At 60.5% G+C, this 461,373-nt stretch carries 372 protein-coding genes, 9 tRNA genes, 1 other RNA gene and 7 pseudogenes (1 of these 389 running past the window's edge); 189 read left to right on the top strand and 200 right to left on the bottom strand.

Annotation, left to right across the window (positions count from 1 at the left end; all coding sequences use genetic code 11):
* Positions 1-24 precede the first annotated feature (24 nt).
* The 3 genes from KW062_RS18595 (at position 25) to KW062_RS18605 (ending at position 3,354) form a co-directional block, all read left to right on the top strand.
* Positions 25-879, top strand: coding sequence for a GNAT family N-acetyltransferase (locus KW062_RS18595; protein ID WP_105754923.1), 855 nt, complete (start codon positions 25-27; stop codon positions 877-879).
* A gap of 60 nt (positions 880-939) precedes the next feature.
* The gene (locus KW062_RS18600; protein ID WP_105754924.1) at positions 940-1,647 is read left to right on the top strand and encodes a cupin domain-containing protein; all 708 of its coding nucleotides are present in this window, start codon (positions 940-942) and stop codon (positions 1,645-1,647) included.
* Between the two features lie 243 nt (positions 1,648-1,890).
* On the top strand, positions 1,891-3,354 hold the full coding sequence (locus tag KW062_RS18605; protein ID WP_105754925.1) for an aldehyde dehydrogenase family protein: 1,464 nt from the start codon (positions 1,891-1,893) through the stop codon (positions 3,352-3,354).
* A gap of 98 nt (positions 3,355-3,452) precedes the next feature.
* Here KW062_RS18605 and KW062_RS18610 read toward each other — a convergent pair whose 3' ends face one another.
* Positions 3,453-4,079, bottom strand: a complete 627-nt coding sequence (locus tag KW062_RS18610; protein WP_027616162.1) for a response regulator transcription factor — start codon at positions 4,077-4,079, stop codon at positions 3,453-3,455.
* 4 nt (positions 4,080-4,083) lie between these two features.
* Positions 4,084-5,901, bottom strand: coding sequence for a PAS domain-containing sensor histidine kinase (locus KW062_RS18615; protein WP_105754926.1), 1,818 nt, complete (start codon positions 5,899-5,901; stop codon positions 4,084-4,086).
* A 216-nt stretch (positions 5,902-6,117) separates the two neighbouring features.
* Here KW062_RS18615 and KW062_RS18620 point away from each other — a divergent pair, with 216 nt between their 5' ends.
* Together KW062_RS18620 and KW062_RS18625 are read left to right on the top strand one after the other, a co-directional pair.
* Complete coding sequence (locus tag KW062_RS18620; protein WP_105754927.1) at positions 6,118-7,740, top strand: acyl-CoA synthetase; 1,623 nt, start codon at positions 6,118-6,120, stop codon at positions 7,738-7,740.
* A gap of 83 nt (positions 7,741-7,823) precedes the next feature.
* Positions 7,824-9,596, top strand: coding sequence for an acyl-CoA dehydrogenase C-terminal domain-containing protein (locus tag KW062_RS18625; RefSeq protein WP_105754928.1), 1,773 nt, complete (start codon positions 7,824-7,826; stop codon positions 9,594-9,596).
* 125 nt (positions 9,597-9,721) lie between these two features.
* Here KW062_RS18625 and KW062_RS18630 read toward each other — a convergent pair whose 3' ends face one another.
* The 20 genes from KW062_RS18630 to KW062_RS18725 all read right to left on the bottom strand — a co-directional run bounded on the left by KW062_RS18630 (position 9,722) and on the right by KW062_RS18725 (position 32,037).
* Positions 9,722-10,579: a CsgG/HfaB family protein gene (locus KW062_RS18630; protein ID WP_027616158.1), complete on the bottom strand. Its 858-nt coding sequence runs from the start codon at positions 10,577-10,579 to the stop codon at positions 9,722-9,724.
* A gap of 30 nt (positions 10,580-10,609) precedes the next feature.
* Positions 10,610-11,029 carry a curli assembly protein CsgF gene (locus KW062_RS18635; protein ID WP_027616157.1) on the bottom strand — a complete coding sequence of 140 codons (420 nt, stop codon included), beginning with the start codon at positions 11,027-11,029 and terminating at the stop codon, positions 10,610-10,612.
* Positions 11,026-11,424, bottom strand: a complete 399-nt coding sequence (csgE, locus tag KW062_RS18640) for a curli production assembly/transport protein CsgE (RefSeq protein ID WP_027616156.1) — start codon at positions 11,422-11,424, stop codon at positions 11,026-11,028. The genes KW062_RS18635 and csgE overlap by 4 nt, the downstream gene beginning before the upstream one ends.
* Before the next feature lie 12 nt (positions 11,425-11,436).
* The gene (locus KW062_RS18645; RefSeq protein WP_027616155.1) at positions 11,437-11,970 is read right to left on the bottom strand and encodes a type II secretion system protein; all 534 of its coding nucleotides are present in this window, start codon (positions 11,968-11,970) and stop codon (positions 11,437-11,439) included.
* A complete protein-coding gene (locus KW062_RS18650; RefSeq protein WP_027616154.1) occupies positions 11,945-12,319 on the bottom strand; it encodes a type II secretion system protein in 375 nt (124 codons plus the stop codon). Before KW062_RS18650 ends, KW062_RS18645 begins: the two co-directional genes overlap by 26 nt.
* A 4-nt stretch (positions 12,320-12,323) precedes the next feature.
* Positions 12,324-12,797: a type II secretion system protein gene (locus KW062_RS18655; RefSeq protein ID WP_027616153.1), complete on the bottom strand. Its 474-nt coding sequence runs from the start codon at positions 12,795-12,797 to the stop codon at positions 12,324-12,326.
* Between the two features lie 3 nt (positions 12,798-12,800).
* On the bottom strand, positions 12,801-14,624 hold the full coding sequence (locus KW062_RS18660; RefSeq protein ID WP_105754929.1) for a secretin N-terminal domain-containing protein: 1,824 nt from the start codon (positions 14,622-14,624) through the stop codon (positions 12,801-12,803).
* Positions 14,621-15,139, bottom strand: a complete 519-nt coding sequence (locus KW062_RS18665; protein ID WP_105754930.1) for a hypothetical protein — start codon at positions 15,137-15,139, stop codon at positions 14,621-14,623. Before KW062_RS18665 ends, KW062_RS18660 begins: the two co-directional genes overlap by 4 nt.
* Positions 15,139-15,687: a GspMb/PilO family protein gene (locus KW062_RS18670; RefSeq protein ID WP_027616150.1), complete on the bottom strand. Its 549-nt coding sequence runs from the start codon at positions 15,685-15,687 to the stop codon at positions 15,139-15,141. The genes KW062_RS18665 and KW062_RS18670 overlap by 1 nt, the downstream gene beginning before the upstream one ends.
* Complete coding sequence (locus KW062_RS18675) at positions 15,674-16,219, bottom strand: pilus assembly protein (RefSeq protein WP_027616149.1); 546 nt, start codon at positions 16,217-16,219, stop codon at positions 15,674-15,676. Before KW062_RS18675 ends, KW062_RS18670 begins: the two co-directional genes overlap by 14 nt.
* Before the next feature lies 1 nt (position 16,220).
* Entirely contained in the window at positions 16,221-17,024 is an 804-nt protein-coding gene (locus KW062_RS18680) for a hypothetical protein (RefSeq protein ID WP_027616148.1), read from the bottom strand.
* The gene (locus KW062_RS18685; RefSeq protein WP_105754931.1) at positions 17,005-18,711 is read right to left on the bottom strand and encodes a GspE/PulE family protein; all 1,707 of its coding nucleotides are present in this window, start codon (positions 18,709-18,711) and stop codon (positions 17,005-17,007) included. Before KW062_RS18685 ends, KW062_RS18680 begins: the two co-directional genes overlap by 20 nt.
* 71 nt (positions 18,712-18,782) lie before the next feature.
* Complete coding sequence (locus KW062_RS18690) at positions 18,783-19,319, bottom strand: response regulator (RefSeq protein ID WP_027616146.1); 537 nt, start codon at positions 19,317-19,319, stop codon at positions 18,783-18,785.
* Between the two features lie 220 nt (positions 19,320-19,539).
* The gene (locus KW062_RS18695) at positions 19,540-20,508 is read right to left on the bottom strand and encodes a peptidylprolyl isomerase (RefSeq protein WP_027616145.1); all 969 of its coding nucleotides are present in this window, start codon (positions 20,506-20,508) and stop codon (positions 19,540-19,542) included.
* Between the two features lie 14 nt (positions 20,509-20,522).
* Entirely contained in the window at positions 20,523-22,085 is a 1,563-nt protein-coding gene (locus KW062_RS18700) for a cytochrome c/ABC transporter substrate-binding protein (protein ID WP_105754932.1), read from the bottom strand.
* A gap of 9 nt (positions 22,086-22,094) precedes the next feature.
* A complete protein-coding gene (locus tag KW062_RS18705; protein ID WP_027616143.1) occupies positions 22,095-22,733 on the bottom strand; it encodes an SCO family protein in 639 nt (212 codons plus the stop codon).
* A complete protein-coding gene (locus KW062_RS18710) occupies positions 22,730-23,377 on the bottom strand; it encodes an SCO family protein (protein ID WP_027616142.1) in 648 nt (215 codons plus the stop codon). The genes KW062_RS18705 and KW062_RS18710 overlap by 4 nt, the downstream gene beginning before the upstream one ends.
* A gap of 14 nt (positions 23,378-23,391) precedes the next feature.
* A complete protein-coding gene (locus KW062_RS18715; protein ID WP_105754933.1) occupies positions 23,392-25,341 on the bottom strand; it encodes a cytochrome D1 domain-containing protein in 1,950 nt (649 codons plus the stop codon).
* A 32-nt stretch (positions 25,342-25,373) separates the two neighbouring features.
* A complete protein-coding gene (gene mnxG, locus KW062_RS18720) occupies positions 25,374-31,223 on the bottom strand; it encodes a manganese-oxidizing multicopper oxidase MnxG (RefSeq protein WP_105754934.1) in 5,850 nt (1,949 codons plus the stop codon).
* A gap of 208 nt (positions 31,224-31,431) precedes the next feature.
* Positions 31,432-32,037, bottom strand: coding sequence for a lytic transglycosylase domain-containing protein (locus KW062_RS18725; RefSeq protein WP_027616139.1), 606 nt, complete (start codon positions 32,035-32,037; stop codon positions 31,432-31,434).
* A gap of 196 nt (positions 32,038-32,233) precedes the next feature.
* Here KW062_RS18725 and gspG point away from each other — a divergent pair, with 196 nt between their 5' ends.
* From gspG to KW062_RS18740, 4 genes and pseudogenes are all read left to right on the top strand, one after another.
* Entirely contained in the window at positions 32,234-32,668 is a 435-nt protein-coding gene (gene gspG / locus KW062_RS18730; protein ID WP_027616138.1) for a type II secretion system major pseudopilin GspG, read from the top strand.
* Between the two features lie 15 nt (positions 32,669-32,683).
* Positions 32,684-33,871 (top strand): type II secretion system F family protein, encoded by a 1,188-nt coding sequence (locus KW062_RS18735; RefSeq protein WP_105754935.1) that lies wholly within the window; start codon positions 32,684-32,686, stop codon positions 33,869-33,871.
* A 122-nt stretch (positions 33,872-33,993) separates the two neighbouring features.
* Positions 33,994-34,287: pseudogene (locus KW062_RS29025) on the top strand (hypothetical protein); the annotation flags it as partial.
* A 99-nt stretch (positions 34,288-34,386) separates the two neighbouring features.
* Positions 34,387-34,605, top strand: a complete 219-nt coding sequence (locus KW062_RS18740) for a DUF2970 domain-containing protein (RefSeq protein ID WP_027616136.1) — start codon at positions 34,387-34,389, stop codon at positions 34,603-34,605.
* Positions 34,606-34,614: 9 nt separating this feature from the next.
* On the opposite strand, the gene KW062_RS18745 is transcribed toward KW062_RS18740, so the two are convergent.
* The gene (locus KW062_RS18745; protein WP_371321421.1) at positions 34,615-35,676 is read right to left on the bottom strand and encodes an ABC transporter substrate-binding protein; all 1,062 of its coding nucleotides are present in this window, start codon (positions 35,674-35,676) and stop codon (positions 34,615-34,617) included.
* Positions 35,677-36,223: 547 nt separating this feature from the next.
* Here KW062_RS18745 and KW062_RS18750 point away from each other — a divergent pair.
* Positions 36,224-37,882 (top strand): nitrite/sulfite reductase, encoded by a 1,659-nt coding sequence (locus tag KW062_RS18750; protein ID WP_027616134.1) that lies wholly within the window; start codon positions 36,224-36,226, stop codon positions 37,880-37,882.
* Positions 37,866-38,360 (top strand): DUF934 domain-containing protein, encoded by a 495-nt coding sequence (locus tag KW062_RS18755; protein ID WP_027616133.1) that lies wholly within the window; start codon positions 37,866-37,868, stop codon positions 38,358-38,360. The genes KW062_RS18750 and KW062_RS18755 overlap by 17 nt, the downstream gene beginning before the upstream one ends.
* Before the next feature lie 47 nt (positions 38,361-38,407).
* Here the strand turns inward: KW062_RS18755 and KW062_RS18760 are convergent, their stop codons facing one another.
* Positions 38,408-42,238, bottom strand: coding sequence for a dermonecrotic toxin domain-containing protein (locus KW062_RS18760; RefSeq protein ID WP_105754937.1), 3,831 nt, complete (start codon positions 42,236-42,238; stop codon positions 38,408-38,410).
* Between the two features lie 185 nt (positions 42,239-42,423).
* On the bottom strand, positions 42,424-43,446 hold the full coding sequence (gene sohB, locus KW062_RS18765; RefSeq protein ID WP_105754938.1) for a protease SohB: 1,023 nt from the start codon (positions 43,444-43,446) through the stop codon (positions 42,424-42,426).
* A gap of 207 nt (positions 43,447-43,653) precedes the next feature.
* On the opposite strand from sohB, the gene KW062_RS18770 reads away from it, so the two are divergent.
* From KW062_RS18770 to KW062_RS18790, 5 genes are all read left to right on the top strand, one after another.
* Positions 43,654-44,364, top strand: a complete 711-nt coding sequence (locus KW062_RS18770) for a histidine phosphatase family protein (RefSeq protein WP_105754939.1) — start codon at positions 43,654-43,656, stop codon at positions 44,362-44,364.
* A 51-nt stretch (positions 44,365-44,415) separates the two neighbouring features.
* Positions 44,416-44,730, top strand: a complete 315-nt coding sequence (locus tag KW062_RS18775; protein WP_027616129.1) for an SCP2 sterol-binding domain-containing protein — start codon at positions 44,416-44,418, stop codon at positions 44,728-44,730.
* A 124-nt stretch (positions 44,731-44,854) separates the two neighbouring features.
* On the top strand, positions 44,855-45,715 hold the full coding sequence (locus KW062_RS18780; protein ID WP_027616128.1) for a LysR family transcriptional regulator: 861 nt from the start codon (positions 44,855-44,857) through the stop codon (positions 45,713-45,715).
* A gap of 102 nt (positions 45,716-45,817) precedes the next feature.
* Entirely contained in the window at positions 45,818-46,969 is a 1,152-nt protein-coding gene (locus KW062_RS18785) for an SRPBCC family protein (protein WP_027616127.1), read from the top strand.
* A gap of 44 nt (positions 46,970-47,013) precedes the next feature.
* Positions 47,014-48,066, top strand: a complete 1,053-nt coding sequence (locus KW062_RS18790) for an SMP-30/gluconolactonase/LRE family protein (RefSeq protein WP_371321457.1) — start codon at positions 47,014-47,016, stop codon at positions 48,064-48,066.
* Positions 48,067-48,151: 85 nt separating this feature from the next.
* On the opposite strand, the gene KW062_RS18795 is transcribed toward KW062_RS18790, so the two are convergent.
* The 3 genes from KW062_RS18795 to KW062_RS18805 all read right to left on the bottom strand — a co-directional run bounded on the left by KW062_RS18795 (position 48,152) and on the right by KW062_RS18805 (position 51,460).
* The gene (locus KW062_RS18795) at positions 48,152-48,391 is read right to left on the bottom strand and encodes a DUF465 domain-containing protein (protein ID WP_027616125.1); all 240 of its coding nucleotides are present in this window, start codon (positions 48,389-48,391) and stop codon (positions 48,152-48,154) included.
* 121 nt (positions 48,392-48,512) lie between these two features.
* A complete protein-coding gene (locus KW062_RS18800; RefSeq protein WP_033865876.1) occupies positions 48,513-50,627 on the bottom strand; it encodes a hybrid sensor histidine kinase/response regulator in 2,115 nt (704 codons plus the stop codon).
* A gap of 143 nt (positions 50,628-50,770) precedes the next feature.
* On the bottom strand, positions 50,771-51,460 hold the full coding sequence (locus KW062_RS18805) for a GntR family transcriptional regulator (RefSeq protein WP_027616123.1): 690 nt from the start codon (positions 51,458-51,460) through the stop codon (positions 50,771-50,773).
* 140 nt (positions 51,461-51,600) lie between these two features.
* Here KW062_RS18805 and KW062_RS18810 point away from each other — a divergent pair, with 140 nt between their 5' ends.
* The 7 genes from KW062_RS18810 to KW062_RS18840 all read left to right on the top strand — a co-directional run bounded on the left by KW062_RS18810 (position 51,601) and on the right by KW062_RS18840 (position 58,998).
* The gene (locus KW062_RS18810; RefSeq protein WP_027616122.1) at positions 51,601-52,689 is read left to right on the top strand and encodes an ABC transporter ATP-binding protein; all 1,089 of its coding nucleotides are present in this window, start codon (positions 51,601-51,603) and stop codon (positions 52,687-52,689) included.
* Positions 52,690-52,692: 3 nt separating this feature from the next.
* Positions 52,693-53,610, top strand: a complete 918-nt coding sequence (locus KW062_RS18815; protein ID WP_027616121.1) for an ABC transporter permease — start codon at positions 52,693-52,695, stop codon at positions 53,608-53,610.
* Positions 53,607-54,395: an ABC transporter permease gene (locus KW062_RS18820; RefSeq protein ID WP_033865875.1), complete on the top strand. Its 789-nt coding sequence runs from the start codon at positions 53,607-53,609 to the stop codon at positions 54,393-54,395. The genes KW062_RS18815 and KW062_RS18820 overlap by 4 nt, the downstream gene beginning before the upstream one ends.
* A gap of 38 nt (positions 54,396-54,433) precedes the next feature.
* Positions 54,434-55,486: an extracellular solute-binding protein gene (locus KW062_RS18825; RefSeq protein ID WP_105754941.1), complete on the top strand. Its 1,053-nt coding sequence runs from the start codon at positions 54,434-54,436 to the stop codon at positions 55,484-55,486.
* A 125-nt stretch (positions 55,487-55,611) separates the two neighbouring features.
* Entirely contained in the window at positions 55,612-56,808 is a 1,197-nt protein-coding gene (locus KW062_RS18830) for an amidohydrolase family protein (protein WP_105754942.1), read from the top strand.
* Positions 56,805-58,295 (top strand): amidohydrolase family protein, encoded by a 1,491-nt coding sequence (locus KW062_RS18835; protein ID WP_105754943.1) that lies wholly within the window; start codon positions 56,805-56,807, stop codon positions 58,293-58,295. The genes KW062_RS18830 and KW062_RS18835 overlap by 4 nt, the downstream gene beginning before the upstream one ends.
* A 19-nt stretch (positions 58,296-58,314) precedes the next feature.
* On the top strand, positions 58,315-58,998 hold the full coding sequence (locus tag KW062_RS18840) for a flavin reductase family protein (protein ID WP_105754944.1): 684 nt from the start codon (positions 58,315-58,317) through the stop codon (positions 58,996-58,998).
* Positions 58,999-59,051: 53 nt separating this feature from the next.
* Here KW062_RS18840 and KW062_RS18845 read toward each other — a convergent pair whose 3' ends face one another.
* The 5 genes from KW062_RS18845 to KW062_RS18865 form a co-directional block, all read right to left on the bottom strand.
* On the bottom strand, positions 59,052-62,150 hold the full coding sequence (locus tag KW062_RS18845; RefSeq protein WP_218277054.1) for an error-prone DNA polymerase: 3,099 nt from the start codon (positions 62,148-62,150) through the stop codon (positions 59,052-59,054).
* Positions 62,126-63,541, bottom strand: a complete 1,416-nt coding sequence (locus tag KW062_RS18850) for a Y-family DNA polymerase (RefSeq protein ID WP_105754946.1) — start codon at positions 63,539-63,541, stop codon at positions 62,126-62,128. Before KW062_RS18850 ends, KW062_RS18845 begins: the two co-directional genes overlap by 25 nt.
* Before the next feature lie 7 nt (positions 63,542-63,548).
* Positions 63,549-64,166: a translesion DNA synthesis-associated protein ImuA gene (gene imuA / locus KW062_RS18855; protein WP_105754947.1), complete on the bottom strand. Its 618-nt coding sequence runs from the start codon at positions 64,164-64,166 to the stop codon at positions 63,549-63,551.
* Entirely contained in the window at positions 64,166-64,783 is a 618-nt protein-coding gene (gene lexA, locus KW062_RS18860) for a transcriptional repressor LexA (protein WP_027616112.1), read from the bottom strand. The genes imuA and lexA (KW062_RS18860) overlap by 1 nt, the downstream gene beginning before the upstream one ends.
* A 327-nt stretch (positions 64,784-65,110) precedes the next feature.
* A complete protein-coding gene (locus KW062_RS18865) occupies positions 65,111-75,853 on the bottom strand; it encodes a peroxidase family protein (RefSeq protein WP_105754948.1) in 10,743 nt (3,580 codons plus the stop codon).
* Between the two features lie 668 nt (positions 75,854-76,521).
* Between KW062_RS18865 and KW062_RS18870 the strand changes: the two genes are divergently transcribed.
* The 4 genes from KW062_RS18870 to KW062_RS18885 all read left to right on the top strand — a co-directional run bounded on the left by KW062_RS18870 (position 76,522) and on the right by KW062_RS18885 (position 84,468).
* Positions 76,522-78,258 (top strand): type I secretion system permease/ATPase, encoded by a 1,737-nt coding sequence (locus tag KW062_RS18870; protein WP_027616110.1) that lies wholly within the window; start codon positions 76,522-76,524, stop codon positions 78,256-78,258.
* A 6-nt stretch (positions 78,259-78,264) separates the two neighbouring features.
* The gene (locus tag KW062_RS18875; RefSeq protein WP_105754949.1) at positions 78,265-79,605 is read left to right on the top strand and encodes an HlyD family type I secretion periplasmic adaptor subunit; all 1,341 of its coding nucleotides are present in this window, start codon (positions 78,265-78,267) and stop codon (positions 79,603-79,605) included.
* Position 79,606: 1 nt separating this feature from the next.
* Positions 79,607-80,935 (top strand): TolC family outer membrane protein, encoded by a 1,329-nt coding sequence (locus tag KW062_RS18880; protein ID WP_027616108.1) that lies wholly within the window; start codon positions 79,607-79,609, stop codon positions 80,933-80,935.
* A 440-nt stretch (positions 80,936-81,375) separates the two neighbouring features.
* Positions 81,376-84,468, top strand: a complete 3,093-nt coding sequence (locus KW062_RS18885; protein ID WP_256350818.1) for an Ig-like domain-containing protein — start codon at positions 81,376-81,378, stop codon at positions 84,466-84,468.
* 66 nt (positions 84,469-84,534) lie between these two features.
* Here the strand turns inward: KW062_RS18885 and KW062_RS18890 are convergent, their stop codons facing one another.
* The 3 genes and pseudogenes from KW062_RS18890 to KW062_RS18905 form a co-directional block, all read right to left on the bottom strand.
* Positions 84,535-85,182, bottom strand: a complete 648-nt coding sequence (locus KW062_RS18890) for a hypothetical protein (RefSeq protein WP_027616107.1) — start codon at positions 85,180-85,182, stop codon at positions 84,535-84,537.
* A 590-nt stretch (positions 85,183-85,772) separates the two neighbouring features.
* On the bottom strand, positions 85,773-86,546 hold the full coding sequence (locus KW062_RS18895; RefSeq protein ID WP_158261862.1) for a hypothetical protein: 774 nt from the start codon (positions 86,544-86,546) through the stop codon (positions 85,773-85,775).
* Between the two features lie 543 nt (positions 86,547-87,089).
* Positions 87,090-87,257, bottom strand: a pseudogene (locus KW062_RS18905) (OprD family outer membrane porin); the annotation flags it as partial.
* A gap of 249 nt (positions 87,258-87,506) precedes the next feature.
* Between KW062_RS18905 and KW062_RS18910 the strand changes: the two are divergent.
* Complete coding sequence (locus tag KW062_RS18910; RefSeq protein WP_371321422.1) at positions 87,507-87,623, top strand: hypothetical protein; 117 nt, start codon at positions 87,507-87,509, stop codon at positions 87,621-87,623.
* 106 nt (positions 87,624-87,729) lie between these two features.
* Here the strand turns inward: KW062_RS18910 and KW062_RS18915 are convergent, their stop codons facing one another.
* Both KW062_RS18915 and KW062_RS18920 read right to left on the bottom strand, forming a co-directional pair.
* On the bottom strand, positions 87,730-88,617 hold the full coding sequence (locus KW062_RS18915; RefSeq protein ID WP_105756074.1) for a Dyp-type peroxidase: 888 nt from the start codon (positions 88,615-88,617) through the stop codon (positions 87,730-87,732).
* A 53-nt stretch (positions 88,618-88,670) separates the two neighbouring features.
* Positions 88,671-89,714, bottom strand: a complete 1,044-nt coding sequence (locus KW062_RS18920; RefSeq protein ID WP_105756075.1) for an AraC family transcriptional regulator — start codon at positions 89,712-89,714, stop codon at positions 88,671-88,673.
* 251 nt (positions 89,715-89,965) lie between these two features.
* On the opposite strand from KW062_RS18920, the gene KW062_RS18925 reads away from it, so the two are divergent.
* Positions 89,966-90,916, top strand: a complete 951-nt coding sequence (locus KW062_RS18925) for a SphA family protein (RefSeq protein WP_027616103.1) — start codon at positions 89,966-89,968, stop codon at positions 90,914-90,916.
* A gap of 9 nt (positions 90,917-90,925) precedes the next feature.
* On the opposite strand, the gene KW062_RS18930 is transcribed toward KW062_RS18925, so the two are convergent.
* Complete coding sequence (locus tag KW062_RS18930) at positions 90,926-91,072, bottom strand: hypothetical protein (protein ID WP_177433293.1); 147 nt, start codon at positions 91,070-91,072, stop codon at positions 90,926-90,928.
* A 130-nt stretch (positions 91,073-91,202) separates the two neighbouring features.
* Between KW062_RS18930 and KW062_RS18935 the strand changes: the two genes are divergently transcribed.
* Positions 91,203-91,559: a hypothetical protein gene (locus KW062_RS18935; RefSeq protein WP_105756076.1), complete on the top strand. Its 357-nt coding sequence runs from the start codon at positions 91,203-91,205 to the stop codon at positions 91,557-91,559.
* Positions 91,560-91,563: 4 nt separating this feature from the next.
* Here KW062_RS18935 and KW062_RS18940 read toward each other — a convergent pair whose 3' ends face one another.
* The 5 genes from KW062_RS18940 to KW062_RS18960 form a co-directional block, all read right to left on the bottom strand.
* Complete coding sequence (locus KW062_RS18940; protein WP_027616102.1) at positions 91,564-92,994, bottom strand: sigma-54-dependent transcriptional regulator; 1,431 nt, start codon at positions 92,992-92,994, stop codon at positions 91,564-91,566.
* Positions 92,969-94,456 (bottom strand): sensor histidine kinase, encoded by a 1,488-nt coding sequence (locus KW062_RS18945; protein WP_027616101.1) that lies wholly within the window; start codon positions 94,454-94,456, stop codon positions 92,969-92,971. The genes KW062_RS18940 and KW062_RS18945 overlap by 26 nt, the downstream gene beginning before the upstream one ends.
* Positions 94,457-94,563: 107 nt before the next feature.
* The gene (locus tag KW062_RS18950) at positions 94,564-95,619 is read right to left on the bottom strand and encodes an SCO family protein (RefSeq protein WP_105756077.1); all 1,056 of its coding nucleotides are present in this window, start codon (positions 95,617-95,619) and stop codon (positions 94,564-94,566) included.
* 18 nt (positions 95,620-95,637) lie between these two features.
* Entirely contained in the window at positions 95,638-98,445 is a 2,808-nt protein-coding gene (locus tag KW062_RS18955) for a multicopper oxidase domain-containing protein (RefSeq protein WP_105756078.1), read from the bottom strand.
* 173 nt (positions 98,446-98,618) lie between these two features.
* A complete protein-coding gene (locus KW062_RS18960) occupies positions 98,619-100,073 on the bottom strand; it encodes a sensor histidine kinase (protein ID WP_371321458.1) in 1,455 nt (484 codons plus the stop codon).
* Between the two features lie 333 nt (positions 100,074-100,406).
* Between KW062_RS18960 and KW062_RS18965 the strand changes: the two genes are divergently transcribed.
* The 3 genes from KW062_RS18965 to KW062_RS18975 all read left to right on the top strand — a co-directional run bounded on the left by KW062_RS18965 (position 100,407) and on the right by KW062_RS18975 (position 102,745).
* Positions 100,407-100,874 carry a curlin gene (locus KW062_RS18965; protein ID WP_027616098.1) on the top strand — a complete coding sequence of 156 codons (468 nt, stop codon included), beginning with the start codon at positions 100,407-100,409 and terminating at the stop codon, positions 100,872-100,874.
* A gap of 31 nt (positions 100,875-100,905) precedes the next feature.
* Positions 100,906-102,357 (top strand): curlin, encoded by a 1,452-nt coding sequence (locus KW062_RS18970; RefSeq protein WP_027616097.1) that lies wholly within the window; start codon positions 100,906-100,908, stop codon positions 102,355-102,357.
* A gap of 205 nt (positions 102,358-102,562) precedes the next feature.
* Entirely contained in the window at positions 102,563-102,745 is a 183-nt protein-coding gene (locus KW062_RS18975; protein ID WP_105756002.1) for a hypothetical protein, read from the top strand.
* Between the two features lie 154 nt (positions 102,746-102,899).
* Here the strand turns inward: KW062_RS18975 and feaR are convergent, their stop codons facing one another.
* Genes feaR through paaY form a run of 3 tightly spaced genes read right to left on the bottom strand, consistent with a single transcriptional unit; the run spans position 102,900 to position 105,445 of the window.
* Positions 102,900-103,817, bottom strand: coding sequence for a transcriptional regulator FeaR (feaR, locus tag KW062_RS18980; RefSeq protein ID WP_027616095.1), 918 nt, complete (start codon positions 103,815-103,817; stop codon positions 102,900-102,902).
* A 53-nt stretch (positions 103,818-103,870) separates the two neighbouring features.
* On the bottom strand, positions 103,871-104,794 hold the full coding sequence (paaX, locus tag KW062_RS18985) for a phenylacetic acid degradation operon negative regulatory protein PaaX (protein WP_027616094.1): 924 nt from the start codon (positions 104,792-104,794) through the stop codon (positions 103,871-103,873).
* Between the two features lie 54 nt (positions 104,795-104,848).
* Positions 104,849-105,445, bottom strand: coding sequence for a phenylacetic acid degradation protein PaaY (gene paaY / locus KW062_RS18990; RefSeq protein WP_027616093.1), 597 nt, complete (start codon positions 105,443-105,445; stop codon positions 104,849-104,851).
* A 349-nt stretch (positions 105,446-105,794) separates the two neighbouring features.
* Here paaY and paaF point away from each other — a divergent pair, with 349 nt between their 5' ends.
* The 14 genes from paaF to paaZ all read left to right on the top strand — a co-directional run bounded on the left by paaF (position 105,795) and on the right by paaZ (position 120,234).
* A complete protein-coding gene (paaF, locus tag KW062_RS18995) occupies positions 105,795-106,568 on the top strand; it encodes a 2,3-dehydroadipyl-CoA hydratase PaaF (RefSeq protein ID WP_105756001.1) in 774 nt (257 codons plus the stop codon).
* 49 nt (positions 106,569-106,617) lie between these two features.
* A complete protein-coding gene (gene paaG, locus KW062_RS19000; RefSeq protein ID WP_027616091.1) occupies positions 106,618-107,409 on the top strand; it encodes a 2-(1,2-epoxy-1,2-dihydrophenyl)acetyl-CoA isomerase PaaG in 792 nt (263 codons plus the stop codon).
* A gap of 3 nt (positions 107,410-107,412) precedes the next feature.
* Positions 107,413-108,930: a 3-hydroxyacyl-CoA dehydrogenase PaaH gene (gene paaH / locus KW062_RS19005; protein ID WP_105756000.1), complete on the top strand. Its 1,518-nt coding sequence runs from the start codon at positions 107,413-107,415 to the stop codon at positions 108,928-108,930.
* Complete coding sequence (gene paaI, locus KW062_RS19010) at positions 108,923-109,372, top strand: hydroxyphenylacetyl-CoA thioesterase PaaI (RefSeq protein ID WP_027616089.1); 450 nt, start codon at positions 108,923-108,925, stop codon at positions 109,370-109,372. The genes paaH and paaI overlap by 8 nt, the downstream gene beginning before the upstream one ends.
* The gene (gene pcaF / locus KW062_RS19015) at positions 109,365-110,576 is read left to right on the top strand and encodes a 3-oxoadipyl-CoA thiolase (protein ID WP_105755999.1); all 1,212 of its coding nucleotides are present in this window, start codon (positions 109,365-109,367) and stop codon (positions 110,574-110,576) included. Before paaI ends, pcaF begins: the two co-directional genes overlap by 8 nt.
* A 101-nt stretch (positions 110,577-110,677) precedes the next feature.
* A complete protein-coding gene (gene paaK / locus KW062_RS19020; protein WP_105755998.1) occupies positions 110,678-112,003 on the top strand; it encodes a phenylacetate--CoA ligase PaaK in 1,326 nt (441 codons plus the stop codon).
* Positions 112,004-112,323: 320 nt separating this feature from the next.
* Positions 112,324-113,313 carry a 1,2-phenylacetyl-CoA epoxidase subunit PaaA gene (paaA, locus tag KW062_RS19025; protein WP_027616086.1) on the top strand — a complete coding sequence of 330 codons (990 nt, stop codon included), beginning with the start codon at positions 112,324-112,326 and terminating at the stop codon, positions 113,311-113,313.
* Positions 113,314-113,341: 28 nt separating this feature from the next.
* Positions 113,342-113,623, top strand: a complete 282-nt coding sequence (gene paaB, locus KW062_RS19030; RefSeq protein WP_007943393.1) for a 1,2-phenylacetyl-CoA epoxidase subunit PaaB — start codon at positions 113,342-113,344, stop codon at positions 113,621-113,623.
* A gap of 8 nt (positions 113,624-113,631) precedes the next feature.
* Positions 113,632-114,393, top strand: a complete 762-nt coding sequence (gene paaC / locus KW062_RS19035) for a 1,2-phenylacetyl-CoA epoxidase subunit PaaC (RefSeq protein WP_105755997.1) — start codon at positions 113,632-113,634, stop codon at positions 114,391-114,393.
* Positions 114,380-114,913, top strand: a complete 534-nt coding sequence (gene paaD, locus KW062_RS19040; RefSeq protein WP_027616084.1) for a 1,2-phenylacetyl-CoA epoxidase subunit PaaD — start codon at positions 114,380-114,382, stop codon at positions 114,911-114,913. Before paaC ends, paaD begins: the two co-directional genes overlap by 14 nt.
* Positions 114,914-114,946: 33 nt before the next feature.
* Positions 114,947-116,023: a 1,2-phenylacetyl-CoA epoxidase subunit PaaE gene (paaE, locus tag KW062_RS19045; protein ID WP_027616083.1), complete on the top strand. Its 1,077-nt coding sequence runs from the start codon at positions 114,947-114,949 to the stop codon at positions 116,021-116,023.
* 179 nt (positions 116,024-116,202) lie between these two features.
* Entirely contained in the window at positions 116,203-116,511 is a 309-nt protein-coding gene (locus KW062_RS19050) for a DUF485 domain-containing protein (protein WP_027616082.1), read from the top strand.
* Entirely contained in the window at positions 116,508-118,148 is a 1,641-nt protein-coding gene (locus KW062_RS19055) for a cation acetate symporter (protein ID WP_027616081.1), read from the top strand. Before KW062_RS19050 ends, KW062_RS19055 begins: the two co-directional genes overlap by 4 nt.
* A 31-nt stretch (positions 118,149-118,179) precedes the next feature.
* The gene (paaZ, locus tag KW062_RS19060; RefSeq protein WP_105755996.1) at positions 118,180-120,234 is read left to right on the top strand and encodes a phenylacetic acid degradation bifunctional protein PaaZ; all 2,055 of its coding nucleotides are present in this window, start codon (positions 118,180-118,182) and stop codon (positions 120,232-120,234) included.
* Between the two features lie 132 nt (positions 120,235-120,366).
* Here the strand turns inward: paaZ and KW062_RS19065 are convergent.
* From KW062_RS19065 to leuC, 20 genes are all read right to left on the bottom strand, one after another.
* A tRNA-Asp gene (locus KW062_RS19065) sits at positions 120,367-120,443 on the bottom strand.
* A gap of 92 nt (positions 120,444-120,535) precedes the next feature.
* Positions 120,536-120,612 (bottom strand) — tRNA-Asp (locus KW062_RS19070).
* A gap of 93 nt (positions 120,613-120,705) precedes the next feature.
* Positions 120,706-120,782, bottom strand: a tRNA-Asp gene (locus KW062_RS19075).
* Positions 120,783-120,835: 53 nt separating this feature from the next.
* Positions 120,836-120,911, bottom strand: a tRNA-Val gene (locus KW062_RS19080).
* A gap of 194 nt (positions 120,912-121,105) precedes the next feature.
* Positions 121,106-121,882, bottom strand: a complete 777-nt coding sequence (locus KW062_RS19085; RefSeq protein ID WP_105755276.1) for an SDR family oxidoreductase — start codon at positions 121,880-121,882, stop codon at positions 121,106-121,108.
* Positions 121,879-123,090: an O-succinylhomoserine sulfhydrylase gene (locus KW062_RS19090; RefSeq protein ID WP_027616078.1), complete on the bottom strand. Its 1,212-nt coding sequence runs from the start codon at positions 123,088-123,090 to the stop codon at positions 121,879-121,881. Before KW062_RS19090 ends, KW062_RS19085 begins: the two co-directional genes overlap by 4 nt.
* A 76-nt stretch (positions 123,091-123,166) precedes the next feature.
* On the bottom strand, positions 123,167-124,672 hold the full coding sequence (gene purF / locus KW062_RS19095; RefSeq protein WP_027616077.1) for an amidophosphoribosyltransferase: 1,506 nt from the start codon (positions 124,670-124,672) through the stop codon (positions 123,167-123,169).
* A 41-nt stretch (positions 124,673-124,713) separates the two neighbouring features.
* Complete coding sequence (locus KW062_RS19100) at positions 124,714-125,274, bottom strand: CvpA family protein (protein WP_105755275.1); 561 nt, start codon at positions 125,272-125,274, stop codon at positions 124,714-124,716.
* A gap of 98 nt (positions 125,275-125,372) precedes the next feature.
* Positions 125,373-126,032, bottom strand: coding sequence for an SPOR domain-containing protein (locus KW062_RS19105; protein WP_105755274.1), 660 nt, complete (start codon positions 126,030-126,032; stop codon positions 125,373-125,375).
* Complete coding sequence (gene folC / locus KW062_RS19110) at positions 126,016-127,323, bottom strand: bifunctional tetrahydrofolate synthase/dihydrofolate synthase (protein WP_105755273.1); 1,308 nt, start codon at positions 127,321-127,323, stop codon at positions 126,016-126,018. Before folC ends, KW062_RS19105 begins: the two co-directional genes overlap by 17 nt.
* A complete protein-coding gene (gene accD, locus KW062_RS19115; protein ID WP_027616073.1) occupies positions 127,320-128,240 on the bottom strand; it encodes an acetyl-CoA carboxylase, carboxyltransferase subunit beta in 921 nt (306 codons plus the stop codon). Before accD ends, folC begins: the two co-directional genes overlap by 4 nt.
* 274 nt (positions 128,241-128,514) lie before the next feature.
* Positions 128,515-129,138: a phosphoribosylanthranilate isomerase gene (locus tag KW062_RS19120; RefSeq protein WP_105755272.1), complete on the bottom strand. Its 624-nt coding sequence runs from the start codon at positions 129,136-129,138 to the stop codon at positions 128,515-128,517.
* A gap of 63 nt (positions 129,139-129,201) precedes the next feature.
* Positions 129,202-130,026 (bottom strand): tRNA pseudouridine(38-40) synthase TruA, encoded by an 825-nt coding sequence (gene truA, locus KW062_RS19125; protein WP_027616071.1) that lies wholly within the window; start codon positions 130,024-130,026, stop codon positions 129,202-129,204.
* Between the two features lie 159 nt (positions 130,027-130,185).
* Positions 130,186-133,101 (bottom strand): FimV/HubP family polar landmark protein, encoded by a 2,916-nt coding sequence (locus KW062_RS19130; protein WP_105755270.1) that lies wholly within the window; start codon positions 133,099-133,101, stop codon positions 130,186-130,188.
* A gap of 196 nt (positions 133,102-133,297) precedes the next feature.
* The gene (locus KW062_RS19135; protein ID WP_027616069.1) at positions 133,298-134,308 is read right to left on the bottom strand and encodes an aspartate-semialdehyde dehydrogenase; all 1,011 of its coding nucleotides are present in this window, start codon (positions 134,306-134,308) and stop codon (positions 133,298-133,300) included.
* A gap of 226 nt (positions 134,309-134,534) precedes the next feature.
* Complete coding sequence (gene asd, locus KW062_RS19140) at positions 134,535-135,647, bottom strand: aspartate-semialdehyde dehydrogenase (protein ID WP_027616068.1); 1,113 nt, start codon at positions 135,645-135,647, stop codon at positions 134,535-134,537.
* A gap of 67 nt (positions 135,648-135,714) precedes the next feature.
* Complete coding sequence (gene leuB / locus KW062_RS19145) at positions 135,715-136,797, bottom strand: 3-isopropylmalate dehydrogenase (protein ID WP_008016234.1); 1,083 nt, start codon at positions 136,795-136,797, stop codon at positions 135,715-135,717.
* A gap of 52 nt (positions 136,798-136,849) precedes the next feature.
* A complete protein-coding gene (locus KW062_RS19150) occupies positions 136,850-137,617 on the bottom strand; it encodes a class I SAM-dependent methyltransferase (RefSeq protein WP_105755269.1) in 768 nt (255 codons plus the stop codon).
* 66 nt (positions 137,618-137,683) lie between these two features.
* Positions 137,684-138,328, bottom strand: a complete 645-nt coding sequence (gene leuD, locus KW062_RS19155) for a 3-isopropylmalate dehydratase small subunit (RefSeq protein WP_027616066.1) — start codon at positions 138,326-138,328, stop codon at positions 137,684-137,686.
* A gap of 11 nt (positions 138,329-138,339) precedes the next feature.
* A complete protein-coding gene (leuC, locus tag KW062_RS19160) occupies positions 138,340-139,758 on the bottom strand; it encodes a 3-isopropylmalate dehydratase large subunit (protein ID WP_027616065.1) in 1,419 nt (472 codons plus the stop codon).
* 157 nt (positions 139,759-139,915) lie between these two features.
* On the opposite strand from leuC, the gene KW062_RS19165 reads away from it, so the two are divergent.
* The 8 genes from KW062_RS19165 to KW062_RS19200 all read left to right on the top strand — a co-directional run bounded on the left by KW062_RS19165 (position 139,916) and on the right by KW062_RS19200 (position 150,096).
* Complete coding sequence (locus KW062_RS19165) at positions 139,916-140,803, top strand: LysR family transcriptional regulator (RefSeq protein ID WP_105755268.1); 888 nt, start codon at positions 139,916-139,918, stop codon at positions 140,801-140,803.
* Positions 140,804-140,871: 68 nt separating this feature from the next.
* A complete protein-coding gene (locus KW062_RS19170) occupies positions 140,872-144,162 on the top strand; it encodes a PAS domain S-box protein (protein ID WP_027616063.1) in 3,291 nt (1,096 codons plus the stop codon).
* Between the two features lie 201 nt (positions 144,163-144,363).
* Positions 144,364-144,987, top strand: coding sequence for a CDP-alcohol phosphatidyltransferase family protein (locus tag KW062_RS19175; RefSeq protein ID WP_105755267.1), 624 nt, complete (start codon positions 144,364-144,366; stop codon positions 144,985-144,987).
* Between the two features lie 10 nt (positions 144,988-144,997).
* Positions 144,998-146,755, top strand: coding sequence for a bifunctional alpha/beta hydrolase/class I SAM-dependent methyltransferase (locus KW062_RS19180; protein ID WP_105755266.1), 1,758 nt, complete (start codon positions 144,998-145,000; stop codon positions 146,753-146,755).
* Positions 146,752-148,095 carry a phosphatase PAP2/dual specificity phosphatase family protein gene (locus tag KW062_RS19185; protein ID WP_027616060.1) on the top strand — a complete coding sequence of 448 codons (1,344 nt, stop codon included), beginning with the start codon at positions 146,752-146,754 and terminating at the stop codon, positions 148,093-148,095. The genes KW062_RS19180 and KW062_RS19185 overlap by 4 nt, the downstream gene beginning before the upstream one ends.
* Positions 148,085-148,525, top strand: a complete 441-nt coding sequence (locus KW062_RS19190; protein ID WP_027616059.1) for a hypothetical protein — start codon at positions 148,085-148,087, stop codon at positions 148,523-148,525. Before KW062_RS19185 ends, KW062_RS19190 begins: the two co-directional genes overlap by 11 nt.
* Before the next feature lie 13 nt (positions 148,526-148,538).
* The gene (locus tag KW062_RS19195; protein WP_105755265.1) at positions 148,539-149,162 is read left to right on the top strand and encodes a lysophospholipid acyltransferase family protein; all 624 of its coding nucleotides are present in this window, start codon (positions 148,539-148,541) and stop codon (positions 149,160-149,162) included.
* A 1-nt stretch (position 149,163) separates the two neighbouring features.
* Positions 149,164-150,096 carry a phosphatidate cytidylyltransferase gene (locus tag KW062_RS19200; protein ID WP_105755264.1) on the top strand — a complete coding sequence of 311 codons (933 nt, stop codon included), beginning with the start codon at positions 149,164-149,166 and terminating at the stop codon, positions 150,094-150,096.
* A 52-nt stretch (positions 150,097-150,148) separates the two neighbouring features.
* On the opposite strand, the gene KW062_RS19205 is transcribed toward KW062_RS19200, so the two are convergent.
* The 8 genes from KW062_RS19205 to KW062_RS19240 form a co-directional block, all read right to left on the bottom strand.
* Complete coding sequence (locus tag KW062_RS19205) at positions 150,149-150,595, bottom strand: Hsp20 family protein (RefSeq protein WP_027616056.1); 447 nt, start codon at positions 150,593-150,595, stop codon at positions 150,149-150,151.
* A gap of 120 nt (positions 150,596-150,715) precedes the next feature.
* A complete protein-coding gene (locus KW062_RS19210; protein ID WP_027616055.1) occupies positions 150,716-151,675 on the bottom strand; it encodes a tRNA dihydrouridine synthase in 960 nt (319 codons plus the stop codon).
* 220 nt (positions 151,676-151,895) lie between these two features.
* Positions 151,896-153,638, bottom strand: coding sequence for an ABC transporter substrate-binding protein (locus KW062_RS19215; protein ID WP_105755263.1), 1,743 nt, complete (start codon positions 153,636-153,638; stop codon positions 151,896-151,898).
* A gap of 45 nt (positions 153,639-153,683) precedes the next feature.
* Positions 153,684-153,956, bottom strand: a complete 273-nt coding sequence (locus KW062_RS19220) for a DUF2160 domain-containing protein (protein ID WP_027616053.1) — start codon at positions 153,954-153,956, stop codon at positions 153,684-153,686.
* Positions 153,957-153,966: 10 nt separating this feature from the next.
* Positions 153,967-154,767, bottom strand: coding sequence for a carbohydrate ABC transporter permease (locus tag KW062_RS19225; RefSeq protein ID WP_105755262.1), 801 nt, complete (start codon positions 154,765-154,767; stop codon positions 153,967-153,969).
* 9 nt (positions 154,768-154,776) lie between these two features.
* Entirely contained in the window at positions 154,777-155,643 is an 867-nt protein-coding gene (locus KW062_RS19230; RefSeq protein WP_105755261.1) for a carbohydrate ABC transporter permease, read from the bottom strand.
* The gene (locus tag KW062_RS19235; protein WP_105755260.1) at positions 155,640-156,737 is read right to left on the bottom strand and encodes an ABC transporter ATP-binding protein; all 1,098 of its coding nucleotides are present in this window, start codon (positions 156,735-156,737) and stop codon (positions 155,640-155,642) included. The genes KW062_RS19230 and KW062_RS19235 overlap by 4 nt, the downstream gene beginning before the upstream one ends.
* The gene (locus tag KW062_RS19240) at positions 156,737-157,831 is read right to left on the bottom strand and encodes an ABC transporter ATP-binding protein (RefSeq protein ID WP_027616049.1); all 1,095 of its coding nucleotides are present in this window, start codon (positions 157,829-157,831) and stop codon (positions 156,737-156,739) included. Before KW062_RS19240 ends, KW062_RS19235 begins: the two co-directional genes overlap by 1 nt.
* A gap of 401 nt (positions 157,832-158,232) precedes the next feature.
* Here KW062_RS19240 and KW062_RS19245 point away from each other — a divergent pair, with 401 nt between their 5' ends.
* Positions 158,233-160,074, top strand: a complete 1,842-nt coding sequence (locus KW062_RS19245; RefSeq protein WP_105755259.1) for a sigma-54-dependent Fis family transcriptional regulator — start codon at positions 158,233-158,235, stop codon at positions 160,072-160,074.
* A 172-nt stretch (positions 160,075-160,246) separates the two neighbouring features.
* Here the strand turns inward: KW062_RS19245 and cysS are convergent, their stop codons facing one another.
* Both cysS and KW062_RS19255 read right to left on the bottom strand, forming a co-directional pair.
* Complete coding sequence (gene cysS, locus KW062_RS19250; RefSeq protein WP_105755258.1) at positions 160,247-161,629, bottom strand: cysteine--tRNA ligase; 1,383 nt, start codon at positions 161,627-161,629, stop codon at positions 160,247-160,249.
* An 18-nt stretch (positions 161,630-161,647) separates the two neighbouring features.
* A complete protein-coding gene (locus KW062_RS19255) occupies positions 161,648-163,345 on the bottom strand; it encodes a glutamine--tRNA ligase/YqeY domain fusion protein (RefSeq protein ID WP_105755257.1) in 1,698 nt (565 codons plus the stop codon).
* A gap of 250 nt (positions 163,346-163,595) precedes the next feature.
* Here KW062_RS19255 and KW062_RS19260 point away from each other — a divergent pair, with 250 nt between their 5' ends.
* Together KW062_RS19260 and lpxH are read left to right on the top strand one after the other, a co-directional pair.
* Entirely contained in the window at positions 163,596-164,099 is a 504-nt protein-coding gene (locus KW062_RS19260) for a peptidylprolyl isomerase (RefSeq protein ID WP_105755256.1), read from the top strand.
* Complete coding sequence (lpxH, locus tag KW062_RS19265) at positions 164,096-164,848, top strand: UDP-2,3-diacylglucosamine diphosphatase (RefSeq protein ID WP_105755255.1); 753 nt, start codon at positions 164,096-164,098, stop codon at positions 164,846-164,848. The genes KW062_RS19260 and lpxH overlap by 4 nt, the downstream gene beginning before the upstream one ends.
* A 3-nt stretch (positions 164,849-164,851) precedes the next feature.
* Here lpxH and KW062_RS19270 read toward each other — a convergent pair whose 3' ends face one another.
* The gene (locus KW062_RS19270; protein WP_105755254.1) at positions 164,852-165,190 is read right to left on the bottom strand and encodes a hypothetical protein; all 339 of its coding nucleotides are present in this window, start codon (positions 165,188-165,190) and stop codon (positions 164,852-164,854) included.
* A 154-nt stretch (positions 165,191-165,344) separates the two neighbouring features.
* On the opposite strand from KW062_RS19270, the gene KW062_RS19275 reads away from it, so the two are divergent.
* The 8 genes from KW062_RS19275 (at position 165,345) to KW062_RS19310 (ending at position 169,932) form a co-directional block, all read left to right on the top strand.
* Positions 165,345-165,674: a DUF6388 family protein gene (locus tag KW062_RS19275; RefSeq protein WP_027616042.1), complete on the top strand. Its 330-nt coding sequence runs from the start codon at positions 165,345-165,347 to the stop codon at positions 165,672-165,674.
* Between the two features lie 3 nt (positions 165,675-165,677).
* Positions 165,678-166,382 (top strand): YoaK family protein, encoded by a 705-nt coding sequence (locus KW062_RS19280; protein ID WP_027616041.1) that lies wholly within the window; start codon positions 165,678-165,680, stop codon positions 166,380-166,382.
* A gap of 65 nt (positions 166,383-166,447) precedes the next feature.
* Positions 166,448-166,840 carry a sulfurtransferase complex subunit TusD gene (tusD, locus tag KW062_RS19285; protein ID WP_027616040.1) on the top strand — a complete coding sequence of 131 codons (393 nt, stop codon included), beginning with the start codon at positions 166,448-166,450 and terminating at the stop codon, positions 166,838-166,840.
* Between the two features lie 3 nt (positions 166,841-166,843).
* Positions 166,844-167,206, top strand: a complete 363-nt coding sequence (gene tusC / locus KW062_RS19290) for a sulfurtransferase complex subunit TusC (RefSeq protein ID WP_105755253.1) — start codon at positions 166,844-166,846, stop codon at positions 167,204-167,206.
* Positions 167,206-167,505, top strand: a complete 300-nt coding sequence (gene tusB, locus KW062_RS19295) for a sulfurtransferase complex subunit TusB (RefSeq protein WP_027616038.1) — start codon at positions 167,206-167,208, stop codon at positions 167,503-167,505. Before tusC ends, tusB begins: the two co-directional genes overlap by 1 nt.
* Positions 167,502-167,837: a TusE/DsrC/DsvC family sulfur relay protein gene (locus KW062_RS19300; RefSeq protein ID WP_105755252.1), complete on the top strand. Its 336-nt coding sequence runs from the start codon at positions 167,502-167,504 to the stop codon at positions 167,835-167,837. The genes tusB and KW062_RS19300 overlap by 4 nt, the downstream gene beginning before the upstream one ends.
* Complete coding sequence (locus KW062_RS19305) at positions 167,834-168,835, top strand: glycosyl transferase family protein (protein WP_105755251.1); 1,002 nt, start codon at positions 167,834-167,836, stop codon at positions 168,833-168,835. Before KW062_RS19300 ends, KW062_RS19305 begins: the two co-directional genes overlap by 4 nt.
* 89 nt (positions 168,836-168,924) lie before the next feature.
* Positions 168,925-169,932 (top strand): glutathione S-transferase family protein, encoded by a 1,008-nt coding sequence (locus KW062_RS19310; protein ID WP_105755250.1) that lies wholly within the window; start codon positions 168,925-168,927, stop codon positions 169,930-169,932.
* A gap of 124 nt (positions 169,933-170,056) precedes the next feature.
* Here KW062_RS19310 and cysG read toward each other — a convergent pair whose 3' ends face one another.
* Genes cysG through KW062_RS19340 form a run of 6 tightly spaced genes read right to left on the bottom strand, consistent with a single transcriptional unit; the run spans position 170,057 to position 177,593 of the window.
* Positions 170,057-171,451, bottom strand: a complete 1,395-nt coding sequence (cysG, locus tag KW062_RS19315; protein WP_027616034.1) for a siroheme synthase CysG — start codon at positions 171,449-171,451, stop codon at positions 170,057-170,059.
* Positions 171,452-172,732, bottom strand: coding sequence for a serine--tRNA ligase (gene serS, locus KW062_RS19320; protein ID WP_105755249.1), 1,281 nt, complete (start codon positions 172,730-172,732; stop codon positions 171,452-171,454).
* 16 nt (positions 172,733-172,748) lie between these two features.
* Entirely contained in the window at positions 172,749-173,123 is a 375-nt protein-coding gene (gene crcB / locus KW062_RS19325) for a fluoride efflux transporter CrcB (RefSeq protein ID WP_027616032.1), read from the bottom strand.
* Complete coding sequence (locus KW062_RS19330) at positions 173,120-174,445, bottom strand: replication-associated recombination protein A (protein WP_105755248.1); 1,326 nt, start codon at positions 174,443-174,445, stop codon at positions 173,120-173,122. The genes crcB and KW062_RS19330 overlap by 4 nt, the downstream gene beginning before the upstream one ends.
* 60 nt (positions 174,446-174,505) lie before the next feature.
* A complete protein-coding gene (lolA, locus tag KW062_RS19335; RefSeq protein WP_027616030.1) occupies positions 174,506-175,129 on the bottom strand; it encodes an outer membrane lipoprotein chaperone LolA in 624 nt (207 codons plus the stop codon).
* 58 nt (positions 175,130-175,187) lie between these two features.
* Positions 175,188-177,593, bottom strand: a complete 2,406-nt coding sequence (locus KW062_RS19340; protein ID WP_033865872.1) for a DNA translocase FtsK — start codon at positions 177,591-177,593, stop codon at positions 175,188-175,190.
* A 307-nt stretch (positions 177,594-177,900) separates the two neighbouring features.
* Here KW062_RS19340 and trxB point away from each other — a divergent pair, with 307 nt between their 5' ends.
* The 4 genes from trxB (at position 177,901) to infA (ending at position 180,689) form a co-directional block, all read left to right on the top strand.
* Positions 177,901-178,851 carry a thioredoxin-disulfide reductase gene (gene trxB / locus KW062_RS19345; protein ID WP_027616028.1) on the top strand — a complete coding sequence of 317 codons (951 nt, stop codon included), beginning with the start codon at positions 177,901-177,903 and terminating at the stop codon, positions 178,849-178,851.
* A gap of 60 nt (positions 178,852-178,911) precedes the next feature.
* Positions 178,912-179,592, top strand: coding sequence for a leucyl/phenylalanyl-tRNA--protein transferase (gene aat / locus KW062_RS19350; RefSeq protein ID WP_105755247.1), 681 nt, complete (start codon positions 178,912-178,914; stop codon positions 179,590-179,592).
* 58 nt (positions 179,593-179,650) lie between these two features.
* Positions 179,651-180,358 (top strand): arginyltransferase, encoded by a 708-nt coding sequence (locus KW062_RS19355; protein ID WP_027616026.1) that lies wholly within the window; start codon positions 179,651-179,653, stop codon positions 180,356-180,358.
* 112 nt (positions 180,359-180,470) lie between these two features.
* The gene (infA, locus tag KW062_RS19360) at positions 180,471-180,689 is read left to right on the top strand and encodes a translation initiation factor IF-1 (protein WP_002553999.1); all 219 of its coding nucleotides are present in this window, start codon (positions 180,471-180,473) and stop codon (positions 180,687-180,689) included.
* A 127-nt stretch (positions 180,690-180,816) separates the two neighbouring features.
* Here the strand turns inward: infA and clpA are convergent, their stop codons facing one another.
* Together clpA and clpS are read right to left on the bottom strand one after the other, a co-directional pair.
* Positions 180,817-183,087: an ATP-dependent Clp protease ATP-binding subunit ClpA gene (gene clpA / locus KW062_RS19365; protein ID WP_027616025.1), complete on the bottom strand. Its 2,271-nt coding sequence runs from the start codon at positions 183,085-183,087 to the stop codon at positions 180,817-180,819.
* A gap of 29 nt (positions 183,088-183,116) precedes the next feature.
* Positions 183,117-183,479, bottom strand: a complete 363-nt coding sequence (gene clpS, locus KW062_RS19370) for an ATP-dependent Clp protease adapter ClpS (protein WP_027616024.1) — start codon at positions 183,477-183,479, stop codon at positions 183,117-183,119.
* A 226-nt stretch (positions 183,480-183,705) separates the two neighbouring features.
* On the opposite strand from clpS, the gene cspD reads away from it, so the two are divergent.
* Positions 183,706-183,972, top strand: coding sequence for a cold shock domain-containing protein CspD (gene cspD, locus KW062_RS19375; protein ID WP_027616023.1), 267 nt, complete (start codon positions 183,706-183,708; stop codon positions 183,970-183,972).
* A gap of 84 nt (positions 183,973-184,056) precedes the next feature.
* Here the strand turns inward: cspD and icd are convergent, their stop codons facing one another.
* Positions 184,057-185,313, bottom strand: a complete 1,257-nt coding sequence (icd, locus tag KW062_RS19380) for an NADP-dependent isocitrate dehydrogenase (RefSeq protein WP_027616022.1) — start codon at positions 185,311-185,313, stop codon at positions 184,057-184,059.
* 491 nt (positions 185,314-185,804) lie between these two features.
* Here icd and KW062_RS19385 point away from each other — a divergent pair, with 491 nt between their 5' ends.
* From KW062_RS19385 to nuoN, 22 genes are all read left to right on the top strand, one after another.
* Complete coding sequence (locus KW062_RS19385) at positions 185,805-188,030, top strand: NADP-dependent isocitrate dehydrogenase (RefSeq protein WP_027616021.1); 2,226 nt, start codon at positions 185,805-185,807, stop codon at positions 188,028-188,030.
* 138 nt (positions 188,031-188,168) lie between these two features.
* Entirely contained in the window at positions 188,169-188,615 is a 447-nt protein-coding gene (locus tag KW062_RS19390; RefSeq protein ID WP_027616020.1) for an NUDIX hydrolase, read from the top strand.
* A gap of 59 nt (positions 188,616-188,674) precedes the next feature.
* Positions 188,675-189,808, top strand: a complete 1,134-nt coding sequence (mnmA, locus tag KW062_RS19395; protein WP_027616019.1) for a tRNA 2-thiouridine(34) synthase MnmA — start codon at positions 188,675-188,677, stop codon at positions 189,806-189,808.
* Positions 189,805-190,428, top strand: coding sequence for a high frequency lysogenization protein HflD (gene hflD / locus KW062_RS19400; RefSeq protein ID WP_027616018.1), 624 nt, complete (start codon positions 189,805-189,807; stop codon positions 190,426-190,428). The genes mnmA and hflD overlap by 4 nt, the downstream gene beginning before the upstream one ends.
* A 124-nt stretch (positions 190,429-190,552) precedes the next feature.
* Positions 190,553-191,923 carry an adenylosuccinate lyase gene (purB, locus tag KW062_RS19405; protein ID WP_027616017.1) on the top strand — a complete coding sequence of 457 codons (1,371 nt, stop codon included), beginning with the start codon at positions 190,553-190,555 and terminating at the stop codon, positions 191,921-191,923.
* Between the two features lie 86 nt (positions 191,924-192,009).
* Positions 192,010-193,179 (top strand): ribosomal protein uL16 3-hydroxylase, encoded by a 1,170-nt coding sequence (locus KW062_RS19410; protein ID WP_105755246.1) that lies wholly within the window; start codon positions 192,010-192,012, stop codon positions 193,177-193,179.
* A complete protein-coding gene (locus KW062_RS19415; protein ID WP_027616015.1) occupies positions 193,172-193,597 on the top strand; it encodes a GNAT family N-acetyltransferase in 426 nt (141 codons plus the stop codon). The genes KW062_RS19410 and KW062_RS19415 overlap by 8 nt, the downstream gene beginning before the upstream one ends.
* A gap of 144 nt (positions 193,598-193,741) precedes the next feature.
* Positions 193,742-194,479, top strand: a complete 738-nt coding sequence (locus KW062_RS19420) for a secretin N-terminal domain-containing protein (RefSeq protein WP_027616014.1) — start codon at positions 193,742-193,744, stop codon at positions 194,477-194,479.
* 495 nt (positions 194,480-194,974) lie between these two features.
* Positions 194,975-196,300 (top strand): isocitrate lyase, encoded by a 1,326-nt coding sequence (gene aceA / locus KW062_RS19425; RefSeq protein WP_007970439.1) that lies wholly within the window; start codon positions 194,975-194,977, stop codon positions 196,298-196,300.
* A gap of 619 nt (positions 196,301-196,919) precedes the next feature.
* The gene (locus KW062_RS19430) at positions 196,920-197,333 is read left to right on the top strand and encodes an NADH-quinone oxidoreductase subunit A (protein ID WP_027616013.1); all 414 of its coding nucleotides are present in this window, start codon (positions 196,920-196,922) and stop codon (positions 197,331-197,333) included.
* A 10-nt stretch (positions 197,334-197,343) separates the two neighbouring features.
* Positions 197,344-198,018: a NuoB/complex I 20 kDa subunit family protein gene (locus KW062_RS19435; RefSeq protein WP_027616012.1), complete on the top strand. Its 675-nt coding sequence runs from the start codon at positions 197,344-197,346 to the stop codon at positions 198,016-198,018.
* A 72-nt stretch (positions 198,019-198,090) separates the two neighbouring features.
* Complete coding sequence (nuoC, locus tag KW062_RS19440; RefSeq protein WP_027616011.1) at positions 198,091-199,875, top strand: NADH-quinone oxidoreductase subunit C/D; 1,785 nt, start codon at positions 198,091-198,093, stop codon at positions 199,873-199,875.
* A gap of 2 nt (positions 199,876-199,877) precedes the next feature.
* Positions 199,878-200,375, top strand: a complete 498-nt coding sequence (nuoE, locus tag KW062_RS19445) for an NADH-quinone oxidoreductase subunit NuoE (protein WP_027616010.1) — start codon at positions 199,878-199,880, stop codon at positions 200,373-200,375.
* Positions 200,372-201,727, top strand: a complete 1,356-nt coding sequence (nuoF, locus tag KW062_RS19450) for an NADH-quinone oxidoreductase subunit NuoF (protein ID WP_105755245.1) — start codon at positions 200,372-200,374, stop codon at positions 201,725-201,727. The genes nuoE and nuoF overlap by 4 nt, the downstream gene beginning before the upstream one ends.
* Before the next feature lie 136 nt (positions 201,728-201,863).
* Positions 201,864-204,578 (top strand): NADH-quinone oxidoreductase subunit NuoG, encoded by a 2,715-nt coding sequence (gene nuoG, locus KW062_RS19455; protein WP_105755244.1) that lies wholly within the window; start codon positions 201,864-201,866, stop codon positions 204,576-204,578.
* Positions 204,575-205,582: an NADH-quinone oxidoreductase subunit NuoH gene (nuoH, locus tag KW062_RS19460; RefSeq protein WP_027616007.1), complete on the top strand. Its 1,008-nt coding sequence runs from the start codon at positions 204,575-204,577 to the stop codon at positions 205,580-205,582. The genes nuoG and nuoH overlap by 4 nt, the downstream gene beginning before the upstream one ends.
* 11 nt (positions 205,583-205,593) lie before the next feature.
* Positions 205,594-206,142: an NADH-quinone oxidoreductase subunit NuoI gene (gene nuoI / locus KW062_RS19465; protein ID WP_027616006.1), complete on the top strand. Its 549-nt coding sequence runs from the start codon at positions 205,594-205,596 to the stop codon at positions 206,140-206,142.
* Positions 206,143-206,151: 9 nt separating this feature from the next.
* Positions 206,152-206,652: an NADH-quinone oxidoreductase subunit J gene (gene nuoJ, locus KW062_RS19470; protein ID WP_027616005.1), complete on the top strand. Its 501-nt coding sequence runs from the start codon at positions 206,152-206,154 to the stop codon at positions 206,650-206,652.
* A 3-nt stretch (positions 206,653-206,655) separates the two neighbouring features.
* Entirely contained in the window at positions 206,656-206,964 is a 309-nt protein-coding gene (nuoK, locus tag KW062_RS19475; protein ID WP_003223790.1) for an NADH-quinone oxidoreductase subunit NuoK, read from the top strand.
* A complete protein-coding gene (nuoL, locus tag KW062_RS19480; RefSeq protein ID WP_105755243.1) occupies positions 206,961-208,814 on the top strand; it encodes an NADH-quinone oxidoreductase subunit L in 1,854 nt (617 codons plus the stop codon). Before nuoK ends, nuoL begins: the two co-directional genes overlap by 4 nt.
* A 39-nt stretch (positions 208,815-208,853) precedes the next feature.
* The gene (gene nuoM / locus KW062_RS19485; protein WP_027616003.1) at positions 208,854-210,386 is read left to right on the top strand and encodes an NADH-quinone oxidoreductase subunit M; all 1,533 of its coding nucleotides are present in this window, start codon (positions 208,854-208,856) and stop codon (positions 210,384-210,386) included.
* 7 nt (positions 210,387-210,393) lie between these two features.
* Positions 210,394-211,857 carry an NADH-quinone oxidoreductase subunit NuoN gene (gene nuoN, locus KW062_RS19490; protein ID WP_027616002.1) on the top strand — a complete coding sequence of 488 codons (1,464 nt, stop codon included), beginning with the start codon at positions 210,394-210,396 and terminating at the stop codon, positions 211,855-211,857.
* Positions 211,858-212,431: 574 nt separating this feature from the next.
* Here the strand turns inward: nuoN and KW062_RS29315 are convergent.
* The 9 genes from KW062_RS29315 to gltX all read right to left on the bottom strand — a co-directional run bounded on the left by KW062_RS29315 (position 212,432) and on the right by gltX (position 217,101).
* Positions 212,432-212,623, bottom strand: coding sequence for a PAAR domain-containing protein (locus KW062_RS29315; protein WP_327192005.1), 192 nt, complete (start codon positions 212,621-212,623; stop codon positions 212,432-212,434).
* Positions 212,624-212,815: 192 nt separating this feature from the next.
* Positions 212,816-213,250, bottom strand: a complete 435-nt coding sequence (locus KW062_RS19495; RefSeq protein ID WP_105755242.1) for an acyl-CoA thioesterase — start codon at positions 213,248-213,250, stop codon at positions 212,816-212,818.
* Between the two features lie 48 nt (positions 213,251-213,298).
* A complete protein-coding gene (locus KW062_RS19500) occupies positions 213,299-214,132 on the bottom strand; it encodes an alpha/beta fold hydrolase (RefSeq protein ID WP_105755241.1) in 834 nt (277 codons plus the stop codon).
* A 29-nt stretch (positions 214,133-214,161) separates the two neighbouring features.
* A complete protein-coding gene (locus tag KW062_RS19505) occupies positions 214,162-214,701 on the bottom strand; it encodes a TetR/AcrR family transcriptional regulator (RefSeq protein ID WP_105755240.1) in 540 nt (179 codons plus the stop codon).
* 183 nt (positions 214,702-214,884) lie between these two features.
* Positions 214,885-214,960, bottom strand: a tRNA-Glu gene (locus KW062_RS19510).
* Positions 214,961-215,036: 76 nt separating this feature from the next.
* Positions 215,037-215,112 (bottom strand) — tRNA-Ala (locus KW062_RS19515).
* A 53-nt stretch (positions 215,113-215,165) separates the two neighbouring features.
* Positions 215,166-215,241 (bottom strand) — tRNA-Glu (locus KW062_RS19520).
* A gap of 79 nt (positions 215,242-215,320) precedes the next feature.
* Positions 215,321-215,396, bottom strand: a tRNA-Ala gene (locus KW062_RS19525).
* A 223-nt stretch (positions 215,397-215,619) separates the two neighbouring features.
* The gene (gltX, locus tag KW062_RS19530) at positions 215,620-217,101 is read right to left on the bottom strand and encodes a glutamate--tRNA ligase (RefSeq protein ID WP_027615998.1); all 1,482 of its coding nucleotides are present in this window, start codon (positions 217,099-217,101) and stop codon (positions 215,620-215,622) included.
* Positions 217,102-217,332: 231 nt separating this feature from the next.
* On the opposite strand from gltX, the gene KW062_RS19535 reads away from it, so the two are divergent.
* Complete coding sequence (locus tag KW062_RS19535) at positions 217,333-218,379, top strand: HlyD family secretion protein (protein ID WP_105755551.1); 1,047 nt, start codon at positions 217,333-217,335, stop codon at positions 218,377-218,379.
* Positions 218,369-219,919 (top strand): MDR family MFS transporter, encoded by a 1,551-nt coding sequence (locus KW062_RS19540; RefSeq protein ID WP_027615996.1) that lies wholly within the window; start codon positions 218,369-218,371, stop codon positions 219,917-219,919. The genes KW062_RS19535 and KW062_RS19540 overlap by 11 nt, the downstream gene beginning before the upstream one ends.
* Positions 219,920-219,966: 47 nt before the next feature.
* On the opposite strand, the gene uvrB is transcribed toward KW062_RS19540, so the two are convergent.
* Entirely contained in the window at positions 219,967-221,982 is a 2,016-nt protein-coding gene (gene uvrB / locus KW062_RS19545) for an excinuclease ABC subunit UvrB (RefSeq protein WP_105755550.1), read from the bottom strand.
* Between the two features lie 326 nt (positions 221,983-222,308).
* On the opposite strand from uvrB, the gene KW062_RS19550 reads away from it, so the two are divergent.
* From KW062_RS19550 to KW062_RS19560, 3 genes are all read left to right on the top strand, one after another.
* Positions 222,309-223,505 (top strand): amino acid aminotransferase, encoded by a 1,197-nt coding sequence (locus KW062_RS19550; RefSeq protein WP_027615994.1) that lies wholly within the window; start codon positions 222,309-222,311, stop codon positions 223,503-223,505.
* Positions 223,506-223,711: 206 nt separating this feature from the next.
* Entirely contained in the window at positions 223,712-223,912 is a 201-nt protein-coding gene (locus tag KW062_RS19555; RefSeq protein ID WP_027615993.1) for a hypothetical protein, read from the top strand.
* Between the two features lie 75 nt (positions 223,913-223,987).
* A tRNA-Asn gene (locus tag KW062_RS19560) sits at positions 223,988-224,063 on the top strand.
* 262 nt (positions 224,064-224,325) lie between these two features.
* Here the strand turns inward: KW062_RS19560 and KW062_RS19565 are convergent.
* Complete coding sequence (locus tag KW062_RS19565; protein ID WP_027615992.1) at positions 224,326-225,216, bottom strand: LysR family transcriptional regulator; 891 nt, start codon at positions 225,214-225,216, stop codon at positions 224,326-224,328.
* Between the two features lie 162 nt (positions 225,217-225,378).
* On the opposite strand from KW062_RS19565, the gene KW062_RS19570 reads away from it, so the two are divergent.
* Together KW062_RS19570 and KW062_RS19575 are read left to right on the top strand one after the other, a co-directional pair.
* Complete coding sequence (locus KW062_RS19570) at positions 225,379-226,395, top strand: alpha/beta hydrolase (RefSeq protein WP_027615991.1); 1,017 nt, start codon at positions 225,379-225,381, stop codon at positions 226,393-226,395.
* Positions 226,396-226,458: 63 nt separating this feature from the next.
* Positions 226,459-227,886: a mechanosensitive ion channel family protein gene (locus KW062_RS19575; protein WP_105755549.1), complete on the top strand. Its 1,428-nt coding sequence runs from the start codon at positions 226,459-226,461 to the stop codon at positions 227,884-227,886.
* Positions 227,887-227,942: 56 nt separating this feature from the next.
* Here KW062_RS19575 and ycaC read toward each other — a convergent pair whose 3' ends face one another.
* From ycaC to KW062_RS19600, 5 genes are all read right to left on the bottom strand, one after another.
* Positions 227,943-228,569: an isochorismate family cysteine hydrolase YcaC gene (gene ycaC, locus KW062_RS19580; RefSeq protein WP_027615989.1), complete on the bottom strand. Its 627-nt coding sequence runs from the start codon at positions 228,567-228,569 to the stop codon at positions 227,943-227,945.
* A gap of 70 nt (positions 228,570-228,639) precedes the next feature.
* Positions 228,640-230,478 (bottom strand): amidohydrolase, encoded by a 1,839-nt coding sequence (locus KW062_RS19585; RefSeq protein WP_027615988.1) that lies wholly within the window; start codon positions 230,476-230,478, stop codon positions 228,640-228,642.
* On the bottom strand, positions 230,475-231,068 hold the full coding sequence (locus tag KW062_RS19590) for an antibiotic biosynthesis monooxygenase (protein WP_027615987.1): 594 nt from the start codon (positions 231,066-231,068) through the stop codon (positions 230,475-230,477). The genes KW062_RS19585 and KW062_RS19590 overlap by 4 nt, the downstream gene beginning before the upstream one ends.
* Positions 231,061-231,477 carry a DoxX family protein gene (locus tag KW062_RS19595; RefSeq protein WP_027615986.1) on the bottom strand — a complete coding sequence of 139 codons (417 nt, stop codon included), beginning with the start codon at positions 231,475-231,477 and terminating at the stop codon, positions 231,061-231,063. The genes KW062_RS19590 and KW062_RS19595 overlap by 8 nt, the downstream gene beginning before the upstream one ends.
* 197 nt (positions 231,478-231,674) lie before the next feature.
* Positions 231,675-232,610 (bottom strand): LysR family transcriptional regulator, encoded by a 936-nt coding sequence (locus KW062_RS19600; protein WP_027615985.1) that lies wholly within the window; start codon positions 232,608-232,610, stop codon positions 231,675-231,677.
* Between the two features lie 249 nt (positions 232,611-232,859).
* Here KW062_RS19600 and KW062_RS19605 point away from each other — a divergent pair, with 249 nt between their 5' ends.
* On the top strand, positions 232,860-233,300 hold the full coding sequence (locus KW062_RS19605; protein ID WP_105755548.1) for a helix-turn-helix domain-containing protein: 441 nt from the start codon (positions 232,860-232,862) through the stop codon (positions 233,298-233,300).
* A gap of 62 nt (positions 233,301-233,362) precedes the next feature.
* On the opposite strand, the gene KW062_RS19610 is transcribed toward KW062_RS19605, so the two are convergent.
* Entirely contained in the window at positions 233,363-233,938 is a 576-nt protein-coding gene (locus KW062_RS19610; RefSeq protein ID WP_027615982.1) for a flavodoxin family protein, read from the bottom strand.
* Positions 233,939-234,317: 379 nt separating this feature from the next.
* Between KW062_RS19610 and KW062_RS19615 the strand changes: the two genes are divergently transcribed.
* Complete coding sequence (locus KW062_RS19615) at positions 234,318-237,122, top strand: ATP-binding protein (protein ID WP_027615981.1); 2,805 nt, start codon at positions 234,318-234,320, stop codon at positions 237,120-237,122.
* On the opposite strand, the gene KW062_RS19620 is transcribed toward KW062_RS19615, so the two are convergent.
* Together KW062_RS19620 and KW062_RS19625 are read right to left on the bottom strand one after the other, a co-directional pair.
* A complete protein-coding gene (locus KW062_RS19620) occupies positions 237,087-238,568 on the bottom strand; it encodes an ATP-binding protein (RefSeq protein ID WP_027615980.1) in 1,482 nt (493 codons plus the stop codon). The genes KW062_RS19615 and KW062_RS19620 overlap by 36 nt on opposite strands.
* A 161-nt stretch (positions 238,569-238,729) precedes the next feature.
* Positions 238,730-239,680: a GlxA family transcriptional regulator gene (locus KW062_RS19625; RefSeq protein ID WP_027615979.1), complete on the bottom strand. Its 951-nt coding sequence runs from the start codon at positions 239,678-239,680 to the stop codon at positions 238,730-238,732.
* 233 nt (positions 239,681-239,913) lie between these two features.
* On the opposite strand from KW062_RS19625, the gene KW062_RS19630 reads away from it, so the two are divergent.
* Both KW062_RS19630 and KW062_RS19635 read left to right on the top strand, forming a co-directional pair.
* Positions 239,914-240,636: a pirin family protein gene (locus tag KW062_RS19630; protein WP_027615978.1), complete on the top strand. Its 723-nt coding sequence runs from the start codon at positions 239,914-239,916 to the stop codon at positions 240,634-240,636.
* 190 nt (positions 240,637-240,826) lie between these two features.
* Entirely contained in the window at positions 240,827-242,128 is a 1,302-nt protein-coding gene (locus KW062_RS19635; RefSeq protein ID WP_371321423.1) for an OprD family porin, read from the top strand.
* Positions 242,129-242,173: 45 nt separating this feature from the next.
* Here KW062_RS19635 and KW062_RS19640 read toward each other — a convergent pair.
* The 5 genes and pseudogenes from KW062_RS19640 to KW062_RS19660 form a co-directional block, all read right to left on the bottom strand.
* A pseudogene (locus KW062_RS19640) lies at positions 242,174-242,828 on the bottom strand (IS66 family transposase); the annotation flags it as partial.
* 350 nt (positions 242,829-243,178) lie between these two features.
* Complete coding sequence (locus KW062_RS19645) at positions 243,179-244,198, bottom strand: alpha-xenorhabdolysin family binary toxin subunit B (protein ID WP_027615974.1); 1,020 nt, start codon at positions 244,196-244,198, stop codon at positions 243,179-243,181.
* 14 nt (positions 244,199-244,212) lie between these two features.
* Positions 244,213-245,412, bottom strand: a complete 1,200-nt coding sequence (locus KW062_RS19650) for an alpha-xenorhabdolysin family binary toxin subunit A (RefSeq protein WP_146118241.1) — start codon at positions 245,410-245,412, stop codon at positions 244,213-244,215.
* 240 nt (positions 245,413-245,652) lie between these two features.
* A complete protein-coding gene (locus KW062_RS19655; protein WP_105755547.1) occupies positions 245,653-247,179 on the bottom strand; it encodes a nucleobase:cation symporter-2 family protein in 1,527 nt (508 codons plus the stop codon).
* A gap of 323 nt (positions 247,180-247,502) precedes the next feature.
* Complete coding sequence (locus KW062_RS19660) at positions 247,503-248,333, bottom strand: arylamine N-acetyltransferase family protein (protein ID WP_027615971.1); 831 nt, start codon at positions 248,331-248,333, stop codon at positions 247,503-247,505.
* Positions 248,334-248,497: 164 nt separating this feature from the next.
* Here KW062_RS19660 and KW062_RS19665 point away from each other — a divergent pair.
* Positions 248,498-248,737, top strand: a pseudogene (locus tag KW062_RS19665) (GNAT family N-acetyltransferase); the annotation flags it as partial.
* Here the strand turns inward: KW062_RS19665 and KW062_RS19670 are convergent.
* On the bottom strand, positions 248,738-250,144 hold the full coding sequence (locus KW062_RS19670) for a DUF1254 domain-containing protein (RefSeq protein WP_105755546.1): 1,407 nt from the start codon (positions 250,142-250,144) through the stop codon (positions 248,738-248,740).
* Positions 250,145-250,261: 117 nt separating this feature from the next.
* The gene (locus tag KW062_RS19675) at positions 250,262-251,839 is read right to left on the bottom strand and encodes a GGDEF domain-containing protein (RefSeq protein ID WP_105755554.1); all 1,578 of its coding nucleotides are present in this window, start codon (positions 251,837-251,839) and stop codon (positions 250,262-250,264) included.
* 146 nt (positions 251,840-251,985) lie between these two features.
* Between KW062_RS19675 and KW062_RS19680 the strand changes: the two genes are divergently transcribed.
* Positions 251,986-252,618 carry an HAD family hydrolase gene (locus KW062_RS19680; RefSeq protein ID WP_105755545.1) on the top strand — a complete coding sequence of 211 codons (633 nt, stop codon included), beginning with the start codon at positions 251,986-251,988 and terminating at the stop codon, positions 252,616-252,618.
* A 4-nt stretch (positions 252,619-252,622) separates the two neighbouring features.
* Here KW062_RS19680 and KW062_RS19685 read toward each other — a convergent pair whose 3' ends face one another.
* On the bottom strand, positions 252,623-253,285 hold the full coding sequence (locus KW062_RS19685) for a ribonuclease T2 family protein (protein WP_105755544.1): 663 nt from the start codon (positions 253,283-253,285) through the stop codon (positions 252,623-252,625).
* A gap of 400 nt (positions 253,286-253,685) precedes the next feature.
* Here KW062_RS19685 and KW062_RS19690 point away from each other — a divergent pair, with 400 nt between their 5' ends.
* From KW062_RS19690 to KW062_RS19705, 4 genes are read left to right on the top strand one after another with little or no spacing between them, the layout of a single operon-like run.
* The gene (locus KW062_RS19690) at positions 253,686-254,528 is read left to right on the top strand and encodes an ABC transporter permease (protein WP_105755543.1); all 843 of its coding nucleotides are present in this window, start codon (positions 253,686-253,688) and stop codon (positions 254,526-254,528) included.
* Between the two features lie 12 nt (positions 254,529-254,540).
* The gene (locus tag KW062_RS19695; protein ID WP_105755542.1) at positions 254,541-255,194 is read left to right on the top strand and encodes an ABC transporter ATP-binding protein; all 654 of its coding nucleotides are present in this window, start codon (positions 254,541-254,543) and stop codon (positions 255,192-255,194) included.
* A 52-nt stretch (positions 255,195-255,246) separates the two neighbouring features.
* Complete coding sequence (locus KW062_RS19700) at positions 255,247-256,353, top strand: ABC transporter permease (protein WP_105755541.1); 1,107 nt, start codon at positions 255,247-255,249, stop codon at positions 256,351-256,353.
* Entirely contained in the window at positions 256,346-257,434 is a 1,089-nt protein-coding gene (locus KW062_RS19705) for a polysaccharide biosynthesis/export family protein (RefSeq protein WP_105755540.1), read from the top strand. Before KW062_RS19700 ends, KW062_RS19705 begins: the two co-directional genes overlap by 8 nt.
* A gap of 68 nt (positions 257,435-257,502) precedes the next feature.
* Here the strand turns inward: KW062_RS19705 and KW062_RS19710 are convergent, their stop codons facing one another.
* The 3 genes from KW062_RS19710 to KW062_RS19720 all read right to left on the bottom strand — a co-directional run bounded on the left by KW062_RS19710 (position 257,503) and on the right by KW062_RS19720 (position 262,268).
* On the bottom strand, positions 257,503-258,636 hold the full coding sequence (locus KW062_RS19710; protein WP_105755539.1) for an alpha/beta fold hydrolase: 1,134 nt from the start codon (positions 258,634-258,636) through the stop codon (positions 257,503-257,505).
* A 247-nt stretch (positions 258,637-258,883) separates the two neighbouring features.
* The gene (locus KW062_RS19715; RefSeq protein WP_105755538.1) at positions 258,884-259,981 is read right to left on the bottom strand and encodes a NosD domain-containing protein; all 1,098 of its coding nucleotides are present in this window, start codon (positions 259,979-259,981) and stop codon (positions 258,884-258,886) included.
* A gap of 622 nt (positions 259,982-260,603) precedes the next feature.
* Positions 260,604-262,268 (bottom strand): glycosyltransferase, encoded by a 1,665-nt coding sequence (locus KW062_RS19720; RefSeq protein WP_105755537.1) that lies wholly within the window; start codon positions 262,266-262,268, stop codon positions 260,604-260,606.
* Between the two features lie 637 nt (positions 262,269-262,905).
* On the opposite strand from KW062_RS19720, the gene KW062_RS29320 reads away from it, so the two are divergent.
* The 6 genes from KW062_RS29320 (at position 262,906) to kdsB (ending at position 270,110) form a co-directional block, all read left to right on the top strand.
* Positions 262,906-263,862 (top strand): CatB-related O-acetyltransferase, encoded by a 957-nt coding sequence (locus KW062_RS29320; protein ID WP_177433271.1) that lies wholly within the window; start codon positions 262,906-262,908, stop codon positions 263,860-263,862.
* Positions 263,863-264,052: 190 nt separating this feature from the next.
* A complete protein-coding gene (locus tag KW062_RS19730) occupies positions 264,053-264,448 on the top strand; it encodes a pantoate--beta-alanine ligase (protein ID WP_105755536.1) in 396 nt (131 codons plus the stop codon).
* On the top strand, positions 264,441-265,574 hold the full coding sequence (locus tag KW062_RS19735; protein WP_105755535.1) for a CDP-glycerol glycerophosphotransferase family protein: 1,134 nt from the start codon (positions 264,441-264,443) through the stop codon (positions 265,572-265,574). The genes KW062_RS19730 and KW062_RS19735 overlap by 8 nt, the downstream gene beginning before the upstream one ends.
* A complete protein-coding gene (locus KW062_RS19740) occupies positions 265,574-267,823 on the top strand; it encodes a capsular polysaccharide export protein, LipB/KpsS family (RefSeq protein WP_105755534.1) in 2,250 nt (749 codons plus the stop codon). The genes KW062_RS19735 and KW062_RS19740 overlap by 1 nt, the downstream gene beginning before the upstream one ends.
* 126 nt (positions 267,824-267,949) lie before the next feature.
* Entirely contained in the window at positions 267,950-268,792 is an 843-nt protein-coding gene (gene kdsA / locus KW062_RS19745; RefSeq protein ID WP_027619424.1) for a 3-deoxy-8-phosphooctulonate synthase, read from the top strand.
* A gap of 31 nt (positions 268,793-268,823) precedes the next feature.
* The gene (gene kdsB, locus KW062_RS19750; protein WP_105755533.1) at positions 268,824-270,110 is read left to right on the top strand and encodes a 3-deoxy-manno-octulosonate cytidylyltransferase; all 1,287 of its coding nucleotides are present in this window, start codon (positions 268,824-268,826) and stop codon (positions 270,108-270,110) included.
* Positions 270,111-270,216: 106 nt separating this feature from the next.
* Here the strand turns inward: kdsB and KW062_RS19755 are convergent, their stop codons facing one another.
* On the bottom strand, positions 270,217-271,149 hold the full coding sequence (locus tag KW062_RS19755) for a KpsF/GutQ family sugar-phosphate isomerase (protein WP_105755532.1): 933 nt from the start codon (positions 271,147-271,149) through the stop codon (positions 270,217-270,219).
* A 238-nt stretch (positions 271,150-271,387) separates the two neighbouring features.
* Here KW062_RS19755 and KW062_RS19760 point away from each other — a divergent pair, with 238 nt between their 5' ends.
* The 8 genes from KW062_RS19760 (at position 271,388) to KW062_RS19795 (ending at position 281,937) form a co-directional block, all read left to right on the top strand.
* A complete protein-coding gene (locus KW062_RS19760) occupies positions 271,388-272,428 on the top strand; it encodes a phosphotransferase (RefSeq protein ID WP_256350826.1) in 1,041 nt (346 codons plus the stop codon).
* Between the two features lie 186 nt (positions 272,429-272,614).
* Complete coding sequence (locus tag KW062_RS19765; RefSeq protein ID WP_105755531.1) at positions 272,615-274,636, top strand: capsular polysaccharide biosynthesis protein; 2,022 nt, start codon at positions 272,615-272,617, stop codon at positions 274,634-274,636.
* Entirely contained in the window at positions 274,576-275,892 is a 1,317-nt protein-coding gene (locus KW062_RS19770; protein ID WP_105755530.1) for a capsule biosynthesis protein, read from the top strand. Before KW062_RS19765 ends, KW062_RS19770 begins: the two co-directional genes overlap by 61 nt.
* Complete coding sequence (locus tag KW062_RS19775) at positions 275,889-276,665, top strand: SDR family NAD(P)-dependent oxidoreductase (RefSeq protein ID WP_027619428.1); 777 nt, start codon at positions 275,889-275,891, stop codon at positions 276,663-276,665. Before KW062_RS19770 ends, KW062_RS19775 begins: the two co-directional genes overlap by 4 nt.
* Before the next feature lie 7 nt (positions 276,666-276,672).
* Positions 276,673-278,184 carry an LTA synthase family protein gene (locus tag KW062_RS19780; RefSeq protein WP_177433272.1) on the top strand — a complete coding sequence of 504 codons (1,512 nt, stop codon included), beginning with the start codon at positions 276,673-276,675 and terminating at the stop codon, positions 278,182-278,184.
* 4 nt (positions 278,185-278,188) lie between these two features.
* Positions 278,189-278,767 (top strand): GNAT family N-acetyltransferase, encoded by a 579-nt coding sequence (locus KW062_RS19785; protein ID WP_105755528.1) that lies wholly within the window; start codon positions 278,189-278,191, stop codon positions 278,765-278,767.
* Positions 278,764-280,890, top strand: a complete 2,127-nt coding sequence (locus KW062_RS19790; RefSeq protein ID WP_105755527.1) for a capsular polysaccharide biosynthesis protein — start codon at positions 278,764-278,766, stop codon at positions 280,888-280,890. The genes KW062_RS19785 and KW062_RS19790 overlap by 4 nt, the downstream gene beginning before the upstream one ends.
* 3 nt (positions 280,891-280,893) lie before the next feature.
* The gene (locus KW062_RS19795) at positions 280,894-281,937 is read left to right on the top strand and encodes a phytanoyl-CoA dioxygenase family protein (protein WP_105755526.1); all 1,044 of its coding nucleotides are present in this window, start codon (positions 280,894-280,896) and stop codon (positions 281,935-281,937) included.
* A gap of 253 nt (positions 281,938-282,190) precedes the next feature.
* On the opposite strand, the gene KW062_RS19800 is transcribed toward KW062_RS19795, so the two are convergent.
* Together KW062_RS19800 and KW062_RS19805 are read right to left on the bottom strand one after the other, a co-directional pair.
* The gene (locus KW062_RS19800) at positions 282,191-283,543 is read right to left on the bottom strand and encodes an aminotransferase class I/II-fold pyridoxal phosphate-dependent enzyme (protein ID WP_105755525.1); all 1,353 of its coding nucleotides are present in this window, start codon (positions 283,541-283,543) and stop codon (positions 282,191-282,193) included.
* A gap of 7 nt (positions 283,544-283,550) precedes the next feature.
* The gene (locus KW062_RS19805) at positions 283,551-291,074 is read right to left on the bottom strand and encodes a type I polyketide synthase (protein ID WP_105755524.1); all 7,524 of its coding nucleotides are present in this window, start codon (positions 291,072-291,074) and stop codon (positions 283,551-283,553) included.
* Between the two features lie 421 nt (positions 291,075-291,495).
* Here KW062_RS19805 and KW062_RS19810 point away from each other — a divergent pair, with 421 nt between their 5' ends.
* Positions 291,496-291,984: a hypothetical protein gene (locus tag KW062_RS19810; protein WP_027619434.1), complete on the top strand. Its 489-nt coding sequence runs from the start codon at positions 291,496-291,498 to the stop codon at positions 291,982-291,984.
* A 123-nt stretch (positions 291,985-292,107) separates the two neighbouring features.
* Entirely contained in the window at positions 292,108-293,367 is a 1,260-nt protein-coding gene (locus tag KW062_RS19815) for an IS256 family transposase (protein WP_105756142.1), read from the top strand.
* A gap of 144 nt (positions 293,368-293,511) precedes the next feature.
* Here the strand turns inward: KW062_RS19815 and KW062_RS19820 are convergent, their stop codons facing one another.
* Together KW062_RS19820 and KW062_RS19825 are read right to left on the bottom strand one after the other, a co-directional pair.
* Positions 293,512-295,209: a glycosyltransferase gene (locus tag KW062_RS19820; RefSeq protein WP_146118264.1), complete on the bottom strand. Its 1,698-nt coding sequence runs from the start codon at positions 295,207-295,209 to the stop codon at positions 293,512-293,514.
* Between the two features lie 32 nt (positions 295,210-295,241).
* Positions 295,242-295,772 carry a winged helix-turn-helix transcriptional regulator gene (locus KW062_RS19825; protein ID WP_105756127.1) on the bottom strand — a complete coding sequence of 177 codons (531 nt, stop codon included), beginning with the start codon at positions 295,770-295,772 and terminating at the stop codon, positions 295,242-295,244.
* 110 nt (positions 295,773-295,882) lie between these two features.
* Between KW062_RS19825 and fabF the strand changes: the two genes are divergently transcribed.
* The 5 genes from fabF (at position 295,883) to arsH (ending at position 300,765) form a co-directional block, all read left to right on the top strand.
* The gene (gene fabF, locus KW062_RS19830) at positions 295,883-297,160 is read left to right on the top strand and encodes a beta-ketoacyl-ACP synthase II (protein WP_105756126.1); all 1,278 of its coding nucleotides are present in this window, start codon (positions 295,883-295,885) and stop codon (positions 297,158-297,160) included.
* 743 nt (positions 297,161-297,903) lie between these two features.
* On the top strand, positions 297,904-298,251 hold the full coding sequence (locus tag KW062_RS19835) for a metalloregulator ArsR/SmtB family transcription factor (RefSeq protein WP_027617912.1): 348 nt from the start codon (positions 297,904-297,906) through the stop codon (positions 298,249-298,251).
* Between the two features lie 22 nt (positions 298,252-298,273).
* Complete coding sequence (locus KW062_RS19840) at positions 298,274-299,557, top strand: arsenic transporter (protein ID WP_027617913.1); 1,284 nt, start codon at positions 298,274-298,276, stop codon at positions 299,555-299,557.
* A 29-nt stretch (positions 299,558-299,586) separates the two neighbouring features.
* Positions 299,587-300,057: an arsenate reductase ArsC gene (locus KW062_RS19845; protein ID WP_027617914.1), complete on the top strand. Its 471-nt coding sequence runs from the start codon at positions 299,587-299,589 to the stop codon at positions 300,055-300,057.
* Positions 300,058-300,066: 9 nt separating this feature from the next.
* Positions 300,067-300,765, top strand: a complete 699-nt coding sequence (arsH, locus tag KW062_RS19850) for an arsenical resistance protein ArsH (protein WP_105754551.1) — start codon at positions 300,067-300,069, stop codon at positions 300,763-300,765.
* Positions 300,766-300,795: 30 nt separating this feature from the next.
* Here arsH and KW062_RS29030 read toward each other — a convergent pair.
* Positions 300,796-300,936, bottom strand: a pseudogene (locus KW062_RS29030) (site-specific integrase); the annotation flags it as partial.
* A 103-nt stretch (positions 300,937-301,039) separates the two neighbouring features.
* Here KW062_RS29030 and dusA point away from each other — a divergent pair.
* Entirely contained in the window at positions 301,040-302,050 is a 1,011-nt protein-coding gene (dusA, locus tag KW062_RS19855) for a tRNA dihydrouridine(20/20a) synthase DusA (RefSeq protein ID WP_105754550.1), read from the top strand.
* A 48-nt stretch (positions 302,051-302,098) separates the two neighbouring features.
* Here the strand turns inward: dusA and KW062_RS19860 are convergent, their stop codons facing one another.
* A complete protein-coding gene (locus KW062_RS19860; RefSeq protein ID WP_105754558.1) occupies positions 302,099-302,932 on the bottom strand; it encodes an undecaprenyl-diphosphate phosphatase in 834 nt (277 codons plus the stop codon).
* A 564-nt stretch (positions 302,933-303,496) separates the two neighbouring features.
* On the opposite strand from KW062_RS19860, the gene KW062_RS19865 reads away from it, so the two are divergent.
* The 4 genes from KW062_RS19865 (at position 303,497) to KW062_RS19880 (ending at position 307,458) form a co-directional block, all read left to right on the top strand.
* On the top strand, positions 303,497-304,237 hold the full coding sequence (locus KW062_RS19865; protein ID WP_105754549.1) for a winged helix-turn-helix domain-containing protein: 741 nt from the start codon (positions 303,497-303,499) through the stop codon (positions 304,235-304,237).
* 26 nt (positions 304,238-304,263) lie between these two features.
* Positions 304,264-305,004, top strand: coding sequence for an EAL domain-containing protein (locus tag KW062_RS19870; RefSeq protein WP_105754548.1), 741 nt, complete (start codon positions 304,264-304,266; stop codon positions 305,002-305,004).
* Positions 305,005-305,036: 32 nt separating this feature from the next.
* Entirely contained in the window at positions 305,037-305,717 is a 681-nt protein-coding gene (locus KW062_RS19875; protein ID WP_105754547.1) for a winged helix-turn-helix domain-containing protein, read from the top strand.
* Positions 305,718-306,063: 346 nt separating this feature from the next.
* Positions 306,064-307,458: an undecaprenyl-phosphate glucose phosphotransferase gene (locus KW062_RS19880; protein ID WP_027617926.1), complete on the top strand. Its 1,395-nt coding sequence runs from the start codon at positions 306,064-306,066 to the stop codon at positions 307,456-307,458.
* Positions 307,459-307,999: 541 nt separating this feature from the next.
* Here KW062_RS19880 and KW062_RS19885 read toward each other — a convergent pair.
* From KW062_RS19885 to KW062_RS19970, 18 genes are all read right to left on the bottom strand, one after another.
* Positions 308,000-310,078 (bottom strand): YjbH domain-containing protein, encoded by a 2,079-nt coding sequence (locus KW062_RS19885; RefSeq protein WP_105754546.1) that lies wholly within the window; start codon positions 310,076-310,078, stop codon positions 308,000-308,002.
* Positions 310,075-310,842, bottom strand: coding sequence for a capsule biosynthesis GfcC family protein (locus KW062_RS19890; RefSeq protein WP_105754545.1), 768 nt, complete (start codon positions 310,840-310,842; stop codon positions 310,075-310,077). The genes KW062_RS19885 and KW062_RS19890 overlap by 4 nt, the downstream gene beginning before the upstream one ends.
* Complete coding sequence (locus KW062_RS19895) at positions 310,839-311,498, bottom strand: YjbF family lipoprotein (RefSeq protein ID WP_305729850.1); 660 nt, start codon at positions 311,496-311,498, stop codon at positions 310,839-310,841. The genes KW062_RS19890 and KW062_RS19895 overlap by 4 nt, the downstream gene beginning before the upstream one ends.
* 14 nt (positions 311,499-311,512) lie before the next feature.
* Positions 311,513-312,628 carry a polysaccharide biosynthesis/export family protein gene (locus KW062_RS19900; protein WP_081786318.1) on the bottom strand — a complete coding sequence of 372 codons (1,116 nt, stop codon included), beginning with the start codon at positions 312,626-312,628 and terminating at the stop codon, positions 311,513-311,515.
* A gap of 87 nt (positions 312,629-312,715) precedes the next feature.
* Positions 312,716-312,961: a hypothetical protein gene (locus KW062_RS19905; protein WP_027617931.1), complete on the bottom strand. Its 246-nt coding sequence runs from the start codon at positions 312,959-312,961 to the stop codon at positions 312,716-312,718.
* Positions 312,962-313,275: 314 nt separating this feature from the next.
* Positions 313,276-314,178 (bottom strand): dTDP-4-dehydrorhamnose reductase, encoded by a 903-nt coding sequence (rfbD, locus tag KW062_RS19910; protein WP_105754544.1) that lies wholly within the window; start codon positions 314,176-314,178, stop codon positions 313,276-313,278.
* Positions 314,175-314,720 (bottom strand): dTDP-4-dehydrorhamnose 3,5-epimerase, encoded by a 546-nt coding sequence (rfbC, locus tag KW062_RS19915; protein WP_027617933.1) that lies wholly within the window; start codon positions 314,718-314,720, stop codon positions 314,175-314,177. The genes rfbD and rfbC overlap by 4 nt, the downstream gene beginning before the upstream one ends.
* Positions 314,717-315,595: a glucose-1-phosphate thymidylyltransferase RfbA gene (rfbA, locus tag KW062_RS19920; RefSeq protein WP_105754543.1), complete on the bottom strand. Its 879-nt coding sequence runs from the start codon at positions 315,593-315,595 to the stop codon at positions 314,717-314,719. The genes rfbC and rfbA overlap by 4 nt, the downstream gene beginning before the upstream one ends.
* Positions 315,596-315,617: 22 nt before the next feature.
* Positions 315,618-316,715 carry a dTDP-glucose 4,6-dehydratase gene (gene rfbB, locus KW062_RS19925; RefSeq protein WP_105754542.1) on the bottom strand — a complete coding sequence of 366 codons (1,098 nt, stop codon included), beginning with the start codon at positions 316,713-316,715 and terminating at the stop codon, positions 315,618-315,620.
* Between the two features lie 65 nt (positions 316,716-316,780).
* The gene (locus KW062_RS19930) at positions 316,781-318,124 is read right to left on the bottom strand and encodes a UDP-glucose dehydrogenase family protein (protein ID WP_027617936.1); all 1,344 of its coding nucleotides are present in this window, start codon (positions 318,122-318,124) and stop codon (positions 316,781-316,783) included.
* Positions 318,121-318,939 carry a glycosyltransferase gene (locus tag KW062_RS19935; RefSeq protein ID WP_105754541.1) on the bottom strand — a complete coding sequence of 273 codons (819 nt, stop codon included), beginning with the start codon at positions 318,937-318,939 and terminating at the stop codon, positions 318,121-318,123. The genes KW062_RS19930 and KW062_RS19935 overlap by 4 nt, the downstream gene beginning before the upstream one ends.
* A complete protein-coding gene (locus KW062_RS19940) occupies positions 318,936-320,063 on the bottom strand; it encodes a glycosyltransferase (RefSeq protein WP_105754540.1) in 1,128 nt (375 codons plus the stop codon). The genes KW062_RS19935 and KW062_RS19940 overlap by 4 nt, the downstream gene beginning before the upstream one ends.
* On the bottom strand, positions 320,060-321,313 hold the full coding sequence (locus KW062_RS19945; protein WP_105754539.1) for an O-antigen polymerase: 1,254 nt from the start codon (positions 321,311-321,313) through the stop codon (positions 320,060-320,062). The genes KW062_RS19940 and KW062_RS19945 overlap by 4 nt, the downstream gene beginning before the upstream one ends.
* Positions 321,310-322,266 (bottom strand): hypothetical protein, encoded by a 957-nt coding sequence (locus tag KW062_RS19950; protein WP_146118214.1) that lies wholly within the window; start codon positions 322,264-322,266, stop codon positions 321,310-321,312. Before KW062_RS19950 ends, KW062_RS19945 begins: the two co-directional genes overlap by 4 nt.
* 115 nt (positions 322,267-322,381) lie before the next feature.
* Positions 322,382-322,837 carry a serine O-acetyltransferase gene (locus tag KW062_RS19955; RefSeq protein WP_081786319.1) on the bottom strand — a complete coding sequence of 152 codons (456 nt, stop codon included), beginning with the start codon at positions 322,835-322,837 and terminating at the stop codon, positions 322,382-322,384.
* Complete coding sequence (locus KW062_RS19960) at positions 322,838-323,839, bottom strand: NAD-dependent epimerase (protein WP_105754556.1); 1,002 nt, start codon at positions 323,837-323,839, stop codon at positions 322,838-322,840.
* A gap of 209 nt (positions 323,840-324,048) precedes the next feature.
* Positions 324,049-326,277, bottom strand: a complete 2,229-nt coding sequence (locus KW062_RS19965) for a polysaccharide biosynthesis tyrosine autokinase (protein ID WP_105754537.1) — start codon at positions 326,275-326,277, stop codon at positions 324,049-324,051.
* Between the two features lie 39 nt (positions 326,278-326,316).
* On the bottom strand, positions 326,317-326,760 hold the full coding sequence (locus KW062_RS19970; protein ID WP_027617943.1) for a low molecular weight protein-tyrosine-phosphatase: 444 nt from the start codon (positions 326,758-326,760) through the stop codon (positions 326,317-326,319).
* 388 nt (positions 326,761-327,148) lie between these two features.
* Between KW062_RS19970 and galU the strand changes: the two genes are divergently transcribed.
* Complete coding sequence (galU, locus tag KW062_RS19975; protein ID WP_027617944.1) at positions 327,149-327,982, top strand: UTP--glucose-1-phosphate uridylyltransferase GalU; 834 nt, start codon at positions 327,149-327,151, stop codon at positions 327,980-327,982.
* A 58-nt stretch (positions 327,983-328,040) separates the two neighbouring features.
* Complete coding sequence (locus KW062_RS19980; RefSeq protein ID WP_146118213.1) at positions 328,041-328,475, top strand: mannose-1-phosphate guanylyltransferase; 435 nt, start codon at positions 328,041-328,043, stop codon at positions 328,473-328,475.
* Here the strand turns inward: KW062_RS19980 and KW062_RS19985 are convergent.
* The 3 genes from KW062_RS19985 to KW062_RS19995 form a co-directional block, all read right to left on the bottom strand.
* Positions 328,468-330,078 (bottom strand): right-handed parallel beta-helix repeat-containing protein, encoded by a 1,611-nt coding sequence (locus KW062_RS19985; RefSeq protein WP_027617946.1) that lies wholly within the window; start codon positions 330,076-330,078, stop codon positions 328,468-328,470. The genes KW062_RS19980 and KW062_RS19985 overlap by 8 nt on opposite strands.
* 5 nt (positions 330,079-330,083) lie before the next feature.
* On the bottom strand, positions 330,084-331,847 hold the full coding sequence (locus KW062_RS19990) for a hypothetical protein (protein WP_027617947.1): 1,764 nt from the start codon (positions 331,845-331,847) through the stop codon (positions 330,084-330,086).
* A gap of 162 nt (positions 331,848-332,009) precedes the next feature.
* Positions 332,010-332,390 (bottom strand): hypothetical protein, encoded by a 381-nt coding sequence (locus KW062_RS19995; protein ID WP_256350830.1) that lies wholly within the window; start codon positions 332,388-332,390, stop codon positions 332,010-332,012.
* A gap of 472 nt (positions 332,391-332,862) precedes the next feature.
* On the opposite strand from KW062_RS19995, the gene tal reads away from it, so the two are divergent.
* The gene (gene tal / locus KW062_RS20000; protein WP_105754535.1) at positions 332,863-333,789 is read left to right on the top strand and encodes a transaldolase; all 927 of its coding nucleotides are present in this window, start codon (positions 332,863-332,865) and stop codon (positions 333,787-333,789) included.
* A gap of 83 nt (positions 333,790-333,872) precedes the next feature.
* Here tal and rssC read toward each other — a convergent pair whose 3' ends face one another.
* The 3 genes from rssC to KW062_RS20015 all read right to left on the bottom strand — a co-directional run bounded on the left by rssC (position 333,873) and on the right by KW062_RS20015 (position 336,539).
* Positions 333,873-334,355, bottom strand: a complete 483-nt coding sequence (rssC, locus tag KW062_RS20005) for an anti-sigma factor antagonist RssC (RefSeq protein WP_027617950.1) — start codon at positions 334,353-334,355, stop codon at positions 333,873-333,875.
* Positions 334,352-335,536 carry a two-component system response regulator RssB gene (gene rssB / locus KW062_RS20010; RefSeq protein ID WP_105754534.1) on the bottom strand — a complete coding sequence of 395 codons (1,185 nt, stop codon included), beginning with the start codon at positions 335,534-335,536 and terminating at the stop codon, positions 334,352-334,354. The genes rssC and rssB overlap by 4 nt, the downstream gene beginning before the upstream one ends.
* 313 nt (positions 335,537-335,849) lie before the next feature.
* On the bottom strand, positions 335,850-336,539 hold the full coding sequence (locus KW062_RS20015; RefSeq protein WP_027617952.1) for an MlaA family lipoprotein: 690 nt from the start codon (positions 336,537-336,539) through the stop codon (positions 335,850-335,852).
* A gap of 191 nt (positions 336,540-336,730) precedes the next feature.
* Between KW062_RS20015 and KW062_RS20020 the strand changes: the two genes are divergently transcribed.
* Both KW062_RS20020 and KW062_RS20025 read left to right on the top strand, forming a co-directional pair.
* The gene (locus tag KW062_RS20020; protein ID WP_105754554.1) at positions 336,731-337,351 is read left to right on the top strand and encodes a phosphatase; all 621 of its coding nucleotides are present in this window, start codon (positions 336,731-336,733) and stop codon (positions 337,349-337,351) included.
* A 121-nt stretch (positions 337,352-337,472) separates the two neighbouring features.
* On the top strand, positions 337,473-337,736 hold the full coding sequence (locus KW062_RS20025; protein ID WP_027617954.1) for a DUF4404 family protein: 264 nt from the start codon (positions 337,473-337,475) through the stop codon (positions 337,734-337,736).
* A gap of 143 nt (positions 337,737-337,879) precedes the next feature.
* Here KW062_RS20025 and queF read toward each other — a convergent pair whose 3' ends face one another.
* Together queF and copI are read right to left on the bottom strand one after the other, a co-directional pair.
* Positions 337,880-338,710: an NADPH-dependent 7-cyano-7-deazaguanine reductase QueF gene (gene queF / locus KW062_RS20030; RefSeq protein ID WP_027617955.1), complete on the bottom strand. Its 831-nt coding sequence runs from the start codon at positions 338,708-338,710 to the stop codon at positions 337,880-337,882.
* 61 nt (positions 338,711-338,771) lie between these two features.
* Positions 338,772-339,317 (bottom strand): copper-resistant cuproprotein CopI, encoded by a 546-nt coding sequence (gene copI / locus KW062_RS20035; protein WP_105754533.1) that lies wholly within the window; start codon positions 339,315-339,317, stop codon positions 338,772-338,774.
* A gap of 155 nt (positions 339,318-339,472) precedes the next feature.
* On the opposite strand from copI, the gene KW062_RS20040 reads away from it, so the two are divergent.
* On the top strand, positions 339,473-340,153 hold the full coding sequence (locus KW062_RS20040; RefSeq protein ID WP_027617957.1) for a heavy metal response regulator transcription factor: 681 nt from the start codon (positions 339,473-339,475) through the stop codon (positions 340,151-340,153).
* Positions 340,153-341,526, top strand: coding sequence for a heavy metal sensor histidine kinase (locus KW062_RS20045; protein WP_105754532.1), 1,374 nt, complete (start codon positions 340,153-340,155; stop codon positions 341,524-341,526). The genes KW062_RS20040 and KW062_RS20045 overlap by 1 nt, the downstream gene beginning before the upstream one ends.
* 89 nt (positions 341,527-341,615) lie before the next feature.
* Here the strand turns inward: KW062_RS20045 and KW062_RS20050 are convergent, their stop codons facing one another.
* From KW062_RS20050 to KW062_RS20060, 3 genes are all read right to left on the bottom strand, one after another.
* The gene (locus tag KW062_RS20050) at positions 341,616-342,860 is read right to left on the bottom strand and encodes a lipoprotein-releasing ABC transporter permease subunit (RefSeq protein ID WP_027617959.1); all 1,245 of its coding nucleotides are present in this window, start codon (positions 342,858-342,860) and stop codon (positions 341,616-341,618) included.
* 65 nt (positions 342,861-342,925) lie between these two features.
* Positions 342,926-343,609, bottom strand: coding sequence for a lipoprotein-releasing ABC transporter ATP-binding protein LolD (gene lolD / locus KW062_RS20055; protein WP_177433256.1), 684 nt, complete (start codon positions 343,607-343,609; stop codon positions 342,926-342,928).
* 7 nt (positions 343,610-343,616) lie between these two features.
* A complete protein-coding gene (locus KW062_RS20060) occupies positions 343,617-344,867 on the bottom strand; it encodes a lipoprotein-releasing ABC transporter permease subunit (RefSeq protein ID WP_027617961.1) in 1,251 nt (416 codons plus the stop codon).
* A gap of 94 nt (positions 344,868-344,961) precedes the next feature.
* Here KW062_RS20060 and KW062_RS20065 point away from each other — a divergent pair, with 94 nt between their 5' ends.
* Both KW062_RS20065 and KW062_RS20070 read left to right on the top strand, forming a co-directional pair.
* The gene (locus tag KW062_RS20065) at positions 344,962-345,543 is read left to right on the top strand and encodes a PilZ domain-containing protein (protein WP_105754530.1); all 582 of its coding nucleotides are present in this window, start codon (positions 344,962-344,964) and stop codon (positions 345,541-345,543) included.
* A 13-nt stretch (positions 345,544-345,556) separates the two neighbouring features.
* Positions 345,557-346,279, top strand: coding sequence for a glycerophosphodiester phosphodiesterase (locus KW062_RS20070; protein ID WP_027617963.1), 723 nt, complete (start codon positions 345,557-345,559; stop codon positions 346,277-346,279).
* Positions 346,280-346,321: 42 nt separating this feature from the next.
* Here KW062_RS20070 and sthA read toward each other — a convergent pair whose 3' ends face one another.
* From sthA to KW062_RS20090, 4 genes are all read right to left on the bottom strand, one after another.
* A complete protein-coding gene (gene sthA, locus KW062_RS20075) occupies positions 346,322-347,716 on the bottom strand; it encodes a Si-specific NAD(P)(+) transhydrogenase (protein WP_027617964.1) in 1,395 nt (464 codons plus the stop codon).
* 198 nt (positions 347,717-347,914) lie between these two features.
* Positions 347,915-348,898 (bottom strand): FAD:protein FMN transferase, encoded by a 984-nt coding sequence (locus KW062_RS20080; protein ID WP_105754553.1) that lies wholly within the window; start codon positions 348,896-348,898, stop codon positions 347,915-347,917.
* A gap of 41 nt (positions 348,899-348,939) precedes the next feature.
* Positions 348,940-350,088: a class C beta-lactamase gene (gene ampC / locus KW062_RS20085; RefSeq protein ID WP_105754529.1), complete on the bottom strand. Its 1,149-nt coding sequence runs from the start codon at positions 350,086-350,088 to the stop codon at positions 348,940-348,942.
* 119 nt (positions 350,089-350,207) lie between these two features.
* Complete coding sequence (locus KW062_RS20090) at positions 350,208-351,671, bottom strand: glyceraldehyde-3-phosphate dehydrogenase (protein ID WP_105754528.1); 1,464 nt, start codon at positions 351,669-351,671, stop codon at positions 350,208-350,210.
* A 352-nt stretch (positions 351,672-352,023) separates the two neighbouring features.
* Between KW062_RS20090 and mfd the strand changes: the two genes are divergently transcribed.
* From mfd to KW062_RS20105, 3 genes are read left to right on the top strand one after another with little or no spacing between them, the layout of a single operon-like run.
* Positions 352,024-355,473 (top strand): transcription-repair coupling factor, encoded by a 3,450-nt coding sequence (gene mfd, locus KW062_RS20095; protein WP_027617968.1) that lies wholly within the window; start codon positions 352,024-352,026, stop codon positions 355,471-355,473.
* A 10-nt stretch (positions 355,474-355,483) separates the two neighbouring features.
* Positions 355,484-356,050: a CsiV family protein gene (locus KW062_RS20100; RefSeq protein ID WP_027617969.1), complete on the top strand. Its 567-nt coding sequence runs from the start codon at positions 355,484-355,486 to the stop codon at positions 356,048-356,050.
* Positions 356,051-356,061: 11 nt separating this feature from the next.
* Complete coding sequence (locus tag KW062_RS20105) at positions 356,062-358,752, top strand: DEAD/DEAH box helicase (protein ID WP_027617970.1); 2,691 nt, start codon at positions 356,062-356,064, stop codon at positions 358,750-358,752.
* 33 nt (positions 358,753-358,785) lie between these two features.
* On the opposite strand, the gene nagZ is transcribed toward KW062_RS20105, so the two are convergent.
* Both nagZ and psrA read right to left on the bottom strand, forming a co-directional pair.
* A complete protein-coding gene (gene nagZ, locus KW062_RS20110; protein ID WP_027617971.1) occupies positions 358,786-359,796 on the bottom strand; it encodes a beta-N-acetylhexosaminidase in 1,011 nt (336 codons plus the stop codon).
* 161 nt (positions 359,797-359,957) lie between these two features.
* Positions 359,958-360,665 carry a transcriptional regulator PsrA gene (gene psrA / locus KW062_RS20115; protein WP_027617972.1) on the bottom strand — a complete coding sequence of 236 codons (708 nt, stop codon included), beginning with the start codon at positions 360,663-360,665 and terminating at the stop codon, positions 359,958-359,960.
* A 251-nt stretch (positions 360,666-360,916) separates the two neighbouring features.
* On the opposite strand from psrA, the gene lexA (KW062_RS20120) reads away from it, so the two are divergent.
* On the top strand, positions 360,917-361,525 hold the full coding sequence (gene lexA, locus KW062_RS20120) for a transcriptional repressor LexA (RefSeq protein ID WP_027617973.1): 609 nt from the start codon (positions 360,917-360,919) through the stop codon (positions 361,523-361,525).
* Between the two features lie 10 nt (positions 361,526-361,535).
* The gene (gene sulA, locus KW062_RS20125; protein ID WP_027617974.1) at positions 361,536-362,009 is read left to right on the top strand and encodes an SOS-induced cell division inhibitor SulA; all 474 of its coding nucleotides are present in this window, start codon (positions 361,536-361,538) and stop codon (positions 362,007-362,009) included.
* A gap of 93 nt (positions 362,010-362,102) precedes the next feature.
* Here the strand turns inward: sulA and KW062_RS20130 are convergent, their stop codons facing one another.
* The 7 genes from KW062_RS20130 to KW062_RS20160 form a co-directional block, all read right to left on the bottom strand.
* Complete coding sequence (locus KW062_RS20130; RefSeq protein WP_027617975.1) at positions 362,103-362,336, bottom strand: hypothetical protein; 234 nt, start codon at positions 362,334-362,336, stop codon at positions 362,103-362,105.
* 133 nt (positions 362,337-362,469) lie between these two features.
* Entirely contained in the window at positions 362,470-362,991 is a 522-nt protein-coding gene (locus KW062_RS20135) for a DUF6586 family protein (protein WP_027617976.1), read from the bottom strand.
* 142 nt (positions 362,992-363,133) lie between these two features.
* Positions 363,134-365,755 (bottom strand): type I DNA topoisomerase, encoded by a 2,622-nt coding sequence (gene topA, locus KW062_RS20140; RefSeq protein ID WP_027617977.1) that lies wholly within the window; start codon positions 365,753-365,755, stop codon positions 363,134-363,136.
* A gap of 108 nt (positions 365,756-365,863) precedes the next feature.
* A complete protein-coding gene (locus KW062_RS20145; protein ID WP_105754527.1) occupies positions 365,864-366,106 on the bottom strand; it encodes a DUF1653 domain-containing protein in 243 nt (80 codons plus the stop codon).
* A 100-nt stretch (positions 366,107-366,206) separates the two neighbouring features.
* Positions 366,207-367,382, bottom strand: a complete 1,176-nt coding sequence (gene fadA / locus KW062_RS20150) for an acetyl-CoA C-acyltransferase FadA (RefSeq protein WP_105754526.1) — start codon at positions 367,380-367,382, stop codon at positions 366,207-366,209.
* Between the two features lie 27 nt (positions 367,383-367,409).
* Entirely contained in the window at positions 367,410-369,557 is a 2,148-nt protein-coding gene (gene fadB, locus KW062_RS20155) for a fatty acid oxidation complex subunit alpha FadB (RefSeq protein WP_027617980.1), read from the bottom strand.
* Positions 369,558-370,068: 511 nt separating this feature from the next.
* The gene (locus KW062_RS20160; protein WP_027617981.1) at positions 370,069-370,506 is read right to left on the bottom strand and encodes a hypothetical protein; all 438 of its coding nucleotides are present in this window, start codon (positions 370,504-370,506) and stop codon (positions 370,069-370,071) included.
* Between the two features lie 104 nt (positions 370,507-370,610).
* Between KW062_RS20160 and KW062_RS20165 the strand changes: the two genes are divergently transcribed.
* A complete protein-coding gene (locus tag KW062_RS20165; RefSeq protein ID WP_027617982.1) occupies positions 370,611-371,054 on the top strand; it encodes a universal stress protein in 444 nt (147 codons plus the stop codon).
* A gap of 141 nt (positions 371,055-371,195) precedes the next feature.
* Here KW062_RS20165 and KW062_RS20170 read toward each other — a convergent pair whose 3' ends face one another.
* Entirely contained in the window at positions 371,196-373,112 is a 1,917-nt protein-coding gene (locus tag KW062_RS20170; protein WP_105754525.1) for an ATP-binding cassette domain-containing protein, read from the bottom strand.
* 213 nt (positions 373,113-373,325) lie between these two features.
* Between KW062_RS20170 and KW062_RS20175 the strand changes: the two genes are divergently transcribed.
* Positions 373,326-375,254, top strand: coding sequence for a transglycosylase SLT domain-containing protein (locus KW062_RS20175; protein ID WP_027617984.1), 1,929 nt, complete (start codon positions 373,326-373,328; stop codon positions 375,252-375,254).
* A 186-nt stretch (positions 375,255-375,440) separates the two neighbouring features.
* On the opposite strand, the gene KW062_RS20180 is transcribed toward KW062_RS20175, so the two are convergent.
* On the bottom strand, positions 375,441-377,216 hold the full coding sequence (locus tag KW062_RS20180; RefSeq protein WP_177433255.1) for an ABC transporter transmembrane domain-containing protein: 1,776 nt from the start codon (positions 377,214-377,216) through the stop codon (positions 375,441-375,443).
* A 246-nt stretch (positions 377,217-377,462) separates the two neighbouring features.
* Between KW062_RS20180 and KW062_RS20185 the strand changes: the two genes are divergently transcribed.
* Positions 377,463-377,642, top strand: a complete 180-nt coding sequence (locus KW062_RS20185) for a PA1571 family protein (RefSeq protein WP_027617986.1) — start codon at positions 377,463-377,465, stop codon at positions 377,640-377,642.
* 60 nt (positions 377,643-377,702) lie between these two features.
* On the opposite strand, the gene pdxB is transcribed toward KW062_RS20185, so the two are convergent.
* Positions 377,703-378,842, bottom strand: a complete 1,140-nt coding sequence (gene pdxB, locus KW062_RS20190; RefSeq protein WP_105754524.1) for a 4-phosphoerythronate dehydrogenase PdxB — start codon at positions 378,840-378,842, stop codon at positions 377,703-377,705.
* A gap of 145 nt (positions 378,843-378,987) precedes the next feature.
* Here pdxB and KW062_RS20195 point away from each other — a divergent pair, with 145 nt between their 5' ends.
* On the top strand, positions 378,988-380,382 hold the full coding sequence (locus tag KW062_RS20195) for an MATE family efflux transporter (protein ID WP_027617988.1): 1,395 nt from the start codon (positions 378,988-378,990) through the stop codon (positions 380,380-380,382).
* Between the two features lie 167 nt (positions 380,383-380,549).
* Here the strand turns inward: KW062_RS20195 and tusA are convergent, their stop codons facing one another.
* Positions 380,550-380,798: a sulfurtransferase TusA gene (gene tusA / locus KW062_RS20200; RefSeq protein WP_027617989.1), complete on the bottom strand. Its 249-nt coding sequence runs from the start codon at positions 380,796-380,798 to the stop codon at positions 380,550-380,552.
* 67 nt (positions 380,799-380,865) lie between these two features.
* A complete protein-coding gene (gene rlmM, locus KW062_RS20205) occupies positions 380,866-381,939 on the bottom strand; it encodes a 23S rRNA (cytidine(2498)-2'-O)-methyltransferase RlmM (RefSeq protein WP_027617990.1) in 1,074 nt (357 codons plus the stop codon).
* A gap of 198 nt (positions 381,940-382,137) precedes the next feature.
* Between rlmM and acnA the strand changes: the two genes are divergently transcribed.
* Both acnA and KW062_RS20215 read left to right on the top strand, forming a co-directional pair.
* Positions 382,138-384,879 (top strand): aconitate hydratase AcnA, encoded by a 2,742-nt coding sequence (acnA, locus tag KW062_RS20210; protein ID WP_105754523.1) that lies wholly within the window; start codon positions 382,138-382,140, stop codon positions 384,877-384,879.
* Positions 384,880-385,089: 210 nt separating this feature from the next.
* On the top strand, positions 385,090-386,655 hold the full coding sequence (locus KW062_RS20215) for a methyl-accepting chemotaxis protein (RefSeq protein WP_105754522.1): 1,566 nt from the start codon (positions 385,090-385,092) through the stop codon (positions 386,653-386,655).
* Positions 386,656-386,757: 102 nt separating this feature from the next.
* Here KW062_RS20215 and KW062_RS20220 read toward each other — a convergent pair whose 3' ends face one another.
* Positions 386,758-387,444, bottom strand: coding sequence for an alpha/beta family hydrolase (locus KW062_RS20220; protein WP_027617993.1), 687 nt, complete (start codon positions 387,442-387,444; stop codon positions 386,758-386,760).
* Between the two features lie 94 nt (positions 387,445-387,538).
* Between KW062_RS20220 and ccoN (KW062_RS20225) the strand changes: the two genes are divergently transcribed.
* The 8 genes from ccoN (KW062_RS20225) to ccoP (KW062_RS20260) all read left to right on the top strand — a co-directional run bounded on the left by ccoN (KW062_RS20225) (position 387,539) and on the right by ccoP (KW062_RS20260) (position 394,430).
* Positions 387,539-388,963 carry a cytochrome-c oxidase, cbb3-type subunit I gene (gene ccoN, locus KW062_RS20225; protein ID WP_027617994.1) on the top strand — a complete coding sequence of 475 codons (1,425 nt, stop codon included), beginning with the start codon at positions 387,539-387,541 and terminating at the stop codon, positions 388,961-388,963.
* A 10-nt stretch (positions 388,964-388,973) separates the two neighbouring features.
* Positions 388,974-389,582: a cytochrome-c oxidase, cbb3-type subunit II gene (gene ccoO, locus KW062_RS20230; protein WP_027617995.1), complete on the top strand. Its 609-nt coding sequence runs from the start codon at positions 388,974-388,976 to the stop codon at positions 389,580-389,582.
* 3 nt (positions 389,583-389,585) lie between these two features.
* The gene (locus tag KW062_RS20235; RefSeq protein ID WP_027617996.1) at positions 389,586-389,783 is read left to right on the top strand and encodes a cbb3-type cytochrome oxidase subunit 3; all 198 of its coding nucleotides are present in this window, start codon (positions 389,586-389,588) and stop codon (positions 389,781-389,783) included.
* Positions 389,780-390,733 (top strand): cytochrome-c oxidase, cbb3-type subunit III, encoded by a 954-nt coding sequence (ccoP, locus tag KW062_RS20240; RefSeq protein ID WP_105754521.1) that lies wholly within the window; start codon positions 389,780-389,782, stop codon positions 390,731-390,733. Before KW062_RS20235 ends, ccoP (KW062_RS20240) begins: the two co-directional genes overlap by 4 nt.
* A 481-nt stretch (positions 390,734-391,214) precedes the next feature.
* Positions 391,215-392,657 carry a cytochrome-c oxidase, cbb3-type subunit I gene (gene ccoN / locus KW062_RS20245; RefSeq protein WP_027617998.1) on the top strand — a complete coding sequence of 481 codons (1,443 nt, stop codon included), beginning with the start codon at positions 391,215-391,217 and terminating at the stop codon, positions 392,655-392,657.
* Entirely contained in the window at positions 392,657-393,265 is a 609-nt protein-coding gene (gene ccoO / locus KW062_RS20250) for a cytochrome-c oxidase, cbb3-type subunit II (RefSeq protein ID WP_007905434.1), read from the top strand. The genes ccoN (KW062_RS20245) and ccoO (KW062_RS20250) overlap by 1 nt, the downstream gene beginning before the upstream one ends.
* A gap of 5 nt (positions 393,266-393,270) precedes the next feature.
* Entirely contained in the window at positions 393,271-393,456 is a 186-nt protein-coding gene (locus KW062_RS20255; protein ID WP_003175465.1) for a CcoQ/FixQ family Cbb3-type cytochrome c oxidase assembly chaperone, read from the top strand.
* Entirely contained in the window at positions 393,453-394,430 is a 978-nt protein-coding gene (gene ccoP / locus KW062_RS20260; protein ID WP_027617999.1) for a cytochrome-c oxidase, cbb3-type subunit III, read from the top strand. Before KW062_RS20255 ends, ccoP (KW062_RS20260) begins: the two co-directional genes overlap by 4 nt.
* Positions 394,431-394,511: 81 nt before the next feature.
* Here ccoP (KW062_RS20260) and KW062_RS20265 read toward each other — a convergent pair whose 3' ends face one another.
* Entirely contained in the window at positions 394,512-395,516 is a 1,005-nt protein-coding gene (locus KW062_RS20265; RefSeq protein ID WP_033866084.1) for a metallophosphoesterase family protein, read from the bottom strand.
* Between the two features lie 387 nt (positions 395,517-395,903).
* Between KW062_RS20265 and ccoG the strand changes: the two genes are divergently transcribed.
* The 8 genes from ccoG (at position 395,904) to KW062_RS20305 (ending at position 404,319) form a co-directional block, all read left to right on the top strand.
* Positions 395,904-397,319, top strand: a complete 1,416-nt coding sequence (ccoG, locus tag KW062_RS20270; protein ID WP_105754520.1) for a cytochrome c oxidase accessory protein CcoG — start codon at positions 395,904-395,906, stop codon at positions 397,317-397,319.
* 11 nt (positions 397,320-397,330) lie between these two features.
* On the top strand, positions 397,331-397,870 hold the full coding sequence (locus tag KW062_RS20275) for a FixH family protein (RefSeq protein ID WP_027618002.1): 540 nt from the start codon (positions 397,331-397,333) through the stop codon (positions 397,868-397,870).
* A gap of 120 nt (positions 397,871-397,990) precedes the next feature.
* Entirely contained in the window at positions 397,991-400,438 is a 2,448-nt protein-coding gene (locus tag KW062_RS20280) for a heavy metal translocating P-type ATPase (protein WP_105754519.1), read from the top strand.
* A gap of 21 nt (positions 400,439-400,459) precedes the next feature.
* Positions 400,460-400,687 (top strand): cbb3-type cytochrome oxidase assembly protein CcoS, encoded by a 228-nt coding sequence (gene ccoS, locus KW062_RS20285; RefSeq protein ID WP_027618004.1) that lies wholly within the window; start codon positions 400,460-400,462, stop codon positions 400,685-400,687.
* Positions 400,680-401,363, top strand: a complete 684-nt coding sequence (locus KW062_RS20290; protein ID WP_027618005.1) for a sulfite exporter TauE/SafE family protein — start codon at positions 400,680-400,682, stop codon at positions 401,361-401,363. The genes ccoS and KW062_RS20290 overlap by 8 nt, the downstream gene beginning before the upstream one ends.
* Before the next feature lie 99 nt (positions 401,364-401,462).
* Complete coding sequence (gene hemN, locus KW062_RS20295) at positions 401,463-402,845, top strand: oxygen-independent coproporphyrinogen III oxidase (RefSeq protein ID WP_105754518.1); 1,383 nt, start codon at positions 401,463-401,465, stop codon at positions 402,843-402,845.
* 112 nt (positions 402,846-402,957) lie between these two features.
* Positions 402,958-403,692, top strand: a complete 735-nt coding sequence (gene fnr / locus KW062_RS20300) for a fumarate/nitrate reduction transcriptional regulator Fnr (RefSeq protein ID WP_027618007.1) — start codon at positions 402,958-402,960, stop codon at positions 403,690-403,692.
* Between the two features lie 78 nt (positions 403,693-403,770).
* A complete protein-coding gene (locus tag KW062_RS20305) occupies positions 403,771-404,319 on the top strand; it encodes an adenine phosphoribosyltransferase (RefSeq protein WP_027618008.1) in 549 nt (182 codons plus the stop codon).
* 167 nt (positions 404,320-404,486) lie between these two features.
* Here KW062_RS20305 and KW062_RS20310 read toward each other — a convergent pair whose 3' ends face one another.
* The 5 genes from KW062_RS20310 to dnaX all read right to left on the bottom strand — a co-directional run bounded on the left by KW062_RS20310 (position 404,487) and on the right by dnaX (position 410,025).
* Entirely contained in the window at positions 404,487-405,635 is a 1,149-nt protein-coding gene (locus KW062_RS20310; RefSeq protein ID WP_105754517.1) for an acyl-CoA dehydrogenase family protein, read from the bottom strand.
* Positions 405,636-405,713: 78 nt separating this feature from the next.
* On the bottom strand, positions 405,714-406,316 hold the full coding sequence (recR, locus tag KW062_RS20315; protein WP_105754516.1) for a recombination mediator RecR: 603 nt from the start codon (positions 406,314-406,316) through the stop codon (positions 405,714-405,716).
* Between the two features lie 76 nt (positions 406,317-406,392).
* Complete coding sequence (locus KW062_RS20320; protein ID WP_105754515.1) at positions 406,393-407,427, bottom strand: NADP-dependent oxidoreductase; 1,035 nt, start codon at positions 407,425-407,427, stop codon at positions 406,393-406,395.
* Positions 407,428-407,593: 166 nt separating this feature from the next.
* Positions 407,594-407,932 carry a YbaB/EbfC family nucleoid-associated protein gene (locus KW062_RS20325; RefSeq protein WP_008028561.1) on the bottom strand — a complete coding sequence of 113 codons (339 nt, stop codon included), beginning with the start codon at positions 407,930-407,932 and terminating at the stop codon, positions 407,594-407,596.
* A 65-nt stretch (positions 407,933-407,997) separates the two neighbouring features.
* Positions 407,998-410,025 (bottom strand): DNA polymerase III subunit gamma/tau, encoded by a 2,028-nt coding sequence (gene dnaX, locus KW062_RS20330; RefSeq protein WP_027618012.1) that lies wholly within the window; start codon positions 410,023-410,025, stop codon positions 407,998-408,000.
* Between the two features lie 145 nt (positions 410,026-410,170).
* Here dnaX and KW062_RS20335 point away from each other — a divergent pair, with 145 nt between their 5' ends.
* Positions 410,171-410,920: a substrate-binding periplasmic protein gene (locus tag KW062_RS20335; protein WP_027618013.1), complete on the top strand. Its 750-nt coding sequence runs from the start codon at positions 410,171-410,173 to the stop codon at positions 410,918-410,920.
* Between the two features lie 11 nt (positions 410,921-410,931).
* Here KW062_RS20335 and KW062_RS20340 read toward each other — a convergent pair.
* A pseudogene (locus tag KW062_RS20340) lies at positions 410,932-411,837 on the bottom strand (diguanylate cyclase domain-containing protein); the annotation flags it as partial.
* Between the two features lie 393 nt (positions 411,838-412,230).
* Here KW062_RS20340 and KW062_RS20345 point away from each other — a divergent pair.
* Positions 412,231-412,545, top strand: a complete 315-nt coding sequence (locus tag KW062_RS20345; RefSeq protein WP_027618014.1) for a helix-turn-helix domain-containing protein — start codon at positions 412,231-412,233, stop codon at positions 412,543-412,545.
* An 85-nt stretch (positions 412,546-412,630) separates the two neighbouring features.
* Here KW062_RS20345 and KW062_RS20350 read toward each other — a convergent pair whose 3' ends face one another.
* The 7 genes from KW062_RS20350 to KW062_RS20380 form a co-directional block, all read right to left on the bottom strand.
* Positions 412,631-413,809: a GGDEF domain-containing protein gene (locus KW062_RS20350; RefSeq protein WP_105754514.1), complete on the bottom strand. Its 1,179-nt coding sequence runs from the start codon at positions 413,807-413,809 to the stop codon at positions 412,631-412,633.
* 181 nt (positions 413,810-413,990) lie between these two features.
* Positions 413,991-414,087, bottom strand: an RNA gene (ffs, locus tag KW062_RS20355) — signal recognition particle sRNA small type.
* A gap of 125 nt (positions 414,088-414,212) precedes the next feature.
* Positions 414,213-415,376 carry a zinc-binding metallopeptidase family protein gene (locus tag KW062_RS20360; RefSeq protein WP_105754513.1) on the bottom strand — a complete coding sequence of 388 codons (1,164 nt, stop codon included), beginning with the start codon at positions 415,374-415,376 and terminating at the stop codon, positions 414,213-414,215.
* 70 nt (positions 415,377-415,446) lie between these two features.
* A complete protein-coding gene (gene ligA / locus KW062_RS20365; RefSeq protein ID WP_105754512.1) occupies positions 415,447-417,804 on the bottom strand; it encodes an NAD-dependent DNA ligase LigA in 2,358 nt (785 codons plus the stop codon).
* 143 nt (positions 417,805-417,947) lie between these two features.
* Positions 417,948-418,802 carry a cell division protein ZipA gene (gene zipA, locus KW062_RS20370; RefSeq protein WP_027618018.1) on the bottom strand — a complete coding sequence of 285 codons (855 nt, stop codon included), beginning with the start codon at positions 418,800-418,802 and terminating at the stop codon, positions 417,948-417,950.
* Positions 418,803-419,039: 237 nt separating this feature from the next.
* Positions 419,040-422,528, bottom strand: a complete 3,489-nt coding sequence (gene smc, locus KW062_RS20375) for a chromosome segregation protein SMC (RefSeq protein ID WP_105754511.1) — start codon at positions 422,526-422,528, stop codon at positions 419,040-419,042.
* A gap of 2 nt (positions 422,529-422,530) precedes the next feature.
* The gene (locus KW062_RS20380) at positions 422,531-423,190 is read right to left on the bottom strand and encodes a GntR family transcriptional regulator (protein ID WP_027618020.1); all 660 of its coding nucleotides are present in this window, start codon (positions 423,188-423,190) and stop codon (positions 422,531-422,533) included.
* 266 nt (positions 423,191-423,456) lie between these two features.
* On the opposite strand from KW062_RS20380, the gene xdhA reads away from it, so the two are divergent.
* The 4 genes from xdhA to guaD all read left to right on the top strand — a co-directional run bounded on the left by xdhA (position 423,457) and on the right by guaD (position 429,610).
* Positions 423,457-424,911, top strand: coding sequence for a xanthine dehydrogenase small subunit (gene xdhA, locus KW062_RS20385; protein WP_027618021.1), 1,455 nt, complete (start codon positions 423,457-423,459; stop codon positions 424,909-424,911).
* Positions 424,904-427,303 (top strand): xanthine dehydrogenase molybdopterin binding subunit, encoded by a 2,400-nt coding sequence (gene xdhB / locus KW062_RS20390; RefSeq protein ID WP_105754510.1) that lies wholly within the window; start codon positions 424,904-424,906, stop codon positions 427,301-427,303. Before xdhA ends, xdhB begins: the two co-directional genes overlap by 8 nt.
* A gap of 137 nt (positions 427,304-427,440) precedes the next feature.
* Entirely contained in the window at positions 427,441-428,298 is an 858-nt protein-coding gene (gene xdhC / locus KW062_RS20395; RefSeq protein WP_105754509.1) for a xanthine dehydrogenase accessory protein XdhC, read from the top strand.
* A 7-nt stretch (positions 428,299-428,305) separates the two neighbouring features.
* Positions 428,306-429,610 (top strand): guanine deaminase, encoded by a 1,305-nt coding sequence (guaD, locus tag KW062_RS20400; protein ID WP_027618024.1) that lies wholly within the window; start codon positions 428,306-428,308, stop codon positions 429,608-429,610.
* A gap of 84 nt (positions 429,611-429,694) precedes the next feature.
* On the opposite strand, the gene KW062_RS20405 is transcribed toward guaD, so the two are convergent.
* Positions 429,695-430,459 (bottom strand): GntR family transcriptional regulator, encoded by a 765-nt coding sequence (locus KW062_RS20405; protein ID WP_027618025.1) that lies wholly within the window; start codon positions 430,457-430,459, stop codon positions 429,695-429,697.
* 234 nt (positions 430,460-430,693) lie between these two features.
* Here KW062_RS20405 and KW062_RS20410 point away from each other — a divergent pair, with 234 nt between their 5' ends.
* Positions 430,694-431,884, top strand: coding sequence for a benzoate/H(+) symporter BenE family transporter (locus tag KW062_RS20410; protein ID WP_027618026.1), 1,191 nt, complete (start codon positions 430,694-430,696; stop codon positions 431,882-431,884).
* A gap of 43 nt (positions 431,885-431,927) precedes the next feature.
* On the opposite strand, the gene KW062_RS20415 is transcribed toward KW062_RS20410, so the two are convergent.
* Positions 431,928-432,272, bottom strand: coding sequence for a YggL family protein (locus KW062_RS20415; protein WP_027618027.1), 345 nt, complete (start codon positions 432,270-432,272; stop codon positions 431,928-431,930).
* A gap of 234 nt (positions 432,273-432,506) precedes the next feature.
* Here KW062_RS20415 and dacB point away from each other — a divergent pair, with 234 nt between their 5' ends.
* On the top strand, positions 432,507-433,967 hold the full coding sequence (dacB, locus tag KW062_RS20420) for a D-alanyl-D-alanine carboxypeptidase/D-alanyl-D-alanine endopeptidase (RefSeq protein ID WP_027618028.1): 1,461 nt from the start codon (positions 432,507-432,509) through the stop codon (positions 433,965-433,967).
* A 47-nt stretch (positions 433,968-434,014) separates the two neighbouring features.
* Here the strand turns inward: dacB and KW062_RS20425 are convergent, their stop codons facing one another.
* Together KW062_RS20425 and rlmKL are read right to left on the bottom strand one after the other, a co-directional pair.
* The gene (locus KW062_RS20425) at positions 434,015-436,414 is read right to left on the bottom strand and encodes a sensor domain-containing diguanylate cyclase (protein ID WP_105754508.1); all 2,400 of its coding nucleotides are present in this window, start codon (positions 436,412-436,414) and stop codon (positions 434,015-434,017) included.
* 136 nt (positions 436,415-436,550) lie between these two features.
* Positions 436,551-438,821: a bifunctional 23S rRNA (guanine(2069)-N(7))-methyltransferase RlmK/23S rRNA (guanine(2445)-N(2))-methyltransferase RlmL gene (gene rlmKL / locus KW062_RS20430; RefSeq protein WP_027618030.1), complete on the bottom strand. Its 2,271-nt coding sequence runs from the start codon at positions 438,819-438,821 to the stop codon at positions 436,551-436,553.
* A 543-nt stretch (positions 438,822-439,364) separates the two neighbouring features.
* On the opposite strand from rlmKL, the gene rmf reads away from it, so the two are divergent.
* On the top strand, positions 439,365-439,580 hold the full coding sequence (gene rmf / locus KW062_RS20435; RefSeq protein ID WP_003223300.1) for a ribosome modulation factor: 216 nt from the start codon (positions 439,365-439,367) through the stop codon (positions 439,578-439,580).
* A 126-nt stretch (positions 439,581-439,706) separates the two neighbouring features.
* Here rmf and KW062_RS20440 read toward each other — a convergent pair whose 3' ends face one another.
* Complete coding sequence (locus tag KW062_RS20440; RefSeq protein ID WP_027618031.1) at positions 439,707-440,726, bottom strand: quinone-dependent dihydroorotate dehydrogenase; 1,020 nt, start codon at positions 440,724-440,726, stop codon at positions 439,707-439,709.
* Positions 440,727-440,935: 209 nt separating this feature from the next.
* Between KW062_RS20440 and KW062_RS20445 the strand changes: the two genes are divergently transcribed.
* The 7 genes and pseudogenes from KW062_RS20445 to cobA all read left to right on the top strand — a co-directional run bounded on the left by KW062_RS20445 (position 440,936) and on the right by cobA (position 450,856).
* Positions 440,936-442,147 carry a CmpA/NrtA family ABC transporter substrate-binding protein gene (locus tag KW062_RS20445; protein WP_105754507.1) on the top strand — a complete coding sequence of 404 codons (1,212 nt, stop codon included), beginning with the start codon at positions 440,936-440,938 and terminating at the stop codon, positions 442,145-442,147.
* Positions 442,148-442,162: 15 nt separating this feature from the next.
* Positions 442,163-442,741: an ANTAR domain-containing response regulator gene (locus tag KW062_RS20450; protein WP_105754506.1), complete on the top strand. Its 579-nt coding sequence runs from the start codon at positions 442,163-442,165 to the stop codon at positions 442,739-442,741.
* Positions 442,742-442,967: 226 nt separating this feature from the next.
* Positions 442,968-444,179, top strand: a complete 1,212-nt coding sequence (locus KW062_RS20455) for a nitrate/nitrite transporter (protein ID WP_105754505.1) — start codon at positions 442,968-442,970, stop codon at positions 444,177-444,179.
* Between the two features lie 7 nt (positions 444,180-444,186).
* Positions 444,187-445,851, top strand: a complete 1,665-nt coding sequence (locus KW062_RS20460) for a bifunctional protein-serine/threonine kinase/phosphatase (protein ID WP_105754504.1) — start codon at positions 444,187-444,189, stop codon at positions 445,849-445,851.
* Between the two features lie 289 nt (positions 445,852-446,140).
* Positions 446,141-447,340, top strand: a pseudogene (locus tag KW062_RS20465) (NAD(P)/FAD-dependent oxidoreductase); the annotation flags it as partial.
* 26 nt (positions 447,341-447,366) lie between these two features.
* The gene (locus KW062_RS20470; RefSeq protein ID WP_105754502.1) at positions 447,367-450,084 is read left to right on the top strand and encodes a nitrate reductase; all 2,718 of its coding nucleotides are present in this window, start codon (positions 447,367-447,369) and stop codon (positions 450,082-450,084) included.
* A 10-nt stretch (positions 450,085-450,094) separates the two neighbouring features.
* Positions 450,095-450,856 carry a uroporphyrinogen-III C-methyltransferase gene (gene cobA / locus KW062_RS20475; protein WP_051550494.1) on the top strand — a complete coding sequence of 254 codons (762 nt, stop codon included), beginning with the start codon at positions 450,095-450,097 and terminating at the stop codon, positions 450,854-450,856.
* Between the two features lie 63 nt (positions 450,857-450,919).
* Here the strand turns inward: cobA and KW062_RS20480 are convergent, their stop codons facing one another.
* From KW062_RS20480 to ppsA, 8 genes are all read right to left on the bottom strand, one after another.
* The gene (locus KW062_RS20480; RefSeq protein WP_105754501.1) at positions 450,920-451,894 is read right to left on the bottom strand and encodes an OmpA family protein; all 975 of its coding nucleotides are present in this window, start codon (positions 451,892-451,894) and stop codon (positions 450,920-450,922) included.
* A gap of 107 nt (positions 451,895-452,001) precedes the next feature.
* Complete coding sequence (gene sigX / locus KW062_RS20485; protein ID WP_017337463.1) at positions 452,002-452,592, bottom strand: RNA polymerase sigma factor SigX; 591 nt, start codon at positions 452,590-452,592, stop codon at positions 452,002-452,004.
* 91 nt (positions 452,593-452,683) lie between these two features.
* Positions 452,684-453,508, bottom strand: coding sequence for a mechanosensitive ion channel family protein (locus tag KW062_RS20490; RefSeq protein ID WP_007916401.1), 825 nt, complete (start codon positions 453,506-453,508; stop codon positions 452,684-452,686).
* A 2-nt stretch (positions 453,509-453,510) separates the two neighbouring features.
* Complete coding sequence (locus KW062_RS20495) at positions 453,511-453,756, bottom strand: hypothetical protein (RefSeq protein WP_027618038.1); 246 nt, start codon at positions 453,754-453,756, stop codon at positions 453,511-453,513.
* A gap of 63 nt (positions 453,757-453,819) precedes the next feature.
* Positions 453,820-454,815, bottom strand: a complete 996-nt coding sequence (locus tag KW062_RS20500; protein WP_027618039.1) for a zinc transporter ZntB — start codon at positions 454,813-454,815, stop codon at positions 453,820-453,822.
* Between the two features lie 23 nt (positions 454,816-454,838).
* Complete coding sequence (rraA, locus tag KW062_RS20505; protein ID WP_027618040.1) at positions 454,839-455,330, bottom strand: ribonuclease E activity regulator RraA; 492 nt, start codon at positions 455,328-455,330, stop codon at positions 454,839-454,841.
* Positions 455,331-455,525: 195 nt separating this feature from the next.
* Positions 455,526-456,515 (bottom strand): alpha/beta fold hydrolase, encoded by a 990-nt coding sequence (locus KW062_RS20510; protein WP_105754500.1) that lies wholly within the window; start codon positions 456,513-456,515, stop codon positions 455,526-455,528.
* A 104-nt stretch (positions 456,516-456,619) separates the two neighbouring features.
* Positions 456,620-458,995: a phosphoenolpyruvate synthase gene (gene ppsA / locus KW062_RS20515; RefSeq protein ID WP_105754499.1), complete on the bottom strand. Its 2,376-nt coding sequence runs from the start codon at positions 458,993-458,995 to the stop codon at positions 456,620-456,622.
* A gap of 176 nt (positions 458,996-459,171) precedes the next feature.
* Between ppsA and ppsR the strand changes: the two genes are divergently transcribed.
* Positions 459,172-459,990: a posphoenolpyruvate synthetase regulatory kinase/phosphorylase PpsR gene (gene ppsR / locus KW062_RS20520; protein WP_027618043.1), complete on the top strand. Its 819-nt coding sequence runs from the start codon at positions 459,172-459,174 to the stop codon at positions 459,988-459,990.
* 28 nt (positions 459,991-460,018) lie between these two features.
* Here the strand turns inward: ppsR and KW062_RS20525 are convergent, their stop codons facing one another.
* On the bottom strand, positions 460,019-461,373 hold the 3' portion of the coding sequence (locus KW062_RS20525) for an aminotransferase-like domain-containing protein (protein ID WP_105754498.1). It continues 76 nt past the right edge of the window; only the last 1,355 of its 1,431 coding nucleotides appear in the window; its start codon lies off the right edge, out of view; its stop codon occupies positions 460,019-460,021.

Consider the following 461,373-nt stretch of genomic DNA (forward strand, 5'->3'; position numbering starts at 1 on the left):
CACACTCTTCATCGGAGATTCGTCATGTCCGCCCCGCTTCCTTCATACAGCTATCGCCCAATGACCACCGCCGACCTGCCTGCCGCCCATGCACTGTCCGTGCAATTGAAGTGGCCCCATCGCCTGGATGACTGGGCCATGCTGCACCGAGTCAGCAAAGGCTTTGTCGTGCTGGATGGCGAGCGCCTGATTGGGTCGGCCTTCGCTTGCCCACAAGGGGATTTCACCACCATTGGCCTGGTGATCGTCAGTGACGACTATCAAGGCAAGGGCATCGGTCGCAAGCTGATGGAACTGGCGCTGGACGCCTGCCAGTCGAGCACGCCGATGCTCAACGCGACGCTGGCCGGCGCACCGCTGTACAGCAGCCAGGGCTTTGTCGAGTTCGGCCGGATCCAGCAGCATCAAGGCCAGGTCCAGGCCCCCACGCCAGCGCCCCTGGCTGATGGCGAAGAGTGCCGCCCACTGAGTACAGCGGATCAGCCTCGGCTGCTGGAATTGGCCAATGCCGGTAGCGGACTGGATCGGCAGGCAGTACTCGCCGATCTATTCCCCGTCGTCGAGCAGTCGGTGGGCATTGTGCGCGACGGGCAACTGCAGGCTTTCGCGTTGATGCGCCCCTTCGGCCGTGGCCGCTGCATCGGCCCGGTGATCGCGCAGAACCTCGCCCAGGCCCAGCACCTGATCGCCACGTTGCTGAGCCAGGTGCCGGATGCCTTCGTGCGCATCGACATTCCGGCCGACTGTGGCTTGAGTGACTGGCTGGAAGCCACCGGACTGAAAAAGGTCGATACCGTCGCGCAGATGGCGCGCGGCACGCCACCGCAAACCACCAGCGGCGTGCAGCAGTTTGCCCTGGTCACTCAAGCCATCGGCTGAGCCTCTGTTCGCCTCGTATCACGCCTCTCAATTCTCGTGTTTACCCGGAGCGCTACCCCTATGTCCCAACCTTCCATTCTGCTGCTGGCTCGCGCCGATGGCCGTCGCGTCGACACACCTTTCAGCCAACAGGCATTGAGTGCGGCGGACCCATTCGCGGCAAGCCGCCAGGTCGCCTGGTCAGGCTCTGACGGCGTGTCGGCGGGCATCATCGACGGGCGTCACGCGGTTGCCAGCGATGACTATCCGCACAGCGAAACCATCGTCGTGCACAGCGGCCAGGTGACACTGAAAACCCCGGACCAGACACTGCAACTGACGGTCGGAGGCAGCGCAGTCATCGGTCGCGGCACCGTCGTGCACATCGAGGCACAGGAGGGAACGCAGTGGGCGTTCTGCAGCGTCACCACAGCGTTGCCCACCCCAGGCCTGACACTCCTCGACCCGCTGGCGCTGCTGTCACCTTCGGCCGCCCCGGAGCCACAGATGCTGATTGGCCCGACACCCCAATGCCGCTCTCGCAACGCCTTCGAAGACAACGCCACCGACCTGCGCGTCGGCGTCTGGGACTCGACGCCCTACACCCGTCACGGCCGTGGGCACAAGCTCAACGAGCTGATGCACTTGATCGAAGGCAGCGTGACCTTGACGGCTGACGACGGGGCAAGCGTGACCGTCGATACCGGTGACAGCGTGTTCGTTGCCCAGGGTGCACCCTGCGCCTGGCAAAGCACCCGGTACGTGCGCAAGGTGTATGCCGTCAAGTGAATGAGCGGGTGCAGACGCGCGGCCTGATCCCGCGCTGGATCGAGTGCCGCGTTTTCGTCCTGCATACAGCAGATTCTCCTTTGCCGAGCTGAACAACGGCATCGTTGACCGAGATCGTTTTGTTAATTTATGGCCAGGACAGGGCCCTTAAGAATACCTCGCAAGCCAGCGCGTTGCCCTGCTTCGCAGTCTCTTGTGCCCTGCTGTTCACAGCGCCCATTACCGCTCCAAGGAGCTCGTTTGATGACTACACACGCTTCGAATAGCTACCGCGTTGATCCGCACATGTCGCAGCGGTTTTACATCAACGGACAGTGGTCGGAACCGGTCAGCCCGGCGAGCTTGCCGGTGGTCAATCCTGCGACTGAAACCGTGGTTGCCGAAGTTGCACGCGGAATGGCCGAGGATGTCGATCTGGCGGTGGCTGCCGCACGGGCGGCCTTTCCAGGCTGGTCCGCTTCCAGTGCTGCGTCACGGGCGGCGTTTCTTGGAAAGATCCATGAGCTCATCCTGGAGCGCAAAGAGGAGCTGGCACAGGCGCTCTCGCTGGAGATGGGCGCAGCGATCGGTTTCGCCCGGGCGATGCAAGTGCCCCTGGCAGCCGAACACGTGCGGGTCGCACGGGATCTGCTGACCCGCTATCGCTTCCAGACACTCGAAGGCAGCACCGCGATTGAACGCGAACCCATCGGCGTCTGCGGTCTGATTACGCCGTGGAACTGGCCGCTGTATCAGATCACCGCGAAGGTCGCCCCGGCGATCGCGGCTGGGTGCACGGTGGTGCTCAAACCCAGCGAACTGTCACCGCTGAGCGCCCTGCTCTTCGCTCAACTGGTACACGACGCAGGGCTGCCGCCGGGGGTCTTCAACCTGGTCAATGGCAGTGGTCCGGAGGTCGGTGAAGCGATTGCTGCGCACGCCGACATCGACATGATTTCGATTACCGGCTCAAACCGCGCCGGCGCGCTCGTCGCGCAAGCAGCCGCACCGACCGTCAAGCGCGTCACTCAGGAGCTGGGCGGCAAGTCGCCGAACCTGTTGCTCCCCGATGCCGACTTCGCCAAGGCCGTTCCGCTGGGCGTAATGTCGGCGTTTCGCAACGTCGGCCAATCGTGCAGCGCCCCGACCCGAATGATCGTGCCCAGGGACAGGCTGGCGGAGGTCGAGGCACTGGCCGCCGCCACGGCCAATGCAATCATCGTCGGTGACCCCCAATCCGAAGACACGGTCCTGGGCCCGATTGCCAACGAGGCTCAGTTCAAGCGCGTGCAAGTCATGATCGAAGCGGGTCTGAATGAAGGCGCCAAACTGGTGTGCGGCGGCCTGGGTCGGGTAGCGGGTCACGCCAAGGGGTTTTACGCCCGGCCGACGATTTTCTCCGAGGTCGACTCGTCCCTGCGCATCGCCCAGGAAGAAATCTTTGGACCGGTGCTGTGCATCATTGCCTATGACACCCTCGATGAGGCCATCGCGATTGCCAACGACACGGTGTATGGCCTCAGTGCCCACGTCCAGTCCCAGGACCTCGCTCAGGCACGAGCAGTCGCCTCGCGTATTCGCGCAGGACAAGTGCTGCTCAACTACCCCGCCTGGAACCCCATGGCGCCTTTCGGTGGCTACAAGCGCTCCGGCAATGGCCGTGAATTTGGTGTGTACGGTTTTGAGGAGTATCTGGAAACCAAAGCCATTGTCGGGTTTGGTGAGTAACTGCAGGGTTGAGGCGGTGCGGCCAAAGGCCTCATCGCCAGCAGGCTCCTACAGGTTTTGGGGTCGATCACCGGATCTTCGAACAACCCAGTCCAGTCTCAACGCAACCGCAACGCATCCACCAACCCCGCCGCAATCGCCATCCCCACCAGATCCGGCAAGGTCTGCGCCTGCATTCGCTTCATCACCCGCGCGCGGTACAGGTCGACCGTCTTCGCACTGACCCCCAACTGCTCGGCAATTTCCCGAGTGGTGTAGCCCTGTACCAGCGGCAACAGCACATCGCGCTCACGCGGGGTCAGGGAAGCGAGCCGGGCCTGCAGGTGCTGCTGGCCCTGACTGTGGGTCTGGCTCAGGGAACACTTGCTCAGCGCCTGCTGCACACTGTCGAGCAGTAACTGCTCGTTGTAGGGCTTCTCGATAAAGTCATGGGCGCCAGCCTTGAAGGCGCGGACCACGATTGGTACATCGGCGTGCGCGCTGACAAAAATGATCGGCAGATTCAGCTCGCGCAGGCGCATTTCTTCCTGCACGTTCAACCCGCCCATGCCAGGCATGCGCACGTCCAACAGGACACAGGCATCGCGACCGGCCTCGCAGGCGTTGAGAAATTCACTGCCGCTGGTGAACGGCAAGGCCGTCAGCCCTACCGACTCGAGCAGCCAGACTGTCGATTCGAGCATTCCCTGGTCGTCATCGACCACGTACACCACCTGCTCCGTCATTGCCTTATTCCTGTGCTTTTCGGGTTGCGCCGGCCAATGGCAAACGGCAGCTCATCAACAGTCCGACCGCCTGGCGCCGCGCCTGCAACTCGCCGCCGAAGCCTTCGATCAGGCTGCGACTCATGGACAGGCCCAGTCCAAGGCCATCGGCCTTGCTGGTGTAGAACGGGGTAAACAGCTGCGCCAGTTGCTCCTCGCTGACGCCCGGGCCCTGGTCCTGTACCTGAATCTCGACACTGGCGGCCCCCACCTGCCCAGCCGTCATGACGACTAACGAAGGCTCGGCGGGATGCTGTTCGCGGTTGGCATCGATGGCGTTGCGTAGCAGGTTCAACAGCACCTGCTCCAGCAACACCCGGTCGGCATACACCGGCGGCAGATTATCCGGGAGTCGATCCTCGATTGTCACTTGGCAATTGCCCGCCTGCCAGGCACACAAACGCACGGCCTCGCGGGCCACCTCGCTGAAGTCCAGCGCCTGCATGCGTCGCTGCCCCTTGCGCAGGAACCCACGCAGGCGACTGATCACCTGCGCGGCATGGGTGGCCTGGTGGCTGATGCGTTGCAGGCCCTGAGCGACCTTTTCCGCCGCCTGGGGATTGCTGCCCAGGGTCTGCAAATAACGCTGGCTGGCATTCGCGTAATTGACCACCGCCGCCAGCGGCTGATTGATTTCATGGGCGATGCCCGAAGCCAGTTCGCCCAGGGTCACCAGGCGCGCGGTGTGCGCCAGTTCGTCCTGATGCCGGCGCTGCTGGGCTTCACGCAGTTCGCGCTCGGTCATGTCCCGCGCCACCAGCGAGTAATAGCGCTCGCCGGCAGCCGCCCGATGCGCCAGCAACACCAGCGACACCGGCACCGAACGACCACCGCCGGACGGTTGCAGGCGCGCGTCGGTGCTCCACACGCCATCGCGCTCGGCACTGGGCCAGCCATCGCGTTGCAGGCGCGCCAGGTCGTCACTGGCGAACAATTCAGCGAGATCGGGCATCGGCTGTTCGGCGCCGATTCCGAGGATGCGCCGCGCGGCGGGGTTGAGGTAGGTGACCTGTCCCAGCGGGTCGATGAACAACACTGGATCGGTATTGGCCTCGACCACTTCGGCCAGGCGTCGCTTATTTTCCTCGGCCTGCACCCGTGCCGTGATATCCCGCGACACGCTGACCACCTCCACCACGGCACCGGTGTAGGTTTCGCGGATTGCCCGGCAGGCGGTTTCGAACCACAGGTAATGCCCGTCGCGGTGACGGATGCGGTAGGTCATGGTGTGGTAACCGTCCTGCGCCAGCGCTTCCTGCGCACGCTGCATCAGACTGGCCAGACCCTGGACATGGAACAGGCCCTGGGCCGGTTGCCGGCGCAGCTCTTCGGGCCAGTAGCCGAGCAGGGTCCAGGACGCCGGCGAGGCATCGAGAAACAGCCCGTCCGGGGTGTGCCGGGAGATCAGGTCGGTGGTGTTTTCGATGATCAGCCGGTACAGCCGGCGTGCCGTGGCCGCTTCACGCCGGGCGACAATCTGCGCGGTGGCGTCGTGGCAGCGGGCGAGTACACGCTTGGCCTGCGGATCGGGGATGAAGGTCCAGGTGAGGATCCGCGCCTGCAACTGCACCTCGACCTCTTCGATGGCCCGCTGCTGATCAAGACAGGCGCGTACCAGCATCAGGTAATTCACTGGCAGCAGCTCCGCCACCTGCGCCGGCGAACGCTCGCCAAGTAACGCCAGCAACGCCGGGTTGAACGCCAGCGGCTGGCCTTGCGGGTCAAGCAACAGGCTGGGCTGCGGGTCGTGGGGTAGCAGCGGCGATTCAGGCGTCTGGCTCATGGGCGGTCCAGGGATTCAAAGGCGCCCAGCATATACCGGGACGTGACTGATTAGCGCTTCGAGAGAAACAAATATAGTAGATATACTATACGTCTTAGGTTGTACTTCCATATCTATCGCCAAATGTATATAAAGCACACCGGACATTTAAAGATGACCTCGGCGCACACGCCGGGTCACCGATCAGAGCTAACAATCAGCCACCGGGTACCGTACATGTCGATCTATGAACAAGGGCTCAGCCCTGCGCCTGTCAATCACATCGCCTTGTCTCCGCTCAGCTTCATCGAGCGCACGGCCAGTGTTTATCCCCACTACCCCGCCGTGATCCACGGCTCGATCCGCCGCACCTGGGCGCAGACTTACGCCCGCTGCCGGCGCCTGGCCTCGGCCCTGGCCGGACGCGGGATCGGCAAGGACGACACGGTGGCGGTGATGCTGCCGAATATTCCCGAGATGCTCGAAGTGCATTTCGGCGTGCCGATGATCGGCGCCGTGCTCAACCCGCTCAACGTGCGCCTGGATGCCGAAGCCATCGCTTTCATGCTGCAGCATGGCGAAGCCAAGGTGCTGATCACCGACCGCGAGTTCCACGCCGTGATCCACGCCGCCCTGGGCATGCTTGATCACCCGCCGCTGGTGATCGATGTCAACGACCCGGAGTATGGCGAAGGACAGGCCGTAAGCGAACTGGACTACGAGGCGCTGCTGGCCGAGGGCGATCCGGACTTCGCCTGGCAGTGGCCGGCGGACGAGTGGCAGGCGATCTCGCTGAATTACACCTCGGGCACCACCGGCAATCCCAAGGGTGTGGTTTATCACCATCGCGGCGCCTATTTGAACGCGCTGGGCAACCAGATGACCTGGGCCATGGGCAATCATCCGGTGTACCTCTGGACCCTGCCGATGTTCCACTGCAATGGCTGGTGCTACCCCTGGACCATCACCGCGCTGGCCGGGGTCCACGTGTTCCTGCGCCGCGTTGATCCGCAGAAGATCCTGACCCTGATTCGCGAACACCAGATCACTCATTTGTGTGGTGCGCCGATCGTGCTCAATGCGCTGGTGAACATGCCGGAATCGGCCAAGGCGGCGATCGATCATCCGGTCAACGCCATGGTTGCCGGTGCCGCGCCACCGGCCAAGGTGATCGGTGCGGTGGAGCAGATGGGCATCAAGGTCACCCACGTCTACGGCCTGACCGAAACCTACGGCCCGGTGACTATTTGTGCCTGGCATGCCGAGTGGGACGCCTTGCCCCTCGACGAGCGAGCCCAGGTCAAGGCGCGCCAGGGCGTGCGCTACGCCACCCTGGAAGGAGTGATGGTCGCCGACTCCAGCACCCTCGAACCGACCCCGCGTGACGGCCAAACCATCGGCGAGGTCTTCATGCGCGGCAACACGGTGATGAAGGGCTACCTGAAGAATCCCAGCGCCACCGCCGAAGCCTTCGAAGGCGGCTGGTTCCACACCGGCGACCTGGCGGTTTGTCATCCGGACGGTTACGTCGAGATCAAGGACCGCCTCAAGGACATCATCATTTCCGGCGGCGAGAACATTTCCACCATCGAACTCGAAGGCGTGCTGTACCGCCACCCGGGCGTGATGGAGGCGGCGGTGGTCGCCCGTCCCGACGAAAAATGGGGCGAAACTCCCTGCGCCTTCGTCACCCTGAAGGCCGATCACCAGGACGTGCGCGAGGCCGACATCATCAGCTTCTGCCGCGAACACCTGGCCGGCTTCAAGGTACCGCGCACGGTGGTCTTCACCCTGCTGCCGAAGACCTCCACCGGCAAGATCCAGAAGTACGTCCTGCGCGAACGGGCCGAAGCGCTCTAGGCCAACCACGACCACTCGCCAGCCGGCGACGGGACCGCTGCCCGTCGCCGCACCAGAACAACCGTCCTTGTGAGGTTTACCCGATGCCCGAATTCAACGCCCCGTTGCGCGACATGCGCTTTGTCCTGCACGAAGTGTTCGACGCCCCTGCCCTGTGGGCGCGCCTGCCAGCGTTGGCGGAAACGGTCGATGCTGACACCGCCGATGCGATTCTCGAAGAAGCGGCGAAAGTCACGTCGCAATTGATTGCCCCGCTCAATCGCAGCGGCGACGAAGAAGGCGCGCAATGGCGCGACGGCCAGGTCAGCACCCCGAGCGGTTTCCAGCAGGCCTATGCGACCTACATCGAAGGCGGCTGGGTCGGTCTGGCAGGCAATGCCGAATACGGTGGCATGGGCATGCCGAAGATGCTCGCGGTGCAGGTCGAGGAAATGCTCTACGGCGCCAACTCCAGCTTCGCCCTGTATTCGGCCCTGAGTTCCGGCGCCTGCCTGGCCCTGGATGCGCACGCCAGCGAGGCGCTGAAAAATATCTACCTGCCACCGATGTATGAGGGGCGCTGGGCCGGTTCCATGTGCCTCACCGAAGCCCACGCCGGCACCGACCTGGGGCTGATCCGCAGTCGCGCCGAACCTCAGGCCGATGGCAGCTACCGGATCAGCGGCAGCAAGATTTTCATCACCGGTGGCGAGCAGGACCTGACGGAGAACATCATCCATTTGGTGCTGGCCAAGTTGCCGGACGCACCTGCGGGTCCCAAGGGCATCTCGCTTTTCGTGGTGCCCAAGGTGCTGGTCAACCCGGACGGTTCCCTCGGCGCAGCGAACGCCGTGAGCTGTGGTTCGCTGGAACATAAAATGGGCATCAAGGCCTCGGCCACCTGCGTGATGAACTTCGACGGCGCCAGCGGCTGGCTGGTGGGCGAAGCCAACAAGGGCCTGGCGGCGATGTTCACCATGATGAACTACGAACGTCTGTCGATCGGCATCCAGGGCATAGGCTGCGCTGCCGCGTCCTATCAAAGCGCGGTGGCCTACGCTCGCGAACGGGTGCAAAGCCGTGCGCCGAGCGGTGCCGTGGCTCCGGAGAAGGCCGCCGATCCAATCATCGTGCATCCGGATGTGCGCCGCATGTTGCTGACCATGAAGGCCATGACCGAAGGCGGTCGGGCGTTTGCCTGCTACGTCGGGCAGCAACTGGACCTGGCGAAATACGCCGATGAGCCGGTCGAGCGCAACAACGCTCAGGCGCTGGTGGCCCTGCTGACGCCGGTGGCCAAGGCGTTCTTCACCGACAGCGGGCTGGAAAGCTGCATCCACGGCCAGCAGGTGTTCGGCGGCCATGGTTATATTCGCGAGTGGGGTCAGGAGCAGTTGGTGCGTGACGTGCGCATCGCGCAGATCTACGAAGGCACCAATGGCATCCAGGCGCTGGACCTGCTGGGACGCAAGGTGCTTGCCGACAACGGCCAGGCGCTGCGCCAGTTCACCGCAGAGATCCGCCGCTTCGCCGATCAGCCGGGCGCGCCGTTTGCCGGAGAACTGTTCGAGGCGGTGCAACGCCTTGAGGATGTCAGCGATTGGCTGCAAACGCGGGCCGCGGACAACCGCAATGAAATTGGCGCGGCGTCGGTGGAGTACCTGCACCTGTTTGGCTACCTGGCCTATGCCTGGCTGTGGGCACGCATGGCCCAGGTGGCGGAGCAGAAGCTGCCTGAAGATCCGGCTTTCTACGGCGGCAAACTGGCCACCGCGAACTTCTACATGCAGCGCCTGCTGCCGCGCATGGCCAGCCTGGAACAGTCGATCCGCGCCGGCAGCGAGTCGTTGTTCGGGTTGAGTGCGGAGCAGTTCTGAAGCAGCCCCCCAAACTGTAGGAGCGAGCCTGCTTGCGATGGGGCCATCAGCCGCACCGCATCAACTTCATCGCGAGCAGGCTCGCTCCTACAAGGTTTTGTGGTGTTCGAAGGTCCCGTGCCCCCTCACTCCTCATCCTTCTGCACATTGTTATGCTGCGCCAGGTAGCGATCCAGGGTCGGGTTTGCCTGGGCGGGGTCGCCAGCCACTTGCCACAGGCGGCGTTCGATGCCCTGGGCCAGCAAGTGGCCGACTGCCGATTCGATGGCCGACAGCACGCAGAGTTGCGCCGGTTCGTTGGTGGTGTAGCCGACTTCAGCTTCCAGCAACTTCTTGAACTCGATGAACTTGAACACCCCGGCGCTGCGGGCAACCGAGTAGATGGTTTTGCTGGTCATCACGTTGGCCAGCACCTGGCCGCTGCGCACATCCACCGCCCGCAGGTTGATCGAGACCTGGTCGACCCGGTACTCGCGAGAGATATCAATGCCCAGGTAGCGCGCCCCTTCCCCGCCACTCTTGACGTTGGTGTCATAGGCGATGATGCCGCCTTCGAGCATCAGGTTCGCCGCTTGCAACGGTGGCAACTCCGACTGGATATTCACCGGCGTGTTGGGTTTTTTCTGCGAAGCGCGGATGATTTTGCGCTCGGTCAGCAGATTCTGCAGACCTTCACGCTCCAGTACCACGAACCAGCCACTGGCCTGCAGCGCGTCCATCAGCATGCTCGCCGCGCCCTGGGTGACGCTGGTGGAAAACGAACTGGCCGGGGTCGGTTTGTACTGCCCGGTCTGGTCACGGAAGCCATACACCACCGCCATCAGGCGCCCCTTGGGACGCGGCATGTTCAGCAGGTCGTAATAAGTCGAGGCACGCGGTGTCAGCGTCGGCGTCTCGCCTTCCTGCTCAGCGCCCACCGGTTCGCGCAGTGCGCAGCCCTGCAAGGTGAACAACAGCGTCATCATCAGGATTATTGTTTTCATGTCCGTCCCTCCCCATCGTCCCGAATCCCCTTAAGGGGCCAGGCCATTCACTTGGATTTCCGAAATTTCGCCGGTCGCGCGGTCGGTCACCTGAATACTCAGAGCCCCCGAGTCGTCGATGACGTCGACGATGAACGAGTCGGTGGACAGGCTCCCGGTATTGCCCGTGGAGATGTTGTCCAGCAACTGCGACAGCAGCCGCGACTGCAACTGGCTGGTGAAGCGATCCAGGGCCGAGGTACCAGTGGTGGTGGCCCGCGACTTGATGTCCGGGTCGTCGTAGTCGTTTTGTGCCTGGGCGTTGTTGAGCAGCCAGGTACCGTTCAGCGGATTGCCGCCGAACGATGGGTTGATCGGGGTGTAGACCAGTTCCGTGGCCTGGACCAGGCCGCAGCTGCCCAGACCCAGCAACAACAGGCCGGCACGCCGTGAGAGGCTTGTGCTGTTCATAGTTCGTCCTTCTCCAGGTCGGTGGTGTCTTGTAGCAGCGTTTCGAGCCTGCGCTGGGAGATCTGCGCCTTGACCAGGTCGGCGGCCTCGACGGCGGTGTCTTTCAGTTCGGTGGTGTTGGGGGCCAGGAAGCGCCGGTAAACCAGGCGCCGCTCATACTCCACCGTCACCAGGCTGCCCCAGCGTGCGTCCGGGCGTTCGCGCACCACCAGGTTGAAGTCCATGCGGCTGATGGCGCGCATGCGGTCGGCGAAGTAGTAGTAAAAATCGTGGCCGACGTGGGAGATGGTGTTGTCGATGATGAAGCCCGCCATTTCGTCTTCGTCGTCACCGCGCGCGGCGCTGGTGGCAAGCGTCAGCATCAGGGCCAGGGATGTCAGGAACAGACCATTCATGAGTACGCCTCCTTAGCGATCTGCCGTGGCGGACGGGGTTTTCACCTGTCCCGCCGGGCCGTCGAGAAATGCCTTTTCGGCGACAAACTGCCAATCCGAATACTGCGTCATGCCGTTGAAGTCGACCCACTGGGCGGGGAAGTCCGCCTGCTTGAGCGGCAGCTCGTGGGACTGGCTGTAGACCCCGGTAATGCGTCCGTCGATGCCACGGGTAAAGCCCCATTCCTCGGTATTGCCAATCGGGTCCGGGTACAAGCGGCGAATGTGCGACCGAGGTGTCGGGAAACGCTGATCCACCAGCAGGTCCGCCAGCTCCTGCGGGTACAGCGCCACGCCGGGCGAACTGCGGTAGTAGCTGCGCAAGGCCTGGGCATACTGGGTGCCGACCCACAGCAGCTGGCGTTCGCGATCACGCCGGGCGCTGGTCGACCACAGCTCGCCGGCACTGGCCAGGGCCATGCCCATGACCACGATCAGGAACAGCACGCCCAGGTAGGTGAAGCCGCCTTCGGCGTGGGGGCTACCACTCGGAATACAGGCTGCCATCACGCGCCCTCCCGGTAGCACCACTCTTCACATCGGCGACTCCGCCGGCCACTCCATCCGGTGGCGCGACCAGTACCCACAAATCGCTGCGCTCGCTGATCGGGTCCATGGGCGCGTTGCGCAGGTAGCGTTGCTCGACCAGTTGATCGAGGGAATCAGGGTAGTGACCGGTGTCGCCGTAGTAGTGATCCAGGGCTTCGCGCATGGCCGACAGACTCTGGCGCAGCGTGGTTTCCTTGGAGGTTTCCAGGCTGTTGAAGTAGCGCGGCAGAGCGATCGTCATCAGGGTCGCGATGATCGCCATCACCACCATCAGTTCCAGCAGGGTAAAACCCTTTTCCCGGCGCATAAGCTCACCACTCACTGTAAGCGATACCGTTGAGGCCCTTGCCGCGGGCGTGGGAGTACACGTCGTAGACGTCCTCGCCTTCACGCGGGCTCTGGGCCGTGCTGTCGTAGGAGCGCAGGCCCCAGCCACCCTGATCGTCACGCTTGGCCGTGGCGAACGGGTCACGCGGGATGCGCCGCAGGAAGTAAAACTTGGCGCCCTTGGCACTGCGCACATCCCGTACTCCGTCCACCAACACTTGCAGGCTTGGCGGGTAGCCGCTGCTGTTCAACGACTTCTCGATGTAGCCGGCGTCGAAGGCGCGCTTGTAGGCATCGAGGGCATCGCGAATCTGGTACAGCGCGGTGCGCAGATCCTGCTCCTTGCCCCGGCGCACAATGGTCTCAGTGAGCGGCGCGGCCATGCCGGCGAGCAAGCCGATCAGGGCCAGGGTCACCACCACTTCAATCAGGGTGAAACCGCGCACCGAGCGTTTCATGACTCAAGGCCTCTCGATTGGGTGATTGGAGGCAACAGGCTGGGACGGCAGCTCGATCGAGACGTTGGCGTCACGGCGCGGCGCCGGTACGTGCATGCTGGTCTCGGTGCCGGTCTGGAACTCCATGTCCGACGGGCTCTGGTACGGCAGGTTGCGCACGATCCGCGGGGTGATCGACAGCACCAGTTCGGATTTGCCAACAGTGTCCTTGTTGCTGCCGAACAGCCGGCCCAACCCTGGGATATCGCCGAGGCCGGGGATCTTGTTGCCGGTGGCCAGGTGGTCGTTGCGCACCAGACCGGCAAGGATCTGGGTTTCGCCATCATGCAGGCGCAGGGTGGTTTGTGCGTTGCGGGTATCGACCTGAACCGGGATGGTGCCCTGGCGAGTCGGCTCCAGCGGTGTGGCGTTACTCACTTCAAGGGCAATCTTGATCGCCACTTCGTTGTTCAGGTGAACGATTGGTTGCACTTCCAACTTCAGACCGACGTCGAGGTAGGTCACGCTTTCGGTGATCACCGGGCCCTGGGTCGACGGCACCGAAGTGGCGCTGATGATCGGCACCCGCTGGCCGATGTGGATCCGTGCCTGCTCACGATTGGTCACGCGGATCACCGGGCTGGCCAGGGTGTTGATGTCGTTGTCCTGGGCGTTGATCTTGGCCTGCGGCGACGGGTTGATGCTGATGCGGCTGGAGTTAAGACCTTTGAGCTGGTCAAGAATGGTCACCGGGTTGCCGTCCTCGGTGAGCACGCCGAAAGTGTTGGGCCATTGCAGGCCGAGGTCGAGAATGCGCTGGCGGGCGACCTCCATCACTTCCACTTCAAGCACCACTTCCGGGTTCGACTGATCCTGGGATTGCAGGAGCTTCTCGGCCATCCGCACCGCGTCTTCGGTGTCGCGCATGGTCAGGGTGTTGAGGCGTTCATCGACAAACACGTCGCGGGTCTTGAGCATGGTCTTGATCATGTTCAACGCAGTGTTGGAATCGATGCTGGTCAGGTAGAAGGTGCGCATCACCAGCTCCTGGTAATCCTTGAGCTTCTGCGGCGAGTCCGGGTAGATCAGGATGGTGTTGTCGTTCACCACTTTCTGGTGCAACTGGTTCTGCTGCAGCAGCAATTCGACGGCGTCTTCGATGCGCACTTCACGGACGAAGATGGTCGCCTTCATGTCGGGGCGCAGGTCCTTGTCGAAGATGAAGTTGAGTCCGGCGACCTGAGACAGCACTTCGAAGATGGTCTTCAGGTTGGCGTCACGAAACTCCAGGGTGACCGGCCGGTCCAGGCGAGTGCGCAGTTGCGGATTGCTCACTACGTTGCGGCTTTTCACCAGTTGGATGTTGCTGTTCAACTCCAGCGCGCCTTCGTTCTTCGGATCGAGGTCGAGGATCTGTTTGACCTGGCGATCGGCGCCATAGATGTCACCACGGCGCAGGTCGCCACGGGCCAGTTCGAGCTTGGCGTCGAGGCTGCGCATGTACTCCAGCTGACGCAGGGCTTCCTGGGCGCGGCGGTTGTTCGGCTCGATGACCAGCACCCGGGAGTAGTTGATCCGCGCCGAGGCGAAATCCCGTTGCGAACGGTCCGAATCGCCCTGTACCAGCAAGGCTTCCACCGCCCGCGCACGGCCGCTGGTCAGCGCCAGGTGCAGTTCGGTGTCGCGAGGGTTTTCCCGCAAGCCTTCCTCGATCCGCGCCAATCCTGCTTCGTACTGACCTTGCTCGATCAGTTCCTGGCCTTCCTTATTGGCGAGTTGCGCCGAGCTGCACGCGGCGAGGCCAACGCACAGGCAAATCAGGGACATCAGCTTACGGGGGTGGTTCATGGCGCGCTCCCCACAGACAGGGTCTGGGATAAATGCATAGGCAGGTAGACCAGGTTCAGTTCCTTGTCGGAAATGCCCACGATCCGCCAGTTGTCGTCGATCACATCCCCTTTACGGACGACGTAGATTTTCTCGCCGCTCTGCAGGAACACCTGCAGGTCACGCTGATCAGCCAGCCTGCCGACAAACTGGAACGGCAGCGGCGGCGCCGTCGGGGCTTGCACCACCGGGGCTTGCACAATCGGGGTTTCGGTGACGGTGGCGAGCTTGACGGCCGGCTTCCAGCTGCGTGAGCTGAACAGATCGCCCGCCGGTGCCAGGTCCTTGATCGCCACCCCCTTCGCCCCTTCACTGGCGGAGGGAGTGGCGCCGGACCTGGCTTTTCCGGACGACAGGACCACGCCGCCGGCCGAATTGCCGCCGTTGTCCTTGTCACTGAACAGTTCCGGCAGCCAGGCCAGCGCCACCGCAACCCCGAAGAACGCCACCCAACCGATGAGTTTTTTGTTGTTCATCATGACCTCGACAGGTAAAGGGTCATGCGGATCCGACCGGTAATGTCGGTGTCGGCGATGCGTTTGCGTTGCAGTTCGAGGTCTTCGAGTACCACCGCCGGCAACTGCGCCAGCAAGGCGTGCATGAAGCGCCGCAGTTGCGGGTAGCTGCCGCGTACCGGCAAGAGAATCTGATAGCGCGCCAGGTGGGTCTTGGGATCGATGCCCAGGGCGTATTCACCGCGCGACAGGGTGATGTGTTCCAGGGCCGCGAGGGCATAGATCTTGTCGATGGCCACGGTCGCCTGGGGCTGCGACGGCAGCTTGCTGCGGAAATCATCGAGCTGGCGCTGCGGCACCACCGGCGCGGCGACACTGCCGTCCTCGACCCTGGCCAGGTACTCTCTGGCTTCGCGGGTTTGCTGATTGAGGTCTTCCAGCGCGCGCCAGTCCGGCAGCAGCGCGAGGGTGGCGTAGCCGAGCGCGAGGATCAGCCCCGCCAACCCCACCAGGCCGGGTACGCCGAGGGTTTGCAGGTACTCGTGGACGATCAGTCTAGGGATTCGCATCGCCCATCTCCCAGGTTGCCGACAGGTTGAATTGCACCGGGTGTTCCGCCGACTGCGCGACGATTTCGTGATTGAGCAGCGACACGTCGCTGAGTTCGTCACTGGTTTCGAGCAGGCGGTGGAACTCCAGCATCGCCTCCAGATTCCGCGCTTCGGCACTGATCCGTAGCAGGCCCTTGCGTGCATCGGGGGTCAGGGTCAGCAGCGCGACGTCATCCTTGGGCATGGCTTCGAGCATGGCGAACAGACGTTCCCAGGGCCGGCGCAGTTGCTGCGAGACCTTGCGCATCTCCGCCAGGTTCTGCGCCTGCTCGCGGGTTTCGGCAGGGGTCAGGCCGGGCTTGCCGGCACTGTCGCCGGTCAGCACGCGCTGGGTGTTTTGCAGGTGACCCTGTTGTTGTTCGGCTTGCTGGCTGAGGTGTTGTTGCAGGGCCACGCAGCCCAGCACCAGGACACTGCCGGCAAGCAACAGGCTCCAGCCCAGGGGACTGGAGCGCCGAGGGGGCTGGAAGTCGAGCATCAGCGGGCGCATGTCAGGCCACCGCCAGGGACATGACATACAGCCCGTCGTGCACGCTCGCGGCCCCCTCTTCGAGGGTGCGCAACTGCACATCGTCCAACTCGGGCAGCGCGTCCAGGCGCGCCGGGGCATGCAGGTAGACACTCAAAGGCCGTTCGCTGGTGGAGGCCTGAAGCTGCCGTTCACGACCGATCAGGGCACTCAGCGCTGCGTCACTGTCATTGCTGCCCACCGAGCGCACCGCCACCCAGCGCCCTTCGCGAGCCAGCAGCAGCACGCTGCGTACCGGCTCGGCGACGACGAACAGGAAGTCGCCGTTGCCCAGGCTCTTGTCGAAGCGGTTGTAGGCCGCCATCAGGTAGGGCTGCACCGAGCTCAGGCGCAGGTTGCGTGCACTGACCAGGCTGCGCAGGCGTTCCAGCAACTCCTGGGGCAAGGCACTGGCGATGCGGTCATGGCCGGCGGCTTCTGCCGAGAGCACGATGTTCCAGGGTTGGTTGGCTGCCCCATACAAGTCCTCGAAGCACAGCTGGGCAAACCCGAGCAGTTCATTCGGGCTGCTGATTTCCTCGCTCCAGGGCACCAGGCAGTAGCGACTGAAATGCCCCGACACCAGCACCGTGACTTCCGAGCGCGGGCGAGCATGTTCACCCAGCAGCCGATCGAGGGTTTCCAGGGCGACGGACCAGGCGGTGTAGCCTTCGTCGATAAAACCGACGCTGCCCAGCCAGTGGATCTGCCCGGCCCGGCGCTGACCCAGCCCGACGCCGCTGGCGCCGAGTACGGCGACAAATTGATCACGCGATAAAAGTGACACGATTGATCTCCTCCAGCGTGGTCCGACCATCACGCACCAGCTCCAGCGCCGATTCGCGCAGCAGGCGCAGGCCACGGCTGCACGCCAGGGCCTTGATTTTCGCAATGGGTTGGCGTTCGACGATCATCTGCCGCAGCTCGTCGTCCAGGTGCAGCAATTCGGCAATGGCACTGCGACCGCGGTAACCGGTGCCCCGGCAATGGCCGCAGCCACGGCCGTGAACAAAGTGGTAATGGCCGACCTGCAACGGGTCGAGGCCGGAGTCGTGCAGTTCTTCATCGGTGGGTGTCACGGGGCTGGAGCAGCTGCTGCACACCAGGCGAATCAGGCGCTGGGCCAGCACCGCGTTGAGCGCCGAGACCAGGCTGTAGGGGTCGATTTCCATCTGGGTAAAGCGGCCGATCACGTCGAACACGTTGTTGGCGTGGATGGTGGTGAACACCAGGTGACCGGTGAGGGCCGATTGCACGGCGATCTGCGCGGTATCGGGGTCACGGATTTCGCCGACCATGATCTTGTCCGGGTCGTGACGCAGGATCGAGCGCAGGCCGCGGGCGAAGGTCAGGCCTTTTTTCTCGTTGACCGGGATCTGCAGCACGCCCGGCAGTTGGTACTCGACCGGGTCTTCGATGGTGATGATCTTGTCCACGCCGTGGTTGATCTCGGTGATCATCGCGTAGAGCGTGGTGGTTTTGCCGCTACCGGTCGGCCCGGTCACCAGCACCATGCCGTAGGGTTCGGCCGCCAGCCGGCGCAGGCTGCGCAGGGTTTCGTCCTCAAAGCCCAGGGCCTGCAGCTGCACGCCACTGACCTTGTCCGCCAGGTCCTGCTTGTCGAGGACCCGCAGCACCGCGTCTTCACCGAAGATGCTCGGCATGATCGAGACCCGGAAGTCGATCTGCCGGCCACTGATGCCGATCTTGAAACGCCCGTCCTGGGGCACGCGTTTCTCGCCGATGTCCAGCTCGGCCATGACCTTGACCCGCGAGATCACCTGTTCAGCGAACTCGGCACCCTGGATCTTGCTGATGTTGTTGAGCACCCCGTCGATCCGGTACTTGATCACCAGGCCACTGCCGGTGGTGCCCAGGTGGATGTCGCTGGCGTGCATTTTCAGCGCGTCGTAGAGGGTCGAGTTGACCAGCTTGACCACTACGCTGGCGTCTTCACTGATGCTGGTCAGGGACAGGCTTTGCAGGTTGTCGATCTCGACGCTGGCATCGGCCTGGGCGTTCAGCGACTCGACGGCGTGGAAGCTCTCTTCGTGACGCGCCAGGTAGGCCTTGAGGTCTTCGAAGTGCACCAGGTACAGGGGCGCGCCGTGCAGGCAGTCGTCAATCCAGGCCAGGCGACTGGTGTCGAAGGGGTCGGCGAACACGCCAATCACCGTCTCGGCGTGGCGCAGCAGGATGAATTCGCGTTTCAGGCATTGGGCCAGGGTGACCCGGTCGAACACCGGGGTGGCCTCGAACAGTTGGGCGGTATCGAGCACCGGATAATGCAGGGTAGTGCCCAGGCACTGGATGAAGGCCATGGGCTCGAGGCCGCTCTGGCTCTGCAGGGTTTCGAGCAGCCGCTCGCCGGTGCTGGAGGCCTGATGCCGGGCATGCGCCAGTTGCTCACTGGTGAAACGGGTAGGTAGCGATGCCGCTTGGGCCGGTTCGACGGCCAGTGACAAACGTTCCATGGCTTGCTCTCCAACGCCTGGGGTTCAGAACCCGGGCGGTGCGGCAGGCCATTTCAGTCTGTTCGCACCGCCTACTCCCCGGTGAGCAATTGTTCGTCGTCCGGTGCCGGTGGCCGCGATCCCTTTTGTCGGCGATCCGCCAGCACCCAACTGCCATCGTACAATTGCAGCGGGAATTTCTCGGTCCTGCTCTGGCGTCGTTCGACGAATCCTTCGGCTTGAGCGGCCCCGGCCTTTGGCTCCCGTTTGACCCCCAACAGATCGCAGACTGCACGAGCCAATTCCGCCAGTGGAAAAGGTTTGAACAGGATATGACTGATTCCCAGCTGAGCCGCGCGCTCACGGACCTCACTGGTCGGATGCGCGGTGATCAGCACGAAATGACAGTCCCCGCTCTGGCGGACAGCATCGAGCACCTGAAAACCTTCCATATCGGGCAAACGGTAATCAAGTACCACTACATCGGGTAAAAAGGTCTTCGCTTCTGCGATGGCCTTGGCACCGTCATGGGCAACCCGGACTTCCAGGCCCTGGGCCCCGAGGTAAACCTCGAGATTTTTCGCCAGGATCTCTTCGTCTTCGACAACCAGTACTTTGTTGTTTAACAAGGTCGACTCCTTGAACCGTGCAGATCCGTTGTTCGGACCTGGGAGTGCGTGCCTTGAATAGGCTTACGCACACTTCATGCCAGGCTTATCGGCGGTTTTTGACCGCGCTATCTATTTGATTTTCCGGGGTTTGTATTTTACTCACGGCCACCCGTCCCCCAAAGACGGGGAAGCCTCTTGTATTACCCCTGACACTTGCCCCACTTGTGGGGACAGCGGGTCATTCATCGTCGATACGTTCAATCCGGTTGCGCTCCCTTAATTGCGCCAGAGCCTGCTGTCCTGCCTGAATCTGCTGCTGGCGGGCGAGATAGCCCCTGACCAATGCGAGCCCCTGGGCTTCTTCGACCTCGCTGGCGGCCAAGTGGTTCTGTACTTGAATCAAATGCCAGCCAAATACTGTGCGAACCGGCTGGCTCACTTCACCAGTCTGCATCGCAAAGGCAACTGTTTCAAATTCGGACACCATCTTTCCATGTGAAAAATAGCCCAAATCACCGCCCTCGCCCGCGGTGCTGTCCTGAGATTGACTCTTGGCCAGGGTGGCGAAGTCCGCGCCCTGGACGATCTGCGCCCGCAGGCCGAGTAATTGCTGACGACTGGCCTCTACCGTCGCGGCGTCGGCATCGGGGGCGAGCTTCAGGAGAATATGCCGGGCCTGGATCTGCTCGGGGCGAGCCATGGCCGCGCGCTGGGCCTCGAAGAACTCGCGCACTTGCTTTTCATCCGGGTCCTTGACCGTCACCAGCTCGGTGTACATCTGCTGCGCAGCGAGCTCCTTGCGGGTGTAGTCGGCGAAGCAGTCTTCGTCGAACCCGGCATCTTCCAAGCGCCGAGCGAAGACTTCGTTGCCGCCGATGGCCGTGCGCAACTCGTCGATGTGCGCCCTGACCAACTCATCACTGATCTTCAGGCCACGACGGGTCGCCTCCTGCCAGAGCAGTTCCTTGTCGATCAGGTCGCTCAGCGCAGCTTGGCGCAATTGTTTATAGGCCTTGGGGTTGCGGATGCTGCCCACGGCACGGCCCTGTGCCTGCAGGTACTCGGTGAAGTAGCGTTCAAGGCGAAATTCGGAAATGGCCTGGCCATTGACCCGCGCAGCAGCGGGGCCATTGTCGTCGTTGTCAGTGTTGGCCTGGACCTCGGCCACCACGATGAGCAAAGTGATGAGCAGACAACTGAACTTCATGATCGCTCCTCGCATCAGGGTGCCGTCGCTATCGGCTGATAGCGTGCGACGGGGAAGAAACGTTGATCGGGCAACTCCACCGTGACGATATGTGCCCCGCGCAGGCCCATGCGCTGGCCGGGGCCGAAGCTCATGGGTGGGGTCAGGCCGGTGGCGAAGTCGTGCAGGCCTTCAAGGGCCGCCAGCAGTTTTTCCCGGCTGGCGTCACGCCCGGCCTGCTTGATGCCTTCGCTGAGCAGCAGCATCGAGCTGAAGGCGCCGACCTGCTGCACCGCGTGGCCCCCTTTCAAACCGCTGCGCTGGCGCACTTGCTGAAGCGCCGCGCGCCCCTCGGCGGTCCAGTCACCGGGGACAAACGGATAGGCGAGGTACACCCGCCGAGAGAATTCACTCGGTAACTCGCGGACATCGCCGGCCACCTGACTCGACGCGGCAAATAGCTGAGGCACTGCGCCGTGTGTCTGCAACTGCACGCCAAGCTGGCCGAAGCCGGCGCCGTTGCCGAGATAGAACACCGTACCCACAGCCGCCAGTTGTTGTGGCTCGAGCAACGCCGGTTGCACCGGATCGAATGCCTGCAAACGCACCTGGGACCAGCCATGGGCCTGCAAGTAGCTGCTCAATTGTCGGGCGACCGCGCCCTGCCCGTCCTGCTCCTGATAGACGATCAAGCTGGGCTGCTGACTGGCCTGCAGATCACGCGCGGCGAAATCCGCCAGGGCGATCATCTGTTCCGCCAGGCCCGGCAAGGGCTCGAAGATCTGCCGGCTGCGCGGGCTCGCGCCGAGCCAGGATACACCGCCCACCAGTGGCACCCCGGTCTCTTCCAGCAAGGCTGGCAAGGCATCCCCCAATGCTGGGGCCAACGGGGAAACCAGGGCAAACACCGGTGTATCGATCAACTGGCGCAGGGCCGCCAGGGCACTGGCCTGATCCGGCCCCGGGTCGAGGATGCTCAGCTGCAGGCGCCGGCCATGGATTCCGCCCTCCTCGTTGATTCGCGCAATGCTCGCCTGGAGCACCGCCGCCACCGTGCGCCCCTCACCGGCCAGCGGCCCGTCGCTCGGCAGCAGGGTGCCCAGGTGCAGAGTGTCGGGCTTCAGGCCGGGGTCGCGGTCATCGGCCAGGCGCTTGAGGTAGGCGGTCAAGTTGCGTTGATCAGCCATGGTCAGGACAAAACGTGGCATTGCCGGGTCGAGCCGCTGGTTGGCTGGATCGCGCCCTTCCTGCACCGCCCGCGCCACTGCGGCTTCGCTGTAGGCCGGGTAATCGCGGCCGTTGACCTGCTGTTGCCCGTAGGGCGCGCTGAGCCGTGACCACGTGATATCCGGCGGGCGTATCCCGCCTTCCGGACGGCCCAGGCCATCGTTGCCGTGGCAGTTCGCACAGGGCATGGATTTCGCCGGCAACAGAATATCCGCCGCGCCGACCCGCACCATCACCGGCTCGCCACTGCTTGACAGGCCCTCGCGATACAGGCGTTTGCCGGCGCTCTCTTGCGGTGTCAGGGTCAGGGCGTTGGCCGCCAGGCTCAAGCATCCGAGCAGGAGCAGGCTGGCAATCGGCAGGCTCTTCATGATCGAGACTCAACGACCGGCGATTGGCATGGTCAGCAGCTTCAAGCGCTCGGCGATGGCGCTGGGCGGCGCATCGGGGCGAATCTTGCTCCAGCGTTTGTTGGCCACATCGCCGACGATCAGTTGCGTCGAGTGTTGCTCCGGCGACGGGATGATCTGACCGATGCGTCCCAGCACCAGGTCCATCTGCGCCTTGTCGCCGGTGAGGAACAGCCAGTTCGGGTCGTCGGCGCCCTGTTTGAGGGTGTAGGCCTTGAGCACCGCCGGGGTATCGCGCAGCGGGTCGCTGGTCAGGGAGACGAAGGTGACCTGGTCAGCCATGTCGCCCAGGGCTTCGCGCACTTCCCGCAGTTTGCGGGTGATCAGCGGGCAGGCGTCGTTGCAACTGGTGAAGATCACGTTGATCAGCACCACCTTGTTTTCCAGGGCGTCGCTGTAGAAGCGCAGGGTCTCGCCGTTCTGGTTCTGCAACTCGGTATCGGTGAACCAGGTCCGTGCGTCGCGAGTACCTGCAGGCGCTGCGGTGGCTGCTGGCTGAGGCGCGGCATCCGGCGCCGGCTCGCTCATCTGATGGCCTTCGTGGGCAAAGGCCAGGGTGCTGAAGATGAAGTAGCAGATTGTCAGGGCAATCCAGTCAATGGCTCTCATGGCTGACTCTCCAGGGCAATCGCGGTGTGTTTGGCGTGCACCCGCAGGCCGCTGAGTTTGTTGATTTCAGTGATCAGCACTTGCGGGTCGGTAAAGCCGTAATAGCGGGTCCAGTGGCTGCTGTTGCCGTCGCCAACCATGATCAGCGGCGCATGGTTCTTCAGGTCCGGACTCTGCGCGCCGAGGCCCTTGAGGGTGTCGCTGATCGACGGCGCCGAGCCGGTCAGCCAGCTCCAGCCTGGCCCGTTCTGGAATTGCCGGGCGTAGTCGGCGAGGCGCTTGGGATCGTCGCGCAGTGGATCGACGCTGATCGACACCAGTTGCACGTCGCTGCCGACCCGCCCGCCCAGCTGTTTCTGGACCTTGCCCATGATCGAGGACACCACCGGGCAGACCGTGGTGCAACTGGTGTAGATGAAGCCCATGACCACGATCTTGTCGTTCAGCAGGTCTTTTTCCAGACGCACCGACTTGCCGTCCTGGTCCACCAGCGGCACGTCGACGATTTCCACCCGGGTGCTCTCCAGGCGTGCTGCCGGAGCCTGGTGTTGTGAATGATCCTCGGCACTGTGGGCGTACGCCTGGTTGACCGAGGCGGCCAGCACACAGACAGTCAACAGCCGTTGCAGATTGAGTCGGTTCATGTCCAGCTCCTTGATCATTGGGCAGCGCCGGGAACGACCCGCACGCTGGCAAAGGATTTGGTGTCGAAATTCGCGCCCAGCGAAGCGGCCCGTACATGCACATACCAGGCGCCGCTCTTGTCCAGGGTCAGCGGTGCTTCGTACACGCCATCGCTGACCTCTTTGGCGGCAACCACCTGCACCCGTGACGTGGGGGCGAGGAAGTAGCGCACCTCGACGTCCTTGACGCCGATACGCGGCAACTTGCCGGCGTCCTGGGCGATGCGGAACCGGGCGACAAAGGGGCTGCCCAGTGGCACCGAGCTTTTCTCCAGGAGAAAGTCGACACTGGGCGCGCCGAGGTGCCGGGCCACCTGGCTGTCGGCCTGCACCTGCACGCTGAAGCAGTGGACGATGCTCGGCTGGTTGAGCAGGAAGGCGACGTCGAAAGCCCCCGCTGGCGGCAGCTTGATCCGCGAGCTGTAGACCCCCGGTTCGACCTCGCGCAGGCTGCGGTCGATGACCATTGCCGCCCGCGCCACCTGGCCACGATTGGGGTAGCCGGACATCGGTGCGTTCATGCCCTCGGCATAGAAGTAGGTGGTGTTGTCCGCCGGGTTGACCACGAACACCGAGTTCTCGTCCCGGGAAATCGCCAGCCCCGAAGCCAGCGGCAAGTCACCGGCCAGACGCGGCGCCGAGGAGCCGGCCTCGAAGCCCTGGACGATCGGCGTGCGGCCCTGCCCCAGGGACGACAGGTTGATCATGGTCACCTTGGACGACGCCAGTCCACGGATGTAGGCGTAGGCCTTGCTGAACACCACCTGGTAAGGCTCGGCAGAGACCTCGACTTCGTGAATCAGGCTGTCGGTGGCGGCGTCGATGATCGCGACCCGATTTTCCAGGGTGTTGAGCACAATACCGAAGCGCCCGTCCGTGGAAAAACCCATGGGCCCAAGACCCTGGCGGCTCTTGATGACCTTGCGCAGCGCCGGGTTCTGGCCGTCGATCACCGTGATGGTGCCGTCCTTGCCATCGGCCACGTACACCGCCTGAGACAGCGCCGAATAGGCGACTGACAGGGGGTGGGAACCGGTCTTGAGCTGTTGTTTGATGCTCAGGCTGGCGACGTCGATGACGCTCAAAGTGCCGTCGTCGCGGTTGCTGACAAAGGCAAAGCGCGAGTCCTGACTGAAGCTGATTTCGTGGTGACCACGGCCGGTGACCAGGTGTTTGAGGGGTTCAAGCGTCTGCACGTCGATCACCGTGACCCCGGCCTCGGCTGCATCGCTGGCATTGTTGCCGACCCACAGCAGGCGCTCGTCAGGCTGCAAGGCGACCCGCACCGGCTGCTTGCCGGCCGGGATCGAGTCGATCAGCTGGAATTTTTCCGCATCGATCACCGCCACTTCGCCGGCGGTCGGCATCGACACGAAAATGCGCTTGTTGTCCTTGCGGCTGACCCAGTCCATCGGCGGCTGCTTGAGATCAATGCGCCCCAGGGTGCTGGTGATGCCGCCCACCGACACCGAGGGGTCGACAATCGAGACGCTGGCGTCCTGGTTCATGATGAACACGTAGTAACTGTTGAGGTCGAGCATCGGCCGCGCACCGACGCTGCTTTTCAGAAACGCGCCGACCCGCGACTTGCAACTGCGGTCGCGGCCCTGGGCCTGATCGGCGGCGGTCTGCTGCGGATCGACCCAGGCCCCTGGTGCGACGCCGGCCAGGGGTTGGCCGGACGCACTGTCGGTGAGGCTGAAGCGCACGTCGGCGAAGCTGCCTTCGACTAATTGCCCGCCGGGCTGCGCCGGGCGCAACTGGAACTCCACGGCCACGCCGTCACGCTCCAGACGCTGCCCACCCGCTGCGTCCTTGGGCGGTGCCTGGGTCTCGGCGTGACAGGCGCTGACCCAGGCCCCGCCACCGCTCAACAGCAGCCCGGCCAGCAACGCATACCCGGCGACTCTGGTTTGCATGTTCATGACGCGTCCCCCTCCATGTTGTCGCTCGTCGCTCAAGGTGCCGGTGCCGGCGCCGGTTCCGCTTCGTTGGTGACCCGCAGCAAGCCCCACAAACCGGAGGTGTTGCCGTAGGCCGCGTAATCACGGAACAGGTAGTCGCCCGGGATCGCGTTGCTGCCGCCGGCACTCGGGTGCATGAAGCTGAAGTGCGCCGCCGGCAGGATGCTTTCGTGAGCGCCGATGTACATCGACATCGGGTTGTAGCCAAAGCGCACCGATCCCACTCCTGGTGAACTCATCGGATAGCTGCCGGTGTCGCTCTTCTCGGCCTGGAACGGGTTGACCGACCAGACGTGTCCATCGAGCTGGAAGGTGGTGCCGCGGCTGCCGCCGGTGGGCATCATGATGTGGGTGCGGAACGGTTGCCCCGGTTTCACATAGAGCACCGGCGTCTGCGGATCGCCGCCCACCAGCGCGTTGCTGTAGGCCATGTGCGCGTTCGGCAGGTCACCGAAGCCGTGACCGTCGGCATGCCCGAATGGCGCATCCGGGGCCAGGCCGAAGCGGTACCACAGCGGCTCGCTCTTGTAGTTGATGGCCATGCCCGAGTTGTCCTGCGGATCGGTCGGCACGCCGGTGCCTTCGGCGGCAATCGCTTCCACCGGCCGCCCACCCGCCCAGCGCATGTTCAGGGCTTTCTGCCAGACCATCGCAAAGTCGCGATAGATCGCCTGGCCCGGCGCGGTGACGGTGGCCGTGACCCGACGCACATCGTCAACCCAGGTGGCGCCGATCGGCAGGATGCTCATCGCGCCGCCCAGGCCTTTCTGTGGCTGCTTGATCACGTCCGCCGGGGTGAAGTTCAGGCCGCCGAACTCCACGGCGGTGGCGTTGATGTTGTCGATAGTGCGCCCGAGTTGGGTGATCGGCTTGCCTTCACGCTCCAGGTGCCCGGCGTAGTACTGGTAGGTCCGGGTTGGGTAGGCACCACTGTTGCCGACCCGTGGCGGAACGGTCTGCACCGGGTTGGCACCGACGTTGACGCCATCGGACTTGGTGATGTCATAGGCCAGCAGTTGCGCGTGCAGGCCGACATGACTGGAGGGACGCATCAGGTTGTTGCTGAAGGTGGTCACCCCCAGGCCGCTGTTGCGATCGCGCTTGACGATGCCCTGCATCACGGCGGTCTGGGTCAGGTCCGGCATGACCATCGGCAGGCGGTTTTCCAGGGTGACGTTGATGCAGTCGCCGGCGGCGGCGCGCAGTACCAGCGGTTCCACCGGGATACCGGGTTTCAGCTTGCCGGTGACCGGGTCGAGGTCAGCCTTGCGCACATAGAGGATCGCGGTCGGGTCGTGCAGCGGCCCGCTTTGCCCGCCGATGGTGAAGGTCTCGCCATCTTCGGGATCGGTCACGGTGACTTGTGGAATGCTCACCGTCCGCGAGTTGTAGACCAGGGTGCCGCCCGCCGGATTCAACGGCCCGCCGACGTGCTGGCCAATCCCCGCCGAGTCGTCCATGGCCAGGCCCAGGGAGTTGCCGAGGATGTCGTTGGCCAGCGCCGCGACCACTTCATAGTTGCGCTGTACGGTCGGCCGGGTGCCGATGCCGTTGGGGTTGGCGCCGGTCCGTGGGCAAGTGCCATCGAACGCCACGGTGTTGCGCATGCCCACCGGCTTGGCGTTGTTCGGCAGGGCGAACAGGTCGTTGCGTTGCGCGGTGTAGTTGCGCATCACGCCCCAGATGCCGCTCCAGTAGCCTTCGATCGACGCGTCCATCGAGTACAGGTAGTCACCGGTGGTGGCCGCGGAACTGGAAAGCATCGACACCGGCGCGATGAAGCCCATCTGCTCGGAAATGCCGATCATCTGCGAGGCGCGCCAGCCGGAGTTGGAACTGTTGCCGAAACCGGAACCGCTCTGCAGCCACTTGACGCCGTGCAGGGTCACGTTGTGCTCTTCCTCGTGACCACCGGCATGCACCCGCAGCCGCACGTTGTCACCGGTGTAGGTGCGCAGCATCGGGGTGAACGGGTCACCCGCCTCGGCACCGCCACGGTTGATGTGCGGCGGGAACAGGGTGGTGCCGCCGGTGGGGCCGGTGGCCGAGGTGATCAGGTTGGGCGCCAGGTTCATCGCCGGGATCGCCCGGTCGGTGCGGCTGTGCAGGGCGAACGCGAGGTCACCGCCCATGCCGTCGGCCTGCATCCCGCGCTTGCCGTCAGGGCCGACCTTGTTCGGGTCATAGACCCGCAGGGCCAGCGGCTCGTTGCGGTAATTGACCACGAACATCCCTGGGTCATCGACCGAGATCGCCTGTGGGCATGGCCGGCTAGGGCAACCCGGCAGTTGTCCGCCCTGCACTTCCATCACACCTTCGAGCAGGTTGCTGGCGTTGTCGCGCACCGGCGGGTTGATCGCGTAGCGGAAGCTGTCGGCGGTGGCCGGGAAGGCCTGCGCATTGGGCACGCCATTGGGCCCGGCACCGACATACACACCGGCTTCATAGGCGTGCTGGAAGTCGCTGTACTCGAGGAAGAACTCGCGGAAGCTGTCGTTCTTGCCGTCGCCATCGAGGTCGCCGGTGTTGATCACCGCCTGCCACGACGTCGGCCCGCCGTCCTGGCGCGCACCGCTGTACAGCGGCTCGCCGGTCTCGGCATGGAACCAGGTGGAACCGGCTGGCTCGGCCAGCACGGTGGCGTACAGGCCGATCTGCTGGTGAGTCGATGGGCCGAGGTGGTCGTGGGTGAAGATGGTCCCCAGGCCACGGTCGACGCCCTTGGTGTTGACCACCGGGTCGACGAACCAGCGTTGCATGGCCGTCCGTGCCCCCAGCCAATCAGCCCGGCCGTATTGGCCGAAGTACGGGTGGTTTTTCGCTTGCGGGCAGGCCGGCGTGCCGTCACGTGGATCGGCGGCGGCGCACTGGTTGAACTCGCGGATCGCGTGGATGCGTTCTTGCACCGCGCCTGGAGAAAGCACGCCGTCCTCGTAGTTCCAGCCGTTGGACGAGCCGTCGGCAGAAGTCAGGTCCCATTTCGGCAGGTGGATGTGCTGGCCGATCACGTCGGTCGGCGTGCGCACCTGATAGTCGTCCATCTCGTAGGTGGCCGGCACCAGGTTGGTCTGCTGGTACTGCACGCAGTCGAAGGTGTTCATGCGCATCACCAGCGGCTCTGGTGGACGCTGCTTGGTGATCACCGGCCAGGCGTCTTCCCACAGCGCGAGGATGCGCGCTTGCGGGAAGTGGTAGCCGACCTTGTTGTAGACCGCGTCGAACTGGATGTTGGCGGCCTTGTAGATGCGCGGCCGGTCGGCGGTGTAGGTCGAGGCGCCGATGAACGTCATGCCGTCGACGCGTTCGCCGCTGTTGAACTCACCGGTGCCGGCGCTGCTGGTCAGGCGTTTCTGCCGGTCGTCCATGCACGGTTCGTAAAAAGGCGCACCCGCCACCGGCAAGGCGCCGTTGGTGCGGAAGTTGCGCGGCACGATCTGGTTGCCGGGCAGCAGCGCGTAGCTGGGGTGGTCTTTCTTGGCGTGGAAAGCCATCGCCGCCTGTTCGACCTCGGTGCCCTCTTCCGGCAGGTAGATCGGTTTGGCGCGCGTGACTTCCTTGGAGAAGTCCAGCGAGGTGGTCACGGTGTGCGCCTCGCCACCGGCCGAGACGCCATCCAGGGTATGGCGGCCAAGACCGCCGTCCCAACCGCCGGAGGAATTCGGGTCGAGGTTGGCCCACAGCGCATTGCCGCTGCTTTTCAGAGACTGCGCCTTGGCGGCGTCGAGCATGTCCAGCGGCGGGGTCGGCGGACGTTGGCCGACCGAACTTTCCATGCCGCCGATCCAGAACGGATAGCCGGGGTTTTTCAGACTGCCGTCGGCGTTGCGGTTGGCCTCGCTGCGGTCCACCAGCGCCAGGGAGCCGATGGCCTGGGTGCCACTGCCGCCGCCATGGTGCTCGCCGTCGTCATCATCGTCGTCATCGTCATCGTTGGCGGCCACCAGGGTCTCGCCGATTTTCGGCACGATGGCGACCTTGCCTGGCATCGGCGCCATGGCTTTGCCGGGCAACGGCACCACCGCAGGAATCGGCGTACCGGCAATGATCTCGCCATCGGGCAGAGCCCGCGCGCCGCTGGCAGGTTTGCCGCTGCGCAAGGCGAAGGGTTGGTTGTGATAGCCGTCGTCACCCTGCTGCGAAACTTCCAGCCTGGTGCCTTCCTCGAACACATCGTGGACCCGCCACATGGCCCACATGCCCTGGGCGAAGTGCGGGTAGAAGTGGCAGTGATAAATCGCGTCGCCGGCCACCCGGTTGCGGTTGCCCGAACCGCCGTTGGCGATTTCATAGGTGTAGCCGGCGCCCGGGCCAATGCCCTGGGCGTCGACGTAGTCGGAGTTGTCGTCGTTGGGGTTGAACAGCCACTGGTGACCGTGCAGGTGGAAGATATGCTGCTCGTGACCGTTGTGGGTGTTGCGGAACTTGACGAAGTCACCGATGTAGCTGTGGTTGACGTTCGACGGCTCGGACGGGTACAGCGCCATGGTTGCCTTGACGCCAATCTGGTCGGCGCGTGGCACTTCACCGGGACGGATGTTTTCCAGGCCGGCGTTGGCCGGCACGTCCACCAGCATCGCCACGTCGCCGACGGTGTGCGAGCTGAGGAAAAATTCTTCATAAGCGCAGGACAGGCAATCGTGCATCGGCCCTACGCCCAGGCGGTTGGCGACCACTTCGGCGCCCATGCCGCCGGAACCGTAGTTGATCATGAACGAGTCGCGGGTCGGCTCCAGCACGTGGGCCATCACCGGGTCGGCCCAGTAGGCGGGGAACGCCTGGGTGACCGCGGTTTCATCCTGGAACTGCGAAGCGAAATCGCGGAACGGTTCGAGCCGGTTGGGAATCGCCGGGTTGCGTTTGCCGATGGACTCCAGCGGATAGGTGGCGGCCGGGAAGCTGCCATCGGCGTTGCTGCCCATGACAATCGCGTCGCTTTCGCTGGAGATGATTTCGTTGCCATCGACCATGTTGATGATCGGGGTACCGGCCTTGCCTTCACGGATCCACGGCTCGCGCTGCGGGTAGCGCGCCTGGTAGTCGACGATGGGCTGGCCGGTGGGCGCGCGGCCGCTGCTGGCCAGGCGCATTTCCTCTTCGGTAATGGTGTTGCGGTAGCTGCGACCACCCTTGGGCACCACCACCACTTCGCCGAACAGGCCGTTGGCGACGTTACCGGCGTTGCCTTCACCGCCGAAGCTGGCGCCACGGCTGCTGACTGCAAAACCGCCTTCACGCTCGGCATACAGGGTGTAGGAACGGGACGCGCCCGGTGGAATCAGGCTGTTGCCATTGCGCCCGGTGAACGAGGCAATGTCATCGATGCTGTTGACCGCTTGCAGGCCGTTGACCTGAAAGCCGACGTGGCGGTCAGTGACCTGCTCGTCGACCTTGAACTGGTCCGGCATGTCGGCTTCGACGCCTTCGTTCTCTTCGCCTTCCTCGCCCTCCACTTCCGGCTCTTCAAAATGCTTGTTCGGGTTGGCCTGATACGCCAGCAGGTTCTGCAGGTTGATGGTCAGGCAGTCGCCGGCGGCCACGCGCAACACCAGCGGCCGTGGACGCTTGTCCGGACGCAGCGAGACTTTGCCCGGCACCGCGGCACCGCCCTGGGCCAGTGACATTTCGCGGTCATCGACCACGTCGCGGCGCAAGGCGAACATCATGCCGTTGGCGTTCTGCGCACCGAGGCGGTTGAACATCAACGGCTGGTCGAGGGCCACAACGTTGGCCACCAGGTTGCGCTCGCAGCGCACCGCCGCCTCGACCTGGGATTCGAGGCCGAACATCGAGCAGGCCAGCAGTAGAAAGTTGAGTGCAGAGCGGGTCGGGAGTCTGGCTGACATGGTGGGCGGCCTCGAAGTGGTGCTCATGGGAGCGATTCTCGATAGAGCGGCGAGTGCAATTCCTGAGCCAAAAAAAATAGTGTTTATTTTCAATGCGTTATAAAAATTATCTGAAGCCACAGGGGACTATCCCCCACTTTTTCCCCACTTTGCGGGCCTGCCCCGCTTGCCCCACTTTTGGGGCAACCCGCCCCAACGGCTGGTTTGCCTAGAGCGGCGCATCCACTGCCAGACCCTGCAAATGCCGGTAGTGGCGCAGGACGTTGGGCACATAACGCTGGGTTTCGGCGAACGGTGGAATCACTCGTCCGCGACTCATCACCGCGTCTGGACCGGCGTTGTAGGCGGCGACGGCGAGGGAAATATCGTTGTCGAACAGGTTCATCAGGCGCTTGAGGTAACGCGCGCCGCCCTGGATGTTGTCCTTGGGGTCGTAGACGTCGGTCACTCCCAGCTCGCGGGCGGTATCGGGCATCAGCTGCATCAGACCGCCCGCGCCTTTGGGTGAACGCGCCTTGGAGTTGTAGTGGGATTCGGTCTGGATCACCGCGTGCAGCAGGGCTTCCGGCAACTGGTTGGCGCTGGCCGCCTCGGCGACCAGTTCGGCGAACGGCCGGTCGGCAATCATCTGCGGCATTTCGGCGGGAACGCTGGTCCCGGCTACCTCCGGCACGACCCGTTCATAGTGCCGGCCAGGGCGGTGGACGTTGGACAGCACGTAGCCACCGTTGGCATCGATCGAGACGTAAACGTCTGCTTGAGCAACACCCACCAGCGCCAGGGCGCCCCACAGTCCTGCGATAATTCTTTGCATGATCGCTCTCCCCTTGCCGGCCCCGGAAAGTGGGGCTTATGCCCCACAAATCGGAGGCTGCAGGGGTATACGCAAGCAGTGTGCCGACTCGGTGAAGCCCATGGCCTGCGGGGCTTGCAACGAAATTGGCGGGCTGTGCATGGCAATTGCATAGCGCTGTGTACCGTCCCTTGTTGCTCACTCCAGTGAGGTCATCATGAAAGGCTTTCTGTTTAATGCACCGCGACGCCAAGGTGGGTTCACCCTCCTCGAACTGTTGGTGGTGCTGGTGGTGCTCGGCTTGCTGGCCGGGATCGTCGCACCCAAGTATTTCGCCCAGTTGGGCCGTTCCGAAGCCAAGGTCGCCAAGGCGCAGATCGAAGGCCTGGGCAAGGCTCTGGACCTGTATCGCCTGGAGGTCGGCCACTACCCCTCGACCGAACAGGGTTTGCAGGCACTGGTCACCGCGCCCAGCGACGAGACCCACTGGACCGGCCCCTACCTGCAGAAAAAGCTGCCGCAGGATCCCTGGGGCCGTAACTACACCTACCGCTACCCCGGGGAAAACGGCGAGTACGACCTGCTGTCCCTGGGCAAGGACGGTCAGCCCGGCGGCGAAGGTGAAAACGCCGAAGTCACCAGTTGGCAGTGAGACAGGGGGTGATCCATGCGCTTTCTTCTTAAAGCAGTGGGCAAAGGTGCGGTGGTGTCGATGACCGTCGACGCGCCGGGTCAGAGCGAGGCCCGGCGGATTGTCGAGGAACAGGGCCTGCGCGTCGTCAGCCTGCGAGCCGAACGGCATTGGCGGTCGCTGCGCCTGCAGGGCAAGGAACACTTCAACCTGGTGCTGTTCAGCCAAGAGCTGACCACCCTGCTCAACGCCGGCCTGCCGCTGATCGATGCGCTGGAAAGCCTGGCAGAAAAAGAAACCGCACCCCAGGCCCGCAAGACGCTGAGCGAACTGGTGCGCCTGTTGTACGAAGGCAAATCCTTCTCCCAGGCACTGGGTCAGATGTCGGCAGTGTTCCCGCCGCTGTACGTGGCGCTGGTGCAATCGAGTGAAAAGACCGGCGCGGTCGGCGAGGCCTTGGCGCGCTACGTTTCCTATCGCCAGCGCATGGATGAGGTGAAGCAGAAGATCATCAGCGCCTCGATCTACCCCCTGCTGTTGCTGGTGGTGGGCGGCGGCGTGGTGCTGTTTTTGATGGGCTACGTGGTGCCGCGCTTCAGCCTGGTATTTGAAGGCCTGGGCTCCAATTTGCCGTGGCTGTCCCAGGTGTTGATGAGTACCGGGATGTTCCTGCATGCCCATCAGATGGAGTTTTTCGGCGGCATCGGCGCGACGGTGGTCGGCATCAGCATCCTGCAGCGCCAACCGGCGTTCCGGCGGGCCGTGGATCGTCTGCTGGAAAAACTGCCGGCGGTGCATCAACGCATTTTCATGTACGAACTGGCGCGCTTCTACCGCTCCCTGGGCATCCTGCTGCAAGGCGGGATCCCGATTCTGACCGCCATGGGCATGGTCCGCGGCCTGCTCACCGTCGGCTCGCGGACACGCCTGGACCAGGCCGCCGAACGGGTCCGCGAAGGCCTGGCGTTGTCCAATGCGCTGGAAGCCAATCAGCTGGTGACCCCGGTGTCCCTGCGCCTGCTGCGGGCCGGCGAACAGTCCGGCAACCTGGGGCAAATGATGGAACGCAGCGCCGATTTCTACGACGAAGAAATCAGCCGCTGGATCGAGTGGTTCGTGCGCCTGTTCGAACCGCTGCTGATGACATTTATCGGCCTGTTGATCGGGGTCATCGTGATCCTGATGTACATGCCGATTTTCGAACTGGCGTCGAGCATTCACTGAATCATTGAGTCGTGGATGCGGCGCGGTGTACCAGGTGCGTAAGCACCCCACTGGTTGTATGTCTCCAGTCGGCACGATGGAGCATTTGCGGGAGGTCCCATGCAATTCACAAAACCTTTGCTGGCGGTGGCAGCGGCAATGGCGGTGGGCACAGCGGCGGCTCGGGGTCGAGCGGCAGTGGGCACGGCGATAGCGGCGGCCATTCCAGCGCATCCAGTTCAGGCCGCAGCGGCAGCCACTCCGAGGCTGGCGACGATCATGGGGTGCATGCGGGTGGCGAGCCTGGGGATGACCATGGTGTGCACGCGGCGGGTGAGCCGGGAGATGATCGCGGGCTGCATGCAGCGGGTGAGCCCGGGGATGATCGCGGGGTGCATGTGGGTGGTGAGCCGGGGGATGACAAGCGGGTTAATTGAGGGGTGAACACACAGCCTCTGTGGGAGCGCCGACCCGGCAGGCCCGCAGGGGCATTTTTGACTATGCTTGACCCACACCCCCCAGGTGACGAGGGATTTATGGACGATCCAATCGACAACAAGCCACCCAGCTTCTGGCAGATGCTGCACAGCGTCATGGCCGCAGCCTTTGGCGTGCAGAGCGGCAAGAATCGTGCGCGGGATTTCACTCACGGCAAGCCGAGTCATTTCGTGGTGTTGGGCATTTTGTTTACGGCAGTGTTTGCCTTGGGCCTGTTTGCCATCGTCAAGCTGGTGGTGTATCTGGCTGGGGTTTGAACGCCGGCTTCAGTGCATCAGGGTTTGCAGGTTGAACGGGTAGCGGTAGGTCAGCGGGCGGCCCTTGGCCGACAGGCTGCGAAAGTTCACCCCATAGTCCTGGCTGTCACGCAGTGCCAGCATGCGCCGGGCCTGTTCGCGATCGATCAGTTGCAGCAAGGGGATCTGCCGGTCCCGACCGCCATATTGGGCAACGGGCACGCCCTGGTCGTAGTCGTACAACTCCACCAGCGCCCAACCGCCAAGGCTGAAATGGCCACCCAGCAATACGCTGAGGCGTCCGTCGAGCAATGCCTGCAGGGCTGCCGGCGACGTGTTGACGGCGCTGAACAGCACGCCCCTGCCCGGTTTGCCACCGGCCTCTGTATAGGCCTGCATGGCGCCAAACGCCATTTCGTCGTTGGCCGACCACACCAGCGACACCCGTGGGTAGCGTTTGAAGAGTTGCACGGCCTGCTCATGGGCGCGGGCGCGGGTCCATTCGCCATAGACCAACTGCCGCAACTGCACCTCGGGATGCTCACGCAAGGCACGCTGCATGCCCTTCTCGCGAAATTGCGCGGAGGGGGTGATTTTCAGACCGGAAAAAGCCAGCAGTTCGATTTTCTCTCCGGGGGCGACAGGCGGATGTTGGCGAATCAACTCCTTCAGCATCCGGTAGCCGCCCTCCTCGTCGTTGGGCACCAGGCTACCGAGCAAATCGGGGTATTTTTCTCCAGGATCGCCCAGCAGACTCACCTGGTCGGCGGTCAGCGCATTGTTGACCATGAACAGCTTGACCCCGCTGCCCCGGGACAGACGCAGGATCTCTGGCGCCACATACTGTTCATTGACGAACACCAGGTAGTCCGGGCGGTTGTCGCCCAACAACACTTCACGCGCCTGTTCGATGGTGGTGTGCACTTGCCGCTCGGCATAGCGCACTTTGAGGTCGATACCCAGGTCTCGCGCCGCCGCCTGCATGAACTGGCTGTAGCTGACCCAGAACACTTCGTTGCTCGTGCCAGGATTGAGGAACACCACCGACGTCGCCTGCACCACCGATCCATAGATCGCGCATAGCGTCAGCATGCCTCTTTGGAGAAACCTGAACATTGAACAACCGAGCCCCGAAAATTTAGCCGCGCATTATAGCCAGCCAATCCAGGTGCACCCGCGGTTAATTCGCGTTTTTTGTCCGACAATCGTCGGAAAATGGCTCGGTTACGCGTGTTTACTGATGGCTGACCCAATACACCGCCGTGCCTACCACCAGAATGATCAAGAACAGAATCGCCCACGCGTCGACGCTGCTGTCGCTTTTCGTTGCCTTGGTCGGATTGCTCATTGCATCGCCTCTTGTCGGTTTTATCGGTGATTGCAGGAAGACTCGATCACAGTTAAGACGACGATTGCCCGCACGACAAATGTGGGTAAGACAATAATCAGTCTCAATAGTCGATTTGGTTCTTTCCATATACTCAAACATCACTTTTACGCATAAACGCAAACTGCTATCTTGCCCCGGCTCCGTGGGGAGTGCGCGGCCGTGCGCGCAGAATTACCAAGGCATTTCGGAACATCAGCGAGCGAGAAACGCAGCGGATTCCGATCAGCCCAGCCTGAGAACAGGACTTATATGTACGTATACGACGAGTACGATCAGCGGATCATCGAGGACCGCGTCAAGCAGTTCCGAGATCAGACCCGACGCTATCTGGCAGGCGAGCTGAGCGAAGAAGAATTCCGCCCCCTGCGCCTGCAAAATGGCCTTTACATCCAGCGCTTCGCCCCGATGCTGCGGGTTGCCGTGCCTTATGGCCAACTGACTTCGCGGCAGACGCGAATGATGGCCAAAATCGCTCGCGACTATGACAAGGGCTATGCCCACATCAGTACCCGCCAGAACGTCCAGTTCAACTGGCCGGCCCTGGAAGACATCCCGGACATCCTGGCCGAACTGGCCACGGTGCAGATGCATGCGATCCAGACCAGCGGCAACTGCCTGCGCAACGTCACCACCGACCAGTTCGCCGGTGTCGCAGCAGACGAGTTGATCGACCCGCGCCCATGGTGCGAAATCGTCCGTCAATGGACCACCTTCCACCCGGAATTTGCCTACCTGCCGCGTAAATTCAAGATTGCGATCAACGGTTCGACGTCCGACCGTGCCGCCATCGAAGTCCACGACATTGGCCTGGAGCCGGTGCACAACGCTGCTGGCGAACTGGGCTTCCGTGTGTTGGTCGGCGGTGGCCTGGGCCGGACCCCGGTGGTCGGCGCCTTCATCAACGAGTTCCTGCCGTGGCAAGACCTGTTGAGCTACCTCGACGCCATCCTGCGGGTGTACAACCGCTATGGCCGTCGCGACAACAAGTACAAGGCGCGGATCAAGATCCTGGTCAAGGCCCTGACGCCTGAAGTCTTCGCGCAGAAAGTCGACGCGGAAATGGAGCACCTGCGCGGTGGCCAAACCACCTTGACCGAAGCCGAAGTGCATCGCGTTGCCAAGCATTTCGTCGATCCGGACTACAAGGCGCTGGACAACCAGCACGCCGCCCTGGCCGAGCTCGACGCCCAGCACCCGGGCTTTGCCCGCTGGCGCACGCGCAACACCGTGGCCCACAAGAAGCCGGGCTATGTAGCCGTGACCCTGTCGCTCAAGCCCACCGGCGTTGCCCCGGGCGACCTGACCGACAAGCAGCTCGACGCCGTCGCCGACTTGGCCGAGCGTTACAGCTATGGCCAGTTGCGCACCTCCCACGAGCAGAACATCATCCTCGCCGATGTCGAGCAGGCGCAGTTGTTCACCCTCTGGGGCGAATTGCGCGAGCATGGCTTTGCCACGCCGAACATCGGTCTGCTGACCGACATCATCTGCTGCCCGGGTGGCGACTTCTGCTCCCTGGCCAACGCCAAGTCGATCCCGATCGCCGAGTCGATCCAGCGCCGTTTCGACGATCTGGACTACCTGTTCGACATCGGTGAGCTGGACCTGAACATCTCCGGCTGCATGAACGCCTGCGGTCACCACCACGTTGGCCACATCGGCATCCTCGGGGTGGACAAAAAAGGTGAAGAGTTCTACCAGGTGTCCCTCGGTGGCAGCGCCAGCCGCGACGCCAGCCTGGGCAAGATCCTCGGCCCATCGTTTGCCCAGGACGCCATGCCGGATGTGATCTCGAAGCTGATCGACGTGTATGTGGAACAACGTACCGAAGACGAGCGCTTCATCGACACCTACCAACGTATCGGCATCGACCTCTTCAAGGAACGCGTCTATGCAGCGAATCATTAAGAACAACGAAGTCATCGACGAAACCTGGCACCTGCTGCCCAAGGATTTCAACATCGATGAAATCAGCAACTGCGACGACTACATCGTGCCGTTGCAGCTGTGGCGTGAACACGGGCGCATGCTCCAGGCCCGCGATGGCGGCCTGGGCGTGTGGCTGGACGCTGACGAAGAAGCCGAGGAAATTGGCGATGACGTGCAGCACTTCCAGGTGATTGCCCTGAACTTCCCGGCGTTCACCGATGGCCGCAACTACTCCAACGCCCGCCTGCTGCGTGACCGTTACGGCTTCAAGGGCGAGCTGCGAGCGATTGGCGACATCCTGCGCGACCAACTGTTCTACCTGCGCCGCTGCGGCTTTGACGCCTTTGCGCTGCGGGCCGACAAGGACCCGTATGAAGCCCTTGAAAGCCTCAAGGACTTCTCGGTGACCTACCAGGCCGCCACCGACGAGCCGCTACCGCTGTTCCGTCGCCGCTGATCGACCGGCCTTGAGCCCCGCCCGGGGTTCAAGGCCAGCCAGTGCTCTCACTGCAATTGCAGCTCGCCTATCGGGAATGGCCTGCCCATCCTCACCCAATCCATGTACAAGCGCATCCGGTGTTCCAGCCGTGTCAGGCTGACGAACGGGTTTTGTACATCCAGCGCCGACAGCAGCACCTCAGTGCTCAACAGCTCCCACAGCTCCTGTGACGCGTCCACCTCCTCCAACAGGTGCCAGACCCGCGCCTGAAGCCCTGAGTAATTCACCCGGAAATCGGCGGTACGGCTGAGGGGTTCGATCTGGCGCAGGAAACGTCCACCCTGAGGCTTGGCCAGCAGCCGCTGCCAGATCTGCTGCCTGAGTTCGACGTCCGCATCGGCCAAGCGCTCAAGCCAGACCTGCGGCTGGCTGACGCTGGCGTCGGCGGTGCCGAGCCACAGGTTCAAGCCGGTCTGCTGCCGATGGCTGACAATGCGCCGCAACGTGTCCTCATCCGTCAACGGGTTACCCCACAGTTGCACGCGGTCCCTGGCCACTGCCTGCGCCAACACGGCAGGCGGAACGCGTTTGATCTGGTTGTTGCTGAGGTCGAGCAGTTCCAGGGTGGGCTGCTCGGCAATGCCGATCGGGCAATAGCGGATGCCCGTGGCATGCAGGTTGAGGCGCCGCAGCGCCTGCATCCCCGACACCAGCGGCGGCACCGCCAACGGGTTCTCACTCAGGTCCAGCGTATGCAAATGTACCAGCCCCGCCAGCCGACCTGCGGCCTGTTCGTTCAGCGCCAGGCGGGTCGACTTGAGGTTCAGCTCCCGTAGCTGGCTCATGTTCCAGATTCCACGGGGAATGCCCGCCTCTAGCACGCCCTCGGGGTTTATCCGGCGCAGGTCGACACCCTCAAGGTTCAACCGACGCAGATTGGGAAAACATTCCAGAAAGCTGTCCAGGTCCCCTGCACGCTTGACGGCAAACCCCTTCATCGACAACTCGACAACATTGGGAAACTTTGTGTTCAGTGCCGGCAGCGACAGGTAGCGCTCGAGGTCCATGTCCAGCTTGTAACCGACCATCTGACCGTCGACCAGCACGTGATGGCGGGCATCACCCATGTACTGCCAGAAGTTGATCAACTCAGCCCCCAGTTCCTCTCTCACCTTGCGCTCGAAAAACAACGTCTGCTCGAGACGCTCAAGGTTCTCCTCCTCGATCTGTGCGGCATCCATGCCCAGGGCATCCTCTTGCCCTTCACGCAAAAACAGCTCGTCCAGGGCCTGCACGTCATACACAGCGCCATAGACCCACTGACTGAGATCAGCATCCAGTTGATACAGCTGGGTTTCCAGACGTGCCAGCTCCGCCATCGCCCTGGCGCCCAGGCCGTCAAGCAGCTCGATACCCTGCTGGCTGTTCAGCCCGGGATAGACCAATCGCAACTGAAATAGCTGCACATTGCGCGATAACGTCGCCCCCTGTGCGGTGTTCGGGTAGCCGCCGCCCCGCAGCCCGAGCGCCTCGAACGTCAGCCCGCCGTCCATGCGCTGCAGGCCATGGATGAGTTGCGCACGAGGCAATGCATGGTGGCGAATTTTCTCCTGCAAGTCCTCGACCGCTGCCAGCGGATCGAGTCCAAGGGCCTCGCGTTGCGCCGGGCTCAGCAGGTCGTGAAGCGCCTGGTACAGATTGCTCGCGCCTTGCGCGCCGAAGCCAGTGCCGACCTTGATCAAGCGCCGCACATCCGTGGATTCGAGCGCGCCCACGCGATCGACGATTCGTCCGCTGAGGGGACCGTCGAGCACTTCGATGCTCAGGGTCTGCGGCCAGCCGGGCAAGCGCGTCAGTGAATGCAGGGCCAGCACCTGGGTCTGCGGGTTGTCCAGCGATTGCAGGTAGAGCCCCTCATAGGCACGGCCCAGACGCACGTGTTGCTGGTATTCGCTGAACTTGCCATCCAACTGACCCAGCAAACGCAGACTCTCCTGGGTTGAAGGGCTGGCGGCGAGGTCGACTCCCGTACGATCCAGCACATGTTCGATGGCGTTTTTCGGCAAGCCCGGGTACTGCTTCTGGAACAGCTTCACCCATCTGGAGTCGCTGTGTTGCTGCGCGGCGTAGCGTGCGTTGAATGCATCGGTGCGGGCCGGGCCGACGGGCATGGTGGCCAGCTCCTGGTCGATCCGAAAACGCTCCAGGGTGTCGGCCAATTGCGGGGTCGGAGCGCGTTGCCCAGCCTGCATCAGGCGCAGCATGTCGTCGTCGACCGGGCTGATGCGGGCGATTTGCGCCAGCACCTCATCGCTCAAGGTCGCGACCGGCGCGCCAATCCCGCGCAACAATTGCACACGGGTGAGGGGCGCAACGGCAGCAGGGGTTTCGGCGGGGAGTTCGGGACCTGGCACCACGGCATCGGTCGGGGCAGCGTGCTCCGCCACCGCCTCAAGCGCACCCTCGCCATGCAGTGCCGCCGTCGCCCGCAACAGCGGCAGCGCGTTGAGCAGGCCGAACACCGTGCGGGTCAGCCCCGCCGCCTGATCACCCGGCTCGCGACCATTGACGGCCTGGTCCAGGCCGTACCCGGCATCGATCAGGCCAGCCAACACCAACAGCCCTTCTCCGCCCGGGACAAACAGGGCCAACGGCGCGTAGCGATTGATCCATTGCACAACGGGCTCGACCAGGGCACTGAGGTTATCGCGGTTGACCTGGGCGTCGTCGCGAATCGTCTGAATGCTGAAAACTGCGGCCTGCTTCATGCTCAGGACCAGTTGCGCGAACGGATCGCAGCTCGCAGGAACTGTCTGCAGATGAATGTAGTCCGCCGGATCCCAATATCCATCGTTGTTGAAAAAACCATGGCCCTTTTTCAGTTGATGTTGGCGCGGGTATTGGCGCATGCCGTCCAGGGCGGTGAGCACCCCGGCGTGGAAGGTGCCGTCATCGCGGTCGTCCTCGGCAAAATGCGCGGCCAGGGCTTGCTTGCAATCGTCGTCGGCGGCCTGCTGGACGATCCAGCGGCGCATGGCCGCGATATCGGCAAACTGATGCAGCGGTGAGGCGTTGCCCGGCACATAAAGCAGGATTGTCGAGGCAGAGACACGGCGAAAGACCCACAGATCGCGACTGGTGTAGCGGTAGATCGCAAGACGTGCGGCTTCGACCTGGCTTCGAGTCGGTGCCGCCAGTTGTTCGAGTGTTAGCTGCGCCCATTGCTGGTCCGCAGGCAAACCGGCGGCTTGCAGCGCCAGTTCAAGCCCGTCTTGCGTGAGGCTGTTCTCCTGACGCTGCAGATAAGCGGCCATGACCAGGGCCAGCTTGACCGAGGTGCGCAGCGGATAGGTTTGCGGGGCCATGATCGTGTCGTCTGCGGGCCAGGCCTTATCGACGTAGGCACTGAACCGATCCTTCAGATCGAGGCGCCAGACCCACGCCTTGAAGTCGGCGGGAGTGATGGGCAGTTGGGTCTGCGGGTCGTAGGTTTGCGGGGTGGTCTTGCGGTAGATCCCCTCATAACTGGCGTGATTGCCAGCCCCGACATAGGCAAACTCATCGACCTTGTCGATGATCTGCACGGCGGGGCCGATAGCCGGCGGCGTATAGAGGCCGAAGGCGGTTTCGCCAAAGCGTCCGTCGCCGATCGTCTGGTGATTGTCCAATACCACCTGAGTCAGGCTCAGGGAACTTGCCACTTGCCCTTGTTCAACGCCATCAATCGCGGGGTGGCCGTGATAGCCGTAGTGGAGGTTGACCAGCAAGGCACTTTGCGGATCGATGTCCTGGCCCCATCGCTGCTCAATGAGTTGGTTGGCAAATTGCGCGGGGGTCTGGGGAAGCGCGGTACCGACCAGCGCCTGGAAGTCTTCGCGTGGCTGCGGGGTGTTCATGGTGCAATTCCTTTGCAGTGGGTCTTGAGGCACTGAGCCTATGCCAATTGCCCCACTGAGCTACGCCGGAAAGCACTGCCACGCTGTATTGAAATTACCTCGCCTTGCGTCAGAAAGCAGCGCTTACAAAAAAGCCCTGGCACCTTAGCGAACGCAGGTGTCAGGGCTTGAAATCAATCGCGGACTTACCAGAAGCGTTGTTGCGTCAGTCGGCTCCACCAGGTCAGCAGCAGGCGATCCACCGAGCCGCTGGCCGCCAGCCCGATCCGCTCCTGCAGGCTCTTGCGCTCGGCATAGTGCAGGTGGAACAACTCGGCGCCCTTGGCCCGCTCGGCGAGGTATTCGTCGCTGGTTTTCAGCTCATCGACCAGCTGTTTTTCCAGCGCCGCGATACCCAGCCAGACTTCGCCGGTGGCCACTTCATCAATGGCCAGTTGCGGGCGATAGCGCGCCACGAAGTTCTTGAACAGTTCATGGGTGACGTCCAGGTCTTCCTGGAACTTTTCCCGGCCCTTCTCGGTGTTTTCACCGAACACGGTCAGGGTGCGTTTGTATTCGCCGGCCGTCAGCACTTCGAAGTCGATGTCGTGTTTTTTCAGCAGGCGATTGACGTTGGGCAACTGCGCCACCACCCCAATCGAACCGAGCACGGCAAAGGGCGCGCTGATGATCTTCTCGCCGATGCAAGCCATCATGTAGCCACCGCTGGCCGCGACCTTGTCGATGCACACCGTCAGCGGCACCCCGGCCTGGCGGATGCGCGCCAGCTGCGAGGACGCCAGGCCGTAGCTGTGGACCATGCCACCGCCGCTTTCCAGGCGCAGCACCACTTCATCCTTGGGCGTGGCCAGGGTCAGCAGCGCGGTGATTTCGTGACGCAGGCTTTCGGTGGCCGAGGCCTTGATGTCGCCATCGAAGTCCAGCACGAACACCCGGGGCTTGGCCTCGGGCTTTTTCTTCTGTTTCTTGTCGGACTTGGCTTCGGATTTGCGCAGGGCCTTGAGCTGATCCTTGTCGAGCAAGGTCTGCTCCAGACGCTCGCGCAGCCCCTTGTAGAAATCATTGAGCTTGCTGACCTGCAACTGACCGGCGGCCTTGCGCCGACCTTTGCTGCGCAACGAGGCAAAACTCACCAGCACCACCAGGATGGCGATCACCAGGGTAACGGTCTTGGCGAGAAAACTGGCGTACTCGGACAAAAACTCCACATGGACTCCTTAACGACGGTGCGCCGCTGATAAACACGGGCGCGGGATGTCCCCAGCATACCCATGCGCTTGACTTGCGGCCAGCCGGGAAACAGTCTGTCAGCGGCCTCCAACCTACATTTCAAACAAGCGTATGTTTTTTCATTGACAGCTCTTCGCCATCCTCATAACCTCGCCAAACCTTCAACGTACCGGGACGACGCGGACGTGGGCAGCATCTATCTGATACGACATGGCCAAGCCTCCTTTGGTGCAGACGACTACGACGTGTTGTCGCCGACCGGTGTTCGCCAGGCAGAAGTCCTCGGCAGCCACCTGGCTGAACTGGGCCTGAGCTTCGATCGCTGCCTGGCCGGCGACCTGCGCCGCCAGCAACACACCGCCACCAGCGCCCTCGCCCAATTCGGCGCCGTGGGCCTGCCGGTGCCGGTCCTGGAAACCGATCCGGCGTTCAACGAATTCGATGCCGACGCGGTGATCCGGGCGCTGCTCCCCGAACTGCTGCCGCAAGAGCCAGAAGCCCTGAACATCCTGCGCAACGCGGCGCAGAACCGTGGCGAGTTCCAGCGCATCTTCGCCCTGATCATCGAGCGCTGGCTGGCCGGCACCTATGATCCGCCGGGCCTGGAAAGCTGGCTGGGCTTTGTCGAACGGGTACAGGCCGGTTTGCAACGGATTCTCGAGCAGGCCGACAACACCCAGAAGATCGCCGTGTTCACCTCCGGCGGGACCATCACCGCCCTGCTCCACCTGATCACCCAAATGCCCGCCAAACAGGCTTTCGAGCTGAACTGGCAAATCGTCAACACCTCGCTCAACCACCTGAAATTTCGGGGTCGCGAGGTGGCCCTGGCTTCCTTCAACAGTCATGCCCACCTGCAACTGTTGAAGGCCCCGGAACTCATCACTTTCCGCTGAGTCCGGATAACTGTGACCCTTGCTGTAACACCCCAAGAAAAGGATCGAACCATGACCAACGTAGCTGACGCCGTACAAGCAATGAAAGCCAAGTTCAACCCAGCCGCTGCTGCCGGCCTGGACCTGGTCTTCGGTTTCCGTATCGACGACGACAAGCACTTTTCGCTGATCGTTAAAGACAGCACCTGCGAGCTGAAAGAAGGCGAGAACCCGGACGCCCAGGTGACTCTGGTCATGGACGCTGAAACCCTGCAAGGCATCGTCAGCGGCGAAACCGACGGCATGCAAGCCTTCATGGGCGGCAAACTGCGCGCTGAAGGCGACATGATGCTGGCGATGAAACTGTCCGAGCTGTTCCCGGCCTAAGACCACGGCTTCCCCCTGGAGGCCCTGTTGGCTGCACACGAATCCCGCCGTCCTGGCGGGATTCGTCGTTCAAGGGCCCGCCCCTTGCCTTACACTGCATGCCCCTTACGTTAGCGATTGGCCCATGGACATCGATCTCGCCCGCACTTTCCTGGAAATCGTCCGTTGTGGCAGCCTCGCCGCCGCCGCGGAAAAACTGCATGTCACCCAGACCGCCATCACCGCGCGGGTGCAAAAGCTCGAAAGCCAGCTGGCCAGTACCCTGTTCGTGCGCAACCGTGCCGGTGCTCGCCTGACCGCCGATGGCGAGGCCTTCGTGGTTTACGCCAATCACATGGTCCAGGCCTGGGAAGCGGCGCGCCGCGATTTGCCGCTGCCGGACGGTTACCGCAATGTGCTGCACATCGGCGGCGAAACCAGTTTGTGCAATCCCCTGATGCTCAGTTGGACCCGGGAGATCCGCGCTCGAATTCCCACCTATGCCCTGCGCACCGAAATCGACACTGGCGAAAGCCTGCTCAAGCAGTTGGAAGTGGGCGTACTGGATGCGGCGCTGGTGTATCAACCCGAATACTGGCCGCGCCTGCAAGTCGAGCAACTGTTGGAAGAAAAGCTGATCCAGGTGCGCCTGCGCACGCAACCCGAGCCTTACGTGTACATCGACTGGGGCAGCGACTTTCGCCGTCAGCACGATGCCGCCTTGCCCGACAAGGCCCGCGCCGCGCTGACCTTCAACCTCGGCCCGCTGGCCTTGCAATACATTCTGCAAAACGGTGGTACCGGCTATTTTCGGACCCGGGTGGTGCAGTCCTATCTCGACAGCGGCGTGCTGGAACGGGTGCCCAAGGCCCCAGAATTCAGCTACCCGACCTTCCTCGTGTACTCGCGCGATCGCGACTCCCAGGTGCTGCAGCAGGCGTTCGATTTGCTGCGTGCACTGGTCCGGGCTGACTGTGACTGGTCGCAGCGCTGGGATCCGTTTTAGCGCATTCAGCGCTTCAATAGCTGCCGATCACTCAGATCCATTGGCCGGATAAATTGGCCGCGACTAATCTGCTGTCAATAACAACGACAACAGGTGATCGCGGTGAGGCAAACCACGCAGGCATTTCGCAGCCGTTACCGGGCGGACATCCATCGTTTCTACAATCCCTGGCTGCATGCGGGGTTTGTGCTGATCTTCGGCATCGGCGCCATCGGCCTGTTCTGCTCTTCCCTGGATCAGGTCAGCGCGGCGCAATGGCTGACGGTTCCACTGACATTGCTGCTGTTCAACTTCGCGGTCTACGGGGTGCACCGCCATCTCGGGCATCACAAGCATGCCTTCGCCCGCCTGTTCTACGCACGGCACACCGGCGATCACCACAGTTTCTTCGCTCCCGGACACATGGCTTACGACAGCGCACGGGACTGGCGTGTGATCCTCTTTCCAGCCTGGCTGATCGTGCTGCACACTCTGCTGTTCGCCCTGCCCGCCTGGTGGCTGCTGAAACAGCTCGATAGCAACGTCGCCGCGCTGTTTGCCAGCTGCCTGGTGCTCGGCTACCTGATCTACGAGGTGTTTCACGCCTGTGAACACCTGCCCGCCGACCATCCCCTGAGCCAGATGCCGTGGATCCGCCAGATGCGCCGCCTGCATGAACTGCATCATCGGCGCGAATTGATGCAGGCGCGCAATTTTAATATCGTTCTGCCACTGGCCGACTACCTGTTCGGCACCCTGTATTGGGAAGACGAACCGGACCACGCCCATCCCTCATCGAGAATGCCCATGACCCGTCTGCAGCATCAGATCGACATTGCCCGCGAGCCCATTGCCGTCCTGGCCTATGCCAGTACCGTCAGCCGCTGGCCGGAGTGGCACCCGTCCTCGCTGCGCGTCGCCGGCCCTCCGGGGCCTTTGCATGCAGGGGCGCGATTCGAGGAAGACATTCATGCCGGAGGCCGTGCCGGACACTTGAGCTGGGAGGTCAGTGAGTACCTGCCGGGACGCCGCTGGAGCGCCCGGGCCCAGGGCGATCACGGACTGGAACTGCAATTGACCTATGAATGCACCGGCGACAGCGCTGACACCCGCTTCGTGCGCACCCTGGAATATCGCTTCAGCAGCCTGTGGATGCGCCTGGTCAATCAGTTACTGCTCAAGCGGCGGATCGAGCGTGAGTCGGCAGTTTCGATGCTGGCCCTGCGCGACATGGCACTGCTACCCCAGTCAATCAATGCCGGAGTCCTCGCCTGATGCGCCGTGAACCCCGTCGCATCAGCGTCAGTCGCTTTTTGCTGATGGTGATCGTGTTGATCGGCCTGTTCCTGCTACTGGCGCCGACCAAGGTGCAACCGGTGGCCTGGAAACCCGAGCCGGCGCCATCGCTGCAAACCGGAACCTACGCCGAGAACCAGAAGCTGCGTGATCTGGAGCATGTCGGCTCAACCAATATCGACGGGCCGGAAGCGCTGTTGCTGGAGGAAGGTTTCCTGATCAGCGGCCTCAATGACGGCAAGATTATCCGCAGCAGTCTCGATGGCCAGTCGCGCAAGGTGTTGATCGACACCGGAGGACGCCCCTTGGGCCTGGCTCGCCACCCGGACGGCCGGCTGATCATTGCCGACGCGAAAAAGGGGTTGCTGGCCCTCGATGCGCAAGGTCAGTTGATCGTCCTGACCAAAGAAGCCAACAGCCTGCCGTTCGGTTTTACCGACGATGTGGTGATCGACAAGACCGGTCACTACGCCTATTTCAGCGACGCTTCCAGCCGCTGGGGCTACGGCCATGACGGCGAAGCGATCATCGAACATGGTGGCGACGGCCGGTTGCTGCGCTATGACTTTCAAACCGGCAAGACCGAAGTGCTGCTGGATCACCTGCAGTTCGCCAATGGCGTCGCCCTTGGACCGCAGGACAGCTACGTGCTGGTCAATGAAACCGGGGCGTATCGCATCAGTCGTTATTGGTTGAGCGGGCCTATGGCTGGCACCCATGACGTGTTCATCGACAACTTGCCAGGCATGCCCGACAACCTCAGTTTCAATGGCCATGAGCGTTTCTGGGTGGCGCTGTACACGCCGCGCAACGCCTTGCTCGACGCCACTGCCGGGCAACCCTTCGTGCGCAAGATGATTGTCCGGGCCTTGATGGTCCTGCCCAAGCCCGCGGAGCGCCGGGCCTTTGTGGTGGGGGTGGATCTGCAGGGCAAGGTGATCGCCAATCTGCAGGATGCCGGCAGTGGCAATTACTCGCCGATCACCACCGTGCGTGAGTACGGCGACTGGCTGTATTTCGGTTCGTTGAAGGCCAGCCACATGACGCGATTGCCGCTGGGCAAAGCGCTGCAATAGGCACGTAGGATGGGGGGCGCCTGAGAACCCTGTGGGAGCGAGCAGGCTCGCTCCCACAAAAGCTATAGCACTAGCGGCGCGAGGCTCAGGCCTTGCCTGCTCCGTTGAGCCTATCCCTGATTTTATCCTTGATCGAAAGGCGTTCCGTCTTGAGCCTGGTCAGTTGGTCATCCGCCTTGGCGGCGGCTTCCGCGTCGAGCACCTGGGTGTCGATATTGGAATACTTGTCCAGCAGCGCATGCAAATGCGGATCGCTGGCACGCAGTTTCTGAACCTCGTCTCTGGTATGGCTCAAGTCTGCATACAGGTCATGTTTCACCGGCATGGAACACCTCCGTTTGTTGATCGGCGGCGAACACCTTTGGCGTGCTCGCCAGTTGGCAGAATGGCCTTGTCCAGCGGTGGCTGTCGACCGTCAATCAGACCAGCGGCATGGCAAACGGCCGTCAGTCGCCACCGAGGACATGGTGAATCATCGACATCAAGGCATCCGGACTGTAAGGCTTGCTGAGCAAATGGGTGTCCGGACTCAATTGATGGTTGCGGGAAATGATGTCCCGGGTGTGGCCGGAGGTGAACAGCACCGCCACCGGCGGCACCTGGACTTTGGCCCAGGCCGCCAGGTCCGAGCTCTTGATCAGTCCGGGCATCACCACGTCGGTAAATATCAGATCCACTTTGGTTCCGTCCTGCAACACCTGCATGGCACTGTCACCGTTGGCGGCGACCAGCACCTGGTAACCCGCCGACTGCAGGAACTCGACCGCTGTATCGCGTACTTCCTCATGATCCTCCACCACCAGAATAGTCTCGTGGCCGCCATCGTGCTGCGCCCGGCGCACCGGTTGCTCATGGGTCTGGATACGCAGGCTGCGGGGGAAATACATCCGCACCACTGTGCCCTCGCCCGGGGTGCTGGTCATATCGATGTGGCCGCCGCTCTGCTTGACGAAACCGAACACCATGCTCAGGCCCAGGCCCGTGCCGTGACCATCGGCCTTGGTGGTGAAGAAGGGTTCGAACGCCTGCTTGAGGGTCTCGCTGTCCATGCCATCGCCGGTATCGTGCACCGACAGCTGCACGTAGTCCCCGGCACTGATGCCCTTGCCCAGGCAAAACTGCCGATCAAGGGTCAGGTTTTTCCCACTGATGGTAATGGTGCCCTCGCCATGCATCGCGTCGCGGGCATTGATCGCCAGGTTGAGCAAGGCGTTTTCCAGTTGATTGCGGTCGACATGGACGGACCAGGGATCGGCGGGCATCTGCACATCGATGTCGATGTTTTCACCCAGTGCCCGCTGCAGCATTTCACCCAACCCCTGGTAAATCTGCCGGGTGTCGAACACCGCGGGTGACAAGGGTTGGCGCCGGGCGAAGGCGAGCAGTTGCGCCGACAGCATGGCGCCGCGTTCCACTGCCGCGAGCGCCGCGCCGACTCGGCGCTGGACATTCGGGTTCTCACTTTCATGACGGGCCAGCAAGTGCAAATTGCCGGCGATCACCTGCAGTAGGTTGTTGAAGTCATGGGCCACGCCACCGGTCAGCCCGCCAATGGCTTCGAGCTTCTGCGATTGGCGCAACTGTTCTTCAGCCGCCAGTCGTGCATCCACTTCCGCGACGACCCGTTGTTCGAGGTCGCGGGTGAACTTGAGCAACGACTCCTCGGCGCTCTTACGCTCGTGAATATCAATCAGCACCCCGGGGAACCGGAACGCCTCGCCCTGCTCGTTCAGTTCGCAACAACCACTGGCCAGCACCCATGAGTAGCTGCCATCGGGACGGAGAATCCGGTACTCGGCATTGAACGCCCCGCCATTTTTCAGCGCCTGTTGCACTTGCTGCTCGACTTGAGGCAGGTCGTAGGGGTGAATCCGCGCACTGGCGGCGTCTGGCGACATGTGTTGCAGCGACTGCTCGGCGGGAAAACAAAACGTGCGGGCAAAACGCTCATCGCCCGACAACAGGTTGGCCTTGATGTCCCAGACGAACGAACCGAGCAAGGCCCCGGCGTTCAGCGCCAGGCGCACGCGTTCGTTTTCTGCACGGTAGGCCGCTTGCGCTTGCTCGCGCAGGCGTTCGGAGAGCATGTGCGCCGTGGTTTCCACGACAATCGCCAGGACCCCGCCTGGGCGGCCGTCGTCATCGGCCACCGGACTGTAGGACAGGTCCATGAACACCGCTTCGGGCTGGCCGTTACGCGACAGTTCCAGTTCCTTGTTGCGATAGGACAGGGTTCCGCCAGCCAGGCAGGTGTCGACCACATTGCGATTGAATTCGGCGATTTCCGGCCAGCCCAGCTCCACCGGCGTACCCAGCAAGTACGGATGCCGGCCACCGGCAAATACCGAGTAGGCGTCGTTGTAGATCATGTAGCCGGGCTTGCCCCAGAGCATGACCAGCGGCACGGGGGACGCCAGCAACATTTGCACGTTGCAGCGCAGGCTTTTGCTCCAGGTATCGAAGGGCCCCAGTTCGGTACGGCTCCAGTCGAACGCACGAATGCGTCCGGCCATTTCACCTTTCCAACCCCGACATCCATGGCTTTGCGTTAGAAACTGCATCGATAGACTCTGTGCGCATTTCGCAAAAGTTAAACAACAGTTCGACGCAGGCAGGCCCACGCTCAAGGCTTTGAGCACGGCCGACGCTGATCGTTTCATTGTTATACAACTTCAGCCGATTGTCACAGTGGCTGGCGAGCGGACTACACCTCGATCAGATGTTTGAGCGGGTGGTAGCCGTTCTTCAAACTGGCGGCGCCATCAAGAATCGCCTTCTCGATGCCGTTCAGGTGCATGCAGATCAATTCGATAGCCGCGCTCTGGTTGCCCGCCTCGATGTATTCAATCAGCCGCAGGTGTTCATCGTCGCGGCAGGTCTGGTGACTGTCGTCGTCCAGCGCCACGGCATACAGCGAAGCCCGAGAGATCAGTTTGCAGAACCAGTCGAGCAGCACCGGATTGTTCAGGCTGCGCGCCAGCTTGATGTGGAACTCACCCAACAAATGAATCAGCCGCTCGTGGTCGCCGGCATGCGCCGCCTCGTGCTCCAGCAGCAAGTGATCGCGCAGGTCACGGGTCACCGCAGTGTCGCGGCGTCGGCACAGTTCGCTGACGATGCCGATCTCGATCAGGCGCCGGGTTTCGAATAGTGAACGGATTTCTTCATCACTGGGCAGGGACACCGATGCACCTTTATTGGGCTCGGTCGTGACCAGGCCATCGGCCTCCAACTGCTTGAGTGCCGCCCGCACCGAGGTGCGACTGACATTGAAAAGCTCGGCCAACGATGCCTCTCCCAGCTTCATTCCGGGACGCAAGGTGTGCTTGCTGATCGCCAGGTAAACCCCTTGGTAGACACGGTCTACCGTGGTTTCCAGCTTTTTGTCGGCCATGGGAAAACTCCTTCATCGAAAAACAACCGCCCCGGGCATTCAGCGCCCTCGTGAAAAAGGCGCTTGCATGGGCAGATTAAACGGGGTATTTCTAAATTGCATCCAGATTTTGCATACAATAATTAGAGGAATGCACCATTATGGGTCATCCAGCAGCCATCGAAGTGCGTAACGTCTCAAAACGCTATTCCGAAGACCCGGACCAGGCGCCCGCCCTGGACAACGTGTCGGTGGACATCGCCGATAACGAGTTCTTCACCCTGCTGGGCCCCTCCGGATGCGGTAAAACCACCTTGTTGCGCACCATCGCCGGCTTCGAGCATGTCAGCGATGGCGAGATCCGCCTGGATGGCGAAACGGTCAATCACTTGCCGCCGTTCCAGCGCCGGGTCAACACGGTGTTCCAGAGCTACGCGCTGTTTCCCCATATGAGCGTCGCGCAGAATATCGCCTTCGGCCTCGAGATGCAGGGTCTTGATCGCACGGCGGCGGCGCGACGGGTCGACGAGATGCTGGCGCTGGTGCAAATGCAGCACCTGGCACGGCGCAAGCCCTCCGAGCTGTCCGGTGGTCAACAACAACGGGTGGCCCTGGCCCGCGCCCTGGCCCCCAAGCCCAAGGTGCTGTTGCTGGATGAACCGCTGTCGGCGCTGGACCTCAAGCTGCGTAAGGAAATGCAGGTCGAACTCAAGCGTGTGCAGAAGGAAGCCGGGATCACCTTTATCTTTGTCACCCATGACCAGGAAGAGGCCCTGACCCTTTCCGACCGGATCGCCGTGATGTCCGCCGGCAAAATCCTGCAGATCGGCAGCCCCACCGATATCTACGAACGCCCGCAACATCAGTTTGTCGCCCAGTTCATCGGCGACATCAACTTCCTCCCCGGTCGCCTCAAGCGCGGCCAGGACAACAATAGCCTGTTCCTGCCCAGCGGCATGCCGGTGGAAATCCCCTGTACCCACCCGCTCGGCTTCGACTCACCGGCGGTGCAACTGGCCTTTCGTCCGGAACGCTCGCAACTGGTCGACCCGACACAGCCCCATCACCTGCGCGGGATCATCGAGGCGGTGTTGTATGTCGGCACGGCCACCCTTTATCAGTGCCGGCTGAACAACGACATCAAGGTCATGCTGCGGGAAAACAACGAGGGCCTGAATCGTCCCCGCGCCGTCGGTGAAGGAGTCGCGGTGCACCTGCCGCCCCATGCCTGCCTGCTGATGGAGGCCTGAGCCATGAGCGTCAGTCGCACCTCCCCCGCCCTCAGCCGGGCCCTGCTGCTCAGCCCGGTGGTCCTGACCCTGCTGGGCCTGATTGCGATCCCGCTGGGGATCATGGGTTATATCAGCCTGTTGCCACGCAACGTCTACGGTGGCGTCGACTGGCAGGCCGACTGGCAATTGCAAAGCTACGTGCAGCTGTTTTTCCAGGAAGGTTTCGACGGCGACCTGGAGCTGAACTGGGTCTATGCCCAGGCGTTGCTGCGCTCCATCGGCCAGGCCGGTGGCACCACCCTGCTGTGCTTTTTGTTCGGCTTCCCGGTGGCCCTGTGGATGAGCAGCCTGACCCCACGGCGGCGCAACCTGATGGTGCTGCTGATCACTATTCCGTTCTGGACCAACCTGCTGATCCGCAACTACGCCTGGCTGATCATCCTGCGCGAGCAGGGCTGGGTCGCCCAGAGCCTCAACGCGCTGCTGCCCCAGGCCGGCGGCATTACCCTGCTGTACAACGATTTCGCGGTCAGTGTCGGACTGGTCTACAGCTTCCTGCCATTCATGATCCTGCCGATCTATTCGACCCTGGAAAAACTCGACTGGCGCCTGGTGGAAGCGGCCTATGACCTGGGCGCCAACCGCTGGCTGGCCTTGCGCCGAGTGATCCTGCCGCTGTCGATGCCAGGTGTGATTGCCGGTGCCCTGCTGGTATTTGTGCCGAGCCTCGGCGCGTTCATCACCCCGGCGATCCTCGGCGGCGGCAAGACCCTGATGATCGGCAATCTTATCCAGCAACAGTTCGGCACCGCGCGCAATTGGCCGCTGGGCAGTTCGCTGTCGTTCCTGCTGCTGGGCATCCTGCTGGTGTCCCTGGTGTTCTACGCGCTGTACAGCCGCAAGTCCGCCAACAAACTGAATCGGGGAGCGCAAGCATGATCGCCCTGCACCTGAAGAAATTACCGCTGACCCGCGAAGTCAGCCTGCTGATCCTGGCCTACCTGTACCTGCCGATCTTCGTGCTGATCGCCTACAGCTTCAACGCCAACCGCAGTGCCACGGTGTGGACCGAGTTTTCCTTCGCCTGGTACGGACGCATCATCGCCAACCCGTCGATCCAGACGGCGGCGCTGAACTCGATCATCGTCGCCAGCATCGCCACGGTCTGCGCCACCACCATCGCCCTGCTAGCGGCCCTAGCGACCTATCGGCCGTTCTACGGACAGAAGATGGTCGAGGGCGGGATCAACCTGCCGCTGATCCTGCCGGAGATCGTCACCGCCGTCGCCACCCTGCTGCTGTTCATGGCGCTGGGGATCAAGCTCGGGTTGTTCACGGTGATCATCGCCCACATCGGTTTCTGCATCCCCTTCGCCTACCTGCCGATCCGCGCCCGCCTGAATGACCTGGACAAAAGCCTGCTGGAAGCGGCCAACGACCTGTACGCCAACCCCTGGCAGGTGTTTCGCCGGGTGACCCTGCCGTTGCTGTGGCCGGCGGTGCTGTCCGGTTCGGTGCTGGCATTCGTGGTCAGCCTCGATGATTTCATCATGACCTTCTTCGTCGCCGGCCCCGGCTCCACCACCCTGCCGGTGTACATCTTCTCGGCGATCAAGGCCGGGGTTACCCCGGAGATCAACGCAATTTCGACCCTGATGCTGCTGATTTCCATAGTGCTGGTGGTGCTGGCCTTCTGGCTGGGACAACGTGGCAAGACTGAGTGAGCCCTTTTCCTTCGCGGTACTTCTGGAGCGTGAAAACCATGATATCGAAAAGCCTGCGTTACGCTGTTGCCGGTCTTGCCCTCGGTTGTTCGGCGGCCATGACCGCCCAGGCCGCCGAACCCAAGGAGCTGTTTTTCTACAACTGGACCGACTACTACCCGGTGCCGCTGCTGGCCAAGTTCGAGAAGGAAACCGGGATCAAGGTCACCATGGACGGCTACGACAGCAACGAGACCCTGCTCGCCAAGTTACAGGCCGGCGGCGCGGCGTATGACGTTATCGTGCCGTCGCAATCGATCATGAAAACCCTGATCAACCAGGACCTGCTGCTGGCCATCGACGCCCCCAGCCTGCCGAACTTCCAGTACGTCAAACCGGCGTTCCGCGACCCGTCGTTCGACCCTGGCCGCAAATTTTCCGCGCCCTACCTGTGGGGTTCCACCGGGTTCTCCTACGACAGCGCGCGGGTGCCCGGCGGCAAACTCGACGACTCGTGGAAAGAGTTCTTTGAGCCGCGCAAGGAACTGCAGGGCCAACTGGCCGCCCTCGACACCTCCAGCAGCCTGATCAACGCCGCCAGCCACTACCTGGGCGTCGACGAGTGCAGCGAAAATCCGCAGGACGCGAAGAAGGTGCTGGAACTGCTGCAGAAGCAGAAACCCTTCCTGAAGATGTACAGCTCGGACAACACCGTCGACCGCATGGCCTCCGGCGAAGTGATCATGATGCAGAACTGGAACGGCTCGACCGCCCGCGCCACCCTGCAAAAGAGCAGCATCAAGTACGTCTACCCGCGTGAAGGCCTGGCGATGTTTCAGGACAACTTCGCCGTGCCGAAAAGCGCGCCGCATCCGGAGAACGCGAAGATCTTCATCGACTGGATGATGAAGCCGGAAAACGCCGCCGCCGTGTCCAACGCCATCGCCTACGCCAACGGCATCGAGAGCGACCAGTTGCTCGACGCCAAGTGGAAAGTCATGGACGCGATCAACATGCCCGAAGAATTCGCCTCGCGCCTGCGCCCGGAAAAAGAGTGCAGCAACAAGGCGCGGGAGCTGCAGGACCGGATCTGGTCGAAGCTCAAGGGTTGATCCAAGACCGCGTCGCGGCCTTCGCGAGCAGGCTCGCGCCCACAGACATTCAATGTGGGAGCGAGCCTGCTCGCGAAGAGGCCCAACTGGGCAATACAAAACTCAAAGACCTGAACGAGGTTTCCATGACCCCCTCCCACTGGCTCCGCAACGTCCGCCCCTACGGCGCTCCCGCCGAAGACCTGCTGATTGCCAACGGCCTGTTCACCGAACGCCGCCCGGCCTCCACGGCACCGCTTGCACCCCGCGACATCGACGGCCAGTACCAACTGCTGACCCCGGCACTGGTGGAAAGCCATGTGCACCTGGACAAGACCCTCTGGGGTCAGGACTGGCGTCCCAACAGCGCCGGCCCGACCCTCAAGGACTACATCAGCAACGAACGCCAGGTGTTGCGCGACATAACCACGCCGATCGCCGAGCGCGCCGGCGCATTGTTGGAAAATTGCATCGCCCGGGGCTCCCTGACGATGCGCTGCCACGTCGATATCGACCCGGAATTCGGCCTGCGCCACGTCGAAGCCATGCAGCAACTGCGCGAACGCTACCGCGACCTGATCGACCTCGAACTGGTGGTGTTCCCACAGACCGGCCTGATCAGTCGTCCCGGCACCGCCGAGCTGATGCGCGAGGCCATGGCCCTGGGCGTGGAAAACGTTGGCGGGCTTGACCCCTGCGGCATCGACAACGACCCGATTGCCCAGCTCGACTTCGTGTTCAAGCTGGCCAGCGAATTCGACCGGGGCATCGATATCCATCTGCATGACAAGGGCGAGCTGGGCCTGTGGCAGATTGCGCGGATCGCCGATTACACCGAGCGCTTCGCCCGTCAGGGCCGGGTGATGATCAGCCACGCCTACTGCCTGGGCATGTTGCCCTGGACCCAGGTCAAGCCAGTGGCCGAGCGCCTGGCGGCGTTGGGTATCTCGCTGATGAGTTCGGCACCGGCCGACTGTGCAGTACCGCCCTTCCTCGCCCTGCGCGAAGTGGGGGTCAATGTTTGCCTGGGCTCGGACGGGATCCGCGACGCCTGGTCGCCCATGGGCAATGGCGACATGCTGGAGCGAGCGATGTTGCTGGCGTTGCGCTTCGACCTCAACAAGGACGAAGAACTGGCGGCAGCTTTCGCCGCAGCCACGATCAACGGCGCGCAGGCGTTGGGACGCAAAGGTTACGGCGTGGCGCTGGGGCAACCCGCGGACTTCCTCCTGATGAACGTGCAAACCCTCGGTGAAGCCGTGGTTGCCCGACCACCGCGCCAGGTCTATCGCGGCGGCCGGTTGATCGCCGCCAATGGCCAACTGCTGGACAGTCGCCTGTGACCATCATCGGCCTGAAGGCCAGTTGTGTGGTCGGTTTCGACGGTCGCCAGCACGTGCTGTGGCGCGACGGCCAGGTGGTGTTCGAGGGCTCGCGCATCCTGTTTGTCGGCCGCGATTACTCGGGGCCGGTGGACCAATGGATCGACCATGGCAACGCCCTGATCGGCCCCGGCTTTATCGACCTCGATGCCCTCGGCGATCTTGACTCCACGGTGCTGACCCTGGACAACGGCGATGAATCGCAGATGGGTCGCATGTGGTCCGAGCAATACCTGGCCGCCGGTCCGCGGGAGAGCTACAGCGCCGAAGAAGAAGTCTTCAAGTACCGCTATGCCTTCATCCAGTTGATCCGCAACGGCATCACCACCGCCATGCCGATCACCTCGATGTACTACCGCGAGTGGGCCGAAACCTACGAGGAGTTTGCCGCCGTGGCCGAAGTCGCCGTCGACCTCGGGCTGCGCACCTACCTCGGGCCGTGCTACATGAGCGGCATGGCCTATTGGCGGGCCGACGGCCAACTGGGCCATCACTGGGACGAGGCCCGGGGCCTGGCGGGGCTGGCGGCGGCCGAACGGTTTTTTGCCGACTTCAATGGCCGCCACGGCGATCTGATTCGCGGCGCGCTGCTGCCCGATCGGATCCAGACCTGTACCCCGGCGCTGCTGCAACGCACCGCGCAGTTGAGCCGCGAACTGAATGCGCCGATGCGCCTGCATTGCTGCCAATCCCCCAGCGAATACGCGATGGTCCAACAACGGCGGGGTGCCTCGCCGCTGGCCTGGCTGCAGCAACTCGACCTGCTCACCCCGCGCAGCCTGCTGCCCCACGGCATTTACACCAGTGGCGACGACGACCTGCAGCGGGTGCTCGACGGCGGTGCCAGCCTGGTGCATTGCCCGGTGGTGTTCGCCCGCGATGGCGAGGCGCTGAATTCGTTTGGCCGCTACCGGGCCAAGGGCATCAACCTGGCCCTGGGCACCGACACCTGGCCGGCGGACCTGCTGGACAACATGCGCCAGGGCCTGAACATCGCCCGCCTCATGGAACGCGGCGGCCATCTGACCAGCGCGCTGGACCTGTATAACGCCGCCACCCTTGGGGGCGCCAAAGCCCTGGGACGCGATGACCTGGGACGCCTGGCGCCCGGGGCCAAGGCCGACATTACAGTGTTCAACCTCGAGGGCCTGCACCTGGGGCCGCTGTTCGATCCGCTGAAAAACCTGGTCCTCGCCGGACGCGGCGACGACTGCATCGCCAGTTACATCGACGGCCGCTGCGTGATGCGCGACGGCCAGGTACAGGGCGTCGACTACCCCGCCCTGCAACGCCAGGCGCAAAAACAGTACGCCAAGCTGATGCGCAGCCACAGCCAGCGCGCCGCCGACCAGCCCGCTTGGCAAACCTTGTTCAAGCCGGCCATCCCGTTTGCCGACGACTACAGCGCGCAGGCGCCGCTGTGCACAATTGACCCCCTTCGCGATTGATCCCCGGAGTTCAAAGCCCATGCACAGTTTCGACTTCAGCTCTCTCAGTCCACGGGACAAATACAAGATCCTGATCGGCAGTGTGGTCCCGCGCCCGATTGCCCTGGTCACCACCATCGACGGCGAAGGCCGGGTCAATGCCGCACCGTTTAGCTTCTTCAACGCGCTGTCGGCCGATCCGCCGATCCTCGCCCTCGGCGTGGAAAACTACGGCGACCTGAGCCCGAAAGACACCACGCGCAATATCCAGCTCAACCAGGAATTCACCGTCAACATCGTCAGCGATGCACTGGTGGAAGCGATGAATATCTGCGCCGTGCCCTTCGCCCCCGGCTTTGACGAACTGACCGCCGCTGGCCTGACGGCAATCCCCGGCACCCGGGTCAGTTGCCCACGCATCGGCGAAGCCCCGGTAGCGCTGGAGTGCCGGCGGATGATGGCGCTGAACATCGGCCAGTCGCGGGAAATCATTTTCGGCGAGGTGTTGATGGCCCATGTCCGCGACGAACTGATCGACCCCAAGACCCTGTACATCGACCAACTCGCTCTCGACGCCATTGGCCGCATGGGCGGTCACGGCTACGCCCGCACCCGCGACTACTTCGACCTGCCCACTCGCACGCTGCAAGCCTGGAACGAGGCGCCGGGGGGTGGGGAGCGGAGTTGGCCGGGTGGAGTGGCTGGCGATGGGCGACAGCGATGACGCGGGGCGTGTCAGGCGCTGCAATTGTGCCTGGCACCCCACCCACCAACGGTTCAACGAAAATCCCGGCTGAACACGCTGATGCCATTGAGCAGCGGGCTCAGGTCGCTCAGCCGGCCGGCGATCAGGTGGCGGACTTCGCCGACCTGTTCCCAGCGGCCATCGACCCTGAGCAATTGCGAGCCGACCAGGGCCTTGCGCTGGCGCTCGGCCAGGTCGCGCCAGACCACCACATTGATGTTGCCGAATTCATCCTCGAGGGTGACGAAGGTCACGCCACTGGCGGTGCCAGGGCGCTGGCGGCCGGTGACCAGGCCGGCCACGCTGACATTGCGCCCATGTTCGACGTCCAGCAGTTCCTGTGAGCTGCGGCAGCGCAGGCCGCGCAATTGCGTGCGCAGCAATGCCAGCGGATGCGGGCCCAGGGTGGTGCCGACGCTGTGATAATCGGCGTGCAGGTCTTCGCTGACGCTGGGCGTGGGCAGGCATACCGCGGGTTCATCCTGGCTGGGCAAACCGGCGAACAATCCCAGTTGCTGCTGCACCCCCGCCACTTCCCAGCGCGCCCGGTGCCGATCCCCGGCCAGTTGGCGCAGGGCGCCAGCGTCGGCCAGTAACGCCTGGGCCCGGGCATCGAGCTGGGCGCGCCGGCCGAGGTCCGCGACGTCGACAAAGTCGCCCTGCAAGCGGACGACTTCGATACGCCGGGCATCCTCCTCGCGAAATCCCTTGATCATCCGCAGCCCCAGGCGAATCGCCGGTTGCTGGCCGTCGGTCGGCTCCAGGCTGCAATCCCAGTCGCTGGCACAGACGTCCACTGCGCGCACGTGCAGATGATGCCGGCGCACATCCTGGAGAATCTGATCCGGGCTGTAAAAACCCATCGGCCAGCTATTGATCAGGGCACAGGCGAAGGCCGCCGGTTCATGGCATTTGAGCCAGCAACTGGCGTAGGTCAACAGGGCGAAGCTGGCAGCGTGGGACTCGGGAAAACCGTAGCTGCCAAAGCCTTTGATCTGTTCGAAGATCTGCGCGGCAAAGGCCTCTGAGTAGCCATTTCTGAGCATGCCTTCGCGCAGGCGGACCTGGTGCGAGTCCAGCCCGCCGTGACGTTTCCAGGCGGCCATGGCCCGGCGCAACTGATCGGCCTCGCCGGGGCTGTAGTCGGCGGCGACAATGGCAATCTGCATCACCTGCTCCTGGAACAACGGCACCCCCAGGGTGCGCTTGAGCACGGCTTCCAACGCCGTGGACGGATAGGTCTCCGGCTCCTCCTTGTTGCGCCGTCGCAGGTACGGATGGACCATGCCGCCCTGGATCGGCCCGGGGCGGACAATGGCCACTTCGATCACCAGGTCATAGAATTTGCGCGGCTGCAGGCGCGGCAGCATCGACATCTGCGCCCGCGATTCGATCTGGAACACGCCGATGGTGTCGGCGCGGCAAATCATGTCGTAGGTGGCCGGGTCCTCGGCCGGGATCTTCGACAGGCTCAACTCCAATCCACGGTAGTAGCGCACCAGGTCGAAACAGCGGCGAATCGCGCTGAGCATGCCCAGGGCGAGAATATCGACCTTGAGCAGGCCAACCATGTCCAGGTCATCCTTGTCCCACTGGATGATCGTGCGTTCGGCCATGGCGGCGTTTTCCACCGGCACCAGGCTGTCCAGTGGCTGCTCGGAAATCACGAAGCCACCGGGGTGCTGGGACAGGTGGCGGGGAAAACCGATCAGTTGCCGGGTCAACCCCAGCACCCGGCGCAGCACCGGGCTGTCGGGATCGAACCCGCCCTCGCGCAGGCGATCCAGTGGTGGCGCTTCGTCGCTCCAGCGTGCGCAGCAATCGGCCAGGGCATTGATCTGGTCCGCTGGCAAACCCAGGGCCTTGGCCACATCGCGGATCGCACCGGCCCCGTGGTAAGTGCTGACCACCGCGGTCAGCGCGGCGCGGCGACGTCCGTAACGCTGGAACACGTACTGCAGGACTTCTTCACGACGCTCATGCTCGAAATCGACGTCGATGTCCGGCGGCTCGTTACGCTCGCGGGACAGAAACCGTTCGAACAACATGTTCATCCGGCTCGGGTCGATCTCGGTGATGCCCAGGGCGTAGCACACCGCCGAGTTGGCGGCCGAGCCTCGACCCTGGCAGAGGATGCGCTGGCGCCGAGCAAAGCTGACGATGTCCTCCACCGTCAGGAAATAACTTTCGTAGCCGAGTTCGGCAATCAGTTGCAGCTCTTTATCGATCAGCGCCAGTACCTGGCTGCTCGGTCCCTCGGGCCAGCGCCGGCACAGACCCTGTTCGGTCAGGCGGCGCAGCCAGGACGTCGGCGTCTGTCCCTCGGGCACCAGTTCGCGCGGGTACTGGTAGCGCAACTGGCCAAGGTCGAAGCTGCAGCGCCGGGCGATCACCAGGCTCTGCTCGAGCAAGGCCGCCGGGTACAGCGCGCGCAGGGTTTCAAGACTGCGCAGGTGGCGCTCGCCATTGGGGTGCAGGCGTTGGCCGGCAGCCGCCACCGGCACATGCAGGCGAATCGCGGTCATGGTGTCCTGCAGGGCTCGCCGGCCCCGGGCATGCATGTGCACATCGCCGCTGGCCACCGCCGGGATCTGCAAGCCCACCGCCAGCGCCTGCAGTTCGGCCAGGCGCCGGGCGTCGTCCTGCCCGCAATGCAATTCGACCGCCAGCCACAGGCGCCCGGCGAAGCGCTGCTGCAACCAGGCGCCATGGGCCTCAACCTCAGTACTGTCCGGCAGCCACAGGACCAATAGCCCCGGCATGGGCTCGTCGAAGTCTTCGCGCAGGACCCGGTACTGGCCTTTCTCGCTGCGCCTCCGGGCATGGGTGATCAAGCGGCACAACGCCTGGTAACCGTCGAGGTTTTCCACCAGCAGCACCAGTTTCGGGCCGTCCTCGATGCGCAACTCACTGCCGATGATCAGTGGCAGGCCCAACACCCTGGACGCCTGCAAGGCGCGGACGATACCGGCCAGGGTGCATTCGTCGGTGATTGCCAGGGCCTGGTAACCCTGGGCCTTGGCCCGTTCAAATAGCTCATGGGCACTGGAGGCCCCGCGCTGGAAACTGAAGTTCGACAGGCAGTGCAGTTCGGCATAACCGGCGCTCATGCGAACCAGCCTTGCAGCCACAGCGGCCCGCCCTCGCCCACCTCGCGATACGCCCAGCCCTGCTGCCCGGAGCGGGTTTCGATCAGGTAGTAGTCACGGCGTACGTCGGCGCCATCCCACCAGCCGGACTCAATGCGCTCCGGCCCCATGAGGATCTGCGCCACACCCTCCTGCACCGGCAACGGTTCACTGAGCAACCAACCCGGGCGCCGCACGTCCGATAGCAACTCGGTCAACTGGCTCTGGCTGCGGGGCTGCCAGGCACACTCCGGCCGATGATCGGCCTGGAAACCCAGGCCTTGCACCGTATCGTCACCCAGCCGGGCACGCAGGCGCTCGCGCAGTTGCTCCCAGGGCAAGGATTGCTGGGGGCGTTCGTCGAACAGTTCGCGGCGCTGCGGCACGAAGCTTGGCAAATCCCGAGCCGACAGGCGCAAACCGCGCACCGGCGCCTCGACCTGGACTTGCTCCAGGCGCCCACGGGCCAGCTCGAACAGCATGCCCGGGTCGCGCTCGGCGCTGAGCAGTCCAACCTTGACCAGGGTATCGGGCAGGCCGGCATGTTCCAGGTGCAGGTCGAAGCGCTGGACGCCACTGTCGCGACCGCAGAGAAATGCGGCCAGGTCAGCGGTCAGGCGACGCAATGGAAACAGCAGGGCCTGGTGTGATTGCACATCGAAATTCAGTTCGATGCGCACATCGAAGCAGTCCGGCGGCAAGTAAAACCCCAGGGCCAGTGGGCGCTCGCCGAGCAAGACATCGAGGTGCTTGAGCAGCGCGGCTTCAAAGCGCCGGGCCAGGGTCTGGCGCGGCAGTGCGCGGACCTGAGCGAGGGTGCGCAAGCCCATCCGCGACAGGGCCGTGGCGTCTGAGGGTGGCAGGCCGATGCGCTCGACCGACATTTGCCCGAGCAAACATTCCAGGCTGGACTGATCAGACACCGCCAGGCCGTCGTGGGCATTGGCGAGAATCCGCGCGGCCAGTGGATTGGGCGCGGCCACCAGGCGATGGCGAAAACCCAATGCCGTCAGCTCGGCGCGCAACCGCGCCTCGAACTGCGGCCAGGGCCCGAACAGCCCCAGGCTCGACTCGATTTCAAAGAGTACGGTGCGCGGGAAATGCACGCTGACCTGGGAACTGAAACCATAGGCCCAGGCGGCGAGAAACTGCTGCCAATGCTCGACACCGGCGACGTCATAGTCGGCACTGACAAAGGCCTTGCTCAGGGCCTGGGCGGCCGTCATCGACTGGCCCGCACGCAACCCCAGGGCCCGCGCCGGCTCATTGACCGCCTGCAACACCCGCCGCTGGGCCGGACCGCTAAGCAATACCAGCGGTTCATCGGGATCGCTGCGCTGGCGCATGACCGCGTCCAGCGCCAACTGCGGGAAAACAATACAGACCCAGCGCATCGCAACCTCAATGCCGGGTGGCGAAGGCGATCGGTGCCGGACGGACCAACCCACCCCGGCACTTGAGCACCCGCAACTGCGCCGGCCGTGCATCGATGGCAATGCGCAGGGCGGCCGGCGAAGGGTTGAGCGCCTCCTGGCTGGCACGGTAGGCGAACGCCAGGGTCTGACCGGTTTCGGCCGCCACCTGCAAACGCCGCAAGGCCCGGTCGTCGGCCTGCTTCGGCCAGCACAGCACGGCGCCGCAGCTGCCCGAGCGCAGGCATTGCTCGGCGGCCCATAGTGCTTCGCGGTCAGAGGTCTGGATGATCGATAACTGGCGCAGGTCGATCCCGGCGTTCTGCCACGCCTGGGGATAGGGAATGGCAGGCGGCGCGACCAGCACCACCCGCTCGCCAGCAGCGGTCAATCGGGCCAGGGTCGGCCAGACCAGTTGCAGCTCGCCGACGCCCTGGCCGGCAATCAGAATTTCCGTCAGCGCCGCCTCCGGCCAGCCGCCAGCGGGCAATGCCGCGTCCAGCCCTGCGTGACCGGTGGGTTGGGTGCTGACATTGGCTGGCGCAGGCCGGCCTTTCCAGACCTGGCCGCCATTGAACAGGGTATCCAGCGCAACGACGGCGCCCATCAGCCTTGCCTCACCAGGCCACAGAACACCCCTTCGATCGCCAGGTCCTGATCGGCGCCGACCACAATCGGGCTGTAGGCCGGGTTGCGCGGCAGCAGGTGCACACTGTCGGCGTGACGCTCGAAACGCTTGATGGTGACCTCGCCTTCCAGCCGCGCGACCACGATCTGGCCATTTTCCACCTGGGCACTGCGACGTACGCCTACCAGGTCACCGTCGAGGATGCCGTCGCCAATCATCGAATCACCCTGGACCCGCAGCAGGTAGTCAGGGATACGGGAAAACAGCGCCGGGTCGAGCCACAAACGGCTGTGCACCTCGGCATCGACACCGATCGGCGCACCGGCGGCGACCCGCCCGAGCACCGGGATGTCGAGCAGTTCCGGGCGGCGCGGCTGATTGAGCAGGCGAATGCCTCGGGCCTGATGGGGATTGACCTCGATGAAGCCGGCTTCGGTCAGCGCAATCACATGCTTGCGCGCCACGCTGCGCGAGGCAAAACCGAAGGCCTCGCTGATTTCAGCGAGGCTCGGGGGCTGGCCTTGTTGAGCGATACGGTCGCTGATGAAGGTCAGGATGGCGGCACGACGGGGAGTTAATGTAGTCATGGAGTACATTTGTACTCCTGTCGGGTTTTTCTGACAAGAACCGCCAGTCGCGATGATTGGGAAGACGACACAATGTGCTCCCTCCAGCGGGAGCGGGCTTGCCCACGATTGGGCCTATCAATTCAAGGAAGAGGTTCCATGGGACATCGTCATCGCCGGCAAGCCGGTTCCCACAGAGGGCATGTCATCCTTCAATTCAACATGCACCACAGAACCCATGGGAACTGGCCTGTCAGGTCGACGCAGCGCAGCGACGGCGGTGGCACAGTCGGCATTAAAGCTGGCTGGTACACCGCCATCGCAAGCAGGCTCGCGCCTACAGGGGCGTCACTGCCCTCATGTTGCCAGGATGAAATCGCCAGCCGTCACAGTCCCTGCGTTGGCCACCCCGACCAGGCGAATCGAGTCCGTTGCTCCGATGCTGACCAGGGTGTCGGCACCGACATCGGTGATGACCACGCTGGCGACAAAGTTCGCCGCGGTGATGTTGAGGGCGGTGATGTCGATACGGTCCTGTCCGCCTGCCGCGTTGGCGTCGAAGTTGAGAACCCGGTCAACCCCGAAGCCGGCGCCGAACAGGAAGGTATCGTTGCCGATGCCGGCATCCATCGTATCGTTGCCGGCACCCCCGGTGACGATGTCGTTGCCGGCACCACCATCGATCGTGTCATTGCCGATACCGCCGAGCAAGGTATCGTTGCCGACCCCACCCTGCATGATGTCGTTGCCATCGCCACCCTGGAGCAGATCGTTGCCGATACCGCCATCGAGGTTGTCGTTTCCCAGCCCGCCGAGCAAGGTGTCGTTGCCTGCGCCGCCGTTCAATATGTCGACCCCGTCACCGCCGTCCAGGCTGTCATCACCCGCGCCACCATTAAGGGTATCGTTGCCGATGCCGCCCAGCAGCGTGTCGTTGCCGACATCACCGTTGAGGGTGTCGTTGCCGCCGTTACCGGTCAGGGTGTCGTTGCCGCCGCCGCCATTGAGGGTGTCATTACCGGCTCCAGAGGTGATGACGTTGTTCAAGGCGTTGCCGGTGCCGTTGAAGGCGCCGACGCCGGTGTAGCTGAGGTTCTCGAGATTGCCGCCCAGGGTGTAGTTGGCCAGCGAGGTCTGCACCGTATCGGTACCGCCGTTCGCCGCCTCGACCACCACATCGCCGATGTTATCGACCACGTAGGTGTCGTTGCCGCCCAGCCCGATCAAACGGTCAGCCCCTGCCCCGCCATTGAGCAGATCATTGCCGGCACCACCGGTGATGGTGTTGGCCAGGGCATTACCATTACCGGTGAAATTGCCCGCCCCGATGTAGGTCAGGTTCTCGACGTTCGACCCAAGCAGGTAGGCGGTCAAACTGGTTTGCACCAGGTCGGTCCCGCCACCCGCCGCCTCGATCACGCTGTCACCGACGTTGTCGACCACGTAGGTGTCATTGCCGGCACCACCCGTCATGACATCCACGCCGAGCCCGCCATTGAGGGTGTCGTTGCCGGCATCCCCTATGAGCGTGTCGTTGTCGTCACCGCCATTGAGCACGTCGTTGCCGATGCCGCCGTTGAGCACGTCGTTACCCGCCAGGCCGTTGAGCACGTCGTTGCCACCCAGACCCGACAGGACGTCGTTGCCCAGGCCACCGGTGAGGGTGTTGGCCAGCCCGTTACCGGTCAGCACCAGGCCAGCCGGTACGGTGACGGCCGCGGTGGCCGCCGAGGTCACGGTTTCCAGGGTGCCGAAGGCATCGGTGTAGCGCACGATTACCCGCAGCTGCAGGTTGCCCTGATTGATGCCGGGGACGAAGGTCTGCGCGGTCGCACCATTGATGTTGGTGAAGGACGTGCCAGTGCCCTGCTGCCATTGATAGCTGAAGGTGCCCAGGCCATCGACGTCGGCGATCGCCCCGGTCAGCGCAGTCAGTACCTGGCCCTGATCCGGCGTGGTGTCGCTGATCAGCAACGCACCGGTCGGTGCATCGTTGACGTTCTCGACCGGATCGGACGGGTCGGACGCGATGCTTTCGGTAACGCCGAAGGCATCGACGTAACTGACCACCACCCGCACCTGATTGCCGACCTGGGCCTGGCCCAGGGTGAAGGTGCTGTTGGTGGCGCCCGGGATGTTGACGAACTGCACCCCGTTGGTGGCCTGCCACTGGTAGGTGAACTGCGGATTACTGATGCCATCGGGATCGACGATGCTCGATGGGTCAGCGGTCAGCACCTGGTTCTGCACCAGCAGACCATTGACGGTCGGTCCTGCGGTCGGCGTGCTGTTGGCCGACGAGTCGACGATTTCCAGGGTGCCCTTGGCATCCTGATACACCGCCCGCACGCGGATGTTCGAGCCCGCCACATCGTCCGTCACCCGGTAGGTAGTGCCGGTTGCCCGCGAGGCCTCGCCCGCTGCGACAACCGTGATGTCCTCATAGACCCCTGACCCGGCGATGGTTTCCACCTGCCAGTAGTAAGCCACCGGACCGTTCACCGCACCGTTGGCATTGGTCGCCGAGACGTTGTCCGCGTCCAGTACCGCCTGGGCGCTGACCCGCAGCAGTTGCCCCGCCACCGGCGTATCGTCACGCAGGCCGCTGGCATCATCGAGAATCGCCAGGTGCCCGGTCGGGCCGCCGTTCAAGGCAGTGCCGACGCCGCTCTCCTGAGCCTGGTCAGCGAACTGCAGGCGCTCGATACCGGTCAACCGATCGACCCCATCGCGGCCTGCCACCAGGTCGGTGACGATGACCGTGTTGCCCTGGACTTCGACGGTGTATTCCCCGGCATTGCCGGAGAACAGCGCGGTGTCATAGGCATCGGTACCACTGAGAATCTCCCGCACGATCACCAACTGGCCGGGGTTGTAGGTGCCGTTCAACATGAACGGTACCATCGGTTCCATGCTGGTGAACGAGGCGATTTCCGGGCCGGTGCCGTCGTTGTTGGTGCGCACGCTGATGCGCACGTTCAGCCACTTGTCTCCGTCGATGATGTCGTCGCCGCCACGCCCTTCGATCAGGTCGCTGCCGCTGCCACCAAGGATGATGTTGCCGCCGTCGAACGAGGTCGCCCCGGCGGACAGCAGGCTCGACAGGCCGTTGATCAGCGTGATGTTGGTCAACACGCTGCCGGTGGCCCCGGCGGTAGGCAGCGAGGTCGCATCCTCGTTGTCGCCACGCAGGAAGTCACCGTGGGCCGAACCCGACAGGCCTTCCATGATGTCGAAGCGCACCAGCGCCGAGGCGCCTGAACCGGGGACCGGCGGTACGTCGAAGAAGCGGTCGGTGTAATCGATGCTCACGCCCTGGGCCAGGTCCTTGAAGGTGGCCCAGTCATAACCGGAACCACCGATGTAGCGGTCACCAAAGCCGAGACTGCCGACCATGATGTCGTCACCGCCTTCACCGTTGAACTTGTCGTTCTCGTTGCCGCCGATGAACACGTCGTTGCCGATGATCGGGTCGTTACCCAAAGGATCGAAGTTGTCGCCAGGCGCACCGTCCGAGGTGCCCTTCTCGATCCAGTCGTCGCCTTCGTTGCCCATGTCCTGTTCGTTGGCCTTGCTGCCGAGGATGAAGTCGTTGCCCTGGCCGCCGATGGCCTCGGAGGCGTCTTCACCGGTGACGATGAAGTCGTTGCCGAAACCGCCAATGATCAGGTTGACCCCATTGCCGCCGTGCAGCACGTCGTTGCCGTCGCCGCCCTGGATGTTATCGTCGCCACCGGTGTCGGTGATGATGTCGTCGCCGGTGCCGCCACGCAGTTGGTCGTTGCCGTCGCCCCCCTCGATGCGATCGTTGCCGGCATCGCCCCAGACGGTGTCGTCGCCCTCACTGGCGATCAGGATATCGTTGCCGTTGCTGCCGCCGAGCACGATGTGCTCATCACCCGAGTAACGGATGTAGTTGGCGTCCGGGCCAACGGTCAGTGGGTTGTCACGCGATACGCCATCCGGATCGGCGCTGCCCAGGCCATCGTTGTACTGCTTGGACTGGTCGACTTCGAGGTAGAACCCAGGGTCGGAGAACACCAGGCCCGGCAAGTGAGTGGCCGAGGTGTTGGCCATGATCAGCTTGGCGAACGAGTTGCTTTCAAGTTCCGCGTTCATCGACAGCCCGGAGGTGCGCTCCAGGTAGTAGAAGCGGTCGGCGTCCTGGAGTTTCTCCATCTGGTTCTCGAACACGAAGTTGAAGGTCGAGCCGAGCATGCCGCCAAACGGCGTGATCGCTTCGGCCAGGCCGCCGATCCACAGGTCGATGGCATCGACCCCGGTGATCGTCACGCCCGCCCTGCCATTCACGGTGATATTGGCGTATTCACCAGTGCTGTTGAGGAAGTCCAGGCGGTCTGCCGGTGCTCCCGCTCCACCGAGCACCAGTGCCAGGGCCGCAGCACGCTTGCCGTCCAGGGTGGTCGCCGCGGTGATGGTGTCGTGGACGCCATAGGCCGCGATGAAGTTGATCAACGACTCTGGGTGCTTGAGGTGCTGCACCAGGTCGACCCAGCTGCTGTACGGCTTGAGTTGGGTATCGCCGGTCTGGCTGAAGATGTCGCGGCGGATCGCGTTGAGGGAAGGAATGCCCACGTCGCGGCCACGGGCGATGTTGATCGCCGGCAGGTCGAGTGGCAGGCCCAGCAGGTTGTTGCGCAGCGCCTCGGTGACGAACTCGTCGATTTCGTTACCGGCCTGGCGCGTTACCCCGCGCACAATGGCACTGGTTGCATCTTCCGGCGTCAGGCCGCTGGCGGCGTACGCCAGCGGGTTGAGGAACGCCGCGATCAGGCCCAGTTGCTGATTTGGATTGCTACCGTCGCTGATGACGTTGTAGTTGGCGTCGAAGCGATCGACGGTTTCGGTCAGCATCGAGTGGCCAAACCGGTACACGGTATGGGCGAACTCGGCGACGATCGACGGGTCGAGGTCGACGTCGTAGACCTGGGTCGGGGCGAAGAACAGGTCCACCCTTGGCTGGATGGTCCGCGCAAATTCCTCGAACACCAGGTGCTGGTACTGCATTTCCGTACCAAACTTGGCGGCCTGGAACAGCCGCTCGCCATCCCACACCAGGGCGGCAATGCCGGCGGCATCCGTTGGTACCGCGGCCACATCGACCAGTAGCCACTCATTGAGGAAGGCCACGTCGGTCGAATCGAGCAAGGTGTCCTTGGTCTGCGCCACCAGCCGGTTGTGCTCGGCGTGGAAGATCGCATGCACGGCGGTCAGGCCGATGTTCTCGTTGACCCGGCCGTCGCCGGCGATGTAGTGGGCGTCGAGCAGTTCGTTGTCGTAGGTCAGGTTGTTGCCTTGGGCGTCGGTGAGTTGCGCATCGCCAACGGCTGTCCCGACATCCGCTTGCAACACCCCGCCGATAGATACCGGCACGGCGTTATGAGCGATGTCATTGAGGAACGCATGGCCGGTGCGCACCGCGTTCGCCAGGTTGACCGGTGCGTTCGGATCACCTTCGACCAGCAAGGTGACGTCGTCATTGGTGCCCGCAATGCCATCCGTGCCGTTGTTGACGTGCATCACCACTTGCGGGAAGCCGTTCGGTCCCTTGATGAAGTTGCCATAGGCGTCGGTCGCCAGCAGCGGGCCGCTGTCGATATCGGCGTCGGTGAGGTTGATGCCAAGAATGTCCCGGGCCTGGGCCTTGACCACTTTCCAGGTGGCCATGCCGCCGATTTGCGTATCGTCGCCGGTGCCGAACTTGCCGTCATCCCCTAGGTCGCGGTTGGTGATCAACTCGCCAGTGGCGATCGGGCCGCCCGCCGTCATCACATAGGCGCGCAGGAACACCTGGTGCGCCGGATGGGAGCTATAGGTCTGGTTCTGATCGACAAAGGGCGTCGTGGTGTTGGTGTGTTCGTGAATGTCATCGGCCGTGCCGAGCACACCATCTGCGCCAGGCAGGTTGGTGGCGCGGGTCAAGACCATGAAGTTGGTCGGGCTGCCCGGTACGTACAGCGGGTCGTCCGGTTGCAGCGGAATGAACACCGTGCCCGAACCGCCCTTGGTCACCAGGTCCAGGCCATGATCGAAGAACTGCCCGAAGAAGGTCATCCAACTGTTAAAGGGTGCCGAAAGCCCGGCATCCGGTGCGGTGTTCTCGAACAGATACACATCACGGTCGTCGGCCGTGCCGAACTGCCCGTCCAGGCCTGGGCTGGCGACAATGCGCACGCCGTCCTTGAGCACGTCGTCGTTGCCTGTTTGACCAGCCGGAATGCCGAAGTTGAGTACACCGTCCGCACCCGGGTCGTACGCCGTGGCATAGGCTGCCGGGTTGTTCGAGGTCTGGTCGACGATCAGGTTGCTGATGGTGCGCGGTTGCGAGTCGATCACCAGGCCGCCGTTCTGGGTATACGAAGTTCCCTGCTCAGCCTGATTGAACACCGGATCGCTGATGCGCGGGAACACCTGGTCGGCCGAACCATATTGGGTGTTGTCGATGCCGTTGAGGTTCAACAGGTTGTTGTTCGAGCCGTCGACCGCCCGCAGCCCCAGCGGCGCGCGGATGTTCGGGATCAGCGAGAGGATGTTCTGGCCGTCAGCCTCGGCCTCGGCAATCTTGATTTGCGCGAGGATGAAGTTGAGGTCGGAACGCACCATGTGCAAGCCTTCGCCACCGGCGGTGGCGTCGGCGACGAGGGGCGGCGTCGGTGGCGCCACGGGTGCGCCGGGTGCGACCACGGTCGTCGGGTTGGAGAAGAGGATTTCCGTGGTGCCATGGGCATCCTGGTAGATCGCCTTGACCCGCAACGACAATCCTTCAAGGTCGGGAGAAACCTTGAACGAGGTGCCGTCGGCGCTTTGGAACGCCAGGTCACCGGCTGGCAACAGGATGATGTCCTCGAATACGCCGCTGCCAGGATCGGCTTCGAACTGCCAGTAGTAGGACACCGACGAGTTGTTCAGGTTACCCTGCGGGTTGCTGACGCTGACGTTGTTGCCATCGGTCACTCCAGCGACGCTGACCGTCAGCATATCGCCGACGGTGATCGCCCCGCCGTTGTTATCGGTGATGGCCGGGCTGCCAGTCGGCTGCAGATTGCCTGCTGCCAGAATGCGTTGGCTATCGGCAAACTGCAGGCGCTCGATGTGCAACAGGGTATCGGTGCCATCGCGTCCGGCGACGGTATCCGTGACGGTCCACACGTCATCCGAGGTATCAGCGGTGCCGCGGGTGTTCTGGACAAAGGTGTATTCGTCCTGGGCGCCGGAGTAAATCGCCGTGTCGTAGGCCGCCCCACCCGTCGAAGTCCCGGGCAGGATTTCCCGCACGGCCTTGAGTTGCCCTGGGTTGTAGGTGCCGTTGAGCATGAACGGGATCATGTCGACCATGCTGTTGAAGCTGGCGATTTCCGGACCGGTGTGGTTGACGTCGCCCGGGTTGTAGACGGCAATCCTGACGTTGAGCCATTTGTCGCCATCGATCAGGTCATCGCCGCCACGGCCCTCGATCAGGTCACTGCCATTGCCGCCGAGGATGATGTTGCCGGTGGCAAAACCGGTGGTCGGCAAACCGGCCTCGGTGAGGAACGCACGCAGGCCCTTGATCAAATCGACGTTGGTCAGCGCACTGCCGGTGGCGCCACCGTGGTTGATAATGGTATCGGCATCGACGTCATCGCCCCTGAGCACGTCGGCAAAAGCCGAACCGGATATACCCTCGACCTCGGCAAAACGGTCGAGGATCGAGGCCGGCGAAGCGCCGACCGGGTTGAACACCCCGGCGTTCTGGTTTGGCGCGTTGCCGTGTGGCTGCGCCAGCGCGGCCAGGCTCAGGTCGGCCGTTACGCCGAAATTGTCATTCTTGTAGGTGATCCAGTCGAAACCGGACATGCCTTCCATCTTGTCCTGGGCATCGCTGCCGACAAAGATGTCATCACCACCCTCGCCGATCATTTCATCGAAGCCACCGCCACCGACGAAGATGTCGTTACCCAGCACATCGTCAGTCAGCAATGGCGCGGCGTTGTCGCCAGGCGCACCGTCCTGGGTGCCCTTCTCGATCCAGTCGTCGCCTTCGTTGCCGGTCGGCGGCAGGTTGGTCTTGGCGCCGAGGATGAAGTCGTCGCCCTGGCCGCCGAAGGTGGTGGTGATGTCTTCGGTGGTGACGATGAAGTCCTGGCCGTCGCCGCCAAGGATCAGGTTGCCAGCGGCCAGCATGCTGCCGGCGATGATCACGTCATTGCCGGCGTTGCCTTCCAGGCGGTTGTCGCCGAACGAGTCGGTGATGATGTCGTCGCCTGCGCCGCCCAGTACCGCGTCGTTGCCGGCGCCGCCTTCGAGACGGTCGTTACCGCCGTCGCCGTAGACCGTGTCGTCGCCGTCACCGGAAATGATGATGTCATTGCCGGCGGTGCCGCCGAGCACCACGTGGTCTTCACCGGTGTAGTGCAGGTAGTTGGCGTCCGCGCCCACGGTGTCGGGATTGTCGCGAATCACCAGCGGCACGATTTCCACGCCGTTGATCATGATGCCGCCGGTTGGGTCGGCATTGCCGTTCGGCCCCAGGTTGGTGAACTGGTTGGCCTGGTTGACTTCGAGGGTGAAGGTCGGGGTCAGGAACACCGTGTTCGACAAGTGGGTCACGTCGCTGTTGAGCATGATCAGCTTGGCGAAGGAGTTGTTCTCCAGCTCCGTGCCGAAGTTCAGGCCCGCAACACGTGACAGATAGTAGAAGCGGTCGCCGTTCTGCAGCGCTTCCATCTGGGTTTCGAAGACGAAGTTGAAGGTCGAGCCGAGCATGCCGCCGAACGGCATTTTTTGCTCGGCGAGGCCGCCGATCCAGAAGTCGATATCGTCGACGCCGGTGGTGGTCACGCCATTGACCATGGCGTAGTCGCCAGCGCTATTGAGGAAGTCCAGGCGATCGAGATCATCGGCGACGAACGTACGCTGTTCAGGGGTGTCGGCATTGATCACTGCGCTGCCGCCAAACACCAGGGCAGCGGCGATGGCACGCATTTCCACCATGGTATCGACATCGGCTGCCAGCAAGGCGCTGTGGCTACCGAAGGCGGCGATGAAGTTGACCAGCGACTCGGGGTGCTTGAGGTGGTCGGCCAGGTCAGCCCAACTGATGTAGGGCCTGAGCTGGCTGTCGCCAGTGGCGGCGTACATCTCGCGACGCGCTTCGTTCAAGGTCGGGATGCCAGTGTCGCGACCCCGTGCCAGGTTCAGCGCCGGCAGGTCGAGGGGCAGGCCCAGCAGGTTGTTGCGCAGGGCCTCGGTGACGAACTCGTCGATCTCGTTGCCGACCTGGCGGGTCACCCCGCGAATGATCGCCCCAGCGGCTGCATCCGCGTCCGCCCCGCTGCTGGCAAACGCCAACGGGTTGAGGAAGGCGGCGATCAGGCCCATTTGCGAGCCGGAGGTGAGCAGCGGATTGAACTCGGGGTCAAAGCGGTCGACGGTCTCGGTCAGCATCGAGTGGCCGAAGCGATACACCACATGGGCGAACTCGGCGAGGATCGCCGGGTTGATCGAGGTGTCGTAGCCGTTGGGCGCGAGGAACTCGTCGATCTGCGGCTGAATGGTCCGCGCGAACTCTTCGAACACCAGATGCTGGTACTGCATCTCGGTACCGAATTTGGCAGCCTGGAACAAGCGTTCGCCGTCCCATACCAGCGCGGCGATGTCGGCCGGCGAAGTCGGGAAGGTCGCGACGTCAACCGCCAGCCATTCATTGAGAAAGACCAGGTCGCCGGCGGCCAGCAAGGTCTCCTTGGTTTGCTGGACCAGGCGGTTGTGCTCGGAGTGGAACACATGGTGCACCGCCGTCAGGCCGATGTTCTCGTTGACCCGGCCGTCGCCGGCAATGTAGTGGGCGTCGAGCAATTCGTTGTCGTAGGTCAGGTTGTTGCCTTGTCCATCGGTTGCCTGAGCGTCGCCAATGGCAGTGCCGACATCCGCCTGCAGCACGCCGCCGACTACCACCGGCGCCGCGTTGTGCGCGATGTCGTCGAGGAAGCCATGCCCGGCGCTGACCGCATTGGCCAGGCTGATGGGCGCCGCAAGGTTGCCTTCGACCAGTTGGGTGAGGTCATCGGAGGTGCCGGAAATCCCGTCGTCACCGTTGCCGATGCGCATCACCACCTGCGGCATGCCACTGGGGCCGCGAATGAAATTGCCATAGGCATCGGTGGCCAGCAGCGGCACGTTGTGCACGTCGGCGTCGGTCAGGTCGATGCCGAGAATGTCCCGGGCCTGGGCCTTGACCACCTTCCAGGTGGCCATGCCGCCGCTCTCGCTGCCGCTGTCATCGGCAGTGCCGAACAGGCCGTCATCACCCAGGTTGCGGTTGGTAATCAAGCGTCCGGTGGCTACCGGGTCACCGTCGGCGTTGAGTGCATATTCACGCAGGAACACTTGGTGCGAAGGGTGCGAGCTGTAGGTCTGGCTTTGATCGACGAAGGGCGAAGTGGTGTTGAGCTGGGAATCGTCGGCGGTACCGGCGATGCCGTCCGCGCCAGCGCTTTGCACGGCCCGTGACAAAATCATGAAGTTGGTCGGGCTGTTCGGGTTGAACAATGGGTCGTCGGGTTGCAGCGGGATAAACACCACGTCCGTGCTGCTCTTGGTCACCAGGTCGAGGCCATGGTCAAAGAACTGCCCGAAGAAGGTCATCCAGGCGTTGAAGCTGGCAGTCAGGCCGGCGTCCGGCGAGGTGTTGGGGATGAAGAACACCGGCTTGTCGTCACCGGTGCCGAACACGCCATCGAGGCCGGGGCTGAGCGCCGGGGCGGCCCCACCGTTCGCCGCGACGGCGGCCGGGTTGCTGCCCGTCTGGTCGGAAATCAGGTTACTGATCACCCGTGGCTGCCCGTCGACCACGTTGCCCGAAGCGGCATAGGCCGCTCGATACTGGGCATCGAGCAGACGCAGGAACGAGTTGTCCGCAGCGCCGTACTCGCTCTGTCCGGCCACCAGGTTGTTGAAGCTGCCATCGACCGTGCGCAGGCCGAACGGCACCTGGCTGTTGGGCAGCAAGTCAGCGAGGCTGGCGCCATTGGCGTGGGCTTCGGCGATGAAGATTTGCTTGAGGATGAATTCCAGGTCCGACTTGTTGAAATTGGCCATTTTGGGTTCCTCGATCAATCTGGGACGGGCACGGGACGACCGAAGCCATCGCGCACTCAGGTGCTGGCTGACGCGATTTTTTGGGCGATATCAGACGGGGGGAACGGCAAGGCCATTCCCCAGGCTACGCACCTGGAATTCGCGGAAAACGGGTGGCTCGCCGAGTGATCAGGCAGAGCGCATTCGGACCCTCGGTGGGCCGTGGAAGCGGGAAGTGAAGGTGAACCGGCTACACCGGCCCTTCACGGGATAGTGGATCGAAAAGATCGTCATGTCTGCTCCTCGGGAACATCAACACCACGCCGTGCGTTGCCAAAGAAATGGCAGGCTCGCGACGTACACCTCTCCCCCGTATAAGCAAGACTAAAGTCCTATACCAAACGAATGTCAATTTCGCGTCGCTCGAACTGACGACCGGCATCTGTCTTCACAACTAATTGTTTTTTATAGATATATGAAAATAGCGACTCAGCTATAGAGCGAAATGTTATTTCAGAGTAATTCGCCGCGACCTACGCTCCAGCAAGGGAGATCAACGCCGTTTTTTTCCAAGAATCGCCAGCTCCACCGAGCGATCCGACAGCGTGTTTTTCCACCTGCCCAGTGCACGAAACCGACTAGCTGACGCGCCGAAAGGGATACCGGCTTTTTGACGAGGGGAGCTGCTCATGCCCAATCAGTCGAACACCCGATCCGAACTCGCCAGCGTGTTGGTTCGCTTGCGCCACAGTTTCTATTTGCTGGGCGGTTTCAGCGGGGTGATCAACGTCATGATGTTGACGCCCGCCGTGTACATGCTGCAGGTCTACGATCGGGCCCTGGTCAGTCGCAATGTCACCACCCTGGCGATGCTGACGGTGCTGGTGATCGGTCTGTTCCTGCTGATGTCGGCACTGGAGATGATCCGCACGCGGATGCTGATTCGGGTCGGCAACTGCATGGACATGGAGCTCAACCGCCGCATCTTCACCGCCGCTTTCGAGCGCAACCTGAGTCGCGCCGGCGGCAACCCGGCCCAGGCCCTGCAGGATCTCGCGCAGGTCCGCCAGTTCCTCACCGGCAACGCGTTGTTTGCGTTCTTCGATGCGCCCTGGACACCGATCTACCTGTTGGTGTCGTACCTGATTCACCCGCTGCTCGGCCTGATGACGCTGATCGGTTCGCTGATCCTGGTGGCGCTGGCCTGGCTCACCGAAAAGGCCACGCAAAAACCCCTGGCCGAAGCCAACCAGGCGGCGCTGTCGTCCGCCACCTATGCCAACAACAACCTGCGCAACGCCGAGGTCATCGAGGCGATGGGCATGCTGCCGTCGATCAGCAAGCGCTGGTACCACAGCCATTTGCGCATTCTCGAAATGCAGACCCTGGCCTCCGACCGTGCGGCGCTGATCAGCAGCACCGGGCGCTTTGTGCGCATCACCTTGCAGTCGCTAATCCTCGGCGCCGGCGCGCTGCTGGCGATCGAAGGCAAAATCACCCCGGGGATGATGATCGCCTGCTCGATCCTCACCGGTCGTGCATTGGGGCCGGTGGAACAGGTGATCGGCTCGTGGAAGCAACTGCTCGGCTGCCGCTCGGCCTGGGGCCGGTTGAACCAGATGCTCAGCGACTATCCACTGCGCCCACCGAGCATGTCGCTGCAGCGGCCGATGGGCATGATTGCGGTGGAGAATGTCTATGCCGGCGCGCCCGGCACCAACAACACCATCGTGCGCGGGGTCAGCTTCAGCCTGGTGCCGGGCGAAAGCCTGGGGATTATCGGCCCATCGGCCTCGGGCAAATCTACCCTCGCCCGCCTGTTGGTAGGCGTGTGGCCGGCACAGGCGGGCAAGGTGCGTCTCGACGGCGCCGACATGTTCACCTGGAACAAAGCCGAACTTGGACCCTGGCTCGGTTACTTGCCGCAGGATGTGGAGCTGTTCGAGGGGACCATCGCCGACAACATCGCACGCTTCGGCGAAGTCGACAGCGACGCGGTGATTCGTGCCGCCAAGGCCACCGGCGTGCATGACATGATCCTGCGTTTCCCGCAGGGCTACGACACCCGCCTGGACACCGACGGCAGCCCGCTGTCCGGTGGCCAGAAACAGCGGATCGCCCTCGCCCGTGCACTCTACGGCGAACCCAATCTGATCGTTCTCGACGAGCCCAACGCCAACCTCGATGACGTTGGCGAAAAAGCCCTGGTCGATGCCCTGGCCGAACTCAAGGCCCGCGGTGCCACGGTAGTGATGATCTCCCACCGGCCCAACGTGCTCTGCGCGGTGGACAAGGTACTGATGCTGCGCGACGGCGCGGTGCAAATGCTTGGCACCCGCGAAGAAGTCTTTACCGCGCTGCGCAAAGCCGCAGTGATGCCCGCCGGGGCGCCGACACCATTGGCCTCGGTCAAGGCCAGGGAGTGAGCGATCATGTCCACCAGTCAACACACCGAGATGATCCTCAACCAGCCGAAAAGCCTGGTCGACCTCGACGTCGGCAAGCCCGCTCGATGGGGCAAGTGGCTGGTGCTCGCCGGCTTCGGCGGCTTCCTGCTGTGGTCATGGCTGGCGCCGCTGGATGCCGGCGTGGTCGCCACCGGTACGGTCAAGGTCACCAGTAATCGCAAGGCGGTGCAGCACCTGAGCGGCGGCACCGTCGAGGCGATCCTGGTGCGCGAAGGTGACGTGGTCAGCAAGGGCCAGGAGGTGGTGCGCCTCGACTCCCTGCGGGCGGTCGCCGAACGCGGAGCAGTCAGTGCCCAGTACATCGTCAGCAAGACCGTGGAGAATCGCCTCGAAGCCGAACGCGACGATCAGGCGGTGATCAACTTCGATCCCGATCTGCTGGAGCGCTTTGCCGGCGACCGCCGCCTGTTGTCCGCCATGGAGTTGCAACAGCGCCTGCTCGATACCCGGCGCGCCGGCCTGGCGGGCGAGATCAGCATCCTCGAGGAAAACCTCGCGGCCTCGGCGGTGCAACTCAAAGGCCTGCAGCAGGTGTACGGCGCCCGCGCCTCGCAGATCAATTTCCTCAACCAGGAACTGCAAGGCACGCGGATTCTTGCCGCCGAAGGTTACGTGCCACGTAACCGCCTGCTGGAACTGGAACGCAACAACGCCGAGTTGTCCGCAGGCCAGGCGGAGAACCTCAACAACATCGCCCGCACCCGCAGCCAGGCCACCGAAATCAAATTGCGCATCCTCCAGCGCCAGCACGACTACCTGAAGGAAGTCGAGTCGATGCTCACCGATACGGCCAAGGAAAACACCACCCTGACCGACCGCTTGCGTGCACTTGATTACGAAGTGACCCACACGGTGATTCGCTCGCCCATCGACGGCATGGTCCAGTCCCTGAGCATTGCCACGGTCGGCGGGATCATTCAGCCGGGCTTCAAGATCATGGAGATCGTGCCGGTCAACGAACCGCTGCAGGTCGACGCGATGATTCCGGTGCAGGCCATCGACAAGATGGTCCCGGGGCTGCCGGTGGATATTTCCTTCCCGGCCTTCAACCACGCACAGACGCCGAACATCCCCGGGCGGGTCAAGACCGTGTCCGCCGACCGCCTGCTCGATGAAGAGAGCAAGCAACCGTTCTACCTCGCCCAGGTGGAGGTGACTCCCGACGGCATGGGCCTGCTGGGCAGCAACCACATTCGCCCCGGCATGCCCGCCAGCGTCACCATCAAGACCGGTGAACGCAACCTGCTCAGCTACCTGCTCAAGCCGATGCTCGAACGCGTCGACAGTTCATTCAAGGAGCAATGACATGGCCCCTCGATGCCTGATTGCCTGCCTGCTGGGGCTGTCGCTGCCGGCCAGCGCCATGGACCTGAAGCAGGCCTGGGACCTGCTGCAGTACCAGGGCCCGGTGTACCGCGCCGCCGTGCATGAGAAAGAGGCCGGCGCGGAAAACCGCGCGATTGGTCTGGCCGGCCTGCTACCGCAGATCAGCGCTTCGGCCTACGACAACAAGGTCAACGGCACTCAGCGCCAGAACGGCATCGACCGCGACCTTGACTACGACTCCAAGGGCGCCAACGTGCGCCTGCGCCAACCGCTGTTCAACAAACAGAAAATGTCCGAGTACCGCCAGGGCAAGCAACGCGCCGACTACAGCGTCGCGGTGTTCGATGCCAAAAGCCAGGACGCCGCCGTGCGCCTGGCCGAGAGCTATTTCGACGTGCTGCTGGCCAGCGAAACCATTGCTCTGGCCAGGGCCAAGCTGAGTGCCTTCGATGAACAATTGGCCTCAGCCAAACGCCGCACCGAGCTGGGTGCCGGCACCATCACCGACATCGATGAGTCGGCGGCGCGACGTGACCTCGCCGAGGCCGAACTGATCGAAGCTCAGGACAACCTGATCAATGCGCGGCGCAAGCTGGAGGAGTACATCGGTGAAACCCCGGAATCGCTGACCACCCTGCAACCAGGCTTCATCACCCCGCCGCTGCTGCCAGCCAACCTGCAGGAGTGGCTGATCAAGGCCCAGGCCGACAGCCCGTTGATTCATGCGCGACGCTACAGCAGTGACCTGGCCGATGAGGAGGTCAAGCGTGCCAAGTCCGGGCACTGGCCGACCCTGGATTTCGTCGCCGGCTACACCGCGGGTGACAGTCAGTCGATCTCCGAACTCAATCAACGCAACCGCTACGGCTCGATTGGCCTGGAAGTGAACATCCCGCTGTACAGCGGCGGTGGGGTCAGCGCCCTGACGCGCCAGGCCAGCGCCAACAGCGCCAAGGCCAACGACGAGCTGGATGCCACGCGCCAGGAGGTCATCTCCGGCACCACCCGCGAGTTCAACGGGGTGCAGAGCGGGGCCAAGCGGGTGCGGGCGCTGGAGAAGGCCGTGGAGTCCAACGAACGGTCGTTGCTGTCGACCCGCAAGGGCTTCAAGGAAGGCGGCACCACCACCAACTCCGACGTGCTGAATGCCGAAGAATTGCTCTTCGTCGCCCGCCACGATCTGTTCGAGGCCAAGTTGCGCTACCTGATGTCACGCCTGCGCCTAGCGTCTTCGGTGGGCAGCCTGGGCGACGATGATATCGACCAGATCAACGATTACCTGGGGCCGGAATTGTTGGTGACCAATTGAGGTTTGGCTCGATGGTTGGTCATACGATCTGGCTGATGGACCCTTCGCGAGCAGGCTTGCTCCTGCAAAAGCCCCAGTTTCTGGCTGAGCGGGATTTTTCGCGCACCTGAAAACCTGTCAATTCAAACTATTTTTCAATCAAGAGTTCGCATCGGTTCACTTTTTGCCATGTGATCGATAACTGCGGATTTAGAGTGCTATACGGGAAGATTATGGGGATCAGAACCCAGTTATTGGGGAAGTTATCCCCATTAATGAGTGAAATTCCCCACTTCTTGTTATCAGCCGTGAAACACTCGGCTTATCCACGTTATAACTCATTGATCAATTTGCACTTTTTACCCCTCAAATAGTGGCTCATTAGTTGCTCGGTTTTCAGTACCCGCAACAGCTGGCGTCCCGAATCAGGAGACGGCGGGACCTCACGTGAGGGGTGACCCATGAAACGCTCGACGCAACGATTGCATTGCATCCACTTGCTGCGCAGGTCCGGCCTCTCCTGCGCCCTGCTGTTGACCCTCAACAGCGCCGAGGCCGCGCCGATCGACGACGTCAACCCGCCGCCTCCCACCGATCCCTCGGCCTATACCAATCTTCCCGCCGACCCCAAGGCCGCGCTGGACGCTTTGAAAACTCTGCCACCGACCAACCAGGGCGCGATTGCTCTGCCCAACGGTGTGTTCGGAACGCGCAACACGCCGCGCGCCGAAAACGTCCTGCCACCGAGCCAACAGACTTCGTTCAAAGTCCCCACCAACGGCAAGCCGAGCCCGTTGTTCGGCGCCCAGCCCTTCACCCAGCAACTGCTGTTGTTCGAAGAATTCGGCACGGAAAAACTCGACCCGACATTGCCGCCACCGCCCATCACCTTCCCCGTGCCATTGGCCGGCGTGGCGCCGCAACAGGACCCGGACAACATCGCCCGCAGCGGCCCGTCGAAGACTGCCCTGGAGAAATTCCTGCTGCAGCCTGGGCTGTACCCCTTCCCCTCGCAGTTCTCCAACGTGCTCGACCGCAACCCGTGGAAAGCGCAGATCGAAGCCTTCCTCAATCGCCATCCGGTGGGCTCGCCAGCCGAGGGTCGGCCGCCTGGAAAAGGCTGGTCCCATCAGCGCTGGAACGAGTTCTATCCGCAGACTGCGTTCAAGACCGCGCAAGCGGGTGCGCGGATCAACGGCGGTATCCGTGACCGGCGCCAGTTGCATAACTACGCGGTCGGCGAGTTCGGCCCCGGCGGGCTGTACTATCAAACCTCGGACATCCCGACCACCACCGGCACCACCAAGGGCATCGACACCCGTTTTCACCCCAACATGCCGATCCAGAACCACAAGGCGTTGTGGACCTTCGACGGCACCTTTCCGGTGAAACTGCTGATGGTGCGTTACGGCCAGCCGGTGCTGATGCGTCATTACAACGCACTGCCGATCGACCCGTCGGCCAACATGGGCTTCGGCCTGCACACCCTCAGCACCCACGAACACAACGGCCATAACCCGGCTGAAAGCGATGGCTACACCAATGCCTTTTTCTTTCCCGGGCAGTACTACGACTATCGCTGGCCAATGCAACTGGCCGGCTATGACACCATCAACACCAAGGCCGAAGACCCGCGTGCCGCGTTCCCCTGCGCCCCGGGCGAAACCCTGTGGGTCAACGACACCAGCCCGGGCCTGAAACCCTGCGTCAACGGCAGCATCAAGATCCGTGGCGACTGGCGCGAGACCATGAGCACCCACTGGTTCCACGACCACATGCTCGATTTCACCGCGCAGAACGTCTACAAGGGCAACGCGGTGATGATGAACTACTACAGCGCCCTCGACCGGGGCAACGAAGCGCTGGAGGACGGCGTCAACCTGCGCCTGCCCAGCGGCTCGGCCCTGCCCTGGGGCAACCGCGACTACGACGTCAACCTGATGATCGCCGACAAGGCCTGGGACAAGAACGGCCAGCTGTGGTTTAACCCGTTCAACACCGACGGCTTCCTCGGCGACCAGATCCTGGTCAACTGGCAGTACCAGCCACGCCTGAAAGTACGCGCACGCAGCTATCGTTTCCGCATTCTCAATGGCTCGGTGTCGCGCTACTTCAGGATCGCCCTGGTGCGGGAAATCGCCGGTAGCGGTGGCGAGTTTCCGGGGCCGGCGGGGTCCAACCTGTCCTATGCCCGCGTGCCGTTCCACCTGATTGCCAATGACGGCAACATCATGGAGCACGCCGTGCCATTCGACGGCAGCATGGACCTCGACGGTGACGGCGACCTGCAGGACCACAACGCCATCCTGCCAACCCAGGGCATCGCCGAGCGGATGGACATCATCGTCAACTTCGCGAAAAACGGCATCAGCGTCGGCGACAAGCTGTACTTCGTTAACCTGATGGAGCACCAGAACGGCAAGGGCCCGGAAGCCATACCGCTGAGCCTCGCCGATGTGCTGTCCGGCAAGTACAAAGCGGTGCTCAAGCTGGGCAGCAAAGGCCTGGAATGGGATCAGGGCGACCCGGTGGTGGGTAAATTCCTGCAACTGGTCGTGCAGCCTTACTCCGGTCAGGACGTCAGCATGAACCCGGCTGACTACGAGCCGGCGAAACCGGGCAAGCCGATGGGCAAGGTGATGATCCCGCTTACGCTCAACCGTGACGATCCGACGGTCCAGGCCAAGCTGCAACAGGCACGCCATCGCGAATTCATTTTCGGCCGCTCCGACGGCACCGATGAAGCGCCCTGGACCATCAAGACTGACGGCAGCATCGGTTACGCTGCTGACGCGCGGCGAATCGATGCCGCGGCGCAACTGGCCAACGGCCCGACCGATGCCGGTTACAGTGGCGACGGCACCCTGGAAGTGTGGAAAATCAGGAACGGCGGCAACGGCTGGAGCCATCCAGTGCACGTGCACTTTGAGGAAGGCATCATCCTCAACCGCGACGGCAAGGCGCCGCCGGAATGGGAAAAATGGGCGCGCAAGGACGTCTATCGCATCGGCGAAGGCATCGACAGTTCGGTGGACGTGGAAATAGCGATCCATTTCCGCGAGTTCGCCGGGACCTACATGGAGCACTGTCACAACACCCAGCACGAGGACACTTCGATGCTGCTGCGCTGGGATATCGAGCACCCAGGGCAGTTCCAGCTGATGCCCACTCCCCTGCCCGGATGGGACGGCGTCACCTATGTGAACTCGGCCGCGCTGCCGACCTTCCGCACCGGTGCCAGGGAGAGCAATCAGGGCAACAACCTGAAACCGGTGGCCAATGCCGACACCGCAGTCAGCAACAATGGCAAGGCGCTGACCATCAACGTCCTGGCCAATGACAGCGACCCTGACGGCAATGTACCGCTGAAAGTGGTGGGCCTGGCGCAACCGGATTCCGGCAAAGGCAAAGTCAGTACCGACGGTTTGCGGGTGGTCTACACGCCACCGGCGACGATCGCCGCGCCGTTTACCGCGAGCTTTACCTACCAGGCCAGCGATACCAAGGGAGCGGTGTCGGCGCAGGCCACGGTGAATGTGGCGGTATCACGCTGAGGAGGGGAGAGAAAACGGCAATGCTTCGCGGTGCCGGTCACGACCTGCACCGCGAAGCTCATCGACTTAACAGGCGCCTGCCAGTGTCTGCCCAGGCATGGCGGTGGAGCTTTGCTGATTGGCCCGTTGGGTCAATGCCAGCATCACCAGGAAGCCGAGGACAATCAGTACCGGGTAAGCCATCAACAATTCACTCAGGCTGTATTTCCAGGCCAGTGGACGTCCGACCCCGAGCATCGCGGCATACATCCAGGACACCGCCGACAGCGAGCCGCAAAACAACGCCAGCATCCGCGCACTGAACTCCAGCTTGAGCAGCGACCCGGCCTTCTGCAGCGCCGGCAGTACCTTGCTGTGCAACAACATGCCGTTGTAAGTCAGTAATAGAACAATAATCACCTTGGCTTGAAGTTTCGGATTCATGAAGTACTGAGTGCCTTTCTCCAGATAATCAATACCAATAATCGCCGCCCCGGTAACCCATAAGCCTATCAATGCAAAAACGACAGACTTCTGCAGACTTTCCATGTGCGCATTATCATGCTCGGTAAAAGTCTTTCGTTTTAACAAGTCCCTGACCATGGCGATATCGCTGGTCAGTACTAAGCCGAGGGCTACGCAACAAGCGAGCAAGTGCATATAAACAACACCCAGCCGGGCAAACTCAATGAACTCTTTATTTTCGAGCAGGCTCATAATTGTATTTATCGCCACGGTAAAATCTCCACCTAATTCGACAGTAAACAGGGCGTTTTAATGGGGGACCCTGTGAGAACTTACTGGTACAAGACACACCAAATCATCGACTTGGCACTGTTAAGTTCATTGATTCGGTTGGCAAATCAATGGTCGGGATGTTGCTCGGCTCCTGATTATCGGGTAAAAAAATCCTCATCTGCATGGGATGCATATGAGGTTGAATGTCCACTTCTGGTATTGCGTGTGCGAGAGCAGGTCGTGAATGACGTGCTGGATTATATGACGCACAAAACGTTCAGGTGTTCATTTTTTGAGCGGGTTACTGACCAGCGGTAGTTAGGTGTATATACACTTAAAGTTAAACGTTCCTGCAATCGCCCGAGATAGACATTCATGTCGCTGAAATAGCGATTAATGGATCCACTAGTTGGATCCATTATAGCGTTGACACCTGTAGCTGTGCCTGCACCTGCACATGAACCTGTGGGAGCGAGCCTGCTCGCAAAGAACCAGAGAACACCGCGTGTTTTCAGAATGCACGCGTTATCGTTGACGTTATTCGCGAGCAGGCTCGCTCCCACAGAAGATCGAGGTCTGCCTTCTAATCATTGCTGAACCGGCGCCGCACGACTGGCCTGAGCCTTCGCCGCATCCCGCGTCGTATTGGCTTGCGCCTTGGCCGCATCGCGCGTCGCATCTGCCTGGTTGCGGCTGGCGTCGCGAGCGGCATCAGCGGCGTTGCGCGCCGCGTCGCGAGCAGCGTCGGCATCGGCGCGGGAAACGCCGGCCGCCCTGGCGGCATTGCGATCCGCATCCGCCTGGGCACGGGCGGCATCGCGGGTGGCATCCGCATTGGCCCGGGTGGCATCGCGAGCGGCATCGGCATCATTGCGGGCTGCATCGCGAGCCGAATCAGCGGCGTTGTCGTTATCGGCCGCATCGTGATCACGGGCATTGCCTCGGCCACTGTTGCCGGCCAGACCGCCATGATCATCACCCGCTCCGTCATCACCACGGCTGCTGTGACCAACTCCGTCGCCGCTGTGACCACTGCCGCTACCACCGGAGCCGCCACTATTACCGGAGCCACCGCCGCCTGAGCCGCTTCCACCACCGGAACCGGAACCACCGTGACCACCGCCACCGGAACCGCCATTGCCGGAACCACCGCCACTGTGGCCGCCACCGTCACCGCCGTGGCCACTGCCGCCGGAACCACCATTACCGGAGCCACCGCCGCCGCCATGACCGCCACCACCGCTGCCGCCATCTCTGGCATACGCGCTGGAGAATCCACTGATCTGATCCGGCACCAGCACCGTCGATGCCGAAATCACCGCACCGATGGCCAACGCCAACACACATTTTCTGAGCAGCATGATGCACCTCCGTTGGGCCTTGCGACGTCATGACGCGCAAGGTCCCTTGAGTGTCCAGCCCCCCGTCGCAGCGGCCCAGCAAAGGCAACAGTAGCGGGTGACTGAGATTTACACGCGATCCTGCAAAACGGGTCTTTTTATTCGTGGGATATTTTCCCACGCACATCTCAGAGGGACAGAATACGCCCAAGTTCAATCAGCGGGGGAGTTTTTTTGCGATCGTGCCTGCAGGGCACAGCCCAGAGCGATGGCACGCGAACGGCGGTCAGTGGTGGGACAGGGATCCAGCGGGAGCGCTTCGATGGACCAGGCCGATCGAGTGATCGGCCTGGTGTTTTATTGCACAGCTAGCGGTTACTTGAAGCAGTACTCATAGAGGCAGGTCTGGAACCCATACTTGAGGTCGAACGTGCCGTCCAGCACGTTGTTCTGCTTCACGTATTGCTCCCAGGCCACCAGCATTTCCTGCATTTTCACCGGCTCCTTCGCGGCCAGGTCGCGGCTTTCGGTGGGGTCGCGCTTGAGGTCGTAGAGCTGCCACTAGTCGTAGCGCGCCTGCCAGGAGCTTTCGTTGGGCTTGATGAAGGCCACCGCCGACCAGTTCACCAGGTACGGCTGCGGCGCAAAGCCGTTGAGGGTCGGGAAGGTGCTGTCGCCGAGCATCCGCTGATAGCCGACGCCGGAACCGTGCCCGCCCTTGCGCAAGGTGGTCTAGGACAACCTCGCACAGCCCATCTCTGCGCGACCTCCATAACAATAAGGTTGGCCTCTCATGCACTACCCCCTCCCCCGCTGCACCTCCCTTTCACTCGGCGCCGCGCTGTTGCTCGCCGGCAGTACGACCCAGGTCCTGGCCACCGAAGGTGGCGTCTCGTCGTGGCCGCTGGGCATTGAAATCTATGGCATGGGTATCCTGCCGCCGATGGCAACCGTGGCCGTTCGTTTTCCATCGGTCCGGCGGTGCAATACGCCAGCCAGGGCGGCTGGTTATTCAGCGCCAAATGGCAGGATGAATCCGGCGTGCGCAACCGCGCGGATGGGCAGGCGTATTGGCTGAAGTTCACCTTGCCGCTTTGAGGTTTGCGGTTTACCTGGCTACTGCGTCGGCCCCCAAAATTGTGCATGCCTCAGCTCTCACAGGCGTGGTGTTCAGTCAACAGTATCTGGGGGCGGCCGGTGCTTTTCAGCCGCCGTTCAACGCCCGTAAATCAAGCCGACCGTCCTGCAGTGGCGGGCACCAGTAGTAGCCACCGGTGATCGGCCGGCTCATGCGGTACAGGCCGTCGACGATGCCGTCTTCCAGGCCGCTCATGCGTCGCAACTGGGCTTCGAAGGCGTTGAAGGAATGACCGAAGGCGGTGAACATCAGGCCGGCGCGGTCGCCTTCGATCCACGGCATCGAGCGGCGCACGATGAAGGCCTCGGGGCTGAAGCTTTCCTGGGCGGTGCGCTTGACGTGGGCCGAGAGCGGCGCGTCGTCGAGTTCTTCGTTGTCGCTTTTGCGCCGGCCCATGATGTGGTCCTGTTCCTCGGACGGCATCGCATTGAAACCTTTGAGGTCGTGCTGCCACTGCTGGATCGCGACGAAGCTGGCGCCGACTTCACCGTCCGCGCCTTCTGCCACCAAAGCAGCCGCCACCGCTGCATCATCATGAGGATTTTCGGTGCCGTCTTCATAGCCGGTCAGGTCGTGCCCGGTCATGTGGCGGAAGGTTTCATTCATTTGCACCAGGCGCAATGCCGGGGCCAGCGCGGCCTCAATCGCCTGGCTGCGATTGAGCAGCTCGCCGCGGTCCTCACCGTGCAGCCACAGCCACAGCGCGTGCTGGGTCGAAGGGTTTTCCACACCCACGCCGATCATCGCCGGGAACGGACGCAGGCCGGCGATTTTCGCCCCCAGCGCATTGACCAGCGACTTGCCAAAGCCCACCACCGCCGACTTGCCGTCGACCCATTGCACCAGTTGATCGAGTGCCGCCGGCAGGGCTTCTACCGATTCAAGGGCAAAAAACAGGTGCCGCGCCTGGGACGGAACGGGGGTCGCGAGGATGCCGGGCTGGTAGTTACTCATGGGAACTCCTTGGGAAAGGCGGGAATTCTACTACGCCAAGTAAGGAATTGTGACTAGTGCGCGGGTATTTGCGCCTCGCCTCGGTAGGCACTCGGGCTTTGGCCAGTCCAGCGCTTGAATGCTCGCCGGAAACTGCGCACGTCGCTGTAGCCGACTTCCTCGGTGATGCGCTCGATGGACATCTCCGGGTTGGCCAGCAGGCTCATGGTCCGCGCCTGGCGCACCTGCTCCAGCAGCGCCTCGAAGGTCAGGGCGTGCTCGGTCAGGCGACGGCGCAAGGTGCGACCACTCATGTTCAGGTCGCCGGCAATTTTTTCCAGGTGACTGCCACGGGTCAGGTCGCGGGAAATGGCGCGTTCGACGGCCTGGATCAAGTCCAGTTTCTGATGCACCTGGGCACCTTCCAGCTCCAGCAGCTTGACCGCCTGGCGCAGCGCCAGTGAATGATGATTGGGCAGGCACACATCCAGCCAGTGCGCCTCCAGCACCAGCCGATTGTGCAGGCAGCCGAAGCGCACATCGGCGCCGAGCAGGCGATGATACTGCGCCACGTAGTCCGGCGCGGCGTGCATGAATTCGACCCGCAGGCAGTGAAAATCGGCACCCACCAGCGCGCGACCATAAACCAGCAGACTGGTGAAAAACTCCTCCACGGCAAACTGCTGCACGTCGGCAAACGGCAAGCGACATTCAGCGTCGACATACACCTGACCGGGCACTTCCTGCACGCTGGAAACCACTATCCCGCCCGTGGTGTGCTGATGGCGAATACCCAGTTCAAAGGCATCGCGCAGGGTCTTGCACAGCGACAACACGTGCCCCAGCAAACCGAGGGTGCCCAACACATTCTGATTACCGACCCACAGCCCGAGCCCCTGGTTGGGGATGACCTTGAGCGCACGCTGGATCATCGCCACCGCCTGACGGTAAGAAATCCGCTGCGCGGGATCGTCGAGGTCGTCAAGGGTAAATCCCAGGCCACGGCACAGGCTGTGGGGGTCGATGCCTTTGTCAGCAACCACTTCAGCCAGGGTTTGCAGCAAAAAGGGAGACACCAGCGCCAGTTCGTAATGGGGATCGATGACTTTGATAGGCATGACGACGGTTCCGCACCTGTTCTTATTTTTGTAACCGGTTATGTCAGCAAACGTTAGCACGCCTGGCCGCCTGACTGCCAACCTGCTGCCAATGCCGCCGGCCAGGTGCCACGGCGGGCCACAGGCTGTCCGCAGAAGTCCGCTCTGTGTCCGCCAATACCCTGCCCCGGCAAGCGCCGAGCGCTTATTTCTATAGCAAGGCCTGCGTGAAGGTCGACGGTGCCTCCAACCACAAGAACAAGAGCCCAGACATGAACCTGAACCCTGTGTTTTCTCCCCTGCGCCTGGCCGCCAGCGTGGCCCTATTGGCGAGTGTCTGTGCCACGGCCCAGGCTACCGAATCCGGGGTCGACAATATCGGTCCCGGCACCGATGGCTTCTTCATGCTGCCACTGGACGTCAACAGCCTTCCGGACAACATGGTTGCGTTCAACCTCTACTACAACTACTACAAGGCCCGGGAGCTGAATATCAGCTCATTGGGCGGCAAGGTGCCGGGGGTGGAGATCAAGTCCGAGGCGGTGATTCCGCGCCTGGACTATCTCAGCCCGTTGCGTATCGCCGGTGGTCGCCTGGGGTTCTATATCGCGCAGCCGTGGATCAAACAGGAAGTGCAGGCTTTCGGACTTTCCGATGACCGCGAAAGCATGGGCGACACCACGGTGGCGCCGATCATCCTGTGGGATATGGGAAAAAACCTGACGCTGGGCGCAGCGGTGGAAATCACCATTCCCACCGGCGAGTACGACGCGACCCGCCTGGCCAATACCAGTAACAACTTCTACACCTACAAACCGCTGTTTTCCTTCACCTGGCTGCCCAGCGCAAGAACCGAGCTGTCGGTCAAGACCACCTACAGTTTCAATCAGGAAAACCACGACACCGACTATCGTTCGGGGCAGATTTTCCACTTCGATTATTCCGCCAGCTACAAGGTCACCGACAACCTGAACCTCGGCCTCAACGGTTACTACCTGAAGCAGACCACCGACGATAAACAGTTCGGCAGGACCGTGCAGTTCAACGGCCAGGATGTCAACGACGGGGTGCGCGGCGAAGTGTTCGCCATCGGGCCGGCGCTGTATTTCACCTTTCTCAAGTACGCCAGCGCCGAGCTGCGCTGGGCCAAGGAGTTTGACGTAGAGAACCGTCCGGAAGGCCAGATGCTCTGGGCCAAGGTCAGTATTCCCTACGCCTTTTGATGCGCAGGTTCAGGGCTTGAGCGGCCATTCCTGATCCAGATCAGACAGTTCCCGGCTGTCGTCATGCTTCCAGGTTTGCGGCGGCGGATTTTCTTCCGGTCGGGCCTCGTCCGGCGTCTGCTCGTCGCCCTGCTCGCGTGGTTGTTCTTTTGCCATTGCGCCTTCTCCTGAAGTGAATGTGTACCTTGAAGAATAGAGCACGCCGGGGATGGCGGCCGGCGAAGTTGCGCACGACTGCTATAGTTAACCGTTGGGGATTCGCGCAGGTCAGGCAGAAGGTGGTGCGATGAAAAACACTGGAACGCTGTTGCTATTGTTGCTCTGTCTGCCCGCCGCCGCCGATGATCTCAACGGCCCCCAAGGGCCGCTGTTCATCAACTCCGAAACCCAAACGCTGTACTCCACGCCGGCCAAGTCGTTTAACGATACAGCGCCGCAGGATTTTGAGCTGATCTCCGACTCCCACAGCTTCAACAACTCGCAATTGCCCAGGGTAGGCGACACCCGGCCGCAATTGCTGCGCCGCACCTACAACCCGGAACTGGGGGTCTACGTCGACAACAGTGTGCCAATCGGACGCTGCCCCAACAACTGCGAGCCTGTCGACAGCGATGCCGAGAGCCAGGCACCCGCAACCGAATGACGCTTTACCACTGGCGTTTGTCGGGTCTTTCCAGGCCCAGCTTTTCGATGCGATAGCGCAACATGTCGCGACTCAACCCCAGCAGGCGTGCCGATTTGGTAACGTTCCAGTCGGTCTTGTCGAGCATCTTGCGCACCATGTCCCGCTCCACTTCCGGCAGGTTCATGCTGTCGCTGCCATTGAATGCCGGCCGCGGCTCGTTGAATGATGAGGACTCGAACTGGGGCAGGGATTCTTCCACCAGGCTGTGGCAGACGTTCAACTGTGCCGCACCGACACTGTCGTGAGGCGCCAGCAGCACGGTCTGTTCCAGCATATTGCGCAACTCACGCACATTGCCCGGCCAACTGTAGCTGAGCAGCAGTTCTTCGGCCTGGGGGCTGAAATACAGGTTCGGCTTGCCGTAGCGCTTGCCGTGCAGGCTGAGGAAATGCCGGGCCAGCAACAGCACGTCGTCGACCCGCGCATACAGACGCGGCACCTTGATCGAAATGATCCGCAGACGGAAGAACAGGTCCCGACGAAACTTGCCCTGTTGCACCATCTGTTCAAGGTTGCAATTGGTTGCGCTGATGATCCGCAGGTCGACCTTGCGCTCTTTCACCGAGCCGACGCGGCGGATGGTTCGGTCCTCGAGCAACTTGAGCAGCTTGGCCTGGAGCAGCAGGTCCATTTCCCCGACTTCATCGAGAAACAGGGTGCCGCCATCAGCCGCTTCCACCAGGCCCAGGCGGCGGTCCTTGGCATCAGTGAACGCGCCCTTTTCGTGACCGAACAATTCCGATTCCAGCAGATTGGACGGAATCGACGCACAGTTGAACTCGACGAACGGCCCTTTGCTGCGCGGACCGTCGAAATGCAGGGCTCGCGCCACCAGTTCTTTGCCGGTACCGGTCTCGCCTTCCACCAATACGGGTGGCAGGTCGGAGTTGGACATCCGGCGCTCGGCATCGAGCAACTGACAGATGGTATTTTTCAGCTCCAGCATCGGTCCGGACTCGCCGATCAGTGCCTGCACCCCGGATTTCTGCGCCTCGCGCTCCTGATAGAACGACAGCGTGCGTTCCATCCGCTCTGTCGCCAGCGCCTTGTCCAGCAACAACTTGAGCTCCGGCAACGCGACAGGCTTGGTCACGTAGTGAAACGCACCCTCCTTCATCGCCGTGACCGCGTCCTCGACGTTGCCATAACCGGTCATCATGATCACTTTCAGATCCGGCGCGCTGACGCGCAGCTTCTGGATCAGGTCGTGACCACTCATGCCCGGCAACGAGTTGTCCGTCAACACCGCATCGGGAGCGAAGGTACTCAATTGTTCCAGCGCCTCTTCGGCGCTGTGACAGACGGTCACCTCGAATCCCTTGCGCTCCAGATAGGTCTGGATGTTTTCGGCGAGCAACTCGTCGTCCTCAACCAGCAGTATGCTGTGCTCCATATTCCCCTCCCGCAGCCACTTTAAAGGTCAGACATACACGGGTTCCTTCCTGCTCCTGGCTGGTCAGTTCGACCGAACCCTCAAAGCGCTCCATTATTCGCTTGACCAACGCCAGGCCAACCCCGAGGCCGCCCTGTTTGGTGGTAAAAAAAGGTTTGAAAACCATCTGTTCCTGCTGCTTGCTCATGCCTTTGCCGGTGTCGGTGAGGGTCATCTGCAAGCGCCCGTCTTCTATCTGCGCGATATCGAGGCTGAGCACGCCGCCCTTGGGCATGGCCTCCAGGGCATTGGCGAACAGGCTGTTGAGAATCTGCGTCAGCAGCACCCGCTGGCTGACCACTGACGGATAACTGCCCGGGGTAAAACGCACCTCGACATTCGAACGCTTGATCAGCGCATCGAAGGCACTCAGGGTGTCATCCAGGGCCAGCACCAGGTCGACGGCTTCGTGATCGTCATGCATTGGCCGCAGGGACACCAGCAGCTCGCGGACCCAACGCGACATACGGTCGACCTGGCTGATGATGTCGCCAATGTTCTTCTGTGCCGGCGCACTGGCGACATCCTGGGCCAGTTCGGCGCTGGAGCGAATGGTCGCCAGCGGGTTGCGCAGGCTGTGAGCCACCGCCGAGGACATCTCCCCCAGCGCGACAAAGGTTTCGTTGGTCACCAATTGCTGTTGCTGGGTCTGCAGCAACAGCGCGGCGCGGCGCACAATCCAGTACAGACCCAGATAAATCAGCAAGCCACCGAAAATCGTCGCCACCCAGATCGCGGTAAAGCCACGCCGGATGCGCTCCACCAGGTCGGCCGGTTCCTTGTAAATCTCGACCATGGCGATGACCTTGGTCTGGTCGGCGTTGAACATCGGGATGTAGTTTTCGATGAACAGGTACTTGGGCTCGCGCAGCAGGCGTTGTTCCGGCTTTTCATCATCGATTTCGTGGTAACTGGAGGACACCGGCACCTTCATGGCGAAGGATTCGTCGAGTTCATCATCGTCCTCAATGCGCACCCCGATCAGGTCCGGATTGGTTGACCAGACCACGGTGCGGTCCAGTGCATAGACGGTGGCCAGCAAAATATCCGGCAGGTGCTCGACATGATCGAGAAATTCGTTACGCGCCGCGGCCCGCGACAACGGGTCGACATCGGGATAGGCGTAGTCCTGGCGCGGGTCAAGCAACTCGCCCATGGCCCGGGCTTCGCTGATCGAGGCGTGACGCCGTTCGGCGGCGCCGATGGCCTGAATGAACTGGGCAGTGAGCAAGGCATCGCGCTCGATGCTTTCGGTGACCACGAAGCGCGTCGAGACATACCCCAGGCCCAGCGCCACCGCGGCGATGATGAAAAAACTGGCGAGGGAAAACCAGCGCAGCAGATTGAACTGCCCGCCCCAGCCCTTGCGCTCGCCCGATGGAAAGGCTTGCTCAGGTATTTTTGTGGTTTCCAGCGTCTGCATAAGAGACGTTCCTGATTGCAATCCGGTTGTATAACTATGCGGTTAATACATCACACCAGTGTAGAAGCCATTGGCCAAAACAGCAGACCAATGATGTTATTAAGCCGCTACTGCGTAAGACTGATCTCCGGTGGCATCGGCCCCGGTCGATGGCCGTGTTCCTCGCTGTTGACCACCGGTGTGCCGAGCGCTTGCTGGCGTTCGGTTTCGTCCTGGAGAAAACGCAGGATGGCCACGGTCGCGTTGTCGTCCAGGCGCAGGTTGGGCATCGAGATGCGGTCATATTGCTCATACAATTTCAGTGCCAGCGGATCTTTCTCGGCGAGCATGCGGTCCGGTTCCTTGATCCAGCGCCGCAGCCAGACCGGATCGCGCTGCTGAGTCACACCGATCAGATCCGGGCCGATGTTGCGCATGCCGATCCCCTGGCCATCCTGCGGGCCGAGGCTGTGGCAGGAGGCGCAGCGCGTGCGGAACAGTTCCTCGCCATTGCTCGGCGGTCGCAGCACCGGCGCGTCGGCATAGCTTTCCTCGTTGCTAGCCTGCTTCCAGTTCTGCAAGGTATTGGCCAATTGATCGGCGAGAATCCATGGATTTTCGAAAGGCGAGGCCTTCATCCAGCGCCCGCTGGCCTGGTTGCCGACGATCAGGCTGAGGTTGTGGTCCTTGGTGCGGCCGTTGTCGACACCCTCGATGAACAGCCCCAGCTTGCGCCGCAGATCGGCGATTTCCTGGATGTCCCCGGTGAGAAATTGCCAGCCCGGGCCGACCTTGAATTTTTCCGCGTACTGCTTGAGCACGGCGGGCGTATCACTCAATGGGTCGATGCTGATGGAGTAGAAGAACACGTCCTTGCCGACCCGATCGCCTAACAGGTTCTGCACCTGGCGCAAGCGCGCGGTTTCCAGCGGGCAGGAATCCCCACAACCGGTGAAGATGAAGTTGATCACCACCACCTTGCCCTTGATCAGGTCATCGAAGAAACGCAAGTTCTGACCGTCCTGATTGGTCAGCACCGTATTGGGAAAATAGTCGGCGCCCCACGGCGTTGCAGTGGCTTCGGCCGGGGTCGCCTGCTCGCCGGCCCAAAGCCCCCCGCCACTCAACAGGCAGGCCACGGCGGTCAGGATCAACAGACTCGTGCGGGGGCTTGGGCGTATCATGGTCGGCTCCTCGACAGGTTATTTTTTCACAGCCACTTGTGGGCCCTTGCCGTCACCGCTGCGGAAGGTCGGCAGCGCGGCAGAGTTCACATAGCGCACGCCATCCCAGCTTGGCAGCGGCGTTGGCATCAACTGGAATTGCCCGGGGTGTTCGATGTCCCAACGCAGCAGCATCGAGTTGTCCTCGTGCTGGGTGTTGTGACAGTGCTCCATGTAGGTCCCGGCAAATTCGCGGAAGTTGATCGCCATTTCGACGCTGTCCAGCCCATCGGCTTCCGAACCGATGCGATAGACGTCCTTGCGTGCCCACTTCTCCCACTCTGGCGGCGCCTTGCCACCGCGGCTGAGAATGATGCCCTCCTCGAAGTGCACGTGAACCGGATGGCTCCAGCCCTTGCCGCCAGCCTTGATATTCCACACCTCAAGGGTACCGAAACCGTTGACCCCGGCATCGGTGGGGCCACTGGCCAACTGCGTCGAAGCGTTGAGCCGGCGCGGATCCATGTGGTAGCCGAAGCCGCCATCGGTTTTCACCGTCCAGGGTGCTTCATCGGTGCCGTCGGAGCGGCCGAAGATGAACGTGCGGTGCCGGGCGTTGGCCAGCAGGGCCTGGTCAGCCGGGTTGTCGCGGTGGATCTTCAGCGGGATCATCACCTTGCCCTCGGCCTTGCCGGGCTTGGCCGGTTCGTAGGCCGCCGGATCCATGGCCAAGTCTTGCCCAGTGTAGGCCTTGACGTTGAGCTGCAGGACTTTACCCACCGCCGGATCGCCCTTGTCCCACTGCGGACCCTTGCTGGTCTGTTTGATCACTGCCAGGTATTTTTCAGACAGCACGTCGCCCAGGGGGATGACCTCTTTCGGCCCCTTGCCGTCGTCCTGGGCCTGCAGGTTGACCACAAACAGTTTGTCGCCTGGCTTGACGCCGTTTTTCGCGAAGTTGACGATGATGTCGAAGCGTTCAGCGATGCCCTGGGTCGGCAGGATCGCGTTGTGATTCTGCTTATCGCCATCGGCGTCGAGGTCCATGCTGCCGTCGAACGGCACGCTGTGCTCCATGATGTTGCCGTCGTTGGCAATCATGTGGAACGGTACGCGGCTGTAGGACAGGCCGGAATTTTTCGGCCCCTGGAACTCGCCACTGCTGCCCTTGATTTCGCGCACGATCGCCAGCTTGAAGTAGCGCGACACCGAGCCATTGAGGATACGGAAGCGGTAACTGCGCGCCCGCACGTCCAGGGTCGGTTTGTATTGCCAGTTGACCAGCACCTGGTCGCCGATAAAGCCATCGGTATTGAACGGGTTGAACCACAGTTGGCCGTTCTGATCCCACGCCTTGTCAGCAAACAACAGGTTAATGTCGTAGTCGCGGTTCCCCCATGCCAGGGCGTTGCCGCTGGGGAATCGCAGGTTGACGCCGTCGTCCACCGACTCGTTGCCACGGTCCAGGGCGCTGTAGTAATTCATCATCGCCGCGTTGCCCTTGTAGACGTTCTGCGCGGTGAAATCGAGCATGTGGTCGTGGAACCAGTGGGTGCTCATGGTCTCGCGATAGTCGCCACGAATCTTGATGGTGCCGTGGTCGCAGGTCTTGCGCCCGGGGTTGGCGTCGTTGACCCACAGGGTCTCGCCCGGCGAGCAGGGAAACGCCGCGCGCGGGTCCTGGGCGCTGGTGTTGATGCTGTCATAGCCGGCCAACTGCACCGGCCAGCGGTAGTCGTAGTACTGCCCGGGGAAAAAGAACGAGTTGGCATAGCCGTCACTTTCGGCCGGGTTGTGGCCGTTGTGCTCATGGGTGGAAATGGTGTGCAGGCCGAATCCGGCGTTGGCCGAGGGATCGATCGGCAAGCCGTTGTAGTGGCGCATCATCACCGGCTGGCCATAGCGCACCATCAGCAGCTTGGGCGGCAGGGTGCCATCGAACGTCCACACCGAGTTGTGGTTCTGCGCCGGCATATTGGGGTGAATCCGCGGGTCGACGCCTTTGGAAGTGCCATTGGTCGCGGGAACGCCGGCAACGTTGTGGTACAGCCCGCCAGGGCCGAACTCGCCCAACGCGTAGCCGTGCATTTGCCGCGCATCACGCAAGCCGCGATTGACCCGGATCCCGGTTTGCACGGTCTTGTAGGCCGCCTGCGGGTAAAACTCGTTCCAGCGCTGGTGTGACCAGCCTTTTCCCGGCGGCCGGCCCTCGGCGGAGGAGCCAATGTGGCGGTTGAGGAAATACTCGATCTGCGCCTGCCAGGGGTTGCGGTCGACCGTGTTCGACACCTGGCTGGGGAACGGCGTCAGGCCGGGCTGACGCAGAAAGGCGTCCAGTTCGGCACTGGGCGGCCCACTGCGAGCTGCGCTGACGGGGTCCTGCTCCGGTGCCGGGCCGATGGCCGCCACCGGAAAGCCCAAGGGTGCGGCCGGCGTGGTGGGATCGAGTTTTTCCGGGCCGAATTCTTCGAACAGCAGCAACTGCTGGGTAAACGGCAACGCACCGAACAACGGGCTGGGCTTGCCATTGGTGGGGTAGTTGAAACTGGTCTGCGCCGCCGGCGGCAGCACGTTTTCCACCCGCAGATCGGTCTTGGTGCCTTTGACGTAGTTGGGCAAATCGAAGGAATCTTCGTTGGCCTCTGGCATGGTCAGGATACTGCTGAGGGCCGCCGGTTCGTCGGACGGCTCGTCCTGATAGGCCGAGGGGTCAGACGCTTCGGGCTGGTTTTCGTCATCGATGGGGCTGGCCTGAAGCTCGAAGGAACCCACAGCCAACGCCACGCAGACGCTCAACGGCGTCAGCAGGCCAATCCACTTGAACGGGTGCCGCGTATTTCTAGTCATTGCCAACCACCTCGAGTTTTTTGGAGAGGTAATGGCTATGAGCAATTACCTCGCCACACTGGAGATGGCATCTCGCGAAAGTATTAACCCTTAAAAAAACAAGATGTTACAAAATATGTCAAAACATCACAGGTGGGAAAAACCGGGGAATGACACCCGCTTGCGGGGAAAGTTCACACCCGATCACCGGGGACAGCCTTGAAGTTCAAGCGCACCGAGGTGCCCTCGCCTTCGTGACTGTCGAGGCTCACGCTGCCAGAAAAACGCTCCATGATGCGTTTGACCAGCACCAGTCCCACCCCCAGCCCGCCTTGTTTGGTGGTGAAAAATGGACGAAAGGCCATGCTGCGCTGTTCCTCGTTCATGCCCTTGCCGGTATCGCTGATCACCACACTCACCCGCTGCCCTTCCTCCGCCTGCACACTGATGCCAAGCGTGCCATCACGGCCCATGGCTTCCAGCGCATTGGCGATCAGGCTGTTGAGTATTTGCGTGAGTTGCACCTGCTGACTGAGGACCATGGGGGTGATCTGCGGAGTGAACAGCACCTGGGTTCGGGACCGGGTGATCTGCTGTTCGAACGCCGCCAGGCTGTCCTGGATAGTCGCCACCAGATTCACCGCCTCGGCATCGTCGGTCAGCGGGCGCAGGGACTGCAGCAGCTCGCGCACCCACTTCGACATGCGATCGACCTGGGCAATGATGTCGTTGATATTTTTATGTGCCGCCCCGTCGTCGAACTCCAGCGCCAGTTCGGCACTGGAGCGAATGGTCGCCAACGGGTTGCGCAGGCTGTGGGCCACCGCCGAGGACATTTCCCCCAGCGCCACAAAGGTTTCGTTGGTCACCAACTGGCGCTGCTGTTGCGCCAGCAGCATGGCCGCGCGCCGCACGATCCAGTACAGGCCGAGGTAGATCAGCCCGCCCCCCAGCGCGGTGGCCAGCCAGATCATCACCAACCCGCGCTCGATCCGATTGATCAGGTCCTTGGGTTCCTTATAGATCTCGACCATCGCCGAGACGCTCTTGCCATCGACATCGAACAGCGGGATGTAATTTTCGATGAACAGAAAATCCGGCGGATTGAGGAATTTCTGCTCCAGGCGCGTGCGATCCACGTCGTGATAACTGGCCGAGACCGGCACCTTGTTATCGAAGGCGTAGTCGAGGTCTTCATCGGTATGAATCCGCGTGCCGATCAGCTCCGGATTGGTCGACCAGATCACCGTGCGATCGGGGGCGTAAATGTTCGCCAGCAGCACATCGGGCAAGTGCGCGACATGATCGAGGAATTCGCCCCTGGCCGCGGCACGGGCCAATGGATCAACGTCGGGAAATTGATGGTCCTGACGCGGGTCGAGCAATTCACCCATGGTCCGCACGTTGGCAATCGACACATGCCGCACTTCGGCCGAAGCAATCGCCTGAATGAATTGCGCGGTCAGCAGTGCATCGCGCTGGACGCTTTCGGTGATCACAAAACGCGTGGAAACCGCACCGAGGCCAACCGCCACGGTTCCGATGATTCCCAGGCTGACGAAGGAGAACCACCGCAACAGATTGAAGGTCACCTGTGGCGACCCCGAGGCGGCGTCCTGGTTTTTTTGCCGGCCGAGTTTTATGGGCATATTCATCCAGTTGGCTTCCGGCTCCGGGCTCCGGCACCCGTATATGGGTTATAGCGCACTGCCATGTTTTTGCTCGGTGGCGGGCGATGTTTAGCCGCTAAACCACCCACCCCCCGCATCCCCGCCCCCCCAAACCTGGGGGTAAACGCCCTCCCCGCTTGACCACCGGACACCCCAATCTTTCGCTTAAACCGCTCTGGCACGGTCATCACAGGGCTTTTTCAGGCTGTTGGCATGGGAGTTGCCGAAGACCCTGTAACTCGAACTGAGCCACTGAGTCCATCCCCACCGGTTTGCCGCCGGTGGATCTGGCCAGGTCTCCAGGAGCTTGCCATGAAACCGTTGACCCTCACCGCGCTCTGCCTGTCGTTGCTCCTGAACCTGCCGGGTTCAGGAGCATGGGCCGACGACCTGATGGACAACGACGACCTGGCAGCCGCCACCGATCTGGGTGAACTGCCACCACCGGTTGGCCAGCAAGCGCTGATCAACCAGAACGGCATGAGCAACCAGGCCGGCATTCAACAGAGCGGCCAGTCACTGCTGGGCAACATCGTCCAGTCGGGAAGTAATCAGGAGGCCTGGATTCTGCAGCAGGGCAACGACCTGATGGCCTTGATTACGCAACAGGGCTACGGCAACGCGGCCTCGATCACCCAGACCGGCAGCAGCAACCGGGCACAGATTTCACAAAACGGTAGCAACAACAACGCAAGCATCGATCAGGCCGGTACGGGGCTGCAAAGCGCCGTGACGCAGTCGGGCAACGGTATGAGCGTTTCGGTTCAGCAGTATCGCTAGACCAGGCACCAATCCCTTAGGAGGTAATACCATGTTCTCTTTGAAACCCCTCAGCGCCGCGATTCTGATCGTCCTCAGCGCCCAGGCAATGGCCGCCAACAGCATTTCCAACCAGACTCAGGACGGTACGGAAAACATCGCCGATGTCCTGCAGATCCAGGCTTCGGCCAGCACCACCACCCAGAACCAGACCGGCACGGGCAACGATGTGGCCGCCAAGCAGCAACTGGCCAGCAGTACCATCGAGCAAACCCAGAACGGCGACTACAACGCCAGCTATGCCGAACAGATCGACGACAACAACAGCACCATCAGCGTGACCCAGGAAGGCAGCTTCAACTCCGCCCATGCCAGCCAGTCAATCGGCGGCGGGGGCAACGAAGCCGTGCAGGAACAGAACGGCAGCGGCAACCTCTCGTTCGTCTATCAGGAACGTCAATCGGACAGCAAGGGCACGACCCAGCAGCTCGGCGACTATAACGAAGCGAATATCGAACAGCTGGAGGACGGCGGCGCCCGGAACAGTGCCCTGGTGATCCAGACCGGTAACGGCAACTATGGCACCAGCGAGCACATCAATCACCAGGACGGCCAGATCGAGATCCGTCAGACCGGCGATAACAACTATGCCTACAGCGACCAGCGCTATGGCAGCGGCAGCAAATCGAACGTCAACCAGAACGGTGAGGGTCACGGCGTTGAAGTCTGGCAAGAGGGGCAGACCAACAGCCAGTCCACGATCAATCAATACGGCGTCGCCAACGAAACCGGGATCGACCAGAGCTTTGGTGAAAACAACACCGCCCTGGTGGGCCAATCCGGTGACACCAACGCCGTGTATGCCGACCAGTACGAGGCCAACCAGGCGAAACTGTCGATCTACCAGGATGGCACCTCCAACCTGCATTACACCTACCAGACCGGTGACAACCAGACCCTCAACGTGTCGTCCGTGGGCCAGGACAACAAGGTCTACGCCAGCAACTGGAAAGGCCCGCAGTTGGGTGGCCAGTTCGGCAGCAACCAAACGGCCAATATCAATCAATCGGGTAACGGCAACACCGCCAACTTCACCCAGAAAGACAGCGGCCATGTGCTGAACCTGAACCAGCATCTGGACGGCAACACCGCCACCGTGGTCCAGGCCGATACCAACAACGAACTGTGGTTCGACCAGAACGGCACCGACAACATCCTCATCGCCGACCAGCGCGGCACCGGCAACCTGGCGCAAGGCACCACCGAAGGTACCCGCAACAAAGTCGAGCTCGACCAGTCGGGCGGCGACAACCAGGCCTACACCACCCAGCTGTACGGTGAAGACAACACCATCACCATCACCCAGACCGACAACCTCAACCTGGCCTACGTGACCCAGGGCGGCAACAACAACAGCGCCACCATCAACCAGAGCGGCAATTCGCAATACAGCAACGTGCAACAGACCGGCGACGGCAACAAAGCCAATGTGGTGCAACAGTAAGGAGGAGGATGCTTGCGTTGCATCGAAGGGTTGAAACGGAAAAACCTGCGAGGGGGGAGCTTCGCAGGTTTTTTTGTTTTTGTTTTAGCCGGACTTGCGTTTCTTCATCGGCGGTTTGGTCTTCGCCACCTCCTGCAAAAACACCTCAGTCGGCAATTCAAACCCGCGTAGCTTGAGCAACTCCAGCGGCCCGGTACCCAGTTCGGTGCGTAAATTCCACCTGGGCCACCAACTTCGGATCGGTCTCGAGGCGCCACTCCGGATGGGCTGGCAGTTGCTCGGCGTAGAACTTCCAGAGCTCGGGCGTCAGCGCTTGCCAGAGGCCGGTCGAGATGCCGTCGCGCTCGGTTTCGGCGGCAATGAGGGTCTTGGCGAGAAAGGCGCTTAAGCCTTGAGCTGATCGTAGGCCTGGGCCGAGAGTCTGGTGCGTTACGGGCTGTCAGCCGGCAGCTTGATCAGGCGATTCAGCGCGGCTTGCAGGTTGGCCGCCGCCGGGTCGCCCTGCTCCGCCGTTTATTGGCGGCACACCTCGGACGCCACTCTCACCCCGCATGCTGCTTGCGATACTCCCCCGGCGCGATGCCGAACCTGGACTTGAACGCCGTGGAAAAATGGCTGGAGTCGGAGAAGCCCCATGAATAGCCCAGCACCGAGAGCTTTTGCTCGCTGGATGATTTGCGCAGGGACTCGGCACACAGGTCGAGGCGGCGATTCTTGATGTAGCGCGCAACCACCAGACCTTTTCTGGAGAAGATCCGGTACAGCCCGCGCACTGACATGCCGACTTCCCTGGCCAGCCATTCGGGGCACAACTCCTCGGACTGGATGTGCCGGTCGATGCACTCCAGGGTCTTGCGAAACACCCGCTCGTGGACGTCGTTGCTGTCATCGGCCGCGCAGAGCGCCGGGCGTAGCAGGCTGATGATCGCCTCCAGGGTCGCTTCGCTTTCCTGCAGGGTCAGGTTGTCCTGGCGCGTCGCCTCCAGGATCAGTTGCCGCGACAGCCGGGCCAGCGGCGTGGTGCCGGCGATGCGCCGGGCGCAGGCCACCGGGTTGAACTGCAGGGCCTGACGCAGCGCTTCCGATGGCAGGATCAGCGACAACTGTCGGGAGTTACCGGTGTAGGTGAAGTCGCTGGGCCGGGAAGCGTCGATCAGGGTGATGTCGCCGGTTCGCAGCAGCGCTTTGCTGTCGCCCTGGGCCATGTCGGCTTCGCCGTCGAGCTGGAACACGGCGAAGAATTTGCTGCCCTCGCCTGCGGCGATTTGCGCCGGGGTGCGGAACAACCTTGCCTGACAGGCATCGACCACGCTGAGTTTCAGCGCACCACTCTGGTAGGGGCGAATCTGTCCACTGAAGCCGCCGCCCAATGTTTGTGCATCGAAGGCGCCGCAGACTTGATTGATCTGATGGATCCACTGCTCGAATCCATCAGCACGCTGTGCACTTGAAGGCATCATTTCCAGACCTCACGCAGGCTTGTTTTTATTGTCTACGCCAGTACCCGTCACTCTTACTTCAGGCCTCCGAAGCGGCGGTAGAAGCTGTCACCCACATCAGGCAAGGGGCCGTCGGCGGTTTCCAGTGCACTGTTGAGCCACTCTTCGGCCTTGGCGTAGATCAGCCGATAGATATTGCGGCACAACTGGCGCGCGGCGCGGCCTTCCCAGTCGCCGGGCAAGAGTTCGTCCGGCAACTGCGGGTCACGCAGAAGCAGTTTGCGGTATTCATGGATAAGCAGGACACGTGCCAGGAAACAGTCCTCCGGTTGCAGGGTCTCCTGCTCGCGCAGTGCTTGCCAGAGCGGTCGGAACAACTGGATGAACTCACTGTAATGCGCCGCCAGTTCCTCGATACTCCAGCTCTCGCGCACTTGCATGCGTAACGCCTTCGACGCCAGCACGTCCTGCGCGGTGGTTTCGAAGACGATGGTCTCCTCCAGCACGCCCAGATCCAGCAGGGTCGCGTTGACGTCACCACGGTCACTGCGCGGGCTGGCCAGCACCACCGGCGAGATCGCGCCGAAGCCTTGCCACTCCAGCTCTTCGCGCACTTGCTTGCGTTTGTCCTGGCTCAGTTGCGAGAGCATCACCAGGCACCAGGAGCCATCCCAGGCCGGCATGCTGGTGCTGTAGACCCGCTTGAAGGCCTTGTCGAAACGCCGGCGACCGGTGCCGGTGAGGCTGTAGTAGCTGCGCCGACCGACTTTCTCGGCGGTCAGCCAGCCTTCTTTGGTCAAACGGAAAATCGAGGTGCGGATCAGCCGTTCGTTGATCCCGATCGGTTCCAGCAATTGAATCAGGCTGCCCAGCCAGACGGTGCCGCCATGGGGCTCGATGGCATCACCGTACAGGGTGATGATCAGGGAGCTGGCGCGGATGGGCGTCTGTTCCTGGAAGCGGGTAATCAGGTGATTCAAGGGTGTCAGGGACGACATGGGCGTACCGAGCGAAAAAAGAAAGGGAATATACCGAAAGCCAGTCAGTGCTGCTTATGAAGCAGCACCCTTGGGCCGTAACCCGCTATCGCTGATCCGTGGGCGATCCGCTTCCGGCTCGGTCAACGGCTCGCAGACCTGCATCTGTTCCAGGCAACGCTTGGCCAATTGCTGATACTCGCGGGTGCCGGCCTGTTTCCAGGCCACTTCCTGATCGCTGAGGCTGCGTTTGATGCTGGCCGGAGCGCCCATCACCAGTGACTGCTCGGGGCACTCGAAGCCGGCCTTGACGAAGGCGGCCGCCGAGACGAATGAGCGCGCGCCGATCCGCGCGTTGTCCATCACCACCGCATTCATGCCCACCAGCGCGTCGGCGCCGATCCGGCAACCGTGCAACACCGCGCCGTGGCCGATATGGCCATTGCGCTCGACCACCGTGTCGCTGTCGGGAAAGCCGTGCATCACGCAGGTGTCCTGCAGATTGGCGCCCTCCTCCAGGACGATCCGCCCGAAGTCGCCGCGCAGGCTGGCCAGCGGCCCGACATAGCAATGGGGGCCGATGATCACGTCACCGATCAATACGGCGGACGGATGCACATAGGCGCTGGGATCAACCACCGGGGTCAGGCCGTCGAGGCTGTAGCAGGTCATGGCAGCTTCCTTCACAAAGCGATGCAGATATTGACTTATTTTGTATCACATCGCTTTTAACATCACAAAGGCTAAAAAGCGTATCACTTGAAACGGCACTTTCCGACGACCTGTCCCGCTCTCCAAATACCGCGATAAAAGCCAATAAAAACGGCGGAAAACCCTATACACAGGAGCCCAACTACACATCAACTGGACTCATAAATCGAGCAAATAGGACACGCTAATTAACTTTTAGTATTGCATTTGCGTATCACGTTGTAGGTATACTCGGCGAAAACCGACCCCCAGCGGTCGATCCAATAACAAGCCGGCGCACCGCCGAGCGTGCACCGTGAGGGCACCCACCATGCCGCTAACCCTTGCCGTCGAGCTGATCGAGCCCGGCGTCCGCCTGATTACCCTGCAGCGCCCGCAAGCCTTGAATGCCTTGAACACCCAGTTGCTGGGCGAGTTGGCAGACGCGTTGAGCGTTGCCCAGGCCGATCTCGATACCCGTGCCGTAGTCATTACCGGCAGCCGCAAGGCGTTTGCCGCCGGTGCCGATATCAAGGAAATGGCCGAGCGTGACCTGGTCGGCATCCTCGACGATCCGCGCCAGGCGTCCTGGCAAGCCATCACTCGTTTCAACAAACCACTGATCGCGGCGGTCAACGGCTTCGCCCTGGGCGGCGGCTGCGAGCTGGCGATGCATGCCGACATCATCATTGCCGGCGAAGACGCACGCTTCGGTCAGCCGGAAATCAACCTCGGGATCATGCCTGGCGCAGGTGGCACCCAACGCCTGCTGCGTGCCGTCGGTAAATCCATGGCGATGCAGATGGTCCTCACCGGCGAGCCGATCGACGCACGCCTGGCGCAACGTGCCGGACTGGTCAGCGAAGTGACCCAGCCGGAGTTCACCGTCGAGCGCGCCCTGCACATTGCCCGCTGCATCGCCAGCAAGGCGCCGTTGGCGGTGCGTCTGGCCAAGGAAGCCCTGCTCAAGTCCATGGACACCGACCTGGCCAGCGGCCTGCGCTTCGAGCGCCATGCCTTCACCGTGCTGGCCGGCACCCGCGATCGCGAGGAAGGCATTGCTGCCTTCCAGGAAAAACGCGCGCCGTCCTTCACCGGCCAGTAACGCCCCGAATACCTGAACAGCGAACGACCTCCCAGAGAGCGCCTAGACCATGAATTTCGAACACATCCTGTTTTCCATCGACGCCGGCGTCGCCCTGCTCAGCCTCAATCGCCCGGAGCAACTGAACAGCTTCAACACGCAGATGCATGGCGAAGTGAAGGAAGCGCTGAAACAGGTGCGCAACAACCCGGACGTCCGTGTACTGCTGCTGACCGGCGAAGGTCGCGGCTTCTGTGCAGGCCAGGACTTGAGCGACCGCAACGTCGCACCGGGCAGTGCCGCACCGGACCTGGGCGAGTCGATCGAGAAGTTCTACAACCCGCTGATCCGCCAATTGCGCGACCTGCCGTTGCCGGTGATCTGCGCGGTCAACGGCGTGGCCGCCGGTGCCGGCGCGAATATTCCGCTGGCCTGCGACCTGGTGCTGGCGGCACGTTCGGCGAGCTTCATCCAGGCGTTCTGCAAGATCGGCCTGATCCCCGATTCCGGCGGCACCTGGACCTTGCCACGACTGGTCGGCATGGCCCGCGCCAAGGCCCTGGCCCTGCTCGGCAACCGCCTGACGGCAGAACAGGCTGAACAATGGGGCCTGATCTACCGTTGTGTGGACGACGCCGAGCTGCGCGCCGAAGCGCTGAAGCTGGCGCAACACCTGGCCACCCAGCCGACCTATGGCCTGGCACTGATCAAACGCAGCCTGAACGCCAGCCTGAGCAACAGCTTTGACGAACAACTCGACCTGGAACGCGACCTGCAGCGCCTGGCCGGGCGCAGCGAGGATTACCGCGAAGGCGTCGGTGCCTTCATGGAAAAACGCACCCCGACCTTCAAGGGACGCTGAGTCATGACCGCACTGAACACCACTGCACGCATCGCCGTGATCGGCGCCGGGGCCATGGGCGCCGGGATTGCCCAGGTCGCGGCGCAGGCCGGTCATCCGGTACTGCTGCTGGACAACCGCCCGGGCGCTGCCGCCCAGGCCATCGAAGGCATTGATCGGCAACTGGGCAAGCGCGTCGACAACGGCAAACTGTCTGCCGAGTCGCGCAGCGCCACCGTTGCCCGCCTGCAAGCGGTAGAAGCCATCGACGCCCTGGCGGATTGCGAGCTGATCATCGAGGCCATCGTCGAGAACCTAGAGGTCAAGCGCGCGCTGTTCCGTCAGCTTGAGGAGATTTGCGGCGAGCACTGCATCCTCGCCAGCAATACCTCGTCGCTGTCGATCACCAGCATTGCCGCGCAACTGCGCCATCCACAGCGCCTGCTCGGCCTGCACTTCTTCAACCCGGCGCCAGTCATGGCGCTGGTGGAAATCGTTTCGGGGCTGGCCAGCGCTCCGGCCTTGGCCGATTGCCTGTACGACACCGCCAGGGCCTGGGGCAAAAAACCGGTGCACACCCGCTCCACTCCGGGTTTTATTGTCAACCGCGTGGCCCGGCCGTTCTACGCCGAAAGCCTGCGCCTGTTTCAGGAAGGCGCTGCCGATTGCCCGACCCTGGACGCCCTGATGCGCGAGGCCGGTGGCTTTGCCATGGGCGCCTTCGAGTTGACCGACCTGATCGGTCACGACGTCAACTACGCCGTCACCTGCTCGGTATTCGATGCCTACTACCAGGACAGCCGTTTCCTGCCGTCGCTGATCCAGAAGGAACTGGTGGATGGCGGACGCTTGGGCCGCAAGAGCGGTCAGGGCTTCTATAGCTATGCCGAAGGTGCGGTGCGTCCGCTACCGCAGCACATCTCCAGCGCTGCCAGCGCGGCGGTCTGCGTGGTCGAAGGCGAGCTGGGCATTGCCCGCGAGCTCCTGCCACGCCTGCGCGAACACGGCGTCGAAGTCATTCAGCGTGACGGCTCGGGCCTGCTGCGGGTCGGCGATGCGGTGCTGGCCCTGAGCGACGGGCGCATGGCCTGCCAACGCGCCCGCGAAGACGGCTTGCGCAACCTGATCCTGCTGGATCTGGCACACGACTACCGCAGCGCCAAGCGCATCGCCATTAGCCACACGGCCGGGATCGATCCGCTGGCCCTGGAACAAGGCGTGGCGCTGCTGCAACGCGCCGGCCTCACGATCAGCCTGCTCAGCGACAGCCCGGCGCTGGCGGTATTGCGCACCGTGGCCATGCTCGCCAATGAAGCCGCCGACGCCCTGCTGCAAGGCGTGGCCTCGGCTGCCGACATCGATCTGGCGATGCGCGCCGGGGTCAACTACCCGCAAGGCCCGCTGGCTTGGGCCGATGCCATTGGCCTGGGGCACGTAGTCAGGACCCTGGACAACCTGCAAGCCAGCTATGGCGAAGAACGCTACCGGCCGTCGCTGTTGCTGCGTCGTCGGCTGGCCGAAGGGAGAACATTGCATGATTGATCATGACGCCATGAAACTCGCCAGCGATTGCGCGCAGACACTGCTCAGTCGCGACAACGCCAGCCTCGGCATGGGCATGCGCTTGCTGTCCGCCGGCCCCGGCAGTGCACGCGTCGGCATGACGGTCCGCGCCGACATGTTGCAGGGCCACGGCACCTGCCATGGCGGCTACCTGTTCGCGCTCGCCGATTCGGCGTTCGCCTTCGCCTGCAACAGTTACAACGAAGCCACCGTGGCCATCGGTTGCAGCATCGACTACATCGCCCCGGCCCGCCTGGGCGACACCCTGAATGCCGACTGCAGCGAGCAAAGCCGCTCCGGTCGCACCGGCAACTACGACGTCCGTATTGAAAACCAGCAGGGTCAGTTGATCGCCCTGTTCCATGGCAAATCCTACAAAGTGCGCGGCCCGGTGCTGACGCCGGAGAACTCAAATGAATGACGCCCTGATCATTGATGCGGTGCGCACCCCGATCGGCCGCTACGCCGGCGTCCTGAGCAGCGTGCGTGCCGACGACCTCGGCGCGGTGCCGCTACGCGAACTGCTGCGCCGTTATCCGCAGGTGGACTGGAGCCACGTCGACGACGTGATATACGGCTGCGCCAACCAGGCCGGCGAAGACAACCGCAACGTCGCCCGCATGTCGGCGCTGCTGGCCGGGTTGCCGGTCAGCGTGCCCGGCACCACCCTCAACCGCCTGTGCGGTTCGGGGCTGGATGCGGTCGGCACGGCAGCGCGGGCGATTCGCAGCGGCGAAGCCGGGTTGATGCTGGTGGGTGGCGTCGAGTCGATGTCCCGTGCACCACTGGTGATGGGCAAGGCCGAGCAGGCGTTTTCCCGTCAGGCCGAGATCTTCGACACCACCATCGGCTGGCGTTTCGTCAATCCGCTGATGAAAAAAGCCTTCGGCATCGATTCGATGCCGGAAACCGCCGAGAACGTCGCCGCTCAGTTCAACATTTCCCGCGCCGACCAGGACGCCTTTGCCCTGCGTAGCCAGCAACGTGCAGCAGCGGCCCAGGCCAATGGACGCCTGGCCAAGGAAATCGTCGCGGTGACAATCCCGCAGCGCAAAGGCCCGGCCAAAGTGGTCGAGCACGATGAGCACCCGCGCGGCGACACCACCCTTGAGCAATTGGCCAAACTGGGTACGCCATTTCGCGAAGGCGGCAGCGTCACCGCCGGAAACGCTTCCGGGGTCAATGACGGTGCCTGCGCCCTGCTGCTGGCCAGCCCTGAAGTCGCCAAGCGCCACGGCCTGACGGCTCGCGGACGCGTGGTAGCAATGGCCACCGCCGGCGTCGAACCACGGATCATGGGCATCGGCCCGGTGCCGGCGACGCGCAAGGTGCTGGAGCTGGCCAACCTGAGCCTGGCGGACATGGACGTCATCGAACTCAACGAGGCGTTCGCCGCCCAGGGCCTGGCCGTGCTGCGCGAACTGGGCCTGGACGATACCGATCCAAGGATCAACCCCAACGGTGGCGCGATTGCCCTGGGTCACCCCTTGGGCATGAGCGGCGCGCGCCTTGTGACCACCGCCCTGCAGGAGCTGGAAGAACGCAATGGCCGGTATGCCCTGTGCACCATGTGCATCGGCGTCGGCCAAGGGATCGCGCTGGTCATCGAGCGGCTGTCCCACTAAAGAAACGCCATTCCCGGGGAGCCGACAGCGGTATCCTTGGGGCATACACTCAAGCCCCCTGTGTGCGGGGGCTGAAACACAAAAACAATTCGAGTGAAACCATGAACATGCCAATAGCCAAAGCCGTGCTCGACCCACAGCTGGACCCGCTGGAAACCGCCAGTGTCGACGAGTTGCGCCAGCACCAGCTGGAGCGTATGCGCTGGAGCCTGTCCCACGCCTACCAAAACGTGCCGCTGTACCGTCAGCGCTTCGATGCCCTGGGCGTGCACCCGGATGACATCAAGTCCCTTGAGGACCTGGCGAAATTCCCCTTCACCACCAAGTCCGACCTGCGCGACAACTACCCCTACGGCATGTTTGCCGTGCCGATGAACGACGTCGTGCGCCTGCACGCCTCCAGCGGCACCACCGGCAAACCGACCGTGGTCGGCTACACCCAGAACGATATCGACACCTGGGCCAACGTGGTTGCCCGTTCGATCCGCGCGGCAGGTGGGCGACGTGGCGACAAGGTGCATATTTCCTATGGCTACGGCCTGTTCACCGGCGGCCTTGGTGCGCACTACGGTGCCGAACGCCTGGGTTGCACGGTGATCCCGATGTCCGGCGGCCAGACCGAAAAGCAGGTGCAACTGATCAAGGATTTCCAGCCGGACATCATCATGGTCACCCCGTCCTACATGCTGAACCTGGCTGATGAGATCGAGCGCCAGGGCATCGACCCGCACAAACTGGCCCTGCGCCTGGGCATCTTCGGCGCCGAGCCGTGGACCGCCGAACTGCGCCGCGCCATCGAGGAGCGCCTGGGCATCACCGCCCTGGACATCTACGGCCTCTCGGAAATCATGGGCCCGGGCGTCGCCATGGAATGTGCCGAGACCAAGGACGGCCCGACCATCTGGGAAGACCACTTTTACCCGGAAATCATCGACCCGATCACCGGCGAAGTGCTGCCGGACGGACAGATGGGCGAACTGGTGTTCACCTCCCTGAGCAAAGAAGCCCTGCCGATGATCCGCTACCGCACCCGCGACCTGACGCGCCTGCTGCCGGGCACCGCGCGGCCGATGCGCCGTATCGACAAAATCACCGGCCGCAGCGATGACATGCTGATCATCCGCGGGGTCAACGTGTTCCCGACGCAAATCGAGGAGCAGGTGCTGAAAGTCAAACAGCTCGCCGAGTGCTACGAGATCCATCTGTATCGCAACGGCAACCTCGACAGCGTCGATGTGCATGTCGAACTCAAGGCCGACCACCAGCACCTGGGCGATGACCAGCAAAAGGCCGTGTGCAACGAACTGAGCAAGCACATCAAGACCTACATCGGCATCAGCTCGCGGATCGTCCTGCAGCCGTTCCACTCGATCAAGCGTTCCGAAGGCAAGGCCTGCCACGTGGTGGACAAACGCGCTAAAGCATGACTGCTGCACCTTTTATAGCCCCGCGATTGCGGGTTTTTTTTTGGCCGGTTTTTTGGTCACCAACCACCGCCCCCCCTGTAGGAGCGAGCCTGCTCGCGATGGTCGTCAACGATGACGCGTGTGGCCTGACACAACCAGGCGATCTCTGGTTCATCGCGAGCAGGCTCGCTCCTACAAGGGAACTAGGTCCCATAAACCCACCACTCATCCCAAAGCGATACAAAAAACAATGCGACACGTCATTTTGCGTTTGATATTAATTTCTGTATCGCTTATAAAGTTCCCATGCCTAAGAACAGTGCCCAGGCGGGAGAATAAGAATGTACGCACAGCTTGTAGAAACCGGCGTCAAGCGGATCAAGGAACTCTCGGAGATGTCCGCAGAGGAACGCGCCTTTCAGGAAAAAATCGATGCTGAAATCAAGATCGAAGCCAAGAATTGGATGCCAGATGCCTACCGCCAGACTTTGATCCGGCAGATTTCGCAACACGCCCACTCGGAAATCGTCGGCATGCTGCCCGAGGGCAACTGGGTCACCCGCGCGCCATCGCTCAAACGCAAACTGCAATTGATGGCCAAGATTCAGGACGAAGCCGGTCACGGTCTGTATCTGTACAGCGCCATGGAAACCCTGGGCGCCGATCGCGATACAGAAATCGACAAGCTGCACAGCGGCAAGGCGAAGTATTCGAGCATCTTCAATTACCCGACGCTGAACTGGGCCGACATGGGCGCGGTGGGCTGGCTGGTGGATGGTGCGGCGATCGTCAACCAGGTGGTGCTGCAACGCACCTCCTACGGCCCGTACTCGCGGGCGATGATCCGCATCTGCAAGGAAGAAAGCTTCCACCAGCGCCAGGGCTACGAAATCCTCCTGACCATGATGCGCCACGGTACTCAGGCGCAAAAAGACATGGTCCAGGACGCGATCAACCGTCTGTGGTGGCCGTCGTTGATGATGTTCGGCCCAAGCGACGAACACTCGCCCAACAGCGCCCAGTCCATGGCCTGGAAAATCAAACGCCAGAGCAACGACGAACTGCGCCAGCGCTTCATCGACCAGACCATCCCGCAGCTGGAATTGCTGGGCTGCACCTGCCCCGACCCGGACCTGAAATGGAACGCCGAGCGCGGCCATTACGATTTCGGCGAGATCCAGTGGAACGAATTCTACGAAGTGCTCAAGGGCAACGGCCCGTGCAACCAGGAACGCGTCGCCACCCGCCGCAAGGCGATTGAAGACGGTGCCTGGGTACGCGAAGCCGCCGTCGCCCACGCCCGCAAAAAACAAAACAAGAACGCCGCCTGATTCGGCCACCTGATGTGGAGTAATTGAAATGTCCGAGTGGACCCTCTTCGAAGTCTTCGTGCGCAGCAAGCACGGCCTCAACCACAAGCACGTCGGCAGCGTGCATGCCGCCGACACCACCATGGCCATCGAGAACGCCCGCGAGCTGTACACCCGTCGCAGCGAAGGCGTGAGCCTGTGGGTGGTGCCGTCAGCGCTGATCACCGCCTCCTCGCCGGATGAAAAAGACCCGCTGTTCGACCCGTCGGACGACAAGGTTTACCGCCACGCCAGCTTCTACGAGCTGCCAGCCGAAGTCGGGCACATGTGAGGTCGACCATGGACAACAAGACTGATCTGATCGAATACCTGCTGCGCCTCGGCGACAGCGCCCTGATCCAGGGCCAGCGCCTGTGCCAATGGTGCGGCAAGGCGCCGGCGCTGGAAGAAGAGTTGGCACTGATGAACGTCGGCCTCGACCTCGTCGGCCAGGCGCGCAACTGGCTGGAATACGCTGCAGAACTGCTGAATGACGGCCGCGACGCCGATCACCTGGCGTTCCGCCGCGATGAGCGCGCCTACCGCAACCTGCTGCTGGTGGAACAACCCAACGGCGACTACGCGGTGACCATCCTCAAGCAATTCCTCTACGACGCCTGGCACCTGCAAGTGCTCAAGGGCCTGAGCCAATCCAGCGATGAACGAATCGCCGCGATTGCCGCCAAGGCCGTGAAGGAAGTGACCTATCACCTGCGTCGCTCCAGCGAATGGGTCGAGCGCCTGGGCGACGGCACCGAGGAAAGCCACCAGCGCATGCTCGCGGCGATCCCTGAAGTCTGGCGCTTCACCATCGAGTTGCTCGCCGCCGATGACAGCGAACAGCGCCTGTGCGATGCCGGTATCACCCCGGCCACCGCGCAAGTCGCCACCGCCTGGCAAGCCAAGGTCGAAGCGATTTTCGCCAGCGCCACCCTGCCGGTCCCGGCGGCAGCGAGCTTCTTCTACCTGAATGCACGCAAGGGCCTGCACACCGAGCACCTGGGCATCCTGCTGGCCGAAATGCAGTTCCTGCCACGAGCGTACCCCGATGCAACCTGGTGAGTTGATCGCCAGCGACCTCGGCGCCCGGGCAGCCCAACCGACCGACCTGGCGGCGGCCTGGGCGATCCTCGCCGAGGTCATGGACCCGGAAGTCCCAGTGGTCAGCGTAGTCGACCTGGGGATTGTCCGCGACCTCGACTGGCAGGCTGGGCACCTGCACGTGGTGGTCACCCCGACCTACTCCGGTTGCCCGGCCACCGAAGTGATCGAAAGCGATATCCGCCAGGCCCTGGAGCTTGGCGGTTTCCAGGCGCCACTGCTGGAACGCAAGTTGACCCCGGCCTGGACCACCGACTGGATCAGCGCCAGCGGCCGCGAACGCCTGCGGGCCTACGGCATTGCGCCGCCCGAGGGCAGTACCAGCAAGCGCAGCCTGCTGGGTGAAAGCCCGCAGGTTGTGTGCCCGCAATGCGGCAGCGCCCACACCGAGGTGCTCAGCGAGTTCGGCTCCACCGCGTGCAAGGCCCTGTACCGCTGCGTCGATTGCCGGGAACCGTTCGACTATTTCAAGTGCATCTGAGCGGCGTTTGACCGTCTCAGCTGGAGAATAACAATGAGCAAATTTCACAGCCTGACCATCAAGGACGTGCGCACCGAGACCCGTGACGCGGTGTCCATCGCCTTCGAGATTCCCCAGGATCTGCAGGACAGCTTCCACTTCACCCAGGGCCAGCACCTGGTGATGCGCACCCTGATGGACGGCGAAGAAGTGCGCCGCTCCTACTCGATCTGCACCGGCATCCACGACGGCGAACTGCGCGTGGCCATCAAGCGGGTGGCGGGCGGGCGTTTTTCCGCCTTTGCCAACGAACAGCTGAAAGCCGGTCACAGCCTCGAAGTGATGCCACCCGCCGGACATTTCAGCGTCGAGCTGGACCCGGCACGCCACGGCAACTATCTGGCCGTCGCGGCCGGCAGCGGCATCACGCCGATCCTGTCGATCATCAAGACCACCCTGGAAACCGAGCCCCACAGCCGCGTCACCCTGCTGTATGGCAACCGCTCCAGCTCCGGCGCGCTGTTTCGTGAACAGCTCGAAGACCTGAAGAATCGCTACCTGCAACGCCTGAACCTGATCTTCGTGTTCAGCCGCGAGCAACAGGATGTCGACCTCTACAACGGACGGATCAACGCCGAGAAATGCGAGCAGCTGTTCAGCCGCTGGCTCGACGTCAAGGCCCTCGACGCCGCCTTCATCTGCGGCCCACAGGAAATGACCGAAACCGTGCGCGACAGCCTCAAGGCCAAGGGTATGGCGCCCGAGCGCATTCACTTCGAACTGTTCGCCGCCGCCGGCAGCGAGCAGAAACGCGAAGCCCGCGAGGCGGCCCGCCAGGTGGATTCGGCGGTCAGCCAGATCACCGTGATCAGCGACGGCCGCGCCCTCGCCTTCGACCTGCCGCGCAACAGCCAGAGCATCCTCGACGCCGGCAACGCCCAGGGCGCTGAACTGCCCTACTCGTGCAAGGCCGGCGTGTGCTCGACCTGCAAGTGCAAGGTCATCGAGGGCGAAGTGGAAATGGACAGCAACCACGCCCTGGAAGACTACGAAGTGGCTGCCGGTTACGTGCTGTCGTGCCAGGCCTTCCCGATCAGCGACAAGGTGGTGCTGGATTTCGATCAGCTCTGAAACAACACAACCCCCTGTAGGAGCGAGCCTGCTCGCGATGGTCGTCAACGATAACGCCGGATGCCTGATACCCCGCGGCGATCTCGGGTCCATCGCGAGCAGGCTCGCTCCTACAGGGGTCCGGTTCCAACCCGAATACACCGTTTCACCCACAACAAAAACAACAAAGGAGAGTCACCATGAGCCCGCAAGACATAGAACTCATCCGCCAGCACCCCGACTTCATCACCCTCGTGCGGCGCAAACAGAAGCTCTACTGGTCGTTGTCGCTGATCATGCTGGTGATTTACTTCGGTTTCGTGTTGCTGGTGGCGTTTTCCCCGGCCACCCTCGGCCAATCCCTGAGCGGCGGCGTGACCACCGTGGGCATGTTGGTGGGTGTGGTGATCGTCCTGCTGGCCTTCGCCCTGACCGGTTTCTACGTCTATCGCGCCAACCACCTGATCGATCCACTGAACGACAAACTCAAGCAGGAGTGCGCCCGATGAGCCGTCTGTTTGCTGTGTTGTCGCTGGCAGCGGTCAGCGATCTGGCGTTGGCCGCTGAAAGCGCGACCCGCCCCCTGAACTGGAACGCCATCGGCATGTTCCTGGTGTTCGTCCTGTTCACCCTCGGCGTGACCCGCTGGGCGGCCATGCGCACCCGTTCGGCCAGCGATTTCTATACCGCCGGCGGCGGCATGACCGGCTTTCAGAACGGCCTGGCGATTGCCGGCGACATGATCTCGGCAGCCTCGTTCCTCGGCATCTCGGCGATGATGTTCCTCAACGGCTACGACGGCCTGCTCTACGCCCTCGGCGTGTTGGCCGGCTGGCCGATCATCCTGTTCCTGATCGCCGAACGCCTGCGCAACCTGGGCAAATACACCTTTGCCGACGTGGTCTCCTATCGCCTCGAACAGACCCCGGTGCGCCTGACCTCGGCCTTCGGCACGCTCACCGTGGCGCTGATGTACCTGGTGGCGCAAATGGTCGGCGCCGGCAAACTGATCGAACTGCTGTTCGGCATCGACTACCTCTACGCAGTGATGCTGGTGGGTGTGCTGATGGTGTTCTACGTCACCTTCGGCGGCATGCTCGCTACCACCTGGGTGCAGATCATCAAGGCGGTGATGCTGCTGTTCGGCACCAGCTTCATGGCGTTCATGGTGCTCAAGCATTTCGGTTTCAGCACCGAAGCGATGTTTGCCGGCGCCACCGCCGTGCACGCCAAAGGCAGCGCGATCATGGCCCCAGGTGCCTTGCTGTCCAACCCGATTGACGCGATTTCCCTGGGCCTGGGCATGATTTTCGGTACCGCCGGCCTGCCGCACATCCTAATGCGCTTCTTCACCGTCAGCGATGCCAAGGAAGCGCGCAAAAGCGTGTTCTACGCCACCGGTTTCATTGGCTATTTCTACCTGCTGCTGATCGTGGTCGGCTTCGGCGCGATCGTCATGGTCGGCACCGATCCGAGCTTCCGCGACGCCAGCGGCGCGATCATCGGCGGCGGCAATATGGTCGCGGTGCACCTGGCGCAAGCGGTGGGCGGCAATCTGTTCCTCGGCTTCATCTCGGCGGTGGCCTTCGCGACGATTCTGGCGGTGGTCGCCGGGCTGGCGCTGTCCGGCGCCTCGGCAGTGTCCCACGACCTGTATGCCTGTGTGATACGCAAGGGTCAGGCCAGCGAGAAACAAGAGATGCGCGTGTCCCGTATCGCCACCCTGTGCATCGGCGTGCTGGCGATCATCCTCGGCCTGCTGTTCGAATCGCAGAACATCGCCTTCCTCTCCGGCCTGGTACTGGCCATCGCTGCCTCGGTGAATTTCCCGGTGCTCTTCCTTTCCATGTACTGGAAAGGCCTGACCACCCGCGGCGCGGTGCTGGGCAGCCTGGCGGGCCTGGTCTCGGCGATCGTCCTGTTGGTGCTGAGCCCGGCGGTGTGGGTCAACGTCATGCATCACGACAAGGCGCTGTTCCCGTACTCCAACCCGGCGCTGTTTTCCATGAGCCTGGCGTTCTTCAGTGCCTGGCTGTTCTCCGTCACCGACCGCTCGCCACGGGCTGTCCTCGAGCGCGGCCGCTACCTGGCGCAGTTCATTCGTTCCATGACTGGCATCGGCGCTTCGGGCGCCAGCCAGCACTAATCCACTGTTTATCTGACACCGAGGACTCGTGATGTCTCACGCCCCTACCCTGCAAAGTTTCATCGCCGGTCGCTGGATCGGCCAACAAGGTGCGCAGATCCTGCGCAGCGCCATCGACGGCCATGAAATCGCCCGCACCCACGAAGAGCGCCCGGATTTCGCCGAAGCCATCGAGCACGGCCGTCGCCAGGGCGTCAGCGGCCTGATGGCCCTGGACTTCCAGCAACGCGCCCAGCGCCTCAAGGCCCTGGCCCTGTACCTCGCCGAGCGCAAGGAACAGCTGTACGCCATCTCCCACCACAGCGGCGCCACCCGGGCCGACAGCTGGATCGATATCGAGGGCGGCAACAGCACCCTGTTCACCTACGCCGGCCTCGGCTCCCGCGAGCTACCATCGGGCAACGTGGTCCACGAAGGCCCGGCGCTGCAACTGAGCAAACTCGGCAGCTTCGCCGGCACCCACATCCTCGTACCGCGCGGTGGCGTGGCGGTGCACATCAATGCGTTCAACTTCCCGATCTGGGGCATGCTGGAAAAATTCGCCCCGAGCTTCCTCGCCGGCATGCCGTGCATTGTCAAGCCGGCCAGTGCCACCAGCTACCTGACCGAAGCCGTGGTGCGCCTGATGGACGAATCGGGCCTGTTGCCAGCGGGCAGCCTGCAACTGATCATCGGCGGCACCGGCGACCTGCTCGACCGCCTGCAGGGCCAGGACGTGGTGACCTTCACCGGGTCCGCCGACACCGCGGCCAAGCTGCGGGTCAATCCGAACCTGATCCGCAACTCGGTTCCGTTCACCGCCGAAGCCGACTCGCTGAACTGCGCCATTCTGGCGCCGGACGTCAGCCCGGATGACGAAGAATTCGAGCTGTTCATCAAGGAAGTGGCGCGGGAAATGACCACCAAGGCCGGGCAGAAATGCACCGCCATCCGCCGCGCCATCGTCCCGGCCAAGCACATCGATGCCGTGGCCAGCCGTCTGCGCGATCGTCTGGCGAAAGTCGTCGTCGGTGATCCGTCGGTGGAGGGCGTGCGCATGGGCGCCCTGGCCTCCCACGATCAGCAGAAAGACGTGGCCGAGCGCCTGGAAGCCCTGCTGCAGAGCAGTGACCTGCTGTTCGGTGCCCGCGACGGTTTTGAGCCTCGTGGCGAAAATGTCGACAAAGGTGCGTTCTTCGCCCCGTCCCTGCTGCAGGCCCGTGACCCGCATGCCGAAGGTGGCGCCCATGACATCGAGGCGTTCGGCCCGGTCAGCACCCTGATGGCCTACGATGACCTGGACGAAGCCCTGGCCCTGGCCGCACGCGGCAAAGGCAGCCTGGTAGCCAGCCTGGTGACCAAGGACCCACAGATCGCCGCCAAGGCCATCCCGGTCGCCGCCGCCCTGCACGGCCGCCTGCTGGTGCTGGATCGCAACTGCGCCGGCGAATCCACCGGTCATGGCTCACCATTGCCGCAACTCAAGCATGGCGGTCCGGGTCGTGCCGGTGGCGGCGAAGAGCTCGGCGGCCTGCGCGCGGTGAAACACTACCTGCAACGTGCAGCGGTTCAAGGTTCGCCCACCATGCTCGCCGCCGTGACTGGCGAATATGTGCGTGGCGCCAAGGTCATCGAGACCGAAGTGCATCCGTTCCGCCGCTACTTCCAGGACCTGCAGATCGGCGAGTCGCTGCTGACTCACCGCCGCACCGTGACCGAGGCCGACCTGGTGAACTTCGGCTGCCTGTCGGGCGACCACTTCTACATGCACTTCGACGACATCGCGGCCAAGGAATCGCAATTCGGCAAGCGCATCGCCCACGGCTACTTCGTGCTATCGGCCGCGGCCGGTCTGTTCGTATCCCCCGGCGTCGGCCCGGTACTCGCCAACTACGGCCTGGACACCCTGCGCTTCATCAACCCGGTGGGCATCGGCGACACCATCCAGGCGCGCCTGACCTGCAAGCGCAAGATCGATCAGGGCAAGAAGAGCCCGCAAGGCGTCCCACAAGGCGTGGTGGCGTGGGACGTGGAAGTGACCAACCAACTGGGTGAGTTGGTGGCCAGTTATGACATCCTGACCCTGGTGGTCAAACGCGAAGACTGAAGCTGAAAGACTGGCCGGTCATCAACCTGATGACCGGCCCTTTGCGTTGAGGGGCTGGATTCCAGCGAAAGGCAGAAACGCAAAAAGCGGCCAATGGCCGCTTTTTGCGTGGCTTCCAGAGGGAAGCAGATATGGCGCAGCGGACGGGACTCGAACCCGCGACCCCCGGCGTGACAGGCCGGTATTCTAACCGACTGAACTACCGCTGCGTATCGCTGTGGACTTGCGTCCGATGAACTCGTCTGACTGTTAAGCCTTAAGGCTCTGCAATCACAAACCGGTGTCAGCCGATCTGGAAAAATGGCGCAGCGGACGGGACTCGAACCCGCGACCCCCGGCGTGACAGGCCGGTATTCTAACCGACTGAACTACCGCTGCGTATCGCTGTGGACTTGCGTCCGGTGAACTCGTCTGACTGTAAAGCCTTGAGGCTCTGCAATCGCAAACCGGCGTTAGCCGATCTGGAAAATATGGCGCAGCGGACGGGACTCGAACCCGCGACCCCCGGCGTGACAGGCCGGTATTCTAACCGACTGAACTACCGCTGCGCGTCGGTGGAAGCATTTCAGCATCCGCCCTGCTTACGCAGGACTCTCGGGAGTGGTGGGTGATGACGGGATCGAACCGCCGACATTCTGCTTGTAAGGCAGACGCTCTCCCAGCTGAGCTAATCACCCGTTTGCTTCTCCGAGGCCGCGAAATTTACGCAGATACCGAAGCTAAGTCAATAGCAGGATTGAAGTTTTTCTGAAAAAGGCGGATTTGTGCATGGCGCAAAGGGGGCCATGACCGTTGGGCCGCTTTCGCGAGCGGGCTCACTCCTACCGTTGAATGTATTTCGAATGCGGGAGCGAGCCTGTTTGCGATTGAATTAGTCGCTGTAAATCATTTTCTTGGTCATGCCGCCGTCGACCACAAACTCTTGCCCAGTGACGAAACTGGCATTTCTCGACAGCAGCCAGGCCACCATCGCCGCCACGTCTTCAACTGTGCCTACCCTGCCCGCTGGATGCTGGGCGTGGTCGGCGTCGCTGAGGGGTTCGGCGCGGCGTGCAGAGGGATCACGGGCGTCGATCCACCCCGGGCTGACCGCGTTGACCCGAATCTCCGGGCCAAGGCTGATCGCCAGCGCGTGGGTCAGGGCCAGCAGACCGCCCTTGCTCGCCGCGTAGGCCTCGGTGTCCGGCTCCGACTGCCCGGCACGGGTCGATGCCAGGTTGACGATGGCCCCGTTATGCGCCCGCAGGTACGGCGCGCAGTGCTTGGCCAACAACATCGGCCCACTGAGATTGACCGCCAGAACGCGGTTCCAGTACGCCAGGTCGAGACTTTCCAGGGTGATGTTGCGCGGCTCGGCAACCGCCGCATTGCACACCAATGCATCGAGGCGGCCGAACTGCCCCAGCACCTCGGCCACGCCACGGGTCACCTGCTCCTCGTCGGCCACGTCCATGGTGATGAACCAGGCATGTTCGCCCAAGGCCTTGGCGACTTTGGAGCCACGCTCACGATCGAGATCGGTCAGCACCACCTGCCAACCTTCGCTGATCAACCAGGCAGCGATACCCAGACCGATGCCGCGAGCAGCACCGGTGACCAGGGCGACCCGGCCGTTGGCGCCGCTGATCGGCGCGAACAACTCGATCACAAGGCAGCCAGCCCGCGCGCCAGGTCGGCTTGCAGGTCGGCCACATCTTCCAGGCCCACGGCAATCCGGATCAGGCTGTCACGGATCCCCGCCGCTTCCCGCTCCTGTGGCGCCAGACGGCCGTGGGAGGTGGTGCTCGGGTGGGTGATGGTGGTCTTGCTGTCGCCCAGGTTAGCGGTGATCGAGATCAGCCGGGTCGCATCGATAAAGCGCCAGGCGCCCTCTTTACCGCCCTTGACCTCGAAACTCACCACGGCGCCGAAGCCTTTCTGCTGGCGCTGGGCCAGTTCGTGCTGCGGATGGCTCTTGAGGCCGGCGTAGTGGACTTTCTCGATACCGTCCTGCTGCTCCAGCCATTCGGCCAGTTGCTGGGCGTTGGCGCAGTGCGCCTTCATCCGCAGGTTCAGCGTCTCCAGACCTTTGAGGAAAATCCAGGCGTTGAACGGGCTAAGGGTCGGCCCGGCGGTACGCAGGAAGCCAACCACTTCTTTCATCTGCTCGCTGCGACCAGCGACTACGCCGCCCATGCAACGACCCTGGCCGTCGATGAACTTGGTCGCCGAATGCACCACCACGTCGGCGCCCAGCTTCAGCGGCTGCTGCAAGGCCGGGGTGCAGAAGCAATTGTCGACCACCAGCATCGCGCCCTTGGCATGGGCCACTTCCGACAGCGCGGCAATATCCACCAGCTCGGCCAGGGGATTGGATGGCGATTCGACGAACAGCAGTTTGGTATTGGCCTTGATGGCCGCATCCCAGCCGGACAGGTCGGCCAGGGGCACGTAGTCGACTTCGATACCGAAGCGCTTGAAGTACTTTTCGAACAGGCTGATGGTCGAGCCAAACACGCTGCGCGAAACCAGCACGTGATCGCCGGCGCTGCACAGGCTCATGACCACCGCCATGATCGCGGCCATGCCGGTCGCGGTGGCCACAGCCTGCTCGGCGCCTTCCAGCGCAGCTATGCGCTCTTCGAAAGCGCGCACGGTGGGGTTGGTGTAGCGCGAGTAAACGTTGCCCGGCACTTCGCCAGCAAACCGCGCGGCGGCGTCGGCGGCCGTGCGGAATACGTAGCTGGAGGTGAAGAACATCGGATCACCGTGCTCACCTTCCGGCGTACGGTGCTGACCGGCACGTACGGCCAGGGTATCGAACGCTACGCCTTCGAGGTCGCTGTCCAGCCGACCGGCATCCCAATCCTGACTCATGCTGTCACTCCTTGCCCTGCTCTTGAAAAAGGTCTTTGGTAGATACAAAAACCGGCCCCTCGGGGCCGGCATTTACTCAGTTGTTGTACAGATCGATGATCGCACTGACCGCCTGGGTCTTGACCTTGGAGGCATCGTTACGCGCCTGCTCGATCTTGTTCAGGTACGCCTCGTCGACGTCGCCGGTGACGTACTTGCCGTCAAACACTGCGCAATCGAACTGCTCGATCTTGATCTTGCCGCCACCGACCGCTTCGATCAAGTCAGGCAGGTCCTGATAAATCAGCCAGTCGGCACCAATCAGGTCGGCCACGTCCTGAGTCGAACGGTTGTGGGCAATCAGCTCGTGGGCGCTTGGCATGTCGATGCCGTACACGTTCGGGTAGCGAACGGCCGGTGCCGCGGAGCAGAAGTAGACGTTCTTGGCACCCGCTTCGCGAGCCATCTGGATGATCTGCTTGCAGGTGGTGCCGCGCACGATCGAGTCGTCCACCAGCATCACGTTCTTGCCGCGGAATTCCAGCTCGATGGCGTTGAGCTTCTGGCGTACGGATTTTTTCCGTGCCGCCTGGCCCGGCATGATGAAGGTCCGGCCGATATAGCGGTTCTTGACGAAACCTTCGCGGAATTTCACGCCCAGGTGGTTCGCCAGCTCCAGGGCTGCGGTGCGGCTGGTGTCCGGGATCGGGATGACCACGTCGATGTCGTGTTCAGGACGCTCGCGCAGGATCTTCTCGGCCAGCTTCTCACCCATGCGCAGACGGGCCTTGTAGACCGATACGCCATCGATGATCGAATCCGGACGCGCCAGGTAGACGTGTTCGAAGATGCACGGGGTCAGGGACGGGTTGGTCGCGCACTGACGGGTGTGCAACTTGCCGTCTTCAGTGATGTAGACCGCTTCGCCTGGCGCCAGGTCGCGAATCAGGGTGAAGCCCAGCACGTCCAGGGAAACGCTTTCCGAGGCGATCATGTACTCGACGCCTTCGTCGGTGTGACGCTGGCCGAACACGATCGGGCGGATGCCGTGCGGGTCACGGAAACCGACGATGCCGTAGCCGGTGATCATGGCCACGACCGCGTAACCACCGACGCAACGGTTGTGCACGTCGGTCACGGCGGCGAACACGTCTTCTTCGGTTGGCTGCAACTTGCCGCGCTGGGCCAGTTCGTGAGCGAACACGTTGAGCAGGACTTCCGAGTCGGAGCTGGTGTTGACGTGGCGCAGGTCAGATTCGTAAATCTCCTTGGCCAGCTGTTCAACGTTGGTCAGGTTGCCGTTGTGCGCCAGAGTGATGCCATACGGCGAGTTGACGTAAAACGGTTGAGCTTCGGCCGAAGTCGAGCTACCAGCGGTCGGATAACGCACATGACCAATGCCCATCTGACCGACCAGGCGCTGCATGTGACGCTGCTGAAACACGTCACGTACCAGGCCATTGTCCTTGCGCAGGAATAACCGGCCATCGTGGCTGGTCACAATACCGGCAGCGTCCTGGCCGCGGTGCTGGAGGACGGTTAGCGCGTCATACAGCGCCTGATTGACGTTCGACTTACCGACGATACCGACGATGCCACACATGCGACGCAACCCCTACTTAATGAAACTGAACTGAACACGACTCACTGCGGCGTTTTCGCCGTCGGCAAGAGGTGCTCCTTGAACGGTAATTCAGCGGGTACGCTGATACCGCTGGCCAGCCACTGACTGCTCCACCCCAATATGAGGTTTTTGGACCAGTCTGCAACCAATAGAAATTGTGGCACGAGCCTCGACTCCTGCCACCAGGCATCCTGCTGTACCGGGCCCAGGCTCAATAGCCCGACAGCGGTGACCACCAGCAACGCGCCACGCGCCGCGCCGAAGGCCATGCCGAGGAAACGATCGGTCCCGGAGAGGCCGGTGACGCGAATCAGTTCGCCGATAAGATAATTGATCATGGCGCCAACCACGAGGGTCGCGACAAACAGGATGGCACAGCCCGCAATGACGCGGGCCGACGGAGTTTCGATGTATCCGGCGAGGTACTCGGACAGTGAGCCACCAAACATCCAGGCAACGACTCCTGCGATGATCCAGGTCACCAGCGATAGTGCTTCCTTTACGAAGCCGCGGCTCAGACTGATCAAAGCGGAGATGGCGATGATTGCAACGATCGCCCAGTCAACCCAGGTAAATGGCACAGTACAGCCTACAGACGGATAAGGCGGCGCATTTTAGCAGAGCCCATGGCTATCGGTAAGCTGCGATTTTCACTGCATTTCACATTGGAACGATAGTTTCAGCCACGCTCGGGCTGGAAGCGCACCACAAAGCCCTTGAGGTTCTGCTTGCGATTCAGCACGTCGCGCAAGCGGTCGGCTTCAGCGCGCTCGATCAGCGGCCCGACAAACACCCGATTCTTGCCGTCTGCGGTGCGGATGTAGGCGTTATAGCCTTGGCTGCGCAGGGTTTTCTGCAGGCTTTCGGCGCTTTCCCGGTTCGACAGGCTTGCCAGCTGCACTGACCAGCTGACAGACAGGCCGTTGGCATCGACCCGGCTCTGGGTGGTGTCAGGCTTGGCCGTGGCGACCGGTGCGGGAGCCGGTGCCGGCTTCGGCGCTGGCGGTGTGACGGTTTTGGCCACCACGGGTGCCGGCGCGATCGGAGCGCTCGGGGCAGCCGCTGGCGTACTTGGAGTTGGCGGCACCGTATCACCGATGGCGATCTCGTCATCGCTCGGTACAGGCTCCTGCGGCAAGGCTTGCGGTTCAGGCACCACCACCGGCTCGACCTGCACTTGCGGCATCACGGGTGCCTGCGGGGCTGCCGGGGCCTGGACCACCACCTGGCGCTGCTCGTCTTCCCGGGAAAACAGCATCGGCAGGAAAATCACCGCCAGCGCCACCAATACCAGGGCGCCGACCATCCGCTGCTTGTACGCGTTATCCAGCAATGCCATCTGCCGCTTCCTCCGTGGAGCGCCGAGCCAGCCATTCAAGGGCCTCGGCGACACAATAAAATGATCCGAACAGCAGAATCTCGTCATCTGCAGTCGCCTGCGCGCTCTGCCCTTCCAGGGCCTCGGCCACGCTGGCATAGGAACTCACTGAAGCGCCAAGGTTCTGCAACGCTGCGTGCAAATCCGCTACCGGACGCGCGCGCGCAGAATCGAGGGGGGCAACCGCCCAATGCGCGACGCTGGCATTCAGCTCGCTGACTACGCCATCCAGGTCCTTGTCGGCCAGCAAGCCGAACACCGCCAGGCGCCGACCCGCTACCGGCCGACTGGCCAGACGTTGCGCCAGATATTGCGCAGCATGCGGGTTGTGACCAACGTCGAGCATCAGGCTCAGGCGCTTGCCGTGCCAGGTGAACTGGCGCCGATCCAGGCGACCGATGACCTTGGTCGCCGTCAGTGCGGCCGCCAATTGCTCAGGAACCCACGGCAGGCCCAACAGTGCATAGGCCTGCAGCGCCAGGGCGGCGTTTTCCATCGGCAGGTCGAGCAACGGCAGATCATGCAACTCAATCGGCTGGCCCTTTGCATCGACACCGCGCCATTGCCAGTGTTGCTCGGTCATGCCCAGATCGAAGTCGCGGCCACGCAGGAAGAACGGGCACGCCAGTTCGCGCGCCTTGTCCAGCAGCGGTTGCGGGGGATTGAGGTCGCCGCACAGCGCCGGAGCGCCCTGACGGAAAATCCCGGCCTTTTCGAAGGCCACGGATTCTCGGGTATTGCCCAGGTAGTCGGCGTGATCGACGCCAATGCTGGTGACCAGTGCGATATCGGCGTCCACCAGATTGACCGTGTCCAGACGCCCGCCCAAGCCGACTTCGAGAACCACCGCATCGAGCCCGGCACGCTGGAACAGCCAGAACGCCGCCAGGGTGCCCATTTCGAAGTAAGTCAGGGTGGTCTCGCCGCGACCGGCCTCTACCGCAGCAAAGGCCTCGCACAGCTGGGCGTCACTGGCTTGTACGCCATTGACCTGCACCCGCTCGTTGTAATGCAGCAGGTGCGGAGAATTGTAGACACCGACGTTCAGGCCCTGCGCACGCAGCAACGAAGCCACGAACGCACAGGTGGAACCCTTGCCGTTGGTGCCGGTGACCGTGATCACCCGAGGCGCCGGCTTGCCCAATCCCATGCGGGAGGCTACCTCTTGCGAGCGCGCAAGCCCCATGTCGATGGCGGACGGATGCAGTTGCTCAAGGTAGGCGAGCCATTCGCCAAGGGTACGATCGGTCATAGGTTGGCAGGTGCCGGTGGAACCACGATTGGCTCGATGGGTGCAGCCACGAATACCGGGGTCGGCAGGCCCATCATTTGCGCCAGCAGGTTGCCCAGGCGCGGACGCAGTTCGGCGCGCGGGACGATCATGTCGATGGCGCCGTGCTCCAGCAGGAACTCGCTGCGCTGGAAGCCTTCCGGCAGTTTTTCACGCACGGTCTGCTCGATCACGCGCGGGCCGGCAAAGCCGATCAGCGCTTTTGGCTCGCCGACGATCACGTCACCCAGCATTGCCAGGCTGGCGGAAACGCCGCCGTAGACTGGGTCGGTCAGTACCGAGATAAACGGAATGCCCTCTTCGCGCAGACGCGCCAGCACCGCGGAGGTCTTGGCCATTTGCATCAGCGAGATCAGCGCTTCCTGCATCCGCGCACCGCCGGAAGCGGCGAAGCAGATCATTGGGCAACGGTGCTCCAGGGCGTAGTTGGCCGCGCGCACGAAACGCTCGCCGACGATGGCGCCCATCGAACCGCCCATGAAGGAGAACTCGAACGCCGAAACCACGACCGGCATGCCCAGCAGGGTGCCGCTCATGGAGACCAGCGCGTCTTTCTCGCCAGTCTGCTTCTGTGCCGCGGTCAGGCGGTCCTTGTACTTCTTGCCGTCACGGAACTTCAGGCGGTCCACTGGCTCCAGGTCGGCGCCCAGTTCGGCACGGCCTTCGGCGTCGAGGAAGATATCGATCCGCGCACGGGCGCCGATACGCATGTGGTGGTTGCACTTAGGGCAAACATCCAGGGTTTTTTCCAGCTCCGGACGGTACAGCACCGCCTCGCAGGATGGGCATTTGTGCCACAGACCTTCAGGCACCGAGCTTTTCTTCACCTCGGAACGCATGATCGAAGGGATCAGTTTGTCTACTAACCAGTTGCTCATGCTTTCTTTCTCCAGTACCGGCGGCCCGAACGCTCTGGTTCGCAGCCCCGCGTATGCCCTTGAGCTAAATTCATGTGTGCGGCGATGATCGGTTCGTTGCGGGGTCGGTACGCGACCTGCCTGCAACGCACTCGACCCTCAGCCATCCAGACAACCGGCGCTGCGCGGTTGCCACTTCGGTTTCGGCCCACCCGAGGGCGGCGCCCGCCTGCTGTATGCAGCGCGGATTTTGTACCATGCAGTGGACGGCGGCAGACTGCCAGCCGTCACATCATCACGCGCTACCGCGCACAGCCTGCATAAATGCGCGAATTCTCGCGTGATCCTTGATGCCCTTGCCCTGCTCCACCCCACCGCTGACATCCACCGCATAAGGCCGGACCCGCGCAATGGCCTCGGCAACGTTGGCCGGCGTAAGGCCGCCAGCGAGAATGATCGGCTTGCTCAAGCCCGGCGGTATCAATGACCAGTCAAAGGCCTCGCCGGTTCCACCGGGCACACCTTCGACATAGGCATCAAGCAAGACGCCGCTGGCACTTGGGTAAGCATTGCAGGCGGCGGCGATGTCATCGCCGGCCTTGACCCGCAGGGCCTTGATATAGGGACGGTGCCAGCTTTCGCAGAAATCGGCCGCTTCATCGCCATGGAACTGCAGCAGGTCCAGGGACACCGCATCGAGAATCTCGCCCAGCTCACAACGACTGGCGTTGACGAACAGACCTACGGTGGTCACGAACGGTGGCAACGCGGCAATGATCGCCCGCGCCTGCTGTACCGTGACCGCCCGCGGACTCTTGGCATAAAACACCAGGCCGATCGCATCGGCTCCCGCCTCGACCGCTGCCAGCGCGTCTTCTATGCGGGTAATCCCGCAAATTTTGCTGCGAACGGCTGGCATGTCGTTGGAACCTCAGTGCAAATCGGGGAAAGTCCCGGATGGTAGCAAATGCATTCGCAGGCGTCAGCCGTCAAGTTCCGAGAATCCGGTTAGGAAATGCGGGCCGATATAACGCTCCGGCAGCGCAAACTCATCGCGATACTCCACCTGCACCAGATACAGCCCGTAAGGATGGGCCGTGACCCCGCCGGTGCGCCGCACGCGGCTTTCCAACACCTCTTTGGCCCACTCCACCGGACGCTCGCCGGTACCGATGGTCATCAGCACGCCGGCAATGTTGCGCACCATATGGTGCAGGAAAGCGCTGGCACGGATGTCCAGCACGATCATCTTGCCGTGGCGGGTGACGCGCAGGTGGTGGATTTCCTTGATCGGCGACTTGGCCTGGCACTGCCCCGCGCGAAACGCGCTGAAGTCATGTACGCCCAGCAGATACTGCGCGGCCTCGGCCATGCGCTCGACATCCAGCGGACGATGGTTCCAGGTAATTTCTTCGTTGAGGTGCGCCGGGCGAATCTGATCGTTATAGATCACATAGCGATAACGCCGGGCGATCGCCTTGAAGCGGGCGTGAAAATGCGCCGGCATGACCTTGGCCCAACTGACGCTGATGTCGTGGGGCAGGTTGATGTTGGCGCCCATGACCCAGGCTTTCATCGAGCGCTCGACCTGGGTGTCGAAATGCACCACCTGGCCACAGGCGTGCACGCCAGCGTCAGTCCGTCCCGCACAGTGCAAGGACACGGGCGAGTCCGCCACTTTCGACAGGGCATTCTCCAGGGCCAGCTGCACCGTAGGCACACCGGACGCCTGACGCTGCCAGCCGCGATAGCGCGAACCCTTGTATTCAACGCCCAGGGCGATGCGGAAAAAGCCTTCGGCGGCCATTTCGGCAGCCGGGTTATCAATATTTGCCAAGGGGTAACAGCCTGCTGATAGACGCAAAGGCGGGCATTATAAGGCGCTCATGCCGGGATGCCAGCCGCCCCAACAAAAACGGCAGCCTTCAGGGGCTGCCGTTTTTTCATTCACCGTAAGAAACGATCATCACGCCAGGCGTGCGAGCATCTCCCTGGCTTCGTTTTTCTGACCTTCACTGCCTTCGCTGATCACTTCACCAAGAATATCCCGCGCGCCGTCCTGGTCACCCATGTCCAGGTAGGCCTGGGCCAGGTCAAGCTTGGTCGCGACCTCGTCGGTGCCGGCGAGGAAATCGAACGATTCCTCATCACCGTCCATCGCCAGCGCCAAATCATCAGCGGTGAAGCTCGGCTCGCTGATCGGCGGGTCTTGCAGATCCGCGGAAAAACGATCCAGCTCGTCGTGCATGTCATCCAGATCAGCGATGAAATCATCCGATTTGCCAGGTGCGAGCATTTCATCGGCCAGGGACAGGTCGAAGTCGGCCGGCAGGTCCAGGTCGTCCGGCGTCGGCTCGTCGCTGACAGGCGCCTCGGCTACCGGTTGATCATCCAGACTCAGTACCGCCTCGTCTGCAGCCAGGGTCGCCTCGGGCACATCGCCCGCCAGGTCGAGATCGAAATCAGCCAGTTCGCCTACCGTGTCGGTGACCTCTGTCTGCTGCAAGGCCGAGTCGACGCTCAGGTCGTCTTCCAGCGGAAAGTCTTCAAGGTCAGCGACAGGCGCAGAGGCAACCACTGTCGGCGACACCGCCTCCAGTTGATCCAGATCGAGGTCGAAGGCGGCATCGAAGTCCTCATCCGCCACCACGGCCTCGGCAACAGCTGGCTCCTGGGCGACTTCAGGTTGATCGAGGTCGAGATCGAAGGCAGCGTCGAAGTCTGAGTCCAGCGCAGCCACGTCGAGAGGTGGCGTGGACTCCGTGGCCACCTGCGGCAGCTCTTCAGTCACCACAGGCTGATCCAGATCGAGGTCAAACGCCGCGTCGAAATCCTCGTCCAATGCAGCGGTATCGGCGACAGGCGCTGCTTGCGGCAGCTCTTCAGGCACCTCGGGTTGATCCAGATCGAGGTCAAACGCGGCGTCGAAATCTTCTTCACTGACGCTGGCCACTTCAGGCTCCGCTGCGGGGGCTTCAGGCTGATCCAGCATCAGTTCCTTCACATACTGGGCATCCAGTTCGGCGGTAGCCGCAGCAGCGGCAATCCCGCCCACTATGGCTGCGGCGGCCATGGCCGGGAAACGACCTTTCAGTTCCTCGACCTTGGCGAAGTTATCGCCATTGGCGATCAGCTGGCGCTCCTGGACCACGAACGCATCGCGATCGCCCTGCAAGCCATGGACTTCCATGAGCTTGAGGCGCAGATCGCTGCGCTGCGGCTCTTGCTGGATGCCTTCCTCGAGCAAGCTGACGGCCTGATTCAAACGACCTTCGTCGATATGCGTCTGCACGTGGTCGAGCAGGTCGCCGGAACGCTCGCCGGCCGGCGAAACCAGCGGTGCGGCGATGGGCGCGGTCATGACCACCGAGGCCACTGCCGGGGTGACCACCGCTGCCGGAGCTGGCGCGACAGGTGCAACCGTCTCCTCAGTGACCACCGACGGGGTCACCAGCTTGGGTGCCGGCTCTGCCACTTCAAGACCTTCGAAGCTGTTTTCCGGCAGTTCCAGGTCCTCGGCGAAGGCGGGCTCTTCCGCCAGCGCCTTGGCCATGCGCAGGTGTTTCTCGGCTTCCTGCTGGGCCTTGCGTCGGCGCGCCAACAGCAACAACAGCAGCGCCAGCAGCACTGCGCCGCCACCGACCAGGCCCATCAGCAGTGGATTGGTCAGCAGTTCGTTGTAGGTTTGTTCCGGCGTCTGTTTGGCAGGCACCTCGGCCGGTGTCGCTGGCGGCACTTCAGCGGCCGGCGTCGGGGCAGGCTCGGTTGACGTAGTTGCTGGCTGGGCCGCCAATTCCGCCGGCATGGCTGCCGCCGGTTCGGTGCTGGCGTCCGCCGGCGCGCCGCTCTCGGCTTGCAACTTGGCCAACTGGTTGTTCTTCAGCTCGATCAAACGCTGCAGCTTGTCCATCTGGCTCTGCAGGTCGGCCATGCGGCTTTTCAGTTCGGCGTTGTCACGACGGGTGGTGTCGAGGCTTTCCTGGGTAACCGCCAGTTGGTTGCCGATACCCTTGCTGTCGCCCACCGCGCCTTTGCCGGCTTTCTTGCCGGACTCGGCCGATACCAGGCTCAAATTGTCCCGAGCCGCGCCGGATGCCGGCGCTGGCTGGCGAGCGCGGCCCGTCGCATCGAGTTGCTGCGCCTGAGGCGGCACGTAGCGACGCCCCTCGCGCCAGGCCTTATTCTGAGCGGCGACCTGGGCAATGGCCTGGGATTGCGCAAGGCTGGTGCTCTGCGTTGCATCCGGCAGGCGCAGGACCGCGCCAGCCTTCAAGCGGTTGATGTTGCCGTCGATAAAGGCGTCGGGGTTCAGTGCCTGTATCGCCAACATGGTCTGTTGGATCGAGCCACCGTTGCGTGCCTTGGCGGCGATTTCCCACAGGGTGTCACGCGGCGCGGTGACGTGCTGGGCAGTCGAGCCAGTCACCGGCGCATTGATGGCCGGGGCGGTTTGCGCGGCGGCATCGGCCGTCTCCGGCGAGAACTTCGACGGGTCGAGCAAAACGCTGTAGTCACGCAGCAGGCGGCCATTGGGCCACATGACCTGCACCAGGAATTTCACCATGGGTTCGGACAATGGCTGGCTGGACGTTACCCGCAGTACGCTCTTGCCGCTGGCATTGAGCACCGGGGTGAAGGTCAGATCGTTGAGGAAGGCCTGGCGATCCACGCCCGCCTTGGCGAAATCGTCAGCCGAGGCCAGGCTTGGCACTACTTCCGCCGCCGTGAGGTCCTTGACATCGAGCAACTCGATCTCGGCCACCAACGGCTGGTTCAGGGTCGACTTCAGGGTCAGTTCCCCGAGCCCAAGGGCATGCGCCATACCGGAGGACAGCGCCGAGGCGGCCGCTATTGCTAACACCAGTTTGCGAACTTGAACCATAGCCTCTTCCTTTGTTTGAACATTCCTCGGCCAGCGAGAAGGTGTTATTTGTCGCTGCCAAAAGGCATAGCGCACGAGCCTCGGATGAGTCCGTGCGCGATTAAGTCACGAGTGTCTGTACAGGCCGCGCATGGCGGCCCGTGTGCAAGCATAGCGTCGAGTTGAAATCATTCGACAAATTGTTGCCAAGTATCTTTTACACAAGGCGTTTTATCAACAATTCGGCCACCTGAACCGCGTTCAGCGCGGCCCCTTTGCGCACGTTATCTGACGTCAGCCACAGATTAAGTTCCGACGGCTCGTCGACTCCGTGACGAACCCGGCCTACGTAGACCACATCCTGGCCCACCGCGTCACCGACCGGGGTCGGGTAATCGCCAGCGTCCACCAGTTCGATACCCTCGCCCGCTTCCAAGGCTGCGTTGACTGCCGCCAGGTCGACCGACCGCGAGGATTCCAGGGTCACGCTCAGGCTATCGCCAAAAAACACCGGGGCTTGAATGCAGTTCGCGGAAATTTTCAGCGCTGGCTGCGCCAAGACCTCACGCAGTTCGCGCACCAGGCGTTTTTCCAGCAGGGTATGGCCCTGCGCGTCCGGGGTACCGACCTGTGCCAGCAGGTTGAACGCCATCTGCCGGTCAAAGAACCGTGGCTCCAATGGCCGCGCGTTGAGCAACTCGGCGGTCTGCCGCGCCAACTCGGTCACCCCTTCCCGGCCCAGAGCCGAAACCGCCAGACTGGCAGTGACGCTGACCCGCCGCAGATCGAGCAACTGACGCAGTGGCGCCAGCACCACCGCCAGGAGTGTCGCGGCGCTACTCGGGCTGCTGATCTGAAACGGTTGTTTCAAGCCGGCCAGCACCTCGGCGTTGGCCTCGGGCACCACCTGCGGCGCCTGTTCTGCCGGCAAGGCGCCAGACAGATCGATCAGCGCGCACCCCGCCGCCGTCGCCCGTGGCGCAAAGCTCAGGGTAGCCGCGGGACCAGCGGCGAAAAACACCAACTGGACCTTGGCGAAATCAAACTCATCGACCTCCCGCACCCGCACGTTCTTGCCCCGGTACAACACCGAACTGCCGGCCGACTCGCTGCTGGCCAACAGGTGCAAGGTGCCCACCGGAAAATCACGCTCCTCGAGGATCTGCACGAGGGTTTCGCCGACCGTACCGGTGGCGCCGACAACGGCGATATCAAGGGTCTGGCTCATGGTTCTACCTCAGGCGAAACGGGGGGAGCGGCACTTTACCGGGTGGGTGGCATGCAGGCAATTTATGTGGCGTCTCTGGGGGCCACCGCGCTCATCCAGAATTAACGCGGTGCCTGAGCATTCTTCGCGAGCAGGCTCGCTCCTACAGGTTGGGGGCCGGCAGACAATGGGAATAAAAAAACCCGCGCCTTTCACAAGACGCGGGTTCTTTCATTGCATGACTAAATCAGCGCTCGAGCAGGATCCGCAGCATGCGACGCAGCGGCTCGGCCGCGCCCCACAGCAGTTGGTCGCCGACGGTGAAGGCGCCCAGGTATTGGGTACCCATGTTCAGCTTGCGCAGACGGCCAACCGGGATGTTCAGGGTGCCGGTGACCTTGGTTGGGCTCAGCTCCTGCATGCTGATATCACGGTTGTTCGGCACCAGCTTGACCCACGGGTTGTGCTGGCTGATCAGCCCTTCGATATCGGCGATCGGCACGTCTTTGTTCAGCTTGATGGTCAGCGCCTGGCTGTGGCAACGCATGGCGCCGACACGTACGCAGATGCCATCCACCGGAATCGGGCTCTTGAAGCGACCGAGTATTTTGTTGGTCTCGGCCTGGGCTTTCCACTCTTCACGGCTTTGACCGTTCGGCAGTTCCTTGTCGATCCACGGGATCAGGCTGCCGGCCAGCGGTACGCCGAAGTTTTCGGTCGGGTACGCGTCGCTGCGCATGGCTTCGGCCACACGGCGGTCGATGTCGAGGATCGCGCTGGCCGGATCGGCCAGTTGATCGGCGACAGCACCGTGGGTCACGCCCATTTGCTTGATCAGTTCACGCATGTGCTGCGCGCCGCCGCCGGAGGCCGCCTGATAGGTCATGGCACTCATCCACTCCACCAGACCGGCTTCGAACAGACCGCCCAGGCCCATCAGCATCAGGCTGACGGTGCAGTTGCCGCCGATGTAGTTCTTGGTGCCCGCGTCCAGCTGCTGGTCGATGACCTTGCGGTTCACCGGGTCCAGCACGATCACTGCGTCATCCTGCATGCGCAGGCTGGAAGCGGCGTCGATCCAGTAACCCTGCCAGCCGGCTTCGCGCAGCTTGGGGAAGACTTCACTGGTGTAGTCGCCGCCCTGGCAGGTCAGAATCACGTCAAGGGTCTTGAGCTCTTCAATGCTGTACGCGTCCTTGAGCGGAGCAATGTCCTTGCCCACGGACGGGCCTTGGCCACCGACATTGGAAGTGGTGAAAAACACCGGCTCAATAAGATCGAAATCCTGCTCTTCCAGCATCCGCTGCATGAGCACGGAACCGACCATACCGCGCCAACCGATCAGACCTACACGTTTCATCGCAACTACACCTTTTACAAAAAGTGGGCTCGCTTGCCGACATCAACGACAAGCGGGGCCCGAGAGATTACAGATTCCGCAGCGCCGCGACTACTGCGTCGCCCATTTCCTGCGTTCCGACTTTGGTGCAACCGGCCGACCAGATGTCACCGGTGCGCAAGCCCTGATCCAGCACCAGGCTGACCGCTTTCTCGATGGCATCGGCCGCCGCCTGCTGATTGAAGCTGTAACGCAGCATCATCGACACCGACAAAATGGTCGCCAGCGGGTTGGCAATGCCCTTGCCGGCGATGTCCGGCGCGGAACCGTGGCAAGGCTCGTACATGCCTTTGTTGTTGGTATCCAGGGACGCCGAAGGCAGCATGCCGATAGAACCGGTGAGCATCGAGGCCTGATCGGACAGGATGTCGCCGAACATGTTGTCGGTGACGATCACGTCGAACTGCTTCGGCGCGCGCACCAACTGCATGGCGGCGTTGTCGACGTACATATGGCTCAGCTCGACCTCAGGGTAATCCTTGGCCACCTGCTCGACCACTTCGCGCCACAACTGGCTGGACGCCAGGACGTTGGCCTTGTCCACCGAGCAGAGCTTTTTGCCACGAACCATGGCCATGTCGAAACCGACACGGGCGATCCGGCGGATTTCGCTTTCGCTGTACGGCAAGGTGTCGTAGGACTGGCGTTCGCCGTTTTCCAAAGTGCGGGTGCCGCGAGGCGCGCCGAAGTAGATACCGCCGGTCAGCTCGCGAACGATGAGGATGTCCAGGCCGGCGACGATTTCCGGCTTCAGGCTGGAAGCCTCGGCCAGTTGCGGGTAAAGGATGGCTGGACGCAAGTTGCCGAACAGGCCCAGTTGCGCACGGATTTTCAACAGGCCGCGCTCAGGGCGGATGTCACGCTCGATGGTGTCCCATTTCGGACCGCCCACCGCGCCCAGCAGCACGGCGTCGGCAGCGCGGGCGCGCTCGAGGGTTTCATCGGCCAATGGCACGCCGTGTTTGTCGATGGCGGCACCGCCGATCACGTCGTGGCTCAGTTCGAAACCGAGGGCGAACTTGTCGCTGGCCAGCTCCAGTACCTTGACCGCTTCGGCCATGATTTCCGGGCCAATACCGTCACCTGGAAGAATCAGAATCTGCTTGCTCATGCGTTCCTCAATGTCATCAGTCGGTGCGCCCACGGACGCACCCGGAAAAATTCTAGCGCTCTGCCATCAGTACCAGCACATCGGTACTGAACGAGCCATCGGCTTCAATCTGGAAATACTCGCGCACTTCATTGCCCATCGCCTGCTGCAACTCGCGGATCGCCCCGCGCATCACTTCCGGTGTGCGCATGCGCTCAACCCAGGAGGTGTATTCAAGGCGCAGGCGCTGGCGCGTAGTGCTGCGGGTGTGCAAACCGGCCTCGCTGACCTGGCGCAACCACTCGCCGGCAGAATAGTCACGCACGTGACTGGTGTCGCGCAGTACTTCGACGCTCTGCAGGTAAGTGTCGAGCAATGGACTACCCGGTGACAAGACGTCGACGAACGCCGCCACGCCACCGGGCTTCAACACTCGGCGCACTTCACGCAAGGCCAGGCCGAGATCGCTCCAGTGGTGCGCCGAATAGCGGCTGAAGACGAAATCGAATTCACCGTCGGCGAACGGCAGGCGCTCGGCGGCACCGTTGACCGTGGCGATATTGCCCAGACCCCGTTCAGCGGCGGCAACCGCCACCACGTCGAGCATTTGCTGCGACAGGTCGTAGGCCACCACTTCCTTGACCAGCGCGGCGACGTGAAAGCTCACGTGGCCGGCGCCGCACCCCAGGTCCAGGACCCGGGCATTGCCCTGCCCTGCCAGCTCGGCCTGTAGCAGGGCGAACTCGCTGCCTTGAGCGTGCACGGCGCTGCTCAGGTAGGCCGAGGCCTGCTCACCGAATTGTTTCTGGACTACCTGGCTGTGCTGGGCGGTGCTGGTCATGGGGAGAATCCTTTATAGGGTGTCTGTTCTGGCCTGCTCGCGATGGCGGCATTCGCCATCCGCAAATCACGCGTCGCGAAACAACCACGGCTGGCTCGCACGATGCTTGGCTTCAAACGCAGCAATCGCCTCGTCGTCCTGCAAGGTCAGGCCGATGTCGTCCAGGCCGTGGAGCAGGCAGTGCTTGCGGAACGCATCGATCTCGAAGCTCAGCACCTTGCCGTCGGGACGGGTCACGGTCTGGGCCTGCAGGTCGATCTGCAACGGGTAGCCCGGATTAGCCTCCACTTGCTGGAACAGCTCATCGACTTCCGCGTCGCTGAGGATGATCGGCAGCAAGCCGTTCTTGAAGCTGTTGTTGAAGAAGATGTCGGCGTAGCTCGGCGCGATGATGCTGCGGAAACCGTACTCTTCCAGCGCCCATGGCGCGTGTTCACGGCTGGAGCCGCAACCGAAGTTTTCGCGAGCCAACAACACGCTGGCGCCTTGATAACGCTCGGCGTTGAGCACGAAATCCTTGTTCAACGGACGCTTGGAGTTGTCCTGATACGGCTGGCCGACATCCAGGTAACGCCACTCGTCGAACAGGTTCGGACCGAAACCAGTGCGCTTGATCGACTTCAGGAATTGCTTGGGAATGATTTGGTCAGTGTCGACGTTGGCACGATCCAAAGGCGCGACAAGACCAGTGTGCTGGGTAAAAGCTTTCATGCTGCGCTCCTTCAGATCAATTCGCGGACGTCGATGAAACGACCGTTTACAGCAGCCGCGGCGGCCATGGCCGGGCTGACCAGGTGAGTACGACCACCAGCACCCTGACGGCCTTCGAAGTTACGGTTGGAGGTCGAGGCGCAATGTTCGCCGGATTCCAAACGGTCCGGGTTCATCGCCAGGCACATCGAACAACCCGGCTCACGCCATTCAAAACCGGCTTCGAGGAAAATCTTGTCCAAGCCTTCGGACTCGGCCTGCGCCTTCACCAGGCCTGAACCCGGAACCACGATCGCCTGCTTGATGGTCGAGGCGACTTTGCGGCCCTTGGCGATCACCGCTGCGGCGCGCAAGTCTTCAATGCGCGAGTTGGTGCAGGAACCGATAAACACACGATCAAGCTGGATATCGGTGATCGCCTGGTTGGCGGTCAAACCCATGTATTTCAAGGCACGGACGATGGAATCGCGCTTGACCAGGTCCATTTCCTTCTCTGGATCCGGCACGTTCTGATCTACCGCCAGCACCATCTCCGGCGAAGTGCCCCAGCTGACTTGCGGCTTGATCTGCGCGGCGTCCAACTCAACCACGGTGTCGAACACCGCGTCGGCGTCGGACACCAGGTCCTTCCAGGCTTCGACAGCCAGGTCCCACTCGGCGCCTTTCGGGGCAAACGGGCGACCCTTGACGTAGGCCACGGTCTTTTCATCCGCCGCCACCAGGCCAACACGGGCACCGGCTTCGATGGACATGTTGCAGATGGTCATGCGGCCTTCGACCGACAATTCGCGAATCGCGCTACCGGCGAACTCGATGGCGTGGCCATTGCCGCCAGCGGTGCCGATCTTGCCGATCACGGCCAGCACGATGTCCTTGGCGGTCACGCCGAACGGCAAGGTGCCTTCGACGGACACCAGCATGTTCTTCATTTTCTTGGCGACCAGGCACTGGGTGGCGAGCACGTGCTCGACCTCGGAAGTGCCAATACCGTGGGCCAAAGCACCAAAGGCGCCGTGGGTCGAGGTGTGGGAATCGCCGCAAACCACGGTCATGCCCGGCAAGGTCGCGCCCTGCTCAGGGCCGATCACGTGGACGATGCCCTGGCGCACGTCATTCATCTTGAACTCGACGATGCCGTACTCATCACAGTTGTCATCAAGGGTCTGAACCTGCAAACGCGAGACCTGGTCGACAATCGCCTCGATACCGCCCTTGCGCTCCGGGGTGGTCGGGACGTTGTGGTCCGGGGTCGCGATATTGGCATCGATCCGCCAAGGCTTGCGCCCGGCCAGGCGCAGGCCTTCGAAGGCTTGCGGCGAGGTCACTTCGTGAATGATGTGACGGTCGATATAGATCAGCGCCGAACCATCGTCGCGCTGCTTGACCAAATGCGAATCCCAGAGCTTGTCGTAGAGCGTTTTGCCGGCCATCAGACGTTTCCTCATCAGCTTTTTTCTAACTGTTTCTATGCCCTGGGTCTTGAGCGATTCAATAACCCCTTGGCTTGTGAGGTCGATGCTATGGGGTTACATTAAATAACTCAAATTCATAATTTTTATGCTTTGGATAACCAACTGGAATACGAGCATGGACCTGGCCAACCTCAACGCCTTTATTGCCATTGCCGAGATCGGCAGCTTCTCTGGCGCCGGTGAGCGCCTGCACCTGACCCAGCCAGCGATCAGCAAGCGCATTGCCGGCCTGGAGCAACAACTCGACGTCCGCCTGTTCGACCGCCTGGGTCGTGAAGTCAGCCTGACCGAGGCCGGGCGCGCCCTGCTGCCACGGGCCTACCAGATCCTTAATGTGCTCGATGATACGCGCCGAGCCCTGACCAACCTGACCGGTCAGGTGACCGGTCGTCTGACCCTGGCCACCAGTCATCACATTGGCCTGCACCGCTTGCCTCCTTTATTAAGGGCGTTCACCCGCCAATACCCCGCTGTGGCGCTGGATATTCAGTTTCTCGATTCGGAGGTGGCCTATGAGGAAATTCTCCACGGTCGCGCCGAGCTGGCAGTCATCACCCTGGCGCCCGAGCCGCATGCGCTGGTGCAGGCCACGCCGGTTTGGGACGATCCACTGGATTTCGTCGTGGCCCCGGAACACTCGCTGCTGAGCAATGACGCGACACTGGCCGATATCGCCCGCCATCCAGCAGTGTTCCCCGGCGGCAACACCTTCACCCACCACATTGTCCAGCGCCTGTTCGAAGCCCAGGGGCTGACGCCGAACATCGCCATGAGCACCAACTATCTGGAAACCATCAAGATGATGGTGTCCATTGGCCTTGCCTGGAGTGTCCTGCCACGTACCATGCTCGATGAACAGGTGGCGCGCATCCCGCTGCCGGGCATACAACTCACGCGCCAGCTAGGCTATATCGTGCACACTGAAAGGACGCTGTCGAATGCTGCGCGGGCCTTCATGGCTTTGCTGGATGCACAGATCGATTGGCCAGGGAATGATGGCTGACTTGTGCTACTCCTATAGAGCCGCAAAACCCGTGCCTAACGCCCAATTCAGCCCAAGGCCTGTTACCAATGCCCAAATCCGTTGACCGAACCCGCCCCCATACGCCGCGCATGCCGCGTATCCAGGCGCTCGACCCACACACTTCGGAGCAGAGCTGGGAAAGCGCGACGCAGTTGCTCGCGGCTCTCAACGGCGCACGCCTGGGCGCCTGGTACTGGGACATCGAGCGGGGGCTGATCAGTTGGTCGCGGGGCACTCAGGCATTGTTCGGTTTCGACCCTCACCAGCCAATGCCGGCGGACATCGAGTACCTCGACCTGCTGCACCCCGAGGACCGGGCGAAAACCCTTCGGGCATTCAACGCGGTCATGGCCGGCGCCCCCCTTGAGCAAGCGATGCACCACCGCATCCGTTGGCCGGACGGCAGTCTGCACTGGCTGGAAATCAACGGCAGCCTGATTCCCGACAAGCTCGGCCGGCCGCGGATGATCGGAGTGATCCGCGAGATCACCCACCAGCGCCAGCGCGAGCAGGCACTGACCAGCTCGGAAAAGCGCTTCGCCACGCTGTTTCACCTGTGCCCCAATATGGTTCTGCTGACGCGCCAGGAAGACGGCCTGATCACCGAGGCCAATCAGTACTTCGAAAGCCTGTTCGGCTGGCCGGTGCAGGATGCCATCGGTCGCACCACCCTCGAGCTGGGCCTGTGGGTGCACCCCGAGCAACGGGCGAAACTGGTCAGGGCGACCAAGGCCAAAGGTGACCTGATCAGCATGGAGGTGCAGTTTCGCGCCAGCAACGGCCAAGTGCATGACGGCATTCTCAGCGCGCAAAAGGTCGAGCTCGAAGGTCAGCCGTACCTGCTCAGCACCTTCCTCGACACCACCGAACGCAAGCTCGCCGAACACGCGCTAAAGGACAGCCAGGAGCGCCTCGACCTGGCCCTCGACTCGGCCCAGCTCGGCACTTGGGACTGGCATATCCCCAGCGGCATGCTCTACGGCTCGGCCCGAGCGGCACAACTGCATGGCCTGGAACCCATCCCCTTTCATGAATCCTTCGAGGAGTTCTTCGAGGGCGTGCCGGGGGAAGAACGCGACAGCATGCGCGACGCCTACCGCAGCCTGCGCGAAGGCCCGGCCGGTAACTACCAACTGACCTACCGGGTGCAACTGGCCGACGGCAGCTCACGTTACCTGGAAAGCCGCGCCCGACTGTACCGCGACGCTGATGGCACGCCGCTGCGCATGGCCGGGACCTTGCTGGACATCACCGAACAGGTCGAGCGCGAACAGCGCCTGGTGGCCTCCGAAGAGAAGTTCGCCACCCTGTTCCAGGTCAGCCCCGACCCGATCTGCGTGACCCGCCAGGACAGCGGCCAGTTCATCGAAATCAACTCCAGCTTCACCCAGACCTTCGGCTGGAGCGCCGCCGATGTGCTGGGCCGCAGCGCCGACGACATCGGCCTGTGGGACGCCTCGGCGCAAAGCCTGCAGCGGATCGAACAGGTGATTCGCGAGCAGGGCCTGAACAATGTCGCGCTGCTGGTCCGGCACAAGGACGGGCAATCCCTGACCTGCGTGATCTCCAGCCGGCAGATCAACGTCGGCAACCAGCCCTGCATTGTCACCACCCTGCGCGATATTACCCAGCAGCAACGCTCGGAGGCGGCGCTCAAGGCCAGCGAAGAAAAGTTTGCCAAGGCGTTTCACTCCAGCCCCGACGCGATCACCATCACCGAGCGCGACACCGGGCGCTATCTGGAGGTCAACGACGGTTTCTGTCGCCTTACCGGCTATAGCGCCGAAGAAGTGGTTGGCAAGACCGTGTATCAGGTCGGTATCTGGGCCGAGGAAAAGCAGCGCTCGATGCTGCTCGCCGAACTGCAACTCAAGGGCCGGGTGCACCACCTGGAAATGCTTGGGCGCAACAAAAGCGGGCAGTTGCTCACCGTGGAGGTCTCGGTAGAGCCGATTACCCTCAACGAAACCGCGTGCCTGCTGTTGACCGCGCGCGATGTCAGCCTGCTGAAGAACGCCGAAGCGCAGATCCGTCACCTGGCCTACCACGACTCACTGACCAACCTGCCCAACCGCGCGCTGCTGATGGACCGCCTGAGCCAGCAGATCGCCCTGCTCAAGCGCCACAACCTGCGCGGAGCCCTGCTGTTCCTCGACCTCGACCACTTCAAGCACATCAACGACTCCCTCGGCCATCCGGTCGGCGATACGGTGCTGAAAATCATCACCGCCCGCCTCGAGGCCAGCGTGCGCATGGAAGACACCGTGGCACGCCTGGGTGGCGACGAGTTCGTGGTCCTGCTCAGCGGCCTGGAAGGTTCGCGCAATGAAGTCAGCGAACAGGTCCGGGAATTGGCCGATACCCTGCGCGAACTGCTCTCGGAACCGATGTTCCTTGACGGCCATCGGCTGCAGGTTACGCCGAGCATTGGGGTGGCGCTGATTCCAGATCACGGTTCGACCCCCACCGACCTGCTCAAGCGTGCGGATATCGCCCTGTACCGGGCCAAGGACTCCGGGCGCAATACCACGCAGATGTACCACAACACCATGCAGAAAGCCGCCAGCGAGCGCCTGCGCATGGAAACAGACTTGCGCCTGGCGCTGTCACGGGGCGAATTCCGCGTGCATTACCAGCCGCAGATCGACGCCCGCGGCGAACGCATCGTCGGCGCCGAAGCCCTGGTGCGCTGGACCCATCCGCAACTGGGCGCGCAATCGCCCAGCGAATTCATCAAGGTGCTGGAAGACAGCGGGCTGATCCTCGAGGTCGGCACCTGGATTCTCGACGAAGCCTGCCTGGCCTTCAAACACCTGATCGCCCGAGGCAAGGTCGACCCGTTGAATTTCAGCCTGTGCGTCAACATCAGTCCGCGCCAGTTCCGCCAGACCGACTTCGTCGAGCGCATCGAGCACAGCCTCACCAGCCACGGCCTGCCCTGCTCGCTGCTGAAACTGGAGATCACCGAAGGCATCGTGATCCAGAACCTGGAAGACACCATCAACAAAATGCGCCGCCTGAAAAAACTCGGCGTCAGCTTTGCCATGGACGATTTCGGCACCGGTTACTCGTCGCTCACCTACCTCAAGCGCCTGCCGGTCGACACCCTGAAAATCGACCAGTCATTCATCCGCGACGCCACCAGCGACCCCAACGACGCCGAAATCATTCGCGCCATCGTCGCCATGGCCCTGAGCCTGGAACTGGAGGTGATTGCCGAGGGCGTGGAAACCACTGAACAACTGGCGTTCCTGCAGGGACTGGGCTGTCATTTGTACCAGGGGTACCTGCACAGTCGGCCAGTGCCGGTGGAAGAGTTTGAGTGGTTGTTGAACTGAGGGGCGACGAGATCGCTGCGCTCTTGGGAAATCGACTACAGCCTTTCAGGAAAGGTCCTATTCCCGACGGCCTAGCTGCTCGCTAGGCTTCTGCGTCCTGCGGCCCCTTCCCGGTAATCCGCCGAGAAGCCATCTACACTGGGAAAATCGTATTTCCCGGCAGTTGAACGGCGCCTATCCATTGGCAGAGACCTCCTCCCCGTGCCCAGCATCTACCAGCTCAAACCCGCGTTTCAAAACCTCCTGCGCCCGCTGGTCCGACGGTTGTTCGACAACGGCACGACGGCCAACCAGATCACCGTGCTGGCCGGCGTCGGTTCGCTGCTGGTGGGTGTGGTCGTCGCCTGTTTCGCCGAACATCCCTGGGTGTTTGCCCTGGTGCCGATGTGGATGATCCTGCGAATGGCGCTAAATGCCATAGACGGCATGCTCGCCCGTGAGTTCAAGCAGCAATCGCAGCTGGGTGCCTACCTCAATGAACTCTGCGATATCGCTGCCGATTGCGCACTGATCCTGCCGTTCGCCCTACTTCCCGGCGTCAGTCTGTGGCTGGTCCTGCTACTGACCTTACTTGCGCTGTTCAGTGAATACGCTGGCGTAATGGGCCCGATGATCGGGGCTTCACGGCGCTACGACGGGCCCATGGGCAAAAGCGACCGGGCGTTTGTCATGGGGGTGGTGGCGTGCGCTATCGCCCTGGGTTGGATCAGCGCTCTGTGGATCAACGCAGTGTTGGCGGGTGTTTCCCTGTTGCTGCTGGTCACGCTGTTTAACCGGGTCCGCCAGGGTCTGCGGCAAGTACAGGAAAACACTCCACAAGCATAAGGAAGTTGCAATGCGCGAAGCTCAACACCAGACCTTCACCACCCACGACGGTGTCCAACTGTTTTACCGCCATTGGCCGGGCAGCACGCCAGCGGGCGAACCTCGCCAGGCCGTACTGCTGTTTCACCGTGGGCACGAACATTCGGAGCGGATCGCCCATTTGGTGGACGAACTGGATTTACCTCATCTCGATTTTTTTGCCTGGGACGCCCGTGGTCACGGCCTGTCACCGGGCGAACGGGGTGACAGCCCGAGCTTTGCCACCAGCGTGCGCGACGTGCAAACGTTCTGCGATCATTTACAGAGCCACTACCAGATCGATGAATCGGACATTGCGGTGATTGCCCAGAGCGTTGGCGCAGTAATCGTCGCCACCTGGGTGCACGATTACGCGCCACGCATTCGCTCACTGGTGCTCGCCTCCCCGGCATTCAAGGTCAAGCTCTACGTGCCGTTTGCGCGCAAGGGCCTGGGGCTGATGCGTCGGTTTCGCGGCAACTTCTTCGTTAACAGCTACGTCAAGGCGCGCTTTCTCAGCCATGACCCAGAGCGAGTCGCCTCCTATGACAGTGACCCACTGATCACCAAGGCCATTTCCGTCAACGTGCTGCTTGGTCTATATGAGGCCGCCGAACGAGTGGTGGCCGATGCCCAGGCGATTCAGGTACCGACCCAACTGCTGATTTCCGCCGCCGACTTCGTGGTGCATCGAAAACCACAGGAACAATTCTTCGAGCGCCTGGGCAGCCTGCACAAGGAAAAACACCTGCTGCCCGGCTTCTTCCACGACACCCTTGGCGAAAAAAATCGTGCTCACGCTGTGGCCAGTGCCCGACGGTTTATCCTGCAGAACTTCGCCCACGCACCGGCGCGCCCTTCGCTGCTGGAGGCCGACCGCCTGGGCCTGACCTGCGCCGAGTCCGAATCACTCGCCGCGCCACTGCCACATAACTCTCTGCGTGACCTGTACTGGCGCATGACTCGCGCCAGCATGCGTATGGGCAGTCGCCTATCGACCGGGGTCAAGCTGGGGTTCGACACCGGTTTCGACTCCGGCAGCACCCTGGATTATGTCTATCGCAATACCCCAAGCGGCACCTCTGCAATCGGGCGCATGATCGATCGTAACTACCTCGATTCCATCGGCTGGCGCGGCATCCGCCAGCGCAAACTGCACGTCGAAGAACTGCTGCGCCTGGCCATGACGCACCTGCGCGAACAAGGACGTGAAGTGCGCATCGTCGATATCGCTGCCGGTCACGGGCGCTACATTCTCGAAGCCCTGCAAGGTGTCAACCCGCTGCCCGAAACCATTCTTCTGCGTGACTACAGCGACATCAACGTGCGCGACGGCAGTGCGTTGATCCGCGAGAAGGGCCTGGAACACATTGCCCGTTTTATCAAAGGCAATGCCTTTGACCGCGACGATCTTGCCGCGCTTGAACCCAAACCCACTCTGGCCGTGGTCTCAGGCCTGTACGAATTGTTCGCCGACAATCAGATGGTCAGCGACTCGCTGGCCGGGTTGGCCGCCGCCGTGGAACCCGGAGCCTACCTGATCTACACCGGCCAACCCTGGCACCCGCAACTGGAGTTGATTGCCCGCGCACTCACCAGCCACCGCGAAGGCCAGGCCTGGGTCATGCGCCGGCGCAGTCAGGCAGAAATGGACCAACTGGTGGAAGCGGCCGGCTTCCGCAGGATCAGCCTGCGCGTCGATGAATGGGGGATTTTCAGCGTCAGCCTCGCGCAACGGGTGACTGAATGAATCAAGCCGTAAATATGTCCCGCGAGCCCGGCCTGTTGAAACCGGCGCTGTTGTGGTTATTGCTGTTGGCACCGACATTCTTCGCCACCTACGGCTTCGCTACCTGGGTCACCACTCAGCGCAGTGACGTCGGAACCCTGGTGTTCGATTGGGAAAATCAGTTGCCATTCTGGGCCTGGACAATCGTGCCTTATTGGTCGATCGACCTGCTGTACGGCCTGTCCCTGTTGCTGCCCAACAGTCGTGCCGAACTCAAGCGCCACGCTCTACGCCTACTGACCGCGCAACTGATCGCGGTCAGTTGCTTCCTGCTCTGGCCGTTACGCTTCACCTTTGCCCGCCCCGAACTGGACGGGGTGTTCGGCTGGTTGTTCGACGTACTGGCCGGCTTCGACAAGCCCTTCAATCAGGCGCCGTCGCTGCACATCGCCCTGCTGGTGGTGCTCTGGACCTGTTATCAGCGACACCTGCAAGGGATCTGGCGTGGTCTGATGCACCTGTGGTTCGGTCTGATCGGCATCTCTGTCCTGACCACTTATCAACACCACTTCATCGACTTGCCTACCGGCGTGCTGCTTGGCTGCCTGTGCGTCTGGCTGTGGCCGCTGGATCGGTCCACCCCCTTGACCAATGCGCGTCTAACCTGCGACCGCAAGCGCTGGAAGTTGGCGCTGTGCTACGCCGTGGGCGCACTTATCGCCAGTCTTCTGGCGTTCGGCTTCAAGGGTGGCTGGCTGTGGTGGTTGTGGCCGGCAACCGCCTTGCTGCTGGTCGCACTGAATTACGCATTGCTGGACACCGGCGGCTTTCAGAAAGGCGCCGACGGCCACCTTTCCGGCGCTGCACGCTGGTTATTGGCGCCCTACCTGGCCGCAGCCTGGCTCAACTCTCGGCTGTGGACGCGCAACCACCCACAACCCGACCGGGTACTGGACGACATTTGGCTCGGGCGCATTCCGAGCCGGCGCGAACTTAAAGCTGGCCCGTTCAAGGCCGTACTCGACTTGTGCGCCGAACTGTCTCTGGACCCTGGCCCGGTGGCCTATCGCTCACTGCCGGTACTCGACCTGATCGCCCCCACCCCAGCGCAATGCCGGGAAGCGGCCCAAGCCATCGACACTCTGCGTCAGCACGGTCCGCTGCTGGTCTGCTGCGCCCTCGGCTACTCGCGAAGCGCCACGGCCATTGCCGCCTGGTTGCTGCACAGCGGCAGGGCTGCCAACGTGGAGCAGGCGATCAGCCAATTGCGGCAGGCACGTCCAGGTATCGTCCTGCACTCGGCACACCGCGCTGCCTTACAGGGACTGGTGGCGAACAGGGAGCCGGCTTATGACCAGTGACATGAAGCTGCAAGCCACCGCCAGCCTGTTACGGCGTGGCGCGTCCCTCGACCATCTGTCTACCGGTCTGACCTTATTGGGCGCCGCACTTGGCTTGAGCCAATACCTGTTGGCCAGTCTCGGCGGCTGGGCAGTCACCGGCAGCATTGCCCTGCTGTTGCTTGGTCTGCTGCAGAAGTACTGGGCGCTGCGCGTCGCCTTCGATGCTGAATTGTTCCACTGTGTCGCCAACCTTGAGCAACCCCTGGACCAACGCGGCGAATCACTGGATCAAGCCTTGATTGCACTCGGCCTGCAATCCGCCGCTCGAGGCGGCCGGCCATGGAGTGAACGTATCCGTGGAGCCCTGAATCTGCTGCGTCGACAAGCACTGCTGATGGCGCTTCAGGTGCTGGTCGTAGTGGGTTTGATCCTGACTGGCTTTTATTGAATAAGGAGAATTCATGCTCGAACCTCTGTTCGCCACCCTCATCACTTCCGCCGCTCGCACCCTGACCGGCGCCCGCAGTCTGTGGCTTGGCTGCGCGCCCGAGGCGGTTCAGCGCATCTACTTCGCCAACCACAGCAGCCACGGTGACTTCGTCTTGCTCTGGGCCTCGCTGCCGCCGGCCCTGCGCAAAATGACCCGGCCAGTGGCGGGCGCTGACTACTGGCAAACCAGCGCGCTGCGTCGCTACATCATCAACCGCGTATTCAATGGCGTACTGATCGAACGCGAGCGCAAGGAGCCAACCGACAATCCATTGCAGCCAATGCTCGACGCCCTGAACAATGGCGATTCGCTGATCATCTTTCCAGAAGGCACGCGCAACCTCGAAGAGAGTGGTTTGCTGCCCTTCAAAAGCGGGATCTATCACCTGGCAACACACCATCCCGGCGTGGAGTTGGTACCGGTATGGATCGCCAACCTCAATCGCGTCATGCCCAAGGGGCGTGTCCTGCCATTACCGCTGCTGTGTACAACACGCTTCGGTGCGGCCTTGACCCTTGAACCCGGCGAAAGCAAGGAGCAGTTTCTCCAGCGCAGCCGTGAAGCCTTGCTGGAGCTGGCCGAGGAGCAAAACTGACATGGACAGACAGACCCTGATGCTGTTCGGCGGGATTGGCACCTTCCTGCTGCTGGCTTCACTGATCGGATGGCTGCTCAAACTGCGCAGTCGTGGCACGGCCAACCCGGTGATCGACAACCTCAATGCGCGGATCAACGCCTGGTGGGTCATGGTCGCGGTGATCGGCATTGCGTTCTGGTTAGGTACCAGTGCGGTGATCCTGTTGTTCTACGCAGTCTCGTTTTACGCCCTGCGTGAATTCATGACGCTGACACCCACCCGGCGTAGCGACTACCCGGCATTGGTGGCCGCTTTTTACCTGGCACTGCCACTGCAATATCTGCTGATCTATTACGATTGGTACGGGCTGTTCTCGATCTTCATCCCGGTCTACGTGTTCCTGCTGCTGCCGATCCTCGCTTCGTTGGGAGGGGACAGCACGCACTTTCTCGAGCGCGCTTCCAAAGTCCAGTGGGGGTTGATGATTGCGGTGTTCTGCGTGTCCCACGTCCCCGCCCTGCTGACCCTGGACATCAGCGGCTATGAAGGACGCAACCTCTTGTTGATCGCGTTCCTGGTGATCGTGGTGCAGATGTCGGATGTGCTGCAATACGTCTGCGGCAAGCTGTTCGGCAAGCATAAAATCGCACCCAACCTGTCGCCGTCCAAAACTGTCGAAGGTTTTATCGGCGGCGTGCTGCTGGCTTCGCTGATTGGTGCAGCACTGTTCTGGATCACCCCGTTCACTGCCGGACAGGCATTCCTGATTGCGCTGTTGATTAACTTGCTGGGATTCGCCGGCGGGATCGTCATGTCGGCGATCAAACGCGATCGCGGCGTCAAGGATTGGGGGCACATGATCGAAGGCCACGGTGGCATGCTCGATCGACTGGATTCGGTGTGTTTTGCCGCTCCCATTTTCTTTCATCTGGTGCGCTACGGCTGGACGTGAATCAAGCGAATAGAAAAAGGGCGCCAGCGGCGCCCTTCTTCATTGCACTGACTCAGTGTTGCAGTGCGGCTTTTTGCTCACCGTTGATCGGGATGCGTTTGGCCTTGGCTTCCTCTGGCACGATGCGCAGCAGATCGATGCTGAGCAGGCCATTGCGCAGGTCCGCAGCCTTGATCTCAATGTGATCGGCGAGACGGAACGACAGTTTGAACGCACGCTGGGCAATGCCCTGGTGCAGGAAGGTGACGCTGTCGTTGTTCTCACGTTTGCCGCCACTGATGGTCAGCACACCTTTTTCGACTTGCAGTTCCAGGTCTTCTTCCTGGAAACCGGCCGCCGCGACGACGATGCGATACTGGTCATCACCGTGTTTTTCAACGTTGTAGGGTGGGTAGCTGCTGCCGGGCTCATTGCGCAGCGCAGTCTCGAACAGATCGTTGAATCGATCGAAACCTACCGAAGAACGGAACAGTGGAGCCAGGGAAAATGCGGTACTCATGGTTCAAATCTCCTGAAAACAATCAGCAAGGTTTTTTATCTCCGCGACCCGAATTCGGCATCGCGTAACCCTTAGATAGGGACCGCCCATTGCATTTCAAGAGATTCTTTGAAGATTTTTTCAGGCCGCTTCAGCGACTGACAGGCCGAGCAAACGTGAGACCTGATCCAGCTCGGTCTCGCGGCGCATCAAGGTAAACAGCTCCACCGCCTCGGGATAATTGCGGGTCAGCATGGCCAGCCACTGCTTCAAGCGACCGGGTGATTGGCGGGCGGTCATTTGCGCCTTGGCCTGCAGCCAGAATTCCTGGATCAGCGGCAGCAGTTCGGCCCAGCTCATCTCCACCACCTCTTCGCCGGCCCGCGCCGCGGCGATCTGCCGTGCCAAGTCCGGGCGCGACACCAGGCCGCGGCCGAGCATGATGTCCTCGACGCCGCTGATTTCCCTGCAACGCCGCCAATCCTCGACGCTCCAGATATCGCCATTGGCAAACACCGGGACCTTCACCACCTCTTGCACCCGCGGGATCCACTCCCAGTGCGCTGGCGGCTTGTAGCCGTCCATCTTGGTCCGCGCATGCACCACGATATGCTCCGCGCCACCCTCGGCCAGCGCCGTGGCACACACCAGCGAACCGTCGGGACTGTCGAATCCCAGGCGCATCTTCGCGGTCACCGGAATGTGCGCCGGCACCGCGCGACGCACGTGCTCGACGATCTGGTTGAGCAGCTCCGGCTCCTTGAGCAACACCGCACCGCCCCGGGACTTGTTGACGGTCTTGGCTGGGCAGCCGAAATTCAGGTCGATCACCTGCGACCCCAGCTCACAGGCCAACGCGGCGTTTTCCGCCAGGCACACCGGATCGGAACCGAGCAATTGCACGCGCAACGGCACGCCAGCAGCGGTTTTCGCACCGTTGAGCAATTCGGGACCGAACTTGTGGAAATACGCAGGCGTGAGCAGTTGATCGTTGATCCGGATGAACTCGGTCACGCACCAATCGATACCGCCAACACGGGTCAGCACGTCCCGCAGGATGTTGTCGACCAACCCCTCCATGGGCGCCAAAGCAATTTGCATGGGAAACACTCAACGAAAATCGTGCGGCAGTTTACCGGTTTTCGTGGGTAGGGGCATGGTGAGGGGGTGGACGGTTGTCAGGAAGGGGGGGCATGTTGATCGGGCGACATGTTGGAACTGGCCGGTAAGGCTGCCATCGCTGGCAAGTTTACCCGCGAAGAACACGCCACGCCGTCAACGTCTGGCGCGTTATGATTTTTCGCGGGCAACGCCCAACCTGTTACTTACGCGCCGCCTCCCACGACTTCAGCAGTTCGTTGTAGCTGACGGTCTCGCCCTTGGGCTTCTCGTTGGCCAGTTTCGGTTTGGGCGCTCCAGGTTGGTCGAACCAGTATTGGGCGTCGCGTTCCGGGTTGAGTTTCGGGCCGCAGGTGGTCTGGACCTTGGAGCGCTCGAGGCGGGCCATGATCGCGTCCTGGTCCTTGGCCAGGCCGTCGAGTGCCTGTTGCGGGGTTTTCTCGCCGCTGGCGGCTTCGGCGATGTGGCTCCACCAGAGTTGTGCCAGGCGTGGGTAGTCAGGCACGTTGGTGCCGGTCGGGGTCCACTGAACCCGGGCCGGGCTGCGGTAGAACTCCACCAGGCCGCCAAGTTTCGGCGCCAGGTCGCTCATGGCTTGCGAGTTGATGTCCGACTCGCGGATCGGCGTCAGGCCGACGATGGTTTTCTTCAGCGACACGGTTTTCGAGGTGACGAACTGCGCGTAGAGCCAGGCTGCCAGCTTCTGTTTCTCCGGGGTCGACTTCATGAAGGTCCAGGAACCCACGTCCTGATAGCCCAGTTTCATCCCCTCCTCCCAATACGGCCCGCGTGGCGATGGCGCCATCCGCCACTTCGGCGTGCCGTCGGCGTTCATCACCGCCAGGCCCGGCTTGGTCATGTCGGCGGTGAAGGCGGTGTACCAGAAGATCTGCTGGGCGATGTTGCCCTGGGCCGGCACCGGACCGGATTCGGAGAAAGTCATGCCAGCCGCTTCCGGCGGCGCGTAGGCCTTCATCCAGTCGACGTATTTCTGCGTGGCAAAGACCGCCGCCGGGCCGTTGGTGTCGCCACCACGGGTCACACTGGAACCGACCGGGTGGCAGTCCTCGACACGAATCCCCCACTCGTCCACCGGCAAGCCATTGGGCAGGCCCTTGTCGCCGCCACCGGCCATGGAGAACCAGGCATCGGTGAAGCGCCAGCCGAGGGAGGGGTCTTTCTTGCCGTAGTCCATGTGCCCATAAACACGCTTGCCGTCGATTTCCTTGACGTCTTCGCTGAAGAACTTGGCGATGTCTTCATAGGCCGACCAGTTCACCGGTACACCCAGCTCGTAGCCGTACTTCTCCTTGAACTTGGCCTTCAGTTCCGGACGCTCGAACCAGTCGGCACGGAACCAGTAGAGGTTGGCGAATTGCTGGTCGGGCAGTTGATAGATCTTGCCGTCCGGCGCGGTGGTGAAGGAAAGGCCGATGAAGTCCTTGAGATCGAGGGTTGGCGAGGTGTAGTCCTTGCCCTCATTGGCCATCAGGTCGGTGATGGATTCCGTCTTGCCATAGCGAAAATGCGTACCGATCAGGTCCGAGTCGTTGACCCAGCCGTCATAGATGTTCTTGTCGGATTGCATCTGGGTCTGCAGCTTTTCCACCACGTCGCCTTCCTGCAGCAAGTCGTGGGTCAGCTTGATCCCGGTAATTTCGCTGAAGGCCTTGGCCAGCACCTTGGACTCGTATTCGTGGGTGGCAATAGTCTCCGAGACCACGTTGATCTTCATCCCACGAAACGGCTCGGAGGCCTTGATAAACCACTTCAGCTCTTCCAACTGCTGCTCGGGCGTCAGGGTCGAGGGTTTGAATTCGCTGCCGATCCATTTCTTCGCAGCATCTTCATAAGCATCGGCCCAGGCCGCAGCGCTCAAGCCACTGAGTGCCAGCATGGCTGCCAATGAAACGCTATGTCGCAGCTTGTTGTTTTTGTCGAACATAGAGACCTCCTGTTTGAGTTTCGGAGCACGATTGCCGATTTTCGACTAGCCCCAGCGCATCACAGCCAACAGCCACACCAGGGACAGCGCGGACGCCACCCAGATGCTCCAGCCGGTAGCGCCAATCACCAGCAAATGCAGGTAGGCGCTGCCGAGAAGACCAATAAACAGCCGATCACCACGGGTGGTGCTGATCGGTAAAAAGCCGCGCCGGGGAATGCTCGGTGAACGCAGCTCCCAAGTGGTCATGCCCAGCAGCAGCAAACCGATGACGCCGAAGAAAATCGCAGTGGGCAGGGTCCAGTTCATCCATTCCATGATCAGTTCCTCACACTCGGCCCAGGGCAAAGCCCTTGGCCACATGGTTGCGGACAAACCAGATCACCAGCATGCCCGGCAGGATGGTCAGCACGCCCGCCGCCGCCAGCACGCCCCAGTCGATGCCCGAGGCCGACACGGTGCGGGTCATCACCGCCGCGATCGGCTTGGCGTTGACCGAGGTCAGGGTGCGCGCCAGCAGCAGTTCGACCCAGGAAAACATGAAGCAGAAAAACGCCGTCACGCCGATTCCCGAGCCGATCAGTGGGATGAAAATCTTCACGAAGAACTTGGGGAAACTGTAGCCGTCGATGTAGGCGGTTTCGTCGATCTCCTTCGGCACCCCGGACATGAAGCCTTCGAGGATCCACACCGCCAGCGGCACGTTGAACAGGCAATGAGCCAGGGCCACCGCGATGTGGGTATCGAACAGGCCGATGGACGAATAGAGCTGGAAAAACGGCAAGAGGAACACCGCTGGCGGCGCCATGCGGTTGGTCAGCAGCCAGAAGAACAAGTGTTTGTCGCCAAGAAAGCGATAGCGCGAGAACGCATAGGCCGCTGGCAACGCCACGCTGAGGGAGATCACCGTGTTCAGGCTGACGTAATACAGCGAGTTGATATAGCCGGTGTACCAGCTCGGATCGGTAAAGATCACCTTGTAGTTGGCCAGGGTGAATTGCTCGGGAAACAGGGTCAGCCCACCGAGGATTTCCGTGTTGCTCTTGAACGACATGTTCAGCAGCCAGTAGATCGGCACCAGCAGGAACAGGATGTAGAGCAGCAGCGGCACCAGCTTTCTCAGGGTCATGTCAGGGCCTCAGCGGTTGGCGTCGGAGTGGGTCATGGCGGTATAGAACAGCCAGGACACCAGCAGAATGATCAGGAAATACACCAGGGAGAAAGCCGCAGCCGGGCCGAGGTCGAATTGCCCTATCGCCATTTGAGTCAGGGTCTGACTGAGGAAGGTGGTGGCATTCCCCGGTCCGCCGCCGGTGAGCACGAAGGGCTCGGTGTAGATCATGAAGCTGTCCATGAACCGCAACATCACCGCGATCAGCAGCACACTCTTGAGCTTGGGCAACTGGATATGCCGGAACACGGCCCAGCTGGATGCGCGGTCGATGCGCGCGGCCTGGTAGTACACATCCGGAATCGCCCGCAGACCGGAGTAGCAGAGCAACGCCACCAGCGAGGTCCAGTGCCAGACATCCATCACCAGCACCGTGACCCAGGCGTCCATGGTGTTGGCGGCGTAGTTGTAGCTGATACCCATGGCGTTCAGCGTCGAACCCAGCAGGCCGATGTCGGCGCGGCCGAAAATCTGCCAGATGGTGCCGACCACGTTCCACGGAATCAGGAGCGGAATCGCCAGGATGATCAACACCAGCGACGACCAGCGACCCTTGGTCGGCATGGTCAGGGCGATGCCGATGCCCAGGGGGATTTCGATCAGCAGCACGCAGGCCGAATAGATGAACTGGCGCAGCAGCGAGTCATGCAAGCGCGGATCGAGCAGCACTTGTTTGTACCAATCGGCCCCGACGAAGTAGCGGCTCGACTGGTCGAAGATGTCCTGCACCGAATAGTTGACCACGGTCATCATCGGGATCACCGCGCTGAACGCCACCAGCAGGAACACCGGCAACACCAGCCACCAGGCCTTGTTGTTCTGCACCTTGTTCATGACTGGACCTCTAGCAGGTAATCGTCGGCATAGACCATCAGCCACTGCGCCGGAAAACTGATCCAGGCGCTGCCCTCGGGCACCGGTTTGTCTTCGGCCAGGCGCACCTTGAGGGGTGCGCCGTCGAGTTTCAGGGTGAGGATCTTGTAGGTGCCGAGGTCCTCGACATGCACCACATCCGCACGCATCGCCTCTTCGTAAGGCTCGTCCCAGACATGGATGAACTCCGGGCGAATGCCCACTTTCAGCGTCTTGAATTCAGCCTCGGCAATTCGCCGTTGCATGGCCTCGGACAACCCCAGGTCGGTACTGGCAAAACCCACTCCGCCGGCGCGCGGGCTGACCTCGATCAGGTTCATCCCCGGACTGCCGATGAAATAGCCGACGAAAGTGTGGCTGGGCCGCTCGAACAACTCCCGCGGGGTGCCGAACTGGACAATTTGCCCGCCGTACATCACCGCGATCTTGTCGGCGAAGGTCGAGGCTTCGAGCTGGTCGTGGGTCACGTAGACCATGGTGATGTTGAACTGCTCGTGGATCTGCTTGAGCTTGCGCCGCAGCTTCCATTTCAGGTGCGGGTCGATCACCGTCAGCGGCTCGTCGAAGAGGATCGCCGAGACGTCATCACGCACCAGTCCACGGCCCATGGAGACCTTCTGCTTTTCGTCGGCGGTGAGGTTGCGCGCCTTCTTCGCCAGCAGATTCTGCAGGTCGAGCACCTCGGCAATTTCCTCGACCTTGCTGCGTACCCGGGCTTCTGCCAGGCCCTGATTGCGCAGCGGGAAGGCCAGGTTGTCGAACACTGTCATGGTGTCGTAGACCACCGGAAACTGGAACACCTGGGCGATGTTGCGCTTCTCCGGGGTCAGCTGGTTGACCACTTTATTGTCGAACAGCACCTGGCCCTCGGAGGGACTGAGCAAACCGGAAATGATGTTGAGCAAGGTCGACTTGCCGCACCCGGAAGGACCGAGCAAAGCATAGGCGCCGCCCTGCTCCCAGATGTGGTTCATTTCGCGGATCGCATAATCCTCGGGGCCGCTTGGGGTGCGGGTGTAGCTATGGGCGAGGTTTTGCAAATGAATTTCGGCCATCAGGCAACCCTCGCGACACGTCGACCGGGCGCCTGTAACAAGCGTCCCTGGGCGTCGAAGACAAACAGTTTGTGGGTAGGGATATAGATACGAATCGGCGCATCGACGTCGTATTCGTGGACCCCGGGCAAGTGCAGCACCAGCAGGAAATGCTCGTTGCGCACATGCAGGAAAGTTTCCGAGCCGCTGATTTCCGCGACTTCGACGGTGACCGCCAGCTCCAGGTCGTCATCGTTGCTCGGCACTAACGAGATGTGGCTGGGGCGCACGCCGAAACGGAACTCGCCCTCGCCCACCGCCCGCAGGTCAACGTTAAGCGGGAAGTGCACGAAATTGGCGAAGCTCACTTCGTTGCCACTGATCCGCCCCGGCATCAGGTTGATCGGCGGCTCGGAAAACAACTCGGCCGCCAGTACCGTCCGGGGCTGGTGATAGACCTCGGCGGTCTTGCCGCTCTGGATCACCCGGCCTTCATGAACAATGGTGGTGGTGCCGCCCAGGGCCAGGGCTTCGTTGGGTTCGGTGGTGGCATAGATGGCAATGGTGTGGCGGGCCTGGAACAGTTCGCGCATTTCTTGGCGCAGTTCCTCGCGCAGCTTGTAGTCGAGGTTGACCAGCGGCTCGTCGAACAGGATCAGCTCGGCATCCTTGACCAGCGCCCGGGCCATGGCAGTGCGCTGCTGCTGGCCGCCGGAAAGCTCCAGCGGATAACGCTGGAGGAACTTGTCGATACGCAACATCTGCGCGGTTTCGCGCACTTTGCTCTGGATCAGCTCGGCTGAAACCCCGGCCTGGCGCAGCGGCGAGGCAATGTTCTCAAACACGGTCATGGTCGGGTAATTGATGAACTGCTGATAGACCATCGACACATTGCGCAAGCGTACCGGGCGCTGGGTGACATCGACGCCATTCATCAGCACCCTACCGCTGTCCGGTTTGTCGAGGCCGGCCATCAAGCGCATCAGGCTGGTCTTGCCGGACAGCGTACGTCCTAGCAGGACATTGAAGGATCCGGGTTCGAATTTCAGGCAGGCGTCATCGATCCAGATCTGACCCTCGACGGTGCGGCTGACGTGCTCCAGGGTTAACGACATGGCGCGGCCTTTTTTATTATTGGGAGACAAGCGACCGGAGCAACAGAGCGACATTCGTGCCAGAAATGGCAAGTGATTGATTTGCTGGGAAAACCCTTATTGATGCGGCGAATGGGCGTTCATTGCTGAACACATTTGAACAGTTCATCTGGTTGACAATGAACAATAGTGAACAACACTCAATGGACGGTTTTTGCTCCAATTCAGTGAACACAGAGGAATCAGTGTAGGAGCGAGCCTGCTCGGGAAAGCGGAGTGTCATTCAACGAATTTAGTGACTGTCCCGGCGCCTTCGCGAGCAGCGGAACGCCGCCCGGGCTGCTCCCACAGGGGATCTCTTTCGTTCTGAGGAATTGGACTCCATAACAACAATAAAAACATCGCATCAGAGGCTGACTGCCATGGCCGTTCCTGCCCCGCCCCTGTCCCATGACGCCATGGTCCAGGACTCCTGGTCCCGTTGCCGCGGCTTTGGCTTGCAACACCAAAGCGCTCCGGCTTTCGATCAACTGCCCGCCGCTGACATTTCCCGCCTGCTCGACAGCCAGCACGCGCTGGTACAGACCACCCATCAGGAAGTCCTGCCGTATTACGAAAACATCCTCAGCAACTCCAACTGCCTGATCATGCTCGCCGACAATCAAGGCCAGGTGCTGACCTCCTGGGGCACTCAACGGCTGATCGACCCCGCGCTCAGCCGTGGTTTCAATGCCGGCGCCAACTGGCGCGAGCAATGCAGCGGCACCAACGCCATCGGCACCGCGCTGGCTTGCGAACAGGCGGTGCATATCGCCCACGATGAACACTTCCTCAAGGCCAACCGCTTCATGACCGGATCGGCGGCACCCATCTTCGATGCCGAACGCCGGGTCATTGCGGTGCTCGATGTGTCCAGCGACAGCTATCTGCCGCCGGACCACACCCTGGGCATGGTCAAGATGATGAGCCAGACCGTGGAAAACCGGCTGATCCTCAACCTGTTCAAGGGTGAACACTTTCAACTGGTGTTCAACACCGGCCTGAACAACCTCGACAGCCAATGGGCCGGGCTGTTGATTTTCGATGAAAGTGGCCAGGTGCTGTCGGCCAACCGCCGTGCCGATAACCTGCTCGGCGTGCGTCTGTCGCGGCTCAGCGTCGAAAGCCTGTTCCAGGTGTCGCTGCGTGAACTGCTCAATCAACCCGACGGCCAGCCCTTCGCCCTGCAAGCCGCTGGGCGCAATCGCTTTCATTGCCTGCTGCGGCGCCCGCAACAGCAACCGATCCAGCCTCGTGTGTTCAGCGAACCGGCCGCACTTGCTGCTGCCCCCCAAGCCATCGGCCTGAGCACCCTGCACTTCGGTGACAGCCGCGTAGAAAAGGCCGTGCGCCAAGCCGAACGCCTGCTGGAGAAAGATATTCCGCTACTGATTCATGGCGAAACCGGGGTCGGCAAGGAGGTCTTCGTCAAGGCCTTGCACCAGGCCAGCTCGCGCAGCAAGCAGGCATTTATTGCGGTCAATTGCGCGGCGATCCCCGCCGAATTGGTGGAGTCCGAATTGTTCGGCTACGAAAAAGGCGCGTTCACCGGCGCCAACCAGAAAGGCAGCATCGGCCTGATCCGCAAGGCCGACAAAGGCACGCTGTTTCTCGACGAGATTGGCGACATGCCACTGCCGACCCAGGCCCGATTGCTGCGGGTATTGCAGGAGCGCTGCGTGCAACCGGTGGGCAGCAGCGAGTCGTTCGCCGTGGATATCCGGATCATTTCCGCGACCAACCTTGTGTTGCGCGAGCAGGTGCAACTGGGGCGCTTTCGCGAGGATCTGTACTACCGCATCGGCGGCCTGACCCTCGAATTGCCGCCGTTGCGTGAGCGCAGCGACAAGCAGGCGTTGTTCAAGCGGCTGTGGGAACAGCATCGCGACCCTGCGCAGTGGAGCGGTTTGAGCGCGGAGGTCCTGGCGCTGTTCAGCCGCCATCCATGGCCGGGCAATCTGCGCCAGGTCAGCAGCGTGATGCAGGTGGCGCTGGCCATGGCCGAAGACCAGCCGATCCGCCCCGAGCATTTGCCGGATGATTTTTTTGTCGATTTGCAGATGGAGCCGGTTGAAACGCCGCAGCCGTTGGCAGTGAATCTGGAGGATGCCGAGGATTTGAGTCGGCAGTTGAAGGCGGTCGGGGGGAATATTTCGCACTTGGCGCGGCGGCTGGGGGTGAGTCGTAACACCCTGTACAAGCGGTTGCGCCAAACCGAAAGCTGACTGCTGCGCAGTCAATCGCGAGCAGGCTCGCTCTTACAGGGGATCTGTGCCTGGCCCACTGTAGGAGCGAGCCTGCTCGCGATGAGGCCAGCCCAAACACTGCAACAATCACATCCTTCACATAAACAAAAACCCGCACAAGGCGGGTTTTTGTCTTTAGCAGCTATGGCAATCAGTCAGCCAATCGCCAGGTCGTCCCACCCTTGCCGTCTTCCAGCACCACGCCCATGGCGGTGAGCTGGTCGCGGATGCGGTCGGATTCGGCCCAGTCCTTGCCGGCCCGTGCAGCGAGGCGCGCAGCGATCAGCGCGTCGACTTCGGCGGCATCCACGCGCCCTTCGGCGCCGGCTTGCAGGAAGTCATCGGCTTCGAGCTGCAACACACCCAGCACGCTGGCCAGCTCTTTCAAGCGCGCGGCCAGGCCGGCCGCCGCATCCAGGTCGCTGTCGCGCAGGCGGTTGATCTCGCGGACCATCTCGAACAGCACAGCGCAGGCTTCCGGGGTGCCGAAGTCGTCGTTCATCACCTGGGTGAAACGCTCGACGAAGGCTTCGCCGCCCGCCGGCGCCACGTTCGGCAGGCCTTTCAACGCATGGTAGAAACGCTCCAGGGCGCCCTTGGCGTCCTTGAGGTTATCTTCCGAATAGTTGATGGCGCTGCGGTAGTGGCTCGACACCAGCAGATAGCGCACGACTTCCGGGTGGTACTTGTCGAGCACGTCGCGAATGGTGAAGAAGTTGTTCAACGACTTGGACATCTTCTCGCCATTAATGCGAATCATCCCGCAATGCATCCACGCGTTGGCGTAGGTCTTGCCGGTGGCCGCTTCGCTCTGGGCGATTTCGTTCTCGTGGTGCGGGAACTCCAGGTCGCTGCCGCCACCGTGGATGTCGAAGGTCTCACCCAGGCAGCAGGTGGACATCACCGAGCACTCGATGTGCCAGCCCGGACGCCCGGCGCCCCATGGCGACTCCCAGCTCGGCTCGCCCGGCTTGACGCCCTTCCACAGGACGAAATCCAGCGGATCTTCCTTGGCTTCGTCGACCTCGATCCGCGCACCGATGCGCAGGTCTTCGATCTTCTTGCGCGACAGCTTGCCGTAACCCATGAACTTGCCGACGCGGTAGTACACGTCGCCATTACCCGGGGCGTAGGCGAAGCCCTTGTCAATCAGGGTCTGGATCATCGCGTGCATGCCAGGGATGTGGTCCGTGGCGCGCGGCTCCATGTCCGGCTTCTGGATGTTCAGCCGTGCTTCGTCTTCATGCATCGCCGCGATCATGCGCTCGGTCAAGGCTTCGAACGACTCGCCGTTCTCGTTGGCCCGATTGATGATCTTGTCGTCGATGTCGGTGATGTTGCGCACGTAGGTCAGGTCGTACCCGCTGAACCGCAACCAGCGGGTCACCAGGTCGAAGGCGACCATGCTGCGTCCGTGGCCGAGGTGGCAGTAGTCGTACACGGTCATCCCGCACACGTACATGCGCACCTTGTTGCCATCCAGCGGCTTGAAAACTTCTTTGCTCTTGGTGAGCGTGTTGTAGATCGTTAGCACTTTAGTTCCTTGACTGAATCACTGGCCCCAGGAGTCGCGCAGGGTCACGGTACGGTTGAATACCGGAGCGCCCGGTTTCGAGTCCTTGATATCCGCGCAGAAGTAACCTTCGCGCTCGAACTGGAAACGGTCTTCCGGCTGTGCATTGCCCAACGAAGGCTCGGCACGACAACCGGTGAGGACTTGCAGTGAGTCAGGGTTGATGTTGTCCAGGAAACTGGCGCTGTCTTCGGCCTTCTCAGGGTTGGCCGAACGGAACAGGCGATCGTACAGGCGCACTTCGCACTCGACGCTGGCCGCAGCCGGTACCCAGTGAATCACGCCCTTGACCTTACGGCCTTCCGGGTTCTTGCCCAGGGTTTCAGGATCGTACGAGCAACGCAGTTCGACGATGTTGCCATCGGCGTCCTTGATCGCTTCGTCGGCGCGGATCACGTAGCTGCCGCGCAGGCGCACTTCACCGGCCGGTTCCAGGCGCTTATAGCCTTTTGGCGGCTCTTCCATGAAGTCTTCACGGTCGATGTAGATTTCCCGGGCGAACGGCAGGACGCGCACGCCCATGTCTTCTTTCGGGTGGCACGGCAGTTCGAGGTTCTCGACCTGGTCTTCCGGGTAGTTGGTGATCACCACTTTCAGCGGACGCAGCACGCACATGGCACGCGGGGCGCTGTGGTCGAGGTCGTCGCGGATGCTGAATTCCAGCATGCCGAAGTCGACCACGCCGTCGGAACGGTTGGTGCCAACCATTTCGCAGAAGTTACGGATCGATTTCGGCGTGTAGCCGCGACGGCGGAAGCCCGACAGCGTCGACATGCGCGGGTCGTCCCAGCCGTTGACGTGCTTCTCGTCCACCAACTGCTTGAGCTTGCGCTTGCTGGTGATGGTGTAGTTCAGGTTCAGGCGGCTGAACTCGTACTGGCGCGGGTTGGCCGGCACCGGCAGGTTGTCGAGGAACCACTCGTACAGCGGACGATGGCTTTCGAACTCCAGGGTGCAGATCGAGTGGGTGATGCCTTCGATGGCGTCCGACTGGCCGTGGGTGAAGTCGTAGTTCGGGTAGATGCACCACTTGTCGCCGGTCTGGTGGTGATGGGCGTGGCGAATGCGGTACATGATCGGGTCGCGCAGGTTCATGTTCGGCGAGGCCATGTCGATCTTCGCGCGCAGCACACGGGCGCCGTCCGGGAATTCACCGGCACGCATGCGGGCGAACCAGTCGAGGTTCTCTTCAACCGAACGGTCGCGGAACGGGCTGTTCTTGCCCGGCTCGGTCAGGCTGCCACGGTATTCCTTGGCCTGCTCGGGGCTCAGGTCGTCAACGTAGGCCTTGCCGGCCTTGATCAGTTCGACCGCCCAGTCGTGCAGTTGATCGAAATACTGCGAGGCGTAGCGCACTTCGCCCGACCACTCGAAACCCAGCCACTTGACGTCGCTTTCGATGGCGTCGATGTACTCCTGGTCTTCCTTGGCCGGGTTGGTGTCGTCGAAACGCAGGTGGGTGACGCCGCCGAATTCCTGGGCCAGGCCGAAGTTCACACAGATCGACTTGGCGTGACCGATGTGCAGGTAGCCGTTGGGCTCAGGCGGGAAACGGGTGACGATCTGCGTGTGCTTACCCGAGTCCAGGTCTGCCTGGATAATCGGCCGCAGGAAGTTGACCGGCACGGCTGGGCCGGTCTTGGCATTCGAGGTAGGGTCGACAGTGGGCTTGCTCATAGGATCCTTGGGCATACTCGTGCGTGGCCTTGATACGGGCCGGACAAAACAAAACCGCTATGATAGCCGATGCGCTCGAGCCCCTGACAGAGCAGGCGGCAAAACTGCTGATTTTATTGGCCGGGCGATGAAAAACAACCTCGAAATTCGCGCCTGTCGCGCTAAACTGCGCACCTTGGCCGTCAACGGCTGAACCGGTGCCGGGAGCTGTTGTCCCAAAACCCACGAATTCCTTGAAAGAGTAGTAATCATGACCCAAGTCAAACTGACCACCAACCATGGCGACATCGTCCTGGAACTGAACGCCGAGAAAGCCCCGATCACCGTGGCCAACTTCATCGAGTACGTTAACGCCGGTCACTACACCAACACCGTATTCCACCGCGTCATCGGCAACTTCATGATCCAGGGCGGCGGTTTCGAGCCAGGCATGAAGGAAAAGAAAGACAAGCGCCCAAGCATCCAGAACGAGGCTGACAACGGCCTGTCGAACGACAAATACACCGTCGCCATGGCCCGCACCATGGAGCCGCATTCGGCGTCCGCACAGTTCTTCATCAACGTGGCGGACAATAGCTTCCTCAACCACAGCGGCAAGAACGTGCAGGGCTGGGGTTACGCGGTATTCGGCAAAGTGACCGCCGGCACCGACGTGGTCGACAAGATCAAGGGTGTTTCCACCACCATGAAGTCCGGCCACCAGGACGTACCAGCAGACGACGTGATCATCGAGAAAGCCGAGATCATTGAGTGATATTGCTGATTTCAGACTTACATCTGGAAGAGGAGCGCCCGGACATCACCCGGGCGTTTCTGAATCTGCTCGCCACCCGCGCCCGCTCCGCCAGTGCGCTGTACATCCTCGGCGACTTTTTCGAGGCCTGGATTGGCGACGACGCCATGAGCCCCTTTCAACGCTCCATCTGCCAGGCCCTGCGCGAACTCAGTGACAGCGGCACGGCCATATTCCTGATGCACGGCAATCGAGACTTCCTGCTCGGCAAGGGGTTCTGCAAGGCGGCGGGCTGCACCCTGCTGCCAGACCCGAGTGTGGTGAAGTTCTATGACGAGCCGGTGCTATTGATGCACGGCGACAGCCTGTGCACCCGCGACGTCAGCTACATGAAGCTGCGGCGCACCCTGCGCAACCCGCTGACCCTGTTTATCCTGCGCCATTTGCCGCTGCGCACGCGCCACGCTCTGGCGCGCAAATTGCGCAGTGAAAGCCGCGCGCAAACCCGGGTCAAGGCCAACGACATCGTCGACGTGACCCCCGAGGAAATCCCGCGGATCATGCAGCAATACGGGGTGAAAACCCTGGTCCACGGCCACACCCACCGTCCGGCGATCCACAAGCTGCAGATCGGTGATCAGGCGGCCAAGCGCATCGTGCTGGGTGACTGGGATCGACAGGGCTGGGCCTTGCAGGTCGACGAGCAGGGCTTCCAGCTGGCGGCCTTCGATTTCGTGCCGCCGGTGGTGCCCGCCCTGCCCCAGCTTTAAGCCTTACAAGCAGGTCGCCAGTGCTGCCAACCGGCGTTTGGCGACAAAGTTGTCTTCAACGGCGTAGTACTTCAGCGAACCACCCTGCACATCAATGAAGGCCTCGGCGGAACGGGTGTAAACCGTGTAACCGCCGCCCTCGCTCGGCTCCAGGTAACCGCTGGCGTCGACGCCGAACACGTCCTCGTCCTGCCAGGCGAACTGCACGCACTGGGCGACGATCAGATCGGCCTTGTCCGAGCTCAGGGTCTGGTTCGGCGCCTGGGTACGCGCCTGCTTCATCGTCGACCCGGCACAACCCGCCAGCAGGACACCGGCCAGTGCCACCATCAAAATACGCATTGTGCTTCCTTAAAATGAGCAAAACGCCGACTCTATCACCCTGCGTCGCTGTCTCGAAATGCACCGGCTCTGCTTAACTGGGGAAAAACGCCTGACCCGAATCAACACCGGCCGCCCCAGGCTGCGCATACTGCCTATTTACCGAGGAAGATCCATGGCCCCAATCCAATCGCCACACGAACTGGCGCTGCAACGCTTCCTCAATGCGCACCCTGCGCTGCGCGAGGAACTCGACCACCTCAACCCCCTCGCCGCCCAGGCCAAGCACCAGACCCTCGAAGTCTTTCGCAATGAACACCTGCACGAAGCCTTCGAAGCCGAGGCTGAGCGCCTGGGTTTGTTCGCCTGGGAGCTGACCCTGCAACTGACCAGCGCCACCCCCGAGGACTTTCAGGCGCAACGCCTGGAGGTGCACAAGGAAGTGGCGCAGATGGCCGGCATGGACTGGCCGGCTTATTGCGAACTGAACGGCATCAAGGAGTAAGCGATGCTGCCCACCGCGCCCCATAGAACTCCAACCGCCGCCCTGCAACACACCCAGAAGTGGCGCGGGCGCATTGGCCTGTGCCTGGTGGCGAGTCTGTCGGTGCTGGCAGGCATGACCGACGCCATCGGCTTTATGGCCACCGGCGACTTCGTCTCCTTCATGAGCGGCAACACCACCCGCCTGGCCGTGGCGATCAGCGACGGTGACTGGCGCCTGATCCTGCGCTTGCTGGGATTGGTCTTGATGTTCGTGCTCGGCAATGCGCTCGGCGTGATCGTCAGCCGCATGAGCAGACGGCGTGCCCTGCCGCTGATGCTGAGCATCGCCGCGCTGCTGTGTTTGGCCGCCGCTTGGCCGTTCGAGGCGCGCTACCCGGCGCTGGTCGGCGCGGTGATCGCCATGGGCATGCTCAACGCCGCAGTAGAGCAGGTCAATGGTTTGCCGATCGGCCTGACCTACGTCACCGGCGCCCTGTCGCGCTTTGGTCGCGGGCTGGGGCGCTGGATGCTCGGTGAACGGCGCAATGGCTGGCGCGTGCAGTTGATCCCGTGGACCGGCATGTTCGCCGGCGCCGTACTCGGCGCGCTGCTCGAGCAGCGTTTCGGCCTGCAGGCCCTGTACGCCAGCGGCCTGCTCGCTGCTGTGCTGGGTATCGCGTCGCTGAAGATTCCACGGCGCTGGCAACTGGGCTATATGCCGCGCTGAATCGCCCTTCGCCGCTGCATCGATAAAGCATTATCATGGCCGCAGATTTATCCTCAGAGTTCGCCATGAAGTTCGCCATCGCGCTGTTTTCCGCTGCACACGCGCCCTCCTCGCGCCGCGCCCTGCTGTTCGCCCAGGCGGCGCTGGCCGGTGGGCACGAAATTGTGCGGCTGTTTTTCTATCAGGACGGCGTTTACAACGCCTCCAATTCCCTGGTCACGCCCCAGGACGAGCCGGACCTGGCGCGGCAATGGCGCGACTTTGTCAGCGAGCACCAGCTCGACGCCGTGGTGTGCATTGCCGCCGCCCTGCGCCGTGGCGTGCTGGACACCGCCGAAGCCCAGCGCTACCAGCGCAGTGCGATCAACGTCGATGCGCCGTGGGAATTGTCCGGCCTCGGGCAACTGCACGATGCGGTGCAGGACGCCGATCGCCTGATCTGCTTTGGAGGGCCATGAGTCATGCCTAAATCCCTGTTGATTGTCAGCCGCCAGGCACCCTGGTCCGGCCCAACCGCCCGTGAAGCCCTGGACATCGTGCTCGCCGGCGGCGCATTCGATTTGCCGATCGGCCTGCTGTTTCTCGACGATGGCGTGTTCCAGCTGGCCAGCGGACAGAACGCCAAGGCGCTGCAACAGAAAGACCTCAGCGCCAACCTGCAGGCACTGGGCCTGTTCGGGATTGAAGAGCTGTTCGCCTGCGCCGACAGCGCCAGCGCCCGTGGCCTGAAGCCCGACACCCTGAGCCTCGAGGAGCTGCAGCTACTGGATGCCGGGCAGATCTCGGCCGTTATCGACCGCTTTGACCAGGTGATTACCCTCTGATGTCGACTTTGCATGTGTTGTCTCACTCACCGTTCAACGACGACCGGCTGACCAGTTGCCTGCGCCTGATCGGTGCCCACGACGGACTGCTGCTCACCGGTGATGCGGTCTACGCCCTGCAACCCGGCACCGCGCCGCTGCAGGCATTGCAGGCTAGGGGCGCTGGTTTGCGCGTGCTGGCGCTGGACGAAGACGTTCAGGCCAGGGGTTTGCAAGTGCCTGAAGGGGTGACCGCCATCGACTACCCGGCCTTCGTCGAGCTGTCGATTGCCTACGACAAGGTCAACAGCTGGCTATGAATGCGCTGACCGTAGGTACACGGCACATCGAACTGGACAAGGACGGTTATCTGCTGGACTTGGCCGATTGGTCCGCGGAGGTCGCCAAGGCGCTAGCGGCAGCCGAGGCGCTTGAGCTGACCCCGGAGCACTGGGAAGTCCTTGAGTTGTTGCGCGGTTTCTATCAGGAGTTCCAGCTGTCGCCGGCGACGCGGCCGCTGATCAAGTACACCGCACTCAAGCTGGGACCGGACAAAGGCAACAGCCTGCACCTGAACCGACTATTCAAAGGCACCCCCGCCAAACTCGCCGCCAAGCTGGCGGGCCTGCCCAAACCGACGAATTGCCTATGACCGACTTCGCCCCACTGCTCATCGAAACGCCCGCCGAACACCCTTTCGCGCCCTTCGTGCGGATTCTCGGCAAAGGCAAACGCGGCGCCCGCAGCCTGACCCGCGAAGAAGCCCGCGAGGCAATGGGCATGCTGCTCGACGACAAGGTCGAAGACACCCAGCTCGGCGCGTTCCTGATGCTGTTGCGGCACAAGGAAGAAAGCCCGGAAGAGCTGGCCGGCTTCACCGAGGCCCTGCGCGAGCGCCTGGACGCCCCGCCGCTGGCGGTCGACCTCGACTGGCCGACCTACGCCGGCAAGAAGCGCCACCTGCCCTGGTACCTGATGGCGGCCAAGTGCCTGGCACAAAATGGTGTCCGCATCTTCATGCACGGCGGCGGCGCGCACACCGCCGGGCGCCTCTACACCGAGCAGTTGCTGGACTTCCTGCAGATTCCGCTGTGTCGCACTTGGCAGCAGGTCGACAGCGCCCTTGCCGAGGGCAACCTGGCGTTCATGCCCCTGGGCGACTGGGCGCCGCAACTGCAGCGGATGATCGACCTGCGCAACACCCTCGGCCTGCGCTCGCCGATCCACTCACTGGCGCGGATTCTCAACCCGCTCGGCGCGCGCTGCGGCTTGCAGAGCATCTTCCATCCGGGCTACCAGGGCGTTCATCGGGACGCCAGCGGTCTGCTGGGGGACAACGTGATCGTGATCAAGGGCGATGGCGGCGAGATCGAGATCAACCCGGACGCCGACAGTCACCTGTATGGCAGCAGCGGCGGCGTCAGCTGGGACGAGGAATGGCCGCAATTGTCGGCGCAGCGTCACGTCAAGCCGGCAAGCCTCGACCCCGAGCATCTGAAAGCCGTGTGGCGCGGTGATGTGGTCGACAGCTACCCGCAAATGGCCCTGATCTCGACCATGGCCCTGGCCTTGCGTGGCCTCGGCACCTCGCGCGAGCAGGCCTTTATCACCGCCCAGCACTACTGGGACGCCCGGGACAGATCGATTTAACCGATCATTCCCGCCCACTCTTTGCTCTTTTAGTTCGAACCCATGGCCCTACACTGGACTCCAACGATTATCGGTAGAGGAATCTGGACATGGGCTTGTTAGTCGAAGGCCAATGGCGCGACCAGTGGTACGAAAGCAGCAAGGATGGCGCCTTTCAGCGAGAGCAAGCGCAGCGTCGTAACTGGCTGACCGCGGATGGCCAGCCCGGCCCGAGCGGGGTCGGTGGTTTTGCTGCGGAGCCCGGGCGCTATCATCTCTACGTCTCCCTGGCCTGCCCCTGGGCCCATCGCACCCTGATCCTGCGCAAGCTCAAGGGCCTGGAAGCATTGATTGATGTATCGGTGGTCAGTTGGCTGATGGCCGAGAACGGCTGGTCCTTCGATCAGCAACTGGGCTCCAGCGGGGATCCACTCGACCACTTCCAGTTCCTGCACCAGCGCTACACCGCCGACACCGCCGACTACACCGGACGCGTGACCGTGCCGCTGCTGTGGGACAAGCAACAGCAGCGCATCGTCAACAATGAGTCGGCGGAAATCATCCGCATGTTCAACAGCGCCTTTGACGAGTTGACCGGCAATGACCTGGACTTCTGCCCCGCGCCGTTGCGCGAAGCGATCGATGCGCTGAATGAACGCATCTATCCGGCAGTCAACAACGGCGTGTACCGCGCTGGCTTTGCTACGTCGCAACAGGCTTATGAAAGTGCGTTTGATGAGCTGTTTGCCGAACTCGATTATCTGGAAGTTTTACTCGATCAGAACCGCTACCTCAGCGGCGAGTATCTGACCGAAGCCGACATTCGCCTGTTCACCACGCTGATTCGCTTCGACGCGGTGTACCACGGGCACTTCAAGTGCAACCTGCGGCGGATTGCCGACTATCCGAACCTGTCGAATTGGCTGCGTGAGCTGTACCAGTGGCCGGGTATTGCCGAGACCGTGGATTTTACCCACATCAAGAACCATTACTACGGCAGCCATAAGACCATCAATCCGACAGGGATTGTGCCGAAGGGGCCGATGCAGGATTTCAGTGCCGGGCATGATCGACAGCGGTTGAGTGGGAAAGGGGTTTGGCACAAACCGCGGAATTGATGTCGGTTTTTAGGGCCTCATCGCGGGCAAGCCCGCTCCCACAAGGGATTTGTGAACGACACAAAGCCAATGTGGGAGCGAGCCGGCTCCGGGCGGCGTTCCGACGATGAATACGACGCGGTCCTCAGACTTTCGCCTGCGCCCCTTCGAACCAGGCCAGCTTCTCACGCAGCTGGACCACTTCGCCGACGATCACCAGGGTCGGTGCATGCACTTCATGCTCCGCCACCAGCTCTGGCAGATTGCCCAGAGTGCCGGTGAACACCCGCTGGTTGGCGGTGGTGCCCTGCTGAATCAGCGCCGCCGGGGTGTCCGCCGAGCGGCCATGGCCGATCAACTGCTCGCAGATGATCGGCAAACCCACCAGGCCCATGTAGAACACCAGGGTTTGCGCGGGGGCGACCAGGTCGCTCCATGGCAGGTCCGAGGTCCCGTCCTTCAGGTGTCCGGTGACAAAGCGTACCGACTGCGCGTAGTCGCGATGGGTCAGGGGAATCCCGGCATAGGCCGCGCAGCCGCTGGCGGCGGTAATGCCCGGCACCACCTGAAACGGAATGCCGTTGGCCGCCAGCTCTTCGATCTCTTCACCGCCACGGCCAAAGATGAACGGATCGCCCCCCTTGAGCCGCACCACCCGCTTGCCCTGCTTGGCCAGGTCAACCAGGTGCTGGTTGATCTGGTCCTGCGGGACCGCGTGATCGGCGCGTCGCTTGCCGACATACACACGCTCGGCATCGCGCCGGCACAATTCGAGAATCGCCGGGGCGACCAAGCGGTCGTAGAGCACCACGTCCGCTTGCTGCATCAGGCGCAAGGCACGGAAGGTCAGCAAGTCCGGATCGCCCGGCCCGGCACCGACCAGATACACCTCACCGGTCGCCGGCGTGGCTTCGCCGGCGATCTTGGCCTGCAGCAAACGCTCGGCCTCAGCGCCCTGCCCGGCCAGTTGCCGATCGGCAATCGGTCCCTGGAACACGTCTTCCCAGAACGCCCGGCGTTGCTGGACGTCCGGAAACAAGCCCTTGACCTGATGGCGAAAGCGCGCCGCCAGGCCGGCCAATTGGCCATAAGTCGAGGGAATCCAGGTTTCCAGCTTGGCCCGGATCAGCCGTGCCAGCACCGGCGCATCGCCGCCACTGGAGACCGCGATCACCAGCGGTGAACGGTCGACAATCGCCGGGAAGATCACGCTGCAAAGGGCCGGCGCGTCCACCACATTGACCGGCACGCAACGCCGATGAGCATCCTCGGAAACCCGGGCGTTCAGCGACTCGTCGTCGGTGGCGGCAATGATCAGCCCGCAACCGTCGAGGTCCGACTCCTGGTATCCACGCACCACCAGTTCGCCGCCACTGCCTTGCACCAGTTCACGCAACTGGCTTTCGATCTCGGGTGCAACCACCCGCAACAGCGCGCCGGCATCGGCCAGCAGGCGAGATTTGCGCAAGGCAATCTCGCCACCACCGACCACCAGCACCTGGCGCCCGCGCAGGTTGTGAAACAGCGGCAGAAATTCCATTTAGCCGATGACCTCAAGGCCGCCCATGTACGGCTTAAGTACTTCAGGCACACGGATCGAACCGTCGACCTGCTGGTAGTTTTCCAGCACCGCCACCAGGGTACGACCGACCGCCAGGCCAGAACCGTTCAGGGTGTGCACCAGCTCAGGCTTGCCGGTTTCCGGGTTACGGAAGCGAGCCTGCATGCGGCGGGCCTGGAAGTCACCGCAGTTGGAGCACGAGGAAATCTCGCGGTACTTGTCCTGGCTCGGGATCCACACTTCCAGGTCATAGGTCTTGACCGCGCTGAAGCCCATGTCGCCGGTGCACAGCGCCAGGGTGCGGTAAGGCAGCTCGAGCAGTTGCAGGACTTTCTCGGCATTGGCGGTCAGGCCTTCCAGCGCTTCCATGGACGTCGACGGCTCGACGATCTGCACCATCTCGACCTTGTCGAACTGGTGCTGGCGAATCATCCCGCGAGTGTCACGACCCGAAGCACCCGCTTCGCTGCGGAAGCATGGAGTGTGGGCGACGAACTTGATCGGCAGCAATTTCGCATCGACGATTTCGCCGGCGACGATGTTGGTCAGCGACACTTCGGCAGTCGGGATCAGGTACAGGTCGGCTTCACCTTCGCGGGCGATCTTGAACAGGTCTTCCTCGAACTTCGGTAGCTGCCCGGTGCCCTGTAGGGCCGGCGCTTGTACCAGGTACGGGGTGTAGGCCTCTTCGTAGCCGTGTTCGCTGGTGTGCAGGTTGATCATGAACTGCGCCAAGGCGCGGTGCAGGCGGGCGATCGGGCCGCGCAGCAGGGCGAAACGTGCGCCGGACAGCTTGGCTGCAGTTTCGAAGTCCAGCCAGCCGAACTTCTCGCCGAGGGCGACGTGGTCCTTGACCTCGAAATCGAAGGTGGTCGGCGTGCCCCAGCGGCGCACTTCGACGTTGCCCTCTTCGTCAGCGCCCAGCGGCACCGATTCGTGGGGCAGGTTGGGCAGGCCCAGCAGGATCGAATCCAGTTCGGTCTGAATCGCGTCCAGCTCGACTTTGCCGGCGCTCAGCTCATTGGCCATGCGCTCGACGTCTGCCATCAACGGCGCGATGTCTTCGCCACGCGCCTTGGCCTGACCGATGGATTTGGAGCGCGAGTTGCGTTCAGCCTGCAGTGCTTCGGTGCGGGTCTGGACGGTCTTGCGCTGTTCTTCCAGCGCTTCGATGCGCGCAACATCCAGCACAAAGCCACGGGATGCCAGGCGGTCCGCTACGTCCTGGAGGTTGCTACGTAACAGTTTGGAATCGAGCATGTCGGTCTCTCGTTTATCAAAGTTTGGTCAGGGACAGGCCAGCCCACGTCGCGAGCAGCCCGCCGAATACGGAAATCGCCGCATAGCCCAGGGCCAGCGGCACTTGCCCGCTTTCCAGCAGGCGCACCGTATCCAGTGAAAAGGATGAAAAAGTCGTCAGGCCGCCTAAAAAGCCAACCATCAACCCGGCACGTACCTCGATGGGTACCTCCGGGCGCAATAAAAACAGGCCGTACAATATGCCGATCAGCAGACAGCCCACGATATTAACGGCCAGCGTCGCGGTATAGAAGTGCCGCGGCCAATTGGCGTTGATCCAGTTGCCGGTGGCGAAACGCAACAGGGTGCCGGCGATGCCTCCAGCGGAGACAGCAAGGATCAAGGGAATCACGGTTTCCTCCGTTGCCTGGGGCTTAACCGGTCGAGCTGTGCCAGATGATTGAGCTTCTCGCCGATCTTCAATTCCAGGCCGCGCGGCACCGGACGGTAGAAGGGCTGCGGCTCCAGCGCCTCGGGGAAATAGTCTTCGCCGGCGGCATAGGCATCCGGCTCGTCATGGGCGTAGCGGTATTCATCGCCGTAGCCCAGTTGCTTCATCAGTTTGGTCGGGGCATTGCGCAGGTGCAGCGGCACTTCCAGCGAACCGTGCTCGGCGGCGCTGCGCATGGCGGCCTTGAAGCCCATGTACACCGCGTTGCTTTTTGGCGCACAGGCCAAGTAGGTAATCGCCTGGGCCACCGCCAACTCACCTTCCGGACTGCCCAGGCGTTCCTGCACATCCCAGGCCGCCAGGCACAGGCTCAGGGCACGCGGGTCGGCGTTGCCGATGTCTTCACTGGCCATGCGCACCACGCGCCGGGCCAGGTACAGCGGGTCGCAGCCGCCGTCGAGCATGCGCGCAAACCAGTACAGCGCGCCATCCGGGTTGGAGCCGCGCACCGACTTGTGCAGTGCGGAAATCTGGTCGTAGAACGCCTCGCCACCCTTGTCGAAACGCCGCCGCGTATCACCCAACAGGCTCTGCAGTAGCTCGATGCCAATTTCGTTGTTGTCCTCGGCCAGGTCCGAAGCGTTCTCCAGCAGGTTCAGCAGGCGCCGGCCATCGCCGTCGGCCGCTGACAACAACATCTGGAAGCCTTCATCGCTGAGGCTCAACTGGCGCTTGCCGAGGCCGCGCTCCTCAGTGAGGGCGCGTTGCACCAGCTTGTTCAGCGCCGCTTCATCGAGGCTTTTGAGGACGTAGACCCGTGCTCGGGAGAGCAAGGCGTTGTTCAATTCGAAGGAAGGGTTTTCCGTGGTCGCGCCGATGAAAATCAGCGTGCCGTCTTCCACGTAGGGCAGGAACGCATCCTGCTGCGACTTGTTGAAGCGGTGCACTTCGTCGACGAACAGGATGGTCCGGCGGCCGTATTGACCGGCCTGCTGCTTCGCCACTTCCACCGCCTGGCGGATTTCCTTGACCCCGGCCAGGACCGCCGAAACCGTCTCGAAGTGCGCATCCGAGACTTCCGCGAGCAACCGCGCCAGGGTGGTTTTGCCTACCCCGGGCGGGCCCCAGAAGATCATCGAATGCAAGGCGCCCTGCTCCAGCGCCTCGCGCAAGGGTTTGCCACGCGCCAGCAGGTGCTCCTGACCGACGTACTCGTCCAGATTAGTCGCGCGCAAACGGGCGGCCAGGGGCTGGGCGATCGGGGCACTGCGAAACAGGTCCATCACTAGGTTTGCAACCTCATTGGGGCGCGATACAGCGGGTCAAAAAACAACCCCTGTGCTTTATTCCTGAATGACATCGGCACCCTTGGGGATGTCGAACTTGAACTTCGAAGCCGGGATCGACTCGTTGGCCTTGACCCCAGTGAACAGGATATTGGTGCGCTGACCCACGCTGTCGATCAACTGCATGTCATTGACCAGCCCATTGCGGAACGACAGGCGCAGGTTATCGAACAGAGTGTCCTTGGTTTTCGGCTTGAGGGTGAAGTCGATTACCCCGCCAGCTTCCTTGGCACTGATGTCGAAGCTCTGGCTGATTTTCGACACGTCACCGGACAACAGCAGCGCCGGAGTCTGAGTCAGGCGCTGGTCGAGGGTCTTGATCGTCACCTGTTCCAGGTCCGGGTCCCACAGGGTGACCTTCTTGCCGTCGGAGACCATCAGCTGTTCCTGTGGCGCATCGGTGTGCCAGTAGAACAGGCCCGGGCGCTGCAGCGACATCTGGCCCTGGGTTTCCTGCAACTGGGTGCCGCTGCCATCAAGGGTCAGCTGGGAAAAACGTGCGCTCAGGGTCTGGGATTTTTCCAGCAACTGAGTCAGACGCGCCACATCCTTGTCATCGGCGTGGGCCGAAAGCGTGGTCAACGCCAATACCGGCAACAGCAACATGCGGATTAGACGCATGGGAGTCCTCATAGAGATTCATTTGAATGACGCACCGCGTGTCTTCACGCGGTGCGGATCAGTCGCGTGCCGGGCTTGGGGCCAGGACTTCACGCGAGCCGTTGGTGTTCATGGAGGTCACGACTCCGGCCATTTCCATGGCCTCGATCATGCGCGCCGCGCGGTTGTAACCAATCTTCAGCTTGCGCTGGACCGCCGAAATGGAAGCCCGGCGACTTTCCAGCACAAATTGTACGGCTTCATCGTAGAGCGCGTCGGTTTCCGCGTCTTCCTCACCGCCACCGCCGCCGTTTTCGAAGCCGCTGCCAGCCTCTTCGACGCCGTTGAGGATGTCGTCGTTATATTCCGGTGCGCCACGCAGCTTCCAGGCTTCCACCACCCGGTGCACTTCATCGTCGGAAACGAATGCGCCGTGCACGCGGATTGGCAGGCTGGTGCCAGGCGGCATGTAGAGCATGTCACCGTGGCCCAACAGCTGTTCGGCGCCGCCCTGGTCGATGATGGTTCGCGAGTCGATTTTGCTCGATACCTGGAACGCCATCCGAGTCGGGATGTTGGCCTTGATCAGGCCGGTAATCACATCCACCGACGGCCGCTGAGTTGCAAGGATCAAGTGGATACCAGCAGCACGGGCCTTCTGCGCGATCCGTGCGATCAGCTCTTCAACCTTCTTGCCGACGATCATCATCATGTCGGCAAATTCGTCGACCACCACCACGATAGTTGGCAACTTGGTCAACAGCGGCGCTTCGTCGTGGATGCTTTCTCGGTTGTACAGCGGGTCAGACAGCGGCGTACCGGCTTCCTGGGCCTCGCGCACTTTCTGGTTGAAGCCCGACAGGTTACGCACGCCCATCTTCGCCATCAATTTATAGCGCCGCTCCATCTCGGCCACGCTCCAGCGCAGGGCGTTGGCGGCGTCCTTCATGTCGGTCACCACCGGACACAGCAAGTGTGGAATGCCTTCGTAGATCGACAGTTCGAGCATCTTCGGGTCGATCATGATCAATTTGGCGTCTTCCGGGCCAGACTTGAACAGGATCGACAGGATCATCGCGTTGACCCCCACCGACTTACCGGAACCCGTAGTACCGGCCACCAGCAAGTGCGGCATCTTCGCCAAGTCGGTGATGATTGGCTTGCCGCCGATGTCATGGCCCAGGGCCAGGGTGACCGGCGACTTGAAGTTGTCGAACTCCGGCGTCGACAGCACTTCGGAGAAGCGCACGATCTGCCGGTCTTCGTTGGGAATCTCGATACCCACGGTGGTCTTGCCCGGGATCACTTCCACCACCCGCACACTGGTCACCGCCAGCGAACGCGCGAGGTCTTTGGCCAAGTTGGCAATACGACTGACCTTGACCCCGGCAGCCGGTTGAATCTCGTAACGGGTGATCACCGGGCCAGGGTGGATCGAATCCACTGCGACCTCAACCCCGAATTCCTTGAGCTTGATTTCCAGCAAGTGGCCGACCGCCGCCAGCGACTCAGGCGAATAGTTGAGCTGTTTCTTTTCCGCCGGGTCGAGAATCGAGATCGGTGGCAAGGTACCTTCCACGGCGCTGTCGACGAACAACGGTGCCTGCTTCTCTTTTTCCACACGTTTGCTCGGCGCCGCCGGCTTGGGCGGGGCCGGCGCGATCACCGGCGGCACCTGTTTTTCGCGCTCCGACATGTGCTTGCTCAGGGCCTGCTCACGCTCGATCAGGCGCTCCTTGACCTTGGCCTGCTCACGCTTATCGGTGACGGTGGGGGCCACAACTTCATTGACCCGCTCATCCACTTCGCGCAATTGCGCAACCAGTTGCTTGCGTTCGGTGCGCGCAGCCCACCAGCGATTGGCTACGCCCTGGAACAGCTCCAGCAGGTCGAGGGTGATCTTGCCGGTCAGGTCCATGACCTTGAACCACGACAGGTCGGTAAAGACGGTCAGGCCGAACAGGAACAAGGCAATGAACATCAGGGTGCTGCCCTGAATATTCAGAGCATTCTTCGCCAGATCGCCCAGGCTTTCGCCCAGCGCACCGCCGGCACCGGCCGGCAAGCCGGTGGGTGCATGAAAATGGATATGGGCCAGGGCCGCGCCCGACAGCACCAGGAACACCAGGCCGATCAGACGCCAGGAGAACAGCCAGCCGCTCCACTCCCACGGCTCGTGGCGCTGACGGAAGATCTGCCAGGTCTTGATCGCCAGCAGCAGCGGGAAGATGTAGGCGAAATAGCCCAGCACCATGAACAGAATATCGGCGCTGTAGGAGCCCGCCGGGCCGCCGAAATTCTGCACGTCATCAATCTTGCTGTTATGACTCCAGCCCGGATCGTCCTTGCCATACGTGAGCAAGGCCATCATCAGGAACAGGCACAAGGCACCGATGGCGATCAATGCACCTTCCTTGAGTCGGTAGTGCAGATGTTGACGCCAGAGCGGAACGACTGTTTTAGGTGCTGCGGTGGATTTCTTCAAAACGCTTCTTTTCCTGCGCCAGAGGCGCGTCCATCTGTTGAATGACGATGAAAAACTGCCCAATCCAGGCAGGTAAAAAAGTGCACAGGCGCAACAGGGACTACTTTTAACACTGCGTCGCGGTTTCTATAAACACGTCACGCACGGGTTTTTGATGAAAAGCATTGTTACAACCTTGCATTGTACGGGTTTGTGCATTCAACGCCATGCTTCAAACCCTGGTCTACAGCATAGCCAAACGTAACGGGCATGCCGTTCAATTTGAGCATGCATTGTCTTTCGTGACAAAGGCTTATGAGGTGTTTTTATGAGCGAAGTGAAGCATTCCCGCCTGATTATTCTCGGCTCCGGCCCGGCCGGCTACAGCGCTGCCGTGTATGCCGCCCGCGCCAACCTGAAACCGGTGGTCATCACCGGTTTGCAGGCCGGCGGTCAGCTGACCACCACGGTTGAAGTGGACAACTGGCCGGGGGACGTTGAAGGCCTTACCGGCCCCGTCCTCATGGAGCGCATGCAAAAACACGCCGAACGCTTTGACACGCAGATCGTTTACGACCACATCCACACCGCCAAGTTGCAGCAGCGCCCGTTCGAACTCATCGGCGACAGCGGCACCTACACCTGCGACGCGCTGATCATTGCCACCGGCGCCTCCGCGCAGTACCTGGGCCTGCCCTCGGAAGAAGCCTTTGCCGGCAAGGGGGTCTCGGCCTGCGCAACCTGCGACGGCTTTTTCTATCGCAACCAGGTGGTCGCGGTGATTGGCGGCGGCAATACCGCTGTCGAAGAAGCACTGTACCTGTCCAACATCGCCAAGGAAGTTCACCTGATTCACCGCCGAGACAAACTGCGCGCGGAGAAAATCCTTCAGGACAAACTCTTCGACAAAGCCGCCAACGGCAATATCCGCCTGCACTGGAACCAGCACCTGGACGAGGTGCTGGGTGACGCCAGCGGCGTGACCGGTGCTCGCCTGCGCGACAGCCACAGCGGTGCGACCCAGGACCTGCCCTTGGCCGGGGTGTTCATCGCCATCGGACACAAACCCAATACCGATCTGTTCGCTGGACAACTGCCGATGCATGATGGCTACTTGCGCGTTCAGGGTGGCAGCGAGGGCAATGCGACAGCCACCGCCATCGCAGGAGTATTTGCCGCCGGCGATGTCGCCGACCATGTGTATCGCCAGGCGGTCACTTCTGCCGGTGCGGGTTGCATGGCGGCGCTGGACGCTGAAAAATACCTCGACGACAACTGAGCCAGGCTTTCGCGGCAGCTCGACGCTGCCGCCGCCCTCCCCCACTGTAAGCGAAAGACCATGCTGACTTGGCTACAACGCAACTCCCTGGAATTCCCGCCGCTGGAAAAAGCCATGCGCGAGCCCAACGGCCTGCTCGCCGCCGGTGGCGACCTGTCTGCCGAGCGCCTGGTGCAGGCTTATCGCCATGGCTGCTTCCCGTGGTTCAATGAAGGCCAGCCGATCCTCTGGTGGTCACCCGACCCGCGCACCGTGCTGTTTCCCGAAGAACTGCATGTATCGCGCAGCCTCGGCAAACTGCTGCGCCAGCAACGCTATCAGGTGACGTTCGACCGCGACTTTGCCGCAGTCATCAGCGCCTGCGCTGCGCCGCGCGATTACGCCGACGGCACCTGGATCACCGGCGCCATGCAAGATGCCTACCTGCAGTTACATCGCCAAGGCCACGCACACTCAGTGGAAGTCTGGGAGCACGGAGCCCTGGTCGGCGGCCTATACGGGCTGGCCATGGGGCAGCTGTTTTTTGGCGAGTCGATGTTCAGCCGCGCCGACAATGCCTCCAAGGTCGGCTTTGCCACGCTGGTCCAGCATCTCAAGGAGGCCGGTTTTGTGCTGATCGACTGCCAGATGCCTACCGAGCATTTGCACAGCCTGGGCGCTCGCTCGATCCCGCGCCGCGACTTTGCCGGGTATCTGGCCCGCCATCTCGATCAACCCAACGGCGCGACATGGGTTTGCTAGGCGACTTTTGCGCCCGTGGCTTACACTTAATTGAACGGCTTCTCCCGAGGGTTGACTCATGACCGAGTTGGCGCGTCTCAAGTTTTATGCCACTCAGCCCCACTCTTGCAGCTATCTGCCGGATGAACAGGCGACCACCCTGTTCCTCGACCCTAGCCAGCCGATGGATGTGCATGTCTATGCAGACCTGTCCGAGATGGGTTTTCGGCGAAGCGGCGATCATCTCTACCGCCCCCACTGCCAGAACTGCAATGCCTGCGTTCCGGCACGTATTCCCGCGCTGCAGTTCAGCCCCAATCGCCAACAGAAGCGGATCTTCAAGCGTAATGCCGACTTGCAGGTGCGCCCGGCAAAACCGGGGTTCAGCGAAGAATACTTCGACCTTTACCAGCGCTACATCGAACAACGCCATGCCGATGGCGACATGTATCCGCCCAGCCGTGACCAGTTTTCCACCTTCCTGGTCCGCGACTTGCCTTTTTCCCGCTTCTACGAGTTCCGCCTCGAAGGTCGCCTGCTGGCGATCGCCGTGACCGATCTGCTGCCCAATGGCTTGTCGGCGGTCTACACCTTCTATGAACCCGACGAAGAACGCCGCAGCCTGGGGCGCTACGCCATCCTCTGGCAGATCGGCGAAGCCCGGCGCCTGGGCCTGGATGCGGTGTACCTGGGTTACTGGATCAAGAACTGCAAAAAAATGAACTACAAGACCCAATATCGCCCTATCGAACTGCTGATTAATCAGCGCTGGGTGGTTCTGAATTAAGGTCTTCCCCTAAAGCTCTTGGCTTGACCCCCCTTTTTCGGGCACAATGCACGCCGCTTTTGCCTGGCGCAGTTGCACCGGGCCATTCATTGGACACCGAGGGCTTTACTGCATGTCGAAAGAAGACAGCTTCGAAATGGAAGGCACTGTCGTCGACACCCTGCCCAACACCATGTTTCGCGTGGAGTTGGAAAATGGGCACGTCGTAACCGCACATATTTCCGGCAAGATGCGCAAGAACTACATTCGTATTCTTACCGGTGACAAAGTGCGCGTCGAACTGACGCCCTATGACTTGAGCAAAGGGCGCATCACCTACCGCGCTCGCTAATCAAGTCAATACAAGACGCCCGGCTCTGCCGGGCGTTTTTGTATGCGCGGGATTTGGGATTCGCTCCAGAGTTCAATGGGCAGCAAAAAGGCGTCCGAAGACGCCTTTTTGTTGTGTTGCGACCAACTCAGGCCATTTCCGCCGTGGTCTCGAAGTCGAAGGTCAGCTCGCCGTCCTTGATGTCGATGTGCACTACACCGCCATGGTCGGCCAGTTCGCCAAACAGAATCTCCTCCGCCAGTGGACGCTTGATCTTGTCCTGGATCAGGCGTGCCATGGGTCGAGCCCCCATCGCCGAGTCGTAACCACCCGCTGCCAGCCAACTGCGGGCCGCATCGGTAACTTCCAGCTGTACCCGCTTGTCTTCCAGTTGCGCCTGCAGTTCGGTAAGGAACTTGTCCACCACGGACTTAATGACCTCATGACTGAGGCGACCAAACTGAATAATGGTGTCCAGACGGTTACGGAATTCCGGCGTGAAGCTCTTCTTGATCACTTCCATCGCATCGGATGAGTGATCCTGATGACTGAAACCAATCGACGCACGGGCTGCCGTTTCGGCACCGGCGTTGGTGGTCATGATCACAATCACATTGCGGAAATCCGCCTTGCGCCCGTTGTTATCGGTGAGCGTACCGTGGTCCATGACCTGCAGCAGCAGGTTGAAGACTTCCGGATGCGCCTTCTCGATTTCATCGAGCAACAGCACGCAATGGGGTTGCTTGGTGATCGCTTCGGTCAGCAGACCGCCCTGATCGAACCCGACGTAGCCCGGAGGGGCACCGATCAGACGCGAAACAGTGTGGCGCTCCATGTACTCGGACATGTCGAAGCGAACCAGTTCGATCCCCATGGCCTTGGCCAGCTGGCGAGCCGCTTCGGTTTTACCGACACCCGTAGGCCCGGCAAACAGGAACGAACCGACAGGTTTATCAGGCGACTTGAGGCCGGCACGAGACAATTTGATGGCGGTCGACAGCGAATCGATCGCCGCGTCCTGACCAAACACAGTCAACTTCAGGTCACGCTCCAGGTTACGCAGCAGCTCTTTGTCGGAACTGGTGACGTGTTTCGGAGGAATTCGCGCGATTTTCGCGACGATGTCTTCCACCTGAGGCACTTCGATGCGCTTGACCCGACTCTCGACCGGTTGCAGGCGCTGGTACGCACCCGCCTCGTCGATGACATCGATGGCCTTGTCTGGCATATGCCGGTCATTGATGTATCGCGACGCCAGTTCCGCAGCGGCGCGCAAGGCTTCATCACTGTATTCGATATTGTGATGAAGCTCGAAACGCCCCTTCAGGCCGCGCAGGATACCAATGGTGTCTTCCACCGAAGGCTCCGATACATCGACTTTCTGGAAGCGTCGCGCCAGGGCACGGTCTTTCTCGAAAATCCCGCGGAATTCCTGGAAGGTGGTGGAACCGATGCAACGAATATCACCGGATGACAGCAGTGGCTTGAGCAGGTTCGAGGCATCCATGACGCCACCGGACGCAGCACCCGCACCAATAATGGTGTGGATTTCGTCGATGAACAGAATGGCCTGAGGACGTTTTTTCAGCTCGCCGAGCAACGCCTTGAAGCGCTTCTCGAAATCGCCACGGTATTTGGTACCGGCCAGCAAGGCACCCAGGTCGAGGGAATAGACCACGCTGTTGGCCAACAGATCAGGCACCTGATTGTCGACGATGCGTTTGGCCAGGCCTTCGGCAATCGCGGTTTTACCCACGCCCGCCTCACCCACCAGCAACGGGTTGTTTTTGCGCCGGCGCGCGAGGATCTGCGCGACACGCTCAACTTCCATTTCACGCCCGACCAGCGGATCGATACGCCCCTGGCGTGCCAATTCGTTAAGGTTACTGGCGTAGGCGTCCAGCGGATTGCTTGAAGAAGAGGACTCGCCGCCCTCTTCGTCCTGCATGTCCTGTTCGCCTTCGGAGTGATCACCATGACCCGGCACTTTGGAAATGCCGTGGGCGATGTAGTTGACCACGTCGATGCGGGCAACACTCTGCTGTTTAAGCAGGAACACCGCCTGACTCTCTTGCTCACTGAAGATCGCGACCAGCACGTTGGCGCCAGTCACTTCGCGTTTGCCCGAGCTCTGTACATGGAAGACAGCACGTTGCAGTACACGCTGGAAGCCCAGGGTTGGCTGGGTTTCACGATCCTCGTCATGCACAGGAATCAGTGGCGTGGTGGAGTCGATGAACTCCTGCAGGTCGTGCTTGAGTTTGTCGAGGTTTGCGCCACAGGCACGCAAAACGGTAGCGGCTGCCTCATTATCCAATAGGGCCAACAGGAGGTGTTCGACGGTCATGAACTCATGACGTTTCGAACGCGCCTCCTTGAAGGCGAGATTGAGGGTGACTTCGAGCTCGCGGTTTAACATAGCTTCACCTCATACCCAAGTGGTCGGCGTTAACCGTCCTTCTCGATTTCACAGAGTAGCGGATGCTGGCTTTCCCTGGCGTACTGGTTGACCTGCATGGCCTTGGTCTCGGCGATGTCCCGGGTAAACAATCCGCACACTGCCCGTCCCTCTGTATGAACGGCCAGCATTACCTTGGTCGCCAGCTCACGATTCAGGTTAAAAAACACCTCGAGCACTTCGACGACGAAATCCATCGGTGTGTAGTCATCATTGAACAAAACCACCTTGTACATGGGCGGCGCCTGTAAGGCAGGCTTCGCTTCCTGTACCGCAATGCCCGCGGAATCGTCCTCGTGCGAATCCGGGCGATCCTGATTGAATGTTAGTCGAATCTGGCTGATTGCATGCATGGAAAGAAAGGTTCGTCAGTTGAGCTGAATACAGTGGTGGGGGCGGCCGTAGAGCTTTTCAACTCTGGCTATCCGGTCGCCTTGACTATCGGCAAAACAGTGTTACAACCAATAGAGCCCACAGTGGGTAAAAAAGATCCACGCCGTCAAACCTTATTTACAGGATTTGACGAGGATTAACTGGATGATACTCCAGTGATGGAGTCTGTTGCAGAGGGAGTTGGGTATGTCAGGCGACAAGGTCAATGGCAAGGTCAAGTGGTTCAACAATGCCAAGGGTTACGGATTCGTCAATGAGGATGGCAAAACGGATGACCTGTTTGCCCATTACTCGGCGATCAAGATGGACGGCTACAAGACCCTGAAGGCCGGGCAATCCGTGAGCTTCAGTATTATTCAGGGCCCCAAGGGCTTGCACGCAGTCGACATCAACGCCGCCATTGACATCACTACCCGCGAAACCAGCGAGCAGGCGCAGACCGTTACCGCCTGAATCAAATTGCATAGCGAACAGCCATAAAAAAGCCGGCTGACTCAATCACTTGAGTCAGCCGGCTTTTTGTCATTGCCGCTCAGCTCACATGTGCGAGATCAGGGCATCGCCAAACGCCGAGGAAGACAGCAGCTTGGCGCCGTCCATCAAACGTTCGAAGTCATAGGTCACGGTCTTGGCCGAGATTGCGCCGTTGGTGCCCTTGATGATCAGGTCGGCAGCTTCGGTCCAGCCCATGTGACGCAGCATCATTTCAGCAGAGAGAATCAGCGAGCCCGGGTTGACCTGGTCCTTGCCGGCATACTTCGGCGCGGTACCGTGGGTTGCTTCGAACATGGCCACGGTGTCGGACAGGTTCGCACCTGGCGCAATACCGATACCACCCACTTCCGCCGCCAGGGCGTCGGACAGGTAGTCGCCGTTCAAGTTGAGGGTGGCGATGACATCGTATTCCGCCGGGCGCAACAGGATCTGCTGGAGCATGGCATCGGCGATGGCATCCTTGACGATGACGTTCTTGCCGGTTTTCGGGTTCTTGAACTGCATCCACGGACCGCCGTCGAGCAGGGTCGCGCCGAATTCCTCGGCCGCCACTTCATAGGCCCATTCCTTGAAGGCACCTTCGGTGAACTTCATGATGTTGCCCTTGTGGACGATGGTCAGCGAGTCGCGGTCATTGTCGACCACATACTGCAGGGCCTTGCGCGCCAGACGCTTGGTGCCTTCCAGGGATACCGGCTTGACGCCGATGCCGCAGTTTTCGTCGAAACGGATCTTGGTCACACCCATTTCTTCTTTAAGGAACTTGATGACCTTGGTGGCTTCCGGCGAACCGGCTTTCCACTCGATGCCGGCGTAGATGTCCTCGGAGTTCTCACGGAAGATAGTCATGTCGACATCACCGGGCTTCTTGACCGGGCTCGGCACGCCTTCGAACCAGCGAACAGGACGCAGGCACACATACAGATCGAGTTGTTGGCGCAGTGCCACGTTGAGGGAACGGATACCGCCACCGACCGGCGTGGTCAGCGGGCCCTTGATGGAAACCACGTAATCCTTGACTGCGTCCAGGGTCTCCTGAGGCAGCCAGGTGTCCTGATCGTAAACCTGAGTCGCTTTTTCCCCGGCGTAAACTTCCATCCAGGAAATCTTGCGGTCGCCGCCGTAAGCCTTTTTCACAGCAGCATCGACAACCTTGATCATGACCGGGCTGATATCAACGCCAATACCATCGCCTTCAATGAAAGGGATGATCGGGTTGTTAGGAACATTGAGAGAATGGTCTGCATTGACGGTGATTTTGTCGCCGACTGCTGGAACCTGAATCTTCTTGTATCCCATGCTGAACTCCGTTGTGTGGATTGAACATCTGGCTGCGTTCGAGCGTACCCCAGTTGAATCTGCACGGGAACCTCATGTTCTACCCAGATGATGGCAAAGCTGCACGGTTAGCGGCCTACAAGCCTGAAAGCAAAGGGAAAACCGCCAAAATCAAGCACATCAAGCGACCCTGCGCAGCACCCCGGGTGCGACCTTTAGACCAATGGACGAGACAGGTGGCGTATGAACCACCGGCGTTTTGCTAGCTACCTATGTATAATGCCGCCGCTGACCACAGAGTCACGACGGCCAAACGCCCCAAGATAACGCGTTTGGCCCGAAAAGCCGGGTTGTTACCGCAGCCCACCCGCTTGACGCTCGACTGATGCACCCAACATCACCGCGAAGAAATCTCGACATTCGGCTCAAGGACGACTTTTTAACGAACGCGCTTACCCGGCGCCCCTCGAGTTTCTGCGTACGCTCTAGCAAAGAAGAGAGTTAATCCGAATATGCCCACCCGCTCGAAGATCATCTACACCTTCACCGACGAAGCCCCAGCCCTCGCCACCTATTCCCTGCTGCCAATCGTCGAAGCCTTTACCGCTTCGGCCGATATCGCCGTGGAAACCCGCGATATCTCACTCGCAGGGCGTATCCTGGCCAGCTTCCCCGAGCAACTGGGTGACAAAGCCGTAGCCGACCACCTCGCCGAACTGGGCGCCCTGGCTGTTACGCCTGAAGCCAACATCATCAAGTTGCCGAACATCAGCGCTTCGGTTCCGCAACTGCAGGCCGCGATCAAAGAACTGCAAGCCCAGGGCTATGCACTGCCGGACTACCCGGAAAATCCGACCAGCGACGCCGACAAGGACGCCAAGGCCCGTTACGACAAGGTCAAGGGCAGCGCCGTAAACCCGGTACTGCGTGAAGGCAACTCCGACCGCCGCGCTCCGCTGTCGGTGAAAAACTACGCGCGCAAGCACCCGCACAAAATGGGCGCCTGGGCCAAGGACTCCAAGTCTCACGTGGCTCACATGAGCACCGGCGATTTCTACGGCAGCGAAAAGGCTGCCCTGATCGACGCCGCTGACGCCGTGAAAATCGAACTGATCGCTCAAGACGGCACCGCCACCGTCCTGAAGGCAAAAACCACCGTACAAGCCGGTGAGATCCTCGATTGCGCCGTGATGAGCAAGAACGCTCTGCGCAGCTTCATTGCCGCCGAGATCGAAGACGCCAAGGCCAAGGGCGTTCTGCTGTCGGTTCACCTGAAAGCCACCATGATGAAGGTCTCCGACCCGATCATGTTCGGCCAGATCGTTGCCGAGTTCTATCAAGAAGCCCTGGCCAAGCACGCTGACGTGCTGGCGCAGATCGGCTTCAACCTGAACAACGGTATCGGCGACCTGTACGCGCGCATCAAGGCCCTGCCGGCTGAGCAACAAGCTGCCATCGAAGCTGACATCCAGGCGGTGTACGCTGTACGCCCTGCCCTGGCGATGGTCAACTCCGACAAAGGCATCACCAACCTGCACGTGCCAAGCGACGTGATTGTCGACGCATCGATGCCAGCCATGATCCGTGACTCCGGCAAAATGTGGGGCACCGACGGCCAACTGCACGACACCAAGGCCGTGATCCCGGATCGCTGCTACGCCACCATCTACCAGGCGGTGATCGAAGACTGCAAGCAACACGGCGCCTTCGACCCAACCACCATGGGCAGCGTGCCAAACGTTGGCCTGATGGCGAAGAAAGCCGAAGAGTACGGCTCCCACGACAAGACCTTCCAGATCAAGACTGATGGCGTGGTCCGCGTGACCGACAGCAACGGCCGCACCTTGCTGGAGCAAGCGGTCGAAGCCGGCGACATCTTCCGCATGTGCCAGACCAAAGACGCGCCGATCCAGGATTGGGTCAAGCTGGCCGTCAACCGCGCTCGCGCCAGCAGCACTCCGGCGATCTTCTGGCTGGACCCAATGCGCGCCCACGACGGCGTAGTGATCGAGAAAGTTCAGGCTTACCTGAAGGATCACGACACCGCTGGCCTGGACATCCAGATCATGTCGCCAGTCGACGCCATGAACTTCACCCTGGCACGCACCCGCGAAGGCAAGGACACCATCTCGGTGACCGGCAACGTGCTGCGTGACTACCTGACTGACCTGTTCCCGATCATGGAACTGGGCACCAGCGCCAAGATGCTGTCGATCGTGCCGCTGATGAATGGCGGCGGTCTGTTCGAAACCGGCGCTGGCGGTTCGGCGCCGAAGCACGTTCAGCAATTGCTGGAAGAAAACTTCCTGCGTTGGGACTCCCTGGGCGAATTCCTGGCGCTGGCCGCCTCGCTTGAGCACCTGGGCGTCAACTACAACAACCCGAAGGCGCTGGTACTGGCCAAGACCCTGGACCAGGCCACCGGCCAGTTCCTCGACAACAACAAGTCGCCATCGCGTAAAGTCGGCAACATCGACAACCGCGGCAGCCACTTCTATCTGGCGCTGTACTGGGCTCAAGCCCTGGCCGCCCAGACCGAAGACGCAGCTCTGCAGGCGCAGTTCAGCCAACTGGCCAAGACCCTGACCGAGAACGAGGCGACCATCGTTGCCGAACTCAACGCCGTCCAGGGCAAGCCAGTAGACATCGGCGGTTACTACCACGCCAATGCCGAGCTGATCAGCAAAGCCATGCGCCCAAGCACCACCCTCAACGCGGCGATTGCTGCGCTGGTGTAAGGTTGTAAGGGAACATCACGAACCCCGGCCATGTGCCGGGGTTCGTGTTTTTGGATTTCACATAACGATCTGCCGCCCCCCCCCCTGGAGCTGGCTTGCCAGCTCCAGGGGTTCACAGCAAAAATCCGAGGAACGTTTATGGATTGGCAACCCCACATCACCGTCGCCACCATCGTCGAAGACAGCGGCCGCTTCCTGATGGTCGAAGAACTCAAGCACGGGCGCGTGGTGCTTAACCAGCCGGCCGGGCACCTGGACCCGCATGAGACCCTGATCGAAGCCGCCATCCGCGAAACCCTCGAAGAAACCGGTTGGGACGTCGAGGCCACCGGCGTCACCGGCCTCTACTTATACACGGCGCCAAGCAACGGCGTGACCTACCAGCGGGTCTGCTTCACCGCCAAGGCATTGCGCCATCACCCCGATTATCAACTCGATGACGGCATCGTCGGCGCGGTCTGGCTGACTCGTGACGAGTTGCTGGCCCGGCGTGATGACTGGCGCAGCGAGCTGATCATCCGCTGCATCGATGATTATCTGGCCGGCAATTGCTTCAGTCTCGAACTGATCCGTCCTTCTCTTTAGCCTTGCGGGCGCCAGCCTGTTAGAATCGCGTCCTTTTTCAAGACACTCATTTAATTCCCATGCGTGATTCAGCTCCTTCTGACACCCAATCGAAGCGCGTCATTGTCGGCATGTCCGGCGGCGTGGACTCTTCCGTTTCCGCCCTTCTGCTGATCGAGCAGGGTTATCAGGTGGAAGGCCTGTTCATGAAGAACTGGGAAGAGGACGACGGCACCGAGTATTGCACCGCCATGGATGACCTGGCCGACGCCCAGGCCGTGTGCGACAAGATCGGCATCAAGCTGCACACCGCCAACTTCGCCGCCGAGTACTGGGACAACGTGTTCGAGCACTTCCTGGCCGAGTACAAGGCCGGTCGCACGCCGAACCCGGACATCCTGTGCAACCGCGAGATCAAGTTCAAGGCGTTCCTCGACTACGCCATGATGCTTGGCGCCGACCTGATTGCCACCGGTCACTACGTGCGCCGCCGCGACATCGATGGCCGCACCGAACTGCTCAAGGGCCTGGACCCGAACAAGGACCAGAGCTACTTCCTCCACGCCGTCGGCGGTGAGCAGATCGCCAAGACCCTGTTCCCGGTCGGCGAGCTGGAAAAACCGCAAGTTCGTGCAATTGCCGAAAAATACGAGCTGGCGACGGCCAAGAAGAAAGACTCCACCGGTATCTGCTTCATCGGCGAACGTCGTTTCAGCGACTTCCTCAAGCAATACCTGCCGGCTCAGCCAGGCGAGATCAAGACCACCGAAGGTGAAGTGATCGGCCGCCACCATGGCCTGATGTACCACACCATCGGCCAGCGCCAGGGCCTGGGCATCGGCGGCCTGAAAGACGCCAGTGATGAGCCGTGGTACGTATTGATCAAGGACCTTGAGCACAACGAGCTGATCGTTGGCCAAGGCAATGATCACCCGTACCTGTTCTCCCGCGCCCTGCTCGCCTCCGATATCTATTGGGTCAACCCGATCGACTTGAGCCAGCCACGCCGCCTGACCGCTAAAGTCCGCTATCGCCAGGGCGACCAAGCCTGCACCCTGGAAAAAACTGCGAGCGGCTATCGCGCCACCTTCGACGATCCGCAGCGCGCAGTCACCCCGGGCCAGTCGGTGGTGTTCTACGACGGCGAAATCTGCCTCGGCGGCGGCGTCATCGAAGTGGCCGAACCCTGGCACAGCAAGGACTCACGTCCATGAGCCCGACCCAGGAGCAACTGACGGCGCTCGGCGGCGTGTTTCTTGCTGCGGTGCTGGTGGACAAGATCGCCAAGACCGGCCAGGTCAGCGAAGCGGGCCTGACCTGTATGCTCGGTAGCTTGCTGATCCGCGACCCCAAAGACACCCTGGAGGTCTACGGTGGCGACGACATCAACCTGCGCGAAGGCTATCGCGCACTGATCGGCGCCCTCGAGCGCGATCCCAGCACCCTGCAGCGCGAACCGCTGCGCTACGCCCTGTCGATGCTCGGCCTGGAACGTCAACTGGCCAAGCGCGAGGACCTGCTGGAGATCATCGGTAAGCGCCTGCCGCAGATTCAATCCCAGGTCGAACACTTCGGCCCGGCCCACGAAAACGTGGTCGCCGCCTGTGGCGCGCTGTACCAGGACACCTTGAGCACCTTGCGCCAACGGATTCAGGTCCACGGCGACATGCGCAATCTGCAACAGCCGAGCAATGCGTCGAAAATTCGCGCCCTGCTCCTGGCCGGCATCCGCTCCGCACGCCTGTGGCGACAACTGGGCGGCCATCGCTGGCAGTTGGTAATCAGCCGACGCAAATTGCTCAAAGAGCTTTACCCATTGATGCGTAACGAGTAACTCGCATCAAGCACACCGAACTTTGCACTACGCGTAATACGCCGGTCAGTTGGCGACGGACCGGCGAATTTTTTCATGTATGATACGCGCCCCATTTCGTTGCCCGACTGTCCGAGAACACCCCATGCAGCTCTCTTCGCTCACTGCGGTTTCCCCTGTTGACGGCCGCTACGCCGGCAAAACCCAGGCCCTGCGCCCAATTTTCAGCGAATACGGCCTGATCCGTGCTCGCGTCCTCGTTGAAGTGCGCTGGCTCCAGCGCCTGGCCGCCCACGCCGCCATCGCGGAAGTGCCAGCCTTCTCCGCCGAAGCCAACGCCGTTCTCAACGAACTGGCCGAGAACTTCTCGCTGGAGCACGCCGAGCGCGTCAAAGAGATCGAGCGCACCACCAACCACGACGTCAAGGCCATCGAGTATCTGCTCAAAGAGCAAGCGGCCAAGCTGCCTGAACTGGCCAACGTTAGTGAATTCATCCACTTTGCCTGCACCAGCGAGGACATCAACAACCTGTCCCACGCCCTGATGCTGCGCGAAGGCCGCGATGAGGTGATGCTGCCGCTGATGCGCCAGACCGCCAACGCCATCCGTGAGCTGGCCATCCGCTTCGCCGACGTGCCAATGCTGTCGCGCACCCACGGCCAACCGGCCTCGCCGACCACCCTGGGCAAAGAGCTGGCGAACGTGGTGTACCGCCTGGAGCGCCAGATCGCTCAGGTCGCCGCCGTGCCACTGCTGGGCAAAATCAACGGCGCCGTAGGCAACTACAACGCCCACCTGTCGGCCTACCCGCAGATCGACTGGGAAGCCAACGCCCGCGCCTTCATCGAAGACGAACTGGGCCTGGGCTTCAACCCGTACACCACGCAGATCGAACCGCACGACTACATCGCCGAGCTGTTCGACGCCATTGCGCGCTTCAACACCATCCTCATCGACTTCGACCGCGACATCTGGGGCTACATCTCCCTGGGCTATTTCAAGCAGCGCACCATCGCTGGCGAAATCGGTTCCTCGACCATGCCGCACAAGGTCAACCCGATCGACTTCGAGAACTCCGAAGGCAACCTGGGTATCGCCAACGCGCTATTCCAGCACCTGGCGAGCAAGCTGCCGATCTCCCGCTGGCAGCGTGACCTGACCGACTCCACCGTGCTGCGCAACCTCGGTGTCGGCTTCGCCCATAGCGTGATCGCCTACGAAGCCAGCCTCAAAGGCATCAGCAAGCTGGAACTCAACGAGCAGAAAATCGCCGCTGACCTCGACGCCTGCTGGGAAGTCCTGGCCGAGCCGATCCAGACCGTGATGCGCCGCTACAACATCGAAAACCCGTACGAAAAGCTCAAAGAACTGACCCGTGGCAAGGGCATCAGCCCTGAAGCGCTGCAGACTTTCATCGATGCCCTGGACATGCCTGCACAGGCCAAGGCCGAGCTGAAACAGCTGACCCCGGCCAACTACATCGGCAACGCTGTAGAGCAAGCCAAGCGCATCTGATTGACCGCTGGACACGTTTGAGACGCCCGGCCGCGCCGGGCGTTTTTATTCCCGTCTGAAAAATGCTTTTTTTCAATAGGTTACACATGAATCCTGACATTCCTCTTCAACTCCTGGGCGGTATCACGGCGCGCGAGTTCATGCGCGACTATTGGCAGAAGAAACCGCTGCTGATCCGCCAGGCGTTTCCTGACTTCGAAAGCCCGATCGACGCCGACGAACTGGCCGGCCTGGCACTGGAAGAAGAAGTTGAATCGCGTCTGGTGATCGAGAACGGCGAGCGTCCATGGGAATTGCGTCGCGGACCGTTCGCCGAAGACGAGTTCAGCAAACTGCCTGAGCGTGAGTGGACCTTGCTGGTACAAGCGGTTGACCAGTTCGTCCCGGAAGTCAGCGAACTGCTGGAAAACTTCCGCTTCCTGCCGAGCTGGCGCGTCGATGACGTGATGATCAGCTTCGCCGCGCCTGGCGGCAGCGTCGGCCCGCACTTCGACAACTACGACGTATTCCTGCTGCAGGGTCACGGCAAGCGCAACTGGAAAATCGGCCAGATGTGCGACTCCGAGAGTCCGCTACTGCAACACGCCGACCTGCGCATCCTCGCCGAATTCGAAGCCACCGATGAGTGGGTGCTGGAACCGGGCGACATGCTCTACCTGCCACCGCGCCTGGCCCACTGCGGCGTGGCCGTCGACGACTGCCTGACCTACTCGGTCGGTTTCCGTGCGCCGAGCGCTGCCGAAGTGCTGAGCCACTTCACCGACTTCCTTAGCCAGTTCCTGACTGACGAAGAGCGCTACACCGACGCCGACGCGCAGCCGGTCGCCGATCCACACCAGATCCAGCACGACGCCCTTGGCCGCCTGAAAAGCCTGCTGGCCGAGCACATGAGCGACGAACGCCTGCTGCTGACTTGGTTCGGCCAGTTCATGACCGAGCCGCGCTACCCGGAACTGGTCGCAGGCCCGGAAGACATCGAGGAAGACGACTTCCTGAGTGCCCTGGAACAAGGCGCGGTGCTAATTCGCAACCCGAGCGCACGCCTGGCCTGGTCCGAAGTCGATGACGACCTGCTGCTGTTCGCCAGCGGCCAGAGCCGTTACCTGCCGGGCAAGCTGCGCGAGCTGCTGAAAATGATCTGCGCCGCCGACGCCCTGCATGTCGACAACCTCGGCCCATGGCTGAGCGACGAAGACGGCCGCGGCCTGCTGTGCGAACTGGTCAAGCAAGGAAGCCTGGGGTTTGCCGATGAATAAGATTCACGTAAGTGTCGCAGACTGGCAGAAGGACATCGCTGAGATCCGGCGCATTCGTGAAGCGGTGTTCATCGCCGAGCAATCGGTTCCACCGGAACTGGAATGGGATGCCGACGACGCGAGCGCCGTGCATTTCCTCGCTTTCGAAGGCGACTTTCCGATCGGTACTGCGCGCCTGCTGCCTGACGGGCACATAGGCCGGGTATCGGTGCTCAAAGACTGGCGCGGCTTGAAGGTCGGTGATGCCTTGATGCAAGCGGTGATCGGCGAGGCCGAGAAACGCGGTCTCAAGCAGCAGATGCTCAGCGCCCAGGTTCAGGCCACGGCGTTCTACGAGCGCCTGGGCTTTCAGGTAGTCAGCGCGGAATTCCTCGAAGCCGGGATTCCCCATGTTGATATGGTGCGTCACTCGGTCTGAGACCGTGGCGTGACCATCGCGAGCCCCACAAAACGCCCCGTCATTTCCCAATGCCGGGGCGTTTTGCTGTCTAGGATTCAACTTGCCTCCTCGCGAGCCGACAAACTGGCACTATCGTGATTTTCCAAGGCGGAGAATATGGACATGCCCCTACGCACCCTGCTCACCACACTCCTGCTCGGCTGGAGCCTTTCAGCCGTCGCGGCAACTGCCGTGGTGCCTCTCAACCACCGCACCAGCGCCGACCTGCTGCCCGTGGCGCAGAAATTTATCGGCAAGGACGGCGACGTCAGCGCCTACGGCAATAAGCTGATCGTCAACGCCCCGCAGGAAAAGATCGATGAACTCAACACCTTAATCAGCCAACTCGACACCGCGCCCAAGCGCTTGCTGATCACCGTCGACACCAGCCAACAGAATCAGCAGGACAGTGGCGACCCACAATCCCGCGTCATCACCTACTCCACCGAAAGTCGCGAAGGCGGAACCCAGCAGATCCAGGCCAGCGAAGGCGTGCCCGCATTGATCCAGACTGGCCAGAGCGTGCCCCTCACCAGCACCCAGACTGACGGCTACGGCCGCCTGCTCAGCCAGACCGAATACCGCAATGTCACCCAGGGTTTCTACGTCACGGCCAGCCTCACCGGCGACACCGTGCACCTGGCCATCAGCACCAACCGCGACCGCCTCAGCCAGGAACGCCCCGATGTAGTGAACGTGCAAAGCACCGACACAACCGTCAGCGGCCGGGTCGGCGAATGGATCACCCTGGCCGGCATCAACCATCAGACCCAGGCCGACAAACAGCGCTTGACCCGCAGCTACGCGACTCAGGGCCGGGAAGACATGACCTTGAGGGTCAAAGTCGAGACTTTGGACTAACTCACCGAAAACTGACTGATAAGTCGTATTAGACCAAAGATGTAGTGCCAGAAAAAAAGCACTACAAAACGTTTGACGATACAAAAAAGCAAAGGCATGATGGCCTCGCTCCCGCTAATCAGAGGCCCTGGCAAGGGCCTTCGAAGCGATGTTCGCACCTACCCCGCGAGCCGCTTCGTGTCTGTACCGCCCACAAGGTGTGTTTGACGAGGTTGCCGACTGGAACGAAGTTGTCCCGAGGGACGGAAGCGTAATTAGGTAACCCGGCACACCACTGATGTTCGCACCAGGCCCACGACGCCGAATGCGCCCGACAGCTCGCCTTTACCTGCTCAGCCTCCCCCCCCGAGCCCATCGTTCATCCCGTCGCCACCCCGCCGAACCCGACTTGACCACCTGTGCTTCTGGTCAGCGAGCAGCCTCTTACGCCCTTTGACATGCGTACCTGGCAAACGGAATTTTCCACCCAAGACCTATGCGACGAGGTTTATCTCCATGGCACTGACACGCGAACAGCAAATTGCAGCCCTCGAAAAAGACTGGGCTGAAAACCCGCGCTGGAAAGGCGTGACACGCACTTACTCCGCTGCTGACGTCGTCCGTCTGCGTGGCTCGGTTCAACCTGAGCACACCTTTGCAAAAATGGGCGCTGAAAAGCTGTGGAACCTGGTCACCCAGGGTGCCAAGCCAGCCTTCCGTCCTGAGAAAGATTTCGTCAACTGCATGGGCGCCCTGACCGGCGGCCAGGCTGTACAACAGGTCAAGGCCGGCATTCAGGCGATCTACCTGTCGGGCTGGCAAGTGGCTGCGGACAACAACTCCGCCGAATCGATGTACCCAGACCAATCGCTGTACCCGGTTGACTCGGTTCCGACCGTGGTCAAGCGCATCAACAACTCGTTCCGTCGTGCCGACCAGATCCAGTGGAAAGCCGGCAAGAACCCGGGCGACGCTGGCTACATCGACTACTTCGCACCGATCGTTGCCGACGCTGAAGCCGGTTTCGGCGGCGTACTGAACGCCTACGAGCTGATGAAGAGCATGATCGAAGCAGGCGCCGCCGGCGTTCACTTCGAAGACCAGCTGGCTTCCGTGAAGAAATGCGGCCACATGGGCGGCAAGGTGCTGGTTCCAACTCAGGAAGCCGTGCAGAAGCTGACCGCTGCTCGTCTGGCGGCCGACGTTGCTGGCACCCCGACCATCATCCTGGCTCGTACCGACGCCAACGCCGCTGACCTGCTGACATCCGACTGCGACCCATACGACCAGCCATTCGTGACTGGCGAGCGCACCCAGGAAGGCTTCTACAAGGTCCGCGCCGGCCTGGACCAGGCGATTGCCCGCGGCCTGGCCTACGCGCCATACGCCGACCTGATCTGGTGCGAAACCGCCAAGCCGGACCTGGACGAGGCTCGTCGCTTCGCCGAAGCGATCAAAAAGGAATACCCGGACCAACTGCTGTCCTACAACTGCTCGCCTTCCTTCAACTGGAAGAAAAACCTGGACGACGCGACCATCGCCAAGTTCCAGCGCGAACTGTCCGCCATGGGCTACAAGCACCAGTTCATCACCCTGGCCGGCATTCACAACATGTGGCACAGCATGTTCAACCTGGCGCACGACTATGCCCGCAACGACATGACTGCCTACGTGAAACTGCAAGAGCAGGAATTCGCTGACGCGGCCAAGGGCTACACCTTCGTGGCGCACCAGCAGGAAGTGGGCACTGGCTACTTCGACGACATGACCACCGTGATCCAGGGCGGTTCGTCGTCGGTCACCGCACTGACCGGTTCGACTGAAGAAGAACAGTTCCACTGATCGGCTTCGCTTGAGTCAACGGCCGCTGCGAACCGATTGAACAGCTAACCGTAGCGCTGCACCTCTGACGCCCCGACCGAATGGTTCGGGGCGTTTTTTTTGGCACAACACCGCATGAACTTCATCGCGAGCAGGCTCGCTCCCACAGGTTTTGTGGCGAGCGCAGGCGTTGTGGCGCATTCAGAACCCTGTAGGAGCGAGCCTGCTCGCGATGAGGCCGGCACATCCAGCAAAAATATTGCCTGAAACATCGCTTTCGCGAGCAGGCCCGTTCCTACAAGTAACAGCCATGTAAGGGCAACTTTCCGGCGCACTTAACTGATAAACAGATTAAAAACCAATCCAAACAATATTGATTATCATTTAGAAAGAATTCCGTTCGTTACACTGTAAACAAAACATAATTGGCGAAATCCGGCCTAATGCCCACCTACCAAGGCCCACAGGGCATCGACGACTGCTAATGTCCTTATTCCTATAAATAATTTCGCTATAGGAATTTTACTTGCAGGGCGTTTAGCCATAAAATCAGCGGGATTGATTGCGCTGCGACATATCGTCACTGCTTTATTTCTTTATCAAGCTCAGAGACCCTTGCTCTCTGTTAAGGATTACCAGCATGCCCGAAGCGACAGGACTCATGGCCCACAACTGGGGCTTTGCCATTTTCCTTCTGGGTGTCGTTGGCCTCTGCGCCTTCATGCTCGGCGTCTCCGCCCTCCTCGGGTCAAAAGCCTGGGGTCGCAGCAAAAACGAACCGTTCGAGTCCGGCATGCTACCTACAGGTGGCGCCCGCTTGCGGCTCTCAGCCAAATTCTATCTGGTCGCGATGCTCTTCGTGATCTTCGATATCGAAGCCCTCTTTCTCTTTGCATGGTCTGTGTCCGTCCGCGAAAGCGGCTGGACCGGATTCGTCGAAGCTCTCGTTTTCATAGCAATTCTGTTGGCAGGTCTTGTCTACCTATTTCGAGTGGGCGCCCTTGACTGGGCTCCGGAAGCTCGTCGTAAGCGGCAGGCGAAGCTGAAACAATGAGGCTTTGGCAATGCAATACAATCTCACCAGGATCGACCCGGATGCTCCTAACGAGCAGTACCCGATCGGCGAGCGGGAAACCGTTTCCGATCCGTTAGAAGATCAAGTCCACAAAAACATTTACATGGGCAAGCTCGAAGACGTGCTGAGCGGTGCGGTCAACTGGGGACGCAAGAACTCCCTGTGGCCGTACAACTTCGGCCTTTCGTGCTGCTACGTGGAAATGACCACCGCCTTCACGGCGCCCCACGACATCGCGCGCTTTGGCGCCGAAGTTATCCGGGCATCGCCGCGCCAGGCGGATTTCATGGTTATCGCCGGTACCTGCTTCATCAAGATGGCGCCGATCATCCAGCGCCTGTACGAGCAGATGCTCGAACCGAAGTGGGTCATCTCGATGGGTTCATGCGCCAACTCGGGCGGCATGTACGACATCTACTCCGTCGTCCAGGGGGTAGACAAGTTCCTGCCCGTGGATGTCTACGTGCCTGGCTGCCCGCCCCGCCCTGAAGCTTTCCTGCAAGGCCTGATGCTGTTGCAGGAGTCGATTGGCCAGGAGCGTCGCCCACTTTCCTGGGTCGTTGGTGATCAAGGCGTGTATCGCGCCGAGATGCCTTCGCAGAAGGAACAGCGCCGCGAACAGCGTATTCAGGTCACCAACCTGCGCAGCCCCGACGAAGTCTGATCCAGAACAGTTCCTGCAAAGAAACGAGAAGCTGGCTTCATTCTTTACGTTGACCGAAAGCGATAAATAACCATGACTACAGGCAGTGCTCTGTACATCCCGCCTTACAAGGCAGACGACCAGGATGTGGTCGTCGAACTGAACAACCGTTTTGGCCCCGAGGCGTTCACCGCCCAGCCTACCCGCACCGGCATGCCGGTGCTGTGGGTTGCCCGTGCCAAACTCGTCGAAGTCCTGAGCTTCCTGCGCAACCTGCCCAAGCCGTATGTCATGCTTTATGACCTGCATGGCGTGGACGAGCGTCTGCGCACCAAGCGTCAAGGGCTGCCAAGCGGCGCCGACTTCACCGTGTTCTACCACCTGCTGTCGATCGAACGTAATAGTGACGTAATGATCAAGGTCGCCTTGTCCGAGAGCGACCTCAGCGTGCCGTCCGTCACCAGCATCTGGCCCAACGCCAACTGGTACGAGCGCGAAGTGTGGGACATGTACGGGATCGACTTCCCGGGTCACCCGCACCTGAGCCGCATCATGATGCCGCCGACCTGGGAAGGTCACCCGCTGCGCAAGGACTTCCCGGCGCGCGCCACCGAGTTCGACCCGTTCAGCCTGACCCTGGCCAAGCAACAGCTCGAGGAAGAAGCCGCGCGCTTCAAGCCTGAAGACTGGGGCATGAAGCGTTCCGGCGCGAACGAGGACTACATGTTCCTCAACCTGGGCCCGAACCACCCTTCGGCTCACGGTGCGTTCCGCATCATCCTGCAGCTGGACGGCGAAGAGATCGTCGACTGCGTACCGGACATCGGCTACCACCACCGTGGTGCCGAGAAAATGGCCGAGCGCCAGTCCTGGCACAGTTTCATCCCGTACACCGACCGTATCGACTACCTCGGCGGGGTGATGAACAACCTGCCGTACGTGCTCTCGGTCGAGAAGCTGGCGGGCATCAAGGTGCCGGACCGCGTCGACACCATCCGCATCATGATGGCCGAGTTCTTCCGGATCACTAGCCATCTGCTGTTCCTGGGTACTTACATCCAGGACGTCGGCGCCATGACCCCGGTGTTCTTCACCTTCACCGACCGTCAGCGCGCCTACAAGGTCATCGAAGCCGTCACCGGTTTCCGCCTGCATCCCGCCTGGTATCGCATCGGCGGTGTGGCCCACGACCTGCCGAACGGCTGGGAGCGCCTGGTCAAGGAATTCATCGACTGGATGCCCAAGCGTCTGGACGAGTACCAAAAGGCTGCGCTGGATAACAGCATCCTCAAGGGTCGCACCATCGGCGTCGCCCAGTACAACACCAAAGAGGCCCTGGAATGGGGCGTCACCGGTGCTGGCCTGCGTTCCACCGGCTGCGATTTCGACCTGCGTAAAGCGCGCCCATACTCGGGCTACGAGAACTTCGAATTCGAAGTGCCGCTGGCGGCCAATGGCGATGCCTACGACCGCTGCATCGTGCGCGTCGAAGAAATGCGCCAGAGCCTGAAGATCATCGAACAGTGCATGCGCAATATGCCGGCCGGCCCGTACAAGGCGGATCACCCGCTGACCACGCCGCCGCCGAAAGAGCGCACGCTGCAGCACATCGAGACCTTGATCACGCACTTCCTGCAAGTTTCGTGGGGCCCGGTGATGCCGGCCAACGAATCCTTCCAGATGATCGAAGCGACCAAGGGCATCAACAGTTATTACCTGACGAGCGACGGCGGCACCATGAGCTACCGCACCCGGATTCGCACGCCGAGCTTCGCCCACTTGCAGCAGATCCCTTCGGTGATCAAAGGCGAGATGGTCGCGGACTTGATTGCGTACCTGGGTAGTATCGACTTCGTTATGGCCGACGTGGACCGCTAAGCATGAACAGCACGCTTATCCAGACAGACCGTTTCGCCCTGAGCGAAACCGAGCGCTCGGCCATCGAGCACGAGCTGCATCACTATGAAGATCCGCGCGCGGCGTCGATCGAAGCGCTGAAGATCGTCCAGAAGGAACGTGGCTGGGTGCCGGACGGCGCCCTGTACGCCATCGGCGAAATCCTCGGCATCCCGGCCAGCGACGTTGAAGGCGTGGCGACGTTCTACAGCCAGATCTTCCGCCAGCCAGTCGGCCGCCACATCATTCGCGTCTGCGACAGCATGGTCTGCTACATCGGCGGCCACGAATCCGTGGTCAGCGAAATCCAGAACAAGCTGGGCATCGGCCTCGGCCAGACCACGGCGGACGGGCGTTTCACCCTGCTGCCGGTGTGCTGCCTGGGCAACTGCGACAAGGCCCCGGCGCTGATGATCGACGACGACACGTTCGGCGACGTGCAGCCTGCCGGCGTTGCCAAACTGTTGGAGGGCTACGTATGACCCTGACTTCCTTTGGCCCAGCGAACCTGATCAAGCGCTCGCCCGAGACCCACCCGCTGACCTGGCGCCTGCGCGACGACGGTCAAGCCGTGTGGCTCGACGAGTACCAGGCCAAAAACGGTTACGCCGCGGCACGCAAGGCGTTTGCCGAGATGGACCAGGACGGCATCGTCCAGACCGTCAAGGACGCCGGCCTCAAGGGCCGTGGCGGTGCGGGCTTCCCGACCGGCGTCAAATGGGGCCTGATGCCCAAAGACGAATCCATGAACATCCGCTACCTGCTGTGCAACGCGGATGAAATGGAGCCGAACACCTGGAAAGACCGCATGCTGATGGAGCAACTGCCCCATCTGCTGATCGAAGGCATGCTGATCAGCGCCCGCGCGCTGAAAACCTACCGTGGCTACATCTTCCTGCGTGGCGAGTACACCACCGCCGCCAAGCACCTCAACCGTGCCGTGGAAGAAGCCAAGGCGGCTGGCCTTTTGGGCAAGAACATCCTCGGTTCGGGTTTCGACTTCGAACTGTTCGTGCACACCGGCGCCGGGCGTTACATCTGCGGCGAAGAAACCGCACTGATCAACTCCCTCGAAGGTCGCCGCGCCAACCCACGCTCCAAGCCGCCCTTCCCGGCCGCCGTTGGCGTGTGGGGCAAGCCGACTTGCGTGAACAACGTCGAGACCCTGTGCAACGTGCCTGCGATCATCGGCGACGGCGTCGAGTGGTACAAATCCCTCGCCCGCGAAGGCAGTGAAGACCACGGCACCAAGCTGATGGGCTTCTCCGGCAAAGTGAAGAACCCTGGCCTGTGGGAGCTGCCATTCGGCGTGCCTGCGCGCGAGCTGTTCGAAGACTACGCCGGCGGCATGCGCGACGGCTACACGCTCAAGTGCTGGCAGCCAGGCGGCGCCGGTACGGGCTTCCTGTTGCCAGAACACCTGGACGCACAGATGTACGCCGGCGGCATCGCCAAGGTCGGCACCCGTATGGGCACCGGCCTGGCCATGGCGGTGGATGACAGCGTCAACATGGTATCCCTGCTGCGCAACATGGAGCAGTTCTTCGCCCGCGAATCCTGCGGCTTCTGCACCCCGTGCCGTGATGGCCTGCCATGGAGCGTCAAGCTGCTGATGGCCATCGAGAACGGCCAGGGCCAGCCCGGCGATATCGAGACCCTGCTGGGTCTGGTCGGCTTCCTCGGCCCAGGCAAGACGTTCTGTGCTCACGCACCGGGCGCCGTGGAGCCGTTGGGCAGCGCAATCAAATACTTCCGTCCAGAGTTCGAAGCCGGTATTGCGCCTCTCAGCGCCGCCGTCCCGCCCCTGGCAAAGCCGATCGTAGTCGGCGCGTAACCGTTGAAAAAAGCGAAGGGTCCGTGCCCTTCGCTTGTCGTGTGATGACGCCGGAAACGGCTGTTTTGACTCACGCGAATGACCAGATTCCATTAGCCACGCCCGCTGACACCGGGCCAACGAAGAACTTTGAACAATGGCCACTATCCACGTAGACGGCAAAGCGCTCGAAGTCGACGGGGCAGACAACCTGTTACAGGCATGTCTGTCGCTAGGCCTCGATATCCCGTATTTCTGCTGGCACCCTGCCCTGGGCAGCGTTGGCGCTTGCCGCCAGTGCGCGGTCAAGCAGTACACCGACGAGAACGACACCCGTGGTCGTATCGTCATGTCCTGCATGACCCCTGCCACCGACAACACCTGGATCTCCATCGACGATGACGAATCCAAGGCGTTCCGCGCCAGTGTTGTCGAATGGCTGATGACCAACCACCCGCACGACTGCCCTGTGTGCGAAGAAGGCGGTCACTGCCACCTGCAAGACATGACGGTAATGACCGGCCACAACGAGCGCCGTTACCGCTTCACCAAGCGTACCCACCAGAACCAGCAACTGGGCCCGTTCATTTCCCATGAAATGAACCGCTGCATCGCCTGCTACCGTTGCGTGCGTTTCTATAAGGACTACGCCGGCGGCACCGACCTGGGCGTGTACGGCGCGCACGACAACGTGTACTTCGGTCGCGTTGAAGACGGCGTGCTCGAAAGCGAGTTCTCCGGCAACCTCACCGAGGTCTGCCCGACCGGTGTGTTTACCGACAAGACTCACTCCGAGCGTTACAACCGTAAATGGGACATGCAGTTCTCGCCGAGCATCTGCCATGGCTGCTCCAGCGGTTGCAACATTTCCCCGGGTGAGCGTTACGGCGAACTGCGTCGCATCGAAAACCGCTACAACGGTTCGGTGAACCAGTACTTCCTGTGCGACCGTGGTCGTTTCGGCTATGGCTACGTCAACCGCGAAGACCGCCCGCGCCAGCCTCTGCTGGCCAACGGCGCCAAGCTGAGCTTGGACGAAGCGCTGGACAAGGCTGCTGACCTGCTGCGCGGTCGCAACATCGTCGGTATCGGTTCGCCCCGCGCCAGCCTCGAAAGCAACTACGCGCTGCGCGAACTGGTCGGTGCCGAGCATTTCTACAGCGGCATCGAAGCCGGTGAGCTGGCGCGTATCCGCCTGGTCATGCAGGTGCTGAAAGACAGCCCGCTGCCGATCCCGACCATGCGCGACATTGAAGATCACGACGCCGTGTTCGTCCTCGGTGAAGACCTGACCCAGACGGCCGCACGCATGGCTCTGGCCCTGCGCCAGTCGGTCAAGGGCAAGGCCGAAGACATGGCCGACGCCATGCGCGTTCAGCCGTGGCTAGATGCGGCGGTGAAGAACATCGGTCAGCACGCGCTGAACCCACTGTTCATCGCCAGCCTCGCCGAAACCAAGCTCGATGACGTTGCCGAAGAGTGCGTACACGCTGCTCCCGACGACCTCGCGCGCATCGGTTTCGCCGTGGCCCACGCCCTCGACGCCAGCGCTCCGGCAGTTGAAGGCCTGGACGCTGAAGCCCTGGAACTGGCCAAACGTATCGCCGATGCCCTGCTGGCCGCCAAGCGCCCACTGATCATTGCCGGTACTTCGCTGGGCTCCAACGCGCTGATCGAAGCGGCGGCGAACATCGCCAAGGCACTCAAACTGCGCGAGAAGAACGGTTCCATCAGCCTGATCGTGCCGGAAGCCAACAGCCTCGGCCTGGCCATGCTCGGTGGCGAGTCGGTAGACGCTGCCCTGCAAGCGGTGATCGACGGTAAGGCCGACGCCATCGTCGTGCTGGAAAACGACCTTTACACCCGCACCGCCAAAGCCAAGGTCGATGCCGCGCTGAACGCTGCGAAAGTGCTGATCGTCGCCGACCATCAGAAGACCGCCACCAGCGACCGTGCGCACCTGGTCCTGCCAGCCGCCAGCTTCGCCGAAGGCGACGGCACCCTGGTCAGCCAGGAAGGCCGCGCCCAGCGCTTCTTCCAGGTCTTCGACCCGCAGTACATGGATGCCAGCATCCTGGTTCACGAAGGCTGGCGCTGGTTGCACGCCCTGCGTGCAACCCTGCTCAACCAACCGGTGGACTGGACCCAACTGGACCACGTCACCGCAGCCTGCGCCGCGAGCAGCAGCCAACTGGCCGGTATCGTCAACGCCGCGCCGTCCGCTTCGTTCCGCATCAAGGGCATGAAGCTGGCACGTGAACCGCTGCGCTACTCCGGTCGTACCGCGATGCGTGCCGACATCAGCGTCCACGAGCCACGCACCCCGCAAGACAAGGACACCGCGTTTGCCTTCTCCATGGAAGGTTACTCGGGCTCCGCCGAACCGCGCCAGCAAGTGCCGTTCGCCTGGTCGCCGGGCTGGAACTCGCCGCAGGCCTGGAACAAGTTCCAGGACGAAGTCGGTGGTCACCTGCGTGCCGGTGATCCAGGCACTCGCCTGATCGAAAGCCAGGGTGATGCGCTGAACTGGTTCGCCACTGTTCCACGCGCCTTCAACCCGGCCCAGGGCACTTGGCAAGTCGTGCCGTTCTTCCACCTGTTCGGCAGCGAAGAGAACTCTTCCAAGGCCGCACCGGTACAAGAGCGCATTCCGACTGCCTACGTTGCACTGGCCAAGTCCGAAGCCGATCGCCTGGGCGTCAACGAAGGTGCCCTGCTCAGCCTCAACGTTGCCGGCCAGACCCTGCGTCTGCCGCTGCGCATCAACGAAGAGCTGAGTGCTGGCCTGGTTGCTTTGCCAGCCGGCCTGGCAGGCATCCCGCCAGCCATCTTTGGCGCATCCGTTGATGGTCTGCAGGAGGCAGCGCAATGACCTGGTTCACCCCTGAAGTGATCGACACGATCATCGCGGTCGTCAAGGCGATCGTGGTGCTGCTGGCCGTGGTGGTCGCCGGCGCCCTGCTCAGCTTCGTCGAGCGGCGCCTGCTGGGCTGGTGGCAGGACCGTTACGGTCCGAACCGCGTTGGGCCATTCGGCATGTTCCAGATCGCGGCCGACATGTTGAAGATGTTCTTCAAGGAAGACTGGACCCCGCCGTTTGCCGACAAGGTGATCTTCACCCTGGCACCGGTCGTGGCCATGAGCGCCTTGCTGATCGCCTTCGCGATCATCCCGATCACCCCGACCTGGGGTGTCGCGGACCTGAACATCGGCCTGCTGTTCTTCTTCGCCATGGCCGGCCTGTCGGTCTACGCGGTGCTGTTCGCCGGCTGGTCGAGTAACAACAAGTTTGCCCTCTTGGGCAGCTTGCGGGCTTCGGCGCAGACCGTGTCCTACGAAGTGTTCATGGGCCTGGCTCTGATGGGCATCGTGGTCCAGGTCGGCTCGTTCAACATGCGCGACATCGTCGAATACCAGGCGCAGAACCTGTGGTTCATCATTCCGCAGTTCTTCGGCTTCTGTACCTTCTTCATCGCTGGCGTCGCCGTGACTCACCGTCACCCGTTCGACCAGCCGGAAGCGGAACAGGAACTGGCCGACGGTTACCACATTGAATATGCCGGCATGAAATGGGGCATGTTCTTTGTCGGCGAGTACATCGGCATCATCCTGATCTCGGCGCTGCTGGTCACCCTGTTCTTCGGCGGCTGGCACGGTCCGTTCGGCATCCTGCCGCAACTGGCGTTCTTCTGGTTCGCAGTCAAGACCGCGTTCTTCATCATGCTGTTCATCCTGTTGCGCGCATCGATCCCGCGCCCGCGTTATGACCAGGTGATGGATTTCAGCTGGAGATTCTGCCTGCCACTGACCCTGATCAATTTGCTGGTGACCGCTGCGGTGGTGTTGTGGAACACGCCTGCGGGCGCGGTTCAGTGAGGATTTGACCCATGTTCAAATATATTGGCGACATCGTTAAGGGTACCGGTACCCAGTTGCGCAGCCTGATCATGGTTTTCGGCCATGGCTTCCGCAAGCGCGACACCCTGCAATACCCGGAAGAAGCGGTCTACCTGCCGCCACGCTACCGTGGCCGTATTGTCCTGACCCGCGACCCGGATGGCGAAGAACGTTGCGTAGCCTGCAACCTGTGCGCCGTGGCGTGCCCGGTGGGTTGCATCTCGCTGCAGAAAGCTGAAACCGAAGACGGTCGCTGGTACCCGGAATTCTTCCGTATCAACTTCTCGCGTTGCATCTTCTGCGGCCTCTGCGAGGAAGCTTGCCCGACCACCGCAATCCAGCTGACACCGGATTTCGAAATGGCCGAGTTCAAACGTCAGGACCTGGTGTACGAGAAAGAAGACCTTCTGATCTCTGGTCCCGGTAAAAACCCTGATTACAACTTCTATCGTGTTGCAGGTATGGCCGTTGCCGGTAAGCCGAAAGGCGCCGCACAAAACGAAGCCGAGCCGATCAACGTGAAGAGCTTGCTGCCTTAAGGAAGAAAGATGGAATTCGCTTTCTATTTCGCATCGGGTATTGCGGTGGTGTCCACGCTTCGTGTGGTCACCAACACCAACCCTGTGCACGCCCTGCTCTACCTGATTATTTCGCTGATCGCCGTGGCGATGACTTTCTTCAGCCTCGGTGCACCATTTGCCGGGGTCCTGGAAGTGATCGCCTACGCCGGCGCCATCATGGTGCTGTTCGTGTTCGTGGTGATGATGCTCAACCTCGGCCCTGCCGCGGTTCAGCAAGAGCGCGTGTGGCTCAAGCCCGGCATCTGGCTGGGTCCGGTCGTACTCGCCGCTCTGCTGCTGGCTGAACTGCTGTATGTCCTGTTCAGCCACAGCAGCGGTGCGGCCATCGGTCAAACCACCGTAGACGCCAAGGCCGTGGGCATCAGCCTGTTCGGTCCTTACCTGCTGGTGGTCGAACTCGCCTCGATGCTGCTGCTCGCTGCAGCCGTCACGGCATTCCACTTGGGCCGCAACGAGGCGAAGGAGTAACTCATGCCTGCTATCCCTCTTGAGCATGGACTGGCGGTCGCCGGCATCCTGTTCTGCCTCGGCCTGGTTGGCCTGATGGTCCGCCGCAACATTCTTTTCGTGTTGATGAGTCTGGAAGTGATGATGAACGCCTCTGCCCTGGCGTTCATCGTGGCTGGCGCCCGTTGGGGCCAGCCGGATGGACAAATCATGTTCATCCTGGTGATCAGCCTGGCAGCCGCCGAAGCCAGTATTGGCCTGGCGATCCTGCTGCAACTGTATCGCCGCTTCCACACGCTCGATATCGACGCTGCCAGTGAGATGCGCGGATGAACCTACTCTTTCTGACTTTCGTATTCCCGCTGATCGGGTTCCTGCTGCTGTCGTTCTCCCGCGGCCGCCTCTCGGAAAACCTCGCGGCACTGATCGGCGTCGGCTCCATCGGCCTGTCGGCGATCGTGACCGCCTACGTGATCTGGCAATTCAACGTCGCACCGCCGGAAGGCGGCCACTACACCCAGGTGTTGTGGCAGTGGATGTCGGTTGACGGCTTCGCTCCGAACTTCGCCCTGTACCTGGATGGCCTGTCGGTCACCATGCTCGGCGTGGTGGTCGGCGTCGGCTTCCTGATCCACCTGTTCGCGTCCTGGTACATGCGCGGTGAAGACGGCTACTCGCGTTTCTTCGCCTACACCAACCTGTTTATCGCCAGCATGCTGTTCCTGGTGCTCGGCGATAACCTGTTGTTCCTGTACTTCGGCTGGGAAGGCGTGGGCCTGTGCTCCTACCTGTTGATCGGTTTCTACTACAGCAACCGCAACAACGGTAACGCAGCACTCAAAGCCTTCATCGTGACCCGCATAGGTGACGTGTTCATGGCCATCGGCCTGTTCATCCTGTTCCAACAGGTGGGCACGCTGAACATCCAGGAACTGCTGGTGCTGGCACCGCAGAAATTCCAGGCTGGCGACTTCTGGATCGTTCTGGCGACCCTGATGCTGCTGGGCGGCGCTGTTGGTAAATCGGCACAACTGCCGCTGCAAACCTGGCTGGCGGATGCGATGGCTGGTCCTACCCCGGTTTCGGCACTGATCCACGCCGCCACCATGGTGACCGCCGGTGTCTACCTGATTGCCCGTACCCACGGCTTGTTCGCCCTGGCGCCGGACATCCTGCAACTGGTTGGCCTGGTCGGCGGTGTGACCCTGGTGCTGGCGGGTTTCGCAGCCCTGGTCCAGACCGACATCAAGCGTATCCTCGCCTACTCGACCATGAGCCAGATCGGCTACATGTTCCTGGCCCTGGGCGTCGGTGCCTGGGACGGCGCGATCTTCCACCTGATGACCCACGCCTTCTTCAAGGCCCTGCTGTTCCTTGCTTCCGGTGCGGTGATCGTTGCCTGCCACCACGAGCAGAACATCTTCAAGATGGGTGGTCTGTGGAAAAAGCTGCCACTGGCCTACGCCAGCTTCATCGTCGGCGGCGCGGCCCTCGCGGCCCTGCCACTGGTGACCGCAGGTTTCTACTCGAAAGACGAAATCCTCTGGGAAGCCTTCGCCAGCGGCAACCACGGTCTGCTGTACGCCGGCCTGGTCGGTGCGTTCATGACTTCGCTGTACACCTTCCGCCTGATCTTCATCGCGTTCCACGGTGAAGCCAAGACCGAAGCCCACGCCGGCCACGGCATTGCCCACTGGTTGCCACTGTCGGTGCTGATCGTGTTGTCGACCGCCATTGGCGCGATGATCGTTCCACCGCTGCATGGCGTACTGCCAGAAAGCGTTGGTCACGCCGGCGGCGAAGCCAAGCACAGCCTGGAAATCGCCTCGGGCGCCATCGCCCTGTCCGGTATCCTGCTGGCCGCGCTGCTGTTCCTCGGCAAGCGTCGGTTCGTCACCGCGATCGCCAACAGCGGCATCGGCCGCCTGCTCTCGGCCTGGTGGTTCGCTGCCTGGGGCTTCGACTGGATCTACGACAAACTGTTCGTCAAGCCATACCTGGCGATCAGCCACCTGCTGCGCAAAGACCCGTTCGACCAAACCATCGGTTTGATCCCGCGTCTGGCCAAAGGGGGTCACAACTCCCTGAGCCGTACCGAGACCGGTCAACTGCGTTGGTACGCTGCCTCGATGGCTGCTGGTGCCGTGCTGGTTATCGGCGCCATCGTGCTGGTAGCGGTCTGATATGAACCTTGCGAACTTGCGAAAGGAAACGAGCCCGTCATGATTCTGCCTTGGCTAATCCTGATTCCCTTCATCGGCGGCCTGCTGTGCTGGATGGCTGAGCGCTTCGGCGCCACCCTCCCGCGCTGGATTGCGCTGTTGACCATGACCCTGGAACTCGCTCTCGGCCTCTGGCTGTGGGCCCACGGTGACTATTCATTTGCGCCGGCGCCTGGCGCCGACCCGACCTGGGCGCTTGAATTCAAGCACGTCTGGATCGAGCGCTTCGGCATCAACGTGCACCTGGCCCTCGACGGCCTGTCGCTGTTGATGATCCTGCTGACCGGCCTGCTGGGTATCCTCTCGGTACTCTGCTCCTGGAAAGAAATTCAGCGTCACGTGGGCTTCTTCCACCTGAACCTGATGTGGATCCTGGGCGGCGTTGTCGGCGTGTTCCTCGCCCTCGACCTGTTCATGTTCTTCTTCTTCTGGGAAATGATGCTGGTGCCGATGTACTTCCTCATCGCGCTCTGGGGTCACAGCTCTTCGGACGGCAAGAAAACCCGGATCTACGCGGCGACCAAGTTCTTCATCTTCACCCAGGCTTCCGGCCTGATCATGTTGGTGGCGATCCTGGCCCTGGTACTGGTCAACTTCAACAACACCGGTGTGATCACCTTCAACTACGCCGACCTGTTGAAGACCAAGATGTCGATGACCACCGAGTACATCCTGATGCTCGGCTTCTTCATCGCCTTCGCGGTCAAGCTGCCGGTTGTACCGTTTCACTCCTGGCTGCCTGACGCTCACGCCCAGGCACCGACCGCCGGTTCCGTCGACCTCGCCGGTATCCTGCTGAAAACCGCTGCCTACGGCCTGCTGCGCTTCGCCCTGCCGCTGTTCCCGAATGCTTCGGCCGAGTTCGCGCCGATTGCCATGGCTCTGGGCCTGGTCGGGATCTTCTACGGTGCGTTCCTGGCGTTTGCGCAGACCGACATCAAGCGTCTGATCGCCTTCTCCAGCGTGTCCCATATGGGCTTCGTGCTGATTGGCATCTACTCCGGCAGCGCGCAAGCCCTGCAAGGTGCCGTGATCCAGATGCTGGCCCACGGCCTGTCGGCTGCTGCACTGTTTATCCTCAGTGGTCAACTGTACGAGCGCACTCACACCCGCGACATGCGTGAAATGGGCGGCCTGTGGTCGAAGATCGCTTACCTGCCGGCCATCAGCCTGTTCTTTGCAGCCGCCTCCCTGGGTCTGCCGGGTACCGGTAACTTCGTCGGTGAGTTCCTGATCCTGATCGGCACCTTCGCCAGTGCGCCATGGATCACCGCGATTGCTACCTCCGGCCTGGTGTTCGGTTCGGTCTACTCGCTGATCATGATTCACCGCGCCTACTTCGGCCCGTCGAAGTCCGACGCGGTGTTGCATGGCATGGATGCTCGCGAACTGATCATGGTGCTCGGCCTTGCGGTGCTGCTGATTTACCTCGGCGTCTTCCCGCAACCGTTCCTCGATACCTCTGCTGCGACCATGCATGGCGTGCAGCAATGGCTCGGTACCGCCTTCACTCAACTCGCTTCGGCCCGGTAAGAGCGCTATGGAATTCACGATTCAACACTTTATTGCGCTTGCGCCACTGTTGATCACCAGCCTCACCATTATCGTGGTGATGCTGGCGATCGCCTGGCGCCGCAACCACTCGCAGACCTTCCTGTTGTCGGTGGCGGGTCTTAACCTGGCCCTGTTGTCGATCCTGCCAGCGCTGAAAGTCGCGCCTTTGGCCGTGACCCCACTGCTGCAGATCGACAGCTTCGCCTGCCTGTACATGGCGCTGATCCTGGTCGCCACCCTCGCCTGCGTCACCCTCGCCCATGCCTACCTGGGCGACGGCGGCACCGGTTACCCGGGCAACCGCGAAGAACTGTACCTGTTGATCCTGCTGGCCGCCGCTGGTGGCCTGGTGCTGGTCAGCGCGCAGCACCTGGCCGGCCTGTTCATCGGCCTGGAACTGCTGTCGGTACCGGTCTACGGCCTGGTGGCTTACGCCTTCTTCAACAAGCGTTCGCTGGAAGCCGGCATCAAGTACATGGTGCTGTCGGCTGCCGGTTCCGCGTTCCTGTTGTTCGGTATGGCCCTGCTCTACGCCGAAGCCGGCACCTTGAGCTTCAGCGGCATCGGCATGGCGCTGGAGGCCACTGGCCTGCCAAGCCCGCTGGCGCAACTGGGCCTGGGCATGATGCTGATCGGCCTGGCGTTCAAACTGTCGCTGGTACCCTTCCACCTGTGGACTCCGGACGTCTACGAGGGTGCTCCGGCACCGGTGGCGGCGTTCCTCGCCACCGCCTCGAAAGTCGCGGTGTTCGCGGTGATGGTGCGTCTGTTCCAGATGTCGCCAGTGGCCAGCAGCGGCGTGTTGAGCACCGTGCTGACCGTGATCGCGATTGCCTCGATCCTGTTCGGTAACCTGCTGGCACTGACCCAAAGCAACCTCAAGCGTCTGCTGGGTTACTCGTCGATTGCCCACTTCGGTTACCTGCTGATCGCCCTGGTGGCGAGCAAGGGTCTGGCACTGGAAGCCATCGGCGTGTACCTGGTCACCTACGTGATCACCAGCCTCGGCGCCTTCGGTGTGATCACCCTGATGTCCTCGCCGTACAAAGGCCGTGACGCTGATGCCCTGTACGAGTACCGCGGCCTGTTCTGGCGTCGTCCGTACCTGACTGCAGTACTGACCGTGATGATGCTGTCTCTGGCCGGCATCCCGCTGACCGCCGGCTTCATCGGCAAGTTCTACATCATCGCCACCGGTGTCGAAGCCCACCAATGGTGGCTGGTTGGCTCGCTGGTACTGGGCAGCGCCATCGGCGTGTTCTACTACCTGCGCGTGATGGTCACCCTGTTCCTGATCGAGCCAAACCTGCGCCGCGTCGACGCCCAGCTGCACTGGGAACAGAAAGCGGGCGGCGTGATGCTGCTGGCAATCGCCGTACTGGCGTTCTTCCTCGGCGTCTACCCACAACCGCTGCTGACCCTGGTTCAGCACTCGGGTCTGGCGGGTTGATCGCTTAGAAAGGCACGCAGTACAAACAGAAACGGCACCTTCGGGTGCCGTTTTTGCGTTTGGTGAATTAACTGACCATTTCTACTGCCACGGGTGTGTCACTCACCCACCTCGCCCCTCTTGGTAGTCCGCGAGTCACCTGAACTTCACCAGCAAAAACGCAATGGTCGCCCAAATCAAAGTCCCCCCTGTAAGCACGGCCTTCACCTTCAGCAGACACCTCAAGTTCCCGGGAAAGTCACGGATATCGCTGACATCGAGATCTCCGTTACGAAGGCCCGCCCCGGGCCACATCACCATCAAGGTGATTTTCGAAACTAACAGCAGGCGCGCAAGCCACCCGCAGGGGATCCGGCGCTGCCTTGCCCCATAGCGGGGCCGCTTGCCAGCGAGCTCGAAGACATGTACGAAGACGACGGAGGCACCTGGCGGGTGGGGCTCGTAGCGCTCGGTGCGCCGGTGCGGTGCATGGGGCGTGCCGGCGATGGTTTATTGGTGTAGGTCGCGGTTTTTACCGAGGGAATCAATTCGGATTTGCATGGACAGCCGCTGCGGCTGTCGAGTGTGCCGGCCATCAACCTGCCAGGTTCTCCATGTAAGGAATACCACCGACGATCTGGTAGGTTTTACCGGTTACCCCGCACGTAACTCGATCACCCTCACACGCATGTAGAACACCGTAAAGATTGATTCTCGGATCGCCATCGAGAACCTTGCCGCCACACTTCGTTTCGTCATTCAGACCTATAAAATAGCCGACGCTCACAGCGCTTGATCTCCATTATTTCTGTTCAGAAGAGAGGCAGAAATAATGCGGCGTGCGCTCAAAGCTTCGCGAGAGTCTCGGCGGGGTCAAACGTGCGATTAGGACCGTTCGCTAAAGGTAATTCTCCTTCTCCTACATCTGGAGCCGTAAGCGTCACCTACACCAGAAACAAACGTCCTGAACCTGCCAGATTTATGCTTCGACTAACGCCGGCCCATACCCCTCAATAAACTCACTCGGCATACGCTTCGGCCGGCCCGTAGACAGCTCAATACAGACAAAGGTGGTTTGCGCTCGCAGCAGGGTCGAGTTGTCGCTGGGGCGTACCAGCTGAAACTTCCGGGTCATTTTCAGGCGCTGGTCCCAGTCGACGATCCAGGTCGCCAACTGCAGCTCGTCACCCTCGTAGGCGGCGGCCAGGTAATCGATCTCGTGGCGGACCACGGCCATGGCTCGGTCCAGCCGGCGATACTCCACCAGGTCCAGTCCCAGGCGCTGTGAGTGGCGCCAGGCGCAACGTTCGAGCCAGGTGACGTACACCGCGTTGTTGGCGTGTCCCAGCCCGTCGATGTCCTCGGCGGCCACCTGCAGGTCAATCACAAAGGGGGTTGCCCGATCCCAGCCCATTCCACACTCCCGGTCCGTTTATTCGACCGGGAGCAGTGTAACGGATGATCAGGCCGATTGGCGCGCCTGCAGGCTGCGGCCGGCGAGCAAGGTCAGCACGCCCTCGACCACGCGAGGATCGGCCAGCACGCGCTGATGACCGCCCGTCTCCAGCCGCAACAGACGACTGTCGAACCAGGCCTCATGAATCAGTTGCGATTCGCTGACCCGCACAAAGGTGTCGTCTTCGGCGTGGACGATCAGCCCCGGCATGTCCAGCTGATAATGGGCGACATCCAGTCGGGAAGCGGGAATGCCCACCTCTTGCTCGATTTTGCGGATAAACGCCGAGCGTGCTCGCGCCGGCATGCCAACGAACTTCGCAAAACCGCGTAGCACGCTGAGGATCCGCGCCGGAGCGGCGATGCTCACCAGATTTTCGGTACGCAGGCCCAGTTGCACGGCGAGCATGGCACTGGCACCGCCCATGGAGTGGCCGATGACCGCATGCAGTGGCGGCAACTCGGCTGCGGCCTCGAGCATCGCCCGGGCAAACAGCATCACGTTGGCCTCGTGGCCGGGCGATCGACCGTGGGCCGGACCGTCGAGCGCAACAGCGGTGTAGCCCGCCCCAACCAGTGCGTTGATCAGGCTGGCGAACTGGGTCGGCCGCCCTTCCCAACCGTGCATCAGCAAAACAGTGGGTCCCTGGCCCCAGCGCAAGGCCGAGAGACCAAAGCGCAGGGTGATGCGCTCGGCGCTGGCCAGCAGCGGCAGCTCCCAATCCCGGGGTGGCGTCTCGCGGGGAGTCATGAACACCTGACGCATCTTGTTCGCAACCATCTGTGGCGCTACCCAGCCCAATGTGCCGTTAACGCCGCGAATCCAACTCATCGTGCTCATCGCTCATCTCCCAGGGCCAACGCTTCAGGTCACAGCACCGCCGACTTGGCGGCGCGCAGCAATCGATCAGACAACTCACCGGCCCCCAGCGCGCGCGCCAGGGCCAGACCACCCACCATCAACGCCAGATCAGCCAGCACCTTGTCGATGTCTTCCGGGCTGGTGGCCAACTGCGCCACCATCAGCTCGATGTGTTCATTCAGCGCACTGCGAAAATTATCTGGCAGGCGCCCCATCTCACCGACCGCTGCCGGAATCGGGCAGGCCTGCTCGGTGGAATCACGGTGCTTGCGCGACAGGTAAAAGGCCGCCACCAACGCCCGACGCTCCTCACCACTCAGCTCGCTGTCCATCTCGGCGATCAGCGCCCGGCGTTGACCGAGCAGTTGAGTGAAGGCTTCCAGCATCATCGCGTCCTTGCTTTCGAAGTGCGCATAGAAACCGCCGACGGTCAGGCCGGCCGCGCCCATCACTTCGCCCACGCTTGGCTCGGCCGGACCACGCTGAACCAGCGCAGAACTGGCGGCCTGGAGAATGCGTTCACGGGTTTGAGCTTTTTTGTCGTTCATCGTTGCCTCCGAATATTACGATAGAAATATTATTCTCATAATAAATTTACGCAAGTCGTTGATAGGACCGTTGGTCAGAAGAGCAGGATTGAGGGAGTAGGAAGATTGGCCAAACGCCAGACAAACAAAAGGGCCATTCAATAATTGAATGACCCTTATAAAATCCCGCAGAGCGGGTAATCGTGGCGTCCCCTAGGGGACTCGAACCCCTGTTACCGCCGTGAAAGGGCGGTGTCCTAGGCCACTAGACGAAGGGGACACAAACCTTCTGTACATGATCAGCGCTGAGTACTGATCGATTCAAGGCCGGTGTGGCCAGACCTTGAACTGTAAATTGGTGGAGCTTAGCGGGATCGAACCGCTGACCTCCTGCATGCCATGCAGGCGCTCTCCCAGCTGAGCTAAAGCCCCGGATTTTTCGCCTCGCGGCGGAGCGACGTTTTGCAACATCGCTTCTGTAAAACTGGCGTCCCCTAGGGGACTCGAACCCCTGTTACCGCCGTGAAAGGGCGGTGTCCTAGGCCACTAGACGAAGGGGACGCAAACCCTTCTACACCACTGATCAACGCTGAGTGTTGATCCCTTCAAGGCCGGTGTGGCCAGGCCTTGAAGTGTAAATTGGTGGAGCTAAGCGGGATCGAACCGCTGACCTCCTGCATGCCATGCAGGCGCTCTCCCAGCTGAGCTATAGCCCCTCATCGTTGATGTTGCCGTTGTAGCTGTTGGCTTCATCGCTGAGGACGGGGCGAATCTTAAGGGCGTATCGGAAGTCTGTCAAACTTATTTTTCAAATTTTTTAAAAAATTTTGTCGGCATAACAATCACTTACCGCCCTCCCCCCGTAAATCCGGGAGTCTGACGACCAAACCGCACCCCTCACCGGCGTGCGCATTGGCCATCAGTCCGTCACGCAGCGTGTCAGGCGATGGCGCCCAGCAGCTTTTCCCACTCTTTGTTTTCTTTCTTCGACACGCCGCCCAGCAGGTCAATGGCCTGGCGCAGACGGAAACGGGTCAGGTCCGGGCCAAGGATTTCCATGGCATCGAGCACCGACACCGAGCTGGCCTGGCCAGTGATTGCGGCAAACATCAACGGCATGGCGTCGCGCAGCTTCAGCTCGAGGGACTCGACCACCGCCTGGATAGTCGCGGTGATGCTGTCCTTCTCCCACTGACGCAGGCTCTCGAGCTTCCACAGGATCAATTGCATCAACTGGCGAACCTGATCGCCCGAAAGCTTCTTCGATTCGAACAACTTCGCGTCCGGGTTAACCCCACCGGCAAAGAAGAACCCGGCCAGCGGTGCGACCTGGCTGAAGGTTTCGACACGGCCTTGCACGTGCGGCGCGATCTTCATCATGTATTCGGGGTTCAGCGCCCAGGTCTGCAGGCGGCTGGCGAATTCTTCCACCGGCAGGTCGCGCAGCCACTGGCCGTTGAGCCACGACAGCTTCTCGATGTCGAAGATCGGTCCGCCAAGGGACACGCGCTTGAGGTCAAAGTTGTCGACCATTTCCTGCAACGAGAACTTCTCGCGCTCGTCCGGCATCGACCAACCCATGCGCCCCAGGTAGTTGAGCATCGCTTCGGGCATGAAGCCCATGCGCTCGTAGAAGGTCACCGAAGTAGGGTTCTTGCGCTTGGACAGCTTGCTCTTGTCCGGGTTGCGCAACAGCGGCATGTAGCACAGCTCCGGCTGCTCCCAGCCGAAGTATTCATACAGCAGGATCAGCTTGGGCGCCGATGGCAGCCACTCTTCACCGCGCAGGACGTGGGTGATGCCCATCAGGTGGTCGTCGACCACGTTAGCCAGGAAGTAGGTCGGCAGGCCGTCGGTCTTCATCAACACTTGCATGTCCATGCGATCCCACGGGATCTCGACGTCGCCACGCAGCATGTCCGGGACCACGCAGACGCCTTCGGTCGGCACCTTCATGCGGATCACGTGCGGCTCGCCAGCGGCCAGGCGACGGGCCACTTCTTCCTTGGACAGCAGCAGCGCGCGACCGTCGTAACGCGGGGTCTCGCCACGGGCCATCTGCTCGGCACGCATCTGGTCCAACTCTTCAGCGGTGCAGAAGCACGGGAACGCGTGCCCCATGTCCACCAACTGCTGGCAGTACTTCTGGTAGATCTCGCCACGCTCGCTCTGGCGATACGGGCCGTGTGGACCACCGACGTCCGGACCTTCGGCCCAATCGATACCCAGCCAACGCAAGGCGTCGAAAATCTGCTGTTCAGATTCGCGGGTCGAACGCAGTTGGTCAGTGTCTTCAATACGCAGGATGAACTCGCCGCCATGTTGCTTGGCAAAGCAGTAATTGAACAAAGCGATGTAAGCGGTGCCGACATGGGGATCGCCAGTAGGCGATGGCGCGATGCGAGTGCGGACGGTGGTCATGGCGTGTCTCGAAAGAAGATGAAAAGCGAAGTTGAAACAAAGGGCGAATGGTAACAGGCGACTGCCGCCCCGCTCCAGTGAGCAGGGCATATAAGCCAAGATAGAGGCCACAAATGGCGTTAACGCCACTCAGTGGCCGATTATCCCTAGGTGGCATTTACCGCTTGTCGGCTATGTGACAAATTCTCCAGCTGTTAAATTTCCTTACACTTTCCTGATTACAGTCTGCCCATGCCTGCCCAACTCAAGCGTCGCCTGTTCATCTTCCTGTTTGTTGTCCTGCTCATCGCCGGCGGCTTCTTCGCCGAATGGTTTTTCAAGGGGCGCTTTTATGAAAGCACCGACAACGCCTATGTCCAGGGCGAAATCACCCGGGTTTCCAGCCAACTCAGCGCACGCATCGACGAAGTGCTGGTGCAGGACAACCAGCACGTAGAGAAAGGCCAGTTGCTGATCCGCCTTGAAGGCGACGATTTCCGTCTGGCCGTCGACCGCGCCCAGGCCGCCCTCGCCACTCGCCAGGCCGAGCGTCTGCAAGCCAGCAGCAAACTGACCCAGCAGGCCAGCCTGATTGCCTCCAGCGAGGCGCAGGTAGAATCCAGCCGGGCCAGCCTGGGGCGTTCGCAAGTGGACCTGTCCCGCGCCGAAACCCTGCGCAAACCCGGTTACGTGTCCGAGGAACGGGTCACCACCCTCTCCGCCGAGAATCATATCGCCCAGTCCCAGGTGACCAAGGCCCAGGCCGATGCCCAGGCCCAGCGTCAACAGATCAATGCGCTCAACGCCGAAATCAAGCGCCTCGACGCGCAGATCGCCAATGCCCGGGCCGATCTGGCCCAGGCTGAACTGAATCTGACCCGCAGCGAAATCCATGCGCCGATCAGCGGCCTGATCGGCCAGCGCGCCGCACGCAATGGTCAGGTGGTGCAGGCCGGCGCCTACTTGTTGTCGATTGTCCCAGACCAGGAAATCTGGGTTCAGGCCAACTTCAAGGAAACCCAGATCGGCCACATGCAGCCCGGACAGAAAGCCGAGTTGATTTTCGACGCCTACGGCGACACACCGATCCAAGCCCGGGTCGACAGCCTGTTCGCTGCCTCCGGTGCGCAGTTCAGCCTGCTGCCGCCGGACAATGCCACCGGCAACTTCACCAAGGTCGTACAACGAATTCCGGTGAAGCTGACCTTTGCCGCCGACAATCCGCTGGCGGGCAAGATCCGCCCGGGCATGTCGGTGACCGTTAAAGTGAACGTCAAAGACCCGGTCGATGGCCGGTGATCAACTGATCCGCCCGGTCGGCGAACCGACCCGGCGGGACTGGATTGCGGTCATGAGCGTGATGCTCGGCGCCTTTATGGCGGTTCTCGACATCCAGATCACCAACTCTTCGCTCAAGGACATCCAGGGCGCACTGTCCGCCACGTTGGAGGAAGGCTCGTGGATTTCCACGTCCTACCTGGTGGCGGAGATCATCATGATCCCGCTGACCGCCTGGCTGGTGCAGCTGCTTTCGGCGCGGCGCCTGGCGGTCTGGGTCTCGGTGGGTTTTCTGTTCGCCTCGCTGCTTTGCTCCATGGCCTGGAGCCTGGAAAGCATGATCGTGTTCCGGGCGCTGCAGGGTTTCACCGGTGGTGCGCTGATCCCGCTGGCATTCACCCTGACACTGATCAAGCTACCTGAACACCATCGCGCCAAGGGCATGGCCATGTTCGCCATGACCGCCACCTTTGCCCCGTCCATTGGCCCGACCCTGGGCGGCTGGCTCACGGAAAACTGGGGCTGGGAGTACATCTTCTACATCAACGTGCCACCCGGCCTGCTGATGATTGCCGGGCTGATGTACGGCCTGGAGAAGAAAGAGGCGCACTGGGAGCTGCTGAAAAGCACCGACTACGCCGGCATTCTGACTCTCGGTGTCGGCCTCGGCTGCCTGCAGGTGTTTCTCGAGGAAGGCCATCGCAAGGACTGGCTGGAATCGAACCTGATCGTTGCACTGGGCAGCATCGCCCTGCTGAGTCTGATCACCTTTGTCATCGTGCAGGTGTCCAAACCCAATCCACTGATCAACCTGGGCATTCTGCGCAACCGCAACTTCGGTCTGTCGAGCATCTCCAGCCTGGGCATGGGCGTCGGTCTGTATGGCTCGATCTACCTGTTGCCGCTGTACCTGGCGCAGATCCAGAACTACAACGCCCTGCAGATCGGCGAAGTGATCATGTGGATGGGCGTGCCGCAGCTGTTCCTGATTCCGCTGGTGCCGAAGTTGATGAAGTACATTTCGCCCAAGTGGCTATGCACCCTGGGTTTCGGGCTGTTCGGCCTGGCGAGTTTTTCCTCGGGAGTGCTCAACCCGGACTTCGCCGGCCCGCAGTTCAACCAGATCCAGATCATCCGCGCCCTCGGGCAGCCGTTGATCATGGTCACCATCTCGCTGATCGCCACTGCCTACATCCTGCCGCAGGATGCTGGCTCGGCGTCGAGCCTGTTCAACATCCTGCGCAACCTCGGCGGCGCCATCGGCATCGCCCTCCTCGCCACCTTGCTGGATGCGCGGACCAAGACCTACTTCGATTACTTGCGCGAGGCCATCGTGCCGACCAACCCGCAAGTCGCCGAACGCCTCGCCGACCTGACCGAGCGTTTCGGCAGCGAGACGGCGGCACTGGGCAAACTCAGTGAAATCGCCCATCAGCAAGCGTCAATCATGGCCTACAACGATGCGTTCCACTTTGTCGGGATTGCGTTGGGGGTGAGCATGTTGGCGATTTTGCTGACCAAGGCGCTGCCAGCGGGGCTCAAGGCGGGTGAGGCCCACTAGCAGAAATCTGTAGTGCCCGCGATGAGGCCCCTACCAGGCGCAGAGGATCAAACCGCCAACAACCGCTCGCGCATCTTGGCAATCTCGTCGCGGGTCTGGGCTGCGGCTTCGAACTCGAGATCGCGGGCCAACTGGTACATCTTCTCTTCCAGTTGACGAATGCGCTTGTTGATCTCACTCGGCGAGCGCAACTGGGCTTCGTACTGGGCGCTTTCTTCGGCGGCCTTGGCCATGCCCTTGCGCTTCTTGCTGCGCGAGCCGGGGACGGTGGCGCCTTCCATGATGTCGGCAACGTCCTTGAACACACCCTTGGGGGTGATGCCATTGGCCAGGTTGAAGGCGATCTGCTTTTCACGACGGCGCTCGGTCTCGCCGATCGCCCGCTCCATGGAGCCGGTGATCCGGTCGGCATACAAAATCGCCCGACCATTGAGGTTACGTGCGGCCCGACCGATGGTCTGGATCAGCGAGCGCTCGGAGCGCAGGAAACCTTCCTTGTCAGCGTCGAGGATCGCCACCAGCGACACCTCTGGCATATCCAGGCCCTCACGCAGCAGGTTGATCCCCACCAGCACATCAAAGGTACCGAGACGCAAGTCGCGGATGATCTCGACCCGCTCCACGGTATCAATGTCCGAGTGCAGGTAACGCACGCGCACGCCGTGATCGGCCAGGTAGTCCGTGAGGTCCTCGGACATGCGCTTGGTCAGGGTGGTCACCAGCACCCGCTCTTCCTGGGCCACACGCTTGTTGATCTCCGACAGCAGGTCATCGACCTGGGTCAGCGCCGGACGGATCTCAATCTGTGGATCCACCAGGCCTGTCGGCCGCACCAGTTGCTCGACCACACGCCCGGCGTGTTCCGCCTCGTAATTACCCGGCGTCGCCGAGACAAAAATCGTCTGCGGGCTGATGCTTTCAAATTCGTCAAAGCGCATTGGCCGGTTATCCAGCGCCGACGGCAAGCGGAAGCCGTACTCGACCAGCGTTTCCTTGCGCGAACGGTCGCCCTTATACATGGCGCCCACTTGCGGCACGCTGACGTGGGATTCGTCGATCACCAGCAAGGCATCGGCCGGCAGGTAGTCGAACAGGGTCGGCGGCGCCTCGCCCGAACCGCGCCCCGAGAGGTAGCGCGAGTAGTTTTCGATGCCGTTGCAGTAACCCAGTTCGAGAATCATCTCCAGGTCAAACCGCGTGCGCTGCTCCAGGCGTTGGGCTTCCACCAACTTGTTGTTGGAGCGCAGATAATCCAGTCGTTCCTGCAACTCGGCCTTGATCCCCTCGATGGCATCCAGCAGGGTTTCCCGCGGCGTCACATAGTGGCTCTTGGGGTAGAAGGTGAAACGCGGCAGCTTGCGAATCACTTCACCCGTCAGCGGATCGAACGCCGACAGGCTTTCCACCTCATCGTCGAACAGCTCAATGCGAATCGCCTCAAGGTCGGATTCCGCCGGGTACACATCAATCACATCACCGCGCACGCGGAATGTCGCACGAGCGAAATCCATGTCGTTACGGGTGTATTGCAGGTCCGCGAGGCGCCGCACCAGGGCGCGCTGATCAAGCTTGTCGCCGCGATCGATGTGCAGGACCATTTTCAGGTAGGTTTCGGGACTGCCCAGACCGTAGATGCAAGACACCGTGGTGACAATGATTGCGTCCTTGCGCTCCAGCAGCGCCTTGGTCGCCGAGAGGCGCATCTGCTCGATGTGATCGTTGATCGAGGCGTCTTTCTCGATAAAGGTATCGGACGACGGCACATAGGCTTCGGGCTGGTAGTAGTCGTAGTAGGAAACGAAGTACTCCACCGCGTTGTTTGGGAAAAACGACTTGAACTCACCATACAACTGCGCCGCCAGGGTCTTGTTCGGCGCCAGCACCAGGGTCGGACGCTGCACTTGGGAAATGACGTTGGCAATACTGAAGGTCTTGCCCGAACCGGTCACGCCGAGCAGCGTCTGGTGCGCCAACCCGGCCTCGATGCCCTCGACCATCAGACGAATAGCTTCCGGTTGATCGCCGGCGGGCGCGAAACGGGTGACTAGCTGAAATTCGGACATAACCTACCTCTGGTGTACGCAGCGTGGCTTCGCGATTTCGCACAGCGCTCAACGCGGATGTCGCGGGGAAAAATCATGATAACCGCTGATGTGGAGGCGAATCCTCGCAGTTTCAAGATAAACGTCCTACGCCCCCTGTAATGGTGGGACATGACAATAAGACTAACGGTCAAAAAATAAAGGAAGATTCTTCGGCAAAAAGCGCAAACGCCTGTCGCCCTGCCCGGTGATGGCCTCTATACTATCTCCCCGTTTGTGCACCGCTCTAGTGCATTCGGCTGGAGCGCCACAGGTCCCTCCACATTCCATTCAGAGCCGCCGCAATAATGAGCCTGTTCTCCGCTGTCGAAATGGCACCACGCGATCCAATCCTGGGCCTCAACGAAGCATTCAACGCTGACACCCGTACCAATAAAGTCAACCTGGGGGTCGGTGTGTACTGCAACGAGGAGGGGCGAATTCCACTCCTGCGCGCCGTGGTCGAAGCCGAGACGATTCGCGCCGCTCAACACGCTTCGCGCGGCTACTTGCCGATCGACGGCATTGCCGCCTACGACCAGGCCGTGCAAAAACTGCTGTTCGGCGCCGAATCGCCACTGCTGGCTGCTGGCCGCGTGGTCACCACCCAGTCCGTCGGCGGCACTGGCGCACTGAAAATTGGTGCTGACTTCCTCAAGCAGCTGCTGCCGAACGCCGTCGTGGCGATCAGCGACCCGAGCTGGGAAAACCACCGCGCGCTGTTCGAGACCGCTGGTTTCCCGGTGCAGAACTATCGCTACTACGACGCCGCGACCCACGACGTCAATCGTGCGGGCCTGCTGGAAGACCTGAATGCCCTTCCGGACAACTCGATCGTGGTCCTGCACGCCTGCTGCCACAACCCGACCGGCGTCGACCTGAGCCCGGCGGACTGGAAAAACGTCCTGGAAGTGGTCAAGGCGAAAAACCATGTGCCGTTCCTCGACATGGCCTACCAGGGTTTCGGTGATGGCATCGACGAAGACGCCGCTGCTGTGCGTCTGTTCGCCGAGTCGGGGCTGAATTTCTTCGTCTCCAGCTCGTTCTCCAAATCGTTCTCGCTGTACGGCGAGCGCGTCGGCGCCCTGTCGATCGTCAGCGAATCGAAAGAAGAAAGCGCGCGCGTGCTGTCGCAAGTCAAGCGCGTGATCCGCACCAACTACTCCAACCCGCCAACCCACGGCGCCGCCGTCGTTGCTGCCGTGCTCAACAGCCCGGAACTGCGCGCCCAGTGGGAGCAGGAACTGGCCGAGATGCGCCTGCGCATTCGTGGCATGCGCACCCAGATGGTCGACCTGCTGGCCCAGCACGCACCGGATCACGACTTCAGCTTCGTCGGTCGCCAGTGCGGCATGTTCTCCTACTCCGGCCTGACCGTTGAGCAAGTCACCCGCCTGCGCAACGAGTTCGGCATCTACGCCCTGGACACCGGCCGCATCTGTGTGGCCGCGCTGAACCAGAACAACATCGGCGTCGTGACCCAGGCCATCGTCCAGGTCATCTAAGCCACAAGCGCGATAAAAAAGGGGAAGCCAGCTGGCTTCCCCTTTTTATTTGTCTCAGAGAGTGCTCGACCTGCTGGCCGGGCACTCTAGACTGCATATACATATCCAGATCTGGGAGCGGGCTTGCCCATTTTGTTCAACATTGTTGATGACTGACACACCGCCTTCGCGAGCAAGCTCGCACCTACAGATCCTGTGGAGCCCCCATGAAAAACGATAATTTGCGCGCCGATCGCGACGACACCGAAGACTTCTTTCCACGACCTCAAGCCAAGCATGCGAAGAGCCTGGTGATGCAAGTCGCCACGGGCGTATTCCTCGGCGGCCTGGCGTTGTGGCTGGTGCAACTGGCCGCCACTTCGCTGTACGCCAAACTCCTGCTCGGCACCCTGACCTTCGGCGGATGACGACCGTCGGGCGAATTCGACAAAGAATCATTTTTTTGTTGACTTGTTCTTTTTAATCAGTAAGATACGGCGCATTCCGCGATAGCTCAGTTGGTAGAGCAAGTGACTGTTAATCACTGGGTCCCTGGTTCGAGTCCAGGTCGTGGAGCCAGACAAGGTTCCAGAGAAGCTCCCAAAATCTCTGAAACACCCGAAAAACCCGCCTTCTGGCGGGTTTTTTCGTTTCGGCGTTCCGTCGGATTCCGGGAAGTACCAGCCATTTCAAGGACGGCGTTTGGGATAAAGATCAGTTCGATAAAAGGGAGCACCCTTATGTCGCTCATTACTGTTCCACGCTCCGACGCCGCTTGCCGTTCGGCCAAGCCCCAGACCGCGCCTATTGCGTCCGCTCAAGGACTGCGCCTCATTTAAAGTTAGTCCTCGGTCCGATCCAGCCGTTCACGCAAGAATTCAATCAGCGCTTGTACCGGTCGCGAGCCCTGACGATGTTGCGGATAGACCGCCGATAACGTCAACGGCTCAGGGCGGAAGTTGTCCAGCACCGGCACCAGTCGCCCGTCCTTCAAGGCCGAACCGACAATGAAGGTCGGCAAATAAGTAATGCCCATGCCGGCGATGGCCGCGTCCTTGAGCAATTCACCGTTGTTGACCCGCATCCTTCCAGTGACGTTCACGGTCAATGGTTTGCCCTGCCCCTCGAAACGCCATTGCACCTGACGACCGTGGCCGTAGGGCAGGCAGTCATGTCTGGCCAAGTCGTCAGGGATGACCGGCATACCGCGCTCGACCAGGTAGGCCGGGCTGGCGCAGTACACCCGCTGGATGGAGGCGAGGCGTCGGGCGATCAGCGTCGAGTCTTCCAGCACACCGATGCGCAATGCCAGGTCGTAGCCCTCATTGAGCAAGTCCACCGGACGATCACTCAAGTCCACTTCCACCGTGACGTCGCGATAGCGCTGCAAAAACACCGGCAGCAGGCAACCCAAGTGCGCCACCGCGAACGACAGCGGCGCGCTCAAGCGAATGGTGCCGCGAGGCTCGGCGGTCTGCCCAGCGATGCCCTGCTCCACGTGTTCAACTTCACTCAGTAGACGTAGCGCCGATTCGTAGTAGCTCTGTCCCAGCGGCGTGACGTCCAGCCGCCGGGTCGAGCGGTTGAGCAGGCGCACACCGAGGCGCTCCTCCAGTTGCATCAGCCGGCGGCTGACGAACTGCTTGGACAGGCCCAACTGATCGGCCGCCGCCGTGAAGCTGCCGGAGTCCATCACCTGGCAAAAAATACGCATGTCTTCGAACGGGTTCATTGTCACTCTCTGGTTGACAGTTAAACGCTTTATAGCCGCTTTTTCACTTTCAGGCACCTCATTAATCTGTGCTCACGGTGTTGCTGAGGCCTGAAGCCCAGCGCCACAGCAGCCCGATCCCAAGGCATACAAAAACTCAAACGACTTAAAAAGGAATTGCACATGAACATCAAGAAAACCCTCGCCGCTTCCCTCCTCGCCCTGTCCATCGGCAACGCCTTCGCCGCCGAAGGGACTGGCGTCGAACACAACACTCAGGCCTTCCTCGACGCCCTTGCCGCCGGCGGTGGCAAACCGCTCGAGCAACTGAGCCCGAAAGACGCCCGCGCGGTGCTGACCGGCGCCCAGGCTTCGGTGAAGGTTGACCTGTCCGGCGTTGAAGTCAGCGACAAGGCGATCAAGGTCGATGGCCAGACGATCAACCTGAAAGTGGTGCGTCCGGTCAAGGTCAAGGGCGAGCTGCCGGTGTTCATGTTCTTCCACGGTGGCGGCTGGGTGCTGGGCGACTTCCCGACGCACCAACGGCTTATTCGTGATTTGGTGGTGGGTTCTGGCGCGGTCGCGGTGTACGTCGATTACACGCCGTCGCCGGAAGCGCAGTACCCGACCGCGATCAATCAGGCTTACGCGGCAACCAAATGGGTGGCCGAGCACGGCAAGGACATCGGTGTCGACGGCAAGCGTCTGGCGGTGGCCGGCAACAGCGTCGGCGGCAACATGGCGGCAGTCGTGGCGCTGATGGCCAAGGAACAGAAAACCCCGACTCTGCGCTTCCAGTTGCTGATGTGGCCGGTGACCAACGCCGGGTTCGATAACGGCTCGTACCAGCAATTTGCCGAGGGCCACTTCCTGACCAAAGGCATGATGCAGTGGTTCTGGGACAACTACACCACCAACCCGGCCGAGCGTGCGCAGATCCATGCCTCGCCGCTCAACGCCAGCGCCGAACAGCTCAAGGGTCTGCCCGCCGCGCTGGTGCAAACCGCCGAGTTCGACGTGCTGCGTGACGAAGGCGAAGGCTACGCCCGACACCTCGACGCGGCCGGCGTACCGGTGACCTCGGTGCGCTACAACGGGATGATTCATGACTTCGGCCTGCTCAACCCGCTGAGCGGAATACCTGAAGTGAAGGCCGCTGTGCGTCAGGCTGCGGTAGAACTCAAGACCCACCTGAACTGAGTGCAACCCCTCGCCACACCTTCGGGTGTGGCGTTTTCTTTTGTGCCCGCCGGAGTTCACCCCATGAGCCTTTTTTCTGCCCACCTGCTGTCCTGGAGCGCCCTGCTGCTGGTGCTCGACGCCCTGCTCTGGCATCTCGCGCCGTTCAAACATCGCGCACAACGGGTCGGTGTGCGGCTGGTGCTGTTCCTGGCTTTCAACGCACTGGCCATCAACGCCGGCGTCAGCCCGTTGCAGGCGCCGTTGTTTGCCGATGATCCGGTGGCGCAACTCGGGGCGACGGCACTGGGGATTCTCTGGTGGCTGTACGCCGCGCGAGTGCTGACTGAAGTGATCGGCCTGATCCTGATGCGCCGCATCGGCCACAGCGGCCGTCTGTTGCAGGACGTGATCGGTGCGCTGGTGTTTCTCGCGGCCATCGTCGCGGCGGCCGGTTATGTGCTGGATCTGCCGGTCAAAGGTCTGCTCGCGACTTCCGGGGTGGTGGCGATTGTCATCGGTCTCGCGCTGCAAAGCACCTTGGCCGACGTGTTTTCGGGCATCGTGCTGAACACCACCAAGCCGTATCAGGTGGATGATCTGGTGGTCATCGACGGCGTCGAAGGCAAGGTGCTCGACATCAACTGGCGCGCCACGCACCTGCTGACCAGCACCGGCACCCTGGCCGTGGTACCGAACTCGGTGGCGGCCAAGGCCAAGATCGTCAACCTCAGCCGCCCGAACAACTTGCACGGCGTGTCGATCAGCATCAAGGTGCCGAACCACATCCGTCCACGCCGGGTACTCGACGCCCTCGACCGCACGCTGCAAGGCAGCAGCAGTCTGTTGCTGTCGCCTGCGCCGAAAGCGGTGCTGAAAGAGGCCGGCGAAGAAATGTCGGAATACGTGGCCAGTGGTTTCATCGCCGAACTGGGCAAGAAAAGTGACGTGCGCAATCAACTGTTCGACCTCGCCCACCGCCACCTCGAAGCCGCCGACATTTCGCGGCACCCGGACGGCGTGATCGAACCGTCGACCCGCGCCCGCGCCTTGCTCGATGAAGTGAAAATCTTCCGCTCGCTGAGCCATGAGGAACGCGATCGCCTCGCCGAATCAATGGTCGCGCAGCAGTACAACGCCGGGCAGGTGGTACTCAATCTGGAGGAAGTCCCGGACAGCCTGTTCGTGATCGCCACCGGCGTGGTCAGCGCCAGCGTGCCGGACGGCAATGGCTTCACCGAGGCTGGACGCATGGGACCGAGTGAGGTCATGGGGGAACAGAGCATTCTGGCCGATACGCCTTCGCAGGCGACGTTCACGGCGCTGACGTCTTCGATCATTTATCGTCTCGACAAGAACCTGACTCGCCAGTGCATGGAGCAGCGCAGTGAAGTGGGTCGGGCGTTGAACAAGTTGCAGGCGGTACGGCAGCAGAACAGTCGGCTGGCGTTGATGGCCAAGCCTGCGCCGGTTCGCAAGGGTGGTTTTCTGGGGTGGTTGCAAAAGCGCTGAGCCCTTTCCAACAGACAAAAAAATGCCCGCTCTTCAGCGGGCATTTTTTCAGCCAATTACTGGGCAGTGAACTTGGTGTAGCTGTTGATCAGGTTGCGATAGTTCGGCAGACGCTGCGACAGCAGATTCGCCAACCCTTCCATGTCATTACGCCAGTCACCCTGCAGCTCACAAGCCACAGCAAACCAGTTCAACAGGTGCGCACCCGCCGCCGACATACGCGCCCAGGCAGCCTGCTGCACGGTGGTGTTGAAAGTGCCGGAAGCGTCAGTCACCACAAACACTTCAAAACCTTCAGCGATGGCCGACAGGGTCGGGAACGCCACGCACACGTCAGTCACCACACCGGCGATGATCAGTTGCTTGCGGCCGGTAGCCTTGATGGCCTTGACGAAGTCTTCGTTGTCCCAGGCGTTGATCTGGCCAGGACGGGCAATGAACGGCGCATCCGGGAATTGCTCTTTCAGCTCAGGCACGATCGGGCCGTTCGGGCCGCTGTCGAAGCTGGTGGTGAGGATGGTTGGCAGATTGAAGAACTTGGCGATGTCGCCCAGTGCCAGCACGCTGTTCTTGAACTCGTTCGGCGAGAAATCCTGCACCAGCGAGATCAGGCCGGTCTGGTGGTCGACCAGCAGTACCACGGCGTCGTCTTTGTTCAGGCGTTTGTAAGGAACGTTGCTCATGTGAAACTCCTCGATGGATGGTTGTTGCGGGGAACGACGCTCACGCAGAGCGGCGCTTTTTTCAAAAGGATCAGAAAGCGAAGCAGGAGCAACCGAATGCGCCCCAGAAACCGGCGAAATCGCTGACCGGCGCATTCGACATCCGCGCTTTTTCATGGCTGTGGGTATGCACTGCGCACGGGCCGCTGCACTGATGCACCTGAGCCTGCAATGGCGAATTCGGGCGCCAGTGGCCAGGGACTTTCACCACTGGCGACCAGTCCGGCAGTACAGGCAGCGAACGTGGGCCGAGGTCTTCGAAGTCGCCGGCGGCGTACACGATCTTGCCGCCGACCAGGGTCAGCACCGACTCGATCCACTTGATCGCTTCTTCCTCGACGTGGAAGAAGTCCGCGCTCAACGCTGCCAGATCCGCCAGTTGCCCGACCTTGATCTGGCCCTTCTTGCCCTGCTCGGACGAGAACCAGGCGCTGCCGTGGGTGAACAGTTCCAGCGCGGTGGTGCGTGGCAAGCCTTCTTCGTACAGCGCCAGACCACCAACGGTGCGACCGCTGACCATCCAGTACAGCGAAGTCCACGGGTTATAGCTGGACACCCGCGTGGCATCGGTGCCCGCGCCAACCGGCACGCCTTCGGCGAGCATGCGTTTGATCGGTGGCGTGGCTTCGGCGGCTTGTTTGCCGTAGCGGTCGACGAAGTATTCACCCTGGAATGCCATGCGATCCTGAATCGCGATGCCGCCACCAAGCGCCCTCACCCGCTCGATGTTCTGCGGGGTGATGGTTTCGGCGTGGTCGAAAAACCACGGTAAGCCGTTGAACGGAATGTCGCGATTGACCTTCTCAAACACGTCGAGCATGCGGCTGATGGATTCGTTGTAGGTGGCGTGCAAACGGAACGGCCAGCGCTGTTCGACGAGGTGGCGCACCACCGGCTCCAGTTCGTCTTCCATGCCTTGCGGCAGGTCCGGGCGCGGCTCAAGGAAATCCTCGAAATCCGCCGCCGAGAACACCAGCATTTCCCCGGCACCGTTGTGACGCAGGAAGTCATCGCCCTGATGCAACTTGACGCTGCCGGTCCAGTTCTGGAAATCGGTCAGCTCTTCTTTCGGCTTCTGGGTGAACAGGTTGTAGGCAATGCGCACGGTCAACTGGTCGTCCTTGGCCAGTTGTTCGATCACCTGATAGTCGTCCGGGTAGTTCTGGAAACCGCCACCGGCATCGATGGCGCTGGTCAGGCCGAGGCGATTGAGCTCGCGCATGAACTGGCGGGTCGAGTTGACCTGATACTCCAGCGGCAGCTTCGGCCCTTTGGCCAGGGTCGAGTACAGGATCATCGCGTTCGGACGCGCCACCAGCATGCCGGTCGGGTTGCCATTGGCATCGCGCACGATCTCGCCGCCCGGCGGGTTAGGCGTATCGCGGGTGTAGCCAGCAACGCGCAACGCAGCGCGGTTGAGCAGCGCGCGGTCATACAGGTGCAGGATGAACACCGGGGTGTCCGGCGCTGCCTGGTTGATTTCTTCGAGGGTCGGCATGCGTTTTTCGGCGAACTGGAATTCGTTCCAGCCACCGACCACGCGGACCCATTGCGGCGTCGGCGTACGATCGGCCTGCTCCTTGAGCATGCGCAGCGCGTCGGCCAGCGACGGCACGCCTTCCCAGCGCAGTTCGAGGTTGTAGTTCAGCCCCCCGCGGATCAGGTGCAGGTGGGAGTCGTTGAGGCCGGGAATGACGCAGCGGCCCTTGAGGTCGATGACCTGGGTGGCGGAACTGCGCAGGGCCATGGCCTGGGCATCGGTGCCCACCACGACGAAGCGACCGTCGCTGATGGCCACGGCGCTAGCATGTGGTTTTTCACGGTCAACCGTATGAAATTGACCATTGAACAGAATCAGATCGGCGTTCATCGCGTTTCCTTGGGTTGATGGGAAGAGGACAACCAGGGGGCGAACAGGCGTGTCGCCATGGGCATGAACAGGTAGACCACCGACACTACGATGGTCAGCGTGATCAGGAACGTGGCGACCACGTAATTGGACAGGAAGGCATTGAGGCCCAGCAGCGGGCCCCAGAGCAGCGGTACCAGCAGGGTGTGCGGCAGAATCACCAGCAGCGTGACGACGGCCTGCTTCCAGCGCGGTGGCGGTGGAGCAGCGGTGTCGGCGCCGGGAGCGAACCAGAATTCATTGACCGGGTTGACCTCGGTCTGATCGCCATCGGCGAGCATCGGCGTGGCTTCGTTCACCAGTTGCAGGCGCTGGGGCGAATCAAGCCAGCGCTGCATCGCGTCGGTACTGCAAAAGCGCAGCACGCAGGTGTACAGGTCGAGGCCGGCGTTTCTGCCACGAATCACATCCACCCCCAGGTGCCCTTCCTGCTGCCCGGCGATGCTGACGATGTTGCGTAACCAGGCTTCGTAAGGCCCCTCGAAACCGGACTTGACCCGATGCTTGATGACCAGGGTCACGACTTCCTCGAAACGGTTGGATTCAGGCATAACGTAAGGCTCCGGTGAATCGGACATTGAGCGCGAGCCGTCCCGGCCCGGCGATAAGAACGCTGCTGAACAGCAGCAACAACAGCCAGCCGAACTGCCCCTCTTCAACGCTCCACTGCGGATGCACCACCCGCAACGCGATCAACAGGACACACAGGATCGGCAGGCACGCCAGACGCACCAACACCCCTGCGATAATCAGCAGCGGGCACAGCACCTCGGCAAAGATCGCCAGCATCAGGGTGATGTGAGCGCCCAGGTGGAAAGGGTCTTCGATCACTTGCAACTGAAATCTGTAATTCAAAAGCTTGGGCAAACCGTGAACCCACAACAGGAACAGACTGGCGCTGACACGCAAAAACAGCAGCCCGAAGGCCTGGGCCCGTTCATCCTGTCGCGAAACGTTCATGGGTTACCTGCCCGAATGAAAAAACACCGACGTCAATGCGCCGCAACGTCATTCGATAATGCGGGAATGGGGCTGGGGAAAATTGGATGTACGTGCTCTCTTTCAGCAGCGAGCACTGATCTGGAGTCGTTGGGATGTTGGATCTGGAACGATCAACCTGTGGGAGCGGGCAAGCCGTCCCACAGGGGCCCGATTCGTCATGGGAGCGACGATTTGCCAGCCAGAGGCAAAGGCCTCGACATGAACTCGGCGATCCGCGAGCGCAACCAGCGCTCGGCGGGGTCGTTGTCGTGCACGCCGCTCCAGGCCATCGACAACTGCGCCGCCGTAATCGGGAACGGTGGATCCTCAGCCCGCAACGCACACCCCTCGACCAGCGCACACGCTGCATAATCGGGCACCGTGGCGACCATCTCGGTGCCGGCGAGCAGCGCGCGCAACCCGCTGAACTGCGGCACGCCAAGCACCACCCGGCGACTGCGGCCGATCTTCGCCAGGTCCAGGTCGATGTTACCGCTCAGGTCGCCGGAAAACGACACCATGGCATGCGGTCGTTCGCAGTACTCATCGAGGGTTAGCGGTCCCGCCCGTTTGTCCCCGCGCAGCACCTTGCAGGGGATGTCGCGCAGCTTCTTGCATTTGGCATTCGCCGGCAAATCCATGGTGTAGCTCACCCCTACCGAAATTTCACCGGAGGCCAGCAGACTCGGCATCAACAGGTAATTGGCACGACGCACCACCACGATGATCCCGGGCGCCTCCTCCTGCAATTGCCGCAGCAATGGCGGGAACAGGCCGAACTCGGCATCGTCCGACAAACCGATACGAAACACGTCGCAACTGGTCGTCGGATCGAACTCCTTGGCCCGGCTGACCGCGCCTGAGATAACGTCCATCGCCGGCTGCAGCTCCTTGAGAATCGCCAGCGCCCGCGCCGTCGGCTCCATGCCGCGACCGTTGCGCAACAGCAGCGGATCGTCGAACAGGTCGCGCAAACGACCGAGCGCCGCGCTGACCGCCGGTTGCCCCATGAACAGTTTTTCGGCGACCCGGGTCAGATTCTTCTCGAACATCAAGGCCTCGAAAATCACCAGCAGGTTCATGTCGACGCGGCGCAGATCGTTACGGTTCATTGGCACGGCTCCCTTTTTTAGCGCGTCGGACTTTACTCGATCAACGGCACGCTGGCCGCACGTTTGTAGATCGGAAAAGCGGCCATGTCCAGCGCCGCCAGGTGCCTCGATTGTGCACACCTCCCGCCCGTGGAAATTGCAGCCATGTGCTGAGTCGGTCTGTATGCACACCGGCACAATTAACAACGTTTAACTCGCCTGCCAGAGCCCCGCGTCCAAGAATGAAGCTCACCGACATGGACATTAGTTATGGCCCATTCTCAACAGAGCACCGCGTATCTGGCCGTCACCGAAACACCGAAGAAACCCACCGGGGGTTTGACACCGTGGCGTGAAAGCCTGGCCAAGCAACTGATCCTCGAGCGCCTGAGCGAAACCATCGAAGTCAGTGACCTGGCCCGGGCCTGCGCCTTGTCACGCAGCCATTTTTCCCGCGCATTCAAATGCAATACCGGTCTCTCGCCACAGGACTGGATCCGTCAGCAACGCATCGCCCGGGCCAAGCAGTTGATCCAGAACACCGACCGCAGCCTGACGCAGATCAGCCTCGAATGCGGGTTCTGCGACCAGGCACATTTCTGCAATATCTTCACCCGCAGCGAAGGCATCAATCCGTTTGCCTGGCGCTGCCGCACGATTCGCGCCCTGCCCCATCACGCCCTCCCCACGCCGCCGTTTCACGCGCAGTAAGCGTCCGCCCCCCCCACTTGACGGGACGCCTCGAATCTCAAACGCATTGATGCGACGTCCGATCAGACCGGTGCAGCGCCCATGCGCTCGGCCAGTCGCGCCACCCGTTCGCCCAGGCACGCGGCAGTGCAGCGGTCTTCGAGCGGCGGTGCGTCTTCGGGGGATTGCTCGACATTCGATTGCGCCATGGCTCCGAGCGAACTGCCCAGGCGATTCAACTGCCCGTCGAACAGACCGCTGCTGGAACGCGCCGGCAGTACATCGAGCCCGACCCAGATCATCGAGTGCTGGGCGGCGAATACCGCCATCTGCAGCAAGGTGTTGAGCTTGTCGCCGCACAGGCAGCCGGAATTGGTGAAGCCTGCGGCGAGCTTGTCGCGCCAGGGCTGGGCCAGATAGAACGTCGCGGTGGACTCCATGAAAGCCTTGAAGTGCGCCGAAGCGCTGCCCATGTAGGTCGGCGCGCCGAAGATGATCGCGTCGGCGTGGTGCAAACGGTCCCACTGTTGAGCCACGTCCTCGACGGAAATCAACAGGCAGGTGCTTCCCTGTTGACGCGCCACCCCCTGGGCCACCGCCTCGGCGATGACTCGGGTGTGTCCGTAGCCACTGTGATAGACCACCACCACGTTGCTCATTCCATTGTCCTTTTTGGGAGAGAGATCGGCTTGCCGGCCAAAGCGTTGCGTCAGTCATCCATTCTGCTGGATGGGCCGCCGCAGTCGCGAGCAGGCTCGCCCCCACACTGACCGGTGGAAGTTGAAGAGACAGAGTTTTGGGCGTAGACCGGACGCAGCACGAGTTAAATGTTGTTAATTGTTCCCGGCGCGCCAAAAGCCATGGCGACACCTTTATCCCCCGCCGCAGCCCGTAATCACGCAGCGGATGCGCATGACCGGTGAACAGGGGGGACGATGGCCACCGTCGGAGCGCTCGCCTGTGGATTGCGTCAGGGCACAATCCCGACGAATATGCTCGGAAACCGCGTCCCAGAAGGTTGCAAGCAGGAGTGAGCCGTTGACCCTAACCCCCGCCCAGGCGATCCATTTCGGTCCCTATCGGATCTATCCCGACCAACGTCTGGTCATGGAGGCCGATCAGCCCGTGCGCCTGGGTCGGCGCGCCATGGACATTCTGTTGATCCTGCTCGAACACGCCGGCAATGTGGTGAGCAAGCAAACGCTGATCGCCAGGGTCTGGCCCAACAGTGTCGTAGAGGAGATCAATCTGCGGGTGCACCTGGCGGCCTTGCGCAAGGCGCTGGGAGATGGTCAGGCCGGGCAGCGCTACATCGTCACCGTAGCCCAGCGCGGCTACAGTTTCGTCGCGCCCTATTCGCTGGAGCAACTTGAGCAACCGGCGACGCATCCCGCCTCAACGCCTGGTGGCCACAACCTGCCGTTGCGCCGCACCCGCATGATCGGCCGCCAATCCCTGGTCGATAACCTGGTGACCCAACTGCCGCGCCAGCGCTTCATTACCCTGGTCGGCCCCGGCGGAATCGGCAAGACCACCGTGGCCCTGCGGGTCGCCGAACAACTGATCGGGCGCTACCGCGACGGCATTCTTCTGCTGGACCTGGCACCGATCAACAAACCGTCGATGATCGCCCCACACCTGGCCAGCCTGCTCGAACTGTCCCTGTACGATGACGACCCCATTCGTGGCATTGCGACGTTCCTGCGGGACCGACAGATGTTGCTGGTGATCGACAATTGCGAGCACCTGATCGACGCCATCACCCTGCTCAGCGAAAGCCTCCTGCGCGCCGCGCCCCAGGTGCATGTTCTGGCCACCAGCCGCGAAAGCCTGCGGGCCGAAGGGGAATTCGTCCAGCGCCTGGACTCACTGGACTGCCCTCCGCCCATCGCCGTACTCGACCGCGCACAGGCCCTGACGTTTTCGGCCCTGCAATTGTTTGTCGAGCGGGCCATGGCCAGCCACGACAGTTTTGAATTGACCGATGACGAACTGCCGCTGGCCATCGAAATCTGCCAGCGCCTGGACGGTATTCCGCTGGCCATCGAGTTGGCGGCGGCACAGGTCTTCAGCCTCGGCTTGAACGGTTTGCTCAGGCAACTTCAAGGCAGTTTCCGCCTGCTCACCCAGGGTTGTCCGACCACGCTGGGCCGCCACCAGACCCTGCGCGCCACGCTGGACTGGAGCTACGAACTGCTCAGTGCCTGCGAGCGAACCTGCTTGCGTCGCCTGGGTATATTCAGGGGCAGTTTCACCCTGGAGTCGGCGGCGGCGGTGATTGGCGGCGAGCACATCGACTCGCGCGAGGTGTTCGGTTCGATCACGCAACTGGTGGCCAAGTCGCTGCTGAACGTCGAAGTCGGCGACGAGGAAGTGTTCTACCGCCTGCTCGACACCACACGCAGCTATGCCCTGGACAAACTCGGCCTGGCCTCAGACCTGCCGAGCACCCGCGAACGCCACGCCGAACGCTGCCTGGCCTTGATGGAACAGGCCCGGGACGATTGGGAGCAGATCTCGACGGGCATGTGGCTCGAGCGTTATGCCCGCAGCCTGGAAGACATTCGCTCGGCCCTCGATTGGGGATTGACCCGCCAGGGCCCGCAGGTCATGGCGATCCGCCTGACCGCGACGTCCACACCGTTGTGGCAGGAACTGTCGCTGCTCAAGGAGCATGGCCTGTATGTGCGCAAGGCGCTGTCCTTGCTGGAGGCCGCTTCCGAACCCTGCCCTAAGGTGCAGATCGCCCTCAAACTGGCGCTGGGCAGTTCCTGCTATCACACACAGGGCGGCACGCCGGAAACCATCGAGGCGTTCGTCAGCGCCCGGACCCTGGCCAGGCAGTGCAACGACATCGCCGGCCAGCTGCGGGCGGTCTCCGGACACATGGCGGTCAACCTCTGTTGTGCCAATTACCAGATGGCGCTGGAGCAGAGTCAGCAATTCGATCGCCTGGGTTTGCACGGTGATGCCACCCTGTCCCTCAGCACCCAGCGCTTGCGGGTGCTCGCGCTGCACTTCGCCGGCGACCAGACACAGGCGCGAATGAACGCCGAGCAGGTGCTGCAGCGCATGACCCAGAGCGGGCACCTTAACCGCTTCACCCACGGGTTTGGCGTGCAGTACGATCAGAGCGTCGCGTCACTGACCATTCTGGCGCGCATCCTCTGGCTACAGGGGCAACCGGACCAGGCCTGGCGCACCGCCCGGCAAGCACTGGACATTGCGTTGCAGATCAACCACGGCACGTCCATCTGCTACACCCTGGCCCTGGCCGGTTGCCTGATTGCACACTACAACGGCGACAGCCGCACGGCGCGTGAACTCTTGCGCCTGTTGCTGGAGCAGGCGCAAAAACACTCGGTGCAACTGTTCTACACCTGGGCCCGGCATTACGCGCAAGTGTTCGACCATGGCGAAGCCCACCTGCCGTTCAAGCCAGGCCTGGAGTTGATCAAGGACATCCTGATCACCCTGGACAACCGTTTCGTCGATGACGAGCTGGTGCTGCGGGCCGAAACCGGTATCGCGGGCTGGAACACCGCGGAAATCCTGCGGGCCAGGGCGGGTGCGCTGCTCGTCGAGGATGATCTGCTCAATCGTGCGACAGCCGAGAGCCTGCTGATCCGCGCATTGAATGTGGCGAAACACCAAGGGGCCCTGGCTTGGGAGTTGCGCAGTGCTACCTCGCTGGCGCAGCTCTGGCAGCGTCAGGGCCGGCATCGCCAGGCCCACACTTTGTTGGCGCCGATCTGCAACCGGTTCACCGAAGGACATGCCACCCCGGACCTGACAAAGGCCTGCCGGCTACTCGACGAGTTGCAAACCCATGCGCTCGCCTGAGCCGCGGCGGACCTGGCTGATGTAGCGCGCGTAGCTCATCTCGACGGCGCGCAGCTCACCGCTGCCTTCAAGCTTCTCCAAGGCATAGCTGCGCGTGGTGTTGAGGAGACGATAGTGGGTTGCACCACCGCCCTGCTCCTCTGACAGCAGGGATTTGCGCACCAGGCTCTGCAGCCCCTCCGCCAGACGAGCCGGCAGCATCGTCCCCCCGTGGACGCCGGTGGCCGCCTCCAGGGTAAAGGCCTTTTTGAACACCGCCAGACGCTGCAGCACGTTTTGCTCCAGGGGGCTGAGTTGGTGGTAGCTCGAGTCCAGTGCCGCCTTGAGGGTTTTATGGCGCGGCACCGCCGTGCGACGGCCCTGGGACAACAACTGAAAACAGTTATCCAGCTGGGCTTGCACACCGACCAGCGCCAGTGCATCGACTTGCGCGGCCGCCAGTTCAATGGCCAACGGCAAGCCATCGAGGCGGTGGCAGATATCGCGTACCACCGGCAGGTCCTGCTCACGCAGCGTGAACCCCTGCTGGCGGGCGCGGGCTCGGCTGACGAACAGTTGCACCGCCGAGTACCCCATCGCCTCATCCACCCTGAACAGCGCCGACTCGGGCGGCACTGTCAGTGGCGGCAGCGACTGGACGGTTTCCCCCGGCACCCGCAGCGGTTCACGACTGGTCGCGAGCACCGACAGTCGCGGCGCCGATTGCATCAATGCTTCGACCAACGTACGGCAACGCTCGTGCAGGTGTTCGCAGTTATCCAGCACCAATAACGCATGCCAGTTCGACAGGACCTCCAGCGAAGTCCCGACCTCCAGCTGCAGGACGCGACTCAAGTGATCTTCCACCTGCGCAGGGTCATCGATTGCCGCCAGATCCACCAGCCAGACGCCGTCCCGATAATGCTGCAAGAGCAGCTCAGCCACACGCAGGGCCACGGTGGTTTTACCGATGCCGCCAGGACCGACCAGGGTCATGAGCCGGCAAACGGGCAAACGCCGCACCAGGCTACCCACCATCGGGTCTCGACCGGTCACCGTTGTCAACCGTGTCGGCAGGTTGTGCTGGATCCTTTGCGCGCTGTCGAGCGAAATCTCCGGGCTCGCCGATGCGTGCGCCACCGTTGCAACGAACCGGTAGCCGCGCTGCGGAACGTTGACGATGTAACGCTGCCCCTGCACTCCGTCGCCCAGTGCGCGACGCAGCGCGGCGATGTGCACGCGCAAGTTGATGTCTTCGACCACCGAGGTCGGCCAGACGCGCGCAATCAGCTCGTCCTTGCTGACCACGGTGCCCGCGCGCTCAATCAGTACCTGCAGAATATCCAGCGCCCGGCCGCCCATGCGCAGCGGCCGGGCACCGTCCAGAATCAACCGTTGCCGCAAATGAAAGGCGTAGGGGCCGAAGTGCAACGCGGTCTCGGTGTTCAACTCTCTGAAGCTGTTCATGCGCGTTCACGTGGACAAACCCGCTATGGCTCAATGACACGCAGGGTTTGCGCAACTCCTCAAAATACGTTCACCGGTATCTTGGCAGTCCCCAGTGATGGAACAACTGCCACAGGAGGAGCGTCACGGCCATCACGGTGCGCAATACGGACATGCCGGCACTAGCTGAACTGCTCGCGGTACTGGGCCGGCGTCAGCCCAAGCTTTTCGCCGAACAGAAACCGCATGTACCGGACACTGCCGAAGCCGCTTTTGAAGGCTACGGTCTTGAGCGGCAAGTCGCTGGTTTCCAGCAGGTTCCGCGCGCGATCGATGCGCGCACTTTGCAGGAACTCCATCGGCGTCATGTTCACCTCACGGGCGAACACCCGGGCGAAATGACGCGGGCTCATGTTTGCCTGGCCCGCCAGGCGCTCGATGCTGAACGCTTCGTCGAGGTGTTCGAGCATGTAGTTCTGCACCCGGGTCACCGGTGTCTCATGGGGGGCGACGGTCGCCATCAACGGACTGAACTGTGCCTGTCCGCCCTGGCGCTTCATCACTACCAGCAATACCTTGGCCACATCCTGGGCGACTTTTTTGCCATGGTCCTCGGCCACCACCGCGAGCGCGAGGTCGATGCCGGCCGTGACCCCACCGGAGGTGATGAGGTTGCGGTCCTGCACGTAAATCTGATCGGTCTCCACCGTGGCCTTCGGAAAGCCCTTGATCAGCCGTTCGGTATAATGCCAGTGAGTGGTGACCCGAAAACCGTCGAGCAGACCGGCATGCCCGAGCACAAAGGCACCGGTGCAAATCGAGCCATACACCCTGGACCGACCGACGTTGTGGTTGAGCCAATCGAGCAAAGGCGGATGTTTTTCGTTGTAGGCCCCGGGGCCACCGGGCACCAGCAACAGGTCGTAACCGTCACAGGCCTGATCGATATGCAGGTCGGCCTGCACGCTTACGCCATTGGACGCCCGCAGCGCACCCGGCACCGTGCCGATGGTCGACAGGACGTAATGGTTCTCGGGCTTGAGGTAGCGATTGGCGATGGAAAACACCTCCATGGGCCCGGCCATATCGAGCAGGAGAAAGTCGGGAAACAGCACCATTGCCACAGTTTTCATGGGTTACACATCACAGATTTCAAAAAGGGATCGATCCACCAGACAATGCTTTTTGTGTCTGGTTTTGCTCATGCTGAACATTATGGCCCAGCTCTGGAACGAGCGTCGCCCACCCATCACTGTCAACCTGCATGAGACAGTATTTCAATTTTCATCTACTTATTGCACAAACAGATAAACATTAACCTTCTTCTCACTCGGACGAATCAACGTCCCCCAGAGGAGAACTCATCATGCTGACCCTTCGCAAAGCTTCTGATCGCGGCATGGCCAACCATGGCTGGCTGAAGTCGTTCCACACCTTCTCCTTCGCCAACTACCGCAATCCCAAGGAGCAGGGTTTTTCCGACCTGCTGGTGATCAACGATGACCGTGTGGCAGCCGGCAAAGGCTTTGGCCAACACCCGCACCGCGACATGGAGATTTTCTCCTATGTGCTCGAAGGTGCCCTGGAACACAAGGACACCCTGGGCACCGGTTCGGTGATCCGCCCCGGCGATGTGCAATTGATGAGCGCCGGCAGCGGCGTGGCCCACAGTGAATACAATCACTCGGCGACCCGGCCGGTGCACTTCCTGCAAATCTGGATCGTGCCGGACATCAGCGGCGCCAAACCGCGTTATCAGCAAGAGCATTTCAGCACGCAGAAGAAACGCGGTCGCCTGCAACTGATCATCTCCCCCGATGGGGCCAACGGTTCGCTGCGGGTGCGTCAGGATACCCGGGTGTATGCCGGCCTGATCGACGGCAAGGAAACCGCTACTTTGGCGCTGGACGCCAACCGCTACGCCTATGTGCATGTGGCCCGTGGCAGCGTCGAACTCAACGGACTGTTGTTGCAGGAAGGCGACGGCGTGCGGGTCAGGGATGAACAGGCGCTGACCCTGACCAAGGGTGTCGATGCCGAAGTGCTGGTGTTCGACCTGCGGCCTCAAGAATTACCGGAAATGCCGTGACCGTGAATAGCCTGGGGGCCTCAACGCCTCCGGGCATCACCAATGGGTCTGAGAAAACCCATGGACAAACAGGGCGGCGGCGAAAACCGAGTGAACGCTTGATATCGTGCGTTAGCAAAAAAAGGCACAAACATACAGGCGCGTTACCGCCGTATAAGCAACTCTCGGTACCTACATTTGGAGGTACACCATGAAGAGCCCGATGCTTTGCTTCTGCCTGTTGTGTGTAGGAAAGGTTATGGCAGCAGGCTCGACAGCGCCTGAAACCTCGGACTTTCTAGAGGACGCAACGCTCAACGTTCTCAGCCGAAACTTCTTGTTGAATAACGATAACCGCTCCCAGAACGCTGCAAAGAATTACCAGCACGAATGGGCGCAGGGCTTCATCACGACGTTTGAGTCAGGCTTCACGCCCGGAACATTTGGTTTTGGTGTGGATGTGCATGCTTTTGTCGGGCAAAAACTTGAAGGCGGTAAGGGGCACTCAGGAACCGGGCTTTTACCCGTCAACAGTGATGGAGAGTCCGCTCGAAACTTCAGCGACGGCGGCGGCGTGATCAAGGCTCGTCTCTCACAGACCCTTATTAAGTTCGGCGAGATGGAAGTAGAAAGCCCAGTCTTCGACACCTCCGACAAACGCCTGCAACCTGAATACGCAACGGGGTGGCTCTTACAAAGTGACGAGCTTGCCGGCATACACTTGGTCGGTGGCAAATTCACAGCATTCAAAAACCAAGACTCCTCCTCTTCCAAAGGGGATTTTGCTGGGTATGGTGTAAACACCGATGTGGGCTCAATCAGCTTCGTTGGGGCTGACTTCACGTCCAACAAAAACCTAGGCGCCAGGCTCTATGCCTCCCAACTAACAGACACTTGGAGGCAGTATTACGCCAACGTGTACGTCCGTCGCTGGGATACGTTTGTAGATTTCAACATCTACCGTACGGTTGACTACGGGCACTCTGTCGCAGGAGCCATCAGCACAACAGCTTATAGCCTTTCTGCCAAACACAACATTGGCAGCCAAGCCTTCACCCTGGCCGCCCAAAAAATTCATGGTGACACACCTTTCGATTTCGTAGGGGGCGACTCCATATACCTGGCCAACTCCATCAAGTTCGCCGATTTCAATGGCGCCAATGAGAGCTCCTACCAAGCCCGCTACGACCTGGATTTCACATCCATGGGCTTTCCTGGACTCAAGTTCATGTCACGGTATGTGACTGGACGTGATATCGACGGCACTCATGCGCCGCTAGGAGGGGCCTACTTCCCTTTTGATCCGAGCGAACAGGACTTTGTCCCTCAGCAAGGCAAAGGCGCAAAGCACTGGGAGCGCGATATTGATCTGAGCTACACCGTCCAGTCCGGGCCGGCGAAAGATCTTTTACTGCATTTCACCCACGTCTCTCATCGGGCGAATGAAGCACAAGGCGGGCCGGACATCGACCGCATTTACTTTGTTGTTGAGTACAACTTCAATCTGATGTGATCCCTTCCACTTTGAGTATGCGTCCAGCCATCACGCCTTGCGTAACTAAACCGGTTGCCACTTGTGCGGCAGTAACTGGTCGATTTTACTCGCCTGCTGCATCCGCAGACGCGTGAGAACATCCTTCAGATACGCGTATGGATCTGGTTCTCGCACCAATTATTAATGGGTACGGCCTCGTCATCGAGGTAGCGCGACAGCGCTGCCCAGCGTTTCAAGCTGTAATCCAGCGCTCTGCTAATAGCCGAGCTTTCAGGCACGACAGTGCGCTGGGCGATCATCCAGGCGTGTAGCGTTTTCATCACCAGCACGGATTTTCTTGCCGTATTCGGCAGCGTAAATCCGGCTCCAGGTCACGGATTTCGCTCTCGATTTCGTACAGCAGTTGGATATAGCGCAGGGCTTGCTCGGCGAGCATGCTCTTGTTGGTGGCGTGTAGTTCGAAGAACTTGCGCCGCGCATGGGCCATGCAGCCGATTTCGGTCACACCGAGTTCGAAACTGGACTTGTAACCACCAAAATCATCACAGACGAGATTGCCCTTCCAGTGTTGAAGGAAGTTGCGAGTATGTTCACCGGCGCGGCTGCAGCTGAAGTCGTAAACGACAGCCACTGTTTCGCAGAATTGGCTGGTGGCGTAGGCCCAAACATAGGAACGGTGGGGTTTCTTTAAACCCGGAGCGAGAGGCCGAATATACGTGTGCAGTCGGCACGGGCGCCAAAGCGAAGGGGGCTTGCAACCAGGAGGACCATATACAGTCACTCGGATGTGCTTTCCTGATCCAGCACACAATGGCCTGCGTACCGACCTTCGGCATTTGGCTGCTGCCGTGCTCATGGGGTATCGAAAGAGCTCGCATAAAATACGGGCTTGATTAGGATATTCGTAGGGATATAAATTTTATAAATCAGAATAATCTCATTGTAAAACAGGTACATATTTTTCTATTCGAGTCCAGGTCGTCCAGACAGCAAAATCAAAAAGCCCCTGAATCGAAAGATCAGGGGCTTTTTTGTGGCCGATGAGAGAAAGCCCGGCGGGCAGGCTGACTAGATACGCCACGCCGAAGCGATAGGCTCAAGGGTTTTGTGCAAGGCGACGCCTTGCGCTGTAATCGCACTCAAACTCTCAAGAGGGGTGTGCGGCGGCAGATCAAACGCGGTGACAAAACCACCGATTTGCCTAGCCAGCAAGTGGGCCTCCCGCACGTAATCGAGCCGTACCGCATCAAACCGAGTGACCCGACTCAAGGCTTGCGCCTGCTTGATCGAGTCCGTCAACAACCGGGTCAACTGGTCTTTTTGATCCTGGTAGTGCTGGCGCTTGACCCGCAGGTCATTCCTGAGCTTCACCATGTCGACGTAGCGGATGTATTGCGACGCATGCTCGACCAATTTCCTGAACAGGCGTACCCCACGCTTCACCATTTCAACTTGCGGGGCGCTTAAATCAAGCCCATCCAACTCTTCATCACTCGCGATCCAGGGCAACAGGTAATCGAACAGGTTCTTGTCGTCGATCACCCTGATGCACTCGTCAATGTCCTTGCGCTGCTCATCCAATTCGAGCAGTCGCGCGTCCAGATCCTGCAGAGCCAATCGAATGCCTTTTTCCAGGTTGATCGAGCCCGCGCTGCCCGCCTCGTCCGTGGGCAATACCTCAATGTCGTCGACTTGATTGATCGCCGTAGTCATGCCAAGCCAAAAAGTCCGGACACGCCGCATGTCGGCATTGACACTGCTGATGTAGTCCTCTCTCAACTCTTCCTTGGCCCGCTGCCGCGCCTGCTCATCCAATTCCTGAGCGCTCTCCAGCCGATCGAGTTCAGCGTTCAAGCTTAAAAAATTGGCATTTCTCAACAGCGGCATCATGGCGACCGTCGATTGCAAAATACTTGAATGCGCGCCATTGAGCGCTGCGTTGAGGCGCCCAAGCCTGGCCTGCAGATACTCGGCAAACCCCAGGGAAATCTCCGAAACGGCCATGTTGATTGAGTATTTGCTTTGCTTCATCAGCGCATAATCCGGCTGGCGCTGCTCTTGAGTGGACATCCTGTCTATCTCGTTCATACACCTTCCCTCGGTTAACTTGCGAACTGCTGTTTATTGAAGTCTTCGATGGCCTTGTTTAGAGAGTGCAACAGAGACTCGGCCAGCTCTTTGACGCTCTCCCACGGCTCAATGCCGCGGATAAAACTTTGCTTGAAACGTATCAAGCTCACGCCCTCCTTGATCAGCGAAAGCTCGCTCGCAGACTTTTCTATTTCTGCCAATACCGAATCCCATACCATCACCAAGGCTTCAGCGGCTGCGGATGCCGCTCGCATGAAACCGTAAATATTGTCCAACGAGTTACTGTGAGACAGTATTAAACCGGGTAACTTTTCCTGGCCATCAATCATCGCGATAAGACTGCGCCGCTTTTTCTCGAAGGTTCGCAACTTCTCAATCGCCTCGACCCCGCCCCGCCCAATGAGCGCCTCCTCCGGTCCGACCAGGATAAAGTCCAGCAGAACAGCAACGGGATTCAAACCCTTCAGCAAACTGGGGATCGCCAGCGTTCTGACTTCTTTTTCGGCTTGAGCAATATCACGCTCGATCTCTGCAAGTGATTCGCGAAAGCGGATCAGGTCCACCGCAAAGTCGATGGTATTAAGCTTGTTTATTTTCAGCTTGACCGACGGCACTAACTGTTCGCTCAGTTCCCGGTGAAAAAGCTCGATGGCTTCTTTCAATTCGACCGTAGGCGCGCGACTCAGATTGACACTCTCCTTCAGGTCCTGAAACATCCCTCCGAGTTCTTCATACACAGCCCGATCAAGCTGGTCAAACGGTATGAAGGGCGTTTCATCCACTGCGATAGGACCGTAGTTCTTGACCCGCTCACTGATCGGCATGGCTTCGATTTGCTGCACAAGGTCTGCGGCAAATGTGCCCTGGGTTTTTGCAAACGCCCCTAAACCACCTCCAACCATAAGCAACTTGCTTTCAATAGGCAGCCACTTTCCAGCATGGGCCTTGATCTTTGTGTGCAGCTCCTGAACCTCCTTCCAATGAAAATCCGGGTGATCAATAACCCCACCCAGTTCAACTTCGATCCCCTCACGTTCCGTCGAAAGAGACTTACCCTTCTGCACATAAAGTTTTATTTGCAAAAGCTGATCCGACGTCACGATCAACCGTCGCCCTTCAACGCCTCCACTCACCTTTAGCGCTTGTTCACCCGCATAGGAGTGATTAGCCCCATTAAAACCGCCCACATCTTCCATGACTTTGACTTCCATTCATTAACAACCCAGTAACTCAAAAAAACACATCAACAACCTTTCGATTATTAAAATTCGAGCAACGATAGTAACCCATCCTAGAAAACCGCAACGTCGCACTATTCAGCTTATACCGTAGGAAGCACCCAACACTTAATGTACGTCGTACAAACCCACAACATATCAATCCAGCTACAACAAAAAAGGCCGACCTGTTTACTCAACAGGTCGGCCCCTTTGCTTCGCCAGTAACTGCGATCAGACGTGCTCGCTACTCTTTATCTGCACCGGTCGATGCTCCGGCGCGCCATGGCCATGATCATCCTCCACCACCACTGGCACTTCTTTGCCGTCGCAGTCATGCAACTTGCCATCGCTGAAGTAATCACCCTCACGCAGCGCCGCCAGGTCCTGGAAGCGCAAGGTGCGTTCGGTGCCGGCGGCAAATACTGACTGCTGGTCCGAGTTGCCGGCGGTCAGGTGGTTGAAGGTCAGGTTAAGCACGATGGCCATGATCGCCGACGAGCTGATGCCCGAGTGGAAAATGGTCGCGAACCAGCTTGGAAAGTGATCGTAGAAGTTCGGCGCCGCGATCGGGATCATGCCGAAGCCGATCGAAGTGGCAACGATGATCAGGTTGACGTTATTGCGGTAGTCGACTTTCGACAAGGTACGAATACCACTTGCCGCCACAGTGCCGAACAGCACGATGCCAGCACCACCCAGTACCGAGGTCGGCACTGCAGCAATCACTCGACCCATGAAGGGCAGCAGGCCGAGAATCACCAGGAACAGCCCCCCTGTCGCCACGACGTAACGACTCTTGATCCCCGTCACCGCTACCAGGCCAACGTTCTGGGCGAAGGCGCTCTGGGTGAAGGAGCCAAAGATCGGCGCGATCATGCTCGACAGCATGTCGGCGCGCAGACCATTGCCCAGGCGCTTGGAGTCGACCTTGGTGTCGATGATCTCACCGACCGCGAGGATGTCCGCGGAGGTCTCGACCAGGGTCACCATGACCACGATGCACATCGACAGGATGGCGGCGAAGTGAAAGGTCGGCATGCCGAAGTGGAACGGCGTCGGGAAGCCGAACATCGGCCCCTCACTGACGCTGGAGAAGTCTGCCATGCCGAGGAACACGGCGATCAGCGTGCCAATGACCATGGCCAGGAGGATCGAGAGCCGGGAGATTGTCGCACTGCCGATTTTGCTCAGCAGCAGCACCAGTACCAGGGTCACGGCGGCCAGGCCGATGTTGGCCATGCTGCCGAAGTCTTCGGCATGACTGTTGCCACCCATGGCCCAGCGTGCCGCCACCGGCATCAGCGTCAGGCCAATGGTGGTGATGACGATACCGGTCACCAGCGGTGGAAAGAACTTGGTGATCCGCGAGAACACCGGAGTGATCAACAAGCCAATTAACGAGGCTGCAATCACCGCGCCGAGGATCGACTGGAAGCCGCCCTCACCGCCGCTGCTGACAATCGCCACCATGGTTGCCACACCGGAGAACGAAACACCCTGCACCAGCGGCAGCTGACAGCCAAAAAACGGTAAACCCAGGGTTTGCAGCAGTGTTGCCAGCCCCCCTGCAAACAACGATGCCGCGATCAGCAGACCAATGTCCGCCGGAGAAAGCCCGGCCGCCTGGCCGATGATCAGTGGTACCGCAACGATACCGCCATACATGGTCAGGACGTGCTGCAGGCCGTAAGCCATATTCGCGCCGATCCCGAGGTTTTCATCCTCGGGCCGTTGGTGTGAAACAGAGGGCGTTTTCATCGTGGGGGGTTCCCTGGGTTTTTGTTATGCGCACACTGTATTCAACACACAAGACAAATGTCCATAGAGTTGTATACAACTTGCCAGTCACATAATGGACACTCGTTCATATTCACCCCTGCAGAGCCCTCTGGGACGGGACTTGCGGCCATGACCGCCCGTCGAAAAAAAGCTGATCAATTGATCAGCTTTTGTCCCGAAACACACCCTTCCGGATGTCGATATCCCTGTAGGAGCGAGCCTGCTCGCGAAAAACCTGAGGATGCCGCGTGCATTCAGGATGCTCGCGTCATCGTTGACGTTTTTCGCGAGCAGGCTCGCTCCTACAGGGTGGCGGCAAGTAATTCCGTCAACCTCGTCTCCAGAGCCGGAAGCTCGGGCACCTGCAGGCCGAACTCACAATGCAAAATCCTGACCAACTCGCCAGGATCGGTGATCTCCCGCCGCTCACTCGGCGCCCCCACGCGATGTACGGCGAAGCTGCCATTGTTCAAGGTGCGCCGCGTCTGCCCCTCGGTCCGCGCCACCATCAGGCGCTGCAGGAACGGGGACTCGGGGTGGGTCGAGACGTACCAGTTGCCGATCTCGTAGTCGATATCGCCCTGGCGCTGCAGGTCGAACACATACATGGCCCACCAGGCATCACCCACCAGGGCGTGCAAGGTGTAGCTGTCACCCTCGCGGGTAATACGGTAAGGCTCATGGGGCGTGGCCTGCACCGCCTCGGTGTCGAGCCGCAACGGTGCAGTGGGCACCATGCCGCCAAAGCCGACATCGGTGATGTAGCGCACCCCATCCAGGGTGAGCAGGGTCAAGCGATGGGTGCGCGCGACCCAGGCGCCTTCGGGGGCGTTCATCACCACCCGCCCGGTAATGCCGCGCACCTCGAAGCCCAGATGTTGCAGCAGGGTCATATAGAGATAGTTGAGCTCATAGCAGTAACCACCTCGCCCTTCATGCAGGAGTTTTTGCTGAATGGATTCCAAGTCCAACCGCACCGGCACACCGGCCAATGGCGACAGATTTTCGAAGACGAACGTGCTGGTATGGCGCAGTTGCAGTTGCTGCAATGTCTCAAGAGTGGGCGCGGGTGCACCGTTATAGCCCAGGCGTTGCAGGTAAAGATCGAGGTCGTTGAGGGGCGAGGCGAACATGAGCGATTCCTTGTGCATGATTCACAAGGTTATAGAGCATCGCCGTCCCTGGCCGATAATAGATTTCTCCCATTGCCTCGCGGCAACACTTGCCAAGTCCATCGCCCGCTGCCTGTAATGCGGCCTACTGGCAACGACGAGCACTTGACCGATCATGGACACCCTTCGAACAGCTCGGCTGCGTTCGTGTGCAGTTCACCACTGACGAAATCAACCTCAAGTCCCGTACGGCGATTCTCCGGCTCGGCGCGCAACAGGAAGGCATCGTGCGCAACGAACGGATCATGCCTGACGGCCGCAAACGCAACTCGGTGCGATTCAGCATCATCGATGAAGAGTGGCCGCAGGTGCGCGAGCGGCTACAACACAAGCTGCAACCGGTGCAATGCGGCCCTGCCCCCTGATTAACTGCGCCTCACCGCCGGCGGATTCCATTTGCCATTCAAGGCTTCGGGCTTGGGTCCATACAGGCGCATGGTCAGGTTGAACGCCCCGGCGGGTGCCGGCAGCCAATTGGCCTCGCGCTCCTTGCCCGGATTCTGGTGCTGGAAGTACAGATCCAGCGAACCATCGGCATTGGTCTTGAACGGCATCCAGCTGCTGACCGCAAACCGGTTGAGCTCATTGCCTACCTGAAAGCCTTCCGCGTCGTACAGGGTGATCGACCAGAACGCATTGACCGGCGGCACCGAATCCTTGTCGAAATGCAGCACATATTGATTGGCGCCATCCAGTGGCTGGCCTTTGTCATCACCGAGGTTAAGCGGATAGATCGCATCTTCCGGCAGGTTAGCCCCCAGTCCTAGTTGCGCGACCATTGCGCGCTTGAGGTAGTAGTTGCCATAGACCCCCATGGTATCGGTGTTCATCGACCAGCCATTGACCACCCGCGCCAGGGTCTGCACCTTCCACGTCATCAAGGCCCGGGCTTCGGCGGGCGCGGTCTGCAACGCCTGCTGTATCGCCGGGTCGAGTGCTTCGAGCTTGAACGATTTGCCGGGCTCGATGCCGATGCGTTTCATCTGCGCGATGATCGGCTGATCGGTGCTGTGGGGCGGATGCAGCTTGAGCAACTCAGCCGCATAGGCAAAGTAATTAGCCGCCGACATTGAATCGACCTGGATTTTAGGCGGAGTTTTCATGTCGACACCGGGGTCGACCTTGATGCTGACCGGGGTCGGCGGCTTACCCAGCTGCGACAGCGGAGTTACGGTATATCCCGCCTGAATCTTGTGCACCGCCGGATAATCCGCCGCACCGTCGGTCTTGGTCCGGCCGATCACCCACACATAAGGGGTCGGCGCCGGCAACTGGGTAGTGCCGGCGGGCACACTGCCCTGCCAGCCAGGCGGCGTCACCAGGAACTGCCCGGCATCCGTTCCCGTAGTGCGCCAGCCAGGTGAAGCGAAGACATCCGTCCACATGTCGAGCATCGGCAACAGGTAAAAACGTCCATTGGTTTGCGGGGCGGACACCACCAGCGGCTCTTTGCTCAAGTCAAGCCAGGCAATCGAATACAACGTGTCAAAGTTGGAACGCACCACCCCCCTGAAGTTGGCCGGCGGATACTCCGGAACACTGACGAACATATTCATCGGCCCTTTGCCAAACTCTTTGCCAGGTTCGATGTTAGTGAATTGTTTGCGCGTGACATCCATGGTCAACAGTGGATAAAAGTAAACATAGGCATCGACACCAATGGCATGAGCTTCCTGCGCAGTCAGAGGCGAATCGGCGTAACTGGTCAGCGGCGACAACGATACAGCCGCAACCATCAACGCTGAGGCTTTAAATGCTTTAGGTATCAACATTTGCTTGATCGTCCGAAATGTAAGAGAGGAGTTGACCAGTTACTGCGCAAGCAGTTGAACTTTAGTCGAGTTGGTGATCTCAGCCAGCACGCAAGACAGCCGGCCAGATCTCCAACCTTACCCCTGGACTTTAACCCCGGCGTCGTCTTTTAACGTGCCGCCCTCGGACATGACCTGCGTGCGATTCCTGCCCAAGTGCTTGGCTTGATACAAGGCCGCATCCGCCCGCTCGATCAACAACTCAACACGGTCCTCGAGAGTTGGCACAAACGCATAACAGCCCAGGCTGGCCGTCAACTGTCCCGAGGGCGCCGCACGATGGGGAATGGCGGCGGCCCTGATGCGCTGACGAATCTGTTCGGCAAGCGTGTAGGCGGCATCGATGTCAGCGTCCGCCAACAACACGGCGAATTCTTCCCCGCCGTAACGCACCACCAGGTCAGTCTTGCGTTGACAGCAACTCTTCACCAAGTGGGCGACCTGCACCAGGCACTGATCGCCAGCCAAATGCCCATAGGTATCGTTGAACGGCTTGAAGTAATCGATATCCAGCAGAATCAGGCTCAAGCGACGTTGCTGACGCTGGCTACGGGCAAATTCCGTCTCCAGCACACGCTGGAACAGCCGACGATTACCCAGCCCGGTCAGGCTGTCATGGGTGGCAATGACTTCCAGGCGCTCCTGGGCCGCACGCAGATCCGCTTCTATACGCTCGCTGTTACGCACCTGCAACACGAACACCCAGCCGAACAGACTGATGCCCAACACCACCAGCGCGACGATGACACTGGACTGCACCGCGTTGGCCCACCAGCCACGCAACATCACCTCTTCGGGAATGGCCGCGGCCACGACCAAAGGGTAAGCCTGTAACTGCTGGTAGCCATACAAGCGAACGCTGCCGTCCGACGGCGTACGAATCATCGCGCTGCCTGAGCGCGCCTGAGGCAGATAAGTGCGAAAAATCGGACCCTGCGCCAGCGACTTTCCGATCATCTGCTGATCACTGGGACGTCGCGCCAGCAACGTACCGTCCGCCAATGCCAGAAACATCAGCGCCTGGTCATCGATGCTGAAGCTTTTGAAGAAGCGGTCGAAGTAAGCCAGGCGAATGCCGGCCATCAACACCCCCTGGAATTCCCCCTGGGGACCATTGATCCGGCGCGACAGCGGAATGATCCACTCGCCGTTCTGCCGGCTGCGAATGGCCGGGCCGATATGCACTTCCCGGGAAGCATTGCGCTGATGGAATTTGAAGTACTCACGATCATCGAAGGTCACTGGCCGGGTCAAGTCGCCAAAGGAACTCACCACCCAACGCCCTTCGCGATCGACCAGAAACAACCCATGCAACTGCTCGAGCGCCTGTGCCCGACGCGCGAACGTCTGCTGCAGACGCGGATTGCGCGCCGCCTCGTATCCCTCGTCCTGAATCCAGTCGACCAGACTGCTGACCACCAGGTCGGCCGCCCTGAATGTATCCTGCGCCTGCTGCGCCATGGCTCGGGTCAGATTGGCCGAACTGACTTGCGCCAGCGCCAGGTCATGATCACGGGATTGCTTGAGCTGCAGATAGAGCAACCCGCAGAGACACAGACACACCGCAGCAATGAACGCCACCGCTGCCTTACGCAGAGGCAAGCGCTTCAATGGGCCACCGAGGGTGTAATAAGGGTCGTGAATGGGGGCTGGCAACAACATCATCCTTGAACGGTTACGCGTGAGCAGGCGCCAGAACTCCTTGGCGCGCGAAGCTTAGCCTAGAGCCCTCACCGGGGGCAAACCACCTCCCGGCACTCTGCTAGGCTGCAAGCTCAGCACGCATTTCAAGGAGGAACATCATGAACCCTACTATCGACACCGTGGTTTTCGACCTCGGCAACGTACTGATTCGCTGGAACCCGCGAAACCTGTACCACAAGCTATTTGACAACGAACAGGACATGGAGACTTTTCTGTCCGAGGTCTGCAGCACCGACTGGAACGAACAGCAGGACGCCGGCCGCCCCTGGCAGGAAGCAACAGACGAAGCCATCGCCCGCCATCCGCACCAAGAGGCATTGATACGCGCCTACCGCGAACGCTGGGAAGAAATGCTCGGCGGCGCCCTCGAAGAAACCGTACTGATCCTTGAGGAGCTTCACGACAACGGCGTTCGCCTGCTGGCCCTGACCAATTGGTCCGCCGAAACCTTCCCCATCGCCCTCGAACGCTTCGCCTTCTTGCAGAAATTCGAAGGCATCCTGGTCTCGGGCCAAGAAGGCATCATCAAGCCGGCGCCGGAAATTTTTCAACTACTGAAGTCGCGCTACCAGTTCGAAGGTCACCATGCCGTATTCATCGATGATCACGCCCCCAACATCACAGGCGCTCGACGAGAAGACTTCAACGCCCTGCAATTCACCACAGCGCACCAACTGCGCACCGACCTGATCGCCCTCGGCCTCCCCGTCGCCCCGCCGCAGACGTATTGACCCATCAGCGCACCGGCGGCACCCGAATATCCCCGGAGCGGCATTGGTTTTTCACACCCTTGCCGCACGCCTGAAACGACAGATCCTTACCCATGCACACCCGCACCTCCGACAACTCCGGCCCACGGCAAATCACCGCCAGGCCATCACCGGGAATCCCCGGATTGCTGCGACGAAACATCTGCGCGATGTCCTGTGCCGAGTAGTACACGTTCTTGCTCAAAGGCTGCAGTTGCTCAGGAATCTTCACCGCCGCCAACGCCCTGTCCGCCGCCGCCAAGTACCCCATCGCACCCAACCCACTGCACGTCCCATGCTTGGCCCACTCATGCTTGAGCAACGCCGGCGTCACAAACACCTCCATCCCCCGCGCCCGCTCAGCCTGCGACAACTTCGCCTGCCCATCACACGACTGCGGCCAGCCGCCTTTGGCGTACTGCGGCCACAGACCGTGCAGCACAAACCCGTAGCCTTTGCCTGAGCATTGGGCGTTTTCCGGGCGAGTCAGGCAGAAAGTGGGGGACCAGGAGAGGGCCAGGAGGTAGTAGTCGAATTGACCGGCGGTGGGTTGGGGTTGCTGTTTGGTGTTGTTATCGGGGGATTTGTTGAGGAGCAGCGTGGCGGCGGCTAGGGCACCGATGAGAGCCAGGAGCGGAAATGTTTTCATTTATCTACCAGAGGACATACAAAGGCATCGAAGAGTGATTTCTGCAACTCAGGCGACTAATAAGTCACTCCAACGATTATGAGCGCTGACCAAGACTCGCTTTCTATCAAACATCATAGAAATGAAACCAGCTGCGAGACGCACGCCAAGATAGTGGCATTTTGACACTTAAAACCCTTAAAGGTGAGCCTGTCATTTATGCGATGTGTGAATATTTAGCGGCCTTCATATTTGATCCGGTTGTAGGGTGCATGTGTAGGCATTATCAGATTCAACAGTGCGAAAGAGCAAAGGATTCTCACTTGACGCTAATACCTCCCGGCGATTAATCTCCCGCCCCTTGAGCACGGAAGCCGCCCGAAGCACTAGTTCAGCGTGCGGGACTCGGGCATTCCCTGAAATGAATTCACCGGTGCGCTCTGACGCGCCGCTTCGTTGTGCGGAATACATCTTGAAGCCTCGCTCCTCCTTCCAGATCCAAAAATCGGTCATCTTTGCCTTGGTCCTGCGCGAAGCCCGTGCACGCTTCGGTCAACGGCGCATGGGAGCGGTGTGGACACTGATCGAGCCGGTCTGCCATCTTTTGATCTTTACCGTTCTCTTCTCGCTGATTCGTGGTCGTACCGTTTCCGGCGTCGAGTACCCGGTATTCGTCCTTGTGGGGATGGCGCCCTTTCTGCTTTATCGCAACACCGCCCTTCGCCTGATGGATAGCCTTCGGGAAAACCGCTCACTGTTCGCTTATAAACAGATCAATCCATTGGACACCTATATAGCTCGTGTGCTGGTGGAAACCTGCATCAGTGCCACGGTCTACGCGATCCTGGTGTTCGGCTTTGCCTGGTACGGTTTCGACATGTCGGTGCACAGCCCCTTGCAATGGGTCGCCACGCTGACCCTGGGTCTGTTGTTTTCATTTGGATTGGGCATGGTGCTGGCATTGGTCACCCATGCGCTACCGAGCCTCAAAGTGATCATCCGCATGGCCTTTTTCCCGCTGTATTTCATCTCCGGCATTTTGGTACCTGCCTCTTACCTGCCGACAGCCATGATGCCGCTACTCTTGCTCAATCCATTCCTGCACATCGTCGAACTGATTCGCGCGGAAGTTTTGCCTCACTACACACCGGTCGATGGCATATCGGTCGAGTACGTAATCGAGTTCACGGTAGTTTTGCTGTTCATCGCCCTGGGTAGCTACCGCGCCCGCCGGTTGCACCTGATTTCCACGAAGAACGGATGAGTACAGGCCAACGTGTTCGAAATTAAGAACGTTACCAAATCCTATCTGACCCCGAAGGGGCGACGGTATGTGTTCCGCAACCTGTCACTGTCAATTCCGCCGGGGAAGAACATCGGCCTGATCGGCCGTAACGGTGCAGGCAAGTCGACATTAATGCGACTGCTGGGCGGCGCTGACATTCCTGACTCAGGCTCAATCGTCACCGACCAGAGTATTTCCTGGCCGGTGGGTTTGTCGGGAGGTTTCCAGGGCAGCATGACCGGTCGCGACAATATCAAATTTGTCTGCCGCATCTACGGCGCCGAAGGTGAGGCGATGCGCGAGAAAGTGCGCTATGTCCAGGAATTCGCAGAAATCGGCGACTGGATCGACGAGCCCATCAAGACCTACTCCTCCGGCATGCGCTCTCGGGTGGCCTTTGGACTGAGCATGGCGTTTGACTTCGACTACTACCTGATCGACGAAGTCATGTCGGTTGGTGATGCCCAATTCAAACGCAAATGTGCCGAGGTGTTCCGCGAAAAACTGCAAACGTCAAAAGTGGTGCTAGTCACCCACTCCATGTCCGAGGTTGAGAAAACCTGCGACATCGTTTTGTTGGTTCGTGACGGTGGCATCCAGATTTACGAAGACGTCGCCGAAGGCATCAAGGCCTATAACAGCTGACTCCAGCTTCCCCTATATCGCAGCACCGTTCCACTTCAAGGATGCATCACATATGAGCAGTACGGGTAAACTCAAGGGCTGGCGCCTGGCAATTGGCCTGGTGGTCCTGCCGCTGGCCCTGGCGGCCGTCTACTATGGCCTATTCGCGGTTGACCGCTATGTCAGTTCCGCCCAAGTGGTTGTTCGCCAGGACGGCGGCAATCAGGCTGCCTCCGTGCCAGGCCTTGCAACCCTGCTGACCGGCACCAATCCAGCCTCCCGGGAAGAAACTCTCTACTTGCGCGAATACATCGTGTCGATGGACATGATGCTACTGCTTGAAGAGCGACTGCACTGGATTGAGCAATACGCAGCCCAGCGTAAAGACATTTTCTTCTGGCTGAACAAAGACGCTGATCGCGAAGACCTGCTCAAGTACTACCAACGCATGGTCTCGGCTCACTACGACGAAACCACCGGCTTGCTGCGGGTCGAAGTTCAGGCTTTTACACCTGAACTGTCGGAGCAGATGCTGCGCAACATCCTTGAGGCCAGCGAACACTTCGTCAACGAAGTTAGCCACAGCATTGCACGTGAGCAAATGAACTTCGCCAAAGGCGAACTGCTCACCGCACGCACTAACTACGCCGAACGCAAAACCGAACTGCTCGACTTCCAGAACGACAATAAAGTGCTGGACGGTGCCAACACCGCACAAAGCCGCGCGACCATTATTGCCGACCTGGAAGGCCAATACACCAAAGAGCAAGCGATTCTCACTGAGATGCTATTCAAGCTGCGCGCTGACTCGCCACAAGTGAAACAGCAGAAGCAAAAAGTCAACGCAATCACCCAGCAACTGGCCAAGGAAAAACGCCTGCTGGTGTCTTCGCCTGACGGCTCTCAACTCAACGTGGTTGCGTCACGCTTCCAGCAACTGACGCTGGATGCGGGCATTGCAGAAGAGAGCTACAAAACTGCTGTGGCAGCCTTGGATAATGCCCGTATCGAGGCCAGCAAGAAAATTCGCACGCTGGTCACTGTTGTGAGTCCGAATACGCCGCAGCTGGCTCTATACCCTGAGCGCCTGTACAACCTGGCGACCATTTTGCTTGGCCTTCTGATGCTGTACGGCATCACCCGCTTCATCCTGGCTTCGATCGAGGATCATCGTGATTAAATCCCTTGTTGTCTCTCACAAGTTCAACTTGAAACTGGCCGCATTGACCCTCGTAACCTTGGGCTTGGCTGGCTGCGGTGGCACCTTGTCGGGCGCCGGCCCGTACAAGGGCGATATCGAAAACAAGAATGCGCCTTATAACCTTGTCGAGATCAATGCCAACACGATCGCGCCGTTTATGCGTGGCGCTGCGCGGCCGATTCAATCGAGCATTGCCAAGCCCATTGCCCCTTCTGCGCGCTTGATGGCCGGTGACATCCTCAATGTACTGATCACCGATAACGCACCGGAAGGCTCAGCGTTATTCGCGCCACTTTCCAGCGGCGGCACCCAGCTCAAAACCCGCATCGACGACCAAGGCATGATCTCCCTGCCATACGTCGGTCGACAGTTCGTTGCCGGCATGACGCTCAACGAAGTCGAGAACATGATCCGCAAGCAACTGAAAGGCGTGACGACTGACGTTCAAACTCATGTTGAATTGGTCGGCGACTTGTCAGGCTCGGTACTGGTTGCCGGCGCAGTCAAATCTCCAGGACGTTTCAGCACCCTGCAAGGTCCACTGACCCTCCTGGATGCCATCAACCAGGCCGGCGGTCCAGTCATGGAGCCGCATTTGGTCAACGTCACCGTGCGTACCGGCAGTCAGGTTCAGCAATTCAATTATGAAGATGTGCTGGCCGGCAACAACATGGTGCTGCGCCCTAATTCGGAAATTGTCCTGGATCGTGCTCGTCAGCGCTTCGTCGCCATGGGCGCCGTTGCAGAGCCTGGCCTGAAAGATATGCCTGCGCAATACACTAGCCTGCTGGATGCGCTGAGCAGCGTTGGCGGCCTGAAAGAAAATAGTGCAAATCCGGAAGGTGTGTTCGTGTTTCGCATGGCAACTGACGGCAGCGCCAAGCCAACTGTGATGCGCCTGGATATGCGTGATCCCACAGCAATTTTTTATGCTCGACAGATCATGATCAAGCCGGACGACACGATCTATGTAACCAATGCCGCCGTATATGAGTGGCAAAAGGTTATTAGCCCGATTGTTCAAACAATGCTTCTGGGGCGCGCGGCTGGCATTCAGTAACGCACCAACTAAAAGGGGTAGCTATCGCTACCCCTTAATTAAAAACTTCAGCTCACCAAAATAGTCATTCAAGCCGCTAATTTAGCCATACGCTTGGCAAGCTTCTCCGCATCTCCCCCACACTCCAATGACTCGGCAAGGTACTTTGCTGCCAACGCTTTATTCCCTTCCAGCATATAGATATCAGAGAGCATCATCAAAACGATATGAGCTTTCGGATTGGATTTTAAATACATCGCAAAGTGAACTTTCGCATACGCATGACGCTTATTCAGCATCAAGGCACGACCGAGACGATAACGCGCCCCAAGATAATGCGGTGCGGAGCCTACCGAAATCAGCAGTGGCGCAAGAGACTCTGCATAGCTTTTTTCTTCTAACAACGCAGTGCCCAACATATAGTTGGAATACTCGTGTCGCGGGTCCAACTCAATTGCTTCAGCGGCAGCAACCTTAACACCCGCCCAATCCCTGTCACGAAACGCCAGAAATGTTTTATACAGAGCACCTACCAGCTTCGAATTATTGACACTCCCACCAGCTTCGACGATGTCGGGCAGAGGCTCACCATTAGCCCAGGTACTAATAAACTCAGACAAACCATAGAACTCCTTGATAAAGGGAGCGCCGCCATGGCCGACACCAGTCAATGTCATGGTATTTACATTACTCAGATCATACACGTGCGCGGCCGCCAACAAATCGAGCGAATCGCACTCACCTGCAATCTGTAAAACTTCAACCTTTGACGCCTCAATCAGCGGGCGAAGATCGGGGAAAGCCTCTGGAATATCTTTAGGCATCCGTTTGTGGCTGCGACTACCGTCAATTTTCAGCTTGGTATCGTAGCCAAAAGCAAGAACTTTTGCATCAAGGGCAGCCCCGTAAAGCACCGCTCCGTAGCCCCCCATACTGACGCCGACAAAAAACACTTCATCAACATTCAAATAACGCACGAGCGCTTTCAGTTTTTCGACGGTTCCTTCGTGGGTATCGCCAAAACCAGGAATACCACGCTGATACCACTCATTCCGACCATTGTTCAAAAATAGCAAGTGAGAGGACTGCGCATTGCCCACATGCCAAAAATCGAATTTACCATCGGTTTTATCGGTACCCGCCAAAAAGACCATAAGCCGTTTGGAATCAGCACATTCAACAATCTTAAAATGCTTGCCTTCCATCGTGGAAAAATCGTGCATACCAACAAACCTATTATTAGACAAAAATGGCAACGGAAAAATAGACTAGATTCAGCACAAAATCAACAAAACGGAGGGCGAAATCAAATTAACCGAAAAAAACGCGACGAGTCACGCAAAGGACGGAACTCGTCACCTTTCCACTCATCGACTCCGAACGCAGCCACCTACCGCCAGAGTAAACAACTGGCGGCGACGAGAAGCGATTTCCGCACCAACTCACTACACAGAGCATTAATAGACGGTCTTATCGAGCACACTCTTCTGTCGAATTAGACTCAATTTTATTCCCTTGAGTCCTACTACCATCCGGCTTATTAGCGCTCTTGTAGGGCTCAAGAATATCATGCTGGACAGAGCCTCCAATTCGATTCCCCGCAATCGTATTATTGTTCCCCTCAACACGGATGGCGGTCTTCGTACCACAAAAACTATTAGCCTCAACAGTATTATTGTTGGCGTGATCTTCATAATATCGACCCGCCTGATCAACAGCAGGATCGCCACAACCCCACTTACTCAAATCCTTACTCTGCCGCGATGCAATCCAAACGCCGACAGGCTCGCTCTCAAAAGTATTATCCTTGATCACATTGAAATCGCTTGACTGCCATCTCAGCGCTGACTTACCCGATGCAAAATTTTCGCCACAGTTTTTATAAATTAGTATTCCGCCGCCGGCATTGCCAAGGAACTTATTGCCCGTAACTGTATTATGCGCAGAGGAATCGATAGCCATGCCCTCACGCCGCCCATCTGTACCATTGCCCTGAATGACATTATTGACAATCTTGATCCGCTGAGTAGCCTGCTCAAGATAAACACCAACTTTCCCCGACCCCTCGACCCGAGAATTACTTAATACGGAGTCAGTCACGTAACTATCAAAGTAAACACCACCTCGCCCACTCCCAAGCACCGTGACATTGTTAACAACTACATTGTTTGGCGCAACCGCGTAGTTGGCCGCACGATCACTCGAAAAGTCCTTGATACGAATGCCCGATGTAATACTAATTCCACGATTTTTAAAATTTTGGATTCGACAGTTTTCAACGGTCACATTCTGAATCTGTTTTTTCCTGCCCCCTATCAGAACCCCGACCCCACGCTCACCCTGCCCATCGATTGTTGCCCCCCTGCAATTTAGATGCGTATTGCTTTCAGCTATCGTGACACTCTGAAAGTAGGTACAGGCAGGATTTAACTCGACAACGCCATTTTTGCTGTCGATCCTGGGAAGAATGCAGGCTCCATCATCGACAGCAAAAGCAAACTGCGGAACAACGGAAAATGCACAAGCTAACGCAATCGAAACTGCCGAGAACTTTATATTAAATTTCATCACTACCACCTCACCCCAATTTCGTTTACCAACTACCAAACAGACCTCGCAATGAAACTGAGGTTCAGAGCAGCGCAATAAAAAAGACACATCAAATACAGGATCTGCCAGATGGCGAAGTGAAAAAAATGCAGTCACTGTGTCAACGCTTAATTAATCAGCACTTGAGCAAGGATGCTGAAGAGTTGATCTCGCAGCAACAATGCCATATTACTCAAGAGTTTAGATCGAGAGGTTTGCTTTTTTGAGGGAAGGGAAAACACGCAAGGGTTAAGGGAGCAGCGCCTGACACAACTCAATATTCAATGTCCTCCTCTTTGCGCCAGTGAGCCATCCACCCCAGAAACGATGCGAGCATGACCACTGCCACCACAAGCACCAGCCCTCCAAAAGCGTTCAAAACCGTAACCACCATGAACATCCCCCCCACAGCAAGAGTCGTGCGCCAACAAGTAGCGCCGGATTCGGAGCGCCGCCAGCAATCACCCCAAATCCTTTGCAGCATCAGTTCTACGCAACCCTTGTGACGGAAAAATGTCAGCGGCACCCATGCACCGCTGCGGCCACCTTGACAAGGCAGACCAACAAGATATTCCTGGTCACACGAATGAAAAATCAGCAGCTAAAACAGAACAAATTTCAAAACTCTACTCGCAATTGGCGCTCGGAACGACACACCATCTTTCATCAGCCGAAATCTGTACCGACTCTTGACTTGATCAAAAACCATTTCGTCGACCTCGTATGCACCGACCAACAAATCAACTGTCTCTCCCACAAATGCTCTCTCACTAACAACACTCAAAACATGGACTTTCTTCGCTGATCGATAAGAATTGATTGTCGCATCATCATTCACGCGCGGCAGGTAAATCCACCCCACCTTACTTGAGACCATATTTTCAATAACATTCCCCTCTGGCGCCAACCCTACTGAGCGGCCAGTAGGGCGAGCCATTAACTCACTGAATAACGACAACCAAAGCGCGGTTATCGGACCTGCAGTAAACCTTAAAGCACTTTCACGCCCCTTAAGTGCCATTGACTCAACCAACTGAGCATCCCCAAGAAGCAACTCGACTTTATCGATAAACTCTTCTTCGTTTTCAACGACAAATCCATCAACACCATTGGTAACAATTTCTTGCGGACCATAGTTGGTTTTCGTTGAGACCAACGGCACACCATACCCCAACGACTCAGCAAAACTAATTCCGAACCCCTCAGACGCCGACATCCCTAAACTGACACTCGCACGCATGAACACTTGAGAAACATCTGTCGCAAAACCCATTAGCTTTACTGAGTCTTGCACATCGAGACTGTCAATAAATTCCTTAATACTTTGCTCCTGCTCTCCCGCACCCCAAATTTCCAATCGAGCAAGAGGATTTCTGGCGATAACTTTTGCAAATGACTTTATTATAGTTTTTATCCGCTTCACACCGTGAAGACGCGACACCACGACCGCCAGATTTGGATCCCGCTTAATCTCCACCCCTGAAGCACCAATCGTCACTAGATTTCCAATGACCGAATAACGTCCGGACGGAAACTGCTCACGCACGTCCTGAAGCTGCCCCTGAGTCAACAGAACTAACCGATCGCAATGCTCGATACCCCGAATAACGCCAGCATATTTTGGTGCAATCGCGGCCCCGACCGTGTGCGGTTTTGCCAGATGGTTACTATGCATCATCAAAACGCGATAGATCCCCTGCCCCTCAACCCTGCATATCGCATCTGCAGCCCCTATCGAATCAGCCAAAAGAAAACTCGGCAAACTTTTAACCGACAGGCATTTCAACCAGTAGGCGTGCACCGAATCTAAAGAATTAAACTTTAGCGGACGCCCCCCTGGCTGATACAAAACCACCATTTCAACGCCATTTTCATCGCTAATGAATTCCTCGATAAACACATATTTAGACCTGGTCAGATACCGATTGACACTAAATCCAGCACCGTTCACACGATCAATTTGCTTCTTGATAAAGACACCGAGGTGTTCCGCGGTCGACTGTTCGTGCTCTTCTGCGCCCGCTATCGCACAAGAAGCCTTGTGAGCAAACCAGTGATAAAAACTCAAAACCCTCAAATCTTCGCGAATTCGCCCCTGCACGACAAGATTCTGAATTGTATGCTCGAGACGCTCGTCATAGGAAAGCACCGCAACACTGGCGATACAGCCTTCCACTGCAAGCGCAGCAGTTCGGGCCAATGAAACCCTTGTTACCCCACCACCCTGCTCTGCCAACTCGTATAAAACCGATATAACCTGCTTCACTACAAACACCTTCCGGAGAATTTATCGCGTACTTTTTCCAAATTATCTGGATCTCGTAAGAGATAATTAGGAACCTCTAAACCATCAGCACTACGTATACCTGAGCGAGCATCAACCCAGCGATGACCGAAGGCCGCCAACCGCCGCCTCCTCCAAGCTTTCCCACAGCCAAATCGAATCAAAAATAGCTCCGCAAACAGAACCAATTCCGAACACCACGGTCGGATGAGCAACTTCAAATGAGCACCTTGCACGACCGTACACATTAGTGGAGCGACACGCACCCAGCAGCACCAAACTCCCAGCGGGAGCACAGTGCCGCTATAGCCTGCAAGTACCGTACATCCCTCCATCCTCCTTAAACCGCAATAAATCGAACTGAGACACATGCTGAACAGAGAGACAACATATCGCACCAAACTTATACATATAAAAACGCCATGCATAATTATGGAGCACAACTTCTCGAAACTCACGTCACAGACAGTAAGCTCTTGACACACTTTTTACGCGCCGATAGAATTGGCAGTTTAATTATTACCTCATGTAAAAAATGCATAAGTGGCATTTCAAGCCACGATGCGAGCATCACAAATGCCCGAATGATGGCACAACGACACCATGGAGCGCAGCAATCTTGGAAGACAAATTGATATCAAAACTGGCAAGCGTTTCCAAAGATGCGGTTTTGATGGGGCCTGTCAAGCTGTATGGCGCTGTGACTGTTAACGCCAAGGCTCAAATTGGCAAGTACACATACCTCGGTCGTGACGGCTATGTCGGCCGAGGAGCGGTAATCGGCAACTACTGCTCCATCGCACGCAATGCAGAAATCAGCCCAATCAACCACCCGACAGACTACCTGAGCTGCCACCCCTTCCAGTACAACACCAATCATTTTACTGATGTCGAAGGCTATCAAACCCACGCACGCGTGAAAGGCCCGACTGCCAATCCGGCCGTAATTGGCCACGACGTCTGGATCGGTGCCGGAGCAATGGTTTGCCAGGGTGCAACAGTCGGCACGGGCGCTGTTATTGCTGGTGGCGCCGTAGTCACCAAAGATGTGCCTCCCTACGCCATCGTCGGCGGCATTCCTGCGCAAATCATCCGCTACCGATTTGACGAGCCGACCATCGAAAGGCTGTTGGCCAGCCAATGGTGGGAGCTTAATCCACAGGATATGGTGGATGTCGACTTCACGGACGTCAGTGAAGCGCTTGACAAAATCAGTGCCATAAAACTGCATATGGGCCTGAAAAACCGCACGGACCTGTCCGGTACAGTTACCAATGCTGCAAGCGGCACCAGCTCCGGTATCGTGTGGTTCTCAACGCCAACTGCGCATGCCGATATGAATGCCCTCGATCGCTTCACTTCGATCGAAGTGATTTCCCACGAACCTGGTCCTGGCGACATTTCGCCGGTCGTGACACCCGGCATCTACCCTATTCATAGCACCTCGTTCGACGCCAAGCGTGGCTGGTACCGACTGACGTTCACGGTGGACGGCGAGCAATTCAAAGGCAAAATTTTCAAGAAGAAATTCAGCTTCAAGCTCGGCACGGCTCGCGCTCGTGACAACATCGCTTGATCTGATATAGACGCAGGCTCACCAGAAAAGCCCACCCCAAGTGAGTGGGCTTTTCTGAGTCAACGGCGGCAGAGCCATACACAACCCGATATTTCCGGACACAGAGCGTGTCGCACATGAGCGCTCGAAGCTGCCCGAAAAACACATTCAAACCTCCATGCAGCGTAAGCGCTTTTCGATAGGGATATTTATGAGAACTGTAATCACCTTCGGCACATTCGACGTACTCCACATCGGCCACGTTAAGATCCTGCAACGTGCCCGCGCCCAGGGTGACCGGTTGGTAGTAGGGATCTCGTCCGATGCGCTGAATTTTTCCAAGAAGCAACGCAACCCGGTCTACCCGGAAGCTGAACGCCGGGACATCATCGCCTCGCTGGCCTGCGTGGACGAAGTCTTCATCGAAGAATCGCTTGAGCTCAAAGGGCAATATATCCAGGAGTTCGGCGCTCACGCTCTGGTCATGGGTAATGACTGGGAAGGCCGTTTCGACGAATTCAAGTCCCTCTGCGAAGTGATCTACCTTCCTCGCACCGAAGGCATTTCCACCACCCAACTGATTGCAGAGATCAAAAAGTATGGGTAACTCCCCCAGGATAGGTTTTGTCGGCTGGAACCCTTTTCAGTTCCTGCACATACAAAAGCTGGCCAGTACCTTCCCGGGCGCCTGCTTCGTGATTGAAAAGCGCCAAGACTTCATCTCTGAATTCAGCGATGAAGTCCTGAGCAACCCCCACACGCCCATCATGGTGTGGGATCGCGCGCAAATGGCAAACCTCGATGGCGTCTTCGACATCATCGTCTGCCAGACCCCGTTCTCACGCATAGAAGCATTCGAGAAATCGAAGATTGCCATGATTCAGTACGGCTATGCCAAGGAGCCACACAACTACGGCCCATGGCGAGCATTTGCCGATCTGTGCCTGACTTATGGTCCTTACGCTTCGGAGCGGATCGATTACTTCAGCCCGACAGCCTCCGTTGGCAACCCTCGCTACGATGACTGGCACCGCGAGTCATTCCACGCTGCCGCGAAAGCCAAGCACGCCGAAAAACTGAATCCAAATCGGAAAACGGTTTTGTATTTGCCAACCTGGGGCGATCTTTCCAGCGTCGATCAATACGTGACGGCAATTTACGACCTGGCAGAAAACTTCAACGTTCTGATGAAGATGCATCACAACACTGAACTGCTGGAAAGTGCCCGCAAAGACAAGATGGACATGGGGGCAATCTGTCATTTCGGCGCCAATGACGACTTGCTGGAACTGCTCTCAATCGCTGACGTTGTCATCTCGGATTACAGCGGCGCGATTTTTGATGCCATGTACTGCAAAAAGCCAATTGCACTGCTGGACGCCGACCTGGCTGAGCAGATGGGCGGCAAGAAAATTGACGAGTACAGCCTGGAATACTCTCGACGCAGTGAGCTTGGCCTGACAATCAATAAGCCGGAGGCATTGGCCGATGGCATTGCAAAGCTAGCTGATAACCCACAGAAGTACGTCGACCTGTATGAGCCCCTGCGCAGCTCTTTGTTTACCGATACCACTGACTCGCTAAGCCTGGCCCGTGAAGCACTGGTAAAACTCTGGAAAGGCGAATTCACGCCTAGCCAGCCTCAATCCTACGTACGCAAGGAATTGAAGGAGTTTTACAAGACCAAGCGCCAGTTGGCGATTGCCAAGAAAAAGCAGAGCGTGAACAAATAATGCAATCCATTCAGCGGCACATCACTGTCAAAGCGATTTTCCTGCTTTCAAAGATTGGCGCACATCGCGCAAGCCTGGCCTTTACCGACAAACTGCTACGGTCGAATGTGTCACTGAGCCAGATTCGCCAAGCGGTTGTGGCAGCCAATGCCCACAATAACGAGGCCTCAGCGCTTCGCTACGCCAGTTACGCGATAGAAAGATATCCCTCCAATTCGTTTGGTTATCTCGAGAAGGCACGCATTCTTGCTGCGCGTGGCGCAGAAGACGAGGCTATCGAAACATTGCAGCAGGGCCCCTCGTGCAGCCAGATTTACGACATGCTGGCACTCTATCGGCCAACCAGGTCGGCGAAACAAAAACCAAAAAAAACACCGCCCAAACCAGCATCATTGGTATCCAGCAGCGAACTCGAACAGTTTTTCCTGATGGCGGGCGACGATTCGTCATGGCTGAGCATCATAGTTGAACAAGCTCAGCAAGCGATCAAGGCAGACCCAAGCAACCTGACGAACTTCAACATCCTTGCACGCGCATATAATCAGCTGAACCAGCATCAAAAGCTGATTGATGCCATCAATGAATTCCCTGAAGAGGTTGCGGCTCGCCTCAATTATCGCCTGATGCTGTCCAAGGCTTACCAGATGGTCCGCGACCAGCAAGCAGCCCTTGATGTACTGCTTGCAGCGCAGGTTGATTTCCCGTCCGAACGCAAACTGCTGATGCGGATCAGCGATATGCTCCGCGACGATGCACAAGTGGCTCGGGCTTACTCCTATCTCTGCGCTGCTCAGGCTTGCTACCCGGCGTACGGCTCAGTCAAACGACTATCCTTCGAAATTGACAATTTCTTATACGACGATGCCCGCAACACCTTGCTGAACATTCTGAACTTCCCTCGGGAAGCACTCATGAAATTCATGCCAATGATCAACCGTGCAACACCATTTTTCCCCGATCTGCACGAACAAACTCAATTGGCTCGCAATCAGGCACGAGAGTTGATCGCAGCGGAAAAAGGCAAGAAAGGCATCAACCCGGATGAGCAGGTCAAAGTGGCCGTCAAATGCCGCTGGCTGAACGAGGCGCACCAGGTTATCCAGCGCAATCGGTCGGGCACCCAACCGGTATCGGAAGAAAATCAGTTGTGGCTGGAGACTGTCGTTCGTAACCTGGGCAAGGCCCGAGCCTTGGTCGAGACCGCCACAGCCAACGAAATTTCATCCCATCTTTGCGGGTTGCGCAACGGTGCAATCGTCGACATCGACCTAAACAACATCGACTTGTCCAAAACCGTGGAAGTCTTCATTCCGACAGTTTTTTTTGCTGCGCCAAATGAAGAAAAGCCGAGCTATGCTACGGTTCGCGAGTTCCTGTCAAACGTCTACAGCTACCTCATGGATCGTAATGACCTGACCCTGGTACCTCGACATCAGTGGAACTGGCGCAATTGCGATCCGCGCATTCCCGGCGCCCGAGTTGTCAGTTATCACACTAATGCACCCTTGAGCGCTGATCACCTGCATATCCAGGAAGTCCCCCTTGCTGGTCGCTGCAGCATGGACCATCAGGGTTTTGCCGGCTATTCGTCGCTTGCCACTATCCATGAACCGATTGAACGTGCCAGCGTGCATTTCTCGACCGATGCCTTGGCCGAGAACGAAAGCGAGCTGCGTGATACCTACATCCACAACAACGTCTCAAAGTATTCACAAAAAGCAGAGCGCATTAACTATGAAGACGATTACGTCTTCGTCGCCCTGCAAATACCGACAGACACCGTAGCAGCACTGGCGCAAATCACCGGTGTCGAACTGGTCCGCGCAGTTGCTGAGCATTACGCAGGCAGCTCGACCAAAGTGCGCGTCAAACGCCACCCCTACTGCAATAGCATGTCGGTGCAGAAGACCCTGGAATCGCTCTGTGCCGCTGGTTCGATTGAACTGTCTGACGCCTCGGTGCACGACCTGATCGCAGGCGCCAAGGCCGTATTTACAGTCAACTCGGGGGTTGGGCTCGAGGCTCTGCTTCACGGGCGCCCGGTGATTGTCACGGGTGAGTGCGATTACTCATACGCCGTAGCCGCTTATCCGCGCACGGTCGACGAACTCAAAGCCTGCCTCAGTGGCCCCTTTGTTTTCGATCAAGAGCGCACTCAAAAGCTACTGCACTACTACGTCAACTCCTACTCGATGGCCGCAAACGATGAGGTAGCGATTCATAACAGACTCGCCACCTGGCTCACTTGATAAACCTCTGCCTATCAATTGAGCGCCACACCAGCGCCTCGGTAATACGACTGCTATCGGGTCGGTTTTAAACCGCCCGATAGCAAGCGCCGCCCTTTTCATCATTTTCAAAGTGGACTTGTAATCATGATCAAAATCACCCCAACCATCGAATGCTCCAACACCGCCCCCTTCGTCCTCTTCGGCGGCATCAACGTACTCGAGTCCCTGGACCTGGCCCTGACCGCTTGCGCTGAATACGTGCGCGTGACCGAAAAGCTGGGCATTCCTTATGTGTTCAAGGCCAGTTTCGACAAGGCTAACCGCTCCTCGATCCACTCGTACCGTGGTCCGGGCATGGAAGAAGGCCTGCGCATTTTCGAAAAGGTCAAAGCCGAATTCGGCGTGCCGGTGATCACCGACGTGCACGAGATCTATCAGTGCGCCCCAGTTGCCGAAGTGGCTGACGTGCTGCAACTGCCTGCGTTCCTTGCGCGCCAGACAGACCTGGTGACTGCCCTGGCCAAGACCGGCAAGCCGGTCAACATCAAGAAGCCGCAGTTCCTCAGCCCGTCGCAAATGCAGAACATCGTGCACAAGTTCAAGGAAGCCGGTAACGACCAGCTGATCCTGTGCGATCGCGGCACCTGCCTGGGTTACGACAACCTGGTGGTGGACATGCTCGGCTTCGGCGTGATGAAGAAAACCTGCGACAACCTGCCGATCATTTTCGACGTAACTCACGCCCTGCAACAACGCGATCCGTCGGGCGCTGCGTCCGGTGGTCGTCGTGACCAGGTAGTCGATCTGGCGCGCGCCGGCATGGGTGTTGGCCTGGCGGGTCTGTTCCTGGAAGCTCACCCGAACCCGGATCAGGCCAAGTGCGACGGCCCGAGCGCCCTGCCGCTGGACCAACTGGAGCCGTTCCTGGCGCAGATCAAAGCCCTGGATGACCTGATCAAATCCTTCGCACCACTGAACATTGCCTGAAGCAACGTTAGTTGAAACAAGGACTCTGAACATGGCAAGTACAGAACAACGGGTCGCGATTGTCATTCCGGCCCGCTACGGTTCGACGCGCCTGCCGGGCAAGCCGCTAGCGGATATCGCCGGTAAGCCGATGGTGCAGCACGTCTACGAACGCGCTCTGCAAGTGAGCAATGCGCAGGTGGTGGTGATTGCCACTGACGACGAGCGCGTGACGCAAGCCGTGCAGGCCTTTGGTGGCCAGTATGTGATGACCTCGCCGGATCATCCGTCCGGCACCGATCGACTGGCGGAAGTCATGGCTCAGGTCGAGGCAGACATCTACATCAATCTGCAGGGCGACGAGCCACTGGTACGCCCGGCGGACATCGAAGCCCTCGCCGCCGGCATGCTCGCCGACGAGCAGGTCAAGGTCGGCACCCTGTGCCACCCGATCGAAGCTCACGAAGCCGGCAACCCCAACACCGTGAAAGTGGTGCTGGCCAATAACGGCAACGCCCTGTATTTCAGCCGCTCGCCGATTCCCTACCCACGGGATGGCGAAGTCGCGCACTACCTGAAGCACGTCGGTGTGTACGGCTACCGCCGCGATGTACTGGCTGACTACAGCGGTCTGCCGCAGCCGATGCTGGAGCATGCGGAGAAGCTCGAACAACTGCGCCTGATGGCCGCCGGTTATTGCATTCGTGCCTATCTGGTGGAGCCGACCGGCCCGGGCGTCGACACGCCGGAATGCCTGGAGCAAGTGCGGGCGATCATGAGTGGCCAGGCCCCTGCCCCGCAGCCGACGCTGAACGATGTGCGCCTGGTGATTACCGATGTCGATGGCGTGCTGACCGATGGCGGGATTTATTACGACGCCAGCGGCGAATGCCTGAAGCGCTTCCATGTGCGTGATGGCATGGGCATGCGTCTGCTGGAAGAGAATGGCGTGCGCGTGGCGGTGTTGTCCGGGCGTGATTCGGCGACGCTGCGCAAGCGCGTGGCGGACCTGGGGATCACCCTGTGCCAGTTCGGCGTCAAGGATAAGCAGGCAGCCTGTAACCAACTGATGGCCGAAGCTGGGGTCAGTGCGGCGCAAACCGCTTGCATTGGCGACGACTGCATCGACCTGCCGGCCTTTGCTGCTTGCGCCCTGTCGTTTGCAGTGGCAGATGCGCCGGTGTACGTGAAGGCCGCTGCGACTCACACGCTGACGGCGGCCGGCGGTACGGGTGCGTTCCGCGAGGTGGCTGACGCGATTCTGTTTGCCCAGGGCAAGGATGCGGTGCTGGGGACTGCGGCGGGTTATGCGCAGGTGATGGCGAAGATGGCGCAGTAAGCTCTGGCTTGCTCCTGCAATTAAATGCTGGAGCAGTCCGAAACGAAAAAACGGTAGAAGCTTGGCTCCTACCGTTTTTTTGTGCCGACGTAAAACTACTGGCGTATCAGTCGAAGATTTCGACAATTCCCACTACAGCGTTATCGCTATTGGTAACCGCCAGTGCGCGAATCTTGTTATCGAGCATGTAGGTTTCAGCTTCTGACAGCTGCGAATCTTCCTTGATGGTGTGCGGCTTGGCTGTCATGAAGTGCGCCACTGTGGTGTGGACCACACCTTCATCACTCAACAAAGCACGGCGCAAGTCACCATCGGTAACGATACCTACCAATACGCCATCATCAATAACGACGGTTAGCCCCAAACGGCTTTGCGTCATCATCAACAGGCAATCATGGAAGCTGGTGGCCGAAGTGACTGCCGGTGCTGGCGAATGCATCACGTCGCTGACGCGGGTCAACAGTTTACGACCCAGGCTGCCGCCCGGGTGGTAGCGGGCGAAGTCCATTGGTTTGAATTGCAGCGCTTCGATCAACGCCACGGCCAGTGCGTCACCCATGGCCATGGTGGCCAGTGTCGAGGTGGTCGGTGCCAGGTTGTTCGGGCAAACTTCGCGCTCGACCGAGATATCCAGCCAGATATCGGCGTGCTTGGCCAGTGTCGATTTACCATTACCGGTCATCGCGATAATTTTGTTGCCGAAGGACTTCAGGCTCGGAATCAGCTTGATCACTTCTTCGGTTTCACCGCTGTAGCTGATCAGGATCAGCACATCGATCGGCTTGAGCATGCCGAGGTCGCCATGGAAGGCTTCGGCCGGGTGCAGGAAGAAGCTCGGGGTGCCGGTGGAGGCGAAGGTGGCGACCATCTTCTGGCCGATAAGGCCGGATTTGCCCATGCCACACACAACCGCACGACCCTTGCAGCCGAAGATCAGTTCGACGGCATTCTGGAACTCGCCGTCCAGGCGATCGGCCATTTGAGTGACCGCTTGCGCCTGAGCGATAAGTGCTTCTTTTGCAATAGCAAGATGATTCATGTTTGACTTTCGTCCCTGATAGCAACGTGGTGTTCAGCGGTGAATTTTAAGGTCTTTGCAACATTTAGCAAAGTCCCAATCCGGCCAGCCGGGCATTTTAAACTGTTCGATGGCGTGCCGAGCCACAAATGCGGCGCTTCCAGTAAACTTTTCGTTGTCTCCGCACTCTGTATCACTCAGCATATTATTACTAAAACCGCTACAAATCGGACATATGGCACTTGCCTAAGTTGAAGTCATGAATTTGGATCTACACCCCCTGCAAGGCTGCAGAGTCCTTTACCGTTGGCACCAGGGTGACCTGGAACAACATATACGCGCGCTGATGCCGGACTGGGGCAAGGCACCGTTCACCATCACCACTCAGGACCTGGACTCCAACGCCTCGTTCGTCAACTATGTGCGTCACCACCAGTTGCTCAATCCGAGCACCGGTCAGACCATCGATCTGGTGGAAAAGTCCATTCGCAAGGTAGCTTTTATTGGCAGCCAGGAAGCACGCTTCTACCGAATGACCGACATGCTGCATGGCAGTGAGCAGTTTCAGCACCCGGCCTGCTTCGGGGTCATCGAGACGCCGCTGGAAAGCCTGATTTTCACCGACTTCGCCAGAGGCAAGCCACCTCGCATGCACCTGATTGCCAGGCAATTGGCTCTGGGTATCGCCGAACTGGAAAGCCTCAGTCATCGCTTCCTGAAAAATCGTCCGCGGCATCAGGCCCCTTTGTACTGGAGCATGGATTTCTTTCGCCCGTGGTTCCTGCTGCGCCCGAGGTTCAACTTTGCTCGCTGCTTGCCAGTACTCGAACAACTGGGCAAGGACGACGAGCGTTTCTCCGGCCTGGCCGAGAACTTCAAGGCTTTCAAACCAGTCCTGGCTCGCCTTGGCCGCGCTGCTCGACGTAGCCCACGCTGCATCAGCCACATGGACTATCTGCGCAAAAACCTGTTCATCAATGCCGGAAAGTTGCAGCTGATCGATTGGAGCGAGGTCAAAGTCGGACGCATCGGTTTCGATGGCGGGGCTTATTTGGGGAGTTTGTTTCGACGCAAAGACATGGCACCGTTTCTCGCCGCTCGGCAAGAACTTCTCGACACCTATCGAGCTGCACTGCCGACAGGGTTCGATGCCGAGGAAGCCCTGCGAAATCTGCACTACATGTTTTTACTCAATGCCCTGTTCCATTGCCTGCGTCCAGAAACCATCACCGAGTACCAGGAAAAGGAGCGCATGCCGCTGCTGCGACAGAAGTACGACTATCTCCTGGGATTGCTCTGAGGCCGTAGCGCGACGTTTCTCAGCACTCGCTTGGCTGTTTTTGTCACACATCCTACGTATTCGTCTGAAAGACCGTTCTTACATTGTTAATTTGTATTAACATTCACGCGTTATTTCAGGTCGTGCTCGGTTTATCGAAACGGCGCTGTGCACCCACCCACTCAAACGGAATTTCGCTCCACGTTTATGGATGACGCTCCTCCACGATCCCGCTTGTTGATCCTCTCCAAAGGCGCGCAATGCATTAGTACATTGCCCGCTTTGCTGCCCGACTACGCCCTGCAAAATGGCACGGTGGCTGACATTCGCAAAGCCGACTGCGTGATGGCGTGGGGTCGCAAACCCAGTGCACTGAAGGCAATAGCCCACGCTGAAAAGGCTCGCTTGCCGGTGGTGACCCTGGAGGACGGGTTTCTGCGCTCCGTGGGTCTGGGGGCTGATGAACCACCGCTCTCGTTGATCGTCGACGATATCGGGGTCTATTACGACGCCAGCGCACCGTCGCGCCTGGAACTGTTGATTGGCGAACCTCTGGACACCAAGCAAACCGAGCGAGCTGTTGCTCTGCAGCAACTATGGCAACTGCAGCGGGTATCGAAGTACAACGAGGCACGCATTACATCAGTTGAGCTACCTGACGACTGTGTCCTGGTGGCCGATCAGACATTCGCCGACGCTTCGCTACAGGGCGCCGGGGCCACTGACTTCATGGCAATGCTTGAGGCCGCGCTGGAGCGCTACCCCACCAGCACCATTGTGCTCAAGGTCCATCCGGACGTTGTCGCCGGTCGCAAGCAAGGGCATTTCGATCTGGCAGCGCTGACGAACCATCCGCGTGTACAGGTGCTAACCCGTAACCTTCATCCTGCCGATCTGTTGCCACGCTTGCGGGCAGTATACGTAATGACTTCGCAGCTGGGCTTCGATGCCTTGCTGTGGAATGTCCCCGTACACACCTGGGGCATGCCTTTTTATGCGGGTTGGGGGCTCACGGATGATCGTCTTCCTGCACCGTCGCGGCGCAAGTCCGTTAGCCTCGCCCAACTGATACATGCCTGCCTGGTGCGCTATCCACGCTATATCAGCCCCGAAACAGGCAGGGCCTGCCCCCCCGAAGTGTTGATAAATTGGCTTGGCCTGCAGCGTCGCCACCGCAGTGCAGTACCTGAATCCGTACAGATGCTTGGTTTCAGTCGCTGGAAGGAACCCCTGGTCAAGCTGTTTTTCGATGGCGCCGCCATACAGTTCGTCAATGCCGAACAACCGCTGGATGCCGGGCAAGCGGTCGTGTCATGGGGCTGCAAGCATGACAGCGACCTGACACAACACAGCGCACCTGTCTGTCGGGTGGAGGATGGTTTCCTGCGTTCGGTCGGTCTCGGAGCGGGGAAAACCCGGCCACTGTCCTGGGTGGTGGATGACCTGGGCATCTATTACGACGCCACACGTACTTCGCGCCTGGAACATATCTTGCTCAACCAGCTCTTTGAGCCATCACTGATCAGCCGGGCACGCGCATTGCGCGAAGCCATTTGCGCCGCCGGTGTGACCAAATACAACTTGCCTGGGGAAAGCTGGCAGCGCCCGGATTCAGTGCAGCAGGTCATCCTGGTAACCGGTCAGGTCGAGGACGATGCGTCCATTCGTTTTGGCGCCCATCGCATCCGCAGCAACCTGGAATTATTGAAAGCGGTGCGCGAGCGTAATCCAGCCGCTTGGGTTCTGTACAAACCCCATCCAGAAGTCCTGGCCGGCACCCGAGCGCGCGGTGAAGACGAGGCACAGACCATCGATTGGTGCGATGAAGTGATCGGCAATACGCCGCTGCAGCATTTACTGGAAACCGTGGACGAGGTCCATGTATTGACTTCCCAATCCGGTTTCGAGGCCTTGCTGCGGGGTGTCCCGGTAACGACATACGGCCAGCCATTTTACGCGGGATGGGGCCTGACCAATGATCAGGACCTTCACCCCGAAGTGCAGGCCAGGCGCGATCGTCGGCTGCACCTCGATGAGTTGGTAGCGGGTACGTTGTTGCTGTACCCCACTTACGTAAGCCGTATCACCGACCGCTTCACGACCGCGGAACAAACTCTTCACGAATTACAGAACTGGCACGCTTTATCGCAGCCCGGAGTACGATCCAGATGGCAGGAATTGAAACAGCGCTTGAGCAGTTTGTTGGGCATGACGCGCCTGACAAACTGAAAGCGCAGGCGCCCTTGCGCGCCCTTCCGCCTCAGCCGCGTAACAGCTTCTTGTTTCTCCAAGGCGTCAGTTCGCCGTTTTTCGCTCGCCTGGCGAAAGCCTTGCGGGCAATCGACCAGCGCGTCCACAGCATCAGTTTTAACGTCGGCGACCTGATGTATAGCTCCGGACCACTGAGTCTCTACTCGTCTCGCCCGGAAGAACTCGAATCTTTCTACACCCACTACTTCCAAGACCTCCACATCACCGACGTCGTCCTCTTCGGCGACTGCCGCCCGGTACACCGTCCCGCCATCGCCCTGGCCAAGCGCCTGGGCATCCGCGTGCACGTGTTTGAAGAGGGCTATTTCCGCCCCTACTGGATCACCCTCGAGCGTGATGGCGTGAACAACAACTCGCTGTTGCCCCGCGATCCGGACTGGTACCGCGAAGTCGGTAAGCACATCCCGCGCTACGACAATGGCGACCCGTTCAAGCTGTCGTTCGCCTCTCGCGCCGCCCACGATGTGCTGTACCACAGCGGTGGTGCGCTGAATAAGCTGTGCTTCCCGCATTACCGGACCCACGCCCCCTACAACGCGGCCAAGGAGTACGCCGGGTTCATCCGCCAGGGCGTGCGCCTGCTGCTCAGCGGGCGGCGCGATGATGCGTTGGTGACCGAAGTCGCGCGTGAGCGGCACCCGACCTTCCTGCTGCCGCTGCAACTGGACAGTGATGCGCAGATCAAAGATCACTCGCCGTTCACCAACATGGCTGAAGTCATCGAGCATGTGATCGCTTCTTTTGCCGCTCACGCACCGGGCTCGGCGCGGCTGTTGGTGAAGAACCATCCGCTGACCCCGGGTCTGGTGAACTACCACCGCATCACTGCCATGCTGGCCAAGCAATATGCGGTCGCCGACCGCGTTGACTTCCTGCAGAGCGGGCACATGCCGACGCTGCTCTCGCACATCGCCGGAATGATCACGGTCAACAGCACCGCCGGTGCCTCGGCGATCCTGCATAAACGCCCGACTTTCGTGCTCGCCAACCCAATCTACGCCATGCCCGGGCTGACTCAGCAAGGTAGCCTCGACGACTTCTGGCACGCCCCCGAAGCGCCCGACATGGCGTTGTTCAAGCATTTCCGCAACACCGTCATCCACACCACCCAGGTCAATGGCGGCTTCTACACCGGCTGCGGGATCGACATGGCGGTCAACAACTGCCTGAACGTGTTGCTGGCAAAAAAATCGAGAATCGAACACTTCCTATGACGCAACACTCTTCGCCCCGCTGCATCCTCATCACTGGCGCCACCGGCGGCATCGGCGGCGCCCTGGCGCCCGCCTACGCGGCACCCGGCGTGACCCTGATTCTGCAAGGCCGGCGCCTGGACCGTCTGGAGGAAATGGCCAGCGAATGCCGCGCCCTCGGTGCGCGGGTGCTGCTCGAAGCGCTGGATGTGCGCGACCTCGACGCGCTGCGGGCCATGGTTCGCCGGGTCAGCGAGGCCGAACAGCCCGACCTGGTGCTGGTCGGTGCCGGGCTCAATACCGCAGTCGGCAGCAATGGCGAAGCGGAAGATTGGGACGCCAGCTGCGCCCTGCTCGAAGTCAATGTGATGGCGGCCCTCGCCACCGTCGACGCCGCGCTGCCCGTCATGCGTGCCCGGGGTCACGGGCAGATCGCCCTGTTCAGCTCCCTGGCCGGCTGGCGCGGCTTACCGGTGACGCCGACCTACAGCGCCAGCAAGGCGGCGATTCGGGTCTACGGCGAGGCGATCCGCGACTGGCTGGCGCCGGAGGGGGTGAAGATCAATGTGATCCTGCCCGGCTACGTCGAGTCGAAAATGTGTTTTGAAATGCCCGGGCCGAAGCCGTTCCTGTGGACCGCAGAAAAAGCCGCGCGCCGGATCAAGCGCGGGCTCGCCGCGAATCAGGCGCGCATCAGTTTTCCGTTTCCGCTGAATCTCGGCACTTGGTTATTGGGGGTGATTCCCCAGCGTCTTTCATCGTTTATCCTGCGTGGTCTGAATTACAGTGAGTGAAATGTCCATCCTTCAGGTCGCCGTCGTCGGCCTGCTCCTCACCGTACTGATCGAACGCCTGTTGATCCCGCGCCCGAACCTGCGCCGGCCGCTGAGTTGCTGGTGGCTGCACAGCGGCTTGTGGTGCGTCGGCTTGGCGCTGCTGTATGCAATGACCGCCCGCCCGCTGTTCAGCGCGATCAACCTGATGCTGTTGTGGCTGCTGATCGTGATGGTCAGCAACGCCAAGTACCATTCGCTGCGCGAACCCTTTGTCTGCGCCGACTTCGAATATTTCAGCGACGCGGTGCGCTTCCCGCGCCTGTACCTGCCGTTTTTCGGCTTCGGCAAAGCGGCGCTGCTGGCGGTCGGTTTTCTCGTGTACCTGTGGGCCGGGTTGAGCTTTGAGCCAGCGGTGAGCGGCGCACGCTCATCTGCGCTGCTGCTCGGCGCAGTGGGCCTGGGGCTGTTGTGGTGCGGTCAGCGTGACCGCAGCGTGCCGAGCTTCGATGCCGAAGCCGACGTGCGGCGCTGGGGCCTGGCCGCCTGCCTGTGGCGCTACTTCCGCGCCGCCCGGGTCGCGGTCGACCCGTCCACCCTCGGCTCGCCGTTCAGCACCAACGCTGCCCGCCAGTCCAGCGCGCCCTTGCCCGATCTGGTCTCGGTACAGAGTGAATCGTTTTTCGACGTGCGCGACCTGTGGCCCGGGGTCAAGGCCGACGTGCTCAGCGAATACGACCGTCTCGCCGGCCAGGCGCTGGCCCGTGGCAAGCTGCAAGTCGCCGCCTGGGGTGCGAACACAGTGCGTACCGAGTTCGCCTACCTGACCGGCATCCCCGGCGACCGACTCGGCGTGCATCGCTTCAACCCCTATCGCGTCCTGGCCCGCCGGGGCCTGCCAAGCATCGCCGCGCATCTCAAGGCGCAGGGTTACCGTACGGTCTGCGTGCACCCTTACGACGGCAGTTTTTACGGCCGCAACAAGGTGCTGCCCGCGCTGGGCTTCGATGAGTTCATCGACGTGCGCGCCTTCAACGATTCGCAGAAAGCCGGACCGTTCATTGGCGATTGCGCGGTGGCCGACAAGATCCGCGAACTGCTCGACGATCCGAACCGCACCCAGCCGCTGTTTATCCATGCAGTGACCATGGAAAATCACGGGCCATTGCACCTGGAAAAAGTCGCCGCCAGCGAACTGCCCACCTGGTTCGACCGCCCGCTGCTCGAGGGCATGGATGATTTGGCGCCGTACCTGCGACACATCAGCAATGCCGACCGGATGCTCGGAAAACTGCGCGAGACTCTGCTCGATCAGCCAGGCGAAACCCTGCTGTGCTTCTTTGGCGATCACGTACCGATTCTGCCGAACGTCTATCAAGCGGTTGGCGCACCGGCGGGCGATACCGATTACCTGATTTGGTCCAACCGTCGCCAGACCAGCACCCGTCCTGTTCCGTTACGTGTCGATGCGCTGTCCAGCCGCCTGGTCGCTTGCGCCCAACCGGCGAGCGCAGCCTCGGCCACCGCGCCCGCGCTGTGAGGCCGTGGTGAAGATCGTGCTCGGGTCCGAGCTCCCCGCCGAGGAACAATCACAGCCACAACTGGCGCACCTGGTGACGGGTGGACGCGGCTCGCTGGCGTTTCTGATCGGTGACAATGACTGCCGCGAGCGCCTGCTCGGTCGCAGCATTCATTGGGACCGTGTGCTACTGGCATTCGAGGACGGCGAGGCCAGCGGCTACGTCGCCTTCAAACATCACCGCCGCGGCCCTTTCGCCCTGCGCCTGCAGCCCTTCGTTGCGGAGTTCGGCTGGCTGATGGGGCGCCTGCGCTTTGCCGGTTTCTGCTTGAGCGAATGGCGCGAATGGCGTTACCCGTTCCTGTTGTACGGCCTGCGTGTGAGCAAGGCCGCGCGCAATCAGGGCATCGGCTCGGCGCTGGTACAGGCCTGCTGCGCTCAGGCCGTGACGGCGGGCTTCAAGGAGGCTTATCTGGAAGTGCCTTTGGACAACGCCCGGGCGCGCGCTTTGTACCTGCATAACGGCTTTCGCCTGTTGCGCAAGCGCTGGGTGCCCTGGCCGCCGGTGCGCAGCATGCTGCGGCGCCTGGAGCGTAACGCTTGAACGGCCTGCCTCTGCCCGCACTCGATCTTGCGCCACTGGTGCCCGGGCCCGGCTGGATCGGTATCACCCAGCAATGGGTGGCATGGAATGTCCTGCACCTGCCGCAGTTCCTTGGCCCGGAAGGCCCGCCCTACTGGTTGTGGCAACGCGGGCGTCGAGCGCCGAAACACCTCAAGGCGATCGCCGGCATCGGCTACAAGGACAGCTCGGCCCCGGCCCGTGCCCTGTGCCAGCGCTGGGGCTTGCCGTACATCGCCATCGAGGATGGCTTCCTGCGCTCGTCGTCGCTGGGCATCGAGGGCGATACACCGATGTCGCTGGTGGTCGATCCCGTGGGCATCCACTACCTGGCCGACCGCCCTTCGCTGCTGGAAAATATCCTGCAGCAGCCGGATAACCTGAGCGCCGCCGAACTGCACTGCGCCGAGCAATTGATTGCCTTGATGCGCAGCAGTTGCATCGGCAAGTACAACAACAGCCCCGACCTCGACCCCGACGATCCACTGGGGCGCGAGCGGCCATTGGTGCTGGTGGTGGACCAGACCGCCGGCGATTACTCGATCCCGGGCGGTGGACTGTGTGAAGCCGACTACGTGCGCATGCTCGACGCGGCCCTGGCGGAAAACCCCGATGCCGAGGTGCGGGTGCGGATTCACCCGGACTGTATCGGTGGACAGAAACCCAGCTGCCTGCTGGCGGCCGCCACCGAGCGCGGTGTCACCCTGGAAGCGCGCCCGGTGTCCTGGGCGTCGTTGGCCCAGCGTGCGCGGCGGGTTTACATCGGCACCAGCCAGGCCGGTCTGGAGGCGTTAATTCAGGGCGTGCCGGTTACCTGCTTCGGTCTGCCGTTCTATGCCGGCTGGGGGCTGACCGACGATCGCATGCCGATCCCTCGGCGCCAGGCAACCCTGACGCTGCAGCAGTTGGTCGCAGCGGCGTACGTTCGCTATTGCCGCTACATTGATCCGCTGACCGGGCAACCCACCGACGCGCTGACCGTGGCCCATCAGCTGGCGCGCAAAAAAGCCCGGGATGCCGAGTTCGCCGGGCCGATTACCGTGCTGGGGGTCAAGCGTCACAAGCAGCACAACATTCGGCGGTTCTTTAGCAGCCGCTGGGGTCAGCTGACATTCGCCGAGGACAGCCCGCAACTGGTGGCGGACGTGGCGCGCCAGGCCGGCAAGCTGCTGGTCTGGGCCGCCCGCGAGCCGGCGGATCTGCGAACCCGTGCCACCACGGCCAATGTCCCGCTGTGGCGGGTGGAAGACGGCTTCCTGCGCTCCGTCGGTCTTGGCGCAATGAACGCACCCGCGTTGTCATTGGTGCTGGACCGCTGCGGCATGCATTTCGATGCCCGCACCGAGAGTGATCTGCAAACCCTGCTGCAGCACGCCGAGTTTGACCGCGACACGCTGGCTGAGGCCGCGCGTCTACGTGAGTCGATCGTGGCGTTGGGCGCGAGCAAGTTCAATCTCAAGAACGATCTGCACCAGCCGGTTGCTGCACGACCCGGTCAGCGGCGGATTCTCGTGCCCGGCCAGGTCGAGGACGATGCCGCGTTGCGCTGCAGTGTCGGCGCGGTCTACGACAACCTGGCGCTGCTTGAACAGGTCCGCGCCAGCGCGCCAGATGCCTGGATCGTCTACAAGCCGCATCCGGATGTCGAAGCTGGCAAGCGCCATGGCGCGCTGCCCGCCGAACGCTTGACGGGGCTGGTTGATCAGGTTTTGCCGGGGGCCGACATCGTCCGCCTCTACGGGCAAGTGGATGAAGTGCACACCTTCAGTTCCACCGCCGGCTTCGAGGCCTTGTTGCGTGGCCTGCCGGTGACGACTTATGGCTCACCCTTTTATGCCGGCTGGGGTTTGACCCGCGACCACCAGCCTTTACCGCGCCGCACCCGGCGCCTGACCCTGGATCAGTTGGTAGCCGGCGCTCTGTTGCGCTATGCGCGCTATGCCGACCCCCTGCAAACCTTGCCCTGCGATGCCTGGCATGCCCTGACATGCCTGTCGAACCCGAGGCCGCCGCGCCTGGCGCACCATCCGCGCCTGCTGCCGCTGCTTAATTACACTCGGACCATGCTCGGCTTTGGCCGCACGCAGGGACCACTGAAGGACTAGACCATGCCCGCATCAATCAAGGATCTTGGCCGTTATGCGGCTTTGCCCTGGCACTGCCTGCAACTGCTGACCCATGCCAAATCGTTCGAAAACAACCCGGTCCTCGGCAGCGCCCGCCTCAATGCCCTGGGCCTGCACGTGCAGCGCCGGCAGTTGGCGATGGGTATGGCAGCCATGCGCCGCCGCGCCCTGGCGCCACGGCTGAATGCCGACGAATTGGCCAGTTTCGAGGAGCAGGGTTTTTTCGTTCGCGAGAACGCCCTGCCCGCCGAGCAGTTTGCTGCCCTGCGTGCCGAACTCGGTGAACTGCGCAGTACTGGCTGGGAAATGCGCCAGGGCAAGGCGGTGACCCGCCGGGTCAGCCTTGACCAGGATGTGCTGGCGCGCAATCCGGCCAGCGCCGCCTTCGTCGCCGACCGTGGAGTACGCGATCTGATCGCCTATGCCTCGTCGAACACCGGCGGCATCACCTATCAGTTGCAGTCGATCGTGATCGATGGGGTCAACGCCGAGCAGGACCCGCAAACGCGCCTGCATGCCGACACCTTTCACCCCACCGCCAAGGCGTGGCTGTTCCTCGATGATGTGGCCGATGACCAGGGTCCCTTCAGCTATGTGCCGGGCTCCCATCGCCTGACACCGGAGCGCCTGGCCTGGGAGTATCGCCAGAGCCTGGGTGCGGCCCGTTCCGATGAGCAGATGCACCGTGAGGGTTCGTTCCGTATTCATGAACATGAACTGGCCGCACTGGGCCTGCCGGCACCACGACGCTTTGCGGTCCCGGCCAACACCCTGGTGATCGCCGACACCTCAGGCTTCCACGCCCGCTGCCCCAGCCTGCGCCCCAGCCACCGGGTGGAAATCTACGCCAGCCTGCGCCGCAACCCATTCATTCCCTGGCGCGGCGCCCACCTGTTCGCCCTGCCAATGATCGCCAACCACCACATGCGCTGGGACATCCGCCTGAAACGCCTGATGGGCTTCGACAAACGCAGCCACTGGCGCTTCATCGAACAGCTGAGCGCCTACGAAAAGCCCCACCTGTAGCAGCGAGCCTGCTCGCGAAAAACCTGAGACCGCCGCGCGACATCAGGCTCATCGCGTCATCGTTGACGACCTTCGCGAGCAGGCTCGCTCCTACAGGACAGGCGGCAGACCACAAAATCTGCGGTCACCGCGCAACCTGTGGGAGCTAGCCTGCTAGCGATGGGGCCATCAGCAACACCGCATCAACTTCATCGCCAGCAGGCTGGCTCCCACAGGAACAGCGGGCGCCCACACAATCGCCTGCACATTTAGATCACCCAATCTTCGCCAATTCCTCGGCAACGATGGCCACGGTCTGGCGGATTTGCTCTTCGGTGTGTTCACAGGAGACGAAGAAGCGCACCCGGGCGACGTGTTCCGGGACGGCGGGATAGAGGATCGGCTGGGCGTTGATGCCGCGCTCGAACAGGGCGCTGGACAGGCGTCCGGCCTTGAACGAGCTGCCGGTGATCACCGGGATCACCGCCAACCCGGTGCTGGTGGCGGTGTCCAGGCCGGCGGCTTTGGCCAGGCGCAGGAACAACTCGCCCCGGGCCTGCACGGTCTGCACCCGCTCACGATCGTTGGCCAGGCAACGCAATGCAGCCAGCGCCGAGGCCGTGGTGGACGGTGGCATGCCGACGCTGTAGAGAAAGCCCGGCGCGAGGAATTTCAGGTGCTCGACCAACGCCGTATTGCCGGCAATATAGCCACCGCAACTGGCGAGGGTTTTGCTCAGGGTACCCATCCAGATATCCACGTCATCCCCGGCCAAACTGAAGTGCTCGCGAATCCCCTTGCCGGTCGCCCCCATCACCCCCAGCGAGTGCGCTTCGTCGACCATCAGGAAGGTTTTGTGCTTACGCTTGATGTCGACGAAACGCGGCAGGTCCGGGTAGTCGCCGTCCATGCTGTAGATGCCTTCGACCACCACCAGCACCCGCTCAAAATGCTGGCGCTGCTCGCCGAGGATTCGATCCAGGGCCTGCCAGTCGTTGTGGGCGAAACTCAGGCGGCGCGCGCCAGACAACTGGATGCCCTGCAACACGCTGTTGTGGATCAGCTCGTCGTGCAGCACCAGGTCACGGGGACCGAACAGATGACCGATGGTGGTGACGTTGGTGGCATGCCCGCTGACGAAAACGATGGCATCGTCGACCTCATACAGCTTGGCCAGCTCACGCTCCAACTCACGGTGCAACGGACGATCGCCGGACACCAGGCGACTCGCCGACACCGAGGTGCCGTAACGATCGATCGCCGCCTTGGCCGCCTCGGCCACGTCCGGATGCCCGGAGTAGCCGAGGTAGTTGTAGCTGGCGAAGTTCACGTATTGCTGCGCCCCGATGCGGGTCTCGGCACCGGCCAGGCCCTCGTGCAGACGAAAGAACGGGCTGCTCAGGCCCAGGCGCGCGGCGCCCTGTTGCATCACGCGCAACTGCTGATAGCCGGGATGCAGGTCGAACCGATAGAACGCTTCCGGCACCTTCAGCGCCGCCTGTTGCGCCTGCTCCAGGGTGGCGCCGCCCGCCGCGTCGCCCACCTCGCTGCGACGGCGTTCCAGCGCTTGCTGGATCAGCCGCTGCTTGATACCGACACTCAGGCCGGTGGGCGTTTTTACAGTCATCGAACTATCACTCAATCAAACGGTTAGGTGTTGCAGCGCTGTCGGCCAATTCGGCGTTGAGCTCGGCCATTTGCTCTGGGCTCAATTCAGTGCCGTGACGGGCCAGGACGTTTTCTGCCAGGGCGGCCGGCGCCGGGGCTTCGTTGGTACCCGCTTCGCCACGCAGCAAATCGAGAATGCGCACGGCAAGCTTGTCGATGCTGGAACTCTCACTGAGCTCCATCACAGGCAGGCGAATACCAAAGCGCTCTTCGAGGGCGACCACCAACTCGACACTCATCAACGAGTCCAGACCCAATTCCTGCAATGGCCGCTGGGTGTCCAGACGGGCTGCCGGCAGGCGGAGGATTTCGCAGACTTCGTGCTTGAGCAGCTCGACGAAGCGCTCCAGCAGTTGCTCGTCGTCCAACTCAAGCAACATGCGCTGGATGTCTTCGGCGTCGTTGTCGTCGTCCTGATCACCGCCATGAGCGCGCACCAGTTCAAGGAAACGCGGCGTGCTGGCGCTCGGCAGGAAGCGCGACAGGGCTTTCCATTCCAGCTCCAGTACACCCATACCGTCGTCCCCCTTGAGCAACATCTGCTCGAGGTGAGCCAAAGCCACTTCAGCACGCAGGGCAGCACCGCCCATGCGGCTTTGCAGCGCATCCTTGATCTGCTCGTTGCGCGCAAGGAAACCGACGTCGTCGATTGCGCCCCAGAGCACGGCAGTGGCCGCCAGGCCCTGACCGCGACGATGCCGCGCCAACGCTTCGAGCCAGTGGTTGGCTGCGACGTAGTTGGCCTGCCCCGGGTTACCGAACAGGGTGGTGGCCGAGGAGAACATCACGAAGAAGTCCAGCGGCAGCTCACGGGTCAGTTCGTGCAGGTACTGCGCGCCTTTGGCCTTGGGCTCCAGCACGCGCTGCAGTTGCTCGCCGTCGAGGTTGCGAATCAGGCCGTCGTCGATCACCGTCGCCGCGTGCACCAAACCGCGCAACGGGTAACGGCCGGCAGCGATACGTTCGAACACCGCGCGCACTTGCTGCGCGTCGGTGATGTCGCAGGCCAGGGCCTGAACGTCGATGCCTTGCGCCTTCCAGGCCTCTAGGCTCGGCTGCGCCTCGACACTGGCCGGGCCGCGACGACCGAGCAGCACCAGGTGCCGCGCGCCTTTGTCCACCAGCCACTGCGCGGTGCGCAGGCCGAAACCACCAAGGCCACCGGTGACCAGGTAGGTCGCCTCGCCACTCAGTTGCAACTGCTGCAGCGGCTGCTCGCGGGTTTCCACCAGGCGCTCGATCGGGTTGCCGTAGGTCACCACGATCTTGCCGATCTGCCGCGCCTGCTGCATGTAGCGGAACGCCTCGACCACATGATTGGCGTCGAACTCGCGGAACGGCAGCGGATGCAGGATGCCTTGCTCGAACAGCTCCATCATTTGCCCGAACAGACGCCGGGTCAGCTCCGGTCGCTCACTCATCAACTGGTCGGCATCGATGCCGAAATAGCTGATGTTGTTGCGGAACGGACGCAGGCCAATGCGGGTGTTCTGGTAGAAATCGCGCTTACCCAGCTCAAGGAAACGCCCGAATGGCTTGAGCACGCGGAAATTGCGGTTGATCGCTTCGCCCGCCAGGGAGTTGAGCACCACGTCGACGCCCCGGCCACCGGTCATGGCCAGGATCTCGTCGGCATAGGCCAGCGAACGCGAATCGAAGACCTTGTCCACACCCAGCAGGCGCAGGAAGTCACGTTTCTCGTCGCTGCCGGCGGTGGCGTAGATCTCGGCCCCGCACCATTTGGCGATCTGGATCGCAGCAATACCGACGCCACCGGCGGCGCCATGGATCAGGACCTTCTCACCCGGCTCCAGGCGCGCCAGGTAATGCAGCGCGTAGTACACGGTGAAGAAGGTACTTGGAATAGTCGCTGCAGCCTCGAACGACATCCCTTCAGGAATGCGCGCCACGGCGTTGGCGTTGGTCACCAGGCGGTTGGCAAAACTGCGCGGACCGAAGCCCACGACGCGATCACCCGGGGCGAAATCGCCGAGCACCGAGGCGCCCTTGCCATGCACCACGCCGGAGAATTCAAAGCCCATGGTCGGACCGGAGAAGCCATTCTCGATGGCCTCATCGGACAACAGGCCGAGGGCGAACATCACGTCGCGGAAGTTCAGGCCGGTGGCGCGGACTTCGATGTCCAGCTCGTCAGCAGCCGGCGCAGTCAGCTCACGGGCTTCCCAGCGCAGGTTACGCAACTGGCCGGGCAAGTCGAAACCGAGGCTGATGCGCGTCTTGCCGTCGTCGCTGGCGCGCACCTGATCCTGCAACACACGCAGGCGCGGCACGTAGCGCTGACCGTCGGCGTTGATCGCCAGTTCGCTCTCGCCATCAGCCTGCAACAGCGCCGGGACCAGGCTGCCGATCGACGCGCCGTGCGCCAGGTCGAGCAGGCGGATCCGGCAACTGGCGGATTCATTGGCCAGGGTCCGACCGAAGCCCCACAGCGCGGCATCGGCAATCGCGTCGACGCTCGCCGCTTGTGGCGCGGCGTACAGGTGGCCGGCGGCGCCACGGGTCAGCAGCCAGCATTGCGGCGCCAGCGCCAGCGACTCGCACGCCTGCACCAGCGCAGCCGCCAGCATGCAACGGGCGCCCTGGGCATCGAGGCCCTGGTCAGCGTCCAGCCCAGCCAGATGCAACACGTGCTCTGGCGCCTGGTCCATGGCGGCCAATTGCTCGGCAATCGCCTGGGCATCGCCGGACTGCAACAGACTGACCTGCTGGCCTTGCTCGCGCAGGGCCTGGGCCAATGGTTCGGCGTTGGCCTGTCCGAGGTCGGCCAACAACGCCCAACGCTGCACAGGGATTTCCAGCATGCCCGCGCGCTCGCCGGCCTTTTGATCGGTCAGCAACAGGTAGCTGCCACAGGCATGGCCGGGCAGCGCTTCGAGGGTATGACTGACACTCAAGCCGTGGCGTTGCAACTCGTGGGACCAGAACTGCGGACGCTGCTGACGCGACAGTGCCTGCTCCGGGCCGGCCAGCCACCAGTCGGCCTGGGCACCGAACACGAAGTCGGCCCAGCGCGACGGGTACTGAGCGAGCATCGCCAGTTGGCCGTGCGGATTGAGATGACTGGCGGTCTGGCGCAGGGCTTCACCGACGCTATCCAGCGGCGCCAGGTCAGATGGCAGCAGCACCCAGTCGTAAGCCTGGGCGCTGTTCAGTTGATCGAAACCGAGCACTTCCAGTGCGGGGCACTCGTCGCCGAGCATTTGCACCAACTCCGGCTCTTGCACACAGTAGCTGTAGTCGACCCGGTCGAAATCGATCCCGGCGTATAGCGATTCGGCAAACGAAGGCCCGCCAAAGCCGAATTCCAAGACCCGCAGACGCTGCCCGGCGGGCAAGTCGGCGAGGCGTTGGGCGAGGGTTTCGCGCAGGCCGGCGAGCAAACGCTGCTGCCCCGCCGCACTCAGCACCAGGCGCGCCAGATTGGCCGCGCTGGTTTCCCGTGGCAGCAGTTGTTCGAGGGTTTGCGTGCCTTCGAGCAACGCCAGCAGGTGGCGGCCGATACGCCCCACCGAATGGATGATCTGGAAGTGCTCCGGATAGCTCTGGAACAGCTCCTGCCAGATCGCCTCGGAAGCCGGACGCTCTCCCACATCGGCGATCGACCAGTTGCCGGCGGCATCCACATTCAGGCTGCCATCGTTACGCCCCTGGCGCAGCAAGGTGCCAAGGAACTCACTCGGCACCCCGTTCCGCTGCGACCACACTGCAACCTGCTCGGCGCTCAAGCGACCGCCCAGTTGCTCGATCAGGTCCAGCACAAAGCTCGAACACAGGACATCGAGCAGCGGCTCGACTTCATTCAGGTAGCGCACCTGCACCGGCTCGTCACTCAAGCCCCGCAGATGGGCCGCCAGCGGTGTCGAATTCGACGCCTCGCGCAACACCGGCACTACCTGGCCCGGCGCCGCCAGACCGACATGGGCCAGGCGCTTGATGTCGTGGGAGCGATCACGCTGCAGGCGCACACCCCGGAAACGAGCGTCCTTGATGCACAGCACCGCCTCGCCGGCGGCATCGTAGAGGGTGAAATCCACCAGCAGCGAGTGCTCGGTGCGCTTGAGCTGGCGCACTTCGGCGAGGCACGGCACACCGCCGGCCTTGGCGAATGCAATGCGTCCCAGCTTGACCGGAATGAACGCCAGGCCCTTGTTACTGCCTGGCTGGCCGACCAGCAACTCAGTGATCAACTGGAAGGCACCATCGAGCAGCGCCGGGTGCAGGTGCAGCGACGGCAATTCCTCGCGGATCGCCTCGGGCACACGCAATTGGGCGAGGATGTGCGCCGGCTCGACCCACACCGCCGCGACCGCCTGGTAGGCCGGGCCATAATTGAGACCCACCGCCTGGGTCAGCGCCAGATGTTGTTCACCGGTGAAATCCGCTGGACGTTGTGGCAAAGCCGGTGCACGTCCGCCGAGCATTACCCCGCAGGCTTCGCCCGGCAGGCGCGCGACCACGTGCTGCACCCACTCTTCACGCTGGGCCAGGGTGCGCGAGGTGATGCGCAGGGTGCCATCGGCTTCCTCGATGTTGACCCGGATCTTCTTGCTGCCTTCGTTGCCAAGCAGCAGCGGGTTATGGATTTCCAGCTCTTCGATATCGACGAACTCACCCGGTTGGTGCAGCAGGGCCACGGCCAGCGCCAACTCGGTAAAACCGGCGCCGGGGAACAGCACTGCTTCACCGACCTTGTGGTCACCGAGGGTCGGGAACAGCTGGGTGTCGAGACGGTTTTCCCAGGTTAGCGCGCGGTCGGCCAACGGGTAACCGAGCAACGGGTGGACGCGCTCGCGCTGCAGCACGCCGAACGACTCGGCGCTGACCGGCAGTTCAAAACGCTCGCGTTGCCAGGCGTAGTTCGGCAGGCGCACGTTGTTGCCAGCCACCGGGAATTGATGCTGCCAATCGGGCTCGGCGCCGGCGATCAGCAGGCGCGCGACGCAGCGTTCCAGCAGCGCCGGACTCTGGTCATTGCGCGCCAGCGTGGCGATCACCTGACCGGGCAGCTCGCGCTGGGTCAGAGCATCGGTCACGTAGGAACGCAGAATCGGATGCGGACCCACCTCGACGAACAGGTTGAAGCCCTGCCCCACCAGCTCATCCATTGCACCCTGGAACAAGACCGGGAAGCGGATGTTCTGCCACCAGTAACGGCTGTCGAGACGCTGGCCTTGCAGCTGGCCGCCGACCACGGTGGAGAAGAACGGAATATCGGCGTTGCGCGGGCGGATGTGCGCCAGATCGGCAATCACTTGCTGCTCGATCGGGTTCATCGCCGGCGAATGAAAGGCGTAGTCGAGGGCCAGGCGGCGGACGAACACCTGACGCTCGGTCAGCGCCTGTTCCAGCTCGCCCAGGGCCTCTTGCGGGCCGGCCACGGTAGCGCCTCGGGCGCTGTTCTCGCCGGCCAACACCACTTGATTGTCCAGCCCCAGTTCCACCAGCACCGCTGCGGTGGCTTCACCGCTCAGGCCCACGGCGGCCATCTGCCCAGTGCCACGGGTCAGGCCCTGCAGGCGACTGCGGTGGTAAATGACTTGGGTCGCGTCTTCCAGGCTCAGCGCGCCGCTGGCCCAGGCCGCCGCCACTTCGCCGACGCTGTGGCCGATCACCGCCGCCGGATGGAAGCCTTCGGCCGCCAGCACGCGGGTGACCGCGACCTGCAGTGCGAACAACGCCGGTTGCGCGATCTCGGTGCGCACATAGCGATCTTCACCGTTTTCACCGAGCAATTCGGCGCGCAGCGAATAGCCGGCCAATGGCTGGAACAGCGCATCGACCTCGGCCACGGCGGCAGCGAACAGCGGGTTGCCAAGCATTGCCTGGCCCATGCCCTGCCACTGCGAACCGTTGCCGGAATACACCAGCACCGGGCCCTTGACCTGCTCCAGCGCCTGCCCCACCTCCAGCACTGAGCTCAATTCGCTGAGGCTTGGGTCTTCGGCGTAGTCAGCCAAGGCTTGTGCGGCTTTAACCGGGTCAGACTCAATCAGCACCAGGCGATGCGCGTGGGCATCGCGACGGAACATGGCCTGGTAGGTCACGTCGTAGTAATTGGCTTGCGACTGTGCCGCCAGGAATTCGGCAAAACCTTCGGCCGTGGCCCGCAGACCTTCGGCATCCTTGGCGCTGAGCATCAGCGGCAGGCGTCGTGATGGGGTAGCTGTCTTCGATGCAGGCAACGACTCGGCGCTCTGCAGAATCACGTGCGCGTTGGCGCCACCAAATCCGAAGGAGTTGATGCCGACGGTCAATTGCCCGGCCGATTTCAGCGCACGGCTTTCGGTCACCACTTGCAGGTTAAGGTCAGCAAATGGAATGTTCGGATTAAGTTCTTCGACGCCAATGGTCGCCGGAACCTCACGCTGGATCAGGCAATTGAGCGCCTTCATCAGGCCTGCAACGCCGGAAGCCGCCTCGAGGTGACCCAGGTTGCTTTTCACCGAGCCGATCGGCAGCGGATTGCCAGCACCGCGGGCCTGACCCAGCGCTTCGCCAATGGCCCGGGTCTCGATCGGATCGCCGACCGCTGTACCGGTGCCATGGGCTTCCAGGTAGTCCAGTTGCGCCGGATCGATTCCGGCCTTGGCATAAGTACTCTTGAGCAGTGCGGTCTGGGCATCGGCACTCGGCAGAGTCAGGCTCGATTTGCGCCCGTCGGTGTTCACTGCACTGCCGGCCACCACCGCGAGAATCGGGTTGCCATCGGCCAGCGCCTGGTCGTAATCCTTGAGCAGGAACAGACCACCGCCCTCGGAGCGAGCGTATCCGTCGCCGCTCTGATCGAACGCGTGGCAACGGCCGGTCGGCGAGAGCATCGAGGCCTTGGCGAAAATCATGAAGCCGAAGGGGTGCATGTGCAGGCTGATGCCACCGGTTACCGCCTGGTCGATATCGCCACTGATGATCGCTTGGCAAGCCTGGTGGAAGGCCACCAACGATGACGAACAGGCGGTATCGATGGCCATGCTCGGGCCGCGCAGGTCATAAAAGAACGACAGGCGATTGGCCGCAATACTTGAGGTGTTGCCGGTAGCGGTCGCGGCATCGATCGACGCGAGGTCTTCGACCAGGCGATAGGATTGCTCGACACCACCGATCCCCAGGTAAACCCCGCAGTTGCTGCCGCGCACGCTCGACGGCTTGATGCCGGCGTTCTCGAAGGTTTCCCAGCACATTTCCAGCAGCATGCGTTGCTGCGGATCCATCACCATGGCTTCGCGCGGCGAGATATTGAAGAAGCCGGCGTCGAACGCACTGATATCGCCCAGGGAGCCTGCGGCGAAGGTGTAGCTGGTCGCAGGATTGGTCTTGTCGGGGTGCAAGAACTCGTTATGCGCCCAGCGCGAAGCGTCGACCTGGGTCACCAGGTCCTGGCCCGACATCAGGTTTTGCCAGAAACTTTGGGTGGTCGAACCGGGGAAACGAAAAGAACAACCTACAACCGCTACCTGTCTACGCTTTGTCAAAACCCATTCCTTTAATCTCTACCGGGCACCGTCCTATCCAGAGGACAGCCGCATGCCTGGCCGATATATTTTCTGGCAAGTCGTTAAACGTCACCTAAAGCTGATCTTTTTATCTGGAGGTTGCCATGCTTAGCACGCGAGGTTGCATGGCAGATGTCCCGCTGGTTACCCAATGGACACGTTCAGACATATTTGTAGGAATAATACGCGGTCTCGACGGCAAGGGAAAACGCTAAGCGATGGATGCCGGGTAAAATGTTCGTCATGGTTCATTGAGCCAGGGCCTGGCTGATTAGTATCGAAATGCCATCCTCCTGCCTTGAATCCGGCAACACGCAACCCATTGATGATCCACAGCAACACACCCGGCCATCAGAGTTGTCTACTATTCAGGCACGTACTCAGGAGAGGCACCGACATGATGAGCAAGGCAGACCAACTCGCTGCAAAACTGCGTAACCGCTTGCAACGTACCGACCATAGCGACACCTGCGCCGACACCGCGATCGACCATTGGCCGACCCAGGTCAACGACCTTTACCAGCAGATCGAACACTGGCTGACGCCCCTGAGCGAAGCCGGCCTGAACATCCGTCGCAACCCCACGCACGTCCACGAAAGCCATCCAAGCGGCGCGACTTACGAATACGCCATCGACCAACTCCTGCTCGAAGATCTGCCCTACACCATCACCTTCGACCCCATCGCCCGCTTCTCCACCCAGGCCGAGGGCCTGATCGAGATTCATCTGCAAGGCAAACATTACCGCGTACTACGCACGAGCGATGAGCACGGCGAGTCGGTATGGCACCTGCAGAAGGTTCCGCCGCTGGGACAGGCAGCCCAGGCACCGGTGGCGTGGAATGAGGAGAATCTGTTGTGGGTTGTTGAGGAGGGGTTGGGGCTTTAGGTCAAACTAAGTATTGATTCCCCAGTAAATCAGAGAAAGCCTCCACCAGCATTAGTGGAGGCGATTGGGACGGGGGTGTCAGAAATTTTGTGTTCGGGCATAACATGAGTAAGAGGTGCATGTATGCCAACCAAAAAGAAATCTGAGCGCCAACCGGTGCGGGAGCTGCCGAAGCTTCCAAAGGAACTGCTGGATCAACTCCCTCAAACACTGATGACCGCTGAGGCGATCGAAGAGGCTTCTGCGGCCTTCAAGAAAGCGCTGATTGAACGCGCCCTAAATGCCGAGCTTGGCCACCATTTGGGTTATCCATCGGGCGCGCAGCGCCCGGAGGACGAAACCAACCAGCGCAACGGCAAGAGCGGCAAGACGGTGCTCACCGGCGATGGCCCGATACGCCTGGATATTCCGCGCGACCGCAACGGCAGTTTCTCGCCGATTCTGATCCCCAAGCATGAGCGCCGTTATACCGGTTTCGATGACAAGATCATCGCCATGTACGCCCGTGGAATGACGGTCAGAGAGATTCGTGCGTTTCTTTCTGAGCAGTACAGCACGGACGTCTCGCCCGATTTCATCAGCTCTGTGACCGACGAGGTCATGGAAGAGATTGGCGCGTGGCAACAGCGCCCGCTGGAGCCGATGTACCCGGTCATTTTCTTTGATGCGCTACGGGTGAAGATCCGCGAAGAAGGCTTGGTACGCAACAAGGCCATTTACCTGGCGTTGGGTGTTTTACCCGACGGGACGCGCGATATCCTGGGCATCTGGATCGAGAACACCGAGGGTGCGAAGTTCTGGATGAAGGTGTTCAACGACCTCAAAACGCGAGGCGTCGAGGACGTGCTGATTGCCGTGACCGATGGCCTCAAGGGCATGCCAGAGGCCCTCAGCGCAGTGTTTCCAGAAACAACACTGCAGACATGCATTGTGCATCTGATTCGCAACAGCCTGGACTACGCGGCTTGGGACAAGCGTCGAGCACTGGCCAAGGCGCTGAAGCCGATTTATCAGGCCATCAACGCAGAAGCGGCTGAGCAGGCCTTGGATGAGTTTGAAAACGGGCCTTGGGGCAAACAGTATCCAACGGTCGTGGCCGCCTGGAGACGCGCTTGGGATCGAGTGATTCCATTCTTTGTTTTCCCGCCCGCCATCCGGAAGGTGATCTATACCACCAACGCGATTGAGAGCATCAATGCTCAGCTACGTAAGATCATAAAGACCCGTGGCCACTTCCCGAACGACGATGCAGCGACCAAACTGATCTGGTTGGGGCTACGAAACATCACGGCAAACTGGGGTTCAGCGGCCCATGACTGGAAAAGTGCGATGAATCAATTTGCGATTCTGTACGGAGATCGGTTCATCAGGCCGACCTGGTGAAAATCAGGGCCTGCCTGACGGCAGGCCATTACCGGCCCGCACACAAAAAAACTGACAGTCCCATTGGGACTCGAGCACCAAGGACGCTAACGTAGCATCGACGTAAACTTCGGACTCAACTCGCACCTGACAAAGGTCAAATACTCAAGCAATCAGCCTGAAACGGATCGCCCCTTTCGGCACAACCCCGTCAAATGCCCTTTGTCCTTGTGAGATCCAGAGACAGTAACGGGAGTGTTCAGCCTCATACTTGATTTTGGCTATTCGATATATACCCGGCTCTACTGTTGAAATCGTCTCCTTGAACATTCGCGTTCTATCAACTCGCAAAATCTCGACTCGACGGTATTGAGAAAAACTGCCCAAGTCAGCGCCTTCTGCTTCAAAGAACAGATTACCAAACGTCGTGGAGTGCGTATTGACAAACTCCATCGACGAATCGATATGTCTCTTTCCACCTCCAACCAACATTCGCTTGATTAGGGCAAGCCACTGACTGGTGACAATTTCCGGCGTAAATTTAGAAGCCTTGGTTAATGCACCTTTTGACAACTGCAAAAACAGCTGATCGGACGCAGCCAACTGAAGAATTTTTTCAGCGAAACCCGACTCATCATCGATCAAAAACCCATCCACACCACTGTCGACAATTTCTCGCGGCCCGTAGTTAGCAGCACATGCAATGACCGGAGTACCAACAGACATGGACTCCAATAGACTTAATCCAAAACCTTCAGATATCGAGCTTGTCAAAGAGGCCCGAGCCCGCGAAAAAACCTCACAAGCTTGAGTTGTATACCCCATCAACGAAACGTTATCTGATAAGCCAAGGCGAACAATTAAACTGCGCAACATAGACTCTTGAGCCCCATGCCCCCAGATCTCCAACTTAAGTGAGGGATCGCTGTCTACCACCTGACGGAACGCTCGCACGATGAACGCAATATTTTTAATGGGTTCGAGACGAGATACCACCACGAACAGTTTCGGATCCCTGATCTTTTCAGACACCACGTCGGAGCCTGCAAAGGAGTTTGGAATAACATCAATACTGAATGACGTACCGAATTGCGCCTCGATATCAGTGCGCTGCGCATTGGTTAGCACTACCAGCGCATCACACACCTTCATATTATCAATGATCAACGCCGGCGTCGGCTTGACTTCACTACCGAAAGAATAGGGAGGAAAAAAATGATTCCCGTGCAACGTTAATACCTTGTGTGCACGATCCGAAGATACACTTGCAACCACTTCACTCTTCGTTGAAGCATCTGCGATCAGAACACAACTTTCACAATACCCACTTATTTTTTCCAGCCACGCCGTACAAGCTTCCTCACGCGTCTTAAACACTAAAGGCTTCTGCCCCGACATCAAAATTTGAAATGAAACAACACAACCTGCAGCATCATATATCTCCTGGGCAAAAACACCACCCTCAGAGTTAAAGTATTCATTGAAGCGCATACCGGTCAGCCCAATATATCTGGAGCGCCTTCTTACCGTCTCAGCCACATCCGAAACATATGCATCCGAGAGCGAGAACTCCTCAGCAGCAGCCAACCTCGAAACATGACTGTAAAACACAAAAAAGTTTAAAACCTGGACTTTTTCAGCAAGCCGCTCATCCGAGCGCAACTCTGAAACTGACGCAACCAACTCCGGATCATATTCCAGTGTTGCAATAAAGGATTTAAAACCACTACTGGAAAGAAGAGCGGCACGATTCAAAGAAACCTTCGTCACCCCTCCCGAAGCAGAAGACAACTTATTCAATACAGAAATGACCTGCACATTGGAATAATTACTTTTCTTACTCAGAGTAAAGGCGCTAAACACGAAAATTCATCCATAAATGTAGGCAATAATTGTCATTCTACTTGCGTGAAGCATGAGGAAACAACCAAGCGCCCCTTAAGATCTGGTTTCGACCCCAGCCGCTCACGCATCGCTGCACTCGCCGCCGGCCCCGGCTGCACCGTGCATTCCCCCAGCGCCAGCAACCGCCCATCACTCATATCCACCATCACCGGCTCGACGCGCCGCCCCGTCGCGCGCTCAACAATCTGCACACTCTCCCCTTCCGGCGCGTAATGCCGATTTCCCCAGGCGACCAAGGCCAGCAACACGCCACCAAAATCTTCGCCCTTAGCGGTTGGCACATATTCGTGGCGCAAAGGTCGCTCACTGTAGGCGCGACGTTCCAGCAGACCGTCCTCGACCAGTGAGTTCAGGCGGCGTGTCAGCATGTTCGGGGCGATATCCAGACTGCGGGTAAACTCGTCGAAGCGACGCAAGCCGTGCAAGGCGTCGCGCATGATCAGGATGCTCCACCATTCGCCGACCCTCTCCAGGCTACGGGCAATCGGGCATTCGGCATCGGCCAGGGTCTTGCGCTGCATGCTGCTTCTTCCTAGTGATTCAGGTATTTGTCGTACAGTCATGTTACTTTCATCATGATAGTAACGTCCATAGGTCACTACCGCCGATAAGCTGAAGGAGTTTGACCCTCATGAGTAAACGCATTGTTGTCACTGGCATGGGCGCACTGACCCCGCTGGGTTGCGGCGTCGAACAGGTATGGCAACGCCTGCTGCAAGGCCAATCCGGCATCCGTCGACTGCCGGAATCGCTAATTGGCGACCTGTCCATCAGCATTGGCGGCCAGGTGCCCGATCACCTCCAGGATCCCGAGGCCGGGTTCGATCCTGACCAAGTACTGCCGGCTAAAGAGCAGCGCAAGATGGACCGCTTCATCCTGTTCGCCCTGGCAGCCGCCAAGGAAGCCCTGACCCAGGCCGGCTGGGCACCGCAAACCGAGGAACAGCAAACTCGCACGGCTACCATCATTGCCTCGGGCGTCGGCGGCTTCCCAGCCATCGCCGAGGCGGTGCGCATCTCGGACACTAAAGGGCCACGGCGCTTATCACCCTTCACCATTCCGTCATTCCTGAGCAACATGGCGGCTGGCCATGTATCAATTCAACATGGCTTGAAGGGGCCGCTGGGCGCGCCGGTTACGGCATGTGCCGCGGGCGTTCAGGCGATTGGCGACGCGGCACGAATGATCCGCGCCGGGGAAGTGGATATCGCAGTGTGTGGTGGTGCAGAGGCGACTATCCATCGGGTGAGTCTGGCGGGATTCGCTGCGGCACGGGCGCTGTCCAGTGACTTCAATAACAGCCCCGAACTCGCCTCGCGCCCGTTCGATGCCGCCCGCGACGGCTTTGTCATGGGCGAAGGCGCGGGCCTGCTCGTGATTGAAGAGTTGGAGCACGCTCTGGCTCGCGGCGCGACCCCCATCGCTGAACTGGTCGGTTACGGGACCAGCGCTGACGCCTACCACATGACCGCCGGCCCGGAAGACGGTGACGGCGCACGCCGCGCCATGGAGCAGGCACTGCGCCAGGCAGGCGTGAAAGCCTCCCAGGTGCAACACCTGAACGCCCACGCCACCTCCACGCCAGTGGGCGACAAAGGTGAGCTGGCAGCCGTCAAAGCCCTGTTTGGCACCCACAGCGGCCTCGCCATCAGCGCCACCAAATCCGCCACCGGCCACCTGCTGGGCGCCGCCGGAGGCATCGAAGCGATCTTCGCCATCCTTGCCCTGCGCGACCAGGTCGCCCCCGCCACCCTCAACTTGCAAACCCCGGACAGCGCCGCAGAAGGCCTGGACCTGGTGCACGGCGAAGCGCGGCAGATGCCGATGGAGTATGCGCTGTCCAATGGGTTTGGCTTTGGCGGGGTGAATGCGAGTGTTTTGTTCAGGCGGTGGGCGCAAGTCAGCTAGCTTGAACAGCAGGGCAACCTGAGTGGTTGCCCTGCTTAAATGGTCCGACCAGCGAGAGCCAAAACCTCGAGTCGGTCGGCCGAACTATCTCAGCCCCTGCAGGCGTCGCCCAAGCACATCCAGCAAATCGCAGCCATTTCGCAGCGGGATCGCCAACATTCGATTGAGGTCGCGCATCAGCACATGATTACCCGAGACGCTTTCGAACAGAGCAAGGCTTCCCAGCAACTGGGTGGCAACGGGATAGGGGTGCGGACTCGCACGGGTTCTGGCGTATGGGAGATGATCTTTTTTCATCTCTGCTAAACGACAAGGGTGGCGACTGTACGCGGGTTAGCAGACCAGGAATCAAGGAACCCGAAGGTGCCCCCCCCCCTTACCTGTTAAACTCACGCCCCGCCCCACCCACCAGATTCAGATGCCCATGCCCCGCTCGACCGCTTCTGCCCCTCTGCCCCGCCGCTTCTCCGTCGCCCCGATGATGGGAACGAATAACGGCATAGGCCTTTAAAACAAGGGCCTACAGCGCCCCCCATCTCACACGTACCCATTCTGTACCGCCCCCCCTCTCAGTCTAATCTTTCGCAATGGTTAACTGCTCGGTATCGGGCAGATTACGGGCCAATAGCGGGCATTCGGTTCACAGCATTCATTTCTCACAGACAAGTATTCAATCAAACAACTACTTGCTTAATACATATGGATATCCGTATATTCGATTTTCCATATGTTTTGGTGCCACCATGATCACTCCCCCAGAGCTCTTCAAAAGCCTTTCCGACGAAACCCGTGTCCGCGCCACCCTGTTGATCGCCGATCAGGGCGAGTTGTGCGTCTGCGAGCTGATGTGCGCTCTGGATGACAGCCAGCCGAAAATCAGCCGGCATCTAGCGCAATTGCGCAGCAGCGGCTTACTACTCGATCGCCGCCAGGGCCAGTGGGTCTATTACCGCCTCAATCCGGATCTCCCCGAGTGGGTTCACGAAATCTTGCAGGTGACTTCCAGCGCTAACGCCAATTGGCTCAAGAGCAACGCCACCCGCCTGCAGAACATGGATGGCCGCCCCGTCCGCGAAGCCGCCTGCTGCTGAACCCTGATCGAGTAAGTTTTGAATGTTTGTCGCAGCAGCTGTTTTCGTCTTCACACTCGTTCTTGTCATCTGGCAACCCAAAGGACTTGGCGTCGGTTGGAGCGCCGCACTTGGCGCGGTCCTTGCGCTGGCAGCCGGCGCCGTATCGCTGCAGGACATCCCCACGGTCTGGGCCATAGTCTGGAACGCGACGGCCACTTTTATCGCAGTCATCATTATCAGTTTGTTGCTGGATGAGGCCGGCTTCTTCGAGTGGGCCGCACTGCATGTGGCGCGCTGGGCAAAAGGCAGCGGTCATCGGTTGTTCGCGTTCTGCGTGCTGCTCGGGGCGGCGGTATCGGCAGTGTTTGCCAATGATGGGGCGGCGCTGATCCTTACTCCCATCGTCATGTCGATGCTGATGGCTCTGCGTTTCTCACCGGGCGCGACTCTAGCGTTTGTCATGGCGGCCGGCTTCATTGCCGACACTGCGAGCTTGCCTCTAGTGGTATCGAACCTGGTCAATATCGTGTCCGCCGACTTCTTCGGGCTGGGTTTTACTGAATACGCTTCTGTGATGGTGCCGGTGAGTCTGGCCAGTGTCGCCGCAACCTTGTTGGTGCTGTTTGCCTACTTCAGAAAAGACGTACCGAAAAGCTACGCACTGGATGCGCTTCGTGAGCCCAGGGCGGCGATCCGTGACCGCGCCACGTTCATAGTCGGCGGCTGGACACTGCTGATACTGCTGCTCGGGCTTTTCGCGCTGGAACCGCTGGGCATTCCGGTCAGCGCAGTGGCAACAGCGTGCGCGATGGTGCTTTTTGCCGTCGCGGCCAAAGGTCACAGAATCTCGACTCGTCGCGTGCTGCGCGAAGCGCCATGGCAAATCGTGGTGTTCTCGCTCGGCATGTACCTGGTGGTCTATGGCCTGAAGAATGCCGGACTGACAGATCTGCTCGCCCGAGTGCTGGACAATCTGGCGGGATGGGGGCTGTGGAGCGCTACCCTCGGCACTGGGCTGCTGTCGGCACTGCTGTCATCGGTGATGAACAACATGCCCAGCGTGCTGATCGGTGCGCTATCGATTCAGGCCAGTGACACTCAAGGCTTGGTTCGCGAAGCGATGATCTACGCCAACGTCATCGGCTGCGACCTCGGCCCGAAAATAACCCCTATCGGCAGTCTCGCCACGCTGCTTTGGCTGCACGTGCTGGAGCGTAAAGGCATGCGCATCACTTGGGGATACTACTTCAAGGTCGGCATCCTGCTGACTCTCCCGGTCCTCTTGATCACTCTTTCGGCACTGGCCCTGCGCCTGAGCCTCTGACGTCCGCCCAAAAGCGGTAGGAGCAATCCATGCGAGTCCTGTTCATGTGCACGGCCAATAGTTGCCGCAGCATCCTTTCAGAAGCCATGTTCAATCATCTGGCGCCGCAGGGTTTTGAAGCGGTGAGCTCCGGGAGTTTCCCCAAGGGCCAGGTGCTGCCGCGCAGCCTGTCGACCCTGCAACAGGCCGGAATCCTGATTGACGGCTTGTACAGCAAGGGCAACGACGCCTTCGAAGGCAATCCGCCGGATATCGTCATAACGGTGTGTGACAAGGCCGCCGGCGAAAGCTGTCCGGTTTACTTCGGTCCGGCTCTGAAAGCCCATTGGGGGCTGGAAGATCCGTCCGACGTGACAGGTGAAGAAGCGGTAATTGACACAGCCTTCCGCGCCACGCTTGCACGCATCGAGCGACGCTGCAAAGCCTTCCTTGAACTCCCGTTCGGAACTCTCGGCCGCGACGAGCTCAAAAACGAGCTCGATCGAATCGGCGCGCTCTAAGGAGGTTTTATGTCAGAGCATCTCCCCAACTTGGATCTGAATCTTTTCGACGGCGCGCACACCGCAGCGCCAGACGAGCACAAGCCGCGCATCCTATTGCTGTACGGATCTAACCGTGAACGCTCGTTCAGCCGCTTGCTGGTGCAGGAGGCTGCACGCTTGCTTGAGCACTTCGGCGCCGAAACACGCATTTTCAACCCCAGCGGTTTGCCTTTGCCGGATGACGCCCCGGTCGATCATCCCAAAGTACAGGAGTTGCGTGACCTTGTGCTTTGGTCAGAAGGCCAGGTCTGGTGTTCGCCGGAACGACATGGCGCGATGTCGGCCGTGTTCAAGGCGCAGATCGATTGGATCCCGCTGGAGCTCGGCGCAGTTCGTCCAACCCAGGGTAAAACCCTGGCGGTGATGCAGGTCTGTGGTGGTTCGCAATCGTTCAACGCAGTCAATCAACTACGCGTGCTGGGTCGCTGGATGCGCATGCTCACCATCCCCAATCAGTCTTCTGTACCCAAGGCCTATCTGGAGTTCGACGACGTAGGAAGAATGAAGCCCTCACCGTACTATGATCGAGTGGTTGACGTCATGGAGGAACTGCTGAAGTTCACTCTCTTGTTGCGCAACCATCAGAGCTTTCTGGTCGACCGCTATTCTGAACGCAAGGAAAGTGCTGAGCAGCTTTGCGCACGTATGAATCAACGCTCAATATAAGGCCTTCATGCACGTCGAAAGTTAGGTCCCCCTCGAAGACGCCTGTGCGGCCTGTTTTCGGGCGAAGGTCTGGCTCTCTTGATAGACTTGCACTCCGTCGCGCTTGATGCGGATCTGAGCCGTGTAGCTCACAGTCCCATCTGCCAGTTTTCTTGCCCTGATAGTCGCCATGTCGAAAGTGGGACGCGTCAGTTTTTGAGTGGTACATCGTGCCACCGAGCCCTCAAAAACGCCTGAAAACGCCCGAAATCACGCCCAGAACACGTTGAAGAAAATGCTAGATAAACAGAGCTTTAGCCCAGTAAACACACGGCCTACGCTGTCCCGGCGCTTCAGCGTTGCCCCCATGATGGACTGGACCGATCGCCACTGCCGCTTCTTCCTGCGCCTGCTCTCCAAACACGCGCTGCTTTACACCGAAATGGTCACCACCGGCGCCCTGCTCAATGGCGATCATGAGCGTTTTCTGCGGCATAGCGAGGCGGAGCATCCGTTGGCGTTGCAGCTGGGTGGCAGTGTGCCGCTGGACCTGGCGGCGTGTGCGCGGATGGCGCAGGCGCATGGGTACGATGAGGTGAATCTGAATGTCGGCTGCCCGAGCGATCGGGTGCAGAACAATATGATCGGCGCTTGCCTGATGGGGCATCCGCAGTTAGTGGCCGATTGTGTGAAGGCGATGCGCGACGCGGTGTCGATTCCGGTGACGGTCAAGCATCGCATCGGCATAAACGGCCGCGACAGTTACGAGCAACTGTGCGATTTCGTCGGGACGGTGCGCGATGCCGGCTGCAACAGTTTTACCGTGCATGCGCGGATTGCGATTCTGGAGGGGTTGTCGCCGAAGGAGAACCGCGACATTCCACCTCTTCGCTATGACGTGGCGGCACAATTGAAGGCGGACTTTCCCGAACTGGAGATCATCCTCAACGGCGGGATCAAGACGCTCGAGGCCTGTCACGAGCATCTGCAGACGTTCGATGGGGTGATGCTGGGGCGGGAGGCGTATCACAATCCCTATGTAATGGCAGAAGTGGATCAGCAACTGTTCGGCAGTACCGCGCCGGTGATCACCCGCGCTGAAGCGCTGGCGCAATTGCGGCCCTACATTGCCGCGCACATCGATGCGGGCGGTTCAATGCACCACATCACGCGTCACGTACTGGGACTGGGCAGCGGGTTTCCAGGGGCGCGCAAGTTTCGACAGCTACTGTCGGTGGATATCCATAAGGCCAAAGAACCGCTGGCCTTGCTGGATCAGGCAGCGCATCTGCTGGAAGGTCGTTAAGTATCATTCGTCACCAGGCTGCCATTGCGCCAGCCTGGTCACGCCTGCTCAGGCCGCAGCGGCTTCACTCCAGTTGACCCAACCAAACAGCCAAGTGGCCAGAATCAGCATACCGAATGCGATCCGATACCAGGCAAATACGGCGTAACTGTGGCTGGCGATAAACTTGAGCAGTCCGCGGACGGCGATCATGGCAAACACGAACGCCGTGACGAAACCCAGGGCAAATACGGGGAAGTCGCTTGCCTGGAACAGGTCTCGATACTTGTAGCCGGAATAAACAGCGGCGCCGACCATCGTCGGCATGGCGAGGAAGAATGAAAACTCGGTGGCCGCCTTTCGAGACAGGCCGAACAGCAAGCCGCCTATAATCGTCGAACCTGAGCGTGATGTACCGGGTATCATCGCCAGGCATTGGGCAAAACCGACTTTAAGGGCATCAGTCCAACGCATATCGTCCACGTGATCGACGTACACCACGTGGTCCCTCCGCTCGGCCCACAACATGATGACGCCGCCCACCACTAACGCCACTGCAACCGTGACCGGATTGAACAAGTAGTGGTGAATCGTATCGGCAAACAATACGCCGAGGACTACGGCCGGCAAAAAGCCAATCAACAGGTTCAGGGTGAACTGTTGCGCGCGACGTTGAGTGGGGAGACCACTGACGATGTCGAGAATTTTACGTCGGAACTCCCAGACAACCGCGAGAATGGCGCCCAACTGAATAATAATGTTGAACGCCATTGCCCGCTCGCCACCAAAGTCGAGCAAATCGGCCACGATAATCTGGTGCCCGGTACTGGATATGGGCAAAAACTCTGTCAGCCCTTCAACAACTCCCAAGATCAACACACTGACCGTAGTCCACAGATCCATCATTCCCCCGTTAGCCCCTTGCGATCGTCGCAAACAGGGTCCTTGACTGTCCAAACACCAAGCTCAATCAGACTGGATTGCCTTGCCGCCATCGTCGAACGGGAGAGTAGATCGTACCGGCTAAAGTATTGAAACCGATTGTTATCAAACGTCTAATTACGAAACTAACGCGGACAATAACGTCGTTAAATTGCATCAGACATATCGCCTTCAGTCGATGCACTCACCAGCCACAACATGCTACTCAATACAACGAAAATAACGTTACAAAACAAGAAAAAAACTGTACAAGTATCAAGCCCTTGTACATCTAACACCCTATGGGAATTAGCCAATATGACAAAAATAAGGCATTATGCCACCCTCTTTTAACCGGTTAGTTACCCATAAAGAGCACCTTACATAGCTCGTGGACAGCCAAGGCTCATTTCAGGCTTATCAGATATGTTAGAAAAAGCGATTCAGTTCTTCAGTTGGTGAAAAATGTTACCAATTGTCAGACATGAGTGGGAATCGATGCTTTAACATCGCCTTCGCCTGCACCCAGTCGAGTCGAGCCAAAGCATGATGCTTACAAGAAATACACCGACTTCAATTCAGAGCCACGTGAGGGAACAGAAAGGGATTCTCACCATTGGCCGCACCCCCATTGTAGCTGAGGAATTCAGGGCGTTGATTGCCAGCCAAATGGGGGATGAAATAACCGTCGACGCGACGAGCTACAACAACCCTTTCAGCAACACGGTGAACCCGGCGCTGTACCGTGCGGTGCTGGTCATTGTGGATAGCCCCCAAGCGTTTGTAGAAAGCATTGCCTTGATCGAAGGTGTACGGACCAACAATATGGCGTCGATTATTGTTGCGGTGGTCACAGGCTCCGGCACCTACAACAAGATGAAGAGCTATCTTGCCGGGGCAGACTTTTGCCTGAAGCTGAATAACACGCCCGATGAAAGTGCCGAGGTTCTTTCGCAGATTTTCACCAGTCCGGAATGGTTGACGACGGATACGCTGTTTTTAGATCCCACTCGCATGTGCCTGATTGGCAACGATAAAAAACTTGAAGTTTCCTTTGCCGAAATGAAAATCATCGAGGCTTTTTCTCAGACGAGAAGTCTGATGTTGAGCCACGACGAAATCGCCAGAGTCATGGGTCTCAATGTGAATTTTTACGACCCCAGGGCTCTGGAAAAATCGATCAGTCGTCTTCGCGGCAAGATCAAAGGCATGTATGGCATCAACGCGATTCAAAGCATTCGCGGATATGGATATCGATTAATCAGAGGTTTGATCTCAATCCACTGATTTCTGCGCAAGGGAGCTGCCGCATCATGAATGCCATAAACTGCACGTCTTGCGTTGACCATGCGCATGCCTATTTGTCTCGACAGTTGATTCTGGCGCGCGACGACTGTCCCTTCGGCAGTGAGATCAGGACCCATCGTGACTTCCTGGTAACACCGTCCACCACTGCGCCTTGTCAGTCGCGAGACATCTACAGCGAAGCACTGATGCAAACCCGGCTGAACGCCTTTGCGCTCAAAGACCTCAAGAGCGCCGGCAAAGCTAAGGGGCTCAACCGTAGCTTCGTACGCATCGAGCAGACCGCTCTCATTGATGATGCGCTGACCAAAAAATTGCTTGAATGCGGTGAAACCCTGCACACCCTCGACCAGACACTGGTCATTACACTCAATGAGTTGCCCCATCCGGCAATCAACTTCTTCGATAAAAAGAAAATGCTCAGCAACGTGTACCAACTGAAAGATCAGGGTGTCGAATTCGCCCACGACAGTTTCAACATTAACTACGAAAGCATTGGAATTTTTACCACTCTGAATCTTTTTGAGTATATAAAAATTTCGCTTTCGACTTTGGACTTGAGCCTTAAACTCACCGCCAACCCGGAACTGTTCAACCGGATTTACGAACACATGACCCAGCAGACTCAGGATACCAAGGTCGCCTTCATAGCGGATAGAGTCGAGCATGCCGCCAGCCATGTACTGGCACGCGCGTTGCCCTTTGATTACTTTCAAGGGAGCCATTACTCCCCTGCCGATAACCTCTAACCACTCACAGGCGAACCCCGCAGGAGAGAGCCATGGACAGCATTACAAGCCTCCCCCGAAAATACCTTGTTGTAGTCACTCATAGCCCAGCACTACAAGTCGAGTTGGAAGAACTCCTCGCCAGCAAGCGCTATCGCTCGTACGGCGCGTCACAGGCACAGATGTTTTTGGCAGATGCGACACCCCCATCGTCTTGGCCAAAACTCATGGAGTTTGTCTTACCGCACGCGGAAACACCGATACCAACCGTCATTTACCATGATACCCAGCGCATCGTTTCGACCATCAAGGCCGAATGGCAAAAGCAGCAGTCCAGCCCTGCTTTAAGCACTATTGATTCGGCTTGGGGCATCGCCCGAAAAAGCGCGCGTCTTTATGCTCCTGAACAGCGCGAAACGCCCTCTACTCAAACGGACACCTGGTGCTTGAGCAAGGGCGACGGAGCACTGATCAAAGATGATGTCGAGATTGTCTTGACCAGCCTGGAAGCCAAACTACTGACCAAGATGCTGCATCATGATGATCGAGTGGTCAGCAAAGCCGATCTGATCCGCAGCATTGGCAGAGAGCCTGAACACTATCGAGGTCTCGAAATGTGTTTAAGTCGGCTCCAGGAAAAGTTCAAAGGCGCTAATCAAGGAGAACGCCTATTTCGTTCAGTTCGGAATCGGGGTTATTGCCTAATTCAAAAGATAGTTCGCGCCACCCATTGACCTGAACCCGCAAAGCGCGACGCCGGCAGTGCACAACAATCACAATAAAGCACGCCTGCCTGCGCCACTTTGTTCCTGAGCAACTTCCACCTCATCTATTGACCTGGCCGACTATTTATAACGCGCCCCGGGCATCCTTCAGCAACGCCCAGTTACCCCGCCCCTGCCGTTAGAAGTCGTCAGACACTCTCCCTCCCAATAACTTAATCTGGCCATTGTCGACAGCGCCGCCCTTGGCGCTTCAGCCTGTGATAACAAGTCTGACTTACAACAACAATAAAGCCTTCCTGTTCAACTTCAGCTTCTGCCTGTCGACTGATAAATGGACGTATTTTGGGGATATCGCATGGTTAACAATCTTCGTATCAATCGAAATACCACCCTCAAAGGATTGACCTTCTGGGGACAGTGGATAGCCGGACAGGGACTTGCTGTAACCCTGCTACTTATATTGGTTTATTACCAGACCGAAACCGTGGAGTTTTATTATCGCGTTTGCGCAACACTGACCGTACTTGCTTCGGTACCGGCCTATACCTGGTGTGGTGTTTATGCAAAGAAAGACAACTATCTGGAGGGCTTGATCAGATTACTGATGGGCTGGGCAATGACACTGTCGGCACTGGCGGTGGTCGCCTTTCTCTGTAAGGCCAATGAACTGTTTTCTCGTCAGATCATCTTGGTTTGGGCGGTGTGCGGGTACATCGGACAGGCATTGCTGTACGTCCCCCTGCATGCGTTTTCGAGGTATTACCAACGCTCGCTGCAGATAGAGCGCAGAACACTGATCGTTGGTACCGGGGAGTTGGCCCAGGGTCTGGCCAACAAACTGAGTTCAATCGAGCACTTTCCCCTTGTCGGCCTGGTGAGCACCCATTCCACACCGCAGCCAGCGCCGGGTATGCCGCCGATCGTAGGACCGCAAGAGCAACTGCTGGACCTGATCAAGCATCACGACATCCGCCGCCTGTACATCACCCTGGCGTTGAGTGAGGCGGCACAAATCGAGGCCATGTATGTCGATTTGCTGGATGCCAACGTAGACGTGGTATGGGTGCCGGACCTGAACAGTCTGACCCTGCTCAACCACTCGGTCAGTGATGTTGACGGCCTGCCGGCGATTCATTTGAACGAGAGCCCGCTGACCAGCAAGCCCACCGCCGCCCTGAGCAAGAGCCTGCTCGATAAAACCGTGGCGTTGATGGCCATCATCGTTCTAAGCCCGCTGCTGCTGGCTATCGGCTTGGCGGTGAAACTGACCTCACCCGGTCCGGTCTTCTTCAAACAGGATCGCCATGGCTGGAACGGCAAGGTCATCCAGGTCTGGAAATTCCGCTCGATGCGCGTACACGATGATCACGAGGTGAAGCAGGCCCAACGTAATGACTCACGCATCACACCAGTGGGGCGTTTTATTCGCCGCACTTCGCTCGATGAATTGCCGCAGTTGTTCAATGTCTTGCAAGGACATATGGCCCTGGTCGGTCCACGTCCACATGCCGTTGCTCACAATAACTACTACTCGGGCAAGATTCTCGCCTACATGGCGCGTCACCGAATCAAGCCGGGCATCACCGGACTCGCTCAAATCAACGGTTGCCGTGGCGAAACCGACACCATCGACAAGATGCAGAAGCGCGTCGAGATCGATCTCAAGTACATCAACAACTGGTCGTTGTGGCTGGACATAAAAATCCTCCTGAAGACGCCTTTCACCCTACTGTCGAAAGATATCTATTAACGCGCAAGGCCAGATCCTGGATTGCACCTACTAACCAAACCAGGGGACTCACGTCCCCTTTTGGCGTTAAGGCGCGTGACCCCCACCGAACTCGCCGAGGAACACCTTAGTGATCGCCAGAGAACGCAACTCGCCACCCGCCAGTTATTCATCCAGTGCCAAGCCAGGCGGGATGAACGCGCGCTGGATAACCTGCTGCGCCAGGGATAGCAATGCTATCGCCTGAGGACGGTCAGTTTCGGAGGACAGCCCGTCACGATCGCGAATGCCATCATCCGTCATCTTCAATGCCGGGAGGACAGTTCGGTTCTGGAGGCGTTGCTGCTGACGACCTGGTGAGGATCAGTGCAGCGACGCTGGCACAGCTGGAAGATTATTTGTGACGAGGGAAGGTAACGAAAGGGTGGTATTACTGATGACTCTTTTGCACCACCCGCAGCACGTCAAAGTGCAGTGATCGAGCGTCAGCAAACGCTAATCGGGTATTGCGCTCGAACCAACAGCGATCTGCAGAGCCCATGGCCCTGCAGCTCGCAACAAGTCATTGCGTGATCTTCTCGAAGTTGCGATAGAACAAATCACTGTCACGACTATCGGTCATCGACTGCAGTGAGTAAGCGCGATTCAAACGTGCCCCACCGTCCCGGGTCAAAGGTGCCCAGACGATATTGGCGCGGCGCATCGTCGACAGGCTCATCATTTCGTCGAACGGGATGGAAATGTAGATCCCCTTGTCGAAACTGCCTTCGCCGTACTCTTCTTTACTGGCCGTGGTCAGGGTTACCCAGCCACCGAATCGCACACCATTGTTGAACTCACGTGACAGGTCGATCGTGGTACCCCAGTCACGGGCCAGGTAACGACCGACGCTGACCGCGGCCTGTGCTTCAAAAGGCAAGTCGGTATAACCGGTGATGTGCCCCGTGACGACCGAGTAATGACGCAAACCAAAACCCTGGTCAAAGTCCCGCTGACGCACAAAGTTCAGATCAGCCCCGACAGACCAACGCTGTCCGGCGGGACGATAAAGCACCTCACCGCCGACACCGGCAAACATCGACTCCAGATAGCCCCCGTAGACCATGCCATAGACGTCTTTGTCCAACTGCTTGGCGTGGTTGATCTGGAACGCGGGCAAGGTGACGTCCGAGGTCGTCATGTACTCACGAAGGTCAGTGCGCACCCGTGGTAATCCACTCGGCGCGTCGTACGTAAACTTATCGTAGTTATTCAACAGATTGACGCTCAGCAACCCGCTCCACCAGGTATTGCGCGTGAAACGATACTCGGCATCCGCGTCGGCACTGACCTGATAAAGCAAGCCATCCGGCCCACCAATGTTCTGCTTGTAGCCAAGGCCGAGACCATAGGAAAAGGGCTTCGGTGCCTGGGTATATAGCGTGCTCTCGGCGTGCGGAACCGCGGCATTGACCTCGGTGGATCGATGCAGGTCTTGCAACGGCTGCTGGTTATTGACGACCTCGCGGAACATGTCGCGGGGCACGCTGGTTTCTTCCAGCGACATGTCATATCGCTTGTTCACCAAGGTAAACCAATCGATATCGTCGTTGACGCTGTTATCCAGAATCCGGCTGGCACGGCCCACGGCTTTTGCCGAATAGAAATACCGGGACTGCTCGCCATACACCAGCAGTTCCGAGCCACGCTGACTGATGCGCTCAACGGTGTAACCGGCGTTGTCGTGCAGACGCCGGGACACGGAGGCCCAATTGACCTGATCCGGGGACGTTGTCGGCAACTGAGCGGCAAGCGGCTCGGCGGGCGGATCGTAAGTCTTGGCCGGCGCCTTGCGAGTAGCAAAGTTGGTGTGCAGCGTAATGCCAAACATCGCGGTATTGCCACGCTCCCAACCCGCACTCAGGTCGACCGATTCACTGAGCTTTAACACGGCCCCCATGTTGATGGGTGAGTCTTGCTTGATAGCGTTATCGAACGGCTCGTTTTTGTAATCGTTGCCTTCGTATTCAACTTTCAGACTCAGGGGGGCCCACGCGGTTTGATAGGCAATGCCGCCAAACAACGAGGGTGACCCACGGAAATAAGCGTTCGAGTTGAAGTCGCCGGTCCCCTCGCTCGCCGGGCGCGTATCAAATCGGTCGTCGATCCAACCCAGCGGATTATCGAAGTCGCCGCGATTGCCCATGTATCCCCAGGCAATACCCGCGCTGAAATCAAAATTGCCGTAGCGCTTGTTGGCAACAAAATACTCGCTGGAAAACAACCCGGTCCCCCCGATGTCCTGGAACCCCATGGCCACTTGCGGCAGCCAATGGCTTTCCTCCCATAGACGCACTTTGGCGTCGACCGCTTTGTCCTTGTAACTTTGATCGCCGCTCAGGGACTCAGGGCCATAGGGTCGGTTGGTGATTGCGGTGTATCGAAACGAGCCTTCCAGCCAGTCAAACGGCTGCAGGGACAGGCTGTACCGGCTATACGGACTGGTTCGACTGGCATTGACGCTGAGTTCGCCGGCAGGCGCCATGCGAGCGGTGGGCGTTTGTAACAACCCCACCCCACCAAAGTCGCTTTGAGTCAATCGCGGCTCTGCCTGAGCCAGACCGCACGGGACCAACAGGACGGCTGCAAATCGTAACTTCAAGGCGCCACCTCAGCCACTGGCTGCGTGGCGAGAAACTCGGCCAACTGTTGATTGAGTTCGGGGGTGGGCGGGTCCAGGTCATCGTTCTTGATGGGCACCAGAATCTTGCCGCCAGCAGCAGGCCAATGCCCCTCTTCGCGGTTCCACATGGCGATGCCGACACGCCGCGTCTGACCGTCGGGCTGGATGAGCCACAGGTAGTCCTGCTCGGCTTCAGCCGAAGGCTGGCAGGAGCGCAGGTAGTCGCGGGCTTCCTGCATGGCCCGATAAGGCAGCCGGCAGGGTTGCGCAACGGCCCCCAGCACCTCCACGGTAGACGGGCGCAGTGGGTAAACCAGGCTGTCGCCATCATCAAGCTGAGCGTTGAGGGCAAAGCCGACCTCTACCGCTACCGGGTCCAGGACCGCAACTTGCCGCCCGGTCACGGGCAAACGGGCGACCCCCTTATAAAGTTGATCAGCCAATGCAGCACGGGCAGGCTTGTCAAACAGAAGAGCACCCTGCTGTAGGACTTTAAGATCAAACATTACGCCGACCTTCAAACGGCGTTGCTGCTCCTGCAACGGCTGGCGCAACCAAGCAGCCGCCAGCCAGTAACTTTGCGCATCGGGTTGCGAGGCGGTGATCACGTCCAGCAAACGCGCTCCCGGGTCGAACTTGAATTGACCAGGACTGCGGACATCACCACTGACAGTCACATCGGCCTGACTGATACCCGCGGCGGCCAATAACACACCGGCGAACACACTGTTCAAACGCTTCAATTGATGGCTCCCTGCCCAGAACGCAACACCAAGACCTTCAGGAAAATATGCGGCGTCAAATGTTGCTCGCTCTGGATGACAGCACCGTCCTGTGGTCTGACCCAGTAGCGATTGACGGCGTGAAAATCGATTTCCGGTGCTTCCATGCGCTCATCGACCCGGAGCAAGGCCAGGGTCCTGTCCATAACCTTGACCTCTTCGATACCCACCCGGGTGAACCGACTGTTCACCGCGATACCGACGCGGTATCCGTCGTAAAGGTCAATCAGACGTGTACTGCCATAGCCGTCGGGCAACTGGTGCAGACCGCGCTTGAATGGCGACTCATCCTCCCAGTGCGTACCGTCGAGGTTGCTACCCAGGCCCACGCTGCGCACGATCAAACCGTCGCGCATCAACAGCACCTGCTTGCCAGAGGCCACCCAGAACTGCAGGTCGCCACGTTGGCGAATCAACGCCATGACGCCCTCGCTGCTGGACGTGGTGACTTTGATCTGAGCAAAAGGCACAGCGTCCAACTGCGCCTGAGTCACCTCCAGCGCGTCGGGCCCCACGGCAGATGCCTTGAGAGTATCGAAAGAGGCTTTCATCAGCGGGTTACACCCACACAGCATGAGAGCCATCGCCAAAAAGGCGCTGCTACGCACAATATTCACGGGAGACTTTGCCCTTATCTGCTACTGGCTTCGCTCATGTCATTCTTTGCAGCGGCGCCGATACCGACGATGGATGCAGAAGGCACCAACTGGCTGATGAAGCGATTCCAGCGCGTGACATTGGCGGGCCCGACGTAGACCACGTCTTGCGCTTGCACATCGAATCGGGTTGCCAGGACCATGGCAGAGGGCGAACTGGCCTCCAACTGAAAGATCTTCGCCGGTTCCTTATCGAGGTTCTCAACCCCTCGGATGACATACACCGCGTTGCCGTTGGAGGTCGTCTGGTTCAAGCCTCCCACAGTGCCGAGCACATCGGACAAGTTCATGGTTTTGGTCTTGAAGCTCAGTGCCCGAGGCTGGACCACCTCGCCCATGACGTAGATGCGCTTGCGATCGTTGTAGGCGAGGTACAACTGGTCGCCGCTTTTCAGATAAACATTGGGCAACTGGGAGTCACTTTCGCGATTGAGTTCGTCGAGATCCAGCTTGTACTGGCGCCCGTCTCGCGTCAGCGTAAGGTTTGAAAGGTCAGCATTCTGTGGATCGATCCCCGCGGCGCCAATCGCCTCGACAACACTCAAGGGCGTCGTGGTGAGGGGTTGCTGCCCTGCCCTGACGACTGCACCGGAAATGACGATCTTCTGGCTGGCAAATCGCAACACGCTGACATCGACCTGCGGACTATCGACGAATTGAGTCAAACGTTCGGCAATATGGGCACGCAGTTCCTCAATGGTCTTTCCTGCCGCTGGAATATTGCCGACGTAGGGATAAAAAAGATTACCGTCCGGACGAACAAGACGTCCATTCGCATCAATTTGCTGCTGCGGTCCAGAGGGCGCTGTTAATTCCGGATGATCCCAAACAGTAATAAACAGCAAATCATTCGCGCCAATACGGTAACTTTCCGGCGTGTAGCGCAACAGTTCAGCCGGTATCACCTGATTCACTTCAGACGCGCTATTCATTGCGATCAGTTTGGGCGTTATCGGAATCAATTCGACGCGACTGCTCTCGGAAGTGCCTTCACGAACGATGTCGCTGGTATCCATATGTTGACCGGGAGAAAACATACAGCCTTGCAAGGTAAAACTTGCCAGAACGGCAACAGAAAAATTACGAATCATATTGGCACTACGCAGGTTAAGAGCACATCCAAAAACAAGGCCACCCAGGGTGTCCTGTGTGACCTTGCCCAAACACTGCCAGCACTACTACCTGCTGGTACCGGTAGTACCCGTGGTACCGGTGGTACCCGTAGTGCCGGTAGTCCCGCCATTGGAGCTCCCGCCGCTGTTGGAGGCCGCGATGACCCCCGCGACGACCGCTGCACCGACCATCAGACTTTGCCCGACGGTGACATCGCCGACCAGAGGAGTACTCAGTGTGAGCGGCGCCTCAGCGGCCATTGCAGACGTACTTAAAACACCCAATAGAGTGATGGCTAATAGCTTTCTCATATCAGTCTCCTTCTCGATATACAGTATTTGGTACCCAGTACCAACGACGTTAGAACGGACCGCCATCGGCCCTACAACTACCAGAGGTTTACATCCGTTCTGCATCTACCTTAGACAGATCATGTCACTGACAAAACATCTATGCCACTGATTGCACAGCACTTCGCCAAGCGCTTTCGATCAAGCCAGAAGCAATGGTTTTTATAACATCTGCAGTTTTTCCAACAAACTCAGCGGCTTCGTGGCTACTTAATGCGTCCAGCACCTGAATTAATGGCAGAGCGCCTGAAGCAATTGTTATTAATGGTCGGACTTTATTGAGCGTTTTCAGCCGTTGAACGCCCGCTCAACTGATGCAGCACCCGCACAAGCTCATCCTCCCAATGACGGTGGGGAAGTCCGTGCGTCTGCGTCAACTTTGTACAATCGAGCACCGACCAGGTTGGCCGCTTGGCGGGAGTGGGATAGCGTGCGGTCGATATCGCCTGTACATCAGGGATTTTTTCCAGCAAACCAAGGCTGACCGCCTGATTGAAGATTGCCCTGGCAAAGTCGTACCAGGTGCAGGCGGGCTGGCCACTGAAGTGATACACCCCCCACTCCAGTTTCCCTTCCCGCTGGAAGATCGCGGCCAATGACCAAAGCGTATCGGCAATACTGCCTGCAGAAGTGGGCCCGCCACGCTGGTCATCCACGACAGACAGGCTGTCCCGTTCAGCGCCCAGGCGGAGCATGGTTTTGACGAAGTTATTGCCGTGGGCACCGAACACCCAGCTGGTTCGCAGAACGATATGGCGTGAGCAGTTCAGCGCCAATTGATGTTCGCCAGCCAGCTTGCTGGAACCGTAGACGCCGGTCGGTTGCGTAACATCATCAGGCGTGTACGGACGATCATGCTCACCGCTGAACACGTAGTCGGTGGATATATGCAGCAGCGGGATGCCGTGTTTTTCCGCCGTCGCAGCGAGAAGTCCGACCCCATCAGCGTTCACCGCATAAGCACGCTCAATTTCAGATTCAGCCTTGTCTACTGCCGTATAGGCCGCGGCATTAATGACCAGCTCAGGCTTGACTGCATCGAACACCGCCTGAACCTGAGCAGCATCGCAGACATCAAGCTCCTGCGAACCATAACCCAACACGGTGAAGCCTGCCGGCGCGCGCCGCAGCAGTTCGTAGCCAACCTGCCCATGGGCGCCCGTCACCAACACTCTCATACTGACTCCCTGCCCATCAGGCTGCGCAAGCTTGGGTTAGCCTTGTCTTTATCCGAAAGACTGGGTTGCTGGATCGGCCAGGTAATCTTCACATCCGGATCGTTCCAGATCAGGCCGCCTTCGTCCGTGGGGTCGTAAAGATCGGTGCATTTGTATTGAAAGTCCGCGACATCGCTCAATACGCAGAATCCGTGAGCGTAACCAGGGGGAATCCACAGTTGGTGATGATTGTCGGCGGTGAGTTCCACCCCCACGAACTGACCGCAGGTTGGAGACTCAGGATTGATATCGACCGCTACATCGTAAACGGCGCCGCGCGTGACGCGGACCAGCTTGCCCTGTGGCCGTTTACGCTGAAAATGCAGGCCGCGCAGTACGCCTTTGCGAGACCGCGAATGGTTGTCCTGGACAAAGGGCAGCTCAATGCCGATCTCTCGATAGCGTGGCGCCTGATAGCACTCGACGAAAAACCCCCGCGCATCGCCAAACACTTTGGGCTCAATGACAAGAACCCCGGGTAAATGCGTCTGGATGACCTTCATCGGCAGGGCCTCGCTGATAACAAGCCGGCGAGGTATTGACCATACCCGGTCTTGTGCAGCGCAGTCGCCAACCTGTCCAGTTCAGCGGCACTCAACCAGCCTTGGTTGAACGCGACTTCTTCCAGGCACGCCACTTTCAAGCCCTGACGCGATTCGATGGTCTGCACGAAATGCCCGGCCTCCATCAACGAATCATGGGTGCCGGTGTCGAGCCAGGCAAAGCCGCGGCCCAATACGCTGACATGCAAGTCGCCGCGTTGCAGGTAGGCGTTGTTGATGTCGGTTATTTCCAACTCGCCGCGATGGGAAGGCTTCACTCCCTTGGCGATCTGCACCACATCGTTATCGTAGAAATAAAGGCCGGTTACCGCGTAGTTGGATTTCGGTTGTTTGGGCTTTTCCTCGATGGAAATGGCTTTGCCATGCTCATCAAACTCCACCACGCCAAATCGCTCGGGATCAACTACGTGATAGCCGAACACTGTCGCACCGGACTGGCGACTGGCTGCTTCGATCAGGTTGGCGCTAAAGCCATGCCCATAGAAGATGTTATCGCCCAGAACCAGTGCGACGTTACTGTCACCGATAAAGGATTCGCCGATGATAAAGGCCTGGGCCAGACCGTCTGGAGTCGGCTGCTCGGCGTACTGAAGCTCAATACCGAAAGACGAACCGTCGCCCAACAGGTTCCGAAAATTGGGCAGGTCCTCGGGCGTGGAAATAATCAGAACTTCGCGTATGCCTGCCAGCATCAATACCGACAACGGATAATAGATCATCGGTTTATCGTAGACGGGTAACAACTGCTTGGAAACACCGCGGGTGATCGGGTGCAAACGTGTACCGGATCCACCTGCAAGAATAATACCTTTCATGTAAAGCTCCTTGATCCCAGGGTCAGCGATCGGCCATATCAGAGGTCACGCCCAGGCGACCAAGGCGGTAGTTCCCGCTCAATACCTGTTCCCACCACGGGTGATTATTCAAGTACCAGGTCACCGTTTTACGAATTCCGCTTTCGAATGTTTCCTTGGGTACCCATGACAGTTGGTTCTTTATTTTGCTGGCATCGATGGCGTAGCGACGGTCATGGCCGGACCGGTCTTTGACAAAAGTCATGAATTTTTTATAAGACACTCGCACTTCATTCTCGCGAGCTGAACCCAGCGGGATGAGTTCGTCCAACAACTCACAAATCGTCTCAACCACCTGCAGGTTGGTCTTTTCGTTATGTCCGCCGATGTTGTAGGTTTCGCCAACCGCACCTCGACTGACCACCTCCACCAACGCTCGGGCATGATCCTCGACATACAACCAATCACGCACTTGAGCGCCGTCACCATAAATGGGGATGGGCTTGCCATGTAACGCGTTCAGGATGACATGGGGGATCAACTTCTCGGGAAAGTGATAGGGACCGTAATTATTGGAGCAGTTGGTGACAATGACCGGCAGCCCGTAAGTTCTGTGCCAGGCCCTGACCAAATGGTCGGACGCGGCCTTGGAAGCCGAATATGGGGAGCTCGGAGCGTAAGGTGTCTCCTCGGTAAAGAGATCCTCAGTGCCCTCCAGATCGCCATACACTTCATCAGTGGATATATGGTGAAAGCGGAAGTCCTGCCGGCGCTCGGGATCAAGTTTTAGCCAATAAGCTTTGGCCACCTCCAATAAGGTGAAGGTGCCAACGATATTGGTTTGGATAAATGCACCCGGGCCATCGATGGAGCGATCGACATGGGATTCCGCAGCAAGGTGCATGACCGCGTCTGGCTGGAACTGCTCGAAAACGGTCTGCAGCGCCATCCGATCACATATATCGACCTGATAGAAACTGTAGCCAGGTAAATGGCTGACCGACGCCAAAGACTCGGTATTGCCGGCATAAGTCAACTTGTCGATATTTCCAACGGTATAGTCGCCGTTCTGCAGCAGATGCCGTATGACCGCAGAGCCGATGAACCCTGCGCCACCGGTCACTAAGATACGTTGTTTCATGGACTCACATCCTGATGAACTATAAAGATACGTTCAGGCCATTCCGACTCGACCAGGGCCATCCCTTAGATAACCGGCCGTACCGACAGGCCGCGACCAATGCCGTAGTACTGGAAGCCTTGCTTGGCCACACGGGCGGGATCGAAGATATTGCGCCCATCGAAAATCACAGGATCTTTCAACGACCTCTTGATTACTTCAAAGTCAGGCGCTTTGAAGTCTTGCCATTCCGTAACAATAATCAGGCAGTCGGCGCCCTGCAGGGCTGCTTCCTTAGTCCCCATCAAACGCAAGTTTGGATGTGAAGGATAAAGATGCTGCGCCTCTTCCATTGCCTTCGGATCATAAGCTTGTACGTTCGCTCCAGCCTCCCACAGCAAGCTCATGAGCTCCAGGCTTGAGGCTTCGCGCATGTCATCGGTGTTGGGTTTAAACGCCAGGCCCCATAGCGCGAATGTTTTGCCGCGCAAATCCTTCCCATAATGGAACTGGACGTGCTCGAACAGTTTCCTTTTCTGGTTCCTGTTAACGGTTTCAACTGCATTGAGAATGTGCGGGACGAAGTTCATCTGTTGCGCACTGTGCTCCAGGGCTTTCACGTCCTTGGGGAAGCACGATCCGCCGTAGCCACAACCCGGGTAAATGAACTGGTAACCAATGCGCGGATCCGCGCCGATACCTTTACGAACAGATTCAATATCTGCTCCCAACAGCTCGGCAAGATTGGCTATCTCGTTCATGAAAGAAATTTTTGTGGCGAGCAGGCAGTTGGCGGTGTATTTCGTCAACTCCGCACTGCGAACGTCCATGACGATGATTTTTTCGTGATTACGGCTGAACGGCTCATACAACTCGCGCATCATATCGATGACGTAGTTGCTGTCCGTACCAATGATAATTCGGTCCGGCTTCTGGCAGTCGCTGACCGCCGAGCCTTCTTTCAGGAACTCCGGATTGGACACGACATGAAAGTCGAAAGCGCACTCTTTGGCGCTCAGCACCTCGGAAATGCGCTGTTTGACCTTGTCCGCAGTCCCCACAGGAACGGTGGACTTGTTGATGACCAGTTTTTTATCACGCATGTGCGTGGCAATGGTTTCCGCTACCGCCAGAACGTATTGAAGATCGGCGCTACCATCCTCACCTGGCGGCGTGCCGACCGCAATGAACTGAATTTCGGCAAACTCAACACCCTCAGCAGGATCGGTAGTGAAAATCAGGCGCCCCGCCTCGTAGTTCTTCTTGACCAGCGCAGACAGGCCCGGCTCATAAATTGGAATAATGCCATCGATGAGTTTAGCTACTTTGTTTTCGTCCTTATCAACACAGCAGACTGTGTGCCCGGCATCCGCGAGAACAGTTGCCTGAACCAGACCGACATAGCCAGTGCCAAAAACTGTTAATTTCATGGATTAGTCCTTTTGGTAGTAGAGAAACTCTTCAAGTAATAAATCGTCATGTCGACCAGATGACTGCGGAATGCCTTCGACTTGAAGACAGCCTTGATCCCTCCCGCACTCGCGCGGATCCCATCGGAAAGCGCATGAGCGTCACAGTTGATCGCCGTCTGATAGCCCATCTGTTTCGCGCGACGGGAAAACTCTGGCTCGCACATGAACAGGAAAAAGTCCTCACAGACGCCGTTCAACGCTCTCCAGACGTCGCCTTTTACCACCCAGTAAGAACTTTGCACCCAGTCGACAATGTGCAGTCCAGAGGTCTTGCCATTCACTTCCGTACATTCGTAACTGTCTCGCGCGCCACTGAACAAGCTGGCAAACACGCGAGGAGCACGTCGGGCAAACTGGCTGGCGAGACTCGGGTAAGTTCTTGCTACCAGTTCGACATTGCCGCGATCATCCACTTGCTTGATACCGACGATACCGATGCCTTGTTCTTTCTGGAGTATCTCTACGGATTGCTTGATACAGTCGTCGGAAGAAAGAATCAGATCAGGATTAAGCAAAACCATGTAATCGGAGGAAAAATCGATGGAAAGATTTGTCGCCTTGGTGTAACCACGATTATGCGATGAGCGCACCAGAGCAATATTACTTTTCTGACTGATGTATTCATTCAATCGGTTAAAGTTATCGTCGTCGACGCTATTATCGAAAACAGTCACCTGACAACTGCTGAAAAGACTTTGCCGTTCCAGCGCCTTCAGGCTTTCAATCAGCCTCGGTGCCTTGAAGTAATCGACAATGGATACATGAATTTTCATGCTGGCGAGTCCTTGCGCCCCAACAGAGCGTTGTATTCATTGATCAGGATATTGGTGACACCTTCCCAGTCATTGGAAAAATCGTCTTTCAACCGAGGCTTATAATCATCCTGCAGGGCGAGTTTTACGCAGTTAAGAATATCGGCCTGGGTACAGTCGGGTTCCAGTCTGAGGGGCGGCGACGAGAAGTAATCGAACAAGGCTGAAGCGGCCGACACGATGGGCTTGCATCCCAGAGACGTCGCCTCCAGATCCACTTGAGAAACCACCTCAAACCATGAGTTCGATAGGTTTATCTTTGACCTTTTATAATGGTAGGCAAGCTGTTCCTGTTTCAGTTCGCCAAGGTATTCAAGATTGGGGCTGGCCTCGACGATTGACTTGAATTTCTCGCAGTACTTCGCGTGATTGGTGTTTTCTTTACCCGCGAATACGACCCGGTAATGTGTACCGCTGAACGCCTTGGCGATCTTCAGAATGTTTTTTCTGGGCTCAATGCGCCCGACCACCATGACATCTATGTCACGGGACGCGGATTGGTTGCCGACACCATGGCTGAAGGTCAATGCGTTAGGTATGACTTTTACCTTGTCAGGCGGCAACCGATCGGTGACGTCGGTTCTTATGTTGCCGAGTTCACTCTCCGACAACGGAAAGATTCTCGCCGAACGCTCGACCAGCCTCTTGTTTATCCCCAATGGCGTGCTGCTGTAGGCCAGCACATTACGGACACTCTTGAACTTAATGAACTCTTTGGCAAAGGAACTGAGCATCAGGTACGCGTCGTAACTTAAAAACCTGCCCAGGAGCCCGGCACTGAAATACTGCACCATGTATTTCTTTTCATGGTGAATGGGCGAAAAGCAGATCGGCACTTTCCTGTTCAGTGCCCAGGTCAGATACCGATAGTTTTCGTACGGTGTTTGCATATTGAACATATGCATGACATCCGGCGTGGTGTCGCGAATAGCCAATTCACCAGGATCGGTCACCACATTGACCAAAAAGCCCCTGGCCTCAAGGTGAGACTTATACTTATAGACCTTGCCTGAGTCGCCACCTGGTTTCTCGGGAGCATCGCGCCTGAGACAAAAAAGAATCTCGACTTTTTTTTCTGGACTCATAGGGCATACCTCACACTTGAATGCTTCCTTGACAGCACGATTTTCACCGAGGCCAAATAAAATATAAAAAACGAGAAGAACAGCGGAACCAGGGTGTTCAGCAAGTCTCCACGAATAATATTGGTGCCTCTGAATAGAAAGATCAGACCCAGCACAGAGTAGATACCCCCTGTCCGAAACAGCTTTTCAATAAGCTGACTCAAACAAAACAACAGCCCTCCGGCGCTGAGCACGCCAAACCAGCGAAAGTTTATATAGGCCTCGCCTATCAATGACGCGGTGATCTCGGCGCCGCTGTCAATCAATCGTTCATAGAAAAATTCCTGGGTGAAGTAGCGATTGCCCGAGATGGGTTTTTCGCTCCAAATCACGCGAGGGATCAAAAAAGTAAAGGCCGCCAGATACGTCTGAGCCGGGCCGATATCCTGTTGCATAATCAAAGAACTGGAGTCGAACGTTACAAAGTCCGGAGAAACAAACACATTGAGCTCTTCTTGTTCGCCCCGCGTAAAGTCCCGGTACAGTGTGGAAAGGCTGAATAGGACAACGCAGGCCAACACCAATTTGACAATGGTTTTCTTGCTTAACTTGCTCCGCCTTTTACGCTGAGCGTTGTGTATCACCAGGTAAAATATGCAAGGCAAGATGCAGTTCAGGACCAGGGTCGAGCGACTGCCCGAGATAAGGCTTGCACAGAAGGTCAGTATCAAGACCACGATGAAAAACAGCCGAAGGGCAAGTGATCTGGACCAGATGGCCCCGGTGAAGGATAAGACCGACAGTGCCGGTGCGGTGTACAGGGCGATACCTGCGAGCAGGTTATCTTCAAAAAAGCTCTGTCTATTGCTCAACATTGAAGCGAGCGAATACTTCTGCATGCTGACCGCTACCACGCCACTCAGAAAAAGTGTGTACAACACACAGACCGCGATAAATTTCCCGGTGATGCTCACTTGAAAACTCGATTCCAGTATTCGAGTTCTTTTGCTGAAAAATATCGTTAAAAAACTGTAGACCATCAAGGTCAGTAGACAAAAGACGGCGACACTGGCATTCGATACCGAATCCGCTGGCATTTTTGGATAGGTCGCAGAGAAAAACAGATATTGATAATCGTCTGTGAAATAACCATCGACCAAATAAGAAAGAATTAGAAAAACCGAAAACCACAGATACGTTATCGACTTTTTTGTTGCATAGGTGATGTACACGACAAAAATCGAAATCACCAGGAGGACGACGAATATCATTGCGCGTCACCCACCATGCAGAACACACTGACACAATACAAGCATGACAATGTCATCACGTTGTAAATCAGAAAGGCGTCGAGGGGTGATAAATTCAGCCACGGCCGCAATGTAAACATGGCAATTAGCAGCGAACCCGCCCCAATAACGTAAACAATGTAGGACTTGGATTTAAGATGTAAAAATGCCGAGAACACTGGACAGGTGATCGCAATCACAGCAGATGCCAGAATCTTCAGGTGCGGCGACAATGTGTTGAAAGCCAGGACGAATGCAATAACCAGCAGCACATAAGCACAGGTAAAGGTTTTTAAATTGAACAGTCCCAGCGCACCGTCACCATCATTAATTCTTGTGTACACAAAATTGGTGACGACAAAACCCGCCCCTGCCGCCACGACACTGAAGGCTATCAGCAAGTTATGAACCAATTCGAAGTCCGCGGTACCTGCATACAAGTCGCGCACGATATTGATATCGTTTCTGTATATCAACGACAGAGCGATCCCGGAAAAAATCGTCGCCAGTCCCAAATAAATATTTTGGTTCGCAGGCAGACCAACCTGCTCTTGCGAACGACTAATAACCGAGAGCAAGCCAGTAATCACCACCGCGGTCACTATCAACGTCGGTACTGACAAGGCACGGGTCAATATCAGGATCAAAATGCAGGCACCGATCGTCATGTAACGAAACGACGTCAGCGCCTGGAACTTCCATTTGTTTTGACTGGTGAGGTTAAAGGCCACTTTATGTGAAAGAAAATAACCGCATATCGCACCAATACCGGTCAAGATAAAATTTTCCACCATGCTGCCTGTCAGTAGTTGGCTGGCAGCCACCAACACACCCAGGCAAACCGCCAGGATTATCCCTGGGCTAGCGGTTTTCGACACATAGACCTGCACCCCCACAGCCTGGCCCACTTGAATACCGGTCAACAAAAAGGTCACTGATACAACACCCTGCTCAGTTATATAGTGACTACCCGTCAACCTTCCGGCGAGGTAGATAACCAAGTACACCGACACCAGATTAAATGCAGAGCATGCGAGAAACACAGCTCTTCTAACCGCGGTATGTCGTCTCGGGTGGTAGGCTTCTATCCACAAAACTGTTTGCTCCTATCACTGCATGTGCGCCGATCGTGACATTTCCTACAACTACAGAGTTCGGGTAAATCGTCACGCCATCCTGGAGCGTGGGATACCCTCTCTTGTTACCGATTGTGCATCCCTGATAGAGCGTTAAATTCTTTCCAATCACACTTCCCGAACCAATGACTATCGACACCGGGTGTGGCAAATGCAGCCCTGCTTCAATTGACGCGCCATAGCCAACATCGATGGAATGCTTGGCAATCAACAGATTCCTGCTCAAGATATGCACCAGCTTGTTTTTCGACGCGGCAAGCCTCACCAGTAATGATGCATGGATGCTGGGGTTCAACAGTGACTTCAATACTGATTTGAAACCGGCATTACCATACACAGCGCGAATATCGCTTCTAATCAACGCAAACACTTAATGCTTTCCGTAAAAATCGGAATACCAACGCACAAACCGCTGCATTCCCTCTTCGATGGATACAACAGGTCGGTAACCGATGGCGTTGACCAACTCGTCGGTGTCCGCGTGGGTGGTATAAACATCGCCAGGCTGCATAGGCAGGAATTTCTTGATTGCCTTTTTCCCGGCACTGCTTTCAATGGCTTCGATAAACCGGGCCAAGGAAACAGGGGCGCCATTGCCGATGTTATAGACCCTATACGGCGCGCTGCTCTTATCCGGACTGGACATATCAAACTTGTCTTTTACCGGCAGCACATCCTGGATGCGAATAATGGATTCAACGATGTCATCGATATAGGTAAAGTCGCGAGACAGGTTTCCGTTGTTGTAAACCTCGATTTCCTTGCCCTCGATGATCGACTTCGTGAACTTGAAAGGCGCCATGTCGGGCCGTCCCCACGGGCCATAAACAGTGAAGAATCGCAGGCCAGTGACCGGAATATTAAAAAGGTGTGAATAGGTATGAGCCATCAGCTCATTGGATCTTTTCGTAGCGGCATACAATGAGATGGGGTGATCGACCGCCGATGATGTCTGGTAGGGCGTCGTATTGCTGGTGCCGTACACTGAACTGCTGGAGGCGTATACCAGATGCTCTATTCCGTTATTCCTGCAACCTTCAAGGATATTGAGGAATCCGTTGATATTGGAGTCCAAATACGCGTGCGGGTTGTCAATCGAATATCTAACACCTGCCTGGGCAGCGAGGTGAATCACTCGGTCGAATGGATACTCATGAAAAATGTGTGCAATCGCATTACCGTCGGAGAGATCAGTTTTGAAAAAGGTGAAGTTTTCCAGAGCCCTCAAAGGCTCGAGTCGCGCGTTCTTCAGTGTAGGGTCATAGTACGAGTTCACGTTGTCGATCCCGACTACCTCATGCCCTGCAGCACACAACTTATGGGCTACGGCACTTCCGATAAACCCTGCAGCACCCGTCACTAGATACTTCATCATCTCACCCTTATTACCGTCACTCTTACAGAGCAATTGGAGTTGAAGTCATTTCAACCGGGACAGCCGAATACCGATCACTAAAATCCGCACACGCTACCGCCCCAGGGTTTAACATCAGTATCCTGAGAACGGTATTTCAATGGCTTCAGAGCTAATTAAAAATTCTAAACAGATAAATGACGATCAAACCGCTCCGTCCAACTTAATCAGGCGCTGTCGGATTTGTAATCGTAGTGGTAATACCCGTAATCACCGTAACCATAAGCCGATGCGCGCTTTTCGACACCGTTGAATATCGCGCCTTTGAGCTCAATACCGTTCTGCGCGAAACGACGCATGGTCAGTTGTATTTCACGCGCGGGGTTCAGGCCAAATCGAGTGACAATAAGGTTTGTGCCTGACAGACGACCCACAATCGCAGCATCCGTCACAGCAAGTAAGGGTGGCGTGTCCAATATCACCAGATCGTATCGGCTGCTTACTTCGTCCAAGAACGCTGTAAAATTCGCTTTCATCAAAAGTTCAGATGGATTGGGTGGGATTCGTCCCCGGGAAATGAAGTCGAATCCACTGACTGACGTTGGATGGATAGCCGTATCCAGGGAGCATTGTCGGGACAGAACGTCGGAAAGCCCATTCTCCGAACCTGTCCCGAGCAACTTGTGCAGGTAGCCTTTGCGCATGTCCACGTCGACCAACAACACTCGACGACCCGCCTGGGCGATAACGGCCGCCAGGTTTCCCGAAACAAAGGTCTTACCCACCGCCGGACTTGGGCCGGAAATCATCAGTCGATTATTCTTCGCTTCCAGCGTTGCAAAGTGCAGGCTGGTACGCAGGCTGCGCAGGGCTTCAATCGCGAGATCCGTAGGGTGGTCCATCGCCAGCAGATGCATCGACTTGCTCGCACTTGCCCGACTACGCGACAACTTATCGTCTTCGGTTTTCTGCAAGGCGCTGTACGGGATGGACGCATAAACCGGCAACCCAAGTTGCTCAATGGCTTCCGGTGATTCCAGCCCACGATTCAGGGCTTTGCGAAGCAAAACCAGTGCAATTGCGAAAAAGGCACCCAACAAGGTCATGGTCAGTACGAACAGTGCCTTTTGAGGTTTGACCGGTTTACTTTGATCAACATCAGCCTCGTCGATCAAATGCACATTACCCACGGTCCCGGCACGCATCACGTCCAGTTCCTGAGACTTGTTCAGCAGTTGGGTATAGATTTCGTTACCCACCTGGACATCACGGGTAAGACTGAACAGCTCTTTCTGTGTGGCTGGCAGCCCCTCGACTTTTTTGATTAAGGAGCTTTGCTTGGAAGTGAGTTCCGCAAGCTGCGTCATCAATGCGCGATACGCTGGATGTTGCCCGGTAAACTTACGATCCATCTCGGCACGCTGAAGCTTCAACGTCGAAATGCTCGAGTCCAGTGCAACAATCTGGTCCAGAATGGCTTTGGTTTCCAGGCTGATATCAATCGACTTGCTGTGAATCTGGTATTCATTGAGCGCTTTCTCGGCTTTCTCCAGATCCCTCTTGACCACTGGCAGCTGTTCTCTCAGGAAGTCCAGGCTGGCAGCCGCCTCTGCTGACGTACGATCAATATTCTGCCGTACGTACAACCTTATGATTTCGTTAAGCGTGCGGATCGCTCGGTCGGCATCAGTGTCCTCCAGAGCAAGGGAAAGGATGCCCGAATCCTTGCCCCGCTCGAATACATCGAGGACCTTTTGATACTCGATGATTGTGGCCATACGCGGCTGGCGAGTAACGGTAAACTCTGCCCCCGGATTGGCGCTGAGGGCTTTGACACTGATCTTCAAACCGTCCTGGTCGAAAGCTTCGCCAACACTGCTGCTGGCGAGCGTGTTGCCGTCCTCATCGAGCACGGTGTAGGTACCATTGTCACCTGCAACAAACGTCATCGGCTCGCCCAGCAAAGCTTGTGGAACCTGCAGCTCGGAAATAACCAGTTCTTCGCCACCCCACGTGAAACTGTTAAAGCCGAACCAGGGCGCGGCGACCTCTTGCGGGCGATCGGGTTCGAAACGACGAGCGATGAACGCGCCAATCACCGGAAAGTAATTGGGTTCAACTTCGACATCCAGATTCAGATTATCAATGGCCTTGCCCAATACAGAGCGGGACTTGATCAACTCAATCTCGGTCACGGAAGGCGACTCCTGTCCCAACATACTGCTTATGTTGGAAAAGCCGAGCATGTCATTCTTTTTGGCTTCCACTTGCACCAGTGCGTTGGCTCTATATACAGGTGTCGAAAGAACAGCATACGCGGCCCCCGCCACCATAAATGCACCTGCCACCATGGCAATTAATAGTTTGTGATCGATGAGCGTCCCGACCAGGCCGAGCAGATCAATCTCATTACTACTGTCTTCCTGAACATTGAGTACTGGCGCTTGTTGCTGCATAAGTGGATTTCTTTGCCTTGAAACAATTCTAGAAAATGGTCAGCAGCGTACGAGACGCTGTGCCCAGGCATTTACCGCTTCTTCGATCAACGCTATGGCGTGTTTAAAAGCAGGCTCGCCTTGACGATAGGGATCACTGATTTCACGATCCTCCTGCCACTTACCCAAGAGGACTACCTTGCCTCGCGCTTCCGGGGCGATGGCCAGCACCGCAGATACATGCTTGCGCTCCATCACCAGAATCAGATCCGCCCACTTCACACATTCAGGGGTCAATTGCTTACCCTTGTGATCAATCTCCAGATGCTCGCGTTCTGCGAGCAGTTTGTGCGCGGTTGGCTCAATGGAGCCGCCGACCAAGGCCGCTATACCTGCCGACCTGACCTCGACGTCACTGTCCTTTAACCTGTCGCGCAACAGTATTTCTGCAGTCGGACTGCGGCAGATATTGCCGATGCAGACAATCAGAACTTTCTTTAACACGGCAACCTCCCTGGATCCGCAACCCTTTACGCTTCGTATAGATGGCAATTCCTGGCCTTGAGCGCCGCGAGCTTCTTGCTTGCGCGTTCAGAACAATTACCAAACCTCAGAAAACTGGAAGGTACGCCACAATAAACGGTGAACAATCACACACAGCGATTCACGGGTGTATTTAATGCCATAACATCCGAATCAGGTCCACTTACAATAACGGACAGTAAATAACAGCCCACACAGAAAGCAGACCGAATTTAACATCTGGTATTTTCCGCGTGCTTTTACTTTACGCAATATGCTATCTAATCGACGAGCAGATTAAATCATTTAAACGCCAGTTCCCTATATATAAATAACATTATCAACATCCACTTTATAACAGAGACCTTACATGATCCGTAAATGCCTCTTTCCCGCAGCCGGCTACGGCACACGTTTCCTACCCGCGACAAAGGCCATGCCCAAGGAAATGCTGCCTGTGGTGAATAAGCCTCTGATTCAGTACGGCGTGGAGGAAGCCAGGGCTGCGGGGTTGCAGCACATGGCGATCGTTACCGGGCGAGGTAAGCGCGCACTGGAAGATCATTTTGATATCAGTTACGAACTGGAACATCAGATTCGCGGTAGCGAAAAAGAAAAGTTTTTGTCTGGCACACGAGAGCTGATGGAGGCTTGCACCTTTTCCTACACTCGCCAGGTGCAGATGATGGGCCTGGGGCATGCGATTTTGTCAGGACAGCCCTTGATCGGCGACGAGCCCTTTGCCGTGGTGCTGGCTGATGACCTGTGCCTGAACCTGGAAGGAGAAGGTGTTCTGTCGCAGATGATCGCTCTGTATAAGCAGTTCCGATGCTCCATCGTCGCCATTCAGGAAGTCCCTGCCGACCAGACCCACAAATATGGCGTGATTGCCGGCGAGCCCATTCGTGATGACCTCTTCCGTGTCAGCCACATGGTCGAGAAGCCCCAACCGGAGGACGCGCCATCGAACCTGGCGATCATTGGCCGTTACATTCTCACGCCGGATATCTTTGACCTCATCGCCGACACCGAACCCGGCAAAGGTGGCGAAATCCAGATTACCGACGCGCTGATGAAGCAGGCGCAAAAAGGCTGTGTACTTGCCTATAAGTTCAAGGGACAGCGATTCGACTGCGGCGGCGCAGAGGGCTATATAGAAGCGACTAATTTTTGCTACGAGCATTTGTACAAGAAAGGCCTGTAACAAGGATCTTGGGCTATGGGTCGGCAGTTCAGCGCGGCCCACATTGACAGGGAACATCATGAACGCTTCCAGATCACCGATCGATTTCGCCAGCCAATCATTGGACTCCATTGCACCGGGAAACAGGGTTATTGGGCACAGGTGCGCCGAAGGCAGCAGTGGATTGATGGCCTGGTTGCGATCCTATGAACCCCAATGCCCCTCGCCCCACTCCAAATGGCTGGTCGAGCGCATCGGCATTTTTCCATCTTCCGGAAACATCCGATGCAGGGTTCGCTGTACGTCGACCGTACTTGAGAACCTTCGCTCTGTTTACGCTAATGGGGTGTTGGACATGGAGGAAAAGGACGGGTTAAGCATGACGTTCGCTGAGTGGCGTTTCAGGATTGGCCTTCTCGATAACAACCACGAAATGCTGCTGACCGTTGAAAGTCGGGGCGACGTCTCATTGATGAAGGCGAAAACGGCGGAGTTGTTGGAAAGAATCAGTTGAGCGTGTTCTCCTCTTCTATCGAGCCTTCCCCTCGAAGGGAAAGTGGAGCGGCGTAGTTGTGACTGATGCGGTTGCGCAGGATCAGATTTCCACGAGATCCGCGGTCCTCTACGATTCCGTACTTGTTGCTCAAACAACTCACGCCCTCGACCCTGACCCCGTTGGCGTTCGCCAGTCTAAGCCCGGTAGACAGGCATTCGGATAAAAACCCACCCATAACCATACCCTGGCTTGCAGGCTTGCCTGGCGAACCAAGCTGAATGCCATGCTGCCAGGTCCGCTTGACGATAGGGTTGGTTATCCAGAAACGCTCAGTGTTTTGCAACGTGACACCGGATGACAGATCGACACCTTGCCCACGAAGGTTATGGATTTGCAGATTGTCCAGTCGAACCCCGTTTGAATCTTCGATCAGCACACCTCGCTGTGCATCGAGTGCCTGGAAATTGTCGATCTGCACATCCCTGCAACTGATCATCCTTGCACAATAATCGCCATTTTCCTCGCAGCGACCAATGAGATTGGAGACCTTGATATCCGAGATTTTTTGGGTAAGTCCTTCATCCGAAAAATAGAATGCAAAACCACCTTGATGGATCCGGCCAACCTTACCCTCTACTCCGTTGATAGTGATGTGCCGTATGGCGCTGCTGATGCCTGCGCGCACATGCAGTTTGATCAGACTCGACTGCGCAGAATCGAGTGTGTTGTTCACAACGGTGGCGTATTCAATATCCCCGGACTCATCGACGCCCGGCACCTCTTGGGTGAATGCGATACAGTCATCCCCCGTGCGCACACGATTGTTGGCCACCACGATGTTCCTGGACTGACCTTTAAAATGCCATCCGTCCGTCAAGACTTCGGTACTTTCGACATCGGTATCATTGCCGTAAATCAGTACGCGGCTGCAGTTCTGAAATTTCGTCGTCCAGTCCGAGTACGTGTTGCGAATCCTGATATTGACAACCGAAACCAGGCTGCTGTTAAAAAACACAATGTGTTTGCCCACTCTCCCGGACCTGGATTTGATAACACCTCCACCAAAAACCAGCACATTGGAAACGCCCTTGCGGTCGCCTTTGTTTTTTATCGTGCCGGCGAAAGTGCCGAGACTGTTAAAGTCTTTCAGCAGCGTTGTTTGCGCAGGAATATACAATCTCGAATGACTCCCCAACTCCAGCGGCTGAGTCAGTCGAAGCATTCCTGGAGGCAACACACAGATCAGGCCTCGCGTTTCCGCGCAGTCGATTGCCGCCTGAATCGCGTGACTCCAATTCCAGCCAGCTCTGTCATGAGCCGCCTTTTTTTCGATCAAATGCTCAAACTGCCTCACTTCAACATGCTGTGATTGAAGAGCATCCGTCTCACTCTCGATGGCCCGCGTCAATGAACGGCTCGCCCAGCCGAGATTCACGCCTTGATCCGCCTTAATCAGATCCTGGGCGAACGCTGAAGACGCATTATCTGCCGGAACCAAAGGAAGCTGGGTGTCAGCACGGGATTGCTGGATTCGCCCTGCCCCGGTAAACAACCCGGCGCTGGCAACACCTGCTATTCGTATAAAAGCACGCCGGGTTAATGATGCACACACTTCGTTCATACCGTTTAAACACAGACCGGATTGAACTGCTCATGATCGAAAGTTTGCCCAGAGAGTCGGGTGAAAGCGCACTTATAGTGAATGATTTTCGAGCCTTCAGCGGTTACCGCATCATAATCAGCGCGGCCACGTATTTTTATCCCCACGCAATAGATCGTTGCACCTTGTGCTGATTGGACGTGGCGAGGAACGGATATTTTCAACGAATCTTCGAGTAAACAGCCAACGTTATAGGAGACGGTGTTGATATTCACATCCTCCAGATTCGGACCTTCATTGCGCGCGTAATGCCCATTAATACGCAAAATCTTGCCTCCATCGTGAAGGGACGAGCCCTGGTTGTTGCCCTCCCCCGTGGCCCCATTGTCACGACCGACGCAATCAATCTCTACGTGCCATCCGCAGTTCTGCAATATTGCATTCCATTGGTGATAATTGAATCCATCGCGCTTGGATTTGAATGCAGTACAGCGCAGGAACAGGGTGTTTCCACCTTCCGATCGGAAGCTCCCTCCTCCGGACACTCCAAAACTTTCGCTATAGCCAAAAGCACAATCAACAGCGACCCATAGAGGGGTCATGTTCTCCGCTGTGGCGCGCGTGAGGACATTCTGCACACCCAAAAAATTCAAACCCTCGGTATAGAGTTTGTAAGGCCCAGTCACCCGAAACGTTGAGTCTTGAAAAATCCGGATGTCCACGTCGGGCGCACGACCATCAACCGTCATCAGGTAGACTTTCCCATCCAGAAAGCAGGCCGAACCTGGCGTCTGTGCAACGGCCTCCGCGCTGGCCAGCACTGCGTATTGCATAAAGTCGCCATTTCGATCCTTGTATTTGGAATCCCAGGCGAAACGCCCGTTCGCCGTGTTGCTTACCGAGGTGGAATAGAGGCCCGGGTGAGTCGGTTCAGCCGCCCAGGACAGGTTGAACGAGCAGCCGAAAATATTCGCCGCACCGCCACCCAGCACGCTGATTGAAATATTCCGGGGAAGAACAAACTCACCCACGGCGTTACCGATACGCGGATAGTCACCCGGTTGGAGGACAACTTCGACCACATCCGGCTTTGCCAATGCGGCCTGCAGGCTATTCACCGCAGTTGCAAAAGTCAGTCCGTCGTTGCTGGATGCCCCGCCCGTATGCCGAACGTAATAGCGTTTACCCACAGGCTTGATCGCCCGTGCATCATAGTCAGTCGCGCCTGAGCCATCCGCATTCATATAGACGGCATGGGGCCAGAATGAAGTGATGGACGAAGGCAATGTCAGCCGTCCAAAAGCATCGACGTCATAAACCCGAAAGTAGCCGTTAGTCAGTCTGGTTTTATTACCAATGAAATTGACGTTCGATGCGCCCACCAATGTACCGACGGTATAAGTCGTGTTGTCGGCCAGACGAACCCATTTGATGCCGTTCGCCATGGCGTAGGCAATAACGGCGTTAATGGCGACGGTATTGTCGCCGACACCGGTCGCACCAAAATCACGGGCATCGAGAATATCACTCAGTTTTTGCTCAAGATTACGCGACTTGAACCCCACCAGCGCCGCGCCCTTGTTCGGTTCGATAGCATCCTGCAAATTAATCGCCAACTGTGCACCGGTGTCTGTTGTGGGTACCAACACCGCCGGATTGCCCGTCGCATCGAAGCCCATGACCATGTTAGCCCTGGACAACGCATCCGGTAGTTCATTCAATACTTCTCCAACAGGTGCCCGGACGGTTTGGAGGATATCAATTGTCGTGTTGATCTCATGCGCAGACATCACAAATTGCTCCATTTCTTACATGTATTTGAAACAGCACGCTAGCAATCTGAGGCTATCAACCAAACATGACTAAAGCCCGACAATTAATCTCGCTTTTACAGACCGAACATAACAGTGCGCCCTCACTCGAGGCCTGAGCGATAATCTTTTTCTCTGCACCTAAGTATGAGGCGAATTATTCAAAAAGCACTTCAAGCGCTTTTCCACGACAGCCACCGAGTAACTGGCTATATGCAACGCCACGCCGTCCTCGACCAGCGCGTTCAATAATGCGTTCTGCGCCTCAAAGCGCAGATCACGATTTTGCTTGCGGGTGACGTGCATTTGATCGATCAGTATGTCTGTCACCAGATAAGGGTCACTGCGTCTCAACCGACTCAACCAGACAGGCAGCCTCCTGGACGACTGGCCGAGCCCCATTATCCCTGAAGTCACCGGCGAAGACGGTTCTTTGGAAACCAGGACAATCTCTTCAAATAGGTCGGTCAGCTTCCTTAAAACATAATCCAGCATCAACTTGTCAAAGGCTTCCACACACATCCACCTCTTCCTTCAGGTCGTGAGGCCATTGTCGGCGAAACACACTTTCCAGCCTGACCATACGCCTAATTACATGACCCTGCCGGACGCATTCTAACAAGCGCTTCACGGCTATTTAGTTCAACTTCAACGGTACACTTTCAAGAGGGTCGACATTTATTAACGGCGACATTCAGCATTAGATATTTACCCCATTGCGGCGCGACTCTATACTTGCGCACACCCAGAACAGGCCAGGTGTTTTTCCCGTTACTTGAGGGTGGGTGTTAATTCAACGGCATCCCTGATCGGTTCGCTCAAATCCGTTATGAGGTCAACCGTCTACCAGGTTGAACCTGTGCGCCCGCCTGGCATCAAAAGAGTCACACCGTTTCCAGGGGTATGCCGCTATTGCGTGGCCTGCCCCTCCATACCCTTGAGTGGCCGTCGACGCTCGGGTAATGTCATCAGACCCACAGGACAGAGCACGCCCATGACTTCCAAGCTGGAACAACTTAAACGATTCACCACCGTGGTCGCTGATACCGGCGACTTCGAAGCCATCGCCCGCGTCAAACCGGTGGACGCAACCACCAACCCTTCGCTGCTGCTAAAGGCCGCCGCGATCTCTGGCTACGCTGAACTGTTGAATAACAGTGTCAAGGACTGCAAGGGTGATGTCGGCTTGGCCAGCGACCGTTTTGCCGTCGCGGTGGGTCAGGAAATCCTCAAAGTGATTCCGGGGCGCATTTCCACTGAAGTGGATGCGCGCCTGTCGTTCGACACCGAGGCGATGCTCAAGCGCGGCCATCGCCTGATCGACCTGTACGAGCAGGCCGGCATTGGCCGTGACCGTGTATTGATCAAGATCGCGTCCACCTGGGAAGGCATCCGCGCCGCCGAGCAACTGGAACGCGAAGGCATCCAGACCAACCTGACCCTGCTGTTCTCCTTTGCCCAAGCGGTGGCCTGCGCCGAAGCCGGGGTGTTCCTGATTTCGCCGTTCGTGGGACGCATCTACGACTGGTACAAGAAATCCACCGGCAACGAATACACCGGTGCCGACGATCCCGGCGTGCAATCGGTATCGCGTATCTACAACTACTACAAGGCCAACGACTACAAAACCGTGGTCATGGGTGCGAGCTTCCGCAATCTCAACCAGATCGAGCAACTGGCTGGCTGCGATCGCCTGACCATTAGCCCGGACCTGATCGAGAAGCTGGCGGCGGACACCGGCGCGCTCGAGCGTAAACTGGCTCCTGGCCATGCTGGCGAAGCACGCCAGAGCCTCAACGAAGCCCAGTTCCGTTGGGCCTCCAACGAAGACGCCATGGCCACCGAGAAGCTGGCTGAAGGCATTCGCCAGTTCGCCCGCGACCAGGAGAAACTGGAGGCGCTGCTGCAGGCCAAGCTGTAAGGCCAGACAAGCGCAACAAAAAAGGCGAACCTGATGTGGTTCGCCTTTTTTATGCGGGATAGGTTGTGATGAGCGTCGCGGGCTCAGTGCCTCTCCAATGCATTCACCAAATCATGAAACGCCTCACGATTGGACTCATTCAAGCCCATCAGGATTTTGTGCGCTTCCAGCACCTTGATCCGCACCACTTCTTCGGACTGGTCCTGATCTGGCAAGTCGTCCAGACATTCAGGGCACGGTACAGGCTGGTCAACAATGTTGAACACCTGCTCGAAGCCCATGGACTCCAACAACCGGGTGATGTCTTCATGGGTGGTGACGACCGTCGGCAGCAGGCCGACTTTTTGCCGCGACAGGATCGACAGCTTGGCCAACAGGCCCAGCGTGGTGCTGTCAATGCTGCGGGTTTCAGTCAGGTCAATCACGATCGCGTTGAAGTTCACCGCAGTGAAGATCCGTTCTATCGTTGCATCCAGCGCCGAACACAGGGTCAGGCGCACTTCACCGACGAACTTCAGGACAAAGGTGCCGTCCTGCTCGGCGAACTGGATTCTACCGGTACTCATTGAAGATTCCTGCTCAACACTAACAGGGCGATATCATCCGGCATCTCCCCTAGCGTGGCCAATCCAAAAACCTGCCGCAGACCATCCAGGCTGCCGCCCGCCGACTTGACCCGCTGGGGCAAGGCAGCTTCTTTCTCTTTGAGTGTAGGCTCTGGCAAAAGGTCCAGAATGCCGTCGGACATCAGCGTCAGGCTGAACACCGGCGGCAGCTTGATAACGTGATCCTCGTAGGTGGCCTCATTGAACAGGCCCACCGGAAGTCCGCGTCCTTCGAGATAACCAACACTCTCTGGCGTATACAACACAGGCAACGGCAGGTGGCCACCGATGCTATAGGTCAACAAGCCTGTCTCCTCGTCGATGACTCCACCGACCATCGTGACATGTTTGCCCAGCTTACAGCTGATCAGGCCCCGGTTGATATGCCCGAGCACCTCTGATGGGGTAAATTCTGGCAACGTGCCATTACGCTTGGACTCGAACAGCAAGCGTGTGGTCATGAACTTGAGCAGTACCGTGACGAACGCCGATGATGCGCCATGCCCGGAAACGTCCGCCAGATAGAATGCGACCCGACGCTCGTCGACCCGGAAGTAATCGACAAAATCACCGGAGAGGTACAGCGACGGAATGATCTGGTGCGCGAAGGTGAAGTCGTCGATGGTCCAGGGGCTGACCGGCAGCATGTTCATCTGCACCTGGCGCCCGGCGTTCTGGTCTTCCTGCAGCAGGTTGAGGCTGGCTTCGAGCTCGCGGTTGGCGGTTTCGAGCTTGGTCCGGTAACGCTGGTTTTCCAGCAGCAGCCGCGCGCGATCCAGGGCCCGGCGTACCGAATGTTCAAGGACGGCCAAATCTTCCAGCGGCTTGATCAGGTAGTCCGCAGCACCCAGGCGCAGCGCTTCAACCGCGTCGTTCATGACGCCAGCACCGGACACCACGATCACCGGCGTCTGCGGCGAAAGATCGGTGACCTGACGAATGAGCTCAAGGCCGCCCATCTGCGGCATGCGCAGATCGCAGATCACCAGGTCAGGATGGCGTTGCTCGAATACCTCTAGACCTTGCAAGCCATTGCCGGCCTGCAGGACGCTGAACCCACTGTCTTCCAAATAGGCCGCGAGACTCGCGCGCACTACTTCGTCGTCATCGATTAACAGCAGCGTGGCACTGGTTTTCTGCATGTGGGCAAACGGCGCCAGAATTAGGTTGGCGTAGCTGGCGGGGCAATCGGCCCGGCACACACTACTGGATTCGCTTTCTAGCCTCTCTAATGCACTGCTTTCGAGCATTCGCCCTACACGCCTGTTCATCAGAGGTGCCCTTCTAAGGCGCAGACGGTACTCCCATCCGCGAGGCGTTTCAAGCTCACACCGATGGTCATCACCGGCAGTTATAAGAAGGACAAATTTCGCGACAAAAAGGAAGGGTCGAACGCTCGCTTCAAAAGCACGGAAGGCGGCCCGCTGGCCGCCTTCCTTTCACCTTGGCAGTGACTTAGAAATCGTCTTCTACCTGGCCGTCCTTGACCTTGAATTCGCGGTTCTGCAGGTAGGCATTACGGATGAAGACGTACTTGTCGCCATTGATCAGTTTCTCGGCCGACAGCAGGCTGGCACGGGTGTCGATCACCTCCATGCCGAGCATCATGTTGCGCGCCGGAACGTCGTGCATGTAGCGGTAGGGTTCGGCGTAGGAATCGACGTAGCGCGACGGTGCATCACGCAGCGTGCTCGGACCGAAGAACGGCAGCATCACGTAAGGACCGCTGGGCATACCCCAGTAGCCGAGGGTCTGGCCGAAATCTTCGTCATTGCGCTGCAGGCCCATTTTGGTGCCGACGTCGAAGAAGCCTGCCAGGCCGAGGGTGGTGTTCATCAGCAAGCGGGCGGTGTCGATACCAGCGGCACGCGGCTTGGCCTGCAGGATGTCGTTGGCCAGGTTGCCGACGTCACCGATGTTGCGGAACATGTTGTGGATGCCGTCTTCGAGAAATTGCGGCGTGACGAACTGGTAACCCTGGGCCAGCGGCTTGAGGGCGTAGGTATCGAGCACGTCGTTGAATTTGTAGATGGGGCGGTTAATGCTTTCCCAAGGGTCTTCTTCGGTGGCAGCCTGAGTGGCGAACGGGACCAATAGAACACCCGCAAACAGACTTAGTCGAGCCAGGCAATTGCTCCAGCGCATAGAGAAAACTCCTTGGATTGTACTGACGCGAGTGCAGACCCACGCGATTAAGCTGACGAGTATAAGTCGTAAGCCGACTTTCTGGGAATTACCCTACAGGGATCAGGTGTTTGCCTGATGCATGTCAGTTGCCTGTCATCTAACCGTCACGGGAGCCACCTATGCTCCGTGGTTATTTCAGGGACGTTGAAATGCCCCAGGTCCAGACGCACTCCCAGCCCCTGCCGCAACCGACTGCCGTGCTCTTTGGCCTGAGCGGCTGCCTCGTCGACTTCGGCGCCCAGAGCCGCCACCAGCGCCTCGATAGCGCCCAGCACGGGCTGCTGACGCCGGGCGCCGAGCACGCCCTGCTCTCGCTGCAGCGTCAAGGCATCCCCTGCGCGTGGCTGGATGACTTGTCATTGACCCACAGCCAGTCGCTGGCCGGTGCATTGCCGGACTGGATTGGCGCCACCCCACGCTCGCCGAACGCCGGCCAATGGCCCGCTCCTGATGCCTGCTGGCAATCATTGATGAGCCTCAATATCGATCGTCTCGACGGCTGCGTGCTGGTCAGCGGCGAACCACTGCTGCTGCAATCGGCTCTCAACGCCGGTCTGTGGACCATTGGCCTGGCGTCCTACGGCTCACTCTGCGGACTCGCGCCCGCACAATGGCAGGCGCTCAGCCAGCAGGAGCGCGAACTCAAGCGCGGCAAGGCCACCCTGCAATTGTTCAGCCTCGGCGTTCATTCAGTGATCGACCACCTGGGCGAACTCGATACCTGCCTGTCCGACATTGGGCTGCGTCGACGCAAGGGCGAGAAGCCCTGAAAGGCTCCTTTGATCAAGATCATGCACGTTGCTCGCCGGTGGATTAATCTAAAGGTCAGAGATAGACCTTTGGATCAACGCTGCGGTCTATGCCAGTGCCTATCGAGAAAAGGAAAAAACCATGCCTGCCCGCGAACTGCAAACACAGCTCGAAACCCTGCGCGCACAACTGGAGCAGAATCCGCCGCTTACGCTTGAGCAGCGCGAAGGGCTGCAGCAGTTGATGGAGGAGATTGAAGCGCAGATTAGATTGGAAGCTGCCACCCAGGACACCAGCCTCGTCGACAACGTCAACCTCGCCGTGGATCGCTTTGAGCTGGAACACCCTGCGGTGGCCGCCACCTTGCGCAATATCGTCCAGACATTGGGCAATATTGGGATTTAATCCAAAAACAGGGGCTGTACTGGCTTATGTGGGAGCGAGCCTGCTCGCGAAGGACTTGAGGACGCCGCGGACATTCAGGATGCCCGCGTCATCGTTAAAGACTTTTCGCGAGCAGGCTCGCTCCAGGGTTCCGTATCAGTAAACTATTGACGCACCAACCGTAGATTCGGCAACTGCAGCGCTTCAGTGCTGCGGTAGGGGTTGATGTCCAGGCCGCCACGTCGCACATAGCGCGCATAAACCGTCAACTTTTCCGGTTTCAGCAAACGCTGCAGGTCGAGGAAGATCCGCTCGACACATTGCTCATGGAAGTCCGAATGCTGGCGAAAGCTCACCAGGTAGGCCAACAGGCTGGCGTGATCGAGCGCCGCGCCGCGATATTCCACCGCAACACTGCCCCAGTCCGGCTGGCTGGTAACCGGGCAGTTGGATTTGAGCAGATGGCTGTGCAGGCTTTCTTCGACGATGCGCGAATCGTCACATCGCAGCAGTTCCGGGCGCGGTTGCTCGTAGTCGCTGACGCTGATATCCAGATCATCAATGCACACACCCGGCAAGGCCACCACACCTTCGGCCTGCACCTCGGCGAGGCTGCGGATGCGCACACCGACCGGCTTGCCGGCGGCAGCGGAAAGATCCTTGACCAGGGTTGCCTGCAGGGTTTGCGTATCGGCAAAAGGCGTCTGGTTCAGCGAATTCAGGTACAGCTTGAACGACTTGGACTCGATGATATTCGGCGAGTCGGCGGGAATGCTGAACTCGCCAATGGCCACCACCGGCTTGCCCGACGGCAACAGCCAGGAAAGCTCGAAGCAGTTCCAGAAATCCACGCCCTGGTACGGCAGAGTCTCGGCCGTCAGCCCCAATTCCGCCCATTTTGCGGTGCGCGGAATCGGGAACAACAAGGACGGTGTGTAGGTGGCGATGTATTCGCTGGATTTGCCCAGCGGCGAGTGTTCGGCTGCGGGATGCATGACGGAAACCTGACTGAAGAATCAGCCGATTCTATCAGCCTTTGCCCGCCGCTTTGAGTGCTTACTGACTGACCGTCAGTTTTCCCACCATCCCGGACTGGTAATGCCCGGGAATGTTGCAGGCAAATTCCAACTGACTGGCCTGCTTGAAGGTCCAGGTCAACTCACCGGTCTTGCCTGGCTCCACCAGCACACTGTTCGGGTCGTCGTGCTTCATTGCGCCGTGATCCATGCCAGCCATCGAGCCATGGCCCATGGCGGCATGATCCATGGGCGCGGCTTTCAGGGCTGTCGGCGTGAGCGCACCGGATTCTTGCATCTTGAGCATTTCCACCTGGTGTGCGGCGTGCATCGCCGTGTCGCCCAGGTTGAACTCGTGGAGCAATTGGCCTTTATTGATCAGCACAAAGCGAATGGTTTCGCCGGCCTTGATCTGCAGCGCCTTTGGATTGAAAGACATATCGCCCATGACGATTTCTACCGTTCTTGTCGCCTTGGCCGCCGGTGCCGGCGCGCCGAATGCGTAGCTCTGGGCTGGCGAAGCCAACACCGGGAAGCTCAACGCCAACAGGCAGCCCGCGAGGATCAATCGATTGCGCAAAAACATGGTCATACTCCAACAAGAAGAGGTTCAGCCTGTGGGAAACTCTAGGGCCGTGGCGCTGCCAGTTGGCTGACGCGCAGATTACAACTTTGTCAGGTTGCACGGCAGGCACGCTCTGCGCGCTATAAAGCAACCGCCCCCTCCCCCCAGAGCCGCCCATGAAACTGCTGATCGTCGAAGACCAACCGAAAACCGGCCACTATTTGCGCCAGGGCCTGAGCGAGGCCGGGTTCAATGTCGAACTGGTGGCGGACGGCAACACTGGCCAGCTCCTGGCCCTGACCGGCGATTATGCGCTGCTGATCCTCGATGTGATGCTACCCGGGCGCGACGGTTGGCAGATTCTGCAAGCGGTGCGCAATGCCGGACTGGAGATCCCGGTGCTGTTCCTGACGGCGCGGGACGCAGTCGAAGATCGTGTACATGGCCTGGAGTTGGGAGCCGACGACTATCTGGTCAAACCCTTTGCCTTCTCAGAGCTGCTGGCCCGGGTCCGCAGCCTGTTGCGCCGTGGCAGCGTAACGCCACAGGAAACCAGCCTGCACCTGGCGGACCTGCGCCTGGACCTGATTCGCCGCCGGGTCGAACGCAACGGCCAGCGCATCGACCTCACCGCCAAGGAGTTCGCCCTGCTGGAGCTACTCCTGCGCCGCCAGGGTGAAGTGCTACCCAAGTCGCTGATCGCTTCGCAGGTTTGGGACATGAATTTCGACAGCGACACCAACGTCATCGAAGTGGCTATCCGCCGCTTGCGCCTGAAGATCGACGACGATTTCCCCGACAAGCTGATTCACACCGTGCGCGGCATGGGCTATGTGCTCGAAGAGCGCCAAGCCTGATGCGCCGCCTGTCCCTCGGTAGCCGCCTGGCCCTGCTGTTTGCTGCCTGCACCGCAGTGGTCTCGTTGATCGCCGGACTGCTGTTCAGTCACGCCAGCGAAAGCCACTTCCTGGAGCTTGACCAGCAATTGCTCGACAGCAAATTGGTTGCCCTGCGCAGCGCCCTGCAGGGAGCCGAAGATCCCACGTTGTTCGCCGAGCGTAGCGCAATCCTGCGTGATGAAATGAATCATCAGACTGATCTGGCTTTGCGGGTGCGTGGCCATGACGGCAGCCTGTGGTTCGACAGTGCCAGTAAGCTGAGCGCCGACTTGCCGACATCGCCGGGGTTGCACAGCCTGCAAAGCGCGGACATCGCCTATCGGGTGTACAGCGCGCCGCTGGATCCTGAGCGCAACGACTCCCCACAACTGACCCTGCTGCTGGACATCACTCACCACCAGCACTTTCTGCAGCGTATGCAGCATTTGATCTGGCTGACGGTAGGTTTGTCGGCGCTAGCCACCGCGCTGCTCGGTGCTTGGGCGGCGCGCAGCGGCTTGCGACCGTTACGACGCATGAGTGAGGTGGCCGGCGGCGTATCCGCCAGCTCCCTGACCCAACGCTTGCCCGAAGGTCAAATGCCCGCCGAACTGGCGGAATTAGCCCACGCCTTCAATGCCATGCTCGCGCGACTGGATGACTCTTTTCAGCGCCTGTCAGCGTTTTCCGCCGACATTGCCCATGAGCTGCGCACCCCCCTGTCCAACCTGCTGACCCACACCCAGGTCACCCTGACCCGCCCGCGAAACCTGGAAGATTACCGCGAGGCATTGCACAGCAACCTCGAGGAACTGCAGTGGATGGCGCAACTGGTCAACGACATGCTGTACCTGGCCAAGGCCGATCACGGCTTGTTGACGCCCCATCGTGAGCCGCTGCAGTTGAGCGAGGAAGCCGATCTTTTACTGGAGTTCTACGCGCCGTTGGCCGAGGACGCGCAGATCAGCGTGAACCGTGAAGGCGCTGCCCCCATCAGCGGCGATCGCAGCATGCTGCGGCGCGCCCTCTCCAACCTGCTGGACAATGCCCTGCGCTTTACCCCGCCTCTGGGGCAGGTGCAGGTGCGAATCGTCGATCGGCCGAGATCCGTGCAACTGAGCATCGCCAATACAGGAAACGAGATTCCCGAGGCGCTATTGCCGCGTCTGTTTGATCGTTTCTATCGCGCCGACCCGGCACGTCGTGAGGGCAGTAGCGAACATGCGGGCCTGGGCCTGGCGATTACCCAATCGATCATTCGCGCCCATGGCGGGACCATTGCCTGCGAGTCGGGCAATGGCTGGACGCGGTTTGTCATGGAGTTGCCGAAGGGGAGTCGAGGCCAGCCGTGAGGGCCTCATCGCTGGCAGCCAGCTCCCACAGGTTTTGTGTTCGCCACAAAACCTGTGAGCGAGTCTGCTCGCGATAGCGGTTTCCGCGCTTACGAATACCGCAACGCCGTCGCGGGCTCGGTCTTCGCCGCGCGCCAGGCTGGATACAGGGTGGCGAGGAAGCTCAGGATAAAGCCCGCCGAGCAGATCAGCAGAACGTCGCCGCCTTGCAGCTCCGAAGGCAAATTGCTGACGAAATACACATCGGAACTGAAGATGTGCTGCCCACTGACCCGCTCCAGCCACCCCACCAGCTCGCTGACATTGAGCGCCGCGATCACCCCGAGGACGCCGCCGATCAAGGTGCCGACGATGCCGATCACCGTGCCCTGGACCATGAAGATCGCCATGATCTGCCGCGGCGTTGCGCCGATGGTGCGCAGGATCGCGATATCGGCGCCCTTCTCATTCACCACCATGATCAGCGTTGCGATGATGTTGAATGCCGCCACCGCAACGATCATCAGCAGCAACAGGCCGATCATGGTTTTTTCCATCTTCATCGCGCTGAACAGGCTGCCTTGGGTGTGGGTCCAGTCATCCGCCTTGAAGCCGGCGCCCAGGCTCGCGGCAATCGCCGACGAAACCTGCGGTGCGGCATACAGGTCCTTCACCGCCAGGCGTACACTTTGCACCTGGTTCGGTTCCCAGCGCTGCATCTGCGCGGCGTCGGCCACATGAATCAGAGCCATCGAGCCATCCAGCTCGGCACCGACCTTGAACACGCCGACCACATTCAGGCGCTGCATGCGTGGCGTGATACCGCCGGGTGCAGTGCTGACTTCAGGCACGATCAGGGTCAGCTTGTCGCCGACATTCAGACGAAAACGCCGCGCGGTGATTTCCCCAACCACCACCCCGAACTCGCCGGGTTTGAGGTCATCCAGGCTGCCCTGGACGATATGCCGGGCAACGATCGACACCTTGCCCTCCTGCGCCGGATCAACTCCGCTGATCTGGATCGGCTGCATCGCGCCCTTGTACGAGAGCATGCCTTCCATCTCGGTGAACGGTACGGCGGCGGTGACTTCGGGATTTTTCAAGGCCGCAGCCGCTACCGGCGCCCAATCGTCGATCGGCTTGACGCCAACGATGGTCGCGTGCGGCACCATGCCGAGGATGCGCGAGCTCATTTCGCGCTGGAAGCCGTTCATCACCGACAGCACCACGATCATCGCCAGCACGCCCAGGGCGAGGCCGATCATCGAGGTCATCGAGATAAACGAAACGAAGCGATTGCGGCGCTTGGCGCGGGTATAGCGCATGCCGATAAAGATCGATAACGGTCTGAACATTCGCTGGCTACCGTAAAAAAATAAATGACCCGGCGAGCCCTCAAGGCGCGCCGGGCTGCAAGCCGTCAGATGGGCGTCAGGCAACCGTCCTGCAGGTGCAGGACATGATCCATCTGGCGGGCCAGGTTCATGTCATGGGTCACCACCAGGAACGCCGTGCGCATCGAGGTGCTGAGTTCCAGCATCAAGTCCTGAATGCCTTGCGCGGTGTGGGAGTCGAGGTTGCCGGTGGGCTCGTCAAGCATTACCAGGCCCGGCTTGTTGACCAGCGCCCGGGCAATGGCAACGCGCTGACGCTCGCCACCGGACAGCTCCGACGGCTTGTGCTCCAGGCGATGAGCCAGCCCTACCCGATCCAGCAAGGCGGTCGCACGCTGGCGCGCCTCGGAAATCGAGGTATTGCCGATCAACAACGGCATACAGACGTTTTCCAGCGCAGTGAACTCGGGCAGCAAGTGGTGGAACTGATAGACGAAACCTAGTGCTCGGTTACGCAGCAGGCCACGTTTCTTTTCGTTCAGCGCCGACAGCTCTTCACCGGCCAGCCAGACGCTGCCCTGGGTCGGCGTATCGAGTCCGCCCAGCAGGTTGAGCAAGGTGCTCTTGCCCGAACCCGAGGTGCCGACAATCGCTACCCGCTCACCCGGATGCAGCTCCAGTTGCAGGCCGGACAACACCACCACCGACTCCGGGCCTTCCTCGTAGGATTTGCCCAGGTTGCGGCAGCTCAAGATTGCTTTTTCGCTCATGCCCAACTCACTCATAACGTAGCGCCTCCGCCGGCTGGGTGCGCGCGGCACGCCAGGCTGGATACAGGGTGGCGAGGAAACTCAGGACCAACGCCGCGCCGCAGACCATCACCACGTCCTGGGCCTGCAGTTGCGAAGGCAGGTAATCGATGAAGTACACGTCGGCGTTGAGAAACTTGTGCCCGATCAGGCTTTCGAGGGCGGAAATCGCCGCGCTGACATTGAGCGCGGCCAACATCCCGACCACCGCGCCAATCGCCGTACCGACCACACCGATCACCGTGCCCTGGACCATGAAGATCGCCATGATGGTGCCCGGCGTGGCGCCGAGGGTGCGCAGGATCGCGATGTCGCCTTTCTTGTCATTCACCACCATCACCAGGGTCGAGATGATGTTGAACGCCGCTACTGCGACAATCAGCAGCAACAGCAGGCCGATCATGGCTTTTTCCATGCGGATGGCCTGGTACAGGTTGCCGTGGGTGCGTGTCCAGTCGCGGGCGTAGTAGCGATCGTCGCCCAACTGCTGGGCGATGCTCCAGGCCACGCGCGGCGCCTGGAACAGGTCGTCGAACTTCAGGCGCAGGCCCTGGATCTGGTCCGGCTTCCAGCGATGCAGGCGCGACAGGTCCTGCTGGTTGGTCACGCCCAGGTAGCCGTCGATCTCGCCGGCACCTACATGGAAAATGCCGACCACGGTAAAGCGCTTCATGCGCGGAAACATCCCGGCCGGGGTCACGGTGACTTCCGGGGCGACAAAGGTGACTTTGTCACCCACGCCAACGCCGAGCTTGGCCGCGGCCTTGTCACCGATGACGATGCCGAAACTACCGGGCGCCAGGGCGTCAAGCTGACCCTGTTGCATAAAGTGATCGATGATCGAGACTTGCCGTTCCAACGCTGGGTCAATGCCGTTGAGCAACACCTTGGACACCTGGCCATTGTTGGTCAGCAAGCCCTGCATCTGGGTAAAAGGCGCAACGGCCAGCACCTGCGGGTTTTGCTTGACCTTGGCGGCGAGGCTCGGCCAGTCGCTGATGGGATCACCAGACTCGATGGTGGCGTGAGGCACCATGCCCAGCACGCGGGTGCGCATCTCATGATCGAAGCCATTCATCACTGATAGCACCACGATCATTACCACCACGCCGAGGGCGAGGCCGATCATCGAAGTCAGGGAAATGAACGACACAAAATGATTGCGACGCTTTGCACGGGTGTAACGCGTGCCGATAAATACGAAGAGAGGTCTGAACATGTCGGGGCTTGTTCGGAGGGAAAAGGAACGTCCTTGTGGCGGGGGTCGATATCCAGCTTTACACTCAGACCACCGCCGCTACCATGGGTTCGCCATGTCGACATTAGATGAAGAAGATCGCCGCGAATACTACCGTATCGAGGACACGATCGCACTGGAAATTCAGCCCCTGTCGGGCGCCCAGGCCACGGGCGAGGAAGTGTTGCAGGATGCTTCCCCACTGTTCAATCTGCTCAGCGAATTGCACCTGAGCGAGTTCGAATCACAGCACCTGCTGCGTCAGATCAGCGAGCGCGACAGGAACACCGCCGCCTACCTCAAGGTCCTCAATAAACGCATCGACCTGCTGGGCCAGGTGGTGGCGCTGACCGTGCTCGGGCAGATCGGCGAGCCGCAACCGGTGATCATTTCCGAGGGGGGTATCGACTTCCAGCATCCAACACCGTTTACCACCGGCAGCCATCTGGCAATCAAACTGGTGCTCATGCCCCAGGCGCTCGGCCTGTTGCTGCGCGCGCGCGTCACCCATTGCGACGCCAAGGGCGCCGGCTTTGACGTGGGCACCGAGTTTATCCAGCCCAGCGATGCCCAACGCCAATTGCTGGCACGTTATATTCTGCAACGACAGGCGCAAGAACGCCGCCTGGCACGCGAACAGTCCGAATCCGGCATTTAATTAAGGAAGAACCGTGACCCTCATCTACGGCCACCGCGGCGCCAAAGGCGAAGCACCGGAAAACACCCTGACCAGCTTCCAGCAATGCCTCAAGCACGGCGTGCGCCGCTGCGAGCTGGACCTGCACTTGTCCATGGACAACGAGCTGATGGTCATCCACGACTCGACACTCAAGCGCACCACCGATCGCCGCGGCAAAGTGGTGGAACATTCGGCGAACGATCTGGTGACCTACGACGCGCGCAAGGGTGGCCCGGGCTGGATGACTCCCTGCCCGATCCCGCGCCTGGAAGAACTGTTCGAGCAGTGCGATTTCGATCACTGGCAACTGGAAGTCAAAAGCGCCTCACGGACCCGCGCCGCAACCACCGTACTGGCGATTCGCGAAATGGCTCAGCGTCATGGCGTGCGCGATAAGGTCACCATCACCTCGAGCTCGCGGGAAGTGCTCAAGGCAGCACTCGACCTGGTGCCGGACGTGTCACGCGGATTGGTTGCCGAATACGCCTGGCTCGACCCGTTGAAGGTTGCGCAAAGCTATGGCTGCGAGTTTCTTGCGCTGAACTGGACCCTGTGCACGCCGGAACGCCTGGAGAAGGCGCAGCGCCAGGGGCTGCATGTGTCGGTGTGGACCGTCAACGAACCCGCGCTGATGCGCAGGCTCGCTGATTTCGGCGTTGACAGCCTGATTACAGACTTTCCCGGTTTGGCCACTGCCACGCTCGAGAATTGCTGAAATCGGTCTCCCCGGCCGGCTCAGGCCACCGGCCGGAGCCGCTCAAAAAAGCCGGTTGAGGCCATCGTATGCAGCTACCCGGTAGGCTTCAGCCATGGTCGGGTAGTTGAACGTGGTGTTGACGAAGTACTTCAGGGTATTGAGCTCACCAGGCTGGTTCATGATCGCCTGGCCGATGTGCACGATTTCCGACGCCTGATAGCCGAAGCAGTGCACGCCCAGCACTTCCAGGGTCTCGCGGTGGAACAGGATCTTCAGCATGCCCTGCGGCTCGCCGGCAATCTGCGCCCGCGCCATGCTCTTGAAGAACGCCTTGCCCACTTCGTACGGCACCTTGGCCTGGGTCAGCTCCTGCTCGTTCTTGCCGATCGAGCTGATCTCGGGAATGGTGTAGATCCCGGTCGGCACGTCGTTGACGAAACGCCAGCTGCCATTATCGACAATGCTGCCCGCCGCCGAACGGCCCTGGTCGTGGGCCGCACTGGCCAGGCTTGGCCAGCCAATCACGTCGCCAGCGCCGTAGATGTTCTGGATACCGGTGCGGTAGTTCTCGTCGACCTCGATCTGGCCACGGCTGTTGACCTTGACGCCGATGTTTTCCAGGCCCAACTGATCAGTGTTGCCGGTACGCCCGTTGCACCAGAGCAAGGCGTCGGCCTTGATCTTCTTGCCGGACTTGAGGTGCAGGATCACCCCGTTGTCGACACCTTCGACGCGGTCGTACTCTTCGTTGTGACGCACGGTGATGTTGTTGTTGCTGAAGTGGTAACTCAGGGCCTGGGAGATTTCCGAGTCGAGGAAGCTCAGCAACTGACCACGGTTATCCACCAACTCCACCAGTACACCCAGGCCGCTGAAAATCGACGCGTATTCGCAACCAATGACTCCGGCGCCGTAGACGATCAGTTTGCGCGGGGTGTGGCCGAGGCTGAGGATGGTGTCGCTATCGTAGATACGCGGGTGGTGGAAATCGATGTCCGCCGGGCGATACGGACGCGAGCCCGTGGCGATGATGATGTGCTTGGCCACCAGTTTCTCGACCACGCCATTGGCGCATACCACTTCGATGGTCTGCTCGTCGGCGAAGCTGCCGGTGCCGATGAATACATCGACGCGGTTGCGGGCGTAGTAGCCGGTGCGCGAGGCGACCTGCTTGGAGATGACTTTTTCCGCACTCTTGAGCACGTCCGGGAACGAGAACCAGCGCGGCTCACCAATGGCCCGGAACATCGGGTTGGTGTTGAACTGCATGATCTGCCGGACCGAATGACGCAACGCCTTGGACGGGATGGTGCCCAGGTGAGTGCAGTTGCCGCCGACCTGGCGACGACTATCGACCATCGCCACCTTGCGTCCTGCCTTGGCGGCATTCATTGCCGCGCCTTCTCCCGCCGGGCCGGAACCCAGCACCACCACGTCGTAGTTGTAGACAGCCATGCGTACTCCTCAGAACAGGCCGCGGCACCCGGTTGGCACCTGCGGCTAAATCATGCCGGCAAGGCGACATGAAGGAACAATTTGGGGTCAATCTGAAACCCGGGAACAGTCTATAGAAGCGTCAACGCCGCGCACATTAACCCTTGGTCGCGTCGTAGGCTAGTTTTGCCTGCACTACAACGCCAACTTGCCGAGCATTCATTGGCCCGTACCCGCTTCAAGGCGATCGAAAGCCTGACTGGTTCGTGTGACGAAGCCAGTGTTGCTGCGCAGCACAAAAAAAGCCGCGATCTGATGTTGCTCGGCGTAGGCCAGGCCGCGTTCCGGGCCGAGGATCAGCAACAGGGTGGACAAGCCGTCAGCCATCAACGCCGAACGATCAATCACCGCCACCGACGCCAGTTGATGCCGCACCGGCGCACCGGTGCGGGCATCGAAGGTGTGGGAATAACGCTGGCCGTCCTGCTCGAAATAGTTACGGTAGTCGCCTGAAGTGGATACACCATAGCCGTTCAGTTCGATCACCCGCTCCAGCACCTGGCGATCGTCGCGGGGCTCCTCCAGGGCAATCTTCCAGGCACTGCCGTCGAGTTTCCTGCCCACGGCCTTGAGCTCGCCAGTGACTTCGACCAGAAAGCTGTTGATGCCCTGCGCCTGCAGCATCGCGGTTATTCGGTCAACCGTGTAGCCAGCGGCAATGCTGTCGAAGTCGACTTCCACCGCAGCGTCCTTGCACAGCTGGTCGCCTTCGATGCGCAAATGCCCATAGCCGACCCGCTGCCGGGCCGAGGCCAAGGCCTGCGCGCTGGGCACCTGTTCGCCCCGGGCCTGTGGACCGAAACCCCAAAGGTTCATCAGCGGACCTACCGTCAGGTCGTAGGCACCTCCGCTCTGCTGCGACAGCTGCTCGCCGACACTGACCAGTTCCAGAACCGGCGCGGGCATCGCCTGACAGCTATCGGCCGGCGAACGATTGAAACGCTCGATGTCGGAGTCGCCACGATAAGTGGACATTTGCCGATCCACCTCATCCAGAATAGCCTCGACCTGCCGGCGCACTTCCACCGGGCCTGCCACCGTCGGCCTACGAACATATTGGATCGAATAGCTGCTGCCCATGGTCGGACCGCCAAAGCTTTCCTGAGAGTCGCCGCTGCCACAGCTGGTCAGGCCAACTATCATCAGCCCGCAGCAAAGCCCATGCAGCCATTTCATCGACAGCATTAATGCGCAAGCTCACTCAGGATCAGGTGCGCCAACTGCACGCGCGGTTCGTTGGGATAGCTCTTGTTGGCCAGAATCACGATGCCGATTTTCTTCTCCGGCACAAAGGCCACATAGGCCGAGAAGCCGCCGGTCGATCCAGTCTTGTTGACCCAGACCGCCTGCTGCGGTGGCCGTGGTGGATTCAGGGCTGTCACCGGATGGCTGCCCAGGATCATTGCGCTGGAGTTACCGTCGAGCAACGTTTGCAGCGGCGCCGGATAGTCGTACTGCTCCCAGATCAGATCCTGAGTCATCGCGCCCACCTGGTAATAACCGGTACGGGTCTGTTGCAGCGCCTGGGCCAGTTTGGCCTCGACCTTGACCACTCCCAGATTGGCCTCGACGAAGTGGATCAAATCGGCGGAACCGGTTTTCACCCCATACGCCTCATCGGCCAGTACCCCGGGATTCAGACGCACAGGCGCGTCCTGCTTGTTATAGCCCTGGGCGTACTGCGCCATCTTGCTCGCCGGCACCTGGACAAAACTGTTGCGCATGCCCAGCGCGGGAAACAGTTGCTGCTCCAGCGCCGAGGCGAACGGCACGCCAAGGCTGGCGGCGGTGATCATGCCCAGGGCGCCGATGCTCGGGTTGGCGTAGGTGCGCTGGGTGCCGGCGGCATAGGACGGCTGCCAGGCCTTGAAATAGTCCATCAGTTGACGGCTGTTCTGGACTTCATCCGGCACCTGCAGCGGGAAGCCGCCCGCGGTGTGGGTGCCCAGATTGATCAGATTGACCCTATCGAACGCACTCCCGGTGAGCTCCGGCAGGTATTTGCCGGGATGATCGGTGAGCGACAGCTTGCCTTCAACTTCGGCGTAGGCCGCGAGGGTGGCGGTGAAGGTCTTGCTGATGGAGCCAATTTCGAACAGCGTCTCGTCCGTGACCTTTTGCTGCGTCTGCTTCGAGGCCACGCCATAGCTATAGAAAGTACGATGGCCATCGACCGTCACCGCAATGGCCAGGCCAGGAATGCTGTACTGCTGCATGACTTCCCGGGCAGCGTTGTGCACCTTGCTCTCCATCGAGCTCTGATCGGCGCTGGCCACGGCCGCTGTGCAGGTTAATGCGAGCAACGCGGTACAGCAGTGTTGGATCAAGCGCATGCCAGTCGTCCTTAGATGTTCAGGTTGCACGAAAAGCGCTCCAACTTATCACTCCACTGCCCGACCACAAACAAAAACGCCCCGAGCATGTCGGGGCGTTTTTTAACTGCGGCTAAGACTTAGCGCGGGAATGCAGGCGGGTTGACCCCGGCCATGTCTTCCATCACGCGAACGACCTGGCAGCTGTAGCCGAACTCGTTGTCGTACCAGACGTACAGTACAACGCGGTTGTCCTGGGTGATGGTCGCTTCCGCGTCCACTACGCCTGCGTGGCGCGAGCCAACGAAGTCGGTGGAAACCACTTCCTGGGAGCTGACGTAGTCGATCTGCTTGTGCAGGTCCGAGTGCATGGCCATCTGGCGCAGGTACTCGTTGATTTCGTCACGGGTGGTGGCTTTCTCAAGGTTCAGGTTGAGGATGGCCATCGACACGTTTGGCGTTGGAACGCGAATCGCGTTACCGGTCAGCTTGCCCTTGAGCACTGGCAGCGCCTTGGCGGCTGCAGTGGCGGCACCGGTCTCGGTGATCACCATGTTCAGTGGCGCGGCACGGCCACGACGGCTGCCCTTGTGGAAGTTGTCGATCAGGTTCTGGTCGTTGGTGAACGAGTGAACGGTTTCGACGTGGCCGTTGACGATGCCGTACTTGTCGTCGACTGCCTTGAGCACCGGCACGATGGCGTTGGTGGTGCAGGACGCTGCCGAGATGATCTTGTCATCGGCAGTGATGTCGCCGTGGTTGATGCCGTGCACGATGTTCTTCAGCGCGCCCTTGCCAGGTGCGGTGAGGATCACGCGGGCAGCGCCCGGGCAAGCCAGGTGCTGGCCCAGGCCGTCGGCGTCACGCCATACGCCGGTGTTGTCGACGATCAGAGCGTTCTCGATACCGTACTGGGTGTAGTCGACTTCGGCCGGGCTCTTGGCGTAGATAACCTGGATCAGGTTGCCGTTGGCGGTGATGGTGTTGTTGGCTTCGTCGATGGTGATGGTGCCATCGAACGGACCGTGTACCGAGTCGCGGCGCAGCAGGCTCGCGCGCTTGACCAGGTCGTTTTCGGCGCCCTTGCGGACAACGATGGCGCGCAGGCGCAGGCCGTCGCCACCACCGGTTTTTTCGATCAGGATGCGCGCCAGCAGACGGCCGATACGACCGAAGCCGTAGAGGACAACGTCAGTGCCTTTGCGAGCGGAAGCGTTCTGCTGGCCAACCACATCGGCCAGTTCTTCACGGACGAACTGTTCGGCAGTGCGACCTTCGCCTTGGGCTTTGAACTTGCTCGCCAGCTTGCCCAGGTCGACCGAAGCGGCGCCGAGCTTGAGTTCGCTCATCGCCTTGATCAGCGGGAACGTTTCGTGGACGGACAATTCGGTCTCGTCGGACTGACGGTGACGAGCAAAGCGGTGGGCTTTGAGAATCGCGATGACTGAACGGTTGATCAGGCTGCGGCCATAGATCGAGCTCACCACGTTGTTATTGCGGTAGAGCTGGCCGATCAGCGGAATCATCGCTTCTGCGAGTGCTTCACGGTCGATCCATTCACCAAGACACTGGTCGGGCTTCTGAGTCACGGGAACCTTCCACATGTAGGGGCTGAAAAAAGGGGCTACATTATGCCGCCGTGTCCCTCCCGTAGCAATGCGCGCTTGTCGTGCAAGCGGTAACAATTTTCCTGTACGAAAAAAACGACCCCGCTGAAGCCCAGTAAAACCGGGGCTTTCAGCGCACCCCCAAATTCACGGACAGCGCTGTCTTGTCTGTAACCCTCCGTAACACTCACCCGTTTCGGCACTACATAACCGCTAAAATTCCGCGGTTTTTTGTCATTACCACTACATTTCACCCAACCTGCGCATTAGACACAGTCAGCAACTGACAGGCGGCACCCGGGACCGCTACAATTACCGACTTTGTCGCAACGCTGGAGCTCAACCTTCCGTGTCTGTCCTGCGTCTACCGCTTCTCCCTGCCGCGGCAGGTAAACAGCACTGGGGCAATCTGCCCGGTGCCGCCCTGAGCCTGGCCATTGCCGAGGCCGCCAGCGCTGCCAAGCGCTTCACCCTGCTCCTGACCGCCGACAGCCAGAGTGCCGAAAGGCTGGAGCAGGAGCTGGGGTTCTTCGCCCCCGATTTGCCGGTGCTGCATTTCCCCGACTGGGAAACCCTGCCCTACGATCTGTTTTCGCCGCACCAGGACATCATTTCCCAGCGTATTGCCAGCCTGTATCGCTTGCCGGAACTGAGTCACGGCGTGCTAGTGGTGCCGATCACCACAGCCCTGCATCGCCTGGCGCCGACCAAATTTCTGCTCGGCAGCAGCCTGGTGCTGGACATCGGCCAGAAGCTCGACGTCGAGCAAATGCGCACGCGCCTGGAAGCCACCGGCTATCGCTACGTCGATACCGTCTATGAGCATGGCGAATTCACCGTGCGCGGCTCGCTAATCGATCTGTTCCCGATGGGCAGCAAGCTGCCGTATCGGATTGACCTGTTCGACGACGAAATCGAAACCCTGCGCACCTTCGACCCGGAGAACCAGCGTTCGATCGACAAGGTCGACTCGGTCAAGCTGTTGCCGGCCAAGGAATTCCCGCTGCAGAAAGAGGCTGTCACCCGTTTCAAGGCGCGCTTTCGCGAGCGCTTCGACGTCGACTTCCGCCGCTGCCCGATTTTCCAGGACCTGAGCAGTGGGATTACCCCGGCCGGTATCGAGTACTACCTGCCGCTGTTCTTTGAAGAAACCTCGACCCTGTTCGACTACCTGCCCCAGGACACACAAGTGTTCTCCCTGCCGGGTATCGAGCAAGCCGCGGAAAATTTCTGGAATGACGTGCGCAACCGTTACGAAGAGCGCCGCGTCGACCCTTCGCGCCCTTTATTGCCACCGGCGGAACTGTTCCTGCCGGTCGAGGACTGCTTCGCCCGCCTGAAAAACTGGCCACGGGTGGTCGCCAGCCAGCAGGACGTGGACACCGGAGCCGGCCGCGAACGCTTCCCGGCGCAGCCGCTGCCGGATCTGGCGATCGAAGCCAAGGCCACCCAGCCGCTGCAGGCCCTGGCCAACTTCCTCGACGAGTTTTCCGGCCGCGTGCTGTTCACCGCCGAATCAGCCGGCCGCCGCGAAGTGTTGCTGGAGCTGCTGGAGCGCCTGAAGCTGCGGCCGAAAACCGTCGACAGCTGGCCGGACTTCGTTGCCGGCAAAGAGCGCCTGGCCATCACCATCGCCCCGCTGGACGAGGGCCTGCTGCTGAACGACCCTGCCCTGGCACTGGTGGCGGAGAGCCCGCTGTTCGGCCAACGGGTCATGCAGCGCCGGCGTCGCGAGAAGCGTGCCGACGCCAACAACGACGCAGTGATCAAGAACCTGACCGAGCTGCGTGAAGGCGCGCCGGTGGTGCATATCGATCACGGCGTAGGCCGTTACCTCGGCCTTGCCACCCTGGAGATCGAAGACCAGGCCGCCGAATTCCTCACCCTCGAATACGCCGAGGGCGCCAAGCTCTATGTGCCGGTGGCCAACCTGCACCTGATCGCCCGTTACACCGGCAGTGATGACGCCCTCGCTCCGCTGCACCGACTCGGCTCCGAAACCTGGCAGAAAGCCAAACGCAAGGCCGCCGAACAGGTGCGCGACGTGGCCGCCGAGCTGCTCGACATTTACGCTCGAAGGGCTGCCCGCGAGGGTTATGCCTTTGCCGACCCGAAAGCCGACTACGCGACCTTCAGCGCCGGCTTCCCGTTCGAGGAAACCCCGGACCAGCAAACCACCATCGAGGCGGTGCGCGCCGACATGCTCGCGCCCAAGCCGATGGACCGGCTGGTCTGTGGCGACGTTGGCTTCGGCAAGACCGAAGTGGCCATGCGCGCCGCCTTCATTGCCGTGCACGGCGGTCGCCAAGTGGCGATCCTGGTGCCGACTACCCTGCTCGCCCAACAGCACTACAACAGCTTCCGCGACCGCTTCGCCGATTGGCCAGTGACGGTGGAAGTGATGAGCCGCTTCAAGTCGGCCAAGGAAGTCAACGCGGCGGTGGCCGACCTGGCGGAAGGCAAGATCGACATCGTGATCGGCACCCACAAGTTGCTGTCCGACGACGTCAAGATCAAGAACCTCGGCCTGGTGATCATCGACGAAGAACACCGCTTCGGTGTGCGTCAGAAAGAACAGCTCAAGGCCCTGCGCAGCGAAGTCGACATCCTCACCCTGACTGCCACGCCAATTCCACGCACGTTGAACATGGCCGTGTCGGGCATGCGCGACCTGTCGATCATCGCCACGCCCCCGGCGCGACGCCTGTCGGTGCGCACCTTCGTCATGGAGCAGAACAAGAGCACGGTCAAAGAAGCCTTGCTCCGCGAGCTGCTGCGCGGCGGCCAGGTCTACTACCTGCACAACGATGTGAAGACCATCGAGAAATGCGCCGCCGACCTCGCCGAGCTAGTCCCGGAAGCGCGGATCGGCATCGGCCACGGACAAATGCGCGAGCGCGAACTCGAACAGGTGATGAGCGACTTCTATCACAAGCGCTTCAACGTGCTGATCGCCTCGACCATCATCGAGACCGGGATCGACGTGCCGAGCGCCAACACCATCATCATCGAGCGCGCCGACAAGTTCGGCCTGGCGCAGTTGCACCAGTTGCGCGGACGTGTCGGTCGCAGCCACCACCAAGCCTACGCCTACCTACTGACGCCACCGCGCCAGCAAATTACCGGTGATGCTGAAAAGCGCCTGGAAGCCATTGCCAATACCCAGGACCTCGGCGCCGGCTTCGTGCTGGCCACCAACGACCTGGAGATCCGTGGCGCCGGCGAATTACTCGGCGACGGTCAAAGCGGGCAGATCCAGGCAGTGGGTTTCACCCTCTACATGGAAATGCTCGAGCGTGCGGTGAAGTCGATCCGCAAGGGCGAACAGCCGAACCTCGAGCAGCCGTTGGGCGGCGGTCCGGAAGTCAACCTGCGGGTGCCTGCACTGATCCCCGAGGACTACCTGCCGGACGTTCATGCACGGCTGATCCTCTACAAACGCATCGCCTCGGCTACCGACGAGGACGGCCTCAAGGACCTGCAAGTGGAGATGATCGACCGCTTCGGCCTGCTGCCGGAACCGACCAAAAACCTGATCCGCATCACGGCACTGAAGCTGCAGGCCGAGCAACTGGGGATCAAGAAGGTCGACGGTGGCCCCCAGGGCGGGCGCATCGAGTTCGGCGCGCAGACGCCGGTCGATCCGCTGGTGCTGATCAAACTGATCCAGAGCCAGCCCAAACGCTACAAATTCGAAGGCGCCACGATGTTCAAATTCCTGGTGCCAATGGAGCGCCCGGAAGAGCGCTTTAATACTGTAGAGGCGCTGTTTGAGCGCCTCATCCCGAAAACTGCTTGAAGGACGCCGCATGCGCCTGTTTCGCTCACTGACCTTGCTGCTGACGCTGATTGCTCCGACTGCGTTCGCCGACGATTTGTACCAGGTTGAAATGATCCTCGTGCGGCAGAACGCCGTACCGGCCATTGCCAGCCCTGCACCACCAGAAGATTGGGCGCGCGGTGCGCAACCGATCAGCGCCGACAGCCTGCGTACGCCAGCCCTCAATGGCGTAGTGGAAAAGCTCACCGCCAGCACCGACTACACCGTGCTGCTGCATAAAAGCTGGCAGCAGAACCTCGGTGAAGTGTCGAGCAAAGTGCTGATCAGCGAAGGCCAGGAACAGTATGGGCAGTTTCCAATCCAGGGCACTCTGGACCTGAAATTGGGCCGCTTTACTGATGTCTACGCCAACTTCTGGGTCAACCAGCTCAACAATGATGGTCTCGTCAGCGGCAGCGAACGCCTGCAACAGGAGAGCCACACCCGCAATGGCCAGCTGAATTTTCTCGACAACGGCCACCTCGGCCTGCTGATCAAGATCACCTCCCTGACGGCGCCCGCGCCGCGCCAGGCGCCTGACGTCGTTCCGGACTGATTGAAGTTCCTATGTCCGCGAGCATGAGCAAACCCCTGGCTCCGTCCTGGGTCACCCGATTCAAGGAACAGAGCCTGGAGCGCGGTCGGCGCTACGCGCTGGAGAACCGCGTCAGGATCGTCGAGGCCGGCGACAGCATCATCACCGCCAGTTGCGAAGGCTCTGGCGGCAACGTTTACCGCCAGACCATCACATTGCGCGAGTCGGCGAAAAACACCCTGCTTCTGGTCGATGCATCCTGCAGTTGCCCAGTGCGAATGAACTGCAAACACTGCGCGGCCGTGCTGATGCAAGTGCAGGACACCCTCGAGTTCCCGGCCGCAGCCAAGGACGCCCTGCTGCTGGAAAAGCTCCAGGCCGTATTGGAAAACCGCGCTCCGCCGCCGCTGCCACAACAGTTGCTGGACAATGTGCAGCCGGTTCCGCGCCTGTGGCTGGCCAGCGTCGAGTTCAGCGCCTTCGAGCCACGCAACGGCAAGATGCAGCGCTACATTCAGCACCGCGCGGCGCTGTCCTTCAGTTACCTGGACGAATACGTCAGCGGACAGAAAAACACCGACGTGGTGATTCGCCAGGAACATCAGACCCTGCGCATCAAACGCCAGACGGATGTGGAAAAAGCCTACCGCGAACAACTACGCGTCCTAGGCTTCAAGATCGCCACCCGGCAAAGCAAAGCCCTGCCGGAAAGTGCCGGCGAACTCTACGAGATGGTCAACGACAGCGCTTGGCTGACCTTCACCCTCAACGAGCTGCCGAAGCTGCGCAGCCAGGGCTGGGAATTGCAGATCGACGACGAGTTCGGTTTCGATCTGACTGCCGTCGACGACTGGTACGCCACGGTCGACGAGGCCCCGGAGCGCGACTGGTTCGACCTTGAACTGGGCATCATCGTCAATGGCGAGCGCCTGAGCCTGCTGCCGATCCTGCTCAACCTGATGCGCTCGCACACCGAGATTCTCAACCCGGAACGCCTGGCCAAGCGTCGCGACGACGAGTTGATCCTGGTCAACATTCCCCATCGCCCCAACTCGGAACAGGGACCGCTGCAAGTGGCGTTGCCGCTCGGTCGCTTGAAACCGGTGCTGGCCACTCTCGGCGAGTTCTATCTGCAGGAACCAGGCGAGACCACCCTGCGCCTGAGCAGCGCCGACGCCACCCGGCTCAATCCGCTGGAAGACATGCCGCTTCTATGGGAAGGCGGCGAGCATATCCGCACCTTTGCCCAGCGCCTGCGGGACATCAAGGACTACAGCGCCGATGCCCCCGAAGGCCTCAACGCGACCCTGCGCCCATATCAACTCGAGGGCCTGAGCTGGATGCAATCGCTGCGACAGCTGGAGGTTGGCGGGATTCTCGCGGACGACATGGGTCTGGGCAAAACCCTGCAGACCCTGGCCCATGTGCTCAGCGAAAAAAACGCTGGACGCCTCGACCGGCCGTGCATGGTGGTGATGCCCACCAGCCTGATTCCCAACTGGCTCGACGAAGCGGCACACTTTGCCCCGCAGCTCAAGGTCCTGGCCTTGTACGGCGCCACGCGCAAAAAGCATTTCGAGCATCTGGCCGACTACGACCTGATCCTCACCACCTACGCCCTGCTGCCCAAGGATATTGAACGCCTGGCCCTGCAACCCCTGCATATCCTGGTGCTCGACGAAGCCCAATACATCAAGAACCCGACCAGCAAGGCCGCGCAAGCCGCGCGGGAGCTGAACGCGCGCCAGCGCCTGTGCCTGAGTGGCACACCGCTGGAAAACCACCTGGGCGAGCTGTGGTCACTGTTTCATTTCCTGCTGCCGGGCTGGCTCGGCGACGTCAAAAGCTTCAACCGGGACTACCGGGTGCCGATCGAAAAGCATGCCAGCGACGTCCGCCTGCAACACCTCAACGCCCGAATCAAACCGTTCCTGCTGCGCCGCACCAAGGAACAGGTGGCCACTGAACTGCCGCCGAAGACCGAAATCATCCATTGGGTCGACCTCAACGAGGCCCAACGTGACGTTTACGAAACCATGCGCCTGGCCATGGACAAGAAAGTTCGCGACGAAATCACCCGCAAAGGCGTGGCACGCAGCCAGATCATTATCCTTGAGGCACTGCTCAAACTGCGCCAGGTGTGCTGCGATCTGCGCTTGGTCAATGAAGCTGCCCTGCCCGCCCGTGGCAGCACCTCAGGCAAGCTCGACAGCCTGATGGAAATGCTCGAGGAACTGTTCGAGGAAGGCCGCAAGATCCTGCTGTTTTCCCAGTTCACCTCGATGCTCTCGCTGATCGAAGACGAACTGAACAAACGCGGGATCGCCTACGCCCTGCTGACCGGACAAACCCGCGACAGGCGCACACCGGTGAAGGACTTCCAGAGCGGTAAGCGGCAGATCTTTCTGATCAGCCTGAAGGCTGGCGGCGTCGGTCTGAACCTGACAGAAGCCGACACGGTGATCCACTACGACCCCTGGTGGAACCCGGCCACGGAAAACCAGGCCACTGACCGCGCCTACAGAATCGGTCAGGAGAAGCCGGTGTTCGTCTACAAGATGATTGCCCGAGGCACGGTCGAAGAGAAAATCCAGCACCTGCAGAAGGAAAAGTCGGACCTCGCCGCCGGCGTGCTGGACGGCCGCACCACCGGTGACTGGAAGTTGCAGAGTGAGGATATTGATGCGCTGTTTGCGCCACTGCCGGACAAATCGAAGCTGTAGCAAGGCGGCTTGAAGTGCCGCCTTGCAAGGGGCTTAATCGATCAGTTGCGCTTCCTTGAGCGCACCGATGGCGGCGAGCCAGCGCGGATCCTGACGGTAATCGGTGCTGGCGAACGACTGCCCGCGCATCCGTGCAATGCGTGCAGAAGGCGTGACCTTCAAGCGCTGCGCAGCTGACAAGGCCAGTTCGGCGGCCGCCCGATCATTGCACACCAGGCCCATGTCGCAACCCGCACTCAGCGCCGCCTCGATCCGGCTGGCCGCATCGCCCACCACATGGGCGCCCGCCATCGACAGGTCATCACTGAAGATCACGCCGTCGAACTGCAACTCGCCGCGCAGGATGTCCTGCAACCAGCGCCGCGAGAAACCCGCTGGCTGGGTGTCGACCTGCGGATAAATGACATGGGCCGGCATTACTGCCGCCAGCTGTTTGCTCAGGCGTGTGAATGGCACCAGGTCGTTGGCGCGGATTTCGTCCAGGCTGCGCTCATCATTGGGGATGGCGACATGGGAATCGGCCTCGGCCCAGCCGTGACCCGGGAAGTGCTTGCCGGTCGCGGCCATGCCCGCCTGGTTCATGCCTCGGATGAATGCCCCTGCCAGTCGGGCAGCACGCTCAGGGTCACCTTCGAAGGAGCGGGTGCCAACCACCGCACTGCGCTGGTAATCGAGATCCAGCACTGGCGCGAAACTCAGGTCGAGGCCGACCGCCAGCACTTCGGTAGCCATGATCCAGCCACACTGCTCGGCTAAATGCTCCGCGTTCGGATTATCGGCAATTGCGCGCATCGCTGGCAGGCGCACGAAGCCCTGACGCAGACGCTGCACCCGACCACCTTCCTGATCGACGGCGAGCAACAGGTCCGGGCGCACGGCGCGAATCGAGGCGCTCAACTCACGCACCTGGCGTGGGTGCTCAATATTCCGGGCAAAGATGATCAGGCCGCCCACTTCGGGCTGACGCAACAGTTGGCGATCTTCAGCCGTCAGCCAGGTACCGGCGACGTCCACCATCAACGAGCCTTGCAGGCCAGCAGTCATAGAGATTCCTTGATAACGAATGGCGCGCACGCAACGATTCCGCCCGGCACACAGCCCGGCGGATCAGAATAGGTAACGCAGAAATGCAGTAGGCCTGCAACGAGAGTCGGCATGGGCGGCTAGCTTAGCGGATGTCCGCTGCCGCGCCCACCCGCGGCCGCTTAAACCTTGGCGCCAGCCGCTACGGTCTTGCTGCGCGGACGCAACTGGGCAGCGGCCATGGCGTCGTCGGTAACGCCCGTTTCAGCACGCATGCCGGCCGCCAGGAACGGCACCATCAGGCGCATGACTTGCTCGATCGAGGTGTTGACGCCGAAATCGGTCTCGGCAATCGCACGCAACGCCTTGATCCCGGACATGCTGAACGCTGCTGCGCCGAGCATGAAGTGCACGCGCCAGAACAGCTCGATAGGAGGAATTCGCGGGGCAGCTTCGTTGACCAGCAGCATGTAGCGACGGAACACCTTGCCGTACATGTCTTCCAGGTAACGCCGCAGGTGACCCTGGCTTTGGCTGAAGGCCAGGCCCAACAGGCGCATGAAGATCGACAGGTCATTGCCGCTGCGCGGCTGCACCACGAGGGCCTGCTCGACGAGGATTTCCAGCAATTCTTCCAGGCTCGGCTTGTTGTCCGGCTTGGCTGAACGCCGCTCCAGTTCACGGTCGAGGCTGATGCAGAACGGACCGAGGAAACGCGAGAAGACTGCCTGGATCAAGGCCTTCTTGGAGCCGAAATGGTAGTTCACCGCCGCCAGATTGACCCCAGCCTTGCTGGTAATCAGCCGCAATGAAGTTTCGGCAAAACCTTTTTCCGCGAACAATTGCTCGGCAGCATCGAGAATGCGTTCAACGGTTTCCGACTGGGCCATGGCTACTCCGCCTGACAAACACTTGTTTGAAACATACGTTTCAGTCTGTGAATTGTCAAGTCTGGCCATTCTTTTTGGGAACGGTCAGTCAGACATTTAACCATAGATACCCGCGGCTGTAGCTGATCTGCGAGACAAGATTTGCCAGACCGCAAACCGACCGTCCGGCGCCCTCCCATAAAAGGAGGATTGCCAAGATCATTCCACTGTATATAATCCCAGTCACTGTATAAAAAGACAGAGCGATCGAGATGCTAAAACTGACGCCACGCCAAGCTGAGATTCTGGCTTTTATCAAACGTTGCCTTGAAGACAACGGCTATCCCCCGACCCGTGCGGAGATAGCCCAGGAGCTCGGTTTCAAATCGCCCAATGCGGCGGAAGAACACCTCAAGGCCCTGGCCCGCAAGGGCGCCATCGAAATGACCCCTGGCGCCTCCCGCGGCATCCGCATTCCGGGTTTCGAAGCCAAGCCAGACGACTCCACCCTGCCCATCATTGGCCGAGTCGCTGCCGGCGCGCCGATTCTCGCGCAGCAGCACATCGAAGAGTCCTGCAACATCAACCCCACCTTCTTTCATCCTCGCGCTGATTACCTGTTGCGTGTCCATGGCATGAGCATGAAGGACGTGGGGATTTTCGATGGCGACCTGTTGGCCGTGCACACCACTCGCGAAGCCCGCAACGGCCAGATAGTCGTGGCGCGGATTGGCGATGAAGTGACGGTCAAACGCTTCAAGCGTGATGGCAGCAAGGTCTGGCTCATCGCCGAAAACCCCGAGTTTGCCCCGATCGAAGTGAACCTGAAAGATCAGGATCTGGTGATCGAAGGCTTGAGTGTCGGCGTCATTCGCCGCTAAAGGAGGCGTTATGCATTTCCCACACGCACCACAGCACACACAACTGACGCTGTTCGAAGCGTTCATGGCCCAGCCATTGGCGCCGACCCTCAAGGACGTGGTCGAGACCCCCTGGAACGCCGAGCCCGAAGCGTTCAGCGAACTGTCTCTACGTGGTGCGGCGGGGAACTGCCTGAGCCTGCTGGCACCCATTCTTCGCGAACTGAGTCAGGACCAGGACGCCCGCTGGCTGACGCTGATTGCCCCGCCCGCCAGCTTGACCCAAGCCTGGCTGCGGGATGCCGGCCTGAACCGCGAGCGCATCCTGCTGCTGCAACCACGCGGTAATCAAAGCGCCCAGCAACTGGCCTGCGAGGCCCTACGCCTGGGCCGCAGCCATACTGTGGTCAGTTGGCTGAATCCTCTGAGCAGCAACGCACGGCAACAGTTAGTCGGTGCTGCCCGCGTCGGGGATGCACAAAGTCTGAATATTCGATTGGGCTAAGCGTAAAAGACACAGGGCTTCTCCAGGACAGAGAAGCCAATCTGTAATGATGTTCTGTGATGATGGCTTGCGAAAACAGCCGACCAGCGGGAATCAATGCAGAACCCGCGGCCCCTCTTCCTTGTCGAGCTCGCCCTCAACCAGACGACCCGCCATTTGCACACCGACGCTCAACATCGCCTTGGCCACTTCAACGTGTTGGCCTTGCAGGAATACCTTGGCGTCTTCGGAGAAGTCCAAAGTAACCAGAGAACCCTCGTCCTCAGCCCGGCGCAGCTCGATTCGGCCGTCTGGCAGTTCAACAATTTCTAGAAAGGACGTTGGCATAAAAGTCTGTTCTCCACGAAAGGCGGGGATTATATAGGCATCGGTGGCGCTGCGCTCGGGATCTTGACCGGCTGCATACCACCTATTGACGGCCTCCATGACCACGCAGCGTCCTGTTACTTCCCCGCTGGGCTCAGCACTCGTTCAAGCCCTCACGGAAACGCAGGGCCAGACTTTTCAGATTCTGACGCCAGCTCTCCAACTCTTCCCTGCTCAACTCAGCCTCAGGCTCTTCATCCAGACTCACCGCAACAATCAACGGCTGAGTGACATCACCCTTGGGCTTGTGCGGCGCACGGGGTGGCTGGAACAAATCGGCATGAGCCTGGAGCAGTTTCGCCAGCCAGGTCTCGCGGTTATGGGCCAGCTCGACCATTTCGGCCATTTCCGGGATGGCAATGGTTTCCAGTACTTCACGGGTCAACAGCATCTCTGCCCGGGGCGCATTGGCCTGGGGCAAGCGGTAGAAGCCGGCAATTTCATGGCACAGGCCCAACAGAGCACCGTACAGATGAAACAGTGCTGATTCGCGTCCCGCCTGGATCAGCGCCGGAGAATTCATGGCCCGCCCATCTTCGGCACGGGCCAGCGCCTCAAGCGACAGACCGGCAAAGTAGATCTTCTGATTGGTACGGGTATAGAGCTCGTGGGCCATGGCGGCAGTCTCCACAACGAAAAAGGGCACGTAATGCTGGCCCGACAGTGTCAAGGATCAGGCAACCCCACTGCAAGCGCAAAAAAAACCGCATGCGAACCCGAGGGTTGACATGCGGCCTTTTTAAAGACGCGGTGCGGGCTTACTTGGCCACGCGCTTGTCTTCAACCACCCATTTACCGCCGTCGTAGAACGCCTTCCAGCCCGTAGGCTTGCCGTCCACTTCGGTCTGCACGTACTGCTCCTTGGTCTTGCGGCTGTAGCGGATCACCGCCGGCAGGCCGTCCGGATCCTTCTTCGGCGCTTCACAGAGGAAGTGATACTTCGGATCGATCTCATCCTTGTGCGGCACGATCTCGAGCACCAGCGGAGCACGGGTCTCGCGGTTTTTCGGGAACTGACTGGCTGCCAGGAACAGGCCGGAGGCACCGTCACGCAGGATGTAGGTGTCGTTGACCTTCTCGCACTTGAGTTCCGGCATTTTCACCGGATCCATCTTCGGCGGTGCCGCGTCGCCGCTTTTCAGCAGTTTGCGGGTGTTCTTGCAAGTGGCGTTGGTGCAGCCGAAGAATTTGCCGAAACGGCCGGTCTTCAATTGCATTTCACTGCCGCACTTGTCGCATTCCAGGCTCGGACCTTCGTAGCCCTTGATGCGATAGCTGCCCTCTTCGATCTCGTAGCCGTCGCAGTCAGGGTTGTTACCGCAGATGTGCAGCTTGCGCTTCTCATCCAGCAGGTAAGCGTCCATCGCGGTGCTGCAGATCGGGCAACGGTGCTTGCCGCGCAGGACCAACGACTCGGACTCACCCTCGTCGTCCGCGGCGATTTCATCGCCTGGCACCAAATTGACAGTGGCCTTGCAGCGTTCTTTCGGCGGCAGGCTGTAGCCCGAGCAACCGAGGAACACGCCAGTCGAAGCGGTACGGATCTGCATTGGACGACCGCAGGTCACGCACGGAATATCGGTCATCACCGGCTGGTTGGCGCGCATGCCGTTTTCCGGGCTCTCGGCCACTTCGAGTTTCTTCTTGAAGTCGCCGTAGAACTCATCCAGCACGTTTTTCCAGTCACGCTCACCCTGAGCGACGTCATCGAGGTTCTCTTCCATCCCTGCGGTAAAACCGTAGTCCATGAGGTTGGAGAAGCTCTCCGACAGACGCTCAGTGACGATGTCGCCCATTTTTTCCGAGTAGAAACGGCGGTTGTGCAGCGCGACGTAGCCACGGTCCTGGATGGTGGAAATGATTGCCGCGTAGGTCGACGGACGACCGATCCCGCGTTTTTCCATTTCCTTGACCAGGCTCGCTTCCGAGTAGCGCGCCGGCGGCTTGGTGAAGTGCTGGCTTGGGTCAAGCTTGATCAGCTTGAGCACGTCGCCCTGAGCCATGTCCGGCAACACATCGTCATCGCCCGGCTTGGTCATTTGCGGCATGACCCGGGTGTAGCCGTCGAACTTCAGGATCCGACCCTTGGCACGCAACTCAAAGCCGCTGGCAGCGACGCTGACGGTGGTCGACAGGTATTTCGCCGGGAGCATCTGGCAGGCGACGAATTGGCGCCAGATCAGCTCGTAGAGCCGCTCAGCGTCACGCTCCATGCCCGACAGCTTGCTTGGATCAGTGTTGACGTCGGAAGGACGAATCGCTTCGTGAGCCTCCTGGGCGCCTTCCTTGCTGCTGTAGACGTTCGGGGTTTCCGGCAGGTACTTGCTGCCGAACTCGCCTTCAATATAGGTACGGGCCATCGCCACGGCATCGGCCGAAAGGTTGGTCGAGTCGGTACGCATATACGTGATGTAGCCGGCCTCGTACAGCCGCTGAGCCATCATCATGGTTTTCTTCACGCCAAAGCCCAGGCGGTTACTCGCGGCCTGCTGCAGGGTGGACGTGATGAACGGGGCCGACGGCTTGCTGCTGGTCGGTTTATCTTCGCGCTTGGCGATGGTGTAGCTGGAAGATTTCAGCTTCTCCAGGGCCGCCATGGCCTGGGCTTCGTTGAGCGGCTTGAAGGCTTCGCCGTTTTCGCGGGCCACTTCAAAGCGCACATTGGCGCCCTTGGCGGTGCCGAGGTCGGCGTGCACTTCCCAGTACTCTTCCGGGACGAAGGCACGAATCTCGCGCTCACGCTCCACTACCAGCTTCACCGCCACCGACTGCACTCGACCTGCCGACAGGCCGCGAGCGATCTTCGACCACAGCAATGGCGAGACCATGTAACCCACTACACGGTCAAGGAAGCGCCGCGCCTGCTGCGCGTTGACTCGATCGATATCCAGCTCGCCCGGCTCGGAGAAGGCTTCCTGAATCGCCTTCTTGGTGATTTCGTTGAACACCACGCGCTTGTAGCGGCTGTCATCCCCACCGATGGCTTCGCGCAGGTGCCAGGCAATGGCTTCCCCCTCGCGATCCAAGTCCGTTGCGAGATAGATGGTGTCGGCGTCTTTGGCGAGCCGACGCAGTTCTTCGATGACCTTTTCCTTGCCCGGGAGGATCTCGTACTTGGCTTTCCAGCCATGATCGGGATCGACACCCATGCGCGCGACCAGCTGCTTGCGCGCCTTTTCCTTTGGCGACAGCGCCGGCGCTTCGCCAGCAGCGGCCTTGCCGCGCTTGGCGGCAGGCTCCTTGCTGGCGCTCGCCGAACCACTGGTGGGCAGGTCTCGGATATGGCCGATACTCGACTTCACCACGTATTGGTTGCCCAGATACTTGTTGATTGTCTTGGCCTTAGCCGGGGATTCCACAATGACCAGCGATTTGCCCATGGATCAGAAAATTCCTGAATTCGAGAAGTGAAAGGCGGTTGGCGCCTGACGCGGCACCGCTATATATAGTGGCAACAAGGTGAGGTCAAGCGCAGGGTTCGCTGCGCCTTACGCATACGGCTTGGAAAAAACGCTGGGTTCGGCCTGCACCAAAGCAAAGCGCGGGACCTGCTCGCCGTCAACTTCGACCGACTCCAGAAACATGCTCAACGGCCGCACCCAAAAACCGTAATCGCCATACAGGGCTTGGTAGAAGACCACTTCTTCTTCGGTTTCAGAGTGCCGCGCAACGCTGAAAACACGGTACTGCGGACCTTTGTAATGCTGGTAGAGCCCGGGTTCGATCGGCATGCTCTGGGCCTCGTTAAATTCAGTAGAAATAAAAAACAAAAAAAATCTTCGGAAAAACAAAAACCGGGGCACTTGGCCCCGGCTTGCGTCAAACGAACGCTTAAACGCGTTCGAAGACGGTGGAGATGCCTTGGCCGAGACCAATGCACATAGTGGCCACCCCGAAGGTGCCGCTATTCTGCTTCATCACGTTCAGCAAGGTGCCGGAGATACGGGCACCGGAGCAACCGAACGGGTGACCCAGGGCGATCGCGCCGCCGTGCAGGTTAACCTTCTCGTTCATCTTGTCGAGCACTTTCAGATCTTTCAGCACTGGCAGGGCCTGTGCGGCGAAAGCTTCGTTGAGCTCGAAGAAGTCGATGTCGGCAATACCCAGGCCCGCACGCTTCAAAGCTTTTTGGGTCGCCGGTACTGGACCATAGCCCATGATCGCCGGATCCACACCCGCCACCGCCATCGAACGGATCACCGCCATTGGCTGGATACCCAGGTCCTGGGCGCGCTGCGCCGACATCACGATCATGCACGAAGCACCATCGGTGATCTGCGACGATGTACCGGCTGTCACGGTGCCGCCCTTGGGATGGAAGGCCGGCTTGAGGGCCGCCAGGCTTTCCAGGGTGGTTTCCGGACGAATGGTTTCGTCGTAGTCGAACAGTTTCAGGAAACCGTTCTCGTCGTAGCCCTGCATCGGGATGATTTCGTCCTTGAACTTGCCTTCCACGGTCGCCTTGTGGGCGAGTTGGTGGGAGCGCACGCCGAAGGCATCCTGCTGCTCGCGGGTAATGCCGTGCATCTTGCCAAGCATTTCTGCGGTCAGGCCCATCATGCCCGAGGCTTTCGCCGCATACAGCGACATGTGCGGATTCGGATCGACACCGTGCATCATGCTCACGTGCCCCATATGCTCGACGCCGCCAACCACGAATACGTCACCGTTACCGGTCATGATTGCTTGTGCAGCGGTGTGCAAGGCGCTCATCGACGAGCCACACAGGCGGCTGACGGTCTGGCCGGCGGCAGTGTGCGGGATCTGCGTCATCAAAGAAGCCATGCGGGCAATGTTCCAGCCCTGCTCCAGGGTCTGGTTGACGCAGCCCCAGATCACGTCCTCGACTTCATTCGGGTCGACCTTGACGTTGCGCTCCAGCAATTTGCTGATCAGGTGCGCCGACATGTCTTCAGCACGGGTGTTGCGGTGCATGCCGCCCTTGGAGCGGCCCATCGGAGTACGACCGAAGTCGACAATCACGACGTCTCTTGGATTCAAGCTCATAAATATTCTCGCTCTAGTCGTGGGCGCTTAACCGAAGAAGCTCTGGCCGTTCTTGGCCATTTCGCGCAGCTTCGCGGTCGGGTGGTACAGCGGGCCCAAATCAGCGTACTGGTCAGCCAGGGCAACGAATTCGGCAACACCGACCGAGTCGATGTAGCGCAGCGCACCGCCACGGAATGGAGGGAAACCAATACCGTAGACCAGGCCCATGTCGGCTTCGGCAGCGGTTTCGACGATACCGTCTTCCAGGCAGCGCACCGTTTCCAGGCACAGCGGGATCATCATCCAGTTGATGATGTCTTCGTCGGTGACTTCGCGCTGTTCATAGACGATCGGCTTGAGCACTTCCAGTACCGACGGGTCGGCAACCTTCTTCTGCTTGCCGCGCTTGTCGGTCTCGTACGCGTAGAAGCCCTTGCCATTTTTCTGGCCCAGGCGCTTGGCTTCGTACAGCACGTCAACGGCCGAGCGACGGTCGTCCTTCATGCGATCCGGGAAGCCCTCAGCCATCACGTCACGACCGTGGTGGCCGGTGTCGATGCCAACGACGTCCATCAGGTACGCCGGGCCCATCGGCCAGCCGAATTTTTCCATGATCTTGTCGATGCGCACGAAGTCCACGCCCGCGCTGACCAGCTTGGCGAAACCGCCGAAGTACGGGAACAGCACACGGTTGACCAGGAAGCCCGGGCAGTCATTGACCACGATCGGGTTCTTGCCCATTTTCTTGGCGTAGGCAACGGTGGTGGCGACGGCCAGTTCGCTGGACTTCTCGCCACGAATCACTTCCACCAGCGGCATCATGTGCACCGGGTTGAAGAAGTGCATGCCGACGAAGTTTTCCGGGCGCTTGAGGGCCTTGGCCAGCAGGCTGATGGAAATGGTCGAGGTGTTCGAGGCAAGGATAGTGTCTTCCTTGACCTTGTCTTCGACTTCAGCCAGCACCGCTTGCTTGACTTTAGGGTTCTCGACGACCGCTTCAACCACCAGGTCGACGTGACCGAAGTCGCCGTAGGACAGAGTAGGACGAATGCCATTAAGCACTTCAGCCATCTTCGCCGCCGTCATGCGACCTTTCTCAACGCGACTCACCAGCAGCTTGGCGGCCTCGGCCAGACCCTGCTCGATACCGTGTTCGTTGATGTCCTTCATCAGGATCGGCGTGCCTTTGGAGGCCGACTGGTAGGCGATACCGCCCCCCATGATACCGGCGCCCAATACGGCAGCCTGTTTCACATCCTGGGCGATTTCGTCGTAGGCCTTGGCCTTTTTCTTAAGCTCCTGATCGTTCAGGAACAGGCCGATCAAGCTCTGCGCGGCAGAAGTCTTGGCCAGTTTGACGAAACCGGCAGCTTCGACTTCCAGCGCTTTGTCACGACCGAAGTTCGCGGCTTTCTGGATGGTCTTGATCGCTTCAACCGGCGCCGGGTAGTTCGGGCCAGCCTGACCGGCCACGAAACCCTTGGCGGTTTCGAAGGCCATCATTTGTTCAATCGCGTTCAGCTTGAGCTTTTCCAGCTTCGGCTGGCGCTTGGCCTTGTAGTCGAACTCGCCGGAGATGGCGCGCTTGATCAGTTCCAGCGCAGCGGCCTGCAGCTTATCGGCGTCGACCACAGCATCGACTGCACCGACTTTCAAGGCGTCTTCGGCACGGTTCTCCTTGCCAGCGGCAATCCACTCGATGGCGTTGTCGGCACCGATCAGGCGCGGCAGGCGCACGGTACCGCCGAAGCCCGGGTAGATACCCAGCTTGACTTCCGGCAGGCCGATCTTGGCGGTGCTGGACATGACGCGGTAGTCCGCGGCCAGGCACATTTCCAGACCGCCACCCAGCGCGATGCCATTGATCGCGGCGACGGTCGGCACGTTGAGGTCTTCGAAATCGCTGAAAATCTTGTTGGCTTCGAGGTTACCCGCCACAAGCTCGGCATCCGGCAGCTTGAAGTTGTCGACGAATTCAGTGATGTCGGCGCCGACGATGAACACGTCCTTGCCGCTGCTGACGATCACACCTTTGACCGACGCATCTGCCTTGATGGCGTCCACGGCCTGACGCAGTTCGTTCAGGGTTAGACGGTTGAACTTGTTGACGGACTCACCCTTGAGGTCGAACTTGAGTTCGACGATGCCACTTTCAAGAGCCTTAACCGTGATGGCTTTACCTTCGTAAATCATCAACTGATCTCCACGATATGGAAGCTGAACAGTACACGTCGGACGCTGATGTTCTGGGTCGGCACTGACGCTACCGTCGATACTGACACCTATCCACCAGACACACACCCGCCAACGCGATAGTCGGGATTCTGTAGGAGCGGTCTGAAATACAAACGCTCAATTCATACGCCCGTTTGATTTGGGTACGCCACCTTCACGGAATTTCTTACAATTGTCAATCGCCTGAAACACAGGTTGAAACACGACTTTGCAGTCATTTACGCAGCACGAAGACCAGCAACACGCTGGTGCATGCACTGTCATTCATAGAATCAATATTTAGAAACGTCGCCCTAATCTGTTGCAGATCGCGTGCAAGCCGCTACGCTGGCGGGGACGATAGACGAAAGACCGCATGCGTGCGGCCAATGCCCTGACGCGGTTTCAGCTGTAAAACGAAATTCCGGCCTGCCTGGCCAACTCCAGCCCGATGCTGATTGTCGGGCTTTTTATTGCCTGTGATTGACGCTCAGGCGAGCGCCTTGAGGGTTGCGTCGATCTGCTGCAGCACCTCGGCCTCGCCCTTCTCGCCCCAGTACAGGGTAATCATTTGCTTGTCCGCCTCGACTTTGTAGACGTTGCCCGGCAATTTTTCGAAATGAATCAGCATGGCCGGATCTTCACAGACTTCCTGCCACTGATTGACCCATTGCCCCGGGGCCTTCTGCCAGTAACTCCAGCACGCCGGCTGATTGCCACGGCGCGGCCGATGGTACTGCGCACAGGGGTTCGGCGGCTCAGGCAGCAACCAGTGCGGCCACTCCTGGGGTGCCAATTGCATGGCCAGGCCGATGCGGCGCGCTTCCATGCGCAAGGCCATCCGGCCACCCTGGCGGCGGGATGGCGCGAGCCATGCCAGGGGGCTGAGCATCACTGCAAGGATTGACACCACTATCCAGACCGTCATATCTGTACTCCCGTTTTTTGATCGGCGCATTGATCTCTGTCGAAACCAATCCGCCTGAAACCAGCCATACTTATTACTATCGCCATCCACAGGAGGTGCACCTCATGCCTTACACCCATATCTTGGTCGCTGTAGACCTGACCGAAGAGTGCGACCCCGTGATTCACCGCGCTCGCGAGCTGGCAACGAGCAATGGCGCCAAACTGTCGCTGGTGCACATCGTTGAGCCAATGGCCATGGCCTTTGGCGGTGACGTACCGATGGACCTGTCGCAACTGCAACAACAGCAGTTCGACCAAGCCAAGGAGCGCCTCGAGCGCCTGATCCTGAAATATCCGGAACTGTCCAAGGAAAACAGCCATTTGACCTACGGTCAGCCGCGCCAGGAAATCCACACTTTGGCCAAGGAGCAAGCCTGCGACCTGATCGTGGTTGGCAGCCATGGTCGCCACGGCCTGGCGCTGCTGCTGGGCTCCACCGCCAATGACGTGCTGCACGGAGCACCCTGTGACGTGCTGGCCGTACGCCTGCAAAGCAAAAGTAAATAACAGCGCTTCTGATATGTGAAAAGCCCGGCACTCATCACTGAGGCCGGGCTGCAGGAGCGAGCTTGCTCGCGATGCACCGGAGAACACCACACAGCGTCGCGACCATCGCGAGCAAGCTCGTTCCTACATCGGAAGAATCAATCAGGCATCCAGCTCGGCCCAACGCTCAACCAAGACGTCCAGCTCAGCCTGCAGCTTTTCCAGTTGTGCGATCACCGCGGCGGTTTCGGTCGATGGACGCTGGTAGAAGCCGGCGTCGGCCATTTGCGCCTCGACCGCTGCGATCTGCTGCTCCATGGCGTCGATCTGCCCTGGCAGGGCTTCCAGCTCGCGCTGCAACTTGTAGCTGAGCTTCTTCTTCGCCGCCGGGGCTTCCACAGCGGCCACGGGTGCCGGGGCTGCGGTAACCACCGCCGAGTTCAGGTCAGCCTTGCCGGACTTACTCTCGGTCACGCCCAGCAGGCGTGGCGAACCACCCTGGCGCAGCCAGTCCTGATAGCCACCGACGTATTCACGGACCTTACCTTCGCCCTCGAAGACCAGGGTGCTGGTGACCACGTTGTCGAGGAATGCCCGGTCGTGGCTGACCATCAGCACGGTGCCGTTGAAGGTCAGCAGCACTTCTTCCAGCAACTCGAGGGTTTCCACATCGAGGTCGTTGGTGGGTTCGTCGAGCACCAGCAGGTTCGCCGGCTTGCTGAACAATTTAGCCAGCAACAAGCGCGCACGCTCGCCGCCCGACAGCGCCTTGACCGGCGTGCGCGCACGCTGCGGGCTGAACAGGAAGTCGCCGAGGTAGCTCAGCACGTGGCGGCTCTGGCCGTCGATATCGATAAAGTCGCGACCTTCGGCAACGTTGTCGATCACAGTCTTTTCCAGATCCAACTGATGACGCAACTGGTCGAAGTAGGCAACGTCGATCCTGGTCCCCTCTTCCACTTTGCCGCTGGTCGGTTGCAGACCGCTGAGCATCAATTTGAGCAAGGTGGTCTTGCCGGTACCGTTGGCGCCGAGCAGACCAATGCGGTCACCGCGCTGCAGGACCATGGAGAAATCCTTGATCAGGAACGGGCCGCCCGGGTGGGCGAAGCTGACGTCCTCGAGGACCATCACCTGCTTGCCGGACTTCTCGGCGGTGTCCAACTGGATGTTGGCCTTGCCGGTGCGCTCACGACGCTCGCTGCGCTCGACACGCAGGGCCTTGAGGGCACGCACACGGCCTTCGTTACGGGTACGGCGAGCCTTGATGCCCTGGCGAATCCAGACTTCTTCCTGGGCCAGACGCTTGTCGAACAGCGCGTTGGCCGTGGCCTCAGCGGCAAGCTCGGCTTCTTTGTGCACGAGGAAACTGGCGTAGTCGCCGTTCCAGTCGATCAGGCCACCGCGATCCAGTTCGAGGATGCGGGTCGCGAGGTTTTGCAGGAAAGAACGGTCGTGCGTGATAAACAGCACGGCCCCCTGGAAATCCTTCAGCGCTTCTTCAAGCCAGGCGATTGCACCGATGTCCAAGTGGTTGGTCGGTTCGTCGAGCAGCAGCAGATCCGGCTCGGACACCAGCGCCTGCGCCAGCAGCACGCGACGACGCCAGCCGCCGGACAATTCGGCGAGGGTCTTGTCGGCAGGCAGTTGCAGGCGGCTCAGGGTGCTATCGACCAGGGTCTGCAAGCGCCAGCCGTCGCGGGCTTCGAGGTCATGCTGGACGTGCATCAACTTGTCCAGGTCAGCATCGGTGACGATGTTCTGGCTCAGGTGGTGATATTCGGCGAGCAGCGCGCCAACGCCATCCAGGCCTTCAGCGACCACGTCGAACACCGTCCGCTCGTCGGCCACCGGTAATTCTTGCGGCAATTCGCCGATTTTCAGACCGGGGGCACGCCACACCGAGCCGTCATCGGGCTTCTGGTCGCCCTTGACCAGTTTCATCATGCTGGACTTGCCAGTGCCATTGCGGCCGATGATGCACACCCGCTCACCACGGGCGATCTGCCAGGACACCTTGTCCAACAACGGCATCGCGCCGAATGCAAGGGACACATCGCTGAATTTGAGCAGGGTCATGAGCTTCTCCAAAAACCGGGCGCGCATTCTACCTGAGTTGGGACTGCAGAAGGCCGGCATTTTCACTGTGGGAGCACTCTGCCCATTAATTGTTGCGAACTTGTGCCGATGGGCCGGCAAAGCTTTCGCCGGTTGCTGGCAAAAGGCTAAGCTACAAATAATCAGTGCTGGCTCCTACTGGCACTTGTCATGTTTTCTCTGCCCGGATGTCACATGCGCAGTCGCCTTTTCAGCTTTTTATCCTGCCTGCTCCTTTCTGCCTCCGCCGTCCAATCCGCCCAGGCGGTGGACCTCTCCACCCAACGCCAGTATTACGATGAAGCCAAGCGCGCCCTGGCCAAGGGCGACACCGGCCCGTATTTCCGCTACAGCCAGGCCCTCGCCGACTACCCGCTGGAACCTTATCTGGCGTACGACGAACTGACCGCACGGCTGAAAAGCGCGAGCAACGAGGAAATCGAGAAATTCCTCGCCGAGCACGGCGACCTGCCGCAAGCCAACTGGATGAAATTGCGCTGGTTGCGCTGGCTGGCCGATCGCGGCGACTGGACGACCTTCGTCAAGTATTACGACCCCAAGATGAACTTCACCGAACTGGACTGCCTCAACGCGCAGTACCAGATCAGCCATAACCTCAAGGCCGAAGGCTATGCCAACACCGAAAAGCTGTGGCTGACCGGCAAATCCCAGCCGGCAGCGTGCGATGCGTTGTTCGGCATGTGGGCGGCACAAGGGCAACTGACCGAGCAGAAGCGCTGGGAGCGCGCCAAACTGGCCGCCCAGGCCCGCAACTATGCGCTGGCCAATAGCCTGGTCAACAGCATGACCACCCTCGCCCCCCGTGGCCGCCTGCTGGTGGACGTGGCGCAAAAGCCGGAACTGCTGAACACCCCGTCACGCTTCACCCCGGCCGATGAACCGATGGCCGACGTGGTCAGTCTCGGTCTGCGGCGTCTGGCGCGCCAGGACCCGGACAGGGCGATGGCCCTGCTCGACGGCTACGCCAGTAGCATGCACTTTTCCCGCGATGAAAAAGTGGCGATCGCCCGGGAAATTGGCCTGACCCTGGCCCGCCGTTTCGACGGCCGTGCGCTTGATGTCATGACCAAATACGACCCGGAACTGCGCGACAACACCGTGTCCGAATGGCGCCTGCGCCTGCTGCTGCGCCTGGCTCGCTGGGACGACGCCTACCAGCTGACCCGCCGTCTGCCACAAGACCTCGCCACCACCAACCGCTGGCGCTACTGGCAGGCCCGCAGCCTGGAACTGGCGCAACCGCAAAACCCGGAAGCGCAGACCCTGTACAAGAACCTCGCGCGCGAACGTGACTTCTACGGCTTCCTCGCCGCAGATCGCTCGCAATCGCCCTATTCACTGAACAATAAGCCGCTGGTATTGAGCCAGGCGTTGATCAACAAGGTACGCAACACACCCGGTGTGCGCCGTGCCCTGGAGTTTCACGCGCGCGGGCAGATCGTCGACGGCCGTCGCGAGTGGTACCACGTCAGTCGCCACTTCAATCGCGATGAAATGGTCGCCCAGGCCAAGCTAGCCTACGACCTGAAATGGTATTTCCCGGCCATTCGCACCATCAGCCAGGCACAGTACTGGGACGATCTGGATATCCGCTTCCCGATGGCCCACCGCAACACTTTGGTCCGCGAAGCCAAGGTCCGTGGCCTGCATTCGAGCTGGGTATTCGCCATCACTCGCCAGGAAAGCGCCTTCATGGATGACGCCCGCTCCGGCGTCGGCGCCAGCGGCCTGATGCAATTGATGCCCGGCACCGCCAAGGAAACCGCGCGCAAGTTCAGCATTCCGCTGGCCTCGCCGCAACAGGTGCTGGATCCGGACAAGAACATCCAACTCGGCGCCGCCTACCTGAGTCAGGTCCACAGCCAGTTCAACGGCAACCGCGTCCTTGCCTCCGCCGCCTACAACGCCGGCCCCGGCCGTGTACGACAGTGGTTACGCGGCGCCGATCACCTGAGTTTCGACGTCTGGGTGGAAAGCATCCCGTTCGACGAAACCCGCCAGTACGTGCAGAACGTCCTGTCCTATTCGGTGATCTACGGCCAGAAGCTCAATTCACCGCAACCGCTGGTGGATTGGCATGAGCGGTATTTTGATGATCAGTGAGGCGATTTGAGGCGCTGATGAAAATGCCCGCATTGAGAAATGCGGGCATTTTTTATTGCAAACAAATGATAGCGACCTTACGTGCAAACCCGTTCACACCTGCAGATCGTCAAGTGCCCGCAGCGACCTTGCTACTGAGTCCGTTACTTAGTCGGCTACTTGGTCGGTCGAAAGGTGTGCGCCGGTTCAAGCCATTGTCCGCCCATCATTGAACTGCAACGCCGCCAGTCGCGCATACAGCGCATTGCTGGCAATCAGCTCCTGATGGGTGCCTACCGCCACCAACTTGCCCTGGTCCATCACCGCAATCCGGTCAGCGTTTTTCACCGTGGCCAGGCGGTGGGCGATGACCAGGGTGGTGCGGTTTTGCATCAGGCTCGGCAGTGCTTGCTGGATCAGGTGTTCGCTTTGCGCGTCGAGGGCGCTGGTGGCTTCGTCGAGCAGCAGGATCGGCGCATCCACCAGCAAGGCGCGGGCGATGGCCAGGCGTTGGCGCTGGCCGCCGGATAGGCCGAGCCCGCCGTCCCCCAGATGGGTTTGGTAGCCCTGGGGCATCTGTTCGATGAAGTCGTGGGCGTAAGCAATCCGCGCGGCCTCCTGGACTTCTTCCAAGGTCGCATCGGGTTTGCCGTAGCGGATGTTCTCTTCAATGCTGCCGAAAAACAGCGCCGGGGTTTGCGAGACCAGGGCGAAGCAGCGGCGCAAGTCCTCGGGATCGAGTTGGGTCAGTGGCACGCCGTCGAGCAGGATGCGCCCATGCAGCGGGTCGTAGAAACGCAGCAGCAGGTCATAGACCGTCGACTTGCCCGCCCCTGAAGGTCCGACCAGCGCTAGGGTTTCGCCGGCATTGATCGTCAGGCTCACGCCATCGACGGCGTAGCTTTCCGGGCGTGACGGGTAGGAAAAGCGCACCTCTTCCAGTTGCAATTCGCCACGCACCCGTTCGGGCAAGCTGACCTGGCCGCTTTGCGGCGGCTGAATGATGTTCTGCGCACGCAGCAGTTCGGCAATCCGTTCGGCGGCACCGGCCGCCCGCTGCAGTTCGCCAATCACTTCGCTCAGGGTGCCAAAGGCGCTGCCGACGATCAGGCTGTAGAACACGAACGCCGCCAACTCACCGGCACTGATCCGTCCGGCGATCACGTCCATGCCGCCGACCCAGAGCATGACACCCACCGCCCCCAGCACCAGGATGATCACCAGGGTAATCAGCCAGGCACGCTGCAGGATGCGCTTGCGTGCGGTGTCGAACGCCTGCTCCACGGTCACCGCGAAACGCCGCTCGTCCTGCGGCTGATGGTTGTAGGCCTGCACGGTTTTGATCTGGCCCAGGGTTTCCGAGACGTAACTGCCGACATCGGCAATCCGGTCCTGGCTCAGGCGCGACAGGCTGCGCACCCGCCGGCCGAAAATCAGGATCGGGGCCAGCACCAGCGGCAAGGCCACCACCACGATGCTGGTCAATTTGGGGTTGGTGATAAACAGCAGCACGATGCCACCAAGGACCATCAGCGCATTACGCAAAAACAGCGAAAGGGAGGAACCGATCACCGACTGCAACAGCGTGGTATCGGCGGTCAGCCGCGACTGGATCTCGGAACTGCGGTTGTCCTCATAAAAACCCGGATGCAGGTAAATCAGATGGTTGAACACTTGCCGGCGAATGTCCGCCACGCAGCGTTCGCCAAGCCACGACACCAGGTAGAACCGGGCAAACGTACCGATCGCCAACCCCACCACCAGCAGCAGGAACAGGCCGATGCTTTCATTGAGCAGGTGCGGGGACTGGGTCATGAAGCCCTGGTCGACCAGCAGGCGAATGCCCTGCCCCATCGACAGGGTGATGCCGGCGGTGACGATCAGTGCAAGCAACGCCCCCAGCGCCTGCCAACGATAAGGGGCAATAAAATCCATAGATAAGCGAATGGCACGGCGGTGACGGGCAGACAGCATCAGAATCATCCGAATCGGTAAGTCGTGGAAATGAGCGTACACCGACAAGTGGCCGGGAACCCGGTGAATCGCAATCAGTCGGATTGAATATGTCCGCCAATACTAGAAGCTAGATGCTATCGGTCTAAAGTTCGGCTGGAAGTTACCGGATATTTCTGTTGGACTGGGATACCGCCTACCCACGTGAGCGATTTGTCACAGTGTGGTCATTTGGTGGATTTAGAGTAAGCGCACAACCTGATGAGGAGACAGGCCATGTCCTTGCAACACCGCAGCGATGACAAGATTCAAGTGATCCGCACGCAGCCGCAGCAGTCTCTGGGGTGCGCCATTATCGACGCTCAAGGGCGCGAGGTACCGATCACTGAAGACATGATCCAGGACGCATGCCGCGAACTGGACCAGCGATTGGTCAAGCCTGCCGAACAAAAGTGACTCAAGCCTGAAGTCTTCAAACCCGGCCCCATTTGCGCCGGGTTTTTTATGCCCGCAGCCTTATACCAACTGCGCGCCAAGCGCCTGGACGATCTGGCGTAACTGCGCTGAATCTCCGTCAATCCGCACGCTCAGGCCGTCGATCTCGCGGCGCTCCGGATAATGCTTGCGCAGCAGATCAAAGGCGCTGCGTTGCTCCGCACCGGCGACCACCAGACTGCGGCGGAAGTCGGCATCGTCACGGCGCGGGTCGTAAACGCCACGGCACAGCATGGCCAGGGCCCAGGCCGGATCGCTGCTGGCACTCAGGCCAACCTGCGCCAGCCAGGGAGCGGGCAGCAACTGATCAAGAGACACCGTCGGCGGCTGGCCGAGGAACTGGCAGAACGCCTGATAAATCTGCGCCGTGCCGCGCTGCTTGCCGTCCAGGCTATAGCCGGCAATGTGCGGGGTAGCAATCACGCAAAACTCAGCCAGGGCGATGTCGACACTCGGCTCGCCTTCCCAGACATCCAGCACCGCTTGCAGGTCCTCGCGTTCCAGCATCACTTCGCGCAGGGCGCTGTTGTCCACCACCGGCCCACGACTGGCATTGATCAACCAGGCGCCGGGTTTGAGCTGCTGCAAGCGCTGACGGTCGAACAGGTGCCAGGTCGGATGTTCGCCGGCCTGGGTCAGGGGGGTGTGCAGGCTGATGACGTCGCATTGCGCGATGATCTGTTCCAGCGCCACGTAGTCGCCGCCAGCCGCTTCGCGCGGCGGGTCGCAGACCAACACATTCCAGCCCAGCCCCTTGAGCACCTTGACCAACCGACCGCCAACCTCACCGGCACCGACCACTCCGTAAGTGCGTTCGGCCAGCGCCACACCTTCGATCTCAGCCAGAGTCAGCAAACTGCCCAACACATAGTCGACCACGCCCCGAGCGTTGCAACCGGGAGCGCTGGACCAGGTGATCCCGGCCTGTTGAAAATAATCGAGATCCAGATGATCAGTGCCGATAGTGCAAGTGCCGACGAAGCGGACCTTGCTGCCCTCCAGCAGCTCACGGCTGACATGAGTCACCGAGCGCACCAGCAGTACGTCTGCCTGCTCGACCGTGGCGCGGTCGATGGCCCGGCCCGGCACCCGGCGAATTTCGCCGAAACCTTCGAAGAAGGCATCGAGCAACGGAATATTTTCGTCAGCAACAATCAGCATGGCAGGCTCCTTTGGCGGACCGGCAGTGTAGCGCAGCGCCCTGGAGACGGCTTTACAAATCCCTAACAGAGGAGTTTTCCTGACTGCCGCGTCAAGGCGTAGAATGCGCCGCCTTGCGCATCAAAACCTTTTGGACGCTTCGCCTGTGAATTCCGTGACCAACACCCCCGACACCCTGCCCCGCACCACGCCGGTTCGCCTGGAACTCAAGGGCTTGCTCGCCCTGGCCGTGCCGATCATGATCGCGCAGCTCGCGACCACCGCGATGGGCTTCGTCGATGCGGTCATGGCCGGCCGGGTCAGCCCGCGGGACCTGGCAGCAGTGGCGCTGGGCAACTCGATTTGGATTCCGGTCTACCTGCTGATGACCGGCGTGCTGCTGGCCACTACTCCAAAGGTCGCCCAGCGTTTCGGCGCGCAACAGCATGACGAGATTGCCCCGCTGGTGCGCCAGGCGCTGTGGTTGGCGCTGTTTGTCGGCCTGCTCGGCAGCGCCCTGCTGCTCAGCGCCGAGCCGATCCTGCACTGGATGAAAGTCGATCCGCTGTTGATCGAACCGAGCATGGGCTACCTGCAGGGCATCGCCTTCGGCTTCCCCGGTATCGCCTTCTATTATGTGCTGCGCTGCTACAGCGACGGCATGGGCCGCACTCGCCCGAGCATGATCATTGGCGTCTGTGGCTTGCTGCTGAACATCCCGCTGAACTATGCGCTGATCTACGGTCACTTCGGCCTGCCGGCCCTGGGCGGCGTCGGCTGTGGCTGGGCCAGCGGAATTGTCATGTGGTTCATGGCCCTGAGCATGGCCGGCTGGACTCGCTGGGCGCCGTTCTATGCCCGCACGCGAATTCTGGTGCGCTTCGACCGTCCGCAATGGGCGCCCATCAAGCGTCTGGTCAGCATTGGCTTGCCGATCGGTATCGCGGTGTTCGCCGAGTCGAGCATCTTCGCGGTGATTGCGCTGCTGATCGGTAGCCTCGGTTCAACCGTAGTCGCCGGGCACCAGATTGCGCTGAACATCAGCTCGCTGCTGTTCATGATTCCGTATTCGCTGGGAATGGCAGTGACGGTGCGGGTCGGTCAGGCGCTGGGCGCCGGCAATCCTTATCAGGCACGCTTTGCGGCGAAGGTCGGACTGGGCGCGGCGCTGGTGTTTGCAGCCTTCTCGGCAACCTTGATCCTGGTACTGCGCGAACCCATTGCTTCGATTTACACCCCGGACCAGACGGTAATCCAGATTGCTTCGATGCTGATCGTATATGCCGCGCTGTACCAGTTCTCCGACGCGATCCAGGTAATCTGCGCCGGCGCCCTGCGCGGTTACCAGGACACCCGGGTGACGATGATCCTGACCCTGTTCGCCTACTGGGGCATCGGCTTGCCGGTGGGTTATGTGTTGGGACTGACCGACTGGTTCGGCCCGGCCAGCGGCCCGAGCGGGCTGTGGGAAGGCCTGATCGCCGGCCTCAGCTGCGCGGCGCTGATGCTGTCGATCAGGCTGGTGCGCAGTGCGCGCAAGCGGATTCGGTTGGTGCAGTAAGAGCCTTCCTACAGGTTTTGTCTCGATCACCCATGGTGTGAGCGCAAAACCCTGTAGAAGCCAGCCTGCTGGCGATAGCGATGTCTCAGCCAGCAACGATGTTGAATGTGCCGACCTCATCGCGAGCAGCGGAACGCCGCCCGGCTGCTCCTACAGGGGTTATGTTGTCAGGTCTTCTTGCGAATCCAGTACAGATAGGTACCCGCCTCTTCATGCTGGCCTACCAATTCATGGTCGAGGAACACGCAGAACTTGGGAATATCGCGGCGGGTCGAGGGGTCGGTGGCGATGACTTTGAGCAGGCCACCGGGGACCAGGTCGCGGATGTGCTGGTGCAGCATCATCACCGGCTCCGGGCAATTCAAGCCTGTGGCGTCAAGGGTGCCGTCGACCGGCGTGTTGATCATTTCACTCATGATGGACTCCTGAAACTGACCGGCATTGTCGCGCAATGCCGGGGATAACGTCATCTGGGGTGCCGGCTCAGCGTTTCTTGGGCTTGCTCACGTCGTGCCGACGAAGGTGGCAGGTCACTTCCTCACGGTCGTGGTACAGCTGTTTGCAGCCGATATCGACCTTGATCCCGCGGGCCTTGAAGCCTTCCTCGATACGTTCGAGCAAGCGCTTGACCTCGGCATACCGCTGCTTCATCGGCAACTTCAAGTTGACCACCGCCTCACGGCAATGCCCTTCGCCGATCCACTCTTCGAGCATCGCGGCGTTACGCGCCGGCTTCTCGACGATGTCGCAGACCATCCAGTCCACCGGCTGCTTGGGCTTGAAGGTAAAACCATCGGCCATGAGGTGCTGCACCAGACCGGTGTCCATCAGGCTTTCGGCCATCGGACCGTTGTCGATGGCGGTGACCAGCATGCCGCGATTGACCAGTTGCCAGGTCCAGCCGCCCGGCGCGGCGCCCAGGTCTACGCCCGTCATGTCGCTGTGCAGGCGCTCGTCCCATTGCTCACGGGGTATGAAGTGGTGCCAGGCCTCCTCCAGCTTGAGGGTCGAACGGCTCGGCGCCTCACGAGGAAATTTCAGGCGCGGAATGCCCATTGGCCACATCGCCGAGTTGTTGGCTTCAGCCAGGCCGAGGAACACTTCGCGACCGCTCTTGAAGGTCAGCAGCAGCCGCGGTTTGTGTGCGTCCTCCACCAACTTCCCAGCGGCCATCAGCGCCTTGCGCAGGTGCACTTCGAATTTTTTGCAGAAATTCGACAGCTCTTTGCCGTCATTGGTATCGACCATCTCCAGCCACAGACTGCCACACACCGGGAAGTCGGCCATGTGGGCGAGGATCACACTGATGCGGTCGGTTTCCGGCAAGTCGATGAAGGTGCCGCGCGCCCATTGCCGCGGGAAGATCAACTGCGAGAAGCGCTGGCCACGCATCAGGCGCTCGGCACCGTCGGCTTCAGTGCAGACAAATTCGGCACAGGCGGTGCTTGGCTTGGCCTTGGCGTAACCGGACACATTCAGGTGTGCAGCGAGATCGGCGATTTCCGAGCAGACTTCACCTTCGAAACCTGGACGGCAATGCATAAAGAGCGTGTTCATTAAATCTCCTGGGCAATTGTGCGCAAACTTGCCCTGTAGCAAAGCCTGTCACGAAAACCGGCGCATGATAGCTGACTTCGGAACCTTGGACTCGCCCATAGAGTCCAGTTATTAGCCAGCTACTTAAAACAGCGCTAGCTTTAGTGCTCTGCCCGTCCCGTCAGTCCGTAGCCGTGCGGACTCAAAGGAGTGAATTCAATGCCGTCCCTCGATAGCCTGAAAACCCTTAAGACCCTGCAAGTCGACGACCGGACCTACCATTACTTCAGCTTGCCGGAAGCCGCCAAATCCCTGGGCAACCTCGACTCGTTGCCAATGTCCCTGAAAGTCCTGCTGGAAAACCTGCTGCGCTGGGAGGACGGCAAGACCGTCACCGGCACCGACCTCAAGGCACTCGCCGCCTGGCTCAAGGAGCGACGCAGCGACCGGGAGATCCAGTATCGCCCCGCGCGCGTGCTGATGCAGGACTTTACCGGGGTACCGGCGGTGGTCGACCTGGCGGCCATGCGCGCCGCCATGGCCAAGGCCGGTGGCGACCCGCAGCGAATCAATCCGCTGTCGCCGGTGGACCTGGTGATCGACCACTCGGTGATGGTCGATGCCTTCGCCAGCAGCGGCGCGTTCGAGCATAACGTCGACATCGAAATGCAGCGTAACGGGGAGCGTTATGCGTTCCTGCGCTGGGGCCAAAGCGCGTTCGATAATTTCAGCGTGGTGCCGCCCGGCACCGGCATCTGTCACCAGGTCAACCTTGAGTACCTCGGCCGCACGGTCTGGACCAAGGAAGAAGACGGTCGCACCTACGCCTTTCCCGACACCCTGGTAGGCACCGATTCGCACACCACCATGATCAATGGCCTCGGTGTGCTTGGCTGGGGCGTCGGCGGAATCGAGGCGGAAGCGGCGATGCTCGGGCAACCGGTGTCGATGCTGATTCCGGAAGTGATCGGCTTCAAGCTCAGCGGCAAGCTCAAGGAGGGCATCACCGCCACCGACCTGGTGCTGACGGTCACCCAAATGCTGCGCAAGAAAGGCGTGGTGGGAAAATTCGTCGAGTTCTATGGTGACGGCCTTGGCGAACTGCCATTGGCCGACCGCGCGACCCTCGCCAATATGGCGCCGGAGTACGGCGCCACCTGCGGTTTCTTCCCGGTGGATGAAGTCACTCTGGACTACCTGCGCCTGTCCGGGCGGCCCGACGCCTTGGTCAAGCTGGTCGAGGCCTACAGCAAGGCCCAGGGCCTGTGGCGCCTGCCCGGCCAGGAGCCGCAGTTCAGCGACAGCCTGGCGCTGGACATGGGCAGTGTAGAAGCCAGCCTTGCCGGCCCGAAGCGCCCGCAGGACCGGGTATCGCTACCCAACGTCGCCCAGGCCTTCAGCGACTTCCTCGGTCTGGCGGTCAAACCCACCAGCAAGGAAGAGGGTCGCCTTGAAAGTGAGGGCGGTGGCGGTGTCGCGGTGGGCAACGCCGATCTGGTCGGCGAGGCGGACTATCAACATGAAGGCCACACCTACCGCCTGAAAAACGGCGCGGTGGTGATTGCCGCGATCACTTCCTGCACCAACACCTCCAACCCGAGCGTGATGATGGCCGCCGGGTTGCTGGCGAAGAAGGCCGTGGAAAAGGGCCTGACCCGCAAACCCTGGGTCAAGAGTTCCCTGGCCCCCGGTTCCAAGGTGGTCACCGACTATTACAAGGCCGCCGGCCTGACGCCTTACCTCGATCAGCTCGGCTTTGCCTTGGTGGGTTATGGCTGCACCACGTGCATCGGCAACTCCGGGCCGTTGCCGGAACCGATTGAGAAAGCCATCCAGGGCTCCGACCTCACCGTCGCCTCGGTGCTGTCGGGCAATCGAAACTTCGAAGGCCGGGTCCACCCGCTGGTGAAAACCAACTGGCTGGCCTCGCCACCGTTGGTAGTGGCCTATGCCCTGGCCGGCACTGTACGGATCGATATCGCCAGCGAACCATTGGGCGACGATAGGGACGGCAATCCGGTGTACCTGCGGGATATCTGGCCGACCAGCCAGGAGATCGCGGCGGCGGTCAGCCAGGTCTCCACCGCCATGTTTCACAAGGAGTATGCCGAGGTGTTTGCCGGCGATGCGCAATGGCAAGCGATTGAAGTGCCACAAGCGGCGACCTACGTCTGGCAGGATTCTTCCACCTACATCCAGCACCCACCGTTTTTCGACGGTATTGGTGGCCCTCCGCCGGTGATCGAGGACGTCAACGGCACGCGCATCCTGGCCCTGCTCGGCGACTCGGTGACCACCGACCACATCTCCCCTGCCGGCAACATCAAGGCCGACAGCCCGGCCGGGCGCTACCTGCGTGAGCAAGGCGTGGAACCACGGGATTTCAACTCCTACGGCTCACGGCGCGGCAACCATGAAGTGATGATGCGCGGCACCTTTGCCAACATCCGGATCCGCAATGAAATGCTTGGCGGCGAGGAAGGGGGCAACACCCTGTACATCCCCAGCGGCGAAAAACTGGCGATCTACGACGCGGCCATGCGCTATCAGGCCAGCGGCACGCCACTGGTGGTCATTGCCGGCCAGGAATACGGCACCGGCTCAAGCCGTGACTGGGCGGCCAAGGGTACCAACCTGCTGGGAATCAAGGCGGTGATCGCCGAGAGCTTCGAGCGGATACACCGCTCCAATCTGGTGGGCATGGGCGTCTTGCCGCTGCAGTTCAAGCTTGATCAGAACCGCAAGAGCCTGAAGCTCACCGGCAAGGAAACCTTGAGCATTCAAGGGCTGAGCGGGGTCGAATTGGCGCCGCGGATGAATTTGCCGCTGATCATTACCCGGGAGGACGGCAGCAGCGAGCGGATTGAGGTGTTGTGCCGCATCGATACCCTGAATGAGGTGGAGTACTTCAAGGCAGGGGGGATTTTGCATTATGTATTGCGGCAGTTGATTGCGGGATGACAGCCATTGTGAGACTGCAATGCTGTTCAAATGGTTAACCCGGTCCATTGTGGGAGCGAGCAGGCTCGCTCCCACAGGGGCAGATCATTCGGCTTCAAAGAACATGACGCACCAGTCATTTTGCGACGCATCACCCATTGTTGAAAAATAATTTCAATATTTCGCCAGGCTGGCCGACACCCTGTCAAAGCCTTGCGGATTGAAACAGCCATGCGTAATAACCAGCCCATCACACAGCGCGAACGGACCTTCCCGGCTCAGCAACGGTTGATCTCCACCACCGATGCCAAGGGTGTGATCAACTACTGCAACGATGCATTCGTCGAGATCAGTGGTTTTTCCCGTGAAGAACTGATCCGTGCGCCGCACAACCTGGTTCGTCACCCTGACGTGCCATCGGCGGTGTTCGCGCACATGTGGGGCACATTGAAACAAGGCCTGCCATGGATGGGCATTGTCAAGAATCGCTGCAAGAACGGTGACCACTATTGGGTCAACGCCTACGTGACGCCGGTGTTCGACGACAACCAGGTCGTCGGCTATGAGTCGGTGCGGGTCAAGCCGACCGCGGAACAGATCCGGCGCGCCGAAACCCTGTACCAGCGCCTCAACCAGGGGAAGTCCGCTGTTCCCCAGCGCGACAAGTGGTTGCCGGTGCTGCAGGATTGGCTGCCGTTCATTCTGGTCAGCCAGTTGAGTTTTATGATCGGCGCCACCCTCAACTCGCAATGGGGCTTTGCCTTGGCCGCCGGCCTCTCCGTGCCGCTGGGCCTGCTCGGCTTGAGTTGGCAGCAGCGTGGCCTCAAGCGATTGCTGCGCCTGGCCGAGCAAACCACCTCTGACCCACTGATCGCGCAGATGTACACCGACAGCCGCGGCGCGCAGGCGCGTCTGGAGATGTCGATCCTCAGTCAGGAAGCACGCCTGAAAACCTGCCTGACCCGCCTGCAGGACACCGCCGAGCACTTGACCGGACAGGCGCGTCAGTCCGATCAACTGGCCCACGACAGCTCCATTGGCCTTGAGCGTCAGCGCCTCGAGACCGAGCAAGTGGCGACAGCAGTCAACCAGATGGCCGCTACCACCCAGGAAGTCGCCAGCCATGTGCAGCGCACCGCCGACGCTACGCAGGAAGCCAATCGCCTGACCGGACGTGGCCGTGACATCGCCGGGGAAACCCGCGAAGCGATCCAGCGCCTGTCGGTAGTGGTCGGCGAAACCGGCCTGACCGTCACCCAACTGGCCAAGGACAGCGACGAGATCGGCGGTGTTGTCGATGTGATCAAGGGCATTGCCGACCAGACCAACCTGCTGGCCCTCAACGCCGCCATCGAAGCCGCCCGCGCCGGCGAAATGGGCCGGGGCTTTGCCGTAGTCGCCGACGAAGTACGGCAACTGGCGCAACGCACCAGCGAATCCACCGGGCAGATCCACAGCCTGATCGCCAAGCTCCAGCAAACCGCCAGCACCGCCGTACAAACCATGGAAGCCGGGCATCGCCAGGCGGAAGAAGGGGTGGCCCGGGTACTGGAAGCCGATCAGGCGCTGGTGGGGATCAGCGAGGCGGTGGCCAACATCACCGACATGACCACCCAGATCGCCGCCGCCACCGAAGAGCAAAGCGCGGTGGCCGAGGAAATCAGTCGCAACATCAGCAACATTTCCGAGCTGGCCGACCAGACCTCGGAACAGGCGCAGAACTCGGCGCTGTTGAGTGAAGAGCTGACCAAGACCGCGAATACCCAGTATTCGTTGGTGGAGCGGTTTAACCGCTGATCGCCCTGGCAACCCCAAAAAAACCGGATGGCGAGAGCTTCCGGTTTTTTTATTGTCGGGCTGAAAGGTGTGCTCTCGCAGGCCTTATCGCGGGCAAAGGTCTCACTGAAGAAACGCCGCCACCCGCCCCGCCGCCGTCGCCAGATGCTGCTCATGGGTAAAGCCTGAAGCTTTCAACGGCTTCAGGTCATGGTCGCCGGACACCAGCCACAACACCTCAATACTCGGTGACAAGGTATAGCCCGCCACCGCCGCACGATCCCCCAGCGCATCGCGCTCGCCTTGCACGATTAGAGTCGGTGCCTTCAATCCGGGCAAATGCTCGACGCGAGGCTTCTCCGGTTTCCCCACTGCATAAAACGGATAACCCAGACACACCAGCGCATCCGCCCCCAACTCATCCGCTACCATACTGGCCATACGCCCGCCCATTGACTTGCCGCCGATGGCCAGCGGCCCAGCGACATGGCGTCGCACCACCCCATAGACTTCCCGCCAGTGCTCGAGCAACTTTGGTGTGGTGTTCGGCGGACGCTTGCCGCCGTCCAGACGTCGCTGCGCCATGTAAGGAAACTCGAAGCGCAGCACGTTGATCCCAAGCGCAGCGAGGCGTGCAGCGAAATTCGTCATGAATCCGCTGTCCATCGGTGCGCCGGAACCGTGGGCCAAAATCAGGGTTGGCGTTTGCTTCGAAACCTTGCCAGCCGCCGCATCCCACAGCCAGCCATTGTCCCGCACACACTGCGCCCATTGATCCCCGTCAATACTGGCGTTGTGCTCATTGTCCATGCTTGCCTCGCTTTTAATCTGCCTATAACTCCAGGCGAAGGGAGAGTCGCTGCCTTGCAGTCGCTCGCTTCGGCTGAACCGTGGATGGGGAACCATGAACACTTCTACAAGTACCGCCTATAACTACAAGGTGGTCCGCCAATTCGCCATTATGACGGTGGTCTGGGGCATCGTCGGCATGGGCCTCGGGGTTTTTCTCGCGGCGCAATTGGTCTGGCCCGAACTGAACTTCAACTTGCCGTGGACCAGCTTCGGTCGCCTACGCCCGCTGCACACCAACGCGGTGATCTTCGCCTTTGGTGGCTGCGCGCTGTTCGCCGCCTCGTTCTACTCGGTACAACGGACCTGCCAAACCCAACTGTTTGCGCCGAAAATCGCCGCGTTCACGTTCTGGGGCTGGCAACTGGTGATTCTGCTGGCAGCCATCACCCTGCCACTGGGCTACACCAGTTCCAAGGAGTACGCCGAACTGGAGTGGCCGATCGATATCCTGATCACCATCGTCTGGGTCGCCTACGCCATCGTATTCTTCGGCACGCTGATGAAGCGCAAGACCAAGCACATCTACGTCGGCAACTGGTTCTTCGGCGCCTTCATCATCACCGTCGCCATCCTGCACATCGTCAACAACATGGAACTGCCGGTCAGCCTGACCAAGTCCTACTCGGTGTATGCCGGTGCGACCGATGCCATGGTGCAGTGGTGGTACGGACATAACGCGGTAGGCTTTTTCCTAACTGCTGGCTTCCTCGGGATGATGTACTACTTCGTGCCGAAACAGGCCGAACGTCCGGTGTACTCGTATCGCCTGTCGATCGTGCACTTCTGGGCGCTGATCACCCTGTACATCTGGGCCGGCCCGCACCACCTGCACTACACCGCGCTGCCAGACTGGGCGCAGTCGCTGGGCATGGTGATGTCGCTGATCCTCCTGGCTCCGAGCTGGGGCGGCATGATCAACGGTATGATGACCCTCTCGGGTGCCTGGCATAAGCTGCGCAGCGACCCGATCCTGCGTTTCCTCGTGGTATCCCTGGCGTTCTACGGCATGTCGACCTTCGAAGGTCCGATGATGGCGATCAAGACCGTCAACGCCCTCTCCCACTACACCGACTGGACCATCGGCCACGTTCACGCCGGCGCGCTCGGCTGGGTGGCAATGATCTCGATTGGTGCGCTGTACCACATGATCCCGAAAATCTTCGGGCGTGCGCAGATGCACAGCATCGGCCTGATCAATGCGCACTTCTGGCTGGCCACTATCGGCACCGTGCTCTACATCGCCTCGATGTGGGTCAACGGCATCGCCCAGGGCCTGATGTGGCGTGCAGTCAACGAAGACGGGACCCTGACCTACTCCTTCGTCGAAACCCTGGTGGCCAGCCACCCAGGCTTCGTCGTGCGTCTGGTCGGCGGCGCGATCTTCTTCAGCGGCATGTTGCTGATGGCCTACAACACCTGGCGCACCGTGCGTGAAGCCCAACCTGCCGAAGTCGCCGCCGCGGCGCAGATGGCCTGAGGAGTCCGCCATGAAACACGAAACGATTGAGAAAAACGTCGGCCTGCTCCTGCTGCTGATGGTGTTTGCGGTGAGCATCGGCGGTCTGACCCAGATCGTCCCGCTGTTCTTCCAGGACGTCACCAACAAGCCGGTCGAAGGCATGAAGCCTTACACCGCGCTGCAACTCGAAGGCCGCGACATTTACATCCGCGAAGGCTGCGTTGGCTGTCACTCGCAGATGATCCGGCCGTTCCGCGCCGAGACCGAGCGTTATGGCCACTACTCGGTGGCCGGTGAAAGCGTCTGGGACCACCCGTTCCTCTGGGGCTCCAAGCGTACCGGTCCGGACCTGGCCCGCGTCGGCGCCCGCTACTCCGATGACTGGCACCGCGCGCACCTGTACAACCCGCGCAACGTGGTGCCCGAGTCGAAGATGCCCGCCTACCCGTGGCTGGTGGCCAATCAGCTCGACAGCAGTCACACCGAGACCAAGATCAAGGCCATGCGCACCCTCGGCGTGCCGTACACCGACGAAGACATCGCCGGCGCCACCGAGTCGCTCAAGGGCAAGTCGGAGATGGACGCGCTGGTCGCCTACCTGCAAGTGCTCGGCACTGCGATCAAGAGCAAGAGGTGAGCCATGGTGATTGATTTGAGCACTGGAATGATCCGCGGCCTGGGTACGCTCGTGGTGTTCGTGGCCTTTATCGGCCTGACACTGTGGGTGTTTAACAGCAAGCGCACCCCGGAATTTGCCGAAGCGCGCCTGTTGCCGTTTGCCGATGAGCCGCAACCCGACAGCACCCAAGAAACTGGCACAAGGAGCACCCGGCCATGACCACCTTCTGGAGTACGTGGATCTGCGTACTGACCATTGGCAGCCTGATCGGCCTGACCTGGCTGCTGGTCGGCACCCGCAAGGGCGAGACCAAGGGCAGTGTCGACCAGACCATGGGCCATGCCTTCGATGGCATCGAGGAATACGACAACCCACTGCCGCAATGGTGGTTCCTGCTGTTCGCCGGCACCCTGGTGTTCGCCGTCGGCTACCTCATCCTCTACCCGGGCCTGGGTAACTGGAAAGGCATCCTGCCGGGTTATCAGGACGGCTGGACCCAGACCAAGGAATGGGACAAGGAAATGGCCAAGGCTGACGCAAAGTTCGGGCCGATCTTCGCCAAATTTGCAGCGATGCCGGTGGAAGAAGTGGCCAAGGACCCGCAAGCGTTGAAAATGGGTGGACGCCTGTTCGCCTCCAACTGCTCGGTGTGCCACGGCTCGGACGCCAAGGGCGCCTTCGGCTTCCCCAACCTGGCCGACAGCACCTGGCGCTGGGGCGGCAGCGCCGAGGCGATCAAGACCACGATCATGGGTGGACGCATCGCGGCGATGCCGGCCTGGGGCGACATGCTCGGCGAAGCCGGCGTGAAGAACGTCGCAGCCTATGTGCGCCACGAACTGGCGGGCCTGCCGCTGCCTCAGGACAGCGGTGCCGACCTGCAAGCCGGACAGCAGGCGTTCAGCACCACCTGCGTAGCGTGCCATGGCGCCAACGGTCAGGGCATGGAAGCGATGGGCGCTCCGAACCTGACCCAACCGGCCGCTTTCATCTACGGCACCAGCTTGGCGCAACTGCAGCAGACCATTCGCCATGGTCGCCAGGGCCATATGCCGGCGCAGCACGAACTGCTCGGTAATGACAAAGTGCAGTTGCTGGCGGCCTACGTCTACAGCCTCTCCCATGGCACCGGCGGACAACCCCTGCAAGCAGAAGCCAAAGGCGAATAAATCCCATCCGCATCACTGCCGCATCTTCCGATGCGGCAGTTCCCGCCTCCTTTGCGACCCATTGTCGCACCCCCAAAAAGCGCTGCCTTTCGGTTCCGCAGATTCGCGTCTAAGCTTGCTGCGAAGCGGACTGGCAACGGCCGGTCGCAGGTCAACCGTACAGGATGGTTTCGACGAATCTGTTCGATGACAGGCCGCAAACGCCGGTAGATACCGGCTGTCGACCAAGTTGCCGTCTGTCACCTGAACGCCTCGTTTAAACACACCCCGTTACAACTGACTCGACCCCCTCGCCTTTTTCGTCCGCCGGGACATTTTGCCCCTGGGTAAATTTGACCCTACGCGGCGCATGGAAAGGCCGCAGAATCAGCTTTTGAAAGCATTGACCCAGGTCATGGCGCGTTGCAATGACCCCCCGCTTTCTCCATACTTGCGGCCGATTTTTATCCCTAATAAAACACCCAAACCGTGGAACCTTAGAATGAGCACAGCAATCAGTCCGACTGCTTATAACTATAAGGTAGTCCGCCAGTTCGCCATCATGACGGTGGTCTGGGGGATCCTTGGCATGGGGCTCGGTGTATTCATCGCCTCGCAACTGGTCTGGCCGGAGTTGAACTTCGGTCTGCCATGGACGAGCTTTGGACGCCTGCGCCCACTGCACACCAACCTGGTGATTTTCGCCTTCGGTGGTTGTGCGTTGTTTGCCACTTCCTATTATGTCGTGCAGCGAACCTGCCAAACGCGACTGATTTCCGACAGCCTCGCCGCCTTCACCTTCTGGGGATGGCAAGCGGTGATCGTCGGCGCGATCATTACCTTGCCGCTGGGTTACACCACCACCAAGGAATACGCGGAACTGGAATGGCCCCTGGCTATTCTGCTGGCCATCGTCTGGGTAACCTACGGTCTGGTGTTCTTCGGCACCATCACCAAGCGCAAGACCAAGCACATCTATGTGGGCAACTGGTTCTACGGTGCGTTCATCGTCGTGACGGCGATGCTGCACATCGTCAACCACGCCTCGCTGCCGGTCAGTTTCTTCAAGTCCTACTCGGCCTATTCCGGTGCGACTGACGCGATGATCCAATGGTGGTACGGCCACAACGCCGTAGGTTTCTTCCTGACCACCGGCTTCCTGGGGATGATGTACTACTTCGTGCCGAAACAGGCCGAACGTCCGATCTACTCCTATCGCCTCTCCATCGTGCACTTCTGGGCACTGATCACCCTGTACATCTGGGCCGGTCCGCACCACCTGCACTACACCGCACTGCCGGACTGGGCTCAATCCCTGGGCATGGCAATGTCGATCATCCTGCTGGCACCAAGCTGGGGCGGCATGATCAACGGCATGATGACCCTGTCGGGCGCCTGGCATAAGCTGCGTACCGACCCGATTCTGCGCTTCCTGGTCGTCTCGCTGGCGTTCTACGGCATGTCGACCTTCGAAGGCCCGATGATGGCCATCAAGACCGTCAACTCGCTGTCTCACTACACCGACTGGACCATCGGCCACGTACACGCCGGTGCCTTGGGCTGGGTAGCGATGATCTCGATCGGTGCCATCTACCACATGATCCCGAAACTGTTCGGTCGTGCGCAGATGCACAGCACCGCACTGATCAACACCCACTTCTGGCTCGCGACCATCGGTACCGTGCTCTACATCGCTTCGATGTGGGTCAACGGCATCACCCAGGGCCTGATGTGGCGTGCAATCAACGACGACGGCACCCTGACCTACTCGTTTGTTGAAGCGCTGCAAGCCAGCCACCCGGGCTTTATCGTTCGCGCCCTGGGCGGTGCATTCTTCGCTAGCGGCATGCTGTTCATGGCCTACAACGTATTCCGTACCGTACGTGCCTCGGACCCAGCCGAAGCTGAAGCCGCTACCAAGATCGCTGTAGTTGGAGCTCACTGATGAAGCATGAAGCAGTCGAGAAGAATATTGGCCTGCTGGCCTTCTTCATGGTCATCGCCGTCAGCGTTGGCGGCCTGACCCAAATCGTTCCGCTGTTTTTCCAGGACGTCACCAACAAGCCGGTCGAAGGCATGAAGCCGCGCACCGCCCTTGAACTGGAAGGCCGCGACGTTTATATCGCCAACGGCTGTGTCGGCTGCCACTCGCAGATGATCCGTCCGTTCCGTGCTGAAACCGAACGTTACGGCCACTACTCGGTTGCCGGTGAAAGCGTCTGGGACCACCCGTTCCTGTGGGGCTCCAAGCGTACCGGTCCGGACCTGGCCCGTGTCGGCGGTCGTTACTCCGATGACTGGCAGCGTGCGCACTTGTACAACCCGCGCAACGTAGTGCCCGAGTCGAAAATGCCGGCCTACCCGTTCCTCGTGGAAAACAAGCTCGACGGCAAGGACACCGCCAAGAAAATGGAAGTCCTGCGCACGCTCGGCGTCCCTTACACCGACGAAGACATCGCCGGTGCCAAGGATGCCGTGAAGGGCAAGACCGAAATGGACGCGCTGGTGGCCTATCTGCAAGGCCTGGGCACCATCATCAAAAGCAAACGGTGATCTAAATGGATATCGGGATGATTCGTGGCCTGGGCACCGTTGTCGTGATGGTTGCCTTTATCGGCCTGGCCCTGTGGGTGTTCAGCCCCAAGCGCAAGTCCGAGTTTGAAGACGCGACCTTGCTGCCTTTCGCGGATGATCCCGAAGCCATCAAGCACGTCGAGCAAGCTTCTAGGAGTAACAAAGAATGACTACGTTCTGGAGTCTGTACGTCACAGTCCTCAGTCTGGGTACCATCTTCGCCCTGACCTGGCTGCTGCTGTCGACCCGCAAGGGCCAGCGCGCCGAGCAGACGGATGAAACCGTTGGCCACTCGTTCGACGGGATCGAGGAATACGACAACCCGTTGCCGAAATGGTGGTTCATGCTGTTCGTCGGCACCATCATCTTCGCCTTGGGTTACCTGGCGCTGTACCCGGGCCTGGGTAACTGGAAAGGCCTGCTGCCAGGCTACACCTACCTGGACAACGAGAAGCAGACCCCCTTCGCCAACGGCCAGTCCGGCTGGACCGGTGTTCACGAGTGGGAAAAGGAAATGGCCAAGTCGGATGCCAAGTTCGGGCCGATCTTCGCCAAATTCGCGGCCATGCCGATTGAAGAAGTGGCCAAGGACCCACAAGCCCTGAAGATGGGAGGCCGTCTGTTCGCCTCCAACTGCTCGGTTTGCCACGGTTCCGACGCCAAGGGCGCCTACGGCTTCCCGAACCTGACCGACGCCGACTGGCGCTGGGGCGGTTCGCCGGAAGAAATCAAGACCACCATCATGGGCGGTCGCCACGCCGTCATGCCGGCCTGGGCTGAAGTGATCGGTGAGCAAGGCGTCAGCGATGTGGCTGCATTTGTCCTGACCAACCTCGATGGTCGCAAGCTGCCGGAAGGCACCAAGGCCGATCCGGTTGCCGGGCAGAAACTGTTCGCCACCAACTGCGCGGTTTGCCATGGTCCTGAAGGTAAAGGCACACCCGCCATGGGCGCGCCAAACCTGACGCACCCGGCCGCCTTCATCTACGGTTCGAGCTTCGCTCAACTGCAGCAGACCATCCGTTACGGCCGTCAGGGCCAGATGCCTGCGCAAGAGCAAATGCAGGGTAACGACAAGGTTCACCTGCTGGCCGCCTACGTTTACAGCCTGTCTCACGGTGAGAAGGCTGCGGACGCCGAGTAAGGCTAACGCTGCTTGATGCAACACTAAAACGGCCCCGCCAGATAACTGACGGGGCCGTTTTGCATAATGGCGCAAAGCCTTTTAGTAACGGACTTCAATCTCCGACTCGACCTGCCGGCTGGGCCAATTGTTTGCCCTAACCCGATTGACCGTCAGGGTCTTGCGGTCCTTGGAGAAACTGGCAATCAGATAGGTCTGCTGTGACGCCGAACCGCTGAGAAACACCGGCACCGTACCGAACTGCTCCGACGCGCTCCAGTAGCGACCCGAATACTCGTGATAATGACCGGCGAACACCGCCGTCACCCGATATCGCTCGACCATGCTGCGCAACCGCTCGAGCTGTTGCCCATCCCCAGCCCAGTCCCGCGGTTTGTGCATGCTCAGGATGACAATCCGGCCCTGCTCACGGGCCTTCCTCAAGATGCCTTCCAGCCAGTCCAGCGAATCATTGATCTCGAACTCTTTGGCGCTGATCCAGGGCACCCCGGTGCTGAAGGTGGCGGTGTAGGTCGGCTCATTGTGCAACTGGACCAACAACAGATCGCCAAAGGTTTTCGCATAGGCCAGGCTGCCGTAATAAATGTCGGTATTGCCCAACACCCGTACGCCGAAATCCATGCTGTCGACCTTGCCCCAGTAACGCTCCTTGATGGCCTCGACACTGGCGGCGGCACAACGATTGAGAAAGCAGTCATCGACGTTGTTTTCGTAGTCGTGATTGCCCAGGCCGTAGTCGTAGGTCCGTTCCAGCTTGGCATCGAGGATCGGCATCACCACTGAACGCTGCCAGTCATGACCGTACGCGGTGATGTCGCCATTGATCATCACCGGCACCCGGCTGGCGCCGCCGAAGTTCTTCCTGAAGTCGGCAACATCCGCGTATTGGGTTTCGATCAGCCACTTCGAGCGGGCGTCTCTTTTTGCATCGGTCTCGGGCTGCCCTTCGTCGGAGCTTTCGCTCCAGGGATACTGAGGATCGGAGGTGAAGACAAGATGAGCGGGTGGATCATGGGTAGCTGCAGACAGGGCTGCCGGCGCAACGCAAAAAACCGCCAGCAGTGCGGCGATCCTGTAACAGGTCATGGGCTTCATAAAAGTCCTTTTTCATAAAGGGTGAGTGGTGTCGTTTCAGGCCGAACCTGAACGGAACACAACTTACTGACCCTCAATGAATCGGGACAGCCCCCTGACCCGATGCAATTAATTGCCGATATTTCAGGGTAATGGCGGCGCGCCACCTGCTGATCGCGAGAGTGGTGCCGGCAAAATCGTCCATACTGAACAAGTCAATTGACCTGCATCATGATTTGTTACATTTGCTACACCATTCAGGGCCTTCCCCCAACGCGACCAAAGGTCGCACCCTTGAGCTAGAGCTACAGGCGTATCATTAAGCCACTGCAATAGCCTTTTTGACCCCGGTTGGCACGTACTGACCGAGGCATTTTTCCACTGCCGTGGGATGCATCGATGAGCAATCAGATTCCTGTACACGACGTCACTCCGCCCGCCAAGAACGCGAACAACAGCGTCGACCTCTACGCCTCCCGGGAAAAAATCTACACCCGCGCCTTCACCGGTCTGTTCCGCAATTTGCGGATGATGGGCGGCGCCGGCCTGTTCCTGCTGTACTTTGGCACGGTCTGGCTCAATTGGGGTGGCCACCAGGCCGTCTGGTGGAACCTGCCGGAACGCAAATTCTTCATTTTTGGCGCGACATTCTGGCCCCAGGATTTCATCCTGCTGTCCGGCCTGCTGATCATCGCCGCCTTCGGCCTGTTCTTTATTACCGTGTACGCCGGACGCGTCTGGTGCGGCTATACCTGCCCGCAGAGTGTCTGGACCTGGATCTTCATGTGGTGCGAAAAAGTCACCGAAGGTGATCGCAACCAACGCATCAAGCTCGACAAAGCGCCAATGAGCGCCAACAAATTCCTGCGTAAACTCAGCAAACACTCGCTGTGGCTATTGATCGGCTTTGTCACCGGCATGACCTTTGTCGGCTATTTTTCGCCGATCCGCGAACTGGTGATCGAGTTTTTCACCGGGCAAGCCGATGGCTGGTCGTATTTCTGGGTCGGTTTCTTCACCCTCGCCACCTATGGCAACGCCGGCTGGCTGCGTGAGCAAGTGTGCATCTACATGTGTCCGTATGCGCGCTTCCAGAGCGTGATGTTCGACAAGGACACCCTGATCGTCTCCTACGACCCGCGCCGTGGCGAAGCCCGTGGTCCACGCAAGAAAGGCGTGGACTACAAGGCCCAGGGCCTGGGCGACTGCATCGATTGCACCATGTGCGTCCAGGTCTGCCCTACCGGGATCGATATTCGTGACGGCCTGCAGATCGAATGCATCGGCTGCGCGGCCTGCATCGACGCCTGCGACAGCATCATGGACAAGATGAACTATCCACGCGGGTTGATCAGCTACACCACCGAGCACAACCTGTCCGGGCAAAAAACCCATAAACTGCGCCCGCGCCTGATTGGCTACGCCCTGGTCCTGCTGGCGATGATCACCCTGCTGATCACCGCGTTCTTCATGCGCCCGCTGGTGGGTTTCGACGTCAGCAAGGACCGCGTGCTGTATCGCGAGAACGCCGAGGGGCGAATCGAGAACGTCTACAGCCTGAAAGTCATGAACAAGGACCAGCGCGACCACACCTACGTCCTCGAAGCCGCCGGCCTGCCGGACCTGCGACTGCAGGGCAAGCGCGAGATCAACGTCGGTGCCGGTGAGATTTTCAGCATGCCGGTCGAGCTGTCCAGTTCACCAGAACAATTGCCGTCGAGCACCAACGAGGTGAAATTCATCCTCCGCGATGCCGAAGACGACAGCGTCCACGTTGAAGCCAAGAGCCGATTCATCGGCCCACAAATTCGTTGAGAGAAGTCATCATGCCTGCAGCAAACGTCACCAGCCCCTGGTACAAGCACCTCTGGCCATGGATCATCATCGGCATCCTGGCCTGCTCGGTGACACTGACCCTGTCGATGGTGACCATCGCGGTGAACAACCCGGACAACCTGGTCAACGACAACTACTACGAGGCCGGCAAAGGCATCAACCGCTCGCTCGACCGCGAGTTGCTGGCCCAGAACCTGCAATTGCGCGCCAACGTACACCTGGACGGCATGACGGGCGAAGTCACCCTGCACCTGACCGGCGACAGCCAGCCACAGACCCTGGAACTCAACCTGATCTCGCCGACCCAGCCAGAGAAGGACCGCAAGATCATCCTCACCCGCAGTGAAACCGAGCAAGGTCGCTACGTCGGCCAGGTCAACGACAAGGTTGAAGGCCGGCGTTTTGTCGAATTGCTGGGCAGCCAGGACGACCATATCTGGCGCATGTTCGAAGAAGAACAGGTCAGCCACGACAAGGACCTGCTGCTGGGCGATGAGCCGCTGCAAGGTGCTGAAGACCTGAAGCGGTAACCCTGCGCTTCGCGCATTCGCGAGCAGGCTCGCTCCCACAATGGATCTCCAGTGTCCAAGAAACAGGTGGGAGCGAGCCTGCTCGCGAAGAGGCCCTTGCGGACAACATAGATTTATCAGATGACCACCCCACTCCCCTGCTACCACTGCGCCCTGCCCGTCCCCTCCGGCAGCCGCTTCACCGCCGTCGTGCTCGGGGAGTCCCGCGAGTTCTGCTGCCCGGGTTGCCAGGCGGTGGCCGAAGCGATTGTCGCCGGCGGCCTGGACAGCTATTACCAGCACCGCAGCGAAGCCTCGGCCAATCCCGACGCCTTGCCAGTGCAACTGGTGGACGAACTGGCGCTGTACGATCGGGCCGATGTGCAGCAACCTTTCGTGCGTCATGAAGGCGACCTCGCCGAAACCACTTTATTGATGGAAGGTATCAGCTGCGCCGCCTGCGGCTGGTTGATCGAAAAACACTTGCGCAGCCTGCCCGCCGTGGCCGAGGCCCGGCTGAACCTGTCGAACCATCGCCTGCACGTGCGCTGGGCCGACAGCCAACTACCCCTGAGCCAGGTGCTCAGCGAACTGCGGCACATCGGCTACGCCGCCCACCCGTATCAGGCCGACCGCGCCAGCGAGCAATTGGCCAGCGAAAACCGCCTGGCCTTGCGTCAACTGGGAGTCGCCGGGCTGCTGTGGTTCCAGGCGATGATGGCAACCATGGCCACCTGGCCGGAATTCAACATCGACCTCAGCCCGGAACTGCACGCCATCCTGCGCTGGGTCGCGCTGTTTCTCACCACACCCATCGTGTTCTACAGTTGCGCGCCGTTCTTCAAGGGCGCCATGCGCGATCTGCGCACCCGCCACCTGACCATGGATGTATCGGTCTCACTGGCCATCGGCGGCGCGTACCTGGCCGGCATCTGGACCTCGATCACCGGGGTCGGAGAACTCTACTTCGACGCGGTCGGCATGTTTGCGCTGTTCCTGTTGGCCGGTCGCTACCTCGAACGTCGCGCCCGCGAGCGCACCGCCGCGGCCACCGCGCAACTGGTCAACCTGCTGCCAGCGTCCTGCCTGCGCCTGGGAGCCGATGGTCAAGCCGAGCGGATCCTCCTCAGTGAACTGCGCCTGGGTGATCGAGTGCTGGTCCATCCCGGCGCAATCCTGCCGGCGGACGGCAAGATTCTCGAGGGCCAATCAAGCATTGATGAGTCGCTGCTGACCGGCGAATACCTGCCACAAGCACGCGCCCGTGGCGATGCCGTGACCGCCGGCACGCTGAACGTCGAAGGCGCGTTGACCGTCGAAGTCCTCGCCCTGGGCCAAGACACCCGGCTGTCCGCCATCGTCCGCCTGCTGGACCGCGCCCAGGCGGAAAAACCGCGACTGGCGGAAATCGCCGACAAGGCAGCGCAGTGGTTCCTGTTACTGTCGCTGGTGGCCGCCGCTGCTATTGGCCTGCTGTGGTGGCAACTGGACGCCAGCCGCGCCTTCTGGATTGTTCTGGCGATGTTGGTCGCCACCTGCCCTTGCGCCCTGTCGCTGGCGACGCCGACCGCCCTGACCGCCGCCACCGGCACCCTGCACAAGCTCGGCCTGCTGCTGACCCGAGGCCATGTGCTCGAAGGCCTGAATCAGATCGACACAGTGATTTTCGACAAGACCGGCACGCTCACCGAGGGCCGCCTGGCGTTGCGTGCGATCAGGCCGCTGGCGGACCTCGACAGCGATCAGTGCCTGGCCCTCGCCGCCGCCCTGGAAAACCGCTCCGAACACCCGATTGCCCGCGCATTCGGTCGCGCTCCGCTGGCCGCCGACGAAGTCCTCAGCAGCCCCGGCCTGGGCCTTGAGGGTCAGGTCGGGACGCAACGCCTGCGCATTGGCCAGCCGGCCTTCGTCTGCGCCCTCAGCGGCTGCGCGGTGCCGGCAATGCCCGACGAGGCCGGCCAGTGGTTGCTCTTGGGCGATAGCAGTGGCGCCCTCGCCTGGCTGGTCCTCGACGATCGACTGCGGGCCGACGCGCCTGCCTTGCTCGCGGCCTGCAAGGCGCGGGGTTGGCGCACGCTGCTGCTGTCGGGCGACAGTTCGCCGATGGTCGCCAGTGTTGCCGCCGAGTTGGGCATAGACGAAGCCCGAGGCGGCCTGCGCCCGGACGACAAACTGCAGGTATTGCAGCAACTGCATCAACAGGGACGCAAAGTGTTGATGCTCGGTGACGGGGTCAACGACGTGCCGGTGCTCGCCGCCGCCGACATCAGCGTGGCCATGGGCTCGGCCACCGACCTGGCAAAAACCAGCGCCGATGCGGTGCTCTTGTCCAACCGCCTGGACGCGCTGGTACAGGCCTTCAGCCTGGCACGCCGGACCCGCCGGGTGATTATCGAGAACCTGCTGTGGGCCGGGCTGTACAATGGCCTGATGTTGCCGTTCGCCGCCCTCGGCTGGATCACTCCGGTGTGGGCCGCCGTCGGCATGTCCATCAGTTCGTTGACCGTGGTGCTCAATGCCTTGCGCCTGACCCGCCTGCCCAAGCAGGTTGCCAGCACCCCGACACAGACCCGCGCGTTGCCGGCCTGAGCCGCTCGCCATGGAGTACCGATGCCAGCACTCTACGTGATGATCCCGGCGGCGCTGCTGATTGTCGCCATCGCCATCTACATCTTCTTCTGGGCCGTCGACAGCGGCCAGTACGACGACCTCGACGGTCCGGCCCACAGCATTCTGTTCGACGACCAGGATCCGAACCACAAGGCGGCGATCAACGAGGCCGACGGCACGCCAACGCCGCCAGCCAACCCCCAAGACAAGACACCTCCCCATGCTTGAACTGGCGCCACTGCTGGTCTCGGCACTGATCCTCGGGCTGCTCGGTGGCGGCCATTGCCTGGGCATGTGCGGTGGCCTGATGGGCGCCCTGACCCTGGCGATTCCCAAGGAACAGCGCAGCCGGCGTTTTCGCCTGCTGCTGGCGTACAACCTGGGTCGAGTGCTCAGCTACGCCACTGCCGGCCTGCTGATTGGCCTGGCGGGCTGGGCAATGGCCAACAGTCCGGCGGCGCTGTTCATGCGAGTGCTGGCCGGCCTGCTGCTGATTGCCATGGGCCTGTACCTCGCGGGCTGGTGGAGCGGCTTGACCCGCATTGAAAGCCTCGGACGAGGTCTGTGGCGGCATATCCAGCCAATGGCCAACCGCCTGCTACCGGTTTCCAGCCTGCCTCGCGCCCTGCTGCTGGGCGCTCTGTGGGGCTGGCTGCCGTGCGGACTGGTCTACAGCACGCTGCTGTGGTCGGCCAGTCAGGGCAACGCCCTCGACAGCGCCTTGCTGATGCTCGCCTTCGGCCTCGGCACCTGGCCGGTATTGCTGGCCACCGGCCTCGCCGCCGAACGGGTCACGGCGCTGCTGCGCAAACGCAGCGTGCGCACGAGCGGCGGCCTACTGGTCATCCTGTTCGGCCTTTGGACCCTGCCTGGGCCGCACCAGCACTGGCTGATGGGGCACTAGACGCCGGCAGGCCCATGTCAGCGTTGATACAAATCAACATGCCCCGCCGGGCATCCCCCTAGACTGGCGCCATTGCCAGCCTCTCCGGGAAATGCCCGCATGCTCGACACCATTCGTTGGGACACCGATCTGATCCGCCGCTACGACCTCGCGGGCCCCCGCTACACCTCCTACCCGACAGCGGTGCAATTCCACAGCCAGGTCGGCAGCTTCGACCTGTTGCACGCCCTGCGTGACAGCCGCAAGGCCCAGCGCCCGTTGTCGCTGTACGTGCACCTGCCGTTCTGCGCGAACATTTGCTATTACTGCGCCTGCAACAAAGTCATCACCAAGGACCGAGGCCGGGCCCTGCCCTACCTTCAACGCCTGGAGCAGGAGATCCAGTTGATCGCCTGCCACCTCGACCCCGGACAGACCGTCGAACAACTGCACCTCGGCGGTGGCACCCCGACTTTCCTCAGTCACGACGAACTGCGCCAACTGATGGCGCAACTGCGCAAACATTTCAATTTGCTGGAGGGCGACTCCGGGGACTACGGCATCGAGATCGACCCACGGGAAGCCGATTGGTCAACCATGGGGCTTTTACGCGAACTGGGCTTCAACCGGGTCAGCATCGGCCTGCAGGACCTCGACCCGGCCGTGCAACGTGCCGTCAATCGCCTGCAGAGCCTGGACGAAACCCGTGCCGTGATCGACGCCGCGCGCACCCTGCAGTTTCGCTCAATCAACATCGACCTGATCTACGGCCTGCCCAAACAGACCGCAGAGAATTTCGCCCGCACCGTCGAAGAAGTCATCAGCCTGCAGCCGGACCGGCTCTCGGTCTTCAACTACGCCCATCTCCCTGAGCGGTTCATGCCACAGCGGCGCATCAACAACCAGGACTTGCCCAGCCCTGCGGAAAAACTGCAGATGCTGCAGCGCACCATCGAACAATTGACCGCCGCCGGATACCGCTACATCGGCATGGACCACTTTGCCCTGCCCGATGACGACCTGGCCATTGCCCAGGAGGAGTCGACCCTGCAACGCAACTTTCAGGGCTACACCACCCATGGTCATTGCGACCTGATCGGCCTCGGCGTATCGGCCATCAGCCAGATCGGTGATCTGTACTGCCAGAACAGCAGTGACCTGACTGAATACCAAAACGCCTTGGCCAGCTCGCAACTGGGCACCAGCCGCGGCCTGATCTGCAATCAGGATGACCGGATTCGTCGTGAGGTCATTCAGCAACTCATCTGCAATTTCCGCCTCGACTTCGCTCATATCGAACACCGCTTCAATCTGGATTTTCGCGGCTACTTCGCAGAACTTTGGCCCCAATTGATGGCCATGACCGATGACGGCCTTATTTCGCTCGACAGTCAGCGCATTGAGGTATTGCCGGCGGGACGGCTGCTGGTGCGCTCGGTGTGCATGGTGTTTGACGCGTATTTGGAACAACAGAATCGCCAGCGCTTCTCGCGGGTAATTTGACCCTTTTATTTTCCCCGGATGGCCTGCGCCATAATGCCGCGCACTGGTCTGATGGTCCTCACGTGGGTTACCCTTACACCTTATGTGTGTTCTTCCCACAAGGATCTAAGAAATGTCCGAGCCAGTTAAGCTGCGCGCTCACAGCCAGGCCCATTGCAAGGATTGCAGCCTGGCCCCCCTCTGCCTTCCGCTTTCGCTGAATCTGGAAGACATGGATGCGCTGGACGACATCGTTAAACGCGGTCGACCGCTGAAAAAAGGCGAATTTCTGTTTCGTCAGGGCGACAAGTTCGACTCAGTGTTTGCCGTACGCTCAGGTGCACTGAAGACCTTCAGCCTCAGCGACACTGGCGAGGAGCAAATCACTGGCTTCCATTTGCCGAGCGAGCTGGTCGGCCTGTCGGGGATGGACACCGAGACCCATCCGGTGTCGGCCCAGGCCCTGGAAACCACCTCCGTGTGCGAAATCCCCTTCGAGCGCCTCGACGAACTGGCCCTGCAACTGCCGCAATTGCGTCGTCAGTTGATGCGGGTGATGAGTCGGGAGATTCGCGACGATCAACAAATGATGCTGCTGCTGTCGAAGAAAACCGCTGACGAACGCATCGCCACATTCCTGGTCAACCTATCCGCGCGTTTCCGAGCCCGCGGCTTCTCGGCCAACCAGTTCCGCCTGGCCATGTCACGCAACGAAATCGGCAATTATCTGGGCCTGGCGGTGGAAACCGTGTCGCGCGTGTTTACCCGCTTCCAGCAGAACGAGCTGCTCGCCGCCGAAGGCAAGGAAGTGCATATCCTTGACCCGATCCAGCTGTGCGCACTGGCCGGCGGCTCCGTCGAAGGCTGATGCCGTGCACGCGGCCGGGCGAACCTGCCCGGCCGCCGTTATACTCCTGCGTTTGCAGCCTGCCAGGACATCTCGACGATGCTCATCGACACTTTCGACATCAAATCCCTGATCCGCCCCGTGATCGACTTCCCCAAACCAGGCGTGATTTTCCGTGACATCACCCCGTTGTTCCAGTCGCCCAAGGCCCTGCGCCTGGTGATGGACAGCTTTGCCCATCGTTATGTCGAAGCCGAGTTCACCCACATTGGCGCCATGGATGCCCGCGGCTTCCTGATCGGCTCAGTGCTCGCCTACCAGTTGAATAAACCCCTGGTGTTGTTCCGCAAGCAGGGCAAACTGCCAGCGGACGTGCTGGCCGAGGGTTACCAGACCGAGTACGGCGAAGCCTTCCTCGAAGTCCACGCCGACAGCCTGTGCGAAGGCGACTCGGTGCTGATGTTCGATGACCTGATCGCCACCGGCGGCACCCTGATCGCCGCCGCCAACCTGGCACGGCGCATGGGCGCGAAAATTTTCGAAGCGGCGGCGATCATCGACCTGCCGGAACTCGGCGGCTCGCAGCGCCTGGAAGACATGGGCATCCCGACCTTCTGCCTGACGCAGTTTGGGTTGTCCGAACAGTAGGCGGTGTCGGTCCTGGCGCTATCGCGAGCAGGCTCGCTCCACACAGATTTGGGGGTGACTGCGATATCTGCGCCTGTGGAGAGAGAATCTGCTTGGGTGGTGACCTCTGGGCCGACCGGGATTTGGATATGTACTCCGCCTCCCCCCAGAGGCCGCCATAGCGCAATCTACAGCCCCATCTGCTTGCTGATGATCTCGTTCATCACCTCCCGCGTGCCGCCGCCGATCGACAGGATGCGGTTATCGCGGTACAGACGTTCAACCAGACTGTCACGCATGTAACCCATTCCGCCGAGGATCTGCACCGCGTCGTGGGTGATGCGGTCGGCGGTGTCGGTGGCGAAGTTCTTGGCCATGGAAATTTCCTTGATCACACTCTTGCCGGCGGCCATTTTCGCCGCCTGGCGATAGGTGAACTCGCGGGAGACTTCCAGCGCCGTGGCCATTTCCGCCAGGCGATGCTTGAGCACCTGGAACTTGCCGATCGGTTTGCCGAAGGCTTCGCGCTGGCGCGCCCAATTCAGGCTCTCTTCCAGCGCGAGTTGGGCGGTCATGTTAGCCATGAGGGCCAGGGCCAGGCGCTCACTCTGGAAGTTGCCCATGATGCAGGCAAAGCCCATGTTCTCGGCGCCGATCAGGTGCTCCACCGGCACCCGGCAATCGTCAAAAAACAGCTCAGCGGTGTCCGAAGCCCACCAGCCCATTTTTTTCAGCGAGCGCCCGACGGTGAATCCGGGGGTGTCCTTCTCGATCAGTAACAGGCTGATGCCGCCAAAACCGGGCTCGCCGGTGCGCACCGCGACTGTGTAGAAATCCGCGCGCACGCCGCTGGTGATAAAGGTTTTGCTGCCGTTGACCCGGTAGTGGTCGCCGTCGCGCACAGCGCGGGTCTTCAAGTTGGCGACGTCGGAGCCGCCGCTGGGTTCGGTCACCGCCAGGGCACTGATTTTTTCGCCGCTCAGCACTTGGGGCACGACGCGCTCACGCACCTGGGCACGCGCCCATTTGACGATCGGTGGCAAAGCGATATCCAGCGACCCCAGCCCGGCGACCAGTCCGCCCGATCCGCAGCGCATCAGTTCCTCGCTGGCCGCGACCTTGGCAAACAGGTCGCCTTCATGGCTGCCCCCCAGGGCTTCGGGGTAACCGATGCCAAGGATCCCGGCGGCGCCGGCCTTGCGGTAGAGCTCGCGAGGAAAGCTCTCAGCCTCTTCCCACTGCGCAATGTCGGGCAATATTTCGTGCTCGACGAAGCGTCTTACGCTATCGCGGATACATTCATGGCTGGGATCGAAGTATTCCTGAAAGGCAGGCATCGGCAAACTCCACTGAAGGGTTCAGCGAAGTTAACCGAGCGCTTGCTTGGTTTTCAACCGAATTGTGCGTACAGCCCCTTAGAGTGAAATCGGTTTGCGCCCTGCAAACGAATGCGCCAGGGTGCCGCCGTCCACCAGTTCCAGTTCGCCACCCAAGGGCACGCCATGGGCGATACGCGAGGTGATCAGGCCCTTGTTGCTGAGCAGTTGGGCGATGTAGTGGGCCGTGGCTTCGCCTTCCACCGTCGGGTTGGTGGCCAGGATGACTTCTGTAAAGGTACCGGCCGCTTCGATGCGCGCCAACAGCTGCGGAATGCCGATGGCCTCCGGCCCCAGACCGTCAAGCGGCGACAAATGCCCCTTGAGCACGAAGTAGCGACCACGAAAGCCGGTCTGCTCGACGGCATAGACGTCCATCGGGCCTTCCACCACACACAGCAGGCTGTCGTCGCGTCGACTGTCTGAACATTGCGGGCACAGATCGTCTTCGGTCAGCGTCCGGCACAGGCGGCAATGCCCGACTCCTTCCATCGCCTGGCTCAGGGCCGAAGCCAGTCTTGAACCACCGCTGCGGTCGCGCTCGAGCAGTTGCAACGCCATGCGCTGGGCGGTTTTCTGACCCACGCCTGGCAAGGTGCGCAGGGCGTCGATCAGTTGGCGAATCAAAGGGCTGAAGCTCATGGGGAAAGGTCCGACAAAACAACGAGACGCGGTTTATACCCGCGCCTCTGGCCAGCGTCAAATGCTCATGTTCGGCTCAGTCATTAGCAACCCGCACCACCAGCTTGCCGAAGTTGCGCCCCTCCAGCAGCCCGATAAACGCCTCAGGCGCCTGCTCCAAACCGTCGGCCACGTCCTCGCGAAATTTCACCTTGCCCTCACGCACCCACGGCGCCATGGCCTTGAAGAATTCCGAGTGACGATCACCGTAGTCGTCAAACACGATAAAGCCCTGCATTCGCACGCGCTTGGTCAGCAAAGTACGCTGCAGCAGCGGCATGCGATCGGGGCCCGCCGGGGCCTCAGTGGCGTTGTACTGGGCAATCAAGCCACAGACCGGAATCCGTGCCCTGGGCTTGAGCAATGGCAGCACCGCATCGAACACCTTGCCGCCGACGTTCTCGAAATAGATATCGATGCCGTCGCCGCAGGCCCGGGACAATTGCTCGGCAAAGTCCTCTGCCTTGTGGTCGAGACAGGCATCGAAGCCCAGCTCATCCACCACGTAGCGGCATTTATCGGCGCCGCCAGCCACGCCAATCACGTTCAGGCCCTTGATCTTCGCCACCTGCCCCACCACCGACCCCACGGCCCCGGAGGCCGCCGCCACCACCAGGGTTTCTCCGGCCTGGGGCTGACCGATGTCCATCAGGCCCATGTAGGCAGTCATCCCCGGCATGCCGAGCACACCCAGCGCCATGGACGGGCTGGGCAACCCCGACGGCAGCGGAATCAGCGCCCGGCCATCGCTGATGCTGTGGCTCTGCCAGCCCGTGGCACCCACCACCAGGTCGCCCTCCTGGAACTTCGGATTCAGCGAGCGCTCGACCCGACTGACAGCGCCACCGGTCATTACTTCACCGATCTCCACCGGCGCCGCGTAGGACGGTGCGTCACTCATGCGACCGCGCATGTAAGGATCGAGCGACAGGTACAGGGTCTTGAGCAACACCTGGCCCTCGGCCAGGTCCGGCAGGGCTTCACGCTCCAGGCGAAAGTTCTCCGGGGTCGGCGCACCGACCGGCCGGGAAGCCAGTACGATTCGTTGGTTGAGGGTCAGTTCGTCAGGCATGTCAGCGTCTCCTTGAGCGATGGATTCAGGGGTATAGGAGCAGACCGCGGGACACCGCAGGTGTTCGATGTTTCGCTGGCCGTGGTGACCAGGCGGGCGCCGGAAACAAAAATGCCAGGCGGGTTGCCTGGCATTTCTTGTAGTCCATCTGCCGCGCTGATGCGAATCAGAATGGCAGTTTCATGCCCGGCGGCAGTTGCATGCCAGCGGTCATGCCGGACATTTTGTCCTGGCTGTTGGCTTCGATCTTGCGCACGGCATCGTTGACGGCCGCAGCGAACACCGCCTCGAGCATCTCTTTGTCGTCTTCGCTCAGGCCTTCAACCAGGCTTGGGTCAATGGTCACGCGCTTGACGTCGTGACGACCAGTCATTACCACGGTGACCATATCGCCACCGGCTTTACCGGTGACTTCGGCGTTGGCCAGCTCTTCCTGCATCTTGGCCATTTTTTCCTGCATCTGCTGCGCCTGCTTCATCAGGCCGGCCATGCCACCTTTCATCATGGGAATCACCTCAAAGTACGTGGATCAAAACGGCGCTCGGCCAGTGGGCCGAACGCCTTCAGTTATTAACCCTGGGTGACCAGGGCCTCGACAGGTTCAATAGTATCGTTACGGATCACCGCACCGAACTGCTGCATCATTTGCTGGATGAACGGATCACCGTGGATCGAATCCTCAGCCTCGCGCTGGCGATCGGCACGGCGCCGCGACGCCGCCTGGGCCGGGGTTTCCTGCTCCGGCTTGATCAGCTCGATGGTCAGCGTCAGGGTGCGCTGGTGATACTGGTTCAGCGCATCGTTGAGCCGGCGCTGTTGGGTCGCATTGAACAGGGCACTATGCGCCGGGTCCAGGTGCAGCAGCCAATGGTCGCCATCGACGGCAATCAGCGTGCAGTTGGCGGCAATGCTCCCGGTCATCCCGGAAATCGGCAGTTTGGCGAACAGTTCCAGCCATTGCAGGGCCAGGCCCGTCGCCGGCATCGCAGCGGGTTCCGGTTCCGGCTCGGGCGCAGGTTCGGCAGCGTGCTCGCTGGCCAGTTCATCCAGGTAGCTGTAGGCCGAATCCATGTCCGGCTCGATGTAATCCTCATCCAGCGGTGGCTCGTCGTCCAGGTCCATGCCTGGCGTGGCGGCGTCGACTTCGGCCACGGACGGCTCGGGAATCGGCGCGGCGGCCCATTCCGGTGCGTCGGGGACCACGCTGTCGGGTACTGGCACGGGCATCGGCGTCAGGTCCGGCTGCTCGGCGACGGTCTCCAGCACAGGCTCGTCCTGCACCGGGATCGGATCGTTCCACGGCAGGTCGACGACCTCCTCCGCCACCACCGGCGCAGGCTCCACTTCGGCGACCACAGCCGGCGTCTCAGGCTGCGGCACGGGGGCCACGGGCGGCGCTGCTGAAGGTGCAGGCGGCACTACGCGCTGCGGGACCGCCACTGATTGAGCGGAATCAACTGTGGCCTGGCTGATCCCCACTGGCTTTAGTGGCTGTCTCGGCGCATCGGCGGTGTCCGCCGGGCGGAAAGCCAGCATCCGCAGCAGGACCATCTCGAAGCCGCCACGGGGGTCTGGCGCCAAGGGCAAGTCGCGGCGCCCGATCAAGCCCATCTGGTAATAGAACTGCACGTCTTCGGCGGGCAGGGCCTGGGCCAGCGCCAACACCCGGTCACGGTCGCCGTGGCCGTTGTCGACGCCTTCCGGCAACGCCTGAGCAATCGCCACCCGATGCAACACGTTGAGGATTTCCGAGAGCACGCCGTTCCAGTCCGGGCCCTGCTCGGCCAAATGGCGTACTGCCTCAAGCAGCGCCTTGGCGTCGCCTTCGATCAACGCATGCAGGACATCGTAGACCTGGCCATGATCCAGGGTGCCGAGCATCGCCCGCACATCGGCAGCCATCACCTTGCCTTCACCGAAGGCGATCGCCTGGTCGGTCAGGCTCATGGCATCACGCATCGAGCCGTCGGCCGCGCGACCGAGCAACCACAGCGCGTCGTCTTCGAACGGCACATTCTCGACACCCAGGACGTGGGTCAAATGCTCGACCACCCGTTCCGGCGTCATGTTCTTCAGAGAGAACTGCAGGCACCGCGACAAAATCGTTGCAGGAAGTTTCTGCGGGTCGGTGGTCGCCAGGATGAACTTGACGTACGGTGGCGGCTCTTCGAGGGTTTTCAGCAGCGCATTGAAGGAATGGCTGGAGAGCATGTGCACTTCGTCGATCAGGTAGACCTTGAAGCGCCCACGGCTCGGCGCGTACTGCACGTTGTCGAGCAGCTCCCGGGTGTCCTCGACCTTGGTCCGGCTCGCGGCGTCGATTTCGATCAGGTCGACGAAGCGCCCTTCGTCGATTTCCCGGCACACCGAGCAGGTGCCACAAGGCGTCGACGTGATGCCTGTTTCACAGTTCAGGCATTTGGCTATGATCCGCGCAATGGTGGTCTTGCCCACGCCGCGCGTACCGGTGAACAGATAGGCGTGGTGCAGCCGCTGGCTGTCCAAGGCATTGATCAGAGCCTTGAGCACATGGGTCTGGCCGACCATTTCGCGGAACGAGCGCGGACGCCATTTACGTGCAAGAACCTGATAACTCATCGAAAACCGTCGCGACTGGGAAACAGAAGCCGGTAATGCTAGCGGAGCAAGGGCAAAATTGCATCCGGTGTGCTTGGCTAATCTGGCTAAGCTGGTGTTCGGGGGGCGTTTTAATCGGCGTCTGGCAGTATTTGTTGGAGACTGTATGCGTTCAGCCTTGGGGGCTTTGATGTTATTCAGCGCCAGCACGATCGCGGCGCCGACACCACTGCGTTTCGCCATCACCGACAGTTGGACGATGCCCATGGTGCAGATCGAACAGGGTCGTCCGACCCAGGGCATCCTCCACGATGCGATGCTCAGCCTGGCAACCCAGGTTGGCATGCCTGCCGAATTTCATGTCCTCGCTCGCGCCCGGGTGCAAAACGCCATGGAGCACGGCGAAGTCGACATCCGTTGTTATGCCGCGCAATCCTGGCTGCCCAACCAATCCGGCGACTATATCTGGAGTGTTCCCCTGTGGTTTCAACGCGACCTGCTGCTAAGCAGCCAGGCCAGCCACGCGCCGGTGACGCTCGCCCAGCTGGCGCCGCAGAGTATCGGCACCGTGCTGGGCTACGACTACCCTGCCCTGCAACCGCTCTTCGACAGCGGCCAATTGCGGCGCGATGACGCACGCAACCAGCAGCAAGTCCTGCAAAAACTGCGGGCCGGGCGCACGCACTACGCCGTCAGCAATCAATGGACACTGGAATGGTTCAACCAGAAACTGCCGCCCGAGCGGCAGATGAGCGCCGTCGCGGTACTCCAGGAAAACCACCTCGGCTGCTACCTGCGCAATGATCCTGCCCTGCCGGTACAACGGATTCTGCGCACCTTGTTGAAGATGAAAATGTCCGGGGAGATCGACGCCATCATCCAGCTGTACACCGGCACGCCACCGACGCAGCCCTAGACGCCAGACCGACGGTGGGTCGCCCTGACCTCGTGATCACGGCGCACATCGAAAAAATGAAAGCGATTGCGCCCGCTTTGCTTGGCCACGTACATCGCCTGGTCGGCGTGACGCAGCAGGGTATCGGCATCTTCGTTGTCGAACGGAAACTGGGTAACGCCAATACTGGCGCAGACCTGGACCTCATGCCCGAGGATCGAATACGGAGACGAAATCGCCCCGAGTATGCGGTTGAGCACCCCGCGCAACTCGGCGATATCGTATACATAGCGCAAGATCAGCACGAACTCGTCGCCGGCCAACCGTGCCACTACATCTTCGCTGCGCACCATGCTGCGCAGGCGCTTGGCGACCTCGACCAATAGCAAGTCACCGCTGGCATGGCCATAGCCGTCATTCACCGCCTTGAAGCCATCGAGGTCGAGCATGCACACCGCCAGGGGCACTTCTTCGATTCGCGAGCCCTCCAGCGCCTGATTCAACAAGTCGGAAAGGAACGCTCGATTGGGCAGCCCGGTCAGTACGTCATGCCCCACCCGCCACTGCAGTGCGTGCAGCAGCCGGCGCTTTTCACTGGCATCAAAGGCAATCGACAGATAACGATGGACCCGCCCGGACACCGGCTCCAGCACCGGCAACAGGGTGCAGTCGACCCAATACAGGCTGCCGTCCTTGGCGCGATTGCAGATTTCACCCTTCCAGACGTTGCCCAAGGCAATGGTGCGCCACAATGTGGCGAAGAATTCCGCCGGGTGCAGGCCGGAATTAACCAAGCGATGGTCGGCGCCCAGCAGCTCGTCTCGCCGATAGCCGGAAACACTGCAGAATTGATCGTTGACGTAGGTAATCCGGCCATCGAGGTCGGTTTCGCAGAACAAGGCAGCGGCATCCACTGCCTTGCGGTATTTCTCATCCATGAGTCTGGCCCGTTGTGGCTAGCGGTCGTAAGGTTCGACCAGTGCGCAACGCCCGGAAGAGGTGTGTAAGCGGGAACAGGATTGCCCGGCAGCGGGTGAAATCAGATGCACATCAACACTCCATGAACGGCGGGTGATGGCCCACGAATAGCCAAAGAACAACTAGTCTTAGCGACCTCGTACCCGCCTTACGCGACGCCTCGATCGGCGAAATCGCGGCCGATGATGGCCGTTTCATATCGTCTCAACCCCGATATTCAGGTGCCGAAATACCCGTAAGAAAGCGCGATTCTACGAAATACATCACATTTTGCAAGACAAGGTAATGAATCATGCAGTTGTGCAATGCCAAAATCTATCGTTAAGTTCTTGATTCTAAATGGGAATTGAGCGATGCAGATTTCAAGTTTGGGTCCAGCCATCAAACGCTATCGCAAGGTAGCGGGGCTCACTCAGGCTGAACTCGGCGAAAAAACCGGTTTTGACCCCAAAACCATCAGCCGCTTCGAAACCGGCACCTATACCCCCAGCGTGGAAGCACTGTTTACGCTTGCCAGCGCTCTGGGAGTGAAGCTCAAGGTATTTTTCGCCGATTATGGCGACGAAGACGAACAGCGAGCCTATCTATTCGGTGTCATACACAAAGCCCCCCCAAAGGATCTGGGAAAGCTGATCGCAGCGGTTGATCACGCCTTGTCCAAGCCTTAGAGCCGGTTACAGAACACAGCAGTGGCAACGCCCGACGTTGCCACTGCTGTGTTGCGCGCGCGATAAAAACCCTGGGTAGCGCCGCTCAACCGACGGAGAGCGACGCATGAGCGCCACGGGTGCGATCCACCAGGCGGATTCGGTCGCGACCGCTGCGCTTGGACTCATACAAAGCTGAGTCGCCCTGCTCAATCAAGGGGGCGAGACTGGCGGGTGGCTGGTCGAACAGGCTTGCGCCCATGCTCAGGGTGACCGGCTCAGGGGTCACGAACGCTTGCTCGGCGGCGTGCTGGAACTGCTTGCGCAGCGCTTCGCCCAGGCCGACAACCTTATCGTTCGAGGCGTCGTTCAACAGGATCACGAACTCATCGCCACCCAAGCGGGCGACCAATGCCCCCTCGGGCAATACCCCACGAATCAACTCGCTGAGGGTGACCAGCAGGCGATCCCCGGCGGTATGCCCATACAAGTCATTCACCAGTTTGAAGTTATCGATATCGATCAACAGCACCGCACCCGGATGCGTCGCAGAGACCGAGCCCAGCAGACGCGGCGCCCGCACCTCGAGGGCCCGCCGGTTGTACAGCGCGGTCAGCGGATCACGCGCCGCCAGGCGGGCGATCTGCCGCTCCCGTCGGTAGCGCTCGGTGCCGGTCATCGACAGCGCGATCAACATGATTGCTATCGCCCCCTCGACCAGCGAAATCTGAATGATCTCGCCGCGAAAGGCCGCCAGATCAATAAGGGTGCCAGGAATGACCGCGGTCATGGCTTTGATCAAATAGAAAAGCCCATGACCCAGCAGCACGTAGCGCAACTGCACCGCACCAATACTCAACGACCGGCCATGGGGCCGAAGCAACAAGCTGGCCCGCATCATCAGCACGGCAACCAGCAGGGAGTTGGCCATCAGCATGATCTTCGACCACGACGGCTCATTCGGCAGCAACAGCAGCCCCAGCCAAAGCAGGAAAATCAGATACCAGCCACGAGACAGCCGCTGCTGGGTAAACCGCGCCACTCCCAGCAGGAAAAACCAGTGAGCAACGATCAGCAAGCCGTTGGCGAACCAGATACCGATCAGCAAAAAGCCATTGACCCGCAGCAGGGCCAGGGTCGAACCCACGGAAATCGTCGCAAAGCCCGCACTCCACAACAGCAGCGACGACTCCCCAATAATCCGCCACTCGATCGCCAGATACAGCGCAGCTGCGCCGGCAAGGGCAATTGAAAGCATCAATAGCGTGGGGGGATCGAGCGCCATGGGAGACTGCCTGGGAGAAATCGGCTGATAGGCCGCGAGTGTAAGCGTTTGCCAGGGATTTTCGCAGCAGAAGCGCTTCAGTTGAGCGATCGGAAACGACGAATAGCGCACAGAGCGCTGACAATTTGAATTTTTTTCGAAGAGTGCCCTGAGAACTCAAGGACTTAGAGATAGGTGGTAACCCCACCAGCCACACCCCGGCACACAATGTTCCCGCTGTGGCTGCTTCCTTCCGGATCTGACCAGGTTCACGGGTAATCGTTGCGGGGGGACCGATGGGGTCACCATAACGACACTCGCCAGTCGGCGAGCCGCGCCATTGTACCTATCTGCGACGAAGTTACAACCGTTCACGCAGATTAAAAAACATGAGTCCGTTCAATGACCTGCGATAGCCCCGGTTTCATTGCACGAGCACCTCGTCAGCCCTGCCGCCCTGCTCCTGAATCACCAGGTGGATGAAATGCAATTTGCCGATGACGGCGGGCGATAGGACGAAGGGGTAGAAGTCTGGCTGCCCCATGCTGCGCGACAGTTCGTTGAGCATGCCAGCCAGTTCGATCCAGGCATTGACGAAGGCGAGGAACGCCGGTGCACTGGGGTCCTGCGGATCGTAGAGCACGTTCGAAGGGAAGGGTTGATAGTCGAGGTCCATTTCCCGCGCGCTCATGCCGAAACCCAGGGCTGTGTCGAGGGCATCCATCATGTGCAGGTAATGCGCCCAGGTTTCCGCCCAGTCCTCCCAGGGATGCATGCTGGCATAGGCGCTGACATGCCGTTCCGGCCACCCCAGGGGCGCACCCTGACGATAATGGCGTTGCATCGCTTGAGCGTAGTTGTCGCGCTCGTCGCCGAATAAACGGCGAAAGTCATCGAGCCACGGACCGCCAGCGATCAGCCGATCCCAATAGTAGTGGCCGATTTCATGACGAAAATGCCCGAGCAAGGTGCGATAGGGCTCGTGCATCTGCAGTCGGACCTGCTCGCGGTGCGCATCGTCGGCCTCGCGGATATCCAGGGTGATCAGGCCGGCGGCGTGGCCGGTGGTAGGCAACTGGCCCTCAAGGTCGACACCGACAAAATCAAAGGCCAAGCCGCGTTCGGCGTCGGCATACTTGCCCATCACCGGTAAACCCAGGCCAAGTAACTGCGCCACCAGTCGCCGCTTGGCGGTCTCGACCTTGCGCCACAGCTCATGGTTTTGCCGGATCGACAGATCGGGGATGGTCTGGTTCAGGCTGCAGGCCAGGCAATGCGCGCCGGGATCCGCGAGCGGCACCAGCCAATTGCAGGCCGCCGGGGTGTCGAGGTTGGCGCAACGGCGAAATAGCCCGGCGTCCGCTCGCGCATCGAGCAGCCAGGTGCCCGGCTCAACACCCGCCTGTAACGACGAAACGCAGGCATGTCCAGGCGCATAGCCCAGCACCGCCGAACAGGCCAGGCACTGGCTGTTGCGAAAAAACACCGCCTGCCCGCAACGACACTGCCAGACCTTGCTGTCGCGCGGGCTTGCGCCGATGAAGGGTGCGGCAATACGCGAGCTGAGTTGTTCGAAGAAGCGCTGCATGACGATCTCTCCCGGGGCACCCAAGTCTAGATCCCCCGGCAGCGCCGAACGTTCCTTTTTTTCGCCGCAATCAGACGCTGATACCGTGCCCCGCGAGAAACGCGACAAATGCCTCTTCGTCCAGCACCTTGAGTCCCAGCTCATTGGCTTTGACCAGTTTCGAGCCAGCGCCCGGCCCCGCCACCACGCAATAAGTCTTCGCCGACACCGAACCCGCCACCTTGGCACCGAGGCTTTCCAGTTTGTCCTTGGCCACGTCGCGACTCATCAGCTCCAGCGACCCGGTGAGGACCCAGGTCTGCCCGGCCAGCGGCAAGCCTTCGACGACCTTTTTCTCGCTCTGCCAGTGCATGCCGAAGTCGCGCAGTTGCTGTTCGGCCTGCAAGGCTTGCTGGCGGTGCTCAGGGACTGCAAAGAACTCACGCACCGCATTGGCCTGTTTTTCCGGCAGCGCCTGGCGCATATCCAGCCAGTCGGCGTCGATCACGGCCTGCAAGCTGCCGAATTTGTCCGCCAGTTTTTGCGCGCCGCCAGGGCCAACCGAGGGAATGTGCAGCTTGTCGAGCAGGCCACCTAGAGTGGTACTGGCGGCAAACTCGGCACCCAGTTCGCCCTGATCCTGAATCTGCAGGCCGTGCTCCAACAGTTGCTTGATCACCTGCTGGTTATGCTCGTCGCTGAAAAAGCTGTGGATCTCGTAGGCCACTTCCAGGCCAACGTCCGGCAGATAGGTCAGCACCTGCGGCAATGCCTGCTGCACCCGCGCCAGCGAGCCGAGGGAGCGCGCCAACACCTTGGCGGTCTCCTCGCCGACATCGGGAATGCCCAGCGCATAAATAAAGCGCGCCAGTGTCGGTTGTTTACTGTCGGCAATCGCCGCCAGCAGATTCTTGCTCGACAGTTCGGCGAAGCCTTCGAGATCGACGATCTGCTCGAAGGTCAGTGCGTACAGATCGGCCGGCGAACTGACCAACCCCTCGTCGACCAGTTGCTCGACGCTCTTCTCCCCCAGGCCTTCGATGTCCATGGCCCGGCGCGATACGAAATGAATGATCGCCTGCTTCAACTGCGCGCCACAGGCCAGGCGCCCAACGCAACGGTAGACCGCGCCCTCAGTCACGGTTTCCTTGCCCTTGCTGCGCTTGACCAGTTGCGTGCGTTCGACGTGGGAGCCACAGACCGGGCAGCTTTCGGGAATCTGCACCGCGCGTGCGTGCTCCGGACGCCGCTCGACGACCACCTGCACCACTTGCGGGATCACGTCGCCGGCGCGGCGGATAATCACGGTGTCGCCGATCATCAAGCCCAGGCGCGCCACTTCATCCATGTTGTGCAACGTCGCATTGGAGACGGTGACGCCCGCCACTTTCACCGGCTTGAGCCGTGCTACCGGCGTGACCGCCCCGGTACGACCGACCTGGAATTCCACATCGAGCAACTCGGTCAGTTCTTCCATGGCCGGGAATTTGTGGGCAATCGCCCAGCGAGGCTCACGCGCGCGGAAACCCAACTCACGCTGTGCGGCAATGCTGTTGACCTTGAACACTACGCCGTCGATCTCGTAGGGCAGCGCATTACGCCGCTCGCCGATATCGCGGTAGTAATCCAGGCACTCATCAATGCCCTTGGCCAGTTTCAGCTCGCGACTGACCGGCATGCCCCAGGCCTTGAGTTGCTGCAAGTTGCCGATGTGGGTGTCGGCAATGTCTTGCGAGACCTGACCAATGCCATAGCAGCAGAACTCCAGCGGACGGCTGGCGGTGATTTTTGAATCCAGCTGGCGCAGGCTGCCCGCCGCCGCATTGCGCGGGTTGGCAAAGGTCTTGCCACCGACTTCCAACTGCGTGGCGTTGAGGCGCTCGAAGCCGGCCTTGGACATATAGACTTCGCCGCGCACTTCGAGGGTTGCCGGCCAGCCGCTGCCCTGCAGCTTGAGCGGGATGTTGCGCACCGTGCGCACATTGACGCTGATGTCTTCGCCGGTGGTGCCATCGCCGCGCGTGGCGCCACGCACCAGCGCACCGTCCTGATACAACAGGCTGACCGCCAGGCCGTCGAGCTTCGGCTCGCAGCTATATTCCACTTCAGCGCCGGCGCCGAACAGGTCACCGACCGGCAAATCCAGGCCTTCGGTGACGCGTCGATCGAACTCACGCATGTCGACTTCTTCGAAGGCGTTGCCCAGGCTGAGCATCGGCACTTCGTGACGCACCTGGGTGAACGCGGTCAGCGCCGCGCTGCCGACGCGCTGGGTTGGCGAATCGGCCGTGACCAGCTCCGGATTGGCCGCTTCCAGCGCCTTGAGCTCATGAAACAGGCGATCGTACTCGGCATCCGGAATGCTCGGCTCATCCAGCACGTGGTAGCGGTAGTTGTGCTGATCGAGCTCAGCGCGCAGGGCCAGGATGCGTTTTTCGGCGGCGTTCATCGGTGTTCTCTCATAATGCAAAAGAGCAGCCGAGGCTGCTCAATTTGTAGATGCGGTGCAGATTCATTGTAGGCGTTGGCGACTTCAAGGACGCCATCGCCGGCAAGCCGGCTCCTACAAGGATCATTCACAACGGGGCAATATCAGCGCTTCTGGGTCAGGGCGCGACGTTCGAACTCGACGATGCGCTGACGGTAATGCTCGATGGTTTGCGCGGTCAGTACGCTGCGCTGATCATCCTTGAGCTCGCCGTTCAGTTCCTGGGACAGCTTGCGCGCCGCTGCCACCATCACGTCGAAGGCCTGCTTCGGATGACGCGGGCCCGGCAAGCCGAGGAAGAAGCTCACCGCCGGGGTGCTGAAGTGATCGATGTCGTCCAGGTCGAAAACACCCGGCTTGACCGCGTTGGCCATGGAGAACAACACTTCGCCGTTGCCGGCCATGCTTTCGTGGCGATGGAAGATATCCATCTCGCCGAAGCGCAGGCCGCTTTCGAGAATATTCTGCAGCAGCGCCGGGCCTTTGAAGCCAGCGGCATCACGGCAGATCACGCTGATCACCAGCACTTCTTCCGCTTGCGGCTGCTCCTTATCGGAGGCGCTGCTGGAAACTTTGCCTTCGTCCGGGAAATCATCGTCACGGCTGCTGAAGCTCGGGCCGCCATCCAGATCCAGGTTGAGGTTCAAGTCACCCTGCGCCGGCTCGCTGTGACCGCGCTTGCCACGCTTGGAACCCGATTCACGAGGCTCGCGGGCCGGCATGCTCACCGACGGCAGATCATGCTCGTCCAGTTGCGGTTCTTTGTGGGTATCCAGCACGCGCGGCGGGCCCAGCACTTCGGCGCCGCTGTCTTCGTCGGGCAGGTTGGACAGGTTGCGGTCCAGGCGAAACTTGAGCTTGCCCTTGCCGCCGCGCATGCGCCGCCAGCCATCAAAAAGAATACCGGCAATGACAATAATGCCGATGACGATCAGCCACTCGCGCAGACCGATTTCCATGTAATCCCGTGCCTCTATGAAAAATGCTGAAAAATAAGGGGTTTACAACCTGTAAACCGCTTTAAAACGTGGAGCCAACTCTATGTTCTGACAGGCTTTTGCCCACGTACACGAAAAATTGATCTTAAACTAGCACGACCAAAGGTAACTTTACAGCGCTGCGCGGCGACAAGTTTCAAGGGCCAGGCCGCAACTTGTCCTACTTGCCTCTCGCCCCTTGCAACCTGCTGTGTGCCGTCAGGCGTCCACCATCGCCATCGCCTCCTCGACATCCACCGCCACCAGGCGCGAACAGCCCGGTTCATGCATGGTTACGCCCATCAATTGGTCAGCCATTTCCATGGCAATCTTGTTGTGGGTGATATAGATGAATTGCACGGTTTGCGACATTTCCTTGACCAGTTTGGCGTAGCGTCCGACGTTGGCGTCATCCAGCGGGGCATCAACTTCATCGAGCATGCAGAACGGCGCCGGATTGAGTTTGAAGATGGCAAAGACCAGGGCCAAAGCCGTCAGGGCTTTTTCGCCGCCGGAGAGCAAATGGATGGTGCTGTTCTTCTTCCCGGGTGGACGCGCCATGATTGTCACCCCTGTATCGAGTAGATCTTCGCCCGTCAGTTCCAAATAAGCGCTGCCACCACCGAAAACTTTTGGGAAAAGAGCCTGTAAACCGCCATTGATCTGATCAAAGGTATCCTTGAAGCGGTTGCGGGTTTCCTTGTCGATCTTGCGAATGACGTTTTCCAGGGTTTCCAACGCTTCCACCAGATCCGCGTCCTGGGCATCCAGATAGCGCTTGCGCTCGGACTGCTGCTGATACTCGTCGATGGCCGCCAGGTTGATCGCGCCCAGGCGCTGGATACGCGCGGCAATCCGCTCGAGTTCTTCCTCGGCGTCTTTCTCGTTGGCCTCGGCCACCAGGGTCGCCAGCACGCCGTGCAGGTCGTAGCCGTCCTCGAGCAGTTGATCCTGCAGCGTCTTGCGCCGCACGCTCAGCGCCTGCCATTCCATGCGCTGCTGTTCCAGCTGACCACGGATCAATTGCGATTGCTGCTCGGCCTGGGTCCGGCGCTTCTCCGCTTCGCGCAGCTCGCGATCGGCGTCTTCGAGGGCGATCTGCGCAGTGCGCAACTCTTCGTCGACGCTCATGCGTTTTTCCAGCAGCTCTTCCAGGCGCAGGCGCATCTCTTCCAGCGGCGCCTCGCCCTCCTCCAGATTGAGGCTCAGTTGTTCGCGCTTCTCCGTCAGGCGCTCGGACTGCAATTCCAGGCGCTCCAGGGCCTGGCGCGTGGAATCGTGCTGGGCCTTGAGCGAGCCCAGGCGCACCGCCAGTTGATGGGCGTGATCCTTGTGCTGACGGGCTTCCTGGCGCACCCGATCGAGGCGTTCACGCAAGCTGTCGCGCTGGGCCATGAGCAGTTCGCGCTGCTCGGTGTCCAGGGCCATGCTGTCGAGGGCTTCCTGCAATTGCAGGCGCGCCTCGCCGATCTGTTCGTGCTCCAGCTCGCGCTGCTCGGCCAACTCCGCCAACTCTTCATCGAGACGACGGCGGCGCAGGGTCAACTGCTCGGCCTTGGCTTTGCCGGCGGAGAGCTGGGCTTTCAATTCGCCTTGCTGGCGCGCTTCGTCCTGAAGCAGGCGGCGCAAGTGTTCGCGGCCGTTTTCCTGCTGACGCTGCTGGGCGCGCAGGTTCTGCAAGGTGCTTTCAAGAGTCTCGACCGTGGCTTCGCGTTCTTCGCGCTCAAGCCCCAGTCGCTGAATTTCCTGACCTCGGGCCAATACACCGCTTTCGGCTTCACTGGCGCGCCGCACCCGCAGAAAGTGCCGGCCGATCCAGTAGCCGTCGCGGCTGATCAGACTCTCGCCGGCCGTCAGGCGGGTGCGCAGCGCCAACGCCTGCTCGAGGCTGTCGACTGGCTTGACCTGGCCCAGCCAGGGCGACAGGTCGATGGACGCCTCGACCTTGTCCAACAGACTGCCGGCAACGCGCACGCCGTCGCTGGCCGGACTGAGCAGACGCAGATCGCCCTGGGCAAACCCGGACAGGTCATAACCGCCGACATCGTCTACCAGCACCGCCTGCAAATCGGCCCCGAGCACGGTTTCCACCGCCAGTTCCCAGCCGGCCTCGACCTTGAGGCCTTCGGCCAGTCGCGGACGTTCGGCCAACTGTTGCTCGCGCAACCACTCGGCGGTACCGGTGCCCGGATCCAGCGCGGCTTGCTGCAAGGCTTCGAGCGAAGCCAGGCGACCATTCAGGCGCTGCAGATCACCCTGGGCCTGTTGCTGGTTGTGCAAGGCGGTTTGCAGTTCCTGGCGCAATTGTTCAAGGCGCTCGACCTGGGACTCTTCGCTGGCTTGCAGGTCTTCCAGGGTCGCTTCGCTGGCGGCGAGCTGCTCGCTGAGTTCGAGCATCGCCGCGTCTTCCGGATTCGCCGCCAACTGGTCACGCTCTTCAGCCAACCGGCGCTGACGCTCGGCCAGGCGTTCGACGCTGGTTTCCAGTTGCTGGATGCGCGACTGCTGCACTTCCGCCTGGCGCCGAGGCTCCGTAGAGGCCAGGTTGAAACTGTCCCACTGTTCCTGCCAGCCATGCATGGTGGTTTCGGATTCTTCCAGCGCGGCGGCAGCTTCCTCGGCGGCGGCGCTGGTGACTTCCTGCTCAGGGGTGAGCACGTCCAGCTCTTCGCCGAGGGTTAGCAGCAGCGTGCGGTCGTGACCCAGGTGCGACTCGGTTTCCAGGCGCGCGCGCTCGGCTTCCTTGAGATCGTCCTGCAATTGACGCAAGCGCTGCTGACCGTGCTGGATGCTTTGCTCGACCCGGGCGATGTCGCCGCCGACCGAATAGAAGCGTCCCTGCACCAGATTGAAGCGCTCGGAGAGGTCGTGGTGGCCGTCTCGCAACCTTTCGATGCTCGCGTCGGCATTGCGCTGCTCGGCCACCAGGGCTTCGAAACTGATTTCCTGATTGCCAATGATCGCTTCGCGCTGGCCGACCTGCTCGTTCAGGGCCTGCCAACGCAACGCCGAGAGTTGGGCCTTGAGCTGACGCTCTTCGGCCTTGTATTCCTGATACTTCTCGGCAGCCTGGGCCTGGCGGTGCAGGCGTTCGAGCTGGCGCGTCAGTTCTTCGCGCAGGTCGGTCAGTCGCTCAAGGTTTTCGTGGGTGCGACGGATCCGGTTTTCCGTCTCGCGCCGGCGCTCCTTGTACTTGGAGATCCCTGCCGCTTCCTCGATGAAGTTGCGCAGGTCTTCGGGCTTGGACTCGATCAACTTGGAGATCATCCCCTGTTCGATGATCGAGTAACTGCGCGGCCCCAGGCCCGTGCCGAGGAAAATGTCGGTGATGTCACGGCGCCGGCACTTGGTACCGTTGAGGTAATAGGTGGTCTGGCTGTCACGGGTGACTTTGCGGCGAATCGAAATCTCCGCATAGGCTGCGTATTCACCGAGCAAGGTGCCGTCGGAGTTATCGAACACCAGTTCGATACTGGCCTGGCTCACCGGCTTGCGGCTGGTGGAGCCGTTGAAGATGACGTCAGTCATCGACTCGCCACGGAGGTTCTTCGCCGAACTCTCGCCCATCACCCAGCGCACGGCGTCGATGATGTTCGACTTGCCGCAACCGTTGGGACCGACCACTGCCGCCATGTTACTGGGGAAGTTCACCGTGGTCGGGTCGACGAAGGACTTGAACCCCGCCAGCTTGATGCATTTGAGCCGCATGCTCAGGCAGCCGGCAAGGCAGACAGCACCAAGTCGCAACTGCGCTGGGCGTAGGCCGAGAGCACAAGGCGGATCTGTGGCAGGTCACGGGCCAGCACCGCCGCGAGCAGGCGGTCGAACAGTTCGAGGTACTCGCTCATTTCCGCCTTGCGCTGGTCCAAAGCCAGGAAGTAGGCACGGCTCATGGCCGGCTGCAGGTTCTCGACGGTTTCCTGCAGGTACGGATTATCGGCGAACGGGTACGCCGCGCGCATCACGTTGAAGCTGTCGTCGACGAAGGTGCGGATATCCTGGCGCTCGTAGCTGGCGTTCAGGCGCTCCTGGATCTGCAGGAACGGCGCCATGTCGGCCTGGACCTTCCAGCCATTGGCCACCGCATTGCCGAGCAGGATGTACAGCTCGCTCATCAGCGTGCACAGGCTCTGCACCTTGTGCGCCGTAAGCTCGGTGACATGCGCGCCGCGTCGCGGCAGGATTGCGATCAGGTGGCGCCGTTCAAGGATCAGCAAGGCTTCACGGACCGAACCGCGGCTGACGTTGAGCGCCAGCGTGACCTTCTGTTCCTGGATGCGCTCTCCTGGCTTCATTTCGCCGCGAATGATGCGCTCGGCGAGGTGTTGAGCAATTTGCTCGGCGAGGCTATCCGGCGCCTTGAACGTCATGGTTTTCCTTCAAACTCTTCGAACTGTACAAGCGGCGCAGTGTAGCGCACTTGGACACAGATAACGCAGGACCCGGGCCGGGTAAATTGGCACGATTCAAGCAAAAAGCGAGTCATGTCCAAAGGGTCAATAATGAAAGCAACGGCAGTTTATCGACAAATTGCAATTTCCTGACCTTTAAGTCAGAAAATCATTGACCGTAAAGTCAGACCTGATAGATTCAGGCACAACGGTTAACAACAATAAATACGTCTGCGAGGCCTTCCGTGATCCAGTTTTTACTTAACCAGGAACTCCGTAGCGAGCACGCCCTGGACCCGAACCTGACCGTGCTGAATTATCTGCGCGACCATTTGGGCAAGCCCGGCACCAAAGAAGGCTGTGCCAGCGGTGACTGCGGTGCGTGCACGGTGGTGGTCGGCGAGTTGCAGGCCGACGACCAGGGTCGCGAACACATTCGCTATCGCAGCCTCAACTCATGCCTGACCTTTGTCTCGTCGCTTCACGGCAAACAGCTGATCAGCGTCGAAGACCTCAAGCACCAAGGTCAATTGCACAGCGTGCAGCAGGCGATGGTCGAGTGCCACGGCTCGCAGTGTGGTTTCTGCACCCCGGGCTTCGTCATGTCGCTGTTCGCCCTGCAGAAAAACAGCGATCAGCCGGATAGCCACAAAGCCCACGAAGCCCTGGCCGGCAATCTCTGCCGCTGCACCGGCTACCGGCCGATTCTCGAAGCTGCGCAGCAGGCCTGCTGTGGCAAACAGCCCGATCAGTTCGATGCCCGCGAGGCCGAGACCATCGCCCGGCTGAAGGCCATCGCCCCGAGTACCACCGGTGAGCTGAACAGCGGCGACAAGCGCTGCCTGGTGCCGCTGACCGTCGCCGATCTCGCCGACCTTTACGACGCTTACCCGCAAGCCCGTCTGCTGGCCGGCGGTACCGACCTGGCGCTGGAAGTCACGCAATTCCATCGCACGCTGCCAGTGATGATCTATGTCGGCAACGTCGCCGAAATGAAGCGCATCGAACGCTTCGACGACCGCCTGGAAATCGGTGCGGCCACTGCCCTCTCCGACTGTTATGAAGCACTCAAGGCCGAGTACCCGGACTTCGGTGAACTGCTACAACGCTTCGCCTCGCTACAGATCCGCAACCAGGGCACCCTCGGCGGCAACATTGGCAATGCTTCGCCTATTGGTGATTCGCCACCGCTGCTGATCGCCCTCGGCGCGCAAATCGTCCTGTGCAAGGGCGAAACCCGCCGTACGCTGGCACTGGAAGACTACTTCATCGATTACCGGGTCACGGCGCGCCAGGAAAGCGAATTTATCGAGAAGATCATCGTGCCACGGGCCAGCGCGGAAAAACTGTTCCGTGCCTACAAGGTCTCCAAGCGTCTGGACGATGACATTTCCGCCGTGTGCGCAGCGTTCAACATCCGCCTGGAAAACGGCGTGATTGCCGAAGCCCGCGTGGCATTCGGCGGCATGGCGGCGATCCCGAAACGGGCGGCTGCCTGCGAAGCGGTGTTGCTCGGCTCGCCGTTCAACCACGCCACTGTGGAACGCGCCTGTACCGCCCTGGCCGATGATTTCACGCCGCTCTCGGACTTCCGCGCGAGCAAGGAATACCGCCTGCTCAGCGCACAGAACCTGCTGCGCAAATACTTCATCGAACTGCAAACACCGCACATCGAGACTCGGGTGACCGCTTATGTCTAATCATCACGCCATCGAGAAGACCCAAGCCGAATTGGCTGAATTGTTCGCCAAGGACCTGACCACCGGTGTCGGCCGCAGCGTCAAGCACGACAGCGCCGCCAAACACGTGTCCGGCGAAGCCCAGTACATCGACGACCGCCTGGAATTCCCCAATCAGCTGCATGTCTATGCACGCCTGTCGGACCGCGCCCATGCCCGGATCATCAGCATCGACACCGCGCCCTGCTATGCCTTTGAGGGTGTGCGCATCGCCATCACCCACGAAGACGTGCCAGGCCTGAAAGACATCGGCCCGCTGCTGCCCGGCGATCCGCTGCTGGCCATCGACACCGTGCAGTTCGTCGGCCAGCCAGTGATCGCCGTCGCCGCCAAAGACCTGGAAACCGCACGCAAGGCGGCCATGGCCGCAGTCATCGAATACGAAGACCTGGAGCCGGTGCTGGATGTGGTCGACGCGCTGCGCAAGCGTCATTTCGTGCTCGACAGCCACACCCACCAGCGTGGCGATTCGGCTGGCGCACTTGCATCCGCTGAACATCGGATCCAGGGCACGCTGCACATCGGCGGCCAGGAACACTTCTATCTGGAAACCCAGATCTCTTCAGTAATGCCGACCGAAGATGGCGGCATGATCGTCTACTGCTCGACCCAGAACCCCACCGAAGTGCAGAAACTGGTGGCCGAAGTACTCGACGTTTCGATGAACAAGATCGTCGTCGACATGCGCCGCATGGGCGGTGGTTTCGGCGGCAAGGAAACCCAGGCCGCCAGCCCGGCGTGCCTGTGTGCGGTGATCGCGCACCTCACCGGCCAGCCGACCAAGATGCGCCTGCCACGAGTCGAAGACATGCTGATGACCGGCAAGCGTCACCCGTTCTACGTCGAGTACGACGTCGGCTTTGACAGCACCGGGCGCCTGCACGGCATCGCCCTCGACCTGGCCGGCAACTGTGGCTGCTCGCCTGACCTGTCGGCGTCGATCGTCGACCGGGCGATGTTCCACTCGGACAACTCCTACTACCTGGGCGATGCGACTATCAACGGTCACCGCTGCAAAACCAACACCGCCTCCAACACCGCCTACCGGGGTTTCGGTGGCCCGCAGGGGATGGTGGCGATCGAGGAAGTGATGGACGCGATTGCCCGCCACCTGGGACTCGACCCACTGGCGGTGCGCAAGGCCAACTACTACGGCAAGACCGAGCGTAACGTCACTCACTACTACCAGACCGTCGAGCACAACATGCTCGAGGAAATGACCGCCGAACTGGAAGAAAGCAGCCAGTACGCCGAGCGCCGCGAAGCGATCCGTCGCTACAACGCCAACAGCCCAATCCTGAAAAAAGGCCTGGCGCTGACCCCGGTGAAATTCGGTATCTCCTTCACCGCCAGCTTCCTCAATCAGGCCGGCGCTCTGATCCACATCTACACCGACGGCAGCATCCACCTCAACCACGGTGGCACCGAGATGGGCCAGGGCTTGAACACCAAGGTCGCGCAGGTGGTGGCCGAGGTGTTCCAGGTGGAAATGGACCGCGTGCAGATCACCGCGACCAACACCGATAAGGTGCCGAACACCTCACCGACCGCCGCATCCAGCGGTGCTGACCTCAACGGCAAGGCCGCGCAGAACGCCGCCGAAACCATCAAGCAACGCCTGGTGGAATTTGCTGCGCGCCAGTACAAGGTCAGCGAAGAAGACGTCGAGTTCCACAATGGTCACGTGCGCGTTCGCGATCACATCCTGACGTTCGAAGCGCTGATTCAGCAGGCGTATTTCAACCAGGTGTCGCTGTCGAGCACCGGCTTCTACAAGACCCCGAAAATCTACTACGACCGCAGCCAGGCGCGGGGGCGTCCGTTCTACTACTTCGCCTTTGGCGCCGCTTGCTGCGAAGTGCTGATCGACACCCTGACCGGCGAGTACAAGATGCTGCGGACCGACATCCTGCATGACGTCGGCGCCTCGCTGAACCCGGCCATCGACATCGGCCAGGTGGAAGGCGGTTTCATCCAGGGAATGGGCTGGCTGACCATGGAAGAGCTGGTGTGGAACAACAAGGGCAAGCTGATGACCAACGGCCCGGCCAGCTACAAGATCCCGGCAGTGGCCGATATGCCCCTGGATTTGCGCGTGAAGCTGGTGGAAAACCGCAAGAACCCGGAAGACACGGTGTTCCACTCCAAGGCCGTGGGCGAGCCGCCGTTCATGCTCGGCATCGCCGCCTGGTGCGCGATCAAAGACGCCGTGGCCAGCCTGGGTGACTACAAACACCAACCGAAAATCGACGCCCCGGCGACCCCGGAGCGGGTGTTGTGGGGCTGTGAGCAGATGCGTCAGTTGAAGGTGGCGAAGGCTGTCGAGGCTGAAACCGAGTTGGCTCCGCTCTAGGATCGAGGCGCTGCCTTCGCGAGTAGGCTCGCTCCCACAGGGTTATGTGGTGATTTATGAATCAATACACATCCAATGTGGGAGCGAGCCTGCTCGCGAAGAGGCCGGGAAAGACAACAGAGATGTTGAGGTGAAACATGTACAACTGGATCGACGCCCTCGCCGACCTGCAGAACCAGGGTGAGCCCTGTGTGTTGGTGACGATCATCGAAGAACTTGGCTCGACGCCACGCAATGCCGGCTCGAAGATGGTCATCAGCGCCAATCAGGCCTACGACACCATCGGTGGCGGGCACCTGGAATACAAGGCCATGCACATCGCCCGGGAAATGCTCGCCAGCGGCAAACAGGAAACTCACCTGGAACGCTTCAGCCTCGGCGCCAGCCTCGGCCAGTGCTGCGGCGGCGCCACGGTATTGCTGTTCGAGCCCATGGGCCAGGTACAGGCGCAGATCGCCGTTTTCGGCGCCGGCCACGTCGGCCGCGCACTGGTGCCGCTGCTGGCCAGCCTGCCGTGCCGGGTGCGCTGGATCGACTCGCGGGAAGATGAATTCCCCGAACAGGTCCCCCATGGCGTGCGCAAGATCGTCAGCGAAGAGCCGGTGGATGAAATCGACGACCTACCCGCCGGCAGCTATTGCATCGTCATGACCCACAATCATCAGCTCGACCTCGAACTCACCGCCGCGATCCTCAAGCGCAATGACTTCGCCTACTTCGGCCTGATCGGCTCGAAGACCAAGCGCGTGAAGTTCGAACACCGCCTGCGTGATCGCGGCTTTGAAACCAGCGTCGTGCAACGCATGCGCTGCCCGATGGGGATTGGCGAGGTCAAGGGCAAGCTGCCAGTGGAAATCGCCATCTCCATCGCCGGCGAAATCATCGCCACCTACAACGCCAACTTCGGCCAGCAAAGCTCCAGCGCCGAACCGATTGCCAAACTGCTGCCCGCTTCACGCCGCAGCCAAACTGCAAACCTGAAAGCCTCGAATTGAGAATCCCATGCCTCAGACTCGCAAAGCCTACCGCGCCGCCATCCTGCACAGCATCGCCGACCCTGCCGTAGTCGGTATCGACGCCTCCTACGAGTATTTCGAGGACGGCCTGCTGGTCACGGAAAATGGCCGGATCAGTGCCATCGGCCACGCCAGCGAACTGCTCCCCAGCCTGGCGGCGGACGTTGAAGTGGTTCACCACAAAGATGCATTGATCACCCCGGGCTTCATCGACACCCACATCCACCTGCCGCAAACCGGCATGGTCGGCGCCTATGGCGAGCAATTGCTGGACTGGCTCAACACCTACACCTTCCCCTGCGAAAGCCAGTTCGCCGACAAGGCCCACGCCGAGGAAGTCGCCGGGATCTTTATCAAGGAACTGCTGCGCAACGGCACCACCACCGCGCTGGTGTTCGGCAGCGTGCACCCGCAGTCGGTGGATTCGTTCTTCGAGGAGGCGCAAAAGCTCGACCTGCGGATGATCGCCGGCAAGGTGATGATGGACCGCAACGCGCCGGACTACCTGACCGACACCGCCGAATCCAGCTACCTCGAGAGCAAGGCGCTGATCGAGCGCTGGCACGGCAAGGGCCGCCTGCATTACGCCGTGACCCCGCGCTTCGCGCCGACCAGCACGCCGGAACAACTGACCCTCGCCGGCCAGTTGCTGGGCGAATACCCCGACCTGTACATGCAGACCCATATCAGCGAGAACCTGCAGGAAATCCAGTGGGTCAAGGAACTGTTCCCGGAGCGCAAGGGCTACCTCGACGTCTACGATCACTACCAACTGCTGGGTGAGCGCTCGGTGTTTGCCCACGGTGTGCACCTGTGCGACGACGAATGCGCGCGCCTGGCGCAGACCGGCTCAGCCGTGGCCTTCTGCCCGACCTCGAACTTCTTCCTCGGTAGCGGCCTGTTCAACCTGCCGATGGCCGAGAAGCACAACCTCAACGTCGGCCTGGGCACCGACGTTGGCGCCGGCACCAGCTTCTCACTGCTGCATACGCTGAACGAAGCCTACAAGGTCATGCAATTGCAAGGCGCGCGCCTGAGCCCGTTCAAATCGCTGTACCTGGCCACCCTCGGCGGCGCCCGCGCCCTGCGTCTCGAGGACAAGATCGGCACCCTGCAACCGGGCACCGACGCCGACTTCCTGGTACTCGACTACAACTCGACACCGCTGCTCAGCTACCGCTTGAAACAGGCCAACAACATTGCCGAGACGTTGTTCGTGCTGATGACTTTGGGCGATGACCGCACGGTGCTGCAGACCTATGCGGCGGGTAATCTGGTGCATCAGCGCTAGGTTTCCACAGGCATAAAAAATCCCCCAGCGCTTTGCAGCCTGGGGGATTTTTCTTGTCCGCGATGGGCGCGACACAATTTCGGATCAGAGTTTGGCCGGCGAACGCCCTGGCTTCTTGGTCTGCAACAGATGCGAGAACACCGCATGCAGATCATCCGAGGCACTTTCCTCGTCGAGGTTGAGCTTGCTGTCGATGTGATCCATGTGATGCATCATCAGGTTCACCGCCAGGGTGGCGTCGCGGGCCTCGATGGCGTCGATCAACTGGGTGTGCTCATCGTAGGAACAGTGCGAGCGGTTGCCGCTTTCGTACTGGGCGATGATCAGCGAAGTCTGCGACACCAGGCTGCGCTGGAAGCTGATCAGCGGGGCATTTTTTGCCGCTTCGGCCAGTTTCAGGTGGAATTCGCCGGACAGGCGAATACCGGCGCCACGATCGCCGCGGGAAAAGCTGTCGCGTTCGTCGTTGACCATCTGCCGCAACTGGCTGAGTTCCTCGGCGGTGGCATGCTCGACCGCCAACTCGGTGATCGCCCGCTCCACCAAACGACGCGCCATGAACACCTGACGTGCTTCATCCACGCTCGGGCTGGCAACCACCGCACCGCGATTGGGCCGCAGCAGGACCACGCTTTCATGGGCCAAACGCGACAGGGCGCGACGGATAATGGTGCGGCTGACCCCGAAAATCTCGCCCAGCGCCTCTTCACTCAATTTTGTACCGGGCGCCAGGCGCTGTTCGAGAATGGCCTCGAAAATGTGCGCGTAGACAATATCGTCCTGGGTTCCGCTGCGGCCGGCCTTGCCAGCTCGCGGTTGTTTCTTGAGGGGCTGCAACTGTTCGTTCATGGGCGCTCGGGGTCGGGAAAATTGCGGCGAATTACCGTGACTGTAATACGGCACAGCAGGTCGCTGGCAAGTATCGCGTAAAAAACACGGCACATTGTACACAACTGCTGGTGGCAAGACGACTGTACGGCCAACTACGCCCCCGGCTGTATTGCAACGATCAGTTACGTTTGAGTTTAGGCTTGTCCCCAGAGTCTGCGGACATCTTCATCTGTATAAGGAACCACAGCCGTCATGAACGACGCCAGCCACACTCAACTCCGCCCGTTGGCCGACACCTCGCCGTCCGCTATCGTCGCCGGCTTTATCGCGATGATGACCGGCTACACCAGTTCGCTGGTGCTGATGTTCCAGGCCGGGCAAGCCGCCGGCCTGACCAGCGGACAAATTTCCTCGTGGATCTGGGCGATCTCGATCGGCATGGCGGTGTGCTCCATCGGTTTATCCCTGCGCTACCGCACCCCGATCACCATTGCCTGGTCGACACCCGGCGCCGCCCTGCTGATTACCAGTCTGTCGGGTGTCAGCTATGGCGAGGCGATTGGTGCCTACATTACCTGCGCGGTGCTGGTGACCCTGTGCGGCATGACCGGCAGCTTTGAACGCCTGGTGAAAAAAATCCCCGCCTCACTGGCCGCCGCCCTGCTGGCCGGGATTCTGTTCAAGATCGGCAGCGAAATCTTCGTCGCCGCCCAGCACCGCACCGCACTGGTGCTGGGAATGTTCTTCACCTACCTGGTGGTCAAGCGCCTGTCGCCGCGCTACGCCGTGCTCGCTGCACTGCTGATCGGCACCGCGCTGTCCGGGTTAATGGGGCTGCTGGATTTCAGCGGTTTCCACCTGGAAGTGGCAACCCCGGTGTGGACCACTCCACACTTCTCCCTGGCAGCAACCATCAGCATCGGTATCCCGCTGTTCGTGGTGGCCATGACCTCGCAGAACATGCCTGGCATCGCCGTGCTGCGCGCCGACGGCTACAACGTACCCGCCTCGCCGCTGATCACCGCGACCGGCATCGCCTCGCTGCTGCTGGCGCCGTTCGGTTCCCACGGGATCAATCTGGCGGCCATCAGCGCGGCCATCTGCACCGGGCCACATGCCCACGAAGACCGCAACAAGCGCTACACGGCTGCCGTCTGGTGCGGGATTTTCTACGGCATCGCCGGGGTCTTCGGCGCCACGCTGGCCGCCCTGTTCGCCGCCCTGCCCAAGGAACTGGTGCTGTCGATCGCCGCGTTGGCGCTGTTCGGCTCGATCATCAATGGCCTGAGCATCGCCATGAGCGAGGTCAAGGAACGGGAAGCGGCGTTGATCACCTTCATGGTCACGGCGTCGGGGCTGACGCTGTTCTCCATCGGCTCGGCCTTCTGGGGGATTGTCGCGGGGGTGGTGACGCTGATGGTGTTGAACTGGCGCAAAGCCTAGGCGAAAAAAAACGGCGACCCTGAGGTCGCCGCTTTTTTTAACATCAAGCTACCGGATTGATCGGCTTTTCCGGGTACCAGACGTCCAGCAGCGGGCTGACTTCAACGCCGGTCAGCTCGGTGCGGCCTTTGAGCCAGGCTTCGACTGCAGCGCGCTGCGCTTCGGTGACCGAGCCACGCTTCTGCAAGCAAACCAGACCGTAGTCGTCGCCGCCAACATAACCCAGACCGTTGGCTTCCATGGCTTCTTTGAGGAATGCATCAAGGAAAGCGTCAATGGCTTCATCAGCCAAATCTTCCTTGAAATCCAGGTTCAGTTCGAAACCCAGCTCTTGAAATTCATCAACGCACAGTTTTTTGCGCAGACGCTGGGAACGGTTAGTCGCCATTGGAACAATCCTCATAAGTAATATCGGGCGGCACTTTAGCATTTTCGGCCACCGATTGCCCGACTCTCTGGCAACGCAGGTCTACCGCCGGTAAAAAAAATCCCGCAATAGCTCACCGGTATGCGGCACAAAGCGCTATACCTTGGGCATAATGCCGACAATTTCGTGACCACCGAGGGAATTCATTTTCATGCCCTCATCTCTTTTCCCCTCGACTGCAGGGTCTTATTTCCAATGATCAAATCTTTGCGTCCATTGTTGCTGGCCAGCCTGCTTGTTCCTCTGGCTTTCCCCGTTTCTGCCGCTCCCGTCAACACCGCCCTGACCCCTAATGTCGAAAAGGCCCTCAAGGCCAGCAAGTTGCCAGACAGCGCCTTGTCGCTGGTGATGATTCCCCTGAACGGCCCGGGCACCCCGACTGTGTTCAATGCCGACGTGTCGGTGAACCCGGCGTCGACGATGAAACTGGTGACCACTTACGCCGCCCTGGAAATGCTCGGCCCCAATCATCAGTGGAAAACCGAGTTCTACACCGACGGCACCCTCAGCGGCGGCATCCTGCGCGGCAACCTGTACCTCAAGGGCGGCGGCGATCCCAAGCTGAACATGGAAAAACTCTGGCTGCTGATGCGCGACCTGCGGGCCAATGGCGTGCAACAAGTGACCGGCGACCTGGTGCTCGACCGCAGCTTCTTCAACCAGCCACAGTTGCCGCAGTTCAATGACGATGGCAACGACGACAACAAGCCATTCCTGGTCAAACCCGATGCCGCGATGGTCAACCTCAAGGCCCTGCGCTTCGTCGCCCGCAACGATTCCGGACGCGTGCTGGTCTCGGTCGAGCCGCCGATCGCCAGTATCCGCATCGAGAACACGGTCAAGGCCATCAACTCCAAACAATGCACCGGTGGCGTGCGCTACAACCCGGTGACCCAGGCCGACGGCAGCGTGACCGTGACCGTGGCCGGCCAATTGGGCGATGGCTGCAGCTCGCAGACCTACCTGTCGCTGCTCGACCACGCCACCTACACCGCCGGCGCCGTAAGGGCGATCTGGCAGGAACTGGGCGGCAGCATCCAGGGCCGTGATCTGCAGGGCGCCGTACCGAAAGACGCCAAGCTCCTGGCCCGGGCCTTCTCCCCTGACCTGGCGGAAATCATCCGCGACATCAACAAGTACAGTAACAACACCATGGCTCAGCAGTTGTTCCTGAGCCTGGGCGCGAAGTACCGCACCAGCGCCGACAGCGACGACGCCATGGCGGCTCAGCGCGTGGTGCGCCAGTGGCTGGCGAAGAAAGGCATCACTGCGCCCCACCTGGTAATGGAAAACGGCTCCGGCCTGTCCCGCGCCGAGCGCGTCAGCGCCCGGGAAATGGCCAACATGCTGCAAGCGGCCTGGCACAGCCCGTACTCGGCCGAGTTCGTCAGCTCGATGCCGATTGCCGGCATGGACGGCACCATGCGCAAGCGCCTGAAGACCACCGCGATGCGCGGCGAGGCCCATGTCAAGACCGGCACCCTGAATACCGTTCGCGCGATCGCCGGGTTCAGCCGCGACAACAACGGCAACACTTGGGCCGTGGTCGCGATCCTCAACGACAAAGCACCGTTTGGCGCTTCGTCGGTGCTCGATCAAGTGCTGCTGGACCTGTACCGCCAGCCGAAACTGGCCGCCACCGCCTCCAACCTTTGAGCACCGCCTCAGCAGAAGATCGTCACCGGCGATCTTCTGCTCGTCCCCTACGGCAGTTCTTCTTCGACCCGATCGCGCCCCGCCTGCTTCGCCGCGTACACCCCTGAATCGGCACGCAGCAGCATGTCGTCGGCGCCCTCCGGGGCACGCCAACTGGCAATCCCGAAGCTCGCGGTGACCGTGCCCACCCCATCGAAAGGCAGCGTGCGCAAACTCAACCAGAGTTCCAGCGCCAGACTGTATGCCTGGTGTCCGTCCGTGTCCGGGCACAACACCATGAACTCCTCGCCGCCCAGGCGACAGAACACATCGGTGCGACGCAAGCGATGGCCGATGCGCTCACAGACCACTTGCAGCACCCGATCACCAGCAGCATGGCCATGGCAATCATTGATGGCCTTAAAGTGATCGATATCCAGCATGATCACCGCCAGGTCGCCGCTGCCTCGCGACACCCGAGCCATCTCCAGGGTCAGGCGCTCCTGGAAATAGCGCCGATTGTGAACGCCGGTCAGCGCGTCGGTCACCGACAAGGCGCGCAGCTCATCCTCGACCCGCTTCATATCGGAGATGTCCGAGATATAGCCGTGCCACAGTACGCCACCGCCCGGCAGCTCCTCCGGGGTGGCCTCGCCACGCACCCAGCGCAAACCCCGGCTCGGCAGCAGCACCCGGTATTCTTCACGCCAAGGCGTGAGTTTTTGCGAAGACTGATAAATGGAACCGCGCACTCGACTGACATCCAGCGGATGGATGCGCTCGAAAATCGTCTCGGCGTGCTTGAGCAACACCTCCGGCTCCAGCTCATAAATATCGCGGATACCCTCACTGGCATAGATCACGCTGAAGTGACCGTCCGCTGCCATCATGAATTGGTAGATACCGCCCGGCACATGGGCACTGAGCTTTTTCAACAATAAGTCGCGGGCCGCGAGTGTTTCGTGCACCCGTTTGCGCTCGGTGATGTCGATGCAGATCGCCAGGTGACCGACCCACAACCCTTGGTCATCGAGCACCGCGGTGGCAAGCATGTTCACCGCCAGGTGACTGCCATCGGCACGCACCAGCGTCCATTCGCGCGGCACATGCCCGGGTTCCTTGGCGTCCGCCACCAGCATCGCCTGGCACGCCGGGACCGACTTGCCGTAACGCTGGCCAAGCTCGGCAGCCCGCACCTCCAGCTCTTTCGGCAGGTGCAGGCTTTCTAGCGTGACGCGCCCCAGCACCTCGCTGCTGTGATAGCCCAGCATCTGTTCGGCACCGGCGTTGAATGTGGTGATCACGCCCCGCAGGTCGGTGGCGATGATGGCGACCTGGGTCGCCGCATCGAGCAAGCCGCGCAGCTGTGCGTGAGCCCTACGCAATTCCTGCTCGCGCAGGTGCAACTCGCGGGTACGCCGCTCCACCAGGGCCAGCGCACGCTGGCGTTGGCTGACCAGGCTGTACAGCAAGGCACTGAGCAACAGGCTCAAGAGCCCACCCATCACTACGAGGCTGACGAAAGGTGGCTGATTGGCCCGCTCGAATGCGGCGCTGGCCTGGATGTCCAGATCGTAGACCTGATCACCGAAACGCAGCATTGAGGCGTAATGCAGGGGATTGCGGGCCGCTGCGTTGGTGGATTCGTAGAACGCTTCGCGCTGGCCGTTCGCCGCGCGGCCAATGATATCCACCACCAGGTCGTCCTGCTCCGAAGAGGGAAAACCATCGGCCACCAGTTGGCGCATGTTGATCAACGCCATCACGTACCCGGCCGGTATGCCGACCTCTCTATCGGGCAGTCCCTTACGCATCACCGGCTCAACCAGCAGCACGCCCCGGCTGAAGGGCGGCTCGACACCATTGATCTGCATCGGCTGCGAGACCACCATCGCCCCCTGCTCACGCGCCCTTTGCAGGACCGCTCGACGGGCAGGCTGAGCGAGTAGATCGGTGCCCAGGGGCGCAGCCGGTACCGCCAACGTCTGCTTGTACAGCAACGGCGCATATTCTGCGCGCTGGTCCGCCACCTGCGCACGCCCCATCGCATCCAGATCAATAATGGAAAAGTCCTTGATGCCTTCCTCGCGTACTTCCTGTTCAAACGCTGCACGCTGGTCATGACTGATCAACGGCGCCCAGCCATAGGCCTGGGACCGCTGCAATAAAGGCTGGGTGTAACCGTCGAATTCCTCGCGGGAAACCCTTTGGGTATTGACGAAAAAACGGCGCAGGCTGGCGAGACGCTGCTCCTGATCCTGGAAACGCTCGGCGATTCGGCTTTTGCGCTCACTGGCCAGTAATTGGAAACGCTGCACCACCTGCTGGTGTTGCGCGCTGAGGGTGGCCCACGCCAGCAGGCCCGTCAGCAGACCGCCGACCATAAGGGCCAGCAGGGCTATGAGCCAGGCCGACGCATCTTCATTGATGAGGCCGAGAATTTTGGGGCGTGCGACATGCAACGGCATAAGCAAAACTCAAACGCCAGTGAGCTTTGGCGTCACCTTGACCATGTCTGAAGTTATAGCTATTAGCCACTAGATTAGCCAGCACAAAAAACCATGGAACCCTGACAGATCAAGGCTCCATGGCTCCATTCAGACGTTAACGCGCCATGATTTTCCAGGCGCGGTGGATCTTGCCGTTACGGGCAAAGTCCGGGTCGATGGTGTGTGCGGTGATTTCCTCGACGGCGTAGCGTGCCGAGAGGTTCTCTTCGAGCTGGAACTTGCGGAAGTTGTTGGAGAAATACAACACGCCGCCCGGCGCCAGGCGCGCCATGGCCAGGTCGAGCAACTGCACATGGTCCCGCTGCACGTCGAAAATGCCTTCCATACGCTTGGAGTTGGAGAAGGTCGGCGGATCGATGAAGATCAGTTCGAACTCGTCACGATTGGCCTCCAGCCAGGCCATGACATCGCCCTGCTCCAGGCGGTTCTTGTCGGAGAAGCCATTGAGCGAGAGATTGCGGCGCGCCCAATCGAGGTAGGTCTTCGACAGGTCGACGCTGGTGGTACTGCGTGCGCCGCCCTTGGCAGCGTGCACGCTGGCGGTCGCGGTGTAGCAGAACAGATTGAGGAAGCGCTTGCCGGCGGCCTCTTTCTGGATACGCATGCGCATTGGCCGGTGATCGAGGAACAGGCCGGTGTCGAGGTAGTCGGTCAGGTTGACCAGCAACTTGACGCCACCTTCGTTGACCTCGACGAACTTGCCCTGGGCTGCCTGACGCTCGTACTGCTTGGTGCCGCTCTGGCGCTCGCGACGTTTGACCACCACGCGGCTCTTGTCGACGTTCAATGCCTGGGGAATGGCCGCCAGGGCATCGAACATCCGCGCCGAGGCCTTTTCCGGGTCGATGGATTTTGGCGCAGCGTATTCCTGCACATGCACCCAATCGTGATACAGGTCGATGGCCATCGAGTACTCGGGCATGTCGGCATCGTAGACGCGGTAGCAGTCGATGCCTTCACGCTTGACCCACTTGGCCATGGCCTTGAGGTTCTTCTGCAGGCGGTTGGCAAACATTTGCCCGCCTTCGCTCAGGCGTGGCTGCTCAATCACTGGCGCCGGCGCGGGCACGGGCTTGATCGGGTTGCCATTCTTGTTGTACTTGCGTTCCTCTGGCTCGACCGGCAACTGCTCATAGGCCGCCTGTTCGCGCTCGGCCTGGCGTTGCTCGGGGGTGCGGCGCTCGCCAGTGACGAACTGGTCCGGCAGAACCTTGATCAGCAGCAGCTTGCACGGCAGCGCGCCGTTCCAGAACGAATACTGTTTGTGGCTGCGAATGCCCATGCGCTTGCCCAGGTCCGGGGCGCCGGTGAACACTGCCGCCTCCCAGTTCAGGCAGGCCTGGCGCAGGCGCTCGCCGAGATTCTGGTAGAGGTAGAGCAGGCTCGCCTCGTCGCCCAGGCGCTCGCCGTACGGCGGGTTGCAGATCACCAGGCCTTTCTGGTTTTGGTCCGGGCGCGGCTCGAAGGTGGCGACTTCGCCCTGATAGATCTTGATCCACTCGCTTAGGCCCGCACGCTCGACGTTGTTGCGGCCCGGTTGAATCAGGCGCGGGTCGGCTTCGTAACCGCGAATCCACAGCGGCGGCTTGGCCAGGCCAGCCGCGGCACGTTCGGTCGCCTCTTCATGGAGTTTTTTCCACAGCGCCGGCACGTGGCCGAGCCAGGCGGTGAAGCCCCACTGCTCGCGACGCAGGTTCGGTGCCATATCGGCGGCGATCATCGCAGCTTCGACGAGGAAGGTCCCCACACCACACATCGGGTCAGCCAGTGCGCCACCTTCGGCGGCAATACGTGGCCAGCCAGAACGGATCAGGATGGCTGCCGCAAGGTTTTCCTTCAGCGGCGCGGCACCTTGCTGCAGACGATAACCGCGCTGGTGCAGGCTGTGACCGGAGAGGTCGAGGGACAGGATCGCTTCGCCACGGTCCAGGCGCAGGTGAATGCGCAGGTCCGGGTTGAGCTTGTCGATCGAAGGGCGTTCGCCGGTTGGCGTGCGCAATTTGTCGACAATGGCGTCCTTGACCTTCAGGGCGCCAAAGTGGGTGTTGTCGATGCCCGAACCATGACCGCTGAACTCCACCGCCAGGGTGCCGTCCGCCAGCATGTGATCTTGCCAGTCGACGTCGAGCACGCCGTGGTACAGGTCTTCGGCGTCCTTCATCGGGAAGCGCTTGAGGACAAACAGTACCCGGTTCGCCAGGCGCGACCACAGGCACAGGCGATAGGCGGTTTCCATGGTGGCCATGCCACGCACGGCCGAGGTGTGCTCGCGCGCTTCCTCAAGGCCAAGCCCGACGGCTTCCTCGATAAGCAGGCCTTCAAGACCTTTGGGGCAAGTGAGGAAGAGTTCGTAACGATCCGACATGGGGTTCCAGTGCCTTAGGCAATAAGTGAACGGGCAACGCATTGACCGCTCGGTTTTCAATCAAGCGCTTTTCTAAAAGAACGCTCGCGTGGCACGAAAGTGTGCCGTCCCACCCCGGCCACTCATCCAGCCAACCGGCTGGAGTGAGCTTAGATGCCCGGGCAGATAAAAAATTATGCGCAACAAAATGTCATAACTCGACCCTTCGTCGAATAGTACCTGAGTGCAACAGGTGGACATTCTCACTAAGGGATGAACCTCATCATTCTGCAAGAGGCTGATCATACCGGGGTTTGGCCGATACCCCGGCAAAACGCGGCAAATTACTTATGGCCATAACATCTTTATCGTTACGTCCTTATGACAAAACGATCATTCCATCCATGTGACGCATTGGTTAGAACTCAACTCAGGTTGACGCCGCAACGACGTCAACACCTTGGCTCGCCACGCCGGCAGCGAGCCGCCATTGGCAGAGTTTTCTGCCTGACCTCGATAGGGGTCGACGCGATACATACAGTCAACAAGTGAGGGCAACACCCTATGAGAAGACTTAAGCGTGATCCGTTGGAAAGAGCATTTTTGCGCGGATATCAATATGGCGTTGGTGGCAAATCCCGTGAGCTTTGCCCATTTACTCTACCGTCGGTACGCCAAGCCTGGATTAACGGCTGGCGAGAAGGACGCGGCGACAACTGGGACGGTATGACCGGCACTGCGGGAATCCATAGACTCAACGAACTTCACGCCGTCGGCTAATCAGGGCACACATCCGACACGACAATTTGAGCAGTTAACGTCTTAACCACGCACGTCCTCTCCGGACGGCGGGCTTCGGCCCAGGGGCTCCTTCGAGGAGCCCTTTTTTATGCCTGCGAAACAGCCTCAGCGCATCGCGGCAATAGCGTCTACCGATTCGCGGATCAACGCCGGGCCCTTATAAATGAAGCCAGAATAGATCTGCACCAGGCTGGCGCCCGCAGCGATTTTCTCAGCCGCGTGCTTGCCCTCGGTAATGCCACCGGCAGCGATGATCGGCAGGCGACCGCCCAGCTCCGAAGCCAGTACCGTCACGGTGTGGGTGCTCTTTTCGCGAACCGGTGCACCCGACAGGCCGCCCATCTCGTCACCGTGTTCCATGCCTTCGACACCGACGCGGCTCAGGGTGGTGTTGGTGGCGATGACCGCATCCATACCGGTTTCGATCAGCGCTTGCGCAACCTGTGCGGTTTCTTCGTCGCTCATGTCCGGCGCGATCTTGATCGCCAGAGGGACATGCTTGCCGTGACGCAAGGCCAACTCCGCACGACGCTCGGCCAGATCGGCGAGCAACTGCTTGAGCGAATCACCGAATTGCAGGCTGCGCAGGCCCGGAGTGTTTGGCGAGCTGACGTTGACCGTGACATAGCTGGCGTAGGCGTAGACCTTGTCCAGGCAGATCAGATAATCGTCGACCGCGCGCTCGACCGGCGTATCGAAGTTCTTGCCAATATTGATCCCCAGTACGCCCTTGTACTTGGCTGCGGCAACCCGGGCCAGCAAGTGATCGACGCCGAGGTTGTTGAAGCCCATGCGATTGATGATCGCCTCGGCTTGCGGCAGGCGGAAAATCCGTGGTTTTGGATTGCCCGGCTGCGGTCGTGGGGTGATGGTACCAATCTCGACGAAACCAAAACCCAGCTGGGCGAAGCCATCGATGGCCGCGCCGTTCTTGTCCAGGCCAGCCGCCAGACCCACCGGGTTCGGGAAGTTCAGGCCCATGACCGTCACCGGCAGCGACGCCGGTGCCTTGCACAGCAAACCGTTCAGGCCCAGGCGCCCGCCCGCACCGATCAGGTCCAGAGACAGATCGTGGGAGGTTTCCGGGGAGAGTTTGAACAGCAGTTGGCGGGCCAGGGTATACATGGGCGGTTTTGACTCGATGGGCGGCGAAATGAGCCGGCGATTATAGCCGGGCACGGGCCCGCACGCGAGGCACACGAGCAAATCCGTAGGCGATGGCATATGCCTTGCACTCGCTGCGCTATCAGCAACGCAGTCCCTGTGGAATGGGCTTGCCCGCAAAAAAATTGCGCCCGCGCCGTTCCCCCAGTTTTTTGCAAGGTGCTCCAGCAATGAACGAATCGACAGTCGACCCACTGGCCTGGGTCAATGGCAGTGATGCTCCGGAAAAAACCACGATCAACCTGGGCTTCATGGCCTTGAGTGACTGCGCCTCGGTGGTGGTCGCCGCCACCCAGGGGTTCGCCCAGCCCTATGGCCTGACGCTGAACCTCAAGCGCCAGTCGTCATGGGCCAACCTGCGGGACAAGCTGGTCAGCGGCGAGCTCGACGCCGCCCACAGCCTTTACGGCCTGATCTATGCGGTCCACCTGGGTATCGGCGGCCCGCCTGCCACCGACATGGCGGTGCTCATGGGCCTGAATCAGAACGGCCAGAGCATCAATCTTTCCCACGGCCTGCAAGCACTGGGCGTGAGCAGTCCTGAAGCACTGCATCGGCACGTGCACCAAAGTCGCTCAAAACTGACCTTCGCCCAAACCTTTCCTACCGGTACTCATGCCATGTGGCTGTACTACTGGCTGGCGAGTCAGGGTATTCACCCCTTGCAGGATGTCGACAGTGTGGTGGTGCCGCCGTCGCAAATGGTCGCGCACCTGCAGGCCGGCCGCATCGATGGCCTCTGCGTCGGTGAGCCGTGGAGCGCCAGCGCGGTCAAGCAGAACCTCGGCTTCACGATGGCCACCAGTCAGGCGATCTGGCCGGATCATCCCGAGAAAGTCCTCGGCTGCACCCGCGCCTTTGTCGAGCAATACCCCAACACCGCCAGGGCGCTGGTGATGGCGATCCTCGAAGCCAGCCGGTTCATCGAGCAAAGCCCGGAGAATCGCCGCAGCACTGCCCAATTACTGAGCGCCAGCGAGTACCTGGACACGCCGCTGGCATTCATCGAGCCGCGTCTGCTCGGTGAATACGACGATGGCCTGGGCCACCGCTGGCAGGATCCCCATGCCCTGCGCTTTCACAATGACGGCGAGGTGAATCAGCCTTACCTGAGCGATGGCATGTGGTTCATGACCCAATTCCGTCGCTGGGGCCTGCTGCGGGAAGACCCGGATTATCTGCAGGTGGCCCGTCAGGTCCAGCAACTGGACCTGTACCACGATGCCGCAAACGCTCTGGGCGTGCCCTGCCACAGACAAGACATGCGCAGCAGCCAACTGATTGACGGTATCGTCTGGGACGGCTCCGATCCGGCCGCCTATGCCCGCGGTTTCCGGCTGCACGCCATGGCCGACACCGCCCCCCGGCACGCCAGTCGCTGACAGGAGACCCAGAGCATGTTGCGTATTCTGCTGATCAACGACACGGCAAAAAAAGTCGGACGCCTGAAGACCGCGCTGATCGAGGCCGGCTTTGACGTGATCGATGAGTCCGGCCTGACCATCGACCTGCCGGCGCGCGTCGAAACAGTGCGCCCGGACGTGATTCTGATCGATACCGAGTCACCCAGCCGCGATGTGCTGGAACAAGTGGTGCTGGTCAGCCGCGACCAACCCCATCCCATCGTGATGTTTACCGACGAGCACGACCCCGGCGTGATGCGCCAGGCGATCAAATCCGGGGTCAGTGCCTACATTGTCGAGGGCATTCACGCGGCGCGCCTGCAACCGATCCTCGATGTCGCCATGGCCCGTTTCGAGAGCGACCAGGCGCTGCGTGCCCAGTTGCATGCCCGCGACATGCAACTGGCGGAGCGCAAGCGCATTGAACTGGCCAAAGGCCTGCTGATGAAAATGAAGGACTGCAATGAAGAGCAGGCGTACACCCTGATGCGTCGCCAGGCCATGAGCCGTCAGCAGAAACTGATTCAGGTCGCCGAACAGATCATCGCCATGAGCGAGCTGCTTGGCGGTTAGCCGCTGACGCCCGGGCTGTTGGCACAGATCTGGCTAAGTAATCCTTACAGGTAACCAACGGCGGTTGCCCCACCTACGACAACGACGTCGCACACCCCTTACGCGCAAGCGCAGCGGGTTGCGGCGTTTTTTTCGTTTTGGCCCCAGAGCCCGGGGCCGGTGGTGCGGCCGTTGTGGCGCCCCACCGCAAAGCTCACGACTCCCTTTTTAACCGCTGAGGTGCGCGATGAATTCAAGCTTCTGGAAATCCGGCCATACCCCGACTCTGTTCGCGGCCTTCCTGTACTTCGACCTGAGCTTCATGGTCTGGTACCTACTCGGCCCGCTGGCGGTGCAAATCGCCGCCGACCTGCAGTTGACCACTCAACAGCGCGGCTTGATGGTCGCCACGCCGATCCTCGCCGGTGCCGTGCTGCGCTTCGTGATGGGCTTGCTGGCCGACCGCCTGTCGCCGAAAACCGCCGGGCTGATCGGCCAGGTGATCGTCATCTGTGCACTGTTCGGCGCCTGGAAGCTGGGCATCCACAGCTACGAACAAGCCTTGCTGCTCGGGGTGTTCCTGGGCATGGCCGGCGCCTCGTTCGCCGTTGCCCTGCCCCTGGCCTCGCAGTGGTACCCGCCGCAGCACCAGGGCAAGGCCATGGGCATTGCCGGTGCCGGAAACTCCGGTACGGTCCTGGCGGCCTTGATCGCTCCGCTGCTGGCGGCGGCGTTTGGCTGGGGCAATGTCTTCGGCTTCGCCCTGATTCCGCTGATCCTGACTCTGGTGATCTTTGCCTGGCTGGCAAAAAACGCCCCAGAGCGGCCGAAAGCCAAATCGATGGCCGACTACTTCAAGGCCCTGGGCGATCGTGACAGCTGGTGGTTCATGTTCTTCTACAGCGTGACCTTCGGCGGTTTTATCGGCCTGGCCAGCGCCCTGCCCGGCTACTTCAACGACCAGTACGGCCTGAGCCCGGTGACTGCCGGCTACTACACCGCGGCCTGCGTGTTCGGCGGCAGCCTGATGCGCCCCTTCGGCGGCGCGCTGGCGGATCGCTTCGGCGGCATCCGCACCCTGCTGCTGATGTACAGCGTAGCCGTCATCTGCATCGCGGCCGTGGGCTTCAACCTGCCTAATTCCTACGCGGCACTGGCACTGTTCGTCTGCACCATGCTCGGTCTCGGTGCCGGCAATGGCGCGGTGTTCCAACTGGTCCCGCAACGTTTTCGTCGCGAGATCGGGGTGATGACCGGGCTGATCGGCATGGCCGGCGGCATTGGCGGCTTTGCTCTCGCCGCAGGCATGGGCGCGATCAAACAGAGTACCGGCAGCTATCAGTTGGCCCTGTGGCTGTTCGCCAGCCTCGGCGTGCTCGCCTGGTTTGGCCTGCATGGCGTCAAGCGTCGCTGGAGAACCACTTGGGGCTCGGCGGCCGTGACCGCGGCGCGGGTCTGATCAATCGATGAGTCTGCAACTGAGTTTTGCCGAGGCCAGCGCCATCGGTCCACGGGAGGAAAACCAGGACGCCCTGCGCCTGGTGACGCCGACCGCTGACATCGCCGCCAGCAAGGGCTTTCTGTTTGCCATCGCCGACGGCGTCAGCCAATGCGCCGACGGCGGACTCGCGGCGCGCACCACCCTGCAGGCGCTCGCGCTGGACTACTACGCGACGCCGCAGACCTGGGGTGTCGCGCAGTCCCTGGACCGCCTGCTGCTGGCGCAGAACCGCTGGTTGCAGGCCAACGGCGGCGGCTTGCCGCTGTTGACCACGGTCAGCGCGCTGGTGTTGCGCGGGCAACGCTTCACCCTGGCCCATGTCGGCGATTGCCGGGTCTACCGCTGGCACGCCGGGCAGTTGCAGCGCATCAGTGAGGATCACGTCTGGGAACAACCGGGCATGCAGCATGTGCTCAAGCGTGCCCTGGGCCTGGATCAACACCTGGTGCTGGATTTCCTCGATGGCGAACTGCGCGCCGGCGAATGCTTCGTGCTGCTCAGCGACGGTGTCTGGGCGACGCTGGGCGACACCGCCATCGCCGCCATCCTGCGCGACCAACCCAACCTTGACAGCGCCGCGCAGACCCTGGTCAACGCCGCGCACCTGGCCGGCAGTCAGGACAATGCCAGCGCCTTGCTGGTGCGGGTCGATGCCCTCGGAGAAGCGAGCATCGGCGATGCGCTGATTCACTTACAACAATGGCCGTTGCCGCCGCCGCTCAAGCCAGGTCAGCCGTTCGAGGGCTGGCAGGTAGAATGCCTGTTGGGACAAAGCCAGCAATCCTTGCTTTATCGAGTACGCGACAGCCAGCAGCAACCCTGGCTGTTGAAGACCTTGCCAATGGGTAAAGACCCGGCGGCAGCCCAGGCCTTGTTGTCCGAGGAATGGTTTCTCAAACGGGTTGCCGGTCGCAGCTTCCCGGAAATTCATCCGGCGACCCAGCGTCAGCACCTGTACTACGTGATGCGCGAATACCCCGGCCAGACCCTGGCGCAACGGTTCAGCGAGCACGGACCGTTGCCCATCGAACAATGGCGGGCGTTGGCCGAGCGCTTGCTGCGTGCGGTGGGCATGCTCCATCGACGACAGATCCTGCACCGCGATATCAAACCGGAGAATCTGCTGCTGGCGGCTGACGGCGAGTTGCGCCTGCTGGACTTTGGTTTGGCCTATTGTCCGGGGCTGTCCGCCGATCCCTCCAACCAGCTGCCCGGCACCCCCAGCTACATCGCTCCGGAAGCCTTCAACGGCGACGCTCCTACAGCCCAGCAGGACCTGTATGCCGTTGGCGTGACCCTGTATTACCTGGCCACCGGACACTATCCCTACGGTGAGATCGAAGCCTTCCAGCGCCCACGGTTCGGCGTGCCGGTCAGCGCTCAGCGCTATCGGCCCGATCTCCCGGACTGGCTGGGCCAGAGCCTGGAGCGCGGGGTCAATGCCGACCCGACTGAGCGCTATGAAACCGCCGAAGAATGGCTGCTGGTGCTTGAGCAAGGCGAACGCCGCAGCCTGAGCGCCCGGCCACGGCCGTTGCTCGAACGCGAACCGCTGAAGGTCTGGCGCACCCTGGCCCTGATCTCACTGCTGAGCAACCTGCTGCTGTTGTTCGCCCTGTTCCACGGCTGAAACCCGCTGCGCCATCACCGTGCGCACTGCCTTCAATCGGTGCACATCTGCACGCCTCTTCACCTGCTCAGGTCGCCTGCAGGCCGCTGATTGCGCGCTTGCCCTGACTTGGCACAACCGCTGCATTAATCCTCTCAACATACATAACGCCCGGTCTCCAACGTTGGAGGCCAGGCCGCCCGATAGAACGGGCCCAGGACAAAGGTGTCCTCGCCAGGTAACTGGCGGGACGCCTTTTTTTGTTTGCGCGAAAAACATCGAGCCAGGTACAGGGCTTGCGGAGAACCTGATGAAAAAACTCAAACTGGTGATGATCGGCAACGGTATGGCCGGGGTCCGCACGCTCGAAGAACTGCTCAAGCTGAGCAACGAACTGTATGACATCACCGTCTTCGGTGCCGAGCCCCATGCCAACTACAACCGCGTCTTGCTGTCGCCGGTGCTGGCCGGCGAGCAGACCTTCGACGAGATCGTGCTCAACGACCTGAACTGGTACCAGGACCACAACATCAAGTTGCTGCTCAACCGAAAAGTGGTGGAAATCGACCGCATCAAGCGCCGGGTGATTGCCGAGGACGGCACCGAAGCCGAATACGACCGCCTGCTGATCGCCACCGGTTCGATCCCGTTCATGCTGCCAATCCCCGGCAATACCCTGCAGGGTGTGATCGGCTACCGCGACATCGCCGACACCCAGGCGATGATCGACACCGCCAGAACCCACACCCACGCGGTCGTCATCGGTGGCGGCCTGCTCGGTCTCGAAGCGGCCAACGGTCTGATGCTGCGCGGCATGCACGTGACCGTGGTGCACATCGGCGAATGGCTGCTGGAACGGCAACTGGACCAGACCAGCGGCCAATTGCTGCAAGCCGCACTGGAGCAGCGTGGCCTGCACTTTCGCCTGAGCGAGCAGACCCAGGCCCTGCACGATGCCGGCAACGGCCGGGTCGGCTCGGTGCAGTTCAAGAATGGCGAGGTGATTCCCGCCGATTTGGTGGTGATGGCTGCCGGCATCCGCCCCGCCACCGAACTCGCGGAAAAAGCCGGTCTGCCCTGCAACCGCGGAATCCTGGTCAACGACACCCTGCAAACCTACGATCCTCGGATTTACGCGATCGGCGAATGCGCCAGTCATCGCGGCATCGCCTACGGCCTGGTGGCGCCGCTGTTCGAGCAGGCCAAGGTCTGCGCCAATCACCTCGCGCAGTTGGGCTATGCCCGTTACCCGGGCTCGGTCACCTCGACCAAATTGAAAGTCACCGGCATCGACCTGTTCTCCGCCGGCGACTTCAAGGGTGACGAAGGCACCGAGACCATCACCCTGCGTGACCCCATCGGCGGCATCTACAAGAAGCTGGTAATCAAGGATGACGTGCTGGTGGGCGCCTGCCTATACGGCGACACCGCCGACGGCAGTTGGTACTTCCAGCAGATCCGCGAAAACTGCAACATCCGGCAGATCCGTGATCACCTGATGTTTGGCGACACGCTGGCAGTGCAGGAAGCATGCTGATGAACCGTCAGACAACTGCCTCGACCTGCTGCTACTGCGGGGTTGGCTGCGGCGTGCTGATCGAACACGACGGCGAACACATCCTCGGCGTCAGTGGCGATCCAACGCACCCGGCCAACTTCGGCAAGCTGTGCAGCAAGGGCTCGACCCTGCACCTGACGGGCGACCACGCAGCCCGTGCCCTGTATCCCGAATTGCGTCTGGGCAAGGGCCTGGCTCGCAGCCGCGCCGACTGGGACAGCGCCCTCGACCACGCCGCTACGGTGTTTGCCCGGACCATCGCGGAGCATGGTCCTGACAGTGTCGCGTTCTATATTTCGGGGCAACTGCTGACGGAGGACTATTACGCCTTCAACAAACTCGCCCGGGCGCTGGTGGGCACCAACAACATCGACAGCAACTCGCGCCTGTGCATGTCCTCGGCCGTGGTCGGCTATAAGCGCAGCCTCGGCGCCGACGCCCCGCCCTGCAGCTATGAAGACCTTGAGCTGAGCGATTGCGTGATGATCGTCGGCAGCAACATGGCCTACGCCCACCCCGTGCTGTTTCGCCGTTTGGAGCAGGCCAAGGCGCGCCGTCCGCAGATGAAGATCATCGTCATCGACCCGCGACGCACCGACACCTGCGACCTGGCCGATTTGCACCTGGCAATTGCACCGGGCTCCGATGTCGCTCTGTTTCACGGAATACTGCACCTGCTGCTGTGGGAAGACTGGATCGACCGCAGTTTCATCGAGAGCCACACCGAGGGTCTGGCGGAGCTGAAAAACCTGGTGCGCGATTACACCCCGGGAATGGTCGCGCAACTGTGCGACATCAGTGTCGAGCAACTGCAGCAATGTGCCGAGTGGATTGGGACTTCGCCGAGCTTCCTGTCGCTGTGGTGCATGGGCCTGAATCAGTCCACCGCCGGCAGTGCAAAAAACAGCGCACTGATCAATCTGCACCTGGCCACAGGGCAAATCGGCCGCCCTGGCGCCGGACCTTTCTCGCTGACGGGTCAGCCAAATGCCATGGGCGGTCGCGAAACCGGCAGCCTGTCGAACCTGTTACCGGGCCATCGCGATGCGGCCAACCCTGAGCATCGCACCGAAGTCGCAGACTATTGGGGAGTCGATAGCCTGCCCGACAGCCCGGGGCTGAGCGCCATCGAATTGTTCGAGCAGGTCCGCAACGGACAAATCAAAGCCCTGTGGATCGCCTGCACCAACCCGGCGCAGTCCCTGCCTGACCAACACAATGTGCGTGCCGCCCTTGAGGCGTGCCCCTTTTTGGTCCTGCAGGAAGCCTTCCGCACCACCGAAACCGCACCCTTTGCCGACCTGTTGCTGCCCGCCGCCAGTTGGGGCGAAAAAGAAGGCACGGTGACCAACTCCGAACGGCGCATTTCTCACGTGCGCCGAGCCATAACCCCGCCAGGTGAAGCACGCGCGGATTGGGCAATTACCGTAGATTTCGCTCAACGTCTGGAGAAACAGCTACGTCAAGGTCAACCCAGCCTGTTTGCGTTCGAGCATCCAATGCAGCTATTCGACGAGTTCAAGCACCTGACCCAGGGTCGCGACCTCGACCTGTCGGGTATCAGCCACGCCCTGATCGACCGCCTGGGCCCGCAACAATGGCCGTTCCCTCAAGGGGCCGTCAGCGGTACGCCACGCCTTTACACCGACGGGATCTTCCCGACCGCCAACGGCCGCGCACGGTTCATGACCGAGCCTTACCGCGCCGCCAGGGAACAGCGTGACGCGCATTACCCGCTGACCCTGATGACCGGCCGCCTGCGCGATCAATGGCACGGCATGAGTCGCACCGGCACCGCGGCGCAATTGTTCGGACATGTCAGCGAAGCGCTGTTGAGCCTGCATCCGGACGACCTGCGCGAGCATCACCTGAGCAGTGGCGACCTGGTCAGCCTGAAGAGTCGTCGAGGCAGCGTGATTGTGGCGGTCGGCGCCGACGACAGCGTGCGACCGGGCCAGGCTTTTCTGCCCATGCACTGGGGCGATCGCTTTCTCAAGGGCGGAGTGAATGCCCTGACCCAGCCGGCGTTCGACCCGCTGTCCAAACAACCGGAATTGAAGCACAGCGGAGTGCGCATCGAGCCCGTTGCGCTGGCGTGGAAGCTGTTTGCCCTGGTGGAGGGTGACGTTCAACGACACTTTGAGGCGTTGCGACCGCTGTGCGAAGACTTTGCCTACGTCAGCCTCAGCCTTGCCGGACGTGAACGCCCGGCGCTGCTGATACGCGCGGCCAACACTCAGGCACCGGACCTGCAACGCTTGCAGGAGATCGATCACCACTTGGGCCTCATCGACGGACCCGTGCTGGCCTATGACGACCCGCAACGCTCAATCGGCAAACGAGTGCGTATCGAACAGGGACGCATCACCGCGATCCGCCTGGCGGGCGAAACCCTCGCCCAATATTGGCTGCAGGATCTCTGGCTCGAAGGGCGTGTCGACGAGCAACTGCGGCGCTGGTTGTTGGCGCCGTTGAGTGCCGCGCCTGGCAGCACCAGTGGCGTGTCAGGCGCGCAGAAAATTCTCTGTAACTGCAAAAACGTCAGTCAGGGCGCGGTGTGTCGCGAAATTGAAAACGGCCTGAATCTGCAGGAACTGAAGCAACAACTGGGTTGCGGCACGCAATGCGGCTCCTGCGTCCCGGAAATCAAGCGTCTATTGGCTGCCAACCTGCAGCCGTTAGCCATCACCTCGTGAGGAATCGAACATGAGCGCAAAAGTCTGGCTGGTAGGTGCTGGCCCCGGTGACCCAGAATTACTGACCCTCAAGGCCGTGCGGGCACTGGGCTCAGCCGATGTGGTGATGATCGATGACTTGGTCAATCCGGCGGTGCTGGAACATTGCCCACAGGCACGGGTAATAGCCGTGGGTAAACGCGGTGGTTGTCGATCGACCCCACAGGCATTTATCCATCGCCTGATGCTGCGCTACGCCCGTCAAGGCAAATGCGTGGTGCGACTCAAAGGAGGTGATCCGTGCATCTTCGGGCGCGGTGGCGAAGAGGCGCAGTGGTTGCGCGAACGCGACATAGACGTTGAACTGGTCAATGGCATCACCGCCGGCCTGGCGGGAGCGACTCAATGCGATATCTCCCTGACCCTGCGCGGTGTGGCCCGCGGCGTGACGCTGGTGACGGCCCATACCCAGGACGACAGCGAGCTTAATTGGAGCGCCCTGGCACAGGGTGGCACGACACTGGTGGTCTACATGGGCGTGGCCAAGCTTGCGGACATTCGTCAGCAACTGTTGACGGGTGGAATGGCGGCCGATACGCCGGTGGCCATGATTGAAAATGCCTCATTGCCGCATCAGCGCGAATGTCGGAGCAATCTTGCAAACATGCAGGAAGACGCCCACAGCTTTCATCTGAAAAGCCCGGCGATCCTGGTAATAGGCGCAGTAGCAGCTCGCATAGCCGCTGCCGATGTATTGCCGGAGCACGATTGGCGCACCCGGGCAGCCGTGTAAAACCCAAATCCCAGACAAAGAAAAACCCGGCCTCGGCCGGGTTTTTCAGAGCTGCGAAGCTAATTACTTAGCTTGAGCTTCAACCTGCGCTTCTACGCGACGGTTAACAGCGCGGCCAGCTTCAGTTGCGTTGTCAGCAACTGGGCGGGATTCGCCGTAACCAACGGAGCTAACGCGGCTAGCGTCGATGCCGTCTTTAACCAGAACTTGCTTAACAGCGTCAGCACGACGCTGGGACAGCTTCTGGTTGTAAGCGTCTGGACCTACGGAGTCAGTGTGACCTTCAACCACGGTGGTGGTCTGTGGGTACTGCTTCATGAAGTCAGCCAGGTTTTTCACGTCAGCGTAGCTGTTTGGCTTAACAACGGATTTGTCGAAGTCAAACTTGACGTCCAGCTCAACACGAACAACTTCAGCAACCGGAGCTTCTGGCTCTGGTTCTGGAGCCGGTGCTACGACTGGAGCTGGAGCTACTGCGCCAGCGTTGCCGCCGAAGTTCACACCCAGACCAACCAGGGCGGAGTAGTCCCACTTGCCGTTGTCCAGACCGTAGTCAGCTTCAACGCCAGCACGGGCGAACAGGTTGTCGGTGAAGTAGTACTTAACACCGGTACCGATGATGGCTTGAGTGGTCTGATCGCGACCGCTGTGGCCGTCAGCCTGTACGTTGGTACGGCTCTGGTGACCGAAACCACCGGAAACGTATGGACGCAGGGAATCTACGCCAGCCTGACCGAAGTGGTAGGTACCCAGCAGGGACGCAGTGTCACCTTTGATTTTCTGGTTGCCAGTACCGTCGTTCGAACGGGTGTGGTGGGTCTGATCGTAGTTCAGATCGATCGAAACGTCGTCGGTCAGGAAGTAACCGATACGAGCGCCTGGGTTGAAGCCGTCTTCGATGTGCTTGACGCTATCGTTGTACTGCTTCTTGTAGAACAGCTCGCCTTCAACTGCGCCTTGGCCTTGTGCCAGAACGCCGAAAGAAGTAGCGGCAATAAGAGAACCAATGGCCAAGCCCAAGGTGTTTTTCAGTTTCATCCGTTAAATCCCCATCTGGTGATTGTAAAGCAGTCCCACAAACCGGGGGACAACTCGGCGACAAGTCTATCAGAACTTGCCTACACGTAAGAGATATTTGCGCCGAACTAAGTTTCAGCAATGCCTGCAAATTTCTCACGCAATTTATCTAGAGCGCGTTTGTACCGCATTTTTGTTGCACTCAAACCCATGTGCATGATGTCTGCGATCTCCTGAAACTCCAGCTCTGCGACAAATCGTAGCACCAGAATTTCCCGGTCAATCGGGTTCACATACACCAACCAGCGATCAAGCCCGCCCTTCTCTTCAGGTTTCGGCGCCTTTTCTTCAGACGCTTCCTCGAGGGGGTCCAGACTCAAAGCGTCCATCAAGCGACGCTTTCGCCGTTCCTTTCGATACTGTGTGATGCACTCGTTGTACGTGATGCTATATAGCCATGTCTTGAACTTCGATTTGCCCTCGAAGTTCTTCAGACCGTACAGGACCTTGAGCATCACTTCCTGACAGACATCGTCCGCGTCGCGATCGTTCCCAAGATATCGTGCACAGACGTTAAATAAAGTTCTCTGGTAACGCCGCATCAGCTCTTCGTAAGCGCGCGTTACGTGAAACAGCTCGGTGTGCGAGCGCGCGACCAACTCCTCATCAGAGAGCTCGCGGGGGTCGTAGCGCGTGGATAGCGATTGGGCTTTATTCAAAACAAGTCGGGCCGACAGTCAGGTCAATGTCCACCGCAGCCCGAGGGTATCGGGCATTTTGCGGCGGCATACATTAGCAGGGTTTGCCGGGTTAGCGGCTACTAACATGCTGCTCCAAGAGGATCCGATTCGACAGTGAGACTAGCTCACCCTCATCAGTCAGCAATGTAGTTTTAACCGTGCCGATCTCTTCGATCTGCCCTTCGACCTCGCCAACACGCACTTGTTGCCCAACCTGATACAGTTCACGCACATAAATTCCCGCGAGAATCTGACCGGCGATTTCCCGGCTCCCCAATCCCATGGCCAATGCAACAGCCAGACCAACGGTTATCAAAACGATGACGATGACGTGGTTGAGCAGGTCAGTCTTGACCTCCAACTGGCTGATCGCCACCGAAATACTGATGATGATCACCAGCCCCTGGGCAATTCGCCCAAGGCCCGACGCGTAATCCAGACCTACCCCTTCAGCGGCGCCGCGCACCAGGCCATTGGCCAGTTGCGCCAGCAAAACCCCCACCAGCAACACCAGCGCGGCGCCGAATACTTTCGGCAAATACAACGCAAGCATGTCGAGCGTAGCCGAAACTCGCTCCAAGCCAAGGGATTCGGCGGCTGAAACCAAAAAAATTAGTAAAACGAACCAATAAACGATCTTGCCGATCAAGGTCGAGATCGGCACCTGCAGCCCTGCGCGGGACATCAGCTTGGTCAGTCCGGTCCCGCCCATCAGGCGATCCAGGCCCAGCTTTGCCAGCAATTTGGACAACAAGGTGTCCAGCAGCTTGGCCACGACAAAGCCCAGCAACAGCACCACCAGGGCGCCGAACAGGTTGGGAATAAAGTTCGCTACTTTGGTCCACAAGGCGGTCATTGCCGTGACGAGGCTCTGAGTCCAGAGATCAAGTTCCATATTCAATCAGCCTTATCAGCAGTGCGAGCAGAGGGTTTACGACGGGAAACCGGCGAGACATGGGCCGATCCGTTATTCAGGGCGATCATCAGCGCGGGCAGCCAGCGGCCCAACAGGCTGAACAGGTCACCGGCGCCGACCTGGCGGTTGGCGGTTTTTAGCACACGCCCCAGGCACGCATCATCGTCGCGAGTGGACGGAGACGCCTGGAGCATGTCACGCAAAGACTGTTCAAACGGATCGTGCATACGCACCTCTCGTGATATCTGTGAAAGACGCGATCAAATTTCTTCGGGTCACATGACGCGCCTTCATACCCAACGCAAACGCCGGAACAACCACCACTGGCCAAGCGCCACGGAGACCATCAGCAGGCAGGCAATCAAAAAGCCATAGGGGCTCGCGGAAAACGGAATGCCACCAACGTTGATACCCAGCAGACCGGTCAGAAAACTCATCGGCAAAAAGATTCCGGTGATGATTCCGAAGCGGTACATCGTGCGATTCATCTTCACCGAAAGACGCCGGTCTTCGGCCTCCAGCACCAGCCCCACGCGCTCTCGAGTCAATTCCAGCTCTTCGAGATATCGGGTCAGGCTGTTGTTCAATTCGTTCCAGTAGTCGCCGTCATCTTCGACGAACCAGGGCAGTTTGATCCGCGTCAACTGACCGAAAATATCCCGCTGCGGAGCCAGAAATCGCTTGAGCCCGGCGGCCCGGCGACGGATCTGCAGAATAGAGCCATGCTCCGGGGCATACCGTTCGTCGGCATCCAGTTTTTCTTCTTCCTCATCGACCACTTCCGAGAGGTCGCCCACCAGATCCTGCACCTTGTGGGTAAGGAACTGCGCCATATAGAGGATAAGTTCGGAGGTGGTTTTAGGCCCCTTGCCCTCTGCCAGATGCACCAACAATTCGTCGGTGGCGCGCAAGGGCCGCAAACGCAGGGAAATGACCCGCTGGGCGGAGGCGAAGATGCGCACCGAGACCATATCTTCCGGCTCGGCGCCCGGATTGAGGTTGACCCCGCGCAGAAACAGCAGCAACTCGGCGTCCGGCAGCGCCAACAGGCGCGGCCGGGTGTTTTCTTCGAGCAGCAGGTCGCAGCTGAACTCACTCAGGCCGCTGGATTTACGCAGCCAGGTCTGGGTCTGCGGGTGACTGCGATCCCAGTGCAGCCAAAGGCTTTCGTGGGCCTGCAGTTGCAGGTCATCGAGTTCAGTCCGGGCAATCGAACGCGCACCGCCTTTGCCATCCAGCACCAGGGCGTGAACCAGCCCCCACTGCGCGTTTTCTTCCTCGAACATCCTTACCCCTGTCTGCTCAGTGTTTATTCAGGCATTTTCAGCGGGCTTGGCGAGACGATCACGCCGTTGTTGTCCGCATAAATGTACTGACCCGGATGGAAGGTGATACCGGCGAAGGTCACCGGGACATTCATCTCACCGAGACCGCGACGGTCGGTCTTCTTCGGATGGCTGGCGAGCGCCTGCACCCCGAGGTCGGTTTGCGCGATCACGTCGACATCGCGGATGCAGCCGTAGATCACCAGGCCTTCCCAACCGTTTTTCGCGGCTTTCTCGGCGATCATGTCGCCCAGCAGCGCGCAACGCAGGGAACCACCGCCATCGACCACCAGCACCTTGCCCTTGCCATCCAGTTCAGCCTGTTCCTTGACCCGCGAGTTGTCTTCAAAACACTTGATGGTCACGATTTCGCCGCCGAAGGAATCACGGCCGCCAAAATTGCTGAACATGGGCTCCAGCACCTGCACCAGTTCCGGGTAGGCATCGCACAAGTCGGGAGTGATGTAATGATTCATCGAAAAACTCCTGTAAAGAGGAAGACAACCGAGGCTGTCACGATAAATGAAACGAGCGCCGAGGGGTGTGGTTTAACGCGCATTTATCACGAACACCAGGATCACATCGCCACTTAAAGTGACCAGAAAAGCTCAATTCGTCATATCTTAACCGCTGGCTACCCGAAGCGAAACGCCCTTGTCAGAGCCTCCGGTTCAGCTGACAGCGGCAAGATCGGCAGTATTTGCCAGCAGCGGCGCCTGCGGATTCGCCAGCCAACGTTGAACCAGCGGCCAGACCTCGGCTTGCGCGGCCTTGCTGACGAGCATTTCGACATGCCCGAAGTTGTCGGCAAAGCCTTGCTCACGGCCCAGGCACACGAACTGCTTGTGCGCCGAGCCGATCTGCGCGAACAGTTTGCGACAAGCCCAGTCCGGATCCTGGTGATCGTTGCTGGCACTGACCGCCAATACCGGCACTGTGACCTCGGCGAGGCCGGCCCACCAGTCCTTGTCGGCATCGCCAAAGCGACCGAACAAGCCGTACCAACGCATGCTTTCGATGGCCAGGCCGATCGGTTCGTCTTCCGGGCCGCGCTTGAGGCGTGAACCCGACAGTTGCGCGAAACGCTTGAGAATGAAGCGCCCGCTCCACTCCACCGGAGGGATTTTCAACGGCCAGTAGGTGCGGCTGACCTGAGTGCCGAAAAACGCCGCACTGGCGACCTCGGTTTCGGTCAGGTATTGCCCGCCCAAGGCAGCAGCCAGTGTGATGCCGCCCAGGGAGTGACCGATCCAGTGCGGCGCCTGGCCGCTCTGCTCGCAAACGAACGCGGCGATGGCCGGCAGGTCGTAGCGGGCGTAGTCGGCAACACGGTTCTTGCGGTATTGCTGATTGCGCTGCGACAGGCCATGGCCGCGCATTTCCGGAATCCACACATCGAAACCGGCGCGCGCCAGGTACGCGCCCAATCCAAGGCCCTTGGGGGAAAACCAGAACCGCCGGTTGGAAAAACTGCCGTGCAGCAAGATCACCGGAACGCCGCGCAATGCGGGTTCGTCGGCCATGCCCAGGCGGGTGACCGCGATCTCGACGGTGCCATCCGGGCTGTTGCCCGGTTTCAGGCGATAGACGTCCTCGCTCAGATCGCCACGACGTTCGGCGCTGATCAAGGCGACAGGAAACAGGTTACTGCTGCTTTGCATATTCTTCTTGCACAAAAAAGGGCGGCGTCCAGAGGAGCCCGCCCTGCTTTAAATCCGAACAACTCCCCGCCCTTTGCAGGAGCGAGGGAGCCGCTCACACTACATCAAGCCGAAGCCTGACCTTCTGCCAGGAAGAACCAGGTTTCCAGTACGGAGTCCGGGTTCAGCGAAACGCTTTCGATGCCCTGCTCCATCAGCCACTTGGCCAGGTCCGGGTGATCGGAAGGACCCTGACCGCAGATGCCGATGTACTTGCCGGCCTTGTTGCAGGCGGCAATCGCGTTGGCCAGCAGTTTCTTGACCGCCGGATTACGCTCATCGAACAGGTGCGCGATGATTCCGGAGTCGCGGTCCAGGCCCAGGGTCAGTTGGGTCAGGTCGTTGGAGCCGATGGAGAAGCCGTCGAAGAATTCGAGGAACTCTTCAGCGAGGATCGCGTTGGACGGCAGTTCGCACATCATGATGATGCGCAGGCCGTTTTCACCGCGAGCCAGACCGTTCTCCGCCAGCAGGTCGATCACCTGGCTCGCCTCGCCCAGGGTGCGGACGAACGGCACCATGATCTCGACGTTGGTCAGGCCCATCTCGTTACGCACGCGTTTCAGGGCGCGGCACTCGAGCTCGAAGCAGTCACGGAACGCTTCGCTGATGTAACGCGAAGCGCCGCGGAAGCCGAGCATCGGGTTTTCTTCTTCCGGCTCGTAGAGCTTGCCGCCGATCAGGTTGGCGTATTCGTTGGACTTGAAGTCCGACAAGCGCACGATGACCTTTTTCGGATAGAAGGCAGCGGCCAGAGTGCTGATACCCTCGACCAATTTCTCGACGTAGAAGCCGACCGGGTCGTCGTAACCGGCGATACGCTTGTCGACGCTTTCCTTGATGTCAGCCGGCAGGCCGTCGTAGTTCAGCAGTGCCTTGGGGTGCACGCCGATCATGCGGTTGATGATGAATTCCAGACGGGCCAGGCCGACACCGGCGTTCGGCAGCTGGGCGAAGTCGAAGGCGCGGTCCGGGTTGCCGACGTTCATCATGATCTTGAACGGCAATTCAGGCATGGCGTCGACCGAGTTCTTCTTCACGTCGAAGCCCAGTTCGCCTTCGAAGATGAAACCGGTGTCGCCTTCGGCGCAGGAAACAGTCACGCCCTGGCCGTCTTTCAACAGTTGAGTGGCGTTACCGCAACCGACGACTGCCGGAATACCCAGTTCGCGAGCGATGATCGCCGCGTGGCAGGTACGACCGCCACGGTTGGTGACGATGGCGCTGGCGCGCTTCATGACCGGTTCCCAATCCGGGTCGGTCATATCGGAAACCAGGACGTCGCCTGGCTGGACCTTGTCCATCTCGGACACGTCCTTGATGATCCGCACCTTGCCGGCGCCGATGCGCTGGCCAATGGCACGGCCTTCCACCAGCACGGTGCCGGTTTCCTTCAACAGGTAACGTTCCATGACGTTGGCCTGGGTGCGGCTCTTCACGGTTTCAGGACGCGCCTGAACGATGTACAGCTTGCCGTCGTCACCGTCCTTGGCCCATTCGATGTCCATCGGGCACTGGTAGTGCTTCTCGATGATCATCGCCTGCTTGGCCAACTCGCTGACTTCGGCATCGGTCAGGCAGAAACGCGCGCGCTCGGCCTTGTCGACATCGACAGTCTTGACCGAACGACCGGCCTTGGCCTCGTCGCCGTAGATCATCTTGATCGCTTTGCTGCCCAGGTTACGACGCAGGATCGCCGGACGACCAGCCGCCAGCGTGCCCTTGTGCACGTAGAACTCATCCGGGTTCACCGCGCCTTGTACGACGGTTTCGCCCAGGCCGTAAGCGCCGGTGATGAACACCACGTCACGGAAGCCGGATTCTGTATCGAGGGTGAACATCACGCCGGCGGTGCCAGTTTCCGAACGCACCATGCGCTGCACACCGGCAGACAGGGCGACCAGTTTGTGGTCAAAGCCCTGGTGGACGCGGTAGGAAATGGCACGGTCGTTGAACAGGGAAGCGAAGACTTCCTTGGCGGCGCGGATGACGTTCTCGACGCCACGGATGTTCAGGAAGGTTTCCTGCTGGCCGGCGAACGAAGCGTCCGGCAAGTCTTCGGCGGTGGCCGACGAACGCACGGCTACGGCGACGTCCGGGTTGCCAGCCGACAGCGTGGCGAACGCGGTGCGGATTTCGGCATTCAGTTTTTCAGGGAACTCGGCTTCCATGATCCATTGACGGATCTGTGCGCCGGTCTTGGCCAGGGCGTTGACGTCGTCGACGTCCAGGGCATCCAGGGCGTCGTGAATCTGCTGGTTCAGGCCGCTCAGTTCGAGGAAATCACGATAAGCCTGTGCGGTCGTGGCAAAGCCACCAGGTACCGATACACCGGCACCTGCGAGGTTGCTGATCATCTCGCCCAGGGATGCGTTCTTGCCCCCCACATGCTCAACATCGTGTTTGCCGAGCTTATCGAGGGAAACTACGTACTCTACCAAGGTGATCTCTCCACTAACTGTGTTGGAAAAGCTCAGGGTACCGGCGGCTCAGGGGAGCATTTGCCAGCAATATGGCCTGGACCTGGAAAATAAGTGAGAATGCGGGCCAATCCGGGCCGGCAAAATCGCGCCTATCATATCCAAGAATCGTCACTAGCTTAAGGCCCAAGGTGCAAATGAAACGATCTGCGTTCTTTATTTCCGACGGCACGGGCATCACTGCCGAAACCCTGGGTCAAAGTCTGTTGGCGCAGTTCGAAAATGTTACTTTCAGCAAATTCACGCGGCCCTATATCGACAGCGTGGATAAAGCCCGCGCCATGGTACAACAAATCAATACGGCCGCCGAAAAGGACGGCTTCCGGCCGATCATCTTCGACACCATCGTCAACCAGGACATTCGTGAGATCCTCGCCACGTCCAACGGTTTCATGATCGACATTTTCTCGACCTTCCTGGCGCCCCTGGAGCAGGAATTGAGCGAGCACTCGTCCTACTCCGTAGGCAAATCCCACTCCATCGGGCACAACTCCAACTACATGGAGCGCATCGAGGCGGTGAACTTCGCGCTGGACAACGACGACGGCGCCCGCACTCACTACTACGACAAGGCCGACCTGATCCTGGTGGGCGTGTCGCGCTGCGGCAAGACCCCGACCTGCCTGTACATGGCCATGCAATTCGGCATCCGCGCGGCCAACTACCCGCTGACCGAAGACGACATGGAACGCCTGCAATTGCCGGCCGCCCTGCGCGCCCACCAGCACAAACTGTTCGGCCTGACCATCGACCCCGACCGCCTGACCGCGATCCGCAACGAGCGCAAGCCCAACAGCCGCTATTCGAGCTACGCCCAGTGCGAGTTCGAAGTGCGCGAGGTGGAAAACCTGTTCCGCCGCGAGAACATCCCGAATATCAACTCCACGCACTTTTCGGTAGAAGAAATCTCGGCGAAGATCCTCGTTGAAAAAGGTGTCGAACGCCGGTTCAAGTAACCCCGCCGGCGACTAAATCGGGGGGCGATCACGCCCCCATCGCCGCAATGTCCATGCCCTGCCCCAATGCGCTTGCCACCGCTTCAACCCCCTCCAGCAGCAACCGGTCATCACCGCTGGCGTTGCAGACACTCAGCCGAATCCCCTGGGGCACCGCGCCATGACCGACGGCGAACGCCTCGGCCGTGGCGACCAGGTAGCCACGCTGCTTCAGTTCGGCCTCAATCTGAGAGGCGCGCCACGGTTCCGGTACTTCGATCCAGACATGCGGGCTGTGTCGCTGAGTTCGATAAATCAAGCCTTGCAGCAGCGGCATCACCAACGCTTTACGACGGCTGATTTCGGTAACCTGCTGCGCAAGCAGTCGCTGGGCCGTACCGCTTTCAACCCACGATCGAGCCAGTTCCATGGACAAAGGTGTCGCCATCCAGCAAGACGCCCGTACCGCTGCCGACAGACGAGTGGCCAATGCCTGCGGCGCATGCAAGTAACCCACCCGCAATCCTGCCGATACGGCCTTGCTGAGGCTGGCAATCAACACCGTGCGTTCAGGGGCAAAATAGCTCAGCGGCAGCGGTCGATCCTGATCCAATACCGCGTGGGCTTCGTCCTCGATAATCAACAGATTATGCGCACGACACACCTCGACCAGTTCCGCCCGCCTGGCAAGTGACATCACTGCCGCCGTGGGATTTTGGATAGTCGGCGTGCAATACAGCGCCGCGACCCGATGATGACGACACACTTCATCCAGCGCTGCCGGTATCAGTCCTTCAGCGTCCATCGCCAGACCGATGAGTTTTATGCCGAGACCGCGTGCGATGCTGATCAGCCCCGGGTAGGTCAATTGCTCGGTGACCAGCGTGTCGCCGGCCTTGAGCAACGCCATCAAGGTGCAGGACAGACCGTGCTGGGCGCCGTTGACGCAAATCACCTGCTCGGCGTCGGCAACAAAACCGCCATGACTGATCCACTGCGCACCCGCTACGCGACAGGCCAAAAAGCCGGCTTCATCGGTGTAGCCGCCAATGCGCTGCATGGCTTGGAAATCAGCGGCCAGGGCCTGCAATCCCTGACTCAACAACAGGGTGTCATACCCGGGAATCGGCTGGTTGCGACTCATGTCGAAATTCGGCTGTGGCTCAACGCTGACGTTTCGAAAACCGCCATCACGCACGCGCTCCAAACCTTGCTCGCGGACATAGGTGCCATCACCTACCCGGGCGACCACTTTGCCCAGGCGCTCCAGTTCGGCATAAGCGCGACTGATGGTCCCCACTGTCACGCCGAGGCTGTCGGCCAATAGCCGGTGGGGCGGTAACTTGCAGCCCGGCGCAATCACACCGTCGGCGATGCCCTGCTCCACGCCGTCCGCCAAGCGCT

The sequence above is a fragment of the Pseudomonas fluorescens genome (genome assembly GCF_019212185.1).
In the GTDB taxonomy this organism is placed as follows: Bacteria; Pseudomonadota; Gammaproteobacteria; order Pseudomonadales; family Pseudomonadaceae; genus Aquipseudomonas.

Excerpts from the sequence above, each read along its gene's own strand:
- KW062_RS18595 (WP_105754923.1), top strand. The coding sequence starts at position 25 with ATGTCCGCCCCGCTTCCTTCATACAGCTATCGCCCAATGACCACCGCC.
- KW062_RS18600 (WP_105754924.1), top strand. The coding sequence starts at position 940 with ATGTCCCAACCTTCCATTCTGCTGCTGGCTCGCGCCGATGGCCGTCGC.
- KW062_RS18605 (WP_105754925.1), top strand. The coding sequence starts at position 1,891 with ATGACTACACACGCTTCGAATAGCTACCGCGTTGATCCGCACATGTCG.
- KW062_RS18610 (WP_027616162.1), bottom strand. The coding sequence starts at position 4,079 with ATGACGGAGCAGGTGGTGTACGTGGTCGATGACGACCAGGGAATGCTC.
- KW062_RS18615 (WP_105754926.1), bottom strand. The coding sequence starts at position 5,901 with ATGAGCCAGACGCCTGAATCGCCGCTGCTACCCCACGACCCGCAGCCC.
- KW062_RS18620 (WP_105754927.1), top strand. The coding sequence starts at position 6,118 with ATGTCGATCTATGAACAAGGGCTCAGCCCTGCGCCTGTCAATCACATC.
- KW062_RS18625 (WP_105754928.1), top strand. The coding sequence starts at position 7,824 with ATGCCCGAATTCAACGCCCCGTTGCGCGACATGCGCTTTGTCCTGCAC.
- KW062_RS18630 (WP_027616158.1), bottom strand. The coding sequence starts at position 10,579 with ATGAAAACAATAATCCTGATGATGACGCTGTTGTTCACCTTGCAGGGC.
- KW062_RS18635 (WP_027616157.1), bottom strand. The coding sequence starts at position 11,029 with ATGAACAGCACAAGCCTCTCACGGCGTGCCGGCCTGTTGTTGCTGGGT.
- csgE (WP_027616156.1), bottom strand. The coding sequence starts at position 11,424 with ATGAATGGTCTGTTCCTGACATCCCTGGCCCTGATGCTGACGCTTGCC.
- KW062_RS18645 (WP_027616155.1), bottom strand. The coding sequence starts at position 11,970 with ATGGCAGCCTGTATTCCGAGTGGTAGCCCCCACGCCGAAGGCGGCTTC.
- KW062_RS18650 (WP_027616154.1), bottom strand. The coding sequence starts at position 12,319 with ATGCGCCGGGAAAAGGGTTTTACCCTGCTGGAACTGATGGTGGTGATG.
- KW062_RS18655 (WP_027616153.1), bottom strand. The coding sequence starts at position 12,797 with ATGAAACGCTCGGTGCGCGGTTTCACCCTGATTGAAGTGGTGGTGACC.
- KW062_RS18660 (WP_105754929.1), bottom strand. The coding sequence starts at position 14,624 with ATGAACCACCCCCGTAAGCTGATGTCCCTGATTTGCCTGTGCGTTGGC.
- KW062_RS18665 (WP_105754930.1), bottom strand. The coding sequence starts at position 15,139 with ATGAACAACAAAAAACTCATCGGTTGGGTGGCGTTCTTCGGGGTTGCG.
- KW062_RS18670 (WP_027616150.1), bottom strand. The coding sequence starts at position 15,687 with ATGCGAATCCCTAGACTGATCGTCCACGAGTACCTGCAAACCCTCGGC.
- KW062_RS18675 (WP_027616149.1), bottom strand. The coding sequence starts at position 16,219 with ATGCGCCCGCTGATGCTCGACTTCCAGCCCCCTCGGCGCTCCAGTCCC.
- KW062_RS18685 (WP_105754931.1), bottom strand. The coding sequence starts at position 18,711 with ATGGAACGTTTGTCACTGGCCGTCGAACCGGCCCAAGCGGCATCGCTA.
- KW062_RS18695 (WP_027616145.1), bottom strand. The coding sequence starts at position 20,508 with ATGAAGTTCAGTTGTCTGCTCATCACTTTGCTCATCGTGGTGGCCGAG.
- KW062_RS18700 (WP_105754932.1), bottom strand. The coding sequence starts at position 22,085 with ATGAAGAGCCTGCCGATTGCCAGCCTGCTCCTGCTCGGATGCTTGAGC.
- KW062_RS18705 (WP_027616143.1), bottom strand. The coding sequence starts at position 22,733 with ATGAGAGCCATTGACTGGATTGCCCTGACAATCTGCTACTTCATCTTC.
- KW062_RS18710 (WP_027616142.1), bottom strand. The coding sequence starts at position 23,377 with ATGAACCGACTCAATCTGCAACGGCTGTTGACTGTCTGTGTGCTGGCC.
- KW062_RS18715 (WP_105754933.1), bottom strand. The coding sequence starts at position 25,341 with ATGAACATGCAAACCAGAGTCGCCGGGTATGCGTTGCTGGCCGGGCTG.
- mnxG (WP_105754934.1), bottom strand. The coding sequence starts at position 31,223 with ATGTCAGCCAGACTCCCGACCCGCTCTGCACTCAACTTTCTACTGCTG.
- KW062_RS18725 (WP_027616139.1), bottom strand. The coding sequence starts at position 32,037 with ATGCAAAGAATTATCGCAGGACTGTGGGGCGCCCTGGCGCTGGTGGGT.
- gspG (WP_027616138.1), top strand. The coding sequence starts at position 32,234 with ATGAAAGGCTTTCTGTTTAATGCACCGCGACGCCAAGGTGGGTTCACC.
- KW062_RS18735 (WP_105754935.1), top strand. The coding sequence starts at position 32,684 with ATGCGCTTTCTTCTTAAAGCAGTGGGCAAAGGTGCGGTGGTGTCGATG.
- KW062_RS18740 (WP_027616136.1), top strand. The coding sequence starts at position 34,387 with ATGGACGATCCAATCGACAACAAGCCACCCAGCTTCTGGCAGATGCTG.
- KW062_RS18745 (WP_371321421.1), bottom strand. The coding sequence starts at position 35,676 with ATGCTGACGCTATGCGCGATCTATGGATCGGTGGTGCAGGCGACGTCG.
- KW062_RS18750 (WP_027616134.1), top strand. The coding sequence starts at position 36,224 with ATGTACGTATACGACGAGTACGATCAGCGGATCATCGAGGACCGCGTC.
- KW062_RS18755 (WP_027616133.1), top strand. The coding sequence starts at position 37,866 with ATGCAGCGAATCATTAAGAACAACGAAGTCATCGACGAAACCTGGCAC.
- KW062_RS18760 (WP_105754937.1), bottom strand. The coding sequence starts at position 42,238 with ATGAACACCCCGCAGCCACGCGAAGACTTCCAGGCGCTGGTCGGTACC.
- KW062_RS18775 (WP_027616129.1), top strand. The coding sequence starts at position 44,416 with ATGACCAACGTAGCTGACGCCGTACAAGCAATGAAAGCCAAGTTCAAC.
- KW062_RS18780 (WP_027616128.1), top strand. The coding sequence starts at position 44,855 with ATGGACATCGATCTCGCCCGCACTTTCCTGGAAATCGTCCGTTGTGGC.
- KW062_RS18790 (WP_371321457.1), top strand. The coding sequence starts at position 47,014 with ATGGTGATCGTGTTGATCGGCCTGTTCCTGCTACTGGCGCCGACCAAG.
- KW062_RS18795 (WP_027616125.1), bottom strand. The coding sequence starts at position 48,391 with ATGCCGGTGAAACATGACCTGTATGCAGACTTGAGCCATACCAGAGAC.
- KW062_RS18800 (WP_033865876.1), bottom strand. The coding sequence starts at position 50,627 with ATGCAGTTTCTAACGCAAAGCCATGGATGTCGGGGTTGGAAAGGTGAA.
- KW062_RS18805 (WP_027616123.1), bottom strand. The coding sequence starts at position 51,460 with ATGGCCGACAAAAAGCTGGAAACCACGGTAGACCGTGTCTACCAAGGG.
- KW062_RS18810 (WP_027616122.1), top strand. The coding sequence starts at position 51,601 with ATGGGTCATCCAGCAGCCATCGAAGTGCGTAACGTCTCAAAACGCTAT.
- KW062_RS18815 (WP_027616121.1), top strand. The coding sequence starts at position 52,693 with ATGAGCGTCAGTCGCACCTCCCCCGCCCTCAGCCGGGCCCTGCTGCTC.
- KW062_RS18820 (WP_033865875.1), top strand. The coding sequence starts at position 53,607 with ATGATCGCCCTGCACCTGAAGAAATTACCGCTGACCCGCGAAGTCAGC.
- KW062_RS18825 (WP_105754941.1), top strand. The coding sequence starts at position 54,434 with ATGATATCGAAAAGCCTGCGTTACGCTGTTGCCGGTCTTGCCCTCGGT.
- KW062_RS18830 (WP_105754942.1), top strand. The coding sequence starts at position 55,612 with ATGACCCCCTCCCACTGGCTCCGCAACGTCCGCCCCTACGGCGCTCCC.
- KW062_RS18840 (WP_105754944.1), top strand. The coding sequence starts at position 58,315 with ATGCACAGTTTCGACTTCAGCTCTCTCAGTCCACGGGACAAATACAAG.
- KW062_RS18850 (WP_105754946.1), bottom strand. The coding sequence starts at position 63,541 with ATGCGCTGGGTCTGTATTGTTTTCCCGCAGTTGGCGCTGGACGCGGTC.
- imuA (WP_105754947.1), bottom strand. The coding sequence starts at position 64,166 with ATGGGCGCCGTCGTTGCGCTGGATACCCTGTTCAATGGCGGCCAGGTC.
- lexA (WP_027616112.1), bottom strand. The coding sequence starts at position 64,783 with ATGTACTCCATGACTACATTAACTCCCCGTCGTGCCGCCATCCTGACC.
- KW062_RS18865 (WP_105754948.1), bottom strand. The coding sequence starts at position 75,853 with ATGGCCAATTTCAACAAGTCGGACCTGGAATTCATCCTCAAGCAAATC.
- KW062_RS18870 (WP_027616110.1), top strand. The coding sequence starts at position 76,522 with ATGCCCAATCAGTCGAACACCCGATCCGAACTCGCCAGCGTGTTGGTT.
- KW062_RS18875 (WP_105754949.1), top strand. The coding sequence starts at position 78,265 with ATGTCCACCAGTCAACACACCGAGATGATCCTCAACCAGCCGAAAAGC.
- KW062_RS18880 (WP_027616108.1), top strand. The coding sequence starts at position 79,607 with ATGGCCCCTCGATGCCTGATTGCCTGCCTGCTGGGGCTGTCGCTGCCG.
- KW062_RS18885 (WP_256350818.1), top strand. The coding sequence starts at position 81,376 with ATGAAACGCTCGACGCAACGATTGCATTGCATCCACTTGCTGCGCAGG.
- KW062_RS18895 (WP_158261862.1), bottom strand. The coding sequence starts at position 86,546 with ATGCTGCTCAGAAAATGTGTGTTGGCGTTGGCCATCGGTGCGGTGATT.
- KW062_RS18915 (WP_105756074.1), bottom strand. The coding sequence starts at position 88,617 with ATGAGTAACTACCAGCCCGGCATCCTCGCGACCCCCGTTCCGTCCCAG.
- KW062_RS18920 (WP_105756075.1), bottom strand. The coding sequence starts at position 89,714 with ATGCCTATCAAAGTCATCGATCCCCATTACGAACTGGCGCTGGTGTCT.
- KW062_RS18925 (WP_027616103.1), top strand. The coding sequence starts at position 89,966 with ATGAACCTGAACCCTGTGTTTTCTCCCCTGCGCCTGGCCGCCAGCGTG.
- KW062_RS18930 (WP_177433293.1), bottom strand. The coding sequence starts at position 91,072 with ATGGCAAAAGAACAACCACGCGAGCAGGGCGACGAGCAGACGCCGGAC.
- KW062_RS18935 (WP_105756076.1), top strand. The coding sequence starts at position 91,203 with ATGAAAAACACTGGAACGCTGTTGCTATTGTTGCTCTGTCTGCCCGCC.
- KW062_RS18940 (WP_027616102.1), bottom strand. The coding sequence starts at position 92,994 with ATGGAGCACAGCATACTGCTGGTTGAGGACGACGAGTTGCTCGCCGAA.
- KW062_RS18945 (WP_027616101.1), bottom strand. The coding sequence starts at position 94,456 with ATGCAGACGCTGGAAACCACAAAAATACCTGAGCAAGCCTTTCCATCG.
- KW062_RS18950 (WP_105756077.1), bottom strand. The coding sequence starts at position 95,619 with ATGATACGCCCAAGCCCCCGCACGAGTCTGTTGATCCTGACCGCCGTG.
- KW062_RS18955 (WP_105756078.1), bottom strand. The coding sequence starts at position 98,445 with ATGACTAGAAATACGCGGCACCCGTTCAAGTGGATTGGCCTGCTGACG.
- KW062_RS18960 (WP_371321458.1), bottom strand. The coding sequence starts at position 100,073 with ATGCCCATAAAACTCGGCCGGCAAAAAAACCAGGACGCCGCCTCGGGG.
- KW062_RS18965 (WP_027616098.1), top strand. The coding sequence starts at position 100,407 with ATGAAACCGTTGACCCTCACCGCGCTCTGCCTGTCGTTGCTCCTGAAC.
- KW062_RS18970 (WP_027616097.1), top strand. The coding sequence starts at position 100,906 with ATGTTCTCTTTGAAACCCCTCAGCGCCGCGATTCTGATCGTCCTCAGC.
- feaR (WP_027616095.1), bottom strand. The coding sequence starts at position 103,817 with ATGATGCCTTCAAGTGCACAGCGTGCTGATGGATTCGAGCAGTGGATC.
- paaX (WP_027616094.1), bottom strand. The coding sequence starts at position 104,794 with ATGTCGTCCCTGACACCCTTGAATCACCTGATTACCCGCTTCCAGGAA.
- paaY (WP_027616093.1), bottom strand. The coding sequence starts at position 105,445 with ATGACCTGCTACAGCCTCGACGGCCTGACCCCGGTGGTTGATCCCAGC.
- paaF (WP_105756001.1), top strand. The coding sequence starts at position 105,795 with ATGCCGCTAACCCTTGCCGTCGAGCTGATCGAGCCCGGCGTCCGCCTG.
- paaG (WP_027616091.1), top strand. The coding sequence starts at position 106,618 with ATGAATTTCGAACACATCCTGTTTTCCATCGACGCCGGCGTCGCCCTG.
- paaH (WP_105756000.1), top strand. The coding sequence starts at position 107,413 with ATGACCGCACTGAACACCACTGCACGCATCGCCGTGATCGGCGCCGGG.
- paaI (WP_027616089.1), top strand. The coding sequence starts at position 108,923 with ATGATTGATCATGACGCCATGAAACTCGCCAGCGATTGCGCGCAGACA.
- pcaF (WP_105755999.1), top strand. The coding sequence starts at position 109,365 with ATGAATGACGCCCTGATCATTGATGCGGTGCGCACCCCGATCGGCCGC.
- paaK (WP_105755998.1), top strand. The coding sequence starts at position 110,678 with ATGAACATGCCAATAGCCAAAGCCGTGCTCGACCCACAGCTGGACCCG.
- paaA (WP_027616086.1), top strand. The coding sequence starts at position 112,324 with ATGTACGCACAGCTTGTAGAAACCGGCGTCAAGCGGATCAAGGAACTC.
- paaB (WP_007943393.1), top strand. The coding sequence starts at position 113,342 with ATGTCCGAGTGGACCCTCTTCGAAGTCTTCGTGCGCAGCAAGCACGGC.
- paaC (WP_105755997.1), top strand. The coding sequence starts at position 113,632 with ATGGACAACAAGACTGATCTGATCGAATACCTGCTGCGCCTCGGCGAC.
- paaD (WP_027616084.1), top strand. The coding sequence starts at position 114,380 with ATGCAACCTGGTGAGTTGATCGCCAGCGACCTCGGCGCCCGGGCAGCC.
- paaE (WP_027616083.1), top strand. The coding sequence starts at position 114,947 with ATGAGCAAATTTCACAGCCTGACCATCAAGGACGTGCGCACCGAGACC.
- KW062_RS19050 (WP_027616082.1), top strand. The coding sequence starts at position 116,203 with ATGAGCCCGCAAGACATAGAACTCATCCGCCAGCACCCCGACTTCATC.
- KW062_RS19055 (WP_027616081.1), top strand. The coding sequence starts at position 116,508 with ATGAGCCGTCTGTTTGCTGTGTTGTCGCTGGCAGCGGTCAGCGATCTG.
- paaZ (WP_105755996.1), top strand. The coding sequence starts at position 118,180 with ATGTCTCACGCCCCTACCCTGCAAAGTTTCATCGCCGGTCGCTGGATC.
- KW062_RS19090 (WP_027616078.1), bottom strand. The coding sequence starts at position 123,090 with ATGAGTCAGGATTGGGATGCCGGTCGGCTGGACAGCGACCTCGAAGGC.
- purF (WP_027616077.1), bottom strand. The coding sequence starts at position 124,672 with ATGTGTGGCATCGTCGGTATCGTCGGTAAGTCGAACGTCAATCAGGCG.
- KW062_RS19105 (WP_105755274.1), bottom strand. The coding sequence starts at position 126,032 with ATGGCATTGCTGGATAACGCGTACAAGCAGCGGATGGTCGGCGCCCTG.
- folC (WP_105755273.1), bottom strand. The coding sequence starts at position 127,323 with ATGACCGATCGTACCCTTGGCGAATGGCTCGCCTACCTTGAGCAACTG.
- accD (WP_027616073.1), bottom strand. The coding sequence starts at position 128,240 with ATGAGCAACTGGTTAGTAGACAAACTGATCCCTTCGATCATGCGTTCC.
- KW062_RS19120 (WP_105755272.1), bottom strand. The coding sequence starts at position 129,138 with ATGCCAGCCGTTCGCAGCAAAATTTGCGGGATTACCCGCATAGAAGAC.
- truA (WP_027616071.1), bottom strand. The coding sequence starts at position 130,026 with ATGGCCGCCGAAGGCTTTTTCCGCATCGCCCTGGGCGTTGAATACAAG.
- KW062_RS19130 (WP_105755270.1), bottom strand. The coding sequence starts at position 133,101 with ATGGTTCAAGTTCGCAAACTGGTGTTAGCAATAGCGGCCGCCTCGGCG.
- KW062_RS19135 (WP_027616069.1), bottom strand. The coding sequence starts at position 134,308 with ATGAGCCAGACCCTTGATATCGCCGTTGTCGGCGCCACCGGTACGGTC.
- asd (WP_027616068.1), bottom strand. The coding sequence starts at position 135,647 with ATGAAACGTGTAGGTCTGATCGGTTGGCGCGGTATGGTCGGTTCCGTG.
- leuB (WP_008016234.1), bottom strand. The coding sequence starts at position 136,797 with ATGAGCAAGCAGATTCTGATTCTTCCAGGTGACGGTATTGGCCCGGAA.
- KW062_RS19150 (WP_105755269.1), bottom strand. The coding sequence starts at position 137,617 with ATGACCAGCACCGCCCAGCACAGCCAGGTAGTCCAGAAACAATTCGGT.
- leuD (WP_027616066.1), bottom strand. The coding sequence starts at position 138,328 with ATGAAAGCTTTTACCCAGCACACTGGTCTTGTCGCGCCTTTGGATCGT.
- leuC (WP_027616065.1), bottom strand. The coding sequence starts at position 139,758 with ATGGCCGGCAAAACGCTCTACGACAAGCTCTGGGATTCGCATTTGGTC.
- KW062_RS19165 (WP_105755268.1), top strand. The coding sequence starts at position 139,916 with ATGGACCTGGCCAACCTCAACGCCTTTATTGCCATTGCCGAGATCGGC.
- KW062_RS19170 (WP_027616063.1), top strand. The coding sequence starts at position 140,872 with ATGCCCAAATCCGTTGACCGAACCCGCCCCCATACGCCGCGCATGCCG.
- KW062_RS19180 (WP_105755266.1), top strand. The coding sequence starts at position 144,998 with ATGCGCGAAGCTCAACACCAGACCTTCACCACCCACGACGGTGTCCAA.
- KW062_RS19185 (WP_027616060.1), top strand. The coding sequence starts at position 146,752 with ATGAATCAAGCCGTAAATATGTCCCGCGAGCCCGGCCTGTTGAAACCG.
- KW062_RS19190 (WP_027616059.1), top strand. The coding sequence starts at position 148,085 with ATGACCAGTGACATGAAGCTGCAAGCCACCGCCAGCCTGTTACGGCGT.
- KW062_RS19195 (WP_105755265.1), top strand. The coding sequence starts at position 148,539 with ATGCTCGAACCTCTGTTCGCCACCCTCATCACTTCCGCCGCTCGCACC.
- KW062_RS19200 (WP_105755264.1), top strand. The coding sequence starts at position 149,164 with ATGGACAGACAGACCCTGATGCTGTTCGGCGGGATTGGCACCTTCCTG.
- KW062_RS19205 (WP_027616056.1), bottom strand. The coding sequence starts at position 150,595 with ATGAGTACCGCATTTTCCCTGGCTCCACTGTTCCGTTCTTCGGTAGGT.
- KW062_RS19210 (WP_027616055.1), bottom strand. The coding sequence starts at position 151,675 with ATGCAAATTGCTTTGGCGCCCATGGAGGGGTTGGTCGACAACATCCTG.
- KW062_RS19215 (WP_105755263.1), bottom strand. The coding sequence starts at position 153,638 with ATGTTCGACAAAAACAACAAGCTGCGACATAGCGTTTCATTGGCAGCC.
- KW062_RS19220 (WP_027616053.1), bottom strand. The coding sequence starts at position 153,956 with ATGGAATGGATGAACTGGACCCTGCCCACTGCGATTTTCTTCGGCGTC.
- KW062_RS19225 (WP_105755262.1), bottom strand. The coding sequence starts at position 154,767 with ATGACCCTGAGAAAGCTGGTGCCGCTGCTGCTCTACATCCTGTTCCTG.
- KW062_RS19230 (WP_105755261.1), bottom strand. The coding sequence starts at position 155,643 with ATGAACAAGGTGCAGAACAACAAGGCCTGGTGGCTGGTGTTGCCGGTG.
- KW062_RS19235 (WP_105755260.1), bottom strand. The coding sequence starts at position 156,737 with ATGGCCGAAATTCATTTGCAAAACCTCGCCCATAGCTACACCCGCACC.
- KW062_RS19240 (WP_027616049.1), bottom strand. The coding sequence starts at position 157,831 with ATGTCGTTAACCCTGGAGCACGTCAGCCGCACCGTCGAGGGTCAGATC.
- KW062_RS19245 (WP_105755259.1), top strand. The coding sequence starts at position 158,233 with ATGGCCGTTCCTGCCCCGCCCCTGTCCCATGACGCCATGGTCCAGGAC.
- KW062_RS19255 (WP_105755257.1), bottom strand. The coding sequence starts at position 163,345 with ATGAGCAAGCCCACTGTCGACCCTACCTCGAATGCCAAGACCGGCCCA.
- KW062_RS19260 (WP_105755256.1), top strand. The coding sequence starts at position 163,596 with ATGACCCAAGTCAAACTGACCACCAACCATGGCGACATCGTCCTGGAA.
- KW062_RS19270 (WP_105755254.1), bottom strand. The coding sequence starts at position 165,190 with ATGCGTATTTTGATGGTGGCACTGGCCGGTGTCCTGCTGGCGGGTTGT.
- KW062_RS19275 (WP_027616042.1), top strand. The coding sequence starts at position 165,345 with ATGGCCCCAATCCAATCGCCACACGAACTGGCGCTGCAACGCTTCCTC.
- KW062_RS19280 (WP_027616041.1), top strand. The coding sequence starts at position 165,678 with ATGCTGCCCACCGCGCCCCATAGAACTCCAACCGCCGCCCTGCAACAC.
- tusD (WP_027616040.1), top strand. The coding sequence starts at position 166,448 with ATGAAGTTCGCCATCGCGCTGTTTTCCGCTGCACACGCGCCCTCCTCG.
- tusC (WP_105755253.1), top strand. The coding sequence starts at position 166,844 with ATGCCTAAATCCCTGTTGATTGTCAGCCGCCAGGCACCCTGGTCCGGC.
- tusB (WP_027616038.1), top strand. The coding sequence starts at position 167,206 with ATGTCGACTTTGCATGTGTTGTCTCACTCACCGTTCAACGACGACCGG.
- KW062_RS19300 (WP_105755252.1), top strand. The coding sequence starts at position 167,502 with ATGAATGCGCTGACCGTAGGTACACGGCACATCGAACTGGACAAGGAC.
- KW062_RS19305 (WP_105755251.1), top strand. The coding sequence starts at position 167,834 with ATGACCGACTTCGCCCCACTGCTCATCGAAACGCCCGCCGAACACCCT.
- KW062_RS19310 (WP_105755250.1), top strand. The coding sequence starts at position 168,925 with ATGGGCTTGTTAGTCGAAGGCCAATGGCGCGACCAGTGGTACGAAAGC.
- cysG (WP_027616034.1), bottom strand. The coding sequence starts at position 171,451 with ATGGAATTTCTGCCGCTGTTTCACAACCTGCGCGGGCGCCAGGTGCTG.
- serS (WP_105755249.1), bottom strand. The coding sequence starts at position 172,732 with ATGCTCGATTCCAAACTGTTACGTAGCAACCTCCAGGACGTAGCGGAC.
- KW062_RS19330 (WP_105755248.1), bottom strand. The coding sequence starts at position 174,445 with ATGGACCTGTTTCGCAGTGCCCCGATCGCCCAGCCCCTGGCCGCCCGT.
- lolA (WP_027616030.1), bottom strand. The coding sequence starts at position 175,129 with ATGCGTCTAATCCGCATGTTGCTGTTGCCGGTATTGGCGTTGACCACG.
- trxB (WP_027616028.1), top strand. The coding sequence starts at position 177,901 with ATGAGCGAAGTGAAGCATTCCCGCCTGATTATTCTCGGCTCCGGCCCG.
- aat (WP_105755247.1), top strand. The coding sequence starts at position 178,912 with ATGCTGACTTGGCTACAACGCAACTCCCTGGAATTCCCGCCGCTGGAA.
- KW062_RS19355 (WP_027616026.1), top strand. The coding sequence starts at position 179,651 with ATGACCGAGTTGGCGCGTCTCAAGTTTTATGCCACTCAGCCCCACTCT.
- infA (WP_002553999.1), top strand. The coding sequence starts at position 180,471 with ATGTCGAAAGAAGACAGCTTCGAAATGGAAGGCACTGTCGTCGACACC.
- clpA (WP_027616025.1), bottom strand. The coding sequence starts at position 183,087 with ATGTTAAACCGCGAGCTCGAAGTCACCCTCAATCTCGCCTTCAAGGAG.
- clpS (WP_027616024.1), bottom strand. The coding sequence starts at position 183,479 with ATGCATGCAATCAGCCAGATTCGACTAACATTCAATCAGGATCGCCCG.
- cspD (WP_027616023.1), top strand. The coding sequence starts at position 183,706 with ATGTCAGGCGACAAGGTCAATGGCAAGGTCAAGTGGTTCAACAATGCC.
- icd (WP_027616022.1), bottom strand. The coding sequence starts at position 185,313 with ATGGGATACAAGAAGATTCAGGTTCCAGCAGTCGGCGACAAAATCACC.
- KW062_RS19385 (WP_027616021.1), top strand. The coding sequence starts at position 185,805 with ATGCCCACCCGCTCGAAGATCATCTACACCTTCACCGACGAAGCCCCA.
- KW062_RS19390 (WP_027616020.1), top strand. The coding sequence starts at position 188,169 with ATGGATTGGCAACCCCACATCACCGTCGCCACCATCGTCGAAGACAGC.
- mnmA (WP_027616019.1), top strand. The coding sequence starts at position 188,675 with ATGCGTGATTCAGCTCCTTCTGACACCCAATCGAAGCGCGTCATTGTC.
- hflD (WP_027616018.1), top strand. The coding sequence starts at position 189,805 with ATGAGCCCGACCCAGGAGCAACTGACGGCGCTCGGCGGCGTGTTTCTT.
- purB (WP_027616017.1), top strand. The coding sequence starts at position 190,553 with ATGCAGCTCTCTTCGCTCACTGCGGTTTCCCCTGTTGACGGCCGCTAC.
- KW062_RS19410 (WP_105755246.1), top strand. The coding sequence starts at position 192,010 with ATGAATCCTGACATTCCTCTTCAACTCCTGGGCGGTATCACGGCGCGC.
- KW062_RS19415 (WP_027616015.1), top strand. The coding sequence starts at position 193,172 with ATGAATAAGATTCACGTAAGTGTCGCAGACTGGCAGAAGGACATCGCT.
- KW062_RS19420 (WP_027616014.1), top strand. The coding sequence starts at position 193,742 with ATGCCCCTACGCACCCTGCTCACCACACTCCTGCTCGGCTGGAGCCTT.
- aceA (WP_007970439.1), top strand. The coding sequence starts at position 194,975 with ATGGCACTGACACGCGAACAGCAAATTGCAGCCCTCGAAAAAGACTGG.
- KW062_RS19430 (WP_027616013.1), top strand. The coding sequence starts at position 196,920 with ATGCCCGAAGCGACAGGACTCATGGCCCACAACTGGGGCTTTGCCATT.
- KW062_RS19435 (WP_027616012.1), top strand. The coding sequence starts at position 197,344 with ATGCAATACAATCTCACCAGGATCGACCCGGATGCTCCTAACGAGCAG.
- nuoC (WP_027616011.1), top strand. The coding sequence starts at position 198,091 with ATGACTACAGGCAGTGCTCTGTACATCCCGCCTTACAAGGCAGACGAC.
- nuoE (WP_027616010.1), top strand. The coding sequence starts at position 199,878 with ATGAACAGCACGCTTATCCAGACAGACCGTTTCGCCCTGAGCGAAACC.
- nuoF (WP_105755245.1), top strand. The coding sequence starts at position 200,372 with ATGACCCTGACTTCCTTTGGCCCAGCGAACCTGATCAAGCGCTCGCCC.
- nuoG (WP_105755244.1), top strand. The coding sequence starts at position 201,864 with ATGGCCACTATCCACGTAGACGGCAAAGCGCTCGAAGTCGACGGGGCA.
- nuoH (WP_027616007.1), top strand. The coding sequence starts at position 204,575 with ATGACCTGGTTCACCCCTGAAGTGATCGACACGATCATCGCGGTCGTC.
- nuoI (WP_027616006.1), top strand. The coding sequence starts at position 205,594 with ATGTTCAAATATATTGGCGACATCGTTAAGGGTACCGGTACCCAGTTG.
- nuoJ (WP_027616005.1), top strand. The coding sequence starts at position 206,152 with ATGGAATTCGCTTTCTATTTCGCATCGGGTATTGCGGTGGTGTCCACG.
- nuoK (WP_003223790.1), top strand. The coding sequence starts at position 206,656 with ATGCCTGCTATCCCTCTTGAGCATGGACTGGCGGTCGCCGGCATCCTG.
- nuoL (WP_105755243.1), top strand. The coding sequence starts at position 206,961 with ATGAACCTACTCTTTCTGACTTTCGTATTCCCGCTGATCGGGTTCCTG.
- nuoM (WP_027616003.1), top strand. The coding sequence starts at position 208,854 with ATGATTCTGCCTTGGCTAATCCTGATTCCCTTCATCGGCGGCCTGCTG.
- nuoN (WP_027616002.1), top strand. The coding sequence starts at position 210,394 with ATGGAATTCACGATTCAACACTTTATTGCGCTTGCGCCACTGTTGATC.
- KW062_RS19495 (WP_105755242.1), bottom strand. The coding sequence starts at position 213,250 with ATGGGCTGGGATCGGGCAACCCCCTTTGTGATTGACCTGCAGGTGGCC.
- KW062_RS19500 (WP_105755241.1), bottom strand. The coding sequence starts at position 214,132 with ATGAGCACGATGAGTTGGATTCGCGGCGTTAACGGCACATTGGGCTGG.
- KW062_RS19505 (WP_105755240.1), bottom strand. The coding sequence starts at position 214,701 with ATGAACGACAAAAAAGCTCAAACCCGTGAACGCATTCTCCAGGCCGCC.
- gltX (WP_027615998.1), bottom strand. The coding sequence starts at position 217,101 with ATGACCACCGTCCGCACTCGCATCGCGCCATCGCCTACTGGCGATCCC.
- KW062_RS19535 (WP_105755551.1), top strand. The coding sequence starts at position 217,333 with ATGCCTGCCCAACTCAAGCGTCGCCTGTTCATCTTCCTGTTTGTTGTC.
- KW062_RS19540 (WP_027615996.1), top strand. The coding sequence starts at position 218,369 with ATGGCCGGTGATCAACTGATCCGCCCGGTCGGCGAACCGACCCGGCGG.
- uvrB (WP_105755550.1), bottom strand. The coding sequence starts at position 221,982 with ATGTCCGAATTTCAGCTAGTCACCCGTTTCGCGCCCGCCGGCGATCAA.
- KW062_RS19550 (WP_027615994.1), top strand. The coding sequence starts at position 222,309 with ATGAGCCTGTTCTCCGCTGTCGAAATGGCACCACGCGATCCAATCCTG.
- KW062_RS19555 (WP_027615993.1), top strand. The coding sequence starts at position 223,712 with ATGAAAAACGATAATTTGCGCGCCGATCGCGACGACACCGAAGACTTC.
- KW062_RS19565 (WP_027615992.1), bottom strand. The coding sequence starts at position 225,216 with ATGAACCCGTTCGAAGACATGCGTATTTTTTGCCAGGTGATGGACTCC.
- KW062_RS19570 (WP_027615991.1), top strand. The coding sequence starts at position 225,379 with ATGAACATCAAGAAAACCCTCGCCGCTTCCCTCCTCGCCCTGTCCATC.
- KW062_RS19575 (WP_105755549.1), top strand. The coding sequence starts at position 226,459 with ATGAGCCTTTTTTCTGCCCACCTGCTGTCCTGGAGCGCCCTGCTGCTG.
- ycaC (WP_027615989.1), bottom strand. The coding sequence starts at position 228,569 with ATGAGCAACGTTCCTTACAAACGCCTGAACAAAGACGACGCCGTGGTA.
- KW062_RS19585 (WP_027615988.1), bottom strand. The coding sequence starts at position 230,478 with ATGAACGCCGATCTGATTCTGTTCAATGGTCAATTTCATACGGTTGAC.
- KW062_RS19590 (WP_027615987.1), bottom strand. The coding sequence starts at position 231,068 with ATGCCTGAATCCAACCGTTTCGAGGAAGTCGTGACCCTGGTCATCAAG.
- KW062_RS19595 (WP_027615986.1), bottom strand. The coding sequence starts at position 231,477 with ATGAACGTTTCGCGACAGGATGAACGGGCCCAGGCCTTCGGGCTGCTG.
- KW062_RS19600 (WP_027615985.1), bottom strand. The coding sequence starts at position 232,610 with ATGAACCGTAACGATCTGCGCCGCGTCGACATGAACCTGCTGGTGATT.
- KW062_RS19605 (WP_105755548.1), top strand. The coding sequence starts at position 232,860 with ATGGCCCATTCTCAACAGAGCACCGCGTATCTGGCCGTCACCGAAACA.
- KW062_RS19610 (WP_027615982.1), bottom strand. The coding sequence starts at position 233,938 with ATGAGCAACGTGGTGGTGGTCTATCACAGTGGCTACGGACACACCCGA.
- KW062_RS19620 (WP_027615980.1), bottom strand. The coding sequence starts at position 238,568 with ATGAACAGCTTCAGAGAGTTGAACACCGAGACCGCGTTGCACTTCGGC.
- KW062_RS19625 (WP_027615979.1), bottom strand. The coding sequence starts at position 239,680 with ATGAAAACTGTGGCAATGGTGCTGTTTCCCGACTTTCTCCTGCTCGAT.
- KW062_RS19630 (WP_027615978.1), top strand. The coding sequence starts at position 239,914 with ATGCTGACCCTTCGCAAAGCTTCTGATCGCGGCATGGCCAACCATGGC.
- KW062_RS19635 (WP_371321423.1), top strand. The coding sequence starts at position 240,827 with ATGAAGAGCCCGATGCTTTGCTTCTGCCTGTTGTGTGTAGGAAAGGTT.
- KW062_RS19645 (WP_027615974.1), bottom strand. The coding sequence starts at position 244,198 with ATGAACGAGATAGACAGGATGTCCACTCAAGAGCAGCGCCAGCCGGAT.
- KW062_RS19650 (WP_146118241.1), bottom strand. The coding sequence starts at position 245,412 with ATGGAAGTCAAAGTCATGGAAGATGTGGGCGGTTTTAATGGGGCTAAT.
- KW062_RS19655 (WP_105755547.1), bottom strand. The coding sequence starts at position 247,179 with ATGAAAACGCCCTCTGTTTCACACCAACGGCCCGAGGATGAAAACCTC.
- KW062_RS19660 (WP_027615971.1), bottom strand. The coding sequence starts at position 248,333 with ATGTTCGCCTCGCCCCTCAACGACCTCGATCTTTACCTGCAACGCCTG.
- KW062_RS19670 (WP_105755546.1), bottom strand. The coding sequence starts at position 250,144 with ATGTTGATACCTAAAGCATTTAAAGCCTCAGCGTTGATGGTTGCGGCT.
- KW062_RS19680 (WP_105755545.1), top strand. The coding sequence starts at position 251,986 with ATGAACCCTACTATCGACACCGTGGTTTTCGACCTCGGCAACGTACTG.
- KW062_RS19685 (WP_105755544.1), bottom strand. The coding sequence starts at position 253,285 with ATGAAAACATTTCCGCTCCTGGCTCTCATCGGTGCCCTAGCCGCCGCC.
- KW062_RS19690 (WP_105755543.1), top strand. The coding sequence starts at position 253,686 with ATGAATTCACCGGTGCGCTCTGACGCGCCGCTTCGTTGTGCGGAATAC.
- KW062_RS19700 (WP_105755541.1), top strand. The coding sequence starts at position 255,247 with ATGAGCAGTACGGGTAAACTCAAGGGCTGGCGCCTGGCAATTGGCCTG.
- KW062_RS19710 (WP_105755539.1), bottom strand. The coding sequence starts at position 258,636 with ATGCACGATTTTTCCACGATGGAAGGCAAGCATTTTAAGATTGTTGAA.
- KW062_RS19715 (WP_105755538.1), bottom strand. The coding sequence starts at position 259,981 with ATGAAATTTAATATAAAGTTCTCGGCAGTTTCGATTGCGTTAGCTTGT.
- KW062_RS19730 (WP_105755536.1), top strand. The coding sequence starts at position 264,053 with ATGAGAACTGTAATCACCTTCGGCACATTCGACGTACTCCACATCGGC.
- KW062_RS19735 (WP_105755535.1), top strand. The coding sequence starts at position 264,441 with ATGGGTAACTCCCCCAGGATAGGTTTTGTCGGCTGGAACCCTTTTCAG.
- KW062_RS19740 (WP_105755534.1), top strand. The coding sequence starts at position 265,574 with ATGCAATCCATTCAGCGGCACATCACTGTCAAAGCGATTTTCCTGCTT.
- kdsA (WP_027619424.1), top strand. The coding sequence starts at position 267,950 with ATGATCAAAATCACCCCAACCATCGAATGCTCCAACACCGCCCCCTTC.
- kdsB (WP_105755533.1), top strand. The coding sequence starts at position 268,824 with ATGGCAAGTACAGAACAACGGGTCGCGATTGTCATTCCGGCCCGCTAC.
- KW062_RS19755 (WP_105755532.1), bottom strand. The coding sequence starts at position 271,149 with ATGAATCATCTTGCTATTGCAAAAGAAGCACTTATCGCTCAGGCGCAA.
- KW062_RS19760 (WP_256350826.1), top strand. The coding sequence starts at position 271,388 with ATGAATTTGGATCTACACCCCCTGCAAGGCTGCAGAGTCCTTTACCGT.
- KW062_RS19765 (WP_105755531.1), top strand. The coding sequence starts at position 272,615 with ATGGATGACGCTCCTCCACGATCCCGCTTGTTGATCCTCTCCAAAGGC.
- KW062_RS19770 (WP_105755530.1), top strand. The coding sequence starts at position 274,576 with ATGGCAGGAATTGAAACAGCGCTTGAGCAGTTTGTTGGGCATGACGCG.
- KW062_RS19775 (WP_027619428.1), top strand. The coding sequence starts at position 275,889 with ATGACGCAACACTCTTCGCCCCGCTGCATCCTCATCACTGGCGCCACC.
- KW062_RS19795 (WP_105755526.1), top strand. The coding sequence starts at position 280,894 with ATGCCCGCATCAATCAAGGATCTTGGCCGTTATGCGGCTTTGCCCTGG.
- KW062_RS19800 (WP_105755525.1), bottom strand. The coding sequence starts at position 283,543 with ATGACTGTAAAAACGCCCACCGGCCTGAGTGTCGGTATCAAGCAGCGG.
- KW062_RS19810 (WP_027619434.1), top strand. The coding sequence starts at position 291,496 with ATGAGCAAGGCAGACCAACTCGCTGCAAAACTGCGTAACCGCTTGCAA.
- KW062_RS19815 (WP_105756142.1), top strand. The coding sequence starts at position 292,108 with ATGCCAACCAAAAAGAAATCTGAGCGCCAACCGGTGCGGGAGCTGCCG.
- KW062_RS19825 (WP_105756127.1), bottom strand. The coding sequence starts at position 295,772 with ATGCAGCGCAAGACCCTGGCCGATGCCGAATGCCCGATTGCCCGTAGC.
- fabF (WP_105756126.1), top strand. The coding sequence starts at position 295,883 with ATGAGTAAACGCATTGTTGTCACTGGCATGGGCGCACTGACCCCGCTG.
- KW062_RS19835 (WP_027617912.1), top strand. The coding sequence starts at position 297,904 with ATGATCACTCCCCCAGAGCTCTTCAAAAGCCTTTCCGACGAAACCCGT.
- KW062_RS19840 (WP_027617913.1), top strand. The coding sequence starts at position 298,274 with ATGTTTGTCGCAGCAGCTGTTTTCGTCTTCACACTCGTTCTTGTCATC.
- KW062_RS19845 (WP_027617914.1), top strand. The coding sequence starts at position 299,587 with ATGCGAGTCCTGTTCATGTGCACGGCCAATAGTTGCCGCAGCATCCTT.
- arsH (WP_105754551.1), top strand. The coding sequence starts at position 300,067 with ATGTCAGAGCATCTCCCCAACTTGGATCTGAATCTTTTCGACGGCGCG.
- dusA (WP_105754550.1), top strand. The coding sequence starts at position 301,040 with ATGCTAGATAAACAGAGCTTTAGCCCAGTAAACACACGGCCTACGCTG.
- KW062_RS19860 (WP_105754558.1), bottom strand. The coding sequence starts at position 302,932 with ATGGATCTGTGGACTACGGTCAGTGTGTTGATCTTGGGAGTTGTTGAA.
- KW062_RS19865 (WP_105754549.1), top strand. The coding sequence starts at position 303,497 with ATGATGCTTACAAGAAATACACCGACTTCAATTCAGAGCCACGTGAGG.
- KW062_RS19870 (WP_105754548.1), top strand. The coding sequence starts at position 304,264 with ATGAATGCCATAAACTGCACGTCTTGCGTTGACCATGCGCATGCCTAT.
- KW062_RS19875 (WP_105754547.1), top strand. The coding sequence starts at position 305,037 with ATGGACAGCATTACAAGCCTCCCCCGAAAATACCTTGTTGTAGTCACT.
- KW062_RS19880 (WP_027617926.1), top strand. The coding sequence starts at position 306,064 with ATGGTTAACAATCTTCGTATCAATCGAAATACCACCCTCAAAGGATTG.
- KW062_RS19900 (WP_081786318.1), bottom strand. The coding sequence starts at position 312,628 with ATGATTCGTAATTTTTCTGTTGCCGTTCTGGCAAGTTTTACCTTGCAA.
- KW062_RS19905 (WP_027617931.1), bottom strand. The coding sequence starts at position 312,961 with ATGAGAAAGCTATTAGCCATCACTCTATTGGGTGTTTTAAGTACGTCT.
- rfbD (WP_105754544.1), bottom strand. The coding sequence starts at position 314,178 with ATGAGAGTGTTGGTGACGGGCGCCCATGGGCAGGTTGGCTACGAACTG.
- rfbC (WP_027617933.1), bottom strand. The coding sequence starts at position 314,720 with ATGAAGGTCATCCAGACGCATTTACCCGGGGTTCTTGTCATTGAGCCC.
- rfbA (WP_105754543.1), bottom strand. The coding sequence starts at position 315,595 with ATGAAAGGTATTATTCTTGCAGGTGGATCCGGTACACGTTTGCACCCG.
- rfbB (WP_105754542.1), bottom strand. The coding sequence starts at position 316,715 with ATGAAACAACGTATCTTAGTGACCGGTGGCGCAGGGTTCATCGGCTCT.
- KW062_RS19930 (WP_027617936.1), bottom strand. The coding sequence starts at position 318,124 with ATGAAATTAACAGTTTTTGGCACTGGCTATGTCGGTCTGGTTCAGGCA.
- KW062_RS19935 (WP_105754541.1), bottom strand. The coding sequence starts at position 318,939 with ATGAAAATTCATGTATCCATTGTCGATTACTTCAAGGCACCGAGGCTG.
- KW062_RS19940 (WP_105754540.1), bottom strand. The coding sequence starts at position 320,063 with ATGAGTCCAGAAAAAAAAGTCGAGATTCTTTTTTGTCTCAGGCGCGAT.
- KW062_RS19945 (WP_105754539.1), bottom strand. The coding sequence starts at position 321,313 with ATGATATTCGTCGTCCTCCTGGTGATTTCGATTTTTGTCGTGTACATC.
- KW062_RS19960 (WP_105754556.1), bottom strand. The coding sequence starts at position 323,839 with ATGAAGTATCTAGTGACGGGTGCTGCAGGGTTTATCGGAAGTGCCGTA.
- KW062_RS19965 (WP_105754537.1), bottom strand. The coding sequence starts at position 326,277 with ATGCAGCAACAAGCGCCAGTACTCAATGTTCAGGAAGACAGTAGTAAT.
- galU (WP_027617944.1), top strand. The coding sequence starts at position 327,149 with ATGATCCGTAAATGCCTCTTTCCCGCAGCCGGCTACGGCACACGTTTC.
- KW062_RS19980 (WP_146118213.1), top strand. The coding sequence starts at position 328,041 with ATGAACGCTTCCAGATCACCGATCGATTTCGCCAGCCAATCATTGGAC.
- KW062_RS19985 (WP_027617946.1), bottom strand. The coding sequence starts at position 330,078 with ATGAACGAAGTGTGTGCATCATTAACCCGGCGTGCTTTTATACGAATA.
- KW062_RS19990 (WP_027617947.1), bottom strand. The coding sequence starts at position 331,847 with ATGTCTGCGCATGAGATCAACACGACAATTGATATCCTCCAAACCGTC.
- KW062_RS19995 (WP_256350830.1), bottom strand. The coding sequence starts at position 332,390 with ATGTGTGTGGAAGCCTTTGACAAGTTGATGCTGGATTATGTTTTAAGG.
- tal (WP_105754535.1), top strand. The coding sequence starts at position 332,863 with ATGACTTCCAAGCTGGAACAACTTAAACGATTCACCACCGTGGTCGCT.
- rssC (WP_027617950.1), bottom strand. The coding sequence starts at position 334,355 with ATGAGTACCGGTAGAATCCAGTTCGCCGAGCAGGACGGCACCTTTGTC.
- rssB (WP_105754534.1), bottom strand. The coding sequence starts at position 335,536 with ATGCAGAAAACCAGTGCCACGCTGCTGTTAATCGATGACGACGAAGTA.
- KW062_RS20015 (WP_027617952.1), bottom strand. The coding sequence starts at position 336,539 with ATGCGCTGGAGCAATTGCCTGGCTCGACTAAGTCTGTTTGCGGGTGTT.
- KW062_RS20020 (WP_105754554.1), top strand. The coding sequence starts at position 336,731 with ATGCCCCAGGTCCAGACGCACTCCCAGCCCCTGCCGCAACCGACTGCC.
- KW062_RS20025 (WP_027617954.1), top strand. The coding sequence starts at position 337,473 with ATGCCTGCCCGCGAACTGCAAACACAGCTCGAAACCCTGCGCGCACAA.
- queF (WP_027617955.1), bottom strand. The coding sequence starts at position 338,710 with ATGCATCCCGCAGCCGAACACTCGCCGCTGGGCAAATCCAGCGAATAC.
- copI (WP_105754533.1), bottom strand. The coding sequence starts at position 339,317 with ATGTTTTTGCGCAATCGATTGATCCTCGCGGGCTGCCTGTTGGCGTTG.
- KW062_RS20040 (WP_027617957.1), top strand. The coding sequence starts at position 339,473 with ATGAAACTGCTGATCGTCGAAGACCAACCGAAAACCGGCCACTATTTG.
- KW062_RS20045 (WP_105754532.1), top strand. The coding sequence starts at position 340,153 with ATGCGCCGCCTGTCCCTCGGTAGCCGCCTGGCCCTGCTGTTTGCTGCC.
- KW062_RS20050 (WP_027617959.1), bottom strand. The coding sequence starts at position 342,860 with ATGTTCAGACCGTTATCGATCTTTATCGGCATGCGCTATACCCGCGCC.
- lolD (WP_177433256.1), bottom strand. The coding sequence starts at position 343,609 with ATGAGCGAAAAAGCAATCTTGAGCTGCCGCAACCTGGGCAAATCCTAC.
- KW062_RS20060 (WP_027617961.1), bottom strand. The coding sequence starts at position 344,867 with ATGTTCAGACCTCTCTTCGTATTTATCGGCACGCGTTACACCCGTGCA.
- KW062_RS20065 (WP_105754530.1), top strand. The coding sequence starts at position 344,962 with ATGTCGACATTAGATGAAGAAGATCGCCGCGAATACTACCGTATCGAG.
- sthA (WP_027617964.1), bottom strand. The coding sequence starts at position 347,716 with ATGGCTGTCTACAACTACGACGTGGTGGTGCTGGGTTCCGGCCCGGCG.
- KW062_RS20080 (WP_105754553.1), bottom strand. The coding sequence starts at position 348,898 with ATGATAGTTGGCCTGACCAGCTGTGGCAGCGGCGACTCTCAGGAAAGC.
- ampC (WP_105754529.1), bottom strand. The coding sequence starts at position 350,088 with ATGCGCTTGATCCAACACTGCTGTACCGCGTTGCTCGCATTAACCTGC.
- KW062_RS20090 (WP_105754528.1), bottom strand. The coding sequence starts at position 351,671 with ATGTGGAAGGTTCCCGTGACTCAGAAGCCCGACCAGTGTCTTGGTGAA.
- KW062_RS20100 (WP_027617969.1), top strand. The coding sequence starts at position 355,484 with ATGCGCCTGTTTCGCTCACTGACCTTGCTGCTGACGCTGATTGCTCCG.
- KW062_RS20105 (WP_027617970.1), top strand. The coding sequence starts at position 356,062 with ATGTCCGCGAGCATGAGCAAACCCCTGGCTCCGTCCTGGGTCACCCGA.
- nagZ (WP_027617971.1), bottom strand. The coding sequence starts at position 359,796 with ATGACTGCTGGCCTGCAAGGCTCGTTGATGGTGGACGTCGCCGGTACC.
- psrA (WP_027617972.1), bottom strand. The coding sequence starts at position 360,665 with ATGGCCCAGTCGGAAACCGTTGAACGCATTCTCGATGCTGCCGAGCAA.
- lexA (WP_027617973.1), top strand. The coding sequence starts at position 360,917 with ATGCTAAAACTGACGCCACGCCAAGCTGAGATTCTGGCTTTTATCAAA.
- sulA (WP_027617974.1), top strand. The coding sequence starts at position 361,536 with ATGCATTTCCCACACGCACCACAGCACACACAACTGACGCTGTTCGAA.
- KW062_RS20130 (WP_027617975.1), bottom strand. The coding sequence starts at position 362,336 with ATGCCAACGTCCTTTCTAGAAATTGTTGAACTGCCAGACGGCCGAATC.
- KW062_RS20135 (WP_027617976.1), bottom strand. The coding sequence starts at position 362,991 with ATGGCCCACGAGCTCTATACCCGTACCAATCAGAAGATCTACTTTGCC.
- topA (WP_027617977.1), bottom strand. The coding sequence starts at position 365,755 with ATGGGCAAATCGCTGGTCATTGTGGAATCCCCGGCTAAGGCCAAGACA.
- KW062_RS20145 (WP_105754527.1), bottom strand. The coding sequence starts at position 366,106 with ATGCCGATCGAACCCGGGCTCTACCAGCATTACAAAGGTCCGCAGTAC.
- fadA (WP_105754526.1), bottom strand. The coding sequence starts at position 367,382 with ATGAGCTTGAATCCAAGAGACGTCGTGATTGTCGACTTCGGTCGTACT.
- fadB (WP_027617980.1), bottom strand. The coding sequence starts at position 369,557 with ATGATTTACGAAGGTAAAGCCATCACGGTTAAGGCTCTTGAAAGTGGC.
- KW062_RS20160 (WP_027617981.1), bottom strand. The coding sequence starts at position 370,506 with ATGACGGTCTGGATAGTGGTGTCAATCCTTGCAGTGATGCTCAGCCCC.
- KW062_RS20165 (WP_027617982.1), top strand. The coding sequence starts at position 370,611 with ATGCCTTACACCCATATCTTGGTCGCTGTAGACCTGACCGAAGAGTGC.
- KW062_RS20170 (WP_105754525.1), bottom strand. The coding sequence starts at position 373,112 with ATGACCCTGCTCAAATTCAGCGATGTGTCCCTTGCATTCGGCGCGATG.
- KW062_RS20175 (WP_027617984.1), top strand. The coding sequence starts at position 373,326 with ATGCGCAGTCGCCTTTTCAGCTTTTTATCCTGCCTGCTCCTTTCTGCC.
- KW062_RS20180 (WP_177433255.1), bottom strand. The coding sequence starts at position 377,216 with ATGATTCTGATGCTGTCTGCCCGTCACCGCCGTGCCATTCGCTTATCT.
- KW062_RS20185 (WP_027617986.1), top strand. The coding sequence starts at position 377,463 with ATGTCCTTGCAACACCGCAGCGATGACAAGATTCAAGTGATCCGCACG.
- pdxB (WP_105754524.1), bottom strand. The coding sequence starts at position 378,842 with ATGCTGATTGTTGCTGACGAAAATATTCCGTTGCTCGATGCCTTCTTC.
- tusA (WP_027617989.1), bottom strand. The coding sequence starts at position 380,798 with ATGAGTGAAATGATCAACACGCCGGTCGACGGCACCCTTGACGCCACA.
- rlmM (WP_027617990.1), bottom strand. The coding sequence starts at position 381,939 with ATGAACACGCTCTTTATGCATTGCCGTCCAGGTTTCGAAGGTGAAGTC.
- acnA (WP_105754523.1), top strand. The coding sequence starts at position 382,138 with ATGCCGTCCCTCGATAGCCTGAAAACCCTTAAGACCCTGCAAGTCGAC.
- KW062_RS20215 (WP_105754522.1), top strand. The coding sequence starts at position 385,090 with ATGCGTAATAACCAGCCCATCACACAGCGCGAACGGACCTTCCCGGCT.
- KW062_RS20220 (WP_027617993.1), bottom strand. The coding sequence starts at position 387,444 with ATGGACAATGAGCACAACGCCAGTATTGACGGGGATCAATGGGCGCAG.
- ccoN (WP_027617994.1), top strand. The coding sequence starts at position 387,539 with ATGAACACTTCTACAAGTACCGCCTATAACTACAAGGTGGTCCGCCAA.
- ccoO (WP_027617995.1), top strand. The coding sequence starts at position 388,974 with ATGAAACACGAAACGATTGAGAAAAACGTCGGCCTGCTCCTGCTGCTG.
- KW062_RS20235 (WP_027617996.1), top strand. The coding sequence starts at position 389,586 with ATGGTGATTGATTTGAGCACTGGAATGATCCGCGGCCTGGGTACGCTC.
- ccoP (WP_105754521.1), top strand. The coding sequence starts at position 389,780 with ATGACCACCTTCTGGAGTACGTGGATCTGCGTACTGACCATTGGCAGC.
- ccoN (WP_027617998.1), top strand. The coding sequence starts at position 391,215 with ATGAGCACAGCAATCAGTCCGACTGCTTATAACTATAAGGTAGTCCGC.
- ccoO (WP_007905434.1), top strand. The coding sequence starts at position 392,657 with ATGAAGCATGAAGCAGTCGAGAAGAATATTGGCCTGCTGGCCTTCTTC.
- KW062_RS20255 (WP_003175465.1), top strand. The coding sequence starts at position 393,271 with ATGGATATCGGGATGATTCGTGGCCTGGGCACCGTTGTCGTGATGGTT.
- ccoP (WP_027617999.1), top strand. The coding sequence starts at position 393,453 with ATGACTACGTTCTGGAGTCTGTACGTCACAGTCCTCAGTCTGGGTACC.
- KW062_RS20265 (WP_033866084.1), bottom strand. The coding sequence starts at position 395,516 with ATGACCTGTTACAGGATCGCCGCACTGCTGGCGGTTTTTTGCGTTGCG.
- ccoG (WP_105754520.1), top strand. The coding sequence starts at position 395,904 with ATGAGCAATCAGATTCCTGTACACGACGTCACTCCGCCCGCCAAGAAC.
- KW062_RS20275 (WP_027618002.1), top strand. The coding sequence starts at position 397,331 with ATGCCTGCAGCAAACGTCACCAGCCCCTGGTACAAGCACCTCTGGCCA.
- KW062_RS20280 (WP_105754519.1), top strand. The coding sequence starts at position 397,991 with ATGACCACCCCACTCCCCTGCTACCACTGCGCCCTGCCCGTCCCCTCC.
- ccoS (WP_027618004.1), top strand. The coding sequence starts at position 400,460 with ATGCCAGCACTCTACGTGATGATCCCGGCGGCGCTGCTGATTGTCGCC.
- KW062_RS20290 (WP_027618005.1), top strand. The coding sequence starts at position 400,680 with ATGCTTGAACTGGCGCCACTGCTGGTCTCGGCACTGATCCTCGGGCTG.
- hemN (WP_105754518.1), top strand. The coding sequence starts at position 401,463 with ATGCTCGACACCATTCGTTGGGACACCGATCTGATCCGCCGCTACGAC.
- fnr (WP_027618007.1), top strand. The coding sequence starts at position 402,958 with ATGTCCGAGCCAGTTAAGCTGCGCGCTCACAGCCAGGCCCATTGCAAG.
- KW062_RS20305 (WP_027618008.1), top strand. The coding sequence starts at position 403,771 with ATGCTCATCGACACTTTCGACATCAAATCCCTGATCCGCCCCGTGATC.
- KW062_RS20310 (WP_105754517.1), bottom strand. The coding sequence starts at position 405,635 with ATGCCTGCCTTTCAGGAATACTTCGATCCCAGCCATGAATGTATCCGC.
- recR (WP_105754516.1), bottom strand. The coding sequence starts at position 406,316 with ATGAGCTTCAGCCCTTTGATTCGCCAACTGATCGACGCCCTGCGCACC.
- KW062_RS20320 (WP_105754515.1), bottom strand. The coding sequence starts at position 407,427 with ATGCCTGACGAACTGACCCTCAACCAACGAATCGTACTGGCTTCCCGG.
- KW062_RS20325 (WP_008028561.1), bottom strand. The coding sequence starts at position 407,932 with ATGATGAAAGGTGGCATGGCCGGCCTGATGAAGCAGGCGCAGCAGATG.
- dnaX (WP_027618012.1), bottom strand. The coding sequence starts at position 410,025 with ATGAGTTATCAGGTTCTTGCACGTAAATGGCGTCCGCGCTCGTTCCGC.
- KW062_RS20335 (WP_027618013.1), top strand. The coding sequence starts at position 410,171 with ATGCGTTCAGCCTTGGGGGCTTTGATGTTATTCAGCGCCAGCACGATC.
- KW062_RS20345 (WP_027618014.1), top strand. The coding sequence starts at position 412,231 with ATGCAGATTTCAAGTTTGGGTCCAGCCATCAAACGCTATCGCAAGGTA.
- KW062_RS20350 (WP_105754514.1), bottom strand. The coding sequence starts at position 413,809 with ATGGCGCTCGATCCCCCCACGCTATTGATGCTTTCAATTGCCCTTGCC.
- KW062_RS20360 (WP_105754513.1), bottom strand. The coding sequence starts at position 415,376 with ATGCAGCGCTTCTTCGAACAACTCAGCTCGCGTATTGCCGCACCCTTC.
- ligA (WP_105754512.1), bottom strand. The coding sequence starts at position 417,804 with ATGAACGCCGCCGAAAAACGCATCCTGGCCCTGCGCGCTGAGCTCGAT.
- zipA (WP_027618018.1), bottom strand. The coding sequence starts at position 418,802 with ATGGAAATCGGTCTGCGCGAGTGGCTGATCGTCATCGGCATTATTGTC.
- smc (WP_105754511.1), bottom strand. The coding sequence starts at position 422,528 with ATGCGGCTCAAATGCATCAAGCTGGCGGGGTTCAAGTCCTTCGTCGAC.
- KW062_RS20380 (WP_027618020.1), bottom strand. The coding sequence starts at position 423,190 with ATGACGTTCAAGGCGCCGGATAGCCTCGCCGAGCAAATTGCTCAACAC.
- xdhB (WP_105754510.1), top strand. The coding sequence starts at position 424,904 with ATGTCTAATCATCACGCCATCGAGAAGACCCAAGCCGAATTGGCTGAA.
- xdhC (WP_105754509.1), top strand. The coding sequence starts at position 427,441 with ATGTACAACTGGATCGACGCCCTCGCCGACCTGCAGAACCAGGGTGAG.
- guaD (WP_027618024.1), top strand. The coding sequence starts at position 428,306 with ATGCCTCAGACTCGCAAAGCCTACCGCGCCGCCATCCTGCACAGCATC.
- KW062_RS20405 (WP_027618025.1), bottom strand. The coding sequence starts at position 430,459 with ATGAACGAACAGTTGCAGCCCCTCAAGAAACAACCGCGAGCTGGCAAG.
- KW062_RS20410 (WP_027618026.1), top strand. The coding sequence starts at position 430,694 with ATGAACGACGCCAGCCACACTCAACTCCGCCCGTTGGCCGACACCTCG.
- KW062_RS20415 (WP_027618027.1), bottom strand. The coding sequence starts at position 432,272 with ATGGCGACTAACCGTTCCCAGCGTCTGCGCAAAAAACTGTGCGTTGAT.
- dacB (WP_027618028.1), top strand. The coding sequence starts at position 432,507 with ATGATCAAATCTTTGCGTCCATTGTTGCTGGCCAGCCTGCTTGTTCCT.
- KW062_RS20425 (WP_105754508.1), bottom strand. The coding sequence starts at position 436,414 with ATGCCGTTGCATGTCGCACGCCCCAAAATTCTCGGCCTCATCAATGAA.
- rlmKL (WP_027618030.1), bottom strand. The coding sequence starts at position 438,821 with ATGTCGGATCGTTACGAACTCTTCCTCACTTGCCCCAAAGGTCTTGAA.
- rmf (WP_003223300.1), top strand. The coding sequence starts at position 439,365 with ATGAGAAGACTTAAGCGTGATCCGTTGGAAAGAGCATTTTTGCGCGGA.
- KW062_RS20440 (WP_027618031.1), bottom strand. The coding sequence starts at position 440,726 with ATGTATACCCTGGCCCGCCAACTGCTGTTCAAACTCTCCCCGGAAACC.
- KW062_RS20445 (WP_105754507.1), top strand. The coding sequence starts at position 440,936 with ATGAACGAATCGACAGTCGACCCACTGGCCTGGGTCAATGGCAGTGAT.
- KW062_RS20450 (WP_105754506.1), top strand. The coding sequence starts at position 442,163 with ATGTTGCGTATTCTGCTGATCAACGACACGGCAAAAAAAGTCGGACGC.
- KW062_RS20455 (WP_105754505.1), top strand. The coding sequence starts at position 442,968 with ATGAATTCAAGCTTCTGGAAATCCGGCCATACCCCGACTCTGTTCGCG.
- KW062_RS20460 (WP_105754504.1), top strand. The coding sequence starts at position 444,187 with ATGAGTCTGCAACTGAGTTTTGCCGAGGCCAGCGCCATCGGTCCACGG.
- KW062_RS20470 (WP_105754502.1), top strand. The coding sequence starts at position 447,367 with ATGAACCGTCAGACAACTGCCTCGACCTGCTGCTACTGCGGGGTTGGC.
- cobA (WP_051550494.1), top strand. The coding sequence starts at position 450,095 with ATGAGCGCAAAAGTCTGGCTGGTAGGTGCTGGCCCCGGTGACCCAGAA.
- KW062_RS20480 (WP_105754501.1), bottom strand. The coding sequence starts at position 451,894 with ATGAAACTGAAAAACACCTTGGGCTTGGCCATTGGTTCTCTTATTGCC.
- KW062_RS20490 (WP_007916401.1), bottom strand. The coding sequence starts at position 453,508 with ATGGAACTTGATCTCTGGACTCAGAGCCTCGTCACGGCAATGACCGCC.
- KW062_RS20495 (WP_027618038.1), bottom strand. The coding sequence starts at position 453,756 with ATGCACGATCCGTTTGAACAGTCTTTGCGTGACATGCTCCAGGCGTCT.
- KW062_RS20500 (WP_027618039.1), bottom strand. The coding sequence starts at position 454,815 with ATGTTCGAGGAAGAAAACGCGCAGTGGGGGCTGGTTCACGCCCTGGTG.
- rraA (WP_027618040.1), bottom strand. The coding sequence starts at position 455,330 with ATGAATCATTACATCACTCCCGACTTGTGCGATGCCTACCCGGAACTG.
- KW062_RS20510 (WP_105754500.1), bottom strand. The coding sequence starts at position 456,515 with ATGCAAAGCAGCAGTAACCTGTTTCCTGTCGCCTTGATCAGCGCCGAA.
- ppsR (WP_027618043.1), top strand. The coding sequence starts at position 459,172 with ATGAAACGATCTGCGTTCTTTATTTCCGACGGCACGGGCATCACTGCC.